This window comes from Pseudomonas sp. NUPR-002 (genome assembly GCF_056322725.1).
The window spans coordinates 3,872,380-4,242,500 of the sequence record NZ_CM150476.1; the positions used below are offsets into that span (position 1 = coordinate 3,872,380).

Annotated in this window: 391 protein-coding genes, 3 tRNA genes, 2 rRNA genes and 10 pseudogenes (2 of these 406 only partly in view); 233 read left to right on the forward strand and 173 right to left on the reverse strand. The window is 59.3% G+C overall.

The features are described from left to right. Positions 1–542 carry the beginning of a two-component system sensor histidine kinase NtrB gene (locus ACVWSC_RS17405; protein ID WP_442108083.1) on the reverse strand. The gene continues 613 nt to the left of window position 1, outside the view, so the window shows 542 of its 1,155 coding nt (coding positions 1–542); the start codon lies at positions 540–542; its stop codon lies off the left edge, out of view. A 227-nt stretch (positions 543–769) separates the two neighbouring features. Between ACVWSC_RS17405 and ACVWSC_RS17410 the strand changes: the two genes are divergently transcribed. Together ACVWSC_RS17410 and ACVWSC_RS17415 are read left to right on the forward strand one after the other, a co-directional pair. Continuing rightward, positions 770–854, forward strand: a tRNA-Leu gene (locus ACVWSC_RS17410). 119 nt (positions 855–973) lie between these two features. Next, the gene (locus tag ACVWSC_RS17415) at positions 974–1,387 is read left to right on the forward strand and encodes a DoxX family protein (protein ID WP_442108085.1); all 414 of its coding nucleotides are present in this window, start codon (positions 974–976) and stop codon (positions 1,385–1,387) included. A gap of 15 nt (positions 1,388–1,402) precedes the next feature. Here the strand turns inward: ACVWSC_RS17415 and ACVWSC_RS17420 are convergent, their stop codons facing one another. After that, a complete protein-coding gene (locus ACVWSC_RS17420) occupies positions 1,403–1,588 on the reverse strand; it encodes a hypothetical protein (RefSeq protein WP_442108087.1) in 186 nt (61 codons plus the stop codon). An 85-nt stretch (positions 1,589–1,673) separates the two neighbouring features. Here ACVWSC_RS17420 and ACVWSC_RS17425 point away from each other — a divergent pair, with 85 nt between their 5' ends. Continuing rightward, a complete protein-coding gene (locus ACVWSC_RS17425; RefSeq protein ID WP_442108089.1) occupies positions 1,674–1,916 on the forward strand; it encodes a hypothetical protein in 243 nt (80 codons plus the stop codon). 27 nt (positions 1,917–1,943) lie between these two features. On the opposite strand, the gene ACVWSC_RS17430 is transcribed toward ACVWSC_RS17425, so the two are convergent. Next, positions 1,944–2,141 (reverse strand): hypothetical protein, encoded by a 198-nt coding sequence (locus tag ACVWSC_RS17430; protein WP_442108091.1) that lies wholly within the window; start codon positions 2,139–2,141, stop codon positions 1,944–1,946. Between the two features lie 221 nt (positions 2,142–2,362). Here ACVWSC_RS17430 and ACVWSC_RS17435 point away from each other — a divergent pair, with 221 nt between their 5' ends. Both ACVWSC_RS17435 and ACVWSC_RS17440 read left to right on the forward strand, forming a co-directional pair. Beyond that, positions 2,363–2,602: a hypothetical protein gene (locus ACVWSC_RS17435; RefSeq protein WP_442108093.1), complete on the forward strand. Its 240-nt coding sequence runs from the start codon at positions 2,363–2,365 to the stop codon at positions 2,600–2,602. A 267-nt stretch (positions 2,603–2,869) separates the two neighbouring features. Further along, positions 2,870–3,454, forward strand: a complete 585-nt coding sequence (locus ACVWSC_RS17440; protein ID WP_442108095.1) for a hypothetical protein — start codon at positions 2,870–2,872, stop codon at positions 3,452–3,454. A 31-nt stretch (positions 3,455–3,485) separates the two neighbouring features. Here ACVWSC_RS17440 and ACVWSC_RS17445 read toward each other — a convergent pair whose 3' ends face one another. The 3 genes from ACVWSC_RS17445 to ACVWSC_RS17455 all read right to left on the reverse strand — a co-directional run bounded on the left by ACVWSC_RS17445 (position 3,486) and on the right by ACVWSC_RS17455 (position 4,749). Next, positions 3,486–3,992 (reverse strand): hypothetical protein, encoded by a 507-nt coding sequence (locus ACVWSC_RS17445; protein ID WP_442108097.1) that lies wholly within the window; start codon positions 3,990–3,992, stop codon positions 3,486–3,488. Between the two features lie 230 nt (positions 3,993–4,222). Continuing rightward, on the reverse strand, positions 4,223–4,417 hold the full coding sequence (locus ACVWSC_RS17450) for a hypothetical protein (RefSeq protein WP_442108099.1): 195 nt from the start codon (positions 4,415–4,417) through the stop codon (positions 4,223–4,225). A 122-nt stretch (positions 4,418–4,539) separates the two neighbouring features. After that, positions 4,540–4,749 carry a hypothetical protein gene (locus ACVWSC_RS17455; RefSeq protein ID WP_442108101.1) on the reverse strand — a complete coding sequence of 70 codons (210 nt, stop codon included), beginning with the start codon at positions 4,747–4,749 and terminating at the stop codon, positions 4,540–4,542. 144 nt (positions 4,750–4,893) lie between these two features. Between ACVWSC_RS17455 and ACVWSC_RS17460 the strand changes: the two genes are divergently transcribed. The 7 genes from ACVWSC_RS17460 to ACVWSC_RS17490 are packed head-to-tail and all read left to right on the forward strand — an operon-like array spanning position 4,894 to position 11,176. After that, positions 4,894–5,571 (forward strand): thermostable hemolysin, encoded by a 678-nt coding sequence (locus ACVWSC_RS17460; protein WP_442108103.1) that lies wholly within the window; start codon positions 4,894–4,896, stop codon positions 5,569–5,571. After that, the gene (locus tag ACVWSC_RS17465; protein ID WP_442108105.1) at positions 5,561–7,027 is read left to right on the forward strand and encodes an AMP-binding protein; all 1,467 of its coding nucleotides are present in this window, start codon (positions 5,561–5,563) and stop codon (positions 7,025–7,027) included. Before ACVWSC_RS17460 ends, ACVWSC_RS17465 begins: the two co-directional genes overlap by 11 nt. A gap of 8 nt (positions 7,028–7,035) precedes the next feature. Continuing rightward, positions 7,036–7,716 (forward strand): TenA family transcriptional regulator, encoded by a 681-nt coding sequence (locus ACVWSC_RS17470; protein ID WP_442108107.1) that lies wholly within the window; start codon positions 7,036–7,038, stop codon positions 7,714–7,716. Then, entirely contained in the window at positions 7,703–8,509 is an 807-nt protein-coding gene (locus ACVWSC_RS17475; RefSeq protein WP_442108109.1) for an SDR family oxidoreductase, read from the forward strand. Before ACVWSC_RS17470 ends, ACVWSC_RS17475 begins: the two co-directional genes overlap by 14 nt. After that, complete coding sequence (locus ACVWSC_RS17480) at positions 8,506–9,147, forward strand: tetratricopeptide repeat protein (RefSeq protein ID WP_442108111.1); 642 nt, start codon at positions 8,506–8,508, stop codon at positions 9,145–9,147. Before ACVWSC_RS17475 ends, ACVWSC_RS17480 begins: the two co-directional genes overlap by 4 nt. A gap of 2 nt (positions 9,148–9,149) precedes the next feature. Further along, positions 9,150–9,812, forward strand: coding sequence for a response regulator (locus tag ACVWSC_RS17485; protein WP_442108113.1), 663 nt, complete (start codon positions 9,150–9,152; stop codon positions 9,810–9,812). Continuing rightward, entirely contained in the window at positions 9,809–11,176 is a 1,368-nt protein-coding gene (locus ACVWSC_RS17490; protein ID WP_442108115.1) for a sensor histidine kinase, read from the forward strand. Before ACVWSC_RS17485 ends, ACVWSC_RS17490 begins: the two co-directional genes overlap by 4 nt. Before the next feature lie 38 nt (positions 11,177–11,214). Here the strand turns inward: ACVWSC_RS17490 and ACVWSC_RS17495 are convergent, their stop codons facing one another. From ACVWSC_RS17495 to ACVWSC_RS17515, 5 genes are all read right to left on the reverse strand, one after another. Further along, a complete protein-coding gene (locus tag ACVWSC_RS17495; protein ID WP_442108117.1) occupies positions 11,215–12,144 on the reverse strand; it encodes a malate dehydrogenase in 930 nt (309 codons plus the stop codon). Between the two features lie 132 nt (positions 12,145–12,276). Next, positions 12,277–12,726: a GNAT family N-acetyltransferase gene (locus tag ACVWSC_RS17500; RefSeq protein ID WP_442108119.1), complete on the reverse strand. Its 450-nt coding sequence runs from the start codon at positions 12,724–12,726 to the stop codon at positions 12,277–12,279. A 416-nt stretch (positions 12,727–13,142) separates the two neighbouring features. After that, positions 13,143–13,550, reverse strand: coding sequence for a DUF2000 family protein (locus tag ACVWSC_RS17505; RefSeq protein WP_442108121.1), 408 nt, complete (start codon positions 13,548–13,550; stop codon positions 13,143–13,145). 49 nt (positions 13,551–13,599) lie between these two features. Next, complete coding sequence (locus ACVWSC_RS17510) at positions 13,600–14,454, reverse strand: AraC family transcriptional regulator (RefSeq protein ID WP_442108123.1); 855 nt, start codon at positions 14,452–14,454, stop codon at positions 13,600–13,602. Between the two features lie 77 nt (positions 14,455–14,531). Beyond that, positions 14,532–14,915, reverse strand: coding sequence for a tautomerase family protein (locus ACVWSC_RS17515; protein ID WP_442108125.1), 384 nt, complete (start codon positions 14,913–14,915; stop codon positions 14,532–14,534). 168 nt (positions 14,916–15,083) lie between these two features. On the opposite strand from ACVWSC_RS17515, the gene ACVWSC_RS17520 reads away from it, so the two are divergent. From ACVWSC_RS17520 to ACVWSC_RS17530, 3 genes are all read left to right on the forward strand, one after another. Then, positions 15,084–15,530 (forward strand): MaoC family dehydratase, encoded by a 447-nt coding sequence (locus tag ACVWSC_RS17520; RefSeq protein WP_442108127.1) that lies wholly within the window; start codon positions 15,084–15,086, stop codon positions 15,528–15,530. Between the two features lie 4 nt (positions 15,531–15,534). After that, on the forward strand, positions 15,535–16,140 hold the full coding sequence (locus ACVWSC_RS17525; RefSeq protein ID WP_442108129.1) for a TetR/AcrR family transcriptional regulator: 606 nt from the start codon (positions 15,535–15,537) through the stop codon (positions 16,138–16,140). A gap of 62 nt (positions 16,141–16,202) precedes the next feature. Continuing rightward, entirely contained in the window at positions 16,203–16,541 is a 339-nt protein-coding gene (locus ACVWSC_RS17530) for a YceK/YidQ family lipoprotein (RefSeq protein WP_442108131.1), read from the forward strand. A 160-nt stretch (positions 16,542–16,701) separates the two neighbouring features. Here ACVWSC_RS17530 and ACVWSC_RS17535 read toward each other — a convergent pair whose 3' ends face one another. From ACVWSC_RS17535 to ACVWSC_RS17545, 3 genes are all read right to left on the reverse strand, one after another. Then, a complete protein-coding gene (locus tag ACVWSC_RS17535) occupies positions 16,702–16,944 on the reverse strand; it encodes a hypothetical protein (RefSeq protein WP_442108133.1) in 243 nt (80 codons plus the stop codon). Positions 16,945–17,275: 331 nt separating this feature from the next. Continuing rightward, complete coding sequence (locus ACVWSC_RS17540) at positions 17,276–20,899, reverse strand: transporter substrate-binding domain-containing protein (protein ID WP_442114325.1); 3,624 nt, start codon at positions 20,897–20,899, stop codon at positions 17,276–17,278. Positions 20,900–21,030: 131 nt separating this feature from the next. Beyond that, positions 21,031–22,239, reverse strand: coding sequence for an EAL domain-containing response regulator (locus ACVWSC_RS17545; protein ID WP_442108135.1), 1,209 nt, complete (start codon positions 22,237–22,239; stop codon positions 21,031–21,033). Positions 22,240–22,448: 209 nt separating this feature from the next. Here ACVWSC_RS17545 and ACVWSC_RS17550 point away from each other — a divergent pair, with 209 nt between their 5' ends. The 9 genes from ACVWSC_RS17550 (at position 22,449) to ACVWSC_RS17590 (ending at position 29,860) form a co-directional block, all read left to right on the forward strand. Further along, positions 22,449–23,075, forward strand: a complete 627-nt coding sequence (locus ACVWSC_RS17550) for a response regulator (protein WP_442108137.1) — start codon at positions 22,449–22,451, stop codon at positions 23,073–23,075. A gap of 176 nt (positions 23,076–23,251) precedes the next feature. Next, positions 23,252–23,806, forward strand: coding sequence for a fimbrial protein (locus ACVWSC_RS17555; RefSeq protein ID WP_442108139.1), 555 nt, complete (start codon positions 23,252–23,254; stop codon positions 23,804–23,806). Between the two features lie 74 nt (positions 23,807–23,880). Continuing rightward, entirely contained in the window at positions 23,881–24,408 is a 528-nt protein-coding gene (locus ACVWSC_RS17560; RefSeq protein WP_442108141.1) for a fimbrial protein, read from the forward strand. Positions 24,409–24,452: 44 nt separating this feature from the next. Then, positions 24,453–26,939: an outer membrane usher protein gene (locus ACVWSC_RS17565; RefSeq protein ID WP_442108143.1), complete on the forward strand. Its 2,487-nt coding sequence runs from the start codon at positions 24,453–24,455 to the stop codon at positions 26,937–26,939. Between the two features lie 22 nt (positions 26,940–26,961). After that, positions 26,962–27,720, forward strand: coding sequence for a fimbria/pilus periplasmic chaperone (locus tag ACVWSC_RS17570; protein WP_442108145.1), 759 nt, complete (start codon positions 26,962–26,964; stop codon positions 27,718–27,720). A gap of 32 nt (positions 27,721–27,752) precedes the next feature. Then, the gene (locus tag ACVWSC_RS17575; protein WP_442108147.1) at positions 27,753–28,325 is read left to right on the forward strand and encodes a fimbrial protein; all 573 of its coding nucleotides are present in this window, start codon (positions 27,753–27,755) and stop codon (positions 28,323–28,325) included. A 10-nt stretch (positions 28,326–28,335) separates the two neighbouring features. Further along, entirely contained in the window at positions 28,336–28,818 is a 483-nt protein-coding gene (locus tag ACVWSC_RS17580; protein WP_442108149.1) for a fimbrial protein, read from the forward strand. Further along, positions 28,815–29,318, forward strand: coding sequence for a fimbrial protein (locus ACVWSC_RS17585; RefSeq protein WP_442108151.1), 504 nt, complete (start codon positions 28,815–28,817; stop codon positions 29,316–29,318). The genes ACVWSC_RS17580 and ACVWSC_RS17585 overlap by 4 nt, the downstream gene beginning before the upstream one ends. Before the next feature lie 8 nt (positions 29,319–29,326). Continuing rightward, complete coding sequence (locus ACVWSC_RS17590) at positions 29,327–29,860, forward strand: fimbrial protein (RefSeq protein ID WP_442108153.1); 534 nt, start codon at positions 29,327–29,329, stop codon at positions 29,858–29,860. A 151-nt stretch (positions 29,861–30,011) separates the two neighbouring features. Here the strand turns inward: ACVWSC_RS17590 and ACVWSC_RS17595 are convergent, their stop codons facing one another. Continuing rightward, positions 30,012–30,650 carry an MrpH family fimbial adhesin gene (locus ACVWSC_RS17595; RefSeq protein ID WP_442108155.1) on the reverse strand — a complete coding sequence of 213 codons (639 nt, stop codon included), beginning with the start codon at positions 30,648–30,650 and terminating at the stop codon, positions 30,012–30,014. 719 nt (positions 30,651–31,369) lie between these two features. Here ACVWSC_RS17595 and ACVWSC_RS17600 point away from each other — a divergent pair. The 3 genes from ACVWSC_RS17600 to ACVWSC_RS17610 all read left to right on the forward strand — a co-directional run bounded on the left by ACVWSC_RS17600 (position 31,370) and on the right by ACVWSC_RS17610 (position 33,981). Next, positions 31,370–31,675 carry a hypothetical protein gene (locus ACVWSC_RS17600; protein ID WP_442108157.1) on the forward strand — a complete coding sequence of 102 codons (306 nt, stop codon included), beginning with the start codon at positions 31,370–31,372 and terminating at the stop codon, positions 31,673–31,675. A gap of 589 nt (positions 31,676–32,264) precedes the next feature. Further along, a complete protein-coding gene (locus tag ACVWSC_RS17605; protein ID WP_442107591.1) occupies positions 32,265–33,227 on the forward strand; it encodes an IS30-like element ISPsme1 family transposase in 963 nt (320 codons plus the stop codon). A gap of 28 nt (positions 33,228–33,255) precedes the next feature. Next, positions 33,256–33,981 (forward strand): DUF4377 domain-containing protein, encoded by a 726-nt coding sequence (locus tag ACVWSC_RS17610; RefSeq protein WP_442108159.1) that lies wholly within the window; start codon positions 33,256–33,258, stop codon positions 33,979–33,981. Positions 33,982–34,098: 117 nt separating this feature from the next. Here the strand turns inward: ACVWSC_RS17610 and ACVWSC_RS17615 are convergent, their stop codons facing one another. The 37 genes and pseudogenes from ACVWSC_RS17615 to ACVWSC_RS17795 all read right to left on the reverse strand — a co-directional run bounded on the left by ACVWSC_RS17615 (position 34,099) and on the right by ACVWSC_RS17795 (position 64,192). Further along, the gene (locus tag ACVWSC_RS17615) at positions 34,099–34,689 is read right to left on the reverse strand and encodes a hypothetical protein (protein WP_442108161.1); all 591 of its coding nucleotides are present in this window, start codon (positions 34,687–34,689) and stop codon (positions 34,099–34,101) included. Positions 34,690–35,294: 605 nt separating this feature from the next. After that, positions 35,295–36,521, reverse strand: coding sequence for an SGNH/GDSL hydrolase family protein (locus ACVWSC_RS17620; RefSeq protein ID WP_442114326.1), 1,227 nt, complete (start codon positions 36,519–36,521; stop codon positions 35,295–35,297). Between the two features lie 69 nt (positions 36,522–36,590). Next, positions 36,591–38,789: an SGNH/GDSL hydrolase family protein gene (locus tag ACVWSC_RS17625; protein ID WP_442108163.1), complete on the reverse strand. Its 2,199-nt coding sequence runs from the start codon at positions 38,787–38,789 to the stop codon at positions 36,591–36,593. Between the two features lie 620 nt (positions 38,790–39,409). Beyond that, positions 39,410–41,965 carry a hypothetical protein gene (locus ACVWSC_RS17630; RefSeq protein WP_442108165.1) on the reverse strand — a complete coding sequence of 852 codons (2,556 nt, stop codon included), beginning with the start codon at positions 41,963–41,965 and terminating at the stop codon, positions 39,410–39,412. Then, positions 41,965–43,893, reverse strand: a complete 1,929-nt coding sequence (locus ACVWSC_RS17635) for a hypothetical protein (RefSeq protein WP_442108167.1) — start codon at positions 43,891–43,893, stop codon at positions 41,965–41,967. Before ACVWSC_RS17635 ends, ACVWSC_RS17630 begins: the two co-directional genes overlap by 1 nt. Continuing rightward, the gene (locus tag ACVWSC_RS17640) at positions 43,890–45,926 is read right to left on the reverse strand and encodes a hypothetical protein (protein ID WP_442108169.1); all 2,037 of its coding nucleotides are present in this window, start codon (positions 45,924–45,926) and stop codon (positions 43,890–43,892) included. Before ACVWSC_RS17640 ends, ACVWSC_RS17635 begins: the two co-directional genes overlap by 4 nt. Positions 45,927–45,928: 2 nt before the next feature. Beyond that, the gene (locus ACVWSC_RS17645) at positions 45,929–46,399 is read right to left on the reverse strand and encodes a hypothetical protein (protein ID WP_442108171.1); all 471 of its coding nucleotides are present in this window, start codon (positions 46,397–46,399) and stop codon (positions 45,929–45,931) included. Beyond that, positions 46,399–46,842, reverse strand: a complete 444-nt coding sequence (locus ACVWSC_RS17650) for a hypothetical protein (protein WP_476461750.1) — start codon at positions 46,840–46,842, stop codon at positions 46,399–46,401. Before ACVWSC_RS17650 ends, ACVWSC_RS17645 begins: the two co-directional genes overlap by 1 nt. 1 nt (position 46,843) lies before the next feature. Beyond that, a complete protein-coding gene (locus ACVWSC_RS17655; protein ID WP_442108175.1) occupies positions 46,844–49,168 on the reverse strand; it encodes a phage tail protein in 2,325 nt (774 codons plus the stop codon). Further along, on the reverse strand, positions 49,165–49,800 hold the full coding sequence (locus ACVWSC_RS17660; protein ID WP_442108177.1) for a phage connector family protein: 636 nt from the start codon (positions 49,798–49,800) through the stop codon (positions 49,165–49,167). The genes ACVWSC_RS17655 and ACVWSC_RS17660 overlap by 4 nt, the downstream gene beginning before the upstream one ends. 53 nt (positions 49,801–49,853) lie before the next feature. Further along, positions 49,854–50,306: a hypothetical protein gene (locus ACVWSC_RS17665; RefSeq protein WP_442108179.1), complete on the reverse strand. Its 453-nt coding sequence runs from the start codon at positions 50,304–50,306 to the stop codon at positions 49,854–49,856. Positions 50,307–50,315: 9 nt separating this feature from the next. Next, complete coding sequence (locus ACVWSC_RS17670) at positions 50,316–50,762, reverse strand: Bbp16 family capsid cement protein (RefSeq protein WP_442108181.1); 447 nt, start codon at positions 50,760–50,762, stop codon at positions 50,316–50,318. A 40-nt stretch (positions 50,763–50,802) separates the two neighbouring features. Continuing rightward, entirely contained in the window at positions 50,803–51,795 is a 993-nt protein-coding gene (locus ACVWSC_RS17675) for a major capsid protein (protein WP_442108182.1), read from the reverse strand. 10 nt (positions 51,796–51,805) lie between these two features. Next, complete coding sequence (locus ACVWSC_RS17680; protein ID WP_442108184.1) at positions 51,806–52,513, reverse strand: hypothetical protein; 708 nt, start codon at positions 52,511–52,513, stop codon at positions 51,806–51,808. Beyond that, positions 52,510–52,893, reverse strand: a complete 384-nt coding sequence (locus ACVWSC_RS17685) for a Gp49 family protein (RefSeq protein ID WP_442108186.1) — start codon at positions 52,891–52,893, stop codon at positions 52,510–52,512. Before ACVWSC_RS17685 ends, ACVWSC_RS17680 begins: the two co-directional genes overlap by 4 nt. 2 nt (positions 52,894–52,895) lie before the next feature. Further along, the gene (locus tag ACVWSC_RS17690; RefSeq protein WP_442108188.1) at positions 52,896–53,195 is read right to left on the reverse strand and encodes a Bbp19 family protein; all 300 of its coding nucleotides are present in this window, start codon (positions 53,193–53,195) and stop codon (positions 52,896–52,898) included. Next, positions 53,196–54,890: a portal protein gene (locus tag ACVWSC_RS17695; RefSeq protein ID WP_442108190.1), complete on the reverse strand. Its 1,695-nt coding sequence runs from the start codon at positions 54,888–54,890 to the stop codon at positions 53,196–53,198. A 2-nt stretch (positions 54,891–54,892) separates the two neighbouring features. Then, on the reverse strand, positions 54,893–55,156 hold the full coding sequence (locus ACVWSC_RS17700; protein WP_442108192.1) for a hypothetical protein: 264 nt from the start codon (positions 55,154–55,156) through the stop codon (positions 54,893–54,895). An 11-nt stretch (positions 55,157–55,167) separates the two neighbouring features. Continuing rightward, positions 55,168–56,667, reverse strand: coding sequence for a terminase (locus ACVWSC_RS17705; RefSeq protein WP_442108194.1), 1,500 nt, complete (start codon positions 56,665–56,667; stop codon positions 55,168–55,170). Further along, positions 56,645–57,187: a terminase small subunit gene (locus tag ACVWSC_RS17710; protein WP_442108196.1), complete on the reverse strand. Its 543-nt coding sequence runs from the start codon at positions 57,185–57,187 to the stop codon at positions 56,645–56,647. Before ACVWSC_RS17710 ends, ACVWSC_RS17705 begins: the two co-directional genes overlap by 23 nt. A 7-nt stretch (positions 57,188–57,194) precedes the next feature. Next, complete coding sequence (locus tag ACVWSC_RS17715) at positions 57,195–57,449, reverse strand: hypothetical protein (protein ID WP_442108198.1); 255 nt, start codon at positions 57,447–57,449, stop codon at positions 57,195–57,197. Between the two features lie 2 nt (positions 57,450–57,451). Next, positions 57,452–57,940 carry a hypothetical protein gene (locus tag ACVWSC_RS17720; RefSeq protein ID WP_442108200.1) on the reverse strand — a complete coding sequence of 163 codons (489 nt, stop codon included), beginning with the start codon at positions 57,938–57,940 and terminating at the stop codon, positions 57,452–57,454. Between the two features lie 10 nt (positions 57,941–57,950). Further along, positions 57,951–58,403 carry a lysis system i-spanin subunit Rz gene (locus ACVWSC_RS17725; protein ID WP_442108202.1) on the reverse strand — a complete coding sequence of 151 codons (453 nt, stop codon included), beginning with the start codon at positions 58,401–58,403 and terminating at the stop codon, positions 57,951–57,953. Next, positions 58,400–58,594 carry a hypothetical protein gene (locus ACVWSC_RS17730; RefSeq protein WP_442108204.1) on the reverse strand — a complete coding sequence of 65 codons (195 nt, stop codon included), beginning with the start codon at positions 58,592–58,594 and terminating at the stop codon, positions 58,400–58,402. Before ACVWSC_RS17730 ends, ACVWSC_RS17725 begins: the two co-directional genes overlap by 4 nt. Positions 58,595–58,603: 9 nt before the next feature. Then, on the reverse strand, positions 58,604–58,789 hold the full coding sequence (locus ACVWSC_RS17735) for a hypothetical protein (protein ID WP_442108206.1): 186 nt from the start codon (positions 58,787–58,789) through the stop codon (positions 58,604–58,606). A 26-nt stretch (positions 58,790–58,815) separates the two neighbouring features. Continuing rightward, complete coding sequence (locus ACVWSC_RS17740; RefSeq protein WP_442108207.1) at positions 58,816–59,043, reverse strand: hypothetical protein; 228 nt, start codon at positions 59,041–59,043, stop codon at positions 58,816–58,818. Then, positions 59,040–59,462 (reverse strand): structural protein, encoded by a 423-nt coding sequence (locus ACVWSC_RS17745; RefSeq protein WP_442108209.1) that lies wholly within the window; start codon positions 59,460–59,462, stop codon positions 59,040–59,042. Before ACVWSC_RS17745 ends, ACVWSC_RS17740 begins: the two co-directional genes overlap by 4 nt. Then, entirely contained in the window at positions 59,459–59,794 is a 336-nt protein-coding gene (locus ACVWSC_RS17750) for a phage holin, lambda family (protein WP_442108211.1), read from the reverse strand. The genes ACVWSC_RS17745 and ACVWSC_RS17750 overlap by 4 nt, the downstream gene beginning before the upstream one ends. A 161-nt stretch (positions 59,795–59,955) precedes the next feature. Next, on the reverse strand, positions 59,956–60,450 hold the full coding sequence (gvpU, locus tag ACVWSC_RS17755; protein WP_442108213.1) for a gas vesicle accessory protein GvpU: 495 nt from the start codon (positions 60,448–60,450) through the stop codon (positions 59,956–59,958). Next, positions 60,398–60,874 carry a hypothetical protein gene (locus ACVWSC_RS17760; RefSeq protein ID WP_442108215.1) on the reverse strand — a complete coding sequence of 159 codons (477 nt, stop codon included), beginning with the start codon at positions 60,872–60,874 and terminating at the stop codon, positions 60,398–60,400. The genes gvpU and ACVWSC_RS17760 overlap by 53 nt, the downstream gene beginning before the upstream one ends. Continuing rightward, complete coding sequence (locus ACVWSC_RS17765) at positions 60,871–61,500, reverse strand: hypothetical protein (RefSeq protein WP_442108217.1); 630 nt, start codon at positions 61,498–61,500, stop codon at positions 60,871–60,873. The genes ACVWSC_RS17760 and ACVWSC_RS17765 overlap by 4 nt, the downstream gene beginning before the upstream one ends. Positions 61,501–61,543: 43 nt before the next feature. Next, positions 61,544–61,987, reverse strand: coding sequence for a RusA family crossover junction endodeoxyribonuclease (locus ACVWSC_RS17770; RefSeq protein ID WP_442108219.1), 444 nt, complete (start codon positions 61,985–61,987; stop codon positions 61,544–61,546). Beyond that, complete coding sequence (locus ACVWSC_RS17775; RefSeq protein ID WP_442108221.1) at positions 61,980–62,153, reverse strand: hypothetical protein; 174 nt, start codon at positions 62,151–62,153, stop codon at positions 61,980–61,982. Before ACVWSC_RS17775 ends, ACVWSC_RS17770 begins: the two co-directional genes overlap by 8 nt. Continuing rightward, the gene (locus ACVWSC_RS17780) at positions 62,150–62,902 is read right to left on the reverse strand and encodes a hypothetical protein (protein WP_442108223.1); all 753 of its coding nucleotides are present in this window, start codon (positions 62,900–62,902) and stop codon (positions 62,150–62,152) included. The genes ACVWSC_RS17775 and ACVWSC_RS17780 overlap by 4 nt, the downstream gene beginning before the upstream one ends. Positions 62,903–62,975: 73 nt before the next feature. Next, positions 62,976–63,545, reverse strand: a pseudogene (locus tag ACVWSC_RS17785) (DnaT-like ssDNA-binding domain-containing protein); the annotation flags it as partial. A 96-nt stretch (positions 63,546–63,641) separates the two neighbouring features. After that, positions 63,642–63,899, reverse strand: coding sequence for a CII family transcriptional regulator (locus tag ACVWSC_RS17790; protein WP_236043165.1), 258 nt, complete (start codon positions 63,897–63,899; stop codon positions 63,642–63,644). Positions 63,900–63,952: 53 nt separating this feature from the next. Next, entirely contained in the window at positions 63,953–64,192 is a 240-nt protein-coding gene (locus tag ACVWSC_RS17795) for a helix-turn-helix domain-containing protein (RefSeq protein WP_442108226.1), read from the reverse strand. Between the two features lie 117 nt (positions 64,193–64,309). Here ACVWSC_RS17795 and ACVWSC_RS17800 point away from each other — a divergent pair, with 117 nt between their 5' ends. The 11 genes from ACVWSC_RS17800 to ACVWSC_RS17850 all read left to right on the forward strand — a co-directional run bounded on the left by ACVWSC_RS17800 (position 64,310) and on the right by ACVWSC_RS17850 (position 71,127). Next, a complete protein-coding gene (locus ACVWSC_RS17800) occupies positions 64,310–64,996 on the forward strand; it encodes a helix-turn-helix domain-containing protein (RefSeq protein ID WP_442108228.1) in 687 nt (228 codons plus the stop codon). A gap of 15 nt (positions 64,997–65,011) precedes the next feature. Beyond that, positions 65,012–65,341: a Rap1a/Tai family immunity protein gene (locus tag ACVWSC_RS17805; RefSeq protein ID WP_442108230.1), complete on the forward strand. Its 330-nt coding sequence runs from the start codon at positions 65,012–65,014 to the stop codon at positions 65,339–65,341. Positions 65,342–65,714: 373 nt separating this feature from the next. Next, positions 65,715–65,903, forward strand: a complete 189-nt coding sequence (locus ACVWSC_RS17810) for a hypothetical protein (RefSeq protein ID WP_442108232.1) — start codon at positions 65,715–65,717, stop codon at positions 65,901–65,903. A gap of 60 nt (positions 65,904–65,963) precedes the next feature. Further along, complete coding sequence (locus ACVWSC_RS17815; protein WP_442108234.1) at positions 65,964–66,215, forward strand: hypothetical protein; 252 nt, start codon at positions 65,964–65,966, stop codon at positions 66,213–66,215. Continuing rightward, positions 66,212–66,367, forward strand: a complete 156-nt coding sequence (locus tag ACVWSC_RS17820) for a hypothetical protein (protein WP_442108236.1) — start codon at positions 66,212–66,214, stop codon at positions 66,365–66,367. The genes ACVWSC_RS17815 and ACVWSC_RS17820 overlap by 4 nt, the downstream gene beginning before the upstream one ends. Positions 66,368–66,547: 180 nt before the next feature. After that, positions 66,548–66,856: a hypothetical protein gene (locus tag ACVWSC_RS17825; protein ID WP_442108238.1), complete on the forward strand. Its 309-nt coding sequence runs from the start codon at positions 66,548–66,550 to the stop codon at positions 66,854–66,856. A gap of 123 nt (positions 66,857–66,979) precedes the next feature. Then, the gene (locus ACVWSC_RS17830) at positions 66,980–67,741 is read left to right on the forward strand and encodes a recombinase family protein (protein ID WP_442108240.1); all 762 of its coding nucleotides are present in this window, start codon (positions 66,980–66,982) and stop codon (positions 67,739–67,741) included. Continuing rightward, on the forward strand, positions 67,728–69,413 hold the full coding sequence (locus ACVWSC_RS17835) for a YqaJ viral recombinase family protein (protein WP_442108242.1): 1,686 nt from the start codon (positions 67,728–67,730) through the stop codon (positions 69,411–69,413). The genes ACVWSC_RS17830 and ACVWSC_RS17835 overlap by 14 nt, the downstream gene beginning before the upstream one ends. Beyond that, entirely contained in the window at positions 69,413–69,613 is a 201-nt protein-coding gene (locus tag ACVWSC_RS17840; RefSeq protein WP_442108244.1) for a hypothetical protein, read from the forward strand. The genes ACVWSC_RS17835 and ACVWSC_RS17840 overlap by 1 nt, the downstream gene beginning before the upstream one ends. Before the next feature lie 9 nt (positions 69,614–69,622). Then, entirely contained in the window at positions 69,623–70,444 is an 822-nt protein-coding gene (locus ACVWSC_RS17845; protein ID WP_442108246.1) for a DNA translocase FtsK, read from the forward strand. 71 nt (positions 70,445–70,515) lie between these two features. Beyond that, positions 70,516–71,127 (forward strand): 3'-5' exonuclease, encoded by a 612-nt coding sequence (locus ACVWSC_RS17850; protein WP_442108248.1) that lies wholly within the window; start codon positions 70,516–70,518, stop codon positions 71,125–71,127. A gap of 22 nt (positions 71,128–71,149) precedes the next feature. Here ACVWSC_RS17850 and ACVWSC_RS17855 read toward each other — a convergent pair whose 3' ends face one another. Next, the gene (locus ACVWSC_RS17855; RefSeq protein ID WP_442108250.1) at positions 71,150–72,034 is read right to left on the reverse strand and encodes a hypothetical protein; all 885 of its coding nucleotides are present in this window, start codon (positions 72,032–72,034) and stop codon (positions 71,150–71,152) included. 32 nt (positions 72,035–72,066) lie between these two features. Between ACVWSC_RS17855 and ACVWSC_RS17860 the strand changes: the two genes are divergently transcribed. Then, on the forward strand, positions 72,067–72,990 hold the full coding sequence (locus ACVWSC_RS17860; protein WP_442108252.1) for a DNA cytosine methyltransferase: 924 nt from the start codon (positions 72,067–72,069) through the stop codon (positions 72,988–72,990). Here ACVWSC_RS17860 and ACVWSC_RS17865 read toward each other — a convergent pair whose 3' ends face one another. Continuing rightward, positions 72,991–73,569: a hypothetical protein gene (locus ACVWSC_RS17865; RefSeq protein ID WP_442108254.1), complete on the reverse strand. Its 579-nt coding sequence runs from the start codon at positions 73,567–73,569 to the stop codon at positions 72,991–72,993. It lies immediately after the preceding gene. Between the two features lie 86 nt (positions 73,570–73,655). On the opposite strand from ACVWSC_RS17865, the gene ACVWSC_RS17870 reads away from it, so the two are divergent. The 4 genes from ACVWSC_RS17870 to ACVWSC_RS17885 are packed head-to-tail and all read left to right on the forward strand — an operon-like array spanning position 73,656 to position 74,879. Further along, the gene (locus tag ACVWSC_RS17870) at positions 73,656–73,967 is read left to right on the forward strand and encodes a hypothetical protein (RefSeq protein WP_442108256.1); all 312 of its coding nucleotides are present in this window, start codon (positions 73,656–73,658) and stop codon (positions 73,965–73,967) included. After that, on the forward strand, positions 73,964–74,401 hold the full coding sequence (locus ACVWSC_RS17875) for a hypothetical protein (RefSeq protein WP_442108258.1): 438 nt from the start codon (positions 73,964–73,966) through the stop codon (positions 74,399–74,401). Before ACVWSC_RS17870 ends, ACVWSC_RS17875 begins: the two co-directional genes overlap by 4 nt. Before the next feature lie 10 nt (positions 74,402–74,411). Continuing rightward, positions 74,412–74,624 carry a hypothetical protein gene (locus tag ACVWSC_RS17880; protein ID WP_442108260.1) on the forward strand — a complete coding sequence of 71 codons (213 nt, stop codon included), beginning with the start codon at positions 74,412–74,414 and terminating at the stop codon, positions 74,622–74,624. 9 nt (positions 74,625–74,633) lie between these two features. Further along, positions 74,634–74,879 carry a hypothetical protein gene (locus ACVWSC_RS17885; RefSeq protein WP_442108262.1) on the forward strand — a complete coding sequence of 82 codons (246 nt, stop codon included), beginning with the start codon at positions 74,634–74,636 and terminating at the stop codon, positions 74,877–74,879. Here ACVWSC_RS17885 and ACVWSC_RS17890 read toward each other — a convergent pair. Together ACVWSC_RS17890 and ACVWSC_RS17895 are read right to left on the reverse strand one after the other, a co-directional pair. Further along, the gene (locus ACVWSC_RS17890; protein WP_442108264.1) at positions 74,876–75,853 is read right to left on the reverse strand and encodes a tyrosine-type recombinase/integrase; all 978 of its coding nucleotides are present in this window, start codon (positions 75,851–75,853) and stop codon (positions 74,876–74,878) included. The two genes, ACVWSC_RS17885 and ACVWSC_RS17890, sit on opposite strands and share 4 nt — an antisense overlap. 137 nt (positions 75,854–75,990) lie before the next feature. Next, positions 75,991–76,064 (reverse strand) — tRNA-Cys (locus ACVWSC_RS17895). A 309-nt stretch (positions 76,065–76,373) separates the two neighbouring features. On the opposite strand from ACVWSC_RS17895, the gene alkB reads away from it, so the two are divergent. The 3 genes from alkB to ACVWSC_RS17910 all read left to right on the forward strand — a co-directional run bounded on the left by alkB (position 76,374) and on the right by ACVWSC_RS17910 (position 80,463). Next, positions 76,374–77,030, forward strand: coding sequence for a DNA oxidative demethylase AlkB (alkB, locus tag ACVWSC_RS17900; RefSeq protein WP_442108266.1), 657 nt, complete (start codon positions 76,374–76,376; stop codon positions 77,028–77,030). A 72-nt stretch (positions 77,031–77,102) separates the two neighbouring features. Continuing rightward, positions 77,103–78,380 (forward strand): bifunctional O-acetylhomoserine aminocarboxypropyltransferase/cysteine synthase, encoded by a 1,278-nt coding sequence (locus tag ACVWSC_RS17905; RefSeq protein ID WP_442108268.1) that lies wholly within the window; start codon positions 77,103–77,105, stop codon positions 78,378–78,380. Positions 78,381–78,531: 151 nt separating this feature from the next. Then, entirely contained in the window at positions 78,532–80,463 is a 1,932-nt protein-coding gene (locus tag ACVWSC_RS17910) for a DNA topoisomerase III (protein WP_442108270.1), read from the forward strand. A gap of 21 nt (positions 80,464–80,484) precedes the next feature. On the opposite strand, the gene ACVWSC_RS17915 is transcribed toward ACVWSC_RS17910, so the two are convergent. The 7 genes from ACVWSC_RS17915 to ACVWSC_RS17945 form a co-directional block, all read right to left on the reverse strand. Beyond that, positions 80,485–81,309, reverse strand: a complete 825-nt coding sequence (locus tag ACVWSC_RS17915; protein WP_442108272.1) for a class I SAM-dependent methyltransferase — start codon at positions 81,307–81,309, stop codon at positions 80,485–80,487. A 48-nt stretch (positions 81,310–81,357) separates the two neighbouring features. Continuing rightward, complete coding sequence (locus ACVWSC_RS17920; protein ID WP_442108274.1) at positions 81,358–83,451, reverse strand: TonB-dependent siderophore receptor; 2,094 nt, start codon at positions 83,449–83,451, stop codon at positions 81,358–81,360. A gap of 99 nt (positions 83,452–83,550) precedes the next feature. After that, positions 83,551–84,306: an ABC transporter permease gene (locus tag ACVWSC_RS17925; protein WP_442108276.1), complete on the reverse strand. Its 756-nt coding sequence runs from the start codon at positions 84,304–84,306 to the stop codon at positions 83,551–83,553. Continuing rightward, on the reverse strand, positions 84,306–85,505 hold the full coding sequence (locus ACVWSC_RS17930; protein WP_442108278.1) for an ABC transporter substrate-binding protein: 1,200 nt from the start codon (positions 85,503–85,505) through the stop codon (positions 84,306–84,308). Before ACVWSC_RS17930 ends, ACVWSC_RS17925 begins: the two co-directional genes overlap by 1 nt. Next, complete coding sequence (locus ACVWSC_RS17935; RefSeq protein ID WP_442108280.1) at positions 85,471–86,313, reverse strand: ABC transporter ATP-binding protein; 843 nt, start codon at positions 86,311–86,313, stop codon at positions 85,471–85,473. Before ACVWSC_RS17935 ends, ACVWSC_RS17930 begins: the two co-directional genes overlap by 35 nt. Next, the gene (locus ACVWSC_RS17940) at positions 86,310–87,371 is read right to left on the reverse strand and encodes an acyl-CoA dehydrogenase family protein (RefSeq protein ID WP_442108282.1); all 1,062 of its coding nucleotides are present in this window, start codon (positions 87,369–87,371) and stop codon (positions 86,310–86,312) included. Before ACVWSC_RS17940 ends, ACVWSC_RS17935 begins: the two co-directional genes overlap by 4 nt. A 52-nt stretch (positions 87,372–87,423) precedes the next feature. Further along, a complete protein-coding gene (locus ACVWSC_RS17945) occupies positions 87,424–87,981 on the reverse strand; it encodes a carboxymuconolactone decarboxylase family protein (RefSeq protein WP_442108284.1) in 558 nt (185 codons plus the stop codon). A gap of 105 nt (positions 87,982–88,086) precedes the next feature. Between ACVWSC_RS17945 and ACVWSC_RS17950 the strand changes: the two genes are divergently transcribed. Next, complete coding sequence (locus tag ACVWSC_RS17950) at positions 88,087–88,998, forward strand: cupin domain-containing protein (protein ID WP_442108286.1); 912 nt, start codon at positions 88,087–88,089, stop codon at positions 88,996–88,998. 138 nt (positions 88,999–89,136) lie between these two features. Next, positions 89,137–90,762, forward strand: coding sequence for a methyl-accepting chemotaxis protein (locus tag ACVWSC_RS17955; RefSeq protein ID WP_442108288.1), 1,626 nt, complete (start codon positions 89,137–89,139; stop codon positions 90,760–90,762). 65 nt (positions 90,763–90,827) lie between these two features. On the opposite strand, the gene ACVWSC_RS17960 is transcribed toward ACVWSC_RS17955, so the two are convergent. Continuing rightward, complete coding sequence (locus tag ACVWSC_RS17960) at positions 90,828–91,181, reverse strand: DUF1428 domain-containing protein (protein ID WP_442108290.1); 354 nt, start codon at positions 91,179–91,181, stop codon at positions 90,828–90,830. Positions 91,182–91,580: 399 nt separating this feature from the next. On the opposite strand from ACVWSC_RS17960, the gene ACVWSC_RS17965 reads away from it, so the two are divergent. Further along, positions 91,581–93,320 (forward strand): dipeptidase, encoded by a 1,740-nt coding sequence (locus ACVWSC_RS17965; RefSeq protein ID WP_442108292.1) that lies wholly within the window; start codon positions 91,581–91,583, stop codon positions 93,318–93,320. On the opposite strand, the gene ACVWSC_RS17970 is transcribed toward ACVWSC_RS17965, so the two are convergent. Further along, positions 93,317–93,796, reverse strand: coding sequence for an NUDIX hydrolase (locus tag ACVWSC_RS17970; protein ID WP_442108294.1), 480 nt, complete (start codon positions 93,794–93,796; stop codon positions 93,317–93,319). The genes ACVWSC_RS17965 and ACVWSC_RS17970 overlap by 4 nt on opposite strands. 165 nt (positions 93,797–93,961) lie before the next feature. Between ACVWSC_RS17970 and ACVWSC_RS17975 the strand changes: the two genes are divergently transcribed. The 3 genes from ACVWSC_RS17975 to ACVWSC_RS17985 all read left to right on the forward strand — a co-directional run bounded on the left by ACVWSC_RS17975 (position 93,962) and on the right by ACVWSC_RS17985 (position 95,674). After that, complete coding sequence (locus tag ACVWSC_RS17975) at positions 93,962–94,180, forward strand: hypothetical protein (RefSeq protein WP_442108296.1); 219 nt, start codon at positions 93,962–93,964, stop codon at positions 94,178–94,180. Positions 94,181–94,218: 38 nt separating this feature from the next. After that, positions 94,219–94,692 (forward strand): DUF2059 domain-containing protein, encoded by a 474-nt coding sequence (locus tag ACVWSC_RS17980; RefSeq protein ID WP_442108298.1) that lies wholly within the window; start codon positions 94,219–94,221, stop codon positions 94,690–94,692. Positions 94,693–94,825: 133 nt separating this feature from the next. Continuing rightward, positions 94,826–95,674, forward strand: coding sequence for a mechanosensitive ion channel family protein (locus ACVWSC_RS17985; RefSeq protein WP_442108300.1), 849 nt, complete (start codon positions 94,826–94,828; stop codon positions 95,672–95,674). 69 nt (positions 95,675–95,743) lie between these two features. Here ACVWSC_RS17985 and ACVWSC_RS17990 read toward each other — a convergent pair whose 3' ends face one another. The 5 genes from ACVWSC_RS17990 to ACVWSC_RS18010 form a co-directional block, all read right to left on the reverse strand. Then, positions 95,744–96,250 carry a DUF3015 domain-containing protein gene (locus tag ACVWSC_RS17990; protein ID WP_442108302.1) on the reverse strand — a complete coding sequence of 169 codons (507 nt, stop codon included), beginning with the start codon at positions 96,248–96,250 and terminating at the stop codon, positions 95,744–95,746. Positions 96,251–96,525: 275 nt separating this feature from the next. After that, a complete protein-coding gene (locus ACVWSC_RS17995; RefSeq protein WP_442108304.1) occupies positions 96,526–97,611 on the reverse strand; it encodes a YkvI family membrane protein in 1,086 nt (361 codons plus the stop codon). 268 nt (positions 97,612–97,879) lie between these two features. Then, positions 97,880–98,230 carry a VOC family protein gene (locus ACVWSC_RS18000; RefSeq protein ID WP_442108306.1) on the reverse strand — a complete coding sequence of 117 codons (351 nt, stop codon included), beginning with the start codon at positions 98,228–98,230 and terminating at the stop codon, positions 97,880–97,882. Between the two features lie 51 nt (positions 98,231–98,281). After that, positions 98,282–99,508 carry an MFS transporter gene (locus tag ACVWSC_RS18005; protein WP_442108308.1) on the reverse strand — a complete coding sequence of 409 codons (1,227 nt, stop codon included), beginning with the start codon at positions 99,506–99,508 and terminating at the stop codon, positions 98,282–98,284. Positions 99,509–99,772: 264 nt separating this feature from the next. Beyond that, complete coding sequence (locus ACVWSC_RS18010) at positions 99,773–99,964, reverse strand: DUF2986 domain-containing protein (RefSeq protein WP_442108310.1); 192 nt, start codon at positions 99,962–99,964, stop codon at positions 99,773–99,775. Between the two features lie 178 nt (positions 99,965–100,142). Between ACVWSC_RS18010 and ACVWSC_RS18015 the strand changes: the two genes are divergently transcribed. After that, positions 100,143–101,225 carry a helix-turn-helix domain-containing protein gene (locus ACVWSC_RS18015; RefSeq protein ID WP_442108312.1) on the forward strand — a complete coding sequence of 361 codons (1,083 nt, stop codon included), beginning with the start codon at positions 100,143–100,145 and terminating at the stop codon, positions 101,223–101,225. 30 nt (positions 101,226–101,255) lie between these two features. Beyond that, positions 101,256–101,954, forward strand: coding sequence for a YoaK family protein (locus tag ACVWSC_RS18020; RefSeq protein WP_442108314.1), 699 nt, complete (start codon positions 101,256–101,258; stop codon positions 101,952–101,954). Positions 101,955–101,958: 4 nt separating this feature from the next. On the opposite strand, the gene ACVWSC_RS18025 is transcribed toward ACVWSC_RS18020, so the two are convergent. Next, complete coding sequence (locus tag ACVWSC_RS18025; RefSeq protein ID WP_442108316.1) at positions 101,959–102,306, reverse strand: hypothetical protein; 348 nt, start codon at positions 102,304–102,306, stop codon at positions 101,959–101,961. 170 nt (positions 102,307–102,476) lie between these two features. Between ACVWSC_RS18025 and ACVWSC_RS18030 the strand changes: the two genes are divergently transcribed. Further along, complete coding sequence (locus ACVWSC_RS18030) at positions 102,477–103,130, forward strand: SOS response-associated peptidase (protein ID WP_442108318.1); 654 nt, start codon at positions 102,477–102,479, stop codon at positions 103,128–103,130. Between the two features lie 79 nt (positions 103,131–103,209). Continuing rightward, the gene (locus tag ACVWSC_RS18035) at positions 103,210–105,039 is read left to right on the forward strand and encodes an SLC13 family permease (protein ID WP_442108320.1); all 1,830 of its coding nucleotides are present in this window, start codon (positions 103,210–103,212) and stop codon (positions 105,037–105,039) included. Here ACVWSC_RS18035 and ACVWSC_RS18040 read toward each other — a convergent pair. Beyond that, entirely contained in the window at positions 105,011–105,718 is a 708-nt protein-coding gene (locus tag ACVWSC_RS18040; protein ID WP_442108322.1) for a DUF3313 domain-containing protein, read from the reverse strand. The genes ACVWSC_RS18035 and ACVWSC_RS18040 overlap by 29 nt on opposite strands. After that, positions 105,711–106,034 (reverse strand): hypothetical protein, encoded by a 324-nt coding sequence (locus ACVWSC_RS18045; protein ID WP_442108324.1) that lies wholly within the window; start codon positions 106,032–106,034, stop codon positions 105,711–105,713. Before ACVWSC_RS18045 ends, ACVWSC_RS18040 begins: the two co-directional genes overlap by 8 nt. A gap of 164 nt (positions 106,035–106,198) precedes the next feature. Between ACVWSC_RS18045 and ACVWSC_RS18050 the strand changes: the two genes are divergently transcribed. The 3 genes from ACVWSC_RS18050 (at position 106,199) to ACVWSC_RS18060 (ending at position 109,061) form a co-directional block, all read left to right on the forward strand. After that, entirely contained in the window at positions 106,199–106,909 is a 711-nt protein-coding gene (locus tag ACVWSC_RS18050) for a response regulator (protein WP_442108326.1), read from the forward strand. Further along, positions 106,906–108,246, forward strand: a complete 1,341-nt coding sequence (locus ACVWSC_RS18055) for a sensor histidine kinase (protein ID WP_442108328.1) — start codon at positions 106,906–106,908, stop codon at positions 108,244–108,246. Before ACVWSC_RS18050 ends, ACVWSC_RS18055 begins: the two co-directional genes overlap by 4 nt. A 563-nt stretch (positions 108,247–108,809) precedes the next feature. Then, complete coding sequence (locus tag ACVWSC_RS18060; RefSeq protein WP_177494555.1) at positions 108,810–109,061, forward strand: hypothetical protein; 252 nt, start codon at positions 108,810–108,812, stop codon at positions 109,059–109,061. Between the two features lie 81 nt (positions 109,062–109,142). Here ACVWSC_RS18060 and ACVWSC_RS18065 read toward each other — a convergent pair whose 3' ends face one another. Beyond that, positions 109,143–111,371, reverse strand: a complete 2,229-nt coding sequence (locus ACVWSC_RS18065) for a TonB-dependent hemoglobin/transferrin/lactoferrin family receptor (protein WP_442108331.1) — start codon at positions 111,369–111,371, stop codon at positions 109,143–109,145. Positions 111,372–111,584: 213 nt separating this feature from the next. Between ACVWSC_RS18065 and ACVWSC_RS18070 the strand changes: the two genes are divergently transcribed. From ACVWSC_RS18070 to ACVWSC_RS18095, 6 genes are read left to right on the forward strand one after another with little or no spacing between them, the layout of a single operon-like run. Continuing rightward, on the forward strand, positions 111,585–112,307 hold the full coding sequence (locus tag ACVWSC_RS18070) for an energy transducer TonB (RefSeq protein WP_442108333.1): 723 nt from the start codon (positions 111,585–111,587) through the stop codon (positions 112,305–112,307). A gap of 17 nt (positions 112,308–112,324) precedes the next feature. Beyond that, positions 112,325–113,395 carry a hemin-degrading factor gene (locus tag ACVWSC_RS18075; RefSeq protein WP_442108335.1) on the forward strand — a complete coding sequence of 357 codons (1,071 nt, stop codon included), beginning with the start codon at positions 112,325–112,327 and terminating at the stop codon, positions 113,393–113,395. Between the two features lie 12 nt (positions 113,396–113,407). Next, the gene (locus ACVWSC_RS18080) at positions 113,408–114,295 is read left to right on the forward strand and encodes a heme/hemin ABC transporter substrate-binding protein (protein WP_442108337.1); all 888 of its coding nucleotides are present in this window, start codon (positions 113,408–113,410) and stop codon (positions 114,293–114,295) included. After that, the gene (locus tag ACVWSC_RS18085; RefSeq protein WP_442108339.1) at positions 114,292–115,329 is read left to right on the forward strand and encodes a FecCD family ABC transporter permease; all 1,038 of its coding nucleotides are present in this window, start codon (positions 114,292–114,294) and stop codon (positions 115,327–115,329) included. Before ACVWSC_RS18080 ends, ACVWSC_RS18085 begins: the two co-directional genes overlap by 4 nt. Continuing rightward, positions 115,329–116,096, forward strand: a complete 768-nt coding sequence (locus ACVWSC_RS18090) for a heme ABC transporter ATP-binding protein (protein WP_442108341.1) — start codon at positions 115,329–115,331, stop codon at positions 116,094–116,096. The genes ACVWSC_RS18085 and ACVWSC_RS18090 overlap by 1 nt, the downstream gene beginning before the upstream one ends. A 54-nt stretch (positions 116,097–116,150) precedes the next feature. Continuing rightward, complete coding sequence (locus tag ACVWSC_RS18095; protein ID WP_442108343.1) at positions 116,151–117,035, forward strand: ChaN family lipoprotein; 885 nt, start codon at positions 116,151–116,153, stop codon at positions 117,033–117,035. Positions 117,036–117,118: 83 nt separating this feature from the next. On the opposite strand, the gene ACVWSC_RS18100 is transcribed toward ACVWSC_RS18095, so the two are convergent. Both ACVWSC_RS18100 and ACVWSC_RS18105 read right to left on the reverse strand, forming a co-directional pair. Further along, the gene (locus ACVWSC_RS18100; protein ID WP_442108345.1) at positions 117,119–117,847 is read right to left on the reverse strand and encodes an aspartate/glutamate racemase family protein; all 729 of its coding nucleotides are present in this window, start codon (positions 117,845–117,847) and stop codon (positions 117,119–117,121) included. A 24-nt stretch (positions 117,848–117,871) separates the two neighbouring features. Further along, complete coding sequence (locus ACVWSC_RS18105) at positions 117,872–119,401, reverse strand: NCS1 family nucleobase:cation symporter-1 (protein WP_442108347.1); 1,530 nt, start codon at positions 119,399–119,401, stop codon at positions 117,872–117,874. Between the two features lie 493 nt (positions 119,402–119,894). On the opposite strand from ACVWSC_RS18105, the gene ACVWSC_RS18110 reads away from it, so the two are divergent. Together ACVWSC_RS18110 and ACVWSC_RS18115 are read left to right on the forward strand one after the other, a co-directional pair. Further along, positions 119,895–120,584: a GntR family transcriptional regulator gene (locus ACVWSC_RS18110; protein ID WP_442108349.1), complete on the forward strand. Its 690-nt coding sequence runs from the start codon at positions 119,895–119,897 to the stop codon at positions 120,582–120,584. Between the two features lie 102 nt (positions 120,585–120,686). Further along, positions 120,687–121,856 (forward strand): amidohydrolase family protein, encoded by a 1,170-nt coding sequence (locus ACVWSC_RS18115; RefSeq protein WP_442108351.1) that lies wholly within the window; start codon positions 120,687–120,689, stop codon positions 121,854–121,856. Positions 121,857–121,875: 19 nt separating this feature from the next. Here the strand turns inward: ACVWSC_RS18115 and ACVWSC_RS18120 are convergent, their stop codons facing one another. Then, on the reverse strand, positions 121,876–122,727 hold the full coding sequence (locus tag ACVWSC_RS18120) for a LysR family transcriptional regulator (RefSeq protein WP_442108353.1): 852 nt from the start codon (positions 122,725–122,727) through the stop codon (positions 121,876–121,878). Positions 122,728–122,820: 93 nt separating this feature from the next. On the opposite strand from ACVWSC_RS18120, the gene ACVWSC_RS18125 reads away from it, so the two are divergent. From ACVWSC_RS18125 to ACVWSC_RS18160, 8 genes are all read left to right on the forward strand, one after another. Further along, a complete protein-coding gene (locus ACVWSC_RS18125) occupies positions 122,821–123,285 on the forward strand; it encodes a multidrug/biocide efflux PACE transporter (RefSeq protein ID WP_442108355.1) in 465 nt (154 codons plus the stop codon). A gap of 241 nt (positions 123,286–123,526) precedes the next feature. Next, a complete protein-coding gene (locus ACVWSC_RS18130; protein WP_442108357.1) occupies positions 123,527–124,816 on the forward strand; it encodes an NAD(P)/FAD-dependent oxidoreductase in 1,290 nt (429 codons plus the stop codon). 12 nt (positions 124,817–124,828) lie between these two features. Beyond that, complete coding sequence (locus ACVWSC_RS18135) at positions 124,829–125,386, forward strand: helix-turn-helix domain-containing protein (RefSeq protein WP_442108359.1); 558 nt, start codon at positions 124,829–124,831, stop codon at positions 125,384–125,386. A gap of 23 nt (positions 125,387–125,409) precedes the next feature. Continuing rightward, positions 125,410–126,762, forward strand: a complete 1,353-nt coding sequence (locus tag ACVWSC_RS18140; protein WP_442108361.1) for a glutamine synthetase family protein — start codon at positions 125,410–125,412, stop codon at positions 126,760–126,762. 129 nt (positions 126,763–126,891) lie between these two features. Continuing rightward, a complete protein-coding gene (yghU, locus tag ACVWSC_RS18145; protein WP_442108363.1) occupies positions 126,892–127,731 on the forward strand; it encodes a glutathione-dependent disulfide-bond oxidoreductase in 840 nt (279 codons plus the stop codon). Between the two features lie 252 nt (positions 127,732–127,983). Beyond that, on the forward strand, positions 127,984–131,403 hold the full coding sequence (locus ACVWSC_RS18150) for an Ig-like domain-containing protein (protein ID WP_442108365.1): 3,420 nt from the start codon (positions 127,984–127,986) through the stop codon (positions 131,401–131,403). A 110-nt stretch (positions 131,404–131,513) separates the two neighbouring features. Then, positions 131,514–132,479, forward strand: a complete 966-nt coding sequence (locus ACVWSC_RS18155; protein ID WP_442108367.1) for an SCO family protein — start codon at positions 131,514–131,516, stop codon at positions 132,477–132,479. Between the two features lie 14 nt (positions 132,480–132,493). Continuing rightward, on the forward strand, positions 132,494–132,967 hold the full coding sequence (locus ACVWSC_RS18160; RefSeq protein ID WP_442108369.1) for a copper chaperone PCu(A)C: 474 nt from the start codon (positions 132,494–132,496) through the stop codon (positions 132,965–132,967). Between the two features lie 86 nt (positions 132,968–133,053). On the opposite strand, the gene ACVWSC_RS18165 is transcribed toward ACVWSC_RS18160, so the two are convergent. Continuing rightward, the gene (locus ACVWSC_RS18165) at positions 133,054–133,464 is read right to left on the reverse strand and encodes an MAPEG family protein (RefSeq protein ID WP_442108371.1); all 411 of its coding nucleotides are present in this window, start codon (positions 133,462–133,464) and stop codon (positions 133,054–133,056) included. Positions 133,465–133,486: 22 nt separating this feature from the next. After that, complete coding sequence (locus tag ACVWSC_RS18170) at positions 133,487–134,062, reverse strand: hypothetical protein (protein WP_442108373.1); 576 nt, start codon at positions 134,060–134,062, stop codon at positions 133,487–133,489. Between the two features lie 201 nt (positions 134,063–134,263). Here ACVWSC_RS18170 and ACVWSC_RS18175 point away from each other — a divergent pair, with 201 nt between their 5' ends. Beyond that, positions 134,264–134,731, forward strand: coding sequence for a hypothetical protein (locus ACVWSC_RS18175; protein ID WP_442108375.1), 468 nt, complete (start codon positions 134,264–134,266; stop codon positions 134,729–134,731). Positions 134,732–134,859: 128 nt separating this feature from the next. Here ACVWSC_RS18175 and ACVWSC_RS18180 read toward each other — a convergent pair whose 3' ends face one another. After that, the gene (locus ACVWSC_RS18180) at positions 134,860–136,416 is read right to left on the reverse strand and encodes a GGDEF domain-containing protein (RefSeq protein ID WP_476461706.1); all 1,557 of its coding nucleotides are present in this window, start codon (positions 136,414–136,416) and stop codon (positions 134,860–134,862) included. Positions 136,417–136,634: 218 nt separating this feature from the next. Here ACVWSC_RS18180 and ACVWSC_RS18185 point away from each other — a divergent pair. From ACVWSC_RS18185 to ACVWSC_RS18210, 6 genes and pseudogenes are all read left to right on the forward strand, one after another. Continuing rightward, positions 136,635–137,770, forward strand: a protein-coding gene (locus tag ACVWSC_RS18185; protein WP_442108379.1) for an IS3 family transposase whose coding sequence is annotated in 2 segments (ribosomal slippage) — positions 136,635–136,908 and positions 136,908–137,770 — 1,137 coding nt in all. Because the reading frame shifts where the segments join, the coding sequence is not laid out codon by codon here. A gap of 138 nt (positions 137,771–137,908) precedes the next feature. Beyond that, positions 137,909–138,064, forward strand: a pseudogene (locus ACVWSC_RS18190) (SDR family oxidoreductase); the annotation flags it as partial. A gap of 75 nt (positions 138,065–138,139) precedes the next feature. Next, complete coding sequence (locus ACVWSC_RS18195; RefSeq protein WP_442108381.1) at positions 138,140–139,042, forward strand: LysR family transcriptional regulator; 903 nt, start codon at positions 138,140–138,142, stop codon at positions 139,040–139,042. Between the two features lie 169 nt (positions 139,043–139,211). Continuing rightward, entirely contained in the window at positions 139,212–140,432 is a 1,221-nt protein-coding gene (locus ACVWSC_RS18200; RefSeq protein WP_442108383.1) for a Rid family hydrolase, read from the forward strand. Then, the gene (locus ACVWSC_RS18205) at positions 140,429–141,565 is read left to right on the forward strand and encodes a M20 family metallopeptidase (protein WP_442108385.1); all 1,137 of its coding nucleotides are present in this window, start codon (positions 140,429–140,431) and stop codon (positions 141,563–141,565) included. The genes ACVWSC_RS18200 and ACVWSC_RS18205 overlap by 4 nt, the downstream gene beginning before the upstream one ends. Positions 141,566–141,666: 101 nt before the next feature. Further along, a complete protein-coding gene (locus tag ACVWSC_RS18210; protein ID WP_442108387.1) occupies positions 141,667–143,313 on the forward strand; it encodes a BCCT family transporter in 1,647 nt (548 codons plus the stop codon). A gap of 24 nt (positions 143,314–143,337) precedes the next feature. On the opposite strand, the gene ACVWSC_RS18215 is transcribed toward ACVWSC_RS18210, so the two are convergent. The 6 genes from ACVWSC_RS18215 to ACVWSC_RS18240 all read right to left on the reverse strand — a co-directional run bounded on the left by ACVWSC_RS18215 (position 143,338) and on the right by ACVWSC_RS18240 (position 146,598). Next, complete coding sequence (locus ACVWSC_RS18215) at positions 143,338–144,144, reverse strand: hypothetical protein (RefSeq protein WP_442108389.1); 807 nt, start codon at positions 144,142–144,144, stop codon at positions 143,338–143,340. A gap of 116 nt (positions 144,145–144,260) precedes the next feature. Continuing rightward, positions 144,261–144,644 carry a hypothetical protein gene (locus ACVWSC_RS18220; protein WP_442108391.1) on the reverse strand — a complete coding sequence of 128 codons (384 nt, stop codon included), beginning with the start codon at positions 144,642–144,644 and terminating at the stop codon, positions 144,261–144,263. A gap of 32 nt (positions 144,645–144,676) precedes the next feature. Then, on the reverse strand, positions 144,677–144,964 hold the full coding sequence (locus ACVWSC_RS18225; RefSeq protein ID WP_442108393.1) for a hypothetical protein: 288 nt from the start codon (positions 144,962–144,964) through the stop codon (positions 144,677–144,679). Positions 144,965–145,058: 94 nt separating this feature from the next. Beyond that, positions 145,059–145,646, reverse strand: coding sequence for a TetR/AcrR family transcriptional regulator (locus ACVWSC_RS18230; RefSeq protein WP_442108395.1), 588 nt, complete (start codon positions 145,644–145,646; stop codon positions 145,059–145,061). Positions 145,647–145,707: 61 nt separating this feature from the next. Next, positions 145,708–146,328, reverse strand: coding sequence for a class I SAM-dependent methyltransferase (locus ACVWSC_RS18235; protein ID WP_442108397.1), 621 nt, complete (start codon positions 146,326–146,328; stop codon positions 145,708–145,710). A 102-nt stretch (positions 146,329–146,430) separates the two neighbouring features. Then, entirely contained in the window at positions 146,431–146,598 is a 168-nt protein-coding gene (locus ACVWSC_RS18240; RefSeq protein WP_442108399.1) for a hypothetical protein, read from the reverse strand. Between the two features lie 278 nt (positions 146,599–146,876). Here ACVWSC_RS18240 and ACVWSC_RS18245 point away from each other — a divergent pair, with 278 nt between their 5' ends. From ACVWSC_RS18245 to ACVWSC_RS18255, 3 genes are read left to right on the forward strand one after another with little or no spacing between them, the layout of a single operon-like run. Then, positions 146,877–148,268 (forward strand): FAD-binding oxidoreductase, encoded by a 1,392-nt coding sequence (locus ACVWSC_RS18245; protein WP_442108401.1) that lies wholly within the window; start codon positions 146,877–146,879, stop codon positions 148,266–148,268. A 51-nt stretch (positions 148,269–148,319) separates the two neighbouring features. Beyond that, complete coding sequence (locus tag ACVWSC_RS18250; RefSeq protein WP_476461707.1) at positions 148,320–149,258, forward strand: LysR family transcriptional regulator; 939 nt, start codon at positions 148,320–148,322, stop codon at positions 149,256–149,258. A 54-nt stretch (positions 149,259–149,312) separates the two neighbouring features. Continuing rightward, complete coding sequence (locus tag ACVWSC_RS18255; protein WP_442108405.1) at positions 149,313–150,653, forward strand: MFS transporter; 1,341 nt, start codon at positions 149,313–149,315, stop codon at positions 150,651–150,653. Between the two features lie 225 nt (positions 150,654–150,878). Here the strand turns inward: ACVWSC_RS18255 and ACVWSC_RS18260 are convergent, their stop codons facing one another. Both ACVWSC_RS18260 and ACVWSC_RS18265 read right to left on the reverse strand, forming a co-directional pair. Then, positions 150,879–151,994 (reverse strand): polyamine ABC transporter substrate-binding protein, encoded by a 1,116-nt coding sequence (locus ACVWSC_RS18260; protein WP_442108407.1) that lies wholly within the window; start codon positions 151,992–151,994, stop codon positions 150,879–150,881. Between the two features lie 58 nt (positions 151,995–152,052). Continuing rightward, positions 152,053–152,970, reverse strand: coding sequence for a LysR family transcriptional regulator (locus tag ACVWSC_RS18265; RefSeq protein WP_442108409.1), 918 nt, complete (start codon positions 152,968–152,970; stop codon positions 152,053–152,055). A 103-nt stretch (positions 152,971–153,073) separates the two neighbouring features. Here ACVWSC_RS18265 and ACVWSC_RS18270 point away from each other — a divergent pair, with 103 nt between their 5' ends. From ACVWSC_RS18270 to ACVWSC_RS18280, 3 genes are all read left to right on the forward strand, one after another. Then, a complete protein-coding gene (locus tag ACVWSC_RS18270; protein WP_442108411.1) occupies positions 153,074–154,816 on the forward strand; it encodes an amidohydrolase in 1,743 nt (580 codons plus the stop codon). A 95-nt stretch (positions 154,817–154,911) separates the two neighbouring features. Beyond that, positions 154,912–155,664 (forward strand): TorF family putative porin, encoded by a 753-nt coding sequence (locus tag ACVWSC_RS18275; RefSeq protein ID WP_442108413.1) that lies wholly within the window; start codon positions 154,912–154,914, stop codon positions 155,662–155,664. 365 nt (positions 155,665–156,029) lie between these two features. Then, complete coding sequence (locus ACVWSC_RS18280; RefSeq protein ID WP_442108415.1) at positions 156,030–156,377, forward strand: DUF6124 family protein; 348 nt, start codon at positions 156,030–156,032, stop codon at positions 156,375–156,377. 60 nt (positions 156,378–156,437) lie between these two features. On the opposite strand, the gene ACVWSC_RS18285 is transcribed toward ACVWSC_RS18280, so the two are convergent. Next, the gene (locus tag ACVWSC_RS18285) at positions 156,438–157,094 is read right to left on the reverse strand and encodes a hypothetical protein (RefSeq protein ID WP_442108417.1); all 657 of its coding nucleotides are present in this window, start codon (positions 157,092–157,094) and stop codon (positions 156,438–156,440) included. Between the two features lie 462 nt (positions 157,095–157,556). On the opposite strand from ACVWSC_RS18285, the gene ACVWSC_RS18290 reads away from it, so the two are divergent. Both ACVWSC_RS18290 and ACVWSC_RS18295 read left to right on the forward strand, forming a co-directional pair. Continuing rightward, complete coding sequence (locus ACVWSC_RS18290; protein WP_442108419.1) at positions 157,557–158,165, forward strand: DUF6338 family protein; 609 nt, start codon at positions 157,557–157,559, stop codon at positions 158,163–158,165. Beyond that, positions 158,149–158,451 (forward strand): hypothetical protein, encoded by a 303-nt coding sequence (locus ACVWSC_RS18295; RefSeq protein WP_442108421.1) that lies wholly within the window; start codon positions 158,149–158,151, stop codon positions 158,449–158,451. The genes ACVWSC_RS18290 and ACVWSC_RS18295 overlap by 17 nt, the downstream gene beginning before the upstream one ends. Positions 158,452–158,636: 185 nt before the next feature. Here the strand turns inward: ACVWSC_RS18295 and ACVWSC_RS18300 are convergent. The 3 pseudogenes from ACVWSC_RS18300 to ACVWSC_RS18310 form a co-directional block, all read right to left on the reverse strand. Further along, positions 158,637–160,936 (reverse strand): annotated as a pseudogene (locus ACVWSC_RS18300) (hypothetical protein); the annotation flags it as partial. After that, a pseudogene (locus tag ACVWSC_RS18305) lies at positions 160,932–161,189 on the reverse strand (terminase small subunit); the annotation flags it as partial. The pseudogenes ACVWSC_RS18300 and ACVWSC_RS18305, both read right to left, overlap by 5 nt. Before the next feature lie 122 nt (positions 161,190–161,311). Then, positions 161,312–161,638 (reverse strand): annotated as a pseudogene (locus tag ACVWSC_RS18310) (phage regulatory CII family protein); the annotation flags it as partial. Positions 161,639–162,302: 664 nt separating this feature from the next. Here ACVWSC_RS18310 and ACVWSC_RS18315 point away from each other — a divergent pair. The 5 genes from ACVWSC_RS18315 to ACVWSC_RS18335 all read left to right on the forward strand — a co-directional run bounded on the left by ACVWSC_RS18315 (position 162,303) and on the right by ACVWSC_RS18335 (position 166,179). Beyond that, positions 162,303–163,037, forward strand: coding sequence for a LexA family protein (locus ACVWSC_RS18315; RefSeq protein WP_442108427.1), 735 nt, complete (start codon positions 162,303–162,305; stop codon positions 163,035–163,037). Positions 163,038–163,054: 17 nt separating this feature from the next. Continuing rightward, on the forward strand, positions 163,055–163,342 hold the full coding sequence (locus ACVWSC_RS18320; RefSeq protein ID WP_442108429.1) for a hypothetical protein: 288 nt from the start codon (positions 163,055–163,057) through the stop codon (positions 163,340–163,342). A gap of 78 nt (positions 163,343–163,420) precedes the next feature. Continuing rightward, positions 163,421–164,383 carry an IS30-like element ISPsme1 family transposase gene (locus ACVWSC_RS18325; RefSeq protein WP_442107591.1) on the forward strand — a complete coding sequence of 321 codons (963 nt, stop codon included), beginning with the start codon at positions 163,421–163,423 and terminating at the stop codon, positions 164,381–164,383. A gap of 64 nt (positions 164,384–164,447) precedes the next feature. Further along, entirely contained in the window at positions 164,448–165,518 is a 1,071-nt protein-coding gene (locus ACVWSC_RS18330; RefSeq protein WP_442108431.1) for an AAA family ATPase, read from the forward strand. A 97-nt stretch (positions 165,519–165,615) separates the two neighbouring features. Continuing rightward, entirely contained in the window at positions 165,616–166,179 is a 564-nt protein-coding gene (locus ACVWSC_RS18335; protein ID WP_442114327.1) for an HNH endonuclease, read from the forward strand. Positions 166,180–166,449: 270 nt separating this feature from the next. Here ACVWSC_RS18335 and tnpC read toward each other — a convergent pair. Then, positions 166,450–167,362, reverse strand: a pseudogene (tnpC, locus tag ACVWSC_RS18340) (IS66 family transposase); the annotation flags it as partial. Between the two features lie 43 nt (positions 167,363–167,405). Then, a pseudogene (locus tag ACVWSC_RS18345) lies at positions 167,406–167,507 on the reverse strand (IS66 family insertion sequence element accessory protein TnpB); the annotation flags it as partial. A gap of 80 nt (positions 167,508–167,587) precedes the next feature. Between ACVWSC_RS18345 and ACVWSC_RS18350 the strand changes: the two are divergent. Then, positions 167,588–167,905 (forward strand): annotated as a pseudogene (locus tag ACVWSC_RS18350) (site-specific integrase); the annotation flags it as partial. On the opposite strand, the gene ACVWSC_RS18355 reads toward ACVWSC_RS18350, so the two are convergent. Then, positions 167,828–169,135: a hypothetical protein gene (locus tag ACVWSC_RS18355; protein WP_442108433.1), complete on the reverse strand. Its 1,308-nt coding sequence runs from the start codon at positions 169,133–169,135 to the stop codon at positions 167,828–167,830. The pseudogene ACVWSC_RS18350 and the gene ACVWSC_RS18355 overlap by 78 nt on opposite strands. Position 169,136: 1 nt before the next feature. Beyond that, complete coding sequence (locus tag ACVWSC_RS18360; RefSeq protein ID WP_442108435.1) at positions 169,137–170,285, reverse strand: nucleoid-associated protein; 1,149 nt, start codon at positions 170,283–170,285, stop codon at positions 169,137–169,139. 1,081 nt (positions 170,286–171,366) lie between these two features. Here ACVWSC_RS18360 and ACVWSC_RS18365 point away from each other — a divergent pair. From ACVWSC_RS18365 to ACVWSC_RS18550, 38 genes are all read left to right on the forward strand, one after another. Beyond that, the gene (locus tag ACVWSC_RS18365; RefSeq protein ID WP_442108437.1) at positions 171,367–171,522 is read left to right on the forward strand and encodes a hypothetical protein; all 156 of its coding nucleotides are present in this window, start codon (positions 171,367–171,369) and stop codon (positions 171,520–171,522) included. 1,457 nt (positions 171,523–172,979) lie between these two features. Then, positions 172,980–173,357, forward strand: coding sequence for a hypothetical protein (locus ACVWSC_RS18370; protein WP_442108439.1), 378 nt, complete (start codon positions 172,980–172,982; stop codon positions 173,355–173,357). A gap of 498 nt (positions 173,358–173,855) precedes the next feature. Beyond that, positions 173,856–176,498: a DNA-directed RNA polymerase gene (locus tag ACVWSC_RS18375; RefSeq protein WP_442108441.1), complete on the forward strand. Its 2,643-nt coding sequence runs from the start codon at positions 173,856–173,858 to the stop codon at positions 176,496–176,498. Positions 176,499–176,583: 85 nt separating this feature from the next. Continuing rightward, complete coding sequence (locus ACVWSC_RS18380) at positions 176,584–176,910, forward strand: hypothetical protein (RefSeq protein ID WP_442108443.1); 327 nt, start codon at positions 176,584–176,586, stop codon at positions 176,908–176,910. Further along, positions 176,907–177,563, forward strand: coding sequence for a nucleoside/nucleotide kinase family protein (locus tag ACVWSC_RS18385; protein WP_442108445.1), 657 nt, complete (start codon positions 176,907–176,909; stop codon positions 177,561–177,563). The genes ACVWSC_RS18380 and ACVWSC_RS18385 overlap by 4 nt, the downstream gene beginning before the upstream one ends. Then, a complete protein-coding gene (locus tag ACVWSC_RS18390; RefSeq protein WP_442108447.1) occupies positions 177,560–177,739 on the forward strand; it encodes a hypothetical protein in 180 nt (59 codons plus the stop codon). Before ACVWSC_RS18385 ends, ACVWSC_RS18390 begins: the two co-directional genes overlap by 4 nt. 17 nt (positions 177,740–177,756) lie before the next feature. Further along, positions 177,757–178,419, forward strand: a complete 663-nt coding sequence (locus tag ACVWSC_RS18395; RefSeq protein ID WP_442108449.1) for a hypothetical protein — start codon at positions 177,757–177,759, stop codon at positions 178,417–178,419. Further along, on the forward strand, positions 178,394–178,873 hold the full coding sequence (locus ACVWSC_RS18400) for an endodeoxyribonuclease (protein ID WP_442108451.1): 480 nt from the start codon (positions 178,394–178,396) through the stop codon (positions 178,871–178,873). Before ACVWSC_RS18395 ends, ACVWSC_RS18400 begins: the two co-directional genes overlap by 26 nt. After that, complete coding sequence (locus ACVWSC_RS18405) at positions 178,870–179,346, forward strand: N-acetylmuramoyl-L-alanine amidase (RefSeq protein ID WP_442108453.1); 477 nt, start codon at positions 178,870–178,872, stop codon at positions 179,344–179,346. Before ACVWSC_RS18400 ends, ACVWSC_RS18405 begins: the two co-directional genes overlap by 4 nt. A gap of 9 nt (positions 179,347–179,355) precedes the next feature. Beyond that, complete coding sequence (locus ACVWSC_RS18410; RefSeq protein WP_442108455.1) at positions 179,356–180,996, forward strand: toprim domain-containing protein; 1,641 nt, start codon at positions 179,356–179,358, stop codon at positions 180,994–180,996. Positions 180,997–181,011: 15 nt separating this feature from the next. Next, the gene (locus ACVWSC_RS18415) at positions 181,012–181,572 is read left to right on the forward strand and encodes a Gabija anti-defense Gad2 family protein (RefSeq protein WP_442108457.1); all 561 of its coding nucleotides are present in this window, start codon (positions 181,012–181,014) and stop codon (positions 181,570–181,572) included. Beyond that, entirely contained in the window at positions 181,569–181,964 is a 396-nt protein-coding gene (locus tag ACVWSC_RS18420) for a DUF1353 domain-containing protein (RefSeq protein ID WP_442108459.1), read from the forward strand. The genes ACVWSC_RS18415 and ACVWSC_RS18420 overlap by 4 nt, the downstream gene beginning before the upstream one ends. A 7-nt stretch (positions 181,965–181,971) precedes the next feature. After that, positions 181,972–183,912: a DNA polymerase gene (locus ACVWSC_RS18425; RefSeq protein WP_442108461.1), complete on the forward strand. Its 1,941-nt coding sequence runs from the start codon at positions 181,972–181,974 to the stop codon at positions 183,910–183,912. 10 nt (positions 183,913–183,922) lie between these two features. Beyond that, on the forward strand, positions 183,923–184,105 hold the full coding sequence (locus ACVWSC_RS18430) for a hypothetical protein (RefSeq protein ID WP_442108463.1): 183 nt from the start codon (positions 183,923–183,925) through the stop codon (positions 184,103–184,105). A gap of 145 nt (positions 184,106–184,250) precedes the next feature. Further along, positions 184,251–184,994 carry a pentapeptide repeat-containing protein gene (locus tag ACVWSC_RS18435; RefSeq protein ID WP_442108465.1) on the forward strand — a complete coding sequence of 248 codons (744 nt, stop codon included), beginning with the start codon at positions 184,251–184,253 and terminating at the stop codon, positions 184,992–184,994. After that, positions 184,991–185,968, forward strand: a complete 978-nt coding sequence (locus tag ACVWSC_RS18440) for an ATP-dependent DNA ligase (RefSeq protein WP_442108467.1) — start codon at positions 184,991–184,993, stop codon at positions 185,966–185,968. The genes ACVWSC_RS18435 and ACVWSC_RS18440 overlap by 4 nt, the downstream gene beginning before the upstream one ends. Continuing rightward, positions 185,965–186,174: a hypothetical protein gene (locus tag ACVWSC_RS18445; RefSeq protein WP_442108469.1), complete on the forward strand. Its 210-nt coding sequence runs from the start codon at positions 185,965–185,967 to the stop codon at positions 186,172–186,174. The genes ACVWSC_RS18440 and ACVWSC_RS18445 overlap by 4 nt, the downstream gene beginning before the upstream one ends. Then, positions 186,171–186,551: a hypothetical protein gene (locus tag ACVWSC_RS18450; protein ID WP_442108471.1), complete on the forward strand. Its 381-nt coding sequence runs from the start codon at positions 186,171–186,173 to the stop codon at positions 186,549–186,551. The genes ACVWSC_RS18445 and ACVWSC_RS18450 overlap by 4 nt, the downstream gene beginning before the upstream one ends. 10 nt (positions 186,552–186,561) lie before the next feature. Further along, on the forward strand, positions 186,562–186,963 hold the full coding sequence (locus ACVWSC_RS18455) for a hypothetical protein (protein ID WP_442108473.1): 402 nt from the start codon (positions 186,562–186,564) through the stop codon (positions 186,961–186,963). Continuing rightward, the gene (locus ACVWSC_RS18460) at positions 186,956–187,453 is read left to right on the forward strand and encodes a hypothetical protein (RefSeq protein ID WP_442108475.1); all 498 of its coding nucleotides are present in this window, start codon (positions 186,956–186,958) and stop codon (positions 187,451–187,453) included. The genes ACVWSC_RS18455 and ACVWSC_RS18460 overlap by 8 nt, the downstream gene beginning before the upstream one ends. Beyond that, positions 187,416–187,616, forward strand: coding sequence for a hypothetical protein (locus ACVWSC_RS18465; protein WP_442108477.1), 201 nt, complete (start codon positions 187,416–187,418; stop codon positions 187,614–187,616). Before ACVWSC_RS18460 ends, ACVWSC_RS18465 begins: the two co-directional genes overlap by 38 nt. Then, positions 187,613–187,843 carry a hypothetical protein gene (locus ACVWSC_RS18470; RefSeq protein ID WP_442108479.1) on the forward strand — a complete coding sequence of 77 codons (231 nt, stop codon included), beginning with the start codon at positions 187,613–187,615 and terminating at the stop codon, positions 187,841–187,843. The genes ACVWSC_RS18465 and ACVWSC_RS18470 overlap by 4 nt, the downstream gene beginning before the upstream one ends. Continuing rightward, positions 187,843–188,160, forward strand: coding sequence for a hypothetical protein (locus tag ACVWSC_RS18475; RefSeq protein WP_442108481.1), 318 nt, complete (start codon positions 187,843–187,845; stop codon positions 188,158–188,160). The genes ACVWSC_RS18470 and ACVWSC_RS18475 overlap by 1 nt, the downstream gene beginning before the upstream one ends. Further along, positions 188,144–189,007 carry a hypothetical protein gene (locus ACVWSC_RS18480; protein WP_442108483.1) on the forward strand — a complete coding sequence of 288 codons (864 nt, stop codon included), beginning with the start codon at positions 188,144–188,146 and terminating at the stop codon, positions 189,005–189,007. The genes ACVWSC_RS18475 and ACVWSC_RS18480 overlap by 17 nt, the downstream gene beginning before the upstream one ends. Positions 189,008–189,053: 46 nt before the next feature. Beyond that, complete coding sequence (locus ACVWSC_RS18485) at positions 189,054–189,269, forward strand: hypothetical protein (RefSeq protein ID WP_442108485.1); 216 nt, start codon at positions 189,054–189,056, stop codon at positions 189,267–189,269. Between the two features lie 12 nt (positions 189,270–189,281). Beyond that, positions 189,282–189,524, forward strand: a complete 243-nt coding sequence (locus tag ACVWSC_RS18490; RefSeq protein ID WP_442108487.1) for a hypothetical protein — start codon at positions 189,282–189,284, stop codon at positions 189,522–189,524. Further along, the gene (locus tag ACVWSC_RS18495; protein WP_442108489.1) at positions 189,496–190,029 is read left to right on the forward strand and encodes a hypothetical protein; all 534 of its coding nucleotides are present in this window, start codon (positions 189,496–189,498) and stop codon (positions 190,027–190,029) included. Before ACVWSC_RS18490 ends, ACVWSC_RS18495 begins: the two co-directional genes overlap by 29 nt. A 256-nt stretch (positions 190,030–190,285) precedes the next feature. Beyond that, positions 190,286–191,818 carry a portal protein gene (locus ACVWSC_RS18500; RefSeq protein WP_442108491.1) on the forward strand — a complete coding sequence of 511 codons (1,533 nt, stop codon included), beginning with the start codon at positions 190,286–190,288 and terminating at the stop codon, positions 191,816–191,818. A gap of 14 nt (positions 191,819–191,832) precedes the next feature. Further along, positions 191,833–192,612 (forward strand): capsid assembly protein, encoded by a 780-nt coding sequence (locus ACVWSC_RS18505; protein WP_442108493.1) that lies wholly within the window; start codon positions 191,833–191,835, stop codon positions 192,610–192,612. Positions 192,613–192,719: 107 nt separating this feature from the next. After that, positions 192,720–193,727, forward strand: coding sequence for a major capsid protein (locus tag ACVWSC_RS18510; protein ID WP_442108495.1), 1,008 nt, complete (start codon positions 192,720–192,722; stop codon positions 193,725–193,727). Between the two features lie 206 nt (positions 193,728–193,933). Next, positions 193,934–194,494 carry a hypothetical protein gene (locus ACVWSC_RS18515; RefSeq protein ID WP_442108497.1) on the forward strand — a complete coding sequence of 187 codons (561 nt, stop codon included), beginning with the start codon at positions 193,934–193,936 and terminating at the stop codon, positions 194,492–194,494. A gap of 9 nt (positions 194,495–194,503) precedes the next feature. Further along, positions 194,504–196,912, forward strand: coding sequence for a phage nozzle protein (locus tag ACVWSC_RS18520; RefSeq protein ID WP_442108499.1), 2,409 nt, complete (start codon positions 194,504–194,506; stop codon positions 196,910–196,912). A 60-nt stretch (positions 196,913–196,972) separates the two neighbouring features. Continuing rightward, positions 196,973–197,584 carry a virion core protein, T7 gp14 family gene (locus ACVWSC_RS18525; RefSeq protein ID WP_442108501.1) on the forward strand — a complete coding sequence of 204 codons (612 nt, stop codon included), beginning with the start codon at positions 196,973–196,975 and terminating at the stop codon, positions 197,582–197,584. Between the two features lie 2 nt (positions 197,585–197,586). Continuing rightward, positions 197,587–199,917, forward strand: coding sequence for a hypothetical protein (locus ACVWSC_RS18530; protein ID WP_442108503.1), 2,331 nt, complete (start codon positions 197,587–197,589; stop codon positions 199,915–199,917). 15 nt (positions 199,918–199,932) lie between these two features. Then, complete coding sequence (locus tag ACVWSC_RS18535) at positions 199,933–203,886, forward strand: transglycosylase SLT domain-containing protein (RefSeq protein ID WP_442108505.1); 3,954 nt, start codon at positions 199,933–199,935, stop codon at positions 203,884–203,886. Positions 203,887–203,907: 21 nt separating this feature from the next. After that, complete coding sequence (locus ACVWSC_RS18540) at positions 203,908–206,106, forward strand: SGNH/GDSL hydrolase family protein (protein WP_442108507.1); 2,199 nt, start codon at positions 203,908–203,910, stop codon at positions 206,104–206,106. A 2-nt stretch (positions 206,107–206,108) separates the two neighbouring features. Beyond that, the gene (locus ACVWSC_RS18545; protein WP_442108509.1) at positions 206,109–206,306 is read left to right on the forward strand and encodes a phage holin family protein; all 198 of its coding nucleotides are present in this window, start codon (positions 206,109–206,111) and stop codon (positions 206,304–206,306) included. After that, positions 206,303–206,542, forward strand: coding sequence for a hypothetical protein (locus ACVWSC_RS18550; protein WP_442108511.1), 240 nt, complete (start codon positions 206,303–206,305; stop codon positions 206,540–206,542). The genes ACVWSC_RS18545 and ACVWSC_RS18550 overlap by 4 nt, the downstream gene beginning before the upstream one ends. 283 nt (positions 206,543–206,825) lie before the next feature. Here the strand turns inward: ACVWSC_RS18550 and ACVWSC_RS18555 are convergent. Next, a protein-coding gene (locus tag ACVWSC_RS18555) for an IS3 family transposase (protein ID WP_442108379.1) occupies positions 206,826–207,961 on the reverse strand; the annotation gives its coding sequence in 2 pieces (ribosomal slippage) (positions 206,826–207,688 and positions 207,688–207,961; 1,137 coding nt in all). 84 nt (positions 207,962–208,045) lie between these two features. Here ACVWSC_RS18555 and terL point away from each other — a divergent pair. The 3 genes from terL (at position 208,046) to ACVWSC_RS18570 (ending at position 210,845) form a co-directional block, all read left to right on the forward strand. Further along, the gene (gene terL / locus ACVWSC_RS18560) at positions 208,046–209,593 is read left to right on the forward strand and encodes a phage terminase large subunit (protein WP_442114328.1); all 1,548 of its coding nucleotides are present in this window, start codon (positions 208,046–208,048) and stop codon (positions 209,591–209,593) included. Between the two features lie 203 nt (positions 209,594–209,796). After that, positions 209,797–210,045 carry a hypothetical protein gene (locus ACVWSC_RS18565; RefSeq protein ID WP_442108513.1) on the forward strand — a complete coding sequence of 83 codons (249 nt, stop codon included), beginning with the start codon at positions 209,797–209,799 and terminating at the stop codon, positions 210,043–210,045. Between the two features lie 611 nt (positions 210,046–210,656). Next, the gene (locus ACVWSC_RS18570; protein WP_442108515.1) at positions 210,657–210,845 is read left to right on the forward strand and encodes a hypothetical protein; all 189 of its coding nucleotides are present in this window, start codon (positions 210,657–210,659) and stop codon (positions 210,843–210,845) included. Positions 210,846–210,868: 23 nt separating this feature from the next. Here the strand turns inward: ACVWSC_RS18570 and ACVWSC_RS18575 are convergent, their stop codons facing one another. Continuing rightward, positions 210,869–212,545: a DUF6538 domain-containing protein gene (locus tag ACVWSC_RS18575; RefSeq protein WP_442108517.1), complete on the reverse strand. Its 1,677-nt coding sequence runs from the start codon at positions 212,543–212,545 to the stop codon at positions 210,869–210,871. A 94-nt stretch (positions 212,546–212,639) separates the two neighbouring features. Beyond that, positions 212,640–212,727: transfer RNA gene (locus ACVWSC_RS18580), tRNA-Ser, on the reverse strand. A gap of 121 nt (positions 212,728–212,848) precedes the next feature. On the opposite strand from ACVWSC_RS18580, the gene ACVWSC_RS18585 reads away from it, so the two are divergent. From ACVWSC_RS18585 to ACVWSC_RS18620, 8 genes are all read left to right on the forward strand, one after another. Further along, the gene (locus ACVWSC_RS18585) at positions 212,849–213,520 is read left to right on the forward strand and encodes a Bax inhibitor-1/YccA family protein (RefSeq protein ID WP_342622679.1); all 672 of its coding nucleotides are present in this window, start codon (positions 212,849–212,851) and stop codon (positions 213,518–213,520) included. A gap of 276 nt (positions 213,521–213,796) precedes the next feature. Then, positions 213,797–215,176, forward strand: a complete 1,380-nt coding sequence (locus ACVWSC_RS18590; RefSeq protein ID WP_442108519.1) for a nucleobase:cation symporter-2 family protein — start codon at positions 213,797–213,799, stop codon at positions 215,174–215,176. An 82-nt stretch (positions 215,177–215,258) separates the two neighbouring features. Continuing rightward, positions 215,259–215,651: a sulfurtransferase complex subunit TusD gene (gene tusD / locus ACVWSC_RS18595; protein WP_442108521.1), complete on the forward strand. Its 393-nt coding sequence runs from the start codon at positions 215,259–215,261 to the stop codon at positions 215,649–215,651. A 1-nt stretch (position 215,652) separates the two neighbouring features. Beyond that, entirely contained in the window at positions 215,653–216,012 is a 360-nt protein-coding gene (gene tusC / locus ACVWSC_RS18600) for a sulfurtransferase complex subunit TusC (RefSeq protein WP_442108523.1), read from the forward strand. Next, a complete protein-coding gene (tusB, locus tag ACVWSC_RS18605; protein ID WP_442108525.1) occupies positions 216,012–216,311 on the forward strand; it encodes a sulfurtransferase complex subunit TusB in 300 nt (99 codons plus the stop codon). The genes tusC and tusB overlap by 1 nt, the downstream gene beginning before the upstream one ends. Continuing rightward, positions 216,308–216,643, forward strand: coding sequence for a TusE/DsrC/DsvC family sulfur relay protein (locus ACVWSC_RS18610; RefSeq protein WP_442108527.1), 336 nt, complete (start codon positions 216,308–216,310; stop codon positions 216,641–216,643). Before tusB ends, ACVWSC_RS18610 begins: the two co-directional genes overlap by 4 nt. Beyond that, a complete protein-coding gene (locus ACVWSC_RS18615; RefSeq protein WP_442108529.1) occupies positions 216,640–217,635 on the forward strand; it encodes a glycosyl transferase family protein in 996 nt (331 codons plus the stop codon). Before ACVWSC_RS18610 ends, ACVWSC_RS18615 begins: the two co-directional genes overlap by 4 nt. A 109-nt stretch (positions 217,636–217,744) precedes the next feature. Further along, positions 217,745–218,704, forward strand: a complete 960-nt coding sequence (locus ACVWSC_RS18620; RefSeq protein ID WP_442108531.1) for a glutathione S-transferase family protein — start codon at positions 217,745–217,747, stop codon at positions 218,702–218,704. A gap of 70 nt (positions 218,705–218,774) precedes the next feature. Here the strand turns inward: ACVWSC_RS18620 and cysG are convergent, their stop codons facing one another. The 6 genes from cysG to ftsK all read right to left on the reverse strand — a co-directional run bounded on the left by cysG (position 218,775) and on the right by ftsK (position 226,278). Continuing rightward, positions 218,775–220,163, reverse strand: coding sequence for a siroheme synthase CysG (cysG, locus tag ACVWSC_RS18625; RefSeq protein WP_442108533.1), 1,389 nt, complete (start codon positions 220,161–220,163; stop codon positions 218,775–218,777). Further along, complete coding sequence (gene serS / locus ACVWSC_RS18630) at positions 220,164–221,444, reverse strand: serine--tRNA ligase (protein WP_442108535.1); 1,281 nt, start codon at positions 221,442–221,444, stop codon at positions 220,164–220,166. A gap of 17 nt (positions 221,445–221,461) precedes the next feature. Then, positions 221,462–221,836 (reverse strand): fluoride efflux transporter CrcB, encoded by a 375-nt coding sequence (gene crcB, locus ACVWSC_RS18635; RefSeq protein WP_442108537.1) that lies wholly within the window; start codon positions 221,834–221,836, stop codon positions 221,462–221,464. Then, positions 221,833–223,158: a replication-associated recombination protein A gene (locus ACVWSC_RS18640; protein ID WP_442108539.1), complete on the reverse strand. Its 1,326-nt coding sequence runs from the start codon at positions 223,156–223,158 to the stop codon at positions 221,833–221,835. Before ACVWSC_RS18640 ends, crcB begins: the two co-directional genes overlap by 4 nt. A 21-nt stretch (positions 223,159–223,179) precedes the next feature. Next, positions 223,180–223,803, reverse strand: coding sequence for an outer membrane lipoprotein periplasmic chaperone LolA (lolA, locus tag ACVWSC_RS18645; protein WP_442108541.1), 624 nt, complete (start codon positions 223,801–223,803; stop codon positions 223,180–223,182). A gap of 63 nt (positions 223,804–223,866) precedes the next feature. Then, positions 223,867–226,278, reverse strand: a complete 2,412-nt coding sequence (ftsK, locus tag ACVWSC_RS18650; RefSeq protein WP_442108543.1) for a DNA translocase FtsK — start codon at positions 226,276–226,278, stop codon at positions 223,867–223,869. Between the two features lie 356 nt (positions 226,279–226,634). Between ftsK and aat the strand changes: the two genes are divergently transcribed. From aat to infA, 3 genes are all read left to right on the forward strand, one after another. After that, positions 226,635–227,315, forward strand: coding sequence for a leucyl/phenylalanyl-tRNA--protein transferase (gene aat, locus ACVWSC_RS18655; protein ID WP_442108545.1), 681 nt, complete (start codon positions 226,635–226,637; stop codon positions 227,313–227,315). Between the two features lie 57 nt (positions 227,316–227,372). After that, positions 227,373–228,080, forward strand: coding sequence for an arginyltransferase (locus ACVWSC_RS18660; RefSeq protein WP_442108547.1), 708 nt, complete (start codon positions 227,373–227,375; stop codon positions 228,078–228,080). A gap of 104 nt (positions 228,081–228,184) precedes the next feature. Next, entirely contained in the window at positions 228,185–228,403 is a 219-nt protein-coding gene (infA, locus tag ACVWSC_RS18665; protein WP_002553999.1) for a translation initiation factor IF-1, read from the forward strand. 113 nt (positions 228,404–228,516) lie between these two features. Here infA and clpA read toward each other — a convergent pair whose 3' ends face one another. Both clpA and clpS read right to left on the reverse strand, forming a co-directional pair. Next, positions 228,517–230,787: an ATP-dependent Clp protease ATP-binding subunit ClpA gene (clpA, locus tag ACVWSC_RS18670; protein WP_442108549.1), complete on the reverse strand. Its 2,271-nt coding sequence runs from the start codon at positions 230,785–230,787 to the stop codon at positions 228,517–228,519. A gap of 30 nt (positions 230,788–230,817) precedes the next feature. Next, entirely contained in the window at positions 230,818–231,180 is a 363-nt protein-coding gene (clpS, locus tag ACVWSC_RS18675; protein WP_009400967.1) for an ATP-dependent Clp protease adapter ClpS, read from the reverse strand. 225 nt (positions 231,181–231,405) lie between these two features. Here clpS and cspD point away from each other — a divergent pair, with 225 nt between their 5' ends. Continuing rightward, entirely contained in the window at positions 231,406–231,660 is a 255-nt protein-coding gene (cspD, locus tag ACVWSC_RS18680; protein WP_442108552.1) for a cold shock domain-containing protein CspD, read from the forward strand. Between the two features lie 58 nt (positions 231,661–231,718). Here cspD and icd read toward each other — a convergent pair whose 3' ends face one another. Beyond that, positions 231,719–232,975, reverse strand: a complete 1,257-nt coding sequence (icd, locus tag ACVWSC_RS18685) for an NADP-dependent isocitrate dehydrogenase (protein ID WP_442108554.1) — start codon at positions 232,973–232,975, stop codon at positions 231,719–231,721. A gap of 416 nt (positions 232,976–233,391) precedes the next feature. On the opposite strand from icd, the gene ACVWSC_RS18690 reads away from it, so the two are divergent. The 24 genes from ACVWSC_RS18690 (at position 233,392) to ACVWSC_RS18805 (ending at position 262,383) form a co-directional block, all read left to right on the forward strand. Then, entirely contained in the window at positions 233,392–235,617 is a 2,226-nt protein-coding gene (locus ACVWSC_RS18690) for an NADP-dependent isocitrate dehydrogenase (protein WP_442108556.1), read from the forward strand. Positions 235,618–235,737: 120 nt separating this feature from the next. Continuing rightward, entirely contained in the window at positions 235,738–236,178 is a 441-nt protein-coding gene (locus ACVWSC_RS18695; RefSeq protein ID WP_442108558.1) for an NUDIX hydrolase, read from the forward strand. 70 nt (positions 236,179–236,248) lie between these two features. Then, positions 236,249–237,370, forward strand: coding sequence for a tRNA 2-thiouridine(34) synthase MnmA (gene mnmA, locus ACVWSC_RS18700; protein ID WP_442108560.1), 1,122 nt, complete (start codon positions 236,249–236,251; stop codon positions 237,368–237,370). Beyond that, a complete protein-coding gene (gene hflD / locus ACVWSC_RS18705; RefSeq protein ID WP_045188388.1) occupies positions 237,370–237,990 on the forward strand; it encodes a high frequency lysogenization protein HflD in 621 nt (206 codons plus the stop codon). Before mnmA ends, hflD begins: the two co-directional genes overlap by 1 nt. 158 nt (positions 237,991–238,148) lie before the next feature. After that, the gene (purB, locus tag ACVWSC_RS18710; RefSeq protein ID WP_442108562.1) at positions 238,149–239,519 is read left to right on the forward strand and encodes an adenylosuccinate lyase; all 1,371 of its coding nucleotides are present in this window, start codon (positions 238,149–238,151) and stop codon (positions 239,517–239,519) included. An 82-nt stretch (positions 239,520–239,601) separates the two neighbouring features. After that, positions 239,602–240,768 carry a ribosomal protein uL16 3-hydroxylase gene (locus ACVWSC_RS18715; RefSeq protein ID WP_442108564.1) on the forward strand — a complete coding sequence of 389 codons (1,167 nt, stop codon included), beginning with the start codon at positions 239,602–239,604 and terminating at the stop codon, positions 240,766–240,768. Next, positions 240,761–241,195 carry a GNAT family N-acetyltransferase gene (locus ACVWSC_RS18720; RefSeq protein ID WP_442108566.1) on the forward strand — a complete coding sequence of 145 codons (435 nt, stop codon included), beginning with the start codon at positions 240,761–240,763 and terminating at the stop codon, positions 241,193–241,195. The genes ACVWSC_RS18715 and ACVWSC_RS18720 overlap by 8 nt, the downstream gene beginning before the upstream one ends. Before the next feature lie 117 nt (positions 241,196–241,312). Then, positions 241,313–242,047: a secretin N-terminal domain-containing protein gene (locus ACVWSC_RS18725; RefSeq protein ID WP_442108568.1), complete on the forward strand. Its 735-nt coding sequence runs from the start codon at positions 241,313–241,315 to the stop codon at positions 242,045–242,047. Positions 242,048–242,536: 489 nt separating this feature from the next. Continuing rightward, positions 242,537–243,862 carry an isocitrate lyase gene (gene aceA / locus ACVWSC_RS18730; RefSeq protein ID WP_133210109.1) on the forward strand — a complete coding sequence of 442 codons (1,326 nt, stop codon included), beginning with the start codon at positions 242,537–242,539 and terminating at the stop codon, positions 243,860–243,862. Between the two features lie 230 nt (positions 243,863–244,092). Further along, on the forward strand, positions 244,093–244,755 hold the full coding sequence (locus ACVWSC_RS18735; protein ID WP_442108571.1) for a lysoplasmalogenase: 663 nt from the start codon (positions 244,093–244,095) through the stop codon (positions 244,753–244,755). Positions 244,756–245,112: 357 nt separating this feature from the next. After that, positions 245,113–245,526, forward strand: coding sequence for an NADH-quinone oxidoreductase subunit A (locus ACVWSC_RS18740; RefSeq protein ID WP_010220397.1), 414 nt, complete (start codon positions 245,113–245,115; stop codon positions 245,524–245,526). A gap of 10 nt (positions 245,527–245,536) precedes the next feature. Further along, complete coding sequence (locus ACVWSC_RS18745; RefSeq protein ID WP_107025573.1) at positions 245,537–246,214, forward strand: NADH-quinone oxidoreductase subunit B; 678 nt, start codon at positions 245,537–245,539, stop codon at positions 246,212–246,214. 78 nt (positions 246,215–246,292) lie between these two features. Next, on the forward strand, positions 246,293–248,074 hold the full coding sequence (gene nuoC, locus ACVWSC_RS18750; RefSeq protein WP_128324643.1) for an NADH-quinone oxidoreductase subunit C/D: 1,782 nt from the start codon (positions 246,293–246,295) through the stop codon (positions 248,072–248,074). 2 nt (positions 248,075–248,076) lie between these two features. Continuing rightward, complete coding sequence (nuoE, locus tag ACVWSC_RS18755; RefSeq protein ID WP_012313767.1) at positions 248,077–248,574, forward strand: NADH-quinone oxidoreductase subunit NuoE; 498 nt, start codon at positions 248,077–248,079, stop codon at positions 248,572–248,574. Further along, on the forward strand, positions 248,571–249,935 hold the full coding sequence (gene nuoF / locus ACVWSC_RS18760) for an NADH-quinone oxidoreductase subunit NuoF (RefSeq protein ID WP_442108574.1): 1,365 nt from the start codon (positions 248,571–248,573) through the stop codon (positions 249,933–249,935). The genes nuoE and nuoF overlap by 4 nt, the downstream gene beginning before the upstream one ends. A gap of 131 nt (positions 249,936–250,066) precedes the next feature. Beyond that, positions 250,067–252,781, forward strand: a complete 2,715-nt coding sequence (gene nuoG / locus ACVWSC_RS18765) for an NADH-quinone oxidoreductase subunit NuoG (protein WP_442108576.1) — start codon at positions 250,067–250,069, stop codon at positions 252,779–252,781. After that, positions 252,778–253,785: an NADH-quinone oxidoreductase subunit NuoH gene (gene nuoH, locus ACVWSC_RS18770; RefSeq protein ID WP_442108578.1), complete on the forward strand. Its 1,008-nt coding sequence runs from the start codon at positions 252,778–252,780 to the stop codon at positions 253,783–253,785. The genes nuoG and nuoH overlap by 4 nt, the downstream gene beginning before the upstream one ends. Before the next feature lie 11 nt (positions 253,786–253,796). Beyond that, the gene (nuoI, locus tag ACVWSC_RS18775) at positions 253,797–254,345 is read left to right on the forward strand and encodes an NADH-quinone oxidoreductase subunit NuoI (protein ID WP_009400993.1); all 549 of its coding nucleotides are present in this window, start codon (positions 253,797–253,799) and stop codon (positions 254,343–254,345) included. 9 nt (positions 254,346–254,354) lie between these two features. Then, positions 254,355–254,855, forward strand: coding sequence for an NADH-quinone oxidoreductase subunit J (gene nuoJ, locus ACVWSC_RS18780; protein ID WP_442108580.1), 501 nt, complete (start codon positions 254,355–254,357; stop codon positions 254,853–254,855). 4 nt (positions 254,856–254,859) lie between these two features. Beyond that, positions 254,860–255,168, forward strand: coding sequence for an NADH-quinone oxidoreductase subunit NuoK (gene nuoK / locus ACVWSC_RS18785; RefSeq protein WP_028944232.1), 309 nt, complete (start codon positions 254,860–254,862; stop codon positions 255,166–255,168). Next, entirely contained in the window at positions 255,165–257,018 is a 1,854-nt protein-coding gene (gene nuoL / locus ACVWSC_RS18790; RefSeq protein ID WP_442108583.1) for an NADH-quinone oxidoreductase subunit L, read from the forward strand. Before nuoK ends, nuoL begins: the two co-directional genes overlap by 4 nt. A 39-nt stretch (positions 257,019–257,057) precedes the next feature. After that, positions 257,058–258,590 (forward strand): NADH-quinone oxidoreductase subunit M, encoded by a 1,533-nt coding sequence (gene nuoM / locus ACVWSC_RS18795; protein ID WP_442108585.1) that lies wholly within the window; start codon positions 257,058–257,060, stop codon positions 258,588–258,590. Between the two features lie 7 nt (positions 258,591–258,597). Further along, positions 258,598–260,067, forward strand: a complete 1,470-nt coding sequence (nuoN, locus tag ACVWSC_RS18800; protein WP_442108587.1) for an NADH-quinone oxidoreductase subunit NuoN — start codon at positions 258,598–258,600, stop codon at positions 260,065–260,067. Positions 260,068–260,328: 261 nt separating this feature from the next. After that, positions 260,329–262,383, forward strand: coding sequence for a TonB-dependent receptor family protein (locus tag ACVWSC_RS18805; RefSeq protein WP_442108589.1), 2,055 nt, complete (start codon positions 260,329–260,331; stop codon positions 262,381–262,383). Here the strand turns inward: ACVWSC_RS18805 and ACVWSC_RS18810 are convergent. The 3 genes from ACVWSC_RS18810 to fnr all read right to left on the reverse strand — a co-directional run bounded on the left by ACVWSC_RS18810 (position 262,380) and on the right by fnr (position 264,683). Continuing rightward, positions 262,380–263,444, reverse strand: a complete 1,065-nt coding sequence (locus ACVWSC_RS18810; RefSeq protein ID WP_442108591.1) for an AI-2E family transporter — start codon at positions 263,442–263,444, stop codon at positions 262,380–262,382. The two genes, ACVWSC_RS18805 and ACVWSC_RS18810, sit on opposite strands and share 4 nt — an antisense overlap. 66 nt (positions 263,445–263,510) lie before the next feature. Further along, the gene (locus ACVWSC_RS18815; protein ID WP_442108593.1) at positions 263,511–263,927 is read right to left on the reverse strand and encodes a hypothetical protein; all 417 of its coding nucleotides are present in this window, start codon (positions 263,925–263,927) and stop codon (positions 263,511–263,513) included. A 9-nt stretch (positions 263,928–263,936) separates the two neighbouring features. Continuing rightward, positions 263,937–264,683, reverse strand: coding sequence for a fumarate/nitrate reduction transcriptional regulator Fnr (gene fnr, locus ACVWSC_RS18820; protein WP_442108595.1), 747 nt, complete (start codon positions 264,681–264,683; stop codon positions 263,937–263,939). Positions 264,684–264,955: 272 nt separating this feature from the next. Here fnr and trhP point away from each other — a divergent pair, with 272 nt between their 5' ends. Beyond that, complete coding sequence (trhP, locus tag ACVWSC_RS18825) at positions 264,956–266,275, forward strand: prephenate-dependent tRNA uridine(34) hydroxylase TrhP (RefSeq protein WP_442108597.1); 1,320 nt, start codon at positions 264,956–264,958, stop codon at positions 266,273–266,275. 64 nt (positions 266,276–266,339) lie between these two features. On the opposite strand, the gene pvdQ is transcribed toward trhP, so the two are convergent. After that, positions 266,340–268,634 (reverse strand): bifunctional acylase PvdQ, encoded by a 2,295-nt coding sequence (gene pvdQ, locus ACVWSC_RS18830; protein WP_442108599.1) that lies wholly within the window; start codon positions 268,632–268,634, stop codon positions 266,340–266,342. A 211-nt stretch (positions 268,635–268,845) separates the two neighbouring features. Here pvdQ and ACVWSC_RS18835 point away from each other — a divergent pair, with 211 nt between their 5' ends. After that, positions 268,846–269,232 carry a fe2+ zn2+ uptake regulation protein gene (locus ACVWSC_RS18835; protein ID WP_442108601.1) on the forward strand — a complete coding sequence of 129 codons (387 nt, stop codon included), beginning with the start codon at positions 268,846–268,848 and terminating at the stop codon, positions 269,230–269,232. A 38-nt stretch (positions 269,233–269,270) separates the two neighbouring features. On the opposite strand, the gene ACVWSC_RS18840 is transcribed toward ACVWSC_RS18835, so the two are convergent. After that, on the reverse strand, positions 269,271–269,459 hold the full coding sequence (locus ACVWSC_RS18840; RefSeq protein ID WP_442108603.1) for a hypothetical protein: 189 nt from the start codon (positions 269,457–269,459) through the stop codon (positions 269,271–269,273). 158 nt (positions 269,460–269,617) lie between these two features. On the opposite strand from ACVWSC_RS18840, the gene ACVWSC_RS18845 reads away from it, so the two are divergent. From ACVWSC_RS18845 to ACVWSC_RS18860, 4 genes are all read left to right on the forward strand, one after another. Beyond that, complete coding sequence (locus ACVWSC_RS18845) at positions 269,618–270,079, forward strand: hypothetical protein (protein ID WP_442108605.1); 462 nt, start codon at positions 269,618–269,620, stop codon at positions 270,077–270,079. Positions 270,080–270,297: 218 nt separating this feature from the next. After that, on the forward strand, positions 270,298–270,693 hold the full coding sequence (locus ACVWSC_RS18850; RefSeq protein WP_442108607.1) for a Mor transcription activator family protein: 396 nt from the start codon (positions 270,298–270,300) through the stop codon (positions 270,691–270,693). Between the two features lie 67 nt (positions 270,694–270,760). Continuing rightward, positions 270,761–271,399 carry a DUF2589 domain-containing protein gene (locus tag ACVWSC_RS18855; RefSeq protein ID WP_442108609.1) on the forward strand — a complete coding sequence of 213 codons (639 nt, stop codon included), beginning with the start codon at positions 270,761–270,763 and terminating at the stop codon, positions 271,397–271,399. Between the two features lie 120 nt (positions 271,400–271,519). Next, a complete protein-coding gene (locus tag ACVWSC_RS18860; protein WP_442114329.1) occupies positions 271,520–272,053 on the forward strand; it encodes a DUF2589 domain-containing protein in 534 nt (177 codons plus the stop codon). 6 nt (positions 272,054–272,059) lie between these two features. On the opposite strand, the gene ACVWSC_RS18865 is transcribed toward ACVWSC_RS18860, so the two are convergent. Genes ACVWSC_RS18865 through ACVWSC_RS18875 form a run of 3 tightly spaced genes read right to left on the reverse strand, consistent with a single transcriptional unit; the run spans position 272,060 to position 278,190 of the window. Continuing rightward, on the reverse strand, positions 272,060–275,713 hold the full coding sequence (locus ACVWSC_RS18865) for a translocation/assembly module TamB domain-containing protein (protein ID WP_442114330.1): 3,654 nt from the start codon (positions 275,711–275,713) through the stop codon (positions 272,060–272,062). 17 nt (positions 275,714–275,730) lie between these two features. Beyond that, positions 275,731–277,473, reverse strand: coding sequence for an autotransporter assembly complex protein TamA (locus ACVWSC_RS18870; protein ID WP_442108610.1), 1,743 nt, complete (start codon positions 277,471–277,473; stop codon positions 275,731–275,733). A gap of 57 nt (positions 277,474–277,530) precedes the next feature. Continuing rightward, positions 277,531–278,190, reverse strand: coding sequence for a GNAT family N-acetyltransferase (locus ACVWSC_RS18875; protein ID WP_442108612.1), 660 nt, complete (start codon positions 278,188–278,190; stop codon positions 277,531–277,533). 162 nt (positions 278,191–278,352) lie between these two features. On the opposite strand from ACVWSC_RS18875, the gene xthA reads away from it, so the two are divergent. From xthA to ACVWSC_RS18890, 3 genes are all read left to right on the forward strand, one after another. After that, on the forward strand, positions 278,353–279,165 hold the full coding sequence (gene xthA, locus ACVWSC_RS18880; RefSeq protein ID WP_442108614.1) for an exodeoxyribonuclease III: 813 nt from the start codon (positions 278,353–278,355) through the stop codon (positions 279,163–279,165). A gap of 151 nt (positions 279,166–279,316) precedes the next feature. Continuing rightward, on the forward strand, positions 279,317–280,639 hold the full coding sequence (locus tag ACVWSC_RS18885; RefSeq protein WP_442108616.1) for a substrate-binding domain-containing protein: 1,323 nt from the start codon (positions 279,317–279,319) through the stop codon (positions 280,637–280,639). Between the two features lie 164 nt (positions 280,640–280,803). After that, positions 280,804–281,811 carry a TerC family protein gene (locus tag ACVWSC_RS18890; RefSeq protein WP_442108618.1) on the forward strand — a complete coding sequence of 336 codons (1,008 nt, stop codon included), beginning with the start codon at positions 280,804–280,806 and terminating at the stop codon, positions 281,809–281,811. A 96-nt stretch (positions 281,812–281,907) separates the two neighbouring features. Here the strand turns inward: ACVWSC_RS18890 and ACVWSC_RS18895 are convergent, their stop codons facing one another. Beyond that, complete coding sequence (locus tag ACVWSC_RS18895) at positions 281,908–283,137, reverse strand: acyl-CoA dehydrogenase (RefSeq protein ID WP_442108620.1); 1,230 nt, start codon at positions 283,135–283,137, stop codon at positions 281,908–281,910. A gap of 138 nt (positions 283,138–283,275) precedes the next feature. On the opposite strand from ACVWSC_RS18895, the gene ACVWSC_RS18900 reads away from it, so the two are divergent. The 3 genes from ACVWSC_RS18900 to ACVWSC_RS18910 all read left to right on the forward strand — a co-directional run bounded on the left by ACVWSC_RS18900 (position 283,276) and on the right by ACVWSC_RS18910 (position 285,587). Then, a complete protein-coding gene (locus tag ACVWSC_RS18900; protein WP_442108622.1) occupies positions 283,276–284,199 on the forward strand; it encodes a LysR family transcriptional regulator in 924 nt (307 codons plus the stop codon). Between the two features lie 68 nt (positions 284,200–284,267). Further along, positions 284,268–284,669 (forward strand): MerR family transcriptional regulator, encoded by a 402-nt coding sequence (locus ACVWSC_RS18905; protein ID WP_442108624.1) that lies wholly within the window; start codon positions 284,268–284,270, stop codon positions 284,667–284,669. 18 nt (positions 284,670–284,687) lie between these two features. Next, positions 284,688–285,587, forward strand: a complete 900-nt coding sequence (locus ACVWSC_RS18910) for a hydroxymethylglutaryl-CoA lyase (RefSeq protein WP_442108626.1) — start codon at positions 284,688–284,690, stop codon at positions 285,585–285,587. A 536-nt stretch (positions 285,588–286,123) separates the two neighbouring features. Here the strand turns inward: ACVWSC_RS18910 and ACVWSC_RS18915 are convergent. Next, entirely contained in the window at positions 286,124–286,648 is a 525-nt protein-coding gene (locus ACVWSC_RS18915) for an MgtC/SapB family protein (protein WP_442108628.1), read from the reverse strand. Between the two features lie 274 nt (positions 286,649–286,922). Here ACVWSC_RS18915 and ccoG point away from each other — a divergent pair, with 274 nt between their 5' ends. Both ccoG and mapR read left to right on the forward strand, forming a co-directional pair. Next, a complete protein-coding gene (gene ccoG / locus ACVWSC_RS18920; protein WP_442108630.1) occupies positions 286,923–288,335 on the forward strand; it encodes a cytochrome c oxidase accessory protein CcoG in 1,413 nt (470 codons plus the stop codon). Between the two features lie 40 nt (positions 288,336–288,375). Next, a complete protein-coding gene (gene mapR / locus ACVWSC_RS18925; protein ID WP_442114331.1) occupies positions 288,376–289,785 on the forward strand; it encodes a GntR family transcriptional regulator MpaR in 1,410 nt (469 codons plus the stop codon). Between the two features lie 6 nt (positions 289,786–289,791). On the opposite strand, the gene ACVWSC_RS18930 is transcribed toward mapR, so the two are convergent. Together ACVWSC_RS18930 and ACVWSC_RS18935 are read right to left on the reverse strand one after the other, a co-directional pair. Beyond that, positions 289,792–290,538 (reverse strand): SDR family oxidoreductase, encoded by a 747-nt coding sequence (locus ACVWSC_RS18930; RefSeq protein ID WP_442108632.1) that lies wholly within the window; start codon positions 290,536–290,538, stop codon positions 289,792–289,794. Positions 290,539–290,624: 86 nt separating this feature from the next. Continuing rightward, positions 290,625–291,281, reverse strand: coding sequence for a hypothetical protein (locus ACVWSC_RS18935; RefSeq protein ID WP_442108634.1), 657 nt, complete (start codon positions 291,279–291,281; stop codon positions 290,625–290,627). Positions 291,282–291,641: 360 nt separating this feature from the next. On the opposite strand from ACVWSC_RS18935, the gene ACVWSC_RS18940 reads away from it, so the two are divergent. Beyond that, the gene (locus tag ACVWSC_RS18940; RefSeq protein ID WP_442108636.1) at positions 291,642–292,070 is read left to right on the forward strand and encodes a DUF411 domain-containing protein; all 429 of its coding nucleotides are present in this window, start codon (positions 291,642–291,644) and stop codon (positions 292,068–292,070) included. 10 nt (positions 292,071–292,080) lie between these two features. Then, entirely contained in the window at positions 292,081–292,515 is a 435-nt protein-coding gene (locus tag ACVWSC_RS18945; RefSeq protein WP_442108638.1) for a YqaA family protein, read from the forward strand. Here the strand turns inward: ACVWSC_RS18945 and ACVWSC_RS18950 are convergent. The 6 genes from ACVWSC_RS18950 to ACVWSC_RS18975 all read right to left on the reverse strand — a co-directional run bounded on the left by ACVWSC_RS18950 (position 292,512) and on the right by ACVWSC_RS18975 (position 298,032). Continuing rightward, positions 292,512–293,093, reverse strand: a complete 582-nt coding sequence (locus ACVWSC_RS18950; RefSeq protein WP_442108640.1) for a DinB family protein — start codon at positions 293,091–293,093, stop codon at positions 292,512–292,514. The genes ACVWSC_RS18945 and ACVWSC_RS18950 overlap by 4 nt on opposite strands. A gap of 11 nt (positions 293,094–293,104) precedes the next feature. Then, the gene (gene zapE / locus ACVWSC_RS18955; protein ID WP_442108642.1) at positions 293,105–294,223 is read right to left on the reverse strand and encodes a cell division protein ZapE; all 1,119 of its coding nucleotides are present in this window, start codon (positions 294,221–294,223) and stop codon (positions 293,105–293,107) included. Positions 294,224–294,351: 128 nt separating this feature from the next. Continuing rightward, the gene (locus tag ACVWSC_RS18960) at positions 294,352–295,500 is read right to left on the reverse strand and encodes a PQQ-dependent sugar dehydrogenase (protein ID WP_442108644.1); all 1,149 of its coding nucleotides are present in this window, start codon (positions 295,498–295,500) and stop codon (positions 294,352–294,354) included. A 30-nt stretch (positions 295,501–295,530) separates the two neighbouring features. Beyond that, complete coding sequence (locus ACVWSC_RS18965; protein ID WP_442114332.1) at positions 295,531–295,806, reverse strand: hypothetical protein; 276 nt, start codon at positions 295,804–295,806, stop codon at positions 295,531–295,533. Between the two features lie 164 nt (positions 295,807–295,970). Further along, complete coding sequence (gene speB, locus ACVWSC_RS18970) at positions 295,971–296,930, reverse strand: agmatinase (protein WP_442114333.1); 960 nt, start codon at positions 296,928–296,930, stop codon at positions 295,971–295,973. A 22-nt stretch (positions 296,931–296,952) separates the two neighbouring features. Continuing rightward, positions 296,953–298,032 (reverse strand): polyamine ABC transporter substrate-binding protein, encoded by a 1,080-nt coding sequence (locus ACVWSC_RS18975; protein WP_442108646.1) that lies wholly within the window; start codon positions 298,030–298,032, stop codon positions 296,953–296,955. A 100-nt stretch (positions 298,033–298,132) separates the two neighbouring features. Here ACVWSC_RS18975 and ACVWSC_RS18980 point away from each other — a divergent pair, with 100 nt between their 5' ends. Beyond that, complete coding sequence (locus ACVWSC_RS18980; RefSeq protein ID WP_442108648.1) at positions 298,133–299,023, forward strand: LysR family transcriptional regulator; 891 nt, start codon at positions 298,133–298,135, stop codon at positions 299,021–299,023. Between the two features lies 1 nt (position 299,024). Here the strand turns inward: ACVWSC_RS18980 and ACVWSC_RS18985 are convergent, their stop codons facing one another. From ACVWSC_RS18985 to ACVWSC_RS19000, 4 genes and pseudogenes are all read right to left on the reverse strand, one after another. After that, a complete protein-coding gene (locus ACVWSC_RS18985) occupies positions 299,025–301,469 on the reverse strand; it encodes a TonB-dependent receptor (RefSeq protein WP_442108650.1) in 2,445 nt (814 codons plus the stop codon). Positions 301,470–301,691: 222 nt separating this feature from the next. Continuing rightward, positions 301,692–302,570 carry a FecR family protein gene (locus tag ACVWSC_RS18990; RefSeq protein WP_442114334.1) on the reverse strand — a complete coding sequence of 293 codons (879 nt, stop codon included), beginning with the start codon at positions 302,568–302,570 and terminating at the stop codon, positions 301,692–301,694. Positions 302,571–302,577: 7 nt separating this feature from the next. Then, a pseudogene (locus ACVWSC_RS18995) lies at positions 302,578–303,084 on the reverse strand (sigma-70 family RNA polymerase sigma factor); the annotation flags it as partial. A 104-nt stretch (positions 303,085–303,188) separates the two neighbouring features. Beyond that, positions 303,189–303,443, reverse strand: a complete 255-nt coding sequence (locus ACVWSC_RS19000; protein ID WP_133210199.1) for a hypothetical protein — start codon at positions 303,441–303,443, stop codon at positions 303,189–303,191. A 132-nt stretch (positions 303,444–303,575) separates the two neighbouring features. Here ACVWSC_RS19000 and ACVWSC_RS19005 point away from each other — a divergent pair, with 132 nt between their 5' ends. Then, positions 303,576–303,896, forward strand: a complete 321-nt coding sequence (locus ACVWSC_RS19005) for an ElaB/YgaM/YqjD family protein (protein ID WP_442108652.1) — start codon at positions 303,576–303,578, stop codon at positions 303,894–303,896. 88 nt (positions 303,897–303,984) lie between these two features. On the opposite strand, the gene ACVWSC_RS19010 is transcribed toward ACVWSC_RS19005, so the two are convergent. Together ACVWSC_RS19010 and ACVWSC_RS19015 are read right to left on the reverse strand one after the other, a co-directional pair. Further along, entirely contained in the window at positions 303,985–304,611 is a 627-nt protein-coding gene (locus tag ACVWSC_RS19010; protein ID WP_442108654.1) for a response regulator transcription factor, read from the reverse strand. Next, positions 304,611–306,410, reverse strand: a complete 1,800-nt coding sequence (locus ACVWSC_RS19015) for a PAS domain-containing sensor histidine kinase (RefSeq protein ID WP_442108656.1) — start codon at positions 306,408–306,410, stop codon at positions 304,611–304,613. The genes ACVWSC_RS19010 and ACVWSC_RS19015 overlap by 1 nt, the downstream gene beginning before the upstream one ends. A gap of 202 nt (positions 306,411–306,612) precedes the next feature. Between ACVWSC_RS19015 and ACVWSC_RS19020 the strand changes: the two genes are divergently transcribed. The 3 genes from ACVWSC_RS19020 (at position 306,613) to ACVWSC_RS19030 (ending at position 311,227) form a co-directional block, all read left to right on the forward strand. Further along, complete coding sequence (locus ACVWSC_RS19020) at positions 306,613–308,235, forward strand: acyl-CoA synthetase (protein ID WP_442108658.1); 1,623 nt, start codon at positions 306,613–306,615, stop codon at positions 308,233–308,235. 24 nt (positions 308,236–308,259) lie between these two features. Beyond that, positions 308,260–310,029: an acyl-CoA dehydrogenase C-terminal domain-containing protein gene (locus ACVWSC_RS19025; RefSeq protein ID WP_442108660.1), complete on the forward strand. Its 1,770-nt coding sequence runs from the start codon at positions 308,260–308,262 to the stop codon at positions 310,027–310,029. A gap of 190 nt (positions 310,030–310,219) precedes the next feature. Beyond that, positions 310,220–311,227 carry a FecR family protein gene (locus ACVWSC_RS19030; protein WP_442108662.1) on the forward strand — a complete coding sequence of 336 codons (1,008 nt, stop codon included), beginning with the start codon at positions 310,220–310,222 and terminating at the stop codon, positions 311,225–311,227. A 29-nt stretch (positions 311,228–311,256) separates the two neighbouring features. Here ACVWSC_RS19030 and ACVWSC_RS19035 read toward each other — a convergent pair whose 3' ends face one another. Continuing rightward, entirely contained in the window at positions 311,257–312,576 is a 1,320-nt protein-coding gene (locus ACVWSC_RS19035; RefSeq protein WP_442108664.1) for a Na+/H+ antiporter family protein, read from the reverse strand. Positions 312,577–312,836: 260 nt separating this feature from the next. Between ACVWSC_RS19035 and ACVWSC_RS19040 the strand changes: the two genes are divergently transcribed. From ACVWSC_RS19040 to ACVWSC_RS19060, 5 genes are all read left to right on the forward strand, one after another. Next, positions 312,837–314,984 carry a methyl-accepting chemotaxis protein gene (locus tag ACVWSC_RS19040; protein WP_442108666.1) on the forward strand — a complete coding sequence of 716 codons (2,148 nt, stop codon included), beginning with the start codon at positions 312,837–312,839 and terminating at the stop codon, positions 314,982–314,984. A gap of 146 nt (positions 314,985–315,130) precedes the next feature. Then, the gene (locus ACVWSC_RS19045) at positions 315,131–316,144 is read left to right on the forward strand and encodes an ABC transporter substrate-binding protein (protein WP_442108668.1); all 1,014 of its coding nucleotides are present in this window, start codon (positions 315,131–315,133) and stop codon (positions 316,142–316,144) included. Next, the gene (locus ACVWSC_RS19050; protein ID WP_442108670.1) at positions 316,141–317,007 is read left to right on the forward strand and encodes an ABC transporter permease; all 867 of its coding nucleotides are present in this window, start codon (positions 316,141–316,143) and stop codon (positions 317,005–317,007) included. The genes ACVWSC_RS19045 and ACVWSC_RS19050 overlap by 4 nt, the downstream gene beginning before the upstream one ends. 48 nt (positions 317,008–317,055) lie before the next feature. Continuing rightward, complete coding sequence (locus tag ACVWSC_RS19055) at positions 317,056–317,922, forward strand: LysR family transcriptional regulator (protein WP_442108674.1); 867 nt, start codon at positions 317,056–317,058, stop codon at positions 317,920–317,922. 109 nt (positions 317,923–318,031) lie between these two features. Then, the gene (locus ACVWSC_RS19060; RefSeq protein ID WP_442108676.1) at positions 318,032–318,949 is read left to right on the forward strand and encodes an AEC family transporter; all 918 of its coding nucleotides are present in this window, start codon (positions 318,032–318,034) and stop codon (positions 318,947–318,949) included. Positions 318,950–318,961: 12 nt separating this feature from the next. On the opposite strand, the gene ACVWSC_RS19065 is transcribed toward ACVWSC_RS19060, so the two are convergent. From ACVWSC_RS19065 to ACVWSC_RS19085, 5 genes are all read right to left on the reverse strand, one after another. Then, positions 318,962–320,062 carry a polyamine ABC transporter substrate-binding protein gene (locus ACVWSC_RS19065; RefSeq protein ID WP_442108678.1) on the reverse strand — a complete coding sequence of 367 codons (1,101 nt, stop codon included), beginning with the start codon at positions 320,060–320,062 and terminating at the stop codon, positions 318,962–318,964. Positions 320,063–320,165: 103 nt separating this feature from the next. Next, positions 320,166–321,494: a sensor histidine kinase gene (locus tag ACVWSC_RS19070; RefSeq protein ID WP_442108679.1), complete on the reverse strand. Its 1,329-nt coding sequence runs from the start codon at positions 321,492–321,494 to the stop codon at positions 320,166–320,168. Then, positions 321,491–322,159 (reverse strand): response regulator transcription factor, encoded by a 669-nt coding sequence (locus tag ACVWSC_RS19075; protein ID WP_442108680.1) that lies wholly within the window; start codon positions 322,157–322,159, stop codon positions 321,491–321,493. The genes ACVWSC_RS19070 and ACVWSC_RS19075 overlap by 4 nt, the downstream gene beginning before the upstream one ends. Continuing rightward, a complete protein-coding gene (locus ACVWSC_RS19080) occupies positions 322,159–322,473 on the reverse strand; it encodes a PepSY domain-containing protein (protein ID WP_442108681.1) in 315 nt (104 codons plus the stop codon). The genes ACVWSC_RS19075 and ACVWSC_RS19080 overlap by 1 nt, the downstream gene beginning before the upstream one ends. Then, positions 322,473–322,781 (reverse strand): PepSY domain-containing protein, encoded by a 309-nt coding sequence (locus ACVWSC_RS19085; protein ID WP_130264005.1) that lies wholly within the window; start codon positions 322,779–322,781, stop codon positions 322,473–322,475. Before ACVWSC_RS19085 ends, ACVWSC_RS19080 begins: the two co-directional genes overlap by 1 nt. A 158-nt stretch (positions 322,782–322,939) precedes the next feature. Between ACVWSC_RS19085 and ACVWSC_RS19090 the strand changes: the two genes are divergently transcribed. Both ACVWSC_RS19090 and ACVWSC_RS19095 read left to right on the forward strand, forming a co-directional pair. Continuing rightward, the gene (locus ACVWSC_RS19090; protein WP_442108682.1) at positions 322,940–324,019 is read left to right on the forward strand and encodes a patatin-like phospholipase domain-containing protein; all 1,080 of its coding nucleotides are present in this window, start codon (positions 322,940–322,942) and stop codon (positions 324,017–324,019) included. 235 nt (positions 324,020–324,254) lie between these two features. Then, entirely contained in the window at positions 324,255–325,442 is a 1,188-nt protein-coding gene (locus ACVWSC_RS19095) for a tyrosine-type recombinase/integrase (RefSeq protein WP_442108683.1), read from the forward strand. Here the strand turns inward: ACVWSC_RS19095 and ACVWSC_RS19100 are convergent. Together ACVWSC_RS19100 and ACVWSC_RS19105 are read right to left on the reverse strand one after the other, a co-directional pair. Further along, the gene (locus ACVWSC_RS19100; protein ID WP_442108684.1) at positions 325,414–325,926 is read right to left on the reverse strand and encodes a lysis protein; all 513 of its coding nucleotides are present in this window, start codon (positions 325,924–325,926) and stop codon (positions 325,414–325,416) included. The genes ACVWSC_RS19095 and ACVWSC_RS19100 overlap by 29 nt on opposite strands. After that, positions 325,923–326,543: a glycoside hydrolase family 19 protein gene (locus ACVWSC_RS19105; protein ID WP_442108685.1), complete on the reverse strand. Its 621-nt coding sequence runs from the start codon at positions 326,541–326,543 to the stop codon at positions 325,923–325,925. The genes ACVWSC_RS19100 and ACVWSC_RS19105 overlap by 4 nt, the downstream gene beginning before the upstream one ends. Before the next feature lie 228 nt (positions 326,544–326,771). On the opposite strand from ACVWSC_RS19105, the gene ACVWSC_RS19110 reads away from it, so the two are divergent. Further along, complete coding sequence (locus ACVWSC_RS19110; protein WP_442108686.1) at positions 326,772–326,909, forward strand: hypothetical protein; 138 nt, start codon at positions 326,772–326,774, stop codon at positions 326,907–326,909. Between the two features lie 118 nt (positions 326,910–327,027). Here ACVWSC_RS19110 and ACVWSC_RS19115 read toward each other — a convergent pair whose 3' ends face one another. Continuing rightward, a complete protein-coding gene (locus ACVWSC_RS19115) occupies positions 327,028–329,259 on the reverse strand; it encodes a hypothetical protein (RefSeq protein ID WP_442108687.1) in 2,232 nt (743 codons plus the stop codon). Positions 329,260–329,442: 183 nt separating this feature from the next. Here ACVWSC_RS19115 and ACVWSC_RS19120 point away from each other — a divergent pair, with 183 nt between their 5' ends. Beyond that, complete coding sequence (locus ACVWSC_RS19120; protein WP_442108688.1) at positions 329,443–329,847, forward strand: hypothetical protein; 405 nt, start codon at positions 329,443–329,445, stop codon at positions 329,845–329,847. Here ACVWSC_RS19120 and ACVWSC_RS19125 read toward each other — a convergent pair whose 3' ends face one another. The 29 genes from ACVWSC_RS19125 to ACVWSC_RS19265 form a co-directional block, all read right to left on the reverse strand. After that, positions 329,848–332,403, reverse strand: a complete 2,556-nt coding sequence (locus ACVWSC_RS19125; RefSeq protein ID WP_442108689.1) for a hypothetical protein — start codon at positions 332,401–332,403, stop codon at positions 329,848–329,850. Beyond that, positions 332,403–334,370: a hypothetical protein gene (locus ACVWSC_RS19130; RefSeq protein ID WP_442108690.1), complete on the reverse strand. Its 1,968-nt coding sequence runs from the start codon at positions 334,368–334,370 to the stop codon at positions 332,403–332,405. Before ACVWSC_RS19130 ends, ACVWSC_RS19125 begins: the two co-directional genes overlap by 1 nt. Then, positions 334,367–336,370 carry a hypothetical protein gene (locus ACVWSC_RS19135; protein WP_442108691.1) on the reverse strand — a complete coding sequence of 668 codons (2,004 nt, stop codon included), beginning with the start codon at positions 336,368–336,370 and terminating at the stop codon, positions 334,367–334,369. The genes ACVWSC_RS19130 and ACVWSC_RS19135 overlap by 4 nt, the downstream gene beginning before the upstream one ends. A 41-nt stretch (positions 336,371–336,411) precedes the next feature. Then, entirely contained in the window at positions 336,412–336,870 is a 459-nt protein-coding gene (locus ACVWSC_RS19140; protein WP_442108692.1) for a hypothetical protein, read from the reverse strand. Beyond that, positions 336,870–337,316 (reverse strand): hypothetical protein, encoded by a 447-nt coding sequence (locus ACVWSC_RS19145; RefSeq protein ID WP_442108693.1) that lies wholly within the window; start codon positions 337,314–337,316, stop codon positions 336,870–336,872. The genes ACVWSC_RS19140 and ACVWSC_RS19145 overlap by 1 nt, the downstream gene beginning before the upstream one ends. Continuing rightward, entirely contained in the window at positions 337,297–339,621 is a 2,325-nt protein-coding gene (locus ACVWSC_RS19150; RefSeq protein ID WP_442108694.1) for a phage tail protein, read from the reverse strand. The genes ACVWSC_RS19145 and ACVWSC_RS19150 overlap by 20 nt, the downstream gene beginning before the upstream one ends. Continuing rightward, complete coding sequence (locus ACVWSC_RS19155; RefSeq protein ID WP_442108695.1) at positions 339,618–340,253, reverse strand: phage connector family protein; 636 nt, start codon at positions 340,251–340,253, stop codon at positions 339,618–339,620. Before ACVWSC_RS19155 ends, ACVWSC_RS19150 begins: the two co-directional genes overlap by 4 nt. Positions 340,254–340,309: 56 nt before the next feature. Continuing rightward, entirely contained in the window at positions 340,310–340,555 is a 246-nt protein-coding gene (locus ACVWSC_RS19160) for a hypothetical protein (RefSeq protein WP_442108696.1), read from the reverse strand. Beyond that, positions 340,548–340,940, reverse strand: a complete 393-nt coding sequence (locus ACVWSC_RS19165; RefSeq protein WP_442108697.1) for a Bbp16 family capsid cement protein — start codon at positions 340,938–340,940, stop codon at positions 340,548–340,550. The genes ACVWSC_RS19160 and ACVWSC_RS19165 overlap by 8 nt, the downstream gene beginning before the upstream one ends. A gap of 13 nt (positions 340,941–340,953) precedes the next feature. Further along, positions 340,954–341,949 carry a major capsid protein gene (locus ACVWSC_RS19170; RefSeq protein WP_442108698.1) on the reverse strand — a complete coding sequence of 332 codons (996 nt, stop codon included), beginning with the start codon at positions 341,947–341,949 and terminating at the stop codon, positions 340,954–340,956. 16 nt (positions 341,950–341,965) lie between these two features. Beyond that, complete coding sequence (locus ACVWSC_RS19175) at positions 341,966–342,586, reverse strand: hypothetical protein (RefSeq protein ID WP_442108699.1); 621 nt, start codon at positions 342,584–342,586, stop codon at positions 341,966–341,968. Continuing rightward, positions 342,583–342,894 (reverse strand): hypothetical protein, encoded by a 312-nt coding sequence (locus ACVWSC_RS19180; RefSeq protein ID WP_442108700.1) that lies wholly within the window; start codon positions 342,892–342,894, stop codon positions 342,583–342,585. Before ACVWSC_RS19180 ends, ACVWSC_RS19175 begins: the two co-directional genes overlap by 4 nt. Next, positions 342,895–344,583 carry a portal protein gene (locus tag ACVWSC_RS19185; protein ID WP_442108701.1) on the reverse strand — a complete coding sequence of 563 codons (1,689 nt, stop codon included), beginning with the start codon at positions 344,581–344,583 and terminating at the stop codon, positions 342,895–342,897. A 2-nt stretch (positions 344,584–344,585) separates the two neighbouring features. Further along, entirely contained in the window at positions 344,586–344,849 is a 264-nt protein-coding gene (locus tag ACVWSC_RS19190) for a hypothetical protein (protein ID WP_442108702.1), read from the reverse strand. 10 nt (positions 344,850–344,859) lie between these two features. Then, a complete protein-coding gene (locus ACVWSC_RS19195) occupies positions 344,860–346,320 on the reverse strand; it encodes a phage terminase large subunit family protein (protein ID WP_442108703.1) in 1,461 nt (486 codons plus the stop codon). After that, on the reverse strand, positions 346,280–346,909 hold the full coding sequence (locus ACVWSC_RS19200) for a hypothetical protein (RefSeq protein ID WP_442108704.1): 630 nt from the start codon (positions 346,907–346,909) through the stop codon (positions 346,280–346,282). The genes ACVWSC_RS19195 and ACVWSC_RS19200 overlap by 41 nt, the downstream gene beginning before the upstream one ends. A gap of 3 nt (positions 346,910–346,912) precedes the next feature. Next, positions 346,913–347,152, reverse strand: coding sequence for a hypothetical protein (locus ACVWSC_RS19205; protein WP_442108705.1), 240 nt, complete (start codon positions 347,150–347,152; stop codon positions 346,913–346,915). A gap of 2 nt (positions 347,153–347,154) precedes the next feature. After that, positions 347,155–347,643, reverse strand: coding sequence for a hypothetical protein (locus tag ACVWSC_RS19210; protein WP_442108706.1), 489 nt, complete (start codon positions 347,641–347,643; stop codon positions 347,155–347,157). Positions 347,644–347,645: 2 nt separating this feature from the next. After that, positions 347,646–347,942 (reverse strand): hypothetical protein, encoded by a 297-nt coding sequence (locus tag ACVWSC_RS19215; protein WP_442108707.1) that lies wholly within the window; start codon positions 347,940–347,942, stop codon positions 347,646–347,648. Then, positions 347,939–348,265, reverse strand: coding sequence for a peptidase M48, Ste24p (locus ACVWSC_RS19220; protein ID WP_442108708.1), 327 nt, complete (start codon positions 348,263–348,265; stop codon positions 347,939–347,941). The genes ACVWSC_RS19215 and ACVWSC_RS19220 overlap by 4 nt, the downstream gene beginning before the upstream one ends. Positions 348,266–348,432: 167 nt before the next feature. Next, positions 348,433–348,795, reverse strand: a complete 363-nt coding sequence (locus ACVWSC_RS19225; RefSeq protein ID WP_442108709.1) for an antiterminator Q family protein — start codon at positions 348,793–348,795, stop codon at positions 348,433–348,435. Continuing rightward, entirely contained in the window at positions 348,792–349,172 is a 381-nt protein-coding gene (locus ACVWSC_RS19230) for a hypothetical protein (protein WP_442108710.1), read from the reverse strand. Before ACVWSC_RS19230 ends, ACVWSC_RS19225 begins: the two co-directional genes overlap by 4 nt. A 112-nt stretch (positions 349,173–349,284) precedes the next feature. Then, on the reverse strand, positions 349,285–349,587 hold the full coding sequence (locus tag ACVWSC_RS19235; protein WP_442108711.1) for a nuclease domain-containing protein: 303 nt from the start codon (positions 349,585–349,587) through the stop codon (positions 349,285–349,287). Next, the gene (locus ACVWSC_RS19240; protein WP_442108712.1) at positions 349,584–350,030 is read right to left on the reverse strand and encodes a recombination protein NinB; all 447 of its coding nucleotides are present in this window, start codon (positions 350,028–350,030) and stop codon (positions 349,584–349,586) included. The genes ACVWSC_RS19235 and ACVWSC_RS19240 overlap by 4 nt, the downstream gene beginning before the upstream one ends. Next, positions 350,030–350,836: an ATP-binding protein gene (locus ACVWSC_RS19245; protein WP_442108713.1), complete on the reverse strand. Its 807-nt coding sequence runs from the start codon at positions 350,834–350,836 to the stop codon at positions 350,030–350,032. Before ACVWSC_RS19245 ends, ACVWSC_RS19240 begins: the two co-directional genes overlap by 1 nt. Beyond that, positions 350,826–351,674: a replication protein gene (locus ACVWSC_RS19250; protein WP_442108714.1), complete on the reverse strand. Its 849-nt coding sequence runs from the start codon at positions 351,672–351,674 to the stop codon at positions 350,826–350,828. Before ACVWSC_RS19250 ends, ACVWSC_RS19245 begins: the two co-directional genes overlap by 11 nt. Before the next feature lie 71 nt (positions 351,675–351,745). After that, a complete protein-coding gene (locus tag ACVWSC_RS19255; protein ID WP_442108715.1) occupies positions 351,746–351,943 on the reverse strand; it encodes a hypothetical protein in 198 nt (65 codons plus the stop codon). A gap of 49 nt (positions 351,944–351,992) precedes the next feature. After that, positions 351,993–352,187 (reverse strand): hypothetical protein, encoded by a 195-nt coding sequence (locus ACVWSC_RS19260; protein WP_442108716.1) that lies wholly within the window; start codon positions 352,185–352,187, stop codon positions 351,993–351,995. Between the two features lie 30 nt (positions 352,188–352,217). Continuing rightward, a complete protein-coding gene (locus tag ACVWSC_RS19265) occupies positions 352,218–352,457 on the reverse strand; it encodes a carph-isopro domain-containing protein (RefSeq protein WP_442108717.1) in 240 nt (79 codons plus the stop codon). Positions 352,458–352,541: 84 nt separating this feature from the next. On the opposite strand from ACVWSC_RS19265, the gene ACVWSC_RS19270 reads away from it, so the two are divergent. From ACVWSC_RS19270 to ACVWSC_RS19355, 18 genes are all read left to right on the forward strand, one after another. After that, positions 352,542–353,294 carry a S24 family peptidase gene (locus ACVWSC_RS19270; RefSeq protein WP_476461751.1) on the forward strand — a complete coding sequence of 251 codons (753 nt, stop codon included), beginning with the start codon at positions 352,542–352,544 and terminating at the stop codon, positions 353,292–353,294. Between the two features lie 71 nt (positions 353,295–353,365). Further along, positions 353,366–353,599, forward strand: coding sequence for a hypothetical protein (locus ACVWSC_RS19275; RefSeq protein ID WP_442108719.1), 234 nt, complete (start codon positions 353,366–353,368; stop codon positions 353,597–353,599). A gap of 822 nt (positions 353,600–354,421) precedes the next feature. Beyond that, on the forward strand, positions 354,422–354,898 hold the full coding sequence (locus tag ACVWSC_RS19280) for a DUF1566 domain-containing protein (RefSeq protein ID WP_442108720.1): 477 nt from the start codon (positions 354,422–354,424) through the stop codon (positions 354,896–354,898). 193 nt (positions 354,899–355,091) lie between these two features. Further along, positions 355,092–355,358 (forward strand): hypothetical protein, encoded by a 267-nt coding sequence (locus ACVWSC_RS19285; protein ID WP_442108721.1) that lies wholly within the window; start codon positions 355,092–355,094, stop codon positions 355,356–355,358. Then, on the forward strand, positions 355,355–355,576 hold the full coding sequence (locus tag ACVWSC_RS19290) for a DUF551 domain-containing protein (RefSeq protein ID WP_442108722.1): 222 nt from the start codon (positions 355,355–355,357) through the stop codon (positions 355,574–355,576). The genes ACVWSC_RS19285 and ACVWSC_RS19290 overlap by 4 nt, the downstream gene beginning before the upstream one ends. Positions 355,577–355,595: 19 nt before the next feature. Further along, the gene (locus ACVWSC_RS19295) at positions 355,596–355,844 is read left to right on the forward strand and encodes a hypothetical protein (protein WP_442108723.1); all 249 of its coding nucleotides are present in this window, start codon (positions 355,596–355,598) and stop codon (positions 355,842–355,844) included. Positions 355,845–355,856: 12 nt separating this feature from the next. Beyond that, on the forward strand, positions 355,857–356,273 hold the full coding sequence (locus ACVWSC_RS19300) for a hypothetical protein (protein ID WP_442108724.1): 417 nt from the start codon (positions 355,857–355,859) through the stop codon (positions 356,271–356,273). Then, positions 356,270–356,461, forward strand: a complete 192-nt coding sequence (locus tag ACVWSC_RS19305; RefSeq protein WP_442108725.1) for a hypothetical protein — start codon at positions 356,270–356,272, stop codon at positions 356,459–356,461. Before ACVWSC_RS19300 ends, ACVWSC_RS19305 begins: the two co-directional genes overlap by 4 nt. Beyond that, positions 356,458–356,679 carry a hypothetical protein gene (locus ACVWSC_RS19310; protein WP_442108726.1) on the forward strand — a complete coding sequence of 74 codons (222 nt, stop codon included), beginning with the start codon at positions 356,458–356,460 and terminating at the stop codon, positions 356,677–356,679. Before ACVWSC_RS19305 ends, ACVWSC_RS19310 begins: the two co-directional genes overlap by 4 nt. After that, positions 356,676–357,131 (forward strand): hypothetical protein, encoded by a 456-nt coding sequence (locus ACVWSC_RS19315; protein ID WP_442108727.1) that lies wholly within the window; start codon positions 356,676–356,678, stop codon positions 357,129–357,131. The genes ACVWSC_RS19310 and ACVWSC_RS19315 overlap by 4 nt, the downstream gene beginning before the upstream one ends. Positions 357,132–357,426: 295 nt before the next feature. Further along, positions 357,427–358,170, forward strand: coding sequence for a hypothetical protein (locus tag ACVWSC_RS19320; protein ID WP_442108728.1), 744 nt, complete (start codon positions 357,427–357,429; stop codon positions 358,168–358,170). Next, positions 358,167–358,664, forward strand: a complete 498-nt coding sequence (locus ACVWSC_RS19325; protein WP_442108729.1) for a siphovirus Gp157 family protein — start codon at positions 358,167–358,169, stop codon at positions 358,662–358,664. Before ACVWSC_RS19320 ends, ACVWSC_RS19325 begins: the two co-directional genes overlap by 4 nt. Positions 358,665–358,674: 10 nt before the next feature. Then, complete coding sequence (gene ssb, locus ACVWSC_RS19330; RefSeq protein WP_442108730.1) at positions 358,675–359,157, forward strand: single-stranded DNA-binding protein; 483 nt, start codon at positions 358,675–358,677, stop codon at positions 359,155–359,157. A 248-nt stretch (positions 359,158–359,405) separates the two neighbouring features. Beyond that, positions 359,406–359,765 carry a hypothetical protein gene (locus ACVWSC_RS19335; protein ID WP_442108731.1) on the forward strand — a complete coding sequence of 120 codons (360 nt, stop codon included), beginning with the start codon at positions 359,406–359,408 and terminating at the stop codon, positions 359,763–359,765. A 62-nt stretch (positions 359,766–359,827) separates the two neighbouring features. Continuing rightward, entirely contained in the window at positions 359,828–360,430 is a 603-nt protein-coding gene (locus ACVWSC_RS19340; RefSeq protein WP_442108732.1) for an Lcl C-terminal domain-containing protein, read from the forward strand. Between the two features lie 63 nt (positions 360,431–360,493). Continuing rightward, positions 360,494–361,108, forward strand: coding sequence for an Lcl C-terminal domain-containing protein (locus tag ACVWSC_RS19345; RefSeq protein ID WP_442108733.1), 615 nt, complete (start codon positions 360,494–360,496; stop codon positions 361,106–361,108). Between the two features lie 54 nt (positions 361,109–361,162). Continuing rightward, positions 361,163–361,519, forward strand: coding sequence for a four helix bundle protein (locus ACVWSC_RS19350; protein WP_442108734.1), 357 nt, complete (start codon positions 361,163–361,165; stop codon positions 361,517–361,519). A 202-nt stretch (positions 361,520–361,721) separates the two neighbouring features. Then, complete coding sequence (locus ACVWSC_RS19355; RefSeq protein WP_476461708.1) at positions 361,722–362,876, forward strand: RNA-directed DNA polymerase; 1,155 nt, start codon at positions 361,722–361,724, stop codon at positions 362,874–362,876. A 17-nt stretch (positions 362,877–362,893) separates the two neighbouring features. On the opposite strand, the gene ACVWSC_RS19360 is transcribed toward ACVWSC_RS19355, so the two are convergent. Beyond that, positions 362,894–363,070 (reverse strand): hypothetical protein, encoded by a 177-nt coding sequence (locus ACVWSC_RS19360; RefSeq protein ID WP_442114398.1) that lies wholly within the window; start codon positions 363,068–363,070, stop codon positions 362,894–362,896. Between the two features lie 12 nt (positions 363,071–363,082). On the opposite strand from ACVWSC_RS19360, the gene ACVWSC_RS19365 reads away from it, so the two are divergent. From ACVWSC_RS19365 to queD, 12 genes and pseudogenes are all read left to right on the forward strand, one after another. Further along, positions 363,083–363,823, forward strand: a complete 741-nt coding sequence (locus tag ACVWSC_RS19365; protein ID WP_442114335.1) for a DNA cytosine methyltransferase — start codon at positions 363,083–363,085, stop codon at positions 363,821–363,823. A 23-nt stretch (positions 363,824–363,846) separates the two neighbouring features. Further along, positions 363,847–364,323 carry a hypothetical protein gene (locus ACVWSC_RS19370; RefSeq protein WP_442108736.1) on the forward strand — a complete coding sequence of 159 codons (477 nt, stop codon included), beginning with the start codon at positions 363,847–363,849 and terminating at the stop codon, positions 364,321–364,323. Between the two features lie 83 nt (positions 364,324–364,406). Continuing rightward, positions 364,407–365,072, forward strand: a pseudogene (locus tag ACVWSC_RS19375) (hypothetical protein); the annotation flags it as partial. Positions 365,073–365,263: 191 nt separating this feature from the next. Then, positions 365,264–365,614 (forward strand): DUF4884 domain-containing protein, encoded by a 351-nt coding sequence (locus ACVWSC_RS19380; protein WP_442108737.1) that lies wholly within the window; start codon positions 365,264–365,266, stop codon positions 365,612–365,614. Beyond that, positions 365,611–366,123: a hypothetical protein gene (locus ACVWSC_RS19385; protein WP_442108738.1), complete on the forward strand. Its 513-nt coding sequence runs from the start codon at positions 365,611–365,613 to the stop codon at positions 366,121–366,123. Before ACVWSC_RS19380 ends, ACVWSC_RS19385 begins: the two co-directional genes overlap by 4 nt. Further along, complete coding sequence (locus ACVWSC_RS19390; protein ID WP_442108739.1) at positions 366,120–366,491, forward strand: phage protein NinX family protein; 372 nt, start codon at positions 366,120–366,122, stop codon at positions 366,489–366,491. Before ACVWSC_RS19385 ends, ACVWSC_RS19390 begins: the two co-directional genes overlap by 4 nt. A gap of 61 nt (positions 366,492–366,552) precedes the next feature. Continuing rightward, positions 366,553–366,753, forward strand: coding sequence for a hypothetical protein (locus ACVWSC_RS19395; RefSeq protein WP_442108740.1), 201 nt, complete (start codon positions 366,553–366,555; stop codon positions 366,751–366,753). Then, complete coding sequence (locus tag ACVWSC_RS19400; RefSeq protein WP_442108741.1) at positions 366,753–367,037, forward strand: hypothetical protein; 285 nt, start codon at positions 366,753–366,755, stop codon at positions 367,035–367,037. The genes ACVWSC_RS19395 and ACVWSC_RS19400 overlap by 1 nt, the downstream gene beginning before the upstream one ends. Positions 367,038–367,209: 172 nt before the next feature. After that, entirely contained in the window at positions 367,210–367,404 is a 195-nt protein-coding gene (locus ACVWSC_RS19405; RefSeq protein WP_442108742.1) for a hypothetical protein, read from the forward strand. Between the two features lie 42 nt (positions 367,405–367,446). After that, on the forward strand, positions 367,447–367,623 hold the full coding sequence (locus ACVWSC_RS19410) for a hypothetical protein (RefSeq protein WP_442108743.1): 177 nt from the start codon (positions 367,447–367,449) through the stop codon (positions 367,621–367,623). A 43-nt stretch (positions 367,624–367,666) separates the two neighbouring features. Next, on the forward strand, positions 367,667–367,879 hold the full coding sequence (locus ACVWSC_RS19415) for a helix-turn-helix transcriptional regulator (protein ID WP_442108744.1): 213 nt from the start codon (positions 367,667–367,669) through the stop codon (positions 367,877–367,879). A gap of 63 nt (positions 367,880–367,942) precedes the next feature. Beyond that, positions 367,943–368,299 carry a 6-carboxytetrahydropterin synthase QueD gene (gene queD, locus ACVWSC_RS19420; RefSeq protein WP_442108745.1) on the forward strand — a complete coding sequence of 119 codons (357 nt, stop codon included), beginning with the start codon at positions 367,943–367,945 and terminating at the stop codon, positions 368,297–368,299. A 245-nt stretch (positions 368,300–368,544) separates the two neighbouring features. Here the strand turns inward: queD and rrf are convergent. Continuing rightward, a 5S ribosomal RNA gene (rrf, locus tag ACVWSC_RS19425) occupies positions 368,545–368,660 on the reverse strand. Between the two features lie 129 nt (positions 368,661–368,789). Beyond that, a 23S ribosomal RNA gene (locus ACVWSC_RS19430) occupies positions 368,790–370,121 on the reverse strand (it continues 1,559 nt past the right edge of the window).

A 370,121-nucleotide genomic window follows, 5' to 3' on the forward strand; every position in this document is an offset into this window, starting at 1 on the left:
TTGAGCGCCAGCTTTGCCGAGGCGATGATGATGGTCAGCAGGTTGTTGAAGTCATGGGCCATCCCCCCGGTCAGTTGCCCCAGCGCTTCGAGTTTTTGCGACTGGAACAACTGCGCGCGCATGGCATCAAGTTGTTGGGCAGCCTCACGGCGATCGGTAATGTCCCGGGTAACTTTCGCCAGGCCGACGATCTCACCGTCTTCAGCGCGGATCACATCCAGCGCCGCCAAGGCCCAGAAGCGCGTGCCGTCTTTGCGTATACGCCATCCCTCATCCTGAGCGACACCGGTGCTCAAAGCTCGCTCGAGCAACATGGCCGGTTTGCCTTCGAGGCGATCTTGCTCGGTGAAGAACAGGGAAAAGTGCTTACCGATCACTTCCTCGGCACGCCAGCCCTTGATCCGTTGAGCCCCGGCATTCCAGGACACTACATGCCCCTGAGGATCGAGCATGTAGATGGCGTAATCCACCACCGCCTGCACCAGTTGCTCGTAACGGCTGGCCTGCATGGTTGGCACATCCGAGCGATCAGAAGGATCCATGGTTGCTCCATGTAAATCGCACACTTGATCAAGCATAGACAGCCAACCTCGTGGGCAATTCCAGTGGACTGCCAATGATTGCCGGCCAAGGCCGCTTCAGCCCCTCCCTGCGGTTGACTCAAATATAGCCATGAGTTATAAAGCACGCTTGATTGCGGAGGAAATGTACATTCTCCAGGGCTTCTATCCCATAGCACGCCCCGGTCGCCAGACCCTTTCAACACTGTGCGAGTGTGGTGGAATTGGTATACACAGCAGACTTAAAATCTGCCGGCGTGAGCCTTGCGGGTTCGAGTCCCGCCACTCGCACCATCTTCTGAAAAAGGCGCCTTCGAGGCGCCTTTTTTGTCACACGTGAATCCCCCTTCCACGGCGCAAAGGCAACAACCAGGTGCTAAGGTGAAATGGCCCCACAACAAAGGAAGGCGGCCATGCGCTATACCCTGTTCGATAATCAGCGTGACGTAATCATTTTGCTTGCGCGCATCCTGCTCATGATTTTGTTCATCATGTCTGGCTGGAGCAAACTGACCGGATTCGACGGTACCGTCGACTACATGACCTCATTAGGCGCCCCCATGCCCACGGTGGCCGCCGGTATTGCCGTGGTGATGGAGTTTTTCGTGGCCATCCTGCTGATCCTCGGGTTCTACACCCGGCCGCTGGCATTCCTGTTCGCCCTGTTCGTCATCGGCACGGCCGTGATTGGCCATCCGTTCTGGAGCATGGTGGACCCGGCGCGAGCTGCCAACAGCGTACAGTTCTTCAAGAACCTGAGCATTTGTGGAGGCTTGCTACTATTGTCGGTAACAGGTGCAGGCAAATTCTCGGTTGATGGGCGCTAGCCCAACGACGGGCACCTACAGGTCATCGAGCGGATCGACGCCTTCGTCCCAGTCGACTTCATCCAGGGCGTCGGCCTGCTCATCATCCTGTGGGTCGAACAACGGGTCGACTTCTTCCTGCAGGGAAGCATCGACTTCATAGAACTCATGATCGAGCAAGTGATCATGTTCAGGCTCGTGAATGTCCAGGTCGTCGTTCATTATCAGTTCCTGCAGCAGCGCTTTTGGCAAAAAGGGACGCTTGTATAAGCCACTGACTTCCAGTCGTCAACGCCAGGGAGCGCCTATGAAATACCTGTTGATCTTCATCGCCAGCCACGCTGCCACCTACTTTGCCCTTGGCGCGATCATCGACTCGCGCCTGCAGATCCTGGCAGAAGACTTGCGCCACTACCCCCATGCGCCCACCCAGGCACAGTACTTTGAAGACGTGCGCTTGCATGCACAGCATTCAAGAATCGAGTACAGCATCGTGCTGGGTACAGTACTGGCATTCATGCTCTCACTGCTGGTTTGGGGGCTGAGCTGAATCAACAGCGCAGACACGCCTGACAACCTAGCCTTGGTGCCGCAACAAAGCGGCATTGGCCTGGCGAACCATCTCCATCCATTCACTGGCACTGACCGACCCCGACCGCTCCAGACGCTCGGCAGCCAGCAACGCCTGGTCATAGGCAGCCTCTTGCAACACGCCATTACCCAAGAAGCTGCTACGCCATTGCACAATAGCAACAGCGCCTTTCTTTTCATCCATTTCCATCCCCAACGAGCACTGATTTCAAGCAGCTGACTGAATTGCCACGCAAGCGGCGGCGAGGTTACACGACCGCAACATCACTGAGAATACTTTTCATTAGCATTTCATCCGAACAAAATCGGTTCAGTGCCAACCTCTTGTCGCCTGCCCTTCAGCTTTGTTGCAGCCCCTCAAATGGATAGCTAATAGTTAGATGTCTGCCTGGGGAGGCACAAAAAATGCAAACAAGATTCGTTATCGTCCCAGCGGTGCCTATCGAGCAGGAATCTTTCCGTGCTGGCACCCGCTTCTACGCTACAACCGTTTCCGGCGGCTTCGACATCTACGATAACCAGGAAAAAGTGCGACTCAAACCAAGCTACCCCGGCAAGGAAGAAGCCATGATGCACTGCACACGGATGAACGCTGAACACAGTGAAAACCTGGCAATCGGTAACGCGTATGTAATCGTGTCATAGCCAAATAACAGCCAGCGCCTGGCGACCCGTTATGTGGGAATCGGGCGCTGGATCAGACGCCTATTCCGCCAGGTAGCAAGAAAAATTACTCTACCGCAGCGAAAATCGCGGAATGATCTGTGGCCGCTATGTATAATATCGGCCGAATTTTGCAACTGACACTCAATCGTATTAACACCTTACGATGAGTGTCGTGCGCCTCCATTTACTGCGCCCCTCGCCGGGCGAACCTCTTGCATCGGGCACGACCCTATCAAGGACGACTCCATGACCCTGTTCAAACTCGTGATGACCGGTATTTTGATCCCATCCAGCGTTTTGGCTGCCGACACGCTCCAGCCCATCGCCACCTGGGCGCAGGAGCCGACGTCGTTCATGGGGGTTGACCTGCAAGGGGATTTCCTCAAACAAGTTGCCGAATGCCCGGCCAACGCGACCACATCGACTACGCTGTGCCGCTCTGCGACGCAAACCCCGGGCCGATACGTAATTCTGGGTACCAACTCCCGCCGCGTACTACTGGGCTACAAACTAGTGGCCCAAGTCGCCAATGGCAAAATTGAAACACTGGAATTCACCGGGCCGTCGAACAGCAGCAGCCTGGTTGCCGAGATGCTGCGTGCCGACTACGGGCCGCCTTCGCAAAGCAAAAGCAACCTGATCAAAACCAAATCAGGCGCCAGCTTTGATAACGAAGTGTTGCACTGGAAAGGCAAAAGCCTGTCGATCAAATCGCAGCGCAACGATGCGGACCTGGGCACTTACAACGTAATGCTCACCACCACACCGATGTCAATCAGTAATGCACAAGGTGCAGATCAAGCTGCCGAACCAGACGTGTCGCAACTGTAAAGCGCACACAACGCTGATCCGGGTTTAGCCTTCAAAGTCCGGGAAAAGAAGCCTGCAGGATCGCCTCGCGCGCCTGCAGGGCGCGCTCCGCAATCACATCCCTTGATGCCGGAAATGCAATTGCCTCCATCAACGACGACCACTTCAGGTAAGCATGGCTGACGGTACGGTACCCGGCAGGCGGGTTCTTGCTTGAGGTGTAGTAGTTGTCAAAGTAATAGCTATCAACGATGGGTACCGAGCGCTTGCTGCAGCCAATCGCCGAACTCTCGCTACGTTCATCCAGGCATCTTTCCAGCGACTTCGACATCAGTTGCACAACATTCTGCTCTGCCGAACGCGTGGGGCTGATCTGCCCGCTGAGCCATTCCTCATGGCTGGGATACCTGGCCCTGTCCTTGGCCCATAGGGCTTCGGCGAACTCCCGCTGCTGCCTGGCCTCCTCTTCTGTCATCGGCTTCCATTTCGGCTGGCAGGCCGACAACGCCATCGCCAAGAGTACAAGTGCAGCAGAACGTGTGAACATATCGATTTCCATGAAGGGTATCTGCGGGCATGGCTGCTTGGTGTTCAGCCAAATGCCCTCCCTGTAAATTGACGCGCTGGGCCTCGCCCAAAGCGGGTCATCCATTATTCCAACTAGACGCCATCAGGCGAAAAGCCTGCAGGCAAAGGTACGCTCGGTACTATTTGCACGTAATAAAAAACCGGCATTTTGGCCGGTTTTCTGCACACCTACCCGCTACAGCGAATAGTAATTGACGACAATCACACGCGCTCTGCAATCTCTTTGATGGCAGAGCGGGCCACCGATTTGTGATCAACGCTTGCGCCACCTCCTTGTACAGTGTCAGCGAAAATCAGCCCTTCTGCGCGCTGTGCAATTTCGTTCTTATCGTGCCTGGCGGCCACCAGAAGCGCTGCAATTGCAATTTCCAACGCAATTTCACGATCAGTCGCCATGTCATCTCCTTACCCCGGCCCCTGTGCCGGCCCCCCATCAATACCCCATCCCACCCCAAATTGCCACCATGCCCCGTCCATGGACGAAAGCGGCATCACTTTTAATGCGTTTCACACGCGGGTCACTTTCGGCGAGGGCAGCGACGAACAAAAGTACTGAGGAAAAGGCCGATAGCGGCAATAAAAAGAAACGGCGATCGGTAAGACGGAATTGCCCAAGCAAAGAGCAAATGACTCAACGCCATCGCCACCGCAAAGAGACGTAGCTGCAGATTGGAAAACCGATTAGTGAATCGCTTGATTGCCTGGTCAAGCACAGTGAGAAAGCTCATGCCGAACGTCCTTATAGGTCAGGCGCGGATTCTACCCCACGGTGCAACCTGTTCAAGGCGCTGAAGCGGCCATCAGCAACTTCAGACTACATTCAGATTCACCATTGATACTCCCCCCATCGAACGATCTCTGGGGGGATTACCATGACCCAGCAAGAATGGAACGCCCTGTTTCCATTGCATTTCGGATCTGTCGCCACACGGCAGGCCTGCCTGATGTTATGCGCCGAGGGCGACGCTGGCCGTGAAGCGCTGGAAGCGTTTATTCACGCGCGTTTCGAATCCACTCATCACGCCAATGTTCATCGCTACTTGCCGCAACTGATCGGACTGCAGGACAGCCACGGTCAACTGATCGCGGTTGCCGGAATCCGGCCAGCCAGCCTGGGCCCACTGTTTCTCGAGCAGTACCTGGACGACCCGCTGGAAAGCGTGGTGTCGCGCCATGCCGGTTGCAGTGCGACGCGGGAGCAGTTGGTCGAAGTGGGCAATCTCGCAGCGCTCAGTGCAGGCAGTGCGAGGGTGATGATCACAGCCATTACTTGGCTGCTAGCGGCACGCGACCTGCACTGGGTGGCATTCACTGCAGCTTCGACACTGGTCAACAGCTTCCATCGCTTGGGGCTGCAGCCGACGCTTATTGCAGAAGCCGACCCGCACCGCCTGAATGGCGAGTTGGCCAGCTGGGGAAGCTACTACGCGCAACATCCGCAGGTGTATGTCGGCAACATCGATTATGGCCATGACGAACTGCAGCGCACCGGCATCTATCAACGCCTGGGTTTCCCGTTGCGAGTACAGGGGGCCGACCATGCCGCATGAGCTGAGCAGTTTTCGTAAGGTGTTGCAGGCCCACGCTGTAGAGCGCGCAGCGCAGACGGCAATACGCGGGGTAACGGGCAACGTGACCTATGCGCAATTGCTGATCGAAGTGCAACGCCGCGAAGCCTGGTTGAACCAGCAGCCCGACGGCGTGTTCGCAATGGCGCTGGAAAATGGTCCACAGGCATTGTTCTGGGATCTGGCGGCGCTGCTGGCTAAGCGTCCCTGTGTGCTCCTCCCGCCTTTCTTCAGCACGGCCCAGCGCGCCCACTGCTTGATGCAGACCCAGGCGACGCTGGTCCTGGCCGATGAAGCACTTTCCGAAGAGTTGCGCGATGCGGGTTTCACGGCGGGCGAGCACTTCTGGGGGCGCCCCTTGGTCGGCGACGCAGGATTGCTTCCCGGCACTGCGAAGATCACCTACACCTCCGGTAGCACCGGGACACCCAAAGGCGTGTGCCTGAGCGCCGCATCGCTGCTGCGGGTGGCGCGGGAGCTGGAGGTCGCAAGCCGCCCGGCTGCACCATCCAAGTACCTGGCCGTGCTGCCGCTTGCCGTTTTGCTGGAGAACCTCGGCATTTACGCGGCGCTGGTAGCAGGAGCCTGTGTCACGCTCTACCCACAAGCACAAATGGGTATCGGCGGCGCGAGTCAGGTCGACTGGAGGCGGTTTCTTGGCGCTATCACGTTGAGCGGTGCCGAAAGCCTGATTCTGGTACCGCAGTTGCTGCTCGGGCTGGTCACCGCCATCGAGCGCGGCATGATGCCAATCGGGCCGCTGCGCTTGGTCGCCGTTGGCGGAGCACGGGTGGCCAGCAGCCTGTTGCAGCGGGCGCAGGCTGTGGGGCTGCCGGTTTACGAAGGTTATGGGCTATCCGAGTGCGCCTCGGTCGTGTGCCTGAACCGCCCCGGCAATCAGCATCCAGGTAGCGTTGGCCGCCCATTGCCTCACACACAGGTACGTATCGCCGAAGACGGTGAAGTCTGGGTCCGCGGTTCGACGCTGCTCGGTTACTTGGGCGAGCCGGCTTTCCGGGGCGAGTGGTGGCCCACCGGCGACCTCGGACATGTCGATCAGGCTGGGTTTCTGTTCCTTGCCGGGCGCAAGAAGAACCAATTCATCACAAGCTTCGGACGTAACGTCAACCCGGAATGGATCGAGGCAGAACTGTCCCAGACCGGGGTCATTCTCCAGGCCTTCGTTCACGGCGAGGGGCTGGCGCACAACCTCGCGCTGCTCTGGCCCATGGACCCGGGCGCCAGCGAAGCGGCCATCGAACAGGCGGTACAACAATGCAATGCCAGGTTGCCGCTGTACGCCCAGGTTCACGCCTGGAAGTGTCTACCCGAGCCCCTGAGCAACGCTGACGGAACCCTCACCAGCAACGGCCGGCCGCGCCGTGAGGAGATCCTGCGCCGCCACCAGGCCCTTATCACCGAACTCTCGCGCCCATGAGGTTTGCCATGATTTTCTTCGACACCCTGCAAGCGGCCACCGCCCAGGAACGCCAAACACTGTTCAGCCTGCCCGTCATTGACGAGGCGTTGGCAGGCGTCGTCAGCCAGGAGGGCTATGTCGCGTTCCTCACACAGGCGTACCACCACGTCCGTCACACCGTGCCGCTGATGATGGCGTGCGGTGCCCGGTTACCCCATCGGCTTGAATGGCTGCGCGGCGCGGTCTGCGAATACATCGAGGAGGAATACGGCCATGAACAGTGGATTCTCAACGACATCGCGGCCTGTGGCGGCGATCCGGATCAAGTGCGCAATAGCCGTCCCGCACTGTCGATAGAACTGATGGTCGCCTTTCTCTACGACCTGATCGCCAGGGACAATCCAGTCGGTCTTTTCGGCATGGTCAATGTGCTGGAAGGCACCAGCATCGCGCTGGCCACCCAGGCCGCCGGCAGCATCCAGCAAGGGCTCGGCCTGCCAGACACCGCCTTCAGCTACCTGAGTTCCCACGGATCCCTGGATCAGGATCACATGGCAACCTATCGCGGGCTGATGAACCGCCTGGATCGTCAGGACGATCAGGATGCGGTCGTCCACGCGGCGAAGGTCGTCTATCACCTGTATACCGAGATGTTCCGTGGCCTGCCTCGGGCCCATCAGGCGGAGGTGCATCATGCGCTTGCGTGACTCGGTGGTGGTGCTGACAGGTGCCAGCGGTGGTATCGGTCTTGAGCTGACTAACCAGCTCTGTGCCCAAGGTGCCCGGGTGCTCGCAGTCAGCCGGCATCCTGGCGCTCTGGCAGATCTCATCAGTCGATACCCCAAGCAACTGCGCTGGTGCTCGGCCGACCTGCGCACCAGCATCGGTCGACAGGACGTCGTCACAGCGGCCTGGGCCATGGGCGGTGTAAACGTGCTGATCAACGCTGCCGGTGTGAACCGCTTCGCGTTGCTCGAACAGATCAACGAAGACATGTTGGACGACCTGATCGAACTCAACCTCAAGGCGCCGTTGAAACTCACGCGCCTGCTCCTGCCGATACTGCGCGAGCAGCCCCATGCACTGGTGGTCAATGTCGGCTCGATCTACGGCTCGATCGGCTATCCCGGTTATGCCACCTACAGCGCCAGCAAATTTGCCTTGCGTGGGTTCTCCGAAGCCCTGCGTCGCGAACTGGCCGACACCACGGTCAACGTGCTCTATGCCGCACCGCGCGCCACACGCACCTCAATGAACACGACGACGGTGACCGCCTTGAATCAGGCGCTCAAGGTGGGAATGGACGATCCCGTCGATGTCGCACGGGCGGTGCTCGATGCGGTGCAAAACCAACGCAGCGAGCTGTACCTGGGCTGGCCGGAAAAGCTCTTCGTACGCCTGAACGGCATGCTACCGAGCCTGGTTGACCGCGCGCTGCGCAAGCAGCTTCCGCTGATTCGTCGCTACAGCGATGCCAATACCAAGGAGCACAGCAAATGAAACGCCTGATTCTTGCGAGTTTGCTCGCTTTCACCCCGCTGAGCTGGGCGCTCGACCCAGCTGGCAGCCAGCACCTCAGCAACATTCAGCAACGCTGGGCGCAAATCCAGTACCAGGTACCCCAAGCACAACGCGCCAGCGCCCTGGAGAAACTGGCCGCCGATGCTGACGCCTTCACCCGCGAGCAGCCCCAGGCCGCCGAAGCCTGGATCTGGCATGGCATTGTCACCAGTAGCTGGGCAGGCGCAACCGGAGGCCTGGGCGCGCTGGGCAAGGTCAAAGCCGCCCGTGCGAGCCTGGAAAAAGCGCTTGCGCTTGACCCCAACGCCTTGCAGGGATCGGCCTACACCAGCCTGGGGGCCTTGTACGATCAAGTGCCCGGCTGGCCCATCGGCTTCGGCGATGCGGACAAGGCCGAAGACATGCTGCGCAAGGCGCTGCAACTCAATCCCGAGGGGATCGACAGTAATTTTTTCTGGGGCGACCACCTGTATCGCCAAGGCCGCTTATCCGAGGCGCGTGCGGCCCTGCAAAAAGCCCTGCTGGCACCTCCTCGGCCGGGGCGTGAGCTGGCTGACCAGGGCCGACGCGGCGAAATTGATGCTTTACTCAAAACGATCAAGGAAAAACAGGGCTGAGTATGCGGCTGCTATTGGTCGAAGACGATCCCGCACTGGGGGAAGGCATCTGCGATGGCCTGCGCCAGCAGGGCTACACCATCGATTGGCTACAGGACGGTGTCAGCGCGCTGCACGCCTTGCAGCACGAAGCGTTCGATCTGGTGGTACTGGACCTGGGGCTTCCGCGCCTGGACGGCATCGATGTGTTGCGTCGGCTACGCACCGGGGGCAATGCGATACCGGTACTGATCCTGACCGCCCGGGACGCCACTGAAGAGCGCATTGCCGGGCTGGATGCCGGCGCCGATGACTACCTGATCAAGCCCTTCGATCTGAATGAGCTGAAGGCCCGCCTGCGCGCGCTGCTGCGCCGTAGCGCAGGGCGCGCCAAGGTAGTGATCGAGCATGCAGGAGTAGCGCTCGACCCGTCTACCCAGCAGGTCAGCTACCTGGGAAACCCGGTGGTACTCACACCGAAAGAATACGTGCTCCTTCACGAGTTGTTATCCCAGCCGGGCAAGGTGTTCACCCGCGAACGCCTCACCCAACTCCTTTATGGCTGGGATGAAGAGCCGGAAAGCAACACGCTGGAAGTAAACGTCTATCACCTGCGCAAGAAATTGTTCAACGAACTGATCCGCACCGTGCGCGGCATTGGTTACCTGGTGGAAGGCAAGGCATGAGGTCGCTGCGCCAACGCACACTTTGGCGGGTCATGCTGCTGCTATCAGTCGGCACAGGGCTGCTCGCCCTGTACAACTACCATGACAGCAGCCACGAGATCGATGAGATCTACGACGCGCAACTGGCACAGAATGCCCGCCTGCTCCAAGGCGTGATGAGCATGCCGCTGGACGACGCGGGGCGCCATGCGCTGTACCTCGCCTTCGACCAGGCGTTGAGCCGTGCAGGCAAACACCGCATCGGCCATCCTTACGAGAGCAAGCTGGCGTTCCAGGTCTGGAACACGAATGGCGAGGTGTTGGTACACACCGCCAGTGCCCCGAGCTTTAGCCGACCGCTGAGCGACCCGGGATTCGCCAACGTCACCATTGCGGGCCGACAATGGCGCAGTTTCGTCCTGCCCGTGCCTGAACATCAGATGGTGATTTGGGTAGGCGAACGCCACGACGTACGTGAAGACCTGATCGAGCGCATCGTGCGCCATACGCTTCTGCCCTTCCTACTCGGTAGCCTGGCCCTGGCATTGCTGGTGTGGATCGCCATCGGCTGGGGACTGCAACCGTTGCAGAACATGGCACGGGTCATCCGCGCACGGCACGCAGAGTCGTTGGAACCGTTGCAGCTAGTGCCACTACCTCGAGAGCTGGAACCCATGCAGGCGGCCCTTAACCGACTGCTCGGACAGATCGACGAACTGCTGCGACGAGAGCACCGTTTCATTGCTGACGCCGCTCATGAGATGCGCACACCGCTGGCCATCCTGCGCCTGCATGCGCAAAACGCACTGGAAGCGAGCAGCGATGCCGATCGCAACAAAGCGCTGGCGTTCCTGCTGGGTGGTGTTGATCGCCTGAGTCGGGTGGTAAACCAACTGCTGACCATCGCGCGAATCGAGCCACAGCTGAGCCAACGCAGCTGGGTGACCGTCGACTTGGCGAAAGTCACGACGGACACACTGGCGGAGCTGACGCCCTGGATTCTGGAACAGGGGCAAGAGCCGTCACTGGAGATCGCCGAGGATGACTTCCACGTGCACAGCGACGCTGGCGCTTTGGCTATTGCCCTGCAGAACCTGGTGGCCAATGCGGTGAACCATTCCCCGCGTGGCGGCCGGGTCAACGTCACGCTGCAGCGCGAGGGAGACACCCTGTTGCTCAGCGTCAATGATCAGGGGCCAGGGATTGACGAGGCAGATCTGCAACGTGTTTTCGAACGCTTTTACAGCAAGGGCTCCGAGCATGGTGCGGGGCTGGGGCTGTCTATCGTCGCCATGATCATGGAGCGCCTTGGCGGCAGTGTAATGTTGAGTAATCTGCCTGGCGGGGGGCTGCGTGCGACGTTGAGAGTCCCACGCTCACCCTGAACACCAACCACGCCGTCGAGCCCCTTTTCCAGCGCCGCCTACAAGGCCTTCATTTCAGCAATATCACGCACCACCTGATCGGCTGAGTGGTCGAACATTGCCTGTTCCTGCGCATCCAGAGGCACCTCGATGACCCGCGCAAGCCCCTGCTCTGCCAACACACAGGGCACACCCATGGCTATATCGGTGCGCCCATACTCGCCCTCGAGTATCGCCACCGTCGGCAAAATGCTGTTTCGGCCATTGGCAATGGCATCTACCATCTGGGCAATTGCCACGCCCGGCGCATCGCAGGCGCTGCCCACCTTCTTCAAACCCAGAATCTCGCCGCCGCCCTGACGGGTGCGCTGCACAATCCGCTCTATCTGCTCACTGGACAGGAAGTGAGACAACGGTATCGAACCGACCGTACAGTAGCGCATCAGCGGCACCATGCTATCGCCATGCCCGCCCAGCACCAGCGCGTTGATATCCCGCGCGGAAAAACCGGTTTCCTCGGCGATGAAACACTTCATGCGCGCGGTATCCAGCACCCCCGCCTGCCCGAACACCTTGCCGCGGCCCAGCTTGCTGAGCGACCAGGCCCGATAGGTGAGGACGTCGACCGGATTCGACACCACCAACACCGTCGCCGCCGGAGCATGTTGATTTATATCCTGCATGATGCCATCGAGAATCGGCAGGTTGATGCTCAACACATCCTGCCGCGACTGCCCTGGCTTACGCGGCACTCCCGCGGTAATCACCACCAGGTCAGAATCATCTAGCAATTGGGCATCGGCGCCGCCGTAAACCCGGGTATCCGAGCCTGACTCAACAGCCGCCTGCCAGATGTCCAGCGCTTTGCCCTGTGCCAAGCCACCCTGCACATCAATCAACATCAACTGACGACAGAACTCTTCCCGGGCAATGATCTGAGCTGCCGCTTCGCCCACAATCCCGGCACCCACGATTGATAGTTTGTTCACCTCACACCTCTGCGCGGTTCGCGCCGCCAGCAACAGGCCGGCCGGTACACAGAAGTATTACTCGCGAATACCAAAAGGCCACCCGAAGGTGGCCAGTGGTAGTTTTATGTGTTTTTTGCCATGCCCCTGCAGTCAGCGCCCCGGACGGCATTTTTCAAAGCGCACATCGCGGGCATCGACCGTTCCGGCCACTGTCCAGCCCAAACGCCGATAAAAACCATTCGCCCGCATGCGCTCATCGCCATCGGTGATCAGGTGAATCACCTCATGCCGCTGAAACAGCGCGTGCTCGGCCTGCTGTAGTAACAGTTGCCCAATCCCCTTACCTTCATGCTGAGGGCGCACGAACAGAGCGAACAGCTCCCCTTGGTCAAGATCGACTATGGCAAAACCGGCAGCCTCCTGCTGCCATTCGGCTATCCAGGCGCAGGGCTGCTTGCCGATTGCTTCGCTGAGCGCCTGCGAAGTGATGCCCAGCTCGTGCATCTGCTCACGCGAAAGATGGTTCTGTTTTACGCTGGTGCGAATGTCAAACAGCAACTCGACATCGCTGGCCGAGGCCAGCCGCAGGGTTGTGGTCATGATCGAACGTCCTTGTAGGTACCCGTCAGCTCAATAGCATACCCCTGTGCGTCGATACACAATGTTTGCCCTATGGGCGTAAGAAACACCTGAGCGATACCTGCACATTGATTTCAGCTCCCCGGTCTCAGAAAAATTCACCAACCATCAGCATCCCCGCCAAACCAATCATGATCCCACCGGACACTCTGCCTACAAGCCGGGCGACGCTTGGACGAGTGCTCAAGGCTCTGTTCGCCCCAAAGCCGACCATTGATGAAAAGGCTCAGAAAGCCAGCAGTGTAGATGGGCTCATGCTGGCACCAGAGCACTGAACAAAAGCGGTGAAGTGTGCATGTTCAACTCAAGATAGAAGTCAACGTTGATGGGATTCCCAATCAGGAATCACTGATGCGTTTGCGTTAAATGGCCAAGGTTTACTTGTGCAGCGAGAGGCCTTTGATGGCCTTGTCGACTGCTTTTTTCGGGCCACGCAAGGCAATACCGACGAAGTCCATATTGGCCGGATCTTCCTCAAGGAAGACCATTCGATTTGCCTCGTCATGACCGGTAGAGAACATGGCGAACACATAAGGGAGCATGGTCAGCTCGCGCTCCAGCCCCACGCGATGAGCTTTCTGGATCTCCTGCAGATTCGCCTCGAAGATCAGCATTGGCTGGCCAGACATGTTTCCGTAGCAATGGCCGTTGGCATCCACATAAGGCTCACCCATGACCTGCGGTGCAGCCGAAGGGATGCCGGTGGCCAGGAAAGCGACGACGTTCATTCGCTGCCACATGGCAAGGTCATTGCGCACGAGAATCGCTACTTTGGTGTCGAACATTGAGTACTCCTTCAAAACTGAACAGTGATGATGGAGTCGTAGGCAGGCTTCAGTCTGTTAGATTTGTGCACAGCCGCTGATAGGTTGCCGGGGTAAGGCGGTACGCGCGCCGGAACCACACGCCCATATGACTTTGATCAGAAAAGCCAACCTCTGCGGCCACTTCTGCGGCGGGCTTGCCAGCGGCCAGCAAGGCACGGGCGGTACGTAATCTCAGCCTGATCAGATAGGCATGCGGGGTCTGGCCGTAGGTTCGCTTGAATTGCCGGGTCAGTCTGAATCGGTCGATACCCGTGTAGTTGGCAAGTTCATCAAGACTGACGTCGGTAGCCATCAGGACATGCAGAAATTCTTTGGCTCTTTCCATGACCGGCACCGCCTCGGCCTTGTCGGACGACTGCACGGGGCGCAGGTGCTTGGAAAGTACGGCCATAAGTGTGTCCAGGCGCTCGTCTCGAGCCAGGCGGCCTTCGTTCTGATGAATGGCCTGGAAGGCACACTGGATCGCACTCCTGAGGTGTACATCGTCGGTCAGGGTGTTGCGAAAGGCAGCGCCGAGTGACGATGCATCGCCCACGCCGAGGCGGTCTGTCATCGCCGATACCCACCGCTGAGATAGGTAGAGCATGCCGTAGGTGAACCCCTCCGGCTCGGGGGCAAAGCCATCATGCACAGCGCCAGGCTCGATCAATATCGATCTGCCTGGTGTACTGGTGTGCGTCGAGCGGTTACAACTGAAACGTTGTACGCCTTGATGCGTAACGCCGACCAACATCTCGTCGTGATCATGGGGATCGTAAGCGTGGCCTTGAAAGTGCGCGTGCACAGTCTCGATGCCGGTCTCCTGATCACGGCGAATGTTGATCCAGTCACTTGAGAACTGGCCATCGGACGGGAGCGTCATGTGGGCACCTATGCTCTGGTCGTCGAGGCTGAGCCAGCGGTTGAAAGGGTCATTGTATCCCTTGGTACTTGGGTGGGTTACTCGGCATATTGAGCAACGCCATTGCCGAACGACCAGTTCTCTCGCCTGACCTCCACCAGGCTGATGAAGACATCCTCCCTGCGTACGCCTGCCTGTTCGTTGAATGCCTTGGCCACGGTTTGGTAGAGCAGTTTCTTCTGCTCGACCGTACGGCCTTCGTTGAGCGTGATCTGGATGAATACCTGAGCGTCCGAACGCGGGATACCCAGGTATTCGGGATCATTCACCAACCGGTCGTGGTCGTGCTCGGTGAGTACCTGGAAGTTGTCATGCTCAGGCACGTTGATCGTGTCGCGCATGGCCTGGTACACGATCCGGCCCAGCGTCTTGATGTGTTCTGGATCGGGGTGTTTTCTGATGTCGATGCGAACCAACGGCATGAATAGCGCTCCTGCTCAGGGCCGCGTACCAAGGCATTGCCCGGCAGGCGCGGTCGATGCGGATGGGAAAGCTGACTTGCCAAAATAAGATAGTGATCATAATCTAATTTGGCAAGTGAGCGCGCCCGTGAGACCAGGGCCTATTTCCTTACACCGTGGAGTCGAACAATGGCAGAGCCCATCTACCTGGAAGACCTGGCGGTTGGCGACATTTTCCTAAGCGACCATTACACGCTGGATGCTGAGCAAATCATTCGCTATGCACAGGAATTCGATCCGCAGCCCTTCCATCTCGACCAGGATGCCGCGAAGGACACGTTCTTCCAGGGGCTCGCGGCAAGCGGCTGGCACACCGCAGGCATTACCATGCGCTTGCTGGTGGCAAGCCTGCCGCTGGCACGTGGCGTCATTGGCGCCGGCGCAGAAATAGCATGGCCTCAGGCGACACGCCCCGGCGACGTACTCCACGTCACCAGCACCATTCTCAGCATCACGCCGTCTCGATCCAAGCCTGACCGAGGCATCGTGGTGGCCGAATGTATTACTTCCAATCAGAATGACGAGGTCGTGCAGCGCATGGTGACCAAGATCTTGTGCTTCAAAAAAACAGGGTGACACCGTGGGACGTTCATCGCAGTCCAAGGCTAAAGAGAACCGTGCCCAGATTGTCCAGACAGCCTCGCGCCTGTTTCGTGAGTCTGGGGTCGAGGGCGTCTCCGTAGCTCAAATCATGGCCGCCAATGGCATGACGGTAGGTGGCTTCTACAAGCACTTCGACTCCAAGGACGCCTTGATTGCCGAGGCGTTCTCGATGGCATTCGAGCAATCGCTTGAGGCCTGGAATGACGTGTACAAGCGCGCCGATGAAGCGGCTCAAGACCGGACCGTTTCTCTGGTTCGCAAGTACCTTCGCAACAGCGCTGCGAAAAATCGTTGTCCCCTTCTGGCCTTTGCGCCAGGCGTAGCCACTGGGGAGGTGGATGAGGTAGGCGTTCAAGCCTACGAGGCGGGGGCGAAGCACCTGCTCGACACGTTCATGAAAGAGCGAGTAGGTGAAGTGAGCGATTTTGCTCAGCCGACGCAAGCCGATAATGAAGCTCTGGTGATTTTTGCTGCCATGCTTGGAGCGCGCTTACTGGCCCAATCAGTCGGACAAAATGCGTGGGTGCAGGCGATTGAGGCTGCTGTAAACCTGGCAGCCAACAAAGACGGCAAACCCGGTTAACTTCTCGCCAACCTTTAATCGTGTTTGATGTACCCTTCGCTATCTGGCAAGGAGCCCATTCAATGAACGTTAAAACAGCCATTCTGTTAGTAACGCTAACCCCCCTCTCAGGTTGCGGCACCATCAACACAGTGTTGCGCGATGACATGGTAGCCAGCAACAAACTGGCCCGATGGCATTCTCATTGCGACTCACTGCCACGCATCTATAGCGGCGCGGCACTAGGCTACTGCGCGCTGAACGCCGAGCCACGAGGCCAAGTTGGCTTTGATGGGCACCCCTCAGCCGCTTTGGTAGCGCTCGATGTAGCATTGTCTGCTGTCGCTGACACGGCAGTGCTGCCCTACACGGTTTATTTGCAAAACAAGCTTGGTGACATCCCCAAGGCCCAGATTAACTAGGGTCTGTCTGAAAAGCATTGAGACGAAGGTCAGGCAAGGCGAAAACAGCCGAGGAAGCGGAGTTTACGGGTTGTAAATGAGCATTCCGAGGCTGTTTTCAACGCAGCATCACCGAGTCTCAAGGCTTTTCAGACAGAGCCTAACAGGCTTGGCTCGACAGTCACTGGGTTTGCGTCTGAGGAACGGAGTTCCTGTAATCCTCTTTGCAGGTCTGTCTTGCCAGCTCCATAAACTGCCGAAGCGCCTCGTGTTTTTCTTCTTGATTGGCACCCACTGCAAAAGACTTGGCTTTTTCGGTGAATCGCACCTTGTATTCTTCCCTGAGTTGGCTTGGATTCAGGCTCACATTCTCAGCGGCCGGCTCATTGAACTGTCTCGCGGCCATGATATCCAGCGCATCCATCGCCACCAGCTCACAGTGGCGAATTTCCTCTGGCTTGTACGTGGGGACCCCATTAACCATTGTCCAAGCCGAGACAACTGGGCTCCCGAATAAACACATCAAGGCAACAGAGGCAGATACAGTCCTTACGTTCATAGCAATTCGCCACTAAAAAATGGCGAGCCTATCACCTGCCTGCCTGGGCATCCAGCCGGGTGATCGACCACAGCCAGGCGAAAGGATTAGTGCTGATGGTGATCACGAGATATGCCGGTCACCAATCGAGGCAAAGCAGCTGGCAGCGTAAACCTCAACGAGCGTCCAGCCTCAACAGGCCACTACCGTTAGCCACTCAAAGAGCCACTAAGGCGCGTTCTAATTCGACGATGGAAAACTCCACTTCATCTACCGCCTGACTGAGGTCTTCAGGCAAAGCGTGTGGATCAGCGCAGACAACCTCCAAACGTCGGCAGGATTCGACCAACTGCTCGCCAGTCACCACGCGCGCCGCGCCTTTGATTCTGTGGGCCAACTCCATCAACCCATCCGTCTCACCCTCATTAAGTAAGGCCCTCAGCGATTGACAATCCCTGCGATTATTAGCGATCAGTTCGTCAAGTATTTCGCGAATCTTTACGGGGTCACTGTTGATGAGTAACTCCAAAGGCTTCAGATCAAGCAATCGTGGCAAGGCGGGCGCCATCAGAGGCAACAAAATCGCAGGCCCCTCACTTTCAACTTCCCAATCTTGGTGTAGCGCCACCAACCTCGCATCCAGTTCGTCGAGACCGATGGGCTTGATCAGACAGTCATTCATGCCCGCGTTGATACATTGCTCTATCTCTTCCGGCTGTGCATCGGCGGTAAGACCAATAATCACCGTCTGTTTAAGTCCTTGCTCTTGCTCGACTCGGCGAATCGTTCGAGTAAGCTCGGCACCATTCATGACCGGCATATGGCAATCAGTGATAACAACATCGAAGGGTTGCTCACGCCAACGCTCGAAGGCACGCAGCCCGTCTTCCGCCTCATAGACATCGTGACCTAAGAACTTCAGCTGTTGGTGTAAGACTTGGCGGTTGACCTGGTGATCATCCACCACCAGAACCTGTAGACAATAGCGTTGATGAACCAAGGGCAGAACTGGCAACTGTGTGACGCAGATGCGCTCCAATACTTGTAAATGCAGCTCCACATCGACCAGCGTTCCTTGGCCCAACGCGCTGTTCATCGTCACACGCCCCCCCATCATTTCGCACAGCGAGCGACAGATCACCAGGCCCAGTCCTGTACCTTCGGTCTGTTGCACATTGCGCTGCGCCTGAGCGAAAGGTTTGAACAAGCGCTGCTGATCGGCGGGACTTATGCCAACACCGGTATCTTCAATACTGAGGTGAACATTGAGCAAACTGGCATTGACCAGCAGTCCGCTGATACTGATCTTGATCGAGCCCTCTTCAGTGAACTTGATAGCATTGCTGACCAGATTGGACAGGATCTGCTTGAAGCGCAACGCATCGACCAGTACATCGCAGTTAATACTCGAATCGATGTCGAGGATCAGATTCAAGCGTTTTTGCCTGGCCAGCCCCTCAAATACCCTGGCCACCGACTCCACCAGTTCACGCAAATTGGCACGCTTGGGCGACAGGCTCAGGCGACCGGATTCGATGCGGGCGATGTCGAGAATATCGCCGATCAGCTCTAGCAGGCTTTTTGCCGAGGTGTGGGCGATTTCAATGCTGGCGCGGTCGATCGGTTGACTATCCGCACGCTTGAGCGCCAGTTCAAGGATCCCGATCACAGCGTTCATAGGGGTGCGGATTTCATGACTCATGGTCGCCAGGAAACTGGTCTTGGCACGGCTGGCATCATCGGCCAGTTTCTTCGCTTCCTGTAGCTGCTCGATCAACAGCCGGTGCTCGGTGATGTCCAGCCAGCCGCAGATAACGCCTTTAATCGCGCCCTGCGAATCCTGGAACGGTTGCACCCAGTGGTTGATCCAGACTTCCCTGCCCTGCAGCGTAACGGCATGTACTGACTCGACGGTCTGGCCATCTCGAAGCGCCTGCAGGATGTTGTTTTGAAAGTCCGCAAGGCCCTCGAAACTCTCCGTGGGTAGCTGGTGCACTGTCTTGTTCAGTACCTGGTCGGCGCTCAGGCCGACGCTTTTGAGGTAGCTACGGTTGCACGACAGCATGCGCCCCTTGGTATCACGGACATAAAGCGGCGGCGGCATGCAGTCGGTCAGCGTCTGGACATACTGCAGTTGGTCGTTGAGCAGCCGTTCGGCCTTGAGTCGGGCCTTGATCTGGCGGCGCAAATAGACCACCCAGGCCAGCGAAAACAACACCAGAAGCGTGGCACCTGCAACTACCCAATTGATTACCCGCTCATAATCGACCCAGGTCTGACCACTCATGCCCGGGGGCGAGCGCCAGCGGTTGGAAATCGCATTGAGCTCATCAGGTGCAATGCTCTGCAATACCTTGTCGATGATCGATTGCAGTTCCACATCACTGCGGCGCATGGCGAAATTGACTGTCGCCGGCCCGACATCCAGTATCTGGTTGATCACCAGTCTGTTGCGAAACAGCCGCTCGATGTAATAGCGCGCAGCAGGCAACGACACCATTGCCGCATCAGCCTTGCCTTCATAGAGCAGGTTCATGGAGTCCAGCGAGCCGCCAGCTTCGACGACTATGGCTTCGGGGTAACGCTTGCGCAGATGCTCAATGGCCACATGGCCTGTGGGAATCGCCACACGTTTGTCGACCAGGTTTCCCAGCCTGCCTTGCTCATCAATGCTGCTGAGCAATACAAAGGGGCTGTTGAGCAGTGGCCGGGAAAAACGCAGGTATTCTTCCCGCTCGGGGCTTGCAGTCATCAGCGCCAGATCTGCCTTACCTTTTTGCACCGCTTCAATGATCTGCGGGAAGCCACCACTGCGGGCAAGCACGTCAAAATGCAGGCCGGTACTGAGGGTTATCACTTCGAGGATATCGACGATCCCGCCAGAAAAAACCCCGTTCGAGTCAAAATACGCACCCGGTGCCAGATCATCGTTGATAACCAGGCGCACCACCGGATGTCGCTGGATCCAGCGCATCTGCTCCACGGTAAGGTTGATCGGCTCCTCACTGGGAATGAAGCTGTTCCCCACCCAGCGCTTGGCCACGTTGCGCAACGTGTCTTCGCCGATGGAGGTGATGGCAACATTCAGAATCCGTTGCAAACGCTCGTTATCGGCGTTCAGGGCATATCGGTAGTCACCTGCACCCACGTCGGAGAAACGCTCGAAGCGGACAAAGTTGTAAAACGAACGATTGATCAGGTAATAGGCGCTGTAAATGTCGTCCAGGTAAACATCTGCTTGGCCAAAGGCGGCAGCGGCAATCGCCTTTTCGTGGTTGGCGTATACCCGCAAATCAGCCCGCGGGTAGCGTTGTTTGAGTTCGGCCTGGTGTTCGTCGGTGATTGCAACGCGCAATCCGGCAAGATCGGCAGGAGAATGCCGCGGTTCGGCACTGCGCTTGAACACCGCCAGTCGGTCTTTGGCGTAGGGAATACTCAACAACACGCCCGGGTGCGACTCAGTGCTGCCGTGAGCACTGATCACATCGACGCTACCAGCCTGCAATGCCTTGCGCGCGTCCTGCTCAGTGGCAAAGGACACGACCTTCACCTGCAATCCCAACAACTGCGCGACCAGGGCCGTTGTATCGGCGCTGATGCCTTCGTACAGATTGTCTTGGACCTTGACCGAAAAAGGTGCGGACTCGGTTGCAGCTACGCCGAGTTTGAGCTCGGCCTTGTGCCGCAACCAATGCCAGTCTTCGGCCGAAATCGCCATATCGTGACGATCGACACGGAGCTGACTGGACAGCACCTGCGGCACCAGTGGTTGTGATGCCGACACCACTGGAGCGTGACCCAACAGCAGGCTGAAGGTCAGGCAAAAAATGCGTAGATACATGCGAGATCGAAGACCAAAAATTCCGGGAATACGGGAACCCTCTGTTTGCCAAAGGTTCGTCAAAGAATAGAGCGCGCTACTGATTAGTTGGTTAGCCTCGCGCCATGATAGATCAAAGCCGTTTCACTCATTTAATCACCTGCGCCTGTCACGTTGCCATTTGTGCGCTGCAGGCAGAAGTCGATGAAATGATTGGCAGGCATCGGTCGGGCAAACAGGAAACCCTGAGCAAGCGTGCCACCCAATTCAATCAAGCTCTTCTGTTGTTCGACAGTCTCCACGCCTTCTATGACTAGCGAGATATCCAGCGCTCGCGCCAGTGCCACCGCACAACTGATGATCGCGGCGCTCTTGGGTTGGCTTCGCATTTTGTGCACGAATGAGCGATCGAGCTTTATTTGACTGAACGGCAAGTCACAGAGCCGACTCAACGAAGAATAACCAGCACCAAAATCATCCATTGCCAGGCCACATCCAAGCATGCGCAACCGCACCAGGTTCTCCAGACTGGTTGCCGGTGCAGACATCAGATCGGACTCGATGATCTCGAATGTCACACTGGCCGGCGGCACACCGGCCCGCTTGAGCAGTGCGGGTATGCGATCAATCAGCGCAGTGCAGGCCAGTTGCGACGGGTGCAGGTTGAATGCCAGATTGACCGTCCGATCTCGCCTCAACGCTTGTTGATACAGCGCCAGGCCTTGCTCGAACAGTTGCCAAAACATTCTGTCGACCAGATTGTGCTGTTCCATTACCGGTAGAAAATGGGCCGGCGCCAGCACGCCCCATTGAGGATGCGCCCAACGCGCAAGTACTTCTGCCCCCACCAGAAGCTCCCCTTGAAGCGTGACCTTTGGCTGGTAGTAAGCCTCGAACTCGCCATTATCCAAGCCACGCTGTATGTCATTGAGGGTGGGGAGTTCTGCCGCTGACAGCGTCTTGGGCAACGCGTTGCAATCTTCCCGGTAACGTTTGACCAATTGGCTGAAACCGTCAAGGTTGAAGGGTTTGCCCAGATCACCGAGGAAGTTCAGCCCCAGGCAACGGATCATCGACACTGTCGCCTGTCGCAGCACCGGCTCCAATTCGCTGCACAGGACTACCGCGCGCACTTTGCCGCTGCTGCTGGCATAACGAAGAAAAGCCAGGCCATCCATGCCTGCCATCCTCAGGTCACAGAGGACAATATCCACTGCACTGCAGTTGGCCAGAATAGCAACCGCTTCGCTGCCATCTGCCGCCTGCAGAATCTGGCCTGGCAGGGCTTTCTCCAGTGCCGTTACGGTAACGAGACGCTGGAAGGGTTCATCTTCCAGCACGAGAACAGTCAGGTCTTGCATCGCAGGTCTACACACACCCAATTGAAGGGGATACAGTGTGCAAGGCGTACTTCCGACATCTCCATGGGAGATTTCCCATGCGCCTTAGGAAATTTCCTAAACTTAACCGGCAGCAAATACAGCACTTTCCTGCGCGGATATAGTGTCAACTCTCTACCGGCTGAGCTTTACCGTTCCGTAGCAAGCGCGTTCTCAAGGTAATTCACACTATGCATAGCGTTCTGATAGTTGACGATCATCCGGTCATTCGACTTGCCGTCCGGGTCCTGCTGGAAAAGCACGATATGCGTGTGGTGGGCGAAGCTGACAACGGCGTCGATGCGGTCAAGCTAGTACGCGAACTCACCCCGCAAGTGGTCGTGCTCGATATTGGTATTCCCAAGCTGGATGGACTTACCGTTATTTCTCGGATCAAAGCGCTGAATGTGCGTAGCGAGATTCTCATTCTGACTTCGCAACCCGCCGATTCGGTGTGTCGGCGCTGCATCCAGCTAGGTGCTCGTGGTTTCGTCAACAAAGAGGAAGACCTCGGCAGCCTGATTACCGCAATCAAGGCGGTAGACTCCGGCTACACCTTCTTTCCCTCGCTGACGTTTGACAGTGTCAATCCCACGGAGCAACGATCGGAGCTGGAACAGATTCAGTCATTGACCGACCGAGAAGTGACGGTGTTGCAACTTCTGGCCCAGGGCTACTCCAACAAACAGATTGGCGACATGCTCTTTCTCAGCAACAAAACTGTAAGCACCTACAAAACTCGCCTGCTACAAAAATTAGGCGCTACATCACTGGTTGATTTGGCCGAGTTTGCCAAACGCAATGCATTGACACCCTGATCGACACCTAAAAGGCCTGTAGGAAATTTCCTAGGCCAGCATCGGCAACGTCCTACTCACTTCTTCCCCCTCCACTCCTAGACTTACTCCAGCTCAAGGGTACGCAGATACCAGAGCAGCAAGCGCATTCCATTGAACGCCCTTCAAGGACTTCAATATCAATCTAGGAGTATTAAATGAAAGTTAGTACGTTGGCTGGTGCAATCATGGCAGTTTCCCTGGCAGCAACTTCGGCTGTCAGTTTTGCCAAAGATCAGGGACACGGTGTGATTACCTTCAAGGGCGCAATTATCGATGCGCCGTGCTCGATCGCTCACGAATCGGCATATCAAACCGTCATGATGGATGAAATATCCAACGTCGCCCTGAAAAACGGCGGCAAATCCCGCCCGAAAACCTTCAAGATCGAACTGCGCGGTTGTGAGCTTGGCGCCCTCAAATCCGCCACTGCAACCTTCACCGGCTCGCCGGCGTCCAACCCTGACCTGCTGGCAATCAAAGGTACTGCCCAAGGCGCCAGCCTGGCCATCGCCAACCACACCGGCGAGCTGATCAAGCTGGGCAGTGCTTCGCCTGCGCAGACCCTGTTCGATGGTGACCCCAACCTTGAGTTCAAAGCCTACCTGCAGGGTGACATGGTTACCCCAGGCGGTGGCGGCGAAGCGCAAGCGGCCGAAATCGTACCAGGCGACTTCGAGACGTTCGCCAACTTCACCCTCGCTTATCAGTAACGGAAACATTCGTCACTGAGGTGAACCGCAGTGCGCACTGGCTGCGTACTGCGGGGGCGCCTGCGGAGGTTTAAATGATTCGCTCAACCGCACTGCTACTACTGCCCCTGTGCACCTTGGGCGCGCCAGTCTATGCCAGCGATTTGCTCGAGGGGCGCGTCCAAATGACCGGGAGTATTGTCGACAGCGCCTGTGCAATCCGTGTCGGTAGTAACAGACAGACGATTGCGTTCAAACCCCTGGCAGTTAGTGGCTTACGAAACGGCGATGAATCACCCAAACAATCCTTGGCTATCTATATCAGCGATTGCATTACCTCTGGAAGTCATGACAAGCGTGATGCTTCCCAACATTTCAAACTGACCTTCGAAGGCCAACCTTATGGTAAGTACTTCGCTGTTCAGGGTGCGGCGAAAGGTATTGCACTGCAAATACATGATGACCAGGGAAAGTTGATATCGCCCGGAATGTTACTTGAACACAGCTTATCGTCCGCCGACAGCGCGATGCTCAACTACTCGCTGACGCTCGTCGGTAACGGGCGCACGCTGCAAGCAGGCGATTACCGCACCACTATCAAGCTAACTATTCAGCACTTCTGAGCTGCAAACATTTAGTACGCAGTTTCGCTCAAGGACTTAGTCACGTGGATCACCGTAAGGTACTTGCCACCACGGCACTGTGCTGTGCCGCGTCGTGCGCAAGTGCAGCCGAAGAATTCCAATTCAACACCGATGTACTCGACCTCAAGGATCGCGAGAACCTTGATCTTGGGGTGTTTGCTTCGGCTAACTTCATCATGCCCGGCCAATACAGCCTGTTGGTGCACGTGAACCGCGACACGTTGACGGAGTTTACCGTCGACTATCTGCCAGCCGAAAACGATCCGAAAAGCAGCACTGCCTGTCTTTCACCGGCATTGGTAAATGAACTGGGCCTGAAAGAACACGTCATCAAGTCGCTGACCTGGTGGCACGATGGCGCCTGCCTGGACCTTGTCAGCGTTCCCGGCATGCAGGCCCGCGGCAACCTGAGCAATTCGGCGCTGTACGTGAGCATTCCCCAGGACCAGCTGGAATACACCGCGGCAAACTGGGACCCACCTTCTCGTTGGGATGAAGGTATTTCCGGGGTGTTGTTCGATTACAGCCTCAATGCCCAGACCACTGAGCACAAACGGGGCAAGGGTCGCAGCGACAACCTCAGCGGTAACGGTACCGCCGGGATCAACCTGGGTGCCTGGCGCTTGCGCGGCGACTGGCAGACCCAGATGCAACGCAGTGCCGACCAGCCATCACACAACGAGTTCGCCTGGAGCCGCTTCTACGCGCTGCGCGCCGTGCCGTCGCTACGCTCGAACCTGATCGTCGGTGAAGATTATCTGGACTCCAACCTGTTCGGCAGTTTTCGCTACACCGGCGTCAATCTGAGCAGCAACGACAATATGCTCCCCCCCAACCTCAGGGGCTATGCCCCCGAAGTCAGCGGTGTGGCGCGGACCAACGCACGGGTGGTCATTCGCCAACAAGGCCGGGTGCTCTATGACACTCAGGTACCGCCAGGCGCTTTTCGTATCCAGGACCTCAACGATGCAGTCTCCGGCCAGCTTGACGTTCGCATCGAAGAACAGGACGGCAGCGTCCAGGAATTCCAGATGGACACCGCCAGCATCCCCTACCTCACCCGTCCGGGCACGGTGCGTTACAAGTTGGCCACTGGTAAACCTTCCGACTGGGAGCATGAGCTCGATGGCCCGGCGTTCGCCACAGGAGAGTTTTCCTGGGGTGTGAGCAACGGCTGGTCGCTGTATGGCGGTAGCCTGGGCGCCAAGGACTACAGCTCCCTGGCCGTGGGCGTGGGCCGCGACCTGATGGCGTTCGGTGCGCTGTCGGTCGACGTCACCCAGTCACGCGCGACGCTGCCTGAGCGCGACACCTTGAGCGGCAAGTCTTACCGTGCCAGCTATTCCAAGCGCTTCGACGAATACGACAGCCAGATCACCTTCGCCGGCTACCGGTTTTCCGAGGAGAATTACCTGAGCATGAACGAGTTCCTCGAAGCCCGGCGTGGCAGCCAGCCGTTGAACCAGAGCAAGGAGCTGTACACCGCGACGCTGAGTAAACAGTTTCGCGATTCAGCGCTCAGCGTGTACTTCAACTACAACCACCAGACTTACTGGAACAGCCAGGCGAGCGATCGCTACAGCCTGTCATTGTCGCGGTATTTCGATGTCGGTGGCCTGAAGAACCTCAGCCTGTCGCTGACCGCGTACCAGAACAAGGGCAACGGCACCTCCGATGACGGCGCCTATCTATCGCTGAACATTCCCTGGGACAGCACGAGCTCGTTCAGCTACAGCTCGTCGGTCAACCGCGGCGACACCTCCCATAGCCTGAGTTACTACGACCGTATCGATGAGCGTAACCACTACATGCTCAGCGCCGGCAAATCCTCCAGCGGCGCAATCGCCAGCGGCTTCCTGTCCCATGACGGGGATCAGGCCCAGGTGGTGGCCAGCGCCAGCTACCAGGCCGGTGAGTACAGCTCGGCCGGGCTGTCCGTGCAAGGTGGCGCCACCCTCACGGGCCAAGGCGCGGCCCTGCACCGCAGCAACGTCATGGGCGGCACCCGACTGCTGGTCGATACCCAGGGCGTTGCCGACGTTCCGGTACGTGGCAACGGCGGGATCACCCGAACCAACCGTTTCGGCAAGGCGGTGGTTACCGACGTCAACAGCTACTACCGCAACCAGGCCAACATCGTGCTGGACGATCTGGCCGACGATGTCGAAGCCACCCAGTCCATTACCCAGGCGACCCTGACCGAGGGCGCAATTGGCTACCGCCGTTTCGATGTAATCGCCGGCCACAAGGCCATGGTCATCATTCGCATGGCCAACCACCACGCGCCGCCCTTTGGCGCCAGCGCCCAGAACAATCGCGGCCAGGAAACCGGGATTGTCGGCGAAGAAGGATCGACTTACCTAAGCGGCATGAAGCCGGGCGAAACCATGTCGCTGCATTGGGACGGCAGCGCGCGCTGCCATTTCACCCTGCCCAATCAGGTGGTATCGCCCGATCGACAACTGGAGCTGCTGTGCCAACCCGCCGGCGCCGCAGACGACTCCGCCTAATCTATTTGCACCAGGTACCCCTATGAACACCAGCTTCAAACGCAACGCCCTGACTCTGCTCGCCCTGTTCAGCACGTGCGCCACGCAAACCAGCCTGGCCGCGGTGTCACTGGACCGCACACGGGTAATTTTTACCGGTAGCGAGAAATCAGTGAGCCTTAACGTCAGCAACCAGAACGCCCAGTTGCCCTACCTGGCACAGGCCTGGATCGAGAACGAGCAGGCCGAGAAAATCACCAGCCCGCTGGCGGTGGTGCCCCCTATCCAGCGCCTGGAAGCCGGGGCCAACAGCCAGGTGAAAATCCAGGGGCTGCCTGAGCTGGGTCTGCTGCCCCAAGACCGCGAATCGCTGTTCTATTTCAACCTGCGCGAGATTCCGCCCCGCAGTGATCAACCCAACACCTTGCAAATTGCCCTGCAAACGCGGGTGAAGCTGTTCTATCGGCCTGCATCGATCGCCCCGAAAACCGGTTTCAACGAAGCCCCCTGGCAAGAAAAGCTGACCCTGAGCCGTCAGAACGACCGCTATCTGGTGAACAACCCGACGCCCTACTACATCACCTTGATCGATGCCACACCCAACCTCAAGGCCGCCAGTGCCACCGGTTTCACACCGCTGATGATCGCCCCAAAGGGCCAGCTCGACCTTGGCGTAAGCAGCAAGGCACTGGGCGACACGCCGGTGCTCACCTATGTCAACGACTACGGTGGTCGCCCGCAACTGCAGTTCAGCTGCACTGCAGGCAACTGCACCGCCAGCCCCGTCGCCAGCAAACGCTGACACCCGCAAACCTATTCCAGCGAGGGCACACCATGAAGCCTGGACTCCGTATCTGTCTTGCTGCCTGGCTCTGCAGTGCTAGCGTGTTGACCCACGCCGTCGACAGTACTGTGCAGTCAGCCGAATTCCAGGTCACCGGCACCTTACTAGAAAGCGCCTGCTACCTGGACCCCAGCTCCGCCTATCAGGCCTTGTCGCTGGGTGACTTGAGTACCGCCCGCCTGGTGCACCTCGGTGATCAGGGCACGCCTGTGGCCCTGCACCTCAAACTGCGGGGTTGTATACGCAGCAATGGCGGCCGCCAGGATGAACAGCACGGCACCCTGGTCTGGAGCGCCATCGAACCGGTGGCGGCGCTGGCCTTCAGGGCCGTTGCCGATGCCGATACGCCCGAGCTGATCAAGGTGATGGGCGCCGAAGGGTTCGGCCTGCGCCTGCTCGATGTGCAGGGCAATGACGTACGTTTGGGCCGTATCGCCCCGGCGTGGTTCGTCACGCCTGGTAACAACCAACTGACCTATTACATTCGCCCCGAACGCACAGCAGCCCCTTTGCGCCCAGGCGCCTTCCACGCCAGCCTCAATGTGAATCTGGTGTATGACTGAGACTTGCACAATGACTGTTGCACGTACTGCACTGCTGGCAATGTTGCTTGCTGGTGCATCTTCGAACGAAGCCGCCGAGCCGCATGTATTGACGATCGAAGGGGTCGTCTATGCCGCGATACCCTGCGTGATCAACAGAAACGCGCCCATTAGCGCTCCCTTTGGCGATGTGCAGACCGCCCGCATCGATGGCGCTTACAAAACCATCACCCTGGAATACACGCTCGATTGCAGCCGCGCGGCGACCAATGAACTGAGGATGCAGGTGCGCGGCAATGCAGCTTTCGATCCGCAGCTGCTGGTGGTGCGCGGTTATGACAACCTCGGCATCGCCCTGAAAAAAGACGGTGCACCGCTTGCACTCAATACCTGGGCTGACTTCGACACCCGCAAACAGCCCATGCTGCAAGCTGTCCTGGTCAAACGCGAGAACAGTGAGGTTCAAGCTGGCAGCTTAAATGCCAGCGCAACCCTGGTGGTGGACGTACGATGAACGTTTTTAACAACACATTGGCAGCACTGTCGATCACCGCCCTGTCACTGCCGTGTGTGGGCGCCGACAACCTGCAGTTCACGGGCAACCTGCTGGCATCACCAGGCTGCACCGTCAGCGACAAGGGTCGGCGTATTGACGTGCGCTTTGAGCGCAATATCGCCGTCAACCGCATCGATGGCGAGCGCTACCGCCAAGCGATTCCCTACCAGATCGAGTGCCCGGGGGCAGCTGGTGCTGGCACCACCTGGCATATGCGCCTGACCCTCAAGGGCGCCGAAACCCATTTCGAACCTGCTGCGCTGGAGACCTCGGTGAATGACCTGGGCATCAAGGTACTGCTCGGTGGTACAGCACTGATTCCCAATCAGCCCAGAGAGATCGATGTCAACGCATCGACACCGCCGGTACTGGAAGCTGTACCGGTGAAGCTTGCCGGTGCGGCATTGCCCAGCACCGACTTTACCGCTTCGGCGCTACTGATGGCCGAACTCTACTAGGAGTATCTATGGGCAAGTACACCTTGACCCTGAGCGCCTTGATCACCGCTGGCCTGTGGTTGCCGGCGGCACAGGCAGCAGAAGACAACCTCTACTTTTCCGGCACCCTGGTGAATGAGCCTTGCGTGCTGGATGAGAGAGATCAGTCGATCAAACTGGACTTCGAACGCGTGATAAACAAGGAGCTTTACCTCAACGGCAGAACCAAGGGCCGCCCAATCGAGGTGCGCTTGAACAACTGTGACCTGGACGTCGGCAAGCACATGGTCAGCATCACCTTCAGCGGTAACGAAAGCAGCGAACCACCGGGGCTGCTAGTGCTGCAAAGCGCCACCGTGCAAGGGCTAATGGTTGGGCTGGAGACGGCCAGCGGAACGGCCTTGCCGTTGAACAAGTCCCACGCCCTGGGCGAAATGACCAGTGGCTACAACGTGCTCAACTTCAATGCCTATCTGCAAGGCAATGCCGAGGTACTCGCCAATCGCACCCTCGGAGAGGGCGAATTTGACGCCTCCCTGACCTTTGCCTTGAGTTACGAGTGAACGTGCTGTCGATCGACTAAAAGTCGCTGCCAGGGGTGGCTGGCCAAGAACGGCCGCAGTGCCAGCGCAGGTAAAACCCTTCGATGCGCCAAGTCTGTACGAAAACTGTGGGAGCGGCGGTGCGGCTCCCACAAAACTTTTCGTACAAAGCCTAAGGAGGAGAGATTGTCACCACAGTAGATCCGGAGAATGCACCTGGCTCAACGGTTCCCTTGGTGTACAGCGTAGATTTGATGGTCACTGGGGTAGGCAATCCATCGTTTACGTTGACTGAAACCCCAATTGCCGCAGATTTATCTCCGATGGTGAGTTTGGAGTACAAGCTTCCGTCCGCCCTGAGATTAATACCCGCGAAACTCTCTCTGCCTGCGGAGACGATCACTTTAGTTGTACCCGTGCACGTTAGCTGAAGCGTGGCGCCGGCTTCATTGCCATCAATGGCTGCATCACTGACATTGCGATGATTGATTGTCGTGTCTCCAGCGACTTCGCATTTCAGAACGGGTTTTATAACAGGGGCACAGGGGCCAACAGGAACTACCATACCTCCCATCCCAGGATAACTGTACCCTTGAGCAAAGGTGATACAGAACCTATTGCTGACCGTTGTGTACTTGGGAACAAACAAGCTACCTTCGAAAGGGATTGAAAAGCCCTTCATTTGTCTGAGCACCTCCGACATGGAAGAGCTTGGCTTTACTGGCCAAAAATACTTACTATCCACCATATACGCAGGGTCACCAGGGCTTTGCGCCCCAGCTATTCTCAGGTTACATGTGGTGGCCGTCATATCATCACAGACCTTGACGCCGTTTAGCCCCCAATTAGTAACCGTAAAGTAATAGCGAATGCCGTCCGACTCATAGACACTTCGAGTAGACTTGATGGAAATGGCGTGCGCAACATTAGTTACTAAGCAGAGAAGAAACAAAAGTACTGCGCGGTTGGTTCTATACCTGTTCAACACATTCAGTCCTGCTAACACAATTGAGCAGGAATGGTATGCGACGAATAGCACTTATTACCTAGGAATCTACCGTAGCGACTGTAGGAATTTTCCTAAACCGCCAGATACTCTCCTGAAGCCCTGCGGGGTCGAAGGAAAACCTGAGGCAGTGTCCAGGACTAGCAGACCGGAATCGAATCGGCGCAAACGGATTTTCAATCCGAATCGAATTCTATGCCTATACAAAACAGAAGCTCGCAAAGAGTATCGTCACGCTTAAAATTATCGCGAAGCACAGGAAATTTCGCTCGCCGCCCCATCAAAGTACAAAGCGAAACTTATCCACCCTACCAAACAAGAAATAAATTGTGACAAAGACCCCTTGAAATATCCTAAACACCAAGAAACCAACATTTACTGACCCAAAACCAGCCACTTTGCTTTTTATAGCTGGATGGAAACCCAGTTCATTAAAATCCCACCCAATGCTAACGTATGCTTTCGCATTGCTCAGCAAAAGAAAAAACATGAGCAAATTTGTTAGTTGAATAAAGGATTAACGAATGACTATCGAGCGAGAGATTTTCTCAGCCCTTATCGCGCAGAACGCATTTCAAGGTGAAAAACCGAGCGTATTAAGCTACGCCCAGCTAGCCGTCGACAAGGGGTTCAGAGCGCTTTCGTCAAAGCAACAGGCGGTGGTAAGCCCCTTCCTGCAAAAAAAATGCGAGGGTATGAAAAAACCAAATGAAAAACATAACAACTGCCAAAACATCATAGGTGGTCGTGAACTGGTTACAGCCCTTGAAAAATCCGAGCAATATAAAGGATGGCGCTGCGAGAGCTGCCGAAGTGCATCTGAAAAATAACAAAGCTATTTAAAGAGAGCAGCAACCCAAACACCTGTAAAAACCAGAAAGAACACTATTGCTCTCACCCCTCCTGAACGTTATTGCAGCAGGCCACCATCGGCCTGCTTGCAGGTGGTTGTTTTAACCCCCATCAAATCGCCGCCCGCTTGTCACACACTTTCACCCATCCAGGTGGCTAGCGGCCTGCTGTGTAAAATTTTGCAACACTCCAGGGGCACCCGATCTATGAAACCGAATGAGGCCGATGCTGTCCGATTGCCATCGGTAAACGGCAGAGGTCGCATGACTCGGCCAACGAGCTCGGCATGATCCACGTAATGGAACACTCCTGAAGCGGCCTCGATACCCCGGTTTACTGGCGCGTGCATCCTGTCTTCATAGGATGTCGCCCTATTTATCAAGGCTGAAAGAGCGAAATATGAAACAGAACATTCTCCTCGTTGCCGTCTGTGCTGCCCTGCTCCAGGCCTGCACCCCGGCTTCCACTTCCCCTGAATTCATAGAATAAGTGCAACGTTTGAAACGATAGGCAGAGAGTCAGCCACCGGTAGAATCCAGGCTCTCACACCGAAGGATTCAAGCGCAGATGACTACGCATTACCGGCAGCTGACTCAGGGCCAACGTTACCAGATTGAGGCCGGTCTGAGCGCCGGAAAAAGCCAGGCAAGCATCGCGAAACAGGTTGGCGTACATCCCTCGACGATCAGTCGTGAGGTTCGCCGCAACAGCTCCCAGAAGACCTACAAAGCGGTTGCTGCGACCCATGAAAGTGATGCCCGTCGAGCGCAGGCGCGCAAGCACTGCAAGCCATTAACGTGGTTCAGCCATTATCTGCCGCTCTGGCTAAAACACGGTATGAGCCCGGAGCAGATTGCTCAGCGCCTGAAGCAAGAGCAGCCGGAGCGCGCGGTCAGTCACGAGTGGATTTATCGGTTTATCGCCACCGACAAACACGCAGGTGGCGAGTTATACAAGTATTTGCGGCACCGCAGGAAGCTGTACCGAAAACGCTACGGAAGCCACGACCGGCGCGGACAGTTGCGTAATCGCGTATCGATAACCGAGCGCCCTGCTGAGGTCGAAGCCCGCGAGCGTCTAGGTGATTGGGAGGGTGACACGGTGCATGGCGTAGGCGGCAATCTGGTCACGCTGGTTGATCGTAAAAGCGGCTACCTGAGCGCCTATCCGGTCAAGCGCAGGACGCGCCGGCAGGTAACGCGGGCGATCAATCTGTTGCTCAAGGGGCATGCTGTTCACACGCTGACGCTGGATAACGGGAAGGAGTTTGCCGGGCATGAACGCATTGCGCATCGGAGCCAGTGCCAAGTCTTTTTTGCAGAACCCTATTCATCCTGGCAGCGAGGCACTAATGAAAATACCAACGGCCTGCTCCGGCAGTATTTTCCCAAGGGCGGCGACTTCAGCAAGCTGACCGTCGAGGCGGTCAGTCGCGTGGTAACGAAGATCAATTTACGCCCGCGAAAACGCCTGGGCTGGAAGACGCCGTACGAAGTTTATGCAGGGGCGAGCGTTGCACTTATGTGTTGAATTCAGGTCCAATGAAGGATCGCCTTCCATGCCTGCCATTGCTACGTCTGCCGTAGCCCAGACTGAGCTATCGGCCTACAACTGGAACCTGGTATCGGCCAACGATGCATCGGGCAGCCCCATCGCCGCTCTGGCCAACGGCATCGAGCGCAAGCTGCGCTTGAGCTTCGTCGACCAGAACCTGAATATCAGCGGTGGCTGCAACCGCCAGTTCGGCGGCTACAGCTATCAGGACGGCGTATTGAAAGTGCAGCCACTGGCCTCGACCTTGATGGCCTGCGACAAGCGCCTGATGGATCTGGATGCTCAGGTCGGGCGCCTCCTCAAGGGAGACCTTCGCACCACCATCACCAGCGATACCCCGGAGCCAATGCTCCATCTGATCACCCAAGACGGCTCAGTGCTGAAGTTCCAGGGCGAAGCCACCCCGGAGACGCGCTACGGCAGCAAAGGCGAGATCAAGTTCCTGGAAGTGGCCGCCAAGAAGGTCAAATGCGGTCATCCGCTGATCCCAAACTACCAGTGTCTGCAAGTGCGCGAGCGCCGTTATGACGACGCCGGCCTGCAACTGCCGACCACGGATGCCTGGCATTCCCTGTACCAGTCCATCGACGGCTACGAGCACCAAGACGGCGTGCGCACCGTGCTGAGAGTGAAGCAGTACGAATGGAAGAACCCACCCGCCGACGCCTCGTCGCAAGTCTATGTCCTGGACCTGGTGGTCGAGCAGGACGCGTCGGCCAAGAGCAAGTAACCGCAGTTCAAGGCAGGCCGGCACCTACCGTCCTGCCACACAACAGCTTCAACGACGACATTCCCGTTCGCACCGCTACATCACTTGGCCGGCTGGTAAACCCAGCCCGAGCCTGGCTCAGCGCTTCGCTGCGCGCTGGTACACGCCGTTGAAGCGCACGTTCATGCCGCCGCATTCGGCGTTGTCGGACACGACCAGAGCATCGCCCAACCAATGCACTTCCATGTGGCAAATGTCGTCGCGGAAGGTAATGGTGGCATCCTTCGGTGCGGCCGAGGCCTCGATCTCGCCCAGGTGCGTGGAAGGCCAATCTGCAGGATTGGCAGACGGCCAGTAGGCATTACCCTGAACATACAGCTGGTCGCCACGCGCGCGGATGCGCAGGTTGTTGTCGCCGTTGTGCCAATCGCCAGCCCAGTCCTTCAGCGTTGGTGTTGCCAACGGCAGCGGCTGTAGGTGGGTCTTGTCGACCCAGCCCGCACTGCCGCCCCCCTTGTTCGGGAAAAACGCACAACGGTAGCGACCTAGGTCGCGGCCAGTTAGCACCGTATCGCCGCTGATCACGTAACTGCGCTTGCGGCAGATAGGTTCACCCTTTGCCGGGCAGCCATCCATATCGCCGAGTAGAAACAAGCGCGGTGTACCGACCACCTTGGCCAAGGCGAAATCGCTTTGTTCGGAAGGGAATGCACCGTTGCGGCAGGACATCGGGTCGACCATTTCGCTGGCAGTCGCAGCCGTGGAAAGCAGTGTAGAGAGCAGGAGAAGTGACCGCAGAAGTGTTGCTGAGCCCCCAGATTCGCCGCCCGCTTCTCCGGCGGCGCGTCGCCACCGTCGTGGTTGTCGCTGTACTGCAGGGCACAACGCTGCGGTAAGGCTCTGGAGCAAGGCATCCAGCCGTGTGTGCAGTGACTCGATGGTTTGGCAAGTAGAGTGCACGTTATGGGAGTCCATGGTGTTTGCTGCCTCGTAACGTCAGTTGATGGCAGCACGACCTCGTGAGAAGTGGTCAGCCCAACATCATGGGTACGAACGTGGCATGTGGAATGTGCCGAAAACTCGGACAACAGGATCGGCGTATTAAAGGCTGAAACTTCGGAACTCTACCCTAAAAGTTTCGGAACTCCTGCTTTTTCCAGCCTATAACGAAAAACCCCGCAGACCGTAATCTGCGGGGCTTTCAATAATGGAGGCCGAGGTCGGAATCGAACCGGCGTAGACGGATTTGCAATCCGTTCGCCGACCCAATGTTTTGGCTGGCTACAGCTTCAACCCCACGGAAACACTCGAATTTCCTTCATTTCCGTTCATGGCTATTCATAACCATTTGGGACATCCGGTGTCCCAGGATTGTCCCTCGCTGGCGTTGGTGTTGATGCCCATACACCCTCTAGTTCTCTCGCGTTGAAAGGCAGATTCTGGACAAGAGATCCGTCCAGTGGGTGAAGCAGGTTCTGACCAATAACGGGGCCCAGGCTGGCCCCTATTACCTCGGCCACCCAGCGGTGACCAGCAATATTCGGGTGAGAAGGATCCCACCACATGCCCAGTTCGTTGATGAGTCGGTCAGCAGTCACTGGTTGGCCATTGGCCGAGAGTTTTGCAGGTAGGTTGATGTAAGTTCCTCCAGTCTCGGCAGCAAGCCTTCTGAGCTCCTGTCTCGTCCGGCTGCTTTCAGGAGTTGTCCAGCAGAAATCAGGAACAACCACTCGCACGTCGTTAGCCTTGGCGCTTGTTATGAGCCACCTGATTCTCTGTCGAAACCGTCCAAAGTACTGATCGTCACTGTCCGCATGCTTCTGATCATTATGTCCAAGCGCCATAATCAGCACGGATGACTCAGCCACAACCTGGTTGATCGTGTTAAGACTGACGTTCACTAGAGCGCGACCGGATTGCGAGTAGTTGCTGACTACTGGTCCGACTCTGAAGCCAAGGTATTCAAGCCCCACCAGATCAACAGGGCTGACATCCATTGCCTCCAGGTAAATTGTTCGAGTTGGACCGGACGAAACTCCGAGGCTGAACTGCTTACTCTTCCACTCAAGCGGCCCATTTGTTTCAACCTCGCCAACGACTTTGCCATCTGCATAGACGCGAAGCTTTCCACCAATGGGGCTTTGAATCCAATGGATCTGAGCTACCGGGTAATCCTTCGGTATGGTGATGGATATGCCAGCCCCTTTAGATTGGGATCTGGTTGAGTAGCCTGAAGGCGATGCAGAGGAACTTATTGAGTCGGCAGGATTGGTAACCCATTCCCCAGCCCATCGGAGGCTGGCAATGTCTGTGGTGAGTCTGTCCCCATCCCCAACAGAAGTAAGCGGCACAAACCCGTAACCACCAGTTGGGCTGATTCGAGCTTGGAGCACTCTCACCCACAGATTTTTTCGCGAATCGATTGCGAACGCTCCATGGCTGATTGAGTCTCCGAAGAAACTCACGCTCCTCTGCGCGAGCGGCATGCTCACAGAGCCAATGGAATCTGCCCAGGCGGGCGACCAGAGAATCAGAAGGGTTAAAACTAAAATCCTTTTCATGGCGTCCACGGCTACTACGATCAGCGCAAATATCTCATAGCATCCACGATGCAGTCCATGAAAGCCCCGTCAAAGGGTCCCTGGCGCAATGGGTGAAGCGAAGCTGAAGATCTGGTCATTAACGAAGGCGGTGTACACATTAAGAGTCAGAGCACCGCCAGAAGTGATCGAGTACCCGCTGATTACCGCCCCGGTATCGTTCCGCATGTACCCGACACCATTTGTCCCTTGTGCAAGATTTAGCTCTGATTTCGCATTGAACGCTGCTGTGAGATTGTACGCTCCAACTGGGAATGCACCAGACGGCGCGTTTTCTACGAATAACTTAACGCTAACCTCGTTTCCATTGCGCTTATACGCGGATGACAACGACGCAGAGACCAAGTTACCGTTCTCGACGCCTGTGGCCCCTAGCAGTGGAAGAGGCATCCAGAAATCGTGCAGACGCATGGCGTCACGTTTGCTGGTGCAGGAAAGACCCATTGCGCGAGCTATGGTCTCGGCAATCCACTTGTGACCGTCCTTGTTCGGGTGGCTACCATCAGTCCACATTTTCAGGACGTCGATCAGGTAAGTGGTAGAGATCGGGACATCGCCCGAGAAGATCATCTTCGGCAGGTTGATGTAAATCCCGCCTGTTTCCTTGGCCAGGCGCTGCAGTTCAGCCCGCGCCCGGCTGTTCTCTGGTGCGGTCCAGCAGAAATCTGGTACCACAACCTTCACGTTGTATTGCTTGGCGTACTGGATGTGCCAGTTGATCACTTGTACGAAGGCAGCAAAATAGGTGTTATCCGAATCCGCTGACCCTTGGTCGTTATGACCTAGTGCAAACACATAGGTCGAAGATTCGGCCATCAGCTTGCCGATGATGTACTCGCTCATATAGCGAGCGCGGCGACCGGACTGGGAGTAGTTGTTGAATACCGGTGCGCCGCCTGGCGAGTTGTAGGCTGGACCGATGATATCGACGATCCCGGCAACGGTCTGCTCAACAACAATTGTCACGCTACCGTAGCCAGCGTCGGCCAGGTTGAACGTAGACACAGCATGAGCAAGCGAACCGTTGGCGTTGACGGTGGCCACCAGCACACCGTTAACGGTGATTGTGAATGTGCCGCCGCCTGGCTGCTGAAGGTAGTGGATCTCGCCCAGATTCTGAAAGAACGGAACGCCGAACGTCATGGTTCCGCCTACACCAGGAGAACGAAGAGCAGAACCGATTGGAGAATACGACGCCTCGACAGTGGTTACGTCGATTCCGCCCCAAGAGCCACTAAACGAAACGTTGTGAATCTCGGTTGACGTAGTTGGCCCAGGGGAGCCAAGCGTTGCCCAGTTGGCAAACCCGTAGTTCGAGGCAAGAAGGTCAGCGTTGACCATGCGATGGAAGACTCGAACCCAGGCGTGCATAAAGATGTTCAGGGCGAACGCACCATGACTGATCGAGTCACCCGCCACTGTCACGTTCTTGGCTATAGCAGACGCGCTGTTGCTGATGATGGCGGGCTTGTTGGTAGTGAGCTTGAGCGTATCAATCTGCCCCTGAAGCGACAGCGTGGTTGCGTCTAGCTCTGCATCGATCGCCTTTACCTTCCCGCCGATAGTGTTAGGTGCATATGCGTTGGCATCGCCATAACCAATAAGGCCTGCACCGCTGGTGACGGATCCGACACCCGACATGTCTTGTACTGTACGGGTGATGCCATCGGGCCCGACATAAAGGACATTGGACGCCAGGTTGATTGGACCGGTACCGGCGCCGATCAAGGTACCAACGTAAACCTCCATGTGCTGCTTGGTTACAGCGTCCTGTTGCTCAGAAGGATTGGCGACATTGGCAATTCGGCGCCCCTCGGCGTCGTAGTAGTTCTTTCCAACAGGTCGCAGCAAAGCCCTTTTTAGGATGGAAAAGCTCTGCTGAATCAGCATGGTAAGGCGATCAAAAACCGTCTCGTGCGTCTCCGCCAGGAATCGACCCTGATTTCGCAGATCTGTTGGTTGGACCGGACTCATCACCCTCGAAATAGTTAGCGACGCGCCAGGCGTGGCCAGGAAGCCTGATGCGTAGGATGACGTGAGTGTGCCTCCGCTCTGGCTTCCGGCGCCCACCAGCGTGTATTGGGTGCCCAGTACCAGTGTTTCCGAGGTGCCGTCCTGTTTCACCAGCACGGCTTGAATGTCGGAGTCGTTCAGGAACCGGTACGGTATCGAGAACGCCGGGCCGCCGGATACGTACGTTTCAACGCTGTCAGTGGTCGATACAGTCAATTTTCTGTGCTCCAGAAATGCAAAAGCCCCGCACATAGCGGGGCTCTCTTGGGTCGATCAGTTGAGTTAGGTAAACTGCATCTACGTCTTCCTCATGGAGCTATGCATGGGGTGGGAACAAAAACCCCCGACACGTTGCGAGCGTCCGGGGGTTTTGATTTTTTGCCATTCAATGTGTACAAACCCTGTTCAGGTGACAGGGAGAGTCGCCTTGGCCAAGCACACTATTTCGAGACGGTCGTTAATCGCTTTGCCATTGCTGCTATTGGCGGGTCCAGCATTGGCACGCGGCCGAGGTGGGGGCGGTCGATCTGGCGGTCGAAGCTTTGGAGGACGGGGCGGCCGTAATGGGTTCGGATCAATCGGCGCCTGGCTTGTCTTGCTGATACCGGTGGCAATTTTTGCCATCTATCTGCTTAGAAGCGAGAAGCCATCTCCCAAACCAGTGGTTCCACCCAAAGAGACTTGGGATGCGGCAGGCCTGTGTTTGCTCTGTGGGAGCCGCATGATTCGCCGCGTCGCCAGTCGGGGAAAGCACAAGGGGAATCCGTTCTACGGCTGCGCCAACTATCCCCGCTGCAAAGGCATACGCCTCAACCTTCCAGTCAAAGACCATCCACCTACTTCCCAGTAGCCGCACCAAGGTCTGGCGCCCTGGCCGGTGCCGACTCTCCAGGCTCCCACCAGTAGCTTTGCCCGAACTCTCGCTGCGCTCGGCGCTGCATGCGGTTCAGGTACCCAGGCGAGAAGTACTCCTGCAGCTGGTGGAAGATCATGTGATCGGTGGCAGCCTTGGTGTACCAAAGGTTCGCGCCGGGCAGGTGCCCTTTGCCCAACTGGATCAGGCGGGCACCGATGATGTCAGGATCGCGCTCGCCCAAAGCAGCGTCGGCAGTAACCCCTCGCAGATTCAGCAGCGTCTCGACGTCGCCGGCCAACGGGCCACCAATCGCTGCAAGCGCAGAAGTACCGCCCTGAGTGGTGTTCGAGAACAGGAAGTCTCCGTACAGCGACAGCGCGCCGCCCTTGAGCATTGAGGCTAGGCCGAAGCGCAGACCCGGAACGCCGCCCAGCTCATCGTCCAGCATGTTCTTGGGATCACGGCCCGAGGCAATTTCATTGACCTGGGTGGCTATTGCGCCCAGCACCGTGGCCGTGGCGAACAGCGCAGCGGCATATCCCGCCTTGCCCCACCCGGTCTGCTGGGCCATGGCGCGCCGCCAGTGCTTCGAAATCATCGAGATCGGGAACGACTTGAACTGCCAGAAGCTGCGGGCGAACTCGCCCATCCATGTGCCGCGCTGGTTGTTACCGTGCATGAAGGCACGTTCGCGGGCGCCTGGCGCTGGGATTGCCATGTTGGTTTCGTCCAGCACCATCCCCAGCAGTCGGGTGGCAGCCTGCTCCCGCAAGCGAGTAGGCGAAACCCCCGCCTGCTTCGCCAGTGGTGTCAGGTCGGCATCTGCAATGCGGTAGATGCTGCCCGGGGTCAGCACCTGGTCGCCGGCGCCGCGCCAGTCTTCCGGCTGGGCCAGGCGCCATACTGACCAATCTTGATCAGTGATGCCGCGCTGCAGCATCAGCTTGCGGTCGCCCTCTTCCAGCGACTTGAGGGAGTCGAACCGGCGCGTAAGGTCGCCGGTAACGTCCATCATGGTGGCGCCGAAGGCCCGGCGGTTGCCTGCGTCGATGGCGTTCATGCCGGAGAGCTGCATTACCTTGGTGGCGGCAGCTTGCGACCACTTGGCAGCGCGGCCTGCTATCTCGGCATCGGTGCCAAGCCCTTCCTCCCCCCAGCGCGCCAGGCTGCCGATCAATTGATCGATGCCAAGGCCGGCGCGCATGGCCAGGCGCCGGTGGCTGGCGTTGGCCGGGTTGAGCATGCGCAGCTCGTTGCCCAGCACCTTCATTACGGGCATGCCGTTCATCTTGGCTACCAGCGCCAGTGTGCCCTGGTCGCTGAGGCCGGTGATCACCGCCGAACCCAGCTTGCCCGCCACGTTGGTGGCGCGGTAGGTGTCGAAGGCGTTGGCCAGCGCGGCCGATGCCGGTGGCTCCCGAGTACCGGCCACCTCGGTATAGAGCTGCTCCAGGCGCTTCACGCGCTTATCGATCTTGGTCTTTGCCTCGGGCTTGGCCTGAGTCATCTGCTTGGCGGCCGTCTCGGTGTGGTACCGCATGGCGTGGTTGGGGTTTGGCCCCATTGCCTCGATCAGCGCGATGTCACGGGCGGCTCGGTCGATGTGCCCGAACATCAGGTCCATCAGGCCTTTGTCACCGTACTTGGCCTGAGCCGCCAGGTAGGCGTCGGCATCGCGGTAATGGATCTGGCGCGACTCGCTACCACGGTTGGCGCGGGCGCCGTTGCCCATGGCCCGCCCCGGTTCCAGCTTGTTCACACCACCGGTGGCCACCGTCTCCCAGGCGTTGGTGAAGAAGTCAACCAGCTCGGCGTCGTTCATCCTGGTGCCATCGGCCTTGAAGTACTTCGATCGGTTCGCCCACTGGATGTGATCTGCAATCCACGCGTCCTTGTTCCTGGCCACCTTCATTTGGCTGTGGCTGCGCGGGATAGCCCAGTCATCGAGGTAACCCACATCCCCACCGGCCCGGTTGAAGCGCTCGCGCAGGCGGTTGGCCACATCGGCGAACTGCTTGGCCCCTACCTTGGCCTCGGGCACACCACTGTCCTGGCCGTGCAGCTCCTGCACCAGGGCGCGGGCTTTGGCCTCGTCAGCGAACAAGCCAAGGAACTTGCCACGCGTCATCTCAATGGCGTCGAGCATGGTGGACATGGCCTCATCGCGGATGGCTCGGCTGGCCGATTCGACCGACATGATGCCGGGGTAGTCCGAGGCGAAGGCCAGTAGACGGTCCAGACCTTTGAGGGGATCGCCCGGGAACTGCGCCATAACGTTCTGCACGCGATCGTGCGCGAGGATGGTCAACGCAACCCGCTGTTTCTTCTTGGCGGCCTCAGCCTGCAGTTCCTTGGCTGCGGCGCTGGCGGCCTCAGTCAGCCGGTCGGACGCGGTCTTGGTCTGCCAAGTGGCTGGGTCGGATTGCGCCAACTGGCGCATATTGCGACTGATGCGGGCCTCAATGTCCTTGATCTGGTCTTGAGTGAGTGCACGGCCAATTGCCTGCTGTACCGCTTGGATGCATTGCTGCTTCATCAGTTACCGAACCTCAGCGCGCACAGCGCGGCAGCAAGGAAGCCTTTGGAATCGTTGGCAGCCTGAGCGATCTCTGCATCAGCCTCGGCCAGGAGCTCGCGGGCAGAGACGGTGACGGGCGTGCCGTCCTCGTTGATGGCACCGGTCGGCACCTGCAGGTCTCGTTCTCCTGCGGCTACCGCGTCTAGCAGCGCCGGCAACGCTGGGTCGATACCGGCAACCGCATCTGCACCCTGGGTGACAGCTGTTACGGATTCAGCCGCTGGTGTTTCAGGGCCTGCGGGAGCGGCGCCAGCAGATTCGCCCTGCCCTTGCACCTCTGGGGCCCGGAGTTTCGGGGCTGCGGCTGTGGGAGCGGCATCAGCCTCTGGCGTGCGAGGCGCTGCCGGTGCTGCTGGCTCCTCTATCAGCTGGCCGCTCTCGCGCAGCATGCGCTGGATGTCCTCGACCGCCAGACGGTTCATGGCCATGCCGTGGTCCGGCGCCACGCTGCTGGCCAGAGCGGAGCGTTTGAAGGCGCTGCCGATCTGCTCGGCGCGCTGGTCAACCTGCGATTGCAGGCGTGCTGGGGTTTCACCGCGATCCATAGCCGCCAGCTCAGACCGTGCACGTTCGGCGGCGCGGTTGCCTTCCAACTGCTGGTTCAGCTCATCGATGCGCGCCTGAGTGGACGACCGCTGCTCATCAATGGCCTGCCGCTGCTGAGCAATGCTTTCCCGGGCCGCGCGCTCGGCCTGCTTGCGGCTCATGCGCTGCTGCTGAAACTCCTTGGCCGCCAGGCGATAGGTGTTGCCGGCGGCCTCATGCGCCTGGTCCAGTTCGTCCAGGTTACGCCGCAGACCAGTCACCTCGGCACGGATGTCGCGGATATTGGGCAGTCCTGTCGCCGCAACCGGCTCAAGGTCGGCACGGGCTTGAGCAAATACCTCTTGCTGCGCCTGGTCGCGCACCACTGCTTTCTCTGGACCAACGCGGTTAGAGCGGATGAAAGCGGTATCGTCCATGAGCCCGGTGACGTTGACCGGCTCGCCTCGGCTCATCTGCTCGAGCGCCACATCGAGGGCATTCTGGTGTGCAGCGCTTGACCGAGCGTTGACCGGTGTACCAGGTGCCGTGCCGTGCTGGGCATGCAGCCCATTGTTTCCGGCCAGCGCGGCGTCGACAGTTTCAGGCGATGCTGATGGAGCGCCCGACATTGCCCGGCCCAGCCCCCAGAACGCGCCACCGAGCAGGCCGTCGATCGCCATGGCCTGGGCATCCAGAGCCCGGTACTGCTGGGCCTGCTGGGTGTAGCCGTTGCTCTCCAGCACCTGGCCAACCCCGCCGCGCGCGACAGCGCCGAGCGCAACGTTGGCGCCGGCAGTTGCGGCAAGGTCTGCAACTGGCTGGGCCAGTAGGCGCGCTGCTGGCAGGAATGCTCCAGCTGCCAGGGTGGTGCCCTCGATCGCACCAGCAAGCGCTGCGGTCTTCGGGTCTACGCCCTCACCTCGCAGCTCACTGAAACGTTGCTCGCCCATGGACAGGCCTACGCCGCCAGCAGCAACCGGCAGGCCGCCAGAAGCAGCGCCGAACGCGAATCTAGTACCAACGTCGCCCAAGCCGAACATTATCTGTGCGGCTGTACCGTTGGTTTGGGCATCCGGGCGCAGGCGCTCCGTCACCGACAGGCGTTGCTGGCCGATGGCGTTGCGTCGGGCGATCTCTTCCTCGTCGGTTGGCACGTCGAAAAGGATGGCTTGGTCTGGGTCGTTGCCGTACTGGGCGGCCTGCAGGGCCAACTGGATGGCGCCCTGAGCGATACCGCTGAATAGGGCGGTACCAGAGCCATCCCAGAACTTCGGCTCTGGCGGGGTCAAGGCAGGATTGGCCAGTGCATCCTGCTCCAGGGCCAGTTGATCGTTGAACGCGAGGTCGGTGACAAAGCTCACTGGCCACCCCCATTCACGTTGATCATCAGCGGTTTTCCATCGGCACCGTACTTGTACTGGTTACCCTGCATGACGTAGTAGACGCCGTCACGGGCCTGGCGCAGGGTCAGCGCGCTGGCCGTTGCCAGATCCTGATCGCTCATGCCCTGGGCCTTCATCGTCTGAACCAGCGCTTGCTGAGCGGCGTTCTTGAAGGTGTCGGAGGGCATCCCCCATGGCGCGAGAGTTTTCGTGCCGTTGTAGTCAACAACCTCGCCAACGGTCGCCTTGATGGCTTTATCCATCAGGCTGTTATTGAGCTTGCCTGAGACATCTCCTGCCTCGGCTGCTGCGCCGGTGTAGTATGACTTCACGGCCTGCGCTGCCAGGCCGTACGACTGCGGCTGTCCTGCGAAAACAGTCCCAAGCTTGTTGTTCAAAGCAGTTTCGAAGTCACCTTGCTCAGGAATCGGAAACTTGGCCGTCCCATCTTGCCCCTTCTGGGACTTGGACTTGTTCAAGATCGACTCGCCCAGAGCCAAGGTTTTTGCCACGTCACCGCTACTTACCACGTCGTCAGGACGGAACCAGTGGGTGCCTGTGGTCAAAGATCGCTGCTTACCAGCCAGCACGCCGGTAAGAGCTCGCACAGGCGAATCTGGCGCGATCTGCTGCATCGCGCCGACGTAGGCCTGATCATCGCCCATTGCGGCGTGCAGTTTGCCGAACAGCTGCGACTGCTGGTCGGGGCTCATGTTCTCCAGTTGAGCCGATATGGTCTTTGCTTCCTGTGGAAGCAGCGGCTTCAGCGCTACAGTTGGCCCGAATTGCTTCCGCATGCCCTGGATAGCTGTGACTCGATCCGACAACATCTCTGCAAGGTTTTCAGAGTTGAGGTCCAGAGGTGCAATGTCTGCGCCCAGGCGCTGCTGGTAGTAGTCGAGTGGGGCCTCGGCCATCATCTTCGCGTTTGCATCAATGGCACGGCCCAACCGGGCGAGATTGTTGGCCTGCGCGACAGTTCCCCCATTATTCTGTAGGTCGGCCTGAAGCTTTCCAAAGTACGCGGCCTGCTGATCGATTGGCTGGCGTAGCACCTGTTGGGTGGCCACCTCCTGCTTGCGCAGGCCGTTGAATTCAGCAGCAGCTGGCGTTCCTCTTACCTGGTTCGCCCAGTTCGACCACATATCGTCTGTTGCAGGGGTGCCGCTGGCGATTTGAGCGTTGATCTTGCCCAGCACCCTATCCCCACGGGCTTCTGCGCGCAGTTGGGCCATCTCGGCCCTTTGCTGTAGGCGCTCGACCTTGCCGTCGATGGAACTTCCAATTTGAGTCAGATCATCGGCCGTCAGGTATTGTTGGTACTGCTTGAGCGCGGCCTGCGCCTTGTAAGGGTCTTGGGCCGCCTGCCGGCGCAGAATGTCGGTGTACATGCTGCTACTGGCCTTCTGGCGGTTCGCGGCAAGAAGCTCTGGAGACCAACCGTTTCGCTGGCCCTGCAGATCAAGGATACCGTCGATCTTCATCCGCGCTTGGTCGATGGCAGCCGGGTCGTTGAACTTCAGCGCAGCATCGTTCTGCGCAGTGGCAATGGCGCCTGCGTCGACACCATCCTTGTAAACCTGCTGCTGTTGGAATTCATGCGAAGACCAGCGGCTTTCGAGCTGGCTGCGCTGGTTGGCCAGGATGCGGCCGGCGATCTGGCGCTGTTTTGGCGTGCTCGCATTATCCAAAACGCCCTGGGCGTAAGCATCCCAGTCCTTCAAGCGGTTCTGCGTGATACCCAAGGCGTTGACGCCCTTCTGGGCCATAACCCCTGTTTCAGGGGCGAACGTGAAAGCGTTGGCCTGCTGAGTCGCCTTGCTGTCGGTGTCGATGGCAAAGGTCTGCTCGGCCTCCTGAACCTCGCGCTGGTGCACGGCGTTCAAATCACCGGCAAGACTCGATAGGCCACGCGCCAAGCCTGATGCATCGACTGATGCCTGGGCAACTCGCGGAGCACCAGTGACCTCTGGCCCCACACGGCGCTGGTACTGCGGAATGCGTGCGGCCATGCTCAACCCCCGCTGTACATGTTGTAGGCCTGACCGCCGCCGGTGAGCAGCGAGCCGAAGCCGTTGAGGCGGCGGGTACGGAAGTCGGCCTTGGCCTGCTTGATGCCCTCATTCCCCTGGTCGACAAGCCCCATGGCCTGGTTGAAGGCATTGCGGCGCAGCTGGTCGGCGTCCTGCTTGGCAAGATCGATGGTGCCCTGCTCGATGCGACCTGCCGATCCTTGGCCGACCACCACACCATTGCCCGCAAAGCCGGTGCGCTGGCTGGCCGCCGTCTGCCGCCCCTGCTCGTTCGCCATGTCGGCGGCAAAGTCGCCCTGGTTGATGGTGTCGCGCGCCTGGTCATTCAGGTAACGCTGCTGGCGCTTGGCGGCCTTGACGGTGTCCTTGCCCTGTTGGATCTGGGAATATGCGTTGAGTATCCCGCCGCCCGCGGCCGCAGCCGGGCCAAGAACTGGTGCTGCTGCGCCCATTACAGTCCCCTCAAAGTCATTGGATGGAACAACTCACCGTTGACCCCATAGGGCACGGCGTCATGCATGTGGAAACCGAGCCAGCGCAACCAGCGCAGGGCCTTTACGTAGCGGGCATCGGTGTAATTGATCAGCACCTGATGGCGCTGGCGCATGGCGGCAACCTCGCGGTCGCACTCGACCAGGAAGGCGCGGCGGTGCTTGGCGATCTCGGTGGTGCTGATCAGCCACGGCACGCCGATACGGTCGTCATGCTTGATGTCGCCGAACATGGCCACCACCCGACCGCCCACGACGTAGGCCCTAGCGTTGACGCTCTTGGCCACGGAGTCGCGCAGTTCCTGCTCAACGGCCAGGCCGCGCAAACACTCGAACTCAAGCCGGTCCTGCACGCGGGCGTTCGCCACCGTCATGGCGATCAGCCGGTCATCGACCGGCAACATCTCAGCCACCGGCCTGGACATTGGGCATTACCCCCAGAATGGTCAGTGGCAGGGGGTCGGACTGGCGAATGAACAGCCGCCCGAAGGAATCCCATTGGCACGGGACCTCCATTTCAGCCCGGCCGGTCAGCAGCTCGATCGGCTCCCCGTAGTTCTCGCCGGCACGCTGCTTGAACTCGTCCAGATGATCTGCATCCGGGCCGGCGAAGATGCCCCGGCTTTCCTGGCACAGCACCACCAACTGGTTATTGCGCTTCTTGTTGCCTAGGAACGACTGATTGTTCTGGAGGGTGATGTCCAGGGTTTCAAAGTCGCCAGTGATCGGCAGGCCGATGTGCACCACCAAGGTTGGGCTGTCTAGGGCTACAGTGCCGCCAGTAACCACCTGCTGGGGAATGACGTTGCCGTCACCCAGCATGCTGACGGTCTTGCCCTCCAGGTGGCCGAGCCCGCTGACGGTCGTTGCAGCCACACCCCAGCGGGTGGCAGGAATGCCACGCAGAGACTGTGGCACAACGGTCTGAGGCTCAACAGTTACCACGGTCGGCGAGATGTAGGCCGTGATCCGTACCGTAAGGATCTCGCCAATGCTGGTTTCAGCCCCGCCGCCGTACATGATCACGCTGCGATCGACCATGCCGGCATTAAAGGTGGCGGTACCAACAGCCAGGGTCAGCAGGTTGGGGAATTGCCAGTCGGTACCACCGGAGAGAACTGCGGTACCGGAACGGCGCCCGTCGTAGGTGAGTCCGCAATCCACGAAGAAAGCCCGGTCAAACCAGAAGTCGCCGGTACCGAACTTGGTCAGCTGTCGCGTGGCCATGCGCTCGATGTAGCGCTTCGTTACGCCGTTGATAACTCGCTTCACGATCAGGTACAGCGCATCCTCATCATCCTCTGGCACGCTGGCTACAGACTCGACGTCACCGTCTGTATCGTGCCAGCTCCAGCCGTATACCTGCTGATCCGGCAGAAAGGTGAAGCCAAGCAGCATGCCATCGTTGCGGGCCATCCACAGCACGCCATTAGGCGCCAGGGCAAAGGCCTGGTCCTGAATCGTGTAGCCGCGCAGCAGGTGCGATGAAAGCACGCTCACGTCCTGCGGCTGAAATCCGTCTGAAACGTAGTTGTAGGCCAGCGTCGACAGCTTGCCGCCCCGAGCCTGGATGTACAGCGCCGTGTTGGCGTAGATAGCCGGAATCACGTCGCTGGAGCCGAAGTAGCTCTGTTCCACCGCCGACACGTTGGCCGGTGTGATGCCGGACTCGCTGGAGCCGGTAATGGCGATTTCGGCACCCGAGGTCATGGCCAGCAGCTCGCGCAACGACACCAGGTGGCGGATCTGGTTGACCTGCCGGCTGGCAATGACGAACTCGATACCGTCGTCGTCCTTGTTGGGGTCGGAGTAGCCGAAGTTGTGGAAGTCTCCGGTGCGCGACATCCACACGGTCTGCGGGTTGGCAACGCTCGCCGCAAAGGCCATGCGCTGCTGGTAATAGCCGACTACCGAAGGGTTGTTGCCATCAGCGAACGGGTTGTAGCCAATCGGTACGGTGTTGTCCGTCTCGGGCGTGATGTTGATGTCGTTGAAGGTGGTACCGGCCGACTGCCCAATGAAGCCGAACACGCCAGACGACTTGTTCTTGTACACGTTGTAGTGGTCGGCGCCGGTAACAGCTGTCCAGGACAGGGTTGCCCCGGGCTTGTCGTCGAAGCTGTTCACCGTGGCTGTGTTGCTGGCCCAAGACTCGACGGAACCTTCCGAGATGCTGCTGACCGCCGTGATCTTGTATTGGTACTCGGTGGTATCACCGGAACCACCCGTACGTGGCGTGGCGGCAAGGCCAGTAGGTGCTGCAATTCCCGGCTCGAACGTAATGGCTGTGAGCGTCCAGTTGGTGGGCGCCAGGCGCGCCAGCTCACGTGGCGGGTGACTTGGGTGAACGATGGTAAGTACATCAGCCGACTGGGTGAACTTGAGGTCTGGCAGCTGCGCCGTGGTGTACGGGGACACGATCTCGTACGGAACCGCGCCACTCACCACCTGGCCGCCCATGCTGATGAAGCGGATGTACAGATTGCCGAACTCCAGGATGTATGTCTGCTCGGTCGAGAACTGGAACGGGATCAGCCTGGTGCGGGCCGCGCTGTTCTTCACCTCGGTGATGAAACGCGTGCCAGAACGGTTCTGTGATCCACCCTCCGGCAGCACAACAAAGTTGCGGCAAGTCTTGAGAGCCGTGTAATAGCGGGCCAGGTCAACCCGTGCATAGGTGGCCGGCGCGACCTCGCCAGCGCTGAAGGACGGCTGAATGACTTCGCTCATGCGCCGCGCCCCGTGATGAAGATGGATTCTCGCTGGTACTGCGTGACGCCCTCGTTGAGCGCTGCCGCCGCAGCGGTCAGCACTTCGGCCTTGTACTCAGCAGCGCAGGCAGAGGCGATACCGGCATCCTTCGCCAGCGGTGCAGCGATCTGGCTGGCCAAGTACCAGGACAGCGCCGACACGAAGATCGGGTCGAACATTTCCGGAGACTCGACTTTCAGCGTGTACTCAAGGGTGGCCGGTGAAGCGTTAGTGCTGATCAGGCGCTGGCTGGCCCCGTTGATGATCCGGAACGGGATGCGGGGGATCTTCGGAATCTGGCAGTCCATGCCCGCCGGCCATACGCCCTGCGGAAAGACCGGGTTGACGATGCGGCGCACCCGCATGCAGTCGTTCGGCACGGCGTACGCGTAGGGGTATTCGGGGTTCGGGTTATCGGCTACCTCGGCCAACTGGGCAAAGGCAGTGACGAACCCCCAATCACAGTCAGCGCGCAGCACAAAGTCCCGGCAACTTTCGTAGAACTGCTTGCAGATCCGGGCGGCGGTGCTGTTTTCCTCCAAGTCATCGATGCGGATGCTGTTACCGATGCGGAAGAGCGCCATGTTGCACACATCAATGACTGATGACATTGGTTGCTGGCTCCATGAAAAGGGCCCCTAAGGGCCCTTGGTGGGTTGCTGACTCAGGCGTCCGGGCCGTCGTCGTCATCGTCCGAGTTGCCGCCACTGTCGCCGCCATCTGCCCCACCACCCTGGCCGCCGGTGTTGGTGCTGGTGGTGTCGACAGGCTTCACGTACGGCTCGCCCCCAGCGATCAGGCGATCAGCTTCGGCTTGGGCCTCTTCCTTGTTGGCCCCAACGAAATCGCCGACCTTCTTGCCACTGGCATCGATGACGATGTGGCGGCCACCCCCGTTGTGCTTGACGGTGAAGGCTGGCTGAGGACCCCCACCACCCTGGCCGCCGGTGTTGGTGCCAGCCACAGGCTTGGTTGAGCTGGATGGCGTCCAGCCCTGCGGCTGCATCCATTTGCCCAGGTGGCTCTCGCTTTGAATATCGAACGGCTGGCCGCCAGCCTCTGGCGGATCCTGAATCTTCCCGCCGTAGTAGCCGCGTTCAAGTGCGATAACTTTCATGGTCGCTCCTTAAACGATGGTGAAGCCGCTGGCGTAGGTGGCAGTGTCCTGCACATCCTTCACCAGGCCGGCCCAGAAGGTGCCAGCAGTGAGCGGGCCGGTGCCAACGGTGTAGTTCACCCGCAGGTAACGACGGACACCGCGCGGGACTGCTACAGCAACCGGACGCTTGCCAGCAGCCATGTCAGCAAGTGCGGTGACACCCGAGTCGAACAAAGTGACCCAGGTGGCGTTGTCGTCACTGGTCTGCAACTGGAAGTTCACGGTTGCAGCACCAGCGGCAGCGGCAGCAACCAGAACGGCGATGACCAAATACAGCGGCTCGCCGGCGCCGATGTCGCGGCGGGTGTTGCCGTGGGTCAGTGGGCCGAGGTCGAGAACGTCGGTCGATGCCGCCGTCGCGGTGACTGCCTGGCCAGTCAACCCGCTGAACATATTCAGCTTGTCGGTGATCATGGGATTTCTCCGGAGAATGGGTTTGGCTGGAAATTGCCGGTCAGACGACCGGCGACTCAGTGTTAAGCAGGGCGTCACAGGTACGGAACGGAACCCCGCGCAGGCTGGTGATCCACTCACCGTCGTATTCCTGGATCTTGAGCCGCACGTTGTTCTTGTTCATTGCCTGGATGTCGAGACATTCGGCGATGGTCCGGTTCATGTAGAACGCGGCGCGGCCCATGCGCAGGTTCGGGATGCGGTGCACAGCACGCACCATCGCCTCGATCAGCTTCACCGTGCTGCCGTTGGTGTCGGCCACCAAGTCGCTGATGTCGATGTTGCAAATGCGAACGGCGTAGCGCCAGTCGCGCAGGGCAGCACCGGTCTCCCACTTGTAGTGGTCGCGGTAGGCACGGAAGAACTTGCCGGTGCCATCGTCCACGAGTTCTACGCCCATGTCGTTGTGGTCCAGGCCAGCTTTCGAACCCTTCGGGAAGATCCCGTGCACGGTCTGATCGCCCCACACCACCAGCCACACCGATGTGTTATCGGAGCCCGAACCGCCCATCTTGATGATGTTCTGCCCGTTCTTCGCCGTGCTGTCGCTGTAGCGCGGGGCCAGGCCCAGAGGCTTGGCAGGCTCCAACGCGCTGTTGGAGTAGAACAAGGCGCTAGCCATGTCCTGGTTCATGCCCTCGATAAATGCGGCGTTCTCGGACAGGCGGAAAGCAGCGGTGTTGCCGTTCAGGTCTGCCAGCTTCTCGTCGACGACGCCGAGGTTTTCCAGCAGAGCGCAGGTTTCATCAACCTGCACAGTGGTGGACTTGCCGCGAGCAATACCGGCGTTCAGTGCACGCCAAGTACCGGAAGGCAGGCCAGTACGCGCGGTGGTGCGGTGGCCGGTCGCCAGGTTACCTTCCAACCACAGCATGTCGGTCAGAATTTCGTTGGTCTGGTTCAGCATCTCGATGATGCGCGCCGGCTTGCTGTCCGGATCCTGGCGCTTGGCCCAGTCGGCCAGCGTCAGCGCAGTGTTGGCGATAACGGCCATGGTTTACTCCTCAGGATTTTCCGTAGAAGACTTCTTCGTTGGACTTACGGGTGTTGTTGCCGGAACCGCTATGCAGCTGGCCCTCGGCCAACTGCTGGCCGATCCGGTGGAAGAGCCGAACAACTTCGGGGTGGGAGCCCAGCCCGGACTCCTTGAGCATGGTGCTCAGCTCGGGGGTACCGAACTGGGCCAGGGCTTTCTGGGCAACGCCTACGTTGGCGTCGAAGTTGGCGCCGCCGAATGCTGCGTCCTCGCGCAGGGACTTCTCCCAGCCGGTGACAAGGCCTTGGCGCTGCTCAAGGCCGGCTTGCTCAGCAGCCAGGGCGCGCTTGGCGTCGAAGGCAACCAGCTTGTCTGCCTGCTCTTGGGTGAGGCCCAGCTCCTTGAACAGCGGGCTTACCTCGGCCAACTGCTGATCGGACATTGCATAGCCTTCTGGTAGGTCCTTGAAGGCGTAGGCCTCAGGCACCACCGGCTTCTGCGCCTGATCGCCCTCACCCTCCTGCTTCTGGCCCTGCTGCTGGCTTTCCTGGGCTTGCTGATTGGCATCGCCAGCCTGCTGTTGCTGCTGGCCTTGGGCGCCCTGATCGCCTCCAAGGATGTTGCTTTGCGGCTCGCCAGTAGCCTGAGCAGCAGCTGCACCACCTCCCTGGACGCCATCGGCGCCGGCTTCGTTCATGAGGAAGTGGCCGAGACGGCCATGGATGAAGTAGCTCATGCTTCACCGCCTTCGGTTTGGCCAAACTCAGCTCGGGCAGACAGCTTGCTGCGCAGTTCGTAGCCCATCAGCGGCCAGACCTTGGCAACGGCGTTCTCGCGGGCGATTCGACGACCGATCTCGGCGTCAAAGTTCTCCGGGCTGGCACAGGCGCTTTCGCCGGTCACGGTGAAGCCGTTGCGCAATACCAGGACGCAAAATGTCAGCAGGTGTAATGGGTGATCGGCAGGTACTGGCGGCTGAACATCGTTTGGCACAACGCCTGTGGCGCCGTTGATGTACCACTCGCTTTCGATATTCAGTTCGATATCAGCTGGACGGATGCGCGGCGCATTGAGTCCTTTTGCCTGAATTTCGTGCTCGATTGCTTTGTCGTTCATGGTCATTCCTCGCTATTGACCGTGGTGTTTTCCGCGACCATCACCTGGTACAGGTGCGGGCACAGGGTGTTGATGCGCTGCAGCAGATACAGGCCGTGCTGCCGCTTGCCTTCGCTGAAGGCCATCGGGATAGGTTTCGGGTCGTAGACCGGGTGGAACACGCGGGCAGCCTCAAGCTGTTTCCAGGTCAGGCGCCGGCCACGGGGATCTGCCATCAGCCACTTGAAGTCCTGGGCGGCCTGCTCTTGCTCCAGGCGTGCGGCGTCCTCCCGCTGCTGCAGGATCTCGGCGTCTTCGAACATTTAGGCCCCCAGCATCTGGCCCAGGACGTTGTCCGGGGTGACTTCGGTTTCGGACAGGAGCTTGGCCCCTTGGATGGCTGCACCCATGGCCTGCTGGGCTTGCGCAGCTTGTTGCTGCTGGGCGCGCTGCTCGCGGATGGCGGCAACTTCGTCGGCCCCGCGGACGACGGTTGGAACCACGCCAATGGCGTCGGCGTACTCCTCGATGAGCTGGTCGGAGTTGACCTTGTCCAGCACCTCCGGGAATGCTCCTGACAGGTTGCCGGCCAGAGTGGCGAACCGCTCCAGCCCCAGCACGTTCTGTGACTTCTGGGCCTGAGCCAGGATCGACACGTACTCGGCCTGGATCTCGCTGTTGGCCTCGATCAGCTCCTGGGGTGGCGGTGGCAGCAAAGGGTCGCCATCTATGATGCCGGCCCAGATCGGGATCGACTGGCGCAGCATGATGTTGAAAGTGCGGTCGATCAGCGGGTCAAGCAGTTCGTCGTTGATGCGCTCGAGCACGGGGCCGAGCATCAGCATCTTCTCTTCCTTCCGCGCGGCAATCTCGGTGGCGGTGCGCACTGTGTCGAGCTGGCTGACCATCAGGAACAGGTCGACGAAGAACGCTTCGTTGATCCGACCTTCGTGCTCCTGGATCTTCGCCTGGATGGGCGACAACCAAGCAGCATTTGGCTGGTAGATGGGCGACATCTGGTTCTGAGTGCCGACCATTTGAACGTATGTCACCCCGCCAGGGATGGTGCTGCTGGGTTGCCCCTTGAGTTCAGCCGGGGCCTGCAGCGGCGGGTTTGCGCCAGTCTCGGTCATGCGGGCAGCCTGGCGCTCGTACAGCTGCAGGGCCTTCACGTCACCCAAGCAGATGCGTCCAGGGCCAGTGCCGTATGCGTCCCCAGGCATCGACTCCCACCGGACAGCCATAGCCGGGAACTCGTGATAGCCGCGGTCTTCCAGCACCATGTCACCAGGGGCACCTGTCTCCCAAGTCAGCGCCGAGAACGGCAGGTTCCGACTGCCAGCGCGATCAGGGTTGGCGTTCATGTTCAACTCGACCCGCTGGGCACAGTTGATGAACTGGTCGCCGTTGTTGTTCTCGTACATGGACTTCGAAGCTGGGCTCAGCGACTCAACGCCGAATTTCTCAACCAGCTGGTTCACTGTCCACTTGAACTCTCGGTAAATGGCTGCCGCCCGCCCGTCGGCGCCGTTGGACAAGTAATACTCGCCCCACGTGAAAGCTTCACAGCGGATAACGGTATCCGGGTGCTCATCCACCCAGATGCAGCCGGTTCCGAAGGTGGCCATCTCCTGGTAACAGGTCGGCAGAACTTGATACAGGTTTGAGCGCAAGAACACGTCGCGCATGCGCTGGGTGCACTCGTAGAACCAGGACTTAACCGGGCCGAACTCCATGATCGCCCTGGCCACGGGCGCCAAGTTGAACCACGGCCGAGCCGGCGACGTTATGCCACTCATCATCCCCGATGCGGTAGTTCGACTGGCCATCGTGGCCCGATTGTTGATGATCTTGTTATTGCGGCGGTCGCCACGGTTGGTGTCGTCGCACATCACCCGGGAGCGCATGGGTAAGATGAAGTCCGAAATTTCCTTGGCGTTGGTATCCCAGGAAGAACGCTCGTTCTTCAGCGCTGACAGCCGCTTCTCGGCCAGCTTGCGTGGGCTGTCGATGGCCATGGTTATTGCCCCAGCAAGGTCTTGGTGGTGGTCGGTGCGGCGGTTGCATTTGCTCCACCCAAGATGGTCGACGTAATTCCGGCAGCCTTGGCGCGGCGGCGTTTGTCTGCCGCCAGACCCTCAGCATCTGCTGTTGACACATCGTTGGTGTCAACCTGCTCAGCGGTAGTGGTATCGGTCTTCGGTGTTTCGAAGGAATCGCCTAATACCTTGCCTGCAAGGCCTAGCGTGGCGACGTTGGCCACACTTTTGACTGCTCCGCCCATGGGGTAAGTCCTCAGCTGTGAAATGGGTCGTAATGGGATTGGTGGCTACCGTTTATTCCACCATTGCTCTGGTACTGGGCCTTCATCACCGGCATGGTGAAGGTCAGGGCCAAGGCATCACCGTCGTCCGGGCTTATGCCCAAACGTTTCTTGATGTCTTTCTTCTTCTCCAGCGCAAGCTGGTCCGACGCGTTGTGGTCGTACTCAGGGCTGGTGAGCTCGGTTTCGAGCTCGGTGTCGCTCTCGATCGCCAAGCCAGACTTGATCGCCTCACGCATACGCCACCAGATCCAGGTCCGCATGTTCGAGTAGTGCCGGTCTGGTGCTTGGCTCGCGAAGTTCACGTCGATGATCATCACGCCAGGTAGCAGGCGTCGAAGCTGGTCAGCCACTGGCCCGCCGACACCCGTAGAGTCGACGAACACTGCATCAGGTTTACGCTCCACCACTTCGGTGCATACCCGGGCGATGAACTTGGTGGTATCTCGCGTCTCGCTCCCAGGGATCTTGATTGGCTTGATGCTCCTGGCATCCATGCCGCGCCGAAAGCGGATTACGTTGTTGTCCATGCCGCCGCGGGCGATGTCGATACCGCACACCAGGGCATCGTCCATGCCAAACACGGCTTCGCGCCGCATGGCCTCGGCCACCCAGTCGGTTGGGATCAGCTGCAAGTCGGAAGCCCTCGGGAACATGCCGCGTACGCGGATACGGACGAAGTCGCTGTCCTCGCCGTAGTCGGCGATCCACTTGGCGATCTGCGTCTTGTTTGTGCCGTCGACGGTGCGGCTGTCGACCTGGCGGTGCCGCCAGCGGTGCTTGAACTTCGTGAAGCACTCACGGAAGCGACCGCTGTTACGGGTTGGGTTGCCGAAGGCAGCCCAGATGATTTCGGTGTCGGCGTCCGTCAGGGCGCCCTCTGCCACTTCCCACACCAGGTCGGCGATGGCCGATGCCTCGTCGAAGATGAGCAGGATGCGCTTACCTTCGTTGTGCAGGCCGGCGAACGCCTCGGTGTTGGTGTCCGACCATGGCACGGCGTCGATACGCCAGTTCTTTTCGTGGCCTGGGTCGGTGCTGATCAGCGCGGTACCGGTCAGCTTGAACCAGTGGGCAGTGATCGAAAGCCGGTTCCACTTGGCCACCTCGGGCCAGGTCTTGGTGCGCAGCTGGCTCTCGGTGTTGGCCGTGACCACACCGCGTGTATCGATGGCGGTGTCCAGGGCCCACTTGATGATCCACGACACCAGTGCCGACTTGCCGATACCGTGGCCGCTGGCTACAGCCTCGCGGATGACTTCGCCCAGATCCTTGGCACCTGCCCTGACCTGCTGGCCGATGGAGTCCAGCACCTGGCACTGCCACTCCCGAGGCCCTGACTTGTTGGCCAACTCCGTGCCTTCCTCGCCCCAGGGGAACGCATAGAGCACGTAGCCCAGCGGATCATCGGCAAAGCTCAGGATGTCCTCAACGAGCTGCTGCTCGTAGTCAATCTCGGCCGGTACGTTCACGGACGCGCGCCTTTGCCTTGGCCATCCGGTCCGCCAGGCCGGTGACGTTGACCTCGACCTGCTCCTTGAAGGCGTTCACGTTCACGTGCTTGCCCAGCAGCTCAAGGTTGCGGACCTTGTCGGGCCACTTGATCTTCTTGAGGATGCCGACCATGTCCCGGTCCTTGCCCTGGCCTTCGAACATCTCAGCGAGGTCGAAACCGACCAGGTACTGGCGCCAGGCCTTGGGCCACTGCTTGAGCGGCTTGAGGGAAAGGTCATCCTCCAGAATGTCCAGCAGGTCCAGCTGGTCTATCTCTACGAGCCGTTGCAGCACGTAGTCGGCGTCGACCTTCAAGCGCTTGTTGCGCTCGCTCATGGCCTTCTCGATGGCCTGGGCAACCTCTGGGATCTGCATCAGCGCGTAGGCCTGGTCCTTGGCCCCCTTCGTCGCATACCCGGCCCTGATCGCCGCCTGGGTGGCGTTCAGGTCTTTCAGGTACTCGGCCACGAACCGATGGCGCTTTACGGTCATGGCCATAGATGGATTACTCGCCGGTGGCGGCCGGGGCTACAACCTCGCCGCTGGTGGTGGCTTCACCGGCATCGGTGACGCTACTGTCGGTAGTGGTCTCCGTCACAACAGCCTGCACCTGACGCATCCAGGCGAATTTGGGGAAGATCGCCACCACCACACCGGCGGTTGCATAAAGGGTCAGTCCATTCGAGTCGAGGACATGGGTCAGGGCCCCGATGCGGTGTACCTGTCCATCCGGGTCTTTCACTTCATAGGTAACGGTCATGATCAGTACTCGTAAGGAATCTTTTCCCGGTACTCGACCGAGAGTGTGAATGGCTGATTTCCAGACCCGCTGTTGATTACGCGCAGCACATAAGTGGCTTGTGCTGTGTGCACAAACGGTTCTTTCTCGCCATCCTTGCCAACTCGGTTGCTGGATGTAGCCTCAGACACGAAGCCAGTGATCTTGCTGCCCAGTGCTCCTGGCGTAACGCCGTAATAGAACTGAGTTGGCTTCGGATCGCCGCTCGACGCGAGGCGACGATTGATGGTGTGCATCTGAATGCCGCCTGTGAAGCTGGCCTCATAGAGCTCAACGGTAATGCTGGTGCTGAGCGTGAAGTAGTTCCGCGACAGTGCGATCACATCGCGTTGTCCAATCACGAAGCTAAAGTCGAGCTGGGCACCTGCAGTGAGGGACCAACTGTGATCCGCCAGCCAGATCTTGCCGAGCAGTGAGAGTCTGAATTTCTCGTCGGCGATCACGTCAGTCATGGCCTTACCCTCACTTGATGCCGGAGCAGGCCCGGCCCACGTAGTCTTGCAGCGCGTTCAGAGCTCGGATGGCGTCGTCGCCGTCGTTGGCGATTCGGACAATTCGTTCAGCAGTCGCTGGGTCAAGTTCGGCTCGCGCTTCTGCATGGCCCACGCTGGTGGCGGTGGCAGATCCTGAGGGGCTGCAGCTGGTGGCGAGGACTGACAGCCGGCGCTGGCCAGCAGCGACAGAAGCACGCAGATCGGCATTGGTCTGGTTCGCACGTTCGCGCTCCTGGGTGTGTTGGGTGTCGAGGTCGGCCAGCAGCTTGATAGTGTTGCGGCGGGATTCGGCGGCGGCTTCCAGGGTTGCCACCTGCTGGTTGGCCTGGTTCAGGGCCAAGGACTGGCGCTCGATCTTCTGCCAGCCGACGTAGATGATCACACCGCAAGCGACAAGGCCGGCCACCAGGTAGTTGGTCACTTACGCCACCAACCAATGGCGATGGCATTGCATGGCCTTCTCTTGCCGAACAACGACCGGAAGACCAAGCAAGCGCCACGACGACCACCAAGATCGCCACGCTCATTGGTGATACCGCGCTCTACAAGCGGAGCACCGGCCGCCTGGCCGCACTTCGCGATGAACAAACGGCCCAGGCAGATGGTGTTCATGGGGAGTCCTCAGCTCAGTTTCGCGCGGACCAAGCAGTCCTTGGCTTCCAGCAGCTTGCGCAGGCCGGCGGACTTCTCGGCACCATCAGGCAGTTGCTCGTCCATCAATTGCGCCAGCTCGCCAATAGGCTTGCTGACTTCCTGCAGGTGCGGCGGAAGATAGGCGAACTCGAAGTACTTCATGATCGGGGACATGGGGATTTCCTCGGTGGTTGTGGAGCTCATCGCGCATACCAGGTCATCTGGTAGCAGCGTGCGTCAGCGGGTATCTCGGCTATTGGCCAGCGCAGGCAGTCCATGTGCTTGCGCTTCGGCCGGTTGCGGTTCATCCGGAGCGTCTGCACCAGGTACGCAGACCCGGCGGCGGTGGTGATGTAGTCACCGACAGCGATGCCATCGGCGCCATCGACATACAGCTTGCACGGCGTGTACGGCTGCTTGCGGGTCACGCCAGAGCCCGCCGCACGCCTTCGCTGACCACGGCGTCGCTGTACGGGTTGCCGGCGTTCTCATGGATGATGATCGCAACCACAAATCCCTTGAGCGTTACTGGGTCGGTCAGCTGGATCTTGGCGCCCGGCGCTGACCCGATGCGGCGCTCGACAGAGCGCACGTAGGCGGCCGTGTCGTTCTCGTTGGACGGCGCCCACCGGCTGATGATCTTGGCCACGGTGTTCAGCCCGTAGACGCGCTGGTAGGTCTGGAGCAGCTTGCCCAGGGCACGGATGCCGTTCTCGGGGGTGTCGAAGCGGGCAAAGCGTGGCTTGGCCACACCCTCTTCCAGCCCCAGCTGGCCATTCCACTTGTTGGCCGGGCTGTAATCGATGTTGCCGGGGTTGTTGTTGCGGACGCCGCGTGGAGTGCTCATTGGCCAGTCCCCTTGCTCGGCAGCTTGAAGTCGGTCACGCGATCAGCAATGGCACGAACCTTCTCCACGCCCAAGAGACCAACCCATCCACCAACGAAGCCGGCCATGCTTTGCGGCAGGCCGAAGAATTCGAAGCCGCTGATGATCGTCACGGTCAGACCGCCACAGATAGCGCCCTCGACGAACATCTGCCGACGAGTGCCACCGCCATAGGCGATCCGAAGGACGGCCATCGCGCATGAAAGGCCTGCCGCGTACAGCAGGGGGGAGTGCTGGCTCAGCCAAGCGAGCAGCACCGCCCAGGTATCTGGTTTGTCTGGCATGTTTGGCATTCTCGATATCCCCTCTCAGGGGCAGAAACGACAAACCCCGCTCGATGGCGGGGTCTGAGATGAATTCGCGGGCAACAAAAAACCCGCTCAATGGCGGGTTTCTAGGTTCGGTGCGCAATTTCGCAACGTGGGGAAATCATGCCGAAACCCGCACATTTATGTCAAGGCTTATACGAACCTAAGTGGAAGCCGGTTACAGATTCGACCTTCCCTCTCCAGTAAGCACCTTCTCCAGAACTCGGCAGAAAACCACCGGCGCTAACAACTCGAGCATCTTTCAAATGAATAAACTCATTGGTGAGCTCGTCATGTTCATCGGCCGCCCCGCCAATGGACAAGAACGAAGTGCGAATATCTTCATTTGGCCCACCAGGCCAAGCGTTTGCAAAGCCATTAGCGATTTCTTCGAAATAGTTCTTCTGGGAAATAGTCATTCCAGAGATAACACCAGTCGAGGTGTGCAATGTAATTCCAGTTTCTACTCCAGCGGAGTTGGCCAAGCTGACAAGCATTTTCAGTATTGGGTCTTGCATGATCCCTATCCATACTAAGTTGATGAGTCGCGGATGGTAGCCCATTGCCTCCACCACATGCCAAATTTCACTATGCCTCCAGCTCTCCGCTCTGCACCAAAGATGTTCGTAACGAAAGTTCATTCAGAGCTCCGTGAAGAAAAGCGTTGAAAACGCTGGAGCATGCGGTGAACTCATCTGCGGTGTCTTCAAGGCGCTGGATAGTCCACGGGCCATGCTGACCGCTTACCCGCTGACCGCCGTCTGTATCTGTCATCGGCCTACCGTGAACAAAATCGTTTCGCAGATCCACTAGCGGATCGAACCTGTCTGCAGCCTGAAGCAATCTTTCGCGCAGAGCGTCATCGGCAACCTCTGTCGCCAGCTTACGGAAACGCTTCTTGACCACGCCTGAAGTCAACTCAGCCAACTTGTAGATTGAGTTTGGCTGTAAGCGCTCGCAACACCAAATCACATTCCACTCAAGTCCACTGAATGCATACATCGCAACGCCAAGAGCGTGCGCATAACCCAAATCCATCGGAATCCTGAGTCTGTCGTCTTTCACGCCGCCACCCTTTCCTCGATCAGAACACGCCCAACTGGACGCAAGCACATGCGATCGATCATACCAGCCTGGTCAAACATCAGCTGTACCAGCCAGCCCCACTGCCTGGCCCAATTGCGGCTGTCGAGCTCCAGACCGTGGTTATCAGCCAGCCAGCCCCGAAACACCCATGGGTTCGCCATTGGATCGGGGCTGGCGCCCATGCCGCCCTGCACCATATGCCGGTACCGTACCAATACACCACGGGCAACCCACCATTCGCGGCTGTAAGGCCTGCAGCTTCGTTTATCACCCCGCCGCTCCAGCTCAACGTGGACGTGGCCAGCCAACTTGACCAGAGCAACCTCCTCCCAGTTGTTTGACACTTCAGTGGTAATCACGGGAGCGTACAGGTGGTGACCGAACTGCTGGTAATCCTGCGGCAGACTTGCGATGGCGTCCTGCACCCTCCCTGCCAGGGCCATGTGGGCGATCTTGCCAAGGTTATCCCATCGCTCTGGCCGGGTTTCGTTCGCCACGTACCCTCGCTTGGCGAGCTTCGCCCCCTCCAGCCCGTGGTGCATGACGCTGTCCCAGGGCGTGTAGTAACAATCGTGCCAAGCAAGGCGCGCGCTTCCAAGTTTCATACTGCCCCCTTGCGTAGTTCTGCGTAGTTCGTTGTGTTGCAGTTCACGCGGCCCCCTGTTCGAGCGGTACAACTCGCACGGTGACACCTGGGACTGCAGCAAATTTCTTGGTCAGGAAAAGCTTCACCACCTGCACGTCATCGCGCCAAACGACACCATTGAGCGCGTCACACACAGCCTTGATGCAGTTGTCGGCATCGCACTTCACGGTGGGCAGAATTTCGCCGGCCAGTGCCTGGGCCTGTTTCCTCTTGGTCCAAGATGGGCGGATTGGATGCTCCATCAGCATTTCGAGCATCACCGGACGGGTGATCACTTCCCTGCCCTGCATAGCGTTCTGGGCCAACATGGCTATCAGGCCCTCATAGGCCACGGTCTTCTGTGGCGTGAACATGCGTGAGTGCTGCCCAACCTTGCCGATTCGCGGGCGCCCTTTGCCCTGCGGTTCGCCGGGGACAGTGAATTTGACGACATCGAGGTTATCCACGGCGCTTCTCCTGAATGATGAATCCCGCTGCTTGGCGGGTCTTGGCGCACTTTCCGTGGTCGCCCTTGTTGCGCGGCTTGCTGCAGACGTCGCAGAAGATCGACATCGAAGCTCGGGAGAACGGCTGAAAACCGTGTGCCGGGCGCTGTTGCGGTTCGTAGTTCATGCCGGCCTCCGGATGCCGAGCTTGGCCAGCAGTAGCTTGCGGGCCTGTTGTGGGTCAGTTGGCAGGCCTTGGGCAGTGATAAGGTCGCGTGCTTCCTGGTGGGAGCGAGCCAGCTGGGCTTTCATGCCACTGTCATGCCCGATGCGCTGGCTGATCTTCCCGTCGAGCGGCTGGGCGTTCTGGGCGCGACGCTGGACGATGGCGTAATTGCGTTCGAAGCGTTGGCGCAGGGACTTGTCGCTGTGCTTGGCACCTCTGAGGTCGAAAGTACCGGTTGCTTCGGCGGCGACCTTCACAGCTTCGTGGCTGTACTTGCCTATTAGGGCTTCGGTCCAGGCCTGGTCAACGTGTGGCAAACCCTGGACGTGCAGGCACATGGCGCGGAAGACGTTCGCGGGTGGCGGCCAGTCGAATTCAGCTGCTCGATCGAGTAATTGCTGCAGGCCACCGGCGAGCTGACGGCCAGTGAGTCCACCCAAGATCTTCGCCCAGCTGTGCTCCTGGTCAGCTGATTCGCCGAAACTCGACGTCCAGCGGTGCCCGTACATCTCCGACATCTTCAGCCAGAGCTTGTCCAGCAGCGGCTGCGGCAGCTTGCTCTCGTTGCTGTCGCTCAGCGATTGCTGCACGGACGCGGCCGGGTGCTGAACGATCTTGGCGCTGGTATCGATCGCTTTGGCCATCACCGTTGCCACCATTGGCGCGTTGTTGATGGGCTTCTGCTTTGGAAGATCCTGGTGCTGATCCATGGGAGTACCCCCCGGCTTGTGCCTGGCGAATGTGGTGTTTCAGGGACTGGGCGAGTTGGTGCTCCCACTGGGCCTGCGACTGCTCCTTGTCGGGGCGTGCGATCCAGTACGAGCGGAATTCGTTGAGGGTGTCTTCGGGGACGGCTGTGGGGATGGCATTGCGTAGCGCCGTTGCCCCCCAAGTCTTGGGAGCAGGCTGCCAGCCATCGTGCATTTCGAAGTAGCCGCGCGCGGAGAGAGTAGTAGGGCTTTTACCGGATACCGGAGGTAGGTTGTTCCTCTCGGGTTCGGCTGATTCTCCTGCGGTTGCTGCTCCAGTTTCTGGACAGCTGAAAGCCCCGTTATACGTGGCTTCTGGAGATTCTGACGGTGGTTGTTCCTGCGGTTGTTCCTCTGGTTGCTCCTTGGTTGCTCCTGTTTTGGACGGACCATCCCATGAAGCGAGCGGAAGCTCGAAAACCAGCGGGCCAATCGACTTTGTCACGCCGATTGTTTCAAGACGCTTGAGAAGGGATCGAACCTTCTGCCGGGTGACTTCTGGCGGCGCGTGACGGCCAGGCAAAGGGGCGACGTAGAGAACCTCGCGCAGCATCTGCTCGCTAATTCTACGTGATTTACCGGCGATGCCAGTCCGAAAATCCATGACCCGACGGATTGCGCAATACAGCTTGAACGTCTCGACCGGTTCCTCGGCCAGGGCGCCCCACTCGTCGTCATTGATCTGGAAGGCAGGCACGGCCTATTCCTCGTCCAGCTGGTCGACGTGCTGCACATGCTCCATCCAGCGCTTGGCCTGGTGCAGGATCGCCTCGATGTCGCGCTGGTTGAAGCAACGCATCTCCATGGGGACGATCTTCAGGTCAAGCACTGCAAGGATCTCTGCGAATTGCTGGAACTTCTCCGGCTTCATGCGGCTGATGGTTGCCTCATCGCAACCGACTGCAAGCGCTACCGGGCCATTCCCGACCGATGCAAGCCGCTGCATGAGAACGGCCATGTTCTTGCGGGACCTTGAGACCTGCTCCGGGCTTAATGAGGGCGTCGACATGATCAAGCCGCCACGTCTTCTGCCCCGGCAAAGCGCTCCGGGTACAGGATGTGGATCTCGGTCAGGTCGCCTTCGAATACCTGAACCAGCTTTTCAGCTAGTGCCGTAGATGCCTTTTGTTCGCCGCGCTCAACCCGGGAAAGGTTTCCCGAATCGAGGCGGTCGCCCAACGCAGCAACGCGGGCCGTTACATCAGCCAGCGTCCACTTGCGGGACAGTCGTGCTCTTTTCAGCGGGGACATGGCATTTGCCTTTTGAGGATGGACTCAAATCAATTCTGCGCATTGCGCAGATTTCATGCAAGGAAAATCTGCGCAACGCGCTTTGCGTCCTGCGCAGCAAGAACAGAGAATCATTGAATGGATATAGGACAACGCATTAGAGAAGCGCGAAAGGCCAAGGGTCTGACGCTTGAAGCACTCGCCAATCAGGTCGATACCGACACTGGCAACCTGTCGCGCCTGGAGCGTGGTAAGCAGGGTGTAAGCCGAGAACTACTCAGCAAAATCATGGCTGCGCTGGATTTGACGGTAACAGTCGCCGACCCTTCTGCTGGGTCAGGTGGTTTCTTGTTAAGTGCGATTGAGTACCTCAACAGCCAACAAGACTCAAACGTAGAGGATTTCATACAGAAGGTAGGGATACTGAGAAAGTACCCACTTATCAGTTGGGTAACCGCTGGGGAATGGGCAGAGTCGCCTGACAACTTTACTCCTGGTCAAGCTGATGAGTGGCTGGTCTCAACAGAAAACGCCGGCACTCATGGCTTCTGGTTAACCGTACGTGGCGACTCAATGACCTGTGCAGGAAACCCAAGTTTCCCCGAAGGTTCACATATCCTGGTGAAACCTGAGGCCGATCTGATCAGCGGTAAATACTACGTCGCTGAGATGCTTGATAGCGGCGAAAAGACTTTCAAACAGTATGTTGAAGACGCTGGGGTCAAATACCTACGCCCATTGAACCCGGCTTACCGCACCATGGAAATCAACGGAAATTGCAGGTTCATCGGGCGCGTAATCGACACGAAGATGACAGGACTCTGAAGGTCTGGGTGAAAAATGAAAAAAATAGTTCTAGCGACCGCAGCTGTTGCTGCACTTATAACCGGGCAGGCTTGGTCGGCAACTGGGAACGACCTGATGCAATGGCTGCCAGAATATGAGAGTGATACTGCCTCCTGGGCAAGCGGTATGTACCTCGGATTCGTTTCAGGCGTAGCAAGCGCCACCAATGGCGTTCTTTACTGCTCCCCAAAGGCTACAAATGGTCAAAACGCAGCGATCGTTGCCAAATTTCTAAAAAACAATCCGGAAAGATGGACAGAAGATGCTGCGATGCTGACTGCCGAGGCCCTGCAGAAGGCCCATCCGAAGTGTAAAAACACATAGCTCCCAAATAATCACAGAGCCCAGCCCGCCATTTGGCGGGCTTTTTTTTACCCGCAAGAAATTTTCTGCGCTTGACGCAGATTGTTTTCTGCGCATAATGCAAACATGTTCTGCGCATAACGCAGATTCATGGCAGCGAGCCGAGCCTATTCGGTACAGGGGAAGCCTCACCCCGGGTGCGCAGCGTCGAGCACCGCATAAACGAGAGCCGACAGCCTGCATGGCGTGGTCGGCTGTCGGGCCTCAAGGGCCCCCGAACCAAGTCATCGCCCAGTCCGCAGGTGGCGTGTAACAGCGGCGGCAGCAGCACCGGAACATTTCACTTCTGCACCTGGTTACGGGTGCAGCGGGAAATCAACCGGAGGAAACACCCATGACTCAACAGCCACAAGAACCCGTGAAATGCACCCGCTGCCGCCAACCGGTGGAGAAGCCGATCTACCGAACCATCTACTTCCAAGGTTACGACCATGTGCGGCGCAAGCGCGCCGCCATGAGTGAGTGCCTGCCGTTCTGCAGCGAAGAGCATGCCAGTCACGAGCAGATGAGCCGCGAAGGCTGACGCTTCCACTGGCTGGCCTTCCACCGAGGGCCAGACGGGGAATCAACAGAGGAAACCACCATGTTCAACCAGACCGCCCTTCCCCTTTTCAACGAACGAGTTCGCAAGGTGCTGGAGACGCCGCCGGTTGACCTGGTGGCGACCGAAAGCGAACTCAGCTACGCCGCTGGCATGGCGGCGTATGCCCTGGCCCGTGGCGATATCGGCCATGAAGAACACAACCTGATGAACATGCGCATCGACATGGCGCGGTTCAGTGTTCTCGCCCGCACCCTGCGCCAGGAACGTATAGAACGAGTGACGCGGCAGTGACCGCCCACGACCTGTGGCTCGACCTGCCCGACCTGGACGACGAGCCTGAACCCGAAGAAGACGATGCCGAGCCGGACGACTACCCGTTCCAGGCCGGTGACTGGCGCTCTGATGAGCGCTGCATTCAGTTGGAGCGCCGCTATGACCAGTAAATGCCGGGCGGTCATCGCCCCCACCATCCCCGGACTGATCAGAGCCCTGCAATCGCAGGGCTTTTTCTTGGTCACCGATCTGCCTCGGCAAATCAGCATCGAGGTCCGCCGAAACATGCTTGTTGTGAGGTTTCCATGAGCGAAATGAATCTCCCACCACTCGGCTCAACGGTGCGAATCGTGAAAGTCGGCCTCCCCATCTGGCCAGAGGCAGAGCAGTTCATCGGCGCCAACTGCACGCTCTGTGCGGTCTTCGATACCGGTGGCACCTGGATGGTTGCCGTCGAGCACCAGGAAGAAGGGATCTGCTGCTGCTTCCAAGCCCGGATGGTGCGTACGCCAGAGCAGGCTGAGGCGGAACGTATCGAAGCCGAATTGAGCGCAATGATCGACGTTGCCCTGGTGACTCCCGTCGTTACCCCGGCGCAGGCACGCATCGTCATGGACCGCCTGCAGAAAGCTGGCTACGGCAAGTTGCCTGCGCCATGACCGCCGCCCAACACCGGCGCCGCCTGCTGATCTGGCGCGGCGCTTCCACTTCCCTCCTTGGCTGGTTCGGTTGGCTGGTGCTGATCGGGTTGGCTGACCTCATCACTCGATAGGACCACAACCATGACTGATCTAACGATCAAGCCAACCTTCAGCTTGGCACCGCAGAACCTTGACGAAGCGTTGAAGTTCGCCGACTACCTGGCCAATTCCGACATTGTCCCCAAGGACTTCCAGCGCAAGCCAGCCAACATCCTGGTAGCGGTTCAGTGGGGCATGGAGTTGGGGCTGCAGCCGATGCAGGCCATGCAGAGCATCGCCGTCATCAACGGCCGTCCTTCCCTTTGGGGTGACGCGGTTATCGCCCTGGCTCGCAGCTCGCCGCTTTGCGAGTACATCACCGAGACGGATGACGGTGAGACGGCAACCTGCCGGGCCAAGCGCCGCGGCGAGGAAGAGCAGGTGCGCACGTTCAGCATGACCGACGCCAAGCTGGCCGGCCTGGCTGGCAAGTCTGGCCCCTGGAGCCAGTACCCGAAGCGTATGCGGCAGATGCGTGCGCGAGCATTTGCCTTGCGTGACGTCTTCCCAGATGTGCTGCGCGGCATGCCTGTTGCCGAGGAAGTACAGGACATCCCGACCGAGCGCGAGCTCAATCAAGCACACGCCCGCAAGGCCGACGAGCCCAAGCAGCTGCCGGCCTACACCGACAGCAAGCTGGAAGAGAACGCGGACAAGTGGCGATCGATGATCGCCAACGGCCGCACCAGCCCTGAACACCTGCTGGCCAACCTGACCAGCAAGTACACCGTCACCCCCGAACAGGTCGAGCGTATCCACGCTCTGGCGCCCATTGAAGGAGATCACACCGATGCAAGTGCATAACGTCCAACAGGGCACGCCAGAGTGGCACGCCCTTCGCTCCAGCTACTTCACCGCTTCGGAGGCGCCCGCGATGATGGGCGCTTCGAAGTACCAGACCCGCAACGAACTGCTGGCCATGAAGAAGACCGGCATTGTTCCGGAGGTGACGCCCCAGCAGCAGGCCGCTTTCGACCGTGGGCACGCAACAGAGGAACTTGCCCGCCCTCTGGTCGAGGAAATGATCGACGAAGAGCTCTACCCCATCGTCGGCACCAGCGGCAATTTGCTGGCCTCGATGGACGGCGCCACGATGCTGGGTGACACCTTGTTCGAACACAAGCTGTGGAACCAGAAGGTTGTCGCACAGATCCGTGCCGGCGAGCTGGAGCCGCACTATTACTGGCAGTTGGAACAGCAGCTGCTGGTCAGTGGCGCCGAACGTGTGATTTTCGTTTGCTCGGACGGCACCCGCGACAACTTCGAGCACCTGGAGTACCTGCCTGTTGCAGGTCGACGCGAACAGCTGGTTGCTGGCTGGGCTCAGTTCGAAGAAGACCTGGGTAACTTCGAAGTACAGGAAGCCAAGGTCGAAGCCATCGGCGCCGCTCCGGATCAGTTGCCCGCGCTGCGCATCGACGTCACCGGCATGGTCACTGCAAGCAACCTGGACGCCTTCAAGTCCCACGCGCTGGCTGTGATCGGCAACATCAACACCCAGCTGTCGACCGACAAGGACTTCGCCGATGCCGATGCCACCGTGAAGTGGTGCGGCGAGGTCGAAGACAAGCTTAAGGCCGCCAAAGAACATGCCCTGAGCCAGACCGAAAGCATCGACGTGCTGTTCAAGGCTATCGATGACATTGCCGCCGAGACCCGCCGCAAGCGGTTGGAGCTGAGCAAGCTGGTAGCTGCCCGCAAGGACCAGATCCGCTCCGATATCGTCATCGACGCGGCCAAAGCCCTGCAGGCTCACATTGATCAGATCGACGGCACGCTGGGCGGGCGTATCCGCATGCCGAAGGTCCCGGCCAATTTCGCCGAGGCTATCAAGGGCAAGCGCACCATCGACAGCCTGAACGAGGCGGCCGACGCAGAGCTGGCCCGGGCGAAGATCGAGGCCAGCCGGATTGCCGACGGCATCCGCATCAACCAGGCGAGCATGAACGATCTGGCGGCCAACCATAAGTTCTTGTTCCACGACTTCCAGGAACTGGCGCTGAAGGCCAACGACGATCTGGTTGCGCTGATCAAGGTGCGCATCAACGAGCACGAACAGGAAGAGCAAAAACGTCGTGATACCGAGGCGGCCCGCCAGCAAGCCGAACAGCAGCGGCAGCAGGACGAACAAGCTCGACAGCAGGCTGCCCAGGCAACAGTCGCGCAGGAAGAAAGCAAGCCGCAGCCGGTGGTCGAGCAGATCCATAGCCCTGATCCGGCGCCGGCAGCAACGCCGATCACCAGTGCAACACCTGCAGTGCAACCAGCAGCCGACGACGGCCAGCGCATCAAGCTGGGCGACATCGTTGCCCGCCTGGGCTTCTCGTTGACTGCTGAATTCCTCCACACCCTGGGCTTCCTACCGGCCGAGGTCAAAGGCGGCGCCAAGCTGTACCGCGCCAGTGACTTCCCGCTCATCTGCACTGCGCTTATCCAGCACATCCATGGCGTGCAAACCACCCAGGCTGCTGCGTGATGGCCAGCCAGACCGTGGAGGAACTGTACGACCGGGTTGAGGAATTCACCTCACTGCTCGCCGCCGCGGAGCTCCACGCGGATGGCGCCTGGGAAGACGAGTTCGTTACCAACATGCGGGCCAACTTCAAGCGCCATGGCCCGCGCACCCTTCTGAGCGTTCACCAGCAACGAAAGCTGGAACAGATCGCCAAGTCTTGAGGAAACCCCATGAAAGTAGAACACCGCGAAGCTATCGAGCGCGCCAAGATGCATGGCGTGCCTTCAATGGTCCTAGCCCATCAATTGATGGTGCGCGATATGGTGGATGCCGCCATCTTCGAGCTGCGCAACATGAAAGCGCCGTTCAATCGCATGAACGAAGAAGACCAGCAAGAGGTGATTGACCGTCTTACCGAGCAGGCGGAGGAAGTCGTAACCACCGCCGTCGGCATCATCAGCTCGCGCACGGTCGACACCATTCCTATCAAGATCGCCGACTCTAAGTTCAAGGAAAAGAACATCACCGTTACCGGCACGGTGGATGCCCAGGACCCGAACCGGCATGGTCTGATCGACCTGTCGGGCAAGCTGGCTCTGCTGGTGCTGGCCCCGAACGACTACGCCGAAGGTACCGATGGCATCAAGGCCGAGCGTGATCAGCGCGAGCTGCCTCTGAGCGCCGGTGCCATTGCCGAGGCGATGTATCGAGACCGTCGCAACACGCCACTTCAGGAAAATGAGCTGGATGACAAACCCGTTGACTTAACCCCGACGCCACAAACCGACCAGGTCCCTGCTGATATCGCGGTAAGCAAGGAGTTCGGCGATTTCGACTACGAGGACGCCAAGCAACTGATCGTGCTCAAAGCCAACGGCAAGCCGTTCAAGGCCCACTGGGTGCAGAGCCGCCTGGCGGTGAGCAGCGAACAGGTAACCACCCTGCTGCTGCGCTTGCTCGATGACCAGGTGATCGAGGTGGCAGAAGAAGGCGAGTCGGCCCTTGAACACAGCTACAAGGTGATCGCCACCCTCGAACAAGTGGTTGCCTGACAGTCAACCTTCCCTACAGCAACACCACAGGCGCCTCCAGGCGCCTTCTTTTCACCTTAAGGAAACCCGCCATGCCCAAGCTAATTGCCATCTTCGACACCGAAACCACCGGCCTCCCACTGTTCAAAGACCCAAGCGACGACCCACGCCAGCCGCACATCGTCGATATCTGCGCCCTGCTCTACACGCCGCAGGGCGAACTGGTCGACAGCTTCGAAGCCATGGTGCGGCCTCAAGGTTGGGATATTCCAAACGAGGTTGCGGCAATCCACGGCATCACCAACGAAATCGCGCTCGAGCACGGCATCCCCGAGCACGAAGCGGTTGAGGGGTTCATGCGCATCTGGCGCCAGGCCGGCCTGCGGGTCGCTCACAACGTCTCGTTCGACGACCGTATCTTGCGCATTGGCCTGATGCGTTTCCAAGGCGAAGAAGTGGCGAACCAATACCGCGAAGGCGACAAGTTCTGCACCTGCCAGGCCACCACCAACATCGTGCAGTGCCCACCCACCGCCAAGATGATCGCCGCCGGCCGGGGCAAGCAGTTCAAACAGCCCACCGTTGCTGAGGCTTTGAAGTTCTTCACCGGTGAAGATCTGGTCGGTGGCCACCGCGCCCGCCCGGACACCGAAGCCTGCGCCCGTGTGTACTTCGCTCTCCAAGCTTACCAGTCGGCGGCTTGATTCATCGATCGAGAACGAGGCATCAATCGGTATATCGATGCCTCGCTACACCGTCAACCGTTTCGATAACTCCGCGCTTCAGCGTAAAAGTCTGTGACGCAAAATGATCCACAGGAACAATGGTTGTAATATCACTTAAATCACCTATTTCCAGTTCGAGCGCACCGTCAGCGTTCAAGCCTTCAGATCTACAGCCGATACAAAACCGATATTCCCGCTGCCACGCATACTCTTTATCTTTCCTGAATAGTCCAACGATTCCGTTGTGGACATCCATGTCAACATAATCAACTTGCCCATAGCCACCTTCAAAAAATGTCGAACTATATAGATATGGGTGCGAAGCAATTGCAGCATTCAATCTCTTTGAAAATTCAACAGGTTTGTTTACGAGGAGCACGTGATCGCCCAGTTCTGTAAACCGATTACTCAATGCCACTTTCCCTGCAAGCTCGCCTGGGACGCGGCCATCGAGGCCATCGGCCAGAGCAGCCATGCAAAAAATAAAAATGTTTGAAGGGTCAGGTAGATCAACGTTAAGCACTGCCTCTGCACCCAGTGAAACTTCTTTTCCGTCGATCACAGCAAAAAACTCACCAACCTGTCTTCCATTAAGCTGGCTTTTAAGAGTCAAGTAATTTTTCTCTAAAAAATCTGCTCTCAGAGCGGTAGCTTCTTCACCTTTCATTTCAGAAAAAAATTTCACGCTATTCATGTACATCTTTCCTTTCTGAAATTGTTGCAGACGAGAAAGCGGCCCAGCTCGGAAAAGTAACCAGCACTGACGATTCGGGCTTCGATCTGGAAAAGCTTCGGTTTGAAAAGAACCAGTAAAAGCCATAACTCCCCTCATTTCTTGAAATCGTTTATCTCCGGCACCAAGCCGGGCCATCACTCCATAGCTCATTTCAACGAATCACGCCAGTTAGCGAGGCTCCTATGACAACAGCAATCGACCTATTCGCCGGGCTCGGTGGATGGAGCACCGGCGCGCGCGCCGCAGGCGTCCAGGTTCTCTGGGCAGCCAACCACTGGCCTGAGGCCGTGAAATGGCATTCAGCCAACCACCCACATGCTGAGCATGTCTGCCAAGACTTGCACCAGGCCCGGTGGGAACTGGTGCCGAAGCATGACCTGTTGCTGGCCTCACCGTGCTGCCAAGGTCACTCGAAAGCCCGGGGCAAGAAGTCGGGCAACCCACAGCACGACTCGTCGCGCTCGACAGCCTGGGCAGTGGTATCTGCCTTGGAGTTTCACCGGCCGGAAGCGGGACTGGTGGAAAACGTAGAAGAGTTTACCGACTGGGCGCTCTACCCTGCGTGGGTGTCAGCAGTTCAGGCGCTTGGCTACCAGATTGCGCCGCATGTAGTTGACTGCGCTGACCTGGGTGTGCCGCAACATCGCGTGCGGTTGTTTCTGGTACTGACCCGCAGCAAAGCACCGCTGATGCTTGAGTTACATCGTCACCAGCATGTGCCAGCTGCAAGCTTCCTCAACTTCGACGCCGGACGCTGGTCGTTGATCGAAAAGCCGGGGCGAGCCCAGGCGACACTCGACCGAGTGCGCAATGGCCGCCTGGGCTTTGGCGAGCGGTTCATCATGCCCTATTACGGCAAAGGTTCTGGCACCACCGGGCGCGACATTAACCGCCCGATTGGCACCATCACCACCCTAGACCGTTGGGCGCTGGTCGACGGTGACCGCATGCGGATGCTCAGTGCCAATGAGGCGCTGGCCGCGATGTCGTTCCCGGCTGACACGCTGCGCCCGGACAACCACCGGCTGACCATGCACATGGTTGGCAATGCCGTTCCGCCTCTGGCCGGGCAACGAGTGATTGAAGCATTGTTGACAGCCGCCTAATCACCACTTGCGCATCAACTCGCCAATTCCCGGAGGTATTTCCACTTCGACTTTCTTGTGCAGCGACCAAAATAACCGGTACTCATCCTGCCACATGTCTGCTTCAGATTTTAGGAAGTGATTTCGCTGATGACCCGAGGTGTATTCGCAAAAACCTGCCTTCGACGTAACACCAAGCTGCTCATCTAAATGAGCCTTTAAGCGACTCATATCAAGAATTTTTATACAAGCCGTCTTACTCATTTTTTTCGCAACATTTCGGCTTAGGCGTCGACTGAAAGAAAGAATCAACCCGTCTTCCTCATAATACGATGCATTAAATACATCTGGCTGCCTAACACCATCCACGTAATTATCGCACATGGTGAGGCCTTTAACTTGAGCCCCGGGGGAAAGCCTAAACAGCGGGTTTGGCGTAGTTAAATCAACTGGAGAGTCATGAATTAGGTTTTCATCAGGAGTATATATACCAGACCTTTCCATTTTCCTATAAGTGCTTGCTGGGTTTATAGGAATCACACCTCCGAACATCCAAGTTTCAGCATGCCAATGCTCATTCAAGTAAAGATACAAGCTCATAAAACCTCCTTTTTTTAGAACCCGCAATATACAGCCGAGATATCCCGAATCAAACCACAGCCCGAACAATCAGTCTGAGGTAACCCATGAACCCAATCGCACAGGCGGCCCTTGACCAGGCCCGCCGCCCTAACCCTGCGCCTGTGTTTTCAACCGAAACCGCCATCCGCCCTAAGCCCATACCGGTGCTGGTGGTGAATGGCCCCATCAACCACTTCATGCGCTTACAGGCCCGGGCCGAGGCTACCGCCACGGTTCTCGCCATGCACCGAACGCTGTCCGCCACCAACGGGGTGGCGCTGGTGGTGGAACACCTCAAACGCACCGCTGCCGACAAGCCCGGCAGCCACGTCGCCGGATACCTGGACGTAATCGAACTGCTGGAGTCGCAATCATGAGCAAGGTGCAACGCTACATCTTTGATCACACCTGCGGCCGGCTGTTGAAAAGCTACATAGGGCATTTGTTCGGGCGGGAATATGTCGATGCAACTGACTTTGCCCGCGTAGTAGCTGAGCGCGACCAGTTGCAGGCCGACCTGACAGCGCGGGATGAAGCGCTCGACCAGACACAGGACCTCTTGCGCTACATGGTCTACGACTACCGCTCGGTTGTGCAGGCCGGGTACGACAGGATCACCGCACTAGGCAGCGATTGCGACAGCGTGGCCAAGATGCTGGACGACAACCCGAACTACCAGAAGGCGCTGGCCCTGTTGCTCCCAGACCTTGAGAGCCGTCCGGAAGAGCGCGGCACGCCGGAAACCGAACCTTGCTCAGGCTGCGGAACCCCGGGTTGGACAGGGGCCTGCAACAAGTGCGTCCCTTACTGAGGCTTTGACCATGAGACCAATTGCCGTCTTCTGGGCCTGCCTCACGTCAGCCGCCTTTGCCTTTCTGATTGGCGCGGTGCTCGGCGCCGTCTCCGCAACCAACCAAGTTTCACAGGCTGAGAGCCAGCACCAGCCCCCACCAGTCGGCGATCAGTTCGACGAAGGACCAGTGCTGGTACGCATTCCCGGTACCAATACCACCACAACCCGATTCATCTTTTGAGGGGGTCACATGGAACAAGAGGTCATCCACATCCCCGAGTTGGCCAAGATGCTCGGGCGAACGGAGTCATCGATCAGGAGCGCCAGGCAAGGCGGTGCCAGCTGGCTGCCGCCCTTCTTCAAGCAGGGAAGCCGGATCTGCTGGCGGGTCGCTACAGTGCGCAGGTTCTTGGAGGAATACGAGCAGGGCTTGCATATGCCGGCCAAGCCGGGCCGGAAACGTCAAACGCCCCCGACCCTGGCCAGCGTTCGCTAGCCAAGCTTGTCGGCCAAAGCATCCGGGCACAGATGGGTATAGCGCTTAAGCATACTCATCGTCTTGTGCCCGGTGATGCTCGCCACCTCCATGATCGACAGCCCCTTCTCAAACAGCCTGGACGTACCTTCATGGCGCAGGTCATGAAAGTGCAGATCACTCACCAACGCCGCCTTGCACGCCCGATGGAAATACTGGCTCACCGAGTGCGGCGCCAGCGAGAACACCTGGCCGTCGAGCCGCGCAGGTAGTCCGTCAAGTAATGCCCTGGCCTTCGACGACAACGGGACCAAGCGACGGGTACCGTTCTTCGTATCTTCAAGCAGAACATGCTTGGCCTTGACGTTCTCGCGCCGGAGCCCAAGCAGCTCACTGCGGCGCATGGCCGTCTCGATTGCCAGCTCGATGATCGCCGGCATCTCGGCGTGAATCTCCCCTGCCGCTTTGATCACCCCATTGAGCTCAATGCTCATCGGTCGGCGATCCCGTTCCTTTGCCCCCTTGGGCATGCGCAGTTTCATCACCGGGTTGCTCAGCCCCTCAATACCCCAGTCCTTGATCGCTACCGTGAACAGGTGGCTGATGATCGCCAGGTCGAGCTTGACCGTGACCGTGGACTTCCCCGCCTTGAGCTCTTCATCTCTATACAAAGCAAAATCGCTTGACCGCAATACAGCCAATCCCTTGTCAGCAAGTGGATGCTTCTTCCACTTGTTGATGCGTGTCAGCTCCTGCTTGGCGCCCTTCTTCGACAAGCTGACCTCGCGGGAATATCGGTCCAGGGCTTCAGTCAGTGTCGTTCGCTCGGCCTCGCGCATATCGACGAACCGAGCACGCGACATGTCGCCCTCGATCTCGGCCGCCCAGCGCTGGGCATCGGCCTTGGTGTCGAAGGTAGCGGATAGTGAGGGGTATCCCTTGCGGCGGATCTTGGCCCGCCATGCGCCGCCTGGGCGCTGTTCATAAGTTGCCATGCAGCGGAGTTTGCCGAGGACTTGTGGGACACGCAATTTCCTTTGGTGTCCCAGAATTGTCCCAAATGCCTGTCCCAACAAATTCCGCAGGCATAACGAAAAACCCCGCAGACGTTAATCTGCGGGGCTTTCAATAATGGAGGCCGAGGTCGGAATCGAACCGGCGTAGACGGATTTGCAATCCGGAGCATAACCACTTTGCTACTCGGCCTCAAATGCCCAAGACCCTGAAACAAGCAATCTCAAACATATACAACTCTGTAAGGAAACAACTTGATATTGCTGCTATCTCCTTGAAAACGCTAAGCTTTTCAGCTGCCTCGTTTTCGATGGACGCAATTATGGACTCATTCGATTGAGCTGGCAACCCCTTGAATTCAAAAAGTTTATTTTTTTCTGCAAGGAGGGCTGATGGCCCTTTATTACCGGGTTCGAACGCAAGGTTCGGGATGCCCTGAGTAGCGCAAAGCACCTTATCATACAGGTCAAACCTCTTAACTCACGCTGCAGTTTGTCACCGATGATGCAAACCGAGCTGGACCTGTTCGCCCCTCAAGACCCTCCCCAACCCTATTGGGTCGGAACACAGGCAATGGTTTTGCCAGGCTTTGCCCTGCCCCAGGTGCAAGCGTTGCTGCCAGCACTGCGCGAGGTGGTTGCTCTGGCGCCGTTTCGGCACATGTTCACCCCCGGCGGGCTGAAAATGGCCGTGGCCATGACCAATTGCGGGACGCTGGGCTGGATCAGTGATCGCCACGGCTACCGCTACAGTCCGCTCGATCCGCTGAATCAGCAGCCTTGGCCGCTGTTGCCCGAGGTGCTTGTGCAACTGGCCAGCCACGCCGCCCGCCTGGCAGGGTTCGACGATTTTCTGCCCGACGCCTGTCTGGTCAACTGTTATCGGCCCGGTACCCGCCTGAGCCTGCACCAGGACCGTGACGAGCGTGACTTCTCCCAGCCGATTGTTTCGGTGTCGCTGGGGTTGCCTGCAGTGTTTCTGTTGGGCGGGCTTGCCCGCAGTGAGGCAACTCAGCGCATTAACTTGCACCACGGCGATGTGCTGGTCTGGGGTGGCGAGGACCGGCTGCGCTTTCACGGCGTACTGCCGCTCAAACCCGGTGTACACCCGCAACTGGGCGAACTGCGCCTCAACCTGACCTTGCGCAAGGCCAGTTAGCCTGGCCCTTGACCGCCACAGATGCACCGCTCCATGCTCTACCCCTCCCCCCGTGTTTCAAGGAACGATTGCATGAAGCTGGAAACCCTGGCCATTCACGCGGGCTTTAGCCCCGATCCGACCACCAAGGCTGTCGCGGTACCGATCTACCAGACTACGTCTTTCGCCTTCGACGACACTCAGCATGGCGCCGACCTGTTCGACTTGAAGGTGGCCGGCAACATCTATAGCCGGATCATGAACCCCACCAACGATGTCCTTGAGCAGCGCATGGCCGCGCTGGAAGGTGGTGTCGGTGCGCTGGCGGTGGCGTCAGGGATGGCCGCTATTACCTACGCGATCCAGACCGTGGCCGAGGCCGGCGACAATATTGTCTCGGTGGCCAAGCTCTACGGCGGTACCTACAACCTGCTGGCCCATACCCTGCCGCGTTTTGGCATTCAGACCCGCTTCGCCGCACACGATGACATTGCTGCTCTCGAAGCGCTGATCGACAGCCGCACCAAGGCAGTATTCTGCGAATCGATCGGTAACCCGGCCGGTAATATCGTCGACCTCCAGGCCCTGGCCGACGCGGCACACCGCCATGGCGTGCCGCTGATCGTCGACAATACGGTGGCGACGCCGATCCTCTGCCGCCCGTTCGAACACGGTGCCGATATTGTCGTGCACTCACTGACCAAGTACATCGGCGGCCACGGCACCAGCATTGGTGGCATTGTCATCGACTCGGGCAAATTCCCCTGGGCCGAGCACAAGGAACGCTTCGCGCTGCTCAACACCCCCGACCCGTCTTATCACGGCGTGACCTACACCGAAGCGTTCGGCCCGGCAGCCTTTATCGGCCGCTGCCGGGTGGTGCCGCTGCGTAACACTGGGGCGGCGTTGTCGCCGTTCAACGCCTTCCTGATTCTGCAGGGGCTGGAGACGCTGGCGCTGCGCATGGAACGCCATACCGAGAACGCCTTGAAGGTTGCCCATTACCTGCAAAGCCACGAGCAGGTTGCCTGGGTCAAGTATGCCGGCCTGCCTGATCACCCTGAACACGCACTGGCACAGCGTTATACCGAGGGCAAACCGGCGTCGATCCTGTCGTTCGGGATCAAAGGGGGTCAGGAGGCCGGTGCGCGCTTTATCGATGCCCTGCAGTTGGTGGTTCGTCTGGTCAACATTGGCGATGCCAAGTCGCTGGCCTGCCATCCGGCGTCCACCACCCACCGTCAGCTCAACGACGAAGAACTGCAGCGCGCTGGGGTGCCGCGGGACATGGTGCGCCTGTCGATCGGGATCGAGCACAGCGATGACATCATTTCCGACCTGAGCCAGGCGCTGGAGGCTAGTCGGCTTTAAGCTGCAAGCTGCAAGCTGCAAGCACGCGAGCGCTCTTGAAGCTTGTGGCTTGTAGCTTGCAGCTCAACCCTGTACATCCATACAGATAAAACTTGCCAGGCCTGCCCCGTATGCGCATCCTATGGCGACCTCCAGCCATAGATCGAGCGGCATGCGCCTGTTTCTCTGCGAAAAGCCTTCCCAGGCCAAAGACATCGCCAAAGTCCTCGGCGCCAACCGCCGTGGCGACGGTTGCTGGGTAGGCACTGATGTCACCGTCACCTGGTGCATCGGCCATCTGCTCGAAACCGCTCCGCCCGACAGCTATGACGCGCGCTACAAACGCTGGGCGCTGGCCGACCTGCCGATCATCCCGGCGCAATGGAAAATGCTGGTCAAACCGAAAACCGCCAGCCAGTTCAAAGCGGTCAAGCGCCTGCTGGGCGAAGCGCGGGAGCTGGTGATCGCCACCGACGCCGACCGCGAGGGCGAAATGATTGCCCGTGAGCTGGTCGAGCACTGCCGTTACCGGGGGCCAATCCGGCGCCTGTGGTTATCCGCTCTGGATGATGCGTCCATCCGCAAGGCCCTGGCTGCGCTCAAGCCCGGGAACGAAACCTTCAGCCTGTACCATTCAGCGTTGGGCCGCTCACGCGCCGACTGGCTGATCGGCATGAACATGAGTCGCCTGTTTACCCTGCTTGGGCGTCAGTCTGGGTATCAAGGCGTTCTGCCGGTGGGCCGGGTACAAACCCCTACCCTGCGCCTGGTAGTGGATCGCGACCGCAGTATTGCCAACTTTGTGCCAGTGGCGTTCTGGGCCATCGATGTTGTGCTGGAAAGCGCTGGCACTCGATTCAACGCACAATGGCGCGCAGCCGAAGACGCGTGCGACGACCAGGGCCGCTGCCTCAATCAGGCGCTGGCCCAACAGGCGGCTGCGGCGATCAACCAGGCCAGCAGCGCCCAGGTGCTCAAGGTAAAAACCGAACGCGTTCGTGAGGCAGCGCCGCTGCCCTTCGACCTCGGCACCCTGCAGGAGCTGTGCTCGAAAAAATTCGGGCTCGGTGCGCAGGAAACCCTCGATATCGCTCAGGCGCTGTACGAAACCAACAAACTGATCACTTACCCGCGTAGCGATTGCGGCTACCTGCCCTTGAGTCAGCACAGCGAAGCACCGGCCATCCTGGCCGCATTACTGCGTGCCGATGCCAGCCTGGCGCCGTTGCAGCAGCATCTGCAGGCCCAGCGCCGCTCGCGGGCCTGGAACGACGCCAAGGTCAGTGCCCACCACGGCATCATCCCCACCGCAGCGGCCAGCGACCCGTCGCGTTTACCGCCCAAACACAAAGCGGTGTACACCTTGATTCGTGCCCGTTACCTGGCGCAGTTCCTGCCCGAGCATGAATACGACCGTACCCAGGCAGACTTCGACTGCGCCGGCCAGGCCTTGCGCGCGGTGGGCAAACAAATCGTCGAGCCCGGCTGGCGGCGGGCCCTGCCGGAAGCACTGACACCCGCCAAAGGCCGCGAGGCGCCCGTCGCACAGGTGCTGCCAGCCCTGCAGCAAGGCCAGGCGTGCGCGGTGGCCGAGGTCAACCTCAAAGACCTCTGGACGCAACCGCCCAAACCCTTCACTGAAGGTGACCTGATCAAGGCGATGAAAAACGTCGCCAAGCTGGTGGACGACCCGCGCCTTAAACAGAAGCTCAAAGACACCACCGGCATCGGCACCGAAGCGACCCGTGCCGGGATCATCCAGGGTCTGCTCGACCGCGGTTACCTGATCAAGCAAGGCAAGGCACTGAGTGCCACACCTGCGGCCTTCAGCCTGATCGACGCGGTACCGCGTGCTATCGCCGATCCAGGCACCACCGCGATCTGGGAGCAAGCGCTGGACATGGTGCAAAGCGGAGAAATGAGCCTGGAGGAATTTGTCGCCAAGCAATCGGCCTGGATGAGCAAACAAGTCGAACGCTGTGCCGGGCTGAGCCTGACAATCAGTGGCCCGGCAGTGCCCAACGCGCCCTGGAAGAAGAAACGCAAACGTCCCGCCACAGGTAAACCGGCGCGCAAACCACGGGCCAAGAAGCAGCCAGGTTGATGGCGCGCACCGCGATTGCCTTCAGCCCTGCTTGACTGCTTGCAAGGTGTAACTCAACGGCAGGCGCCAACGGTCCTTGTTCAGCGACCATTCACCGGCGGCGTTCAGGCTCATCTGTCCAGGCAAGGCCTCCCAGGGAATGCTGTCGTGCTCAACCAATGCGGTGATCTGCAAGCCATGCTCAAGCAAGGCGCTGATCACCTCGCCCAAGCCATGGTTCCATTCGTGGGTAACGGTCTCGGTCAGCGGCACCTGGGTATCGACATAGGTCTGATCACTGTCCCACACCGTGGGTGCTTCACGCTCGAAATACGGGTACTCGATCTGCAGCCGGTCCTGGTGTTCCTCGTTCACCGCCAACAGCATCGGATGCCCTTCGCGCAGGAACAATCGCCCTCCCGGCTTGAGCAACGCCGCCACCGTGCGCGCCCAGCGCTCGATGCTGGGGAGCCAGATCAACGCGCCGATGCCGGTATACACCAGGTCGAAACTGCCAGGGGTCAGCACCTTGTCAGCGGCGTACACATCGGCTTCGACATAGTCGATGGAGGCACCGCAGTGCTGCGCCAGGGCACGGGCCTGCAGCAGAGATTGCGAAGAAAAATCCAGCCCGCTCATCTGCGCGCCCAGGCGGGCCAGCGACAGGGTATCGGTGCCGATATGGCATTGCAGGTGGATCGCGCGCAAACCGCGAATGTCGCCCAGACGCGGCAGGTCGAAGCGAACCACTTCTGACAGGTGCGCAGGGTCGGCGATGTACCTGTCCACCTCATAGTCGCTGGACGCCGCATGCAGCGGCGCCCGCTCGTCCCAATTGCGGCGATTGAGCAGTAACGAGTCGTTCATGATTCAGCCGTCCTCTGGCACACATGGAAGCGCTCGACTATAGCCGGTTCACAGCGCCAGGCTCAAACTGACCATCAGGTTGCGCGGCTCGCCCGGCAGGTTCCACACCGCGTTGTAACCGCGCTCGTAGTACTTGCGGTCGAAGACGTTGTTCAGGTTCAGGCCAAGCGTCGCCTGTTCGCTGAGCTTGTAGTGAGCCAGCAAATCGAGGGTGCTGTAAGCGGGCAGATAAAAACTGCTCCCGGCCTGACCAGAACGCTCCCCCACATAGTTGGCCGCCGCGCCGACATCCGAGCCCTGCAACAGGCCTTGCTGAAATTCGTACACGGCCATCAGGCTGCCGCTGTGCCGGGGTATGCCCAGCAAGTCACTGCCTTCGGGCAAGCTGGCATCGCCCTTGGTCACTTCGGCATCGATATAGGCGTAGGCACCGATCAAGCGCACGGCATCGGTAAGCTGACCGCTGAACTGCAGGTCGACACCCTGGCTACGGGCTTTGCCGGCGGCAACGCTGTCGCCCAAGGCGTCGGTGGTGATGACGTTTTCCTTGTCGATGTGAAACAGTGCCAGGGTCGCGCCCAGGCGGCTGTCGAACAAGTCGAGTTTCACCCCGGTTTCATACCCCAGGCCCTTCTCGGGTTTGTACACTTGGCCCTGGGTGCCAATGCTGTTGGGCTTGAACGAGGTCGAGGCGTTGGCGAACACACCAACCTGCGGGGTGAGTTGATACAGCAGCCCGACTCGCGGAGTCGCCACGTCTTTTTCCTGCGTGTTGCTGACCTGACTGCTGCGGTTCTGAGCGATTTGCTCGATGTGCTCCAGACGCACGCCAATCAACCCGCGCAGGCGCTCGGTAAAGCTGATCTGATCTTGCAGGTTGAGCGCGTAGCTTTGCGTGCGCTCAAAGAAATCATTGGCCTTGACCAGTGCAGGCTTCGGCTTGCCATACACCGGGTTGTAAATGTCCAGGCCATACTCCGCCGACGTCGCGCTCTGCGGGTACTTCTGGCTGTTGCGGTAGTTCTCGTACTCCAGGCCAATCAGGCTTTGATGATGCCATCCGGCGAACTCGAATTGCCCGTGCAATTCAGCCTGGGTGATGCTGTCGTTCCATTCGAAATCACGCTCGCGATAAAAGCGGGTGAGCGTGGTGCCGACCAGACGCTGGGGCTCGGAGCTGTTGCCCTTGAGTCGGCCCTGGGTGTAGTGATTGGCCAAACGCAGCTTCCAGCTGTCACTCAGGTAATGTTCCAGCGTCAGGTCCAGGGTCTGGTTGTCGTTGCGGATACGACCATCGTTGGGCTCACCGAAAAAGCTCGAGCGGCTGACGGCCCCCAGTTCGTTGTTCACCGCCGGCACGCCACGGTCAAACACCGACTCGGTGCGCGAAAACTCACTGTCGATCGATACCAGGGTCTGTTCGCTCAACTGCCAGCTCAGCGACGGACTGACGATACGCCGTTCGCTGCCGACGTAATCGCGAAAGCTGCCATTGTCCTCCACCGCCATATTGACCCGCGACAGCACGCGACCGTCGTCGCTGAGCGGCGTGTTCACATCCAGGCTGCTGCGATAGCGGTCCCAGCTACCGGCACTGGCGTTGAAATGGCTGAAGGCTTCTGCTTGCGGGCGCTTGGTGACGATGTTCACCAGCCCCCCCGGATCCCCACGTCCGTACAGGCTGGCCGCCGGACCTTTGAGCACTTCGATGCGCTCGATGTTGGAGGTGTCCGGCGCGCTGTAGCTGCCGCGGTTAACCGCAAAGCCGTTCTTGTACAACTCACCGGTCGTAAAGCCACGCACGCTGTAATTGAGGAAGGTCAGGCCGCCGAAATTGTTCTGCCGGCTCACCCCGCCGGCAAAATCCAGCGCGCGATCGATACGGCTGCTGTTGAGGTCCTCAAGCACTAGGCTCGGCACCACGGCGATGCTCTGCGGGGTGTCGCGGATATCGGTATCGGTCTTCGTCGCGGTACTGGAACGTGTGGCGCGATAGCCCTGCACGGGGCCGGTGGCCGATTCCTCAAGCTGGCGTTCACTGACGGTCAAGGTATCGAGCAATACCGGCTCGGCAGCGGCAGCTGGCAATGCGAACAATGAGGCAGACAGGCCGAGGGAGAAGCGGCTGAGGGGGCAATTCATGGGGGCTCCTTAATCGTGATGTAATAACATAACAATTAACGAAGCCATTTGAAATCACAGAATGCCGCCAACCGCGGGGGCAAGCCCCGCGATCACCGCTCAGGCATGCACCCAGCGCCGATGCAGACCACGCGCCATGGCGTCGAGGATGTAGCCCAGTACCCCGATCAACAGCACCATGGCCATCAACTCCGAATAAGCCAGGCGGTCACGGGTATCGAGAATGAAATAGCCCAACCCGGCACTGACCCCGAGCATCTCGCACGGCACCAGTACGATCCACAGGATGCCAATCGCCAGGCGTACACCGGTCAGCACGTGGCCGATCACCCCCGGGATGATCACCTTGCACAGCGTCTCCCAACGGGTTGCACTGAGGCTGCGGCTCAACTGCAGCCAGCGTGGGTCGAGCTGGCGCACACCGGCTGCGGTGTTGAGCAGAATCGGCCACAACGCGGCAAAGGCCAGGAGGAAGTAGATCGGCTGGTCGCCCACGCCCATCAACATCACCACCACCGGCATCCACGACAGCGGCGAGATCATGCGCAAGAATTGGAACGCTGGCGTGGTCGCCGACTCCAGGTGGCGGTAGCTGCCGACCAGCAAACCCAATGGCACACCGATCAACAACGCCAGCAACAAGCCGATCAGGATGCGCTTGAGGCTGACCCACACATGCTCATACACCTCCCCCTGACCCAACAGCTCGACCAGGCTTTCCAGGGTGGCTTGCGGCGAAAAACGCGCCGACAAGCCATCAACCTCGCCAAACAGGTGCACACCCAACCACCACAGCAACAACAATCCAAGCAGCCCGCCAATACCCAGCGCGCCATGTAGAACATGCTTACCCATCAGATCGCAAACTCCTCATTGCGCTCAAAGCGCTCTGGCAGGCCAAAGGCCTTGAGGCCACCGACCGCGGCAATGCTGTTGCGCACGAAACGGTCGTCCACCAGGTCGCGGGCGGTGTGCTGCGGATCAAGGCTGGCGAGAAAACCCTGTTCACCTTCAATCAAGGTGTTTTGTAAACGCCGCACCAATTCCTCGGTGTAGCTGGGGAACGGATAGGGCTGAAAGTCGATGCGCTTCTCGTCCCACTGCGCGTGCTGGATGGCACCGCTGGCGATGTAGGCCGCACGTGCATCGGCAGCCGGCGCCAGCACCTGACTCAGTACCTGCGGCGTATGCGGGGTATAGCGGTTGGGCCCGGCCTTGGACAGCAACGCGGCTGCTTCGGCGCGGTGCTCGCGCGTCCACAGCTGGGCTTTGACGATGGCATTGACGACCTTCTGCGACCACTCCGGACGGTTGTTCAAATCGTGCTCGTGCATGAACACCACACAGCAGGCATGGTTGCGCCAGACATCACCGGTAAAGCGCTGCACGCGCCCCACCTTGAGGTCTTCGGCCAGGGCGTTGAACGGCTCGGCGACGATGTAACCGGCAATGCGCTTGCTGGCCAGGGCTGGCGGCATGTCCGAGGGCGGCAGTACCACCAGGTTGACCTCATTGTCCGTCAATGGTGCGCTGGTCGGCTTCGACACTGGGGTCAGGCCATGGTCGCGGAACAGCTGCTGCACCACCACGTTATGAATCGAGTACCAGAACGGGATCGCCACGCTCTGCCCGCCCAGTTGCTTGACCTCGGTGATACCCGGCGCCACGGTCAGGCCCGAGCCGCCGACATGGTTCCAGGCCACCACTTTGGCCGGCACCTTACTGCCATAGCGGGCCCAGACGGTCATTGGCGAGAGCAGGTGAATCACGTTGACCTGACCAGAGATGAACGCCTCGATCACCTGCGCCCAACTGCGCAACAGCACTGGCCGTTCAGCCTTGATACCTTCGGCCTCGAACAGGCCATTGTTGTGCGCAACCAGCAAAGGGGTGGCATCGGTGATGGGCAGGTAGCCAATGCGCACCGGAGCGTCCGGATCGCTGGCAGCACGCGCCTGCAGACTGCTCAGCAGCGGCATGGCGCCAGCGGCGGTCAGCAAGGTGCTGAGTTTGATGAAGTCACGACGTGTGTGAGTGAAGTCGTCCAGGCACATGGGCAGTCTCCGGCGGTAAAGGTTCAGGCGTAGGTTCAGGAGTGCGGCTGGCCCGCCGAAGGGTTTTGAGGATGTCGATACGCAAGGCGCCCAGTTCTTCGACCCGCTGTTCACGAGGGTGCGGCAGGTCAATCTGCCATTGGCCGAGGGTGCGCGCCGGGTGGTTGCCCAGTAGCAGCACGCGATCAGACAACAGCAGCGCTTCGTCGATATCGTGGGTAATCAGAATCGCCGCGGTGTTGTGCTGGGCGATCAGTTGCAGCAACAGCTGTTGCATGTCGGCGCGGGTGACTTCGTCCAGCGCGCCAAAGGGTTCGTCGAGCAGCAACACCTGTGGCTGACGCGCCAGGCAGCGGGCCAACGCAGTACGCTGGGCCATGCCTCCGGACAGCTGCGCCGGGTATTGCTCGCGAGCGTGCTGCAAGCCGACGGCGGCAATCGCATGATCGATCCGCGCGCGGCGCTCGCTGGCGGCCAGCTTGGGTTGGCGGGCGAAATCCAGGCCGAAAGCAACGTTGCTTTCCAGGCTTAGCCAAGGCAACAGGCTGGGGTCCTGAAACGCCACGGCCAGACGCGGATGTGGCCCCTGCAGCGGCTCGCCGAGCAAACTCACCCCACCGCTGCGCGCCTGTTGCAGGCCGGCCAGCACGCGCAGCAGGCTCGATTTGCCGACACCACTGGGGCCGAGAATCGTGATGACCTCCCCGGGTGCCAGTTGCAGGTCGAAATCTTCCAGCACACTGTGCCAGCCTTGCTCACGCGGGTAGCCAAGGCTGATGCCACGGGCTTCGAGTAACACCTCGCTCATACCGCCGATGCCTGACGCTGCAGCTCGGCGCGCAACTGCACCAGGCTTGGGGTCACAATCGGCACGAACGCCGACTCACGCCAGCGCCGGGCGAAGCCTGCACCATAGGCATTGAGGTAGGCTTTGCCACCACTGGCCTGCAGCTCCAGTTGCACCGCTTCGGCAGCCGTTTCAGCCAAGGTTATGCGCAGTTTGAACAACGCGGCAGGCTGGCTCAGAAAGCGGCCATCCAGCAGGCCCTTTTTCAATTCGCCGACGGTGTTTTCCAGACGCTCGCGCAACACGCTCAGCGCCTCGCCGAGGAACGAGCGCATACCTTGCAGATGTCCTTCGACCTCTTGCAACGAACGCCGTGCCAGGCCGATGGCCATGCCACATTGCAAGCCCAGGAACGACGGACGAACCGCTGGCAGGAACTGCTTGGCATTCTCGTGCAACAACCAGTCACGACTGATCGCCACCTGCTGGAAGTTCAAGGCTGCGGTGTTGCTCGATTGCAGGCCCATCAGTTGCAGATCGTCCGAGCGGGTGAGCCCGCTGGCATCGTCCGGAATGGCCAGGACAAACGGCGAAGCGCCCTCTTCCTCGATGGCTGCCGCCACCACGAAACCGCCCTTGCGCAGGTTGGTGACCCAGTGCAAGCGGCCTTCAAGCGTCCAACCCTGCGCGTCTGCGAGGCCGCGGACCTGCAACGATTCAATCCCCGAAAGGTACTTCATGGCGTTGGACAGGCCAGTAGCACCGGCCAGTTCACCGCTGAGCAGTTTGCCCAGCAAACGCTCGCGCAGGGCAGCGTTAGGGCTGTGCAGCAGGTATTCGATAAAAGCACGCTGACCCCAGAACACAAAGGCAGCGGCCAGAGAATGGCTGGCCACGTTGGCAACCGTTTCCACCGCGTCAGCAACCGTACCGCCGCTGCCGCCCAGTGCTTCGTCGATGCCAACGCGCAGCACTTGCGCCGCCGCCAACTGCCCCAATACCGCCTGCGGGTCGCAGTGGCCCAGATCGAGGGCTTCGGCCTCGCTGTCCAGCCACGTGACCAATGCGCGATCGAGCATGTCGTTTACTCCTTTAAAAAAAGCGCCAGCCTGCGCTGGCGCCAAGGGATCATTAGGCCGAAGGCTGCCAGCGGTACTTGCTCAGCTCGTCATTGAGCGGCGTCTGGGCAAACACATTAGCAAAGTTGCACAAGGTGGCCAGGCTCACACCGAGGATCACCTCCAGCGCGTGGCCTTCGCTGTAACCGGCTTCGCGGAAGGCGCCGTACCCGGCCTCGCTGACGTTGCCACGGGTGGCGATCACTTCGCGGGTGAAGGCGGCCAGGGCTTCGAGTTTGTCCTGCGGCAAATGCGCGCGGGCACGCAGGGCATCAACAACTTCTTGTGGCAGCTTGGCCTTGTTCAAAGCCACGGCGGTATGGCCGGCCACGCAGAAGTCGCAGCCATGATTGGTGGCGGCCACCAGTTGCACCACCTCACGCTCAGCCAGGTTCAGCTCGGCCTTGCCGTTGAGCGCCGACACGGTGACGTAGGTTTCCAGCGCCGCCGGGGCATTGGCCAGCACGCCGAGCAGGTTGGGAATGAAGCCCGAGTTTTTCTGCGCGTTTTCCAGGAAAGGACGGGCAGCTTCGGGAGCGCTTTGCAGTGTGTGTAGGGTAACGCGCGACATGGAGTGGACTCCTGCATACTAGGGTGTCACACAAGTCTGTTGGTTATAAGAAATACCTTCCATATTCTAGAGTCGTTATTACTTGCTCCTGAGTCTTTCCCTTAGATGATTTCCTCCAGCCCCCTTGTCGATTGGTTATTAGAAAGCCTTGAACTGGACGCCAGTCTGTTCCATGTCGGGCGTTACTGCGGTGGCTGGCATGCCAGCACCCAGGGCCTGGCGCGGGCCAGTTTTCACTTGGTGGTGCAGGGCCATTGCTGGCTGCACATCGCTGGTCAGTCCCAGGCCATTGTCCTGGAGGCAGGAGATGCGGTGTTCCTGCTGCGCGATCTGGAGTACCGGTTATCGGGTACCGCCGATGGCGAACTGGCCCAGCAGCAACCGCGCATGGCCATGCTGCCGCTGGACAGCGAAGCGCAGGACGGCGTTGGTCTGGTCTGTGGCTTCTTTCATTTTCAGCCGGGGCTCTCGTCGCTGATCATCGAAGGCTTGCCTGACTGGTTGATCCTGCGCGCCGGCGACCCGGCGTTGAGTGCGGCGACCGCGCTGTTCGAACTGATCCTTGCCGAATGTCAGCGCCTGCCCGCGCCCTCCTCGGCCTTGCTTGAGCGCCTGAGCCATCTGCTGTTTCTGTACGTGCTGCGCCAGCAAGTACAGGCCGACCTGCCCATGACCGGCCTGGTGTGCCTGGCACGCCACCCGCAATTCGCCACATTGGTCGAGCAGTTGATCGAACACCCCGAGCAGCCCTGGCCACTGGAAAGCATGGCGGCCTGTACCGGACTGTCGCGCTCGGCGTTCTTCAAACGCTTCAGCGAACTGGCTGGGCAGTCGCCCGGGCAAGTATTGCTGGCGCTGCGTATGCGCCATGCCTGCCAGTTGCTCAAAGCCCACAACACCGTCGAACAGGTGGGCGCCGCTGTCGGCTATCAGTCGGTGGCGGCGTTTACCCGTGCCTTCAGCAAAGCCGTAGGGGTGCAGCCGGGGGCCTACCGGCGCCAGCACGAGGGGCGCTGAGGCAAACAACGTTCGGTAATCGAACACAAGCGATTTTCGCCGCTCAAGTCCGTCTGTGCACACTCCGATAGCCCACCACGCGCTGCGATTTTTTGCCCGCGCATGGTGCCTATAACAATTAAAAGGAGTGTTGCCCGCATGTTCGCCGACCTGAAGATTCGCACCGGGATGTTCTGGGTGCTGTTGTTGTTCAGCCTGACCCTGCTGTTCTCCACCGTCAGCGCCTGGCGCGCAGCGGTGGGCATTAATCAGCAAATCACTGAACTGGACTTCACTGCGCGCCAGTCAGACCGATTGAACAACGCCTTGTTGATGTCGATCCGCGCCAGTGCCAACGTCTCTTCAGGCTTCATTGAACAGAGCGGCGGCTTTCAAGACAGTGCCAACAAGCGCATAGCGCTGTCTGCACAACTGATCGACAACAGCCGTGTGCTGTTCGACGAGTTGCTCAACAATACCCAAGAGCCGGCCCTCAAAGCCCTGGCCGCAGAGCTGCACAGCACCTTCGCCCAGTACGCCACAGCCGTGGCCGGGCAACGCGAAGCAAGCGGGCGCAATGACCTGCAAAGCTATTTTGCCGCCACCACCAACGCGGGCAACGCCATGGCGCGGATGCAGACCCTGCGCCAGCAATTGGTGGCAGCATTGAACGAACGCAGCGTACAAATCATGCACGCGTCCGACCAGCGCCTGAGCGCCGCCACCCGCTTGAGCCTGGCGCTAGGCGTGTTCACCCTGGTGCTTGCCGTGCTGTGCTGGCGCTTTATCGTTCGTCGAGTGCTGAGCCCATTAGTTGACGCCAGCCAGCACTTCAAGCGCTTTGCCCAGGATGATCTGAGCGTGACCGTGCAGGTGAAAAGCCGTGACGAAATCGGTCAGTTGTTCGCCGACCTGGCGCATATGCAAAAAAGCCAGCGAGCCACCCTGGCCCAGTTCACCGCCTACGCCGCACAAGTGGCCCAGGCCGCCCAGGTGCTGCATGGAGTGACCGAACAAAGTGCCAACAGCTTGCGCCAGCAAGACCAGGAGCTGGAACAGGCCGCCACCGCCGTGACCGAAATGACCACCGCCGTAGAGGAAGTTGCGCGCAATGCCGTTACCACCTCGCAAGCGGCCAACGACTCCAACCAACTGGCCGAACAAAGCCGCCAGCAGGTCAGTGACAACCTCGAAGGCACCCGCGCGATGGCCAGCGAAGTGCACACCAGCAGCGAGCGCTTGCAACAACTGGCCGGACAGATCCGCGACATTGGGCAAGTGTTGGACGTGATCCGTTCGGTGTCGGAGCAAACCAACCTGCTTGCGCTCAATGCGGCGATCGAAGCAGCGCGGGCCGGCGAGGCGGGTCGGGGTTTTGCCGTGGTCGCCGATGAAGTCCGCACCCTCGCCTACCGCACCCAGCAGTCGACCCAGGAGATCGAGCAAATGATCGCCGGTGTGCAGCACGGCACTGAAGCCGCAGTTGCCTCCATGCAGGCCAGCACCCAGCGTGCGCAATCGACCCTGGGCATCACCCAGGCTTCGGGCCAGGTACTGGAAGGCATCTACAGCGCGATCAGCCAGATCAACGAACGCAACCTGGTGATCGCCAGCGCTGCCGAAGAACAGGCCCAGGTGGCCCGCGAGGTAGACCGTAACTTGCTGAACATCCGCGAGCTGTCGACACGCTCGGCGGCGGGTGCGCAGCAAACGCGCACGGCCAGCCAGGGGTTGTCGGCATTGGCTGAAGAACTGACGGCGTTAGTGTCGCGCTTCAAGGTGTGAGTGATCGCGGGGCAAGCCCGCTCCTACCGGCTGTAGGAGCGGGCTTGCCCCGCGATGCGTTTCACCTAAACATCCACCAAAATATTGAACCCACCAAAAATCAAACGCTGCCCATCAAACGGCATCGGGTTCTTGTCAGGCTGCAAGCGCGGGTCTTCCATCATCTTCTTCATCCCGGCATCGCGCACCTCACGCGATGGCCAGAGAATCCAGGAAAACACCACCGTTTCGTCCGCCTTGCACTTCACCGCCATGGGAAACGAGGTCACCTTGCCCTCGGGCACATCATCGCCCCAGCACTCGATAACGCGCTGGGCACCACACTCCTTGAACACCACCGCCGCCTCTTCAGCATGTTGCTTGAACTTCTCACGGTTGGCGGTAGGCACTGCAAGCACAAAACCATCGACATAAGACATGACGTTGACTCCTGTACAGGGATTGAAGCGATCAGGTCGATCTGTGCAGTAGTCGATTCGCTACCCCCTGATTCGACACCAGCACGCAATGACCGACAAACGGTCGGCCTTGTCGCGGTGGGAGCGGCGGTGCGGCGACCCGACTTGCCCCGCGATCTGGTGCGATACAGCAAATCGCGGGGCAAGCCCGCTCCCACACCGGATGATCAAGACAGTTGCTCCCACCGGTAGGGCCGGATGCAGGGGCACTTTCGTTTCTGCGCCGCTTTTGCAGTGCTGTGCGACAGATCACACATTTGGGGCTCCTCTGCCGATGAATTCTGGTGTTAGCTTGAGGCCCGCTCTGTCGCATTCGACAGACACCTTTTACCTACAACCCGCAAAGGAATGCATCCAACAATGCCCTTCTCACTCAAACACCTGGCCGCTACCACCTTGATGCTGGCCAGCCTTGGCGCGTTCACCTCCCAGGCCCAGGCCAACATCACCCCTCAGCAGAGCACGGCGATCCTGAAAACCTTTGGCGACGCGTCGGTAAAGGACTTCAGGCAATTTCTGGGCAGCCTGGCCAAAAGCGACCTGGCCAAGGCTGATAACCTCGGCGCGAGCATTACTGCTTTCCTCGATAACAAGCCCCTGTCGGCTGAGCAGCAAAACGAAATCCACCGCTTGCTCGGCCTCTACGCGCGGGTGAAATACGGCAGCGCCGCCACCGAAACCCTGCGCGAGTTGGTGGCCATTCCGACGATGCGCGTCGACGGTGTTGCCCAGCACGAGAACCCCGAATTCATCAAGATCGCCGAAAAGATCAAGGGGCTGGCCCAGGCGTTCAACCTGCACTTTCGCAACATCGACAACCGTGTCTACGAGATTTCCCTCGAAGGCAAAGGCAGTGAAGTCGTAGGTATCCATGCCCATGCCGATGTGGTGCCGGTGACGCCAGAGAATTGGGTGCTGCAAGACGGCACCCGGCTCGACCCCTTCAAAGTCACCCTGATCGGCGACCGCATGTATGGCCGCGGCACCGAGGACGACAAGAACGGCATCGTCGTCGCGCTGTATGCGATGAAGATCATCAAGGAAGAGCAGCTACCGCTGGCGCGCACCTTCAAGCTGCTGGTGGACACCACTGAAGAAACCACCGGCGATGCCATTCCTTACTACTTCGAGCGCAACCCAACGCCCAACTACAACCTGGCCCTGGACGGCGGCTACCCGGTGGTGATTGCCGAGAAAGGCTACGGCACCCTGATGGCAAGCTTCCCGCAGCGCAGCGCTGAGGGCCAAGGCGCTGAGATCACCTCAATGACCGGTGGCCTGGCCACCAACCAGATTCCGTCGACATCGGTCGCCACGCTGGTCACCGACAAGCCCGCAGCACTGGCGGACAGCCTGCAACAGGCCGGCGCGGAGTACGCCAAACGCGCGGGCGGCAACTTCACCGTCAACGCCAAAGTCGTCGGCAATGCGGTGCAACTGACCGTTACTGGCGTTTCTGCGCACTCTTCCGAACCCGAATCCGGTGTCAACCCGGTGGCACGGATGCTCGACTTCATCCACAGCCTGGACGGCAAGGTTGCGCTCAAGCACAACGCAATCACCGATGCGGCCCGTTACGCCGCCGACAACTGGGGCCTGGATTACCTCGGCGGCAAGCTGGGGGTTGGCTTCTCCGATGCCTTCATGGGGCCGCTGACCACCTCGCTGACCTTTGTCGGCATGGACGACAGTGCCTTCAAACTCGCCGTCAACCTGCGCGTACCGGTCGGCAAGACACCGGAAGTGCTCAAGCGCGAGCTCAGTGACAAGCTGGCCGCCTGGCAGAAAATGTCCGGGGTAAGCGTAACCTTCGACACCTCCATCGCCGAGCCGATGTACCGCAACCCCGAAGGTGAATGGGTGAAGGCCCTGCTGGCGGTGGCCAGCGAAAACCTCGGTATGGCGCAGAAGTTCGGTACTTCGGCCGGCGCCACCTCGGTGCATGACCTGCCCAACGGTGTGCAATTTGGCCTGGCCATGCCTGACGTCAAATACACCGGCCATAACGACAACGAGTTCAAGACGGTTGAGCAGTTCATGCTGGATCTGCAAATCGTCACCGAAATGATGGGGCGTATCGGCCAGATGCCCGCGCTTTAAGGTGTATGCGAGCCCGCCAGGCAGGCGGGCTCGCTACATGCGCCTGGTGTCGTCGGCCAGTGGCCACGCGCTTTGAGTGTCGCGCGCACATATGCCAGTGCGCGAGCAAACACCGGATGGCAATCAGCGTCAGGCAAAGGGTCGAGTTCAGCCCAGAAAAATTCGAAACGATGGCCATGATCATCAAGTGTTTGATGCACCCATTGCTCGGGTAAGCGCCCGCTCACCTGACACAGGTGAAATGACCACACCTGGCCAAGATGCTCAGCATCCCAGCAGCCCAAGTCGTCCATAACCCTGTCGGCTTTAATCCCCGACTCTTCCCAGAGTTCTCGTAACGCCGCCTGGGCGGGCGTTTCGCTGCGCTCAATCGAGCCCTTGACCAATTGCACCCCGGCCAACGGATGCCGGAACAACAGGATCCTGGGAACCCGTGCGGGTAACAGTACGACTGCGCAGGCCTTGTCTGGGCGCATGAGGATGTCCTTATCGGTCAATGAAGGCAGAAAGACTTGCCATCATACGCGGGCCAACAGGCAGCCACTGCCTGCACAACTGACGCAATGATATTGAAATGACATTATTGTAATAGTATGTTTCCAGAGAGTTTTTAACGCTAGCACCTCCACAAGGAAGACTGCATGACGCTCAAAGGAAAGTTGATTTCAGGCTATCTGGTTATTGGCCTGATCTACACCCTGTATTCCTGGCTTTTCGGCGCCTACTCCTACGCCAGTTTCGCCTACAACCTGGGCCGAGGCCTGATCTGGCCAGCGGCAATGTTCCCGGCTTTCGGCGCGTTTCTTGGCGTCATCGTCTTGCTCGTGGTCATCGGCGCGCTGCATTTGAGCCGCCGTTAAGCAACCTGCACCTATACATAGATCAAGGACAAAGACCAATGAGCATGAAGAAAGCAACGCTGGCTGCGCTGTTTGCTGCGGCACTGGCAGGCTGTGGCGGCAGTCAGGACAAGGCAGAGGAACTGATTGAGGTCAGCGACCTGGGCAAGCACTACGGCACCATCGTCGAAATCGCCTCCGCCGGTTACGCGCGCCAGTACCCGATGCTGGACCGCGAGCAGATCCGCAACGTCATTCGCGAGAATGTTGATCAGGACGAAATCAAAAGTCAGATGGTTGAGGTCTATGCCGATCACTTTGACGCCGATGAGCTGGAACTGATGATTCGCGCCAACAAGCATCCCGATCAGGCCATGGCCATTATTCTTGGCTCCAAGGAAGGCCGCTCGTTGGCTGAAAAAGTGATGAAGGTGCAGACCACCATCGCGCAGGACATGCAAGAGGCGATGGCTGACAGCGATGAGGCCATCGTCGATGCGCTGGATGATCTGAAGGACGACCTTCAAGGCTAACTCCGGTAGGAGCGGGCTTGCCCCGCGATGGTGGGCTTTCAGACACATCGCATCGCGGGGCAAGCCCGCGCCTACACGTTTGGCAAGCTTGTGCTAGCGTTTTGTGGCCAACCCTCCACTTACGGGCCCCGCCATGGACGAATCCATCGTTAGCATGACCACCACCAAGTTCAATGCGGCAGTCGCGCTTGTACAAACGTACGGTGCGGCATTTGCGGTCAAGATTCTCTCCGCCATCGCCTTCTGGATTATCGGGCGCTGGCTGATCGGCTTTGCCGTCGGCATGGTGCAACGAGCGCTGACCAAGCAGAAGCTCGACCCGACCGTGCTGCGTTATGTCGGCTCAGTCATCACCGTGACACTGAACATCATGCTGGTGATCGGTATCCTCGGTTACCTCGGCATGCAAACCACCACCTTCGCCGCGCTGCTCGCCGCCGTCGGTCTGGCGATCGGCATGGCCTGGTCGGGGCTGCTGGCCAACCTGGCGGCCGGTGCCTTTATCATCGTCCTGCGCCCGTTCAAGGTCGGTGATTTCATCAGCGCGGGCGGTGTGATCGGGACGGTCACCGAGATCGGCTTGTTCGCCACCACCATCAACACCCCAGACAACGTGCAGACCTTAGTCGGCAACAACAAGATCTTCAGCGACAACATCCAGAACTTCACCCACAACCCCTACCGCCGTGTCGAGCTGCAGGCGCAGCTGTCTGGCGCGGCAGACTGGAAGGCGGCCGCAGCGTTGCTCAAGCAACACATCGCAGCACTGCCCAACGTGCTCGCCGAGCCGCCAGTGGATGTGGAAATTCTCGAATTCAACCTGGTCGGGCCAGTGCTGGCAGTGCGTCCGTTCTGCCATAACGAGCACTATTGGCAGGTTTATTTCGACACCAACCGCACCATCAAGGATGTCCTCGGCGAGGCGGGCTTCCCGGCACCGATGCCGGCACAAACGGTGATTGTTCAGCAGCGTGCCGAGTAAGCTGCCAGCCGTGTCACAGGCAAACGAGAAAGCCCTCCGTGGAGGGCTTGATCGACAGGTTCCAGGTTGTTAACCGGGTTGCTGCACGTAGCGCGCCAAACGCGGGTCGCGACTCATCACCGTCAGGGTATTGCTGTAGACCTGCTCTGCGGTGACATCCTGATGGGCAAAGATCTCATTGAAATGCTGATGCGTGACACTGGCAAAGTGTTGACGGTCATCGCTGGGCACGCCCAGCAAGGTGGCATAGGCGCTCAACGATTCACCATTGCCTCTGGCCATGTCCTCGGAAATACCTTCCAGCATATTGTTCATCGCCAGCATCGAACGGCCACCATAGCCAAGCTTCACTTTTGAATCGCAACCGTTGGTGCCAGAGGTCAGGCCAAAGGTGGCGTTGCCAGAAGTGCCGTTGGTGGTTGTCGCCAGCAGGTGGGGGCCCAAGCCGCTTTTTCCTTCAAACAGCATGTTGCCCCAACCACATCCATTACCCCCTGCCTGCGCTGCCTGCACGGAAAATGTGGCAGCAGTGAGGAGCCCGAGTAAAACCGCCTTGCCGATCAGCTTGTTTGTCATGCTCGTATTCCTTCGGTCGAGAATTACGCCACGGACACGCGAACGCTAGAGCAACGAATGGTTGAACAACACGCGCCCTCGCTAGAGGGTTTAGGCGAACCTTGGAGCAAATTCAAAGTTATTGCGCAAAAGAAATCGAATTGCTCGTGGCTTGATGCGCGCCGGCCAGTGACACCTGGGCGGGCGTTGAGGGGCAGGCAGTGAGCGCAAGCCCCACGTCGGTATCGATGCAGATGTAAACCGCACTGCACACACGAGTGGGGCTGGCGTCAGCCTCAGGAGGCGGCGTTCAGTGCAGCTTGTTGCTTGGCGGCGGAGCGGCCGCGCAGCCAACTGAAGGCAATGGCCAGAATCAGGGCGAAACCGACGTAGCCCAGCAGCGGATAGACAGTACCGACCAGCTTGCTGAAACCACCCAGGCTCAGGCCCAGACCCACGCAAACCGTCACGGCGCTGACCAGTTTGAAGCGGCGGGTATCCGGCTTGGCAAAGCGTGCACTGAAGGCAAAGAACATACCCACTGCGGTGCTATAGATCATGCACACCAGCGCGATCGACATCACCACGGTCAGCAGTGGCGACAGACGCCCCGCCAGCGCCAGCGACGGCATTTCGATGCCTTGCAGCTGGTTGATGTTGGCGAACAGGCCGATGTTCAGCAGCAGGATCAGCGCGCCCAGGCCCAGCCCACCGAGAATACCGCCGACACCTGCAGCCTTGGGCTGCTTGGTCATGCCGCCAATGACGGCCAGCATCGGGAAACCTACGGCGATGTTGAACGAGGCGTACAGCAAGGCGCCAACGAACCAGTTGTCGGTAACGGTTTCGTTGTTCTCGCGAGCGACTGCGTCGAGGGTTTCAACCGGGGCGTTGTAGCTGAAGATCGAGTAGGTGGTGATGATCAGTACCATGGCCAGCAGGAACGGCATGACCGCGCTGATCAGGTTGATGATGCGCGTAACGTTCAGGCACAGGGTGGCAATCACCAGCACAGTCATCAGCACACCGCCGAACAGCGGTGGCAGGTTGTACTCCTGGGAAAAGATCGAACCGCTGCCAGCGAGCATCACTACGCCGACACCGTACAGGAAGAACGACAGCACCACGTCAACGACCAACCCGGCACGCGCGCCGAACAACCGGTAGAGGACTTCCTTGTGTGAGTTCGCCTGCATCTGCGAACTCATCCGAGCGATCTGCATGCCAAGGAAGGCAAACAACACACCGCTCACCAGAGTGCCGACAATGCCTATGAGCCCATAGCCGGTGAAGAACTGCAGCACCTCCTGTCCGGAGGCAAAGCCACCACCGATTACTACCGACATGTAAGCAAGCGCAATCTGGATAGATTGTTTATTCATGACACTTCATCTCGTTCTTAGACTTATTAGTTGCATGAAAAAAAGAGGTCACTCCTGTCCTCTTCATTCCGCATCGCGAGCGTCTAGATCGCTGCACGCAAGCCCCTGGCTCGCGCAATCGTGCAGGCATTTCGACGCCAGGCGCAGTATAGGAAGACTGCGCCAGTTGTTTTGACTGTATAAGCAATAAAATTTGGCGGAAAATACCGCAGAAATTAAATCCACACGACAACTTTCGCGAAACTACTAAAATCCACCGCAAACTTTTCTACATTTGGTTACAAATAACTTGGGTAAATGCCAGGAAATAGCCATTGCAATCGCGAATACCAAACTCTCTTGAACCGTAGGGCATGTCTTGCAATGGCCAGGCAATCGACGCCTTGTCTCTGATGGCTTCGAAGTAGCGGTCTACCTGCGAAATTGCACAATAGAAGGTGCCAGAGCAGGCGACAGCGCTGCCCCACAGATCCTGCTGGGTAAACACCAGGCGGCAGTCCTCCAGTTGCACGGTCAGCGTTGAATCCTCTGAGTCGCTCACCGTGAACCCGAGCGTGTCGCGGTAATAGACACGGGTACTTTCCAGATCGATACAGCGCAGCAGCACGGTAATCGCCATGTTGATCCCCTCCGGTGGGAGCGGGCTTGCCCCGCGATTCCCGACTTTCGGTCAAATCACATCGCGGGGCAAGCCCGCACCCACCGAGATGCACCTAGGTGCTCGCAAGCGGTAATAGCCACGCAACGCCACCAGCAGCACACCGACGCCGGCAACCAGCGCCACACTGAAACCCGCCTTGCCGCCCAGCCCATCAACCACCTGGCCCGACACCGCAGCACCACCAGCAACTCCGACATTCAAACCCGCCAGCAACCATGTCATCCCTTCGGTCAGCCGGTGCTCGGGAATCACCCGCTCCACCAGTGACATCGCCACAATCATGGTCGGCGCAAAGAACAGACCCGCCACCAACACCGTTGCTGACAAACCGAAGATGCTGCCTGCGAACATCAGCGGCAAGGTGGTCACAGCTGTCGCAAAACCACCCAGCAACAACAACGTGGGCAGTGGTGTACGCCACTTCAGCGCACCGAACAGCAACCCCGCCACGCAAGAGCCGATGGCGTAACACGACAGCACAATACTGGCTGCTGCCGGCGCCCCGCTTTGCTCGGCGAAGGCCACGCTGACGATTTCCACGGTGCCGACGATGAGCCCCATGACCACCATCAGCAAGGTCAGCAGGCGCATGTCTGCAACCCGCAACAGCGATACGTCGCGACGTGCGGCCTCGGCGTCCTGTTGCAGCGGCGGCTCGCTCCCCACTTGTGCAACCAAGGCAGCCACACCGAGCGCAAGCAACACAGCGGCGGCCAACGGGCCAGCCTGCGGCGCTACCGCTACGCACAAGCCGATGGCGATGGGTGGCCCCGCGATGAAGGTGACTTCGTCGAGCACCGTTTCCAGCGAATACGCCGTCTGCAAGTGTGCTGTGCCACGGTAGATCGCACTCCAGCGGGCGCGCACCATCGCCGACATGCTAGGCATACAACCTGCCAGCATTGCGCCGACAAATAGCGTCCCGTCGGCGGCCTGCCAATGGCTGCAGGCCAACAGGACAAAAATGCCCAACACACTCAGCGCCGTAAACCCGGGCAGCACGCGGCGCTGGCCGAAGCGATCCACCAGCCGCGAGACCTGCGGTGACATCAATGCATAGGTCAGCACGAAGGTCGCCGATACCGCCCCCGCCAGGCCGTAGCTGCCGCGCAGTTGCGCAAGCATGGTGATAATGCCGATACCAGTCATGGGCAACGGCAAGCGGGCCAGCAACCCGGCCAAGGCAAAACCTTTGGCCCCCTGGGCCTGGAACAACGCACGGTAGGGATTGAACATGCTGCACACTCCTTGTCGATTCAGGCCCGCCGCGCAATCAGCACACAGGCGCAATTACATACACTCCGTATGTTTAAGTATTTTTATCATACGCTCTGTATGTAAGTCCATGCGCGCACAGCCCGACCTCACGCGAGGTGCTCTGTGGATTGCCGAGGACGAAGGTCGGAGGGATGGGTGGCCACGGGCCCTGATTGCCATGGAGCTGCTGCTCAACGGTAACCGGGCCTCAGATGAAGAAGGGCGTCAGGGGCTGTACGAAATTCAGCTCGGCATCGATGTAACGGGCTCTGCTCCGCCTTCAGGACTACTCACGACGTCGTCACTGGCCAGGGCTGCCTGTTTCAAACGGTCCGCTTTACTGATGTATTTAGGTTTGTTTTTCGGTGCCAATTTGGCATTGGCCTTTTTGGCGTGAGCCTCTAACAACTGCTTAATTTTTTTGCGGCGATTCATAATATTTCACACGTTCTGTCAGTGCTGAAAGCGGACTTCAGCGTGTCGACAGGGTGGATGCTCACACCGTGAATGTCTACAGAACGTTGCAGGAAATCTGCGGCAAATGCCGTCAACCAAAAGTTTACAGCTTAGGTATACTGCCAGGCTCTTGGCTCCCGATCAGGACACCCGGCCCATGATGGAAAACAGTTTCGCTTTTCGCCTCAAGGAGTTGCTTGAGCATCAGAAGTTGACCTTGCAAGCCGTGGGCACGGCCCTGGGAATCTCGCGCACCGCAGTACACAAATGGACCCGCGGCGGTGAAATCGACTACGACAACCTGCGCAAGCTGGCAGACTTTCTCAAGGTCAACTGGATCTGGTTGCGCTACGGCGAAGAAGCCTTGCAGAACGTTCAGCAGCCTCAGGTCGTAGAGCTGCCGATGACTGATCTGCGGCGGCGCTACACCGCCGAGATCATGGAAAGCGAAACACGCATGAAACTGGCCCAGGAAGGCGCGCGCATTGTCACCTGGGAATGGAACCTGATCAGCGACGAGGTGACCTACTCGCCTAACGTCGAGCAAGTGTACGGCTGGCCGGTGCACCGCAACGAAGACTTCTGGGCTCACCTGCCCGCCGAGGACGTTACGCGCATGCAGGCCATGTACGCCCAGGCGGTGGCCGACGGCAGTGGCTGCGAATGCGATTTTCGTATTACCCGCCCCGATGGCGAAGTGCGCTGGATTTCTTCCCGCGCCACGGTGGTGCGCGACAGCGCCGGTCGTTCGGTGAAGATGGTCGGTATCAGCATGGACAACACCGAGCGCCAGGTCGCCGAACAGGCGCTGCGTAACAGTGAAGAGCGCTTTCGCGCAATCTTCGAACTGGCCTGGGGCGCCCTCGCCTACATCGCCCCCGATGGCACCTGGCAGCGGGTCAACAACAGCTTGTGCGAGTTACTTGGCTACCGCGCCGAAGAGCTCTACAGCATGACCTTCCAACAGATCACCCACCCGGACGACCTGGACGCTAATCTACAACTGCTGCAACGTATGCTGGCCGGTGAAACCGAGCGCTATGAAGTAGAAAAGCGCGTGCGGCACAAAAGCGGCGAATACATCTGGGTGCGCGCCCGTACTTCACTGCAGCGCCGCGACGATGGCGAGCCGGAACACCTGATTAGTGTGTTCGAAGACATCGGCGCCAAGCGTCTGGAACATCAGCGCCTGCAAGCGCATATCGCCGGGCTTGAAGCACGGCTGGCGCAACGCGTCTGAACCTCACCCGCTTGATTGGGAGCGCAAGGGATGCTGCCAGGTTATCCATACACGTCAGCGCGGTCATTACGCATCGCCAGACTGCGCGGTAAGGTCGGCCTGTATTTTGTCGCCGCCTTGTCGGTGCTGGCCGGCATGACCGATGCCATCGGCTTTATGGCCACCGGCGATTTTGTCTCGTTCATGAGCGGCAACACCACACGCCTGGCGGTGTCGCTGGGCAGCGGTGAAATGAGCCTGGCGCTGCGCATTGGCGCGCTATTGCTGGCCTTCGTAGTCGGCAACGCCCTGGGCGTGATCATTGCCCGCCTCAGTGGGCGCAGGCCCTGGCCGCTGTTATCGATCATCGCCGCGCTGCTGGTGCTGGCAGGGCTGTTGCCAGGCAACTGGCAAGTCCCCGCCTTGGTCGCTGCGGTCCTCGCCATGGGAATGATCAATGCGGTGGTCGAAGAAGTGAACGGGATGCCCGTGGGCCTGACCTATGTAACCGGCGCGCTGTCACGCTTTGGCCGTGGCCTGGGGCGCAGGCTGCTGGGCGAGCGTCGGCAAGGCTGGCGGGTGCAGTTGATTCCCTGGACGGGCATGTTCGTCGGCGCCGTGGCCGGCGTGCTGCTGGAACACGCCTTCGACCTGGCTGCGCTGCTGTTCAGCGCCGCGCTGGCTGCCACGCTCGGGTTGATCTCGTTGAAAATCCCCCGGCGCTGGCAGCTCGGCTACATGCCCCGATAATCGCTTACAGGCAGGTGGCCAATGCGGCCATCCGGCGCAAGGCGACACTGTCGTCTTTCTTGGCGTAGTAGCTGACCGCGGTGTTGGCACCTTGCGACTGGATATCGGCAAACGACTCGGCTTCACGAGTGTACACGGTAAAACCGCCCTGCTTCGGCTCCAGGTAGCCGCTGGCATCGACGCCGAATACGCCTTCGTCCTGCCAGCCGAATTGAATGCACTGGGCAACCCGGTCAGCCGGTTTGCTCGAGGTGAAACTTTTGGTGGGCGCCTGGCTGCGTGCCGCTTCCATGGCCGAAGAGGCACAACCGGCCAACAACGCTGCAGCAACCATCGCCATTACTACCCGCATGACACACCCTCGTCGAAAAAAAAGCCGACTGTATCATTGCCCGCCCGCCAACACCCGCGCCGCTTAACGTTACACCGCGACTATAGTTATCAATCCGGCCCGATGCGTTCTCCGATCAGCGTTTCTGCTTAACCGATGGCGTCCCCCCCCCTTCAATGCAGGACACCCGGATGTGTGGAAGACTCAGCCAGTACCATGGCATTCACGACTTCGTCGACGCCCTGAGCATGCCCGACGCCCTGGCCAATCAAGTCGGTGACCAGCCCTTGGCGCACTACAACGTCGCGCCCAGCACGCAAGTGGCGGTTTTCATCCCGGGTCAGGCGCGCTGGCTACGCTGGGGATGGCGCCCGCACTGGGCCCAGGACCGCGCGCCACCGATCAATGCACGGCTTGAGAAAGTCGCACACTCACCCTTCTTTCGCGCGATCTGGGGGCAACGCCTGATCGTACCGGTCGATGGCTGGTTCGAGTGGGTTGATGAAGGCCAGGCGAAAAAGCAGCCCTACTACATCCACCGTCGCGATGGCCGGCCGGTTTTTTGTGCCGGCATTGGCCAATGGCGCGGCGCCGAGGACGATGGCTTTGTCATCATCACCGCGGACAGCGAGGGCGGCATGGTGGATATTCACGACCGCAGGCCTGTGGTGCTGGCACCCGAGTGGGCCAGCGCCTGGTTGAACCCCGACGCTAGCAAAGAGCAGGCGCAACAGATGCTGCTGAACCTGGGAGAACCGTCAGAAGCCTTCGACTGGTACCGGGTCGACAAAGCCGTCGGTAACGTGCGTAACCAGGGTGCCGAGCTGCTCAGGCCGACTGCGTGATGACCTGAACCGTCTCACATCAACATTCCCCACCTAATTTTCTGCCAGACTTGCACCCTTCACGAATCAGGAAGATTGCATGAACGACGAATTGCTCTGGGTGCTTGGCCTGCTGTTTACCAGCGTAGTCTTGTTCATCGCCAACCGGCCACGCATGGATGTGGTGGCGCTGCTGGTCATTGTGGCCTTGCCGCTCACCGGCATCCTTACCGTGCAGGAGGCGCTGGCCGGTTTCAGCGACCCCAACGTGGTGTTGATCGCCGCGCTGTTTGTGATCGGTGAAGGCCTGGTGCGTACCGGGATCGCCTATCGCATCGGCGAATGGATGGCCGATCGCGCAGGCAACAGTGAAGTTCGCCTGCTGGTGCTGTTGATGGTCTGCGTGGCCGGGCTGGGCTCGGTGATGAGCTCGACCGGGGTGGTGGCGATCTTCATTCCGGTGGTGTTGAGCATTGCCGCGCGCATGAAGGTGTCGCCCAGCCGCCTGATGATGCCCTTGAGTTTTGCCGGTTTGATCAGCGGCATGCTCAGCCTGGTCGCCACGCCGCCGAACGTGGTGGTGCACAGTGAACTGGTGCGGCATGGCGAAGGCGGCTTCAATTTTTTCAGCTTTACCCCGTTCGGCCTGGTGATCCTGGTACTGGGTATCGGCTACATGCTCCTGACCCGCCACTGGCTCAGCGGTGAAGTGCGCAAAGACGGCACCCCGCAGACCCGGCGCACCCTGCTCGACCTGATCATCGACTACAAACTGGCGGGCCGCGAACGGCGTCTGCGCGTACGCCCAGACTCGCCCTTGATCGGCCATAGCCTCAGCGAGCTGAAATTGCGCACCGTGCATGGCGCCAACGTGGTGGGTATCGAACGCCAGCACAAGTTCACCACCCGGGTGATCAGTCCAGACTCCAGCACCACCGTGCACGAAGGTGATGTGCTGTTGCTCGACCTGTTCGCCCCGCGTGACGATTTGCGCAGCCTGTGCCAAAGCATGAAGCTCGAACCCCTGCACTTCAAAGGCGCGTACTTTATCGATCAGTCCCACGCCGTGGGCATGGCCGAAGTGGCGATCGTGCCCGGCTCGCAACTGATCGGCAAAAGCGTGCTGGAGCTGAATTTCCGCACCCGCTGGGACCTCAACGTGGTCGGTTTGCGACGCGGCCAGAGTGCGATTGAAGAGCAACTGGTGGAAGAAAAACTCAAGCTCGGCGACACCTTGCTGGTGATCGGCCCGTGGAAATCTGTGCGCCAGTTGCAGGCCCAACCGCGAGACTTTCTGGTACTGAGCTTGCCGGCCGAAGTCGATAACGTCGCCCCGGCCCTGAACCAGGCGCCCTATGCGCTGATCAGCCTGGCAGTCATGGTTGGCCTGATGATCAGCGGCGTGGTGCCGAACGTCATCGCCGCGCTGATCGCCTGCCTGTTGATGGGCGCCGGGCGCTGCATCGACATGAACAGCGCCTACCGCGCGATCCACTGGCAAAGCCTGATCCTGATTGTCGGCATGCTGCCGTTTGCCCTGGCCTTGCAGAAAACCGGCGGGATCGCCATCGCCGTGAACCTGCTGGTGCAACTGCTCGGCGAGGCCGGGCCGTACATGATCCTCGCCTGCCTGTTTACCATTACTGCGCTGATCGGGCTGTTCATTTCCAACACCGCCACCGCGGTACTGATGGCCCCGGTAGCGGTCAGTACCGCTGAACACTTGGGGGCATCGCCCTACCCGTTCGCGATGATTGTCGCCCTGGCAGCTTCGGCGGCGTTCATGACGCCGGTGTCGTCACCGGTCAACACCCTGGTGCTGGGGCCCGGTCAGTACCGCTTCGCCGACTTCGTCAAAGTCGGCGTGCCCTTCACCGTGCTGGTGATGGTCGTCAGCGTGTTCATGGTGCCGTGGATTTTTGCCCTGTGAAGGCGGCGGCGTTTTGCTGCTTGAGGCTGATGGCCGCTTCGCGCCAGTCCTGTGCCCAACCATCGAGCACGCCCTTGAGATTGTCGGCGGTCATCACCTGATCGTCGTTCTCCAGCGGCAGGCCGGTGCCTTTGCGCACCACCTCGGCAACCACCGCACGCGTACCGCCGTCGAGGAAGGCTGCTTCGGTGGCGATCACGCTGTCCAGGTCGCGAATACCGACAGCACTGCTGACCCCGGCCGCCACCAGGGTCACTGGCAGGTACTCATAGAAATGCAGTGACTGGGTGTGGGCACCCACCGAGGTAATCGCCGGGCGCACGATCAAGGTATTGGGCCCAGGTTGCTCGACCAGATTCAGCACCTTGCCCAATTCGCGCTTGAGCGCCACATCGTAGTAGGCGGTAACCGCCTTCAGCGTCGAGTCGGGAATTTGCGCACTGGCTTTCGGTTGCGGGTAGAACTGGCTCGGCGCGATATAGACTTGGGTGTAGCGCTCCACACGCAGCTTGGGGCTGATCCAGCGCAGCACTGACTCACCCGAGGCGGTCTTGTGCTCGCTCAACTGGTCATAATCGCGCAAAAAGCCGGAATACTCCTTGGGCGACACCCGGGTCTGGCTACAACCGACCATCAACAGCGACAGGCACAGCGCTGGCGCGAAGATCTGCTTACGCATGCTGAGCGCTCCCGGACGGCTGGCTGGCGGGTCTTGGTGCGGTACCGGAGCGCTCCACCTGCAGTTGCCCACTGGCCATGATCCAGTTCACCAGTTCGTTCAGCGGTACCTTATAGCTGTACTCCATCCATTGATTGCTGCTGGGGCTGTAGCGCTCGAAGTAATGGCTGAGGATCATGTGCGTGCCTTCGCTGCAAAGCCCCAAGCGCGAATCCTGATAACTGAGCAGTGCGTTACGCCACAGATCCTGCGTGCGCAGGTCGAGGGTCAGCGCTTGGCTGCAGTCAAGGCCGTCGATGGGTGGTTGTGCCTGCATGGAAAATTCCCTTGGTTTGGAGTGCCGACAGCATCACCCAAGGCCTTTGCTGGCAGATGTCTGTTTTGTTTCGCCGCTGCAGTTTTATTGCGTGATTGAAATATATGACCAACGCCGCAGAATGGTTTTAGATACACACTTTTTACGCCCCACTGGACCTGAACGTGAGCAGACTGCTGATCGTCGATGACGATGTGGAAATTTGCGCCCTGCTGAAGAAGTTCTTTGTCATGCATGGCTACGAAGTCGACCTGGCTGCCAATGGCACGGCCATGTGGGCGGCTATCGAACAACAGCGCCCTGACACCATCATTCTCGACTTGATGCTGCCCGGTGAGAGCGGCCTGAACCTGTGCCAGAAGCTGCGCGTCAGCACCGGCATCCCGATCATCATGCTCACGGCCATGGACGAGCTGAGCGACCGCATTGTCGGCCTGGAACTGGGCGCCGATGACTACCTGGGCAAACCCTTCGATGCCCGCGAACTGCTGGCCCGCTTGCGTGCCGTGCAGCGCCGCGCCGGCGAGCAATTGCGCCCGCTGAGCGAAGAAACCCGGCCGGTGATCCGCTTTGACGACTGGCAGCTGGATGTCACCCGCCGCGAACTGCGCACGCCACAAGGGGTGATGGTGCCGTTGTCGGCCGGTGAGTTCGATTTGCTGCTGGTGTTTCTCGAACATCCGCAGCGCATCCTCACCCGCGAGCAGTTGATCGATCTGGCCCGCGGACAGGGCCACGAGGCTTACGACCGCAGCATCGACGTGCAGGTCAGCCGCCTGCGTCGCAAGATCGAACCCGACAGCAAGCGCCCGGCGCTGATTCGCACGGTGCGTAACGGCGGCTATCTGTTCGACGCCAAGGTCAGCCGCACATGATTCGCCTGGGCCTGCACCACGACAGCATCAGCCGCCGCATTGCCTTGACCATCATCGCCGCCATGCTGATTTCAGTGGCGCTGAACATCCTGTTCGTACAGTTGGCCGGCGTCTGGGCCCAACCACCGCTGGCCAAGACCGGGCTGCTCGAACAGATTGCCGTCTCCACGCGGGTGCTGGAGGCCGCGCCCGTCAGCCAACGTGCGCAACTGGCCGAAGCGGCGAGCACCCCCATCCTGCATGTGCAATGGAGCGCGCAGCGTGATGCCTTCGGCTTGCCCGGCCCCGGCGACCTGATTGACCCGCAATCGGTGCCCACGCTGTCGCAGCAACTTGCCACTATGCCGCTGCGGCTTGAAGCCTACCAGCCCAGCAATTGGCCAGCAGACGACCCCGACGCCCACTACAAACTGGTCATGCAACTGGCCGACCACAGCTGGTTGGCGTTCACCCCGCCCTACCGCAGCTGGGGCCTGAGCACGGGTATGCGCATAGCCATCATTGGCCTGTTGGCCTTGGTCGCCGCGCTGTTGGTCGCCTGGGTCGGCACGCGCCAGCTGGCCGGCCCCCTGCAGCGTTTCGCCCGCGCTGCACGGCGATTCGGCAGCGACCTGCGCGCGCCGCCCATCGCCCTGGAAGGCCCCCATGAACTGCGCCAGGCGATCACCGCCTTCAACACCATGCAGGCACAGATCCAGCACTTCATTGCTGAACGCACGCAAATGCTTGCGGCCATTTCCCACGACCTGCGCGCGCCGTTGACGCGCATGCGCCTGCGTGGCGAATTCATTGAAGACGCCGAGCAACAGCGCAAGTTGTTCCGTGATGTCGATGAAATGCAGAGCATGATCAATGCCGCGTTGAGCTTCTTCCGCGACGAAACCCGCCTGGAAACCACCACGCCGTTCGACCTGGCTGAACTGCTGCACACCCTGGTCGACGATTACCGCGATCAGCAGATTGCAGTGGACTTCGAAGGCCCGGCGAATCTGGTGTATCTCGGTCGGCCACTGGGGTTGAAACGCGCGGTAACAAACCTGATCGACAACGCGGTCAAATATGCCCAGCCACCGACGATTCGCCTGAGCAGCAATAGCCACAGCCTGTTCATCGAGATACGCGATCGCGGCCCGGGCATTCCACAGGCTGCGCTGGACGATGTGTTTGTACCGTTTTTCCGCCTGGAAAGTTCACGCAATCGCGACACCGGTGGCGTCGGCCTGGGCTTGCCATCGGCGCGCACGGCGGTCCGCGAACAAGGTGGCGAGTTGACCCTGCGCAACGCGCCGGGTGGTGGTTTGTTGGCCTGTATCGAACTGCCGCGGGGCAATGAATGATTGTCTGCAGCGTTAACGTCCACTTAACGGCAGGCCCTTAGATTAGGGTTTCTTCCCTTCAGAACGTCGACTTTGGCTCACCTTGTGTGAGCCTTTTTTTTGGTTTTTCACGGATTTCCGGGGCAGGATTGGCTTTGGGGGCTGCGAGCTTATCCAATAGCTGTGGTGGCACCACTGGCCCCTTCCGCCCTTACGGCGGCCTACTTTTTCTTGGAAAAGTAGGCAAACCGCTCGCTCCTGCATCCGGCCCTACGCTTCGCTCCGGGTTCCTTCGCTCCGGCATTGCTCCCGCGAGGACCGCGATAACGCGCGCGCAAAGCAAAAGCAAAGCGACAAGCCCCCACAACCGTAACTTAGCGACTTCACGAGGCCGAGTGTAGGTGACTGGAGGGCTTGTCACGGTGGGAGCGGGCTTGCCCCGCGATTTGCTGTATCGCGCCAGATCGCGGGACAAGCCCGCTCCTACCGGTAGGGCTTGCTCCGAAATTCCACGAGGAAACCAAAAACCGAACGGATGGTCTGAGCAGTACCCTCCCAACCGCTGTGCGGATCAAGGAACCACAGTGCTGAAACATCTGACCCGATTCGCCGTGATCACCACGATTCTGGCCACATCCGGCTGCTACTACCACGACTACGACCGCGACGATCATCGCTGGGACCGCGACCACCGCTACTCCCGTGATTGGGATGACGACCGCGATGATCGCGATCATCGCCAATACAACAAACGCTATCGCGACGACGACCGTTATCGTTACTACGACAACGACCGCCGTCGCGACCGGGATGATGACGACGACGATGATGATTGATCATCGGTAGGAGCGGGCTTGCCCCGCGATTGCGATTTATCTGTCACATCGCCTCGCGAGGCAAGCCCGCTCCCACCCGTATCAGATCTCCCAGATGACGTTGACGGCCGCGTAGCGCCCAGGCTGGGTCAGGCGGTCCAGACCTGCCGCGTTCTCATCGCGGCCTTGCACGTCACCCCAGTTCCAGTACTTCTTGTCGGTGAGGTTGAACAAGCCGCCGTTGATCGCCACCTGATCGGTAACCTGCCACCAGGCATTGAGGTCGAGTACGCCATAGCCAGGGGTTTCAAACTGGCGGTCGATCAGCAAGTCGGCATCGCCGGTGTGGTCAACACGGTCCTTGGCTTGCACCAGGGTCCAGGTCAACTGTCCACCATAGACACCACTCGGAGCATCGTAGCCCAGGCCGAGCACAGCCTTCAGCGGGTCGACGCTGTTGAGCGCCTGTCCGGTCTCTTCATCCTTGCCACGGGCATAGGCAATCGAACCCAGGGCGCGAGTACCGGTCGGCAGGAAGGCATCGAGTTTGATGTCACCTTTAGCCTCGGCACCACGGATGGTGACTTTGTTGACGTTGAGTGGCTGGAAGGTCAACAGGCCGGTGCCGTTTGGATCAGGCACGGTTTCGGTAGAGATGAAGTCTTTGTACTTGTTGTAGAACAGCGCGACACCAAAGCTGCCGAGGTCGTAGCGACCACGCAGACCGACCTCGAAGCTGTTGCTGGTTTCCGGCTTCAGGTCCGGGTTACCGATTTGCTGATAGCCGAACTGCGGGTTGCTGAACTCACCGTACATGTTCACCGGGCTCGGTGCACGGAAGCCGGCGGCGTACTGCCCGTAGACACTTTCATGCTCGGTCAGCTGATAGGTGACGGCAAACTTGGGCGAGAAGTGATCGTCGGTGATCCGCGACGGGTCGGTCTCGGCTGGCAGGCCGTTGAGGAATTCATCGGTGACGTGCGGGGTCTGACGGTAGTAGTCGTAACGCAGGCCCGGCAGCAAGGTCCAGCGGCCGATCTCGATGCTGTCCTGCACGAACAAGCCCAGGGATTCGCTGGTCGGATCCGGGAAGTCGCTGACCGGGAAGTTCTCGGTGGCCGGCACGGTTGCACCGGTGTCCAGACGCACTTCACTGCCTTTACGCAGGTTGCTGGCCTCGATGCGTTTGACTTCAGCACCGTAGATCATGTGGTGACGGGTATCACCGACCGCGAACTGTTTGTCCGCCTGGGTGTTCAGGCTCCACAGACGCTCATCGTACTGCGAGTCGCGGGAACGAATACGGTTGACCCCGGTAGCGGTCTGGCGCTGCTGCAGGGTTTTCTGGTTATTGTTGCTCTCTTGATAATTGAGCTGCCACTTCACCTGGTCGGCCAGCAAGCTGTCCAGGCTCAGCGTGTGCTCAAGGCTGTAGCGGTCACGGTCGATGCTGTCCTTGGCTTGCGAGCCGAGAATCGCCGGGCTGGTGAAGGTTGCACGTGAGGTGATGTCGCTGAGCAGGTTGCTGTTGGCGTCGTCTTGATAGCGCTCGTAGGTGAACTGCAGGCGGTCACCGTCGGCGTAATCCCAGCCCAGCTTGGCCAGCAGGTTTTCGGTGGTGTAGTCGAGCGGGTTGGCTTCTTCACGCGAACTGCCGACGCCGCCATTGCCACCCCAGGTATCGGTGGACTGACCGTCACGACGGCCCAGGTGCAACAAACCGTCAACCGTGCCAGTGCGGCCAGCGAAGGTAGCGCTGCGCTGCCAACTGTCATCGCTGCCGTCATAGCCGGTTTTGAAACGGGCGTAGGTGTCATCACCCTCTTCGAGGTAATCCGCCGCGTCCTTGGTCAGGAAGCTGACCGCACCGCCAATCGCATCGCTGCCGTACAGCGAAGAGGCCGGGCCACGAATAATCTCGACCTGCTTGATGGTGTCGAGGTCAACGTAGTTGCTGCGCACGTCCTGGAACGGGCTGAAGAAGTTGCTTTGCGGAACCCGCACGCCATCGACCTGGGTCAGCACGCGGTTGCCATCGATACCGCGGATGTTGGCACCGGAAAGACCGAAGCGGCTGCCTGTACCACTGACCGAAACACCCGGCTCGTAGCGCACCAGGTCCTTGAGGTCTTTGTCGTTGTGCTGATCGATTTCACGTTCGTTGTGGACCGACACCGTGCTCGGCACCTGCAGCAGCGTTTGCTCGGTGCGCGTTGCCGTGACGCTGACGGTATCGAACTGGGTGACGGGCTCGGCAGCCAGGGCCAGCGATGGCGAAAGCAGCAGCAAGGCAAGCCAGGAACGCTGGGGAAATGGCGGGCGGATCGACATCTAACTTAACTCCTGATGGTCAGGCCCGCTGCGACACGCGCCAGGGCTGACGGGGATGTGTTGGATTTTGTTGTGAATTGAGCAATGACCCCTTTCTGTGAAGGGTGTTGCTGTAAACGATTCTCAATGGCAGCGGCGGCGACAATAACCAGCTTGACTTACAAATGCAAATTATTACCATATGCATTCTTAATTAATAAAAACTGAGCGTGCATGAAGCAACCTTGGGGCTACCTGCTACTGTCCGTCGCGCTGCATGCCAGCGCGGGCTGGCTGCTGCACGCGCTACAGGCAGAGCCCGAACCGCTGGCAATGCAGGCACCGATGGCCATTCAGTTGGTGAGCCTGGCGCCTGCCGCACAAGCCGTGCCTGCTGCCCCTGCCCGCCCACAACCAACGCCGCGACCGGCGCAAGCACCCGTCCAGCCACCCAAGGTGGCTACGCCCATCAAGCCTACCCCTGCAGTGGCCAAGGCCGTGCCGGTCAAACCCGCACCTGCAATCGCCAAAGCAGCACCATCGCCGCGCAGCGAACCGCGCCCAACTCAAACCGCCGCTGCTGCCGATACAGCTCGCCCCAGCCCAACACCACCGACACCGGCACGTATCGCCAGTGCACCGGTACCTGTTGCGGCGCCGTCCACACCAGTGCTCAGCCTGCGCCCCAGTTTTATCAGCCCGCCACCGCCGCCCCGCTACCCGTCGCAGGCACGCCGGCGCAACCAGCAGGGAATTGTTCGGGTCGAGGTGTGCCTGGATGAGCGCGGCAAGCAACTGAAGCTGACCCTGGTGCGTTCCTCGGGCGTGGCCAGTCTCGATCAAGCGGCACTCGATGCCGTGACCACGTGGCGTTTTCGTCCGGAAATAGTCGACGGCCGGGCCGTGCCCAGCCGCGTTGAAATACCAATAGAATTCGCCCTGACGGCGAACCGATGACCCTGAAGGAGTTCACCATGACTGCCCCCACTCGCGCCCTGACCACTGGCCCTGCGCTGTACCAGCAGTGGCAACAACTGCGCGCTGAACACTCCGGCCTGCGCGCCCGCGACGCCGCCGCCAAGCTCGGCGTCAGCGAAGCCGAACTGACCGCCAGCCGCCTGGGTGTCGATACCGTGCGCCTGCGTCCTGAATGGGCGACCCTGCTGCCGGCACTCGGCGAGCTGGGCTACATCATGGCGCTGACCCGCAACGAGCACTGCGTGCATGAACGCAAAGGCGTCTATCACGAAGTGACCATCATGGGCAGCGGCCAGATGGGCATGGTGCTGTCGCCCGACATCGACCTGCGCCTGTTCCTCAGCGGCTGGGCCAGCGTGTTCGCCGTCGACGAAAGTACCGCGCGGGGCCCGCAGCGCAGCATCCAGGTCTTCGACCGCCAGGGCACTGCAGTGCACAAGGTGTTCCTCACCGCCACCAGCGAAGAGTCCGCCTGGGCACCGCTGGTTGAACGCTTCCGTGCAGAGGAACAAAGCGCCGAGCTCGACCTGCAACCGCTGCCAGTCGCCAAGGCCCCTCGCGCCGACGCCGAGGTCGATGCCCAGACCCTGCGCACCCAGTGGTCAGAGCTTCAGGACACCCACGATTTCTTCGCCCTGCTCAAGCGCAACGACGTCGCGCGCACCCAGGCCCTGCGCCTGGCCGGTCCGCAGTGGGCCGAGCCGCTGGCCACGGTCGAGCTGACCAACCTGATTGAAGAAGCCGGCAAACGCGAAGTGCCGATCATGGTCTTCGTCGGTAACAAACACTGCATTCAGATTCACTCAGGCCCGGTCAGCAACCTGCGCTGGATGGACACCTGGTTCAACGTGCTGGACCCGGCGTTCAATCTGCACTTGAAGACCACCGGGATCACCGAGCTGTGGCGTGTACGCAAGCCGAGCGTCGATGGTATCGTCACCAGCTACGAGGGCTTCGATGCCGACGGCGAGCTGGTCATCCAATTGTTCGGTGTACGCAAACCGGGCGTGCCAGAGCGTGACGACTGGCGTGCACTGGCCGAGTCCGCGACTCCGATGACCGCCTGAGGAAACTCCTAGATGCGTAAGAAAATTCTCCTGGCCTGCGCTGGCGTGCTGTTCAGCCAGCTGGCCAGCGCCAGCGACGCCCTGCCCCAGCGCTGGGTCAGTGCCGGTGGTGCGTTCAGCGAATGGGTGGTCGCCCTGGGGGGCGAGAGCAAGCTGATTGGCGTCGACAGCACCAGCCAGCACCCGAGCTCATTGCATAAGCTGCCCAGCATCGGCTACCAGCGCCAGCTGGCGGCCGAGGGCATTCTCGCCCTGCGCCCGGACATCCTCGTCGGCAGCAATGAAATGGGACCGCCACCGGTACTGGAACAACTCAAGGCCGCCGGTGTGCGTATTGAATTGCTGTCGGCCAAAGCCGAAGTACCGGCGCTGCAACACAACCTGACGGCTTTGGGTCAATTGTTGGGCAAGCAGGATCAAGCACAGACCCTGATCAACGACTACAAGCAACGCCTGCAACAACAGGCAGCAGCGGTGAAGCAGGCGCAACAGCAATACCCGGCCCCCCGAGTGCTGATGCTGCTCAGCCACTCCGGTGGCAACCTGCAGGTAGCTGGCAAGGACACCCTGGCCGCGTGGATGATCGATCAGGCTGGCGGCAAGGTTCTGGGCGATCACATCGGCTATAAACCGGTGTCCAGCGAAGCGATGCTGGCCCTCGACCCGCAAGTGATCATCTTCGCCAGCAGCCGTTTGCAAGGCGATGCGGCCCGGGCCACGTTGCTTGAACAGAACCCGGTGCTGGCGCAAACCCAGGCCGGTCGTGACGGCCGGGTGCTGGTGATCGATCCGACCCTGCTGGTGGGCGGCCTCGGGCCTCGGGTTCCGCAAGCACTGTCGACCTTGACGGCAGCGTTCTACCCGAACGCCAAGGCGCTGAGTACTGAGGCGGGCCAATGACGGCAATTGTCCGACCGCGGCCAATGCTGCTTGCGTTGGGGCTGTTGCTGGTAGTGATCGTCTGGTTGTCGCTGGCCCTCGGGCCAGTCAGCCTGCCACTGGGTGAAACGCTCAAGGCCGGGCTGCGTCTGCTCGGCCTGTCGCTGGATGGCGATGCCACACAGCAAGCCGACCTGATCCTGGGGCAGATTCGCATGCCGCGGACCTTGCTCGGGATCACTGTCGGTGCAGTGCTGGCGTTATCCGGGGTGGCGATGCAGGGCTTGTTCCGCAACCCCCTGGCTGACCCAGGCCTGGTCGGTGTTTCCGGCGGGGCGGCACTGGGCGCGGCAATCGCCATCGTTGGCGGCAGCATGCTGGGCGGTTTGCCACCGGCTATCGAGCCTTATGTGCTGTCGGCCTGCGCCTTCATCGGCGGCCTGATTGTGACAGCTGTGGTGTATCGCTTCGGCCGTCGCAACGGGCAAACCAACGTTGCCACCATGCTTCTGGCCGGTGTGGCAATGACCGCCATGGCTGGCGCCGGGGTTGGCCTGTTCACCTACCTGGCGGATGACGCCACCCTGCGCACCCTGACCTTCTGGAACCTGGGCAGCCTCAATGGCGCCAGCTACCAGCGCCTGTGGCCGCTGCTGATTGTTGGCGTCGGCGTCGCCTTGTGGCTGCCGCGCCGCGCAACAGCGCTGAATGCGTTGCTGCTGGGCGAGTCGGAAGCCCGCCACCTGGGCTTCGATGTCGAACGCATCAAGCTGGAATTGGTGGTGTGTACCGCCCTGGGTGTCGGCGCTGCAGTCGCGGCGGCGGGCCTGATCGGCTTTATTGGCCTGGTGGTGCCACACCTGATGCGCCTGCTGGTCGGCCCCGACCATCGCGTACTGCTGCCCGCCTCGTTACTGGCTGGCGCCGGTCTGCTGCTGTTGGCCGACCTGATCGCCCGTTTGCTACTGGCACCAGCGGAACTGCCGATCGGTATCGTCACGGCATTGATTGGTGCGCCGTTCTTCCTCTTCTTGCTGGTACGAGGGCGCTCCTGATGCTCGAAGCAGACAACCTGCTGGTACGGCGCGGGCAACGCACCGTACTGGCCAACGTCAGTGTGCAACTGCGCCCTGGTGAAGTGCTCGGCGTGCTTGGGCCTAACGGCGCGGGCAAGAGCACCCTGCTCGCCGCGTTGTGCGGTGAGCTGGCGCTCAGCGAAGGCACGGTCAGCCTTGAAAAGCGCGCACTGGCCGACTGGCCCGGTCAGGAACGCGCCAAGCGCCTGGCAGTGCTGCCGCAAAGCTCAAGCCTGAACTTCGCGTTTTCGGTCAATGAAGTGGTCGGCATGGGGCGCCTGCCCTACGCCACTGGCCGCGTGCGTGACGCCGAAATCGTCATCGAAGCACTCAGGGCCGCCGACGCCCTGCACCTGGCCGAGCGCAGCTACCTGGCACTGTCAGGCGGCGAGCGACAACGGGTACACCTGGCCAGGGTCTTGGCCCAGCTGTGGCCGGGGGCCGATGGGCAAACCCTGCTGCTCGACGAACCGACCTCGATGCTCGACCCGCTGCACCAGCACACCATTTTGCAAGCGGTGCGCGACTTCGCTGAACGAGGCGCGGCGGTGATGGTGATCCTCCACGACCTCAATCTCGCTGCGCGTTACTGCGATCAACTGCTGTTGCTGCAAGACGGCCTGCCCCACGCCTATGGCCCACCGGCCGAGGTGCTGACCACCGATGCGCTGGCAGCGGTGTATGGCCTGCAGGTGCTGATTCAACAGCACCCGGAACGCGGCCACCCATTGATCATCGCCCGCTGAATCGCCCCCTCGTCACGCCGTGATCGAGGGGCAACTACTTAGCAAGGAATTCCGATGCGCCTTCTGATGCTCTGCCTGGTCAGCCTGTTGGCGGCCTGCCAATCCCACTCGGTACTGCCGCCCCCGGCGCCCATCGCGCCCGAAGGGCGTGAACATGCCGAGCTGGGCGTGATCCGCGAACTGGCTACCGGCCAGACCCTGACCCCACAACAACTGATCGATCGCCTGGCCAAGGCGCCGCGCGTGCTGGTCGGTGAGCAGCACGACAACCCCGATCATCATGCGATACAGCTGTGGCTGTTGCGCGAGCTGGCCAGCCAACGCCCGCAAGGCAGCCTGCTGCTGGAAATGCTCAACCCGGACCAGCAAGCCAAGGTCGATGCGGCGCAAGCGGCCACCCGTGCAGGCAATCCACCCAGCGACGCATTCCAGGCCCTGGCCTGGCAGGCCAACTGGGACTGGGGGCTGTACGGCGCGATCGTGACCTATGCCCTGCACCAGCCTTACCCGCTGCTTTCGGCCAACCTCAACCGTGCGCAAATCATGCAGATCTACAAGCAGCGCCCGGTGCTTGAAGGCAGTGCCTCGACCCGCCCAGTGGTGCAGGCAACCTTGCTCGACGATATCCGCGAATCGCATTGTGGCTTGCTGCCCGAAGCTCAAATGCCAGCCATGCTGGCGGTGCAACAGCAGCGTGATCGGCGCATGGCCGAAAGCCTGCTGGCCGCTCCAACCCCTGCCGTGTTGCTGGCTGGAGCCTTCCATGTGCGCAAGGATCTGGGCGTGCCGTTGCACTTGAGCGATCTGGGTGCTGGCGAAGGCAGCCAGGTGTTGATTCTGGCCGAAGTAGGTAAAACCGTAAGCGCCGAAAGTGCTGACTATGTGTGGTACACCGCGGCACAACCGGCACAAGACCACTGCGCCAAACTGCGCCGCTGAATCCTGTGGGAGCGGGCTTGCCCCGCGATTGCGATGTATCAGCCACATCGTAATCGCGGGACAAGCCCGCTCCTACCACCGGATCAACCCAACAAGGCCCGCGGCCAGCCCAGTACCTGCTTGGGCCGCGGCGCTGCATAGGTGCGCACTTTCGAGGTGCTCAACTTCAGGCGCACCAGCGACTCGGCCAACGCAACTGCAGCCGTAACGCCATCAACCACTGGCACTCCAGTTCGCGCCTGAATGCGCTCATCCAGCCCGACCATACCGCCACAGCCCAGGCAGATCACTTCGGCCTTGTCATGCAGCACCGCGTGCTCGGCCTGCCCCACCACCGCTTCAATGGCGCGCTCGGGATCTTCTTCCAGCTCCAGCACCGCCAGGCCACTGGCGCGTACCGAGGCACAGCGACTCTCCAACCCGGCCAGCTTGAGGCGATCTTCAATCAGCGGCACCGTACGATCCAGGGTGGTCACCACCGAATAGCGATGGCCCAGCAACATGGCAACGCTGGCAGCGGCTTCGGTGATGTCTACCACCGGCACGTTGAGCAGTTCCTGCAAGCCTTCACGGCCATGCTCGCCGTAACCGGCCTGAATCACCGCATCGTACGGCTGGTCGTAGCTCAGTACCCGCTCCATGACGGCAATGGCCGCCAGGTAACTCTCGAAGTTGCCCTCTACCGACTCGGCACCAAAGCGCGGGGTCAAACCGACGATCTCGGTGCCCGGCGAGGCAACGCTGCGCGCCTGGCGGGCAATCGCCTCGGTGATCGACTCGGTGGTGTTGACGTTGACTACCAGTATTTTCATGAGTCAGTTCCTTGTGCGTGACGCTCAGTGCTGGGCGCTGTCGACGGCAAAGTGCTCGCCGGAACAGTCCACATAGTGTTTTTTACTATCGGAAATCAGGTAGTACACGCCGCCGGCAATCGCCGCACCGAACAGCCAGGAGAACGGTGTCAGGTCGCTGAACGCCGGCACCAGGGCCAGCATCACCGCGGCAATCGCCGAAGGCACCAGGGCTGCAATGGCCTTGTAGTTGACCCCACGGGTGTAGTGATAGGTACCGCTGGCCGCCTCGCTGTAGAGGTCTGGGACATGCACCTGGGCTTTGCGGATCAACCAGTAGTCGACCATGATGATCCCGTACAGCGGGCCGAGCAGCGCGCCCAGGCCGGAGAGGAAGTAGACGATCACCAGCGGGCTGTTGTAGAGGTTCCACGGCAGGATCAACACCGCCAGGGTGGCACTGATCAGGCCGGCACGGCGGAAGTTCAGGCGGCTCGGCGCCAGGCTGGAGAGCACGAAGGCCGGGGCGACGAAGTTGGCCATGATGTTCACCGCCACGGTAACGATCAGAAATGCCAGGCAACCGAGGACCAGGAAGGTTTTGTCGGGAATCGCGGCAATGATCTGGGTCGGGCTGTCGATCACCGTGCCATCGATGCTGAACTGCGCCCCGGACAGGACAAAGCTGATCACCGCGAACACCAGGATGTTCACCGGCAGGCCCCAGAAGTTGCCGACGCGGATGGTTTTGCGGCACGGCGAAGAGCGGGCGAAATCGCAGAAGTTGAGAATCAGCGTGCCATAAATGGCCAGCCACAACGCGCCGCCGGCAAACACCTGGGTCCACATCTTCACGCCGGTCAACGGCTCACCCACCGACCAGGCCAGGTTGCCATCGACCCGCAGGTACATCCACACCGCCAGCACCAGCACGGTGGAGAGAATCACCGGGCCGGCAAAGGATTCGTACTTACGCACCATCTCCATGCCGAAGGTGAGGATCACCAACTGCACAAACCAGATGGCGACGAAACTGGCCCAGCCCAGGCTGGAAAGCCCGAGGATGGCGTTGTGGTCGTAGCTGGCCAGACTCGGCCAGATCGCCACCAGCAACACCCGCAGCACCACCGAGGCGAGGTAGGTCTGGATACCGAACCAGGCAATCGCGATCACGGCACGAATGATCGCTGGCAGCTGCGCACCGTAGATACCGAAACTCATGCGGCTGATCACCGGGAACGGCACCCCGGTTTTCTGCCCCATATAGCCCGACAGGTTCATGAAGAAGTACACCAGCACCGCACCGACCGCTAGCGCTGCAAGCATCTGCCAGCCCGACAGACCGAGCGCGAACAGGCCCATGGCGAAGGAATAGTTGGCGATGTTGTGCACATCGTTGGTCCACAAGGCGAAGATGCTGTACCCGCCCCAACGCCGACCTGCGGCCTTGGTCGGTGCAAGGTCGGCATTGTGCAGTTTCGGGCTCAGACTGGGATGCCCCGACAACTGCGCAGACGCGGCAGAGTCGGGAGACAGGTACGCGGTATCCAGAGGTTTGGAAGTATCCAATTGCATGTTCCCCGGGCTCTTGCTGCAGCGCCTGTGGTGCTGCAACACATTATTGTTGGACTTGAGAGTTGGGACCGCTGTCGGCGCCTGGACGCCGTGGAATACAAAAATTGTATGCAATCTTTGTATTACGATTTTCGAGGAACAATATGTGTGCCAAAGCGGCACGAAATGTAGGATCGCCACACGCCGCGTGTATGGCTATCGAACTGATTTATAACGATTTAAATTTTCAACATCGTGCAAACTTGAACCGTTTAATCTGACCAAATGGTCAGCGAACCAAACACTGTGTTTGGGCATGAAAGTAACAACGCCCGGTAACATGAACACAATAAAGCGTCGCGAATGTACACAACCCACACCCACCTCCGGTAGGAGCGGGCTTGCCCCGCGATGTGATGTGACTGACACACCGCTATCGCGGGGCAAGCCCGCTCCTACCCGTAATCGCTTATTTACGGCATGCTTGTGCGGTCAAGGAACATCGGAGCTGGCAATGACGGAAAAACTCCCCGCATCGACCGTAGAACGCGTCTACCAGGGGGTCCATGAGGCCATCAGAAAGCGCACCCTGCGCCCCGGCATGAAACTGGGCGAGTCATCGCTCGCGGAGCTGTTCAAGGTCAGCCGCACCTCGGTGCGTGCCGCACTCAAACAACTGGAAGGCGATGGCCTGGTGTCCACCGAGCTGAACAAGGGCGCCTGGGTATCGCTGCCCAGCGATGAAGACATCCGCTCGGTGTTCGAAACCCGGCGCCTGATCGAAATCGGTATCGTCACCGAACTGTGCCGCCGCGCCGACAACAGCCTGTTGCACCCGCTGCGCCTGCACGTTGCGCAAGAAGAAGCCGCAGCCGATGCCGGTGACCATGGCCGCTATGTCCACTTGCTGGGTGAGTTTCACCTGCGCCTGGCCGAAGTGCTGGACAACCCGGTACTGCTCGACTGGTTCCGCAAACTGATCGAACGCGGCTCTCTGTACGCCTCGACCCTCGACGACGAACGCCATGAAGCCTGCCGTGGCAACGAGCACCTGCGCTTGATCGAATTCCTCGAGGCCGGTGATCAGGCCGCCGCCATCGAACTGGTGTGCACGCACCTGAGCGGTATCGAAGAAGCGATCCTCAAGGCCACTCACAACCTCAAGGCTGACTACCATCCGCTTAAACACCTGATTGGCGGCTGAACCGTGGGCATTCACAAACTCACTGCTATCGATCCCGATATTTAATTGGCCGATTCCCGGCGACTTTTATAGGGTGTGCGGCCTTGTCCAAGAGGTCGTGAAATGATTGATCGTGTGTTTGTGAATGCCGTTGCTGCCGACGGCAGCCCGCTGTCTGTAGCCGTCGCCGATGGCCGTATCGTGCGCCTGGGTAGCGACGTCGCGGCCATCGCCGGTGTGCAGTGCATCGACCTGGGCGGGCAGCTGCTGGTACCAGGTTTCGTTGACGGTCATATCCACCTGGACAAAAGCTTTGTCGGCGATCGCTGGCACCCGCACCAACCAGCAGGCAGCCTGCGTGAGCGTCTGGCCATCGAAAAACGCGAACTGGCCCAGGCACCCGCCATCGTTGAGCGTGCCGACGCACTGATCCGTCAGGCCGCTTCGTTCGGCACCGTGGCCATGCGCAGCCATGTCGATGTCGATGCCACCACCGGCTTGAGCAACCTGCACGCGGTGATGGAAGCGCGGGAGAAATGGCGCGGCATCGTCGACATTGAGCTGGTGGCCTTCCCCCAGGCAGGGGTGATGTCGTGCCCGGGCACCGCCGATGTGCTGGAAGCCGCCATTATCGATGGCGCCGAGGTCATCGGCGGCATCGACCCGACCACCCTCGATGGTGATGCCGACGGTCAGCTGGATGTGGTATTCGGCATTGCCGAGCGCCACGGCGTGAAAGTCGATATTCACCTGCACGAGCCCGGCCTGCAGGGCGTCGAGCAACTGCAACGCATCGCCGCACGCACCTGCGCCGCCGGCCTGCAAGGGCGCGTGAGTGTCAGCCATGCCTATGCCCTGGGCCAGGTGCCTGAAGACGTGCTTGAGCGGATTGCCGCCACCCTTGCCGAGGCCGGGGTATCGATCCTCACCAACGCCCCCGGCGATCACCCCTTCCCGCCGATCCTGCGCTTGCGCGCGGCCGGTGTGAATGTGTTCGCCGGTAACGACAACATTCGCGACGCCTGGTGGCCGTATGGCAATGCCGACATGCTCCAGCGTGCGATGCTGATCGGCTACCGCTCAGGCTTCTACAGCGACGAGGACCTGAACCTGGCCTTGGCGATGGCCACTACGGCAGGTGCGGCGGTCATGGGCAAGCGTGACTATGGCCTTGCGCTGGGCAATGAAGCGACCTTCATCGTCATCAAGGCGCCGAATGCAGCGGCGGCGGTGGCTGCAGTGCCCGCCGAGCGGCGTATCGTGCGCCGCGGTGAATTTGATAGCACCCGCTAAGGCCGCCGTACCGCCGCGCCTACACTAGGCCGTCCAACAACCACAAACCCGCCGGCCCCGGCGGTGTCAGCCGCGACCAGGCCGCATCGACCGCAATCGGTCGCGGCCAACCCGGCAAGGTCAGCTCCACCAACTGGCCATGACCGTACTGCTGCACCAGGCCGTGGGGCAGTTCGGCCCACCCAAAGCCTTGCTCGGCCATTTCCAGCAGCAACAGGTAATCCGGCGCTGACCACACCCGCCCCTGCGGCCTGTTTTCACTGTCGGCATAGGTATTGAGGTACAGCTGACGATGACCCGCCAAGTGTGCCTGGGTCGGCTGTGATAGCGCCGCCAGCGGATGCCCGGCCGCGACAAAAACCCCCATCTGGGCCTGCTTCGCCATTCTGCGCACGGCGATGTCCGGCGGGTAATTCGCCTGCGCAGCCAGCAAGCCCAGATGCGCCCGCCCACTCTGCAGCAGGCTCAACACATCACCACCCTCAGCAATCATGCATTCCAGCTCAATGTCCTGGTAGCGCTGCTCGAACTGACGCATCAGCTGATCATCCGGGGTGAGCTGGTACATGTCGGACAGAACGATGGTCAGCCGCGGCTCGACCTTATCGGCCAGACGAATGCTCAGCTCATCAAGCCGTTCGCTGGCCGCGAGGATTTCCTGCACGTGCCCCAGCACCTTGCGCCCAGCTTCGGTCAGCTGCGGATGACGGGCCTGACGGTCGAACAGACTAACGCCCAGGTCGGCCTCAAGGTTGGCAATGGCGGCGCTGATGGTCGATTGGCTTTTACGCAGTTTGCGCGCCGCTGCCGAGAAAGAACCGAGGGCCACGGCTTCGACAAAGGCATGCAGAGCTTCGGGGGAATAGCGCATGGATGTATCGCTTTTATCGATGGAACCTATTTTTAACATAAGCGAAAAAGCGATGACAATCGCTCCATCGAAACCAACCGTTCAGGTGATGTCATGCGTGTTTCCAACAAATCCTTCGGCGAGCGTATCGTCCACGCCGTAGGCTTCGAGGCCATTGCCGTACTGATCTGCGCGCCGATCGGCGCCTGGCTGCTCAATCGTTCGATGCTGGAAGTCGGCACCCTGGCCGTGGTGCTGTCGACCGTGGCCATGCTCTGGAACATGCTCTACAACGCCGGGTTTGACCGGCTCTGGCCGGCTGACCGGGTGCAGCGCAACGTCAAGGTACGGGCCCTGCACGCCGCTGGTTTCGAAACCGGCTTTGTGGTGATCGGCGTGCCGATTGCGGCACTGATGCTCAACCTGTCGCTGGTGCAGGCGTTCATGCTGGAGATCGGCTTCTTCGTCTTCATGCTGCCCTACACCATGGCCTACAACTGGGGCTACGACCTGCTGCGCCAACGCCTGATCAATGCCCGCAGCGAACGCCTGGAGGTGCAACAAGCGCTGCGTCGTTAACTTCAAAGGTTCTTCACGGATTTCCGGGGCAGGATTGGCTTTGCCTGCATCCGGCCCTACCGGTGGGAGCGGGCTTGCCCCGCGATCTGGCGCGATATAGCAAATCGCGGGGCAAGCCCGCTCCCACCGGCACGGCCAGATGCAGAAGCCAGCGGAGCCATTTAAAAGGGGGTTGGACTCGTGAAATTTATCTGGTAGTTTTTCATGAAAATATACCAATAAAAATTCACGAGACTCCGCCATGTTCAAGCAATCCGCCCAGCATGTCGCCAGCTACTACGCCCGCACCTACCCCAGTAGCATTGCCTTGCGCCCTACCCTGCATGAGCGCCTGGATACCGAGGTGCTGATCATCGGCGCCGGTTTCAGTGGTTTGCACACCGCCTTGCGCCTGGCGCTGGCGGGCAAGCGGGTCACGTTGCTGGAGGCCAGTCGTGTGGCCTGGGCGGCCTCCGGGCGCAATGGCGGGCAGGCGCTGTTGGGCTGGTCGTGTGACATGCCACCGCTGGAGAAGGCCCTGGGCCTGGAACGGGCGAAACGTCTGTGGGACAGCATGTGCTGGGCCGCCAGCGAAATGCGCGCCCTGCCCGATCGCCATGGATTTGACGTCGACTACCGCCCCGGCAGCCTGTGGGCCGCCGTGCTGCCCCGCCGGGTCGAATTGCTGCGCGAAGCACAACGTGAAGCCAGCGAAAAATGGGGTTACCACACGCTGCAACTGATCGAACGCGAGGCCATGCCCGAATGGATCGGCAGCCCACGCTACCAGGCCGCGCTCTACGACCCGGAAGGTGCGCACCTCAATCCGCTGAAACTGGCCCAAGGCCTGGCCGCCAGCATCGAAGAAGCGGGCGGACGGCTGTATGAACAGAGCCGCGTACTCGACTACCGCGAAACAGCTAACGGCTTTATCGCCCGCACCGAACACGGCGAAGTGCGCAGCGACGTGCTGGTGCTGGCCTGCAACGCCTACATCGACAAGCTCGACCGCCAGCTGGCGCGGCGCCTTTTGCCGGTGGGCTCCTACCAGGTCGCGACCGCACCGCTGGACCCAGCCCTGGCCCGCTCGCTGCTGCCACGCAACAGCTGCGTGATCGACAACCAATTCGTACCCGACTACTTCCGCCTGACCCCGGATCATCGCCTGCTGTTCGGCGGCGGCTGCACCTACCTGGGCGGCATTCCCGACGATGTCGCAGCGGCTACCCGCCCGGTGCTGGAACGTGCCTTTCCGCAACTGCGCGGTGTGGCCATTGAACATGCCTGGGGTGGCCATCTGGACTGCAGCCTGCGCCGCACCCCCGACATCGGCAGCACAGGCCAGCGCTACTGGTTGCAGGGCTTTTCCGGGCATGGCGTACTGCCGACCCTGGCCGCCGCCCGTGCCGTCAGCGATGCCATTCTCGGCAACAGTGATTTGCTGGCGTTGTACCAGGCCATCGACAACGGCCGCTTCCCCGGCGGCGACCTGCTCGCCGCCCCCTTGGAAGCGGCAGCCAAAGCCTGGTACCGCCTGCGCGACAATATTTAAGAGGACCACTCTATGGACATGCAGGACGAAATCGAAGGGTTGGCGATCCTGATCCGTGACTTGCGCAAACACCGCAACCTGACCCTCGGTGAACTGGCCCAGCGCATCGACCGCTCGGTTGGTTTCCTGTCCCAGGTCGAGCGAGGTCTGTCGCGCCCCACGGTGGCAGACCTGACCGCCATCAGTGAAACCCTGGATGTGCCTACCACCTACTTCTACAACCTGAGCAAACCACGGGAAGTGGACTGGGTCACCCGCCCGGGTGAACGGCGCACCCTGTACTACGCCGGTGGCATCACCGACGTGCTGGTCTCGCCGAAGCTCACCGGTAGTTTCTCCATGCTCGAAAGCCATCTGGCCCCCGGCGCCACCAGCGGCGAAGGCCACTTGAACGACAGCTCCGAACAAGGCGGCTTTGTTCTCGAAGGGCAACTGAGCCTGTGGCTCGATGACAGCCCGGAGCCAGTCACCCTCGGCCCCAACGACAGCTTCCAACTTCCGCCACACAGTCAGTTTCGCTACGCCAACCTCACTGAGCAGCCGACACGGGTGCTCTGGGTATTCCGTTGAATAACGCTGCAGGACTGCAATCGATGACAACAACAAAAAGCTTTCCCGATCTGCTCACTGAAGTACGTGATTTTCGCACTCGATTCCCCGAGGTGCGCTATGTCGACCTGATCAGCCTGGACATTCCCGGGCACTTCTATGGCAAGCGCTACCCCATCGACATGCTCGAAAAAGTCGCCGCTGGCAGCCCGCTGAAGCTGCCGCAGAACTGCGTGCTGCTGGGTGTGCAAGGCGGGCTATTCCCGATTGGCGACTACTGCTTCCACGACGGTGACCCGGATGCACCACGGCGCCTGATCCCCGGCACCCTCAAGCCGGTACGCTGGGAAAACCAGCCGCTGGGGCAAATGCTGATCAGCTCCGACGGCACCGAAGCACCCATCGAGTTCGAACCCCGCGAAGTGCTCGCGCAAGTCCTGCAGCGCCTGGAGCGTCGTGGTATTCGCCCGGTGGTGGCGTTCGAGCTGGAGTTCTACCTGTTCGACCGTGCCCTCAAGGAAGGCCTGCCGCAGTTCCCTCGCGACCCGTTCAGTGACGACGCTGACGACCAGCCGAACATGCACATCGAGCGCCTGTCGCGTTACTCCGACGTGCTGCGTGACATGGTCGAGGCTGCCAACGAACAAGGCGTGGATGCCAACGTGATCACCGCCGAGCTGGGCCCTGGCCAATTCGAGATCAACTTCGGCCACTGCGACGACGGCCTGCGCGCCGCCGACTGGGCCGCCCTGTTCTGCCGCAGCACCCGTGGCGTTGCGCTCAAGCACGCAATGCGTGCCAGCTTCATGAGCAAACCGTACCTGGAGGCGCCCGGCAGCGGCATGCACGTGCATGTCAGCCTGTACGACCGCGACGGCAACAACCTGCTTGCCGCCGATGACCAGCGCCCCTTGCGCCATGCCGTAGCCGGCTGCCTGGAGCTGCTGCCGCACTGCATGCCGATCTTCGCCGCCAACCACAACGCCATGCGCCGCTATGGCGCCATGGTCAACGCCGCCAGCCGCGCCAGCTGGGGTTACGAAGACCGTGATGCGTGCATTCGCATCCCAGAGTCAGACCCACGCAACCTGCGCATCGAACATCGCCTGGCCGGTGCCGACGCCAACCCGTACCTGGTACTGGCGGCGATTCTCAGCGGCATGGAACACGGCCTGGATGCCGCGAAAGAGCCCATCGCCCCGCTCAACGAAGATCGCAGCAGCGGCATCGACTTCCCCAAAGACATGCTCGCGGCCGTCAGCGCCATGCGCCAGCACCCGGTAGTCAACCAGCAGTTGGGCAGCGAGTTCGTCATGGTCTATTGCGAAAACAAGCGTCAGGACCACCTGGCCTTCATGCAAGACATCAACGCCCGCGAATACCGCTGGTTCCTCTAAATCCTCCTGTGGGAGCGGGCTTGCCCCGCGATAGCGATTTCTCAGGCAGATCGCTATCGCGGGGCAAGCTTGATCCCACCAAAAAAGGTTAGGCTTTGCCTCTGGCCCGAAATGCAGGAGATTCGCCCGATGAGCAAAGCCCCCTACACACCGCCCAAGGTCTGGACCCACGACGCCCCGTCTGGTGGCGAATTCGCCAACATCAATCGCCCCGTGGCAGGCCCCACCCATGACAAGGTGCTGCCGGTCGGCAAGCACCCCTTGCAACTGTATTCCCTGGCCACGCCCAATGGCGTCAAGGTCACGGTGATGCTCGAAGAACTACTGGCCCTCGGCGTCAGCGCAGCCGAGTACGATGCCTGGCTGATCCGCATCGGCGAAGGCGACCAGTTCTCCAGCGGCTTTGTCGAGGTCAACCCCAACTCGAAGATCCCGGCGTTGCTCGACCGCAGCGTAGAACCGGCCATTCGCGTGTTCGAGTCGGGTTCAATCCTGCTGTACCTGGCCGAGAAGTTTGGCCACTTCCTGCCCAGCGATCCCGCCGGGCGCACCGAAACCCTTAACTGGCTGTTCTGGCAAATGGGTTCCGCGCCGTACCTGGGCGGTGGCTTCGGGCATTTCTATGCCTACGCGCCAGAAAAATTCGAGTACCCGATCAACCGCTTCACCATGGAGGCCAAGCGCCAACTCGATGTGCTCGACCGCCGCCTGAGCGAAAGCCCCTACCTGGCAGGCGCCAGCTACACCATCGCCGACATTGCGGTTTGGCCGTGGTACGGCCAACTGGTGCTGGGCAACCTGTATTCGGCGGGTGAGTTCCTCAACGTACAGCAATACACCCACGTACAACGGTGGGCGCAAGCGATCGCCAAGCGCCCGGCAGTGATCCGCGGGCAGCGGGTCAACCGCACCTGGGGCGAGGAAGCCAAGCAGCTGGCGGAGCGGCACGACGCGTCCGATCTGGACTGATTAAGACGTGGGTGCGGGGGAGCGGTTCAACCATCACCAAAGACGGGGGAACGCCCCCACTCCCCCTTGGCAGCAATGAGTCGGGCGCCGCAGCGACTCAGCACAACACTTTGAATAATTTGAATTTTTTCATTTAGCGCACTCGAACCCTCACTGTTGGTGCGGTTTTTGCCCCATGCCATCACACAATGGCAATTTGATGTTTTTTTGGGCACAAACCGCCAGCGAACAGGCCGGGACGAGGTAAACGCTATGTACACCTACACGGCGCAGCGCCGCTCGATACTTCACCGTTTCCAACGCTCAAGCATTGCCTCTGCACTGTGGGTAGCCTGCAGTGTCGGCACCAGCAGTGCCGCGCCCATCGACGACACCAGCCCGCCGTCTGCCACCGACCCCTCGGCCTACACTCCAATGCCCGCCGACCCGCTGGCCGCGCAACAGGCGCTGGATGCATTGAAGCTGTTGCCCGAAGGCAACCACGGCGCGCTCGCGCTGCCCAACGGCGCCTACGGTGACCGCACCACCCCGCGCACGGAAAACGTGCTGCAGCCCGCTCAGCAAACCTCTTTCAATTACCCCACCAATGGCTTGGCCAGCCCATTGTTCGGCGCTCAGCCCTTTACTCAGCAAATGCTGCTGTACGAAGAATTCGGCCCGGAAAAGCTCGACCCGACGGTCGAAGCCGGCACGCTGCCCTTCCCGATTCCCACCACCGGCCCGGCGCCCGAGCAAGACCCCAATAGCGTCGCCCGCAGCGGCCCCACCGGCGCGGCGCTGGAAGCGTTTCTGCGCCAACCCGGGCTGTCGCCATTTCCCACCCAGTACGCCAACGTGCTTGACCGCAACCCATGGAAAGCGCAAATCGAAGCCTTCCTCAACCGCCAGCCGGTGGGCTCGCCAGCAGAGGGCCGGCCACCAGGAAAAGGCTGGTCCCACCAGCGCTGGAACGAGTTCTACCCGCAGGCAGCAATCAAGACCGCGCAAGCCGGGGCGCGGGTCAATCAGGGCCTGCGCGACCGCCGGCAAATGCACGGCTATGCCAAAGGCGAGTTCGGCCCCGGCGGCCTGTACCACAACACCGCCGGCATTCCGGCCACCGAGGGCACGGCCAAAGGCATCGGCATCCGCTTTCACCCAAACATGCCGATCCAGAACCACAACGCGCTGTGGACCTTCGATGGCACGCTACCGCCCAAGTTGCTGATGGCGCGCTACGGCCAACCAATCCTGATGCGCCATTACAACGCCCTGCCCATCGATCCGGCCGCCAATGGCGGCTTTGGCCTGCACACCCTCAGCACCCACGAGCACAACGGCCATAACCCGGCAGAAAGCGATGGCTACACCAACGCCTACTTCTTCCCCGGCCAGTACTACGACTACCGTTGGCCGCTGCAACTGGCCGGTTACGACTCGATCAACACCAAGGCCGAAGACCCCCGCGCCGCCTTCCCCTGCGCTGAAGGCGAAACGCTCTGGGTCAACGATTCCACGCCGGGGCTCAAGACCTGCCAGAACGGCAGCATCAAAGTCCGTGGTGACTGGCGCGAAACCATGAGCACCCACTGGTTCCACGACCACATGCTCGATTTCACCGCGCACAACGTCTACAAGGGCAACGCGGCGATGATGAACTACTACAGCGCCCTTGACCGCGGCAACGAAGCGCTGGAAGACGGCGTCAACCTGCGCCTGCCCAGCGGCTCGGCCCTGCCCTGGGGCAACCGCGACTATGACGTCAACCTGACTTTTGCCGACAAGGCCTGGGACCAGAGCGGCCAACTGTGGTTCAACCCGTTCAACATCGATGGGTTCATCGGTGACCAGATGATGGTCAACTGGCTGTACAAGCCCTACTTTGACGTACGCGCGCGCAGCTATCGCCTGCGCATTCTCAACGGTTCGGTGTCGCGCTACATGAAGATCGCCGTGGTCCGCGAAGTGCGTGGGACCGGTGGTGAATTCCGCGGCCCGCAGGGCTCCGGGGTGTCCTACAACCGGGTACCGTTCCACATGATCGGTAACGACGGCAACATCATGGAACATGCCATTCCGTTCGATGGCAGCATGGACCTCAATGGCAACGGTGACCTCAAGGACGACAACGGCATCATGCCGACCATGGCCATCGCCGAGCGCTACGACATCATCATCAACTTCGCCAAACACGGCATTCAACCCGGCGACAAGATCTTCTTCGTCAACCTGATGGAACACGACACCGGCAAAGGCCCGAGCGAAGAAGCGGTGTCATTGGCCGACGTGCTCTCCGAGAAGTACAAGGCCGTCATCGACCAGACCAGCAAAGGCCCACGTTGGCGCGATGGCGATCCGGTGGTCGGCAAGTTCCTGCAGTTCAACGTCAAGCCTTACAGCGGCACCGACCTGAGCATGGACCCGGTGGCCTATGAACCGGCCAAACCGGGCAAAGCCGCGGGCAAGAAAATGATCCCGCTGACCATCGACCGCAACGATCCGGCCATGCAGGCCAAACTCAAGCAGGCGCGCCACCGCAGCTTTGAGTTCGGCCGCTCCGACGGCACCGACACGGCGCCCTGGACGATCAAGACCGACGGTGGCTTCGGCTACTCCATGGACCCCCGGCGGATCACCGCCGCGCCGCAACTGGCCAGCGGCCCGACCGATGCCGGTTATGCCGGTGAAGGCACCCTGGAAGTGTGGAAAATCAAAAACGGTGGCAATGGCTGGAGTCATCCGGTGCACGTGCACTTCGAAGAAGGGGTAATCCTCAACCGCGACGGCAAGGCGCCGCCTGAGTGGGAAAAATGGGCACGCAAAGACCTCTATCGGGTCGGCCCGGAAGTGGACAGCTCCGGTGAACTGGAAATGGCCATCCGCTTTCGCGAATTCGCCGGCACCTTCATGGAGCATTGCCACAACACCCAGCATGAAGACAACTCCATGCTGCTGCGGTTCGACCTTGAGCACCCCGGCCAGTTCGAACTGATGCCATCGCCCATGCCCACCTGGGACGGCGTCACCTACATCAGTTCGGCCGCACTGCCCGCGTTCCGTGATGAAGACGCTGAAGGCCCGGGCGACGGTGACGACGAGGACAACCAACTGCCGTTGGCCAGAGACGACAGCGGCGCCACCAAAGCCGGGGTGCCGATCACCCTCAACGTATTGGCCAACGACAGCGACCCCGACGGTGACATGCCGCTCTCGGTCGTCAGCCTCGGGCAACCAGACTCTGGTCAGGGCAGCGTCAGCAGCAATGGCACTCAGGTCACCTTCACGCCGCCGGCAACGGTCAACGAAGCCTACAGCGCCCACTTCGAATACAAGGTCAAGGATGCCCGCGGTGGCGTGTCGCAACTGGCGGCCAACGTCAGCATTGCCGTGACGCCGGTGCCGGTGGAGGTTGATCAGAACCTGAAGGTCAGCAGCGCTACGGTCACCGTGCGCAGTAACAGCCGCTATGCCTGGGAACTGGTGGGTAGCAGCGCGCTGAAAATCGGCGACACCCTCGCGGTCACCGCAACAGGTATCAACGGCACGCTGAACCTCGGCACGGCCACGGTGATGTCCGGTGGCAACTGGCGCTTGTCGGCCAACACCACCGGCAGCGGGCCAGCGCCGAACCCGACGGTGACCATCAAGCCTGTCAACGGCAAAGCCATCACGGTGCCCCTGACCGTGCGCTGAAACCACGCCCCGTGCGCGTTGGCAGCTGTGTTGCCCGAGCGCACGGGGCAAGGGCTGAAACACTCGACACTGAGGTTCAGGAGATCAATCGCATGGGCTGGAAAACCTGGATGGCACTCGTTCAATCGCTGCTGCTCAGCAGCGGTGTGGCACTGGCAGCCGTCAGCGAAAACCAAGCGGAACAGGTATGGGGGCGGGACTACTTCCCCAACACAACGCTGATCAACCAGGACGGTCAGCCGCTGCGGTTTTTCGATGACCTGATCAAAGACAAAGTGGTGGCAATCAACTTCATCTTCACCACCTGCACCGACTCTTGTCCCCTGGAAACCGCACGCCTGCGCCAGGTGCAGAAACTGCTCGGCGAGCGCGTGGGCCGCGATGTGTTTTTCTACTCCATCAGCATCGACCCGGAAACCGACACTCCGGAGGTGCTCAAACACTATGCCGAGAAATTCAAGATCGGCCCCGGCTGGCAGTTTCTCACCGGCAACAAAGACGAAATCAGCCTGTTGCGGCAAAAGCTCGGGTTGTTCATCAAAGGCGTGGATGATGGCCAGACCAAGGACCATAACCTCAGCCTGATCATCGGCAACCAAAGCACCGGACGCTGGATGAAAGCATCGCCCATGGAGAACCCTTATGTGCTGGCCGACCGCCTGGGCAAAAGCCTGCACAACTGGAAACTGGCCAGCACCAACACCAACGATTACGCCAACGCACCCAACGTGCGTCAGCCCAGCGTTGGCGAACAGATCTACCGCACGCGCTGCGCCTCCTGCCACACGCTAGGCGACACCGAACACGCCGGGATGCGCAACATTGGCCCGGACTTACTCGGCGTCACCCGGCAACGGGACCCCGCCTGGCTGGCGCGCTGGATCAAGGAACCCAACGTCATGCTGGTAGAACAAGACCCGCTGGCCTTGCAGCTGTTCGAGCAATACAACCGCCTGGCCATGCCCAACCTGCGTTTGGGTGATGTCGAAATCTCGGCCTTGCTGACGTACCTGGAAGAAGAAACCGAGCGCTTGCAGCCGCGAGCACCGATCACCACCTCACAAACCCGCAACTAGGCAAGGAGTTCATCATGATTGCACGTGTTCTGGCGCTTGGCGCCCTGCTTGTTTGCAGCACCGCAGGTTTCGCTGATGACTATCGAATCGGCGAACTGCTGATCAGCCAGCCATGGTCCCGCGAACTGCCGGTCGAGCTGCCCGGCGGCTCCGCCTACTTCAGCGTGCACAATCAGGGTAGCCAGACAGATCGCCTGATCGCCGTCAGCAGCCCGCGCGCAGCAAAATCCACACTGCATACCCAGGCTGCCAGCGATGGCATGATGAGCATGCAACACATGCCAGCCCTGGACATCCCGGCCCATAGCGAAGTGACCTTCAAACCCGGCGCCAACCATGTGATGTTGTCGGGCATGGAGCAGCCGCTCAAAGCCGGAGAACACTTCCCGCTGACATTGCAGTTCGAAAAAGCTGGCAGCGTCGAGGTGCAGGTCAGCGTGTTGCCTGCCGATGCACAGTCAGGCCCCACCACTCCCCACATACACTGACGCCGCAACCTCATGCCGTTTCGGTAGGAGCGGGCTTGCCCCGCGATAGCGATCCCTCACTCAGATCGCCATCACCGTGCAGGCCATCATATCCCCAACAAACGCGCAGCCCACCACATGCCAATGACCAACTGCACAGCGAACGCGGCAAACCTGCAGAACACCGCAACCACGCTTTGCGAGGCCAGGTGAATGCATGACTGAACCAGGCGTGCCGCGAGAAACACATAGGCCAGCGGATCAGTAATTGCCGTCTGCTCGGTCAGCAACGCAAGCAGCAACAAGCCGCCAAAAATCGGCAACCCTTCCACGCAGTTGGCGTGGGCCCGCGCCAGGCGCTGCATGAACGGTGACAGGTTGGCGTTATCCGGAGTGAACTGATTGGCTGGTACACCCTTGAACATCACCAGAAACCCACGCAGCAGTTCCATCAGCACCAGCAGTGCCAAGGCCCAGGCAATAAATCCGGCCAATGTGAGTGCACTTGGACTGGTCATCACGCGTTCCTCCTGAGCATCGTTACTGTCGGTCCCGCCACTGATCCGAATCGTAGACAAAGCTGTCGCCAAGAATACTATCGTAACGAATCAACAGACGTAATCGCGCCTTGGCAATGGCCATGATCGCCACCGGGTCATGGTTCTCAGGCATGACGGTGGTGGTGGTGAATTTTTTGCCGGGGGGTATGAATTCGCCGACGATAAACAGTTCGGCGCGTTGCTCGTAAGGGATATCGCCGAGCAACATTTTACTGGCCGCCTCCAGCAAGTCCGGCCCTTCCCCCTGCACCAGCACGCCGTCGACCCAGAGGCTGACCTCACGAATAATGGCAGGCCCCAGGCCATTATTTTCCAGGGTGTAACTGTAGGACCGGGCCTTCACATCGGTGCTGTTCCACGCCGACAAATGCGGCGTTGCCATCCGCCGGTTGTGCAACTCGAACGTCTTTATTTGCCGGGCGCTGAAGCGTACAGCGATACACGCCACCAACACCGAGGCAAACGCGGCAAGCGCGGTCAACAGCGTTGACAGCTCAGACATCCAGCCTTCCTGGGCCGTAACGACGTACACCACATAATCCTGTAGCGGTTGCATGTGGGTCATCCCGGCACGCTCGGAACGTCACAGAAGCATAGCAAGCGTCGGCGCGAAGCACTTGAGGCCTACTTTGCATCTACCAACGACGACAGCCTGCACATTTTCTTAGTTTATGGCTTGACTCATTTCCACATTGTAATTACATTGCATGCATAACGAAGCAAAACAAAGAACAACGAAGGCGCATTGGAGATTAAAATGAGTTCTGTTCAGTTCATTCATGGTGACGATGGCGAAGCGGTATTTGCAGTCATGCCAATTGGTATGTACCGCGCACTGATGGCCGGCGGCGTGCAGTCAGAGGCTTCGCCCTCATCACATCCGCTTCTGAATGAGGATCAGACAATGATCAAACTGCCTTACGGTGGCCCTAACGCTTATCTCCATGTGCCAGACCTGCTGGCTTACCTGAAAGCGCACGGCATCCAGCACCTGGCGATCAACCAGCGTGCGCAAACGTACGATAAGTTCCCACAGGAACAACTGATGACGCTCGACCCGATCATCCGTCGCGAGTTTCTCGGCGACCTTCGCTACAAAAATACCATGCAAGCTACCACCGAAGTCATCGATGCGCTGGTCGCGACCGGCCACTTCCGCCGCATCAAACAGCGCTACGATGACCTGTTTATCCGCGCCGTCAATGCGCTTGAAGTAGTCGAGTAAGTGTCAGCTGGCCTCCTCCCCGGAGGCCAGCTTTCTGATGAGAAATAACAGACAATCCGCAATCGCAAGCCATCACGTGCTCTGTTAGTGCGGCTGGCCATCGCGGGGCAAGCCCGCTCCTACCATGGCTATGAGACAACCCGATTGCGTCCCTCCTCCTTGGCTCGGTAGAGGCGCTCGTCAGCCAGCCTCAGAACCGCTTCTTGGGAGGGTGACGCTGCGGACCTGCAAGCCACCCCGATCGAAAGCGTCAGTTTGCCCACACCCGGAACCTCGCTGGCAGCGATGCTTTCCCGAATCCGCTCAGCAATGGCGATGGCGACTTCCAGGGTGGTGTCAGGCAAGACCACCGTGAATTCCTCTCCGCCAGCACGGCCTACCAGATCACCGGTTCTGGAGTTGCGATTGAGCTCTTGCGCGATGAATTTGAGTGCAACGTCGCCTGCGTCATGGCCGAAAGTGTCGTTGATACGCTTGAAGTGATCGATGTCCAGCGAAAGTACCGAATAGTGTTGTTCTGCCTGATCAAGCAAGTCGAGCAAGGCATTCATCGCCCTGCGGTTGGCCAGTCCCGTCAGGGCATCGGTCTGCGCCTCCTGGGTAAGCCGGCCAAGCTTTTGCTGCAACAACTGCACGCCGGTCAACATCGCCTGGCGTATTGCCGAAGCTTCGCGGTACCAGGCATTCACCCGTTGCAGATGGGTGGTGGTTTCCATCGCCGCCAACTGCAGGGCAATCGCCGAAAGCTGGCGCAAAGGCCGTGTGATCAACGCGGTGGCCGCGAAGATAAAACCAAGGCCAACGATGCCTGTCGGAATCATTCCTTGCAGCACCTCTTTGAGCAATTGCCGCAGCGAAGACAACGCACGTTCGGCGGGAAGTTGCACCACCACCGTCCACCCCGCCAATGGAACCGGCGCGTAACCGGTCAGCATCGAAATGCCTGTATGGGTAGTGACTTGCATCGAGCCAATATTCCCTTGCGAAGCCGCAGCTACGGCCTCATGCCCGTCCAGCGCCTCACCAATGCGCTTGGGGTCTGGGTGATACAACAGACGTCGATTGCCATCGGCCACCATCGCCAGCGTACCCTCCTGATGAAAGTGGTTGCTGATGACACTGTGCAACGCGCTTTGCCTGAGCAAATAGACTGAGCCACCGATTGCCCCGAGGAACTGCCCGGATGCGTTGAATATCGGTTGAGAAATGGCCGCGACCAGGTTGCCTGAGACGGACAGGTAGGCAGCACTGATCAACGGGCGCCGTTGCGCAAGGACGAGCGCAAGCCCATCGGGGCGAACAGTAGCGCCGACAATCTGCAGGGTATCCGGATAGGCCTGCAGCACTTTGCCCTTGTCATCGACAATCACGATGGAATTGAAGTCTGCATCCTGGGCTTGTAAGCGCATGGCTTCAGTGCGAAGCGCAGCAGGGTTATTCCAATCAGCCGACAAGGCGCCAGCGCTGTACTTGAGACGGCTTTGCGCTGCCGTCAGGAAATCACCGATGCTGGACGCCACTTTGGCGGCATAGGCGCTGTTGGCGTCTAATGCCGAGTGAGTCAACGCATCGCGCTGGATTCGATACGCGACGATCAGCCCATTGGCCAGCGTCGCCAGGACAGACACTACAACGACGAAGAAAATCAGCCCGCGCAGGTCAATGGGCAACAGCCTGTTTCGCATGCTGCGTCCTCTTTGCTGGGAGGAGCGTCAAAACTGGTTTTACCTTTCGAACTCAGAGCATAGTTGCAATTGCCAGTAGGGGCGGCGGTGGGAGCGGGCTTGCCCCGCGATGCGATGTGCCTGCTAAACCTCAATCGCGGGGCAAGCTGAACTGGCCTAATGATCCTGGACACCTCAATCGGGCGCTATGATGGCGCCCAAACCTGAGGTGTTTGGATATGCGTAATTCTTACTCGAGTGACTTCAAGCTACAGGCGGCCAGCATGGTGCTGGACGAAGGCCAATCAGTTCCACAGGTCTGTGCCAGTTTAGGCATTGGCCCTACAGCGTTGCGTCGTTGGGTCGATCAACTGCGCCAGGAGCGTCAAGGCTTAACCCCTGTGGGTGCCAAGGCAATAACGGCAGACCAGCAGGAAATCCAACGGCTCAAAGCCCTGCTCAAGCAGAAAGACCGGGATATCGAAATCCTAAAAAAGGCCAGCGCTCTCCTGCTTTTGGACGCCAAAGATCACTCGCGTTGATCGATGAGCTGGGTGAGCAATACGGCGTTAATGAGTGTTGTCGGGTGCTTGGGGTCAGCCGCAGCAGTTTCTACTGCTGGCGCCAGCGTAAGGACCGGCGTTACCCCGGACGGGAAAAACTCAAGGCCCAGTTGATCAGACATCATCGTGAGTCGAGAGGGGCGGCAGGTTCGCGCACCTTGGCCAAGATGCTGCAAGCCAGTGGACACCCAGTCGGCCGCTTCAAGGCGCGCCGCCTGATGCAAGAAGCTGGGATCAGCAGCCGTCAACGCAGACGCCACAAATACAAATCTTCAGGCGTTGAAGCCCTGACCGCACCGCACGAGCTCAAACGGCAATTCGATGTGCGGGCGACAAATGAGGTCTGGTGCGGAGATGTAACGTACATCAAGGCTGGTAAGCGCTGGCTGTACTTCGCGGCTGTCTTGGACTTGTTTGCACGGCGGATTGTCGGCTGGTCGTTCTCGATGATCTCGGATGCTGAACTGACCTGCGCGGCCTTACGCATGGCAACCGAGCTGCGCGGACGCCCCAAGGGTGTGCTATTTCACTCTGACCAAGGCTGTCAGTACACCAGCCACAAGTTCAGAAATGAGCTGCGCGAGCATGGGCACCGGCAGAGCATGAGCCGTAAAGGCGAGTGCTGGGACAACGCCCCGATGGAGCGGTTTTTTGGAAGCCTGAAATCTGAGTGGGTACCCGAAGATGGCTACGACTCGGAGCATGAGGCCCGAATGGATGTGCAGCGCTTTATCACCCGCTACAACACCACTAGGCCTCACAGCTACAACGGATACCGGTCGCCGGTCGAGGCAGAGAAGCTGGCGGCGTAAACCTTAACGGGTGTCCAGGATTACTTGACCAGTTCAAGCCCGCTCCCACCGCCTACCCATTTCAAGGCCAAGGAGGATCATTTATGGACAACAAACAGCACGCCAAAACCGCACTCATCACCGGAGCTGCGCAAGGCACGAAGGTTCGGCATGCCTGAAGAAGTGGCGGCCATCGCCCTGTTACTCGCTTCGGATGACGCCACCTACATCACCGGCAGTGAGTTCAACATTGACGGTGGCCTGTTGGCAGGTTCGGCTGCAACGCCCGCGATAATGGATGACGACGCACGCTAGTTCAGCAGCTGCCGATTGACATTTGCCCTGACTTGCAACCTTGATGTGGCTTTTCCGCAACCGGGAACGACGTTGATGCGCATACAGGATGCCGATCTGAAGTCACTACGGATCTTCGAAACGGTGGTGCAGTGTGGCGGCTTTTCGGCAGCGCAATCGGCGCTCAACACCAGTGTTTCGGTGATCAGCGAGCAAATGAGCCTGCTGGAAACCCGCCTCGGCGTCCGCTTGTGCGACCGCGGTCGCTCGGGGTTTCGCCTGACTGACGAGGGCGCGGTGCTGTATGAAGCGGCGCAACGCATGCTGGCAGCGGTCGAGACCTTTTCGATGGAGGCCGCCACCCTCCGCCAGCAGTTGAGCGGTGTGTTGCGCGTCGGGGTGATCGACGCCACCCTGACCGACACCGCCAGCCCGCTGACCCAGGCCATTCGCCGCTTCGGCGAGATGGCGCCGCAGGTGCATCTGCAGATCCATATCGATACCCCCAGCGCTCTCGAACAACGGGTGATGGATGGCCGCTTGCACCTGGCGGTCGGCCCGTTTCCTTCGCGCCTGCCAGGGCTGGAATACACCGCGCTGTACAAGGAAACCCACGGTCTGTTCTGCTCGCGCAGCAATCCGTTGTTCGACCAGGATGACGCCAGTATCACGCCACAGTTGCTGAGCCAGGCCAGGGTCGCGGCGCGCACCTTTCTCGGCCGCTTCGACCTCGACCAACTGCAGGCCGAACGCGCGGCGGGCAGCGTGGATAACGTGGAAGCGCGGGCGATGATGATTGTCTCCGGGCAGTACATTGGCTTTTTGCCGCTGCACTATGCCCAGCCCTGGGTCGACAAGGCTGAGCTGCGCAGGCTGTGCCCGGAGCAATACGCCCCGCAGCTGTGTTTCAACATCATCCGCCATCGCAGCGTCAGCCCACCGCGCACCGTCGTGGCCTTCCACCAGCAAGTGCTCGATTGCACTACGCCGCAGGATTGAGCGCACTAGGCGTATTTGCTTCGTGAATCGCCGAAGTCAACTTCATGAACCGGCTATTCTTCCGAAGTATCGGCTTCTCTAGAGTCAGGGGCGAGACAACCAAGCCAACCTGATGAGTGCCCCACTGGCCCAGCAACTTTGGCCCAGGCCGGGCAACGGGAGCAACGCCATGTCCGACCTCAGCACCGCAGTGCCCCTTTCCGCGCTTTTGCCCCTGCAACCCTACCGTTATCGACGTTTCGGCCAACAACTGTTCGTCGGCGGTGTACTGCCGCTCGACGCGGCCGGCACGCTGATCGGCGCGGGCGATATCGAAGCCCAGACCCACGCGGTATTCCGCAACTTGAAAGCCGCGCTGGAGGCGGCAGGCCTGCGCATGGCCGATTTGGTGCGCCTCAATACCTATTACGTCTACGAAGGCGAAGAAGCCGATGCCACGGTGTACTGGGAGAAGATGACCCGGGTGCGCCTGCAGTACTTCCCCGACCCCGGCCCCGCCGCCACCGCGGTTCGCGTTCAGGGCATGGGCTGCAGCGGCGCGCTGATCCAGCTGGAAGCCGAAGCGCTGGCCGTGCCGGTTGCCCAGCGGCAACGGATCATGCCGGTGAAAAGCTGGGACTGGAGCATTCCGGTGCCGTTGTCGCAGGGCTGGCGCTCTGGCAGTCAGGTCTGGGTCGGCGGCCAGGTCTCCGCCGACCGCGCTGGCAAGGCGATCAGCCTGGGCGACCTGCGCGGGCAGACCGCGAATGTGCTGGAGCATATACGCCATGTATTGCTCGACGCCGGGGCGACGTTCAGCGACCTGACCCAGCTGAAGATCTGCTACCTGCACGAGGGTGACGACGAGGCCGCCGAAGCGCGCCTGCAAGACATCCTCAGCGTGGTGCGCACGACCTGCGGCGAACCGCTGCCAGCGGTCACCGCCTTTGGCGTCAACCTACTCTATGAAGGCTTGCTGCTGGAGATCGATGCCACCGCCCAGGTCGGCATCGCCCAGCAAACAGCGCAGGCCGACACCGGCAATCGTAACTGGACGGCCGGGGTGCAGGCACAACGCGCCGGGTCGAGTATTCAGGTGGCCGGCCAGAGTGCAGACACCACCGCTTTGGAACCGGCCTGTCAGCAGGTGCTGCAGCGTGTTGCCGAGCAACTGCGCAATGTCGGCAGCGGCCCACACGCCCTCGCCCACCTGCATGTACTGGTCGCCGCCAGCGAGGCCGATCACGACCCAGACCAGGCCATGAGGCTGTTTACCCATGCACTGCAACAGCTGTGCGGTGACAGCTTGCCGCCCTTCTCCATGGTCAGGCTCAACGGTTTGCCGGGCGGCGCCTCACTGCAGGTGGATGCGGTTGCCATCGATCTCAGCGGGGATGCGAGGTCGCTATGAAGCCATTCGAGGATGCAATCGATCTGACCCGCAGGCTGTTGCGCTTCGACACCACCAACCCGCCGGGCAATGAGCAGCCTTGCGCCGAGTTCCTCGCCGGGTTGCTGGCGCAAGCAGGGTTCACCACCACCCTGCACCAGCTGTCTCCCGGCCGCGCCAGTCTGGTGGCCTATCTGGGCAACGGCCAGGGACGGCCGCTGTGTTTCACCGGGCATCTGGATACCGTGCCGCTGGGCAAGGCGCCGTGGTCGCACGACCCGTTTGCCGGTGAAATCCACGATGGCCGCCTGTACGGCCGTGGCAGCAGCGACATGAAAGCCGGGATCGCGGCCTTCATCACCGCGGCGCTGCAGGAGCGTAGCCTGATCGCTGACGGGCCTGGTGTGGTGTTGGTGCTCACCGCCAGCGAAGAAACCGGCTGCCAGGGCGCGGCGGCTCTGCTGCGCGATGGTGTCGATCAGCATCGCGCCGGGGCGATCATCGTCGGTGAGATGACTGCAAACTACCCGCTGATCGGTCATAAGGGCGCGCTCTGGCTCAAGCTCGGCGCCCGCGGCAAAAGCGCCCACGGCTCAATGCCCGAACGCGGCGACAACGCGTTGTACAAGGCAGCGCGCGCCCTGACCACCCTCGAGCACTATCAGGTGCCCGCGCCGCGCCATCCGGTACTGGGCAACACCAGTATCAGTGCCGGCACCTTGCACGCCGGCAGCAGCATCAACGTCGTGCCAGACTTGGCCGAGCTGTGCGTCGATATCCGCAGCCTGCCCGGCATGTCGCACGACGATACCCGCGACACCTTGCTGGCAGCGCTGCAGCCCGATATTTGCGAAGCCCAGGCGGTGCTCGACCTGCCGGCGGTGTACACCGACAGCAGCGACCCCTGGATAGCAGCGGTTTACCGCATCACCGAAGAAGAAACTGGCATACGCCCCGAACCGCGAGGCGCCAGCTACTTCACCGATGCCTGCGCGCTGCAACACGCGCACCCGGGGGTGCCGATCGTGATCCTTGGCCCCGGCACACCGGAGATGGCACACCAGACGGACGAGTACTGCGAAATCGCCCGCATCGACGAAGCCCTGCGCCTGTATCGGCGACTGATCCGTGATTGGAGCAGCCACCTCAACTGACCTTACCTGCAAGCACTTCTATAGCGGTTCCGGGTGGCCGCCCTGCACCCGGGACAAGGCAAACAACAAAACCAATACAGCCAGTAATAGAAAGGTATCCCATGAAAATTTCCACTCAAGCGAGTCCGGCCACGCCGGATGCCCACGTTCGGACAAGCAAGGACACGCTGCTGATTGTCGTCAGCGTGGTGTCGATCTTCCTCACGGTGTTTGCTCTGGCGGCCTTCCCAGCGCGCTCAGAGCAAGTGGCCAGCCAGTTGTTCCAGCGTGCCACCGATCTGCTGGTGGCCCCGGTGCTAGTGATTTTCCTCGCCTTTGTCGTCGGTTCGTTGTTCATCATTTTCAGCAAGTACGGCAACATTCGCCTGGGTGAAGGCAAACCGCAATTCAAGACACTGCCGTGGATTTTCATGTTCATCTGCGCCGGGCTGAGTTCAGCGACCCTGTACTGGGGCCTGGTGGAATGGGCCTATTACTACAACACCCCCGGGCTCAACATTGCCGCACGCAGCCCTGAGGCACTGGACATGAGCATCGCCTATGCCTTCTTCCACTGGGGCTTCGGCACCTGGGCCTGTTACGCCGTCGGTGGCATGGCCATGGCCTACTACTACCACGTGCGCAAACACAGCACATTGAGTCTGGCCGGGATCATCGAAGCGGTGACTGGCATCAAGGCCAGCGGCCCGCTCGGGCGTCTGATCGACATCATCTTCCTGATCGGTACCTTCGGCGGGCTGACCGTCACCATGGTGGTGACCACCCAGACTTTCTCCAACGCCCTGTCCAACCTGACCGGCCTGCCCAACACCTTCGCCATGCAGGCGGGCATCGTGCTGCTGATCACCAGCATTTTCTCCTTGAGTTCCTACATCGGCCTGGAGGGTGGCATGCAACGCCTGGCCAGCATGGTCTGCTGGGGCGCGCTGTTCTGCGCGCTGGCGGTGCTGGTGGTGGGGCCAACCGGGTTCATCGTCAAGAACACGGTCAACGGCGTTGGCCTGATGTTCTCCAACTTCCTGCACATGAGCCTGTTCACCGACCCGGCCGGGGATGGCGAGTTCACCCGCAACTGGACGGTGTTCTACTGGTTCTGGGCGATTTCCTACACCCCGGCGGTGTCGATCTTCGTCGCCCGCGTGTCCCGTGGCCGCACCTTGAAAGAAGTCTCTGCCGCACTGTTGCTCGGTGGCAGCGTCAGTTGCTGGGCGATCTTCGGCAGCCTCAGTGGCTATGGCATCGACCAACTGCTCAAAGGCACCCTCGACGTACCTGCCGTAGTCGCCAGCCAGGGTGGCGAAGTGGCGATTACCCAGCTGTTGAACGGCTTTCCGCTGTCAGCGCTGGCTACGGCGTTCTACCTGTTCGTGATGGTCATCTTCCTCGCCTCTCACGTCGATGCCTCGGCCTACACCGTTGCTGCTGCCACCACCCGCAACCTGCCTGATGGGCGTGATCCATCGCCGTTCCTGCGCTTGTTCTGGTGCGTGATGCTGGCCCTGGTGCCGCTGACCATGATCGCCAACCACCTGTCGCTGAAGACGGTGAAAACCTCGGTCATCCTCACCTCGATTCCGTTTTTCTTCCTGCTGGTGGTGATGGCCTGTGGCTTCGTTCGCTGGCTGCATCAGGACTACCGTCACCGCAGCGCGCACGACATCGAGGCCGAGTCCCGGCGCACTGAAACCGCAGGCCTGCCGGAGCCAACGGCGGCACCGGCACAGTGGAAGGATGAAGTGGTTGCCTGACAGCCGCTGGACGTTGCGCTCAGGCTAGGCGCGCGCGTTGAACAAAACGCGGATCGTGTCCTGGATTTTGAAAATATCAGAGACGCTGTGCAGCCCCACCGGTGGCGCCAGATGGCTGCTATCAGGTGGGGAGGTAATGCACGCAGCGACGAGCGTGATCTGGTTGGCGGGATCAGGCTGAAACTTGATGCCGCTGACCGAGTGAAGGCTTCGACGCTGCGTGCCATTGTTATACGTCTGCCCTTGGGCTGGCAGCTGCTCAAGCGCTTCCAGCGTCGGCACATGGTCGAAGGTTCCCGCATAAAACTCAATAATCGGGCTCTCATTGATGCGCGCCAGCCGGTGCACGTAGGCAGCGTGGAAACGGCCATCAAGCTCAATGGCAATCACGTCACGCGCACGGTAGAAGGTGGTGTCGTCAGGTAAGGAAGGCTTGCGGGCAAGCGCGGCGGGAGGCGATTGCAGGTCGGAAATGAATTCGTCCGAACGGCGATAAAAGCTGTCGTCCAGCGCGACTGCGCGATTCAGTTCATTGAAGGCCGCCAACGCCTGCGTGGTGATGGCGTGATCCGCAAGACCGTATTTGTGCAGCAGCGTTGCCAGTGCAAGCCAGGCCTTGTGCCGGTACAGCGGCGCTACCTGTTGTTCATCTGCCTGAAACACCGAATTCCAGCGTGCCAATAGAGGTGGCAGCACAGCGTCGATTCGGGAAGCCTGCTCACTGTGTTTCTCCATTGCCATCGCCAACCAGACCAGTCGCGCAATATCCTCGTCCAGTGTCTGTACAAGATGTTTGGCGGCCAGTTTGTCCAGTAACTGCACATGCTTCACTCGTGTTTCTCCCTGTAGTGAGTGGATGACGCGAACCGCTGAGCAGACGTTGCTCCAAGCCCTGTGCGTGAAAAAGCCTCCAGCGCATCAAGGGCCGCAACCTGCCAGCAACAACGCTATATAAAAGAGACTTCTGCCGGGCCAACCTTGACCACTTTGTCGACTTTGATGCTCACGCCGATACCATGTTCTGCATCGCCATCCCAGCGGAACAACAGACCAAACGTTTGTGTCTGGTCATGGGATACATAGATCTTCATGAGGCTGAAGCTGCAGTCATCAGCGTTGTATTGGCTTCGCACATAACCCGCCGCCGCCTCAAACACCGCCCGGCGCACACCCCATTGATGATCAACAAGGTAGCTCACATCACCTTTGAATTTTTCTTCCAGTGCATAGCATTCAAGGTTGATGACCTGGACGGGTTCAGGTCCAAACGACTCCAACAGGATGTCGCAGCACATCCCTTCATCATCTTCATAAAACCCAATGGTGCTCATGGCCTTGTAAATCCTTGCCCTTTGGTTACTTCCTACTCTTTCACTTGGCAAACCCCATTGGCTTTGTTCTTGCCGGTATACGAAACATCGGGGGTACCGTCAGGCATGATCGTCAGCGAGATGGTCACCCCTTCCGATCGGGCTTCGAAGGCGTTGTCGTTGAATTTTTTCAACTTGCCTTCTTTGCCATTGATATAGATCGGCCCGCCCTGGTCAGCGTGGACCTCGATGTTTCCGGGGCAGGTTGCGTTGAGCAGCGGTATGCCCGCTTGAGCAGCACCAGAAGCTGCCAGCAAAGCGACAAGCAGTAGTCGTTTCATTTCATGCTCCTTGAGCGGTTTGGCTGAGAAACAAGCAATAGTCCAATCTGGCCCAGCCCGCCAGGGACTGGTCAGCGCCCTTGCTCTGGCAGGGTTATTGCCGAACCAATAGCCCACGTAGCAGCAATTCCAGCGCGGCAACACTTTGCGCCAGCCTCGCACTGCCGTCTTCGCCCTCGGCGATCCAGAACGCTGCTTCGGCCAGGCTGCCGTAAATCAGCGAGGCCAGCGCCTGCGGGTCAGCCTTGGCCACCACACCTTGTTCGATAAGGCTTTCGATCAGGAGTTGCATCGACTCGACGCAATGACGTTGCGCGTCCGGCGAGGCGCCGCCCAGCACCGCCCTCGCATCGCGCAGCACGATACGCTGGATTTCCGGCTCCAGCGCCATCTGCAGATAAGCGCGGCAACGGCTGTGAAAGCCTTCCCAGGCGTTTTGCGCCGTGTCGGAAATGGCTTGCAGGCGTTGATCCATTTCAGCGTCGATCTGCTCCACCACGGCCGCCAGCAAGCCCTTTTTGTCACCGAAGTGGTGATAGAGCGCGCCACGGGTCAGACCTGCCTGCTCGGTGAGGTCGTCCATTGAGGTTGCCATGTAGCCATGTTCGCTGAAGACCTTGCGGGCAGTGCTCAGCAATGTGGCTCTGGTTTCTTCCATTTCGGCGCGGGTGCGGCGAACCATACGTCCTCTCCTTACTTACAACGGGCATGATCTTTTACAAACATCCGCATCTTCATGCGCGTTAATTCGATGCCAACTTCTGAGCAATAAAATCGAAGCGATGCCAATGCTTGGTACCCCGCAAACTGGACCCGTCATATTCATGGACCTCAAAGGTCTGCACACCAAGCCCGCGAAAGAGCGCACGTGCCTGTGATTCAGAATGGAACGTTCTGCTCGGGTCTGACGCCCACCCATCCCTGTCACCGAAGAGTTGCCCGACGAAAACCCCGCCCGGCAACAATGCAGAGGTCACCACTGACCAGAACTGTGCAAAGTGATCCGGATGGCAGAAGGGCAAGGCCATACCGGCGTGGATCAGCGACGACGGCGGCAGCGTTTCCAGCGTCTCGAAGCGTTGCAGCGCGGTCTGCAGCCTTGCACCCGGATGCTCTGCGCCGATCGCCTGTACCCATTCGATTGCAGCCGGCTCCTGGTCCAGCGCCAGCACCTGCCAGCCCGCCTGAAGCAACGCGCGCGTTTCATTGCCAGCACCACAGCCCAGGTCCACTGCTTGCCCAGGTCCTGTTTGCGGGCCGAGCACATCGAGTGCTGCGCACAGCAGCGCTGAAGCAGGACGATCCTGATGGTGCTGGTAATAGGCTTTCCACCGGGCTTCCCGGTTTGGCTCGTTGCCTTGCATATCGCTCACTTTCCCTGTGATCAGCATCTGCCCAAACACTCTCTTATGCTGACAGAGCGCCGATTACATGTCTTCTGAACAAGCAAACGCGGTGGCTGCTACTCACCGCGACTGCTGCGTCTTCTTCTGGTTTCTGATTCTGATGATCGTGAAGACGATGTTCGGCAGCATCATGATGATCAGCATCCCCGAAAAGCCCACATGGCCTGCGCGGTGAAGAAAGGCGCCCAGCGCAATGAAGGCCACTGTCAGCAAAAACTGCAGCGACAAGAATTTTTCCAGACCCCTCACCCTAACTCCTTAGACTCATTCAGAAATTTCAGACAATTCTACAGCCTGCTACGCAGCGTGGAGAGCATCCTCAGGAAACCGAATGTGTTTCGGATAAAGAGCTGGCCGAGCTGACCCGCCACAAGGCCATCTCTTGAACAGATGGCTCCATCTGAAATCAGCACTACGGGTGTTGGCCAAAGCCTGCCTAACATGCACCACAACTCCCTACAAATGCCGCCCACCTTACGCGGCGAACAAGAACCGGAGACTGCCCGATGCCCCTTCCCCACTCCCTGTGTGATGACCTGCGCTTGTTGCTCGGTGACCGGTTCTCCACCTCCGCCAGCGTGCGCGAGCACCATGGCAGCGATATTTCCGCCCTCGACCCACTTCCGCCAGATGCCGTTGCTTACGCCAACAGCCTCGACGAAATCGTCAGCATCAGCACTACCTGCTACCGTCACGATGTGCCGATGATCGCCTATGGCAGCGGCACCTCCCTGGAAGGCTGGTTGCAGGCCACACACGGCGGCGTGAGCATTGACGTCTCAGGCATGAACCAGATTGTCGAGATTCGCGTCGATGACATGGATGCCACGGTACAACCGGGCGTGACCCGCAAGCAGCTCAACGCCGCCTTGCATGGCACCGGGCTGTTCTTTCCCATCGACCCTGGCGCCGATGCTTCGCTGGGCGGCATGGCCGCAACCCGCGCCTCCGGCACCAACGCTGTGCGCTACGGCACCATGCGTGAAAACGTGCTGGGCATGACTGCAGTGCTGGCCGACGGGCGTGTGATCAATACCGGTGGCCGGGCACGCAAATCGTCTGCCGGCTACGACCTGACCCATTTGCTGGTGGGCTCGGGCGGCACCCTGGCGACCATCGCCGAGCTGACCGTCAAGCTGCACCCGATCCCCGAGGCCATTTCGGCAGCGGTGTGCCGCTTCCCCAGTGTCGATCATGCCGTACGCGCGGTGATCCAGATCATCCAGCTGGGCGTGCCCATCGCCCGTATCGAGCTGCTCGACGCCTTGACCATGCGCGCCCTCAACGCCTACAGCAAAACGCAATTGCGCGAAGTGCCCTCGTTGCTGTTCGAACTGCACGGCTCCGAAGCCGGTGTGAAGGAGCAGCTTGAAACCGTACGCATGGTTGCCGACGAACACCAAGGCCTGGATTTCGAATGGGCGGTACATCCGGAAGACCGTAGCCGCTTGTGGCAAGCGCGCCACGACGGCTATTTCGCCGCCCTGGCCCTGCGTCCCGGTTGCCGTGCCCTGACCACCGACGCCGTGGTGCCGATTTCGCGCCTGGCCGATTGCATTGAAGCCACCGCGGCAGACCTTGCGCAAAACGGCTTGCTGGCACCGATCTTCGGCCATGTCGGCGATGGCAATTTCCACGCGCTGATTCTGGTCGACCCTGATGATCATGCCGAAGTCGAACGCGCTGAAGCAGCCGCTCACCGACTGGCCGAACGCGCGATCGCCATGAACGGCAGTTGCACCGGCGAGCATGGCATCGGCCTGACCAAGCAGCACTTCATGGCGGTTGAACACGGGGAAAACGCGGTGGACACCATGAAGGCGATCAAGGCCGCACTGGACCCCAAACAACTGATGAACCCTGGGAAGATCTTTCCTCGCGGCCCCATCGCAGGCTGACGCGCTGTACCATCAGCGGCCCCGTACGCCCCCGTGATGCAGGAAGCCCACATGGAAATCCGCCAGATCAAGTACTTTGTTGCCGTGATTGATTGCGGCAGCCTGTCCCAAGCCGCGCGCCAGGTGCATGTGGCGCAATCGGCCCTGAGCAAACAGATATCGGCGCTGGAGGACGAACTGGGGGTGCAGCTGTTTCATCGCAGCCACAATGGTGTGGTCGCCAGCGAAGCCGGCAAGGTGTTCTACGAGTATGCCCAAGGCATGCTCAAACACCTGGTCGATGCCCGGGCCGCCGTCACCAGCAGCCCGGACGCGGTCAGCGGCTCGATTATCGTGGCGTTGCCGCAAAGCGTCGCGACCATCCTCGCCATGCCGTTGATGCGAACGGTGGCGGCGCGCTACCCGCAGGTCGCGTTTCACCTCAATGAAGAGCTGACCGGCAACGTCATGGATCAACTAATCCGTGGCCGCGTGGACCTCGCCCTGTTTACCAGCGCCGACTTGCCCGAACAGGTGCTGTTCAGTGCCTTGATCGAAGAAGACTTCTACCTGATCCACCGCGCCCATGCGCCGGATGCGCCACCTGCCGGTGACGTGTCGCTGCAGCAGGCGCTGGCCCGGCCGCTGGTGTTCCCAAGCCAGGCCCACGGCCACAGCACCCGTACCTTGATTGAACGAGCGGTGGCCCAGCACGGGCTGAGCGTGGGAGAGATCGCCATGGAGGTCAACTCCGTACACATCCTCAAAAGCGCGGTAGAGGCTGGTATCGGTCACACCATCATGCCGTTGAACCTGGCCATGCGCGAAATCGATGACGGGCGCCTGGTGGCGCACCGGATTGCCGCTGAAGGACTGTCGCGCACCCTGGGCATTTGCAGTTGCGCCTCGATGCCTGCCAGCCGCCTTAAAACGCTGATCAGCGAGTTGATCCGCGACGTTGTCCGGGACATGTGCGCGTGCGGTGAATGGCCGGGAGGCCGCGCGCTCTGACCCGTTGTACTGCCATTTCAGGATCGCCCTACAACAACAAAAAAGAGGCTCGAGATGACCACCCTACCCCCACTTGCCCAGAGCATGCCGGACGCCGCCCTGCAGGGCGCCTACCGTAAAACCGCGTGGCGGATCATTCCGCTGCTGATTGTTTGCTACCTGGTGGCCTACCTTGACCGGGTCAACGTCGGCTTTGCCAAACTGCAGATGCTCGATGACCTGAAGTTCAGCGAGGCGGTATACGGCCTGGGCGCCGGTGTGTTCTTTTTCGGCTACCTGCTGTTTGAGATTCCCAGCAACATCGCCCTGCACAAATTTGGCGCCCGCCGCTGGATCGCACGGATCATGATGACCTGGGGGTTGCTGTCGGCGGCGATGATGTTCATCGAAACACCGATGACCTTCTACGTGCTGCGCTTTCTGATCGGTATTGCCGAAGCCGGCTTCTTTCCCGGGATCATCTTCTACCTCACCACCTGGTTTCCCAGCCACCGCCGGGGCGTGATGATTTCACTGTTCATTGCCGCCCTGCCGATTTCGAGCATGCTCGGTTCGCTGATTTCCGGTTTGATCATGCAGCATTTCGACGGTGTTGCAGGCTATGCCGGCTGGCAGTGGCTGTTCGTCATCGAAGGCTTGCCTGCGGTGGTGTTGGGTGCTGCAGTGTTCTACCTGCTACGTGACCGCATTGCCGATGCCCACTGGCTGAGCCCCGAAGAAAAGCGCGGGATGCAGGCGGCGCTGGATCGCGAAGCCATGACCAAGTCTGGCCACCGGCTGCGCGACGGCTTGCTGAACCCGAAAGTGTGGCTGCTGGGTGGGGTGTATTTTTGCCTGGTACTGGGGCAGTACGTCATCAGCTTCTGGATGCCGACCATCATCCGCAACAGCGGCATCGCCGAGCCATGGGCGATTGGCGTACTGACAGCAATCCCCTACTCGGTGGCGGCGGTCAGCATGGTGCTGGTTGGCCGCAGCTCAGACCGGCTTCGCGAGTACCGCTGGCACCTGGCAATCTGCGCCTTCATCGGCGGTGCCGGAGTAGTGTTCGGCACCCTGTTCGGCGGTAGCCTGGTGCTGTCGATGATCGGCCTTACCATCGGTACCGCGGCGATGATCAGCAGCTTGCCGGTGTTCTGGGGCATGCCCACCGCAGTGATTGGCGGCGCGGCGGCGGCAGCGGGCATAGCCTTGATCAACTCGCTGGGCAATGTGGCCGGATTCTTCAGCACCATGGCCGTGGGCTGGCTGACCCAGCTCACCGGAAGCACCCATGCGGCGATGTACTTCATGGCTGCTGCACTGGTGATCGGCGGCCTGCTGGGCCTAAACGTATCGCGCACGCAACCCGTGAACGACCCGGTGGGAGCGGGCTTGCCCCGCGATGCGATGTAAAACAAGGATCTTCACCACAGTACACACCGCAAGCGATTCGTGCATCGCCAAACGAAGACAATTGGCCAACTCACTGAGGTGGGGCAGTCGTGCGATTGGTTGTTCGCGGTGTGGACTGATCCATTGTTTGTTTTGGTAGTGTTGGCCATCGCGGGGCAAGCCCGCTCCTACCGGAAGGGATTGGGCAGTAGGAGCGGGCTTGCCCCGCGATAGCGCCGCCCGCCCTCACTTGCCATTACGCAGCCCCATCCATAGTCGAGTGATAAGCCGCTCGACAGCCGGCGGCATCGGCTGCTGCAAGAACAAACCGCCCTGCTCCCGGGTAGGCATCAGCAAGCCTTTCTGCGCAATCACCTTCGGATCAGCATACTTCAAAGAGTCCGCATTGGCATTCGGATAGCCAATCTGCGCAGATACACTGGCAATAACACTGGGCTCCAGGATGTAATTGATGAACGCTTCTGCCTCGGTCTTGTTCTTTGCCCCCTGCGCAATCGCCATATTGTCTGCCCACATGAGCGCGCCTTCGCGGGGTGAAGCCAACGTTATCTGCACGCCGTTATGCGCAGCCTCTGCAGTCGCCTTGGCTAACATCAGCCCTCCTGAATACCCGACAGCCACGCAGATATCGCCGGAAGCGAGGTCGGTCATAAAGCGCGAAGAGTGAAAATACTTGATGTTCGGGCGCAACTGCTTCAACAGCTGTTGCGCCTTCTGGTAGTCATCCGCAGTGGTGCTGGCGGGGTTCAGCCCCAGGTAGTTGAGGGCCAGCGCGTAGACCTCGGCCCCCGAGTCGGGAAACGCCACGCCGCAGGCGCTGAGACGAGACATGTTCTCTGGTTTGAAAATCGCATCCCAGGACTCGGTCGCGGAAAAATCATGCCCCAGTACCTTCTTCACCGCTTCGACGTTGTAGCCGAACGTGGTGGTGCCCCAGAGATAGGGGACGGCATACCTATTACCGGGGTCCATGCGCGCCAGCTCCGCCATAAATGCCGGATCCAGGTGCGACCAATTCGGTAGCCTGGCCTTGTCGAGCGGCTCCAGGGCTCCGGCCTGAATCAGCTTGGGCAACTGGTTGTGCGAAGGGAAGACGATATCGTAGCCCGAGTTGCCCACCAGCAGCTTGGCCTCAAGCACCTCGCCAGTGTCGTACACGTCATAGGTGACCTTGATCCCGGTGCGACGCTGAAAATCCTCCAGCACCGACTGCGGCAAGTATTCGACCCAGTTGTACACCCGCAATTCTCGGGTACCACCAGCAGCAAGACAGTGACTGCCGAACGACGCCCACAGCAACAGCGAGCACAGTAGCGCGCCTGCCCGGCGAGCAGGCAGCATCCGCGCGGATATTCGATTCATGTTGCTTGCACCATAACGGTTTCCTGCCGCAGCCCGGTCAGACACTATTCAGCGTTGCCAGATAGCTGCTCAGGTAATCGATAAAGGCGAGTACCTTGCGGCTAGCGCGATGATGGCTGGGATAGACCGCCAGAATGTCATCACCGAAGGCTTCCGGCTCGATGATGTAATCCTCCATCAGACGCACCAGGCGTCCATCGCGCAAATACCTCTCCACACTCCATTGCGGTGTATGCAAGATGCCACGCCCGGCCAATGCATTTTGCAGCAGCAGGTCATAGCTGTCGCTTTCCAGGCGGGCCTTGTGTGGATAGCTCAAGCGAATGCGCCCGGTCTGCGACTGGGCCCACCAATACTTCACATCCAACGCGGAGTGAACGTACTTGAGCCAGTCGTGCTGGTCGATGGTTTGCGGCGACAGCGGCAGCGGATTGCGCGCGACGTAGTGTGGACTGGCACACAGGTAGATGCGGTTTTTGCCAACAACTCGCCCTATCAACCCCGGCAAATCGCTGCGCCCCTGACGTATGCCCAGGTCGTAGCCAGCATCGATCAGGTCGACAAAGTCATCGGACAGATCGACGCGCAACTGGATATCCGGGTATTGCTCCAGAAAGCCGGCACACACTTCACTCAAGAATGCACGTTCGAATGCCAGGGGCGCGGTCAGCCGCAACGTGCCGGACAAGCCTTGGTGCAGTTGGCTGATCTCCTCCCCTGCCTCATGCAGGCTGCGCAGCACCTGTCGAGCCGTTTCCAGATAGAGGCGGCCCGATTCCGTGAGCACAATGCGCCGGGTGCTGCGCTCGAATAGCAGGGTACCCAGCTGCTTCTCCAGCATGCTGACAGACTTGGTCAGGGCCGACGGCGTTTTGCCCAGCAGTTCTGCGGCACGACTGAAACTGCCTTGGTCAGCCGTGGCAACAAACATCGATATTGCACCGAGTGTGTCCATATTTTTTCCAAACCAGCAAAACGCTTTTTAGCAAAGTGGTCATTCTGGAAACAGCATGACACAGATAATCTCGCCATCGCCAATAACTACAAGAGAGCAGCATATGATTCGCTTCGTTCCGGCGCTAATGGCACTGGCAGTCAGTTTTTCCTCATCGGAATCCATGGCAGCGGCAGACCTGATACTGGTCAACGGCAAGATCTTCACCGCCGACCATACCCATCCGCAGGTTCAGGCCATCGCCATCGACGAGGGCAAGATCGTGGCCGTGGGGAGCGACGCTCAGGTACGCAGCTTCGCCGACAATGCCACCCAGGTGATCGACCTTGCAGGCAAGCGTGTCACGCCCGGCCTGATCGACTCCCACTCTCACTCGGTGTTCGGCGGCCTGGAACTAGCGGCGGCCAACATGGAAGGCGAATCGGTCAGCGTCGACGAGCTGGAAAAGCGTCTGCGCAATTGGCGCGCCGATGGCCGCGCCAAGCTCGGCGAGTTCCTTCAGGTGGTGGGCATGAACTCCAGCGACTGGGCCAAAGCCGAAGCGTTCGGCAAGCGCTTCAACCACGGCGAGTGGACGAACACCCCGATCGTCTTCGTTGGCGGCGACCACCATACCGCCTGGGCCAACAACGCCATGCTCAAACGCGCCGGGATCGACAAAGCACTGGTTGCCAGCCTGAGCAAGGCCGACCGCTCCACCATCGGCACCCTGAGCAATGGCGAACCTAGCGGTTTCCTGGTGGATGCAGGCTGGGACCGTGTCGCCGCAGCACTGCCGCCAGTCGACGCCGCCGGCCTGCTGCACGCAGCCCAAGCCGCTGTGCGCTACAACAACAGCTTCGGCATCACCGCCTGGATGGACCCGGCCGCCAATGGCGCGCCCGGCGAAGCGTTGTTCGCTATCAAGCCGACGGAGAAAACCGTGGGTGTGCTGCCGGCCTACAAGGCGTTGGCGGAGAACGGCGAGCTGACCGCACACGTGGCCGCCCTGCTGGTGGTTAACCCGAAGAGCCGTCCGGCTGACCTGGAAGTCATCGACAAAGTGCGCCAGCAATTCACTGGTATTCCCAATCTGACCCTGCCCGGGATCAAGGTGTTCGCCGACGGCGTGCTGGAATTTCCAGCGCAGAGCGCAGCCCTGCTCGACCACTACAGCAACAGCCACAAAAGCGGAGAACTGCTGCTGGACCCGGAGCACTTCGGCGAGCTGGTTACCGCCGCCGACAAACGCGGCTGGCTGGTGCACATCCATGCCATCGGTGACCGCGCCGTACGTGAGTCACTCAATGGCATCGAGCAGGCGCGCAAGTCCGGCGACAGTGGCATTACACATTCGATCACCCACCTGCAGCTGGTCAACCCGACAGAGTTCGCCCGCTTCAAGCCGCTCAACGTCATCGCTTCGATGCAGCTGCTGTGGGCCGCTGGCGACGAGTACACCCAGGACATGGTCAAGCACTATGTCGACTCGGCTGCCTATCGCTATCAGTACCCGGCCCGCTCACTGCTGAAAAACGGCGCGACCATCGCTGGCGCCAGCGACTGGCCGGTTTCCAGCCCAAACCCCTGGCTGGCCATCGCCCAGGCCGCTACCCGAGAGGGCCCCCGGGGTGTGCTGAACGCCGATGAAAGCCTGGACCGCGAGACCATGCTGTACGCCTACACGATCAATGCAGCCAAGACCATCGGCCTGGAACAGCAGATCGGCTCCCTGAGCAAGGGCAAACAGGCCGACTTCGTCATCCTCGATCGCGACGTGCTCGCCGTCAGCGACAAAGACGTAAGCGAAACCCAGGTACTGGCCACCTACTTCGGCGGCAAACCGGTCTACACGCCCAGCAAATAACCCCCTGAGAAACGCCACGCCGTGCCCGCACCGGGGCACGGTGCGGCCCCCTATTGCCCAAACACTGCCAACAACAATTACAAGAAGAAGCAACCATGAACAGCAAGCACCTTGCAGTGAGCATCGCCCTGATGGCCGGACTGTCGGCTATCGCCCCAAAGAGCCAGGCCCTGGCGCTCAGCGATGACATCTTTCTGAAACTCGACGTGACCGCCGCCAGCGACTACCGCACCCGTGGCATCTCGCAGACCCAGAACGACCCAGCGCTCCAAGCCGGTGCCGTACTGGCTCATTCGAGCGGCCTGTATGTGGGGGCCTGGACCTCCAACGTCGACTTCGGCTTCGGCACTGCCACCCGCCAGGAAGTGGACTACTTCGGCGGCTGGTACTGGCAGGCCACCGACGCGGTGTCCCTGGACCTGGGCTACATCAAGTACGCTTACCCCAAAACCAGCGGTTTCAACCAGTCCGAGACCTACGCGGTGCTCAGCGCCTATGGTTTCAAAGCGGCTGCTTTCTACTCCAGTGATGCGCCAACGGTGTTTGGTGAGGACCAGGACACCCTCTACAGCTGGGTCGGCTATGAAACCCAACTGCCCCTGGAAGTTGGCCTGGAGCTGCGCTATGGCCGGATGGACTTCAAGGACCCGATGTACTGGTCGACAAGTGGTAGCTCGCGGGACGCCTACCACGAGTGGGAAGCCAAATTCACCCACGATTTCGTGGGCCTGACCTGGGGCCTGAGCTACATCGACACCGACCTGTCGCAAGCAGAATGTGCCAGCTTCTACGGTTTCGACGATGTCTGCACCGCCACCGTAGTGGCGAGCGTGCGCAAGGAGTTCTAAGCACACCAGATCCGGTAGGAGCGGGCTTGCCCCGCGATAGCGACCTGTCAGCCACAGCGTATCGCGGGGCAAGCCTAAAACCATTGCCCCTTGAATCGCACCTCCAACCTCGCTACCCTCCCTGAGTCACTGCCAAATCAGTGACCGGGCGTCGCGGCCCGTAAGGCAAAAGGCGCTACAGCGCCACACCACCACAATTGCAGGCGCTTTTTTTGTGCCCGCTTTCTGTGCAATGGCGGCTGTGCGTGGGAGACTTTCGAGTCTGCCGGGTTTCCTTTTGCCTCGGTCCGCGAACCCGCGCACAGCTGCCACCCAAATCGTTTCGCGGCGATGGTTGGTAGCTCCACAGCAAAAGGAGCTGCACAATGACAAAAGTAGTCCCCGATCCCCCACCCTCCACCACCCAAACCAGCACCACCTTCGGTACCTGCAACGGCAGCCACGATCCACTGTTCGCTGTCCGCAGAGGCGTCTCATCCGAAGATGCCCTGGTGCATGCCTGCGTCCTGCTCAAAAGCGCTTACCACACCAACGCCCACGCCTGTGACATGGTCGATGCCGAAGCACGCGGATTGTTGTGGGCGACGGAGCAATCGTTGGAAATGAGCATGGCGTTGGTTGAAGCCGTGCTGGATGAAGTAGAAGCCCGCTCGGCGACATTGGCGGTATTGCGCCGCGCTGCGCAGGCGGATCTAGCTGCAATGAAGGAATAGCCGCAGGCTAACGCAGGGCCGCCGACGCGGCCCACCGCGCCCGCAACATGACCACCTACTCTATCGGTTTTTCTCCATCTCACGCTGCTTGGCCTGCAACTCCAGAATTCGATCTTCCTGCGCCCTGAGCCGTGCATCCATTGCTTTTTGCTGCTCATCGAATGCCTTCTGCTGAGCCGCTGAGTTCTGCGCGCTCATATAGCCATCAACCGATGCAGGAATACTGCAACTGGTCGATGCTCTGGCGGCTGCTTCAGTGCGATCTGGAAAGGGTTTATGGACGTCCAGGGCCAGTCTCATGTCATCACGAACTGCCGCGCCCACCGCCAGCAAGCCTTCGATCGACGAGGCTGGCCCGATGCCAAAGTTATTGGCGTTGTTAACCGCTGCAACAGAAGCGCCGCCGAACCCGCTGAACCCAGCGATCCAGGGCGCATTGGCAGAGGCGTTGGCGGCCGTCAGCGCCGGAGCCACGACGGCACCAGAGATGATCCCGGCTAGCGTCCATTTCCAAGCACTGCTTGCTCTTCTTTCAGCTTCGGCAGATTTCACACCAAAGAAGTCATAACAGCTCTGCAGGCGTTCGTTGATCATCTCGTTCTGGCGTTCCAGGCTGATCTGGTCCGGCTGTTCTAGGTTGCCCGTTAGTGTTGTGAGCTCCATGGTGGAGCAGGCGGCTAGCACAAGGCACAAACCCAGAACCAGGAATTTGTTCATGCACCCTCCGTTTCAGCGACAGGCTGATAAGGTATGGATAGCTGATCGCCATTATTGTGCAAACAAAAAGCTGGCTGTTTGGTTGGGGCTTTTGGAGTGATTGCACTTCCTAGCTCCAAAACCAGACGTCAGCCGTCTGCGCTTTTCGATATCGCGGCTTCAGAGCACGCATCCTGCTACTTTGGGAGCACGCAGAGCGAATACGCTTTGGGGAGTTTCCTGGTGACCGCGGTTGTAGTGGACCCGCGGTCTTTCAAGCTGCTCGGCGACACCCACCCCGCCAGCAACGTCACCGCCCCAGTCAGAACTCGCATGTGATAACCAACGGAAAGTCGAAACCGTATCACTGCCTTAACAATTGATTAACTATTTTCTCATTTTTGAAACAGTAGACTCCTCGAACTTTCTACACCCTCAAGCTAAAATCACTTGGTAGACCTCCAACAGACAGAGTTAACCGACATGGACGACATCCCACTGGATTTAGTCTCCACATTGAAAGTTCTCTTACCCGGCTTTCTTACGTCAACTATTTTTTATTGGCTGGCAGAGGTACCCAAACCTTCGCACGCAGAAAGAATCGTTCAGGCACTAATTGTAACAAGCCTAATCCAGATTTTAATCTCTCTAACAAAAATCCTCGCCCTTTCAGTAGGAAAACACATTGACTTTGGACCTTGGAGCGAGACTGCGACAGTCATCCTATCGATACTGTTATCAACAGCACTCGGAGTTTGGCTGGCATACCTATCCAACCACGACAAGCTTTATGAAATAGCAAGAAATAAAAAGCTTACAACAAAAACCTCTCAAGACGATTTTATCCTTATTGTGAAGGAGCTAGGCGATGCAGGTGTCATTGTGCACCTTAATGACGGCAATCGGCTATGCGGTTATATATCATCATATCCCGCCAATAGAGAAACCGGGATATTCCATATTAAAAACCCTGCCTGGGTAATAGGAAGCGAGCGACAACCCCAGAAAAACGTAGACTCAATCATAGTAAATGGGAGAGATGTAAAATACATAGAGTTCTTGATCGGAGAAAAAAATGCGCAACCACAATGACACCCCTGACGAGGCTGAAAGCGCTCTACACAAGAGCATGCGCGAAGCTACCAACAGTAAAATAGATGGTGCCGAGCACTTTCAATTAAGAAGAAACCTAGATGCAGTTGTTCCAATCCCGAAGGATCTCCCAAGCGGTCCACCTTCAACAACGCCTTTGACACCCAAAGGAATTTGGACCGTAAATAACTACACCATTGAGAGCCCAAAAGACTTCTACAAAAACCCACAGAAATATTTCAGTACAAACAATATCCCCTCAGACAACGACAACCAAGATAGCTAAAAATTGAAAAATACAACCACCCTGCATAGTAGATTCCTACACGAGTCGAACTCCGAGCACTTTCCCACAAACCGCAAAAAGCCCAGCGCGAGGCTGGGCTTAGACTCCTCTAGTCCGCTGCGGTCCATACAGCCGGTTCATAGCCATCTGGGGCGAAGAAGCAGTCCATCAATCCAGCCATCGGATCATCCCTCGCCAGGTTGCGTTGCCATCGCTTGATTCGCTTCGATAGCTACGACCGAAGCTCTTCCGCCCCGCTTGGTGAGATCAATTCCAATGACTTTTATGTCTTCAACGTTCGGAAACTTCGGAGCGATAGCCAGCCAGTGATTCTGCAAAGCAGTGACCAAATCCTCGAATTTTACTTGGCCATTGTTCGGCGACGCCCAAGTGGCTTGCCCTCCATGGTTCACCAGTAAAAAGATGCCGCAACTCGAGTTCATCCCTCGCAAGTAATCACCGCATAGCTGGTTCTCGAGCCGTTCGAAGTGGTCGGGGCCACTCCAGTTTTGCGACAGCTTCAGCTCAACAGGGACGGGCTCATAAAAGTCGCTGTTTTGGATTCTGTAATCCGGGCGCTTGTCATCGGCCAACTGCTCTTCCTGCGGAACGACGTAGCGTCCTGCAGCATGATCTCTCAGCCAACTGCCGATGAATTTGCGGATCGAAGTCTCCTGGTTCGTCCTCAACAGTATCTCAGCGTAGCTCGAGTCTCCATCCTCTAGATCATGCTTCAAGTCCAGAAGGCGATCGACTGCCAGGTTCCAAAGCTCACGATGTGTGGAGGGCGTGCTTTCTAGGTTGTTATGGAACTCGATGACCTTTTCCGGCTCCCAAGGAGGAGTTTGCGAGTCAGCAGTAGCTTTCTGCTGAGCATAAAACGCACTCCAAGGGCGGAGGCTCTCTGCTGGGTGGGCCTTGGCGATCTCCTGCAGAGCTAGGAATGCTTCCTTACCAGGTGTCTCCCTAATGAAGGCCAGAAGTCCATCACGGGCATGCTGGGCATCATCCCGAAGACCTGGCGAGTATACCCCCTTGCCTGAACGGTCAATGTCATCTGCGATCCGAACGTAGTTGTGTATCAAGAGATACAGAGCCTTGGCATGCTCAACTTTTTTGTAGTTCTGCCTACAACGACTGGCCGTGCGGCTACCTACGAGAGCGATGAGGGAGAGCATTGCGAATTTTGCCTTCTCTTCATCAGATGACAGCGAGTCGATACGAGCTGCCAATGCCGATATAGCAACACGGGGCTGTGTACCAACCCACACTGCATACCAAGTCGGTGCGATATCCTCATTGCCCTCTTCCATGGCACGCCTGCTAGCGAGCGCGCCCAGTAGGTCATCATCAACCGACGATTCTTGAACAATGGTGAGCGCGAGCTGAAGAGATTCAAGATGGCTAACGGGTTGCTCCAACCGGGCCAGCAGCGGAGCAGCCAGCTCCTCATACATCCAGTCTCCACCCCAGCGCAAGCTTTGCAGCACGCGACTCCCGCCAGATTCAAAATGGGGAGCGTCTAGCTCATATAGGATTTCATGGGCCACAACGTCTTGGACTAATTGCGGATGAAGAGCGAACAGCCTAGGTAGCCACTCTGGGAAGCCATTCAGCTCAAGCAGTCCAAAACGCGCAGCGTTTCGAGCGTTCTCTGCGGACATTTGCGCAAACAAAGTGGGTTCTTCTTTGGCCTCAATGGCGAGACCTGTAAGCCCAAAAATCACCTGATATGGAGTTGAATTGGCAGGCGCCCCTGGTTGTGGGTCATCACGCCGGGCTCAGGACTGTTAATGAGAGTCAGATCAGCAGCGAGACTTTCCCGCCAAATACGACGGCGCTCTGCTTCTTCAGCTTTTCGTTGATTAGCTTCTTCCTCCCACTCAGCCATTTTTATTTGCCACTTATCGGGCTCTCGCTTCGGTGGGTTCAGCAGTGTTTCGAGATGCGCACTAAGCTCGGGGTTGCCATCGACTGCCTGCCTTAGCTGAATTTCCCATGAGGCGGGTTTGCTGTGCTCCGCGTAGATGTTGAACGCCATACTAAGCGCCATGAGGCAGTCTTGCATTTCCAAGTGGCTCACGACTTCGTCGCAGGCAAGGCTGAAGTTTTCTTTGTTCAACGACCAAAATGACCGGAAACCCAACAGCTGCCAGACCTGAGTAACGGGTTCGCGGTGCACTCGCCCTTTGCGGGCTTCCGCCACGTCATACCAGAAGAGTTTGTAATCGAGCTCTGGCCAAGTCGGCACGGACTTTCGCAGCTTCTCTCCGAGCTTTCGAGTATCTCGCTCATCGTAGAGATGCCCCTGGGCGAGCTTGCTTAAAATCGACAGTGCCGATTCATCAAACGCAAATGGGTCGCGAACTTCGAGCAGACGGAGAACCGCTACGCCGACGACGTCGACAAGCCATCGGAACTTCTTTGAGACAGCACTGAAACCTTGCTCTTTGAGTGGAGGCTTATCCAGAAGTCGGACAAGGCCACGGCACCGCAGGTATTTCAGCCGCCGGTACCAGCTGGCTACGCACGTCTCGATCGACTCGCGCTTCCTCATGCCGGGCAGCGACTGCCGATTTACTGGGGTCCGATGATTCAGCGAGCAAAGCCTCCGTCGCTTCCAGATCAACCTTGCCATCCTCGGTCAGCACCAACCGGTCTTGCTTGGCCAGTTTGGAAACGTAGGATTTGGCCCAGCCCCGCCGCGCGGCTAATTCAGATTTGCTCAAAACGGTCATGATCAAATGTCCAGTTCACCCAATGAGTTCACCCGTTCACCGCAGTTCACTAAGCTGGTGAACCTGCCGCTAACAAAGTCCCGCGGGTTTCCAGCCCCGTACCCGGCGATATTTGCCAGGGTCCCCATGGTCAAGGTTTCAGGCATGTCTTCTGTATAGGCACCGGACAACTCCTGCCAGATGGTGTCGCCGACCAGGGCATGCACGGCATCAAGAATTCGACTGTCCTTGGTCAGCTCCAGGATCTCGCCGAACTCCTGAATGTTGACCACATGACTTGGATGAGTAGGTGACAGCTTATGCTGCAAGGTGGTGGCATTACGGCCAGAGGTGGCGGCAATGGCGGCAGCACCGCCTGGGTATTCACGTACAGCGTGATACAGCGCGAGATCAAGCGGCAAGACTTCCCTCTTGGCGCGCTCGACACAACTCAGAGCAGTTCGGCTCATGGCATTAATCCTTATAGGTTGCCAGTGCCAGAGGCATGTAGTGGTGGTACATTTGCCGCGGGGCTTGAAAGGGCCCAAACGCCGGGGTGGTCCATTAGACCTAACCGGCACCGTGCCAAGGTGTCGATCCGTCAATAACCTCTGGCGCAACAGCCGCCCAATCTGTGGTGGAGAAAGGCGGTAACATCCAGGCATCCATGCCTGGATGACGCGGTCAAGGTAGGTGGTTGCATGTGGTGTGTTCACTTATCTATCACGCGGCCCGGCAGCACTGTGGTGGTGCTACTGGGGGAAACAGGGCGGCCCTTGGGTCGCCTTTTTTCTTTCTAAGGAACTGATTTTGCCGGTGCGGCAGCTTCCAGCAACCAGTTTACGTCAAGTGGATTTCCTCTATCGGATGCGATCTTTGCCAATTGCTTTGCGTAAGTGGTTTGGCCCGTATATTCCGTGCGTGGTAGCGCGCCTGCCTTACGCCATTTACTGAGCGCTTGGCAGCTGCGGCCACAAGCCTTGGCTGCGGCTCCAATCCCGCCTACAGCCTCGAAAGCGTGCGCAACAGGATTGAGGGTGGTATGAAAATCAAGCATCGCGCCTCCAAAATCAACCAGTAGTTGATCCTAAACATCAACTGACTTTTGTGCAAGCCATATGCGACTCTCAACTCATGGTTGATAAAAACGAACTCAGAGCTGCATTCAGTGCACGTCTGCACGAAGCCCTTAACGATGCCGGTGTCCGAAGCCGCGGGCGAGGTGTGGACATTCATAAACAGCTGAGGAGCGCCGGCGTAAAAAAAACTACCCAAGCAATCAGCAAATGGCTCAACGGAGAAGCTATTGCTGAAGCAGATAGCATGACAGCTCTCAGCAGTTGGCTGAATGTGCGGAGGGAGTGGTTAGAGTATGGAGTTGGCCCAAAATCACATAGAACCCTTACGAATGAGGAAAGTTCCTGCGCCCCAACTCATATGGAAAACATAAGTAAGATCCACGAGCAATTCAATAAAGTACCTTTGATTTCATGGGTGCAAGCGGGCGCATGGTGTAAGTCTGCAGCTAACTGCGAACCTCACCTCGCCGACACTTGGATATCATGCCCAGTCACGATAAGCAGTAACGGATACGCATTGAAAGTACGTGGCGACTCGATGACTAATCCTGGGTTAGGTCGTACCTATCCGGCGGGCTGCATTATTTTTGTCGACCCCGACATAGAAGTTAAAACTGGTGACCGGGTAATCGCACGAATCTCAAGCACAAATGAAGCAACTTTTAAAGTATTGGTTGAAGATGCAGGCCACAGCTACCTAAAACCAATAAACCCTCAATACCCTATCATCGCAATAACAGAAGAAACTCACATTTGCGGAAAAGTTGTTGGATCTTTTATCGCAGAATGAACCACTAAGCAGGATGCATGGAACTGATGGAAGATATTTTTTATCATAACGGGATACCATTAATAATCCCCCATGAATACAACGAAGCAAAAAACAGCTTCTCCATACTTGTCGGCAATAACGGAGTAGGGAAAAGTCGTTTGCTTAGCAGTCTTTCCAACTCGTTCATTGAGTATATTGAGCGACCTGCATACATTGCAATGGATAGTAGCTATGAGGCCGACTACTTCACAAACATCCCAAAAGTAATTACAGTCTCAACCAGCCCATTCGACACTTTCAAACTTCCTGAATTCATAGAATAAGTGCAACGTTTGAAACGATAGGCAGAGAGTCAGCCACCGGTAGAATCCAGGCTCTCACACCGAAGGATTCAAGCGCAGATGACTACGCATTACCGGCAGCTGACTCAGGGCCAACGTTACCAGATTGAGGCCGGTCTGAGCGCCGGAAAAAGCCAGGCAAGCATCGCGAAACAGGTTGGCGTACATCCCTCGACGATCAGTCGTGAGGTTCGCCGCAACAGCTCCCAGAAGACCTACAAAGCGGTTGCTGCGACCCATGAAAGTGATGCCCGTCGAGCGCAGGCGCGCAAGCACTGCAAGCCATTAACGTGGTTCAGCCATTATCTGCCGCTCTGGCTAAAACACGGTATGAGCCCGGAGCAGATTGCTCAGCGCCTGAAGCAAGAGCAGCCGGAGCGCGCGGTCAGTCACGAGTGGATTTATCGGTTTATCGCCACCGACAAACACGCAGGTGGCGAGTTATACAAGTATTTGCGGCACCGCAGGAAGCTGTACCGAAAACGCTACGGAAGCCACGACCGGCGCGGACAGTTGCGTAATCGCGTATCGATAACCGAGCGCCCTGCTGAGGTCGAAGCCCGCGAGCGTCTAGGTGATTGGGAGGGTGACACGGTGCATGGCGTAGGCGGCAATCTGGTCACGCTGGTTGATCGTAAAAGCGGCTACCTGAGCGCCTATCCGGTCAAGCGCAGGACGCGCCGGCAGGTAACGCGGGCGATCAATCTGTTGCTCAAGGGGCATGCTGTTCACACGCTGACGCTGGATAACGGGAAGGAGTTTGCCGGGCATGAACGCATTGCGCATCGGAGCCAGTGCCAAGTCTTTTTTGCAGAACCCTATTCATCCTGGCAGCGAGGCACTAATGAAAATACCAACGGCCTGCTCCGGCAGTATTTTCCCAAGGGCGGCGACTTCAGCAAGCTGACCGTCGAGGCGGTCAGTCGCGTGGTAACGAAGATCAATTTACGCCCGCGAAAACGCCTGGGCTGGAAGACGCCGTACGAAGTTTATGCAGGGGCGAGCGTTGCACTTATGTGTTGAATTCAGGCTTCCAAAACCAAATAGTAAATACAGCACTGCGAAATCGAATTACAGATATGTAGGCATGCGAGGTCCCGGACTAACAAGCTCAGGCTCCATCTCCCTTATCTCCTCCGCAGCAAGCGGTCTTCTTGAAAAACTAAAAACCAGAAATAGCTTGGACAGGCTAAAGCCTGTGTTCAAGGTCCTCGGATTCGAGCCAAACCTTGACTTCGTTTTTAAACCAATGTTTAAAAACCCATACCACGAAGAAAGTTACGAATACGACTACGAAAAAGTCGTCCATGATACGGGGCCCGTTTTTTATGGCCTTCAGGAAAGCCTCGGAATAGCAATCGACCCACGGCTCAGCAATCAAATACTCAATCTTCCTGAATACGCTATGGAAGAAATTAGATTCGCACTGAGCATATATACAGATTTTTTCTTCGACCGACCTCATTTTACACTCTCGGTCAACTACGATTACACATGGGAATACACCTTTAATAGGCACCACCACAACGATAGACAGCTGCTTTCAGCAGTTCTCCTGCTGCTTAATTATGGCTTAATAAAGCTGATGGATTTAAGGTTATCGAAACCATCCAACCCCAACTTGTCATTGCGAAGAGCGAGCTCTGGCGAGCAATGCATGCTAGTTATTATGCTGGGCATCGCCGGACACATTAGCGACTACTCTAAAATCTTCATAGACGAGCCAGAAATCAGCTTGCACCCGCAGTGGCAAGAGAAGTTTATGAGTTTGCTTATTGATGTATTTGAGTCTTATGAAGGGTGTAACTTTTACATTGCCACGCACTCACCCCAGATTCTATCAAAACTAAGCAGCAAGAACTGCTTTATCACCTCACTTACAAGAAAAGAAATATACAACTCCTCGGAATTCAGAGAGCGATCTGCCGATTATCAACTTGCTGAAATTTTTGACGCTCCCGGCAGCATGAATGAATATATTGTTCGAATAGCATTCAAATTAATGTCTAGTCTTAGAGCCAACGAGCGCCTAAGCAACGAAAATATATTGGACATTAACAAACTATCAAATTTTAGCAAACTTCTTTCAGAGAGCGACCCTCTACACCAGCTAATCGTATCAGCTCTTGATATGGGTGAGTACTATGCCGCTAATTAACAACATAGTATCTTGCGACCACAACCTCAGAGCAATTATGGATAGCAAAATTTCCGACCCAGCCTTTTCTCATACAGAATGGGGGTGCGATGATTTAATGCCTGTACGATCCTATATAAGAGAACACTATAGAAATGAGCAGCGCGGGATCTGTGCCTACTGTAAAAATCCTATTTCCTTCAATACCGCCGGCAACGCACACGTTGAGCACATCGTCCCGAAATCACTGCACATAGACTTCATTTTCGAAGAGAAAAATCTATGCGTGATTTGCGCAGATTGCAACACAATAAAGCGCGACCAAGAGACACTCGGTTCTATACCAAACACCCTGGCGCCATCTCGCACTCAAAATACGCGTAGGCGATATCCAAGATCCTCAAATGCGTTTTTGATTGTACACCCACATTTCGACGAGTGGGACCAACACATTATTAAGTTCGGAGTCAGGTATACTGACCGCTCCGAAAAAGGTGCCTTTACAATCAAAGCATGCAAACTGAATAGATTTTTTCATAAGAATTTTGACGTCGATGAAAGCTTCCTAGATGACAGCGAAATTATGGGCATGATGAGTAAATGGATAGATTCAAAATCATCGATGCAGAAAACGGAGGTGTTGCTTAAGCTTGCGGACTCCCTAAGCAAGATGAACCTCTAACCTACCACTCGCTTTCGCCCCAGAATTTTCAGCGAAACGTCAGTTGACTTTTAGCAACCGCTGGCTGATATCCGCCTCACTCTTCCACCACAGAGTGAGGCATCTCTATGCACACCTCAGCGACTTTGCACGTCCATCCCGCCGCTGCATCCACCTACGTAATCTTCGAAACTCGTCGCCTGGCACGGCTGAGCGGCTGCACGTTTGTCACCACCAAACGCAAAGCACCGTAAGCGCTCCATAAACCCCACCAGCTTCATGATGGGTGGTGCGCTTAGCTAGGTGATACCGGCGACGCGCATGGGCCCAGCATCCTAAACGCTCAACTCCGGCTTGGGCGCCCAACGCGTTGTAACCGGCATAATCATCGGTCATGACGTAACCACGATAGCCATCGAGCAGGCGCGTAGGCACCTCCTGCGCTCGGCTGGTGGAATAGTCAAAAAGGATCACCGGCTTATCCGGCGGGCCGCCGGTTTGCACCCACATCCATGACTGGCTGCTTGGCTCGCGGTCAGGCTCTTTCAACACCTGCACCCGCGTTTCATCGCAATGGATGACCCGGCTGGCCAATAGGCTGTCGCGCATTAAATTCAGCAGCGGCTGAAAGTGTTCTCCGCACTGGATAACCCAGCGTGCCAAGGTTTGGCGAGGGATATCGATGCCGTGGCGACCCAGTACTTTTTCAAAGCGGTGAAGCGGCAAACCGTCCACATATTTAGTGTGTCAGCAGCATCGCCAGAACGCTCGGGCTGGCCATGCTTTTTTCAATCACCTGAGCCGGCTTGTCCGCAGTCACCGGTGCAGTCTCGCAGTCGCGGCAACCGTAGACTTTACGAATGTGCTTGATCACCCGCATCTGCATCGGGACGATTTCAAGTTGCTCGCTGATTTCCTCGCCAATGGCGTGTTTGCGGCAACCGCAGGTACAAGTCAGCTCATGCTCGGGCAGTTCGTGGATGACTTCGATGCGCGGTAGATCGGCAGGCAATGGATTACGCTTGCCACACCGCTTTGAGGGTGCGACGACCTCTTTTTCGGTGGTCTGGCACGCCAACTCGACCTCGTGCTCCGCTTCATTGAACAACGCCATTTGAGGCGTTGCCGGATCGACGGCCTGCTCTGATTTTCGGCCGAACAGGCGCTACCTTAGCAGTGCAACTTGCTCTTCGAGCACGCTCATCCAGGAAGACGAAAAGCACGGGGTCGAACACCGCGACCTTAATGTCCAACTCGACCAAGGCCGCCAGACCGTCGATGGATTTTCGGAAGTCGATGGGCTTGGGGTACAGATACACTTTTTCGACTTTTGCATCGGGACGCATCATGGTTGGCGGGCTCCAGAAAGAAATCGGGAGCACAGCATCCGGGATCAAACAGCGGCTTTTAATGTGGGGTTCATGGAGCGCTTACGAAGCAACGTAAAGAGCGTGGTGTTCGAAATCCTTATCTGATCACCACTGAAGACGGCCGTAACGTAACCGCTTCTATGCTTAGACTTCGCTTCGATGATGCCAGGAAATCTGCTATTGGGAATGCACTCGAAGCCCAGGACGAGCTTTTGTCGGAGCAGATTCGTCAGTTTCAGTTCCGGGATATTCGCCCGAAGGCGGCAAGCGAAATTGGTGATCTGACGCATGCCAGCCGGTTACTTGGCCATACTGACAAGAGAATTACTCTTACTGTATATCGCCGCGTAGGAGAAATAGTGAAGCCAACCCGCTGAAAAACCAAAATTGTAAATAACCCCAAAAAGACCCACAACATCGCCCAGTAACTTTCTCGAAATATTCAAGGCATCAGGACTTACATACAACGTATAGACCACACCGACAAAAAAAACTACAACTGATAGATGATTTATGAAACTCAGCCTTTTAATCGCCCTATCAATCAATCCAAGCAGCTTCTTTTTCGTTTCCTCCGCACTAACCCTAACCGCATCCTCGTTCTTTATAACTTCGTATCGCTTAAGCGAGCGCTGCACTTGCTCTCTTAGCGCGCCATAGGCTTCACAATGGATATTATTAGCAACGAACGTCAAAATAGACACACTTAACAAGCCAGCACAAACAAACAGCAAGGGAAGCAGCTCAGGATTCCTTATCAAAGCCCCTACTGCAATTAACGCCCCTGGTATAGCGAAAGCCTTGGACTGGCTAGAAGAAATCGAGTCATTAATTTTAGAAATATAGTCCGTCGATTTTTCCTCAATCTCAGAAAGAAGTTTATTTACAGAAAACTTATGCAGGTACACATCATAATTTTCTTGATACTTTTTCCTAAGCCTTCCACCCTGTTTGAGTAGCCATGCAATTGAAGACTCGGCGTGATCCTCCTCCAATAGTTCTGCAAGCGAAGCCCTCAGAACATCACGCCGCTCCTTTTGATGTCCGTCAGAGATAGCAATCATATCGGCCAAATGGGCTACATCTTTATCCTCACCCAGCCCCTTGAATCCTTCCTTAACTTGCTCTAACTCAATCCCCCTTGGGTTCACTTCATACATTTTTGCACCTTTCTCGGTGCTGATGAAGTACAGGAATGTCGAGTCGGAACCGTCGCCACCCCCTCGATCTTTCAGAGAAAAAAGCAGGGACCTCCACTCAAGGTAATACGCTATAGAGCCAATATCTGAGTTAGTCGGATCTTGACCACTGAACGCCTGACTATCTAGAATATAAAACTTATCAGGCATATCTTTCCGAAGCACATGTTGCCAGAAATCGCGCGTAGTCGGAAAAAAAGGAGTCTGCGCTGGCCACGAGTCAACGCTCAAATTTAGCGATAGATAGCAATTGCCGATCGCCCCCTCTACTCGGCAGTCATCCTCATATCCAAGGCTACGCACCGCTTCGTAGAGAGCGTCCAATTTGTCTCGATCTGAGTATACTTCGAGATACCCTTCTTCGATTTCAAATTTGGCCTGCCTAAGCAGATCAGCTACTTGTTGCATCTTAGCTCTCTTTTTCCCCAATCGCTGCACGAATATTATCACGATCTTCAGGGGATAACGGAATCATAATGTATGTCAAGTTCTCATCAACTGTTACCGGCTTGTCTCCACCCGAATAACCTATAGACTTTGACTTAACAGAAACCGAATAATTATTTTGATAATCCTTAATTTGAATCGACACGCCCTTATTCAAGGAGTGCCTAGTAGCTTCAAATACAGAATTTACCTGATAGCCGTTCTCATTAGCATACTCAGAGAACTGCCCAACAGCCTCGTGACCATCTGGCAACTGCTTATCAATAATATGCTGAATATCGCCAAGCGCAACCTGCTTGCCTATATTCTTTTCAATATGCTCATAAACTTTTTCTGTGATTTTCTCTTGAATGCCAATTTTCAAGGAATTATAAGACGAGAACTGCTTAATGGCCTCAAAAAGATTAGCAACACTCTGCTTGTTAGAAACCGCACTATCGCAGCCCAGCGCAGATTTAAAGAACTCTGACTTAGACCTACCTTCGATAAAATGAAGATAAGCAGCCCCTGTTTTTTCCGGGTAAATGGCCGAGAACAATGTCAAATCAAACATTGCCGCCTGCCTCAACGCATCGGTATCAATGGGCTGCAGCCTTTTAGGCTCCAAACTCTCCTCGTCAAACTCAAACGCGCCTTTCTTGTCGACCATTACAACCATCAACCGGCCATGATCCTCCTCATCACCAGGAGTTTTGTAATGAATGAAAACAAGATTCCCACCAGATAGTGACGCCCGCTCAGCCTCATTCGCAAAGCTTACGAGAAGCCTCATTTCTGCCTGTGCCAAATCATGAAACGGCAGATCAGAATCTATATATTTCTGCAAGTTTTGTGGCGTTTGATTGGAGGGCAACCCGGAAAAATAGCTATGGAACTTATTCTTCTTCCTGAATTTTTTCTCAATCTGCTCTATAAAATCAATGGCAGCCTTGTTTTTTAAGTTCCAAACAGCCCCCATCAAATACTTAAACGGCTTCCCTTGAAGCTCTGGGTCTCGCTCCAAAGACGCTGTTATGGCAGCAACTATTTCAATAGCTGGAACACTAACAGAGTTTTCGCTCTCAACGAGCTCCGGGATATTAGCATTGGTTGCTGCGGAAAACGTATTCAATCAGATAGCCCCATGCGCAATGCTGTCCGACTTGGGCTGCGCTTAAAACACAACCCTGTCGCACAAGCTCGAAGTATTGACATGGAAACCAGAAACCAACTCTGTGCCGCTGACGTCCATGTCGTCTCCGACCTATATACACCTCAGAAGCGTAATGGCCAAGAGGCATTACGGACGAGACTAGAACTGTATAGACATACAGTCAAAAAGGCAGCATGCAGCCCTACTCGAACCGTACCTTGCGGAAATAGAAGTCAAAAATGCGGAAATGAAGGAATGGGGGCTAGCTAAAAAATTGACGCCCAGAAACGCAAAAAGCCCTGAATAATCAGGGCTTTGAAAGTGGCGGAAGCGTAGAGATTCGAACTCTAGGATCTCACCAAGGCTACTGAAACCCAGTAAATACGGGGCTGTAAGGCCCTATGGATGTCTCGCAGTGTACTCATAGCGTGTACTCATGGGAAGCCCTGAAGAGCCCTAGGAGCCTTTGAATATTGGAAAAATTTGTGAGACCCTTCATTGAGGTGAACGCCTGCGCGTTTACCCCCGTGGGTGCCCTCGCGTGTGCGCACTCCCGGTTCCTTCTGGGCACCCTCTGCCCCTCCTGGATTCCCTTCGCATAAGCCCCATTATGTTAAATACTGGATGGATGACCAGTGGATTACCCTATGGGAATCTATCAGGAGAATCCGCCTGGTAGGCTTAGGCTATCCATACTCACTCCAATAGTCTTACACTATTGATTTAATACGATTGATAGGCGCGCTATGTGCTTCCCTATCTGTTTCGCTATTCCCTTGCGGGATCCTCTCCTGGTTCCCTAGCAGATCTCCTCTAGCCCTCCTCGTGCGCTCTCCTGGATGCCTTCCTGGTCCCCTCCTGACCTACCGCCTGTCCCTTTCTCCCCACCTTAGACCGCCCTCTCCTCAGGTTTCCCTAGGGATAGCCGATGAATACACACGAATATTCAATGAATCTTCAAAAAGTGCTTGACGATGGATATTCATTGAATCTACATTTGCCCCATCGAAACGCAACACACCGCATAAAGCGCCCTGTTGATCCACCTGGAGAGCTCTAAATGACCTACTCGGAAAGCTGGTCTGAAGTTGTATCGAAGGCGGAAGCCATGCGTGAACTGAAGAAACACGAGGCGGTACTGGAAGAGTTCTTCACGGATCTCGGGGACAAGGAAGAATACGAGAGCGAGGAAGTTTTAGGATGGCTCGGTTACTAACTCAGGGAAGCACCTGTAAGGGGCCCACAAGGAGGGCCTCACAACTCACCGCATATAGCGCCCTTCAATCAGAGGCAACAGAGATGATCCCCGAGTTAGAGATTCATTGTGGTAGCTGGATAGTAAGCAGCAAAGTTACAGGAAAGGCAGTGGCCGAGATTTACTCACGCAAGCTTGCAGAGAAGGTTAATCAAACTCGGTACATTGTGGAGACGGCTCAGCAGTACCTTGCGAGGTTCAATCGGGAGTTGGTGAAATGAGGCTTTATCACGTCGTTGCTGTCAACAACAAGACACGCAATAAGGTCTATATGACTTCCTCACCTGTGACCCACAAACAAGGCTGCACGATCCTCTCCAAAATGACTAAGTACCCATGGCGCAGGGAACAGTTAGAGGAGGTGTCCCAATGAGCTCCTATAGGATCCGCTGCTGGTTGGATGGTCGAGGCATTGAAGTGGCCGAAGATCCCTTTGTGATCGCTGCCTATCCCAGGAGGTACTCCCCGCGAGTAGCTCGGATAGATGGCCCATGTTCCCTGATTGTCTGGGTAAGGAGTCAGGCATGAAACCTAGAAGGTGACCGCAGCACCCTGAGTATCACCTCAAGGGCTCTTAAAGAGAGTCCTTCGGGAGCCACTCAGGCTTAACCTTTAATCGCACACTGCGCACAACTAATGAGCCTCTTCAGGGAGAGCTCACGGGAAGACTCATGCTCAAAAAGTCGAACACTTCGAGGCCTGCAAAGGCTCCTAAAGAGGCCCTCAAGAAGGCTGCCTCTCAAGGCTTTGCGGCATGTGTGTCGGCTGAAAACTCGCACACTAAGACGACAATCCCAATGACAGCCTCATTGACAGGGTTCACAATGCCGCCGCTACCAATTCACCGCATAAGCGAGGCTCATTGTGCTCTTCAAAATAGCGAAGTGGGGTCATGGCGCCGCAATCCGGTTGCCAGCCAACGTAATGGCATCAATGGAATGGACCATCGGGGACGCTCTCGTAGGCCGCATCGAAGAAGGGGAGCTGACCCTTAAAGTCGTCCCTCACGTGCCTCCCGAAGTACGCAAGGACTTGCTTGCTCTCCTGACTGACGCGAAGGAGCGTGGCAAGACCACAGTAGCTGAAGTAATCAAAGAGCTTGAGCATGACCAGCCTAAGTCACGAACAGGAGACAACTCCGACTCCTGAGGTCTCTCCCACCGGATCCTTCGAGATCCTCACCGGGAGCCGTAGGAGGTTCCTGCAAGGGATCCATTCCCGCCAAGTCCATGCGATCTCCCATGAGGAAGCTCAGAGGGAGATCCAGGGGGCCCTACCGCCCCGTCAACATCCACTCTGGGTTATCCAAGCCGCTCCCCTGGAAGACTTCCTTTTGTCTCCTCCAGAGCGGGAGTGTGCAACCTGGATACGTTGGAACCCGGTGAAACAGCCCAAAGGTTTCAGAAGGGAGTCAAACCATGAAGCGCAGTAAATACCGTGCTACCAAGATCCTCACCGGGGAGCCTCTCCAGGAGGTCTCTGTGAAGCCACTGGCGGTGATCCTCACTGAGGTTCCTCCTGGCAAGACCCTCAAGGTCATCCTTCACAGCGAGCCCTTCGGTGAGTGCGTGTGCCTCAGTGAGTTTCGCTCAGGGCGTGAACTGACCCGCTGTCACCCATCTATGCCGCCCCTCAGCAACATCCTCAACGTCCACGGTCAGGCTGATGATCGAGCGGCTTGGATCGAGGTAGGCAAGGCGTTCCTTGAGGAGCATTTGAAGAGCTACGCACCGGGACAGTGGGCTAAAACCCTTGATTCGCTTGCCTCGGAGCCTGCCCTTAACGGGTCCTCCTAAAATAAATATGCATAAATGCATATTGCTGTATGGACATACAGGTAGCAGCTCGCTATCTTGGACGCATCGAGAGGTATTCAGATGGATAGCCGCAGGAGGCACCAGATGAGCAGTTGGGGGGATGCCTTAGCGTCCAGTATGGAATGGCTCGTGGCCAAGGCGTATGCCTGGATGTGGGGCGGCTGCATTGTCCTCTCCCTTGTCTGGTTCTTTGTACCCACGGAGGTCTTCGCGGATCTCCTCAGGCCCCTCCTAATGGGGTCTTGCGGGCTTTTGTTGGTGTGTAGCTTCGCCTGGGTTGCTGGGGCAATTCTGCGATACCTGGGCGCCTCCTCAGCCAAGCGCTGACAGTTTCTCCCCACCTTAGAAACGATTAGTAACTCCCCACCTTAGATCCTTCTGGGATTACATATAGATACTCTATAAGAGTGTCCGTGTGAATGACTCCCAAGTTTCTATGTTGGCACCCTATTGCCTGCTGATCCTTGGAGGGATCAAATGACACCGCATGAGCACCTGATAGAGAAGTTCGGGGCAGCGTTGGCTGAACGACAATTACAATTAGAAATCGAGGGATCGGAGCTTGGGACTCTGAACTTCACAAAGGAACTTGAGAAGTCGATGCAGGAAGGGGACGTGAATGGCGTCCAGGCTTACTCATGGATCTTCCGCGAGGGCGTTCCTTTAGTTGCCAAGGCAATTGACGACTGGAGGGAAGAGGCCAGTGGCCCTAAAGGTGGTCGCAAGTCCACACTACTCAAGTACATCGAGAAGATGGACTCGAAGGTGGTTGCTTACATCACCTTGAGGGCCACTATGACCGCCTTCATGGGTAAGCCTATGACTAACACCGTCGTGGCCCGGAAGATCGGCTTGGACTTGGATACTCAGTTCAAGGCTGAGAAGCTGAAGGCTGAATATGGCAGGGCTTATCAGGGCGCTATTGAGCAGGGTCTTAAACAGCGCCACGGGGACCACGTTAAGCGCGCCTATCTGCAAGCCTGGGAGAGGAGGCTTGAGGTCGAAGAAGATGGTCGCAATGAGGCTGACCTTGTGAAGGTCGGCATGCACCTGTTGTCTATCGCGCTTCAGGCAACCGGCCTTGGGCATCTCCAGAGGGTCTCCTCAGGCTCTGCCTCAGTCAAAGACACCTCACTGGTCCTGTCGATGTCCCCTGAGTTCGCTGAGAGGGCCAACAGGATCAACCTCAAGCTGGCCGAGATGGCCACAGTGCACCTCCCTACCGTGGTCCCCCCGAATCCGTGGACCCATTGGATGGGTGGTGGCTACTACACCGAGCACACCCGCCCTATCCTCTTCGTCCGCGCCCCTATGCAGGTCGTGAAGAGCGTCTATAACGAGCTCGACCTCACCCCTGTCTATGCGGCCGTGAACGCCATCCAGGAGACCGCCTGGGCAATCAACACGCCTGTCCTCGACGTGGCCCGTGAGGTCCTCTCGTGGAAACGCAACGTGATCTCCTCTTACCCGTGCATCCTCGGGGAAGACCCTCCAGATAAACCCCACGACATCGACACGAACCCAGAGGCGCGCCTGGCTTATCGGAAAGCGGCCTTTGAGCACTATCAGAAGATGGATTCTCTGGGGTCCCGCAGGAGACGGGTTGAGTCGATTTTGACTCAAGGGCAGAAATTCAGGGATGACGCTGCAATCTACTTCCCTCACAACCTGGACTTCAGAGGCCGTATCTATGCGACGACCCTACTGAACCCTCAAGGGGATGACCTCATGAAGGGCATCCTCCGGTTTTCCGAGGGGAAGGCGTTAGGCCTTGAGGGAGCTAAATGGTTGGCAATTCACGGCGCCAACTGCGCGGGGGTCGATAAGGTCAGCTTCGATGACCGCTTGGCTTGGGTCGAACGTCATGAGGAAGTCATCCTCGACTGCGCCCGGAATCCCTTCGAAGAGCTCTTCTGGACAACTGTAGATTGCCCCTTCGGTTTCTTGGCCTTCTGTTTCGAATGGGAAGGCTTCAAGCTCAAGGGAGGTGATTTCGTCAGTCATATTCCAGTCGCCTTTGATGGTTCGTGCTCGGGACTTCAACACTTCAGTGCAATGCTCAAGGATGAGATCGGAGGGTCTGCCGTCAACTTGATCCCTACCGAGCGACCCAGCGATATCTACCGCATGGTTGCTGAGAAGGTGATCAAACAGCTTGAAGCTGACTTGGCCCATGGAAGCTCCGATGAGTTCGTTGAGAAAGTGCACGACAAAGGTACAGACAAGGAGAATAGCACAACAGTTCTTCAGCTCGGCTCTAAAACCTGTGCTGAACGGTGGCTAGCCTACGGCATTACGCGCAGTGAAACCAAGCGTTCTGTTATGACTTTGGCATACGGGTCACGCGAATATGGGTTCGCTGAGCAGATCATGACGGACATTATCCGGCCATCCATGGAGTCTGGTAAGGGGCATTATTGGCCAAGCCCGTCAGAGAAATCCCAAATGGCTCGCTACCTGGCAAAACACATCTGGGACGCTGTGGGTGCAGTAGTGGTTAAGGCCGTGGAGGCAATGAACTGGCTTCAAAGTGCGGCCTCACTCTTGGGCTCCCAAGGTCTCCCCGTTCGGTGGACCACACCGGCTGGCTTCACCATCTGGCAGGAGTACCGCAAGCGGACCACTCAGCGAGTTGAGACGGTCTTCGGTGCGAGCCTCATCCGGGACTTCAATGGTGAGGTTGAGAATCGCGAAGGAGCAACGGGTCACTCAGACAAAGGCGTGAAGACCGGCGAGGTCAGGGTCAGGGTACAGATCACTCACGCTACTCCTGACATCGATAAGGTCGCCCAGAAGAACGGGATCAGTCCTAACTTCATTCATTCCATGGACGCGAGTCACCTCATGCAGACCGTCACCGCTGGCTACAAGGAAGGGATCCGCTCCTTCGCCATGATCCATGACTCCTTTGGGACCCACGCTGGGGAATCCGGGAAGTTCTTCAGGATCATCCGCGAGGAGTTCGTCAGGACGTACAGTGAGCAAGACGTACTGGCAATCTTCGCGGCTCAAGTGTCAGACCAGCTCAGCGACGAGAACCTGAAGAAGCTCTCAGAGATTCCCTTGAAGGGATCCCTGGATCTTTCCCAAGTGATGGCCTCCCAATACGCCTTCGCCTGAGGTTTCTCCCCACCTTAGAACTAACCACACAACCTCCCAGAGACCCGCTTCGGCGGGTTTCTTTATGCCCACAGGAAAGTGAGCCATGACACTAGTTCTTCGGTACGCCCCAGGCAAAAAGCTGTTCAGCGTCCAACGTGTCCTCCCCAAAGGAGGCCGCGAGATCCTCGCCCAGATCCCAGCGAACTCCCGGAAGGACTTCGTGACCATCGAAGGCAGCCACTATGCAATCACCCCGGCGATGTATGCCCAGGCCTTGGCCTTCAGGAACGTCTATCTGAGCCTCCCAGTTAGGGCCTCGAAGGTGGTCCAGGAGAAAGTCTCGCAGGCAGTGCAGAAGCCAAAGTCCTGGCTGTCATCCGCATGGTCCGCAGCCAAGGCCCTCTTCTCCCGTAAAGAGGTGCAGGCATGACTAAGCCAATCCTCGCCCTCAATAGCATCCGTGGGAAATCCGGCAAGGACACCCTCATCGAGCACCTTGAGAAACAACTGGGTCTCAAGGTCTTCCGCGTAGCCTTTGCAGACGTTCTGAAGAAGCAATGTGCGGAGGCTCTTGGCGACCCTCGCTTGGAAGCTCATATGCACACCTCAGCCAAGGACACGGACAGCGTAGCCTTGAGCATCGAGAAGCTTCCTGAAGGGGACTACAAGGAGTTCCTGGAGTGTCATACCGACTACTGCCAGACCTCTCCCCGCTCCCTCCGGTGGCACCTTCAACACTACGGGACCGAGTTCCGCCGTGAGTTCCTGAAAGAGCCTAACATCTGGCTCAATCTGGGCCTCATTGAGGTCGCCAAAGGCCTGGCCAACCCCGCAACTGATGTTGTTGTGGTCACCGATATGCGACTGCCGAACGAGTATTCCACTCTGGCAGCCCTGCCCGGTGCGAAGACTGTCCGCATTGTCCGTGACTGGTTCATTCAGGACGTGGATGAGGCGCCCTATCACATCTCTGACATCGCCCTCATGGCGCACCCCTTTGACACCCTCGTGGTGAACTCTTGGGGCAAACCGGAAGAGATGGTCAACAAGGTCAAGCCGTTGCTCGGCCTTGGTGCAGCATGAGCACTCCGCAAGAAACCCCTCAGGGGATCCCGTCCGGGACTCCTCTATCCCGCGTCAAGGCCGCAGTTGAAGAACTCGGCTATCTCCCTCCCAGCGAAGCACTCGCCCTGCAACAAGAGTTCGGGGTCTCCTCCAGCTCCTTGGAAGCCATGGAAGAGCGTTTCCGCAACAACTGATAAGGAAATCTGCCGCAATGGCTGAGAACAACTCTGTAGAAGCAATCTCCCCAGCCGGTGAACTCATCTGGCCTTGCCTGCTGAAACCTGACACCAAGTTCGATGATGCTGGTGTCTACAAGACCAAGCTGAAAGCCAAGGCCTCCGACCCTCAAGCGGCGAAGTTCCTGGAGCTCCTGGAGAAGGTTCAGCAGGAAGAGCACGACCGCCAAGTACAGGAAGCGGAGTCCAAGAAGAAAGGCTCCGGCAAGAAGGTGAAGCTGGCGGACCTCCCAGTGGAGGAGACCGACGAGAACGGTGAGGACTATCTGGTCTTCAACTTCAAGTCGAAGGCGAGCTACACCGACCGGAAAACCGGTCAGACCGTTGAGCGCAAGATCGCTCTGTTCGATGGTAAGGGCAAAGCCCTGACCCATGACCTGAAGATCGGCACCGGCACTGTGGCACGCATCTCCGTCTTCGTCTCCCCGTTCTACACCGCCCTTCTGGGCGCTGGTGTAACTCTGCGAATCCGCGCCGTGAAGATCCTGAAGCTGAAGGAGTTCACTGGTGGCGGTAACGCTGATGCCTTCGGCTTCGGTGATGACGAAGGTGAATTCGAGGTCGATGACCACGGCTTCAACGCTGACGACGACAACAGCCAGGATGCTGACGATGGTGATGACCAGCCGCAGTTCTAAGGGCCGGTCTACAGGATTCAAACGTGGTATCAAGCCGGGTACTAATCCGGCTCGGTATCGCTCGGGACTTGAGGAGACCATCGCGAAAGCCTTGGGCCCTGAGGTCCCCTTCGAAGCCTACTTCCTGGATTACCAGGTCCCCGCCAGTGCCCACAAGTACACCCCTGACTTCGTTCTGAAGAACAACATCATCATCGAGTCAAAGGGTCTCTTCGACTCTGACGACCGTAAGAAGCACACCCTCATCAAGGCGCAATACCCTGATTTGGACGTGCGGTTTGTCTTCAGCAATCCCCAAGCGAAGCTCTACAAGGGTTCCCCAACCACCTACGCAATGTGGTGTGAAAAGAACGGCTTCAAGTACGCCAAGAAGGTCGTTCCCGAAGAGTGGCTGCAAGAGCCCTCTCGTCCGCTTCACCCGGCATTACGTCCTAAGAAGGACAGCTCCAAATGACTCCACGCCTCAAGGACCGAGACCGTACAGACCTGATTGTTGTGCACTGTTCCGCAACTGGCCCGAAGGCTGACATTGGGCGCCGCGAAATCACTCAATGGCACCTCAAGCGCGGCTTCGTGACCATCGGTTACCACTATGTGATTCGTCGTGACGGGACCATCGAGAATGGCCGGCGAGAGTCTGAGATCGGTGCCCATGTGTCCGGCCACAACAGCACCTCCATTGGGGTCTGCATGGTCGGTGGTGTGGATGCCCTCGGGAAACCCTCGGACAATTTCACCCAGGCTCAATACGACACCCTGAGGGTCCTTCTGGGACAGCTCAAGTCTCGCTATGAGCGCGCCAAGATCCTCGGTCACCGGGACCTCTCCCCGGACCTGAATGGTGACGGCAAGATCACCCCCAATGAGTTCATGAAGGCCTGCCCATCGTTCGATGTGGCCGCCTGGCTCAGCAAGAATCCCCTGTAAGGAGCTCCCATGGCACATGAACATGAGGAGTCTGAGTTCCTCTACAAGGCTGAATGTAATGACTGTGGTTCCTCGGACGCATGTGCCCACTACTCCGATGGACACACCCACTGTTTCTCATGTGGGGAAACCCGTCCAGGCGAAGGCCAGGGAACCCGGCGAGAAGCAAAGCCCCCAGCTAAGGGAGTGCTCACTCAGGACGAATATCAGGGCCGCTGTGAAGCCCTGAAGATCCGAGGGATCTCCCAGGAGACCTGCCAAAAGTGGGGTTACATGATCGGCAAGGCCTACGGTAAGTGGGCCCAAGTGGCGAACTACCGGGACCTCTCAGGTTCCTTGGTCGCCCAGAAGATCCGCTTCCAAGACAAGGACTTCACCACCACCGGCAAAATCGGCAAGTACCTCTACGGCATGTGGCTGTGGAAGGATGGCGGTAAGCGAGTGGTCGTCACTGAAGGTGAGATCGATGCGCTGACTGTCTCCCAGCTCCAGGGCAACAAATGGCCCGTGGTGTCCCTCCCAACGGGCGCCGATGGAGCTAAGAAGGCTATCTCCGAGAACATCGAGTGGCTCAGCAAGTTCGATGAAGTGGTCCTGATGTTTGACATGGACGACCCTGGCCGAGATGCGACTCAAGAGGTTGCCCCTCTGTTCAAGCCGGGGACCTGCAAAATCGCTGAGCTGCCCCTGAAGGACGCCAATGAGTGCCTCCTGGCGGGCAAAGGGCAAGCGGTCATTGAGGCCATCTGGAACGCCAAGAGTTACCGCCCTGATGGTCTGGTGAACATCTCCGAGATCCGCTCCAGGATTAAAGAGAAGCCCGAGATGGGCCTCCCGTGGTTCCTCCCAAGCCTCACGAAGCTCACCTATGGGCGCCGTTGGGGTGATGTGTACACCTTCGGCGCGGGCACGGGGGTCGGTAAGACTGACCTCTTCACCCAACAGATGGCGTATGACGTGGAGGTCCTGAAGGAGCCCGTGGGCGTCGTCTACTTGGAACAGGACATCGTGGAGACCGGGAAGCGTATCGCTGGCAAGATGGCCGGGAAGCGCTTCCACGTCCCTGACGATGGCTGGACCGAGGAGGAGCTTGACGCTCAACTCGATGCAATGGGTGACAAGGTGACCCTCTACGACGCATGGGGAGGCACCGAGTGGGAGACCGTTGAGGCGAAGATCAACTATATGGCTCAGGCCTTGGGGATCCGCCTGTTCTACGTGGACCACCTCACCGCCCTAGCCGACCCAACCAACGAGAAGGAATCCCTTGAGATCCTCATGGAGGCTGTGGCCGGTATCGCCAAGCGTCTCGGAATCATCATCCACCTGATCTCCCACTTGAGCACCCCCGAGGGGAAACCTCACGAGGAAGGTGGTCGAGTCATGATCCGGCACTTCAAGGGCTCCCGCGCCATTGGCTTCTGGTCCTTCTTCATGTTCGGCCTAGAGCGGAACCAGCAGGACAAAGACCCGGTGAAGGCTCAGACAACGACCTTCAGGATTCTCAAGGATCGCTTCACGGGCCAAGCAACAGGCAAGGTCATCTATCTGGCCTACGACCCCATCACAGGTCTCCTCTCGGAACGTACTGGCTACGACCCCGAGTGTGAAGACGACCCGGAAGGTGACGCAACGTCGCACGGGTTCTAATCAAGGAAGATCGCAATGATCGCCTATCCAAAGATGCCCCTCTCATGGGAAATCTTCCAAGAAGCCATCTCAGCCGCTGTGGGTTACCCCGTGATCCTTGCTGGTGGCTGTCTCCGAGACCTCTACTCGGGCCGCAAAGAACAGGTCAAAGACCTCGACTTCTGGCCTGAGTACCTGGGCACAGCCCACCGCAAAGAGGTCCTCGAAAAACTCCAAAAGCTCCGCTTCACTGGCCGCACAGGATGCACGCTGGCCTACACCGAGGGGAACCTCAAGGACCGTGGGATCATGGCCATTGATTGGCTCGTGGCCCCGAACGGTCAGGAGGTCAATCTGATTTGGATCGACGGCGCGGATCCTCAGGCCATCCTCAACGGCTTCGACTTTGGCATCAACCAGGCATGTTGGGATGGCTCGCAATGGACCATCTCTGACGCCTTCTTCAAGGACCACCAGGACAAGACAATCTCCCTGATCCGCTCTTGGGAGGTCCCGAAGCGTCTCTGTGACCGGATTCGCCGGATGCAGGCCAAGTTCCCCGATTACACCCTCCTCTTCGAGATCCCTCAGGCATGAGCTCGTTCACGACTCCCTTGAAGCTCACCCCAGTGGACGGCACCTCGGAGACCTTCGAGCTCCTAGAAGAGTTCTTCTACTACCTCGGGCATGAGGACTCCTCGACCTACGTGAGAGTCCCTGCTGGGTTCGTCACGGACGGGGCGAGTATCCCTCGGAGCCTCTGGTCAGCGTTCTCCCCTTGGGGGCCCTACGCGAAGGCCGCTGTGGTCCACGACTACCTCTGTGTCCACCGGCTGATGATCCGCGATGGAGAAGTCACTCGGGTCACCCGTGAGGGCGCCGACTGGATCTTCCTGGAAGCCATGCAGGTCCTCGGGGTCCCGTGGTTCACCGCTCATCTCATGTGGAGGGCCGTGAGGTCCTACGCCATCTTGAAAGGAATCAAGTAGGCCACCTATGCACCTATTCGACGTTGAGTCGGATGGGCTACTCGACACGGTTTCAAAGATCCACTGTTTGGTCATCAAGGACTCCCTCTCGGGGCGCACTTGGCGATATCGACCGGACAACGTGGAGAAGGGCCTCCGCAAGCTCATGGATCTCTCATGGGCTGAGCCTTCGCCTGAAGAGCTCGAAGCGGATGGTCCTTACCGGATCGGTGGGCACAACGTCATCAAGTACGATGTCCCGACCATCCAGAAAATCTTCCCGTGGTTCAAGCCTAATCCGGCTGCTATCTATGACACCCTTGTGGTGTCCCGCCTGATCTTCTCCTCCCTGGAACTCAAAGACTCCAAGCTGATGCGCCAGGGGATCCTCCCCGGCAAGCTCTTTGCGAGCCACTCGCTGAAGGCTTGGGGTTACCGTCTGGGGATCCTCAAGGGCAACTATGCCGCTGAGACTGAGGACGCCTGGGCAGTCTTCTCGGAAGAGATGCTCTCCTACTGTGCTCAGGACGTGGAGGTCACGGCCAAGCTTTACGAGCTGCTGAACACCGCCAAGTACCCGCTCACAGCCATCGAGCTGGAGCATGACACCTGCTGGATGATCGCCCAGCAAGAGCGCAATGGCTTCCCCTTCAACGAGAAGCAAGCGGCGATCTATTACGCGCAACTCGGGGCCCGAAGAGCTGAGCTGGAGACCTCCCTCGTGGAGACCTTCGGGTCTTGGTTCGAGCCAGCCACGAAGACCCCCAAGGTTCCCGCCAAGGACAACAAGCGCTTCGGCTACACCGCTGGGGCGGCTTTCATGCCGATCAAATACGTGACCTTCAACCCTGGCTCACGGGTCCACATTGCCCGATGCCTGAAGCTCATGGGGTGGATTCCTACGGAGTTCACCGAGACGGGCCAACCGAAGGTCGATGAAAGCACCTTGGAGGCCCTGGAGTTCCCAGAGGCCCAGCTCGTTACCGAGTACCTGACGATTCAGAAACGGATCGGGCAGTTAGCAGAAGGTGACAACGCCTGGCTCAAGCTGGTGACCCCTCAGGGGCGCATTCATGGCTATGTGAACACCAACGGCGCGGTCACTGGCCGGGCCACTCACAGCTTCCCAAACCTCGCTCAGGTCCCTTCCGTGAAACTCGACAAGGACGGCAACGTCCTGTGGGGCTTCGCTGGTGGCTGGGGTGCAGAGTTCCGGGGCCTCTTCGGGGCTCCCGAAGGCTGGGTCCAAGTCGGCATCGACGCCTCAGGCCTTGAGCTCCGCTGTCTGGGCCACTTCGTGTGGGCCTTCGATGATGGGCAATACGCCTACATCGTCCTCAACGGGGACATCCACACGGTCAACATGGAGGCCGCTGGTCTCGATACCCGTGGCCAGGCCAAGACCTTCATCTACGCCTTCCTCTATGGGGCAGGTGCTCAGAAGATCGGATCGATCGTTCTCCCGCTGGGAACCGCTGAGGAACAGAAGACCATCGGCAAGAAGCTGATGAAGGAGTTCCTGAAGAAAACCCCTGGCATCAAGAAGCTCCGTGATGCGATTCAAGCGGTCCTAGTGAAGAGCTCTGAATGGGTCGGCAAGGAACAGAAGATTGCCTGGAAGCGCCGCCACCTGATCGGACTGGACGGACGTAAGCTCCACATCCGCTCTCCCCACTCGGCTCCTAACACCCTCCTTCAATCCGCAGGTGCCCTCATCTGCAAGAAGTGGGGTGTGGAGACCATCAAACGCCTAACGAGACTCGGCCTGAAACAAGGCTGGGATGGTGATTATTGCCAGCTCGCTTGGGTCCACGACGAATATCAATACGCCTGCCGAACGCCTGAGATCGCTGAGATCGTCAAGCGGGAATCCCAGTTAGCCATGCGAGACACCCAGGAGTTCTTCAACTTCAAGGTCCGCCTGGATACCGAAGGGAAGATCGGCAAGACGTGGTTTGAGTGCCACTAAGGAGTAACACATGGAAGTAACAAAGATTTGGTGTGAGTGGGACATCGGCCTCAATGAGTGCCTGTGGGCCAGTGAAGAAAAGGCCATGGAAGACGTAGCTGAAGCCCTCACCTCTTGCGGCATTGAGGACTCCGTTGCGGAACTTTTGAGCGCAGGCCTGTTGGGCTTCGAGCAAACCACCGTCCGTTCCTGATGGACCTCTCAACAACCTTCAAGCTGGGCGTCTTTGGCGCTCAGTTTGTTGCTCTCCTCTGGTTCATCCGAAGGGATCTCTGGGACAGCTTCCGAGGTTTCTCCCCACCTTAGAACTATCCCACCTCTCTCCAAAGGAATGACCCATGCGCACTTATACCGCTGACGACCTTCGTGTGATTCTGGAAAAGCACAAGCTGTGGCTTGAAGGGAACCCTGAGGGGGCCCGTGCAGACCTGGCCGATGCAAACCTGGCCGATGCAAACCTGGCCGATGCAGACCTGGCCGATGCAGACCTGGCCGATGCGTACCTGGCCGATGCAAACCTGGCCGATGCAAACCTGGCCGATGCAGACCTGGCCGATGCGTACCTGGCCGATGCAAACCTGGCCGGTGCAAACCTGGCCGATGCAGACCTGGCCGATGCGTACCTGGCCGATGCAAACCTGGCCGGTGCAAACCTGGCCGATGCGTACCTGGCCGATGCGTACCTGGCCGATGCAAACCTGGCCGGTGCAAACCTGGCCGGTGCAAACCTGGCCCGTGCAAACCTGGCCGGTGCAAACCTGGCCGGTGCAAACCTGGCCCGTGCAAACCTGGCCGGTGCAAACCTGGCCGGTGCAAACCTGGAGTCTGTGCGGTCTCTCTGGGGGACCGGCGGAAACCTCGCTGAGGTCAAAGCTGTGCAGTGTGAGCGCTACCCTGTCACCTACACCGCGACCCATATGCAGATCGGCTGCCAGATACACCGCCTGAGCGAGTGGTGGGCCTTCAGTGATGAGCGGATCGCCTCCATGGACCGTGCTGCACTTGACTGGTGGAAGGTGTGGAAGCCAGTGCTTCAGCACATCATCGAGCTCTCCCCGGCCAAAGCTGGGGGTGTCAAATGAGCACCGTAGACAAGAACGTTTTGACCCGCATGACTGGCCGCAAACCCGCCAAGCTCGTGCAACTGGTTCAGGACCTCGATGATGTCGCAAAGAAGAACCTGAAGCCCGCTGAATACCTTTACCACGTCACCACCAAGCTCGATGGGGTCTTTGCCCTGTTCGTGTGGATCGCTGGTGGCTGGGCGACCTTCAGCCGCACTGGCGAACAGATGAAGTCCTGTGGGCACATTGAGCGCCGCCTGGAAGAGCTCAACATCCCGAAGACCGTTGTGGTCATTGGCGAAGTCCTGAAGCTCAACCCGATCCCCGAGGGGTCCCCTGAAGACTTCTTCGAGGCCCTCTCCTATGCACCCGTTCAGGACACCTCCGGGGCCTTCCGCCGTCACAAGCGTGATGAGTCGTTGCGCCTCGTGGTGCATGACTTCCTGAGTCTGGAAGGTTTCACCAAGGGCACCACAAAGAGCGCCTTCGGTGATCGGATGATGCGAGCTGAGCGCTGTGGTCTCCCAATGACCCGCGACAAGGCCCCTCTGGTGCGCCTCCCTGAGTTCACCTGCGTGACCCTTGAGCTGGCCCAAGTGATTGCCGAACAGGTTATCGATGATGGCGGTGAAGGGGTGATCGTTCGAGATCTCGAAGCGACCTGGGAAGCCGGGAAGCGGGACCACAGAATCATGCGGATCAAAGAGAAGATCACCAAGGACCTCAAGGTCACTGGCGTTCAAGAAGGTGTGGGCAAGATGGCCGGTATGGCTGGTGCCCTCCTCTGCCGCTGGCGTCTGAAGAACGGCCTGTTGGTGGACATCCCCGTAGCTGGTGGTGACTTCGAGACCCGCAAGGCTTGGCTGAAGGATCCCTCGTTGATCGTCGGCCAGATCGTTGAGGTCGAGGCCATGAAGATGACCCCTACAGGAGCCCTTCGTGAACCCCGCTTCAAGGGTATCCGTCACGACAAAGCGGAGGCTGACGTATGAGCACCGTTCCCAAGGATGTGACTGGCCGTGAGCTAAAAGTGGGCCAACGAGTGGCCTACCAGACCACTGGAGAGGGTAAGGGTCTCGCCCTGGCGGAGATCATCAAGATCAATCCCAAGACCATCACCGTTAACGTCAAACACTGGAACGATAAGTATCTCACTCGCCCGTTCTCTGGCGTGTGCATCGTGGAGGATCGCCCATGACCCCTGAATACCAACAAAAGGTGGAAGCAATCCTCAAGGAGGTGAGCTACCCCGGCTTTGACTTCATTGTGGATCCCGCAAAAGGTTCCTTGCGCATCTCCTGTGTTGAAGGCGTATGTAACATCACTGGAGAGCCCTTGAAGTGGAAGGGCCGCCACTGGCTCCTCTCCCCTCACATGACTGAAGGTGAGGTGGTGCAAACCGCTTGGCTGGCACTTCAGACCGCCTTGGAACATGAGCGGCGCGAGAACTTCCGCTACAAAGGCGCAATGATCTTCGGCCCACACTTCGACATCAACGCTCTCGCTGACCTCGCTAAGAGCCCTTCGGGGATCGTTGAGCGGCCTCACCCTCCCCACACCCTACCAACTGCCTAAGGAAACGCTGATGAACCATCTTCAACTCTGGGCCTTGAGCTCTCTGCTGGCCGTTGGCGTCCTCCTCGTGGGGAGCCTCATCTGGGCGCACTACCGGGTAGCCATCAAGGGCTTCCGCTGGGACTACCGCTCCGCATCTACTCGGGACCTCGCCCAAGCTCCGCTGATTGCCCTCGTGTTCTCGATCTTCATGAGGGTCCCCGAGTGGCTGAGCGAGCTTGCGTCTGAGGCTTGGAAGTTCCTCAAGAGTGACTTCCTTGTGATCGTGGGGAGCTTCTGCCTCCTCCTGACCTCTCCGGTGTCCTTCACCGCCCTGGCCCTGTATCAGCGCCGAGAGGCTCGAAAGCAAATGCTCCTGGCCAAGAAGCGAGACCTGAAGGAGCGTGCAGGCGGAGTGCCTTACGATGTCTGAGCCTGTCCATATCCATATGGAGGTCCTAGCGGCCTCCCGTGGGCGGTTCTTGAAGACTCCTGAGGTCTCTCAAGAGGCTCACTCCCGACTGAGGCAAGCTGAGACAGCTCCCTTTTTCAAGATCGTTCAGAAGGACTTGGTTCCAGGTGTCTTCCTCGGGCTGTCCCTCACGGTCCGCTTCAAAGTGGATCGGCTGGAGCTCCTCACGCACCTCCCACGTTTGCTCCCTGGACACCTCCAAGAAGTAACCCCGGATGGTCAGGTAACCCTCTCGGGACCTGTGCTATCCCTCCTGGCCGCTTGGGCTGACATCACGCACCTCGCATTCTCTCCTGAATGGGAGGCCCTGATGCCGTTTGCCAACGGATTCAAGAAAACCATCGCTAAAGAGTTCCCAGAGGATTCCCTACTGGCTCTTCAAGCACTCATCGACCGTCGCAAGGACGCAACCAATGAAGCAACTGCAAAGCATCTTGAAGGGGTTCAATAAAACCCTGACCGCGCTGGAAAACCTGATGGCATCCCACAAGGGCACCATCAAGCTCAACGAAGCTGCGAAGGCCAATCTGGAAACTCACAACGTCCAGCTTCAGGCCGAGCATGATGCAGCCAAGAACGTTCACACCAAGCTGTCCGCTCTGGTGACTCAATGAACGAGTACCTGAGCGTCCTGCGCCACATGCTGCTGAACCCTCAGAGCTTCCAGTCGGACTTCTCCCGCAAGAACGCCGCAACCATTGCCGAAGCTGCCTCCCGTGGGCACATCACGGCTGTCCTCAACAACAAAGCTCGTGACCGCTGGTTCGTAACTTCCACTGGCCTGGCGCTGGTGGACGAAGCGGAGCCGGGTATCCGTAGCATCGTCAAGGAGGTGAACTGATGGCACGGAAAGCCGCAGTGAAAAAGCCCCTGGAAGAAACCCCTGAGCTGACCCCTTTGGGTCTCCCCACGGGCGTCTCTTGGGGTGAGGTCACCAAGTACCTCGCTCAGGAGGGCTTCTCTCCGAAGAACATGGTACGCATTCCAAAGACCTCCATCGCCTATGTCCCTCAGATCGAGGGTGACGCCTGGGCGAAGATCACTTGGAGCTTCCTGAAGAGCGAACTGACCTACACCGTGGAGTCTGTGACTCTGGTCCGCAAGGAAACGGTTCGGACAGTCGAGGTCAAGGACGTGACCTATGAAGAACGCGAATAGCGGTATTGCACTCCTGATTGATGGCGATATGGCCCTCTACCAGGCGTGCAGTAATGCCGAACAGGAGATTGACTGGGGTGTCCACTGGACCCTCCACAGTGACCCTGAAGAAGCCTACGCGATCTTCAAGAACGCCATCGAGAAGCTGTGTCTTGAGGTCAACAGTCGGTTGAAACTGGAGGAGACCCCACGGGTTTACCTCGCATTCACCGACTCGGTTAACTGGCGCAAGGACGTGCTGGAGACCTACAAGAGCAACCGCAAGGAAAAGCGTAAGCCTCTCTGCTACTACAAAGTCCGAGAGCGTGTGTTCGCTGAGTGGGAGTGCCTCATGGTCCCCACACTGGAAGGCGATGACGTTTTAGGCATCTGGGCCACCTCCCCTCACATCAAGGGTCGCAAGATCATTGTGAGTGGTGACAAGGACTTCAAGACCGTCCCCGGTGAGTTCTGGGACTACGGGCGCAAGAAGTTCTATGACATCAGTGAGGAAGAGGCCGATTACTGGCACCTCTACCAGACCCTCATGGGGGATATCACTGACGGCTATCAAGGCTGTCCAGGGATGGGCGCGGGCACTGCCGAAGAGTTCCTCAAGGCCCCCTTCATGTGGTTCCAGGAGGAGAAGATCCTCAAGAGTGGCCCACGGAAAGGCGAAGGAGTTCTCCAGTGGAAGAAGCGAGAGCTGTCCGAAGGGGAAACCCTATGGGACGCTGTGGTCTCGTGCTTCGCCAAGGCAGGCAAGACCCCTGAAGACGCTCTGGTACAGGCCCAAGTGGCCCGTATCTGCCGAAGCTCCGAGTGGGACTTCCAGGATCGCAAGGTAATCCCTTGGGTTCCGGCCTGAGTTTCTCCCCACCTTAGAAGTAAACATCAACGCATCTGGAGATTCCATGGACGTATTTGCAGAAGACTCCCTGGAGGCTGAACTGGACGATGGTCTCGATGAGGCCCCGCAAATCAGCAAGGCTCTAGTCAGTTACCTCCGCAGACGCTTTGACCCTTCAGCAGCCCTGGACAATGTGAAGCCTAACGCCGATCACCACTTGGGGTTTATGAAGGGCCAGAAGGAAATCCTGGATCATCTCCTGATGCTCTCCCGGCGTTAAGAAGGAACTGACATGGGCTCACTCTTTGGCGGCAAGGCCAAGACCCCTAAGGTCACCTTGCCCGCTGCACCTGTGACCGCCCCTGATGCCATCACTGAGCGAAAGCTCGGACAGGATGGTGAAGATGACGGCCAAGACCTCACGGATGGGGTCAAGAAACGCGGCAAGGCTTCCCTGAAGATCAACAGAGATACTCAGGTAGCCGCATCCACAGCAGGGGCCAACTATGGAACCACAGCCACCACAAGCGGCTGAATCCCTTAGAGCCCTTGGGATGCACTACCGGCTAATCAAGGACGAGGAAACAGCCCGCTACATCCATGGGCTTGGTTGGAGTGTCCAGGACGGATCTCCCTTCCGGTGCATCCGAGAGGCGTCCCTTGAGGACACCCTTGAGACGTATCTCCGGGCTACCAAGCCGTGGGAAGACTCGTTAGCCCTAATGGGGTTCTTCGATGTCGATTCAGGGGACCTCCTTGGGAGCGTCCTCTTGAGCATAGGCCCTCTCTGGTACAACCAAGAGAAGCTAGGGGTCTATGAACTGTGCCTCACCTCGACTCCGCAAGGGTCCGGTAGGGGCATCGCAAGGGCCACAGCAGTGGTCCTCAAGGGCTTCGTGGAGTCCGGCATGGCCGCAGTAGCGGAAGCTGGCTCAGCGATGTCCACCAATCCTACCCAACTGGAGAATGCCTACCGAAAGGCCGGGTTCTCTACCTTCAAATCCTTCGTGATGGAGACTCATGCCGATGGGCGGAGTTAGTAAAGTCCTCAAGAAGGCAGTCAGCCCTTTGACCGATGTATTGGGCACTAGCAAGCCAAGCGCTGTGGCTAGTGAAGCCCCTACTCCTGCAACGGAAGTGGTGACCCAAGGTGAGGTTTCAAAGGACAAAGATACGGAGTCCGGTGCGTCCGAGTCCGTCAAGCGAAAGCGCGGTAAGTCTGCCCTCAAGATCCAACAGAGTACAGGTGCTAACGCAAGCGGGTCCGGCACGGGAGTCAACGTGTAAGGAAGGACCATGGCCGCAGACGCCAAGCCCCAGGAAGGGGCAGAGACGACCTATAAGCGTCTCGAAAACGACCGCAACCCGTACACCAAGCGCGCGGAAGACTGTGCTGTCTTGACGATTCCCTCGCTGTTCCCCAAGGACTCCGACACGGGGTCCACGAACTACACCACGCCTTATCAATCGGTGGGCGCTAGGGGCCTGAATAATCTGGCTTCGAAGCTGATGCTTGCGATGTTCCCACCAAATGAAGCGTTCTTCCGCTACCAGCTCAACCAGGAGCAAGCCGCTCAGGCAAGCTCGGGTGCTGGCACCAAGACCAAGTTGGATGAAGGTCTTGCAGCGATGGAGAAGGTTGTCCTCAAGTTCTTTGAGGGCTCTGGCCACCGAGTGACCCTCTTTGAGGGCCTCAAACAGTTGGTCATTGCGGGTAACGTTCTGTTCTTCTGGACTGAGGACGGCCTGAAACTCTACCGGCTCAACCGCTTCGTTTGTGAGCGGGACGGCATGGGTAATGTTCTGACCATCGTGGCCCGTGATCGCTACTCTAAAGCCTCGCTTCCTCCTGAGCTCCTCGCTTCAGCAAAGCTGGAGGACGATTCCCAATCTTCAACTCCTGTGGATGTCTTCACGCACGTCTATTGGGATGGCGAGAATTGGCAGTCCTATCAGGAGATCGGCGGTGAGGCTGTAGCGGGCACTGAGAGTACCTATCCCAAGGGGAAATCCCCGTGGATGCCCGTGAGACTCTCAAAGATCGATGGTGAGCACTATGGCCGCTCGTTCGTTGAAGAGTATTACGGGGACCTCCTGAGCCTGGAGAACCTCTCCAAGTCCATCGTTCAGATGGCGATGATTGCCTCCAAGGTTGTATGGCTGGTGAACCCCAACGGGATCACTCAGGTCCGCCGCCTGAACAAGGCAACCAACGGTTCCTATGTGGCGGGCCGTGAAGAGGACATCAAACCTGTCCAGCTTCAGAAGTTCAGCGATATGCAGGTGGCCAAGGGCACAGCGGACGGTATTGAAGCGCGCCTGTCGTATGCCTTCATGCTCAACTCCGCAGTCCAGCGGTCAGGCGAGCGGGTTACGGCTGAAGAAATCCGCTACGTGGCCCGAGAGCTGGAAGACACCCTTGGAGGGGTCTACTCGATCCTCACCCAGGAGCTCCAGCTTCCCTACATCCGAGTCACCACCGCCAACCTGATGACCGCCAAGACACTCCCGGACCTCCCTGATGGTCTCGTGGAGCCAACGGTTATCACTGGTGTGGATGCCCTTGGCCGGGGTTACGACCTCAATAAGCTCGTGCAATTCATCCAGACCCTTGAGGGCCTCGGTGAGGTTGCCTGGCAGCGCCTCAAGATCGGCAACGTGATCTCTCGTATCGGTATGCCCCTCGGACTCGATGTGAGTGAACTTGTGATGTCCGACGAAGAGTTCCTCCAGGCTCAGCAGCAACAGCAGGCTCAGGCCGCAACAGGTCAAGCAGCCGAACAGGCGATGACCCAAGCAGCCCAGCAACAAATCCCACAACAAGCCTAAGGAGCCTCTCATAGATGGCCCATGAACTGTATGGCGATGCCGTTACCTCTGAAGGTAGCGAGGAAGCCAAAATCGAACTCACCATCGGCAATCAGGAACAGACCTTCGAGGTTGGTTCTGGTGCCTCTGAGGAGACTCCTAAAGACCATTCGGAAGAGAATCCTGAGGGCAAAACCTCTGATGAAACTCCGAAGGAAAAGCCTGAAGAGGCTGGTGAGAAAACCCCTGAAGAGACCCTTCAAGCTGATGTAGAGGCACTGAAGAACTCCGAAGACGAGCTCTCCAAGGACTTGGCCTCGAAGGGTCTGGACTTCAACGCTCTGGCGGAAGAGTTCGAAAAGGCCGGTGAGCTGAGCGCTGAGACCCTCGCCAAGCTCGCTGAGAAGGGCTACCCAAAGGTGGTGGTCGATTCGATCATTGCCGGGCGTCAGGCTGTGGAGCAGCGCTTCGCCACTGCCGTGCATTCACTGGTGGGCGGCGAAGAACAGTTCAACGCCCTTCAGGAATTCGCAGCAAGCAACCTGAACGCTCAGGAAGTCGCCTCGTTCAATCGAGCCATCGAGAGCGATGACTTGGGCGTTATCGGCCTGATGCTCAAAGGCATCCAGGCGAAGTATTCCGCCAAGCATGGCACCAAAGGCAACATCATCACCGGCGCCTCCACCGGAACTCCTAAAGCTGAAGGCTTCAAGGATAACTCCGAGATGGTCAAGGCAATGGCTGATCGCCGTTATGGCCGCGACACGAAGTACACCGACGAAGTTATCCAACGGGTAGCTGTGTCGAGCTTCTGATACACCCGCAAGACCCTCCTCAAGAAATTCCCCAAGGGCCATCTCCAGCAAGCGCGCTGGGTCTCGGTGAGCCCTTTCCCAAAGCTCGTCTCAAGGATTGAAACACTATGGCTTCTACTACTGTTGCTGCACCCGGTCAGATCAATGGCACTGGTGACCGCAAAGCCCTCTTCATGAAAGTCTTCTCGGGTGAGGTCCTGACGGCCTTCGCTCAGAATACCGTTGTGATGAACCGCCATCTGGTCCGTACCATCACCAGCGGCAAGTCTGCCCAATTCCCTGTGATCGGTCGTGGCACTGCCAAGTACCTGGCTCCGGGTGCGAACCTGGACGACCAACGCAGCAACATCAAGCACGCCGAAAAGACCATCACCATTGATGGCCTGCTGACCTCGGACTGCCTGATTACCGACCTTGATGACGCCATGAACCACTACGATGTTCGCCAGCCTTACGCGGCGACTCTGGGTGAAGAGCTGGCCATGGCTGCCGATGGCGCAGTCCTTGCCGAAGGCATGCAAGTTGCCCTTGCCGCTGAGAACATCCCCGGCCAGTCGGGCCAAGGTGGTGCAATTGGCGTGGGTACTCCGGTCATCACCGCTGAGTATGGCCGCATCGTCCTGTCGGCGCTGATCTACGCCCGTGGTCGCTTCTCCAAGCTGCGCACCCCGAAAGCGGATCGCACCGTGTATGTGGAGCCTGACATCTACTCGGCCATCCTGTGCGCCTTCGGTCCTTACGTGGGTAACTACGTGGTTCCGGGCACTGGCGATATCAAAGAAGGTGCCGTCCTGCGCTGGGCTGGCTTCGAGATCGTTGAAGTCCCTCACTTCTCCAATGGTGGTGCCGAAGAGCTGCACGCTCCAGTAGACAACGCCATCGGCCTGGCTATGCATCGTGGTGCCGTGGGCACTCTGAAGCTGAAAGACCTGGCCATGGAGACTGCCCGCCGGATCGAGTACCAAGCGGACATGATGGTCGCCAAGTACGCAATGGGTCACGGCGGCTTGCGCCCTGAAAGCGCTCTGGTCCTGACCACTGACCCGGCTTCCCCTGACCTGATCGCTGCTCAGCAATCGGCTCTGGAAACCGCTCTGGCCAACCCAGGCAGCTAAGCAACAAATCTTGAAGGGCCCTTCGGGGCTCTTCTTGACCTCCTCAAGTAACCATCTGGGAGTCCTTTTCGGATCCTTCCCTTTGGGCTCCCACCTGCGCATCCACGAGAAAGCTCCTGAGAGTTGTTGGCCCTTATAGCGGACACAGCAACCCATGGACTCCCTTCCCTCTCCGCGCTCTGCCTGTTCTCAAAAGGATTCCACAAATGGTTATTACTCCTGCCACCGAGCTCGATGCTGTCAACGAGATCATCGGGATCATCGGTCAGGCCCCTCTCAACTCTCTGGAAGATGAAGCGGACATTGACTCCCTCAACGCCCAGAGCATCCTCCAGCGGGTGTCCCGTGAAGTTCAGTCAAAAGGCTGGTCATGGAACATCGAAACCGCATCCCTGAGCCCTGACGCAACCACACAAAAGATCACCTATCGAGATGACTGGATTCGTCTTGAAGGTGCCTCCGTGGTTCGCCGTGAAGGCTATCTCTACGACCTCTCCTCCCAGACCAACCTCTTTACCGCCTCGGTTTCCGTGGACATTGTTCGCTTGATCGACTTCGAAGACCTCCCTGAGGTTGTCCGAAAGTATGTCACTGTGAAGTCCTCCAAGATCTTCCAGGCGCGCTCAGTGGGTGCTCAGGAGCTGGACCGTGAGGCTCGTGAAGAGCTCCAGGAAGCCTATCAGGCTCTCCAAGAGTATGAGCTGGACTTCGGCGCCTACAACCAAGTGGATAGCGACCCGTATCTGACCAACGTGATGTCTCGATAAGGAGGCGTCATGCCGCTCATCTCGCAATCTATCAAGTCCCTCAAAGGGGGCGTCTCACAGCAGCCCAACAACCTTCGTTTCCCCGACCAAGGGGAGCTACAGGAGAACGGCTTCAGCAGCGAGGTTGAGGGTCTCCAGAAGCGCCCTCCTTCGGTTCACCTGAAGAGGCTCATGGAGAGCATCACCGGGAAGCCGTCCTTCCACCTGATCCATCGGGATGAAGTGGAGCGGTACATGGCGATGACCGACAACCAGGCCATTCGAGTCTGGGACTTGGCCGGGAATGCGCTCACCGTGAATGCTCCTGGAGGGCTTTCCTACCTGGCCACGACGAATCCCCGCAAGGATCTCCGATTGGTCACCGTGGCGGATTACACCTTCGTGGTGAACCGGAATGTGACTGTAAGAGCCTCTACTGAGCGATGGCCAATGAGACCCAATGAGGCGTTTCTGTGGGTCAAGACTGGTCAGTACGGTAAAACCTACAAGATCACTCTTACGTTCACGGACGGTAAGACCCAGCTCATGACGTTCACAACCCCAGATGGGACGGATGCCAAGGACTCTCCGAAGGTTGCCGCCAACTACATCCGGGACCAGTTTTTTGACCAAGCTCTGAATGGCCTCCCAACGGTAATCGAAGGAGTCTCCTCAAGAGCTCCAACTTATGTGAACCCTACGGCTACCGAGAATGGTGGCCTCTACCTCACACCCAAGGACGGATATACGATCTCCAAGATCGCTATTGAGGATGGGTTCAACGGGCAATCCGTTATCGGCTTCATGTCAAGCGCCCAACGATTTAACCAGCTTCCTCCGCAGTGCCTGGACGGCTACGTGGTGAAAGTTGCGGGGGATCCTGACTCAGACGCTGATGACTACTACCTCCAGTACATCGAGAAGGACCGTATCTGGAAGGAATGCGCCCAGCCGGGCTCTCTCAAAGGGCTCCTCCCGAGCACCATGCCGCACGTTCTGGTGCGAGAAGCTGACGGGACATTCACGTTCAGGACGAACGATTGGGGCCAGAGGATGGCCGGGGACGATGATACGAACCCCTTCCCGTCCTTCGTGGACGCAACGATCAATGACGTTTTCTTCTTCAGGAACCGCATAGGGTTCACCTCAGGAGAGAACGTGGTGATGTCGGTAAGCGGAGAGTTCTTCAAGTTCTTTCCGGCCTCTGTGGTCGTCCTTGCGGACACTGACCCCATTGACACAGCAGCAAGTGGGCACACAACGGTGTCCATCTTGTACAACGCTGTGCCATTCAAGGAAGAGCTCCTCCTGTTCTCCAGCGAGGTGCAGTTCAGCTTGAGAGCTGATGGGGTTCTCTCAGTGAAGACCGCGAAGATCGACCCAGCCACGGAGTACAATTGTATTGCTTCGGTGAGACCCGTAGGGGTGGGCCGCTCGATGTTCTTTGCAAGTGAACGCGCCTTGTACTCCAGCATGAACCGCTTTTACGCCGTACAGGATGTGTCGGACGTAAAGGATGCGGATGACATCACGGCCCACGTTCCTAGTTTCATCCCCAACGGGATCTTCAAGCTGTCCTCCAGCACCGCTGAGAATCTCTTGGTGATCCCTACGAGCGGCAAGGAAGATACGCTCTTCGTGTACAAGTTCTTGTTTCAGCAAGACCAGCTTGTGCAACAGTCGTGGTCTTACTGGACGTTTACCGGCCAGCGAGTCCTAGCGGCTGAGTTCATCGGGTCGGACCTCTACTTGGTCCTTTCGAACACCTCTGGGACTTACCTGGAGAAGGTCTCGTTTACCCAGAACACCCTAGATTTCATTGAGGAACCCTACCGACTCTACATGGATCGCAAGGTCCGGTATGTGGTCCCCTCAGATGCCTCCTTTGATGACTACACGGGGATCACGACGATCAACGTGACAGGTCTCTATGGGGGAGCTCCGGACCCTTCTCACAAGTACCACGTAGTTGCCCAGGATGGGCGCGTGTGGACCTTCGAGGGAATCACTGGGGGAGCCATTGAGATCCCTACGGACATCCGTGGGCAGACCCTCATAATCGGCAAGGCCTATACCTTCCGTTACAAGTTCTCCCAGTTCTTGCTTAAAAAGACGGACCAGCAGGGGCTCTCCTCAGAAGACGTGGGGAGACTCCAGCTTCGCTATGGATGGCTGAACTACAAGGAAGCAGGACCCTTCACGATCACCGTGCAGGTAGGCAACAGGAAGCCCTTCACATACGTCCAGACCGCAAGGATCTTGGGCGCCAACAAGAACCGCCTTGGGGTCCTACCCTTGGAAACCGGTAAGAAAACCTACCCTATCCAGTCACAACCGGAAAAGGTGGAGATTACCGTCTCCTCGGACGAGGTATCACCGCTGGCCCTCACGGGGGCGGGCTGGGAAGCCCTCTACAGCAGAAGGAATCAAGGCGTTTAACCACTCGGGCTCTACAGGAATTTTCCTGTGGGGCCCTTTTTGCATACCCGAGGTAACTCTATGTCAGGCGCACTCTCAAGCGCGTTGGCGGGGGCACAAACAGGCGGCTCTGTAGGAGGACCATGGGGGGCCGCGATTGGCGCCACTATGGGGCTCTTCGTGGGCTCCAAGGTGGACCAGGAGAACCGGGCGAGGATTGAGCAGGACTACAAGGCGCAAGTATCAGCCATGGTCCAGACATACAACTTCGCCAACCAGTCCACGGACCTAGAAGTCCAGGCCGCCTCCGAGCAAGCATCCGCAGACCTCGCTAACACCCAGACGAACTCCATCATGAACCTAGCCAGCCTGAGGGCAGCCGCCGCAGAAACTGGCATGGAAGGTAATTCGATGGATCGAGTTATGCGAATCTCTAAAGGCTCGGATCTAAGGGCTGAGGATAGTATCCGCGACAACTTCAAACGCACCGTTGCCCAGTCCCTTCTCATCAAACAAACAAACCGCATTGGAACCCAGCAGCGCCTCAACGAGGCTCATCGTCTGGCCGTTAATTCGCAACCGTCGAAGTGGTCTCAACTGCTTAGCATTGCTCAGCAGGCGGGAAGCATGGTGGGGGACATGGGAGGCGTCTCCAAGCTCAGCGGGATCATTGGCAACATCAAAGGTAAGTAACCATGGCTGGATCACCTCTCAACTCCGCCTATCAATCCTGGCGGCAGTTCGCTCCCCAGGAGAAAACCCCTATGCCTCTCCAGGGCGTGTCCCTCAACGTTCAAGCTGGACGGTCCTCCGATGGGGGCCTCAATGTGGCCTTCGACGGTCTTATGAGCGCTGCCGTGAACGCTGGGCACCGATACGCCACCACCACGAAATATCAGGCGGGGCGTGAATCGGAAACCAAGGCTGAAACCTGGATGAAGTCGGTTTCCCCTGAGGAGTACCGCGCGGCCGCTCAGGAAGGGAACCTCCCGTTTCAGGATGACCCGATTGCTATGGCGCGCCTGCGCTACCTCCATGGCTTCCACGCCTCAGCGGCAGTCCAGGAGCAAGTAGCGGAGAACATCCGGGGGGGTGCCTACAAGGATGAGCTTGATGCAGCCGGGAAGGTAGTCCGTAGGGGCTCTGACATTGCGGTTGAGGACTACTTCAAGCGCATGAAGACCATGCGGTCTGACATTACCAAAGAGCTCGGTTTCTCCGAAGAGGATGAAGCCCTGACTAACGGGATGTTCCGCGACTCGGATTCAGCTCAGGTAGCTCTCAGGGGGCTCCAAGCGCAAGTCACCGATAAGCGCAACCGAGCCCAGGCTAACATCCTCCACACGTCAACCCGCAACGCTCTCCTTTCGGAGGCGGTGAAGAGGTCCCCCGAGGAAGCCGCTGGGGTAGCTACCGAGTCCTGGCAGACTGGCTACGAGACTGGGGTCTATCGGGATCTCCCGGACGCTCTCAAGGACATCGGGCAAACTCTCTCCCAGGTGTCCTCCCAGGTAGGTGGCCTGGCTGTAATCGACCAACTATTGGACGCCAAGGTCCCAGGTACGGCCCAGTCTGTGCGGGAGTTCTACGACCCTGACGAACTCGAAGGCTTCCGTCAGAAGGCCCTCAACACTCAAGTCAAGATGGATGCTCAGGCTGACCTTGACTGGCAGGTGCGGGTTCAAGAGTTCCAGGACAATCCCAACGGCCTCACGGGGCTCTTCCAGATGCACCAGGAGGAGCTCAACCGGAGTGGTGGAGTTGCCTCTAAGCGAACTCTCCAGCTTCAGCAAGAGATTGCCACCAAGAAGCACTCCCTGGCCACTCAGGCAGCGAAGCTTCAGACGGAGAACGCGAAGGCAACCCTTCAAACAGCTCGGGTGGCTGTCCTCACGGAGGAAGCTGGGAGATTCCTGGCTGGCAACCGGGATGCTCAGCGCTACGACACCATGCCGAAGGATCCTGAGCTTGGGAAGTACAGCAAGGATGACGCCCTATTGATGGAGCGCGGACTCTTGGAACGATACCAAGGACAGCCCGCGAAGCTCCTCAAGCTGGCCGAATACATGCCCAGCGGTTACATCTCCAGCACCATACAGGACTACTGGAAGGACACCTCGGCAACCATGTCGATTGATGCCTCACGGGTCTCCCAAGGACTCATGCGCCCTGAAGACATCAAGGAACCTGAAGCCCTAGCCTCGGTGAATCTCCTGAAGTCGGCAGACCCTCTGGCCTTCCGTAAGGTGATCGGCGGGGACACCGAAGGGCTCGCCAAGCTGGATACGTTGGATGCCCTCTCGGGGATGGGGCTCGGGTATAAGGATATGGTCGTCAGTCAGGCTCGTTGGCACAAGATGAGCGATAAGGACAAATCCACTCAGCTCAACAAGATCAAGCGGACACTCATGGATGAGGCCATCTCTCCGAAGAAGGTGGGCAAGAACGCTGGACTGGCAAACCTGGCTGGCAGCGAATACGCCCAAACCTACATGCGGACGATGGTCAACGGCCTGCTCTCCTTGGGAATCCCTGAGGATGAAGCCTTCAAGAAAGCCGACAGTGCCTTCGCTCAGTCCCATGTGGGGCTCAACGGGTTCCCCATCCCAGCCTCCTTCTTCTCCCCCATCAAGTCTGACGATCAAGTGAATGTCGGCATGGATCTCCTTGCGGAGGCCCTGACGGAGTACGCCCGATCTCAGGGGGTGCGTGAAGAGGATGTGATCCCTGATTACAACCAGGCGGCCGGTACAGTGGGCTTCCGCTCTCCCGGAAGGATCTCTCTGGAGATTCGTGCCGATTCCCTCCAGCAAGGCGCCCAAGCTCTCGCAGAGAAGCGGCAAGCATCCGCAGTTGTACAGAACGCTGAGGAGACTCGTGACGCGGCCATCAGCCGTGCCCAAGAGACCCTGTTCAATGCCCAGCGGGCTCAGAAAGCCAACCCCTACAGCCATCTCAACGCCAAGAAACAAGCGGACGTGGATGACGCTGAGAAGGCTCTGAACGCCCTCAAATCAACCAAGTAACTTCAGGAGGCCAGGATGGCTACCCCTAAAGAATCCCCCTACCGGGCCCTCTATGTGGCCGCTGGGGAAGCACATGGCGTGAGTCCTGACCTCCTTGAGCGTCAAGGCTTCGCTGAGTCCAGTTGGAACCCTGAGGCACTCGGGCCGATGACCAAGTACGGTCAGGCTCGGGGTCTCGCTCAGTTCATCCCCGGTACTGGCAAGGCCTATGGTCTCCTCACCGATGCAGACTTCCACGATCCTCAGAAAGCGATTCCCGCTCAGGCGCGCTATATGGCAGACCTGAAGAAACGCTTTGGGGGCTCCGATGAGCTGGCCTTGGCGGCGTACAACATGGGCCCTACAGCTCTTCAGCGGAAGCTGGACAAGGCCGGGGGCATCATCGAGAACGCTGAGATTCCTGAGGAAACCCGTGGGTATCTCCAGAAGATCCTTGAGGGAAAGCAATCAGGCTGGGCACCAGACGGCACTAGACCGCTCAGCCGCATCAACTTTGGGACCCCATCGGCTCCCGCTGAAAGTGCCTTGGACCGGATCTCTTCGGCAAACCCTGAAGAGCTCGGCACGGACTCAGAACGATCCTCATGGGAGGCCTTCATGGGGGGCCTTCAGCGGTCCTCCATCGCTAGTGACTACAAGTCCCATGAGGTCACCGGCTGGGGTGCTCGCCCAGACTGGACCCCTACCCCTCAGGATCTTGAGAAGGTCACCGCAGCCGGTATAGGTGAGGCTGGGTCCACCTTCGTATTCAACAACGCACATTCAGGAGATGACCTTGACGGACTCATCGAAATCGCAAAGGAAAACCGTGCGAGTAGCGGTGCTGACGGGCGTGGAGGGCTCCTCACGAGCCTTAGCGGCGGCGTTGGTGAGATGCTCGGTGATCCAGTCACCTACGGAGCAATGCTCCTCCCCGGCCTCGGACAAGTTGGACGCTTGTTCAATCCAGGCACAGCCAGAGTCCTCGCTGGAGCCGCTGGGTCAGGCGTCGAAGGAGCGGCCTACGGCGCCATCACGGAGTCCCTCCGGGAGTCCTCCACAGGTGTCGATGCCGACTACCAGTCTGCAATCCTCGCTGGAGCTGTTGGTGGGGCGGCGCTTCATGGTATCGCCGTAGGGGTCAAGCAGGCCTTCGGTAGGAACAACCCCATGGACTCCTTCCGGTATGTCGAGGACGCTGAGACCTCCAAGTTCCTTGAGGAAGCTGGGGTGATCTCTGAGCAACCCTACCGCCCCGGTCCCCTGACTGAACGGATCTTGGCTTCAGACGCTGCAAGGAAACAGGCTCAGGATCTCGGGTTCTTCCTTGAGGGATCCGAGAAGAGGCTCTCCAAGGCCTCCTATATCAAACAGCGGACAGCCAAGAAGGAAGGCTCCCCAGAGGTTTCCAAAGAGCAAGCGGCTGAAGAGTACGACCGGCTCAATGGGATCCTCGATATGGAGGACACCCTGAATCCTGTGGCTCGTATCTCGACCATCGGTGAACGGCTGCGCTCCAGTCAGAACTCAGAGATCCGCAAGGCAGCTCTGGGGCTCTTCAGGAACGATAAGGGTTACAAGGATGGCACCTCGGGGCTCGGTCGAATGACTGGCGAAGAGGTTAAGCGGAACCTGGACAACGAGTGGTTTGATGTTGATTCCACCTACTCCCGGCATGCAGAAAGCTACATCCGCTCCCAGCGTCATACAGGCATCTCGAAGGCTGAGCTGGAGGAAGAGTTCGGCTATCTGGTAACCCTCGCCCGTGAATCCGGCAACCGTGAGGGGCTTCCTCAGGCTGTCTCCGAAGCGGCTGAACTGATGGGTAACTTCTATGACCAGCGCATTGGCGACGTACTGACTCCAGCAGGACGCTTTGGGTCTGGTGCGGACATCATTGAGAACCCTCTCCAGTGGCAAGGCGTCAGGAACTACTCCCCGGTCATCATGGACACCGCCAAGATCGCCAGAGCTTCGGCCAAGGCTGGTGGTGACCAGGCGCTCCTTGAGACCACAGGGAAGGCTCTTTATGCCTCCCTGAAAAACCCTGAAGTTCGCACCAAGGCCGTCCAGGCGTTTGAGGCGGAGATGAAGGCTCTGGCCGAGCAGGAAGCCCGGAAGAACCCCACGGGGACTCTCCTGGAGCCTGTGAAAGCGGAGACTCCTGACGGGAAGCTCACTGAGGAGTTCCAGAAGTGGGCTCAGCAGAGAGCTCGCAATCAGGCTTTGGGCTACGTGGACCAAGATATGAGCCGCATCAAGGCCCATCTCTATAAGACCATGGACCCGGCAGAGCTTCCTGATTTCATGAAGTCTCGGGGACTCTTCACGACTGACGCGAAGATCACCCTAGCGGACGGCTCAGAGTTCAGCATCAACAAGGATCTTCGGAGCGGTGATGTTCGGTCGATCATGCACAGCTACCACAAGCGCACCGCTGGAGACTTGGCGATGTCCGTGGGGCTGGGTGACTCGGGCTATGCGGGGTTCGCTGAGAGGCTTTCCCGGATTGAACAGCAGATTGCCAAGGCGACACGGGACGACAACCCTAAGCTTCAGCGTCAGTTGGAGGGCGACCTCAACGCCATGAAGATTGCCGCCAAGAAGATCTACGGGATGAGCCTGAACCAGGATGGTCGGGGCGCCGTGGATATGCTGGCGGGATCGCTGACTAACCTCTCCTTCGTAGCCAAGTCGGCCTACATGGGTCCGATGAACTACACCGAGATTTCCTCTGGGCTCGCTAATTACGGCCTTGGGTTCTTCCTCAAGGCTCTCCCAGGTGTGGGCCCGATGTTCCAGCGGGTAGCCAAAGGAAAGGCTACGGCTGAAGACCTCACGATGCTCCAGAATCGCCTTTGGGGCGAAGAGGTACATGATGTGGTCTACCCCTCTCACCTCAGCTCTACCTATGCCATTGCACAGGAAAGCGCTAACAAGGTGGTGGCTGGCATCTACGCCGGGACCTCTCGGCTCGCCCAGGTGGCACCCTCAGCGAAACTCTTGGGGGCAACCACCAACAGGATCGTCAAGGCAGCTCAGGAAGAGTTCCTGGCGACCCTCGTTCGGCATGCCCACGGGAAGCCCTCCAAGGTTTTCTCAGCAGCAAAGCTGAAGCACATGGCCGTTCACCCCGATAAGCTCAGGCTGATCCTGGAGCACGTCAAGAAGAGTTCCACCGTGGACTCCAAAGGGCGCTTCACTCTGGATGCTGCAAAGCTCCTGGAAGGCCGTGAGGCTCTCTCGGAGATCCGCCGTATGGGGGATATCGCAGCCACTGACGTGATCCAGCGGCCTTCCCTTGGGGACACTTTCATCTGGGCTGACTCCAAGAACCCCTTCATCCGCTTCCTGACCCAGTTCCAGACCTTCTCCATGAGGTCCCTGGAGAAGAAGTTCCTGAAGGGGGCCAACAGAATTCGTAATGGCGACGTGGACGAAGCTCTCCAGATGACCCTCTCTTTGGGTCTGTCGGCAATGGGCACCACAGCCTTCACCATTGTTCGATCTCAAACGATCCGCGATGAGGACAAACGCCGGGAGTTCTACAAGAACGCCATGGGGTATGACTCCGACACTGATACGTGGGATCCGGCAACTTTAGCTGTAGCTGCCCTAAAGCGCTCTTCCTACCTCGCGGCGCCCTCTCTTGCGTATGACACCTTGGGGACCCCTCTGGGGCTTCCCTACGCTGGTCTTGCGAGAACCACTCGGGACACTGAACAGTTCTCCGGGGAGGAAGCCGCGAAGGCTTGGAAAGGTCCCAACCTCGGGGAAACCTTCGGGAACTTCCCAGCGGTGAAGTACGGCACTCAGCTCGGACAGTCCGTAGTTGCGGGCGCAAACCTTCTCCGCCCGAGTCTCGATGACGAGCAAGTAGAGCGTCAGAAGAAGCTCATTCTGCTCAACCTAAAGGGGCTTCTCCCGAACGACCCAGCGACTCAAACAGCCCTTTCGTGGCTTATCGCTAATGGCGTGGGAGAGCCTTAAACATCCCTCCAGGGCTTCTTCATGGAGCCCTACCACATCCTTCAGAGGATCATCATGGCTGCATATGCGCCTATCACGTATAAAAAGAGTGAGGCATCTGCCACTTTTGAAATACCTTTCGACTACCTCTCTCAAAAATTCGTGCAAGTTTATGTAGAGGACATTAAGAAGGTATATGGTCTGGATTATGATTTTCTAGACAAAACGCGAATTCGGTTCCTTACCGGCAACATCCAAGCAGGGGTAGCAGTAACGCTGAAGCGGCAAACTGACGCCGGACAACGCCTCGTGTCGTGGAGGGATGCCTCAGTCCTCAAGGCAAGCGACCTGGAATTATCGCAACTTCAACTTTTGCATGTAGCGGAAGAAGCCGCTGTGGTTGCTGGCCTAGCATTAGGCTTGGACTACGATTCAAACTGGAATGCGTTAGGGCGGCGCATTGTGCGCTTAGGTGATCCGCTTAAAGCAACTGATGCCACCAACAAGCAATGGGTGGAGGAGTATGTAGGAAGTCTATGGGAAAGTTCGCAAGGCCCCGGTAATTCAGCGAATAACGTTATCTACGTGTATCCTGACGGCATTGCACGACCGCTTCAGACTCTGTCACAGAAAGGGAATGCGGCTTTAGGATCAGCGGGTATTGCTCACGGTAGCGGCACTGTGCGTGAAGCGCTGCTAGCTCTCCAAAGTAGCTTGCAATCTCTCGGGATCGATCTCAACTCTGTTGCGGCCTCAACAGCGAGTGCATTGGAGCGGGCCGAGACCGGAGTTTTTGGTGATGTGATGATGCGTACCAGAGTCCGGGTCGCTATCTCCGAGAACCCATCCATCATGATCTTAGGAGACTCTATTTCACACGGAGCCTTCGCTGTCGACCTCTACAGGAACAGTTGGGTGAACCTGTTGAAGCGGATGCTAAACAGGGATTATGCAGTCAATAGTTATGGGTTTGTGCCTCTCATGACTATGGGCGCGGGGGCCACCCTATCTCAAGACATCCACAACATTAGTTTTTATGGTGCGGGTGGGGTAGGCACTCCACATACCTGGGACGCTCGCTCAGCAGAAACAGGGGGTCACGTTGCTCAAGGTCTTTCGTGGGTGTCGCAGGCGACTGGCAACACACTGGCAACAAGGATTCCGACCTTCCAGCGAAAACTGTTTGTTTGGTACGTTGGAAACCCAGGAGGCGGATCTTTTGACATCAAAGTGAATGGTGTGGTGACCTACACCGTCAACACTAACTCTTCTACAGTCACGCCATTAAATGTTCAGGTCGTACAAATCCTAGATAACGGCGCGGGCTCTTGCAATATAGAGTGTGTCGCAAAGGATGTTTCGACTGTAGAGCTTTGTGGGTTCAGCTATAATGACCAGATCAACTCTCTGACAGTAAATAACTTCTCCACATCGGGGCGGCGCCTCCGCTGGATCAACGAGAGCACTATCAAAGAAACTCTCAAAGGCTCAGCGATGCTAATTATGGCACTGGGGTACAATGACAGCGGCAGTAACCGTATTGACCCAGCTTACTTTGCTGAGTTCATCAAGCGAATCGACTGGCTAATCCAGTACGCCAACCTTTATGAAGTTCCTGTTGTTGTTCCTGATTTTGTTTGGCCATACTCTGCCGAAGATCCAACCCGACTTCAACTCAAGCGGCTTGCGACTGAGACGAAAGGTGTCTACATCCCTTTCCCAGACATGTTCCAGAAAAGCGGAGTTTCCTCTGATGACTTTCGCGTAAACACCCTCAAACTCTTCACCGATGGGGCTCACCCAAACATAGAGGGCCATAAGTACATTGCAGAGGTAATCGCTAGACGCTTAGGGCTCTCTTGCTCCTCCAAGAAAATTGCGTTGGATTACTATGACTGGTGGTATCCGCTCCCCCTCTCCTCCTCTGGCATCACCAACGTAAGCACCTTATCTGACTTGGTATCTGCTGTTAAAAATCACGGGAGTACCATTCAGATTAGGCTGTTCATTAAAGGGTTAAACGGGAGCGCCCAGCGTGCGGTCTGCGACTCTCTACCCCCGAGAGCAGGTATCAACCTTGCATTTTCGAGCATACATCCCTTAATGCCAAAGTCTGATGGTACTAGCCGAGGGACTTTATCCTTAACTAGCAGTGGCATCTTAGCCAGTCCCAATGCCCAGAACGACGTTCAGCAGCACACCATCTTTATTGATGTGCCCAGCCTGGACCACCGAGCCTAACCATGTTCAAACTCGACTTCACCAATGGGACCCTCCAGTGGACTCCCCAAGCAATCGCGGGGGTGGACGTTTCGGTCCGCCTCTTCTTTGGCCTCACTCTTAACGAATGGTTCTACGTGACAGTCATCATGGCCACCTTCGTTCAGATGTGGGCTGTCATCTACAAAACCCGCAAGGGTTCCCCTAAGGACAAAGAATGAGTGACCTTGTAGAACTTCTGAAGGAAATCCACAGCGCTCTTGCAGAGCAACTGCTGGCCGACCTTCAGAACGCTGAGAAACGGACTCCTCAGCTCTACTCCCAGATCATCAAGTTTCTCAAGGATAACGGCATTGATGCGCTGCCTAAGGGCGGTAACCCGGTGTCGTCTCTCTTGGACGGTCTGTCTGAGTATGAGAATGAGGTAAATGAGGCTGCTGGCCTTCCGCGCCACTAAGAGCCTCTTCAAGGAAGAACCAATGGGGTCCCGCAATGGGGCCCCTTTTTATTGGAGTCGCAATGACCCAAGTAGAACAGAAGAAGCTTCTCACGAACTTCGCGCTGTTTGTCTGGGTGGTCTGGAAGTCGATTGGGCTTCCCCCGCCTACCCCCATTCAGACAGACATGGCCAACACCCTCCAGGCCCCTCCGTCTCGCCGGTTCATCATTCAGGGATTCCGAGGGGTCGCTAAGTCGTTCATCACTGAACTGGTCAAGTAATCCTGGACACCCGTTAAGGTTTACGCCGCCAGCTTCTCTGCCTCGACCGGCGACCGGTATCCGTTGTAGCTGTGAGGCCTAGTGGTGTTGTAGCGGGTGATAAAGCGCTGCACATCCATTCGGGCCTCATGCTCCGAGTCGTAGCCATCTTCGGGTACCCACTCAGATTTCAGGCTTCCAAAAAACCGCTCCATCGGGGCGTTGTCCCAGCACTCGCCTTTACGGCTCATGCTCTGCCGGTGCCCATGCTCGCGCAGCTCATTTCTGAACTTGTGGCTGGTGTACTGACAGCCTTGGTCAGAGTGAAATAGCACACCCTTGGGGCGTCCGCGCAGCTCGGTTGCCATGCGTAAGGCCGCGCAGGTCAGTTCAGCATCCGAGATCATCGAGAACGACCAGCCGACAATCCGCCGTGCAAACAAGTCCAAGACAGCCGCGAAGTACAGCCAGCGCTTACCAGCCTTGATGTACGTTACATCTCCGCACCAGACCTCATTTGTCGCCCGCACATCGAATTGCCGTTTGAGCTCGTGCGGTGCGGTCAGGGCTTCAACGCCTGAAGATTTGTATTTGTGGCGTCTGCGTTGACGGCTGCTGATCCCAGCTTCTTGCATCAGGCGGCGCGCCTTGAAGCGGCCGACTGGGTGTCCACTGGCTTGCAGCATCTTGGCCAAGGTGCGCGAACCTGCCGCCCCTCTCGACTCACGATGATGTCTGATCAACTGGGCCTTGAGTTTTTCCCGTCCGGGGTAACGCCGGTCCTTACGCTGGCGCCAGCAGTAGAAACTGCTGCGGCTGACCCCAAGCACCCGACAACACTCATTAACGCCGTATTGCTCACCCAGCTCATCGATCAACGCGAGTGATCTTTGGCGTCCAAAAGCAGGAGAGCGCTGGCCTTTTTTAGGATTTCGATATCCCGGTCTTTCTGCTTGAGCAGGGCTTTGAGCCGTTGGATTTCCTGCTGGTCTGCCGTTATTGCCTTGGCACCCACAGGGGTTAAGCCTTGACGCTCCTGGCGCAGTTGATCGACCCAACGACGCAACGCTGTAGGGCCAATGCCTAAACTGGCACAGACCTGTGGAACTGATTGGCCTTCGTCCAGCACCATGCTGGCCGCCTGTAGCTTGAAGTCACTCGAGTAAGAATTACGCATATCCAAACACCTCAGGTTTGGGCGCCATCATAGCGCCCGATTGAGGTGTCCAGGATCATTAGGCCAGTTCACACCTGCGCCTATGTGGTGTGGATGCTTTGGCGGAATCCCAACCTCAAGATCATGATCGTGTCCGCATCGAAAGAGCGGGCAGACGCCAACGCCCAGTTCATCAAGAAGATTATTGCTGAGCTGGAGTTCCTGAGTCACCTGAGGGCCGGTAAGGACCAGCGGGACACTCAGAACATCTTCGACGTGGGCCCAGCCGCGCCTGACCACTCCCCGTCTGTGAAGTCTGTGGGTATCACCGGCCAGCTAACAGGCTCCCGTGCTGACATCATCATCGCGGATGACGTGGAGGTCCCCGGTAACTCCTTTACGCAAGCCATGCGCGATAAGCTGTTTGAACTCGTGAAAGAGTTTGATGCAATCCTGAAGCCTCAAGGATCGGTGATCTACCTCGGCACGCCTCAGAACGAGATGAGCCTCTATAACGAGCTCCAGGAGCGGGGTTACACCACCTACATCTGGCCAGCTCGGTTCCCCTACGATCAGAAGCACAGGGACTCCTATGGGGTTCGCCTGGCGCCATTCATTGCCCGGATCTTTGACGCTGACCCTGAGGGTGTCGCTGGAACTCCCACGGACCCTAAGCGGTTCGATGACGAGGACCTGAAAGAGCGGGAGCTGTCTTACCGCAAAGCGGGCTTCATGCTTCAGTTCATGTTGGACACCAGCTTGTCTGACGGGGACCGTTACCCTCTGAAACTGCGTGACCTCATCGTCATGGACGTGAACAAGGAAGAAGGTCCGCTGAAGCTCACCTGGATGCCCTCGCCGAGTCTTCTCCTTCAGGCGCTGGCTTTGGTCGGGCTCAAGGGTGATCGCTACTACGGGCCGCACAGCATCTCTCAGGAGGTGGGCAAGTACACCTACAAGATCCTAGCGGTGGACCCTTCAGGTCGCGGCAAGGATGAAACTGGTTACGCCGTCCTCTACTACCTCAATGGCTACATCTACCTCATGGAGGTGGGCGGCCTGCATGATGGCTACTCCGATGCAACCCTTACCAAGCTCGCTCAGATCGCCAAGCGATGGGGGGTGAATGAGGTGGTCATTGAGGCCAACTTCGGTGACGGCATGTACACCAAGCTCCTGACCCCGGTCATGGCCGCTGAGCATCGCTGCCACATCGAAGAGGTGAAGAGTAAGGGTCAGAAAGAAGTCCGCATCATCGACACGCTAGAGCCTCTCGTGACTAACCATCGCTTGGTAGTCAACTCCAGGGCAATCGATCGTGACGCTGAGTCAGTGGCCAACTCGGAACACTGCCAGCCCTACCACTCGTTCTTCTACCAGTTCACCCGGCTGACTTCCGATAGGGGCTCCCTGAAGGCAGATGACCGCTTGGACGCTGTGGCGCTCGGTGTGGCCAGGCTGACGGAGGTCATGGGGGTCGATCCTGACGAAGGCGTGAAGGCAGCCTCGGAGGACTTCATTGAGAACGCAATGGAGGGCCTCATGAATGTCGTCACGAAGACTTTGAGCGTTTGTGGGATCACCATACTAGCGTCCGAAGAGGATGGCCCTGAGGGCTCCTGGGAGAGCTTGAATTGGATGGATAACAGATGACTAAAGTGATCGATCTCCAAGAGAGAAAGAAACAGCGGGATGCCGCCGAGAGAAAGCGGCAGGAAGAGGAAGCCCTGAAGCGCATCCTTGAGCGTGCTAAGAAATTCGACTGGTAACACCCTTGCCCCTTGGCGAGTCCTTCGGGATTCGTTGAGGGGCTATTTTTTCTGGGCTACCATGAGGCTCCTTTAAGGGAAGCACACATGAACACCATTCTGAAACGGATCGGGGCCTTGAGCCTTGGCTTATTCATCATGTACATCATTATTTGGATGATTGTCGAAGATGAGAACCTCCTCCGGGTGTGGGCGAACTTCTCGCATCCTTGGGGCATCTTCCATGACAGCGCTTTTATACTTCTAGGATGGGGAGCCATGTCAGCGTTAATGGCGCTAGGAGTAATTGATAAATTGGGCCGTTGGGTCCGCTACGGATCAGGTGGTAAAACATGAAAGCCCTCCAGTCAACCCTTCTGCTTACCCTCGCTGTGGGCGCCCTCCAGGGCTGTTCTAGCCATCGTTTCGTCCCCACTGGGGATGCCCATCGGGAGGCCTCAAATGGCCTTCAGTGTGGCGCTACAGTCTACCGGCAGCTCCCAGCAACTCCCTATCGAGAGCTCGGGCTATGTTACGCCAAGGTGCCTGGCGGAGGCATCATAGGGGATAAAACCCCGGAGGCTATTGAGGAGCTCCAGAAGTGCGCCTGTGAGGCTGGTGGAGACGCTGTAGTCATTCAGGGGACCAATGACCAAGGGTTCATGACCCAATACGGAAGCTCTCAGCAAACGGTCAAGGCTGAAGGCATCGTCATTAAGCGTCAGTAGTTTCTCCCCACCTATAAGAGCCCACGTTCCTCCCCACCTTAGATCCCCCCCCGAGAGCACATATAGATAGGGAGCCCCTCTCGCACTCAGGGGCATGCTTAGGTATAGACAGTAGGAATGTACTCAGGAGTAACCGAGGAGTCAGTCTCGGGAGGTCCTGAGCAGGCCTGATGAGTCCTTCCTGGGATGGGATCAATTAATGATTAACCATCTACAGTAACCCTTCACAAGGAGTCTTCCATGACTGAAGTGAATGCAAATGAGGACAAGGCTCAAAAGGTACGCAAAGCACTCTCTGTCCTGGCTCGGGACAAACGGACGTGGGCTTTTCTGGTCGCTGTTGCGGCTGCTACTGGCTACAGCGTTTCTCCTGATGTCGCTGCGGCGCTTGGTGTCCTCTTAGAGGCCCTTCAGGCTTCGGCAAGCTAACGCTCACCGTCGCCTGAAGCTCATCACAATAGGCCGACCTTCCGCGCAATGCTCGGTATCTTGGCCATCTCTGTAGCCAATCGCACAAGTGGCATATGCCCATAGTCCCGACTCACCGACCCGTCTGAGTGCCCCGTAAGGGCGTCATGGACATCCTCTGGGATCTCCGCCTCACGGCAAAGGGTCTTGAAGGTGTGCCGGAACCCGTGGGAAGGGGCCGCTGGACTATCCAGTTTGACCACCTCGCGGAGGTAGTTGGTCCAGTGCTTGCCGTAGGCGTTCCCGTAGAACCCTTTGGGGTCCGGTGGGAGGTGCGGGAAGAGCTGACCATTCACCGGGACACTCGCCGCATACTCCAGGAAGCCCAGCTCTATTAGGTCTGGGTGAATTGGCACGTCACGGCGAGACCCTGAGGTCTTCACGCTACGGCCTTGGTCTTCCTCGTCCTCGGTGTTGAGGATGCTCACATAGTGAATACCCTCAGGGCTCTTGCGGATGTCCTTAGCGAAGAGCTGGCAGAGCTCCTCACGTCGAGCGCCCATGTAGAGAGCCAACAGGGGGATCCAGTAGAGCGCCTGGCCCACCTGAGACCGCTGAGGTGCCCAACCTTCCCCGTTGAAGACTGGGCTTCGGAAGATGGCGTTAAGCTCCGTCAGGTTGTAATCCTTCCGCTTCCGGCCACCGGCGCTCTTGCGCTGGGCCTGAGCGATCCGCTTGGTGACCCCCGAGGCACTTACAGGGTTCTCCGTGATAAGCCCAAGCTCGATGGCGAAGCCTAACAGGGCTGAGACCTTCTTCAGCCGGTTGGTGATGGTCACCATGGAGATAGTCGGCAAGCCTTCGGCCTCGACCGTCTCTATCTGCTGGCGAATTGGGAGCAACCGGATACCGTTGGCCTTCGTTGCGGGACACCGCTGGAGGTCTAGCCGGTACTGCTGGATAAGCTTGCGATCCACCTGATCCACTGGGAGGTCCCCATAGAGCTCGATGAAGCGGTCAATCACCCCTTCATACTCGTCCAGGCTCTTCAGGACTCCCCGCCCTTCCCCATCGTTGGCGATCTTGTCAGCCTTCCACGCCTTGAACAGCTCGGACATCTTCATGACCGTGGAGACAGCCTTGGCAGTGCTCAGGGGCGCCTCAGGCACAGTGACAGGCTGGGCTATCCAGTCCCCTTGAGACCTCGCCAGGGCGATCTCAGAGAGCTTCATCATGTGGATCGAGAAGGCTTCATAGACCCGTCCATAGAGCTCGGACTGAGGATCTTCGAGAGTGATCCCGTGGGCCTTGAGGGTCTTGGTAATCACCTCCTCCACCATGCTGAACGGTAGAGCCTGGCCCTCTGTGTACGCTGCTAGGGTATACGCCCCTTCATCGTCAGGCGTGACCAAGTACCGCTTGAAGTCACGGTCTTCCTCAACCCGCTGTAGCTCCTTGGTGAACCACCGGGAAGCGAGCTGCTGAATGTCAGAGGACGTGAGGACAGTAGGGCCTTCCCCTCGGGAGCGGGCCATAGCGAAGGCCTCCTCAGAGGAGACCCATTCAGTGGCGAAGAGTCGCTTAGCCAGGCTCAGATCCTTGGTCTTAAGGCTCTTCTTGTAGAGCTCACCGAAGGCCTGAACGAGGTCCTTGGGGACGCGCCGCCTGATGTAGTAAATGCCCGTTCGAGGGTCTTTCCATGGAGTAGCCATGCGAGCCATTGTGTACCCACCTTGTGTACCCAAATCAAGAGGTTTCAGTGGCCCTAGAACGAGAAAACCCCCGGAACTCAAGGTTCACAGGGGTTTCAGAATATGGCGGAAGCGTAGAGATTCGAACTCTAGGATAGTTGCCCATCGACGGTTTTCAAGACCGTTGCCTTAAACCACTCGGCCACGCTTCCTCGTATTGCGGGCGCCATAATACCGAAATGAAACAAGCTGTCAAACTCTGTGTGTAGCTGGTTTGCGTGGCTCTGTTATGATCTTTGCATCTGAACGTTACAAACCCACAGGAGTGTCGCCATGCGCGAACAGGATTACGCCGTCAATCACGGCCAGCAGGTCGAGCAGCAGGAGGTCAGCCGAGTCCTGCGCAATACTTACGGGCTGCTGGCTATTACCCTCGCCTTCAGTGGCCTCATGGCCTTTGTGGCGCAGCAAATGCGCGTCGGCTACCCGAACATTTTCGTGGTGCTGATCGGTTTCTACGGTCTGTTCTTCCTCACCAACAAGCTGCGTGATTCGGCGTGGGGTCTGGTTTCCACCTTCGCCCTCACCGGCTTCATGGGCTTTATTCTCGGCCCGATCCTCAACCGTTACCTGGGTATGGCCGGTGGCGCTGAGGTGGTCAGTTCGGCGTTTGCCATGACGGCCCTGGTGTTCGGTGGTCTGTCGGCCTATGTGCTGATCACCCGCAAGGACATGAGCTTCCTCGGTGGCTTCATCACCGCTGGCTTCTTTGTGCTGATGGGTGCGGTGCTGGCTAGCCTGTTCTTCCAGATCAGCGGCCTGCAACTGGCTATCAGCGCCGGCTTCGTGCTGTTCTCGTCGGTGTGCATTCTGTTCCAGACCAGCGCGATCATTCACGGTGGCGAGCGTAACTACATCATGGCGACCATCAGCCTGTATGTGTCGATCTACAACCTGTTTGTCAGCCTGCTGCAGTTGTTTGGGTTGATGGGCCGGGATGACTGATCATTTGGTTGGTTAGATTAGAGAGAGCCCGCTTCGGCGGGCTTTTTTGTGGGTGTGTGGTCGGTAGGAACGGGCTTGGTCCGCGAAGCAGGCGCTGCGGTGAATGGCACGGGTTTCGCCCGTGTTCGCGGGGCAAGCCCGCTCCTACAGGTAGAGCAATACGGTTGCCGCCACAGGTGGTGCAAGACGGTTGCACCCACCCGGCGCGGCGCGCCTACACTTGGCCGGTGTTTGCACGTAGAATGCGCTCCTTTTTTCTTCCGGGGCAGCACTCCCATGAGTTCAATCGAGCAAGGACCCGGCGCACCCGCGCAGGCCAATGAACTGGTCCTCGGCCTTGAAGACCGGCCGCGGCCGCTGATCGCGATGCTGGCAGCATTGCAGCATTTGCTGGCGATCATTGTTCCGATCGTGACGCCAGGCCTGTTGATTTGCCAGGCATTGGGGGTTTCGCCTCGCGATACCAACCTGATTGTGTCGATGTCGCTGGTGATTTCCGGGATCGCGACGTTTGTTCAGTGCCGCCGCTTTGGGCCGTTCGGCGCCGGGCTGCTGATTGTGCAAGGCACCAGTTTCAACTTTGTCGGGCCGTTGATCGCCGGTGGCGCGCTGATGGTCAAGCAAGGCACGCCGGTGGAAGCGGTGATGGCGGCGATTTTCGGTGTGGTGATTGCCGGTTCGTTCGTGGAAATGGGTATTTCGCGAATTTTGCCGTTCGTTAAGCGCCTGATCACGCCACTGGTCACCGGCATTGTGGTGCTGATGATCGGCCTGACGCTGATCAAGGTCGGCCTGATCAGCATGGGCGGTGGTTTTGCTGCGATGAGCAATGGCACCTTTGCCAATGGCGAGAACCTGCTGCTGTCTGGCGTGGTGCTGGCGATTATTGTGGTGCTTAACCGTATTCCGGTGGTGTGGATGCGCAGCTGTGCAATTGTCATTGCGCTGGCCGTGGGTTACGCCCTGGCGGGCTATCTGGGTCGTCTGGACTTTACCGGCATGCATGAAGCCGAGCTGTTCCAGGTGCCAATGCCGCTGCATTTCGGCCTGGGCTTTTCCTGGGCGCTGTTCATTCCGATGCTGGTGATCTATCTGGTGACGTCGCTGGAAGCCATTGGTGATGTTACGGCTACCAGCAAGGTCTCGCGCCAGCCGGTCGAAGGCCCATTGTGGATGCAGCGGATCAAGGGCGGGGTGCTGGTCAACGGCGCTAACTCGCTGCTGGCCGGGGTGTTCAATACCTTCCCGAGCTCGATCTTTGCGCAGAACAACGGGGTCATTCAGTTGACCGGGATCGCCAGCCGCCATATCGGTGTGTGGATTGCGGTCATGTTGGTGATTCTCGGTCTGTTCCCGAGTGTTGCCGGGGTGATTCAGGCGGTACCGGAGCCGGTGCTGGGTGGCGCGGCGATGGTGATGTTCGGTGCAGTGGCGGCGTCGGGGATCAATATTCTGGCGAGCATCAGCCTCGACCGTCGGGCCTTGCTGATTATTGCCGTGTCGCTGGCGCTGGGCCTGGGTGTGGCGCAGGTTCCAGAGTTTCTGGCGCATATGCCGGCGGCGCTGCGCAATGTGCTGGAATCGGGTGTGGCGACCGGGGGGATTTGTGCTTTGGTGTTGAACTGGTTTTTGCCGGAGCATAAAGAGCAGGTGTGAATGACGGGAGCGGGTTTCGCGGGGCAAGCCCGCTCCTACAATTTGCTTTATGATTGGCACAGTTTTGCTGAATGAGCCTTCCATGAAGTTCGCCATTGCGGTTTTTTCTCCAGCCCATGCCCCCTCCTCGCGCCGCGCCCTGAAGTTTGCTCAGGCTGCGCTGGCCAGCGGGCACGAAATTGTCCGGCTGTTCTTCTATCAGGACGGCGTGCACAGCGCCTCCGCCAACGTCGTCACCCCACAGGATGAACTGGATGTCGCGGCCCAGTGGCGCTCGTTTATCAGTGAGCATCAGCTCGATGCGGTGGTGTGTATTGCTGCTGCATTGCGCCGTGGCGTGCTCAATGCCGAAGAAGCTCAGCGCTATCAGCGCCCGGCGGTGAATCTGCCCGCCCCTTGGGAACTGTCGGGCCTTGGGCAGTTGCATGAAGGTGCGCAAATCGCCGACCGCTTGATCTGCTTTGGAGGTGATTGAAATGGCCAAGTCGTTGCTGATTATCAGCCGCCAGGCGCCATGGACCGGGCCATCGGCCCGCGAGGCGTTGGATATCGCCCTCGCCGGCGGTGCCTTTGATTTGCCGCTGGCCATGCTGTTTCTCGATGACGGGGTGTTTCAGCTCGCCCCCGGGCAGCAACCTGCCCAGTTGGAGCAGAAGAACCTGGCGGCCAACTTGCAGGCTCTGCCGATGTTCGGTGTTGAAGAACTCTTCGTTGCCAGCAGCAGCCTGCAGGAGCGCGGCTTGGCCGCAGCAGCGTTGAGTTTGCCGGTGCAAGCATTGGATGACGCGGCACTGGCGGCTTTGATCGACCGTTTCGACCAGGTGGTAACCCTCTGATGAGCACCTTGCATGTAATTTCTCACTCGCCGTTTGGCGACAACCGCCTGAGCAGCTGCCTGCGCCTGCTCGGTAGCGCCGATGGCCTGCTGCTGTGTGGCGATGCGGTGTATGCCCTGCAACCGGGCAGCGCACCGCTGGCCAGTCTGCAGGCGCGCAACCTGCAGGGTCGCCTGTTTGCCCTGGAAGAAGACCTGCAAGCCCGCGCCATCAGCGCTGACGACAGTATCAAGGCCATCGACTATTCGGCGTTCGTTGCGCTGTCGCTGGACTACGACAAGGTCAACAGCTGGCTATGACGACCCTGACCGTAGGTGAACGCCCTATCGCTCTAGACAAGGATGGCTACCTGGTTGACCTTGCCGACTGGTCCGAAGACGTTGCCCAGGCCCTGGCTGCCCAGGAGCAGCTGGAACTGACCGCTGAACACTGGGAAGTGCTAACGCTGCTGCGTGGGTTCTATCAGGAGTTCGAGCTGTCGCCGGCCACGCGCCCGCTGATCAAGTACACCGCGCTGAAGCTGGGCCCGGAAAAAGGCAACAGCATGCACCTGAACCGCCTGTTCAAAGGCACTCCCGCCAAACTCGCCGCGAAACTTGCAGGCCTGCCGAAGCCGACCAATTGCATATGACCAACCCTCGCCCGCTGATCACCGAAACCCCGGCCGAACATCCCTTTGCCCAGTTCGTGCGTATCCTTGGCAAAGGCAAGCGTGGCGCCCGCGGCCTGAGCCGTGAAGAGGCCCGCGAGGCCATGGGTATGCTGCTCGATGGCAAGGTCGAGGAAACCCAGCTGGGTGCCTTCCTGATGCTGTTGCGCCACAAGGAAGAAAGCCCGGAGGAGCTGGCCGGTTTCACCGAAGCGTTGCGCCAGCGCCTGGATGCACCCAAGATCGCTGTGGACCTGGACTGGCCAAGCTATGCCGGGAAAAAACGCCACTTGCCGTGGTTCTTGCTGGCGGCCAAATGCCTGGCCGCCAACGGTGTGCGTATCCTTCTGCACGGCGGTGGCGCTCACACGGCCGGGCGCCTGTACACCGAGCAATTGCTGACGCTGTTGCAGATTCCGTTGTGCCGCGACTGGGCTGCCGTCGCCCAGGCACTGGACGAGCAGCAGCTGGCGTTCGCCCCCCTGCAAGACTGGGCGCCGCAACTGCAGCGGATGATCGACCTGCGCAACACCCTCGGCCTGCGCTCGCCCATCCATTCCCTCGCCCGCGTGCTTAACCCGCTGGGTGCCCGCTGTGGCTTGCAAAGCATCTTCCATCCGGGCTACCAGGCGGTGCACCGCGAAGCCAGCCGTCTGCTCAACGACACGGCTATCGTGGTCAAGGGTGACGGAGGTGAAATCGAGATCAACCCTGACACTACCAGCCATCTGTACGGCACCGCGCAGGGCATCGACTGGGATGAAGAATGGCCCGCACTGGCCGCCCAGCGTCATGTCAAACCGGCAAGTCTTGAACCTGAGCATATGCTGACTGTGTGGCGCGGCGACGCCCGCGACAGCTACGGTGAGCTGGCTGTGGTCGCAACCATGGCCCTGGCCCTGCGCGGGCTGGGTGCTAATCGTGATGACGCCTTCGCCAGCGCACAGCGTTACTGGGATCAGCGCCTGGTTTAAGCGACCCATCAACAAAGTCGATCAAACAGGCGCAGACTTTGCGCTATTCGTTCGAACGCAAGCTCGTAGACTGTGTTCTATATTCGAACGAATCGCCAAGGAGCTCAGCATGGGCCTGTTGATCGACGGACGCTGGCATGACCAGTGGTATCAAAGTAGCAAAGACGGCTCTTTTCAGCGCGAAACCTCGCAGCGCCGCAATCAGCTGCCGGCAGCCAAGGGCGGGCGCTACCACCTGTATGTGTCGCTGGCCTGCCCCTGGGCGCACCGCACTCTGATTTTTCGCAAACTCAAGGGCCTGGAAAGCCTGATTGATGTGTCGGTGGTCAGCTGGCTGATGGGCGAAAACGGCTGGACCTTTGACCAGAGCCAGGGCTCCACGGGTGACAAGGTCGACCACATCGACTTTCTCCATCAGCGCTATACCCGTGATGACCCTCATTACACCGGGCGCGTCACCGTGCCGGTGCTGTGGGACAAACAGGAAAAGCGCATCGTCAACAACGAGTCGGCAGAGATCATCCGCATCTTCAACCATACCTTCGATGAGCTGACCGGCAACCGCCTGGACCTCTACCCCGAAGCATTGCGCAGCCAGATCGATGCGCTCAACCAGCGTATCTACCCGGCCATCAACAACGGTGTGTACCGCGCAGGCTTTGCCACTTCGCAGTCGGCATACGAGCAGGCTTTTGATGAGGTGTTTGCTGAGCTGGACTGCCTGGAACGGCATTTAAACGAACATCGCTATCTGGCGGGGGAATACCTGACCGAGGCCGACTGGCGGCTGTTCACTACGCTGATTCGCTTCGACGCGGTGTATCACGGGCACTTCAAGTGCAACCTGCGGCGCCTGGCCGATTACCCGAACCTGTCGAACTGGCTACGGGAGTTGTACCAGTGGCCGGGCGTGGCCGAAACGGTGAACTTCGAGCATATCCAGAAGCATTACTACATGAGCCACAAAACCATTAACCCGAACGGGATTGTGCCGAAAGGGCCGCTGCAGGACTTTGGTGCGGCGCATGATCGGGCGCGTTTGCCCGGGCGGGGGATTTTCAGCAGGTAAGATGCAAGAAGATCGCGGGGCAAACCCGCTCCTACCGCTGTAGGAGCGGGTTTGCCCCGCGATCGCTATTTCAGCCCTGCGATCCTTCAAACCAAGCCAGCTTGTCACGCAACTGCACCACTTCGCCCACGATCACCAAGGTCGGTGCGTGAACTTCGTGCTCAGCCACCAATGCTGGCAAGTCGGCCAAGGTCCCGGTGAACACTCGCTGGTTCGGCGTTGTGCCCTGCTGAACCAACGCCGCCGGGGTATCCGCCGCACGGCCATGGCGAATCAGCTCTGCACAGATGGTCGGCAAGCCCACCAGCCCCATGTAGAACACCAAGGTCTGTGCCGGTGCCACCAGATCGTGCCACGGCAGGTTGCTGGTGCCGTCCTTGAGGTGGCCGGTAACAAAGCGTACCGACTGGGCGTAATCGCGATGCGTCAGCGGTATCCCGGCATAAGCCGAGCAACCACTGGCGGCGGTAATGCCCGGCACCACCTGGAACGGGATGCCCTGCTCGGCCAGTTCTTCGATCTCTTCGCCACCACGGCCGAAGATGAACGGATCACCGCCCTTGAGCCGCAGCACGCGCTTGCCCTGAAGCGCCAGCTTCACCAGCAACTGGTTGATCTGATCTTGAGGCACAGCGTGATCGGCACGACGCTTGCCGACGTAGATACGCTCGGCATCACGACGGCACAGCTCGATGATCGCCGGCGCAACCAAACGGTCATACAGCACCACGTCAGCCTGTTGCATCAAGCGCAAGGCGCGGAAGGTCAGCAGATCCGGATCACCCGGCCCTGCCCCCACCAAGTACACCTCACCCGGCGCCTGGTAACTGGCTCCGTCGATTTTCGCTTGCAGCAAACGCTCGGCCTCAGCGCCCTGCCCGGCCAGCTGTCGTTCAGCAATCGGGCCCTGGAACACGTCTTCCCAGAAACCGCGGCGCTGATTGACATCCGGGTACAGCGCCTTGACCTTGTCGCGAAAGCGCGCGCCCAGCCCGGCCAGCTCACCGTAGGCAGCCGGAATCCAGGTTTCCAGCTTGGCCCGGATCAGCCGGGCCAGCACCGGGGCATCGCCACCGCTGGACACCGCCACCACCAACGGTGAACGGTCGACAATGGCGGGGAAGATCACCGAACACAAGGCCGGTGCATCCACGACATTGACCGGCACGCAGCGCTGATGCGCATCAGCCGAGACCTGGGCATTGAGCGCCTGATCGTCGGTTGCCGCAATGATCAGCTGGCAACTATCAAGGTCGCCCACCTGGTAACCACGGCTGAGGAGTTCGCCACCGCTGTGCCGAACCAGCTCGGCCAGTTGCGCTTCGATCTCGGGCGCGACCACCCGCAGCACCGCACCGGCATCGGCCAGCAGGCGCGATTTGCGCAAGGCAATTTCGCCCCCACCGACAACCAGCACTCGGCTGCCGCGCAGTTTGTGGAACAGCGGCAGGAATTCCATTTAACCGATGACCTCCAGGCCACCCATGTACGGCTTCAGCACTTCTGGCACACGGATCGAACCGTCGGCCTGCTGGTAGTTTTCCAGCACGGCAACCAGGGTACGGCCAACGGCCAGGCCGGAACCGTTGAGGGTGTGAACCAGCTCTGGCTTGCCGGTTTCCGGGTTACGCCAGCGTGCTTGCATGCGGCGGGCCTGGAAGTCGCCGCAGTTGGAGCACGAGGAGATCTCGCGGTATTTGTCCTGGCTCGGCACCCAGACTTCCAGGTCGTAGGTTTTCACCGCGCTGAAGCCCATGTCGCCGGTGCACAGCGCCAGCACCCGATAAGGCAGCTCCAGGGCCTGCAGTACGCGCTCGGCATTGGCGGTCAGGCCTTCCAGGGCTTCCATCGACTTGCCCGGTTCAACGATCTGCACCATCTCGACCTTGTCGAACTGGTGCTGACGGATCATGCCACGGGTATCACGCCCCGAAGCACCGGCTTCGCTGCGGAAGCATGGGGTGTGAGCGACGAACTTGATCGGCAGTTGCTTGGCATCGAGGATTTCGCCGGAAACGATGTTGGTCAGCGATACTTCGGCCGTCGGGATCAGGTAGAAATCGGCTTCGCCTTCGCGGCTGATCTTGAACAGGTCTTCTTCGAACTTCGGCAGTTGACCAGTGCCTTGCAGCGCCGGCGCCTGCACCAGGTACGGGGTGTAGGCCTCTTCGTAGCCGTGCTCGCTGGTGTGCAGGTTGATCATGAACTGCGCCAGGGCGCGGTGCAGGCGGGCGATCGGGCCGCGCAGCAGGGCGAAACGGGCGCCCGACAATTTGGCTGCGGTTTCGAAGTCCAGGCCGCCGGTCAACTCACCCAGGGCAACGTGGTCTTTGACTTCGAAGTCGAATGCACGCGGGGTGCCCCAACGGCGCACTTCGACGTTGTGATCTTCATCGGCGCCAACCGGTACGCTTTCGTCCGGCAGGTTAGGAATGCCCAGCAGGATCGCGTCCAGCTCGGCCTGAATGCTGTCCAGCTCGGTTTTGCCGCTGGCCAGTTCATTGGCCATACGCTCGACATCGGCCATCAGCGGGGCGATGTCTTCGCCGCGGGCCTTGGCCTGGCCGATGGATTTGGAACGGGCGTTACGCTCGGCCTGCAGTTGTTCGGTGCGGGTCTGCACCACCTTGCGGCGTTCTTCCAGTGCCTCGATGCGCGCGACATCCAGGCTGAAGCCACGGGAGGCCAGGCGGTCCGCCACTTCCTGAAGTTGGCCGCGTAACAGTTTGGAATCGAGCATGTCGTTCTCTCGTTGGTTCAGAATTTGGTCAAAGACAGGCCAGCCCAAGTTGCGAGCAGCCCGCCGAATACGCTGATTCCGGCATAACCGAAGGCCAGCGGCGCCTGCCCGCTTTCAAGCAGACGCACGGTATCCAGTGAAAAAGATGAAAAGGTTGTCAGACCGCCGAGAAACCCGACGATCAGGCCCGCACGCAGCTCGACCGGCACCAGCGGGCGATGCACAAACAGCCCGTAGAGTATGCCGATCAGCAGGCAGCCAATCAGATTGACCGCCAGCGTACCGAGATAGAAGTGGCGTGGCCAGTGGGCATTGACCCAATTGGCCGTGGCAAAGCGCAACAAGGTGCCAGCGATGCCTCCTGCGCTGACTGCGGCGACCACAGCGATCATGGTTTTCTCCGTTGCCGCGGGCTGGTGCGGTCAAGCTCGGCCAGGTGCTTGAGCTTTTCGCCGATCTTCAGTTCAAGGCCGCGCGGTACCGGCTGATAGTAGTGCCGTGGCTCAAGCGCGTCGGGGAAATAGTCTTCACCGGCGGCATATGCATCGGGTTCATCGTGGGCGTAGCGGTATTCGTCACCATAGCCCAACTGCTTCATCAGCTTGGTCGGCGCATTGCGCAAATGCAGCGGCACTTCCAGCGAGCCGTGCTCACCTGCCTCGCGCAAGGCCGTCTTGAAGCCCATGTACACGGCGTTACTCTTCGGCGCGCAGGCCAGGTAAGTAATGGCTTGCGCAACGGCCAGCTCGCCTTCCGGGCTACCCAGGCGCTCCTGCACATCCCAGGCAGCCAGGCACAGGCTCAAGGCCCGCGGATCGGCGTTGCCGATGTCTTCGCTGGCCATGCGTACTACGCGCCGGGCGATGTACAAGGGATCGCAACCACCATCAAGCATGCGTGCAAACCAGTACAGGGCACCGTCGGGGTTGGAGCCACGCACCGACTTGTGCAACGCCGAGATCTGGTCGTAGAACGCCTCACCGCCTTTGTCGAAACGTCGACGGCTGTCACCCAACAGGCTTTGCAGCAGCTCTACCGCGATTTCGCTGCCATCTTCGGCAAGGTCTGAGGCGTTTTCCAGCAGGTTGAGCATGCGCCGGCCATCACCGTCGGCTGCGGCCATGAGCATCTTGAAGGCCGCATCACCCAAGCTCAACTGACGCTTGCCCAGGCCGCGCTCTTCAGTCAATGCCCGGTTCACCAGCTTGCGCAGTGCGGGCTCGTCGAGGCTCTTGAGTACGTACACCCGCGCGCGCGACAGCAAGGCGTTGTTCAGTTCGAACGACGGGTTTTCGGTGGTCGCGCCAATAAAGATCAAGGTGCCGTCTTCCACATAGGGCAAGAAGGCATCTTGCTGGGACTTGTTGAAGCGGTGCACTTCATCAACGAAGAGGATGGTGCGCCGCCCGTACTGCCCGGCCTGTTGCTTGGCGATTTCTACCGCCTGGCGAATTTCCTTGACCCCGGCGAGTACCGCCGACACGGTTTCAAAGTGTGCGTCACAAAATTGCGCCAGCAGGCGCGCCAGGGTGGTTTTACCCACCCCCGGCGGCCCCCAGAAAATCATCGAGTGCAGCGCGCCCTGTTCCAGTGCTTCACGCAGCGGTTTACCACGCGCCAGCAGGTGCTCCTGGCCGACATACTCGTCCAGATTGGCCGGGCGCAAGCGCGCGGCCAGTGGCTGGGCGACGGGTTCACTACGAAACAGGTCCATGGACAGCGCTACTACCTCTGGTTATTCCGAAATGACGTCAGCGCCTTTCGGGATATCGAACTTGAATTTGCTTGCCGGGATGTCGCCGTTGGCCTTGACCCCAGTGAACAGGATATTGGTGCGCTGGCCGACACTGTCGATCAATTGCATATCGTTGACCAAACCTTTACGGAACGATAGACGCAAGGAATCGAACAGCGTGTCCTTGGTTTTCGGCTTGAGGGTGAAATCCACCACATCGCCCTGCTCCTTGGAGGCAATGTCGAAGCTCTGGCTGATCTTCGACACATCGCCGGAGAGCAGCAGCGCTGGCGTCTCAGTCAGGCGCTGGTCCAGCTTCTTGATGGTCGCCTGCTCCAGGTCCGGGTCCCACAGGGTGACGGTTTTGCCGTCAGACACTACCACTTGCTCCTGCGGAGCATCGGTATGCCAGTAAAACAACCCCGGGCGCTGCACCGACATCTGTCCCGCCGTCTCTTGCAGGCTGGTGCCAGTGGCATCGAGGGTCAGTTGCGAGAAGCGAGCTTCGATGGTCCTGGATTTTTCCAGTAGCTGGGTCAGACGCGCCACATCCTGCTCACCGGCAAATACCGACGCGCTGGACACGGCCAAAGCGGAAACCAACATCATGCGAATCAGGCGCATGGCAATCCTCATTGCAGTAAGAAAGGGCCTGTGACCGTCGAGGGCCACAGACCAGAGGGTTCATCAGTCGCGGGACGGCCCGGGGGCAATCACTTCGCGCGAACCGTTGGTGTTCATGGCGGTGACCACACCGGCCATTTCCATCGCCTCGATCATCCGCGCGGCGCGGTTGTAGCCGATCTTCAGCTTGCGCTGGACTGCGGAAATCGACGCCCGGCGGCTTTCCAGCACGAATTGTACGGCTTCATCGTACAGCGCGTCGGTTTCGGCATCGTCGCCATCCCCGCCACCACTGCCACCGTCAAAGCCGCTACCGGCTTCTTCGACGCCACTGAGGATGTCGTCGTTGTAGTCTGGCGCGCCACGCAGCTTCCACGCTTCAACCACGCGATGGACTTCATCGTCCGAGACGAACGCACCGTGCACACGGATCGGCAGGCTGGTGCCCGGTGGCATGTAGAGCATGTCACCGTGGCCAAGCAGCTGTTCGGCGCCCCCCTGGTCGATGATGGTGCGCGAGTCGATCTTGCTCGACACCTGGAACGCCATACGGGTCGGAATGTTGGCCTTGATCAGACCGGTAATCACGTCCACCGATGGCCGTTGGGTAGCGAGAATCAGGTGAATACCGGCCGCACGCGCCTTCTGGGCGATCCGCGCGATCAGCTCTTCAACTTTCTTGCCGACGATCATCATCATGTCGGCAAACTCATCGACCACCACGACGATGGTCGGCAAGGTTTTCAGCAGCGGCGGCACGTCGTCCATGCTTTCGCGCTTGAACATCGGGTCGTAGATCGGCTCACCCGCCTCTTCGGCGTCTTTGACCTTGCGGTTGAAGCCGGCCAGGTTACGCACGCCCATGGCCGCCATCAGTTTGTAACGGCGCTCCATTTCGGCCACGCTCCAACGCAGGGCGTTGGCGGCGTCTTTCATGTCGGTGACCACCGGGCACAGCAGGTGTGGAATGCCTTCGTAGATCGACAGCTCAAGCATTTTCGGGTCGATCATGATCAGCTTGGCGTCTTCCGGGCCAGACTTGAACAGGATCGACAGAATCATCGCGTTAACGCCCACCGACTTACCGGAACCGGTGGTACCCGCTACCAGCAAATGCGGCATCTTGGCCAGGTCGGTGATGACCGGTTTGCCACCGATGTCGTGCCCCAGGGCCATGGTGACCGGCGACTTGGCTTCATCGTATTGTGGCGACGACAGCACTTCGGAGAAGCGCACAATCTGGCGGTCTTCGTTGGGGATTTCGATACCGACGGTGGTCTTGCCCGGAATCACTTCAACCACACGCACACTGGTTACGGCCAGCGAGCGCGCCAGGTCTTTTGCCAGGTTGGCAATGCGACTGACCTTCACACCGGCTGCCGGCTGAATTTCGTAACGGGTAATCACCGGACCTGGGTGGATGGAGTCCACCGAAACTTCGACACCAAACTCTTTAAGTTTGATTTCCAGCAGGTGACCGACACCGGCCAACGATTCTGGCGAATAGTTGACCTGCTTTTTCTCGGCCGGATCCAGGATCGAGATCGACGGCAAGGTGCCCTCAATGGCGCTGTCGACAAACAACGGCGCCTGCTTTTCCTTCTGCACACGCTTGCTGGGCTCAGGTGCCTTGACCGGCGCGGGCATAATCACCGGCGCTGGTTGCTGCGCACGTTCGGCCACGTGTTTGCTCAGAGCCTGGTCCCGCTCGATGATGCGTTCTTTGGCTTTGGCCTGTTCGCGGCGATCCGCCACCACCGGGGCAACCACCTCCTGGACCTGTTCATCGACTTCACGCAGTTGCGCTACCAGGCGCTTGCGCTCATTGCGCGCAGCCCACCAGCGGTTGGCGGCGCCCTGGAACAGCTCGAACAGGTCGAGGGTGATCTTGCCGGTGATATCCATGACCTTGAACCACGACAGGTCGGTAAACACCGTCAGGCCAAACAGGAACAAGGCAATGAACATCAGGGTGCTGCCCTGCACGTTCAGGGCGTTTTTGGCCAGGTCGCCCAGGCTTTCACCCAGCGCGCCACCGGCCGAGGCCGGCAGGCTGGCAGCCGAATGGAAGTGAATATGCGCCAGGGCCGCGCCCGACAGCACCAGAAACACCAGGCCAATCAAACGCCAGGAGAACAGCCAGCCGCTCCATTGCCACGGCTGGTGACGCTCACGAAAGATCTGCCAGGTCTTGATCGCCAGCAACAGCGGGAAGATGTAGGCGAAATAACCGAGCACCATGAACAGCACGTCGGCGAAGTAGGCACCGGCACGTCCGGCGGCATTCTGCACCTGCTCGACGTTGCTGGTGTGGCTGAAACCGGGGTCGGACTGGTCGTAGGTCAGCAGCGCCATCCACAAGTACAGGCACAACGCCCCCATGGCGATTAGCGCGCCTTCCTTGAGGCGATAATGCAACTGCTGGCGCCAGAGCGGCACAGGCAAGGGATTCGGTGTTGCGGTGGATTTTTTCAAAACGCGTCTATTCCTGCGCTCAAAGCGCGTCCAACAGTGATTGACCTAATTGAACAGTCAACAAACCACTACTTTTAACATTACTGCCCGCCTACCGCTATGGCGGCACACCAGAAACCAGCGTGAACGGGGGCCAATTTCCTATATCGCAATTGGAGCATGCATTTTCTTTTGTGACAAAGGCTTATGCGGTGTTTTTGTGCAGGTGTGACAACAAAGGGCTGTGCAAGTTGCTTTAATCGTATCGCGGGGCAAGCCCGCTCCCACACAGGATGATTAAGACAGTTCTCCCCACCCTTGCCCCGGGATGCCCTTTCGGGCAATGCTGCCCTCCCCTCTTCTGCCCGTAGACCACAATGCTGACCTGGCTAAGCCGTGACTCCCTGACCTTTCCGCCGCTGGATAAAGCCCTGCGCGATCCCAACGGCCTGCTCGCAGCCGGCGGTGACCTCAGCGCCGAGCGGCTGGTGCAGGCTTACCGGCACGGCTGTTTTCCCTGGTATCAGGATGGCCAGCCGATCCTGTGGTGGTCGCCCGACCCGCGCACGGTGCTGTTCCCCGACGAGCTGCACGTATCGCGTTCGCTGCGAAAATTCATCCGCCAGGGCCATTATCAGGTCAGCTTTGACCAGGACTTTGCCGCGGTGATAAAAGCCTGCGCCGCGCCGCGTGACTACGCGGATGGCACCTGGATCACCGACAGCATGCAGAAGGCTTACCTCAAGCTGCACCAACAGGGCTTCGCCCACAGTGTTGAAGTGCGCCAGAACGGTGAATTGGTTGGCGGCCTGTATGGCCTGGCCATGGGCCGCCTGTTTTTCGGCGAATCCATGTTCAGCCGTGCCGACAATGCCTCCAAGGTCGGCTTCGTGCAGTTGGTCGAGCACCTGCAGCAGGCCGGCTTTGTTCTGATCGACTGCCAGATGCCCACCGATCACCTGCACAGCCTGGGTGCCCGCGCCATTGCCCGGGCCACCTTCGCCGATTATCTGCAGCGCTACCTGGACCAACCTAACAGCGCCAGCTGGGTTTGTTAGGCGAGTTTTTCCAGCTGGCTTACACTTAACGCTAAAGCACCTCCCGAGGGGTTGATCATGACAGAGTTGGCGCGGTTGAAGTTCTATGCCACTCAGCCCCATTCCTGCAGCTACCTGCCAGACGAGCAAGCCACAACGCTGTTCCTCGACCCGAGCCAGCCGATGGATGTGAACGTCTACGCAGACCTGTCGGAAATGGGCTTCCGGCGCAGCGGCGACCACCTGTACCGCCCGCATTGCCAGAACTGCAACGCTTGCGTACCGGCGCGCATCCCCGCTGCACGATTCCTGCCCAATCGCCAGCAGAAACGCATCATCAAGCGCAACGCCGACCTCAGCGTCAGCGCGGCGCGCCCGGCGTTCAAAGAGGAATACTTCGAGCTGTACCGGCGCTACATCGAGCAACGCCACGCAGACGGCGATATGTACCCGCCCAGCCGCGACCAGTTCTCCACCTTCCTGGTGCGCGACCTGCCGTTCTCGCGCTTCTACGAGTTCCGCCTGGGCACCCGCTTGTTGGCGGTGGCCGTCACCGACCTGCTGCCCAACGGCCTGTCTGCGGTGTACACCTTCTACGACCCGGACGAAGAACGGCGCAGCCTGGGCCGTTTCGCCATCCTCTGGCAGATTGCCGAAGCCCTGCACCAGGGCCTGGATGCGGTCTACCTCGGATACTGGATCAAGAACTGCAAAAAGATGAATTACAAGACCCAGTATCGCCCCATCGAGCTGCTGATCAATCAACGCTGGGTGACGTTGAACTGAAATCGTTGGCTTGAAGTCCATTTTTCGGGCACAATGCACGCCACTTTTTTTGCCTGGCGCAGTTGTGCACCGGGCCATTAACTGGACACCGAGGGCTTTACTGCATGTCGAAAGAAGACAGCTTCGAAATGGAAGGCACTGTCGTCGACACCCTGCCCAACACCATGTTCCGTGTGGAGTTGGAAAACGGGCACGTCGTTACCGCGCATATCTCTGGAAAAATGCGCAAGAACTACATTCGTATTCTGACCGGTGACAAGGTCCGCGTCGAACTGACGCCTTATGACCTGAGCAAAGGGCGTATCACCTACCGCGCTCGCTAAGCTGCACCAACAAAAACGCCCGGCTTTGTGCCGGGCGTTTTTGTTTGCGTCTGGGAAAGATCGCGGGGCAAGCCCGCTCCCACCGTGGGAGCGGGCTTGCCCCGCGCTAGGCATTACGCCATTTCAGCCGTCGTCTCGAAGTCGAACACCAACTCGCCATCGCGGATGTCGATGTGCACCACGCCGCCATGTTCGGCCAACTCACCAAACAGGATCTCTTCAGCCAATGGCCGCTTGATCTTGTCCTGGATCAGCCGCGCCATCGGCCGCGCGCCCATCTGCGCATCGTAACCACCCGCAGCTAGCCAGCTGCGTGCAGCATCGCTGACTTCCAGCAACACACGCTTGTCTTCCAGTTGCGCCTGCAGCTCGATAAGGAACTTGTCCACCACGCTCTTGATCGTCTCGTGACTGAGGCGGCCAAACTGAATGATGGTGTCCAGACGGTTGCGGAACTCCGGCGTGAAGCTTTTCTTGATCACTTCCATGGCATCGGAGGAGTGATCCTGCTGGGTAAAGCCAATTGAGGCTCGTGCAGCAGTTTCAGCACCAGCGTTGGTGGTCATGATCACGATGACGTTGCGGAAGTCCGCCTTGCGCCCGTTGTTGTCGGTCAAGGTACCGTGGTCCATGACCTGCAGCAGCAGGTTGAAGACTTCCGGGTGGGCCTTCTCGATTTCATCCAGCAGCAGTACGCAATGCGGTTGCTTGGTGATTGCCTCGGTGAGCAAACCACCTTGGTCGAAACCGACATACCCCGGAGGCGCACCGATCAGCCGCGATACGGTGTGACGCTCCATGTACTCGGACATGTCAAAGCGCACCAACTCGACACCCAGGGCCTTGGCCAGCTGACGCGCCGCCTCGGTCTTACCGACACCGGTAGGGCCGGCGAACAGGAACGAGCCGACCGGCTTGTCAGGTGCCTTCAATCCAGCACGAGACAGCTTGATCGCGGTAGCCAGCGAATCGATCGCCGCATCCTGACCAAACACTGTCAGCTTCAGGTCACGCTCAAGGTTACGCAGCAGCTCTTTATCAGAGCTGGTGACGTGTTTTGGCGGAATTCGCGCAATTTTCGCGACGATATCCTCAACCTGCGCAACATCGATACGCTTGACGCGCATCTCTGCTGGCTGCAGGCGCTGGTAGGCACCGGCTTCGTCGATGACATCGATTGCCTTGTCGGGCATGTGCCGGTCATTGATGTAGCGTGCAGCAAGCTCGGCAGCCGCGCGCAGGGCCTCATCACTGTATTCGATATTGTGATGAGACTCGAAACGCCCCTTGAGCCCGCGCAGGATACCCACGGTGTCTTCCACCGACGGCTCACTGACATCAACTTTCTGGAAGCGCCGCGCCAAGGCGCGATCCTTCTCGAAAATGCCGCGAAACTCCTGGAATGTGGTCGAACCGATGCAGCGGATATCGCCCGAGGACAGCAACGGCTTGAGCAGATTGGAGGCATCCATTACACCGCCGGACGCCGCCCCCGCACCGATGATGGTATGAATCTCATCGATGAACAGGATGGCCTGCGGGCGTTTGCGCAGCTCATTGAGCAGCGCCTTGAAGCGTTTTTCGAAGTCGCCCCGGTATTTGGTACCCGCCAGCAACGCGCCCAGGTCCAGGGAATAGACCACGCTTTGCGCCAGCAAATCGGGCACTTGACCATCGACGATGCGTTTGGCCAGCCCCTCGGCGATGGCGGTTTTACCCACACCGGCCTCCCCGACCAGCAGCGGGTTGTTCTTGCGCCGACGCGCGAGAATTTGCGCTACGCGCTCAACCTCAAGCTCACGACCGACCAGCGGGTCGATACGCCCTTGCCGGGCTTGCTCGTTGAGGTTGCTGGCATAGGCATCCAGCGGGTTACCCGACGATGAGGTTTCGCCCGCGTCTTCGTCCTGCATGTCCTGCTCGCCTTCAGAGTGCTCACCATGGCCCGGCACTTTGGAGATACCGTGGGCGATGTAGTTGACCACGTCGATACGGGCCACGCTCTGTTGTTTGAGCAGGAACACGGCCTGGCTTTCCTGCTCGCTGAAAATGGCTACCAGTACATTGGCGCCAGTGACTTCTCGCTTGCCCGAGCTCTGGACATGGAAGACTGCGCGCTGCAGTACACGCTGAAAGCCCAGGGTTGGCTGGGTTTCACGATCCTCGTCATGCACGGGAATCAACGGCGTGGTGGAGTCGATGAACTCCTGCAGGTCGTGTTTGAGTTTGTCGAGGTTCGCGCCGCAGGCACGCAAAACGGTCGCGGCGGCCTCATTATCCAATAGCGCCAGCAGCAGGTGTTCGACGGTCATGAATTCATGACGCTTCGAACGGGCCTCCTTGAAGGCCAGATTGAGGGTGACTTCGAGCTCGCGGTTTAACATAGCTTCACCTCATACCCAAGTGGCCGGCGATTAACCGTCCTTCTCGATTTCACAGAGTAGCGGATGCTGGCTTTCCCTTGCGTATTGGTTGACCTGCATAGCCTTGGTCTCGGCGATGTCACGGGTAAACAATCCGCATACTGCCCGTCCTTCGGTATGGACGGCTAGCATGACCTTGGTCGCCAGCTCGCGATTCAGGTTAAAAAACACCTCGAGCACTTCGACGACGAAATCCATCGGTGTGTAGTCATCATTGAACAAAACCACCTTGTACATCGGTGGCGCCTGCAGGGCCGGCTTGGCCTCCTGTACCGCCAGGCCAGAACCATCGTCCTCATGCGATTGCGGGCGATCCTGATTGAATGTTAGTCGAATCTGGCTATGTGCATGCATGGAAAGAATTTCATCATTTCGACAAGTTGGATTATGGATTGACCGCACAGGTGATGCAGAACAGCCATCACCTCACCTTGACTATCGGCAAAACGGTGTTACAACCAATAAGAACCCACCGTGGTCGATAAAGATCCGCGCAGTCAACCAGAATTTTCGCAGGTTCATATGCGGATGGAGTGGATGATACTCCAGTGATGGAGTCCTTTGCAGAGGGATATGAGGATGGCAAGCGGTAAAGTCAAGTGGTTCAACAATGCCAAGGGCTACGGATTCATCAATGAGGAGGGGAAAACAGAAGACCTGTTCGCCCACTACTCGGCCATTAAGATGGACGGCTATAAAACACTGAAAGCCGGCCAATCCGTCAGCTTCGAGATAATCCAGGGCCCCAAAGGCTTGCACGCGGTGGAAATCACTTCCGCGACTGTTCAATCCACCTCTGCCCCGACCACTAACCCGGAAACGGTTAGAGCCTGACCCTCCAGGCAATAAAAAACCGACCAACCCGCAAGGGCTGGTCGGTTTTTTGTGCTGCTTACATATGCTTGATCAGTGCGTCACCGAAACCGGAACTGCTGACCAGGGTCGCGCCATCCATCAGGCGCTCGAAGTCATACGTCACGGTCTTGGCAGCGATTGCACCGTTGGTGCCCTTGATGATCAGGTCAGCCGCCTCGGTCCAGCCCAGGTGACGTAGCATCATCTCGGCCGAGAGGATCACCGAGCCCGGGTTGACCTGGTCTTTGCCGGCATACTTCGGCGCAGTACCGTGGGTCGCTTCGAACATGGCCACGGTATCCGACAGGTTGGCGCCCGGCGCAATACCGATGCCGCCCACTTCTGCCGCCAGGGCGTCGGAGAGGTAGTCACCGTTGAGGTTGAGGGTGGCGATCACATCGTATTCGGCCGGACGCAGCAGGATCTGCTGGAGCATGGCGTCGGCGATGGCATCCTTGACGATGACTTCGCGGCCGGTTTTCGGGTTCTTGAACTTCATCCACGGGCCGCCATCGAGCAGCTCGGCGCCAAATTCGTTCTTGGCCACCTCATAGCCCCAATCTTTGAAGGCGCCTTCGGTGAACTTCATGATGTTGCCTTTGTGCACGATGGTCAGCGACTTGCGATCGTTGTCCACGACGTACTGCAGGGCTTTACGCACCAGGCGCTGAGTGCCTTCTTTGGAGACCGGCTTGATGCCGATGCCGCAGTCCTGGTCGAAACGGATCTTGGTAACACCCATTTCTTCCTTGAGGAACTTGATGACCTTGGCCGCCTCGGGAGAACCGGCCTTCCACTCGATGCCGGCATAAATGTCTTCGGAGTTTTCGCGGAAGATCACCATGTCGACGTCACCCGGCTTTTTCACCGGGCTCGGCACACCCTGGAACCACACCACCGGCCGCAGGCAGACATACAGGTCCAGCTGCTGGCGCAGGGCAACGTTGAGAGAGCGGATACCGCCACCCACTGGCGTGGTCAGCGGACCTTTGATGGAGACAACATAATCTTTGACTGCGTCCAGGGTTTCCTGGGGCAGCCAGGTATCCTGATCGTACACCTGGGTGGCCTTTTCACCGGCGTAGACTTCCATCCAGGAAATCTTGCGCTTGCCCCCATAGGCTTTTTCTACAGCAGCATCGACCACTTTGATCATGACGGGACTGACGTCTACGCCAATGCCGTCGCCTTCGATGAACGGGATGATCGGATTATCAGGAACATTGAGAGAATGGTCCGCATTGACGGTGATTTTGTCGCCGACTGCCGGAACCTTGATTTTCTGGTATCCCATGCTGCACTCCGTTTTTTTTGGTGTGGTACGTCATCTGGATCCCCAGAGCGTACCCCAGTTGCACGGCAACGGGAACCACGCAGGAAAATGCCCCGTAATGGGGCAGCATCGTCTACATCTTTGGTCTAAAAAACACGCTTCGACGTGTTGATCTTGATCAATACGACCAAGGGTTTGGTATACTCCGCCGGTGACCAAAGGGTCACTTGGGGCGAACCGTCTGGAACGAGACCTGCAGGCCCCGACAAGACTGAGCTGTTACCGCAGCTCAGCCGTTTGACACTCGACTGATGCAATCCACCATCACCGCACAGAATCCTCGACCTTCTGCTCATGGATGTGTCTGAGCGAAGCGCTTACCCTGCGCACCTCCGAGATTCTGCGCACGCTCAGCAAAACAGAGAGTTAACCCGAATATGCCCACCCGATCCAAGATCATCTACACCTTCACCGACGAAGCCCCTGCCCTCGCCACCTATTCACTGCTCCCCATCGTCGAAGCCTTTACCGCTTGCGCCGACATTGCCGTAGAAACCCGGGACATCTCTCTGGCCGGCCGCATCCTTTCTGCCTTCCCTGAACAGCTCGGCGCCGACAAGCAAGTGGCCGACCACCTGGCAGAACTGGGCCAACTGGCAACCACACCAGAAGCCAACATCATCAAATTGCCAAACATCAGCGCCTCGGTTCCACAACTGAAGGCCGCAATCAAAGAACTGCAAGCCAAAGGCTTCAACGTTCCTGACTACCCAGAAGCTGCCGCTACCGACGCCGAGAAAGAAGCCAAGGCGCGCTACGACCGCATCAAGGGCAGCGCCGTGAACCCGGTACTGCGCGAAGGCAACTCCGACCGTCGCGCACCGCTGTCGGTCAAAAACTACGCGCGCAAGCACCCGCACAAAATGGGCGCCTGGGCTGCTGACTCCAAGTCCCACGTCGCTCACATGAGCCACGGCGACTTCTACGGCAGCGAGAAAGCCGCGCTGATCGAAGCCGATGACAGCCTGCGCATCGAACTGCTGGACAAGAACGGCACCACCACCGTTCTGAAAGAAAAAACCTCGGTTAAAGCGGGCGAAATCATCGACTGCGCCGTGATGAGCACCAAAGCGCTGCGCGCGTTCATCGCTGCCGAGATCGAAGACGCCAAGGCCAAGGGCGTACTGCTGTCGGTACACCTCAAAGCCACCATGATGAAAGTCTCCGACCCGATCATGTTCGGCCAGATCGTTGCCGAGTACTACCAGGACGCGCTGAACAAGCACGCCGAAGTACTGGAGCAAATCGGTTTCAACCTGAACAACGGTATCGGCGACCTGTACGCCCGTATCAAAGCGCTGCCAGCTGAACAGCAAGCGCAGATCGAAGCAGACGTCAAAGCGGTTTACGACGTACGCCCGGCACTGGCCATGGTCAACTCCGACAAGGGCATCACCAACCTGCACGTACCGAGCGACGTTATCGTCGACGCTTCGATGCCGGCGATGATCCGTGACTCGGGCAAGATGTGGAACACCGAAGGCCAGCTGCAAGACACCAAGGCAGTGATCCCGGATCGTTGCTACGCAACCATCTACCAGGCCGTTATCGAAGACTGCAAGCAACACGGCGCCTTCGATCCGACCACCATGGGCAGCGTGCCAAACGTTGGCCTGATGGCGCAGAAAGCCGAAGAGTACGGCTCGCACGACAAGACCTTCCAGGCCAAAGTCGACGGCACCATCCGCGTAGTTGACGGCAAAGGCAACCTGGTACTGTCCCAGGAAGTCGAAGCGGGCGACATCTTCCGCATGTGCCAGACCAAAGACGCACCGATCCAGGACTGGGTCAAACTGGCGGTCAACCGTGCCCGTGCCAGCAACACCCCAGCCGTATTCTGGCTCGACCCACTGCGTGCCCACGACGGCGTGCTGATCGAGAAAGTCCAGAAGTACCTGAAAGACCACGACACTGCCGGCCTGGACATCCGTGTCCTGTCGCCTGTCGAGGCCATGAAGGTCTCCCTGCAGCGCATCCGCGCAGGCCAGGACACCATCTCGGTCACCGGCAACGTGCTGCGTGACTACCTGACCGACCTGTTCCCGATCATGGAGCTGGGCACCAGCGCCAAGATGCTGTCGATCGTACCGCTGATGAACAACGGCGGCCTGTTCGAAACCGGCGCCGGTGGTTCGGCCCCGAAGCACGTACAGCAACTGGTTGAAGAGAACTTCCTGCGCTGGGATTCCCTGGGCGAGTTCCTGGCCCTGGCCGCTTCTCTGGAGCACCTGGGCACTGCCTATGCCAACCCGAAAGCCAAGGTACTGGCGGCGACCCTGGACCAGGCCACCGGCCAGTTCCTGGACACCAACAAGTCCCCTGCGCGCAAAGTCGGCGGTATCGACAACCGTGGCAGCCACTTCTACCTGACCCTGTACTGGGCCCAGGCACTGGCTGCACAGAACGACGACGCTGCCCTGCAGGCACGCTTCGCCCCACTGGCAAAAGCCCTGAGCGAGAACGAAGCGACCATCGTCGCCGAACTCAACGCCGTTCAAGGCAAGCCGGCTGAAATCGGTGGTTACTACTACCCGGATGCCGAGCTGACCAGCAAAGTGATGCGCCCAAGCCAGACCCTGAACAGCGCGATTGCCGCCCTGTAAGGTTCGCTTGACGTAACAACAGAAGCCCCGGCCACGCACCGGGGCTTCTGCTTTTTCGGAACCCATCGCGCCCACTGTGGGAGCGGGCTTGCCCCGCGATAAAAATACAGGAACCGCACAATGACCTGGCAACCGCACATCACCGTCGCCACCATCGTCGAAGACCAGGGCCGCTTCCTCATGGTCGAGGAATTCAAAGCCGGCAAACACGTCTTCAACCAGCCCGCCGGCCACCTGGAAGCCAACGAAAGCCTGCTAGACGCCGCCCGCCGCGAAACCCTGGAAGAAACCGCCTGGGAAGTCGAGCTCACCGGCGTGGTCGGCATCTACCTCTACACCGCGCCGAGCAACGGCGTGACCTACCAACGCGTGTGCTTCGCTGCACGCCCGCTCAAGCACCACCCCGAACGCGCCCTGGACAGCGACATCGTCCGCGCTGTGTGGCTGAGCCGCGAAGAACTGCTGAGCGACCCGGAACGCTGGCGCAGCGAACTGGTGCCGCGCTGCATCGACGACTACCTGAGCGGGCCGCTGCACAGCCTGGCATTGATTCGCGACTGACAGTGACGATGCCTTGACGGCCACAGCCTGATAGAATTGTTGTCTTTTTCCAGAAACACAGCCGGTACCTATGACCAGTCCAGCACTTTACGAACCCGAAAAGACACGCGTTATTGTCGGCATGTCCGGCGGCGTGGACTCTTCCGTCTCCGCCCTCCTGCTGATGGAGCAGGGCTACCAGGTGGAAGGCCTGTTCATGAAGAACTGGGAAGAGGACGACGGCACCGAATACTGCACCGCCCGCGAAGACCTGGCCGACGCTCAGGCCGTGTGCGACCGCATTGGCATCAAGCTGCATACCGCCAACTTCGCCGCCGAATACTGGGACAACGTGTTCGAGCACTTCCTGGCCGAATACAAGGCCGGGCGCACCCCCAACCCAGACATCCTGTGCAACCGTGAAATCAAGTTCAAGGCGTTCCTCGACTACGCCATGATGCTTGGCGCCGACCTGATCGCCACCGGCCACTACGTACGCCGCCGCGACACCGACGGGCGCACCGAGCTGCTCAAGGGCCTGGACCCAAACAAAGACCAGAGCTATTTCCTCCACGCCGTTGGCGGCAAGGAAATCGCCCGCACCCTGTTCCCGGTGGGTGAACTGGAAAAACCTGAAGTGCGCGCCATCGCCGAAAAACACGGCTTGGCCACGGCGAAGAAGAAAGATTCCACCGGCATCTGCTTTATTGGTGAACGCCGCTTCAGCGATTTCCTCAAGCAATACCTGCCGGCCCAACCCGGCGAAATCCAGACCACCGAAGGCGAAGTCATCGGTCGCCACCACGGCCTGATGTACCACACCATTGGTCAGCGTCAGGGCCTGGGTATCGGCGGCCTCAAAGACGCCAGTGACGAGCCGTGGTACGTACTGGAGAAAGACCTCAGCCGCAACGTGCTGGTAGTCGGCCAGGGCAACGAACACCCATGGTTGTTCTCCCGCGCCCTGCTGGCCTCGGAAATTTTCTGGGTCAACCCGATCGACCTGTCCAGCCCGCGCCAGCTCACCGCCAAAGTGCGCTACCGCCAAAGCGATCAGCGCTGCACCCTGGAGCGCACCGAGAACGGCTACCGCGCAGTCTTCGACGAGCCGCAACGGGCGGTCACCCCCGGCCAGTCCGTGGTGTTCTATGACGGTGAAATCTGCCTGGGCGGCGGCGTGATCGAAACGGCCGAGCCGTGGAGCGCGCACTGATGAGCTCGATTCAAGAGCAGTTGATTGCCCTGGGCGGCGTGTTTCAGGCGGCGGTGCTGGTTGACCGCATCGCCCGCACCGGCCAGGCCAGCGAAGCGAACCTGGGCTGCATGCTCGGCAGCCTGCTGGTGCGCGACCCGCAAAACACCCTTGAAGTGTTTGGCGGTGACGACCTCAACCTGCGAGACGGTTATCGCGCCCTGGCCAGCGCCCTGGAACGTGATCCAGGCAGCCTGCAGCGCGAACCACTGCGCTATGCGCTGTCGATGCTGGGCCTGGAGCGCCAGCTGGCCAAGCGCGGCGACATGCTTGATGTAATCGGCAACCGCCTGCCACAGATCCAGTCCCAGGCCGAACATTTTGGCCTGGTGCACGAAAACGTCATCGCCTCCAGCGGCGCCCTGTACCAGGACACCCTGAGCACCCTGCGCCAGCGCATCCAGGTGCACGGTGACATGCGCCACCTGCAACAGCCGAGCAATGCCTCGAAGATCCGCGCCCTGCTGCTCGCTGGCATCCGTGCGGCGCGCCTGTGGCGGCAACTGGGCGGGCACCGCTGGCAGTTGGTAATCAGCCGGCGCAAACTGCTCAAAGAACTGTACCCGATGTTGCGTGGCTAATTTGAAGCTATCGCGGGGCAAGCCCGCTCCTACGGTGGGAGCGGGCTTGCCCCGCGATTAAGATTTATCGGCAGACCATCTGTCAGCCACCCAACCCAGGCGCATTTTTCATGTATGATATGCGCCCTCTCAAAAGCCTGACTGTCCGAGAACACCCCATGCAGCTTTCCTCGCTCACTGCGGTTTCCCCTGTTGACGGCCGTTACGCCGGCAAAACCCAGGCCCTGCGCCCTATCTTCAGCGAATACGGTCTGATCCGTTTCCGCGCCCTGGTCGAGGTTCGCTGGTTGCAGCGCCTGGCCGCCCACCCGCAAATTGCCGAGGTTCCGGCGTTTTCCGCTGAAGCCAACGCACTGCTCAATGGCCTGGCCAGTGAGTTCGCCCTCGAGCACGCCGAGCGCGTGAAAGAAATCGAGCGCACCACCAACCACGACGTCAAGGCCATCGAGTACCTGCTCAAGGAGCAGGCTGCCAAGCTGCCGGAACTGGACAAGGTCAGCGAGTTCATCCACTTCGCCTGCACCAGTGAAGACATCAACAACCTGTCCCACGCCCTGATGCTGCGCGCTGGCCGTGACGACGTGCTGCTGCCGCTGATGCGCCAGATCGCCCAGGCCATCCGTGAACTGGCCCACCGCTTCGCCGACGTGCCGATGTTGTCGCGCACCCACGGCCAACCGGCTTCGCCAACCACCCTGGGTAAAGAGCTGGCCAACGTCGTCTACCGCCTGGAGCGCCAGATCGCTCAGGTCGCCGCCGTTCCGCTGCTGGGCAAAATCAACGGCGCCGTAGGTAACTACAACGCCCACCTGTCGGCCTACCCGCAGATCGACTGGGAAGCCAACGCCCGCGCCTTCATCGAAGACGAGCTGGGCCTGGTGTTCAACCCGTACACCACGCAGATCGAGCCGCACGACTACATCGCCGAGCTGTTCGACGCCATCGCTCGCTTCAACACCATCCTGATCGACTTCGATCGCGACATCTGGGGCTACATCTCCCTGGGCTATTTCAAACAGCGCACCATCGCTGGCGAAATCGGCTCATCGACCATGCCGCACAAGGTCAACCCGATCGACTTCGAAAACTCCGAAGGCAACCTGGGTATCGCCAACGCGCTGTTCCAGCACCTGGCCAGCAAGCTGCCGATCTCGCGCTGGCAGCGTGACCTGACCGACTCCACCGTGCTGCGCAACCTGGGTGTTGGTTTCGCTCACAGCGTGATCGCCTACGAAGCCAGCCTCAAAGGCATCAGCAAGCTGGAAATCAACGAAGCGCGCATCGCCGAAGACCTGGACGCCTGCTGGGAAGTCCTGGCCGAGCCGATCCAGACCGTAATGCGCCGCTACAACATCGAAAACCCCTACGAGAAGCTCAAAGAGCTGACCCGTGGCAAAGGCATCAGCCCTGAAGCGCTGCTGACCTTCATCGATGGCCTGGACATGCCAGCCGACGCCCGTGCCGAACTGAAAAAGCTGACCCCAGCCTCTTACATCGGTAACGCCGCAGCGCAAGCCAAACGCATCTGATCTGCGCCCTGCGCGTAAACGCCCGGCTCAGCCGGGCGTTTTTATTCCCGAAAGAAATTTACTTTTTTTCAATAGGTTACACATGAATCCTGATACTCCACTGCAGCTGCTGGGCGGCCTCACTGCCCGCGAATTCATGCGCGACTACTGGCAGAAGAAACCTCTGCTGGTACGCCAGGCCTTTACCGACTTCGAAAGCCCGATCGACGCCGACGAACTGGCCGGCCTGGCGCTGGAAGAAGAAGTTGAATCGCGCCTGATCATCGAGCACGGCGAGCGCCCCTGGGAAATGCGCCGCGGCCCGTTCGAAGAAGACACCTTCAGCACCCTGCCCGAGCGTGACTGGACCTTGCTGGTACAGGCAGTGGACCAGTTCGTCCCCGAGGTCAACGAGCTGCTGGAGCACTTCCGCTTCCTGCCGAGCTGGCGTATCGACGACGTCATGATCAGCTTCGCAGCCCCAGGTGGCAGCGTCGGCCCGCACTTCGACAACTACGACGTGTTCCTGCTGCAAGGCGAAGGCAAGCGCAACTGGAAGATCGGCCAGATGTGCGACAGCGACAGCCCGCTGCTGGAGCATGCCGACCTGCGCATCCTCGCCGACTTCGAGCAAAGCGACGAGTGGACCCTGGAACCGGGCGATATGCTCTACCTGCCGCCGCGCCTGGCCCACTACGGCATTGCCGAAGACAACTGCCTGACTTATTCGGTAGGCTTCCGCGCCCCAAGCGCCGCTGAAGTGCTGACCCACTTCACCGACTTCCTCAGCCAGTTCCTGCCTGACGAAGAACGCTACAGCGACGCCGATGCACAGCCGGTCAGCGACCCACACCAGATCCAGCACGACGCCCTTGATCGCCTGAAGAACCTGCTGACCGAGCACATGGGCGACGAACGCCTGCTGCTGACCTGGTTCGGCCAGTTCATGACCGAGCCGCGCTACCCGGAAATGGTCAGCGGCGAGCCGCTGGACGAAGCCGAACTGATCGAAAGCCTGGCCCAGGGCGCCATCCTGATCCGCAACCCAAGCGCGCGCCTGGCCTGGTCGGAAGTCGATGACAATCTGCTGCTGTTCGCCAGCGGCCAGAGCCGTCTGCTGCCGGGTGACCTGCGCGAGCTGCTGAAGCTGATTTGTGCCGCTGATGCGTTGCACATTGAAAACCTTGAGCAGTGGCTCGAAAACGATCAAGGCCTTACATTGATCTGCGAACTGGTCAAACAAGGAAGCTTGGGGTTTGCCAATGAATAAGATCCGTGTCCGCCTTGCCGACTGGCACAAAGACAACGCCGACATCCGTCGCATCCGTGAAGCCGTGTTCATCGCCGAGCAATGCGTGCCACCGGAGCTTGAGTGGGACGCCGACGATGACAGCGCCGTACACTTCCTCGCGATGGAAGGCGACTACGCCATCGGCACTGCCCGTCTGCTCGCCGACGGCCAGATCGGTCGCGTGTCGGTGCTCAAGGACTGGCGCGGCCTGAAGGTTGGCGATGCGCTGATGCAAGCGGTTATCGTCGAAGCGCAGAACCGCGACCTCAAGCAGCAGATGCTGAGCGCGCAGGTGCAGGCTACGCCATTCTACGAACGCCTTGGCTTCAAGGTGGTCAGTGAAGAGTTCCTCGAGGCGGGCATCCCGCACGTGGACATGGTTCGCGAGTCGCGCGAACTGGCTTGATAGCTGATCGCGGGGCAAGCCCGCTCCCACGGTGGGAGCGGGCTTGCCCCGCGATGAAGCCAGCAAACCCCCGACAAATTTGCCATCATGTCCACTCCACCCGCGGAGATCATGGACATGCCGCTACGCCCCCTGCTCGCCTCCCTGCTTCTGTCGTTCAGCCTGAGCGCGCTGGCCGCCACTGAAGTCCTGCCGTTGAACCACCGCAGCAGCGCCGAATTACTCCCCACCGCCCAAGCCTTCCTCGGCAAAGACGGCAGCGTCAGCGCCTTCGAAAACAAACTGATCGTCAACGCCGAGCCGCAACGCATCGATGACCTGCGCACCCTGCTGCAACAGCTGGACACTGCGCCGCGCCGCTTGATGATCAGCGTCGACAACAACGACAGCAACTACCAGGACAACCGCGGCAACGCCCGCATCATCCACTACGGCACCGCCAACCGCGAAGGCGGCCTGCAGCAGGTTCAGGCCACTGAAGGCAAGCCGGCACTGATCCAGGTCGGCCAGAGCATTCCGGTCACCAGCACCCGTACCGATGGCTATGGCCGCATCGACAGCAACACCGAATACCGCAACGTCACCCAGGGTTTCTACGTGACTGCGAGCGTCAACGGCAACGACGTTAACCTCAGCATCAGCACCAACAACGATCGCATGAGCCAGGAACGTCCCGATGTAGTGAAGGTTCAAAGTACCGACACAACCGTCAGTGGCAAGCTCGGTGAATGGATCACAGTGGCCGGCATCAACCAGCAGAGCCAGTCCGACCGCAGCGCTTCTACCCTCAGTTACAGTACTCAGCGCGGTGAAAACATGACATTGCGGGTAAAAGTCGACGCTTTGAACTGAACCCAGAGAAATCAAGGCCTCGACCAAAGGCCTCGGAACTGACTGATGGGTCGTATTAGACCAAAGATGTAGTGGAATGAAAAAAGCACTACAAAACATTTGACGACCACATTTGGCCAAGGCATGATGGCCCCGCTCCCGCTAATCAGAGGCCCTGGCAAGGGCCTTCGAGTCGCGCTCTAACCTACCCACTTGAGCCGACTCGTGTCTGTACAGCCCACAAGGCAGTTTGACGAGATTGCGACTGGAACGAGGTTGTCCTGAGGGACGGAAGCGCATCAAGAGGCACCCGGCAGTACTGTTCACTGCAGCTCGGCAACCACGAGCCACCCTGCAGCGATCACCTCGCCAACGCCTGCTCACTTCCCCCTTCGAGCCCCATCGTTCGACCGTCGCAACTTTCGCTGAACATGACTGACGCCAGGCTTCTGATCTGCGCTGTGTGAGCGAGAATTTTTACCCAAGACCGATGCGACGAGGTTTATTTCCATGGCACTGACACGCGAACAGCAAATTGCAGCCCTCGAAAAAGACTGGGCCGAAAACCCGCGCTGGAAAGGCGTGACCCGTACCTACACCGCCGCTGATGTCGTTCGTCTACGTGGCTCGGTCCAACCTGAGCACACGCTGGCCCGCATGGGTGCCGAGAAACTGTGGAAACTGGTTACCCAAGGTGCACACCCGGCTTTCCGCCCAGAAAAAGATTTCGTCAACTGCATGGGCGCCCTGACTGGCGGCCAGGCTGTTCAGCAGGTTAAAGCCGGTATCCAGGCAATCTACCTGTCCGGCTGGCAAGTGGCTGCCGACAACAACTCGGCCGAGTCCATGTACCCAGACCAGTCGCTGTACCCAGTCGACTCGGTACCGACTGTGGTCAAGCGCATCAACAACTCGTTCCGTCGCGCCGACCAGATCCAGTGGAAAGCTGGCAAGAACCCAGGCGACGAAGGCTACGTCGACTACTTCGCACCGATCGTGGCTGACGCTGAAGCCGGTTTCGGCGGCGTACTGAACGCCTACGAGCTGATGAAAAACATGATCGAAGCAGGCGCAGCTGGCGTTCACTTCGAAGACCAACTGGCTTCGGTCAAGAAATGCGGCCACATGGGCGGCAAAGTATTGGTGCCAACCCAGGAAGCTGTACAGAAGCTGACCGCTGCGCGTCTGGCTGCTGACGTTGCTGGCGTACCGACCATCATCCTGGCCCGTACCGACGCCAACGCCGCTGACCTGCTGACCAGCGACTGCGACCCGTACGACCAGCCGTTCGTTGTCGGCGATCGTACTCCAGAAGGCTTCTACAAAGTGCGCGCTGGCTTGGATCAAGCCATTGCCCGTGGCCTGGCCTACGCCCCGTACGCCGACCTGATCTGGTGCGAAACCGCCAAGCCGGACCTGGACGAAGCCCGTCGCTTCGCCGAAGCAATCAAAAAGGAATACCCGGACCAGATCCTGTCGTACAACTGCTCGCCTTCCTTCAACTGGAAGAAGAACCTGGACGACGCCACCATTGCCAAGTTCCAGCGCGAACTGTCGGCCATGGGCTACAAGCACCAGTTCATCACCCTGGCCGGTATCCACAACATGTGGCACGGCATGTTCAACCTGGCGCACGACTACGCCCGCAACGACATGACCGCCTACGTGAAACTGCAAGAGCAAGAGTTCGCTGACGCTTCGAAAGGCTACACCTTCGTTGCCCACCAGCAGGAAGTCGGCACTGGCTACTTCGACGACATGACCACCGTGATCCAGGGTGGCAAGTCTTCGGTTACCGCTCTGACCGGTTCGACTGAAGAAGAGCAGTTCCACTGATCACTGATCAGTTGCTGATATTCGGGTAACACGCAAAACCCGGGGCTTGTGATGGGGCCCCGGGTTTTGTTTTTTCTATAGGAGCGGGCTTGCCCCGCGATTGCGGATTGCCAGTCACCTCGCATCGCGGGGCAAGCCCGCTCCTACAGCCATATGATCTGGCGGATTCGGCGCTTTCCTATAATTGCTCAATAGCTATCCTAGGCACACAACAACACCAAGGATTGGCCATGTCTCGCCCTCTCACTCTGCTCTGCCTGGCACTGCTTGGCGCAGCCCTCTATTTATATGCACTGGCCAGCCAACAGGCACTGCTCGGCCTGGCGGTCAAACCGATTCCGGTGCTGGCCCTGATTGTCTGGCTCAACGCCGCCGAGCCCTCCCCCTATCGACGCTGGATCAGCATTGGCCTGGGCTTCTCGCTACTTGGCGACATTCTCCTGGCAGTACCCGGTGATCTGTTCGTATTTGGCCTGGCAGCGTTTCTCTGCGCTCACCTGGCGTACCTGCGCGGCTACCTGCGTGAGAACCGGCAACCCGCGCTCTGGGCCCTGGCAATCTCGGCAAGCATCGGTGCGGTCTTGTTGGCGGTACTGATCAGCCACGGCCTGGGCGAACTGCTGATTCCAGTGACCGTGTACGCCCTGGCCATCAGCGCGATGCTGTGGCGCGCCCTGGCCTGCGGCGGGCTTGCCGCGCTGGGCGCTGTTGCCTTTGTGTTCTCCGACAGCCTGATCGGCATCGACCGCTTCGTCGCCCAGTTCCAGGCGGTGCCGTACCTGATCATCCTCGCCTACTGGCTGGGACAGTGGGCCATCGCGGCCTCGGTATACACCAGACGTTCGCCAGAAACCTTGATCCAGAGCGCGGCAAATCAGAAAAAATTCGGTTAAAACACGAAGAGTGGAAACTTGCAGGCGATGCCTGTGCAAGCCAACTTTATAATTGACCGTATCAGTGGGTGATCTGTACTTCAGCAAATGATATTAATTATCATTACGAAATTGCGAGTTCATTACGCAGTGCAAGAAACATAATTAACAAAACCGCAGACAATGCCCGTCCCATGCGGGCTGCAGCGAGTTACGAAAGGTTTTTGTTCTTAATCCTACGAATAAATTTGCTGTAGAAATTTTACTTGCACCGGGTTTACCCATAAAATCAGCACGATAGATTCCGCTGCGACATATCGTCACTGCTCTACTACTTTCCAAGCCGCAGAGACTGGTCTCTGTATAAGGATTTTCAGCATGCCCGATTCGACAGGACTCATCGCCCACAACTGGGGCTTTGCCATTTTCCTTTTGGGTGTCGTTGGCCTGTGTGCCTTCATGCTCGGTCTGTCCGCCCTGCTCGGTAGCAAGGCCTGGGGCCGCAGCAAGAACGAACCCTTTGAGTCCGGCATGCTGCCTACCGGCGGCGCCCGCTTGCGCCTGTCGGCCAAATTCTATCTGGTCGCGATGCTGTTCGTGATCTTCGATATCGAAGCCCTCTTTCTCTTTGCATGGTCTGTGTCCGTCCGCGAAAGCGGCTGGACCGGATTCGTCGAAGCTCTCGTTTTCATAGCAATTCTGTTGGCAGGTCTTGTCTACCTTTGGCGCGTCGGTGCTCTTGATTGGGCTCCCGAAGGTCGCCGTAAGCGGCAAGCGAAGCTGAAACAATGAGGCTTTGGCAATGCAATACAATCTCACCAGAATCGACCCGGATGCTCCTAACGAGCAATATCCAATCGGAGAGCGGGAAACCGTCTCCGATTCGCTGCTAGAGGACCAGGTCCACAAGAACATCTTCATGGGCAAACTTGAAGATGTGCTCAGTGGCGCGGTCAACTGGGGGCGTAAAAACTCCCTGTGGCCGTACAACTTCGGCCTCTCCTGCTGCTACGTGGAAATGACCACGGCCTTCACGGCGCCCCACGACATCGCCCGCTTCGGCGCGGAAGTGATCCGGGCGTCGCCGCGTCAGGCCGACTTCATGGTCGTTGCCGGTACCTGCTTCATCAAAATGGCGCCGATCATCCAGCGCCTGTATGAGCAGATGCTTGAGCCCAAGTGGGTCATCTCCATGGGTTCGTGCGCCAACTCCGGTGGCATGTACGACATTTACTCGGTCGTTCAGGGGGTCGACAAGTTCCTCCCCGTGGATGTCTATGTGCCTGGCTGCCCGCCTCGCCCTGAAGCCTTCCTGCAAGGCCTGATGCTGTTGCAGGAGTCGATTGGCCAGGAGCGTCGTCCTCTTTCCTGGGTTGTCGGTGATCAAGGCATTTACCGTGCCGAGATGCCGTCGCAGAAAGAGCAACGCCGTGAACAGCGCATCCAGGTCACCAACCTGCGCAGCCCCGACGAAGTCTGATCCAGCGACCTGTTGCCTGCGCATGCGCGACAGGCAGCCTGGCTTCATTCTCTACGTTGACCGAAAGCGACCGAGACCATGACAGCGGACACCGCTATTTATATCCCGCCTTACAAGGCTGACGACCAGGATGTGGTTGTCGAACTGAACAACAAGTTTGGCCCCGAGGCGTTCGTCGCCCAGGAAACCCGTACCGGCATGCCGGTGCTTTGGGTTACCCGTGCCAAACTCAAAGACGTATTGACCTTCCTGCGCAACGTCGCCAAGCCGTACAGCATGCTCTACGACCTGCACGGTGTGGACGAGCGTCTGCGCACCCAGCGCCGTGGCTTGCCAGGTGCCGACTTCAGCGTTTTCTACCACCTGCTTTCGGTAGAGCGCAACAGCGACGTCATGATCAAGGTAGCCTTGAGCGAAGGCGACCTGAACCTGCCGACCGTCACTGGTATCTGGCCTAACGCCAACTGGTACGAGCGTGAAGTCTGGGACATGTTCGGCATCGACTTTGCCGGCCACCCGCACCTGACCCGCATCATGATGCCGCCGACCTGGGAAGGTCACCCGCTGCGCAAGGACTACCCTGCCCGCGCGACTGAATTCGATCCGTACAGCCTGACCCTGGCCAAGCAGCAACTCGAGGAAGAAGCTGCACGCTTCAACCCTGAGGCCTGGGGCATGAAACGCCACGGCGCCAATGAGGACTACATGTTCCTCAACCTTGGCCCGAACCACCCTTCGGCGCACGGTGCGTTCCGTATCGTCCTGCAGCTGGACGGCGAAGAAATCGTCGATTGCGTCCCGGACATCGGTTACCACCACCGTGGTGCCGAGAAGATGGCCGAGCGTCAGTCCTGGCACAGCTTCATTCCTTACACCGACCGTATCGACTACCTCGGCGGGGTAATGAACAACCTGCCATACGTACTCGCGGTCGAGAAGCTGGCCGGCATCCAGGTGCCGCAGAAGGTCGACGTGATTCGTATCATGCTGGCCGAGTTCTTCCGTATCACCAGCCACCTGCTGTTCCTGGGTACCTACATCCAGGACGTCGGCGCCATGACCCCGGTGTTCTTCACCTTCACCGACCGTCAGCGTGCCTACACCGTGATCGAAGCCATCACCGGCTTCCGTCTGCACCCGGCCTGGTACCGTATCGGTGGCGTTGCCCACGACCTGCCGCGCGGCTGGGACAAACTGGTGAAAGACTTCGTCGAATGGCTGCCAAAGCGCCTCGACGAGTACACCAAGGCCGCCCTGCAGAACAGCATTCTCAAAGGTCGTACCATCGGCGTTGCCCAGTACAACACCAAAGAAGCCCTGGAATGGGGTGTCACCGGTGCTGGCCTGCGTTCCACCGGCCTGGACTTCGACCTGCGTAAAGCCCGCCCTTACTCCGGCTATGAGAACTTCGAATTCGAAGTACCGCTGGCCCACAACGGCGATGCCTACGATCGCTGCATGGTCCGTGTCGAGGAGATGCGCCAGAGTATCCGCATCATCGACCAGTGCCTGCGCAACATGCCGGAAGGCCCGTACAAGGCGGATCACCCGCTGACTACGCCGCCGCCGAAAGAGCGCACCCTGCAGCACATCGAAACCCTGATCACTCACTTCCTGCAAGTTTCGTGGGGCCCGGTCATGCCGGCCAACGAATCCTTCCAGATGATTGAAGCGACCAAGGGCATCAACAGTTACTACCTGACGAGCGACGGCGGCACCATGAGCTACCGCACCCGGATTCGCACCCCGAGCTACCCTCACCTGCAGCAGATCCCTTCGGTGATCCGCGGCAGCATGGTTGCCGACCTTATTGCGTACCTGGGCAGTATCGACTTCGTTATGGCTGACGTGGACCGCTAAGCATGAACAGCACGCTTATCCAAACCGACCGTTTCGCCCTGAGCGAAACCGAGCGCTCGGCCATCGAGCACGAGATGCATCACTACGAGGACCCGCGCGCGGCGTCCATCGAAGCCCTGAAGATCGTTCAGAAGGAACGTGGCTGGGTGCCGGACGGCGCCATCTATGCCATCGGCGAAGTGCTCGGCATTCCTGCCAGCGACGTCGAAGGCGTGGCCACCTTCTATAGTCAGATCTTCCGTCAGCCGGTTGGCCGGCACATCATCCGCGTTTGCGACAGCATGGTCTGCTACATCGGCGGCCACGAGTCGGTGGTCAGCCAGATCCAGAGCGAGCTGGGTATCGGCCTGGGTCAAACCACTGCCGACGGCCGCTTCACCCTGCTGCCGGTTTGCTGCCTGGGTAACTGCGACAAGGCCCCGGCGCTGATGATCGACGACGACACCTTTGGCGATGTCCAGCCTGCTGGCGTCTCCAAGTTGCTGGAGGGTTACGTATGACCATCACTTCCTTCGGCCCGGCCAACCGCATTGCCCGTGCGGCCGAGACGCACCCGCTGACCTGGCGCCTGCGCGACGACGGCGAGCCGATCTGGCTTGACGAGTACCAGGCTAAAGACGGCTACAGCGCTGCCCGCAAGGCACTGGCGCAGATGTCGCAGGACGACATCGTCCAGACGGTCAAAGATTCCGGCCTCAAGGGCCGTGGCGGTGCGGGCTTCCCCACCGGCGTCAAATGGGGCCTGATGCCCAAAGACGAATCGATGAACATCCGCTACCTGCTGTGCAACGCGGACGAGATGGAGCCCAACACCTGGAAAGACCGCATGCTGATGGAGCAACAGCCCCATCTGCTGGTCGAAGGCATGCTGATCAGTGCCCGCGCACTGAAAGCCTACCGTGGCTACATCTTCCTGCGTGGTGAATACACCACCGCGGCAAAGAACCTCAATCGCGCCATCGATGAAGCCAAGGCCGCAGGCCTTTTGGGCAAGAACATCCTCGGCAGCGGTTTTGATTTCGAGCTGTTCGTGCACACCGGTGCCGGGCGTTACATCTGCGGTGAAGAAACCGCACTGATCAACTCCCTCGAAGGCCGCCGCGCCAACCCACGCTCCAAGCCGCCCTTCCCGGCCGCCGTTGGCGTCTGGGGCAAGCCGACGTGCGTGAACAACGTCGAGACCCTGTGCAACGTGCCGGCCATCGTCGGCAACGGCGTTGACTGGTACAAGTCGCTGGCCCGCGAAGGCTCCGAAGACCACGGCACCAAGCTGATGGGCTTCTCCGGCAAGGTCAAGAACCCGGGCCTGTGGGAACTGCCATTCGGCGTTACCGCCCGTGAACTGTTCGAAGACTACGCTGGCGGCATGCGCGACGGCTACAAGCTCAAGTGCTGGCAGCCTGGTGGTGCCGGTACTGGCTTCCTGCTGCCTGAGCACCTCGATGCGCAAATGTATGCCGGTGGCATCGCCAAGGTCGGCACCCGTATGGGTACTGGTCTGGCCATGGCAGTCGACGACAGCATCAACATGGTGTCGCTGCTGCGCAACATGGAAGAGTTCTTCGCCCGCGAGTCCTGCGGCTGGTGCACCCCATGCCGTGACGGCCTGCCATGGAGCGTGAAAATGCTGCGCGCCCTGGAAAAAGGCCAAGGCAAGGCGGAAGACATCGAGACCCTGCTGGGCCTGGTCAACTTCCTCGGCCCTGGCCGCACCTTCTGCGCCCACGCACCGGGCGCCGTTGAGCCGCTGGGCAGTGCCATCAAGTATTTCCGTCCGGAGTTCGAGGCCGGCGTCGCACCTGATTCAGGTAGCGAAGCCCTGCGCCCGAACCTGGCCAAGCCGATTGTCGTCGGCGCATAACAAATGAAACGCGGGTGGTCCGTGCCACCCGCTGCCTCGACAGCTCGCCAGGTAGTCCCTGTGCGGGCTGCAGGCACACAGATTTCCATTAGCCACGCCCGCAGACGCGGGCCAACGAAGAACTTTGAACCATGGCCACTATCCACGTAGACGGCAAAGCGCTCGAAGTCAACGGTGCAGACAACCTGTTACAGGCGTGTCTGTCGCTCGGCCTCGACATTCCTTATTTTTGCTGGCACCCGGCGCTTGGTAGCGTCGGCGCCTGCCGCCAGTGCGCAGTCAAGCAGTACACCGACGAGAACGACACCCGTGGTCGTATCGTCATGTCCTGCATGACCCCTGCCACTGACGGCACCTGGATTTCCATCGACGACGACGAGTCCAAGGCGTTTCGCGCCAGCGTCGTTGAATGGCTGATGACCAACCACCCGCACGACTGCCCAGTCTGTGAGGAAGGCGGTCACTGCCACCTGCAAGACATGACGGTAATGACCGGCCACAATGAGCGCCGCTACCGTTTCACCAAGCGTACTCACCAGAACCAGGAACTCGGCCCGTTCATCGCTCACGAGATGAACCGCTGCATCGCCTGCTACCGCTGCGTGCGTTACTACAAAGACTACGCCGGCGGTACCGACCTGGGCGTGTACGGCGCTCACGACAACGTGTACTTCGGTCGTGTTGAAGACGGCGTCCTCGAAAGCGAGTTCTCCGGTAACCTCACCGAGGTCTGCCCGACCGGTGTGTTCACCGACAAGACGCACTCCGAGCGCTACAACCGTAAGTGGGACATGCAGTTCGCCCCGAGCATCTGCCATGGCTGCTCCAGCGGTTGCAACATCAGCCCGGGTGAGCGTTACGGCGAACTGCGTCGCATCGAAAACCGTTACAACGGCTCGGTCAACCAGTACTTCCTCTGCGACCGTGGCCGTTTTGGCTATGGCTACGTCAACCGCGAAGACCGCCCACGTCAGCCATTGCTGGCCGATGGCAGCAAGCTGGGCCTGGACGCTGCACTGGATAAAGCCGCCGACATGCTGCGCGGTCGCAACATCGTCGGTATCGGTTCGCCACGCGCCAGCCTGGAAAGCAACTACGGCCTGCGCGAGCTGGTCGGTGCCGAGCACTTCTACTCGGGTATGGAAGCTGGTGAGCTGGAGCGCGTGCGCCTGGCCCTGCAGGTCCTCAACGACAGCCCGCTGCCGGTCCCTACCCTGCGCGACATGGAAGACCATGACGCGGTGTTCGTCCTCGGCGAAGACCTGACCCAGACCGCCGCCCGTGTGGCCCTGGCCCTGCGTCAGTCGGTCAAGGGCAAGGCTGAAGCCATGGCCGATGCCATGCGTGTTCAACCGTGGCTCGACGCGGCGGTGAAGAACATCGGTCAGCACGCCATGTACCCACTGTTCATTGCCAGCCTGGCTGAAACCAAGCTCGATGACGTGGCTGAAGAATGCGTTCACGCCGCACCGGACGACCTGGCCCGTATCGGCTTCGCCGTAGCCCACGCCATCGACCCGAGCGCCCCGGCTGTTGAAGGCCTGGACGCCGAAGCCCTGGCCCTGGCCAAGCGCATCGCCGATGCCCTGGTTGCTGCCAACCGTCCGCTGGTGGTTGCCGGTACTTCGCTGGCCTCCAAGGCCCTGATCGAAGCCGCTGCCAACATCGCCAAAGCCCTGAAGCTGCGCGAGAAGAACGGCTCACTGAGCCTGGTGGTGCCTGAGGCCAACAGCCTCGGCATGGCCATGCTCGGTGGCGAGTCGATCGACGCCGCGCTGGACGCTGTGATCAGTGGCAAGGCCGACGCCATCGTCGTGCTGGAAAACGACCTGTACAGCCGTGTATCGGCCGCCAAGGTCGATGCTGCCCTGGCCGCCGCCAAGGTAGTGATTGTTGCCGACCACCAGAAAACCGCGACCGCCGAGCGCGCGCACCTGGTGCTGCCAGCGGCCACCTTCGCCGAAGGCGATGGCACCCTGGTCAGCCAGGAAGGCCGTGCCCAGCGCTTCTTCCAGGTGTTCGACCCTACCTACCTGGACAGCAGCATCCTGGTACACGAAGGCTGGCGCTGGATGCATGCCCTGCGTGCGACCCTGCTCAACAAGCCGGTGGACTGGACCCAGCTGGACCACGTTACCAGCGCTTGTGCCTCTGCTGCACCGCAGCTGTCGGGTATCGTCAACGCTGCGCCGTCCGCGTCGTTCCGCATCAAGGGCATGAAAATCGCCCGTGAGCCGCTGCGTTACTCCGGCCGTACCGCCATGCGCGCCAACATCAGCGTGCACGAGCCGCGTACCCCGCAAGACAAAGACACCGCGTTCGCCTTCTCCATGGAAGGTTACTCGGGTACCGCCGAACCCCGTTCGCAAGTGCCATTCGCCTGGTCGCCGGGCTGGAACTCGCCACAGGCGTGGAACAAGTTCCAGGACGAAGTCGGCGGCAGCCTGCGCGCTGGTGATCCGGGCACCCGTCTGATCGAAACCGAAGGTGACAAGCTCAACTGGTTCGCCAGCGTACCGGCAGCCTTCGCCCCGGCCCGTGGTACCTGGCAAGCGGTGCCGTTCTATCACCTGTTCGGCAGCGAAGAGAACTCCTCGCGCGCCGCGCCGGTACAAGAGCGCATCCCACAGGCCTACGTTGGCCTGGCCAAGTCCGAAGCCGACCGCCTGGGCGTCAACGACGGCGCGATGCTGAGCTTGAACGTGGCCGGCCAGACCCTGCGTCTGCCGCTGCGCATCAATGAAGAACTGGGCGCAGGCCTGGTTGCCCTGCCCAAAGGCCTGGCCGGCATTCCGCCTGCCATCTTCGGTGCATCCGTCGAAGGCCTGCAGGAGGCAGCACAATGACCTGGTTCACCCCTGAAGTGATCGATGTGATCATCACCGTCGTCAAGGCCGTCGTGGTCTTGCTGGCCGTGGTGGTCTGCGGTGCGCTGCTCAGCTTCGTCGAGCGGCGCCTGCTGGGCTGGTGGCAAGACCGTTACGGTCCGAACCGCGTAGGCCCGTTCGGGATGTTCCAGATCGCAGCCGACATGCTGAAGATGTTCTTCAAAGAAGACTGGAACCCTCCGTTTGTCGACAAGATGATCTTCACCCTGGCGCCGGTCGTGGCCATGAGTGCCTTGCTGATCGCTTTCGCCATTATCCCGATCACCCCGACCTGGGGTGTCGCGGACCTGAACATCGGCCTGCTGTTCTTCTTCGCCATGGCCGGTCTGTCGGTGTATGCCGTGCTGTTCGCCGGCTGGTCGTCGAACAACAAGTACGCCCTGCTCGGCAGCCTGCGGGCGTCGGCGCAGACCGTGTCGTACGAAGTGTTCATGGGCCTGGCGCTGATGGGTATCGTTGCCCAGGTCGGCTCGTTCAACATGCGCGACATCGTTGACTACCAGGCGCAGAACCTGTGGTTCATCATTCCGCAGTTCTTCGGCTTCTGCACTTTCTTCATCGCTGGCGTCGCCGTGACTCACCGTCACCCGTTCGACCAGCCAGAAGCGGAACAGGAACTGGCCGACGGTTACCACATTGAATATGCCGGTATGAAATGGGGCATGTTCTTCGTCGGTGAGTACATCGGCATCATCCTGATCTCGGCGCTGTTGGTAACCCTGTTCTTCGGTGGCTGGCACGGTCCGTTCGGCATCCTGCCGCAAGTACCGTTCCTGTGGTTCGCCCTGAAAACCGCGTTCTTCATCATGCTGTTCATTCTGCTGCGCGCCTCGATCCCGCGCCCGCGCTATGACCAGGTGATGGACTTCAGCTGGAAGTTCTGCCTGCCGCTGACCCTGATCAATTTGCTGGTGACCGCTGCGCTCGTGTTGCTCAACACGCCAGCTGTTGCGGCCCAGTGAGGATTTGACCCATGTTCAAGTATATTGGCGACATCGTTAAGGGCACTGGCACCCAGCTGCGCAGCCTGGTGATGGTGTTCTCCCACGGTTTCCGCAAACGTGACACCCTGCAGTACCCCGAAGAGCCGGTCTACCTGCCGCCACGCTACCGTGGCCGCATCGTCCTGACCCGTGATCCGGATGGCGAAGAGCGCTGTGTAGCGTGCAACCTGTGTGCCGTGGCCTGCCCGGTTGGTTGCATCTCGCTGCAGAAAGCCGAAACAGAAGACGGTCGTTGGTACCCGGAGTTCTTCCGCATCAACTTCTCCCGTTGCATTTTCTGCGGCCTCTGCGAGGAAGCCTGCCCGACCACCGCGATCCAGCTGACGCCGGATTTCGAAATGGCCGAGTTCAAACGTCAGGACCTGGTGTACGAGAAAGAAGATCTGCTGATCTCCGGCCCCGGCAAGAACCCTGACTACAACTTCTACCGTGTTGCAGGTATGGCTGTTGCCGGCAAGCCGAAAGGCGCCGCGCAGAACGAAGCCGAACCGATCAACGTGAAGAGCTTGCTCCCTTAAGGAAGAAAGATGGAATTCGCTTTCTATTTCGCATCCGGTATCGCTGTGGTGTCCACCCTTCGGGTGATCACCAACACCAATCCCGTGCACGCCCTGCTCTACCTGATCATTTCGCTGATCGCCGTGGCGATGACGTTCTTCGCCCTCGGCGCTCCGTTCGCCGGTGTGCTGGAAGTGATCGCCTACGCTGGCGCCATCATGGTGCTGTTCGTCTTTGTGGTGATGATGCTCAACCTGGGCCCGGCTTCGGTCGCCCAGGAGCGTGGCTGGCTCAAGCCGGGTATCTGGCTGGGGCCGGTGGTCCTGGCCGCGCTGCTGCTGCTCGAACTGCTGTACGTCCTGTTCGGCAACCAGAGCGGCGCCGGTATCGGTCACACCACTGTCGACGCCAAGGCGGTCGGCATCAGCCTGTATGGTCCTTACCTGCTGGTGGTTGAACTGGCCTCGATGCTGCTGCTCGCTGCAGCGGTGACGGCGTTCCACCTCGGCCGCAACGAGGCGAAGGAGTAATCACATGCCTGCAATTCCTCTCGAGCATGGCCTGGCTGTCGCCGGCATCCTGTTCTGCCTCGGCCTCGTCGGCCTGATGGTGCGCCGCAACATTCTTTTCGTGTTGATGAGCCTGGAAATCATGATGAACGCCTCGGCACTGGCGTTCATCGTTGCCGGTAGCCGCTGGGCGCAGCCGGATGGACAGATCATGTTCATCCTGGTGATCAGCCTGGCCGCTGCCGAGGCCAGTATCGGCCTGGCGATCCTGCTGCAACTGTATCGCCGCTTCCACACTCTCGACATCGATGCTGCCAGTGAGATGCGCGGATGAACCTTATCTTTCTGACGTTCGTATTCCCCCTGATCGGCTTCCTGCTGCTGTCGTTCTCACGCGGTCGCTGGTCCGAAAACCTGTCGGCGCTGATCGGCGTCGGCTCGGTCGGCCTGTCGGCTGCCGTGGCCGCTTACGTGATCTGGCAGTTCAACGTTGCACCGCCTGAAGGCGGCGCTTACAGCCAGCTGCTGTGGCAGTGGATGTCGGTGGACGGCTTTGCACCGAACTTCACCCTGTACGTGGATGGCCTGTCGGTCACCATGCTTGGTGTGGTCACCGGTGTCGGCTTTCTCATCCACCTGTTTGCCTCCTGGTACATGCGTGGTGAAGCCGGCTACTCGCGGTTCTTCTCCTACACCAACCTGTTCATCGCCAGCATGTTGTTCCTGGTGCTGGGCGACAACCTGCTGTTCATCTACTTCGGTTGGGAAGGCGTAGGCCTGTGCTCGTACCTGTTGATCGGTTTCTACTACAGCAACCGCAACAACGGTAACGCCGCACTCAAAGCCTTCATCGTCACCCGTATCGGCGACGTGTTCATGGCCATCGGCCTGTTCATCCTGTTCGCCCAGCTCGGCACCCTCAACGTGCAAGAGCTGCTGGTACTGGCACCGCAGAAGTTCCAGGCAGGCGACACCTGGATGGTGCTGGCGACCCTGATGCTGCTCGGTGGTGCGGTCGGTAAATCCGCCCAGCTGCCGCTGCAAACCTGGCTGGCTGACGCGATGGCCGGCCCGACCCCGGTTTCGGCACTGATCCACGCCGCAACCATGGTAACCGCCGGTGTCTACCTGATCGCCCGTACCCACGGCCTGTTCGCCCTGGCACCTGACATCCTGCACCTGGTGGGTGTGGTCGGCGGTGTGACCCTGGTGCTGGCCGGCTTTGCTGCCCTGGTACAGACCGACATCAAGCGTATCCTCGCCTACTCGACCATGAGCCAGATCGGCTACATGTTCCTGGCCCTGGGCGTTGGTGCCTGGGAAGGCGCGATCTTCCACCTGATGACCCACGCCTTCTTCAAGGCCCTGCTGTTCCTGGCTTCCGGTGCGGTGATTGTTGCCTGCCACCACGAGCAGAACATCTTCAAGATGGGCGGCCTGTGGAAGAAACTGCCGCTGGCCTACGCCAGCTTCATCGTCGGTGGTGCCGCCCTGGCTGCCCTGCCGCTGCTGACCGCCGGTTTCTACTCCAAGGACGAAATCCTCTGGGAAGCCTTCGCCAGCGGTCACAACGGTCTGCTGTACGCCGGCCTGGCCGGTGCCTTCATGACCTCGCTGTACACCTTCCGTCTGATCTTCATCGCCTTCCACGGCGAAGCCAAGACCGAAGCCCATGCTGGCCACGGGATCTCCCACTGGCTGCCGCTGGGTGTACTGATCGTGCTGTCGACCTTCGTCGGTGCCTGGATTCATCCACCACTGGCTGGTGTGCTGCCGCAAAGCGTCGGCCATGCCGGCGGCGAAGCCAAGCACAGCCTGGAAATCGCCTCGGGCGCCATCGCCATCGCCGGTATCCTGTTGGCTGCGGTGCTGTTCCTGGGTAAACGTCGCCTGGTGACCGCGATCGCCAACAGCGGCATCGGTCGTGTTCTGTCGGCCTGGTGGTTCGCCGCCTGGGGCTTCGACTGGATCTACGACAAGCTGTTCGTCAAACCTTACCTGCTGATCAGCCACATCCTGCGCAAGGATCCGGTTGACCGCAGCATTGGCCTGATTCCGCGTATGGCGAAAGGCGGTCATGCCGCCATGAGCAAAACCGAAACCGGTCAGCTGCGCTGGTACACCGCTTCGATCGCCGTAGGTGCCGTGCTTGTACTCGGTGCCGTTGTTATGGCTGCGGTCTGATATGAACCTTGCGACTTTGCGAAAGGAATTGAGCCCGTCATGATTTTGCCTTGGCTGATCCTGATCCCCTTTATCGGCGGCCTGCTGTGCTGGCTGGGTGAGCGCTTCGGCGCCACCCTGCCGCGCTGGATTGCGCTGCTGACCATGTCCCTGCTGCTCGGTGTCGGCCTCTGGCTGTGGGCCAACGGCGACTACACCCTGGCCCCTGCACCTGGCGCTGCGCCAGAGTGGGCGGTCGAATTCAAAGTGCTGTGGATCGAGCGCTTCGGCATCAGCCTGCACCTGGCCCTCGACGGCCTGTCGCTGCTGATGATCCTGCTCACCGGCCTGCTCGGTGTGCTCTCGGTACTGTGTTCCTGGAAAGAGATCCAGCGTCACGTCGGCTTCTTCCACCTCAACCTGATGTGGATCCTGGGCGGCGTGGTCGGTGTGTTCCTGGCCCTGGACCTGTTCCTGTTCTTCTTCTTCTGGGAAATGATGCTGGTGCCGATGTATTTCCTCATCGCGCTCTGGGGTCACAGCTCCTCCGACGGCAAGAAGACCCGGATCTACGCTGCGACCAAGTTCTTCATCTTCACCCAGGCCAGCGGCCTGATCATGTTGGTGGCGATCCTGGGTCTGGTACTGGTCAACTACAGCAACACCGGTGTGATCACCTTCGACTACACCCAGTTGCTCAAGGCTGATCTGCCAGCGGGCACCGAATACCTGCTGATGCTCGGCTTCTTCATCGCCTTCGCGGTCAAGCTGCCGGTGGTACCGTTCCACTCCTGGCTGCCAGACGCTCACGCCCAGGCGCCAACCGCAGGTTCGGTTGACCTGGCGGGTATCTTGCTGAAAACCGCTGCGTACGGCCTGCTGCGTTTCGCCCTGCCGCTGTTCCCGAACGCTTCGGCGGAGTTTGCGCCGATTGCCATGACCCTGGGTCTGATCGGGATCTTCTACGGTGCGTTCCTGGCCTTCGCCCAGACCGACATCAAGCGTCTGGTTGCGTTCTCCAGCGTCTCGCACATGGGCTTCGTGCTGATCGGTATCTACTCGGGCAGCCAGCAAGCACTGCAAGGTGCAGTCATTCAGATGCTGGCACACGGTCTGTCGGCAGCGGCACTGTTTATCCTGGCCGGCCAGCTGTACGAGCGCCTGCACACCCGTGACATGCGTGAAATGGGTGGCCTGTGGCACCGCATCGCCTACCTGCCGGCCATCAGCCTGTTCTTCGCCGCCGCGTCGCTGGGCCTGCCGGGTACCGGTAACTTCGTTGGTGAGTTCCTGATCCTGATCGGCAGCTTCGTGGCTTCGCCATGGGTCACCGTGATTGCCACCTCCGGCCTGGTGTTCGGTTCGGTCTACTCGCTGATCATGATTCACCGTGCCTACTTTGGCCCTGCGAAGTCGGACGAAGTCCTGGCTGGCATGGATACCCGCGAACTGATCATGGTACTGGGCCTGGCTGGCCTGCTGATCTTGCTGGGCGTCTACCCGCAGCCGTTCCTGGACACTTCTGCCGCCACCATGAGCGGTGTGCAGCAGTGGCTGGGCTCCGCTTTCACTCAACTCGCTTCGGCCCGGTAAGAGCGCTATGGACCTGACGATTCAACACTTTATCGCGCTTGCGCCGCTGCTGATTACCAGTCTCACCATTGTCGTGGTGATGCTGGCCATCGCCTGGCGCCGCAACCACTCGCAAACCTTCCTGCTGTCGACCGTAGGCCTGAACCTGGCCCTGCTGTCGATCTTGCCAGTTCTGAAAGTTGTGCCCCTGGCGGTCACCCCGCTGCTGACCATCGACAAGTTCGCCTGCCTGTACATGGCGCTGATCCTGGTGGCCACCCTGGCCTGCGTTACCCTCGCCCATGCGTACCTGGGTGATGGCGGCAAAGGCTACCCGGGCAACCGCGAAGAACTGTACCTGCTGATCCTGCTGGCCGCCCTCGGTGGCTTGGTACTGGTCAGCGCGCAGCACCTGGCGGGCTTGTTCATCGGTCTGGAGCTGCTTTCGGTTCCGGTCTATGGCCTGGTTGCTTATGCCTTCTTCAACAAGCGTTCGCTGGAAGCTGGCATCAAGTACATGGTGCTGTCGGCCGCCGGTTCCGCGTTCCTGCTGTTCGGTATGGCCCTGCTGTACGCCGATGCCGGCAGCCTGAGCTTCGACGGTATTGGCAAGGCCCTGGCCGCCACCAACATGCCAAGCCTGCTGGCACAACTGGGCCTGGGCATGATGCTGGTTGGCCTGGCGTTCAAACTGTCGCTGGTACCGTTCCACCTGTGGACCCCAGACGTTTACGAAGGTGCTCCGGCACCGGTTGCAGCCTTCCTGGCTACCGCCAGCAAGGTGGCTGTATTCGCCGTTGTCGTACGCCTGTTCATGCTCTCCCCTGCTGCCAGCAGCGGCGTGCTTACCACCGTACTGTCGGTGATTGCGGTTGCTTCGATCCTGATCGGTAACCTGCTGGCCCTGACCCAGAGCAACCTCAAGCGTCTGCTGGGTTACTCCTCGATCGCCCACTTCGGCTACCTGCTGATCGCCCTGGTGGCGAGCAAAGGCCTGGCCGTTGAAGCCATTGGCGTGTACCTGGTCACTTACGTGATCACCAGCCTCGGCGCGTTCGGCGTAATCACCCTGATGTCCTCGCCGTACAACGGCCGTGACGCTGACGCACTGTACGAGTACCGCGGCCTGTTCTGGCGCCGTCCGTACCTGACCGCGGTACTGACCGTGATGATGCTGTCGCTGGCTGGTATCCCGTTGACTGCAGGCTTCATCGGCAAGTTCTACATCATCGCCACCGGTGTCGAGTCGCAGCTGTGGTGGCTGGTGGGTGCGCTGGTGATCGGTAGTGCCATCGGCGTGTTCTACTACCTGCGCGTCATGGTGACCCTGTTCCTGATCGAGCCAAACCTGCGTCGTCACGATGCCCCGCTGAACTGGGAACAGCGTACCGGTGGCGTCATGCTGCTGGCCATCGCCATCCTCGCCTTCGTGCTGGGTGTGTACCCGCAGCCGTTGCTGGACATGGTTCAGCACGCTGGATTGCAGTTGATCGGCTGATCGACCTGGCAATAACCAACACCCCGCTTCGGCGGGGTGTTTTGTTTTTGTGGGACCAACTGTCTTGCCCCGCCTGTGGGGGATACCGTCTTGCTCCGCCTGTGGGAGCGGGCTTGCCCCGCGAACACGGGCGAAGCCCGTGCCATTCACCGCAGTGCCTGCTTCGCGGGGCAAGCCCGCTCCTACGGTAGATTTCTGTGACTGTGCTTCGTCTGGTAGTTGTGACGTCTGATACCCGCTCACTGTCCCGGAACCCGTTTGATGCGTCCCACCCTACCCCGCTCGTCCCTCGCTCTGTTGATCTCTTGCACCGCCTCCGTCCAGGCCAGCGACGGCATTGAACTTGGCCAAGTACTGATTCAGGAAACCGAGCAAAGCGAGCTGCAAGATGCCCGTGAACGCCTGAGTCAGGTGCCCGGTGCCACCAACCTGGTGGACATGCAGCGGGTCGAGCAAGGTCGGGTCGCCAGCAACCAGGACGTACTCGCCTATCAACCGGGTGTTTTTGCCCAGTCCGCCGGCAACGACGGGATCAAGCTGTCGATCCGCGGCTCCGGCATCAACCGCGCGCCCGGCGCCCACGGTTCGGGCGTGTACACGATGTTCGACGGCCTGCCACTGACCGGCCCGGGCGGTACGCCTTATGAGCTGTTCGAACCGCTGTGGCTGAGCCGCGCGGAAGTGCTACGCGGCGCCAATGGTTTTGACCGCGGCTCCCTGGCCTTGGGCGGTGCGATCGATTACATCACCCATACCGGCCATGATGCCGCGCCGCTGCAGCTGCGTTATGAGCTGGGCAGCCGTGGGTATGCCAAGCGTCAGATCAGCTCGGGCCAGATATTGGGGGATCTGGATTACTACGTGGCCCTGACCGACTCTGAATACGACGGTTATCAGGAACACAGCAGCGGCAGCAGTAAAGGTATCGCCGCCAATGTCGGTTATCGCGTCAACCCGAACCTGGAAACCCGCTTCTACCTGCGCTACCGGGAAACCGAAAATGAACTGGCCGGGCGCCTGACCAAAGAGCAGATCAAGCACCATCCACGCGATGCCAACCCGGCGTACCTGGCCCGGGATGATAGCCGCCCGCAACCGGGCAGCACCTGGGTGGGCAACAAGACCACATTCTACCTGAGCGACGACGCACGCCTGGAAGCCGGGCTGGTCTACCACGACTACCCGATGGACCTGCGCGAGGGCCCGATGCGACTCAAGGTCGCTTACACCGACGTTAGCGGCACACTGAATTATTTCCGTACTGACACCCTGCTCGGCCACGAAAGCAAAACGACGGTGGGCTGGCGTTCCACCAAGCACCTGCCCAACAGCGGGGCTTCGCAGTTTGCCCGGACAAACGACATCACCGGCGCCCGGAGCCGAGACTTCAGTTATCAAGGCTCGGACAACGTTGCACATATCGGTAACGAACTCGAACTGGTGCCCAACCTGTGGCTGACCAGCGGCCTGGCGATGATTTACACCCGCCGCGAAAGCGAGGTGAGCTTTCCGGCCAACGGGGGCAAGGTCAGCCAGCATGACTGGGACTACGCACCGCGTCTCGGGCTGCATTATGACATCAATCCCGGACTGCAGGTGTATGGCAACCTGAGCCGCTCGGTCGAGCCGCCGCACCCGTGGTCGCTGATATGGAGCTCGACCAACGCCACTCAGCCGATCGAGATGCAGAACCAGACCGCAACCACCCTTGAGCTGGGTGCACGCGGCGAGTCGCTTATCGGCCGTTGGGACCTGGCCTGGTACTACTCCAACGTGCGTCATGAACTGCTGGCCGTGGAGATCGTGCAAGGCCTGCCCGCCAAAGAATTCAACGCCAGCCCCACCGTCCACCAGGGCGTCGAAGCCGGACTGGACAGCCTGCTCTGGGAACGAGCTGCAGTCGGCAAGCTGTCGCTGCGCCAGGCTTACACCTTCAGCGACTTCCATTACCGCGACGACGATACCTTCGGCGACAACCGCCTGCCGGGTATTCCGATGCATTACTACCAGGCCGAACTGCGCTTCGACCTGCCGAGTGGCTTTTTCGCCGGGATCAACACGCAAATGGCGTCCAAGGTCCAAGTCGACTACGCCAACAGCTATCACGCCGATCCCTATGCCTTGCTCGGCGCCACCCTGGGCTACAACGCCCCCAAGCAGGACTGGCAAACCTGGCTCGACCTGCGCAACCTGACCAACAAGCGCTATGCCGCCACGGTGACACCGGGCTATAACGACAACGGCCAGGACATCGCCCGCTCGACGCCTGGTGAAGGGTTCGGAGTTTACGCAGGCGTGTCCTACAGCTTCCGCTAATCGGGCAACTGCACCTTGGGTTTAGTCGAGACGAAGATCGCCCAGCTGGACATGAACAGCGCGGCGATCAACGGCCCGATGACAAAGCCGTTGAGGCCGAACACGGCCAGACCACCGAGGGTCGATATCAGGATCAGGTAATCGGGCATTTTCGTGTCTTTGCCCACCAATATCGGCCGCAACAGGTTATCAACCAGGCCGATGACCAGCACACCGAAGGCCGTCAGCACCACGCCTTTCCAGACGGTCCCGACGAGCAGGAAGTAAATGGCCACGGGCGCCCAGACAACACCCGCCCCAACCGCCGGAAGTAGCGACAAGAATCCCATCAGCACCGCCCAAACCAGCGGACTGGGAATGCCCAGCACCCAAAAGATGATGCCGCCCAGTGCTCCCTGTGTTACCGCCACCACCAGGTTGCCTTTGACCGTAGCCCGTACCACCCGGTTGAACTTCAACTGCAAGCGGCGTTTTTGCTGTTCGGCCAACGGCAGCGCGGTGCGTACTTTGCGTGCCAGTTCAGCGCCATCGCGCAGAAAGAAAAACAGCAGGTAGAGCATGACGGCAAAGCTCACCAGAAATTCGAAGGTGCCCTGGCCGAAGCTGAACGCTTGGCTGGCAAAGAACTGGCTGCCCTGCATCGCGCCCTTGCTGATCGCTTCGCGCAGCCCTTCCAGGTCCGCCATTCCCATGCGCTGCAAACCGCGCTGGGCGAACGCCGGTAGCAGGTCGTTGAACCGTTCGATATAACCGGCAATGTCCAGTTGGCCGCTTTCAATATTTTTGTACAGCGCCGCGCCTTCCTGTACCAGCAAAGTGCTGATGACGATCACCGGCAAGATGGCAATCAGCAGACAAGTCAGCAGCGTCACGCCGGCGGCCAGATTGCGCCGCCAACTCAGGCGCAACAACAGACGGCGCTGCAAGGGGGCGAAGAGAATGGCGAGGATGACCGCCCAGAACACCGCGCCATAAAAAGGCAACAGGATCCATACAAAGGCGATGGTGACCAACGCCAGTAACAGGTGCAGGGCCTTGTGCTGCCGGGCGGTCTCGCTCATAGGCACTCCGTTGGGGTTGTCAACGTTAGTGCGCAGCACAGGGCCAAAAGTGCCGTTATAGCAGCGCTATATCCCTATTGAAGTGCTATCCAGCGCTTTTACCAGTAATCGATCGTTGGGAGGCGGCAGGCCCGGTGCTGGCTGCCTGACTTCGTCAGGTTCCCAGCTGAAAGTGGCCGTCAGTTCGACAGGCACATAAACCGGGGCTTCTTGCCCTTGTTCCCCGTCAGTTGACGACACGTTGTACCAGCTGTTCTGGCTCGCGCTGTTGCTCCAGGTTATCGATTTACGCGTTTGCAGATCCTCAAACAGGTAGGTGCAGTTACTCACCCCCGCCAGGCTTTGCCCCTTCCAGTCCCACTGGTAGGTAGTGTCGCTGCACGACTTTTCAATCAACGAGTAACAAGTCGGGCCGGTTGCGTATGCGCCGGTAGGCGTCGCGTGGCTGATGGACCACGGTCCAAGCGATACCGTCAACGTCATCTGTGCTCCTCAATGCAGGCTGAGCCCACTATGGTCGGGGTTGCAGGCGCGGCTGCCAGGTATCAGGTCAACGATGCGAACCTCTTTGCCATCGACCTCAATCAACCCGTTTTGCTTGAGGCGAGTCAGCACCCGGGACACCGTTTCTGACGCCAGGCCCAGGTAGTTGCCGATCTCGTTTCGAGAAATACTTAAGTTCAACTGATTGGCCGAGTGGCCCAAGGTGTGAAAACGTGCCGAGAGGTTGACCAGTAACGCCACAACCCGCACATCAGCGGCCTTGGTCGACAGCAGGCGGGTCATTTGTTGGGTACTGCGGATCTCGCGGCTCATCGCCCGGATCAGGTGGCGCCGTACTTGCGGCAAGCGGATCAGCAGCTCGTCGAGTGGTCCGAAAGGCAGCTCGCAGACATGGCTGCTTTCCAGGGCCTGAACCGACACCGGGTAAGCGTCGGTGTCCATGCCGGACAAGCCGATCAGCTCACCCGGCAAATGAATTCCGATGATTTTTTCTTCCCCGTCGGCACTGAGGGCAACGGACTTCAATACCCCGGAGCGGATGGAATAAATAGAGTTGAAAGGTTCACCTTGGCGAAACAGGAAGTCGTCTTTTTTCAGTGTGCGACCGTGTTTGACCATGGCATCGAGTACGTCGATTTCTTCGTGGCCCACTGAACCGGGCAGGCAAACCTGCGCAAGGCTGCAGGTCCTGCATTGCGGCTGGCGGTGAGCGGGCAAGCTAACGTGCTGCGACATTCATCAGGTCCTTATGGAGTAACACCTGTGTGGCTGATCACAGTGCGATCATGCCCACGTTACGAACCCGACCAGTGTCCGATGAGCGGCTTTACAACACTCCTCAATAATCGTTATTTGATATCAAAGCACTGATTTTCTTTATAAAAATCAGAAAACGCAGCGTATTGGCGCAGTGCACGCTAACGGGCTGCGAATGCATAACGTTGATGCAGGTCAATCGCCCAGCCAGGAATAATCGTTAGCATCCGCGCCTTTTGCCGCGACCTAAAATGACTTCGCTCGCCAAACCTGAATTACTCGCCCCTGCCGGCACCCTGAAGAACATGCGCTACGCCTTTGCCTACGGCGCCGATGCCGTTTATGCCGGGCAACCGCGCTACAGCCTGCGCGTACGTAACAACGAGTTCGACCACGCCAACCTGGCCCTGGGCATCAAAGAAGCCCAGGCGCAGGGCAAACGCTTCTACGTGGTGGTGAACATTGCGCCACACAACGCCAAGCTGAAAACCTTCCTCAAAGACCTGGCGCCGGTCATCGAGATGGCGCCCGATGCGCTGATCATGTCTGACCCGGGGCTGATCATGCTGGTTCGCCAGCACTTCCCGCACATGCCCATTCACCTGTCGGTGCAGGCCAACACGGTGAACTGGGCCAGTGTCGAATTCTGGCGCAGCCAGGGGCTGACCCGGGTGATCCTGTCCCGTGAACTGTCGCTGGAAGAGATCGAGGAAATTCGCCAGCAAGTGCCGTCCATGGAACTGGAAGTGTTCGTGCATGGCGCGCTGTGCATGGCCTACTCCGGCCGCTGCCTGCTATCGGGTTACCTCAACCGCCGCGACGCCAACCAGGGCAGCTGCACCAATGCCTGCCGCTGGAAATACAGCGCCACGGCGGCGGTGGAAGATGCCAGCGGCGATATCGTGCGCGAAGTGCAGCCCACCCTGGGGGTCGGCGCGCCCACCGACCAGGTGTTCCTGTTGCAGGAAAGCAGCCGTCCAGACGAAGACATGCCCGCCTTCGAGGATGAACACGGCACCTACATCATGAATGCCAAAGACCTGCGGGCCGTCCAGCATGTAGAGCGCTTGACCCGCATGGGCGTGCACTCACTGAAGGTCGAAGGTCGGACCAAGTCGCACTTCTATTGCGCGCGCACCACCCAGGTTTACCGCCAGGCCATCGATGATGCCGTGGCTGGCCGCGAGTTCGACCGCAGCCTGATGCTCAACCTAGAGTCGTTGGCCCAACGCGGGTACACCGAAGGCTTCCTGCGTCGTCATGTGCATGATGAGTATCAAAACTATCAGCGCGGCAATTCAGTGTCCGAACGCCAGCAGTTCGTCGGTGAACTGACCGGCGAGCGCGTCGATGGCCTGGCCGAAGTGCGGGTCAAGAACCGCTTTGCCCTGGGTGATCATCTGGAGTTGATGACCCCGCGCGGCAACTATCACTTCGACCTGCACCAGTTGCGCGATCGCCAGGGGGCGGCCATTGAGGTGGCGCCGGGGGATGGGCATACGGTGTACCTGCCGATTCCTGAGCAGGTTGACCTGGCGTTTGGCTTGTTGTTGCGCGAGCTGGTGCACTGATCGCATCGCGGGGCAAGCCCGCTCCCACGGTAGGAGCGGGCTTGCCCCGCGAAGCGATTTACAATCAGGGCACACTATTTTCCTGAATCCGCTGCACCCGATACTGCGGATCCGCCTTGATCTGCGCCTCAGTGAACGGAATGGTATGCCACTGCTTAGCCGAGAAAGCCTTGGTCTGGTCGCTGGCATGCGCCGAATCGGCATCGCTGGACTCCGAAAAAGCCAACAGCCCTTTGGCTTGCGGCCCCTTGGCATCAAAGGTCACCAACTGCAAGTAACTGGTACCACTGACCACCAGGCGCTTTCCGGGTGCCGTCGGTACACTCTGGATCGCGTTATACACCCCCAAGCTGGCCGGCCCGCCATGGATCGGCGTGCCATCGGCAGCGTGCTGGACTTGCCCCCACTGCGCATCGGCAGCCAGCCCGGCCTGCTGCACTGCCGCCAATGAAGCCTGGGCCGCGTCATGCAAGGCTGCGCCGACTTCAGCCCGCTCGAATGCCAAGCCACGCGGGGTGTGCTGCGGGTCGTTCGGGTCGAAGGCGACCCGCCAGATATCCGGGCGTTCAAGCAGGTGTTCAAGCAGGTTCTGGAAATGCACCAGGCCGATGCCACTGTCCAGATCAGCGCGCAAATTCCAGGCCTTCAAACTGCTGCACACGGCGGTCACGGGTGAGTCTGCGGGTTGTTCAGCACACCACTGCGACACGTCCGGCATCAACAACTGCGCCAGATAAACCTGGTTATCCATGACCATTCGCTGCAGATCGGCCCCGGTCAGCTTGTCATCGCCACTCAAGCGTTGCAGGGCAAAGCGGCTGCGCGGCCCCAAGGGCTGGTCTTCAAGGCTGATCAACGGCGAATAGCCACGCAGAGGATGCGCGGGGTTGACCATCCAGGCCGAGTCGTTGGAGTGCTGAATAAAATCGCGCCGGCTCAGGCTTGGTTGCAACTGGGCAGGGAAGATACCGGCTTGCGCCGCACGTGAGTCAACCTTCCAGTTGCAGGCGCTGCGCGAGCCGTCGAGGACAATCAGTTCTTGCCCGGCCGCCGGATCGCTGCACTGCTTGAGCAAATCGGCATCCACAAACGGCACCACCGACTGGTTCAAGTACAAGGTTTGCCCCTTGGCGTCCACAGCCAGGGTGTTGACCCAGGGAATGCCTTGCAAACGCTGCACCGAACCCTGCAATGCCTGCAGGCTGTCTGCCTGGTTCATGCTGTACCACTGTTGCAGTACGCGGGTGTTGTCGAGGTTGGCATCACGCAAGCTGAACGCGTAATGGGCGTTCCAGTCCAGGCGCCCGGGCCATTGCACCACTGGGCCGAAGACTGAACTGTAGACATCGCGATTGACCGCTGTGAGCTTGCCATCCTCGCCTTTGACCATCACGGTCAGACGCTGCTGTTTCATGGCGTGCGACTTGCCGTCGAGCAGGTAGCGGGTCGGGGCCTTGGGATCAAGCTCAAGCCGATACAGGGTGAAGTGCTTGGAGGTATCCACCGTATGGGTCCAGGCCAGATGCCGGTTGAAACCGATATTGATCAACGGCAAGCCCGGCAGCGCCGCGCCCATGACATTCAGTTTGCCGGGAACCGTCAGTTGCATCTGGTAAAAACGCATGCCGCCAGCCCAGGGGAAATGCGGGTTCGCCAGCAGCATGCCCTGGCCCGTGGCTGAGCGTTCACTGCCAACGGCCACGGCATTGCTGCCACGCTCTAGGGCGAAGTTATTCTGCCGCGCTTGCGCCTTGCTCATGTCCAGCGCCAACGGTGCCACGGCATTGGGTGGCGTAGCGCTGGCCAGGGCTTCGGCAAACTGCCCCACCCCGCCCTCAACCAGCAGGCGCCGGGTCAACTTGACCAGATCCAGGGTAGTGATCGGCCGCAACCACTCAGCCTGCAGACACTGCGCCCCCTGACCTTGCGCCAAGCGTTCAGCCAGCGCGCGGTTGTAGCCCTTGGCATAGCCTTCGAGCAACGCACGCACCTGCGCCGGTTGCGCCTGCCAGAAGCCGAACACGGCAGTCGGCGTATTCAACCAGCTGAAAAACAGATCACTGGCCAGGTTCTCTCGTTGCTCGAACGTGAGCTGATCAGGCCCGAAGTAACGCGAACGTTCAGCATTGACGGTAACCACCTCGTTGGCCAACAGGCACAGGTTGTCCTGGGCATAGGCGTAGCCGATGCCATATCCCAGACCCTGTTCATCCTGGGCCAGGATGTGCGGCACACCAAAGCTGGTACGGCGGATTTCAGCACTGGCATCACCTGGGACAACCCGGGCCTGGGCAGCAACGCTCAGGCCGAGCAGCAGCCCGGCCAGGCAGAAACGGGTCAATGGACGGGGTTTGTTCACGAATACTCCTGCACCGTTCAGGGAACTGTTGATCCTGATTGAACGAAGCACAGGCGAAAAATTTACGGTAAATGCGGGCCCGATACGTCTTTACCTGAGTGGTTCGATAATTTTTTCGCCAGGTACTGCAGTTTTTCGACGCTCATTCGTCTTATAGGGTGTAGGGAACAATAATTCGGTAACAGGACTGACCACGAAAGGGAGTGTTCACATGTACAACCAGCAACAGCTTGCGATTGCCAATCGCCCGGAACGCAAAGCCCGGCAGGCGCTGAGCGTAAAAGCCGCGAACAGCGACAACGAACGCCCGGGCAATGAGCATATTCGTGAACTGCTCAGGTCATATGGGCTGCGTACCAGCCTGATCCGCCTGAAAGTCATCGATGCCTTGCACATGGCCGACCGCAGCGGGCGTAGCATCGGTGTACGCGGCGTACATAGCCAGCTTGAGCAGCTGGATATTCCACTGTCGTTTCTCAGTGTGCGCGAAGTGCTCAAGCGCCTGTGTGTCGAGGGCGTGATCAGCATGGGCAACGACAAGTGCTACAGCCTCAACCCCGAGGCCCGTAGCATTCTGGAACAAACCTACCCACGCTAAGCGCATGGCCGGCCAGGCTGCCGGCCGCGCAGATCAGCTCACATCTTCACTTTGCGCCGCATGATGCCATTGATCACCACGACCGCAATGGCCACCGCAATAGCGATGTACTGGAACACTTGCTCACTGATCGTCCCCTGCTTTTGCAGGTAAGACAGACCGAGCATGATCCCCAGCACCAGCAGGGAGATCAGAATGGAATATTTCAGGCGTTGACCTTGAGTCATGGATATTTCCTTGCAACATCGGGGTGAGGGCCGAAACGGCCCGTGCGCATCATACAACGTGACCTTGCCGCAAGCGGACAATTTCCTCCTTTTGCTACGACCTCGTGCTTGAAAACATGGCGTTCCGGGCTTTGCCCTCTGACGAACGGAAGATCGCCATGTTTCTGCGCCAACTGGCAACCGCCATCACCTTGCTGGTGAGCCTTCAGGCCCACGCGCTCTCCACCGCGGAGCTTTCTCCCGAACAACACCAGGCCTTGGGCAAGCAACTGGTCGAACAGGCCGGTGCGAGCCAATGGCAACAACTCTGGCATCGCTCCCGCCAGGCCGGACACCTGCAGAAGCAATCAACCGCCCCCTACTTTAGCCTGCCATCTGACGCGCTCATCAAAGCGGCAGCCCTGACCGTTTCAAACCCCGATCAAACCCAAGCGCTCAAGCAGACCCAGGTGCTATATCGGCGGGATTTTTCGCCACAGATTGTAGGCAAGCAGGCGCAGCATGACCTCAACGCCATCTGTATCTGGGTTGACTGGCGCACGCTGCCGAAACACGCCGCGCATCGACCCGGCCCCTATCTTGGCCAGATCAGCTTGCTGCTGGCACGTCCCTGCCAGTGAGCATGGTTTGCCCATGCATGAACACTTCTCACAGCTACCTGAAGCGCAGACTCAAGGGCTTACGCACTTATGGCCATGGATTTCCTATTTAAGCGAACCACGCTGCCTACAAACCATATACCCGATGCCCACCACCCCCGCCGCGCTTGCTGCCTGTTACCAGGGGCCCGAATGTTCAACCATGAAGGTGTCTAGCCACTCCCTACAAGGAAGTCACCATGGAACTGTGCGACCTCAAACGAATCGACACCCAGCAACTGCCCCATTCACTGCAAATGCTGATCGAATGCCTCGGCATTGAAAACGCCTACAACTTGACCCTCGCCTTCGGTGGCCGCCCCAAATATATCCCCAAACACCGGGAACGCACCGCACTGGCCCAAGTACTGCCAGAGGCGGCGCTGGACGCGTTGATCAAACGTTTCGCCGGTATGGCCCTGGAGATCCCCAAGGTCGACCATTTCCTGCGCCAACTACGTAATCAACAGATTCAACAAGAAAGTGCAGAAGGCCAGTCTCGCAGCATGCTGGCCAACAAGTACGGTTTGAGCTTGCGTCAAATCGGCAACATTCGCCGCCAGGAATCCTGCACGCACAGGAGCCTGAACCCTTGAACCGATAATCCCCTCGCCCAAAGAATGATTCGCACACTGATGTGCGCTCTATACAGGGAGTTTTCTCATGGCAACAATCGATAACAGTTTGATCGGCTCGGTGATGAATGCCCTGCCCCTGGACCGGATGATTTCCGGGCCGTTGCAAGCGATGATCCAGGCTCAGATTTCGGCGAGCAAGTCGTACGCCGACTTCCTGATGGGTGTCTGCGTTCAGGATGGAAAGGCTGTCGCCATTCAGTTCGACTACGACGAAACCATCACCGATGGGCAAGGCGTCTACAAGGGTACTGTTGCCAAAAAGATACAGATCCCGCTGCTCGCAGCGATTACCCACCCCAACATTGTGATGGAAGAAGGTACCGTCGAGTTTGAGCTGACCATCAGTCAGCAAGCCGAACGCATCTCCGAGACGGCCGGAGAAGCAAGTCTTGCCGCTTCATTGGGCTGGGAGGCGCTCAAGCTCGAAGTCAAAGGGCAAGTCAGTCACAAATCCACCCAAACGCGTAAAACCGATACTCGCGCACGCTATGCCTTCAACACCAAAGTTCGCCGTCAGGACCCACCAGAAGCCTTGATGCGCGTGATCGACCTCCTCATCGAGGCTTCGAGCAAACCAGTGGTCATGGCCGATACCACCGCGCAGAACCTCGACGCACTGCCCGAGTCGCCCTTGGCCATGCCGGACACAGAAGCTCAATCCTGATTCCTGCTTTTTTTACTGCCTTATTGCTGGCAAACAGGGCCTTTCTTTCCAGGAGAGGCCTTGAGCTAGAACCACCAGGAGTGTGCACACTTGGATGATCGTTCCTCGAAAACCGCCCCCATCACCGCTAGCGATTTGTGCGACATTACCCGCGGCCTGCAAGAGGCCGCTGCCGCCACCAACAATTTGATCGCCCAGCAATACATTCAGCTCTTCGACCAGTTTTTCGACTATGACGCCCAGCAGCTGGGCGCGCCGATGAAAGCCAAAATGGTTGAGGTGTCAATGGGCGAGCAGCACACCCTGAGGGTGCCGCTGATTGCGCTGGTGTCGCCCAGAGGCTTGGCGCTGGAGCGCATGCAGGTCGACCTCTCAGTACGCATCAACAACACTGAGACCGCTGAGGATAACAACAGCCTCAAGCGCGAGCGTTTCTATGTCACCGTAGGTGGCCAGAACAAGCGAAACGGCGATGGCCGTGATCCCGATGAGGTGCAGATCCGCATGCAGTTCCAAGCCTGCGAGCCACCTGAAGCGCTCAATCGCCTGATCGAGGAATACACCAACCTGATCAACCCGCGACCATTGCCTGATCAGCCGTCCCCTGCGGGCGACAGCAACGAACCAGTCGAAGCTGCCGCCGTCCACCGCTGAGGCGCCTCAAAAATCGCGCTTATAGAAAATATCCAGGGAGCTTGCCAGACCGCTGGCAGCTTCCAGATAGACTTTCTTGCTCAGTTTGTAGCGCAAGGCAACCGTGTTGACCGGCTCAAACACCCCCACGCCATAACGCAAGCTCAAGCGTTCTGTCAGATTACCGCTGGCCACTACACTCGTGCTGTTGCCGCTGCCTTGCGTATCGAGCTGGAAATCGTCGATGCCCAGGCTCGAAGCCAGGCTCCCGGTGACCCCGGCGCTGGTGGCAAGCCCCAGTCCGAGGGCTGCTTCGGCGAGCATGTTGTTGTCTTCACCCGTAGCCCCCAAAGGACGCCCCAGCACCAGATAGGACAACGCCTGCTCCTGGCTCATGGCCGGCTCGGAAAACACCTGGGTGGTCGGTTGCTCGGCGCTGCCACTGAGACGGATACCGGCAATCACGTCGTCCGTCTGGCGGATCGCTTCGATATCCAGATACGGCTGGTCGATCGGCCCGGCGAACAGCAGTCGCGCGCGCCGAATGGTCAGGCGCTGCCCGTACGCACGATAACGACCATCGGCCAGGCTCAGTTCACCACGGGTATCGAGGTTGTCGCCGATGTGCACATGGCCGAGCAAGTTGGCGGTCAATCCAAAACCACTGAACGACAGCTTGTCCTGACCGACCTCAACATCGATGTCCATGGCCACCGCCATCGGCGCTTTGCCCTCTTCGGTCTGATGGCCGATGATCACGGTGTCATCCGACACCTTGACCGTCGATGGCGGTAGTTCGCGCACGGTAATCTTGCCCTTGGGCACCCGAACCTTGCCGGTCACCGCCAGCTTGTCGTTCTGCACGCTGATTTTCAGGTCCGGCGCCACTTCCAGGTTTGCATAGGGCTCGACGGTCACCGGCAGGCGTTGTCCCTGCAGGTGCAGATCGACCGCCAGCGCCGGGCCCCAGCCAATCTGCCCGCGCAGACTACCCTGACCGGCGTCTCCGCTTTTCCAGGCGCCATTGATCTGCACCTGCTCGCCGGCAATCAGTGCCTGCAGGTTGAGGTCTTGCAGGCTGATGGGTAACTCTGCGCCGGAAACCTCACCGCCGCTCAGCTGCAAGTTGCCGGAGACCTGTGGTGACAACAAGGTGCCAGACAACTGCCCACTACCGTTCAATTGACCAGCCAGGCGCTCGACCATCGGCGCAAACGGGCGAGCGATGGCGATATCCAGCCCGCTCAGGCGGAAATCTCCACTGAGCGGCTTGTTACGGGCCACCGGGTCAAGCCGGGTGACCACCGCCAGCTCACCCAGGCCTGTGCCACGGAAATTCAGACGGGTATCAATTCGCCGCGGTGCCAGGGTGCTTTCCAGGCGCAGGGTCTGATAGGGAAAGTCCAGCCACTGGTCCTTTTCCCGCAGGCGCAGGGTGCCGCCACTGGCATCGACGACAATGCTGCCCTTGGGCCCACTGGCCGGTAGATCCAGGTTGATATCAGCGTTGAGCAGGCCCTGCCAGGCGAAATCCTTGGGTAGCCACTGCGCCAGGCTTTGCAGCGGGAATTGCTTGAGGTGATAGCGCAGGCGCGGCTCGGGGGCCAGGCGCTGGTCTTCACCGCACAGGCTGGCTTGCCCGGAGCGCCAGCAATGGGCGCCGAAGTCCAATTGCCCCGAGGCCAGACGCTGGAGTTTTGCCGGTGCCTGCAACCGCCAGTCCTGGCCGCCGGCCTGGATCTGACCGCTGGCCAGCTGCCCACGCCAATTGCCCTTGTCCAGTTGCCCATCCAGGCCCAGGTCGAGCTTGAGTTGCGGCCCATCCAGGGCCAACTGCAACTGCTGCTGACGGATATCGCCACGGCCTTTGGCCGTGAGTTCGCCCAGTAGCGTGTCGCCCAGACGAATACCGCTGGCTTGCAGATCGATGACTGCGCGCTGGGCATTGTCGAGGCGGGCCTCCAGTGCCAGGCGCTGTACATGGTTGTCGGCCTGGGCCAATCGCTGCCCCTGCAAGGTCAGGGTGCCTTGCGGTGCCTGTAACGTACCGCTGACGTCCAGCTTGCCGTTGAGCTGACCCTGTAGATGCGGCCAGAGCTGGCCCAGACGTGGCAGGTTGAGGTCCAGCTGTCCGGCCAGGCGCTGTTGCACGCTGCCACTGCCGTTGATGTGGTTGTCACCCAGGCGAATGTCCAGGGTGCCGAGGGTCCAGGCTTGCCCAGCTCCCTGGGCGACCGCCTTGAGCACCGCGGGTTGGCCACGCAGGCGGCCCTTGAGATCAAGGTTGGCCTCAAGGCTGAGTTCGTCGTTCTTTATCTGCCCCTTGCTACGTAGCGGGCCGGCCAGCGTACCCGGCAACTCGGCAAGCCAATACGCCGGGTTCAGCGCCGACAGTTCAAGGGCCGCGTCCCAGGCCAGCGTATCGGCAAATTGCACACTGACACTGCCGGCCAGCTTGCCTTGCCCAGCGTTGACCGCCAGTTGCGGCAAGGCGATCTGCTGCAGGTCACCCTTGAATGGGCTGCTCAGGCTGAAGGCACCGGCCGGACCATCGAGGTCGCCGTTGAATTCACCCTGATAGTTGCCATCGCGGTAGTGCACCTGGCCGTTGAAACGCCGCAACGTTACCTGAGGCGCCTGCTCAAGCGGGTACAAATGCTGCCAGGGAAAGTCCAGCCAATCGACCGTCGCGTCCGCATTCAGGCCTTGCTGCCAATCGGCATTGGCGGTGAGCTTGAGGCGCTGCTCGGGGCTGGCGCTCAGGTCCAGGGCGCTCAGTTGCGCGCCCTTGGCGTCAACCTTGCCCTGCAGGTTCAATGCGACCGGACCTTTTTCGGCAGGCAGGCTTGCCGAGCCGAGCAACTGGTAACCGCTTTGCAGGTTGCCCTTGGCACTGAGTTCAAGGTTATTCAATTGCAGCGTGTCGGGCAGGTCGGCTGCCGGTTTGAACGCCTGGGCACTGATCTGTAGCGTGGCGGGCAACTGCTCGGCCAAGGCTTGCAGCTCAGCACTGAGCCGAGCATTCAGATACCCACTGCTGTTGGCCGCGAGTTTCAAGGTGTTCTGTAGCTCGCCGTTCAGCGTTAACGCCAGCTGCCAGTCCTGGCCATCGACCTTGGGCAACTGCAACTGCCCCTGCAATTGCAGTGGCCAACCCCCTTCAGGCTGCAACAGGCCTTGCAGGCTCAAGTGCAGGTCATCGCGCTGCAATTGCAGACTGTCGATCTGCAAACCCGCGACCGTCCAATGGGCCGCCAGTTGCAACTGACTCAGTTGCTCATTGCCATCCAGGCGCAGGTGACCGATGCGTACCTCACCCAGCTCGATCGCCAACGGCAATTTCAGCGCAGGGAGTTGTATCGGCCCACTGTCGGGCGTGGGTTCACCGGGGGCGAAGGCAAGGTTGACCTGGTCGGCCTGCAGGCGCTCGATGCACAAGGTCATGCGCACCAGGCAAGAAGGTGACCAGCCAAACTGCGGTGCAACCAGTTCGACCCGATCAGCGCCCTGCTCCCACAGCACACGCTCGGCCTGCCACTGGCCGCCCAGGCGCCCCTGGAACTGTTCAACCTGCAGGCCCGGGACCAACCCCAAGGCCCAACGGCTGCCTGCCTGAGTCCCCAGCAACCATGCCAGAACGCACAACACGATCAGCAGCAGAGCCAGCACACTGAGGAGGATATTTCTGAAAACGCGACTCACAGTTCCGGCCCCATGGAGAAGTGCAGACGAAAGCCGCCGTCGTCATCCAGCGCATGGGCCAGATCCAGACGCAGTGGCCCGACTGGAGAGACCCAGCGCACGCCAATGCCGACACCGGTCTTGAGGCTGGGGAACTCCAGGTTATTGAATGAATTACCCTGGTCGACAAAGGTTGCTACCCGCCACTTCTCGACCACCTCGTACTGGTACTCAACGCTACCAGCCACCAGATAGCGGCCACCGATGCGGTCGCCGTCGGAATTTTCCGGCGACAGACTCTGGTAGTCGTAGCCGCGTACGCTCTGATCACCACCGGCAAAGAAGCGCAGTGACGGTGGAATCGAACTCTGGTAGTCATTGGTGGCGCTGCCGCCAACCTGCACGCGCCCAAGAAAACGATGCTTCTGAGCCAAGGTGGTCAGGCCCTTGAGCACCACATTGGCGTGCAACAGGTTAGTGTCTGACACCAGCCCTTCTTTGGCCGCCTGCACATCGAACTGCAGACGGTAACCGTTGTGCGGGTCGATGCGGTTGTCACTACGCAGGTAGGAGTAACTGACCCCTGGCATCAACAGGTTGCTCAAACCCGAATCATCACCCAGGCGATACTCCTCTCGCTGGTACTTGAGCGACAGCACACGTTGCCAGCCGCTGGGCAGCTTGCTGTGCCATTCCGGCCCGACGGTGAGCAGCTTACTCAAGGTATCAGTGCCGGCAATTTCTTCGTTCTGGTAGCCACCGGCAAAACGAAACTTGTCGGTCAGCGGTGGATCAAGCGGAATGTCATACCACACGCCAACGTTCTGACGCGGTGCCGACAGTTCGGTTTCCCAGCCGTAGCTATGGCCTTGCGGGTTGACCCAATGCCGCGTCCAGTTGGCCTTGCCGCGCGGCCCGACGTCGGTCGAAAAGCCCAGGCCCAGGCCCATGGTGCGTGGCTTGCGGGTTTGCAGCTGCACCGCTACGGGGATGGTTTGTGCCACGGCTGCGGTCGGTGCGGCATCGACGCGTACGCCTTCAAAGTAGCCGCTCGACTGCAGCGCATTGTTGAGTTCGGCAATCAGTTCGGAGTCATAGGGCGTGTCGGCCTTGAACGGGACCATGCGTTGCAGCAGGGTTTCATCGAATGGTGTATCGCCTGCGAAACTGACCTTGCCCAGGTAATAGCGCGGGCCACTGTCGTACACCAATTCAATGTCGGCAACGCCGGCCTGGGGATCAACCGCCAGGCGCTGGCGGACAAAACGCCCACTGAAAAAACCGTAGCGCGCCGCCTGATTCTGAATCAGGCGTTTGGCGTCGTCGTAGTGACCATGGTTGAGTACTTCGCCTGAGCGCAGTGCTTTGCTGTTAGGTATACGAAACGCTTTGAGCTCGCTGGCCGGCCCCTCGATGCGAATCGTCACGTCGCGCAGGTGCACGGGTTCGCCGGGGTCGATGGTGAGGATCAACTGCGGTGCTTTATCAGCCTTGGCCGGCGGTTTGACCTCGGTTTCAATCTGCGCCTGGTAGTAACCCAGCGCCTGAGCGGCCTTGCGCGCCTGCTCGACAGCACCACGGCTGAAGCGCAGCAGCGCCTCTTCATCGCGTTTACCAAGGCTGCCGATATAGCCCTCGACATTGGCCTTGAGTTCGTTGTTGGCAGGTTTGATTCGTACCACCAGCTCGCTCTGCGCATACGCGGCAACACTGGCAACCCATAGAATCAAACCGCAGGTGAATCGTCCTGAATACGTCATAGGCGCGGATGCTACCAGAGCCGGGCGTCATCATGGAGTCCGAGGCTCTCCCGCCTGTTATACAGACATGGCCGATGCACGTTGCGATGACTGGGGGTTGGGGTGAAAGAACACGTGCTCGCGAACAGGCCCTACCGCAATTTCTCCAATTTCCTGGTAACCCTGTCGCTGATAAAACGCCAGGTAGTGTTCGTTTCCGGTATCTAGCACGACACCTTGGGAATGCTCGTCTTCGGCACACCAGTCATGCACCGCTTGCAGCAATTGTTCACCAAAGTGCTGGCCTTGAAACTCTGGGTGGATCCCCAGCAGCGGTAACACATGCACCGCGTCATCCGGCAGGCAGGCCATCAAGGCGGCTTGATAATCGAGGTAGCGCCGGGTGCAGCGAAAACCGGTGGTCAGCACCATGCGCATGCGCCAGGCCCAACTTTCAGTAATGCCCAGACGACGCTGCGGCGGCGCGATCAGGGCGATGCCAACCAGCCGCTCTTCGATCAGCAGCCCCAACGCCGGCAGCTCCTGAAGAAAATGTTGATTGGTCAGCTCGCGTACCGTGGCACGGATGCGCTGGTCGTAACCTGGGCGCTGGGCTTCGAACAAAAAAGCGAAGGTCGGTTCATGCCGATAGGCGTGATACAACAACGAACGCGCCTCGCGGCCATAGCCACCATCGAGCAGACGGACCTGAGCCGGGACAGCCGTCGATTCGGTCATACTGACACACCTCCACAAATGGGCATTCATTGCCTTTGAGCTGAACCGCGCGCCAGCGTTCACCTCGAGGTCCACGTTAGCAGCCTATGCCCAGGCGCGCCACGCTGGCCGCGGCCTGCGATGTCGGCTAGGATTCCAGGTTTTACCAGGACTGTGTTTGCCATGAAGATCGTCTCGTTCAACATCAATGGCCTGCGCGCCCGGCCCCATCAGTTGGCGGCGTTGATCGACAAGCACCAGCCGGACGTGATTGGCTTGCAGGAAACCAAAGTCAGCGACGATCAGTTTCCGTTGGCAGAGGTTCAGGCACTGGGCTACCACGTGCACTTTCATGGCCAGAAAGGCCACTACGGCGTTGCCTTGCTGTCACGCCAGGCGCCGTTGAGCCTGCACAAAGGCTTTGCCTCCGATGAAGAAGACGCCCAGCGCCGTTTTATCTGGGGCACCTTTGCCGATGCAAACGGTACACCGATCACCATCATGAATGGTTACTTCCCGCAAGGTGAAAGCCGCGACCACCCGACCAAATTCCCGGCCAAGCAGCGCTTTTACAGTGACCTTCAAGCGTTGCTGGAAACTCAGTTCAACAATGACCAGCCGCTGATCGTCATGGGCGATGTCAATATTTCCCCTGAAGACAGTGACATCGGCATCGGTGCCGACAATGCCAAGCGCTGGCTCAAAACCGGCAAATGCAGTTTCTTGCCGGAAGAGCGTGAGTGGATGGCGCGCCTCAAGAGCTGGGGCCTGGTTGATAGTTTCCGCCACCTGCACCCGGAGGTTGCCGACCGCTTCAGCTGGTTCGACTACCGCAGCCGTGGGTTTGAAGATGAGCCCAAGCGTGGCCTGCGTATCGACTTGATCATGGCCTCGCAGGCGCTACTGCCGCGCATTAAAGACGCCGGGGTCGATTACGACCTGCGCGCCATGGAAAAACCTTCCGATCACGCGCCGATCTGGTTGGAACTGGCCTGATCTGCGACAGCGTATCGCGGGGCAAGCCCGCTCCTACAGATGTAACCTGTAGGAGCGGGCTTGCCCCGCGATTGCGATCCGGCTGTCATCTTACGGTCATCCAACCGTCTTAATCTGCGGCACATCCTTTGCCCGATGAGTGCCTGCCGGCATGTTCCGCCACCTCAGCTTAGTGTTTCTGTGTCTGCTGCCGTTCTTTGTCTGGGCCGCTACTGACACGCCTGTACAACTGCGTATTCAAGGTTCTAACACCATCGGTGCGGCGCTGGCGCCAGCCTTGGTCAAGGGCATGCTGGAGGCGCAAGGTGCCAGCGCGGTATCGATCATCACCACCGACACGGCCAATGAAGTCCAGGTCCGTGCTGTCGATGCCCAGGGCCAGCCAGTGCGCGTCGACATCGCCGCCCACGGCTCAAGTACCGGCTTCGCCGCCCTGAAGAACGGTCAGGCCGACCTGGCCGCTGCCTCGCGGCCGATCAAGGCCAGCGAGCTGAGCGACCTTCACGCCTTGGGCGATATGAACAGCGCAACTGCCGAACAAGTCATCGGCCTGGACGGTGTGGCGGTCATCGTTCATCCGGACAACCCGCTGCCGCAATTGAGTACCCAGCAACTGGCGCAGATTTTTGCGGGCCACATCACCCGTTGGGAAGCACTGGGCCTGGGTAGCGGGCCTATCCACCTGTACGCCCGCGATGACCGTTCAGGCACCTTTGAAACCTTCAAGGCGCTGGTGCTTGATGCGTTCGGCCAGACCCTGGCCGCTTCGGCTCGACGCTTCGAGTCTGGCGAGCAACTGGCCCAGCAAGTGCTGACCGACCGCCAGGCCATTGGCTTCAGCAGTCTGGCCTCGGTGCATGGTGCGAAGGTGCTGGCCATCGCCGACGGTGCTTCACGGCCCATGTTGCCGAGCCCGACATTGGTAGCCAGCGAAGACTATCCACTGGCACGGCGCCTGTACTTCTATCTGTCACCTACCCAGGCCACACCGTGGGCGCGGACGCTGGTGGAGTTCGCGCAAAGCCCCAAGGGCCAAGCCATAGTGACCGGCAGTGGCTTTGTCGGGCAGCAGGTTCACGCCGTCAAAGTACCCGCCACTGACGACATGCCGTTGCCCTACCGGGCGCTGGTGCGCGATGCCCAGCGCTTGTCGGTGAATTTCCGTTTCCAGGAAGGTCAGGCCAGCCTCGACAGCAAGGCACTGCGCGACGTGCAACGGGTGGTCGACTTCCTGCGCCAGCACAACAAGCTGGAGCGAGGTGCAGTACTGGTCGGATTTGGTGATGCCAAACAGGACACCGAGCGCGCTGCCCTGCTCTCACGCCTGCGCGCCATGGCGGTGCGTCGGGAACTGGCCAGGCAAGGGGTGACGCTGCGCGAGGTCATTGGTTTGGGTGACGAGTTGCCGGTGGCGGCCAACACGGCCGAAGAAGGCCGGATTCGTAATCGCCGCGTTGAGGTCTGGGTGTACTGAGGACTGCTGCAGCCTTGCGCAATCATTTGTAACAGGCCCGACTGGGCGTGCGCGCCTCCCGCGACTAGGCTTGAAGAAGTGACGCCGGGCCCCTCTGACGGCTGCCAAGCCGCCATGTCGGAGTCACTGTTGCTTATGCAACGTCGACAATCAAGGAGGGGCGCATGGCGACTCTACAGGCATTTCTCAACAACGACATTCTCGGTACCAGCGCGTGGTTCTGGCTGGCCTTCATTGCTATTGTCCTGACCTTGCTGGTGCTGGACCTGGGCGTGTTGCACCGCAAGGCCCACGAAATCGAAATGCGCGAAAGCCTGCTGCTGTACAGCGGCTATTTCAGCGTTGGCATGCTGTTCGGCGGCTGGGTCTGGCTGGAGCTGGGCGCACAAAAAGCCCTGGAGTTCTACACCGGTTTTCTGGTCGAGCAGTCATTGTCGATGGACAACGTCTTCGTCATGGCGATGATCTTCAGTTACTTCTCCATCCCCCGCCTCTATCAGCATCGTGTGCTGTTCTGGGGCATCCTCGGGGTGGTGGTACTGCGAGCGATCATGATTGGCGTGGGCAGCGCGCTGGTCCAGGAGTTTGCCTGGATCCTCTATGTGTTTGGTGCGTTCCTGCTGATCACCGGGGTGAAGATGCTGTTTTCCCGTGAGGAAACGCACCCGGACCTGGGTAACAACCCGGTACTCAAATTTGTACGCCGCCATGTGCGCGTGACCGATGACCTGCATGGCCCGCATTTCTTCGTGCGCCTAAAGATGGCCGGGCAACATAAAGCCGTGCTGTATGCCACACCGCTGTTCCTGGCGCTGGTACTGATCGAGCTGGCCGACCTGGTGTTCGCTGTAGACAGCGTGCCAGCCATTTTCGCCATCACCCAGGACCCGTTCATCGTCTACACCTCGAACATTTTCGCGATCCTTGGTTTACGCGCCCTGTACTTCGCCCTGGCTGCGCTGATGCACCGCTTTGTCTATCTCAAATACGCCCTGGCCCTGGTGCTGATTTTTATCGGTGGCAAGATTTTCTACCACGGCCTGATTGGTGCGGTTCCGGCCTTGCTGTCGCTGAGCGTGACGGTCAGCCTGCTCACGGGCGGTGTGTTGCTGTCACTGTTCAAGACCCGCGAGCAACCGCCCCACCCGGCCAACTCCAGTCAGCCTAAATGAACCACGGGTGGGACTACTGTGGGAGCGGGCTTGCCCCGCGAAGCGATCTTACAGATGAATCGCTATCGCGGGGCAAGCCCGCTCCTACCAGAAGAGTCAGTGCCCGCTGCGCAGCATTTCTTTCGGCACGTACTTGCCGATCTCATATTTGCCGATCGCCGCCCGGTGTACTTCATCCGGGCCATCGGCCAGGCGCAAGGTGCGTTGCATGGCATACATGTAGGCCAACGGGAAATCACCACTGACGCCAGCGCCGCCATGGATCTGAATGGCCCGGTCGATCACCTTCAAGGCCACATTCGGCGCCACCACCTTGATCTGGGCGATTTCGCTACGCGCCACTTTGTTGCCGACGGTGTCCATCATGTAGGCGGCCTTGAGCGTCAGCAGCCGGGCCATGTCGATTTCCATGCGCGAATCGGCAATCTTGTCGACGTTGCCACCCAGGCGCGCCAATGGCCGACCAAAGGCGGTGCGCTCTACCGAGCGTTTGCACATCAGTTCCAGTGCCCGCTCAGCCATGCCGATCGAACGCATGCAGTGGTGGATACGCCCCGGGCCCAAGCGCCCCTGCGCGATCTCGAAGCCACGGCCCTCACCCAGCAACACATTCTCGTAAGGCACCCGCACGTTTTCGAACACAACTTCGGCGTGGCCATGCGGCGCATCGTCGTAACCGAATACCGGCAGCGGCCGAACGATTTTCACCCCGGGAGTATCAGTGGGCACCAGGATCATAGAGTGCTGCTGGTGACGCGGACCGTCCGGGTTGCTCAAGCCCATGAAGATCATGATCTTGCAACGTGGGTCGCAAGCGCCGGAGGTCCACCACTTGCGGCCGTTGATTACCCACTGGTCACCCTCACGCACAGCACGGGCGGCCATATTGGTGGCATCGGAAGAGGCCACGTCCGGCTCGGTCATGGCAAAGGCGGAGCGAATCTCACCCCGCAGCAACGGCTCCAGCCACTGGCGCTTGTGCGCTTCACTGCCATAACGCACCAGCACTTCCATATTGCCGGTGTCGGGCGCCGAGCAGTTGAATGGCTCAGGGCCGAGCAGCGAACGGCCCATGATTTCCGCCAGCGGCGCATATTCCAGGTTGCTCAGGCCTGCCCCCAGCTCTGACTCGGGCAAAAACAGGTTCCACAAGCCTTCGGCTTTGGCCTTGCACTTGAGCTCTTCCATGATTGCCGTCGGCTGCCAGCGGTCACCTTCGGCAACCTGGCGCTCGAACACCGCTTCAGCGGGATAGACATAGGCATCCATGAACGCCGTGACACGTTCGCGCAACGCCTGGACCTTGGGTGAATAGGCGAAATCCATGGGCAGTACCTTCAAAGGAAAGGGGATCTGATGAGGAGCCTAGATCAGCCAGCAAAATCCACCTAGTCTATTCTCGGCGTGTATAAACATTCATAACCAATATATGATTCACCGATAACACCAACAAGAGCAGCGCCCATGAACCTGAGCAAGGTCGATCTGAATCTGTTCATCGTCTTCGATGCCATCTACACCGAAGCCAACCTGACCCGCGCCGGGCAGATCGTCGGCATTACCCAGCCCGCAGTGTCCAATGCCCTGGCGCGCCTGCGCGAGACCTTCAACGACCCATTGTTCGTGCGTACCGCTCAAGGCATGGTGCCCACCCCCATGGCACAGAACATCATCGGCCCGGTGCGCAACGCCCTGTCGTTGTTGCGCGTGTCAGTTCAGGAAAGCCGTATCTTCAACCCGCTGCAAGCCAACAAAACCTTTCGCATCAGCATGACCGACCTCACCGAAGCGGTGATTCTGCCACCGTTGTTTCAGCGTCTGCGGCGCCTGGCTCCGGCGGTGGTGATCGAGAGTTTTCTGTGCAAGCGTCGTGAAACCACCAAAGAACTGGCGGCCGGGCGTCTGGACTTTGCCGTGGATGCGCCGCTCAATACCGACCCGCAAGTGCGCCACGTCAAGCTGATGCACGATCAATACGTCTGCGCGATGCGCCAGGGCCACCCGCTGGCCAAAGACAAGCTCAGCCTGGACGATTACCTGGGGCTGACCCACATTCACATTTCCAGCCGCCGCAATGGCCTGGGTTATGTCGACCTGGCGCTGGGCAAGATGGGGGTGCAACGCAAAATCGCCCTGCGCTCGCAGCATTACCTGATGGCATCCCAGGTGTTGCAGCAAACCGACATGGTCATGACCGTGCCGGAACGCTTCGCCCGCCGCCATCAACTCAACTACCTGAGCCTGCCGGTCAACGATGTGCCGCCGCTGGAAACCCATCTGTACTGGCATGAAAGTACCGACCAGGACCCGGCCAACCGCTGGATGCGCGAGCAGATCATTGAGCTGTGCCAAGCCGTGGTCGCCCAGGATGAGCGGGCACGGGCATAAATCGCGGCACTTGACGTATACGTCAACCTGCCTTTAGGTTAGCTCATGCCCATTTCCCGAGCCTGACCATGAGCAGCCAGACCTACAGCATTTCCGACCTGTCGCGCGAGCTGGATATCACCACTCGCGCCATCCGATTCTACGAAGAACAGGGCTTGCTGAGCCCTGAACGCCGCGGCCTTGAGCGCATCTATTCAGCGCGCGACAAGGTCAGCCTGAAGCTGATTCTGCGGGGCAAGCGTATCGGCTTCTCGCTGGCCGAGTGCCGCGAGCTGATCGAACTCTACGACCCGACCAGCGGCAACCAGAAACAGCTGCACAGCATGCTGGCAAAAATCACCGAGCGACGTGCCCAACTCGAACAACAGTTGCTGGATATCCAGCAGATGCAACTGGAGCTGGACACCGCCCAGGAGCGCTGCGAACAAGCGCTGGCCACCACCTTGAACAATCAGAAAAACAATCATTGAGCCTTGAGGAACCGCGCCATGTCATTGCCTGAAACAGTCCGTCTGGTCGAAGTCGGCCCGCGTGACGGCCTGCAGAACGAAGCCCAGCCCATCAGCGTGGCAGACAAGGTCCAGTTGGTGGATGACCTCAGCGCAGCAGGCCTGTCTTATATAGAGGTGGGCAGCTTCGTTTCGCCCAAGTGGGTGCCACAAATGGCTGGTTCTGCCGAGGTGTTTGCCAACATCACGAAAAAGCCGGGAGTGACCTATGCCGCCCTGGCGCCGAACCTGCGCGGTTTTGAAGATGCCCTGGCCGCAGGCGTAAAGGAAGTGGCGGTGTTCGCCGCAGCCTCTGAGGCCTTCTCCCAGCGCAATATCAACTGCTCGATCAGCGAGAGCCTGGAGCGTTTCGTGCCGATCATGGAGGCCGCCCGTGCCAATGGCGTGCGGGTGCGTGGTTACGTCTCCTGTGTGCTCGGTTGCCCGTATGAAGGTGTGGTCAGCGCAGAGGAAGTCGCGCCGGTAGCCCGTGAGCTGTACGACATGGGCTGCTACGAAGTCTCGCTGGGCGACACCATCGGTACCGGCACCCCCGGTGCTACCCGCAGAATGTTCGAGGTGGTATCAGCCCATGTGCCGCGCGCTCAGTTGGCCGGGCACTTCCACGACACCTATGGCCAGGCCCTGGCCAACGTCTATGCCAGTCTGCTCGAAGGGATCAATGTCTTCGACAGCTCGGTCGCAGGCCTTGGCGGCTGCCCCTATGCCAAAGGCGCCAGCGGTAATGTCGCCAGCGAAGACGTGCTGTACATGCTGCAAGGCCTGGGTATCAACACCGGTATCGATCTTGAGCTGTTGATTCACGCGGGCCAACGCATCAGCAGTGTATTGGGCCGGGCCAACGGTTCGCGTGTGTCGCGCGCCCGTAACGCGGCCTGATCGGCGTGGCGGTAACAGCAGGCCGGGCGCCTGAGTGTTACCGCCCCCACGTTTTGCAGAAAAAAACCGGGTAACACGGAAACAAATCGACAGATTCTCCCGCCCTCTCTTCCTGCCAAAAAACCTAAACCATTGATTTTATTGGGCTTTAAAAAGTTGGCACGGCATCTGCTATATCTTTGGTACAAGAACAATAAAAAGTGCGACACACCAATAAAAACAATACGTACCGACTCTGACATAACAAGAACAACACGGCAGAGACGCAGCTAACAGATTTTTTTGGAGAAGATGTGCTTTTCCGGGGTTCGCCCCCGCAACCTGACACAAAACAATAAAACTACCCCAAGGTAGCGAAGTCACGGTTGGATCAGCAATGATGAAAGTAGATCAGCGCTCAAAAAAATACGTTTGCTCTTGATCCCGGATGGGGATCGCCAGTGACAAGAGGCAACGGTCGCCAAAAACAACAATAGGCCGCCCTCCAATAACAAAAAAGAGCACGCAACAATCTTTGAGGGGAGCTTCGGCTCCCCTCAGTGCTTCCTGCCCTCCTCGTTTTTGTCCTCATCGTCCTTTTCGAACCTGTCCACCACCCACGGCATTACCCCCAGCACCAACAGTGCCAGCAGGGTGCTGATGACTGCCGTCGCCTCGCGCCCCATCCCCGCAGCAACACCAATGGCCGCCGTCATCCACATCCCCGCCGCCGTCGTCAGGCCTTTGACATGGTCGAGTTGCTGATGGTGACCTTTGAGAATGGTACCGGCGCCGAGAAAGCCGATCCCTGCCACCACGCCCTGCACCACCCGGCTCAACGCTGCATCGTCAACACCGGCCATGCGCGGTACCAGCACAAACAGTGCAGCGCCCATGGCCACCAGCATGTGCGTGCGCACCCCGGCGGCCTTGCCCTTGAGTTCACGCTCAAAGCCCAGAATGCCACCGAGCAGCGCAGCCATCAGCATGCGCACCGTCACCTGGGTCAGTTGCTTGGCATCATTGATGTCGGCGAACTCAGCCACCAGGGTCAACCAGGCTTGATGCCACCACGCGTCCATCGCCGTGCTCCACGAAAGGCCTATTACTCGATGGACCTTGGCGCCCGGCACAAGTGCAGCAGCAGCCGATCACAGGTCGATACGCTGACTGTAGCGGGTGCGGTGGAAGGTCGCAGGCCGGGCAAAATAGTCGGGCAAGGCTCGGTAATCTGCGGCCTGCAGTGGTCTGACCAACCATCTGATATGGTTTTTATCGAAATACCTGAACCTGTTATGCAAACAGATTGGGGGCCATAGTGCTCTGGCCTGATCGAGGCCTGATGAGCGACGAACCATGAGCGAAAGAATTCCCGTCCAGATCGTTGAAGTTGCCGAGCCTTCCACCAAGAAGAAGAAGGCCGCCAGCAGCGACAAACACATCTACACCCGCAGCTTTACCGGCTTGTTTCGAAACCTGCGCCTGGGTGGTGCAGGCTTTTTGTTTTTGCTGTTTTTCGGCACCGTCTGGTTGAACTGGGACGGCCGCCAGGCCGTGCTCTGGGACCTGGCCGACAGTAAATTTCACATCTTTGGCGCAACGTTCTGGCCACAGGACTTCATTCTGCTGTCAGCCCTGCTGATCATCTGCGCCTTCGGCCTGTTCGCCATCACCGTATTTGCCGGGCGGGTGTGGTGCGGTTACACCTGCCCGCAAAGTTCCTGGACTTGGATCTTCATGTGGTGCGAGAAAGTCACCGAGGGTGATCGCAACCAGCGGATCAAACTGGCTGCAGCGCCCTGGAGCCTGAACAAGCTGGCCCGGCGCTCTGCCAAGCACACCCTGTGGCTGGCCATCAGCCTGCTCACAGGCCTGACCTTTGTCGGCTATTTCACCCCGATCCGGCCGCTGGCCGAAGAGCTCTTCACCTTGCAGGTGGGTGGCCTGAGCCTGTTCTGGATTCTGTTCTTCACCGGCGCCACCTACATGAACGCCGGTTGGCTGCGCGAAGCGGTGTGCATGCACATGTGCCCTTACGCCCGCTTCCAGAGCGTGATGTTCGACAAGGACACCCTGGCCATCAGCTACGACCCGGCCCGTGGCGAGTCCCGCGGCCCGCGCAAGAAAGACAGCGACTACAAGGCCAACGGCCTGGGCGACTGCATCGACTGCCAGATGTGCGTGCAGGTGTGCCCGACCGGTATCGACATTCGCGACGGCCTGCAGATGGAATGCATTGGTTGCGCTGCCTGTATCGATGCCTGCGATTCGATCATGGACAAAATGGGCTATGCCCGTGGCCTGATCGGCTACAAGTCCGAGCACAACCTGCAAGGCGGCAAGACCAACTGGCTGCGCCCACGTCTGCTCGGTTACGTCACCGTACTGGTGGTGATGATCGGCGCTCTGGTGATTGCCTTGCAGCAACGGCCGATGGTGTCGATGGATGTGATCAAAGACCGCGGCCTGTTCCGCGAAAACAACCTGGGTCAGATCGAAAACATCTACACCCTCAAGGTCATCAACAAGACCCAACAAGCGCAGCACTATCGCTTGCGCCTGGTAGACGCCGAAGGCTTCGAACTGCACGGCAAGACCGAGTTCACCCTGGCCGCCTCTGAGATGAGCGAGATTCCGGTTTCGGTAGCGATGCTGGCCGAACGGCCACAAAGCAGCTCCCAGGAAATCAGCTTCGAGATCGTCGACAGCGACCAGCCGGGTATTTCCAGCGTTGCGCACAGCCGTTTTGTCGCACCTTTGAACCGCTGATCACATACACTTTGCAGCAGTCGAAACGTCCCGAGCCATGATGAAACGCTACGAAAAATTTGCCGACGACATTGCCGAACTGATTCGCTCCGGGGTGCTGAGCCCCGGCCAGCGCGTACCGTCGGTGCGCTACGCCAGCCAGACCCACGGGGTCAGCCCCTCCACGGTGTTCCAGGCCTATTACCTGCTGGAACGCCGCGGGCTGATCCGCGCACGGCCGCGCTCGGGTTACTTCGTCAACGCCCATGCGCCACGGCAGTTCAGCGAACCGCAGATTGTCGAGCAAGCGAGTGAGTCTACCGAAGTCGATGTCAGCGAACTGGTGTTCTCGATTCTTGATTCGATCAAGGACCCGCAGACCGTAGCGTTCGGCTCGGCCTTCCCCAGCCCCCACCTGTTCCCCTTGCCGCGACTGGCGCGCTCGATGGCCAGCGCCAGCCGTGAAATGGACCCACGCATGGTGGTCACCGACCTGTCGCCGGGCAACCCGCACCTGCGTCGGCAAATTGCCCTGCGCTACATGGTCGGCGGGTTGATGCTGCCGATGGAGGAGCTGCTGATCACCAATGGCGCGCTGGAGGCATTGAACCTGTGCCTGCAGGCGGTGACCGAACCGGGTGACCTGGTAGCAATCGAGGCACCGGCGTTCTACGCCTGCCTGCAGGTGCTCGAACGCCTCAAGCTCAAGGCCGTGGAAATTCCCGTTCACCCACGCGAAGGCATCGATCTTGGCGTGCTGGCCCAAACCCTGGCCAAGCACCCGGTCAAAGCCGTGTGGTGCATGACCAACTTCCAGAACCCAGTGGGCGCGAGCATGCCGGAGGAGAAAAAGCAGCAACTGGTTGAACTGCTGCGTAAACACCAGGTGCCGCTGATTGAAGACGACGTGTACGCCGAGCTGTATTACGCCCAGCAAGCACCAAAGCCGGCCAAAGCCTTCGATACCGATGGCCTGGTAATGCACTGCGGCTCGTTTTCCAAAAGCCTGGCACCGGGCTACCGGGTGGGCTGGGTAGCCGCCGGGCGCTATGCGCAGAAAATCGAACGGCTGAAGTTGATGACTTCGTTGTGCGCCTCGATGCCGGCCCAGGCGGCCATCGCCGATTACCTGCAACATGGCGGCTACGATCGCCACCTGCGCAAGCTGCGCTATGCCCTGGAAGAGCAGCAGAGCGCCATGCTCGCTGCCATTGCCCGACACTTCCCGGCGCAGACCCGGGTCAGCCACCCGTCAGGAGGCTACTTCCTGTGGCTGGAACTGCCGGAGCAAATGGACTCGCTCAAGCTGTTCCAGATGGCGCTGGCGCAGGGTATCAGCATTGCCCCCGGGCCGATCTTTTCGCCGACCCAGCGCTTTCGCAATTGCATTCGCCTGAACTACGGCAGCCCCTGGACCGAGCAATCGGAAAAGGCCATGGAAACCCTGGGCAGGATCGTCCGCTCGTTCTGAGCAGAGTTAGCGCCCGCCGCCCAGGTCGATAAAGCTACCCGTGGAATAGGACGCCTTGTCGGACAGCAGCCAGAGAATCGCTTCGGCCACCTCTTCGGCCTGTCCGCCACGGCCCATGGGGATGCTCGACTCCAGCTTGCTGACACGCTCGGGGTCGCCGCTCAAGGCATGAAAGTCGGTAAAGATATAACCCGGGCGCACGGCATTGACGCGGATGCCATCATCGGCGACTTCCTTGGCCAGGCCCACGGTGAAGGTGTCCAGCGCACCTTTGGATGCGGCATAGTCGACATATTCATTCGGGGCGCCCAAACGTGCGGCCACCGAGGACACGTTGACGATGCTGCCGCCCTGCCCGCCCTGGCGCTTGGACATGCGCTGCACGGCATGCTTGCTGCACAGCATCGGCCCGACCACGTTGGTTTTCATCAGCTTGAGCAGGCGAAATTCCGACATATGCTGCAGTTGGTTCTTCTGGCCAATGGTCCCGGCGTTGTTGACCAGTGCCGTCACTGGCCCGAGCTCGGCATCGACCCGCTGGAACAGGTGAACGATCTCATCTTCGACACTGACATCGGCCTTGACCGCAATGGCCTCGGCACCCAGCTCACGAACCTCGGCCAGCACCCGCTGGGCGGCCTCGTCGTCGCTCAAATAGTTAACGCAGATACGATACCCTTCACGGGCTGCCAGACGTGCGGTCGCGGCACCAATACCACGACTGGCGCCCGTGATCACAATGACTTTGTCCATGGATACTCCTTGCCCCAATAGCGTTTGCAGCTCAAGGCTAACGCACAGAAAGCAAGGCGTGAAGGTGCTTGAAGCCGCAGATGACATCAGTGCGTTTTAGTTGTGATGCTCGCCGTGCGTATCCGTACCCTGGCTGCCTCTATCAAGTAAGCCTCGACCGTTGCCCGGTGTTGGGCATAAGCCTTGCGATCCAAACGGTACAGCCCACCGACGATGTGCACCACCATGTCACGTTGGGTTTCTGTCCAGAAGTCAAAATCGCGCACCTCTACCGACAAACCGATGTTGACGGCGAACACCAACAGCACCACATCGCCCGCCTGGTTTTTATCGCAGGGTACGGCGATAAATTCGGAATATGCCCCGCCGTTTACACCCTTGCTGAAGAAGCGGCCGGCAAACCCGGTTTCCTTGATCTGGCCGACTGCGTATGCCACCTGCTCCGCCAGATCATCCGCACCTGCTTCACCTGCGACCTTGGCGACAATGCCTTTTAACTCTTTAGCCGATCTGACCACCCGGGCAGGCTCGGTGATCAGGCTCTGCAACTGGCAGCCGTGCTTCTCCAGACGGTTGCGGTAGCGATCCATCCAACTTTTCCAGTGCACTTTGGCGTCAAAGGCCTTGCTGGCAAACAGGCGCGCCTGCAAGAACAGGCTCAATGCATCTTGGCGTTCTTCGGCCGTCACCGATGGCGCGAAGGTGATCAAGGTGTTGTCTGTCTGGTAGGTTTTCAGTGGCACACTAAGGTTCATCGGCTTTGCTCCATCGCTTACCGTGGGTGTGCCAATACACTGCGTTTTACCCCAGCGACAGCGCAGTGGGAGCGGCTTCCGGGCCAGCTGACAAATTTGTAATCCACCCCTCAGTTTGCTGACAGACACCATCGGCTACTGTAGCGCCACTCTTGTTCATGGGCGGCAACAGGCCGCGCTGCGCCTGCAGAGCAGTTACGCTATCCTGCTGAGCAACCGCTGTGTTCTCGTGTCGTCCCTGGAAGCCCACGTCCATGGCCACCGAGCAGTTCCGTGATTGATGGCGATATCGGCCAGACCCGCGAGGTCGTCGGTGTCCGCCTGCGTTTCTAGTCTTGGAGATCCACCATGTTACGCAAAAAAATTGTCGCTTTCGGCCTGCTGGCCCTGAGCACCCTGGCCCAGGCCGGGCAAACCATCGATGTCTATCGCGACCCTAACTGTGGCTGCTGCAAGGAGTGGATCAGCCACCTGCAAGCCAACGGCTTCACTGTCAACGACCATGTTGAGCCAAACATGAGTGAGGTCAAACAGCGCCTGGGCGTGGCCCCGCGCCTGGCGTCGTGCCACACCGGCGTGATCGACGGCAAATTCGTCGAGGGCCACGTGCCGGCCGAACAGGTCAAACTGCTGGCCAAACGTTCCGATCTGCGCGGCATCGCCGTACCGGGCATGCCCATCGGCTCGCCCGGCATGGAAATGGGTGACCGCAAGGACGCCTACCAGGTGATCGGCCTGACCAAAGACGGTCGTGACGAAGTGGTCGCCAACTACTGATCTGCGCTGAATGTTGAGTGAATGGGCGCTGTTTTTCAGCGCCTTTGGCGCGGCGACCCTGTTGCCGCTGCAATCCGAAGCCGTGTTGGTGGGCTTGCTGCTGCGCGACCCACAGGCCGTCTTCACCCTGCTGCTGATCGCCACCCTGGGTAATGTGCTGGGTTCGATCGTCAACTGGCTGTTGGGCCGCGGCATTGAACACTTGCGCGATCGGCGCTGGTTTCCCTTCTCTGCGGCGCAACTGGAAAAAGCCCAGCATCGCTACCAGCGCTATGGCCAATGGTCGCTGCTGCTGAGCTGGATGCCGGTGATTGGCGACCCGTTGACCCTGATCGCCGGCATCATGCGCGAACCGTTCTGGCGCTTTGTGCTGCTGGTGACCCTGGCCAAGGCTGGCCGCTACGCCGTGCTGGCCTTGCTCACCCTGGGCTGGATGGGAAGTTAGCGTCCCCAGATCTGCGCTTCGGTCCAACCCAGTTCGGCAAAGTCCTGAGCACGCAAATGGGCTTCGTCTTCGCAGAAGAACTCATCCAGTTGGGGCGGGCGTACCGAGCTGTCACTGAGCATGGCGTGCACCTGCCCGCGGTGATGAATCTGGTGCTCGAACAGGTGCGACAGCAGGCGCAAACGCTGTTCCCGCTGGACCCAGTCGGGGCGCACGATACTCACATAGCGTTGCAACTGCTCGTCATGCAACTGGCTGCAGTAGGCAATCAAGCGGTGGTCGGCCTGCGCTTGTTCCTCCCTCAGTGCCTCACAGCTGGAAAACGGCTCTTGCGGCTCGAAGAAGCGTTCGCTGTCCGGCTCCGGCGCCTCGCCGCGTTGCTCCGACTCCAGGGCATTGAGGTAAAACCAGTCCACCGTGAGGATATGGTTGAGCGTGGCCTTGATCGAGCCGAAGAAGCTGCAGCGCGGTGCCACGAACTCATCCTGGCTCAATTGCAGGCAGGCCTTATACAGCCTGTGGTTGGCCCAGCCATTGTGGTAGGCCTGGGTCAGCAGGTAATGCGATAGCGGCTGCATGATCGACTCCTTCAACAGAAGCGTTGCAGTTGCATCTCCCGCAAGCGGCTCAAGGTTCGCCGGAACGGGAACGCTAGATACCCTTGAGTGTAGAGTGCATCCAGCGCTACCTCAGCTTCCAGATACAGGGCGATCCGACGGTCGTAACATTCATCGACCAGGGCAATGAAGCGCCGCACGCCATCATCGTTCACCGACAGTTGCGGTAACACCCGGTCACCGGCCAGCACTTGGCTGGCCGCATCTTCGGTACCGCGGGCAATCTTCGCCGGACGCTGGCGAGCACCGAGGGCGGGCACTTCGCCCAGCAGGATGGCGCTGAAGTTGTCGCACAAGGCCATAAAATCCATGGCCGCGAAGGGTTGTTCACACAGATCGGCATAGCGACACCAGATCACCGACTCGCTGCGGCGTACCACCGACAGCAGCCGTGAACCGATGGCCAAGGGCTGCTCCGAGGCTGGCTGGGCGCCGCTCAACTGACTGAACACCTCGGCCAATGCACAAGGCTGACCTGGTGCCTGCACCCAGTAACGCTGGCGCTCAGCACCGGGATGCAGGCGATGATCCTGCTCACCCGCCACCGGCAGCACTTGCATGTGCTGCTCAATGGCCGCGATGGCCGGCATGAAGCGCTCGCGGTTGAAGCCATCGTTGTACAACTGGTCGGGCGGCTGGTTGGAGGTCGCCACAATCACCACACCGGCCTCGAACAGCACCTGGAACAAACGGCCGAGAATGATCGCATCGCCGATGTCGTTGACGAACAGTTCGTCGAAGCACAACACGCGGATTTCATCGGCCAGAGACACCGCCAGGGCGTGCAACGGATCGGCGGTGCCATTGAGCTGGAACAGACGCTGATGCACCCAACGCATGAAGTGGTGAAAGTGCTGGCGCCGGGAAGGCACTTGTAGGCAGCGGTGGAACTGGTCCATCAGCCAGGTCTTGCCGCGCCCTACCGGCCCCCAGAGGTATACGCCCTGTGGCGTTTCACCACGCTGCAGCGCATTGAAGCAGGCCTCCAATGCGCTGGCGGCCTGCAACTGCGCCGGGTCACTGACAAAACCATCGCGCTCGAGGGCTTGCTGGTACAGCTGTAAAGGAGACTGCTCGGTGAAGCAGGACATGGACCGCGCCTGTTGCCAAAGAACGCCATTCTGGCGATGAAACGCCTTGCGGAGCAAGCGCTGTAGGAGCGGGCTTGCCCCGCGATTGCGGCCTGTCTGTCACACCGCCTCGCGGGGCAAGCCCGCTCCTACAAGTCCAAGCCCACTTTGAGCAATGCGCCGTCTTCGGCATCGGTCAGTACGTAGAGGTAGCCATCCGGCCCTACCCGCACATCGCGAATGCGTGCGTTGAGCTCGCCCAGCATTCGCTCTTCATGCACGACTTTGTCGCCATCGAGCTGCAGGCGGATGAGTTCCTGGCTCGCCAACGCACCAATGAACACGCTGTGGTCCCACGCCTTGAAACGCGGGTTGTCGTAGAAGGCCATGCCGCTGATCGCCGGTGATTTTTCCCAGACATGATGCGGGTCAACCATGCCCTCGACATGCTCACCCTCGGCTTCCGGTATCGGCAGCAACGAATAATTGATGCCATGGGTCGCCAGCGGCCAGCCGTAGTTCTTGCCCGCTTGCGGCAAGTTGATTTCATCACCACCGCGCGGGCCATGTTCGTGGGTCCATAACTCGCCCGTCCAAGGGTTAAGCGCCGCGCCCTGCTGGTTGCGGTGGCCAAACGACCATATCTCCGGGCGTACATTGGCCTGACCGACAAACGGATTGTCTTTCGGTACGCCACCGTCCGGCAGCAGGCGCACGACCTTGCCCTGCAGCTTGTCCAGGTCCTGGGCGGTGGGGCGCTGATTGTTCTCCCCCAGTGCAATGAACAGGTAACCCTCACGGTCGAACACCAGGCGCGAACCAAAGTGAATGCCATTCGACAGCTTCGGCTGTTGACGGAAAATCACCGTGAAGTCTTCCAGTTTGGCCAGGTCGCTCGACAAACGCCCCCGCCCCACCGCAGTACCGGCTTTACCGTCTTCTCCACCCTGCTCGGCATAGCTCAGATAAACCATGCGGTCCTGCTTGAAATCCGGTGACAGCATCACATCCAGAAGCCCGCCCTGGCCTTCGGCCCATACCTGAGGCACACCACCCAGCGGCGCCCCCACCTTGCCTTCAGGGCTGACGATGCGCAAATTGCCTACCCGCTCAGTGACCAGCATGCCCTTGCCTTCGGGTAAGAAAGCCAACGCCCAGGGGTGGCGCAAGCCTTCGGCGAGGGTGCTGACGGTGATGCTGCCCTCCTCGCTTTTCAACTGCCGCTCGGGCGCGGCGTGGGCCAGCAGTGGCAGCAGCGCTGCGGTCAACAGGGTGGGAATCCAGGTGCGTAGGGACATCTGCGTTTCCTTCCAGGGAGGGCCGGCCACTCAAGGCGTGCGGGTCGATTCGCGCGGCGGCCGGGTGGGATCCAGGCGAGGTGTGGACTGCTCGCGGCGCATGTCTTGGCCATTGCCGATGCCGCGGTTCTCGACGGTGGGCTGGCGCGGGATGGGTTGGGTTGAAGGGCCACGTACCGGTGGTGTGGCCTGCACGCTGCCTTGGCGGCTGTTGGGATTGGCGCGCATGATCGGGCTGTTGTAGGGGTTGTTCGGCGAAGCGGCCAGCTGTAACGGCGCGGTGTGTTGCGCCGCCAGTACGGGCATGCTGATCAGCAGGCTCAGCGTCAGGCCTGCCAGGCCCAACCAGGATCTGTTCACGGGATACCTCCTGCGCGAAACGACGCGCCCTAGCTTTGGATAGCCTAAGGCGCGTCGGGTTCGCGAGGAAACCGCAAAATCTCCTACAGATAATTCATTTTGTTACCAGCTCAGTCGACCTTATGCCGAGCGGCATATAAGCAGAGCATTTCCATGGCCAGGGTGGAACCGGCCAGGGCGGTGATATCGGCATGGTCATAGGCCGGGGCGACTTCCACCAGGTCCATGCCCACCAGGTTGATACCGCGCAGGCCACCGATGATCTCCAATGCCTGTACCGTGGTCAGCCCGCCACACACCGGGGTACCGGTGCCGGGTGCGTAGGCCGGGTCGAGGCAATCGATGTCGAAGGTCAGGTACACCGGGTGGTCACCGACGCGCTGACGAATCGCCTCGACAATCGCCTGGCAGCCGCGCCGGTGGACCTGGCGCGCGTCCAGTACCGCAAAGCCCTGGGTGTCATCATTGGTGGTGCGCAAGCCGATCTGCACCGAACGCGAGGGATCGACCAGGCCTTCACGGGCGGCATGCCAGAACATGGTGCCGTGATCGACGCGCCCTGCCCCTTCCTCGCAGGGCCAAGTGTCGCTGTGCGCGTCGAAGTGAATCAACGACAGCGGGCCATGTTTGGCGGCATGGGCCTTGAGCAGCGGATAACTGATGAAATGATCGCCGCCCAGGGTCAGCATGGCGCAACCGGCCGCGAGGATCTGCTCGGCGTGGGCCTGGATGCTGTCGGGGATGGTGTGCGGGCTGCCATAGTCGAAATTGCAGTCGCCGTAGTCGATCACCGCGAGGTGGTCGAACGGGTCGAACTCCCATGGCCAGTGACGGGCCCAGGCCTGCTGTACCGACGCGGTGCGTATGGCCCGCGGGCCGAAGCGCGCGCCAGAACGGTTGCTGGTGGCGGTGTCGAACGGCACACCACTGACCACCACATCGACCCCGCGCAAATCACGGGTGTAACGACGGCGGGAGAAACTGGTGATGCCGGCAAAGGTGTTTTCGGCGACGGTGCCGTACAGGCTGTCGCGGGTTATTGCCTGGTCGTTGTCGGGGGCGAGGTCCATCATCGGGCTCCTGTTCTAATGATTATTGGCGGGTACGGAAAGTCGCCCACACGCGGGTACGCTGGCGCATGTCAGCCAGGGCCATGCTGCGGTCGGCAAACAAACGGGCGCGTACGGCTTCAGGCGGGTAGATATCCGGGTCGTTACGCACGGCTTCGGCGACCAGCGGCGTGGCCGCGAGGTTGGCGTTGGCAAAGAACAAGGTATTGGTCAGCGGCGCGACCGAATCGGGGCGCAGCATGAAGGCGATGAAAGCGCGGGCGGCCTGTGGGTGCGGTGCGTCTTTGGGAATCACCAGGTTGTCCTGCCAGATCAATGTCCCTTCACGGGGAATCCGGTAGATCACCTGATACGGCTTACCGGCCTGACGCGTCTGTTCGGCAGCCATGGCGGCATCGCCGTTGTAGGTGAGTGCCAGGCACACGCTGCCGTTGGCCAGGTCGCTGATCTGCCGACCACTGGCGACATAGCTGATCGACGGCTGCAACTGCTTGAGCAATGTCTGGGCGGCGGCCAGATCCTCCTTGTTGCGGCTGTAAGGGTCCTTGCCCAGGTAATGCAGGGCCACGCCGATCACTTCCTGCGGCGAATCCGACATGGCAATGCCGCAGTCCTTGAGCTTGCTGGCGTATTCGGGCTTGAACAGTAGATCGAGGCTGTCCAGCGGCACATCGCCGACGCGCTGACGCACCGCCTCAAGGTTCATGCCCAGGCCCAGAGTGCCCCAGGTGTAGGGCACGGCGTACTGGTTGCCGGGATCGACTTCAGCCAATTTGGCCAACAAGTCTTTGTCCAGATTGCTGTAACCCGGCATCGACTGCGCCTGCACAGGTTGCAGGGCACCGGCGGTCAACGCCCGGGCCAGCAGGCTGGAGGACGGTACCACCACGTCATAACCGCTGCCGCCGGTCAGCAGTTTGGTTTCCAGCACTTCAGTGGTGTCGAAGGTGTCGTAGCGCACCTTGTAGCCGGTTTCTTTTTCAAAGCGTTGCAAGGTCTCTGGCGCCACATAATCGGCCCAGCTGTAGAGGTTGAGGACGTTCTCTTCGGCGTGTGCTGGCAAAGCCAGCACCAAGGGGAGCAACCACAGGGATGTACGCATGTCGGGCACCTGTATCAGTGGGTGCCGCCAGCATGCGCGCCGGGTTACATTAGTAAAATGACAAGTTAGTTAAGCTGACATTCACCGGGAGCAATGTTTGATGCTCGGACAACTGCACGACCTCGACCTGCACCTGTTGCGCCTGTTCGTCACCGTCGTCGAGGCCGGCGGCTTCAGTGCCGCCCAGGGTGTGCTGGGCCTGAGCCAGCCCAGTATCAGCCAGCAGATGGCGCGCCTGGAGACACGCCTTGGCTACCGCCTGTGCAGCCGTGGCAAGGGCGGTTTTGGCCTGACCGCCAAAGGCGAGGTACTGCTCAAGGCAACACGGGAATTGCTGGTGCAGATCGACGCGTTCCGGCATCAGGCCAACGGCGTGGCCGGGCGCTTGCTCGGCGAGGTGCGGGTAGGTATTTCCGAGGCTCAGGACAGCAGCGTGACCCTGCGTCTGGCGCAGGCGATCGAACGCTTTCGCCAACGCGACGAGTCGGTACGTCTGGAACTGGTTAGCGCCATGCCAGCCGACCTTGAGCGCTTGCTGTTGCAGCAGCGCCTGGACCTGGCCATCGGCTACTTTTCCGGTAAACAGACGGCGTTTGACTACACGCCCTTGTTTGAGGAAAACCAACGCCTGTACTGCGCCAGCCACCACCCGTTCGCCACTCTTCCAGCGCTGAGCCTGGACACGCTGCGCGAGGCGGATCAGGTCGAGCACCCCTACAGCTTTCTGAAAACGCCCGCGCCACTGAGCGGCGGTCGAGCCTCAGCGCGCTCCGAGCAGGTTGAGGGCGCCTTGGCTTTTATTCTTTCAGGGCGCCACATTGGCTACCTGCCCTGCCATTTCGCCGCCCCGTGGGTCGAGCGTGGCCTGCTGCACGGCCTGGACCCGGCGCTGAATTTTCAGGTGCCCTTTGTGCTGGCCCGCCACCGCGCTCAGGTGCCGAGCGACGCTCAGCAGGCCTTTAGCGACGACTTGCTGAGCGCCTTCACTTGACTCAATAGGCCATCGACCAGGTCAGGGTGTAAGTGCGGCCACGGCCCTGATAATCGTAAAGGTAGGCAGGGCCGTAGGTCGGTGAGTAGAACAGCGTGGCACGCTGGCCCCAGACCGTACTGTACTGTTTGTCCAGCAGGTTCTGGATACCGGCACTGAAGGTCCCGAACCCGGTGTCCTGGCTGCCCAGCAGGTCGAAGGTGGTGTAGCCGTTGATCTTGTGGTCGGCATCATCTTTGAGGGTGAAGGCGTGGTTGGCTTGCAAGCGTGCACTGCGCCCCTCCTCCTTCCAGCCGATAAACGCGGTGGACTTGGACAGCGAGGCATAACGCGCATCGCGCTTGATCCAGTCGCCGTCCTTGTCCTCTTCTTCAGAGCGCACCAGGTGCAGGGTGCTACCGGCTTCCCAGCCGCTTTCGAAACGGCGGGTCAGTGCGCCTTCGAAACCGAAGTCGCGGCTTTTCTGATCCTCGACATTGATGGTCAGGGTGGCCATGTCAGTGGTGATGATCTTGTCCGACCAGATGTAATACAGCGCCGCCTGGGCGTCCCAATCCAGGTCGGCGTAACGCCAGCCCATTTCCACCTGGCGACTCTTGATCCCAGCCAGCGGGTTGTCTTCGACACTCAAGCCGGGCTTGCCGTAATACTTGGCTGGGTCCGGCAAATCGAAGCCTTCGCCATAGTTGGTCCAGACCTGATGACCATTCTTGAAGTCGTAGATGGTGCCGAGGTTGAACAGGTTGACCTGGTAGTCGTTACTGCCGCCGGGCACGTTCTTGAAGTTACCGACATCAACATCCATTTGCTGGCGACGGGCACCACCAGAGAAGGTCAGGTTATCGGTGGCGTGCCAGTCCAGCTGAGCGTAGTACGACAGGCCATCGACGCGATAACTGGGATACCGCGGGGCTTTGCTGGCTTTATCCAGGTCAAGGCCACCACTTTCAGACGAGGTCAGGGCGTCGAAAGTGGTCTGCTCGGCGTTGAAGCGCTCGCGGTCCAGGTCCACGCCGTAGGTCAGTTTCAGCGTATCCCATTGTTTGGCGAACAGGGCCTTGAGGCTGCTGACTTCGAAGTTCTGCTGCGACGCGGCGAAGTACACACCCTTGACCCCCGCAGGTTTGCCGGGGTTGTAGTACGGGAACGGGTAGAAGTTGTCGTCTTCCTTGCGGTACGACGCCTGCAGGTAGAAGTCCTGGCCGAGCACATCGCTGTGGTGATAGTTGGCGTTGAGCAACAGGCGCTTGGTACGTGGTTCCAGGTCGGTGGAGTAACCGCCGCGCAGCTCGGCATCTTCCAGGTTCGACGGTGCGTTGTGATTGAGGTTGGGGAAATAGATCCCGGTGCTGCCGTTGTTGCCGGAGTCGTAGTACTGGGCCAGCAGGTCGAGGCTCTGTTGCTCGTTGAAATTCAGGCCGAGACTGCCCAGCACGTCGATGGTGCGGTTGTATTGCAGGTCGGTCTGGGTGTTGTCGATGAAGATCTGATCACCGGCGCCATCATAGAAGGCTTCATTCTGCTCGGCAGAAACGCCCAGGCGCGCGTTGACCCGCTCGTTGCCAGCGCTGACCGACTGAGCAATGCGTGTTGCAAGGTCATCACTGTTGTTGAAGCCGCTGCTGGCACCCACCTGGGTTTCGAAACGCGTCGGCCCCGCTTCACCCTTCTTGGTGACGATGTTGATGATGCCGCCGGTGGCGCCGCCACCGTACAGGGCGCTGGCACCGGACAGCACTTCCACGCGCTGGACGTTAAACGGCGAAATGCTGTCGAACTGGCGCGACAGGCCACGGGAACTGTTCTGGCTGACCCCATCGATCATCACCAGCACGTTGCGACCGCGCATGTTCTGGCCGTAGTTGGTACGCCCTTCCGGCGCCAGGTCCAGGCCCGGTACCAGCTTGCCGATGGCTTCCTTGAGGCTGACACCACTGCTGATCTGCTCATTGAGCTGCTGCTGGTCCACCACCCAGACGGTGCCGGGGATTTCACTGATCGAGGTGCTGGTGCGCGAGGCGACGCTGACTTCAATCGGCTTGAGGTTGACGCTGGTTGGTTGAGCCTGGGCCTTGCGCAGGATAATCGTGCGCGCATCGCTGAACTGCCAGCTCATGCCGCTGCCCGCCAACAGTTGCTGCAGTGCCTGGGCAATGCTGTAGCGCCCCTCCAGCGCCGGGCTGTGCAAACCGGCAACGTCGGCCGTGGTGAACAGCAAATGCACACCGGCCTGATCGGCAAAGGCGGTCAGCGCCAGGTCGAGGTCCTGGGCCGGTAACGACAGGCTGACTTCGCGGTCTTGCTGAGTGCTGGTGTGTGCAGCGGTCACCGCCTCGGCGGCGAGCGCCCAGACCGGGCCGAGCAGCGCGGCGACGGCGGTTGAAGCCAGCAGCGCATGTTTGAAGCTGCCGGTGGAGCGGGCAATTGGCTTGAGCGTACCCTTCACAATGTTCTTCCAGACAAAGGTGTAAATGAGAATGGATTGCTGATCAGTCTCACTACGACGATTGGGCGAGGAAGAACTTGCAGTGCCAAATTGAAATTTTTTTGATTACTTTCCCGGTAGGAGCGGGCTTGCCCCGCGATAGCGGTGTATCAGCCGACATCGCCTCGCGGGGCAAGCCCGCTCCCACAGGTGGTGCAAGACAGTTGCTCCCACCGTTGCGCGTCAGTACACCACCGCTAACCACGGCAAATAGGTCACCTTCAGCGCATACCGCTGCTCAAGCGTATGCAACAACCCCAGCGGGTCATCCAGGTCGAACACCCCGCTGACCTGCATCGCCCCCAGTTGCTGGTCGGACAGCACGATGCGCCCATGCTGGTAGCGTTCCAGCTCGGCCAATACCTCACGCAACGGCTTGCCATTGAAGATCAGCTTGCCGCGCTGCCAGGCCAACTGCGCCTTGGCATCGGCCGAGGCCTGCAAGGTACGCGTGCCGACCTGTGCCTCACCTTGGGCAATCACCACACTGTTCTGACTGCCCTGGCGACGCACGCTGAACACTGCGCCATTACCCTGCACCGACTCGTCCCCGGCCTCAACGATGAACGGCCGGGCATCGGCCGCGGGTTCGAACAGTGCTTCTCCTGCTTTGAGCATCACCCGCCGCTGCGCGTCGCTGAAGTCCACCGACAAAGCACTGCCACTGTTGAGCAGCACATGCGAGCCGTCTGCCAAAGTAATGCGCTGCTGTTGGCCAACGCCGGTGTGATAGTCAGCCATCAAGACCGGCGCCTGTTGCCAACTGCCGTACCCCACCAGCGCCAGCGCCAGTGACGCGGCCAGCGCGCGGCCCCAGCGAGGGCGACGTGGCGCCGCAACGGTCAGCGCTGCAGCCGCTTGCGTCTGCCCCAGATCGCCCCACAAGGCTTCCGCCTCCTCGGCCGCTGCGGTGTGCGCCGCACTCAACTGCCGCCAGCGCTGGTAGTGGGCACGATCAGCATCGCTGGCCGTACCGGAATGCAGGCGCACCTGCCAGTCGAGGGCATCGTCGGACAAATCACTGATCGGCTGCGGAACAGGCATGGCGAGGGCGTCAATCATGGTTGTGTTTGAGCCAGTCCCGGCAATGGCGCAGAGCCTGGCCGATGTATTTTGCCACCATGCTCTCGGAAACACCCAACTGTTGTGCAATCTGCGCCTGGGTCAACCCCTCAACCCGGTTGAGCAACAGCGCCTGCCGGGCGTTGGGAGACAACTGCAGCAAGGCTTCATCCAGCTGCGCCAGGCGTTCACGCGCCAGCAAGGCAGCCTCCGGCGCCGGGGCCGGGCACGCCACTTCACTGGCTGCGGCGCTGTCGTCAAGGTTACCGGCCATGCGCTGTTCACGGCGCAACGTATCGATGGCCAGGTTGCCGGCCACACGGAAAATAAAGCTGCGCGCGTGCAGCACCGAGAGCGTCTGCTGCTGCTCGATCTTGACCAGTTTCAGGTAGGTTTCCTGCGCCACGTCGGCAGCACGCTGACGGTCGCTCATGCGCCGGGTCAGAAACTGCAGCAGGTCATCGTAATGTTCCTGAAAGCTGGCAAGCAGCCCGGACACGGGAGACGTCAACATGGAGGAATTCGGAGGGCCTTGGCAGCAGAAGGTAGACGTTAATGAGAAACAGTATCGTTCAAAACACTAACGTCTTTCAACAAGGCCCGCAGCAAGACCTGCGCTTACTTGGCTGCCGCCATCAGTTTGTTGACCTCGCTGCGCACCATATTGGAGAACTCGGGCGGTGACATGCCGTCCAGCTCGGCGCGTACCCACTCGGCCCATTTGCCTTTGCGCCGTGGCTTTTCCGCGATCAGCCGGGCGGCTTCGCCCTTGGCCTTGCCCAGGTTGGTTTGCCAGAGCTCGAACAGGCGCGCTTTCTCGTCCTCGATCTGCGCCCGTTCGGCGAAGCTCTTGTTGGCCAGATTGAAACTCATGAGGGATGTCCTGCCGCTGAAAAAATAGGCGCTATCTTACACTGTAGCCAGAAGGGTCCGGCAAACCACTGCAACTTTCCGCGCCCACCGACATCCACTGTTCAACGCCTATCAATCGATGAGGAACTGCCCATGGCCAGGAAAACCACCGTGCAAGCCGAAGCTGAGCAAATCAAGGATCAGGCATTCAGCGAGCTACAGGCTTTGATCGAAGAATCGGAAAAACTGCTGCGTGACAGCGCCGCACTGGTAGGCGAAGACGCCGAAACCCTGCGCGCTCAGGTTGGGCTCAAGCTCAAACAGGCGGGTGAAGCGGTGAGTAATGTGCGCAGCAAGGCACAGCCGATGGTCGATGCCACCCATGACTACATTGGTGGTCACCCCTGGCAGACAGTGGCCATTTCTGCCGGGTTTGGCCTGGTGGTAGGGCTGCTGCTCGGCCGCCGCCCCTAACGAACAGTAGGAGTGGGCTTGCCCCGCGAAGCGATGTGACCGGTACACCGCAATCGCGGGGCAAGCCCGCGCCTACCGGGTGGTGTGATCAACGCAGGTTCAGGGGGTGCACCACCCCACAGGCGATGGCCATCCCCACCAGGGCTGGCAGGTGCTCGGCCTCCATGCGTTTCATCACCCGTGCCCGATACAGGTCCACGGTTTTCACGCTGACCTCAAGCTGCTCGGCAATCTCACGGTTGCTGAAACCCTGCACCAGCGGGACAAACACATCGCGCTCGCGCGGCGTCAGGCTGTCGATCCGTGCCTGCACCTGTGCCCGCGGCCCACTGCCCGCCAGGGTTTGCTGTGAACGCTCGAGCGCCGCTTGCACTGCGTCGAGCAACAATTGGTCGTTGTAGGGCTTTTCGATAAAGTCGCAGGCCCCGGCTTTGAATGCCCTCACCACAATCGGTACGTCGGCATGCCCGCTGAGAAAGATCACCGGCAAATCGATACCGCGCCCACGCAAGGCCTCCTGCACGCTCAGCCCGCCCATCCCGGGCATGCGCACATCAAGCAGCACACAGGCGGGCAAATGCGCGTCACAGGCGGCTAAAAACGCCTGACCACTGGTAAACGCCAGCGCCTCAATGCCCACCGACTCCAACAGCCAAACCGTTGAATCGAGCATGCCCTGGTCGTCATCGACCACATAGACTTTCGGTTGCTGCATCACTTTTCCTCTGCTCCGACGCTTGCCACCGGCGCCAGCCGACAACACAGAATCAACCCGCCCGCCGCCCCCGGCATCGCCTGCAAGGTGCCGCCAAAACCTTCGATAATACTGCGGCTCATGCTCAGGCCAAGGCCCAGGCCTTCCGGCTTGCTGGTGTTGAACGGGGTAAAGATGCCATCCAGGCGCTCCGGCGCCACACCCGGCCCCTGGTCACTGACCTGAATCTGCACCTGCCCCGCTACCGTTTCAGCGCTGAGCACAATACCTGAGGGTTGCCCGCGATGCTGCTCGCGGTTGGCATCGATGGCATTGCGCAACAGGTTGAGCAATACCTGTTCGAGCAGGACGCGATCGGCATACACCGCAGGCAGCACGTCGGCGATCTGTAGTTCGATCTGTACATGATCGCGCGCCGCCTCCCAGTCACACAGACGTACTGCCTCCAAGGCAACATCGGCAATGGCCAAGGCCTGCAGACGTCTGGGCTCTTTACGCAGAAACGCGCGCAGGCGTTTGATCACCGCTGCAGCATGAGTGGCCTGCTCACTGATGCGCTGCAAGCCCTTGGCAACCCGGACGGCGGCTTGCGGATCGCGATCCAGAGCCTGCAGGTAACGTTGGCTGGCCCCGGCATAATTGACCACGGCCGCCAGCGGTTGATTGATTTCATGGGCAATCCCCGACGCCAGCTCACCCAGGGTGATTAACCGGGCGCTGTGAGCCAGTTCATCTTGATGACGGCGTTGCTGGCCTTCGCGCAACTCGCGTTCGGTCATGTCGCGGGCCACCAACGAGTAATAGCGTTCATCACCGCTGCCTTGATGGGCCAGCAGCACCAACGACACCGGAAACGCCGCCTTGCCCTGCCAGGGAATAAGCCGCGTCTCAACCTGCCACACACCGGTGCGTTCGGCGCAGTGCCAGCCTTCGCGGTCCAGGCGTTGCAGCAAGTTCGGGTCAAGCAAGGCCTGCAGCCCGGGCAATTCAGTTACCTGCTGCAGCCCAAGGGCCTGACGCGCCGAGCGATTGAGATAGCTCAGATGACCGTCGCGATCGGTGAACAGCACCAGGTCCGTGTTGGCCTCGACCACTTCGGCCAGGCGTCGGCGGTTTTCTTCAGCCTCAACGCGCACGGTGATATCCCGTGACACGCTGACAATCTCGACCACCGCGCCAGTGTAGGTTTCGCGGATGGCGCGGCTGGCGATCTCGAACCACAAATAACGGCCATCGCGGTGACGTACCCGGCACGTCATGGTCTGGTAGCCGTCCTGCTCCAGGGCGTGGGCAGCCTGTTGCAACGACTGCTGGCGGTCCTGAGGATGAAACAGCGATTGCACAGGCACCCCGCGCAATTGTTCAGGCCAATAACCCAGCAGCCGGTAAGAGGCCGGTGAGGCATCAAGGAAACAGCCGTCTGGGCTGTGGCGGGATATCAGGTCGGTGGTGTTTTCCGTGATCAGGCGATACAGGCGTCGTGCCTGACTGGCCTCTCGTTCGGCCTGACGCTCCAGGCTGGCGTCACGGCAGCGCAGCAATACCTGATCGGCGCTGGCGGGGATGAACGTCCAGAGCAGAATGCGCTCGGCCACCAGCGCTTCGACATCACTGATAGCGCGCCCCTGGCGCAAACAGGCATTGACCAGCGCCTGGAAGTTGCCGGGCAACCAGTAGTCGACCGTGCGCTGCGGCCAGGGGCCAAGCATGGCCTGCAAGGCCGGGTTGACCTCCAGCACGGCGGCAGAGGCGTCCAGCAGCAGGCTGGGCTGTGGATCGCTGGCGAGCAAAAGCGTCATGGCGGCACTCAGTCGATGGGCCTGAAAGCCAATATAGTACTTCTACTATATTGCTATAGTCTATCTTCCAAGTACCATAGCGACTCACGTAAAAATGTGACACCTGAAGGGCCAGCCCTTCACGACACCTGATCAGAGCTAACAATCAGCCACCGGGGGTTTGCAGTACGCCATACAGGCACCCCCTGCACAGGAACACTTCATGTCGATTTTCTCCCAGGGCCTGGCGCCCGCCCCTGTCAATCACCAAGCCCTGAGCCCACTGAGCTTCATCGAACGCACGGCTGCCGTCTATGGTCAGTACCCGGCAGTGATCCATGGCGCTATCCGCCGCAATTGGCAACAAACCTACGAACGTTCACGTCGCCTGGCCAGTGCCTTGGCCGGACGTGGTATCGGCCAGGGCGACACGGTAGCGGTGATGCTGCCGAACATTCCGGCGATGCTCGAAGCGCACTTTGGTGTACCGATGATTGGCGCCGTGCTCAATGCCCTGAACGTGCGCCTGGACGCTGAAGCCATCGCCTTTATGCTCGAACACGGCGAAGCCAAAGTACTGATCACCGACCGCGAGTTTCACAACGTCATCGCCGGGGCACTGGCGCTGATGGAGCACCCGCCGCTGGTGGTGGATGTTGATGACCCGGAATACGGCGAAGGCCAGGCGGTCAGTGATCTGGATTACGAGGCATTTCTTGCCGAAGGCGATCCCGAGTTCGCCTGGCAGTGGCCCGAAGACGAGTGGCAGGCCATCTCGCTGAACTACACCTCCGGTACCACCGGCAACCCCAAAGGCGTGGTTTACCACCACCGTGGCGCCTACCTCAACGCCCTGGGCAACCAGATGACCTGGGCCATGGGCAATCACCCGGTATACCTGTGGACCCTGCCAATGTTTCATTGCAACGGCTGGTGCTACCCGTGGACAGTCACCGCGCTGGCCGGCACCCATGTGTTCCTGCGCCGCGTTGATCCGCAGCGGATCCTGACCCTGATCCGCGAACATCAGGTCACCCATCTGTGCGGCGCACCGATTGTGCTCAATGCCCTGATCAACATGCCCGACTCGGCCAAAGCGGCCATCGATCACCCGGTCAACGCCATGGTGGCCGGTGCTGCACCACCGGCCAAAGTCATTGGTGCGGTCGAAGAAATGGGCATCAAAGTCACCCACGTCTATGGTCTGACCGAGGTCTATGGGCCGGTGACCGTGTGCGCCTGGCACGCCGAATGGGACGAGCAACCGCTGGCCGAGCGCGCGCGAATCAAGTCCCGCCAGGGCGTGCGCTACCCGACCCTGGAAGGCCTGATGGTCGCCGACCCGCAAACCCTGGAGCCAGTGCAACGTGACGGTAATACCCTGGGCGAGATCTTCATGCGTGGCAACACGGTGATGAAGGGTTACCTGAAAAACCCCGAAGCCACCGCTGAAGCCTTCCGCGGCGGCTGGTTCCACACCGGCGACCTGGCGGTCTGGCATGCCGACGGCTATGTCGAAATCAAGGACCGGCTCAAAGACATCATCATCTCCGGTGGCGAGAACATCTCCACCATCGAGGTCGAAGACACCTTGTACAAGCACCCGGCTGTGCTTGAAGCGGCAGTCGTCGCCCGCCCGGATGAAAAATGGGGAGAAACCCCATGCGCCTACATCACCCTCAAAGCGGGCTGCGAGCACACCCTTGAGGCCGACATCATCAGCTTCTGCCGTGAGCACCTGGCTGGCTTCAAGCTGCCCAAGACCGTGGTCTTCAGTGAACTGCCGAAAACCTCCACCGGCAAGATCCAGAAGTACCTGCTGCGCGACTGGGCCAAGGCGCTCTGATCCCTCTTTATAGCGAGACCCTGTATGCCTGAATTCAACGCTCCGCTGCGCGACATGCGCTTTGTTCTGCACGAAGTCTTTCAGGGCCCTGCCCTGTGGGCGCGCCTGCCGGCTCTGGCCGAGCGGGTAGACGCCGACATGGCCGAGGCCATTCTGGAAGAAGCGGCAAAAATTACCGGCCAGTTGATTGCCCCGCTCAACCGCAGCGGCGATGAACAGGGCGTGACCTTCGACAACGGCCAGGTGCGCACCCCGGACGGTTTTGCCCAGGCCTGGCAAACCTACCGCGAAGGCGGTTGGGTCGGGCTGGCTGGCAACCCTGAACTGGGGGGTTTGGGCATGCCGAAAATGCTCGCCGTGCAGTTCGAGGAAATGCTTTACGCCGCCAACTGTAGCTTCAGCCTCTACTCGGCACTCAGCGCTGGTTGCTGCCTGGCGCTGGATGCCCATGCCAGCGATGCCCTCAAGGCCACCTACCTGCCGCCGCTGTACAGCGGTCAGTGGGCGGGCACCATGTGCCTGACCGAACCGCATGCCGGTACTGACCTTGGGATCATTCGCACCAAGGCCGAACCCAGCGCCGATGGCAGCTACCGTATCAGCGGCACGAAGATCTTCATTACCGGTGGCGAACAGGACCTGACCGAAAACATCATCCATCTGGTGTTGGCCAAACTGCCCGATGCCCCTGCCGGGCCCAAGGGTATCTCGCTGTTTCTGGTGCCCAAGTTTCTGCTCAATGCCGACGGCAGCCTCGGTGCGCGTAACCCGGCACACTGCGGCTCACTCGAACACAAAATGGGGATCAAGGCTTCGGCCACCTGTGTGATGAACTTCGACGGTGCCACGGGTTACCTGATTGGCGAAGCGAATCGCGGTCTGGCGGCGATGTTCACGATGATGAACTACGAACGCCTGTCGATCGGAATTCAGGGCATCGGCTGCGCCGAAGCGTCTTATCAGAACGCCGCCCGCTATGCCCAGGATCGTCTGCAAAGCCGAGCTGCCACTGGTGCGCAGGCGCGTGAGCGGATTGCCGACCCGATTATCGTTCACCCCGATGTACGCCGCATGTTGCTGACCATGCGGGCGCTGAACGAAGGTGGCCGAGCCTTCGCCACTTACGTCGGCCAACAGCTGGACATCGCCAAGTACGCCGAGCACGTCGAAGAACGGGACATCGCACAGCGCCAAGTGGCCCTGTTGACCCCGGTGGCCAAGGCGTTTTTCACCGACACCGGTCTGGAAAGCTGCGTGCTCGGCCAGCAAGTGTTCGGCGGTCACGGCTATATCCGCGAATGGGGCCAGGAACAGTTGGTGCGCGATGTGCGCATCGCGCAAATCTATGAAGGCACCAATGGTATCCAGGCCCTCGACCTGTTGGGCCGCAAGGTGGTGGCAGACGGCGGCAGGGCCCTGGCGGAATTCGTTGCCGAGATTCGTCAGTTCTGTGAAGGCGGAACGCTTTATCGCGAGGCACTGCTCAAAGCCACCAGCGATCTGGAAACCACCAGCCAATGGCTGCGCGATCAGGTCGCCAGCGATGCCAACGCCGTTGGCGCAGCCTCGGTCGAATACCTGCAGCTGTTTGGTTATGTCGCCTACGCCTACATGTGGGCGCGGATGGACAGCGTGGCCGAAGCGAAGCTCACACAAGATCCGGCATTCTACGGGGCTAAGCGCGCCACCGCCGCCTTCTACTTTGCCCGCCTGCTGCCGCGCACCCTGTCGCTGCAAGCCAGCATTGGCGCCGGTAGCAGCTCGCTGTTCGGCCTGGCGGCTGAGCAGTTCTAAGGCAACCTGCCAGCCGATGGTCGATAAAGGCTACTGCGCTTACCCCGTCAGCGACGGGGTAACGCGGTATTTCGGTGATTTTGTAAGACTTTTCATAGTAAAAAATCCTACAAATGATAGTCATTCGCCATTATCTCGGGTTCTCGCCGCCTACCCTGCAGAGGTAGAATAGGCAAAACCGGGAGCCTAGATGAACCACACCAGCAACAGCGCCGACGATTACGATGCCATTACCGATGCCGCCGCGCAGTGGTGCTTGCGCCTGCAAGCTGAAGACTGCACGGCCGCCGAGCGTCAGGCATTTGAGCAATGGCTGGCCGCCAGCCCGCTCCATGCCCAGGAATATCAGGCCATGCTGGACATCTGGCAAACAGCCGACCATTTGCCACGCAGCAGCACACCCGGTCAGGTCATCCTGCTTCCCCAGCGCCGCCGTAGTGCCTGGCGCCACTATGCCTCGGCAGCGGCAATCGCCTTGCTGGCCCTGCCTGCAGGGGCCTGGGTTGGCTGGGAACAAGGCTGGTTGCCGAACAGCTACCAATACCTGGAAAGCGGCGACGCTATCAGCCATGTGGTGCTGCGCGACGGCAGTCAGGTCGAACTGAACCTCGGCACTGAATTGCGCTTCACCAACTACAAAGATGTGCGCAAGGTCACCCTGGTCAAAGGCGAAGCCTTCTTCAAGGTGCAGCACGACAGCCAGCACCCGTTCATCGTCCACGCCGCGCAGGGCCAAACCCGTGTGACCGGCACCCAGTTCAATGTGTGGAAGTATGAAGATCAGGTCAAAGTGACCCTGGTCGAGGGTTCGGTGCTGGTCAGCAGCGATGCCCGCGATGCCGATGGTGGCTACCGCCTCGGCCCTGGCATGCAGGCCAGCTATCAGGCCGGTGACTTCGAACCCCGCCTGAACCAGACCTACGCCCATGACACCAGCCTGGCCTGGCGCAATGGCAAACTGATTCTCGACAACCTGAGCCTTGCCCAGGCCCTGCCGCAAATCAACCGTTACCTGGATGAGCCCTTGATGCTGGCCGACGAAAGTACCGGCAGCATTCGTATCAGTGGCGTCTACGACACTCACCAGATCAAGCGTCTGGTCAGTAACCTGCCCAAGGTGCTGCCGGTTTACCTGACCCGCAACAACGACGGCAGCATGCTGCTGAACCGCATCTCACCGGCGCCAGCACGGGGCTGAGCCTTGCGCTCAACCCCGTAGCCTGCTCACTACAGCATCATCGCCGCCAGCCAGCCGAACGCCAGCAACGGCAAGTTGTAGTGGATGAAGGTCGGCACCACAGTGTCCCAGATGTGGTGATGCTGGCCGTCCACGTTCAGTCCCGAAGTCGGGCCCAGGGTTGAATCCGAAGCCGGCGAACCGGCATCGCCCAGCGCCCCGGCAGTACCGACGATGCACACGGTGGCGACCGGGTCGAAACCCAGCTGTACGCACAGCGGCACGAAGATCGCGGCAAGAATTGGCACGGTAGAGAACGACGAGCCGATACCCATGGTCACCAGCAGGCCCACCAGCAACATCAGCAGTGCGCCAACGCCTTTGCTGTGGTCGATCCAGAGCGCCGAGGTCTCCACCAGGCTCTTGACCTCGCCGGTAGCCTTCATCACTTCGGCAAAACCGGAGGCGGCAATCATGATGAAGCCGATCATGGCCATCATCTTCATGCCTTCGGTGAACAGGTCATCGGTTTCTTTCCAGCGCACGATGCCGGACACCGAGAAAATCAGGAAACCGGCCATCGCCCCGATGATCATCGAGTCGAGCCACAGCTGAATGATGAATGCCGCGGCAATGGCAACACCGGCCACCAGCAGGGTCAACGGGTTGTAGCGCACCGCCACCTGCTCGACCTGTTCGATTTTTTCCAGGTCGTAGACGCGCTTTTTGCGGTAGCTGAAAAACACCGCCAGCAGCAAGCCGAACAGCATGCCCGCCGCCGGGATAGCCATGGCATGGGTGACGTTGACACCACTGACATCCACGCCGCTGCGGCTGACGTTGGCCAGCAGGATTTCATTGAGGAAGATGTTGCCGAAACCAACCGGCAGGAACATATAGGGCGTTATCAAACCGAAGGTCATCACACAGGCCACCAGACGCCGGTCGATCTGCAGCTTGGTCAGCACATAAAGCAGCGGCGGCACCAGCAGCGGAATAAAGGCAATGTGGATCGGCAGAATGTTCTGCGAAGAAATGGCCACTACCAGCAGCAGACCGATCAGCAGCCATTTGACCTTACCGCCATCGGCGTGCCCCTGCTGGCCAACCATCGCCAGAATACGGTCAGCCAGGGCATGAGCCATGCCCGACTTGGCAATCGCCACGGCAAACGCACCGAGCAAGGCGTACGACAAGGCCACCGTGGCACCACCACCCAGGCCACCATTGAAGGCCTTGAGCGTGCCTTCGATACCCAGACCACCGACCAGCCCGCCCGCCAACGCACCGACGATCAAGGCAATCACCACATGCACGCGGGACAGACTCAAGATCAGCATGATGCCGACCGCGGCAATTACTGCATTCATTCCTGTGACCTCTAGAAACCAGACAAAAAGCGACCGACCCGGCGACAAACTACTTAAAAGCAGCGGCCGAGCGATAGGTATTGTTATGGAGGGCGCACACTCTGAAGCAGGCCCCTTCGCTTGTCAAAGCGCATTGCGCAACAAGCGTCGTAGGAATGAACGAAAACGACGCATTTAAATTGACTGTTTGAATAAAGAACGCGGCAAATCCGCCGATAACGTCGGCAGCCTCAATCTTTTTTGGATCATAGGACTTCGCCATGTCATTCAGACAGCTTTCCATTCAGTGGAAAATCACCCTGCTGGCCGGTTTGTGCCTGGCCAGCATCGTTACCCTGCTGGTGGGCCTTTCGCTGTACCGCATGGAGCACAGCTCGGAGCTGGTGAAAACCAGCAGCATGCAAATGCTCACCGAAGCGGCCCAAGGGCGCATCGAGTCCCAGGGTGAAGTCCAGGCCTTGAACATTCGTCGCCAATTCATGGACGCCTATCAGTACGGCGCCGGGTTCTCCCGTCAGGTGCTGTTCCTGCGTGAGCAGGCGGAAAAGCGCTTTCTCGATGCGTTCGACCTGCGCGAAGACCTGACCCGCCAGGTACGCGCCGCCCTGCAGGCCAACCCCGAACTGCTGGGGCTGTCGCTGGTGTTCGAGCCCAACGCGCTGGACAACAAAGACGAGCTGTTCGTTAACCAGGAAGAGCTGGGTAGCAACGAAACCGGCCGCTTTGCCCTGTACTGGTCACAACCGACCCCCGGCCAGCTGACCTCCATGGCCTTGCCGGAAAAAGACATGGCCGACACCAGCATTGGCCCGAGCGGCGAGCCGGCCAATACCTGGTCGGTGTGCCCACGCACCACCGGCAAAACCTGTGTCATCGAACCCTACTTCTACGAGATCGACGGCCAGCAAGTGCTGATGACCAGCATCGTGTTTCCGCTGAAAGCCGGCGACAAGGTGATTGCCACCCTGTCGATCGACATCAACCTCAACAGCCTGCAGGCCATGAGTCAGCAAGCCAGCCGCAACCTCTACCAGGGCCAGACCCAGGTCAGCATTCTCAGCCCGGTTGGCCTGCTGGCCGGCTACAGCCCGGACGCCAACAAGCTGGCGCAACGCATTGACCAGATCGACACCGAGAAAGGTGCGGAACTGGTTCGCCTGCTGGCCGACAGCACACCGCTGCACAGCATCCATCATAAGGAGCGCCTGAAAGTGCTGGCCTCCTTCGCGCCGATCCCTGGTGGCAAGTCATGGGGGGTGCTGCTCGATGTACCGGAAAGCGCCCTGACCGCCCCGGCCGAAACGCTCAAGCAGGAACTCGACCGCAGCAATACCAGCGGCACATTGATTGAGCTGGTGCTCGGCGCCGTGGCAGCCATCGTTGGCTTGCTGCTGATCTGGCTGATGGCACGCAGCGTCACCCGGCCGATCCTCGGTGTCGCGGCGATGCTCAAAGACATCGCCAGCGGTGAAGGCGACCTGACCCGCCGCCTGAACTACGACAAACGCGACGAGCTGGGCGAGTTGGCCGGCTGGTTCAACCGCTTCCTCGACAAGCTGCAACCGACCATTGCCGAGGTCAAGCGCTCGGTGCAGGCCGCGCGCGACACCGCCGACCAGTCTTCAGCCATCGCCAGCCAGACCAGCGCCGGCATGGAACAGCAATACCGCCAGGTCGATCAGGTTGCCACCGCGTCGCATGAAATGAGCGCCACCGCGCAAGACGTCGCTCGTAGCGCCGCACAAGCCGCTCAGGCCGCCCGTGAAGCCGATCAGGCAACACGTCAGGGGCTGGCCGTCATCGACCGCACCACCACCAGCATCGACACCTTGGCGGCAGACATGAGCACGGCCATGGCGCAGGTTGAAGGCCTGGCCGAGAACAGCGAGAAAATCGGCTCGGTACTGGAAGTCATCCGCTCGATCGCCGAGCAAACCAACCTGCTGGCACTCAACGCGGCCATTGAAGCGGCCCGCGCCGGTGAAGCCGGCCGCGGTTTTGCGGTGGTTGCCGATGAGGTGCGCAACCTCGCGCGCCGCACTCAGGAGTCGGTGGAGGAAACCCGACAGGTCATCGAAGAACTGCAGGCCGGCACCCGTGAGGTGGTTGGCGCCATGGACAGCAGCCATCGTCAGGCCCAGGGCAGCGTCGATCAAGTTGGCCAGGCGGTTACCGCCCTGCAGCAGATCGGCGATGCGGTCACGGTGATCAGCGACATGAACCTGCAGATCGCCAGCGCCGCCGAAGAGCAAAGCGCCGTAGCCGAGGAGATCAACAACAACGTGGCGACCATTCGTGATGTGACCGAATCGCTGTCTGGCCAGGCCAACGAGTCGGCCCGCGTCAGCCAGTCGCTCAACAGCCTGGCCAACCAGCAGCAAGGCTTGATGGATCAGTTCCGCGTCTGAAGCCCCTTCCTTTCACTGCTCATTTCCTGGGCGCGCGGCCTCTGCCAGCGCCCAGGATCGGCTAGCGCAGCCTCCCCTGCTGCATTGCCTCCCCCTCGTCGTCTACACTTGCCCGAATCTGTACACCCGCCAACGACGAGGCGCCGATGAAGAACATCCCGACCCTGCTGGCTGGCCTGCTGCTGGCCCTGAGTCTGGCGAGTAACACCGCCGCCGCTGCCGATCAGCGCACGCCCATCCACTTTGGCGACATCACCTGGGAAAGCGGGGCATTGACCACCGAAATCCTGCGCCTGATCGTCGAGAAGGGTTACGGCTACCCCACCGACACCCTCCCCGGCAGCACCGTGAGCATGGAAGTGGCGCTGGCGCGTAACGACATTCAGGTGATCGCCGAAGAATGGGCAGGCCGCAGCCCAGCCTGGATCAAGGCCGAGCAGGCCGGTCAGGTGTTCGCGCTTGGCGACACGGTGAAAAATGCCGATGAGGGCTGGTATGTCCCGACCTATGTGATCAAGGGTGATGCGGCTCGCGACATCCAGGCGCTGGCCCCCGAGCTGCGCGCTGTGAGTGACTTGAAGCAGTACAAATCGGTGTTCGCCGACGCAGAAGCACCCGACAAAGGCCGCTTCCTCAACAGCCCCAGCGGCTGGACCTCTGAGACGGTCAATAGCCAAAAACTCAAGGCCTATGGCCTGGACCAGGACTACGTCAATTTTCGCAGCGGCTCCGGCGCGGCCCTGGATGCTGAAATCACCTCGGCGATCCGCCGCGGCAAACCAGTGCTGTTCTACTACTGGTCACCGACCCCATTGATGGGCCGCTTCGCCCTGACTCGCCTGGAAGAACCGCCCTTCAATCAACAGGCCTGGAACACCCTCACCGACGCCAGCAACCCCAACCCGCAAGGCAGCCGCTCACTGCCGGCGAAACTGTCGATCGGCGTTTCCGCCGCGTTTCGTCAGCACTATCCTGAGCTGGTCGAGGTGTTTACCCGGGTCGACCTGCCGATCGAGACTTTGAACAAGGCCCTGGCGCAGATGAGCGAAACCCGCGAGCCCGCCAAGGCCGCCGCGCAACGCTTCATGCGTGATCACCCGGATATCTGGAAAGCCTGGCTGCCCGCTGAGGTCGGCAAACGCGTCGAGGCCAGCCTGTGAGTGAAGGCTTTCCACAGGCGCTGCATTTTTCCTTCGCGGATGCGGTTAACCGGTTTGTCGACTGGCTGGTGCTGGCTTACGGTGATCAGTTACGCGGGGTTTCCGATGGCTTGCTGCAACTGCTGGTCGGCCTGGAAAACCTGTTGCGTGCTACGCCCTGGTGGCTGTTGCTGCTGATTGTCGCCGTGCTCACCTGGCATGCCAGCCGCAGCATCGTCCGGGCGCTGGTGCTGACCGGCCTGCTGTTTCTGATTGGCGTGATCGGGTTGTGGGACAAACTCCTGCAAACCTGTGCACTGGTGCTGGTGAGCACCGCACTGTGCATCCTCATCGGCGTACCCATCGGCATCCTGCTGGCCAGCCGCCCTCGGGCGCGGCAACTGATGATGCCAGTGCTCGACGTCATGCAGACCCTGCCGAGCTTCGTCTACCTGATCCCGGTGTTGATGCTATTTGGCCTGGGCAAAGTCCCGGCGATTTTCGCTACTTTGATCTATGCGCTACCACCTTTGATCCGCCTGACCGAACTGGGTTTGTCGCAGATCGACCCGTCCCTGACCCAGGCCGCACAAGGGCTGGGCGCCGGGCGCTGGCAACGCTTGCGCCGGGTGATGCTGCCATTGGCGATGCCCAGCATCATGGCCGGGCTCAATCAGTCGGTGATGATGGCCTTGTCGATGGTAGTGGTGGCCTCGATGATCGGCGCACGCGGCCTGGGCGAAGATGTACTGGCAGGCATTCAGACGCTCAACGTTGGCAAAGGCGTTGAAGCTGGCCTGGCGATCGTCGCACTGGCAATGGTGATCGACCGGATTACCCAGGCGTATGGCCAGCCGAAGTCGGGTGCTTTCAATCAGCGTTGATCAACGCCATCATGAACGCCGTCTTCCCACCACAATCGGAGCCTGCGTTTGTCGCTCAAAGCCCTGCGCACCCTGGTGACCATCGCCCGTCACGGCAGCTTTGCCCGAGCGGCGGATGTCTTGAGCCTGACACCTTCTGCCGTCAGCCTGCATATTCGCAGCCTTGAAGAAGAACTGCAGGTCAGCCTGTTCGACCGTAGCCGGCGCCAAGTCAGCCTGACCCCAGCCGGGCATCTGGCGGTTGAGCGCGCCGAAGGCATTCTGGCCGCTTACGATGACATGGCTGATGCGCTGGTCAGCGGCCCGGGCCTGCGCGGACGCATCAAGATCGGTGCGATTCAAACTGCGCTCGCCGGGCGCTTGCCCGCGGCACTGGTGCAGATCAAGGCTGAACACCCGCACCTGCATATCAGTGTGCTCTCCGGCATGTCGGCCGAGCTTGCCCGCCGCGTTGAAGACGGCGAACTGGATGCGGCGATCACCACCGAGCCCGTACCGCCCTACCCGGCGAACCTGAACTTTACGCCGCTTTACACGAACCGCTTCTGGGCTGTAGCGGGGCCTGCCTATGCCCACTTGAGCCTGCGGGAGTTGCTTGCCAGCCAGCCCTTCCTGCGCTTCGACAAACGCGCCTGGGCCGGACGCATCATTGAACAGGAACTGCGCAAGCAACAGCTTGCCGTCAGCGAGCAGATGGAACTGGACAGCCAGCAAGCGCTGACGCACATGGCCTCGATGGGCCTGGGGGTGGCCATCGTGCCGCTGGCAGATGAAGACCTGCAGCGTTTGCCAGCGGTAACCCTGCTGCCTTTTGGCGAGCCGCAGCGGGTGCGCTATGTCGGTCTGCTTGAGCATGCCAACAGCCGTCGCCGTCACCTGACGGCGGCATTGACCGCTGCACTGAATCAACTGTGAAGTTTTTCTCAACAGTCGATTGAGAATTCAGCGTTTTTTTCTTTCAATGCTACGGGCTAGCCTGAGTCATCTCCTGCCAGGGAGTAGTGCCTCATAGGGAAATTGCCTGATGCTGAGTTTGATCCTCGCCACTATCGTGCCCATCGCCTTGCTGATTGCCTTGGGCCGCGGCCTTCGTCTGCTGGGTTTTCTTGGCGAGCACTTCTGGCCGGCGGCCGAACGCCTGAGCTACTTCGTGTTGCTGCCTGCACTGTTCATGCATGGTCTAGCCACCGCTGACCTGACCGGCCTGCCGGTGTTCGACATGGTGGCAGTCCTGCTGCTTTCGACCTTGATCGGTGCGCTGGTGATTGTGCTGTGCAAGGGCTTCGCTGCCAGCGACGATGCCAGTTTCACTTCGGTATTTCAGGGCGGTATACGCTTCAACAACTACATTGGTGCGACGCTGGCCGCTGGGATCTATGGCAGCGGTGGCATTGCCCTGGCGGCGGTGGCCAATGCGGCCATCGTACCCACTGTGAATGTGCTGTGTGTGTTGGTCTTCGCCCGTTACAGCGGCACGCGCAGTTCGGCTCGCGCGGTGCTCAAAGCGATCTGCAGCAATCCGCTGATTGTCGGTTGCGCGTTGGGTATCAGCTTGCGCCTGAGTGGTATTGGGTTGCCTGCCGGTATCGAGCCGACTCTTAAGGCGCTCGGTCAGGCCGCCTTGCCGCTGGGTTTGCTGTGTGTCGGCGCAGCGCTGGGTAGCAGCGCCCAAGGGCTCAGCCCTCGGCCGTTGCTGATGGCTTCGGTGTTCAAGTTCCTGGTACTGCCGCTGACCACCTTTGGCGTCTGCCGGGCACTCGGCCTCAGTGGTCAGGCAGCGATCATTGCCCTGCTGTTCCAGGCCCTGCCCACCGCGTCGTCATCCTATGTAATGGCCCGGCAAATGGGCGGCAATGCGCCGCTGATGGCTAATATCATCGCCTTGCAGACGCTACTGGCAGCGCTGACACTGCCAGTGATGCTGAGCCTGACCCTGGTGTAAGCCAAGCGGGTATTACTTGTCCGACTTGATGCTGGTCCAGACGCGAGTGCGCACACGTTCAAGCTTCTGTGGCAATGGCTGCACCACGTACAGCTTCGCCAGCGCATCCTGAGTCGGGGTGAGGTTCGGGTTGCCAGTGATTTCTGGGTTGATCAGCGCTAACGAATCTTTGTTGGCGTTGGGGTAGCCGAGAAAATCGCTGATGGGCGCAATGACTTTCGGCTCCATCAGGTTGTTGAGGAACTCATGGGCTTCAGCGACGTTCTTCGCGCTTTTCGGGATCGCGAAGGTATCGAACCAGATCGGCGCGCCCTCTTTCGGCAAACGCCAATCGACCACCACACCATTACCCGCCTCTTTGGCACGATTGCCAAACTGGTAGAAGCTGCCCGAGTAGCCAATTGCGACGCAGATGTCACCGTTGGCAATGTCAGTCATGTATTTGGCCGAGTTGAAGTAGGTGACATAGGGGCGCACCTTCAGCATCAGCGCCTTGGCTTTTTCGTAGTCATCAGGGTTCTGGCTGTTCGGATCGAGGCCGAGGTAATGCAAGGCCAGCGGCAGGATTTCCGAAGGCGAATCGAGCATCGCCACACCACAGGACTTGAGCTTCTCCATGTTCTCCGGCTTGAACACCAGATCCCAACTGTCTACCGGCGCCTGCTCGCCCAACGCCGCCTTGACCTTGGCCGGGTTGAAGCCGATCAGCACGGTACCGTACATGTAGGGCACACCGTACTGGTTGCCGGGGTCGTTCTTGTCGAGCAACTTGAGCAGTGCGGGGTCTTGATGGCTCCAATTGGGCAGCTTGCTCTTGTCCAGCTTCTGAAACACGCCGGCCTTGATCTGGGTGTCGAGGAACTGATTCGAAGGAACTACCAGGTCGTAACCGGAGTTGCCGGTGAGCAATTTGGCTTCCAGTGACTCGTTGGTGTCGAAGGTGTCCCAGGTCACCTTGATACCCGATTGCGCGGCAAAGTCCTTGGGCACCGACGGCAGCATGTAGTCTGCCCAGTTGTACACCCTCAACTCGCGCACTTCAGCATGCACAGCGCCGGCCAACAGTGTCAGAGCTCCGGCGCTGACAGCAAGCATACGTTTCAGTGTGACCATGGATAATTCCCCTGAGATTGGCCACCTGATTCTTGCTGAGGGTTTTATCCACTTACAGTGTGAGGTTGGCCAAAAAGAGATCGTAATGGCCAATCTTCATTGGTCAGCGCTCGCTGTCCTGCCGACGTGGCAACTCGATACTGACCCGCAACCCTCCCAGAGGGCTGTCCAGCAGCGCCAATTGCCCGCCCCAGACTTCAACGATGTCACGCACGATGCCCAAGCCCAAGCCGTGGCCATCCACCTGTTCATCCAGCCGGGTACCACGCTCAAGCACGTGCTGACGGTTGCCAAGGGGAATGCCCGGGCCATCATCATCGATGTCCAGCCGATAATGCTCGGGCAGCGCCTCGATACTCAACCGCACTTCGCTGTCGGCCCATTTGCAGGCGTTGTCCAACAGGTTGCCCAGCAGTTCGAGCAAATCCTCACGGTCCCAGGGCAACAACAGCCCCGCGGGCACCTGCTGACTCAAGTGCAGGCCTTCACCATGGATCATGCTCAAGGTCGAAAACAGCCCGGGCAACTCGGCATCACAATCGAATTGCGCGCCCGGCAGGGCGTCCCCCGCCAAGCGCGCGCGATTGAGTTCACGGCTCAAGCGCTGCTGAATCTGTTGCAGTTGCTCACGCAGTTGCACACGCACCTGTGGCGCACCTTTGAGCTGCTCGCTGGCGGCCAGGCTAAGCAGTACGGCCAACGGCGTCTTCAGTGCATGCCCCAGGTTGCCCAAGGCATTGCGTGAGCGGCGCAGGCTGTCTTCGGTGTGAGCCAACAGGTGGTTGATCTGGGCAACCAGAGGTTCGAGTTCACTCGGTACCTGAGTGTCGAGTTGCGAACGCTTGCCTTGCTGCAACTGAGCGATCTGCTCGCGCACGCGCTCAAGCGGGCGCAGCGAGCGCTTGACCGTGATGCGTTGCAGCACCAGTACCAGTATCAAGGCAACCAGTCCCAGCCCCAAGCCGATTTGCTGCATGCGCCGGAATTGATCGCGTACCGGGGTGTAATCCTGGGCAACGCTGATGGCGATCGACTGACCGAAACGCCGGTAATCGCTGCGCAGCACCAACAGTTGCTGGTTTTCCGGGCCTAGTTCCAGGTCGGTGTGCAAGCCGCTGGTAGCCGGCGTTGGCATTTCCAGATCCCACAATGAACGTGAACGCCAACTGCCGCCGTCGAAATCAATGCGAAAATAGTAACCGGAGAACGGCCGCTGGTAGGCCGACGAAATTCGTCGCTCATCCAGCTCAAGACCAGATTGCCCGCGCACCAGCGCGATCAGCAGGTTCTCGCTTTCCTTGCGCAGCCCCGTTTCCAGATAACGCTGCAAGCCCACTTCGAACAACCACAAGCTCAACTGCGCCAGTGCTACGCCTACCAGCACCAAGACCGCTATCAAACCGAGACTCAAACGCGCCTGAATCGACTTCACTCGGCACTCCCGGCATAACGATAACCCTGGCCGCGGTGCGTTTCGATGACACTGCGCCCGAGTTTGCGGCGCAAGTGATTGACGTGAACTTCGAGGACGTTGGAATCGCGCTCGGTTTCTCCGTCATACAGGTGTTCAGCCAGGTGGCTCTTGGACAGAATCTGCTGTGGGTGAAGCATGAAGTAGCGCAACAGGCGAAACTCGGCGGCCGTCAGTTGCACATCGACACCGTCGCGAGTCACGCACTGGCGCCCCTCATCCAGCTGCAGGCCGGCGGCTTCCAGGGTCGGCTGGTTGGCCAGGCCGCGAGCGCGGCGCAGTAAGGCCTGCACCCGTAGCATCAGCTCTTCCGGATGAAAGGGCTTGCTCAGGTAATCGTCGGCACCGGCCTTGAGGCCCTCGATGCGCTCCGCCCAAGAGCTGCGCGCAGTAAGAATCAGCACCGGTGTCGCCAGACCAGAGGCTCGCCACTGAGCTAGCACTTCCAGCCCCGGTAACCCTGGCAGGCCCAGGTCAAGAATGATCAGGTCATAGGGCTCACTACTACCCTGATAGACCGCGTCACGACCGTCGGCTAGCCAATCGACCGCATAGCCCTGACGCTGCAGACCTTGCGTCAGCTCATCGGCCAACGGCACGTTATCTTCGACCAGCAACAGACGCATCAGTCATCTTCCTCATCTTTGAGCAACATTCCATTGGATGCATCAAGTTTGATCTCACGCACCACGCCTTCAGGGGTCAACAACTCGACTTCATACTCGTAGCGCCCATGCTTGTGCTCCAGCTCCGCTTCCAACAACTTCGCCCCGGGATAGCGGCCCAGGGCGTCGTCAAGCAGTTTCTCCAGTGGCAGGATGATGCCCTGCTGCCGCAGCTGCAGGGCTTCGTCCTGATCCAGATCGCGGGCCGAAGCCTGAATGCAGAACACCACCAGCGCAACGAGCGAAAGGCTTACTGCTCGCAGGGGAACGCTCATCAGGTGTCCTGCGCGTCCTTCAGGACTTCACCGGTTTTGGCGTCCAGATCCACATCCCATTCAACGTTCTGGGCATCACGCAGCTCGACTTTGTAGACATAGCGGCCGTAGACATCTTCCAGCTCGGAATCTTTGATGGTGGCACCAGGGTGCTTGGCCAAGGCCTTGGCGTTCAGGTCGTCCAGCGACATGATGGTCTTGGCCTGAACCAGCTTAACCACGTCGCTGGTTGGAATATCTTTAGCCAGCGCAACGTTAGCGCTCAGGGCAAGGGCAGCGGTGGCGAACAGGGCAGTCAAAGTTTTCATAAGGTCTCTCCGTTGAGATGAAAGTGTTTCTACGAGGCCTAGAGTAACCAACCGAACTTAATTGAAGCTGAAATTAACTGGCGACATGATAGCGCACCCCTGGCCCACAACTGGAAAGCGGTTCTTTATAATGCGCCGTTCCAGACAGCGAGGCCCGTATGAGCGCCATTCATATCAAGTACCCGGCCCTGACCCTCAAGGCCGGCAACCATGCCTTCAAGCGTATCCGCGAACGTGGATTGCAGGCTGCCGATGTGGGCGTGCTTCCGGGCGCTGCGGGCGGCCCCAAAGCCCTCGGTATTCAGGGCCTGGACCTGGCGCTGTTCGGCCACTGGTTGCCCGGCGCGCCGCGTGAACGGGCGTTGATTGGCGCGTCGATTGGCTCCTGGCGCTTTGCCAGTGCCTGCCTGCCCAACCCCGCCGAAGCGTTGCAACGCCTTGGCCAGCTGTATACCGAGCAGGACTTCGCCAAAGGCGTAACCCAGGCCGAAGTCAGCCGCAGTTGCCAGCGCATGCTCGATGAACTGCTGCAAGGCCGCGACGCACAGATACTTGAAAGTCCCGATTACCGCTTGAACATCATGGTGGTGAAAAGCCACGGATTGCTGGCAGATGATCATCGCGCACGTCTGGGGATCGGCCTGTCTTCGGTAATCGCCGACAACCTGGTTGGACGTGCACGGCTAGCCCGCCACTTCGAGCGCATCATCCTCCACGATGCGCGAAGCAACCCACCGCTGCAGCCACTCACAGACTTCCCATCACGGTGCCTGCCGTTGGATGTGAGCAATCTGCGCCATGCCTTGCTGGCGTCGGGTTCCATTCCGATGGTGATGGAGGGCGTACGCGATATACCGGGGGTTGGCCAAGGCACTTACCGAGATGGCGGCTTGCTCGACTATCACCTGGACTTGCCGTATCAGGGCGACGACATTGTGCTCTACCCACACTTCACCGATAAGGTGATCCCTGGCTGGTTCGACAAAGCCCTGCCCTGGCGACGCGCTAATACCCAACATCTTCGCAATGTGCTGCTGGTAGCCCCCTCAAGCCAGTACCTGGCGGGCCTGCCCTACGGCAAACTGCCAGACCGCAGCGACTTCAAGCGCTTTATGGGTGATGCAGGCAGCCGTCAGCGTTACTGGCACAAGGCGATCGCAGAAAGCCAACGTCTGGGTGACGAACTGCTGGAGTTGGTAGAAACCGGCAAGCTGCACATGCAACTGCAACCGCTGTAACGGCCATGCTGGTAAACTGCTCACCAGCATTGGCTTTCAGAGTTGAGACATCGTGGAAATTTTCAAAGAGTTCACGGTTGGCTCCTGCCTGAAATCGAGCGATATCACGAAGCGCTCTACCCCATGGAATACGGCCAGCTAGGCGTATCACCTCGTATCACGCAACACCTTCCCAATGCACTACAGCTAGTACATCATTCAGTACATCGAGAATTTTAAGTAGGAGAATGTACTAGTGGCCCTCACGGACACCGCTGCCAGGCAGGCAAAACCGAAGGACAAGGCGTACACCATTGCCGACTCTCTCGGTCTCTTCCTTTATATAGCTCCCAGCGGTGTCAAAAGCTGGCACTTCCGGTTCACCTGGCTGGGCAAGCAGGCGCGGATATCGTTCGGGACTTACCCGGATGTTGGTTTGAAAGATGCACGTGCGCGTCGTGACGATGCGCGCGAAGAGGTGGCGCAGGGAATTGACCCGCGCGAATCGAGGAAGGAAAAGAAGGCAGGCCGGATCGAGGCCCAAGGAAGGACCTTTCGCCGGGTCTATGAGGAATGGATTGAGTTCAGGAAGGGAAGCATCTCGGCCGGGACGCTCAGGGTGATATCCAATGCCATGGAACTGGACGCTCTCCCGGCATTCGGCGACAAACAGATCGACGCTATTAAGCGCGCTGAAGTCATCAGTCTAATTCGCAGCATCGAGAAGCGCGGGGCGGTCACCCAGGCTGTGAAGGGACGCCAGTGGATTAGCCAGGTGTTTCGCTACGCCATCGCCATCGGCTTGATGGATGTGGACCCGACGTCAGAAATGCACACGGTCACCGCGAAGATCGACCAGCATAGCCACCGGCCGTTTCTCGATTTCAGCGAAATGCCAAACATCATGAAAGCAATCATGAGCTGCGAGACTGGCCACCAGATCCGTTCCGCCACCCTACTGATGATCTACACCACATCGCGCCCAGGCGAAGTAAGGAATGCCGAGTGGTCGGAAGTCGACCTTGAGGAAAAGACCTGGACCACTCCGGCCGCCAAGATGAAGATGCGCCGAGACCACGTAGTACCGCTGCCAGATCAGGCCGTAGAACTACTCAAGTCAATGCTCCCGATATCTGGACACCTGCGCTACGTGTTCCCCAAGCGTGGTGACTCGACAAAGCCGATTGGCATCAATTACGCCCAGCGTGTGATGGACATGTGCGGCCTACTTGGCAAGCAGTCGCCACACGGCTTTCGTCACATGTTCTCCACCGAGATGAACGGACGCGGCTACAACCGCGACTGGGTTGAGCGCCAGCTGGCCCACGCGGACACCAGCGTAATCCGCGACATCTACAACCATGCGACGTACCTGGACCAGCGTCGGGAGATGATGCAGGAATGGGCTAACCTGATCACAAACCAGGCTGACACACCGTCCTGATGTAGGCCTGTGCCGCCCTCAAGGCTGCTTGGTCGGCAATGATCCCGGCCCGGATATCGAGAACAGATCGTCCAGCAGCTTGAGTGAGTTCGACGGCTCCTGCATCACCCAAGCCGGAGGCGCTGGTGGTGCCGGGCACGTCGCCGCCACCGGCACGACAACTTCCCGCGATCCGCAACCGGCGATCCCCATCAGCAACAGCGCGGCGCAGGCGGTTATTCTCATTGAGCGCATCGGTCTTTTCCTTGGTGGTTATGGTGTCGAGGTCGTGAAGCGCCTGCTCGGCGGCCTGCTGCTTCTCCAGCGCCAACCGCGATTGCGTTGCCGCGGCATTGGCGATCGTCGCCAGGTCCTGCTGGTGCAAGCTGGACTGCTCAGCCAATTGCTTTTCATAGCGCCAGCCCTGCACTTTCCATGTGGAAAAACAGGCAATGGCCACCAGCAGCGCGGCGCAAGCCAGTGCCAACCAGCCGCGAGCAATCACACCAGCACCTCCATCGCTCGGTCGTACAACGCCTTGCGCTCAGCAGCACCATGTGGCACCCGACCAGGCTTACCGGTGTTGATCACGCTGCCGATGTCCTGAAAGCGACCGGCGTCGGCCAGTTCGTTCAGCCCATGCTTCACCCACCACCAAGCAGCGGACATCGCGGCATGCTCCGGCTGCTCGAGTAGTTCTGGCTGATCCTCCAGCGGCAGGGCCAGGCCGACTCCGGCGGAGGCGTAGTTCGCCCGACCAGTGAGCTGAATCAAGCCGCGTCCACGGTACCGCCAACCGTCCCCAAGACGAGTGTTTCCCATGCGACCGCTGTAGACGGTGTTGGCGATCTTCTCCGGTTGCCGTGCGCAGGCGGCCGCCGACTCCGTGGTGAACCGGCTGGGCCAGGTACGCACCAATGCTTCGGCGCTATAGTTCAGATTCTCCACCAGGTTGCGCAACTGGCCCGACTCATGCCCAGCCTGGGCAAGAAATGCAGCTTGGCGAACCCGGCTATCGATCTTGAATCTAGCCATGGCCCGGTTTAGCGCGGGTAAAAAAAAGCCCGCAACTGGACGGGCTTTGGGCATGATCTGCAGCAACTGCTGCTCGGTGATCGTCATTCACTTTTCTCCAGAAATAAAAAAGCCCGCACTGGGCGGGCTCTTGAATTGGGCAGATGGCAGGTGATCCCAAAGCGCCACGATGACAGGATTTCCGCCCCTTTGTGGATCCATATTCCAATTCGTGCGAAAATTCTTACATATCATTAGAAACTGCAATAGCGACTGCTTAACCGTCTTGCAGGGAATGTATTTCATAAAAGGAGCTGAAGCGTGAGCAGGAAAGGTATGAGCGAAGATGAGTTGAGCCTGATGTTCAATGACCACCCAGAAGGCAAAGCCCTCCCCCCTGGTTATCACGTAAAATTCATCTTGGTGGTTTGCTCAGTCGCCGCCATTGTAGCGGCGGCGTACTACTTAATCTGATTCGAATGACCACCGATTTTCCATTGGCGCCCAAAGATGTTCGAATCGGGGTTGGGGCAACCATGCGCCCAACCCAAAGCGTCAGGTCCTGATGCTTCCATCCTAGACAGATCCGGTTTCAAGCGAAGCCAGCTACCCTCACTAGAGGGACGCGCACTTGTAGCGAGACCACTGTTGGCACCCCAGATGAGCCAGCATCAGTAAACACAGTTATAGCGCCACTTGCCGAAATGTTAACGAGCATGGTCTTTCCGGTTGCATCAGGCATTGATCTGTATTGTCTACCCAGAAGATTGCCAGGGATTCCTGGGACTGTAGCCACCAGGGTTCCAGACACAACCGGATTTATGTTGAGGAGCAGGTCCATGCCTTTGGCATAGAAGCGATATTTGCTGATGCCGGCGTAAGTCAGGGTCTGGTTACTAGCGGCCGACAGGTTTAGCGGGCGCCATCGCGCATTGTTGGTCACGTTGTCAAGCTTACTAGCTTTTACTCCGAGCGTTTCTCCGATGGCTGCAGCCACGGTCCTATGACCGATGCTTTGACTCAGGTGCACGTCGTCGTAGGTAAAGTTGATCGTTGTCGTGATGTAGGCGGCAGGCTGTACCGTTCCGTTTATATGCAGCATGTTGGGGAATGGGATGTAGGTTGAGTTCGGAACATTGAGCGCCAGGCGCATCAGCTCTTGCCGTATAGCGTTGTTGTCGGCGTTGATGAACAGGAAGTCCGGGATGATCAGCCGCGTGCCGTACTGGTTTGCATACTGGATTAGCCAGTCGATGCGCTGCTTGTAGTCGAGCAGAGCGGCACCGCTAGCGCTCCTGTCATTTGCTGCGAGCGCCCAAATCAGCGCTCGGCAGCCGCGGCACATTTCCTTGATGACGTTTTCTGCGACGTAACGCCCTGCGCGCCCGTCGCGACTGAAGTTGTTCAGTTGGAATTCAAGGCCTGTCGAATCGTTCAGGTAGGAAATGCCTGTGATGCGGACGGTGCCACTGATAACACGGACGCGATAGTTTGTGTTACCAGCTGCAAGTGGTGAGCATGCATAGGTGCTCGACACCTCAAGTCCGACACCTATGCCGGTAGTGGTAATGGTGTCAACAATGGTTGCGCCGCCGTTGATTGAGATCTCAAACGACCCAGTTACACTGCCGTCATACCAAATTTTAAAGTGAGAAGACTCTACGCTTTGGTTGAATCCAAGCGTGGCGTTAGCTTGAGTTGACTCTCTTGCATACCCTGCCGGCGTATGCCCGGCCGCTGCGTCAAACAGCTCGGTCCAGGTTCCGGTCATGCTAACCGTATGTATTTCAGTACCTGTCCCGTTGGTGGTGTAAGGAGTAACAAATCCGTAGGAAAAGATCCCGTACTTCTCGTTCAGAGCATTCCCCAGGATTCGAACCCAAGCATTTTCTGGGATGGAGTTTCCAAAGGTTGTACCAGCCCCCGCTCCAAATGCGATCGAATCACCGAGAATGTTGACCTTATGCCCTTTTATCGCGCCGCTGTTGGCAAGCCAGCTATTGATCTCGTTTAGCGTGCTGTAACGTTCGTAATTTGCTTCTCGAATTGCGCGCCCAATGGTTGAACCAGCGAACTGGCCAAGCTGGGAATGAACCAACAGGTCAGATGAAGACGGCGATTCAACCACAGCCTGCAGACTTTTTACTTTTCCCCCAACGGTGTTTGGAGCATATGCGTTGGCATCTCCATAACCAATTAGGCCTGCGCCACTGGTGGCAGACCCAGAGCCGGACATGCCTTGAACCGTTCGGGTGATTCCATTCGGATCGATGTAAAGAACATTCGAGGCCAGATTAATTGGACCGGTTCCGGCGCCGATCAACGAACCCACATACACTTCCATGTGCTGCTTGGTTACAGCGTCCTGTTGCTCGGACGGATCGGCAACATTGGCGATGCGACGACCTTCCGCATCGTAGTAATTCTTGCCGACTGGCCGGAGCAGTGCACGCTTCAGGATCGAAAACCCTTGTTGGATCAACATCGTCAAGCGGTCAAAGACGTTTTCGTGGGTCTCCGCGAAGTACCGTCCTTGGTTTCGCAGGTCCGTTGGCTGCACTGCATCCATGACCCTGGAGATCGTCAAGCTTGCGCCTGGCGTAGCAAGGAATCCTGCTGCATATGCCGATGTCAGGGTGCCGCCACTTTGGCTGCCCTCGCCGGCCAGTGCGTACTGAGTTCCCTGCATGAGGGTTTCCGATGAACCATCCTGCTTTACCAAGACAGCTTCAATGTCAGAGTTCTGCAGGAACCGGTAGGGAATTGGGAAGGCCGGGCCGCCGGAGATGTACGTCACAACGTTATCGGTCGTCGATACGGTCAATTTTCTGTGCTCCAGAAATGCGAAAGCCCCGCACTTGGCGGGGCTCTCTGGCTTGCTGATGGATTACTGCAGGGCTTGTTTTGTGCCTTCGCTGGCGAAATTTGGCGAACTGGGATTGCGCTGGAAGTTAGCTTGCGTCTAGCCTTCGACCAAAGTTCGCAGCCTAGTCACAAGGAAACTCACATGAAGGTAGTTATCACCGCAGCGGCACTGGCTATGATTAGCGGCTGCGTGAGCGATCAGGCCACCGTTAATGAGCTGGTCAGGTACGAAGGCCTGCCGCTAGACCAGTTCGTTATTGCGAACAGCGCACCGACCAACAGCTACAAACTTGCCGATGGCAACACCATCAATTACTGGTCCAGTTCGAGAAACGTGTATGTGCCTGGCTCGGCAGCCACGACATTCAGCGGCAATCAGGCCTACACCCAGCAACTCAGCGGTGGCGACATAAACACGGAGTGCCAACTGGACCTGCTCACCGACACTCAAGGAATCATCCAAAAAGTTACGATGCGAAAGAACACAATTGGGTACTGGACTAGCTCGGCATGCCATGAGTACGTTCGATACCCCAGCGATACCTGATTAATGTCCAGCGGCAGCCCCTAAGTCTGGCGACCTGGCTGGGCTCATTTCCCCTGGCTCCCACCAATAGCCTTGGCCGAACTCACGCTGTGCACGGCGCTGCATGCGGTTCAGGTACCCCGGCGAGAAGTATTCCTGCAGCTGGTGGAAGATCATGTGATCGGTGGCCGCCTTGGTGTACCAGAGGTTCGCCCCAGGCAGGTGGCCTTTGCCGAGTTGGATCAGGCGAGCGCCGATCACATCAGCGTCGCGATCTCCCAAAGCTGCATCGGCAGTAATCCCACGCAGGTTTAGGAGCGTTTCAAGGTCGCCGGCCAGTGGGCCGCCAAATGCCGCAAGCGCCGAAGTCCCGCCTTGCGTGGTGTTGGAGAAGAGGAAGTCGCCGTACAGCGAAAGCGCGCCCCCCTTGAGCATCGAGGCCAGCCCGAAGCGCAAACCTGGCACACCGCCCAGTTCGTCGTCCAGCATGTTCTTGGGGTCGCGACCCGATGCGATCTCGTTGACTTGGGTAGCAATGGCGCCAAGTACTGTTGCGGTGGCGAACAGAGCTGCACCGTACCCAGCCTTGCCCCACCCAGTTTCCTGAGACATTGCACGCCGCCAATGCTTCATGATCATCGACACCGGGAACGACTTGAACTGCCAGAAGCTTCGCATGATTTCGCCGCTCCAGGTGCCACGCTGGTTGTTGCCGTGCATGAAAGCTCGCTCACGGGCGCCAGGCGCCGGGATCGCCATGTTTGTTTCGTCCAGCACCATTCCCAGTAGGCGGGTGGCGGCCTGCTCCCGCAGGCGCGTAGGCGAAACCCCAGCCTGCTTAGCCAGTGGCGTCAGGTCGGCATCTGAAATGCCGTAGATGCTTCCCGGGGTCAGCACCTGGTCACCCGCGCCGCGCCAGTCTTCCGGCTTGGCCAGGCGCCATACCGACCAATCCTGATCAGTGATGCCGCGCTGTTGCATCAGCTTGCGGTCGCCCTCTTCCAGGGCTGCCATGGAATCGAACCGGCGCGTGAGGTCGCCAGTGACATCCATCATGGTGGCCCCGAAGGCCCGGCGGTTGCCGGCGTCGATGGCATTCATGCCGGAGAGCTGCATGACCTTGGTGGCGGCAGCTTGCGACCACTTTGCAGCGCGGCCTGCAATCTCTGCATCGGTGCCAAGCCCTTCCTCACCCCAGCGCGCCAAGCTGCCGATCAGTTGATCGATGCCCAGGCCGGCGCGCATGGCCAGGCGCCGGTGGCTGGCGTTGGCCGGGTTGAGCATGCGCAGCTCGTTACCCAGCACCTTCATTACGGGCATGCCGTTCATCTTGGCAACCAGCGCCAGCGTCCCCTGGTCGCTGAGCCCGGTGATCACTGCCGAACCCAGCTTGCCCGCCACGTTGGTGGCGCGGTAGGTGTCGAAGGCGCTGGCCAGCGCGGCCGATGCCGGTGGCTCACGGGTACCAGCCACCTCGGTATACAGCTGCTCCAGGCGCTTCACGCGCTTATCGATCTTGGCCTTTTCCTCGGGCTTGGCCTGAGTCATCTGCTTGGCGGCCGTATCGGTGTGGTACCGCATGGCGTGGTTGGGGTTTGGCCCCATTGCCTCGATCAGCGCGATGTCGCGGGCGGCTCGGTCGATGTGCCCGAACATCAGGTCCATCAGGCCTTTGTCACCGTACTTGGCCTGGGCCGCAAGGTAGGCGTCGGCATCGCGGTAATGGATCTGGCGCGACTCGCTGCCGCGATTGGCGCGGGCGCCGTTGCCCATGGCCCGGCCAGGCTCCAGCTTGTTCACGCCACCGGTGGCCACCGTCTCCCAGGCGTTGGTGAAGAAGTCAGCCAGCTCGGCGTCGTTCATCCGGGTGCCATCGGCCTTGAAGTACTTGGATCGGTTCGCCCACTGCACATGGTCGGCAATCCACTGATCTTTGGCCCTGGCCACTTTCAGTTGGCTGTGGCTGCGTGGGATCGCCCAGTCATCGAGGTAGCCGACATCGCCGCCGGCGCGGTTGAAGCGCTCACGCAGGCGATTGGCAACATCGGCGAATTGCTTGGCCCCGACCTTCGCCTCTGGCACACCGCTGTCCTGGCCGTGCAGTTCCTGCACCAGGGCCCGGGCCTTTGCCTCGTCCGCGAAGAGACCGAGGAGCTTGCCACGCGTCATATCGATGGCTTCGAGCATGGATGACATGGCTTCATCCCGGATCGCGCGGCTGGACGACTCGATCGACATGATGCCGGGATAGTCCGAGGCGAAGGCCAGCAGGCGATCCAGGCCCTTGAGGGGATCATCGGGGAACTGGGCCATGACGTTCTGCACCCGGTCATGCGCCAGGATGGTCAGCGCAACCCGCTGCTTCTTCTTGGCGGCCTCGGCCTGCAGCTCCTTGGCAGCGGCATTGGCGGCTTCAGTCAGCCGATCCGACGAAGTCTTCATCTGCCAAGCCTGCGGGTCTGCCTGGGCAAGTTGGCGCATGTTGCGGCTGATTCGGCCTTCAATGTCCTTGATTTGTTCCTGGGTGAGTGAACGGCCGATGGCCTGCTGAACCGCCTGGATACATTGCTGTTTCATCAGTTACCGAACCTCAGCGCGCACAGGGCGGCAGCAAGGAAGCCTTTGGAGTCGTTGGCAGCCTGGGCGATTTCGGCGTCAGCCTCGGCCAGGAGTTCACGAGCGGAGACGGTCACCGGTGTGCCGTCCTCGTTGATGGCGCCAGTAGGCACCTGCAGGTCACGTTCGCCCGCGGCTACTGCGTCGAGCAGCGCCGGCAATGCTGGGTCGATTCCGTCAATGGGAGTCGAACCAGGGAGGCCTGCAACGCTTTCCGCTGCCGGCGTTACGCTTTCGGCGCCAGGTGTTTCGGCTTGGGCCGATACTGTTTCAGGTGCTGTGGGAGCGGAACCACTGGTTTCAGCCTGCTGATTGGCCTGCGGCCCCCGTGGTTGCTGGACTTCACCTGTGGGAGCGGAATCGCTTACTGGCGTGCGCGGCTCGACTGCTGGCGCGGGCTCTTCGATCAGCTGGCCGCTCTCGCGCAGCATGCGCTGGATGTCCTCGGCTGCCAGGCGGTTTAGGGCCATGCCGTGATCCGGTGCCACGCTGCTGGCCAGGGCGGAGCGCTTGAAGGCGCTGCCGATCTGCTCGGCGCGTTGATCCACCTGTTTTTGCAGTCGTGCCGGGGTTTCGCCTCGATCCATGGCGGCCAGCTCGGACCGGGCGCGCTCGGCGGCACGGTTGCCTTCCAGCTGCTGATTCAACTCATCGATGCGAGCTTGGGTATAAACACGCTGCTCGTCGATGGCCTGCCGCTGCTGGGCAATACTGTCACGGGCCGCCCGCTCGGCCTGCTTGCGGGTCATGCGCTGCTGCTGGAATTCCTTGGCAGCCTGCCGGTAGGTGTTGCCAGCTGCTTCGTGCGCCTGGTCCAGTTCGTTAAGGCTGCGGCGTAGGCCGGTCACTTCGGCACGAATGTCGCGGACGTTGGGTAGGCCTACTGCCGCCACTGGCTCAAGCTCGGCCCTGGCAGTGGCGAACACCTCTTGCTGCGCCTGATCACGCACCACCGCTTCCTCGGGGCCGACGCGGTTGGAGCGGATGAAAGCGGTATCGTCCATGAGGCCGGTGACGTTGACCGGTTCGCCACGGCTCATCTGCTCGAGCGCAAGGTCCAGGGCATTCTGGTGTGCAGCGCTCGACCGGGCGTTGACCGGCGCCCCAGGTGCCGTACCGTGCTGGGCGTGCAGCCCATTGTTGCCAGCCAAGGCGGCGTCGACGGTTTCAGGTGATGCTGCTGGAGCGCCCGACATGGCCCGGCCAAGCCCCCAGAAAGCGCCACCGAGCAGGCCGTCGATAGCCATGGCCTGGGCATCCAGCGCCCTATACTGCTGGGCCTGCTGGGTGTAGCCGTTGCTCTCCAGCACCTGGCCAACACCCCCGCGAGCCACGGCACCAAGCGCAACGTTGGCGCCAGCCGTTGCGGCAAGGTCTGCAACCGGCTGGGCCAGCAGGCGGGCCGCCGGCAGGAATGCACCGGCAGCCAAGGTACCGCCCTCGATCGCGCCTGCAAGCGCCGCGGTCTTGGGATCTACGCCCTCCCCACGCAACTCACTGAAACGCTGCTCACCCATGGAGAGGCCTACGCCGCCGGCGGCAACCGGCAGGCCGCCAGAAGCAGCGCCGAACGCGAAGCGGGTACCGACATCGCCAAGACCGAAGAGGATCTGCGCGGCTGTGCCGTTGGTTTGGGCGTCCGGGCGCAGGCGCTCGGTCACCGCCAGGCGCTGCTGGCCAATGGCGGCGCGCCTTGCGATCTCTTCTTCATCGGTTGGCACTTCGAACAGGATGGCCTGGTCCGGGTCGTTGCCGTATTGGGCCGCCTGCAGGGCCAACTGGGTGGCGCCCTGAGCGATACCGCTGAATAGAGCGGTACCAGATCCATCCCAGAACTTCGGCTCCGGCGGGGTCAAAGCAGGATTGGCCAGCGCATCCTGCTCCAGGGCCAGCTGATCGTTGAACGATAGGTCGGTGACAAAGCTCACTGGCCACCCCCATTCACGTTGAGCATCAGCGGTTTTCCATCGACGCCGTACTTGTACTGGTTACCCTGCATTACGTAGTAGACGCCGTCACGGGCCTGGCGCAGGGTCAGCGCGCTTGCCGTTGCCAGGTCCTGATCGCTCATGCCCTGGGCCTTCATCGTTTGCACAAGTGCTTGCTGGGCTGCGTTTTTAAAGGTGTCGCCCGGCATCCCCCATGGCGCCACCGTGGACGAACCGTTGAAGTCAACAACGTCACCCACGGTGGCCTTGATGGCCCTCTTCATCAGCGCGTTATTCACCTCGCCCGATACGTCACCCGCTTCGGCCGCAGCCCCGGTGTAATAGGACTTCACGGCCTGTGCGGCCAGAGAGTACGACTGCGGTTGACCGGCAAACACAGTGCCAAGCTGCTTGCCCAGTGCCAGATCGAAGTCGGCCTGCTTTGGGATCGGAAACTTGCCGCCGCCGTCTTGGCCTTTCTGAGCCTTGGACTTGTTCAGGATCGATTCGCCCAAGACCATGGTCTTGGCCACGTCGCCACTGCTCACCACCTCATCGGGGCGGAACCAGTGCGTTCCGGTGGTCAGCGAGCGCTGCTTTCCGGCCAGGACACCGCTTAGCGCCCGAACGGGAGAATCAGGCGCGATCTGCTGCATAGCGCCGACGTATGCCTGGTCATCGCCCATGGCTGCATGCAGCTTCCCAAATAGCTGGGACTGCTGATCAGGGCTCATCTGCTCAAGCTGGGCTGATAGCGCCTTGGCTTCCTGGGGGAGAAGCGGTTTCAGCGCAACAGTTGGCCCGAATTGCTTCCGCATACCCTGAATTGCCGAGACACGATCCGACAGAACGGCTGGCAGGGCCTCAGAATTCAGATCAAGAGGCTCGATGTTTGCGCCAAGCTTCTGCTGGTAGTAGTCCAACGGGGCTTCGGCCATCATCTTTGCGTTGTTTTCAACAGCGCGCTGCAGCCTGTTCAGGTTGCTGGCCTGGGCAACGGTGCCACCATTATTCTGCAGATCGGCTTGTAGTTTGTTGACGTAGGCGGCCTGCTGGTCGATAGGCTGCCGAAGAACCTGCTGAGTCGCCACTTCCTGCTTGCGGAGCTCGTTGAACTCTGCAGCAGCCGGCGTGCCCTGCACCTGCCGCCCCCAGTTGGACCACGTCTCATCGGTGGCCGGAATGCCGCTGGCGATTTGGGTATTGATCTTGCCCAGGACCCGGTCGCCGCGAGCTTCCGCGCGCAGTTGCGCCATTTCAGCCTTCTGCTGCAGGCGCTCGACTTTGCCGTCAATGGAGCTGCCGATCTGGGTCAGGTCGTCGGCCGTAAGGTACTGCTGATACTGCTTGAGCGCTGCCTGCGCCTTGTACGGGTCTTGGGCCGCCTGCCGACGAAGGATGTCGGTGTACATGTTGCTGCTTGCCTTCTGGCGATTCGCGGCCAGCAGTTCTGGCGACCAGCCATTGCGCCGCCCTTGCAGCTCAAGGATTCCGTCGATCTTCAGCCGTGACTGGTCGATAGCAGCCGGATCGTTGAACTTCAGGGCTGCATCGTTCTGCGCGGTCGCAATGGCGCCAGCGTCTACGCCGTTCTTGTAGACCTGCTGCTCCTGAAACTCGTGCGAAGACCAACGGTTTTCAAGCTGGCTGCGCTGGCCGGCCAGGATGCGGCCAGCGATCTGGCGCTGCTTAGGCGTGCTCGCATTGTCCAGCACGCCTTGGGCATAGGTGTCCCATTCCTTCAGGCCAGCGGCAGTGCTGCCGAGCGCGTTGCCGCCCTTCTTGGCGAGAATGCCAGTATCAGGGTTAAAGGTGAGCGCGTTGGCTTGCTGCGTGGCTTTGCTGTCGGTATCGATGGCAAATGTCTGTTCGGCCTCCTGAACCTCGCGGCGGTACACGTCATCCAGGTTTGCGGCCAGGCTCGATACGCCACGAGCCAGGCCTGATGCATCGACAGATGCCTCAGTCACGCGCGGCGCTGCAGCAACCTCTGGCGCCACCCGGCGCAGCTGAGTCGGTGGAATTCGGACTGCCATGCTAGTTACCTGCTGTACATGTTGTAGGCCTGACCGCCGCCGGACAGCAGCGAGCCGAAGGCGTTAAGGCGGCGGGTGCGGAAGTCTGCCTTCGCCTGCTTGATGCCCTCGTTGCCCTGATCGACAAGCCCCATGGCTTGATTGAAGGCGTTGCGGCGTAGTTGGTCTGCGTCCTGGCGCGCAAGATCAATGGTGTCCTGCTCAACCCTACCAGCAGTGCCCTCACCCACGACCACTCCATTGGCGGCGTATCCGGTGCGCTGACTGGCGGCAGTTTGCCTGCCCTGCTCGTTTGCCAAGTCTGCGGCGAAATCTCCTTGCGCGATCACGTCGCGCGCCTGATCGTCCAAGTAGCGCTGCTGACGATTGGCGGCGCGAACGCCCTCTTTCCCCTGCTGGATCTGCGAATAGGCATTCAGCAGGCCGCCACCTGCCGCCAGGCCTGCGCCTGCTGCTGCACCCATCAGAACCCCCTCAATGTCATTGGATGGAACAACTCGCCACTGGCCCCGTAGGGGATGGCGTCGTGCATTTCGAAGCCGAGCCAGCGAAGCCAGCGCAGGGCCTTGGCATAGCGAGCGTCGGTGTAATTGATCAGCACCTGGTGGCGCTTGCGCATCTGTGCGACCTCGCGGTCACATGCCACCAGGAATGCGCGTCGATACTTGGCGATCTCGGTGGTGCTGATGAGCCACGGCACACCGACCCGGTCGTCGTGCTTGATTTCACCGAAGATCGCCACCACACGGCCACCCATAACGAAAGCCTGGGCCTTCTCGCTGATACCCAGCGAGTGGCGCAGCTCCTGCTCGACGGTAAGCCCGCGCAGGCATTCGAACTCGCGGCGGTCTTCCTGCCGCGCATTGGCCACGGCCTGGGCAATCAGATATTCATCCACCGGCATGAACATTCGGCATGATCCCCAGAATGGTCAGTGGAAGCGGGTCACTCTGGCGGATCACCACGCGGCCGTTGTTGTTCCAGTTGGCCGGAATCACCATTTCTGCGCGTCCAGTCAACAGCTCAATGGACTCGCCATAGTTCTCTGTGGAGCGCTGCTTGTATTCTTTTAGGTGGTCGAGATCAGGACCAGCGAAGATGCCCCGGCTTTCCTGGCAAAGCACAGTCAGTTGATTGACGCGCTTCTGGTTAGCCAAGAAGGCCTGCTGGCTGGAAAGAGTAATGTCCAGTGTTTCGAAGTCAGCCGTGATCTGAAGGCCGACATGCACCACCAATGCCGGGCCGTCCAACGTGACAGCTCCGCCGGTGACAACCATCTGAGGCGCAACGTTACCGTCTCCTAGCGCGCTGACGGTCTTGCCTTCGAGGTGGGCAAGGCCAGAAATGGTGGTTGCCGCAATTCCCCAGCGGGTCGCGCTCACCCCGCGCAAACTCTCTGGAACCAAGGTCTGCGGCTCGACGGTAACGGCAGTTGGTGACGTGTAGCCAGTGATCTTGACGGTCAACAGATCACCGATTGATTTCTCAGTGCCGCCGCCGTACATGACCACGCTACGGCCTATCATGCCGACATCAAACGTTGCTGCACTCGTGGATAGAGTCAGTGGGTTCGGGTATTTCCAGTCTGTTCCACCCGTCAAAACAGCTGTTCCGGTGCGACGACCATCATAGGTCAGGCCGCAGTCCACGAAGAATGCCCGGTCAAACCAGTAGTCACCGCTGCCTGATTTTTTGAGCTGTCGGCTCTGCAGGCGCTCGATGTAGCGTTTCGTGACGCCATTGATGGATCGCTTGACGATCAGGTAGACGGCGTCCTCATCGTCTTCTGGGACGCTTGCCACCGACTCGACCTGACCATCGGTGTCATGCCAGTGCCAGGCGTAGACCTGCTGATCTGGCAGGAAGGTGAAACCCAACAGCATCCCGTCGTTGCGGACCATCCACAGAATACCGTTTGGCGCCAGGCTGAATGCCATATCGCGGACGGTGTAGCCGCGCAGCAGGTGCGATGACAGAACGCTCACATCTTGCGGCTGGAAGCCGTCAGCCACGTAGTTGAATGCCAGGGTCGAGAGCTTCCCACCGCGAGCCTGAACATAGAGCGCGGTGTTCGCGTAGATCGCTGGAGTCACGTTGCTCGAGCCGAAGTAACTCTGCTCAATGGCTGAAATATTGTCCTTGGTCACGCCGGAGTCGGTACCGCCAGAAATGGCGATTTCTGCGCCAGAGGTCATTGCCAGCAGATCACGCAGCGACACCAGGTGCCTGATCTGATTGACCTGTTCACTGGCAATGATGAACTCGATGCCGTCGTCGTCCTTGGCTGGATCGGAGTAGCCGAAGTTATGGAAGTCACCGGTGCGGCTCATCCATACGGTCTGCGGGTTGTTCTTGCTGGCAGCGAGCACCATGCGCTGCTGGAAGAAGCCGACCACCGAAGGGTTGTTTCCACCGGTAAACGGGTTGTACCCGATCGGTACCGTGTTGTCGGTTTCCGGGGTGATGTTGATGTCGTTGAATGTGGTGCCGACTGACTGTCCGATGAAGCCGAACACCCCGGAAGACTTGTTCTTGTACACGTTGTAGTGGTCTGCCCCAGAAACTGCAGTCCAGCTCAGGGTTGCGCCTGGCTTGTTGTCCCAGCTGTTGACTGTCGCGGTATTACTGGCCCAGGACTCGACCGAGCCCGTGGATATGCTACTGACCGCCGTTACCTTGTACTGGTATTCGGTCGTGTCGCCGGTGCCCCCAGATCGCGGCGAGGCAGCAAGTCCAGCTGGCGCTGCAATGCCGGGCTCGAAGGTAATTGCCGTCAGCGTCCAGTTTGTCGGCGCCAGTCGTGCCAGCTCACGCGGGGGGTGATCCTGATGAACGATGGTCATCACGTCGGCCGACTGGGTGAACTTCAAATCGAACAACTGAGCAGAGGTGTACGGAGATGCGATCTCATAAGGCAGGCCGCCACTGATTACCTGGCCGCCCATGCTGATGAAGCGAATATACAGGTCGCCGAACTCCAGAATGTACGTCTGCTCGGTCGAGAACTGGAACGGGATCAGGCGTGCAGTGCTGGCACTGTTCTTGGTTTCTGCGATGAATTTTGTTCCTGCGCGGTTCTGCGCCCCACCCTCAGGAAGAACCTGGTAGTTGCGGCAGGTCTTGAGCGCCGTGTAGTAACGCCCAAGATCAACCCGGGCATAGGTTGCAGGGGAAACTTCACCAGCGCTGAACGACGGCTGAATGAGATCGGTCATGCGCCGCGCCCCGTGATAAACACCGATTCACGCGGATAGGTCGCAACCCCTTCATTCAGCGCTGCTGCAGCCGCCGCCAAGATCTCGGCCTTGTACATGCCCGCGCATTTCTCAACGATGGCATCGCTCTTGGACAGCGGCGCTGCAACCTGCGCAGCCAGGTACCACGACAGAGCCGAGACGAAGATCGGATCAAACATCTCAGGCGACTCGACCTTGACGGTGTACTCAATGGTTGCCGGCGAAACGCTTGTACTGATCAGGCGCTGACTGCCGCCGTTGATGATGCGGAACTTGATGTTCCGAATTTCGGGTAGCGGCGATTGCGGATCACAAGGCCATACCCCCTGTTGCCACGCGGTATTCACGATGCGGCGCACACGGATGCAGTCATTCGGCACCGCATACGCATAGGAAAATTCTGGGTTGGGATTGGTTTCAACTTCGGCCAGCTGCGCAAACGCAGTGGCAAAGCCCCAGTCGCAATCGGCGCGCAGCACATAATCGCGGCAGTTCTCGTAGAACTGGCCCAGCACCTCGGCCTCGACGCTTGCCTCAGACAGGTCATCGATGCGCGTGCTGTTCCCGATCCGGTACAGCGCCATGTTGCAAATGCCGATTACGGAGCTCATGAGGTCATCCCAGAAAAGAAAAAGGGCCCCGAAGGGCCCTTGAGGTGGTGCAGGTGTTACCCGCCTTTGACTTCGGCAAGCTTGGCGCGGAGCTTGTCCAGGCCTGATCGCTTGTCGACTTCGACGCCGTAGGTCAACAGTTCGGCAATGATGGATTCTTTCTCATCACCACCAGACTCATCGCCGCCGACCAGTTTCAGATTGCTACCTGGATTGTCGATTTCCAGAACAACGCGATAGCCCTTTTCATAGAGCTGTCCGTTGATAAACGAGCGCTCCAGCACTTCATAGGTCTTAGGCATTGGTCTGCACCCCTGCAACAACGCCAGCGGTGATCTTGCCCAGGGTTGGAGCAGTGCCGGTCACGGTGTAGTTAAGGCGCAGGTAGCGCTCGGTTTTCTGCGGCAGGGTGATTACTGGGGTTTGGTAACCGATTTTCAGGTCAGCCAGAGGCACAACCACAGAGAACAAACTGCGCGGCGAACTGAACCCCGAGTTGTCATCAGCCTGAAGCTCGATAGTCAAGCTGGTCAGGGTGTTGAAAGCCTCGACCACCTGGATGCACAGAGGAATGTCACCGGCGCGACCAACATCTTTTTGGTCTCCGCGATCGATAACGTCGGTCGAAGCAGCCGAGGCGGTGATTGCCTGGGCGTTCGACATGAGCAACTTTTTGTCGAAGAGCATGGTTCGTTCTCCTTTAAACGACGCGAGCTTCGGTATTGATCAACTCGTCGCAACGCTTGATCGGGATGCCGAGCAGTTCGGGGATCTTGCGGCCGGCGTACTCGCCGAGCGTCAGGTTGACGTTCTTCGAGTTCATGGCCTGCAGATGCAGGAAAGTCTGGATGGTGCGGTTGGCGTAGATCACGGTCTTGCCTTCGCCCTGCATCGGGTTTTCCAGCAGGTAGTAGGCCTTGATCATCTGCTCGATCAGCTTCGCACCCGATGCGGCATCGGAGGTCAGTAGGTTGACGTCGATGTTTGCCACGCGAGCGTTGGCGCGCCAGTCGCGAACGGACATGCCGATATCCCACTTGAAGTGGTCGCGGTAAGCCTGGAACTCGCCGCCGACATCATCCTTCACGGTGTCCTCACCGAGGTTGCGGTGCTGGAAACCGGCAACGCTGCCTTTCGGGTAGATCAGGTGGGTGGTCAGCTCGCCCCAGGTCACGAACCAGATCGATGTGTTGGTAGAGCCGGTACCGCCAGAGTCGACGATGTTCCGGCCCGATTCAGCCGCCAGCGAGTTGTAGCGCGGCGCGAGACCGAGGAACGCCTGAGGCTCCGCCTGGCTATTGCCGTAGAACATGTAGCGGGCGGCTTTGTTGTTGAAGCCCTGGAGCTTGCCCAGGTTCTCAGAGGCGCGGAAGGCATCGGCGTTACCACTGAGGTCGGCCAAAGCTTTGTCTACCAGACCGTAGTCTTCCATCATGCCAGTAGTGTCCAGCACTGGAACGGTGGTCGATTTGCTCGGCTGGATGCCTTGGTTGAACATCCGCCAGGTTGGCTCTGGGATGCCCGAGCGCATAGTGGTCTTGTGCTTGGAGCCGTCGTTGCACTCCATGTACTCGGCATCCATGAGGATGTCATTTTGTTTTGCCATCAGCTCCACGATCTTCATGATCTTCTGGGTGCTGTCCTGACGACTGAACTTGTCGATCAGGGTCGGCATGGTCGAGGTGAGAATTGCCACGTGCTACTCCTTGGCCTTACCGGAAGGCGTCAACGATGGATATTTCAGGTTTTGGGACTTCGGTGGTGGTGCGATGCAGCTTGCCCTCGGCCAATTGCTGGCCGACCTTGTGGAAGAAGCGAACGACTTCCGGGTGTGAGCCAAGGCCAGATTCCGCAAGCATCGTGGTGAGCTCTGGCGTTCCGTAGTCAGCCAAGGCCTGCTTAGCGATGGCGACGTTTGCGTCGAAGTTGGCACCGCCAAACGAGGCGTCGCTGCGCAGAGCGGTTTCCCACTCGCCGACCTGCTTGTTGCGGAAATCGACGGCCTGCTGCTGGCTGGCTTCATTGGCCGCCAGGGCACGCTGGGCGTCGAATGCAACGAGCTTGTCGGCCTGTTCCTGGGTCAGGCCCAGTTCCTTCAGCACTGGCGAGAATGCCGCCAGCTGCTCTTCGCTGATGGAGTAGCCTTCGGGCAGGTTGGAGAAGGCGTAGGCTTCAGGAACTACAGGCTTTGCGGCCTGCTCTTGCTGTTGTTGCTGGGCTTGCTGCTGGCCTTGATCCGTTGCAGCGGTCTGCTGCTCGGTGGTCACGGCCTGAGACGTCGCACTCTCGGTCCCGCTTGCGGTAGTGGTGGCGGTATCGACTGCATCGGTCATGGGGCAACCTCATCGGTTTTAGGGGTGTTCTCCCGCACCATGAGCAGGTACTGCTCGGGGCACAGGTCTCGGATTTCGTCTGAAAACTGGCGGCCTACCTCATACATGCCGAGGTAGTAGTTCTGTCGGCCGCCGTGGGTATCGAATAGGGTTGAGCGGGACTCAAAGCGCGAATCCACAAGCTGCTTCCAGGCAATGCGGCGACCACGCTGGTCACCCATGAGCCACTGAATGTCATCGCGCCTGCACCTTTGTTTCAGGCGCTCCGCCTCCTCCCGCTGCTGCGAGATCTCGTCTTCGTCGAACATTTACGCTCCGAGAATCTGGCCGAGCGCGTTGTCGCCCGTGACCTGGGTTTCAGACAGGAGTTTGGCGGCCTGCACGCCACTGGCCAGGGCCTGCTGGGCCTCTGCTTGTTGTTGCTGCTTGGCGCGCTGCTCGCGGATAGCTGCGACCTCTTCGTCGCCGCGAATGACCGTCGGAACCACACCAATGGCTTCGCCGTATTCATCTACCCATTGGTCGGCGTCGAACTTGTCGCGGACCTCTGGGAACGCGGCAGACAGGTTGCCGATGGTAGAGGCGATGCGCTCCAAGCCGGTGACAGCAGAGGCTTTCTGCGCCTGGGCCAGGATCGAGATGTAATCAGCCTCGACCACCGTGTCGGTGATCTCTTCTGGCGGCAGCGGCAGCAAGGGCTCGCCGTCGATGATGCCCGCCCAGATCGGCAGCGACTGGCGCAGCATGATGCCGAATACGCGCTCGATGATCGGGTCCAGGCCTTCGTAGTCAACGCGCTCAACCACCGGCCCAAGCATGGACATCTTCTCTTCACGCCGAGCGTTGATCTCTGTAGCCGTCCGGACATCGTCCATCTGGCTGATCATCAGGAACAGGTCGGTGTAGAACGAGCGCCGAATGCGGGTCGAGCACTGGGCGATCTTCGCTTCGATGGCTGCCAGCCACTGTGCGCTGGGCTCGTAGATCGGCGACATCTGGTTCTGGCCGCCAACCTGATCAACGTATGTGATCGAACCTGGTGTTGTAGAGCTTGGCTGTCCGCGCAAGGCTGCCGGGGCCTGCATGGCAGGGTTAGCGCCTGTTTCAACCAGTCGCGCCGAGTTGCGCTCGTATAGCTGCAGGGCTTTGATGTCGCCAAGGCAACGACGGCCCGGGCCAGTTCCGTAGCAATCACCCGGCAGTGCGTCCCAGCGCATTACCGCGACCGGAAATTCATGGTAGCCCTTGTGTTCGAGCACCTTGTCGGGCGGTGATGCCTTCTCCCACACCAGGCCAACGTAGGGCAGCAGCTTGCTGACCTTCGAGCCCGGCACGTGGTCGGCATTCGGCTCGACCATCTGCACGCAGTCGAACCATTGGTCTTGCCGTGATTCCTTGAGTGCGTTCTGCGCCTGTACGCTCAGATTGTCCTTGCCGAACCGCTCCGCCATCTGTGCGGCGGTCAGTTTGAACTCGCGGTAGAAGCTGTTGCATTTACCGTCCGAGCCATTGGCGACGTAGTACTCACCCGCCGTGAACACTTCACAGCGAATGCCAGTCTTCAGGTCGGCATCGATCCAGATTGCGCCAGTGCCGAACACGCCCATTTCCAGATAGGAAACGTGCTGGCAGTTGTAATAGTTGGAGCGCAGCAGAACGTCACGCATGCGCTCCGAGGCTTCGAACAGCCAGTCTTTGACCGGGCCGAACTCCATCGCCTCCTTGTCTTGCACAACCAGGTTGAACCAAGGACGCGATCGAGACGTAAGGCCCGACATCATGCCGGCGGCCAGGGCGCCGCTATCCTCGGTCGCCTCGTTGTTGATGATCTTGCTGTTGCGGCGGTCGCCCTTGTTGGCCTGCTGGTCACACAGCAGGCGGGATCGCATCGGTTGGATAAATTCGGACAGCTCGCGCCAGTTCGTCTCCCACGACGTGCGCTCATTCTTGAGCATGCCGAGCCGCTTCTCGGCCCTCTGACGCAGGGTGTCAGTCATCGTTATTGCCCCAGCAGCGTCTTGGTTGCAGTCGGCGCGGCCTGGGCATTTGCGCCACCAAGGATCGTTGACGACAGGCCGGCCGCCTTGGCGCGACGGCGCTTATCCTCTGCCAAGCCTTGCGCGGATTCATTGGACACGTCGTTGGTGTCAATCTGGTCGGCGGTGGTGGTGCCGGTCTTTGGTGCCTCGAAGGAGTCGCCAAGCACTTTGCCGGCCAGGCCAAGTGTGGCCACATTCGCTACTGCCTTGGCTGCTCCGCCCATGGCGTGTTCCTCAGGAGTTAAATGGGTCGTAGTGGGATTGGTGCACGCCATTCTCTGCGGGCTTGCACTGGAATCTTTGACGGGCGAAGCGCCGCATCATGTAGGCGTAGCGCGCGGCAGACAGGATGTCGTCGTTCAGCTTGACGATCCGCCCCATCTCATCGCGGTGATAGCTCATCTTTTCTTCAAAGAAGTCGCTCAAGTGGCTGAACACCTTCCATCGCCCGGTGGTCATGCGTTCGTACATCTCGACCAGTCCGGCCTCTACGCCTACACCGCCACCAGGCCATGTCGCGTGCTCGGCCAGCATCTGCCAGCCTGCATCGACGTACGCAGCGCGCTGCTGCTCGCCCGATGATTTCTCCGACTGCAGGCCATCGCTTGGCCATGCCGTTGGAACATGCTGCGACCAGCTCTTGACCGAGCCCCAGGCGGTAACCGGCGTTACCCTGGACTTCTTCCAGGCCTGCGCCACATAGATGACGTCAGCCTCTGGATCAATCCACAGCTGCACGTGCGCTTGCGGGTGATCCCAGCCGAAGTCCATGCCGTTGATGACGCGATAGTGAGCTGGGCACTCAAACGGCGCGCACTTGATGTCGTCGTCGCCGAAGTCGAAGATCAGACCGGTACCGAGCAATGGTTCGCCCTTTGTTCGCATGTCGCGCTGCCAGGCCGGATAGGCCGCCAACAGTTCGCGCTTGGTTTCTTCATTGAGGTGCGGCGCGTCATCCCAGGTGGCGCGCTGCATGTACTGGCCGTCAGCTGGGTCATCCATAAACTTGACGACCAGTTCGGTACGACCGTTTTCAGGGGTGAAGGTCAGGATGCCCCTGCCGCCCCTGCCCCGGTCACCAGTTGCTGTCCGCGTGATGACCTGCGGGTAGATCTCTTTGTCTTCTGGCTCTTCGTCGATGTGGTACCAGTCGACGCTGTCGCCCATGATCGCATGCTGACCCTGGCTGTAAGACCAGAACTGCACTGTGGCGATATCACCACTGCTGTGCCTGACCCTTACCTCGCGCATCGCCCCAGATGTGCCGGTGGCCGAAAGGTGGCCGACAATCCGGTCAGCCGGTATAAGGCCGCCAGTCCACTTACCCTGCTCCAGCGTGCCGAACAGAGGTTTCTGCAGCAGGTCGCGGGTCTTCTCCATCGAGTAACCCAGCAACCAACACAGCGGCGCGTGCTCGAACTGGTGGCCTTCCCAGTCATCCGGGTAATCACCCAGCAGATGGATGGCGTCGATGGTCAGCCCGGTTCGGGTCTTGCCCACCCGGTTGGCCGCCATGAGCATGCATGAGCGGTGACTTGCGGTAGCTCGGACGTACTTGAGCTGCCAGTCGTAAAGCGTCCCAAACTGCAGAAGGTGCTGACGCTGCGCATTGCGGCGCGCCTTTTCCTCAAGCAGTGCGAGTAGTTCCAGCTTGTCAGCCAGCAACACCCGAGAGCTTGGCGATTCGGCGATCAAGTTCTTCTTCCGTCATCTTGCTGCGGTCATCGACCGGCTGTTCGTCGTCGATGCTGTAGGCCTGGCGCTCCAGGGCGATCAGCACTTTGAGGGTGTCGCCGAGGTCTTTCAGGGTCTTGGTCCGACTCGGAAGGCTGATGACCTTCTGATAGAGGTCGTTCAGCTTGTCGAGGCCGTTGTCGTCTGGTGAGTGCAGTAGCTCACCCAGTTGGTCGAAGAGGTCGCGGTTGTCCGTAAGCCCTTCCAGCTCTTCCAGCATCTTGTTGGCGAGGTTGCGGTACCGGCCAATGTCGCTCCGGTGGGCAATGCGGATGTTGGCGATGACCTGAGCGCTTGCCTCAACCGTAGCTCGTTCGGTAGCCAGCTGTTCTTTGGATACCTCAGTGGATACCAAACTTTTGGATACCAGTGCATCAGCCTTGGCTTTGATCTTTGCCTTGAGGTCGCGGACCCACCCATCACGCTTTGCGCGCTTGTTGATTGCACCATGGGTGATGCCATGAGCTGTAGCGATCTCGCGCACTGAAAGCAAGCCGGCACGGTACAGTTGCTCAATCCGCTCCCAGTCTGGCGCCTGCTTCTCGGTCACTGCTTACTCCCCACCCGCCACAGGAGTGACTACCTCGCCAGCGCCGGAATCAGCAGGAGCTTCAGGCTGGACCGCAACAGATGTTTCCGTAGCAGCTTCGCGCATCCATTCGAACTTGGCGAAGATCGCAACCGCTTTGCCGCCGTCGACGTACAGGGTCAGGCCGTTCGAATCCAGCACATGGGTCGAGGCCTCGATGCGATGGATCACCCCATCTGCAGTCTTGACTTCATATTTGGTCATCTTTAGTACTCTTGGGGATTCTTGATTCGGAAGTCAGCCGCAAACATGAACGGCTGATTGCCTGAGCCTGTATTCGTCACTTTTAAGACGTATGAGGTCATAGCGGTGTGAATGAACGGCTCTTTGTCACCATCCTTGCCTACACGGTTCGAACTGGTGCTTTCGACTTCGAAGCCGGTAATAGCTGCACCCAGGGTTCCGGGCGTAACGCCTTGGTACCACTGAACTGGTGGTGTAAGGTCTTTGAACTCAAGGCGACGATTGATCGTCTTTGCCGGAGCCCCGCCGGTCCAGGTTGCCTGAAACAGCTCGACCTTCAGCGCCGTGCTCATCGTGAAATACTCACGGGACAGCGCGATCATGTCGCGCTCGCCTATGATGAAGCCAAAGTGGAATGTAGCGGCGGCAGCCATCTCCCAGGCATGACTAACTCGCCAGATCAGTCCGCGCTTTGCCAGTTCGAACGTCTCTTCTGCGGTTACCTGTGGCATGACTACCCCCTGCGACGACGCTCTTGGCCATTCCACTGCCAGTCGTATTCGAAGATGTACTGGCGTCGGGCCCAGGCATACATCACCACCCCGGTGTGCATCAAAACCGACCATGGGTCAGCGGGCGCCCCACGCATCAGATTGATGAGCAGCCCGAACGCCCCGATCGCGACCAGGTAGAACGAGGTCGCGAGAACCGGGTGGTCGACGAAGTTCACTGCACGCAGATACTCAAGCGCGGCAAGAACCACCAGAATGCACAGAAGCGCATCAGCGGCCATCAGGACTGAGTTGATCATGCTGTCGGGCCTCGCGAGGCGATGAATTGCCCAAGCGCTGCCTTGATCCCTGGAATGATGTTCATGGCCGTCAGGCCAAGTAGGAAGGCCACCCCGCACAGGAGGTAGTCATTCATCTCCAGCTCAAGGCTTTTCGCCAAGTACGCAGATACTGGCTGCGTCAGGTAGGTCGAGAAGAAGAATCCAGTCAGAACAGCCGTTGCTGCCTGGCCCCTGGTTAGGCCCTTGAGGAACCCCAGCGAGAGAATCGCACCAATGAAAGCCGCCAGGGCAACGCTGTACTTGGCCAGCAGTGCGCCTGCCGCAGTAGTGGTCGGCTCCATATGGACTCCAGGGGAATAAAAGGCCCGGAATAGCGGGCAAGTGTTGCCGGGAGCAGCACCAGGAAATAAGGGCACAAAAAAGCCCGACTCAATGGCCGGGCTTGTTTGAAACGGTAAAACCGCAATATGACGCGATACTGCCACTATCGTGTTAACACGTCAACCGATCACGCAGCCATTTTCATATCGAGACATGCCTCGATGTATGTTCTTCCAGCGATCAACAGCTCTCGGACTTTCAATCGTGGTAAATCGAGCAGGTTACCCACCGCCTGCATGGTCATGCCAGTGCAGTAATAGACCCGCAAGCAATCGGCAGTCTTTGGGTATCTCTGCCATAGTGACGCTACAGCCCGGTCAACTAGTAGCGCCTCATCATCAGTGATTGCCGCCGGAAGGTTCGCCGTCGGCTGCTCAACGTTGTCCCGCATGATGGCGTACAAAGGGGATATCCCAAAGCCGGGAACTCCAGCCCCCTGCCACACCCAGCGCCCCCACTGAGTGAGGAGTTCTTCTGCGTCGTAGGTCATGATGCCTCCCCTTTGCTGAGCTTCAGCAACATCAAAATCGTTTCAATGGCCCGGCCCGACTTCACCATGCCAGGGTCGCAGCGGTACACGTTCCAGCCCAGTCGCATAGCAGCGTCGTATTTCTTGAGGTCTTCGCTGAACCCGGCTCCGGTGGTGTGTCGGCCACCAGTCCAGGCGCCGCCCTCGACCTCGACCGCCACCATCTCGGCCGGGAAGGCAAAATCGAACCTCCAATCTCGCAGACCTGCTTTCGCGAGTCGGTCACGAAGCCCCTTGCCAGGTCCTCCTGCCGCGATAGCGCCAAAGCGGTACTCTGTGTAGGCCTCTACCTTGTGAAACTTCAGGTGAGAAGCCAGTAGCTCTTCAGGCTTACTCACTCACCGCCCTCCAGGCGCTTGCGCTTCTGGGCGCAGACGTAACCACGGAAAAGGCAGTAGCCGGAACAGACGACCATGGCAAGCAGAAGCATGAGTGGATAATCGTTGGCATTCATGCGGCAACTCCCGGGACCCTCATGAGGCCCTGTTTGATCCAAATAAGCTGGGTTTCCGCCAGTGCGCGGAGCAGATCGGCATCGGTGTATTCCCCGCGGCGTCGGCCGTCGATGATCGAGTGACAGTTGTCGCAGGCGAAGCAGGCAATCATGTCCGGGCCTTTCATTCCCATGCCTTTCTGGCCACATGGGATGTGCGCGAGAACAACGGTGCCGTCATCGTGGCTGCAGCCGTTAAGGCGCAACGTGCAGGTTTGGCCGCGCGCGGAGTCGCGCAGTTTCTGGCTGACTACTCTCATGCCGCCCTCCCTCGGCGCTCGCCGTAGATCGCCATCATCAGGTCATCTGGGTGCGGCAGGAGCAACTGCAGGTGCTCGGCACAGTAGGCGTCCAGAAGCTCAAGGTAAGTGGTCATCTGCTGGGTGTTGAACTTGCGGGTCTTGGCACGGCCAACGCGGTACCGGGTGCCGTCTGGAAGCTCGACGGGGTGAACCTCGGCGGGCCAGAGTTTGGCCACCAAGATCTCGTGCCACTCTTCCGAGCTGGCGGTTTGCCCGAACGAATCGCGCAGGTGCGCCTGGATCAAGCCATTCCACATCCACAGCAGACGGTTTTGGGCGTCGCTACGCTTGTTGCGGACTTCGGTGATCGCGATCTTGCGCGGCTTGGCCAGGTCAAGTCCGGCCAAGTATCCGATCAATCTGGTTCGGTCTTGCTCAGTACGGAGCATGAGATCAGCCATTAGAAGCCCTCCTTGCCGCGCTGCGATTCCCAAGTGAACGGGAGAACGATTACCCCACCCTCGCGCAGACGATCCGCACAGCGCTCGCCGATAGCCGCTGGCAGCTCCTGGGCGCCGAGGTTCGACACGATGATGGTCGGCAGCTGCTGCTCGTACCGGCCGTTGATGATCGAGAACAAGGTCGACAGTTCGAAGTCGCTTGGCTTCTCCTTCGACGCACCGATCTCGTCGAGAACCAACAGGGAAGGCTCGATCAAGCTGGAGAAGATCTGCGCCTCGGTCTGCTCACTGGCGCGATCGTAGGTGGCACGGATGGCCTGCAGAACCGTGCCGATGGTGCGATACACCGCTGTCGCCGAACTGGTAGACATGATGGCGTTAGCGATCGCTACGGACAGATGCGTTTTTCCGGTGCCGGGCTTGCCCAACAGCAACATGCAGCGACCCGCCTTGAGGTGATCAGGGAAACTGTCCGCGTAGGCCTTGCACTTGGCCAGGGCCTTTGCCTGCCCGGCGCCATCGGCGCGGTACGTTGCGAATGTCTTGGCGGCAAAGCGCTTCGGGATCAGCGCGGCGCCCAGCTTGCGCTCCATGGCCTGGCGGACAAGAGCTATTTCCGTCTGGCGTTCCTGCTCTTCACGCTGCTCACGGGCGATGCGGGAGCATTCCGGGCACCCAGCCTTGAACTCTCGACCCAGCACCAAAGTTACTCTCTGATCGTAGGCACCGTGGGTTCCACATTCAGCGGGCTGAACGCGCGTACCCGGCGGCAATTCATTACTCGGTGGGATTGGCTCAGAACGCATAGGAACCGTCCTCCCGCTCAATCAGGCCAGCGTGGTAGTCGCGATCATTGAAACCAGTGTGGCGAGATGGCAGCGCAGCAGGAGGGTTTGAATCGTTCAGGCGCTTGATCACCCAGGACGCCTTGAATCCTTGCCAGCCAGCGGTCAGCGCTTCGGTTATCGCGGTGGAGGCATCGACGCCTTGGGCGGCGCACTTGGACAGCTCGGCGTTTACGGTTGACCAAACTGTTTCGGTCACTGCTGCGCGCTTGGCTTTGCGCTGGGCCAGCCAGTCGGCCAACAGTTGCTCAGGCACCTGGTGAGGATTGTCAGCCAGCAACTGGGTCATCCCGAACGGAGCTTTGCGATCAGGCTTGGCCGGTGCCAGTTGCTCTGGGGAGGAAGTAATCTCTTCCGAAGGAAGAGTTACTAAGGGGGTTTGTTTCTTAGAATAAAGAAGGGAGTCGTCGGTTTTGGTCCGACTCGCGGTAGATCCGATTCGCACCACTTTGTCCGACTCGGACAGGTTGGTCCGAGTCGGACATTCGAAATAAACCCACTCTTTCGGGTCGCAAATGCTGATATCGCCCCGCGCACCGCCTACGCGGTGAATCACTCGACGCTTCAACAGGTGACTGATAGCCCTCGATGCGACATCAGGGTGTAGGTTTGTGGCCTTGGCCACATCGGTGGCCTTGATTCGTACGGCGCCCGCTTGGAAGTTGATCGTGGCCTTGGCGATGAACAATGCAACCTTGAGTTCACGACCAGGCAAGTCGATGGCCATCAAGCCATCCATCAGCTGGTTGTCCATACGGGTAAACCCCCTGGACTTGTCAATTTGGATGATGTTTGTCATGATTTCTCTCGTTGAACTGCTGTCGAAAAAGCCACCATGCCCGGTGGTTTTTTTGTGCCCGGAATCCGGGATTACTCTCTTCTGCGAAACGCTTGTATGGTTCCGCTCATGGCTCTTGGCCTGGTTCGTCTGGTCAGTTCCTGCTGCATTCCAAGCTTCGCCAGCTCTTCCGGGGTCATCCCCCTTCGCGCTGCCTCCGCCTTCAACAGTTCCAGATCCTCGCCATCCAGAAGATCCACAAGCGCCATACCATTTCGTTCATCTGGCATATGCCCTCCGGTCCCTGATCGGTCCCTACTGAGTCCTTACGGTTCGGCTTCAGGCTGCCCGGCTGTCGCGGGTAGAATTGCCAACAGCATCGAGCAGCCAGGACTTCAGGACTTCGCGTGCAAGGACCGCCTTTGGCGTGCGCTGAACACGCGCAGCGCAGCGAAGAAGCTCTTCAAATTCGTCGTCCAGCAACACCTTTGTCTGGTTGGTGTGTTTGTGATTGGGTCGTGATAAGTCGCTCATAGCTTTACTGCTCCTTGCGGTTGGAATTGGTTAGGCGGCGGTCTTGGTTGGCGCGGTGACAGCCAAAAGGCGCGGAGCCTTGAACGGCTTGCCATTGGCCTTGGCCAGTGCTGCGATCTTTTCGGCGTAGCTGGTCTCGCCGGTGTATTCGGTGCGCGGGAGGCAACCAGCGGTGAGCCACTTGTAGACGGCGCGCGGCGTTTTCCCGCAAGCGAGAGCTACTGCGGTGACCCCGCCTGCATCATCGATTGCCTTCTTGAGCTCCTGCATAGGGGACTCCAACGAAAATGTGAACTGTCAGTACATATTATGTCGGAACTGAAAGTACATGCAAGCGCATGCGATATTGAACCTATGGTTCATATAGAAGAAATACGAGCGGCCTTCGCGGCGCGCTTGAAGGTTGCTCTGTCCGCCAACGACATGCCGTCGTGGGGCGCTGGTGCGCGCCTGGCGAAGCTTGCCGGGGTCACACCCAAAGCCAGCAGCAAGTGGCTCAACGGTGAATCTATGCCGGGTGGTGCCAAGATGCTTGCTCTGGCATCAGCTCTAAAGGTCCGCGTTGAGTGGCTGGAGTATGGTCGTGGTGAAATGAAAGAAGGGCCCGCTCCAGAATCTCGACCGTTATCTCCGCAGCCTGCAGAGATCCCCGCATTTCCGACCGAGGATGACGCTGAGGACGCTTATGTTCACATCAAGCAGTACTCCGCGCTTTTATCTGCCGGCCCAGGGCACGCCAATGAGCACGTTGAAATCCGCGGAACACTGGCCTTTAAGCGTGAGTGGATCAGGTATATGGGGCTCAACCCCAAAAACCTAAAAGTCATCTACGCCCAGGGGTCAAGCATGGAGCCGACCATCAATGATCGGGACGTGCTCTTGGTCGATGAGTCACGATTAGATCCGGTGGATGGTCAAGTTTTCGCACTGTTCAGTGAAAACAAGGGGGCCATCGTCAAGCGATTGATCTTCTCCGACCTGGAAGGCTGGATAGTCCGAAGTGATAACCCGGACAAGGCCTTGTATGCGGACCTCAAGATTCCTGATGGAGAAATCCATGAGCACCGAATTCTTGGTCGCGTGATCTGGCGTGGCGGGGTTCTGTAGCCGCGTCCTGACCAAGCCCAAAGGTGTAAGAGAGAAAATACACATGACGCAGCAAGTGAGGAGCGGAAGCAATGACCCCAGCCGAGAAAAAGGTTTACGACGCGCATGAAAAGCACGCCTGGACGCTCGCGTTTCTGGTTTTCGGCGCCCTTGCAGTTGTTGTCTGGTGGCTGGATGGATGGCTTCATCGCCAGCACGGAAGCTGGGCAGAGCTTGCCTATTTCGCCCTCTACATCGTTTCGTTCTTTGCGATATTTGGCCTGTCCTTCGTGAAGGACTGGTTTATGGATAGGCTGCACAAATAAAGCCATTGAGCTTGCATGGGGACAGAATGGATAGGTCAGCAGACGGGGTTTTGTTTATCTATGTCTACGTCGGAGAAAAGACCTTTGAGTCTAGGGTTGACCTTGCGTTGATCGATGGGAAGGCCTTAGCGGTATTCGAGTGGGCGCCTGATGACTCCCCAGCTTTTTCCGTAGAGCTTGATCCTACCTACCTTCATCCTCTGTCCGGCTGGAGCGATGCAACCCACATGTATGAGTTTCCGATCCGGGATCCGCGCACGCCTCTTCATTAGATTCAACTTGAAGCGCGCGCAGCCGTTTAGACTCATCATAGATGGTCTTGGCAGCCTCCATATCTCCCGCTTTCACCAGCTCAAGGATGCGCCTGAATCTCGCTTCACACCCGGGTGAGCTGTCGATTATTACAATGCCAGATCTATTGTCTTTCTTCTCCATGACGCCTCCTAGCGGTCTGTAGACCTTCACCAATCCTACATCCGCCAGCCCGCTCCGTGCGGGCTTTTTTGTGGGCGCGAGAAAATTATGTACTTTTGGTACTTGACCGCTGTGAACCATTGGTACATATTTATCTCACGCAGCGACCTACCAGGTCCTGCACAGGGCCTCAAGAGGCCCGCCACACGACTGGTGAAGCCGCCAGATAGCACGGGATCAGCGAAGTGATCTCCCAGCCCCGGAAAGCGGGACCGACTGGAACCAACGTTCTTTGACATCGAGATTGACGCCCAGGTGGCTGCCAGTAGCAGGCCTGGGCGGGAAAGCATCACTGAAGCGCCTGGTGATCCGGGTGCTTTGGGATGACAACCAACGCAGGAACACCCAATGAACGCAGAACAAAAACTGATCCCGCCAGCCATCGGCGAAATCTGGCCAGGCCAAGGCGGCATCTACGCCGGAGTCATGCCGGCGCGTAATGGCCAAGAGGCCTACCACCTGATCCTGGGTGACGAGCTGGGCCGCTTCGAGTGGGGCCCCTATGGCGATGAATCGCCAGCAACCAGCTTGACCGACGGCCAGGCCAACACCCTGGCTCTGCTCGAGCGCGGCGCCTACCCGGCTGCGAAAGCAGCGGCCGCACACAACGCTGAAGGCCACACTGACTTCTACCTCCCAGCCATTGCCGAGCTCTACGAAGCCTGGATGAACATCGGCTACAAAGACTGGTACTGGCTATGGTCGTCTTCGCAGCGCTCCGCCTACGACGCGTTCGACGTGGACTTCGGTGATGGCATTCAGGGCGGCGGCGGCAAGCTCGGCGAGCTCCGCGTCCGCCCCGTCCGCAGGTTGCCTATTCAGTAATTCATTCATTTCTCTCGCAGGCGATTCCGGAACTCAGGACGAGTTAGGCCAGAAGCTTCCCGGGAAGCGCCGGGCGTCTGCACCACCTTACATTCTATTTCGACCGCATTGGCAGGTGCCAGGCCAGTCTCACGGCTGGGTTTGGTCACCCGCGTCTGGCATCTGGCCAATGCGGCCCTACCGAGGAATTACCATGTGCGACTGCGCATCTGAAGTTGAAGCCAGAGCAAAGGAAAAAATCGCCACGCAACTCCCCGCAGGAGCTCAACAGCTCACCGTCGAGCTGCAAGGCATGGCGATGATCCTGGGTAAAACTCTGGAAATAAAGAACAAGCTCAACCTGCACGTTGAGTACCAGGCGCCGAAGCGCGGGGGCGGGTTCAAGACGGTCAAACAGGACCTGTCGATGATCGGCAGCTACTGCATGTTCTGTGGCGAGAAGTACCCGGAGGCGGCATGAACGGCTGGATAAAGTGCAGTGACAGGCTGCCCGAACTGCCAAAGGGCGGCGGCAAAGCTCGCGTCATCGCCTACACACCAGCCCGCGCAGCGCAGAGCTTTGCTAACGGCTCGCGCTTCCTCTATTGGAACGGCATCGACTGGCGCTACTTCGACGGCTGCCGTTTTGAGCATCGCGTCACGCACTGGCAGCCGTTCTTGGAGCCACCCATCGAGTAACCCAATACCTGGAGGCGACATGGCCGTCACAGTCGAGACTGCTGCCGTCTTCCGTGGCGGCGGTCGTCGCTGGTTCACCCTGCGCGCTGCATGCGCAGCTGAGGCAAGGGCCCTGCTCAAGCAGCACTGCCAGTGCGACCACTTCGAAGATGGGCAGGGGCATCACTGCGACCTGCCCTGCAATCTTCACCACCCTGACCGATACCCGCGAAGCATGAAGCGCCTGACGGATGGCTTCATGCGGCGCTATCGAGCATCCCAACCGTAACCGGAGGCGACCATGTCAGCACTACGCAAAGCCCAATGGCTCTACGACAACGCCGAGCCTGAAGACGACTCAGCGCATCAAGAAGCGGTTCAGGCCTGGATCGAAGACAAGGCCGAGCAGTTGGTAGGCGGTGCTGACGTTCTGGTCCGCCAGCGCTTTGGCCCGCCGGTAGGCATCCGCCAAGACCAGTTCGTAGCCAAGCTCGCCGAGCACCTCAGGGCGCTGCAGGAGGCTGAGCAAGACGACCTCAATGCCTTGGCCCTGCTCCTACTTCAAGCGGAAACAGGCGGCACCGTGAAAAACATGGTCGGGGAAGTCGTCGGCCAGAGCGACCACAGTCGCGGCAAGCTCTATGAAATCGCCGAGTCGATGCTTGAGCAATATGCCCAGGCAGGCGTCGAGGCTGATGCAGAGGATGCCTCGCTATGAGCCCGCACGTCCTGCTCGACAACGAGCTCGACGCCATGGCGCACCCCAGCACGGACCTGAGCTGGAGCGTCATGGTTCAAAAGCTCATTACCGAGATGCTCACCGATGAGCGCATCACCATCGAAGAGTTCAACCACTACTGCGGGCGCCTCAACAAGATCGTTGATGGGCGCAAGGAGGTTGCATGAGCACTCCACTGGTCAAATCCCTGATCGACGAACAGGTTGCCGAACTTCCATCAAGCCAATGCCTGCCGCCTGACCGCGTCCTGATGCTGTTCAAGGGGCCGACGTTCGCCGCTACTGTGCACGAAGCCGAGCTGGCCAGCATCGAGAACCCAGCAGCCTGGAAGTGCCGGGCCTGCATCTGCGGCGAGTGGACTGTCGGGTATGAGGTACGGGCATGAAGCTTGAGCGCTCAATACTAATCACCTTGGCCGCTCACGAATCAGTCTTGCAGCGGATCAAGTCGTTGACGGCCGACATCGGTCTTCACCTTGGTCGATGTGAGAACCGCTTCGACTTGATTGGACCGAAGCCTGCCAATCCACACCCCGAACTTGGCGATCTTCCATGGCCGAACGGAAGCGAAGAGCATTGGCAGATCCTGTATGACGAGAAAAATCGCCGCAAGACGCACATGTGGGACGCATTCCGAGAGTGGTCGCAAGACGAAGATCGCGGCCTGAATGACAAAGAAGTGATGGATTACTTGCTCAAGCAAGGATGCGTCCACTGCACCAGGGCCTATTACTTCGTTAGGGAGCGCAAGAAGGCGCGCCGCGACCTTGGCAACTTCAGGCGATCACTCCGCGCATTAGGCAAGTCGGCTATCAAGGCCTTGAAGCCTAAGCCATGACCAGCTACCAGCGCGCCAAGCGCATCGCCTACTGGCGCGGCTCTGCCCTCACCCTTCTCGCCTGCACCGCTTTCATGCTCGCCAGCTCACTGGCCGGGCAAATCACTTCCTGAATACACACCCGATGCACGGCGGGCCCTACGGGGATAACCGTACCCTGAGTGGAGCGTAAGCCGGTAAGAGCGCGCAACCATCACCGGCAGCCAGAGCCTGGGTCAACCCTCCGTGCTTGGGTGATCTGGCATTTCCCTATTCCAACTGACGGCGCTGCCCTAGGCTGCGCGTGGAGCTATCAATGTCCAATTCCAACATGCGCATCTGGGGCCAGGTCGACAAGACCGATACCCGATACACCAAGAGCGCCGAGGTCGGCGGTCAGAAGATCACCAGCCTGAACGGCACCGCGATGGTCATGAAGGCCACAGAAATGTTCGGCCCTGTCGGTATCGGCTGGGGCTGGAAGGTCCTTGAAGAGCGGTTCGACGACGGCCATGAAGTGTTCGCCGGTGAAGGCGACAAGCGAATCTGCCTGGGCCGGGAGATCGGCCACACCGTCAAGATCCAGCTTTGGTTCATGCAGGATGGTCAGCGCGGCGAGGTCGAGCAATACGGGTGCACTCGGTACCAGTACAAGACCAAGTACGGCATGACCACCGACGGCGAAGCGCCCAAGAAGTCGCTGACAGACGCCATCAAGAAGGCTCTGTCCATGCTCGGATTTAGCGCCGATGTGTTCCTCGGCATGTTCGATGACACCGACTACTTCCAGCAGCGCCAGGAAGAGACTGCCGTTGAAGCAGCCGAGGACAAGGCAGCCGCTGAAGAGCAGCAAAAGCAGGAGCGTCTGGAGTGGCTGAAAACAGCAGTCGAGACCATGGCTGGGGCAGTCACCATGCATGAGCTGAAGATGCTCAATACCCGATTCGTGAAAAGCGCCACCGCGCGCAACGAAACAGCGTTCCTCCGTCGTCTGACCGAGGCATACGAAGAGCGCAAAGCCTTCATTGAGGGCGCTCAGAAGAAGGAGCAGGCCGCATGAGCACTCTTTACGAACTGACGGGCCAATTCAAAGAGCTGACCGTCCTCATGGTTGGGGCCGACGAAGACATGTCCATAGCTGTACGCGACACCATGGGCGCCATTGAGGCTGAATTCAACGACAAGGCTCTGGCAGTAAGCCGGGTCATCCTGAACATGGATGGCGATATCGAGGCCGTGGATTCCGAGATTGAACGCCTCCAAGAACGAAAGCGGATCATGTCCAATCGCAAGGGACAGATCATCGACTATCTGCGCGAGAACATGGAGGCGGCGAACATAACCAAGATTACCTGCCCCCTCTTCACCATCACTCTGGCCAAAGGTCGCGAGTCAGTAATCATCGACGACGAAAAGGCCCTCCCTGACGACTTGGTCGATTCACGCGTGACCTATGTCCCTGACAAGAAGGCCATCTCCGAACGGATCAAGGCCGGCCAGGAGGTAAATGGCGCTCACCTAGAGCGCGGAAAGTCTTCAATTCGTATCAAGTAAGAGATAACTCATGCCAACACTTACCGATATCGGCCGCCTCGGCCGCGACGCTGAACTGCGCTACACGCCTGACGGGAATGCCGTATGTAACTTGGCTCTGGCCTGTGAGTACGGCCGCAAAGGCCAAGATGGCAAGCGCCCCACCCAATGGGTCGATGCCACGCTCTGGGGCAAGCAGGCCGAAACCATGGCGCAGTACATGGTCAAAGGCCAGCAGTTGCACTTCACCATCGATGACGCTCACGTCGAGACATACACCAAGGGTGACCACTCCCAAGGAGTGAAACTGACTGGTCGCGTGATCATCATCAAGTTTGTCGGTAGCCCGCCACAGCAGGCCCAGCAAGGTAGCCAGCAGCAACAACCTCGACCTCAACAGCAGCGCCAACAAAGCCGCCCACAGGCTCAGCAGCAGAGTCAGCAGGCCGCGCCGCCGGACAGCTTCGACGACGACATTCCATTCGCGCCGCTGCATTACCTGGTAGGCGCCTAATCGTGATCGCCACGATCTCTCAGCCCGTACCTGCCGTGAAGTACGCGGCTGCCATGGCCAAGTCCACTGGTCAGCCTTGGGGCGTGTATCGCGGAAACAAGCGTCTACTGGTGGTCATGCCTTCTGGCTCTACGAAGAAGACGCCAATCGAGGTGTGCTACCCATGAGACGCATCCAGAAACTCACGCAGCAGCGTCGCCGCCAGCTGCACATACACATCCCGCCCAGCGGATTGAAGGAGGTGCCGTATGGCGATGTCTCAGCAAGAGCGAGACCAGAGGCGCCGCGCCAAGCAGTCCAAGCACGGTGAAGAAGACCTGCGCATGAAGACCCGCGCCGGCACCCGCCAGGCCCTGGCTGAAATCATGCAATGGGCCGAAGTCGAGGAAAACGGCGAGGCCATGACCCTGCTGATCCATCGCATCCATGAGTTAGGGCCTGATGCGGCCCGCCACTTCCTCAGCGCACCGCGCCACGAAATCGTTGTGTCGGATTTTGTGGCGCGAAAACTCGACCAGTTCCGCATTGGGCGAGAGCTGCGGACGCCCGACCTGATGCTGGGCGACGACCCGGACGACACCGGCCTGCTTCTGCTAGCCAACGCCTGAACTTACCTATTCCAACATGCCGCATCCAGCCATGGAGGGCGGCGCCATCCTGAGGAAAATCCATGAAATCTGAAATGGTGAAACTGGAACACAAAGGCATCCAGTTCAAAATGTCTCGACCAAAGCTGGCAGAAATTGCGATTGCCAGCGTGTTCGCCCAGGTGCTGCCGCCTGTGGCCAACGTTCAGCCGGTTGTTCCGGCCGATATCCCTGCTGTCGGTCAACCATGGCGGGGCCAGGGTGGCATCAACGGCGGCCTGGTCGCTGCTCGCGGTGACGTACCGGAGCACTACCTGATCATCGCTGCTGAAGACACTGGCAGCCATGAATGGGGACGCCGCGGCGAAACCTCTGGCGCTACAAGCAAAACCGACGGCCTGGCCAACAGCGCGATCCTACTGGAAGAAGGCAACCACCCTGCCGCCAGCGCTGCGAGCAAGTACACCGCTGACAACCACAACGACTTCTACCTGCCGGCCGCTGCTGAGCTGCACCAGGGCTGGGTCAGCTGCCCTGAGGTGTTCGCCCAGGACTGCTACTACTGGTCGAGTTCGCAGCGCTCCGCCGACGTCGCATTCCTCATGAGCTTCGGTGATGGCATTCAGAGCGACTACGACAAGAACTACGAGCTCCGCGTCCGCCCCGTCCGCAGGTTGTTCATTTAATCCTTCATTCATTCGAACAGGGGCGCATCAGCGCCTTTTTTGTTGCCTTCCAAGGAGCAGCACATGAGCGTAGTAGAGAAAGTGGCACCTGCAGTACAGCTTCCCGAGATCGGCCAGCCCTTCGGCGGTGGCTTCTTCTCTGGCATCACCGTCGAGAACGGTCAGCGCTACGCCAACATCACCGCCGGCGCCGATCATGAGCTGGTCGGCGAGTGGGGCGAGTACGGCGTCAAGATCGACGGTGCCGACAGCCTCACCGATAGCCGCGCCAACACCGAGGCCATGGCCGCCTCCGGCAGCGAGCTGGCACAGAAGGTTATTGCCCTGGGCATCGGCGGTTTTACCGACTGGGCGATCCCGGCGCGTGACGTGCAGGAGCTGCAGTACCGCCACTTCAAGCCAACCAGCCGTGAGAACTACTGCTGGAACCGCGATGGCGACAACCCGAACAGTCTGCCGGTGGGCCTGCTCTACACCAAGGAATCGCCAGTCAAGACCCAAGCTCCCGGCTTCGCCAACGGTGAGCCTGAAGCCTTCAAGGCCGATTGGTACTGGTCGAGTTCGCAGCGCTCCGCCGACTACGCGTTCAGCATGCACTTCGGTGGTGGCATTCAGAGCTACTACGTCAAGGACCTCGAGCTCCGCGTCCGCCCCGTCCGCAGGTCGCTTATCGATTAATTCGTTCATTCAATCCGGCCGCTTGCGGCCGGTTGCTCAAGGAGGAGCACTGTTGTGGCAATGCACACCGACCTATCGATCTACAAGTCATCGCTTGGCCTGCTGCAAATGGCCACGAACCTGACCCGAAACATCCCCCGCGACCTGAAGCAGTCGCTCGGTAAGCGTGTGATTGATGAGTGCATCGACGTGCTGATGCTCATCGCCCGGGCCAATGCCGCGCAGGACAAGCGCCTGCACCTGACAAGACTGGTCGAGAAGGTCCAGGTGATCGAATTCCTGATGCGCCTGTTCAAGGAAAGTCGATTCATCAGCGTGCCGCAGCACGCCAAAGCGATGGAGATCACCACCTCTATCGGAAAACAGGCCAATGCCTGGAAACGCTCCACCCCAACCGCGCCCGCTACCTGAGAGTTACGGCTTTCTGGTCTGTGCGAATTGAACCTGGTCGTGCCGCTGACCTTTGGTCACCGCCATGCGCACCCTGGATACCGCCGGTCTAAAGCGTCCGTGTAGGTCCAGCGCAGTTTGCCCGCTGAGGATTCGGCAGGCCGACGTAGATTGCACGACAGGTCGCAGCGCTCCGCCAACAACGCATTCAACATGAACTTCGATGATGGCATTCAGAGCAACAACGACAAGAACAACGAGCTCCGCGTCCGCCCCGTCCGCAGCTTCAACGCCCTACCCGTTCAGCGATTTGGTCCAGGCCTATTACGACTGCCGTCGCTCAAAGCGCAACAGCGCGAGCGCGCTGGCTTTCGAGATGAACCTGGAGCGGAACCTTACGGCGCTTCACCGCGACCTGGTAACCGGCCAATACCGGCCAGGCCGCTCTATCTGCTTCGTGGTCACCCGGCCCAAGCCCCGCGAGGTGTGGGCCGCCGACTTCCGCGACCGCATCGTGCACCACCTGCTGTACAACCACATTGGCCCAAGCATCGAGCGCAGCTTCATAGCGGACAGCTGCGCCTGTATCCGAGAGCGCGGCACGCTGTACGCCGCCAGGCGCCTTGAGGCGAAGATCCGCAGCCAGACGCAGAATTGGTCGAAGCCAGGCTTCTACCTGAAGTGCGACCTGGCCAACTTCTTCGTGGCGATCGACAAGCGCGTGCTGGCCAGTCAACTGTCGGCCAGGATCGCTGAACCCTGGTGGCGCGCCCTGGCCCTGCAGGTGCTGATGCACGACCCGCGCGAGGACTACCAAGTCCGCAGCCCGGCGCACCTGTTCAACCGGGTGCCGCAGCACAAGCGGCTGACCGCGCAGCCTGCGCACCTTGGCCTGCCAATCGGCAACCTGTCATCGCAGTTCTTCGCCAACGTCTACCTCGACGCCCTGGACCAGTTCTGCAAGCACCGGCTGGGCGCCAAGCACTACGTCCGCTATGTCGATGACTTCGTGCTGTTGCATGAATCACCCCAGCAACTGAACGACTGGAAGGCCGAGATCGAAGCGTTCCTGCCGAAACTGGGCGCCAGGCTCAATCCCTCGAAGACCATCCTGCAGCCCATCGACCGCGGCGTGGACTTCGTTGGGCATGTGATCAAGCCCTGGCGGCGCACCACCAGGAAGCGATCCGTGACCCAGGCCATGAAGCGCACCGCAGCAGCACCGGCCGAACAGCTGCGCGAGACCGCCAACAGCTACTTCGGCCTGCTCACCCAGGCCAGTCACAGCCAGAAAGATCGCGCCGCCCTGGCCAACCTGGTTCTGCGGCGCGGGCATGTCGTAAACGGCGAGCTGACCAAAACCTACCCGAAGCGATAACCAACCACATCAACGAATCACGCCACCCCCGGCGAGGAACGCCTATGGCTGCGTACTACAACGAAATTGACCCGCACGCAGCTCAGTGGCTGCGCAACTTGATTGACGCAGGCCACATCGCGCCAGGCGTCGTAGATGAAAGGAGCATCGAGGATGTCCGGCCCAGCGATCTTCTCGGATTCACCCAGTGCCATTTCTTCGCTGGAATCGGCGTCTGGTCTCTCGCTCTTCGAAGAGCCGGATGGCCAGATGACCTTCCTGTTTGGACCGGCAGTTGCCCCTGCCAGCCTTTCAGCTCGGCAGGCGCTGGAGGTGGGTTTGAGGACTCAAGGCACCTTTGGCCAACTTTCGCCTGGCTCATCAGGCAGCGAAAACCTCCAGTCATCCTTGGAGAACAGGTTGCAAGCAAGGCTGTCGAGCCTTGGGTCGACCTTGTACACGCTGACTTGGAAGCCATGGACTACGCCTTTGGGGCCGTCGCGTTCCCGTCTGCGGGCGTCGGCGCGCCGCACATCCGAGACCGACTTTTCTGGGTGGGTCACGCCAACAACGCGCGATCACAAGGACACCCCAGGGATGGTGGCTCAGCGAGGCGGGGCGGACCGATTAGATCAGCTACCGCGCCAAGCCTATCTTTGCGGGTGGCCAACAGTGACCGCGGCAGATGCGAGCAGAGGGGCGAAGGACTCGCGACCGCAGGATACGGGGATGCCGCTAAATCAGGCGGTAGCTCTAACCCGGACAGACCAGCCGGCCCGATTAACAGCCTCTGGTCAGCTTCTGACTGGCTCTTCTGCCGGGATGCCCGGTGGCGCCCAGTTGAATCCGGCACATTCCCGCTGGCTAATGGGGCTCCCGGTCGAGTGGGACGACTGCGCGCCTACGGAAACGCCATCAATGCTGAAGCGGCAACGCAGTTCATAGCCGCATATCTCGAAACTCAATGAAGCCACCACGGCGAGGTATCCCCATGCCCACAGAAAACCGATCCAGCAACACCGAACAGATGGTCAGCGTGCCGCGCGATGAAGTTGAGCGCCTGGTAAAGCTGCTTCAGTACCAAGCCCATCCATGCCCGTCCCCACACGCTGAGTTCTGGCAGGGTCTGCTGGATGCTCCAGCCGCCCAGCACCAGGAAGACGGCTTCAGCGCCGGTGACATGGCCGACCAGGGTGCTAAGGCGTTTGCTGCGCGTGATACGGAAGTAAAGGAGCTGCGCACTCAGTTAGCAGAAGCCCAAGAAGTGATTCGGGATTGCATTGAGGTCGGCGAGCTTGATGCGGAAACACAGTGGAAGGCCGAGCGGGTATCGAAGGGTCGTCGCTTGTACGTTGATGACCGAGCCCTGGCATCCATCGAAGATCCAAGCGCGCCGATTGAGCGCGATCAGGGAATCCCAGGCACCTCCTTCCAGCGCCTGAACATGCTGGCCAATCAGGGCGAATAGCCAATGAGTACATTTGTACTCCATCCAGCTTTAACCCCTCTCCCCTCTATTCAATGCCGCGATATGGCGGCCAAGGCGAAGCTATGTCTCAAGCAAAGGAACGCCCGATACTGTTCAGTGGGCCGATGGTCCGTGCCATCCTGGAAGGACGGAAGACGGTCACCCGCCGACCGATCAAAGGCGGCCAGATCCCACGCCTGGAATATCCAGACAGTCCGGAGCCTTGGACTGCTGTAGGCCAACATCACCCGCGCTATGGGTTTGTCGTCCACGGCAAAACCGAGCAGGAGTGCGCCGTAAAGGTTGGGGAACTAGGTGCTTGCCCATTTGGCGAACCAGGTGACCACCTGTGGGTGCGTGAGGCCTGGCTGGCAGATGCTCAACTCGATTCGATTGCGCCGCGCGACCTGAGTCAGGGCGAGCCCATCATGTACCCCGCAGATAGAAGCATCCGGCAGACAGGATGCACAATGGTCTCGCAGGGCCGAGGGCGCCCCTCAATCCACATGCCCCGCTGGGCTAGCCGCATCCTGCTGGAAATCACTGCGGTGCGTGTTGAACGGCTGCAAGACATCAGCGAGGAGCAAGCTGAAGCAGAAGGTGTAAATTTCCTTCGGCGCGCACCCGACGCAGACGAGACGCTCACCGCCGCGCAGCTATTCGAGTGCCTCTGGTGCAGCATCAACGGTGACGAATCATGGAGCGCCAACCCATGGGTCTGGGTCGTGGAGTTCGAGGTGGTCGAGCCAAGCACATCTGTATGTGACTACCACGGCAGCCACTTCGGTGCGCCGTACCCCGATGCTCAGTGCGTCGATGGCTTCCTGTGGGATGAAGACAGCTGCGATGTACCAGGCGGTCCACTGTTGAGCGGCGGCGACATTCCCTGCCCGAAGTGCAACGCGGAAGCATACGCCGACAACCAGCGCGAGATGAGCCAATGACCCGCCTCGCCCTCTGCCTCCTGCTGCTTGCCACCCTGGCCGGCTGCCGGGAGCCTGACATGCCCGCTGCCACCGTCGTCGCCGGTACATACAAGGTCGACAAACTTTTCACTGTCGACGGCTGCACCGTCTACCGCTTTCTCAACAGCGGCGGCAACAAGTACTTCACGAACTGCTCGGGCACTACGGCCTGGAGCGAGGACTGCGGCAAGGGTTGCGACCCTCAAAAGGGGATACCTGGCGGTGCTCACCACACCGAGCGCCAGCTCTCCCCGCACGAACAAGACAACACCCCTATCCCAGCAAAGGCGCCAGCGCGCTGGAATGAAGAGAGGTATGAGCTGTGACAGAAGAGGAAATCATCAAGCTGTCAGCCAAGGCTATGGGCCTCGAGCTCGAGTACCGGCGCGGCAGTGACGCCTTCTACTACGACGACCCCGAGACAGGCCGGGAGGTTTGGCTACCGATGCAAGACGACCGCCAGACGATGCTCATCATCGCAAAGCTTAGGATGGACATCTGCTGCCTGCACAGTCTCGCTCGGGCCACAGCCCATGTGCCGTATGTCGGCTTCAAGCAAAGCGAGATATCGCACGCAGCCGAACCGGGCGCCCGGCGCGATGCCATGCGCTTGGCAGTGGCAACTGTGGCGGCCAAGTATGGCCATGGGATGCTTGACGGCGGAACTGACGAGCGAGTTCTGGGGCACCTGCTTGGCATCGAGGGCTCAACCGCCTACGCCATGCGCGGCGCCATCCGCGAGTCTCGCGAGGAGATCAGCAAGGCCTGCCAGCGCCTGAAGCGAAAGGGCCTGGTGACCAACAAGGGGCCTTACTGGCAGGCGGTGGCGCGATGAGCGACCTGATCGAAGTGAAGGCAGCCGACCTAGTTGGCGAGCCGTTGAACTGGTCGGTGGCAGTTGCCATCGGCCTGAACCCGTCAGTGGTGCCGGCGCAGTACGGCGTCCCTGCTCGGGTGTTCATCCAGCAAGAAGGGATGTTCCCGGTGCGCTACAAGCCAGCTGTTGATTGGCTGACGGGCGGCCCTCTTTTGGAAAAATACGCCATCACAGTTACTCCTCTCAGCGATGCCGATTGGCGGGCCGAGGAGCACATCACTCACTGCAAGTCTCGTTCAACAGACTATCTGACCGCTGCCATGCGCTGCCTTGTACTGGCCGAGGCTGGAGAAACCGTCCAGGTGCCAAAGGAGCTGCTGCCATGATCCTCCTACCCATCGCCGCCCCGCTCTACATGGCCTGGATGATCTGGAAGGGGCCGAGGCCATGACGAACTACTACCCGAAGGGCGGCCGGTGTAAAGGCTGCGCCAAGCGACTGAACGACTGCAGCAGCCTCAACTTCAGCGCCATGCCCGTGCACCGCCGGGACGGCGCCGATATCGTGGTCATCTGCACCGAGTTCCGACAGCTCAATCACGGTCACTCGCTGAAGGAGAATGTCTGCCGCGGCCACGGTGGCCGGTGATGGCCTGCTACACGATCTACGACAAAGACCGGCGTCCAACTGGCCATATTTGTGGTGACCTGGGCCCGCACTGCTCAGGATGTGGGTCTGTCGCGGAAAACCTGTGCGACTACCCAGTTGGCGATGGCAAGACCTGTGATCGCAGCCTGTGTGATTACTGCTCGGCCCTCGTGGCTCCCGACGTGCACTACTGCGCCGCGCACCACGTCGAGTGGAAAATCTTCCGCGACGCCGGTGGCGTGAAGCGCGAACTCGAGAACGTCGTCCCGTTCAAGGGCGCGTAACCCCTCCCCCTACAACAACTCAAGCCTGCCGGTAGGCGGGCGAGGATGAACCATGCCCAATTTCCTGACCCGGCTCTTCCGCCGAAAGGCAAAGCCGCAACGCCCTGCACCTGCGCCCGCACCAACGGGATTTCGCGCCGGCCACAGCCCTGCAGCCGGTCGACAAGACCCAATGCTTGACCCACTCAACCCATTGAGCCCGATCAGCCCACTGAACCCGGCCAACCAGATCGACAGCTACGAGCCGTCCCGCTCCCACAGCAGCTGCTCCAGTCGCAGCCATGACAGCGGTAGCAGCTATTCGTCGAGCGATAGCTGCAGCTCATCTAACGCAAGCGATAGCGGTTCGAGCTCCAGCTACGACTAACCCTTCCCCACCTCTGTCGCCATGCGCGACGTGGAGACACCCATGAACCTGATCGACTGCTACGTCAGCAAGATCCTGGGCGCGCCTTATCGGAAGTTCGGCGCCTGGTGGGTTGACGTTGAGTACGAGGCCTATGGCCACACCAGCAAGACCCAGCTCATGTTCCGCAGCGAGCAGGCCGCCCTGGCCGCCGCTGTAGGCCACCACTTCCTCGCTTGACCACTATTCCTACTGTGCCGCCACCAGCGGCGTGGAGACATACATGACACCAGCAAAGAACATTGACCGCTTCCTACGCATTGAGGAGGTGGTTCACATTATCGGCATCAGCCGCAACACTGTGTACCGCAGAATCAAAGAGGGCACTTTCCCAAAACAGGTTAGAATAGGACCCAACTCGGTCGCTTGGCGTCAGTCGGATATCTCGGTTTGGATGTCCTCTTTGACCCCCAGCAACGACCAATCAGTACATTGAGCAGTACACCAAACAAGCGTGGCCTGCTCCAACCCTTACACCATCAGCTATACAGGCCACACCGTGGAAATTTTCAAAGAGTTCACCTTCGAGTCGGCACACCGCCTGCCGCACGTTCCTGAAGGGCATAAATGTGGTCGCTTGCACGGCCACTCGTTCAAGGTTGCCTTGCACCTGACCGGCCCGCTGGACCCACATACCGGATGGATTCGCGACTTTTCCGAGATCAAGGCGATCTTCAAACCGCTCTACGAGCAACTGGATCACAACTACCTGAACGACATTCCTGGCCTGGAAAACCCTACCAGCGAAGTGCTCGCCAAGTGGATCTGGGACCAGGTCAAACCCCTGCTGCCAGAGTTGTCCAAGGTGCGTATTCACGAAACCTGCACCAGTGGCTGCGAGTATTACGGCGACTGATCCGGCGTTAGATATGAAAAAACCACCCCCGAGGTGGTTTTTTTGTGCCCCCTGTGGGGGCAACTGTCTTGCACCACTTGTAGGAGCGGGCTTGCCCCGCGATAGCGATGTATCAGGCAGATTGCGATCGCGGGGCAAGCCCGCTCCCACAGCTCCCACAAGAAGAAGCCCATCCCAGCAGATTTTGGTCGGCGGAAAAGACAAAACCCCTACCTGCATACGCAGATAGGGGTTTCGGAATTTAATCTTGACGATGACCTACTCTCACATGGGGAAACCCCACACTACCATCGGCGATGCATCGTTTCACTGCTGAGTTCGGGATGGGATCAGGTGGTTCCAATGCTCTATGGTCGTCAAGAAATTCTGTTGCCAGAAGGTCTTGTTAGACACTCCAGCGAATTGGGTATGTGACTTTGTGGTTTTGCAAACTTTCGGTGACTTTCGTCTTCACCACCACAATCTGCGTTGCAGATTGCTTGGGTGTTATATGGTCAAGCCTCACGGGCAATTAGTATTGGTTAGCTCAACGCCTCACAGCGCTTACACACCCAACCTATCAACGTCGTAGTCTTCGACGGCCCTTCAGGGAACTCAAGGTTCCAGTGAGATCTCATCTTGAGGCAAGTTTCCCGCTTAGATGCTTTCAGCGGTTATCTCTCCCGAACATAGCTACCCGGCAATGCCACTGGCGTGACAACCGGAACACCAGAGGTTCGTCCACTCCGGTCCTCTCGTACTAGGAGCAGCCCCTCTCAAATCTCAAACGTCCACGGCAGATAGGGACCGAACTGTCTCACGACGTTCTAAACCCAGCTCGCGTACCACTTTAAATGGCGAACAGCCATACCCTTGGGACCGGCTTCAGCCCCAGGATGTGATGAGCCGACATCGAGGTGCCAAACACCGCCGTCGATATGAACTCTTGGGCGGTATCAGCCTGTTATCCCCGGAGTACCTTTTATCCGTTGAGCGATGGCCCTTCCATACAGAACCACCGGATCACTAAGACCTACTTTCGTACCTGCTCGACGTGTCTGTCTCGCAGTCAAGCGCGCTTTTGCCTTTATACTCTACGACCGATTTCCGACCGGTCTGAGCGCACCTTCGTACTCCTCCGTTACTCTTTAGGAGGAGACCGCCCCAGTCAAACTACCCACCATACACTGTCCTCGATCCGGATAACGGACCTGAGTTAGAACCTCAAAGTTGCCAGGGTGGTATTTCAAGGATGGCTCCACGCGAACTGGCGTCCACGCTTCAAAGCCTCCCACCTATCCTACACAAGCAAATTCAAAGTCCAGTGCAAAGCTATAGTAAAGGTTCACGGGGTCTTTCCGTCTAGCCGCGGATACACTGCATCTTCACAGCGATTTCAATTTCACTGAGTCTCGGGTGGAGACAGCGCCGCCATCGTTACGCCATTCGTGCAGGTCGGAACTTACCCGACAAGGAATTTCGCTACCTTAGGACCGTTATAGTTACGGCCGCCGTTTACCGGGGCTTCGATCAAGAGCTTCGCGTTAGCTAACCCCATCAATTAACCTTCCGGCACCGGGCAGGCGTCACACCCTATACGTCCACTTTCGTGTTTGCAGAGTGCTGTGTTTTTAATAAACAGTCGCAGCGGCCTGGTATCTTCGACCGGCATGGGCTTACGGAGCAAGTCCTTCACCCTCACCGGCGCACCTTCTCCCGAAGTTACGGTGCCATTTTGCCTAGTTCCTTCACCCGAGTTCTCTCAAGCGCCTTGGTATTCTCTACCCAACCACCTGTGTCGGTTTGGGGTACGGTTCCTAGTTATCTGAAGCTTAGAAGCTTT

Excerpts from the sequence above, each read along its gene's own strand:
- ACVWSC_RS18805 (WP_442108589.1), top strand. The coding sequence starts at position 260,329 with ATGCGTCCCACCCTACCCCGCTCGTCCCTCGCTCTGTTGATCTCTTGC.
- ACVWSC_RS18400 (WP_442108451.1), top strand. The coding sequence starts at position 178,394 with ATGGTGATGACCAGCCGCAGTTCTAAGGGCCGGTCTACAGGATTCAAA.
- ACVWSC_RS18040 (WP_442108322.1), bottom strand. The coding sequence starts at position 105,718 with ATGCGTAAGCAGATCTTCGCGCCAGCGCTGTGCCTGTCGCTGTTGATG.
- ACVWSC_RS18010 (WP_442108310.1), bottom strand. The coding sequence starts at position 99,964 with ATGAATCGCCGCAAAAAAATTAAGCAGTTGTTAGAGGCTCACGCCAAA.
- clpS (WP_009400967.1), bottom strand. The coding sequence starts at position 231,180 with ATGCATGCACATAGCCAGATTCGACTAACATTCAATCAGGATCGCCCG.
- ACVWSC_RS17520 (WP_442108127.1), top strand. The coding sequence starts at position 15,084 with ATGGCAGAGCCCATCTACCTGGAAGACCTGGCGGTTGGCGACATTTTC.
- ACVWSC_RS18835 (WP_442108601.1), top strand. The coding sequence starts at position 268,846 with ATGTACAACCAGCAACAGCTTGCGATTGCCAATCGCCCGGAACGCAAA.
- ACVWSC_RS18055 (WP_442108328.1), top strand. The coding sequence starts at position 106,906 with ATGATTCGCCTGGGCCTGCACCACGACAGCATCAGCCGCCGCATTGCC.
- ACVWSC_RS18025 (WP_442108316.1), bottom strand. The coding sequence starts at position 102,306 with ATGCGGGTAGTAATGGCGATGGTTGCTGCAGCGTTGTTGGCCGGTTGT.
- aat (WP_442108545.1), top strand. The coding sequence starts at position 226,635 with ATGCTGACCTGGCTAAGCCGTGACTCCCTGACCTTTCCGCCGCTGGAT.
- ACVWSC_RS19005 (WP_442108652.1), top strand. The coding sequence starts at position 303,576 with ATGGCCAGGAAAACCACCGTGCAAGCCGAAGCTGAGCAAATCAAGGAT.
- ACVWSC_RS19335 (WP_442108731.1), top strand. The coding sequence starts at position 359,406 with ATGGCGATGTCTCAGCAAGAGCGAGACCAGAGGCGCCGCGCCAAGCAG.
- ACVWSC_RS18590 (WP_442108519.1), top strand. The coding sequence starts at position 213,797 with ATGAGTTCAATCGAGCAAGGACCCGGCGCACCCGCGCAGGCCAATGAA.
- ACVWSC_RS18945 (WP_442108638.1), top strand. The coding sequence starts at position 292,081 with ATGTTGAGTGAATGGGCGCTGTTTTTCAGCGCCTTTGGCGCGGCGACC.
- serS (WP_442108535.1), bottom strand. The coding sequence starts at position 221,444 with ATGCTCGATTCCAAACTGTTACGCGGCCAACTTCAGGAAGTGGCGGAC.
- ACVWSC_RS19145 (WP_442108693.1), bottom strand. The coding sequence starts at position 337,316 with ATGTTCATGCCGGTGGATGAATATCTGATTGCCCAGGCCGTGGCCAAT.
- ACVWSC_RS18525 (WP_442108501.1), top strand. The coding sequence starts at position 196,973 with ATGTCAGGCGCACTCTCAAGCGCGTTGGCGGGGGCACAAACAGGCGGC.
- ACVWSC_RS18845 (WP_442108605.1), top strand. The coding sequence starts at position 269,618 with ATGTTTCTGCGCCAACTGGCAACCGCCATCACCTTGCTGGTGAGCCTT.
- tusB (WP_442108525.1), top strand. The coding sequence starts at position 216,012 with ATGAGCACCTTGCATGTAATTTCTCACTCGCCGTTTGGCGACAACCGC.
- ACVWSC_RS19090 (WP_442108682.1), top strand. The coding sequence starts at position 322,940 with ATGAGCGCCATTCATATCAAGTACCCGGCCCTGACCCTCAAGGCCGGC.
- ssb (WP_442108730.1), top strand. The coding sequence starts at position 358,675 with ATGCCAACACTTACCGATATCGGCCGCCTCGGCCGCGACGCTGAACTG.
- ACVWSC_RS18265 (WP_442108409.1), bottom strand. The coding sequence starts at position 152,970 with ATGGACACACTCGGTGCAATATCGATGTTTGTTGCCACGGCTGACCAA.
- ACVWSC_RS17620 (WP_442114326.1), bottom strand. The coding sequence starts at position 36,521 with ATGAAAAGGATTTTAGTTTTAACCCTTCTGATTCTCTGGTCGCCCGCC.
- ACVWSC_RS18850 (WP_442108607.1), top strand. The coding sequence starts at position 270,298 with ATGGAACTGTGCGACCTCAAACGAATCGACACCCAGCAACTGCCCCAT.
- crcB (WP_442108537.1), bottom strand. The coding sequence starts at position 221,836 with ATGATCGCTGTGGTCGCCGCAGTCAGCGCAGGAGGCATCGCTGGCACC.
- nuoN (WP_442108587.1), top strand. The coding sequence starts at position 258,598 with ATGGACCTGACGATTCAACACTTTATCGCGCTTGCGCCGCTGCTGATT.
- ACVWSC_RS18480 (WP_442108483.1), top strand. The coding sequence starts at position 188,144 with ATGAAGAACGCGAATAGCGGTATTGCACTCCTGATTGATGGCGATATG.
- ACVWSC_RS17695 (WP_442108190.1), bottom strand. The coding sequence starts at position 54,890 with ATGGCCATCGACAGCCCACGCAAGCTGGCCGAGAAGCGGCTGTCAGCG.
- ACVWSC_RS18585 (WP_342622679.1), top strand. The coding sequence starts at position 212,849 with ATGCGCGAACAGGATTACGCCGTCAATCACGGCCAGCAGGTCGAGCAG.
- ACVWSC_RS18225 (WP_442108393.1), bottom strand. The coding sequence starts at position 144,964 with ATGAAACGACTACTGCTTGTCGCTTTGCTGGCAGCTTCTGGTGCTGCT.
- ACVWSC_RS17575 (WP_442108147.1), top strand. The coding sequence starts at position 27,753 with ATGAAGCCTGGACTCCGTATCTGTCTTGCTGCCTGGCTCTGCAGTGCT.
- ACVWSC_RS18515 (WP_442108497.1), top strand. The coding sequence starts at position 193,934 with ATGGTTATTACTCCTGCCACCGAGCTCGATGCTGTCAACGAGATCATC.
- ACVWSC_RS17795 (WP_442108226.1), bottom strand. The coding sequence starts at position 64,192 with ATGTCCCCGCTGAAAAGAGCACGACTGTCCCGCAAGTGGACGCTGGCT.
- ACVWSC_RS18365 (WP_442108437.1), top strand. The coding sequence starts at position 171,367 with ATGACCTACTCGGAAAGCTGGTCTGAAGTTGTATCGAAGGCGGAAGCC.
- ACVWSC_RS17530 (WP_442108131.1), top strand. The coding sequence starts at position 16,203 with ATGAACGTTAAAACAGCCATTCTGTTAGTAACGCTAACCCCCCTCTCA.
- ACVWSC_RS19060 (WP_442108676.1), top strand. The coding sequence starts at position 318,032 with ATGCTGAGTTTGATCCTCGCCACTATCGTGCCCATCGCCTTGCTGATT.
- ACVWSC_RS19360 (WP_442114398.1), bottom strand. The coding sequence starts at position 363,070 with ATGGCACTGGGTGAATCCGAGAAGATCGCTGGGCCGGACATCCTCGAT.
- ACVWSC_RS17985 (WP_442108300.1), top strand. The coding sequence starts at position 94,826 with ATGGACGAATCCATCGTTAGCATGACCACCACCAAGTTCAATGCGGCA.
- ACVWSC_RS17540 (WP_442114325.1), bottom strand. The coding sequence starts at position 20,899 with ATGTATCTACGCATTTTTTGCCTGACCTTCAGCCTGCTGTTGGGTCAC.
- ACVWSC_RS18085 (WP_442108339.1), top strand. The coding sequence starts at position 114,292 with ATGACGGCAATTGTCCGACCGCGGCCAATGCTGCTTGCGTTGGGGCTG.
- ACVWSC_RS19255 (WP_442108715.1), bottom strand. The coding sequence starts at position 351,943 with ATGCCAGATGAACGAAATGGTATGGCGCTTGTGGATCTTCTGGATGGC.
- ACVWSC_RS17550 (WP_442108137.1), top strand. The coding sequence starts at position 22,449 with ATGCATAGCGTTCTGATAGTTGACGATCATCCGGTCATTCGACTTGCC.
- ACVWSC_RS18245 (WP_442108401.1), top strand. The coding sequence starts at position 146,877 with ATGCCCCTTCCCCACTCCCTGTGTGATGACCTGCGCTTGTTGCTCGGT.
- trhP (WP_442108597.1), top strand. The coding sequence starts at position 264,956 with ATGACTTCGCTCGCCAAACCTGAATTACTCGCCCCTGCCGGCACCCTG.
- ACVWSC_RS18975 (WP_442108646.1), bottom strand. The coding sequence starts at position 298,032 with ATGCGTACATCCCTGTGGTTGCTCCCCTTGGTGCTGGCTTTGCCAGCA.
- ACVWSC_RS18195 (WP_442108381.1), top strand. The coding sequence starts at position 138,140 with ATGCGCATACAGGATGCCGATCTGAAGTCACTACGGATCTTCGAAACG.
- ACVWSC_RS18720 (WP_442108566.1), top strand. The coding sequence starts at position 240,761 with ATGAATAAGATCCGTGTCCGCCTTGCCGACTGGCACAAAGACAACGCC.
- ACVWSC_RS18415 (WP_442108457.1), top strand. The coding sequence starts at position 181,012 with ATGATCGCCTATCCAAAGATGCCCCTCTCATGGGAAATCTTCCAAGAA.
- ACVWSC_RS19155 (WP_442108695.1), bottom strand. The coding sequence starts at position 340,253 with ATGAGCTCCGTAATCGGCATTTGCAACATGGCGCTGTACCGGATCGGG.
- ACVWSC_RS18035 (WP_442108320.1), top strand. The coding sequence starts at position 103,210 with ATGAACGACGAATTGCTCTGGGTGCTTGGCCTGCTGTTTACCAGCGTA.
- ACVWSC_RS18450 (WP_442108471.1), top strand. The coding sequence starts at position 186,171 with ATGACCCCTGAATACCAACAAAAGGTGGAAGCAATCCTCAAGGAGGTG.
- ACVWSC_RS18410 (WP_442108455.1), top strand. The coding sequence starts at position 179,356 with ATGGCACATGAACATGAGGAGTCTGAGTTCCTCTACAAGGCTGAATGT.
- ACVWSC_RS18535 (WP_442108505.1), top strand. The coding sequence starts at position 199,933 with ATGGCTACCCCTAAAGAATCCCCCTACCGGGCCCTCTATGTGGCCGCT.
- ACVWSC_RS19310 (WP_442108726.1), top strand. The coding sequence starts at position 356,458 with ATGAGCACTCCACTGGTCAAATCCCTGATCGACGAACAGGTTGCCGAA.
- ACVWSC_RS17920 (WP_442108274.1), bottom strand. The coding sequence starts at position 83,451 with ATGAATTGCCCCCTCAGCCGCTTCTCCCTCGGCCTGTCTGCCTCATTG.
- ACVWSC_RS18980 (WP_442108648.1), top strand. The coding sequence starts at position 298,133 with ATGCTCGGACAACTGCACGACCTCGACCTGCACCTGTTGCGCCTGTTC.
- ACVWSC_RS18390 (WP_442108447.1), top strand. The coding sequence starts at position 177,560 with ATGAGCACTCCGCAAGAAACCCCTCAGGGGATCCCGTCCGGGACTCCT.
- ACVWSC_RS19225 (WP_442108709.1), bottom strand. The coding sequence starts at position 348,795 with ATGACCTACGACGCAGAAGAACTCCTCACTCAGTGGGGGCGCTGGGTG.
- ACVWSC_RS19340 (WP_442108732.1), top strand. The coding sequence starts at position 359,828 with ATGAAATCTGAAATGGTGAAACTGGAACACAAAGGCATCCAGTTCAAA.
- ACVWSC_RS17570 (WP_442108145.1), top strand. The coding sequence starts at position 26,962 with ATGAACACCAGCTTCAAACGCAACGCCCTGACTCTGCTCGCCCTGTTC.
- ACVWSC_RS18890 (WP_442108618.1), top strand. The coding sequence starts at position 280,804 with ATGGCGACTCTACAGGCATTTCTCAACAACGACATTCTCGGTACCAGC.
- ACVWSC_RS18465 (WP_442108477.1), top strand. The coding sequence starts at position 187,416 with ATGAAGCAACTGCAAAGCATCTTGAAGGGGTTCAATAAAACCCTGACC.
- ACVWSC_RS17960 (WP_442108290.1), bottom strand. The coding sequence starts at position 91,181 with ATGTCTTATGTCGATGGTTTTGTGCTTGCAGTGCCTACCGCCAACCGT.
- ACVWSC_RS19000 (WP_133210199.1), bottom strand. The coding sequence starts at position 303,443 with ATGAGTTTCAATCTGGCCAACAAGAGCTTCGCCGAACGGGCGCAGATC.
- ACVWSC_RS18075 (WP_442108335.1), top strand. The coding sequence starts at position 112,325 with ATGACTGCCCCCACTCGCGCCCTGACCACTGGCCCTGCGCTGTACCAG.
- ACVWSC_RS19040 (WP_442108666.1), top strand. The coding sequence starts at position 312,837 with ATGTCATTCAGACAGCTTTCCATTCAGTGGAAAATCACCCTGCTGGCC.
- ACVWSC_RS18425 (WP_442108461.1), top strand. The coding sequence starts at position 181,972 with ATGCACCTATTCGACGTTGAGTCGGATGGGCTACTCGACACGGTTTCA.
- nuoL (WP_442108583.1), top strand. The coding sequence starts at position 255,165 with ATGAACCTTATCTTTCTGACGTTCGTATTCCCCCTGATCGGCTTCCTG.
- ACVWSC_RS19010 (WP_442108654.1), bottom strand. The coding sequence starts at position 304,611 with ATGCAGCAACCGAAAGTCTATGTGGTCGATGACGACCAGGGCATGCTC.
- ACVWSC_RS18870 (WP_442108610.1), bottom strand. The coding sequence starts at position 277,473 with ATGACGTATTCAGGACGATTCACCTGCGGTTTGATTCTATGGGTTGCC.
- ACVWSC_RS17535 (WP_442108133.1), bottom strand. The coding sequence starts at position 16,944 with ATGGATGCGCTGGATATCATGGCCGCGAGACAGTTCAATGAGCCGGCC.
- purB (WP_442108562.1), top strand. The coding sequence starts at position 238,149 with ATGCAGCTTTCCTCGCTCACTGCGGTTTCCCCTGTTGACGGCCGTTAC.
- ACVWSC_RS18080 (WP_442108337.1), top strand. The coding sequence starts at position 113,408 with ATGCGTAAGAAAATTCTCCTGGCCTGCGCTGGCGTGCTGTTCAGCCAG.
- ACVWSC_RS18210 (WP_442108387.1), top strand. The coding sequence starts at position 141,667 with ATGAAAATTTCCACTCAAGCGAGTCCGGCCACGCCGGATGCCCACGTT.
- ACVWSC_RS18910 (WP_442108626.1), top strand. The coding sequence starts at position 284,688 with ATGTCATTGCCTGAAACAGTCCGTCTGGTCGAAGTCGGCCCGCGTGAC.
- zapE (WP_442108642.1), bottom strand. The coding sequence starts at position 294,223 with ATGTCCTGCTTCACCGAGCAGTCTCCTTTACAGCTGTACCAGCAAGCC.
- ACVWSC_RS18280 (WP_442108415.1), top strand. The coding sequence starts at position 156,030 with ATGACAAAAGTAGTCCCCGATCCCCCACCCTCCACCACCCAAACCAGC.
- ACVWSC_RS19410 (WP_442108743.1), top strand. The coding sequence starts at position 367,447 with ATGAACCTGATCGACTGCTACGTCAGCAAGATCCTGGGCGCGCCTTAT.
- lolA (WP_442108541.1), bottom strand. The coding sequence starts at position 223,803 with ATGCGCCTGATTCGCATGATGTTGGTTTCCGCTTTGGCCGTGTCCAGC.
- ACVWSC_RS19035 (WP_442108664.1), bottom strand. The coding sequence starts at position 312,576 with ATGAATGCAGTAATTGCCGCGGTCGGCATCATGCTGATCTTGAGTCTG.
- ACVWSC_RS18205 (WP_442108385.1), top strand. The coding sequence starts at position 140,429 with ATGAAGCCATTCGAGGATGCAATCGATCTGACCCGCAGGCTGTTGCGC.
- ACVWSC_RS18065 (WP_442108331.1), bottom strand. The coding sequence starts at position 111,371 with ATGTCGATCCGCCCGCCATTTCCCCAGCGTTCCTGGCTTGCCTTGCTG.
- ACVWSC_RS18900 (WP_442108622.1), top strand. The coding sequence starts at position 283,276 with ATGAACCTGAGCAAGGTCGATCTGAATCTGTTCATCGTCTTCGATGCC.
- ACVWSC_RS18485 (WP_442108485.1), top strand. The coding sequence starts at position 189,054 with ATGGACGTATTTGCAGAAGACTCCCTGGAGGCTGAACTGGACGATGGT.
- ACVWSC_RS18885 (WP_442108616.1), top strand. The coding sequence starts at position 279,317 with ATGTTCCGCCACCTCAGCTTAGTGTTTCTGTGTCTGCTGCCGTTCTTT.
- ACVWSC_RS19280 (WP_442108720.1), top strand. The coding sequence starts at position 354,422 with ATGAACGCAGAACAAAAACTGATCCCGCCAGCCATCGGCGAAATCTGG.
- ACVWSC_RS17700 (WP_442108192.1), bottom strand. The coding sequence starts at position 55,156 with ATGGGCGGAGCAGTCAAAAGTGTGGCCAACGTCGCCACGCTAGGCCTT.
- ACVWSC_RS17555 (WP_442108139.1), top strand. The coding sequence starts at position 23,252 with ATGAAAGTTAGTACGTTGGCTGGTGCAATCATGGCAGTTTCCCTGGCA.
- ACVWSC_RS19285 (WP_442108721.1), top strand. The coding sequence starts at position 355,092 with ATGTGCGACTGCGCATCTGAAGTTGAAGCCAGAGCAAAGGAAAAAATC.
- ACVWSC_RS18015 (WP_442108312.1), top strand. The coding sequence starts at position 100,143 with ATGATGGAAAACAGTTTCGCTTTTCGCCTCAAGGAGTTGCTTGAGCAT.
- nuoI (WP_009400993.1), top strand. The coding sequence starts at position 253,797 with ATGTTCAAGTATATTGGCGACATCGTTAAGGGCACTGGCACCCAGCTG.
- ACVWSC_RS18440 (WP_442108467.1), top strand. The coding sequence starts at position 184,991 with ATGAGCACCGTAGACAAGAACGTTTTGACCCGCATGACTGGCCGCAAA.
- ACVWSC_RS17845 (WP_442108246.1), top strand. The coding sequence starts at position 69,623 with ATGAAAGTAGAACACCGCGAAGCTATCGAGCGCGCCAAGATGCATGGC.
- ACVWSC_RS17885 (WP_442108262.1), top strand. The coding sequence starts at position 74,634 with ATGGAACAAGAGGTCATCCACATCCCCGAGTTGGCCAAGATGCTCGGG.
- ACVWSC_RS19245 (WP_442108713.1), bottom strand. The coding sequence starts at position 350,836 with ATGCGTTCTGAGCCAATCCCACCGAGTAATGAATTGCCGCCGGGTACG.
- ACVWSC_RS18695 (WP_442108558.1), top strand. The coding sequence starts at position 235,738 with ATGACCTGGCAACCGCACATCACCGTCGCCACCATCGTCGAAGACCAG.
- ACVWSC_RS18330 (WP_442108431.1), top strand. The coding sequence starts at position 164,448 with ATGCGAGGTCCCGGACTAACAAGCTCAGGCTCCATCTCCCTTATCTCC.
- ACVWSC_RS17720 (WP_442108200.1), bottom strand. The coding sequence starts at position 57,940 with ATGACTGACGTGATCGCCGACGAGAAATTCAGACTCTCACTGCTCGGC.
- ACVWSC_RS18275 (WP_442108413.1), top strand. The coding sequence starts at position 154,912 with ATGAACAGCAAGCACCTTGCAGTGAGCATCGCCCTGATGGCCGGACTG.
- ACVWSC_RS18965 (WP_442114332.1), bottom strand. The coding sequence starts at position 295,806 with ATGCCCGTACTGGCGGCGCAACACACCGCGCCGTTACAGCTGGCCGCT.
- ACVWSC_RS17710 (WP_442108196.1), bottom strand. The coding sequence starts at position 57,187 with ATGGCCATGACCGTAAAGCGCCATCGGTTCGTGGCCGAGTACCTGAAA.
- ACVWSC_RS19110 (WP_442108686.1), top strand. The coding sequence starts at position 326,772 with ATGAGCGAAGATGAGTTGAGCCTGATGTTCAATGACCACCCAGAAGGC.
- ACVWSC_RS17835 (WP_442108242.1), top strand. The coding sequence starts at position 67,728 with ATGCAAGTGCATAACGTCCAACAGGGCACGCCAGAGTGGCACGCCCTT.
- ACVWSC_RS17930 (WP_442108278.1), bottom strand. The coding sequence starts at position 85,505 with ATGTGCCTGGACGACTTCACTCACACACGTCGTGACTTCATCAAACTC.
- ACVWSC_RS17610 (WP_442108159.1), top strand. The coding sequence starts at position 33,256 with ATGCCTGCCATTGCTACGTCTGCCGTAGCCCAGACTGAGCTATCGGCC.
- ACVWSC_RS19105 (WP_442108685.1), bottom strand. The coding sequence starts at position 326,543 with ATGACGATCACCGAGCAGCAGTTGCTGCAGATCATGCCCAAAGCCCGT.
- speB (WP_442114333.1), bottom strand. The coding sequence starts at position 296,930 with ATGGACCTCGCCCCCGACAACGACCAGGCAATAACCCGCGACAGCCTG.
- ACVWSC_RS17925 (WP_442108276.1), bottom strand. The coding sequence starts at position 84,306 with ATGGGTAAGCATGTTCTACATGGCGCGCTGGGTATTGGCGGGCTGCTT.
- gvpU (WP_442108213.1), bottom strand. The coding sequence starts at position 60,450 with ATGAACTTTCGTTACGAACATCTTTGGTGCAGAGCGGAGAGCTGGAGG.
- ACVWSC_RS18640 (WP_442108539.1), bottom strand. The coding sequence starts at position 223,158 with ATGGACCTGTTTCGTAGTGAACCCGTCGCCCAGCCACTGGCCGCGCGC.
- ACVWSC_RS17840 (WP_442108244.1), top strand. The coding sequence starts at position 69,413 with ATGGCCAGCCAGACCGTGGAGGAACTGTACGACCGGGTTGAGGAATTC.
- ACVWSC_RS19210 (WP_442108706.1), bottom strand. The coding sequence starts at position 347,643 with ATGCCACAGGTAACCGCAGAAGAGACGTTCGAACTGGCAAAGCGCGGA.
- ACVWSC_RS18520 (WP_442108499.1), top strand. The coding sequence starts at position 194,504 with ATGCCGCTCATCTCGCAATCTATCAAGTCCCTCAAAGGGGGCGTCTCA.
- ACVWSC_RS17600 (WP_442108157.1), top strand. The coding sequence starts at position 31,370 with ATGACTATCGAGCGAGAGATTTTCTCAGCCCTTATCGCGCAGAACGCA.
- ACVWSC_RS17995 (WP_442108304.1), bottom strand. The coding sequence starts at position 97,611 with ATGAATAAACAATCTATCCAGATTGCGCTTGCTTACATGTCGGTAGTA.
- ACVWSC_RS18905 (WP_442108624.1), top strand. The coding sequence starts at position 284,268 with ATGAGCAGCCAGACCTACAGCATTTCCGACCTGTCGCGCGAGCTGGAT.
- ACVWSC_RS18180 (WP_476461706.1), bottom strand. The coding sequence starts at position 136,416 with ATGCGAAACAGGCTGTTGCCCATTGACCTGCGCGGGCTGATTTTCTTC.
- ACVWSC_RS18335 (WP_442114327.1), top strand. The coding sequence starts at position 165,616 with ATGCCTGTACGATCCTATATAAGAGAACACTATAGAAATGAGCAGCGC.
- ACVWSC_RS18815 (WP_442108593.1), bottom strand. The coding sequence starts at position 263,927 with ATGACGTTGACGGTATCGCTTGGACCGTGGTCCATCAGCCACGCGACG.
- ACVWSC_RS18395 (WP_442108449.1), top strand. The coding sequence starts at position 177,757 with ATGGCTGAGAACAACTCTGTAGAAGCAATCTCCCCAGCCGGTGAACTC.
- ACVWSC_RS18160 (WP_442108369.1), top strand. The coding sequence starts at position 132,494 with ATGATTGCACGTGTTCTGGCGCTTGGCGCCCTGCTTGTTTGCAGCACC.
- nuoM (WP_442108585.1), top strand. The coding sequence starts at position 257,058 with ATGATTTTGCCTTGGCTGATCCTGATCCCCTTTATCGGCGGCCTGCTG.
- ACVWSC_RS17950 (WP_442108286.1), top strand. The coding sequence starts at position 88,087 with ATGATTTCCTCCAGCCCCCTTGTCGATTGGTTATTAGAAAGCCTTGAA.
- ACVWSC_RS18120 (WP_442108353.1), bottom strand. The coding sequence starts at position 122,727 with ATGCGCTATTCCCCCGAAGCTCTGCATGCCTTTGTCGAAGCCGTGGCC.
- cysG (WP_442108533.1), bottom strand. The coding sequence starts at position 220,163 with ATGGAATTCCTGCCGCTGTTCCACAAACTGCGCGGCAGCCGAGTGCTG.
- ACVWSC_RS17775 (WP_442108221.1), bottom strand. The coding sequence starts at position 62,153 with ATGAACTACGAACCGCAACAGCGCCCGGCACACGGTTTTCAGCCGTTC.
- ACVWSC_RS18150 (WP_442108365.1), top strand. The coding sequence starts at position 127,984 with ATGTACACCTACACGGCGCAGCGCCGCTCGATACTTCACCGTTTCCAA.
- ACVWSC_RS18375 (WP_442108441.1), top strand. The coding sequence starts at position 173,856 with ATGACACCGCATGAGCACCTGATAGAGAAGTTCGGGGCAGCGTTGGCT.
- ACVWSC_RS19150 (WP_442108694.1), bottom strand. The coding sequence starts at position 339,621 with ATGACCGATCTCATTCAGCCGTCGTTCAGCGCTGGTGAAGTTTCCCCT.
- ACVWSC_RS19190 (WP_442108702.1), bottom strand. The coding sequence starts at position 344,849 with ATGGGCGGAGCAGCCAAGGCAGTAGCGAATGTGGCCACACTTGGCCTG.
- icd (WP_442108554.1), bottom strand. The coding sequence starts at position 232,975 with ATGGGATACCAGAAAATCAAGGTTCCGGCAGTCGGCGACAAAATCACC.
- ACVWSC_RS18660 (WP_442108547.1), top strand. The coding sequence starts at position 227,373 with ATGACAGAGTTGGCGCGGTTGAAGTTCTATGCCACTCAGCCCCATTCC.
- ccoG (WP_442108630.1), top strand. The coding sequence starts at position 286,923 with ATGAGCGAAAGAATTCCCGTCCAGATCGTTGAAGTTGCCGAGCCTTCC.
- ACVWSC_RS18715 (WP_442108564.1), top strand. The coding sequence starts at position 239,602 with ATGAATCCTGATACTCCACTGCAGCTGCTGGGCGGCCTCACTGCCCGC.
- ACVWSC_RS18490 (WP_442108487.1), top strand. The coding sequence starts at position 189,282 with ATGGGCTCACTCTTTGGCGGCAAGGCCAAGACCCCTAAGGTCACCTTG.
- ACVWSC_RS17440 (WP_442108095.1), top strand. The coding sequence starts at position 2,870 with ATGACCCTGTTCAAACTCGTGATGACCGGTATTTTGATCCCATCCAGC.
- ACVWSC_RS17800 (WP_442108228.1), top strand. The coding sequence starts at position 64,310 with ATGGATATAGGACAACGCATTAGAGAAGCGCGAAAGGCCAAGGGTCTG.
- fnr (WP_442108595.1), bottom strand. The coding sequence starts at position 264,683 with ATGTCGCAGCACGTTAGCTTGCCCGCTCACCGCCAGCCGCAATGCAGG.
- ACVWSC_RS18285 (WP_442108417.1), bottom strand. The coding sequence starts at position 157,094 with ATGAACAAATTCCTGGTTCTGGGTTTGTGCCTTGTGCTAGCCGCCTGC.
- ACVWSC_RS17645 (WP_442108171.1), bottom strand. The coding sequence starts at position 46,399 with ATGGGCGCAGCAGCACCAGTTCTTGGCCCGGCTGCGGCCGCGGGCGGC.
- ACVWSC_RS18570 (WP_442108515.1), top strand. The coding sequence starts at position 210,657 with ATGACTGAAGTGAATGCAAATGAGGACAAGGCTCAAAAGGTACGCAAA.
- ACVWSC_RS19300 (WP_442108724.1), top strand. The coding sequence starts at position 355,857 with ATGTCAGCACTACGCAAAGCCCAATGGCTCTACGACAACGCCGAGCCT.
- ACVWSC_RS17875 (WP_442108258.1), top strand. The coding sequence starts at position 73,964 with ATGAGCAAGGTGCAACGCTACATCTTTGATCACACCTGCGGCCGGCTG.
- ACVWSC_RS17810 (WP_442108232.1), top strand. The coding sequence starts at position 65,715 with ATGACTCAACAGCCACAAGAACCCGTGAAATGCACCCGCTGCCGCCAA.
- ACVWSC_RS17585 (WP_442108151.1), top strand. The coding sequence starts at position 28,815 with ATGAACGTTTTTAACAACACATTGGCAGCACTGTCGATCACCGCCCTG.
- ACVWSC_RS17460 (WP_442108103.1), top strand. The coding sequence starts at position 4,894 with ATGACCCAGCAAGAATGGAACGCCCTGTTTCCATTGCATTTCGGATCT.
- ACVWSC_RS18230 (WP_442108395.1), bottom strand. The coding sequence starts at position 145,646 with ATGGTTCGCCGCACCCGCGCCGAAATGGAAGAAACCAGAGCCACATTG.
- ACVWSC_RS18070 (WP_442108333.1), top strand. The coding sequence starts at position 111,585 with ATGAAGCAACCTTGGGGCTACCTGCTACTGTCCGTCGCGCTGCATGCC.
- aceA (WP_133210109.1), top strand. The coding sequence starts at position 242,537 with ATGGCACTGACACGCGAACAGCAAATTGCAGCCCTCGAAAAAGACTGG.
- ACVWSC_RS17765 (WP_442108217.1), bottom strand. The coding sequence starts at position 61,500 with ATGAAACTTGGAAGCGCGCGCCTTGCTTGGCACGATTGTTACTACACG.
- ACVWSC_RS18575 (WP_442108517.1), bottom strand. The coding sequence starts at position 212,545 with ATGGCTCGCATGGCTACTCCATGGAAAGACCCTCGAACGGGCATTTAC.
- ACVWSC_RS17545 (WP_442108135.1), bottom strand. The coding sequence starts at position 22,239 with ATGCAAGACCTGACTGTTCTCGTGCTGGAAGATGAACCCTTCCAGCGT.
- ACVWSC_RS18260 (WP_442108407.1), bottom strand. The coding sequence starts at position 151,994 with ATGCTGCCTGCTCGCCGGGCAGGCGCGCTACTGTGCTCGCTGTTGCTG.
- ACVWSC_RS17605 (WP_442107591.1), top strand. The coding sequence starts at position 32,265 with ATGACTACGCATTACCGGCAGCTGACTCAGGGCCAACGTTACCAGATT.
- ACVWSC_RS17430 (WP_442108091.1), bottom strand. The coding sequence starts at position 2,141 with ATGGATGAAAAGAAAGGCGCTGTTGCTATTGTGCAATGGCGTAGCAGC.
- ACVWSC_RS19120 (WP_442108688.1), top strand. The coding sequence starts at position 329,443 with ATGAAGGTAGTTATCACCGCAGCGGCACTGGCTATGATTAGCGGCTGC.
- ACVWSC_RS17870 (WP_442108256.1), top strand. The coding sequence starts at position 73,656 with ATGAACCCAATCGCACAGGCGGCCCTTGACCAGGCCCGCCGCCCTAAC.
- ACVWSC_RS18875 (WP_442108612.1), bottom strand. The coding sequence starts at position 278,190 with ATGACCGAATCGACGGCTGTCCCGGCTCAGGTCCGTCTGCTCGATGGT.
- ACVWSC_RS19180 (WP_442108700.1), bottom strand. The coding sequence starts at position 342,894 with ATGTTCGACGAAGACGAGATCTCGCAGCAGCGGGAGGAGGCGGAGCGC.
- ACVWSC_RS18940 (WP_442108636.1), top strand. The coding sequence starts at position 291,642 with ATGTTACGCAAAAAAATTGTCGCTTTCGGCCTGCTGGCCCTGAGCACC.
- ACVWSC_RS18235 (WP_442108397.1), bottom strand. The coding sequence starts at position 146,328 with ATGCAAGGCAACGAGCCAAACCGGGAAGCCCGGTGGAAAGCCTATTAC.
- ACVWSC_RS17490 (WP_442108115.1), top strand. The coding sequence starts at position 9,809 with ATGAGGTCGCTGCGCCAACGCACACTTTGGCGGGTCATGCTGCTGCTA.
- ACVWSC_RS17805 (WP_442108230.1), top strand. The coding sequence starts at position 65,012 with ATGAAAAAAATAGTTCTAGCGACCGCAGCTGTTGCTGCACTTATAACC.
- ACVWSC_RS17510 (WP_442108123.1), bottom strand. The coding sequence starts at position 14,454 with ATGACGCTCCCGTCCGATGGCCAGTTCTCAAGTGACTGGATCAACATT.
- mnmA (WP_442108560.1), top strand. The coding sequence starts at position 236,249 with ATGACCAGTCCAGCACTTTACGAACCCGAAAAGACACGCGTTATTGTC.
- ACVWSC_RS18735 (WP_442108571.1), top strand. The coding sequence starts at position 244,093 with ATGTCTCGCCCTCTCACTCTGCTCTGCCTGGCACTGCTTGGCGCAGCC.
- ACVWSC_RS18020 (WP_442108314.1), top strand. The coding sequence starts at position 101,256 with ATGCTGCCAGGTTATCCATACACGTCAGCGCGGTCATTACGCATCGCC.
- nuoJ (WP_442108580.1), top strand. The coding sequence starts at position 254,355 with ATGGAATTCGCTTTCTATTTCGCATCCGGTATCGCTGTGGTGTCCACC.
- ACVWSC_RS17435 (WP_442108093.1), top strand. The coding sequence starts at position 2,363 with ATGCAAACAAGATTCGTTATCGTCCCAGCGGTGCCTATCGAGCAGGAA.
- nuoG (WP_442108576.1), top strand. The coding sequence starts at position 250,067 with ATGGCCACTATCCACGTAGACGGCAAAGCGCTCGAAGTCAACGGTGCA.
- ACVWSC_RS18110 (WP_442108349.1), top strand. The coding sequence starts at position 119,895 with ATGACGGAAAAACTCCCCGCATCGACCGTAGAACGCGTCTACCAGGGG.
- ACVWSC_RS17905 (WP_442108268.1), top strand. The coding sequence starts at position 77,103 with ATGAAGCTGGAAACCCTGGCCATTCACGCGGGCTTTAGCCCCGATCCG.
- ACVWSC_RS19395 (WP_442108740.1), top strand. The coding sequence starts at position 366,553 with ATGACGAACTACTACCCGAAGGGCGGCCGGTGTAAAGGCTGCGCCAAG.
- ACVWSC_RS19315 (WP_442108727.1), top strand. The coding sequence starts at position 356,676 with ATGAAGCTTGAGCGCTCAATACTAATCACCTTGGCCGCTCACGAATCA.
- ACVWSC_RS18315 (WP_442108427.1), top strand. The coding sequence starts at position 162,303 with ATGGTTGATAAAAACGAACTCAGAGCTGCATTCAGTGCACGTCTGCAC.
- nuoH (WP_442108578.1), top strand. The coding sequence starts at position 252,778 with ATGACCTGGTTCACCCCTGAAGTGATCGATGTGATCATCACCGTCGTC.
- ACVWSC_RS17780 (WP_442108223.1), bottom strand. The coding sequence starts at position 62,902 with ATGGATCAGCACCAGGATCTTCCAAAGCAGAAGCCCATCAACAACGCG.
- ACVWSC_RS18090 (WP_442108341.1), top strand. The coding sequence starts at position 115,329 with ATGCTCGAAGCAGACAACCTGCTGGTACGGCGCGGGCAACGCACCGTA.
- ACVWSC_RS18500 (WP_442108491.1), top strand. The coding sequence starts at position 190,286 with ATGGCCGCAGACGCCAAGCCCCAGGAAGGGGCAGAGACGACCTATAAG.
- ACVWSC_RS19355 (WP_476461708.1), top strand. The coding sequence starts at position 361,722 with ATGATGGCATTCAGAGCAACAACGACAAGAACAACGAGCTCCGCGTCC.
- ACVWSC_RS18250 (WP_476461707.1), top strand. The coding sequence starts at position 148,320 with ATGGAAATCCGCCAGATCAAGTACTTTGTTGCCGTGATTGATTGCGGC.
- ACVWSC_RS19325 (WP_442108729.1), top strand. The coding sequence starts at position 358,167 with ATGAGCACTCTTTACGAACTGACGGGCCAATTCAAAGAGCTGACCGTC.
- ACVWSC_RS18460 (WP_442108475.1), top strand. The coding sequence starts at position 186,956 with ATGTCTGAGCCTGTCCATATCCATATGGAGGTCCTAGCGGCCTCCCGT.
- ACVWSC_RS18380 (WP_442108443.1), top strand. The coding sequence starts at position 176,584 with ATGACACTAGTTCTTCGGTACGCCCCAGGCAAAAAGCTGTTCAGCGTC.
- ACVWSC_RS18295 (WP_442108421.1), top strand. The coding sequence starts at position 158,149 with ATGCGCAACCACAATGACACCCCTGACGAGGCTGAAAGCGCTCTACAC.
- ACVWSC_RS18030 (WP_442108318.1), top strand. The coding sequence starts at position 102,477 with ATGTGTGGAAGACTCAGCCAGTACCATGGCATTCACGACTTCGTCGAC.
- ACVWSC_RS18740 (WP_010220397.1), top strand. The coding sequence starts at position 245,113 with ATGCCCGATTCGACAGGACTCATCGCCCACAACTGGGGCTTTGCCATT.
- alkB (WP_442108266.1), top strand. The coding sequence starts at position 76,374 with ATGATGCAAACCGAGCTGGACCTGTTCGCCCCTCAAGACCCTCCCCAA.
- ACVWSC_RS19320 (WP_442108728.1), top strand. The coding sequence starts at position 357,427 with ATGTCCAATTCCAACATGCGCATCTGGGGCCAGGTCGACAAGACCGAT.
- ACVWSC_RS18370 (WP_442108439.1), top strand. The coding sequence starts at position 172,980 with ATGAAGCGCAGTAAATACCGTGCTACCAAGATCCTCACCGGGGAGCCT.
- nuoC (WP_128324643.1), top strand. The coding sequence starts at position 246,293 with ATGACAGCGGACACCGCTATTTATATCCCGCCTTACAAGGCTGACGAC.
- ACVWSC_RS18115 (WP_442108351.1), top strand. The coding sequence starts at position 120,687 with ATGATTGATCGTGTGTTTGTGAATGCCGTTGCTGCCGACGGCAGCCCG.
- ACVWSC_RS19240 (WP_442108712.1), bottom strand. The coding sequence starts at position 350,030 with ATGGCTGATCTCATGCTCCGTACTGAGCAAGACCGAACCAGATTGATC.
- ACVWSC_RS18105 (WP_442108347.1), bottom strand. The coding sequence starts at position 119,401 with ATGCAATTGGATACTTCCAAACCTCTGGATACCGCGTACCTGTCTCCC.
- ACVWSC_RS18175 (WP_442108375.1), top strand. The coding sequence starts at position 134,264 with ATGAGTTCTGTTCAGTTCATTCATGGTGACGATGGCGAAGCGGTATTT.
- nuoK (WP_028944232.1), top strand. The coding sequence starts at position 254,860 with ATGCCTGCAATTCCTCTCGAGCATGGCCTGGCTGTCGCCGGCATCCTG.
- ACVWSC_RS18840 (WP_442108603.1), bottom strand. The coding sequence starts at position 269,459 with ATGACTCAAGGTCAACGCCTGAAATATTCCATTCTGATCTCCCTGCTG.
- ACVWSC_RS17955 (WP_442108288.1), top strand. The coding sequence starts at position 89,137 with ATGTTCGCCGACCTGAAGATTCGCACCGGGATGTTCTGGGTGCTGTTG.
- ACVWSC_RS18220 (WP_442108391.1), bottom strand. The coding sequence starts at position 144,644 with ATGAGCACCATTGGGTTTTATGAAGATGATGAAGGGATGTGCTGCGAC.
- ACVWSC_RS17675 (WP_442108182.1), bottom strand. The coding sequence starts at position 51,795 with ATGGCCGTTATCGCCAACACTGCGCTGACGCTGGCCGACTGGGCCAAG.
- ACVWSC_RS18510 (WP_442108495.1), top strand. The coding sequence starts at position 192,720 with ATGGCTTCTACTACTGTTGCTGCACCCGGTCAGATCAATGGCACTGGT.
- ACVWSC_RS18320 (WP_442108429.1), top strand. The coding sequence starts at position 163,055 with ATGGAACTGATGGAAGATATTTTTTATCATAACGGGATACCATTAATA.
- ACVWSC_RS17980 (WP_442108298.1), top strand. The coding sequence starts at position 94,219 with ATGAGCATGAAGAAAGCAACGCTGGCTGCGCTGTTTGCTGCGGCACTG.
- ACVWSC_RS17750 (WP_442108211.1), bottom strand. The coding sequence starts at position 59,794 with ATGCCAAACATGCCAGACAAACCAGATACCTGGGCGGTGCTGCTCGCT.
- ACVWSC_RS18045 (WP_442108324.1), bottom strand. The coding sequence starts at position 106,034 with ATGCAGGCACAACCACCCATCGACGGCCTTGACTGCAGCCAAGCGCTG.
- ACVWSC_RS19390 (WP_442108739.1), top strand. The coding sequence starts at position 366,120 with ATGAGCGACCTGATCGAAGTGAAGGCAGCCGACCTAGTTGGCGAGCCG.
- ACVWSC_RS19305 (WP_442108725.1), top strand. The coding sequence starts at position 356,270 with ATGAGCCCGCACGTCCTGCTCGACAACGAGCTCGACGCCATGGCGCAC.
- ACVWSC_RS17445 (WP_442108097.1), bottom strand. The coding sequence starts at position 3,992 with ATGGAAATCGATATGTTCACACGTTCTGCTGCACTTGTACTCTTGGCG.
- ACVWSC_RS17560 (WP_442108141.1), top strand. The coding sequence starts at position 23,881 with ATGATTCGCTCAACCGCACTGCTACTACTGCCCCTGTGCACCTTGGGC.
- ACVWSC_RS17615 (WP_442108161.1), bottom strand. The coding sequence starts at position 34,689 with ATGTCCTGCCGCAACGGTGCATTCCCTTCCGAACAAAGCGATTTCGCC.
- tusC (WP_442108523.1), top strand. The coding sequence starts at position 215,653 with ATGGCCAAGTCGTTGCTGATTATCAGCCGCCAGGCGCCATGGACCGGG.
- hflD (WP_045188388.1), top strand. The coding sequence starts at position 237,370 with ATGAGCTCGATTCAAGAGCAGTTGATTGCCCTGGGCGGCGTGTTTCAG.
- ACVWSC_RS17880 (WP_442108260.1), top strand. The coding sequence starts at position 74,412 with ATGAGACCAATTGCCGTCTTCTGGGCCTGCCTCACGTCAGCCGCCTTT.
- ACVWSC_RS19265 (WP_442108717.1), bottom strand. The coding sequence starts at position 352,457 with ATGCAGGAGCTCAAGAAGGCAATCGATGATGCAGGCGGGGTCACCGCA.
- ACVWSC_RS18095 (WP_442108343.1), top strand. The coding sequence starts at position 116,151 with ATGCGCCTTCTGATGCTCTGCCTGGTCAGCCTGTTGGCGGCCTGCCAA.
- ACVWSC_RS17660 (WP_442108177.1), bottom strand. The coding sequence starts at position 49,800 with ATGTCATCAGTCATTGATGTGTGCAACATGGCGCTCTTCCGCATCGGT.
- ACVWSC_RS17590 (WP_442108153.1), top strand. The coding sequence starts at position 29,327 with ATGGGCAAGTACACCTTGACCCTGAGCGCCTTGATCACCGCTGGCCTG.
- tusD (WP_442108521.1), top strand. The coding sequence starts at position 215,259 with ATGAAGTTCGCCATTGCGGTTTTTTCTCCAGCCCATGCCCCCTCCTCG.
- ACVWSC_RS17990 (WP_442108302.1), bottom strand. The coding sequence starts at position 96,250 with ATGACAAACAAGCTGATCGGCAAGGCGGTTTTACTCGGGCTCCTCACT.
- ACVWSC_RS17415 (WP_442108085.1), top strand. The coding sequence starts at position 974 with ATGCGCTATACCCTGTTCGATAATCAGCGTGACGTAATCATTTTGCTT.
- ACVWSC_RS18810 (WP_442108591.1), bottom strand. The coding sequence starts at position 263,444 with ATGAGCGAGACCGCCCGGCAGCACAAGGCCCTGCACCTGTTACTGGCG.
- ACVWSC_RS17730 (WP_442108204.1), bottom strand. The coding sequence starts at position 58,594 with ATGAACACCATCTGCCTGGGCCGTTTGTTCATCGCGAAGTGCGGCCAG.
- ACVWSC_RS18745 (WP_107025573.1), top strand. The coding sequence starts at position 245,537 with ATGCAATACAATCTCACCAGAATCGACCCGGATGCTCCTAACGAGCAA.
- ACVWSC_RS18005 (WP_442108308.1), bottom strand. The coding sequence starts at position 99,508 with ATGTTCAATCCCTACCGTGCGTTGTTCCAGGCCCAGGGGGCCAAAGGT.
- ACVWSC_RS19400 (WP_442108741.1), top strand. The coding sequence starts at position 366,753 with ATGGCCTGCTACACGATCTACGACAAAGACCGGCGTCCAACTGGCCAT.
- ACVWSC_RS18565 (WP_442108513.1), top strand. The coding sequence starts at position 209,797 with ATGAACACCATTCTGAAACGGATCGGGGCCTTGAGCCTTGGCTTATTC.
- ACVWSC_RS17935 (WP_442108280.1), bottom strand. The coding sequence starts at position 86,313 with ATGAGCGAGGTGTTACTCGAAGCCCGTGGCATCAGCCTTGGCTACCCG.
- ACVWSC_RS19235 (WP_442108711.1), bottom strand. The coding sequence starts at position 349,587 with ATGAGAGTAGTCAGCCAGAAACTGCGCGACTCCGCGCGCGGCCAAACC.
- ACVWSC_RS17425 (WP_442108089.1), top strand. The coding sequence starts at position 1,674 with ATGAAATACCTGTTGATCTTCATCGCCAGCCACGCTGCCACCTACTTT.
- ACVWSC_RS18690 (WP_442108556.1), top strand. The coding sequence starts at position 233,392 with ATGCCCACCCGATCCAAGATCATCTACACCTTCACCGACGAAGCCCCT.
- ACVWSC_RS17640 (WP_442108169.1), bottom strand. The coding sequence starts at position 45,926 with ATGGCCGCACGCATTCCGCAGTACCAGCGCCGTGTGGGGCCAGAGGTC.
- nuoE (WP_012313767.1), top strand. The coding sequence starts at position 248,077 with ATGAACAGCACGCTTATCCAAACCGACCGTTTCGCCCTGAGCGAAACC.
- ACVWSC_RS19270 (WP_476461751.1), top strand. The coding sequence starts at position 352,542 with ATGGTTCATATAGAAGAAATACGAGCGGCCTTCGCGGCGCGCTTGAAG.
- ACVWSC_RS19165 (WP_442108697.1), bottom strand. The coding sequence starts at position 340,940 with ATGCTCTTCGACAAAAAGTTGCTCATGTCGAACGCCCAGGCAATCACC.
- ACVWSC_RS18000 (WP_442108306.1), bottom strand. The coding sequence starts at position 98,230 with ATGGCGATTACCGTGCTGCTGCGCTGTATCGATCTGGAAAGTACCCGT.
- ACVWSC_RS17485 (WP_442108113.1), top strand. The coding sequence starts at position 9,150 with ATGCGGCTGCTATTGGTCGAAGACGATCCCGCACTGGGGGAAGGCATC.
- ACVWSC_RS18725 (WP_442108568.1), top strand. The coding sequence starts at position 241,313 with ATGCCGCTACGCCCCCTGCTCGCCTCCCTGCTTCTGTCGTTCAGCCTG.
- ACVWSC_RS17465 (WP_442108105.1), top strand. The coding sequence starts at position 5,561 with ATGCCGCATGAGCTGAGCAGTTTTCGTAAGGTGTTGCAGGCCCACGCT.
- ACVWSC_RS17650 (WP_476461750.1), bottom strand. The coding sequence starts at position 46,842 with ATGTTGCCGGTCGATGACCGGCTGATCGCCATGACGGTGGCGAACGCC.
- ACVWSC_RS18155 (WP_442108367.1), top strand. The coding sequence starts at position 131,514 with ATGGCACTCGTTCAATCGCTGCTGCTCAGCAGCGGTGTGGCACTGGCA.
- ACVWSC_RS18130 (WP_442108357.1), top strand. The coding sequence starts at position 123,527 with ATGTTCAAGCAATCCGCCCAGCATGTCGCCAGCTACTACGCCCGCACC.
- ACVWSC_RS17735 (WP_442108206.1), bottom strand. The coding sequence starts at position 58,789 with ATGTCCCCGATCATGAAGTACTTCGAGTTCGCCTATCTTCCGCCGCAC.
- ACVWSC_RS17890 (WP_442108264.1), bottom strand. The coding sequence starts at position 75,853 with ATGGCAACTTATGAACAGCGCCCAGGCGGCGCATGGCGGGCCAAGATC.
- ACVWSC_RS17850 (WP_442108248.1), top strand. The coding sequence starts at position 70,516 with ATGCCCAAGCTAATTGCCATCTTCGACACCGAAACCACCGGCCTCCCA.
- ACVWSC_RS17965 (WP_442108292.1), top strand. The coding sequence starts at position 91,581 with ATGCCCTTCTCACTCAAACACCTGGCCGCTACCACCTTGATGCTGGCC.
- ACVWSC_RS18620 (WP_442108531.1), top strand. The coding sequence starts at position 217,745 with ATGGGCCTGTTGATCGACGGACGCTGGCATGACCAGTGGTATCAAAGT.
- ACVWSC_RS19205 (WP_442108705.1), bottom strand. The coding sequence starts at position 347,152 with ATGACCAAATATGAAGTCAAGACTGCAGATGGGGTGATCCATCGCATC.
- ACVWSC_RS19175 (WP_442108699.1), bottom strand. The coding sequence starts at position 342,586 with ATGACCGATGCAGTCGATACCGCCACCACTACCGCAAGCGGGACCGAG.
- ACVWSC_RS18135 (WP_442108359.1), top strand. The coding sequence starts at position 124,829 with ATGGACATGCAGGACGAAATCGAAGGGTTGGCGATCCTGATCCGTGAC.
- nuoF (WP_442108574.1), top strand. The coding sequence starts at position 248,571 with ATGACCATCACTTCCTTCGGCCCGGCCAACCGCATTGCCCGTGCGGCC.
- ACVWSC_RS18855 (WP_442108609.1), top strand. The coding sequence starts at position 270,761 with ATGGCAACAATCGATAACAGTTTGATCGGCTCGGTGATGAATGCCCTG.
- ACVWSC_RS17690 (WP_442108188.1), bottom strand. The coding sequence starts at position 53,195 with ATGTTCGAAGACGCCGAGATCCTGCAGCAGCGGGAGGACGCCGCACGC.
- ACVWSC_RS19380 (WP_442108737.1), top strand. The coding sequence starts at position 365,264 with ATGACCCGCCTCGCCCTCTGCCTCCTGCTGCTTGCCACCCTGGCCGGC.
- ACVWSC_RS18165 (WP_442108371.1), bottom strand. The coding sequence starts at position 133,464 with ATGACCAGTCCAAGTGCACTCACATTGGCCGGATTTATTGCCTGGGCC.
- ACVWSC_RS17940 (WP_442108282.1), bottom strand. The coding sequence starts at position 87,371 with ATGCTCGATCGCGCATTGGTCACGTGGCTGGACAGCGAGGCCGAAGCC.
- ACVWSC_RS17830 (WP_442108240.1), top strand. The coding sequence starts at position 66,980 with ATGACTGATCTAACGATCAAGCCAACCTTCAGCTTGGCACCGCAGAAC.
- xthA (WP_442108614.1), top strand. The coding sequence starts at position 278,353 with ATGAAGATCGTCTCGTTCAACATCAATGGCCTGCGCGCCCGGCCCCAT.
- ACVWSC_RS18950 (WP_442108640.1), bottom strand. The coding sequence starts at position 293,093 with ATGCAGCCGCTATCGCATTACCTGCTGACCCAGGCCTACCACAATGGC.
- ACVWSC_RS19065 (WP_442108678.1), bottom strand. The coding sequence starts at position 320,062 with ATGGTCACACTGAAACGTATGCTTGCTGTCAGCGCCGGAGCTCTGACA.
- ACVWSC_RS19220 (WP_442108708.1), bottom strand. The coding sequence starts at position 348,265 with ATGGAGCCGACCACTACTGCGGCAGGCGCACTGCTGGCCAAGTACAGC.
- ACVWSC_RS19015 (WP_442108656.1), bottom strand. The coding sequence starts at position 306,410 with ATGACGCTTTTGCTCGCCAGCGATCCACAGCCCAGCCTGCTGCTGGAC.
- ACVWSC_RS19405 (WP_442108742.1), top strand. The coding sequence starts at position 367,210 with ATGCTTGACCCACTCAACCCATTGAGCCCGATCAGCCCACTGAACCCG.
- ACVWSC_RS18545 (WP_442108509.1), top strand. The coding sequence starts at position 206,109 with ATGTTCAAACTCGACTTCACCAATGGGACCCTCCAGTGGACTCCCCAA.
- ACVWSC_RS19020 (WP_442108658.1), top strand. The coding sequence starts at position 306,613 with ATGTCGATTTTCTCCCAGGGCCTGGCGCCCGCCCCTGTCAATCACCAA.
- ACVWSC_RS18495 (WP_442108489.1), top strand. The coding sequence starts at position 189,496 with ATGGAACCACAGCCACCACAAGCGGCTGAATCCCTTAGAGCCCTTGGG.
- ACVWSC_RS18430 (WP_442108463.1), top strand. The coding sequence starts at position 183,923 with ATGGAAGTAACAAAGATTTGGTGTGAGTGGGACATCGGCCTCAATGAG.
- ACVWSC_RS17745 (WP_442108209.1), bottom strand. The coding sequence starts at position 59,462 with ATGAGCACTCCACGCGGCGTCCGCAACAACAACCCCGGCAACATCGAT.
- cspD (WP_442108552.1), top strand. The coding sequence starts at position 231,406 with ATGGCAAGCGGTAAAGTCAAGTGGTTCAACAATGCCAAGGGCTACGGA.
- ACVWSC_RS18420 (WP_442108459.1), top strand. The coding sequence starts at position 181,569 with ATGAGCTCGTTCACGACTCCCTTGAAGCTCACCCCAGTGGACGGCACC.
- ACVWSC_RS17680 (WP_442108184.1), bottom strand. The coding sequence starts at position 52,513 with ATGAGCTACTTCATCCATGGCCGTCTCGGCCACTTCCTCATGAACGAA.
- ACVWSC_RS18385 (WP_442108445.1), top strand. The coding sequence starts at position 176,907 with ATGACTAAGCCAATCCTCGCCCTCAATAGCATCCGTGGGAAATCCGGC.
- ACVWSC_RS19125 (WP_442108689.1), bottom strand. The coding sequence starts at position 332,403 with ATGAAACAGCAATGTATCCAGGCGGTTCAGCAGGCCATCGGCCGTTCA.
- ACVWSC_RS17865 (WP_442108254.1), bottom strand. The coding sequence starts at position 73,569 with ATGAGCTTGTATCTTTACTTGAATGAGCATTGGCATGCTGAAACTTGG.
- ACVWSC_RS17855 (WP_442108250.1), bottom strand. The coding sequence starts at position 72,034 with ATGAGCTATGGAGTGATGGCCCGGCTTGGTGCCGGAGATAAACGATTT.
- ACVWSC_RS19290 (WP_442108722.1), top strand. The coding sequence starts at position 355,355 with ATGAACGGCTGGATAAAGTGCAGTGACAGGCTGCCCGAACTGCCAAAG.
- ACVWSC_RS17815 (WP_442108234.1), top strand. The coding sequence starts at position 65,964 with ATGTTCAACCAGACCGCCCTTCCCCTTTTCAACGAACGAGTTCGCAAG.
- ACVWSC_RS19185 (WP_442108701.1), bottom strand. The coding sequence starts at position 344,583 with ATGACTGACACCCTGCGTCAGAGGGCCGAGAAGCGGCTCGGCATGCTC.
- ACVWSC_RS17500 (WP_442108119.1), bottom strand. The coding sequence starts at position 12,726 with ATGACCACAACCCTGCGGCTGGCCTCGGCCAGCGATGTCGAGTTGCTG.
- ACVWSC_RS17910 (WP_442108270.1), top strand. The coding sequence starts at position 78,532 with ATGCGCCTGTTTCTCTGCGAAAAGCCTTCCCAGGCCAAAGACATCGCC.
- ACVWSC_RS18960 (WP_442108644.1), bottom strand. The coding sequence starts at position 295,500 with ATGTCCCTACGCACCTGGATTCCCACCCTGTTGACCGCAGCGCTGCTG.
- ACVWSC_RS18615 (WP_442108529.1), top strand. The coding sequence starts at position 216,640 with ATGACCAACCCTCGCCCGCTGATCACCGAAACCCCGGCCGAACATCCC.
- ACVWSC_RS18100 (WP_442108345.1), bottom strand. The coding sequence starts at position 117,847 with ATGAAAATACTGGTAGTCAACGTCAACACCACCGAGTCGATCACCGAG.
- ACVWSC_RS19415 (WP_442108744.1), top strand. The coding sequence starts at position 367,667 with ATGACACCAGCAAAGAACATTGACCGCTTCCTACGCATTGAGGAGGTG.
- ACVWSC_RS18270 (WP_442108411.1), top strand. The coding sequence starts at position 153,074 with ATGATTCGCTTCGTTCCGGCGCTAATGGCACTGGCAGTCAGTTTTTCC.
- mapR (WP_442114331.1), top strand. The coding sequence starts at position 288,376 with ATGAAACGCTACGAAAAATTTGCCGACGACATTGCCGAACTGATTCGC.
- ACVWSC_RS18125 (WP_442108355.1), top strand. The coding sequence starts at position 122,821 with ATGCGTGTTTCCAACAAATCCTTCGGCGAGCGTATCGTCCACGCCGTA.
- ACVWSC_RS18470 (WP_442108479.1), top strand. The coding sequence starts at position 187,613 with ATGAACGAGTACCTGAGCGTCCTGCGCCACATGCTGCTGAACCCTCAG.
- ACVWSC_RS17685 (WP_442108186.1), bottom strand. The coding sequence starts at position 52,893 with ATGAACGACAAAGCAATCGAGCACGAAATTCAGGCAAAAGGACTCAAT.
- ACVWSC_RS17860 (WP_442108252.1), top strand. The coding sequence starts at position 72,067 with ATGACAACAGCAATCGACCTATTCGCCGGGCTCGGTGGATGGAGCACC.
- ACVWSC_RS19215 (WP_442108707.1), bottom strand. The coding sequence starts at position 347,942 with ATGATCAACTCAGTCCTGATGGCCGCTGATGCGCTTCTGTGCATTCTG.
- ACVWSC_RS17945 (WP_442108284.1), bottom strand. The coding sequence starts at position 87,981 with ATGTCGCGCGTTACCCTACACACACTGCAAAGCGCTCCCGAAGCTGCC.
- ACVWSC_RS17420 (WP_442108087.1), bottom strand. The coding sequence starts at position 1,588 with ATGAACGACGACCTGGACATTCACGAGCCTGAACATGATCACTTGCTC.
- ACVWSC_RS19045 (WP_442108668.1), top strand. The coding sequence starts at position 315,131 with ATGAAGAACATCCCGACCCTGCTGGCTGGCCTGCTGCTGGCCCTGAGT.
- ACVWSC_RS18930 (WP_442108632.1), bottom strand. The coding sequence starts at position 290,538 with ATGGACAAAGTCATTGTGATCACGGGCGCCAGTCGTGGTATTGGTGCC.
- ACVWSC_RS19250 (WP_442108714.1), bottom strand. The coding sequence starts at position 351,674 with ATGACAAACATCATCCAAATTGACAAGTCCAGGGGGTTTACCCGTATG.
- ACVWSC_RS18475 (WP_442108481.1), top strand. The coding sequence starts at position 187,843 with ATGGCACGGAAAGCCGCAGTGAAAAAGCCCCTGGAAGAAACCCCTGAG.
- ACVWSC_RS18355 (WP_442108433.1), bottom strand. The coding sequence starts at position 169,135 with ATGCAACAAGTAGCTGATCTGCTTAGGCAGGCCAAATTTGAAATCGAA.
- ACVWSC_RS17790 (WP_236043165.1), bottom strand. The coding sequence starts at position 63,899 with ATGGCCGTTCTCATGCAGCGGCTTGCATCGGTCGGGAATGGCCCGGTA.
- ACVWSC_RS17595 (WP_442108155.1), bottom strand. The coding sequence starts at position 30,650 with ATGACGGCCACCACATGTAACCTGAGAATAGCTGGGGCGCAAAGCCCT.
- ACVWSC_RS17970 (WP_442108294.1), bottom strand. The coding sequence starts at position 93,796 with ATGCGCCCAGACAAGGCCTGCGCAGTCGTACTGTTACCCGCACGGGTT.
- ACVWSC_RS17655 (WP_442108175.1), bottom strand. The coding sequence starts at position 49,168 with ATGAGCGAAGTCATTCAGCCGTCCTTCAGCGCTGGCGAGGTCGCGCCG.
- ACVWSC_RS18405 (WP_442108453.1), top strand. The coding sequence starts at position 178,870 with ATGACTCCACGCCTCAAGGACCGAGACCGTACAGACCTGATTGTTGTG.
- yghU (WP_442108363.1), top strand. The coding sequence starts at position 126,892 with ATGAGCAAAGCCCCCTACACACCGCCCAAGGTCTGGACCCACGACGCC.
- ACVWSC_RS17580 (WP_442108149.1), top strand. The coding sequence starts at position 28,336 with ATGACTGTTGCACGTACTGCACTGCTGGCAATGTTGCTTGCTGGTGCA.
- ACVWSC_RS18140 (WP_442108361.1), top strand. The coding sequence starts at position 125,410 with ATGACAACAACAAAAAGCTTTCCCGATCTGCTCACTGAAGTACGTGAT.
- ACVWSC_RS18325 (WP_442107591.1), top strand. The coding sequence starts at position 163,421 with ATGACTACGCATTACCGGCAGCTGACTCAGGGCCAACGTTACCAGATT.
- ACVWSC_RS19160 (WP_442108696.1), bottom strand. The coding sequence starts at position 340,555 with ATGCCTAAGACCTATGAAGTGCTGGAGCGCTCGTTTATCAACGGACAG.
- ACVWSC_RS18435 (WP_442108465.1), top strand. The coding sequence starts at position 184,251 with ATGCGCACTTATACCGCTGACGACCTTCGTGTGATTCTGGAAAAGCAC.
- infA (WP_002553999.1), top strand. The coding sequence starts at position 228,185 with ATGTCGAAAGAAGACAGCTTCGAAATGGAAGGCACTGTCGTCGACACC.
- ACVWSC_RS17715 (WP_442108198.1), bottom strand. The coding sequence starts at position 57,449 with ATGACCGTTACCTATGAAGTGAAAGACCCGGATGGACAGGTACACCGC.
- ACVWSC_RS17455 (WP_442108101.1), bottom strand. The coding sequence starts at position 4,749 with ATGAGCTTTCTCACTGTGCTTGACCAGGCAATCAAGCGATTCACTAAT.
- ACVWSC_RS17450 (WP_442108099.1), bottom strand. The coding sequence starts at position 4,417 with ATGGCGACTGATCGTGAAATTGCGTTGGAAATTGCAATTGCAGCGCTT.
- ACVWSC_RS17475 (WP_442108109.1), top strand. The coding sequence starts at position 7,703 with ATGCGCTTGCGTGACTCGGTGGTGGTGCTGACAGGTGCCAGCGGTGGT.
- ACVWSC_RS17665 (WP_442108179.1), bottom strand. The coding sequence starts at position 50,306 with ATGAAAGTTATCGCACTTGAACGCGGCTACTACGGCGGGAAGATTCAG.
- ACVWSC_RS18530 (WP_442108503.1), top strand. The coding sequence starts at position 197,587 with ATGGCTGGATCACCTCTCAACTCCGCCTATCAATCCTGGCGGCAGTTC.
- ACVWSC_RS18290 (WP_442108419.1), top strand. The coding sequence starts at position 157,557 with ATGGACGACATCCCACTGGATTTAGTCTCCACATTGAAAGTTCTCTTA.
- ACVWSC_RS19025 (WP_442108660.1), top strand. The coding sequence starts at position 308,260 with ATGCCTGAATTCAACGCTCCGCTGCGCGACATGCGCTTTGTTCTGCAC.
- ACVWSC_RS18990 (WP_442114334.1), bottom strand. The coding sequence starts at position 302,570 with ATGATTGACGCCCTCGCCATGCCTGTTCCGCAGCCGATCAGTGATTTG.
- ACVWSC_RS18915 (WP_442108628.1), bottom strand. The coding sequence starts at position 286,648 with ATGGACGCGTGGTGGCATCAAGCCTGGTTGACCCTGGTGGCTGAGTTC.
- ACVWSC_RS19075 (WP_442108680.1), bottom strand. The coding sequence starts at position 322,159 with ATGCGTCTGTTGCTGGTCGAAGATAACGTGCCGTTGGCCGATGAGCTG.
- ACVWSC_RS19085 (WP_130264005.1), bottom strand. The coding sequence starts at position 322,781 with ATGAAAACTTTGACTGCCCTGTTCGCCACCGCTGCCCTTGCCCTGAGC.
- ACVWSC_RS18895 (WP_442108620.1), bottom strand. The coding sequence starts at position 283,137 with ATGGATTTCGCCTATTCACCCAAGGTCCAGGCGTTGCGCGAACGTGTC.
- ACVWSC_RS19140 (WP_442108692.1), bottom strand. The coding sequence starts at position 336,870 with ATGGGTGCAGCAGCAGGCGCAGGCCTGGCGGCAGGTGGCGGCCTGCTG.
- ACVWSC_RS18550 (WP_442108511.1), top strand. The coding sequence starts at position 206,303 with ATGAGTGACCTTGTAGAACTTCTGAAGGAAATCCACAGCGCTCTTGCA.
- ACVWSC_RS17975 (WP_442108296.1), top strand. The coding sequence starts at position 93,962 with ATGACGCTCAAAGGAAAGTTGATTTCAGGCTATCTGGTTATTGGCCTG.
- ACVWSC_RS18505 (WP_442108493.1), top strand. The coding sequence starts at position 191,833 with ATGGCCCATGAACTGTATGGCGATGCCGTTACCTCTGAAGGTAGCGAG.
- ACVWSC_RS18170 (WP_442108373.1), bottom strand. The coding sequence starts at position 134,062 with ATGCAACCGCTACAGGATTATGTGGTGTACGTCGTTACGGCCCAGGAA.
- ACVWSC_RS19295 (WP_442108723.1), top strand. The coding sequence starts at position 355,596 with ATGGCCGTCACAGTCGAGACTGCTGCCGTCTTCCGTGGCGGCGGTCGT.
- ACVWSC_RS17505 (WP_442108121.1), bottom strand. The coding sequence starts at position 13,550 with ATGTTCGACACCAAAGTAGCGATTCTCGTGCGCAATGACCTTGCCATG.
- ACVWSC_RS18445 (WP_442108469.1), top strand. The coding sequence starts at position 185,965 with ATGAGCACCGTTCCCAAGGATGTGACTGGCCGTGAGCTAAAAGTGGGC.
- ACVWSC_RS19345 (WP_442108733.1), top strand. The coding sequence starts at position 360,494 with ATGAGCGTAGTAGAGAAAGTGGCACCTGCAGTACAGCTTCCCGAGATC.
- ACVWSC_RS19370 (WP_442108736.1), top strand. The coding sequence starts at position 363,847 with ATGCCCACAGAAAACCGATCCAGCAACACCGAACAGATGGTCAGCGTG.
- clpA (WP_442108549.1), bottom strand. The coding sequence starts at position 230,787 with ATGTTAAACCGCGAGCTCGAAGTCACCCTCAATCTGGCCTTCAAGGAG.
- ACVWSC_RS17670 (WP_442108181.1), bottom strand. The coding sequence starts at position 50,762 with ATGATCACCGACAAGCTGAATATGTTCAGCGGGTTGACTGGCCAGGCA.
- ACVWSC_RS17630 (WP_442108165.1), bottom strand. The coding sequence starts at position 41,965 with ATGAAGCAGCAATGCATCCAAGCGGTACAGCAGGCAATTGGCCGTGCA.
- ACVWSC_RS18455 (WP_442108473.1), top strand. The coding sequence starts at position 186,562 with ATGAACCATCTTCAACTCTGGGCCTTGAGCTCTCTGCTGGCCGTTGGC.
- ACVWSC_RS18200 (WP_442108383.1), top strand. The coding sequence starts at position 139,212 with ATGTCCGACCTCAGCACCGCAGTGCCCCTTTCCGCGCTTTTGCCCCTG.
- ACVWSC_RS17915 (WP_442108272.1), bottom strand. The coding sequence starts at position 81,309 with ATGAACGACTCGTTACTGCTCAATCGCCGCAATTGGGACGAGCGGGCG.
- ACVWSC_RS19080 (WP_442108681.1), bottom strand. The coding sequence starts at position 322,473 with ATGAGCGTTCCCCTGCGAGCAGTAAGCCTTTCGCTCGTTGCGCTGGTG.
- ACVWSC_RS19275 (WP_442108719.1), top strand. The coding sequence starts at position 353,366 with ATGACCCCAGCCGAGAAAAAGGTTTACGACGCGCATGAAAAGCACGCC.
- ACVWSC_RS17470 (WP_442108107.1), top strand. The coding sequence starts at position 7,036 with ATGATTTTCTTCGACACCCTGCAAGCGGCCACCGCCCAGGAACGCCAA.
- ACVWSC_RS18540 (WP_442108507.1), top strand. The coding sequence starts at position 203,908 with ATGGAGCCCTACCACATCCTTCAGAGGATCATCATGGCTGCATATGCG.
- ACVWSC_RS19030 (WP_442108662.1), top strand. The coding sequence starts at position 310,220 with ATGAACCACACCAGCAACAGCGCCGACGATTACGATGCCATTACCGAT.
- ACVWSC_RS19260 (WP_442108716.1), bottom strand. The coding sequence starts at position 352,187 with ATGAGCGACTTATCACGACCCAATCACAAACACACCAACCAGACAAAG.
- ACVWSC_RS18610 (WP_442108527.1), top strand. The coding sequence starts at position 216,308 with ATGACGACCCTGACCGTAGGTGAACGCCCTATCGCTCTAGACAAGGAT.
- ACVWSC_RS17480 (WP_442108111.1), top strand. The coding sequence starts at position 8,506 with ATGAAACGCCTGATTCTTGCGAGTTTGCTCGCTTTCACCCCGCTGAGC.
- ACVWSC_RS18255 (WP_442108405.1), top strand. The coding sequence starts at position 149,313 with ATGACCACCCTACCCCCACTTGCCCAGAGCATGCCGGACGCCGCCCTG.
- ACVWSC_RS17515 (WP_442108125.1), bottom strand. The coding sequence starts at position 14,915 with ATGCCGTTGGTTCGCATCGACATCAGAAAACACCCCGATCCAGAACAC.